The 325,335-nt window shown below is 55.1% G+C and carries 301 protein-coding genes, 3 tRNA genes, 2 pseudogenes, 1 riboswitch and 1 other annotated feature; of the genes and pseudogenes, 163 read left to right on the plus strand and 143 right to left on the minus strand.

Annotated features, from left to right (window positions below; all coding sequences use genetic code 11):
• Positions 1-81: 81 nt before the first annotated feature.
• The 4 genes and pseudogenes from AX755_RS26040 to AX755_RS06335 all read left to right on the plus strand — a co-directional run.
• A pseudogene (locus AX755_RS26040) lies at positions 82-231 on the plus strand (SymE family type I addiction module toxin); the annotation flags it as partial.
• A gap of 180 nt (positions 232-411) precedes the next feature.
• A complete protein-coding gene (locus AX755_RS24345) occupies positions 412-927 on the plus strand; it encodes a DUF2778 domain-containing protein (protein ID WP_306458811.1) in 516 nt (171 codons plus the stop codon).
• A complete protein-coding gene (locus tag AX755_RS06330) occupies positions 902-1,165 on the plus strand; it encodes a hypothetical protein (RefSeq protein ID WP_038981718.1) in 264 nt (87 codons plus the stop codon). Before AX755_RS24345 ends, AX755_RS06330 begins: the two co-directional genes overlap by 26 nt.
• Positions 1,166-1,174: 9 nt before the next feature.
• Positions 1,175-1,717 (plus strand): hypothetical protein, encoded by a 543-nt coding sequence (locus tag AX755_RS06335; RefSeq protein ID WP_224085174.1) that lies wholly within the window; start codon positions 1,175-1,177, stop codon positions 1,715-1,717.
• Here the strand turns inward: AX755_RS06335 and AX755_RS24350 are convergent.
• Positions 1,652-2,023 (minus strand): hypothetical protein, encoded by a 372-nt coding sequence (locus AX755_RS24350; RefSeq protein ID WP_058679390.1) that lies wholly within the window; start codon positions 2,021-2,023, stop codon positions 1,652-1,654. The genes AX755_RS06335 and AX755_RS24350 overlap by 66 nt on opposite strands.
• Positions 2,024-2,599: 576 nt before the next feature.
• Positions 2,600-3,604 carry a tryptophan--tRNA ligase gene (trpS, locus tag AX755_RS06340; RefSeq protein WP_062856477.1) on the minus strand — a complete coding sequence of 335 codons (1,005 nt, stop codon included), beginning with the start codon at positions 3,602-3,604 and terminating at the stop codon, positions 2,600-2,602.
• A 198-nt stretch (positions 3,605-3,802) separates the two neighbouring features.
• Between trpS and fosA the strand changes: the two genes are divergently transcribed.
• Entirely contained in the window at positions 3,803-4,228 is a 426-nt protein-coding gene (gene fosA / locus AX755_RS06345; protein WP_062856478.1) for a FosA/FosA2 family fosfomycin resistance glutathione transferase, read from the plus strand.
• Here the strand turns inward: fosA and AX755_RS06350 are convergent.
• Positions 4,214-5,221: a LacI family DNA-binding transcriptional regulator gene (locus tag AX755_RS06350; RefSeq protein ID WP_062856479.1), complete on the minus strand. Its 1,008-nt coding sequence runs from the start codon at positions 5,219-5,221 to the stop codon at positions 4,214-4,216. The genes fosA and AX755_RS06350 overlap by 15 nt on opposite strands.
• A 185-nt stretch (positions 5,222-5,406) precedes the next feature.
• Between AX755_RS06350 and AX755_RS06355 the strand changes: the two genes are divergently transcribed.
• On the plus strand, positions 5,407-6,495 hold the full coding sequence (locus tag AX755_RS06355) for a cellulase family glycosylhydrolase (RefSeq protein WP_062856480.1): 1,089 nt from the start codon (positions 5,407-5,409) through the stop codon (positions 6,493-6,495).
• 50 nt (positions 6,496-6,545) lie between these two features.
• The gene (locus AX755_RS06360) at positions 6,546-7,967 is read left to right on the plus strand and encodes an MFS transporter (RefSeq protein ID WP_062856481.1); all 1,422 of its coding nucleotides are present in this window, start codon (positions 6,546-6,548) and stop codon (positions 7,965-7,967) included.
• On the opposite strand, the gene AX755_RS06365 is transcribed toward AX755_RS06360, so the two are convergent.
• The 4 genes from AX755_RS06365 to AX755_RS06380 are packed head-to-tail and all read right to left on the minus strand — an operon-like array spanning position 7,930 to position 12,676.
• Positions 7,930-8,751, minus strand: coding sequence for an alpha/beta fold hydrolase (locus tag AX755_RS06365; RefSeq protein WP_023293378.1), 822 nt, complete (start codon positions 8,749-8,751; stop codon positions 7,930-7,932). The genes AX755_RS06360 and AX755_RS06365 overlap by 38 nt on opposite strands.
• A 30-nt stretch (positions 8,752-8,781) precedes the next feature.
• A complete protein-coding gene (locus tag AX755_RS06370; protein ID WP_062856482.1) occupies positions 8,782-10,401 on the minus strand; it encodes an MFS transporter in 1,620 nt (539 codons plus the stop codon).
• Positions 10,398-10,805, minus strand: coding sequence for a DoxX family protein (locus tag AX755_RS06375; RefSeq protein ID WP_062856483.1), 408 nt, complete (start codon positions 10,803-10,805; stop codon positions 10,398-10,400). Before AX755_RS06375 ends, AX755_RS06370 begins: the two co-directional genes overlap by 4 nt.
• Positions 10,805-12,676, minus strand: a complete 1,872-nt coding sequence (locus AX755_RS06380; RefSeq protein ID WP_062856484.1) for an amidohydrolase — start codon at positions 12,674-12,676, stop codon at positions 10,805-10,807. Before AX755_RS06380 ends, AX755_RS06375 begins: the two co-directional genes overlap by 1 nt.
• 217 nt (positions 12,677-12,893) lie before the next feature.
• On the opposite strand from AX755_RS06380, the gene AX755_RS06385 reads away from it, so the two are divergent.
• From AX755_RS06385 to AX755_RS06405, 5 genes are read left to right on the plus strand one after another with little or no spacing between them, the layout of a single operon-like run.
• Positions 12,894-13,580 (plus strand): hydrolase, encoded by a 687-nt coding sequence (locus AX755_RS06385; protein WP_013095411.1) that lies wholly within the window; start codon positions 12,894-12,896, stop codon positions 13,578-13,580.
• A gap of 60 nt (positions 13,581-13,640) precedes the next feature.
• Positions 13,641-13,853, plus strand: coding sequence for a DUF1427 family protein (locus AX755_RS06390; protein WP_062856485.1), 213 nt, complete (start codon positions 13,641-13,643; stop codon positions 13,851-13,853).
• Positions 13,850-14,110, plus strand: a complete 261-nt coding sequence (locus tag AX755_RS06395) for a XapX domain-containing protein (RefSeq protein WP_062856486.1) — start codon at positions 13,850-13,852, stop codon at positions 14,108-14,110. The genes AX755_RS06390 and AX755_RS06395 overlap by 4 nt, the downstream gene beginning before the upstream one ends.
• A gap of 22 nt (positions 14,111-14,132) precedes the next feature.
• Positions 14,133-14,513 (plus strand): response regulator transcription factor, encoded by a 381-nt coding sequence (locus AX755_RS06400; protein WP_013095414.1) that lies wholly within the window; start codon positions 14,133-14,135, stop codon positions 14,511-14,513.
• A gap of 9 nt (positions 14,514-14,522) precedes the next feature.
• On the plus strand, positions 14,523-20,105 hold the full coding sequence (locus AX755_RS06405) for a trifunctional serine/threonine-protein kinase/ATP-binding protein/sensor histidine kinase (protein WP_062856487.1): 5,583 nt from the start codon (positions 14,523-14,525) through the stop codon (positions 20,103-20,105).
• Between the two features lie 3 nt (positions 20,106-20,108).
• Here AX755_RS06405 and AX755_RS06410 read toward each other — a convergent pair whose 3' ends face one another.
• Together AX755_RS06410 and AX755_RS06415 are read right to left on the minus strand one after the other, a co-directional pair.
• Positions 20,109-20,726, minus strand: a complete 618-nt coding sequence (locus AX755_RS06410) for a response regulator transcription factor (protein ID WP_023620669.1) — start codon at positions 20,724-20,726, stop codon at positions 20,109-20,111.
• A 179-nt stretch (positions 20,727-20,905) separates the two neighbouring features.
• The gene (locus AX755_RS06415; protein ID WP_029882203.1) at positions 20,906-21,292 is read right to left on the minus strand and encodes a VOC family protein; all 387 of its coding nucleotides are present in this window, start codon (positions 21,290-21,292) and stop codon (positions 20,906-20,908) included.
• A gap of 81 nt (positions 21,293-21,373) precedes the next feature.
• Between AX755_RS06415 and AX755_RS06420 the strand changes: the two genes are divergently transcribed.
• Together AX755_RS06420 and AX755_RS06425 are read left to right on the plus strand one after the other, a co-directional pair.
• The gene (locus AX755_RS06420; RefSeq protein WP_013095418.1) at positions 21,374-22,144 is read left to right on the plus strand and encodes a DeoR/GlpR family DNA-binding transcription regulator; all 771 of its coding nucleotides are present in this window, start codon (positions 21,374-21,376) and stop codon (positions 22,142-22,144) included.
• 63 nt (positions 22,145-22,207) lie between these two features.
• Positions 22,208-22,804 carry an ATP-dependent Clp protease proteolytic subunit gene (locus AX755_RS06425; RefSeq protein ID WP_062856488.1) on the plus strand — a complete coding sequence of 199 codons (597 nt, stop codon included), beginning with the start codon at positions 22,208-22,210 and terminating at the stop codon, positions 22,802-22,804.
• A 63-nt stretch (positions 22,805-22,867) separates the two neighbouring features.
• Here the strand turns inward: AX755_RS06425 and AX755_RS06430 are convergent, their stop codons facing one another.
• The 4 genes from AX755_RS06430 to AX755_RS06445 are packed head-to-tail and all read right to left on the minus strand — an operon-like array spanning position 22,868 to position 27,557.
• Positions 22,868-23,581: an HAD family hydrolase gene (locus tag AX755_RS06430; RefSeq protein WP_062856489.1), complete on the minus strand. Its 714-nt coding sequence runs from the start codon at positions 23,579-23,581 to the stop codon at positions 22,868-22,870.
• A complete protein-coding gene (hypF, locus tag AX755_RS06435) occupies positions 23,574-25,952 on the minus strand; it encodes a carbamoyltransferase HypF (RefSeq protein WP_062856490.1) in 2,379 nt (792 codons plus the stop codon). The genes AX755_RS06430 and hypF overlap by 8 nt, the downstream gene beginning before the upstream one ends.
• Positions 25,924-26,961, minus strand: coding sequence for a hydrogenase expression/formation protein HypE (gene hypE / locus AX755_RS06440; protein ID WP_062856491.1), 1,038 nt, complete (start codon positions 26,959-26,961; stop codon positions 25,924-25,926). Before hypE ends, hypF begins: the two co-directional genes overlap by 29 nt.
• Positions 26,961-27,557, minus strand: coding sequence for a cysteine hydrolase (locus AX755_RS06445; RefSeq protein ID WP_062856492.1), 597 nt, complete (start codon positions 27,555-27,557; stop codon positions 26,961-26,963). The genes hypE and AX755_RS06445 overlap by 1 nt, the downstream gene beginning before the upstream one ends.
• A 135-nt stretch (positions 27,558-27,692) precedes the next feature.
• On the opposite strand from AX755_RS06445, the gene AX755_RS06450 reads away from it, so the two are divergent.
• Together AX755_RS06450 and AX755_RS06455 are read left to right on the plus strand one after the other, a co-directional pair.
• On the plus strand, positions 27,693-28,583 hold the full coding sequence (locus AX755_RS06450) for a LysR family transcriptional regulator (protein WP_062856493.1): 891 nt from the start codon (positions 27,693-27,695) through the stop codon (positions 28,581-28,583).
• 107 nt (positions 28,584-28,690) lie between these two features.
• Positions 28,691-29,812: a ribosomal protein uL16 3-hydroxylase gene (locus tag AX755_RS06455; RefSeq protein WP_062856494.1), complete on the plus strand. Its 1,122-nt coding sequence runs from the start codon at positions 28,691-28,693 to the stop codon at positions 29,810-29,812.
• 100 nt (positions 29,813-29,912) lie between these two features.
• Here the strand turns inward: AX755_RS06455 and AX755_RS06460 are convergent, their stop codons facing one another.
• Positions 29,913-31,331 carry an aminotransferase-like domain-containing protein gene (locus AX755_RS06460; protein WP_062856495.1) on the minus strand — a complete coding sequence of 473 codons (1,419 nt, stop codon included), beginning with the start codon at positions 31,329-31,331 and terminating at the stop codon, positions 29,913-29,915.
• Between the two features lie 176 nt (positions 31,332-31,507).
• Here AX755_RS06460 and AX755_RS06465 point away from each other — a divergent pair, with 176 nt between their 5' ends.
• Complete coding sequence (locus tag AX755_RS06465) at positions 31,508-31,669, plus strand: DUF1127 domain-containing protein (protein ID WP_020687816.1); 162 nt, start codon at positions 31,508-31,510, stop codon at positions 31,667-31,669.
• Positions 31,670-31,755: 86 nt separating this feature from the next.
• Here the strand turns inward: AX755_RS06465 and pdxR are convergent, their stop codons facing one another.
• A complete protein-coding gene (gene pdxR, locus AX755_RS06470) occupies positions 31,756-33,144 on the minus strand; it encodes a MocR-like pyridoxine biosynthesis transcription factor PdxR (protein ID WP_038418613.1) in 1,389 nt (462 codons plus the stop codon).
• Positions 33,145-33,246: 102 nt separating this feature from the next.
• Between pdxR and AX755_RS06475 the strand changes: the two genes are divergently transcribed.
• A complete protein-coding gene (locus tag AX755_RS06475) occupies positions 33,247-33,726 on the plus strand; it encodes a carboxymuconolactone decarboxylase family protein (protein ID WP_062856496.1) in 480 nt (159 codons plus the stop codon).
• Here AX755_RS06475 and AX755_RS06480 read toward each other — a convergent pair.
• Positions 33,713-34,615 carry a LysR family transcriptional regulator gene (locus AX755_RS06480; protein ID WP_023620661.1) on the minus strand — a complete coding sequence of 301 codons (903 nt, stop codon included), beginning with the start codon at positions 34,613-34,615 and terminating at the stop codon, positions 33,713-33,715. The genes AX755_RS06475 and AX755_RS06480 overlap by 14 nt on opposite strands.
• A gap of 100 nt (positions 34,616-34,715) precedes the next feature.
• Here AX755_RS06480 and AX755_RS06485 point away from each other — a divergent pair, with 100 nt between their 5' ends.
• Entirely contained in the window at positions 34,716-36,131 is a 1,416-nt protein-coding gene (locus AX755_RS06485; protein ID WP_062856497.1) for an aldehyde dehydrogenase family protein, read from the plus strand.
• Positions 36,132-36,180: 49 nt separating this feature from the next.
• Here AX755_RS06485 and AX755_RS06490 read toward each other — a convergent pair whose 3' ends face one another.
• Both AX755_RS06490 and AX755_RS06495 read right to left on the minus strand, forming a co-directional pair.
• Positions 36,181-36,693, minus strand: coding sequence for a GNAT family N-acetyltransferase (locus AX755_RS06490; protein WP_201747567.1), 513 nt, complete (start codon positions 36,691-36,693; stop codon positions 36,181-36,183).
• Between the two features lie 12 nt (positions 36,694-36,705).
• Entirely contained in the window at positions 36,706-36,975 is a 270-nt protein-coding gene (locus AX755_RS06495; RefSeq protein ID WP_013095428.1) for a type II toxin-antitoxin system TacA family antitoxin, read from the minus strand.
• A 214-nt stretch (positions 36,976-37,189) separates the two neighbouring features.
• On the opposite strand from AX755_RS06495, the gene AX755_RS06500 reads away from it, so the two are divergent.
• The 6 genes from AX755_RS06500 (at position 37,190) to AX755_RS06530 (ending at position 41,375) form a co-directional block, all read left to right on the plus strand.
• Positions 37,190-37,513, plus strand: a complete 324-nt coding sequence (locus AX755_RS06500) for an antibiotic biosynthesis monooxygenase family protein (protein WP_048972327.1) — start codon at positions 37,190-37,192, stop codon at positions 37,511-37,513.
• The gene (locus AX755_RS06505; protein WP_062856498.1) at positions 37,506-37,904 is read left to right on the plus strand and encodes a hypothetical protein; all 399 of its coding nucleotides are present in this window, start codon (positions 37,506-37,508) and stop codon (positions 37,902-37,904) included. Before AX755_RS06500 ends, AX755_RS06505 begins: the two co-directional genes overlap by 8 nt.
• Positions 37,876-38,571 (plus strand): ArsR/SmtB family transcription factor, encoded by a 696-nt coding sequence (locus tag AX755_RS06510; RefSeq protein WP_062856499.1) that lies wholly within the window; start codon positions 37,876-37,878, stop codon positions 38,569-38,571. Before AX755_RS06505 ends, AX755_RS06510 begins: the two co-directional genes overlap by 29 nt.
• Positions 38,572-38,774: 203 nt before the next feature.
• Entirely contained in the window at positions 38,775-39,245 is a 471-nt protein-coding gene (locus AX755_RS06520) for a MarR family winged helix-turn-helix transcriptional regulator (protein ID WP_013095432.1), read from the plus strand.
• Positions 39,242-40,309: an HlyD family secretion protein gene (locus AX755_RS06525; protein WP_029882194.1), complete on the plus strand. Its 1,068-nt coding sequence runs from the start codon at positions 39,242-39,244 to the stop codon at positions 40,307-40,309. Before AX755_RS06520 ends, AX755_RS06525 begins: the two co-directional genes overlap by 4 nt.
• Positions 40,299-41,375, plus strand: coding sequence for a DUF2955 domain-containing protein (locus tag AX755_RS06530; protein WP_062856501.1), 1,077 nt, complete (start codon positions 40,299-40,301; stop codon positions 41,373-41,375). The genes AX755_RS06525 and AX755_RS06530 overlap by 11 nt, the downstream gene beginning before the upstream one ends.
• On the opposite strand, the gene AX755_RS06535 is transcribed toward AX755_RS06530, so the two are convergent.
• The gene (locus tag AX755_RS06535; protein ID WP_062856502.1) at positions 41,345-42,643 is read right to left on the minus strand and encodes a DUF445 domain-containing protein; all 1,299 of its coding nucleotides are present in this window, start codon (positions 42,641-42,643) and stop codon (positions 41,345-41,347) included. The genes AX755_RS06530 and AX755_RS06535 overlap by 31 nt on opposite strands.
• A gap of 169 nt (positions 42,644-42,812) precedes the next feature.
• On the opposite strand from AX755_RS06535, the gene AX755_RS06540 reads away from it, so the two are divergent.
• Together AX755_RS06540 and AX755_RS06545 are read left to right on the plus strand one after the other, a co-directional pair.
• Positions 42,813-43,100, plus strand: a complete 288-nt coding sequence (locus tag AX755_RS06540; RefSeq protein WP_047023211.1) for a BrnT family toxin — start codon at positions 42,813-42,815, stop codon at positions 43,098-43,100.
• Positions 43,087-43,389, plus strand: coding sequence for a BrnA antitoxin family protein (locus AX755_RS06545; protein ID WP_023620649.1), 303 nt, complete (start codon positions 43,087-43,089; stop codon positions 43,387-43,389). Before AX755_RS06540 ends, AX755_RS06545 begins: the two co-directional genes overlap by 14 nt.
• Before the next feature lie 30 nt (positions 43,390-43,419).
• Here the strand turns inward: AX755_RS06545 and AX755_RS06550 are convergent, their stop codons facing one another.
• Positions 43,420-44,058 (minus strand): LysE family translocator, encoded by a 639-nt coding sequence (locus AX755_RS06550; protein ID WP_062856503.1) that lies wholly within the window; start codon positions 44,056-44,058, stop codon positions 43,420-43,422.
• A 48-nt stretch (positions 44,059-44,106) separates the two neighbouring features.
• Positions 44,107-44,850, minus strand: a complete 744-nt coding sequence (locus AX755_RS06555; protein ID WP_062856504.1) for a helix-turn-helix transcriptional regulator — start codon at positions 44,848-44,850, stop codon at positions 44,107-44,109.
• A gap of 137 nt (positions 44,851-44,987) precedes the next feature.
• Between AX755_RS06555 and AX755_RS06560 the strand changes: the two genes are divergently transcribed.
• Entirely contained in the window at positions 44,988-46,358 is a 1,371-nt protein-coding gene (locus AX755_RS06560; protein WP_062856505.1) for an NAD-dependent succinate-semialdehyde dehydrogenase, read from the plus strand.
• Between the two features lie 41 nt (positions 46,359-46,399).
• Here AX755_RS06560 and AX755_RS06565 read toward each other — a convergent pair whose 3' ends face one another.
• Positions 46,400-46,720 (minus strand): hypothetical protein, encoded by a 321-nt coding sequence (locus tag AX755_RS06565; protein WP_013095439.1) that lies wholly within the window; start codon positions 46,718-46,720, stop codon positions 46,400-46,402.
• Positions 46,720-47,265 carry a YfaZ family outer membrane protein gene (locus AX755_RS06570; RefSeq protein WP_013095440.1) on the minus strand — a complete coding sequence of 182 codons (546 nt, stop codon included), beginning with the start codon at positions 47,263-47,265 and terminating at the stop codon, positions 46,720-46,722. The genes AX755_RS06565 and AX755_RS06570 overlap by 1 nt, the downstream gene beginning before the upstream one ends.
• Positions 47,266-47,667: 402 nt before the next feature.
• Between AX755_RS06570 and AX755_RS06575 the strand changes: the two genes are divergently transcribed.
• The gene (locus AX755_RS06575) at positions 47,668-49,026 is read left to right on the plus strand and encodes an esterase-like activity of phytase family protein (protein ID WP_062856506.1); all 1,359 of its coding nucleotides are present in this window, start codon (positions 47,668-47,670) and stop codon (positions 49,024-49,026) included.
• A 58-nt stretch (positions 49,027-49,084) separates the two neighbouring features.
• Here AX755_RS06575 and yjiA read toward each other — a convergent pair whose 3' ends face one another.
• The 14 genes from yjiA to hpaG form a co-directional block, all read right to left on the minus strand.
• The gene (gene yjiA / locus AX755_RS06580; protein WP_062856507.1) at positions 49,085-50,038 is read right to left on the minus strand and encodes a GTPase; all 954 of its coding nucleotides are present in this window, start codon (positions 50,036-50,038) and stop codon (positions 49,085-49,087) included.
• Positions 50,039-50,048: 10 nt separating this feature from the next.
• The gene (locus tag AX755_RS06585) at positions 50,049-50,252 is read right to left on the minus strand and encodes a YbdD/YjiX family protein (RefSeq protein ID WP_003856610.1); all 204 of its coding nucleotides are present in this window, start codon (positions 50,250-50,252) and stop codon (positions 50,049-50,051) included.
• A 114-nt stretch (positions 50,253-50,366) separates the two neighbouring features.
• Positions 50,367-52,520: a carbon starvation CstA family protein gene (locus AX755_RS06590; RefSeq protein ID WP_029882188.1), complete on the minus strand. Its 2,154-nt coding sequence runs from the start codon at positions 52,518-52,520 to the stop codon at positions 50,367-50,369.
• 205 nt (positions 52,521-52,725) lie between these two features.
• The gene (locus AX755_RS06595) at positions 52,726-53,628 is read right to left on the minus strand and encodes a helix-turn-helix transcriptional regulator (RefSeq protein ID WP_020688847.1); all 903 of its coding nucleotides are present in this window, start codon (positions 53,626-53,628) and stop codon (positions 52,726-52,728) included.
• Between the two features lie 178 nt (positions 53,629-53,806).
• A complete protein-coding gene (locus tag AX755_RS06600) occupies positions 53,807-54,319 on the minus strand; it encodes a 4-hydroxyphenylacetate 3-monooxygenase reductase subunit (protein ID WP_013095446.1) in 513 nt (170 codons plus the stop codon).
• A 17-nt stretch (positions 54,320-54,336) separates the two neighbouring features.
• On the minus strand, positions 54,337-55,899 hold the full coding sequence (gene hpaB / locus AX755_RS06605; RefSeq protein ID WP_013095447.1) for a 4-hydroxyphenylacetate 3-monooxygenase, oxygenase component: 1,563 nt from the start codon (positions 55,897-55,899) through the stop codon (positions 54,337-54,339).
• A 177-nt stretch (positions 55,900-56,076) separates the two neighbouring features.
• The gene (hpaA, locus tag AX755_RS06610; protein ID WP_062856508.1) at positions 56,077-57,009 is read right to left on the minus strand and encodes a 4-hydroxyphenylacetate catabolism regulatory protein HpaA; all 933 of its coding nucleotides are present in this window, start codon (positions 57,007-57,009) and stop codon (positions 56,077-56,079) included.
• Positions 57,010-57,018: 9 nt separating this feature from the next.
• Positions 57,019-58,365: a 4-hydroxyphenylacetate permease gene (gene hpaX / locus AX755_RS06615; RefSeq protein WP_013095449.1), complete on the minus strand. Its 1,347-nt coding sequence runs from the start codon at positions 58,363-58,365 to the stop codon at positions 57,019-57,021.
• 21 nt (positions 58,366-58,386) lie between these two features.
• Positions 58,387-59,184, minus strand: a complete 798-nt coding sequence (gene hpaI, locus AX755_RS06620) for a 4-hydroxy-2-oxoheptanedioate aldolase (RefSeq protein WP_062856509.1) — start codon at positions 59,182-59,184, stop codon at positions 58,387-58,389.
• Between the two features lie 8 nt (positions 59,185-59,192).
• Positions 59,193-59,996, minus strand: a complete 804-nt coding sequence (hpaH, locus tag AX755_RS06625; protein ID WP_020688843.1) for a 2-oxo-hept-4-ene-1,7-dioate hydratase — start codon at positions 59,994-59,996, stop codon at positions 59,193-59,195.
• 57 nt (positions 59,997-60,053) lie between these two features.
• Complete coding sequence (locus AX755_RS06630; protein WP_062856510.1) at positions 60,054-60,434, minus strand: 5-carboxymethyl-2-hydroxymuconate Delta-isomerase; 381 nt, start codon at positions 60,432-60,434, stop codon at positions 60,054-60,056.
• Positions 60,435-60,443: 9 nt separating this feature from the next.
• On the minus strand, positions 60,444-61,295 hold the full coding sequence (gene hpaD / locus AX755_RS06635; RefSeq protein WP_013095453.1) for a 3,4-dihydroxyphenylacetate 2,3-dioxygenase: 852 nt from the start codon (positions 61,293-61,295) through the stop codon (positions 60,444-60,446).
• A 1-nt stretch (position 61,296) separates the two neighbouring features.
• A complete protein-coding gene (gene hpaE, locus AX755_RS06640) occupies positions 61,297-62,763 on the minus strand; it encodes a 5-carboxymethyl-2-hydroxymuconate semialdehyde dehydrogenase (RefSeq protein ID WP_013095454.1) in 1,467 nt (488 codons plus the stop codon).
• Positions 62,760-64,037 (minus strand): 4-hydroxyphenylacetate degradation bifunctional isomerase/decarboxylase, encoded by a 1,278-nt coding sequence (hpaG, locus tag AX755_RS06645; protein ID WP_062856511.1) that lies wholly within the window; start codon positions 64,035-64,037, stop codon positions 62,760-62,762. The genes hpaE and hpaG overlap by 4 nt, the downstream gene beginning before the upstream one ends.
• 268 nt (positions 64,038-64,305) lie before the next feature.
• Here hpaG and hpaR point away from each other — a divergent pair, with 268 nt between their 5' ends.
• On the plus strand, positions 64,306-64,746 hold the full coding sequence (gene hpaR, locus AX755_RS06650) for a homoprotocatechuate degradation operon regulator HpaR (protein WP_013095456.1): 441 nt from the start codon (positions 64,306-64,308) through the stop codon (positions 64,744-64,746).
• Between the two features lie 83 nt (positions 64,747-64,829).
• The gene (gene tsr, locus AX755_RS06655; RefSeq protein WP_013095457.1) at positions 64,830-66,494 is read left to right on the plus strand and encodes a methyl-accepting chemotaxis protein; all 1,665 of its coding nucleotides are present in this window, start codon (positions 64,830-64,832) and stop codon (positions 66,492-66,494) included.
• Positions 66,495-66,566: 72 nt separating this feature from the next.
• Here tsr and AX755_RS06660 read toward each other — a convergent pair whose 3' ends face one another.
• The 10 genes from AX755_RS06660 to AX755_RS06705 form a co-directional block, all read right to left on the minus strand.
• Complete coding sequence (locus AX755_RS06660; protein ID WP_062856512.1) at positions 66,567-67,085, minus strand: GNAT family N-acetyltransferase; 519 nt, start codon at positions 67,083-67,085, stop codon at positions 66,567-66,569.
• The gene (gene opgB, locus AX755_RS06665) at positions 67,085-69,376 is read right to left on the minus strand and encodes a phosphatidylglycerol--membrane-oligosaccharide glycerophosphotransferase (protein WP_062856562.1); all 2,292 of its coding nucleotides are present in this window, start codon (positions 69,374-69,376) and stop codon (positions 67,085-67,087) included. The genes AX755_RS06660 and opgB overlap by 1 nt, the downstream gene beginning before the upstream one ends.
• 270 nt (positions 69,377-69,646) lie before the next feature.
• Complete coding sequence (locus AX755_RS06670) at positions 69,647-70,129, minus strand: DUF2501 domain-containing protein (protein WP_013095460.1); 483 nt, start codon at positions 70,127-70,129, stop codon at positions 69,647-69,649.
• An 83-nt stretch (positions 70,130-70,212) separates the two neighbouring features.
• Positions 70,213-70,950 (minus strand): DNA replication protein DnaC, encoded by a 738-nt coding sequence (gene dnaC, locus AX755_RS06675; protein ID WP_023620778.1) that lies wholly within the window; start codon positions 70,948-70,950, stop codon positions 70,213-70,215.
• Positions 70,947-71,492, minus strand: a complete 546-nt coding sequence (gene dnaT, locus AX755_RS06680; protein WP_014830554.1) for a primosomal protein DnaT — start codon at positions 71,490-71,492, stop codon at positions 70,947-70,949. The genes dnaC and dnaT overlap by 4 nt, the downstream gene beginning before the upstream one ends.
• A gap of 148 nt (positions 71,493-71,640) precedes the next feature.
• Positions 71,641-72,069 (minus strand): organic hydroperoxide resistance protein, encoded by a 429-nt coding sequence (locus tag AX755_RS06685; protein WP_013095463.1) that lies wholly within the window; start codon positions 72,067-72,069, stop codon positions 71,641-71,643.
• Positions 72,070-72,153: 84 nt separating this feature from the next.
• Positions 72,154-72,606, minus strand: coding sequence for a MarR family winged helix-turn-helix transcriptional regulator (locus AX755_RS06690; RefSeq protein ID WP_038981282.1), 453 nt, complete (start codon positions 72,604-72,606; stop codon positions 72,154-72,156).
• 41 nt (positions 72,607-72,647) lie between these two features.
• Positions 72,648-73,289: a TetR family transcriptional regulator gene (locus AX755_RS06695; RefSeq protein ID WP_062856513.1), complete on the minus strand. Its 642-nt coding sequence runs from the start codon at positions 73,287-73,289 to the stop codon at positions 72,648-72,650.
• 67 nt (positions 73,290-73,356) lie between these two features.
• Positions 73,357-73,830, minus strand: a complete 474-nt coding sequence (locus AX755_RS06700; RefSeq protein WP_013095466.1) for a threonine/serine exporter — start codon at positions 73,828-73,830, stop codon at positions 73,357-73,359.
• Complete coding sequence (locus AX755_RS06705; protein WP_029882175.1) at positions 73,821-74,597, minus strand: threonine/serine ThrE exporter family protein; 777 nt, start codon at positions 74,595-74,597, stop codon at positions 73,821-73,823. The genes AX755_RS06700 and AX755_RS06705 overlap by 10 nt, the downstream gene beginning before the upstream one ends.
• A 411-nt stretch (positions 74,598-75,008) precedes the next feature.
• On the opposite strand from AX755_RS06705, the gene AX755_RS06710 reads away from it, so the two are divergent.
• Together AX755_RS06710 and bglJ are read left to right on the plus strand one after the other, a co-directional pair.
• Positions 75,009-75,746, plus strand: coding sequence for a helix-turn-helix transcriptional regulator (locus tag AX755_RS06710; protein ID WP_020688833.1), 738 nt, complete (start codon positions 75,009-75,011; stop codon positions 75,744-75,746).
• Positions 75,743-76,378 carry a DNA-binding transcriptional activator BglJ gene (gene bglJ, locus AX755_RS06715; RefSeq protein WP_062856514.1) on the plus strand — a complete coding sequence of 212 codons (636 nt, stop codon included), beginning with the start codon at positions 75,743-75,745 and terminating at the stop codon, positions 76,376-76,378. Before AX755_RS06710 ends, bglJ begins: the two co-directional genes overlap by 4 nt.
• A 42-nt stretch (positions 76,379-76,420) precedes the next feature.
• Here the strand turns inward: bglJ and AX755_RS06720 are convergent, their stop codons facing one another.
• Positions 76,421-76,879, minus strand: coding sequence for a YbaK/EbsC family protein (locus tag AX755_RS06720; protein ID WP_013095474.1), 459 nt, complete (start codon positions 76,877-76,879; stop codon positions 76,421-76,423).
• Between the two features lie 328 nt (positions 76,880-77,207).
• Between AX755_RS06720 and AX755_RS06725 the strand changes: the two genes are divergently transcribed.
• On the plus strand, positions 77,208-78,554 hold the full coding sequence (locus tag AX755_RS06725) for a PTS cellobiose transporter subunit IIC (RefSeq protein WP_013095475.1): 1,347 nt from the start codon (positions 77,208-77,210) through the stop codon (positions 78,552-78,554).
• 95 nt (positions 78,555-78,649) lie between these two features.
• On the opposite strand, the gene fhuF is transcribed toward AX755_RS06725, so the two are convergent.
• Complete coding sequence (fhuF, locus tag AX755_RS06730) at positions 78,650-79,438, minus strand: siderophore-iron reductase FhuF (protein ID WP_058681500.1); 789 nt, start codon at positions 79,436-79,438, stop codon at positions 78,650-78,652.
• Between the two features lie 91 nt (positions 79,439-79,529).
• The gene (locus tag AX755_RS06735) at positions 79,530-80,594 is read right to left on the minus strand and encodes a GGDEF domain-containing protein (RefSeq protein WP_062856515.1); all 1,065 of its coding nucleotides are present in this window, start codon (positions 80,592-80,594) and stop codon (positions 79,530-79,532) included.
• Positions 80,595-80,849: 255 nt separating this feature from the next.
• Here AX755_RS06735 and AX755_RS06740 point away from each other — a divergent pair, with 255 nt between their 5' ends.
• Positions 80,850-81,080 (plus strand): DUF1435 domain-containing protein, encoded by a 231-nt coding sequence (locus AX755_RS06740; protein ID WP_062676641.1) that lies wholly within the window; start codon positions 80,850-80,852, stop codon positions 81,078-81,080.
• 42 nt (positions 81,081-81,122) lie between these two features.
• Here AX755_RS06740 and AX755_RS06745 read toward each other — a convergent pair.
• From AX755_RS06745 to rsmC, 4 genes are all read right to left on the minus strand, one after another.
• Positions 81,123-81,209: transfer RNA gene (locus AX755_RS06745), tRNA-Leu, on the minus strand.
• A gap of 31 nt (positions 81,210-81,240) precedes the next feature.
• Positions 81,241-81,327, minus strand: a tRNA-Leu gene (locus AX755_RS06750).
• Between the two features lie 28 nt (positions 81,328-81,355).
• Positions 81,356-81,442: transfer RNA gene (locus AX755_RS06755), tRNA-Leu, on the minus strand.
• Between the two features lie 151 nt (positions 81,443-81,593).
• Positions 81,594-82,622, minus strand: coding sequence for a 16S rRNA (guanine(1207)-N(2))-methyltransferase RsmC (gene rsmC / locus AX755_RS06760; RefSeq protein WP_013095479.1), 1,029 nt, complete (start codon positions 82,620-82,622; stop codon positions 81,594-81,596).
• A 102-nt stretch (positions 82,623-82,724) separates the two neighbouring features.
• Here rsmC and AX755_RS06765 point away from each other — a divergent pair, with 102 nt between their 5' ends.
• From AX755_RS06765 to AX755_RS06800, 8 genes are all read left to right on the plus strand, one after another.
• Positions 82,725-83,138 (plus strand): DNA polymerase III subunit psi, encoded by a 414-nt coding sequence (locus tag AX755_RS06765; protein ID WP_013095480.1) that lies wholly within the window; start codon positions 82,725-82,727, stop codon positions 83,136-83,138.
• Positions 83,107-83,550, plus strand: coding sequence for a ribosomal protein S18-alanine N-acetyltransferase (gene rimI / locus AX755_RS06770; protein ID WP_013095481.1), 444 nt, complete (start codon positions 83,107-83,109; stop codon positions 83,548-83,550). Before AX755_RS06765 ends, rimI begins: the two co-directional genes overlap by 32 nt.
• Before the next feature lie 20 nt (positions 83,551-83,570).
• Positions 83,571-84,248, plus strand: a complete 678-nt coding sequence (gene yjjG, locus AX755_RS06775) for a pyrimidine 5'-nucleotidase (protein WP_045292816.1) — start codon at positions 83,571-83,573, stop codon at positions 84,246-84,248.
• Positions 84,249-84,340: 92 nt separating this feature from the next.
• Positions 84,341-85,930: a peptide chain release factor 3 gene (prfC, locus tag AX755_RS06780; RefSeq protein WP_023621922.1), complete on the plus strand. Its 1,590-nt coding sequence runs from the start codon at positions 84,341-84,343 to the stop codon at positions 85,928-85,930.
• Between the two features lie 300 nt (positions 85,931-86,230).
• A complete protein-coding gene (gene osmY, locus AX755_RS06785; RefSeq protein ID WP_013095484.1) occupies positions 86,231-86,848 on the plus strand; it encodes a molecular chaperone OsmY in 618 nt (205 codons plus the stop codon).
• A gap of 126 nt (positions 86,849-86,974) precedes the next feature.
• Positions 86,975-87,136, plus strand: a complete 162-nt coding sequence (locus AX755_RS06790; RefSeq protein WP_003856556.1) for a DUF1328 domain-containing protein — start codon at positions 86,975-86,977, stop codon at positions 87,134-87,136.
• A 120-nt stretch (positions 87,137-87,256) separates the two neighbouring features.
• Positions 87,257-88,309: a patatin-like phospholipase family protein gene (locus tag AX755_RS06795; protein ID WP_058661985.1), complete on the plus strand. Its 1,053-nt coding sequence runs from the start codon at positions 87,257-87,259 to the stop codon at positions 88,307-88,309.
• Complete coding sequence (locus AX755_RS06800) at positions 88,306-89,088, plus strand: TatD family hydrolase (protein ID WP_023621924.1); 783 nt, start codon at positions 88,306-88,308, stop codon at positions 89,086-89,088. The genes AX755_RS06795 and AX755_RS06800 overlap by 4 nt, the downstream gene beginning before the upstream one ends.
• Here the strand turns inward: AX755_RS06800 and AX755_RS06805 are convergent.
• Together AX755_RS06805 and AX755_RS06810 are read right to left on the minus strand one after the other, a co-directional pair.
• A complete protein-coding gene (locus tag AX755_RS06805) occupies positions 89,083-89,943 on the minus strand; it encodes a YjjW family glycine radical enzyme activase (protein WP_029882665.1) in 861 nt (286 codons plus the stop codon). The genes AX755_RS06800 and AX755_RS06805 overlap by 6 nt on opposite strands.
• Positions 89,918-91,465: a YjjI family glycine radical enzyme gene (locus AX755_RS06810; RefSeq protein ID WP_062856516.1), complete on the minus strand. Its 1,548-nt coding sequence runs from the start codon at positions 91,463-91,465 to the stop codon at positions 89,918-89,920. The genes AX755_RS06805 and AX755_RS06810 overlap by 26 nt, the downstream gene beginning before the upstream one ends.
• A 262-nt stretch (positions 91,466-91,727) precedes the next feature.
• Between AX755_RS06810 and deoC the strand changes: the two genes are divergently transcribed.
• The 4 genes from deoC (at position 91,728) to deoD (ending at position 96,011) form a co-directional block, all read left to right on the plus strand.
• On the plus strand, positions 91,728-92,507 hold the full coding sequence (gene deoC / locus AX755_RS06815) for a deoxyribose-phosphate aldolase (protein WP_013095489.1): 780 nt from the start codon (positions 91,728-91,730) through the stop codon (positions 92,505-92,507).
• Positions 92,508-92,607: 100 nt separating this feature from the next.
• Entirely contained in the window at positions 92,608-93,930 is a 1,323-nt protein-coding gene (gene deoA, locus AX755_RS06820) for a thymidine phosphorylase (protein ID WP_013095490.1), read from the plus strand.
• A gap of 51 nt (positions 93,931-93,981) precedes the next feature.
• Complete coding sequence (gene deoB, locus AX755_RS06825; protein ID WP_062856517.1) at positions 93,982-95,205, plus strand: phosphopentomutase; 1,224 nt, start codon at positions 93,982-93,984, stop codon at positions 95,203-95,205.
• An 83-nt stretch (positions 95,206-95,288) separates the two neighbouring features.
• Positions 95,289-96,011, plus strand: a complete 723-nt coding sequence (gene deoD, locus AX755_RS06830; RefSeq protein ID WP_013095492.1) for a purine-nucleoside phosphorylase — start codon at positions 95,289-95,291, stop codon at positions 96,009-96,011.
• A 52-nt stretch (positions 96,012-96,063) separates the two neighbouring features.
• Here the strand turns inward: deoD and AX755_RS06835 are convergent, their stop codons facing one another.
• The 3 genes from AX755_RS06835 to AX755_RS06845 form a co-directional block, all read right to left on the minus strand.
• Entirely contained in the window at positions 96,064-96,753 is a 690-nt protein-coding gene (locus AX755_RS06835; protein ID WP_058681507.1) for a DUF1120 domain-containing protein, read from the minus strand.
• A 150-nt stretch (positions 96,754-96,903) separates the two neighbouring features.
• A complete protein-coding gene (gene lplA, locus AX755_RS06840; protein ID WP_062856518.1) occupies positions 96,904-97,920 on the minus strand; it encodes a lipoate--protein ligase LplA in 1,017 nt (338 codons plus the stop codon).
• Positions 97,921-97,959: 39 nt separating this feature from the next.
• Positions 97,960-98,604: a YtjB family periplasmic protein gene (locus AX755_RS06845; protein ID WP_013095494.1), complete on the minus strand. Its 645-nt coding sequence runs from the start codon at positions 98,602-98,604 to the stop codon at positions 97,960-97,962.
• Positions 98,605-98,721: 117 nt separating this feature from the next.
• Between AX755_RS06845 and serB the strand changes: the two genes are divergently transcribed.
• The 3 genes from serB (at position 98,722) to nadR (ending at position 102,419) form a co-directional block, all read left to right on the plus strand.
• Positions 98,722-99,690: a phosphoserine phosphatase gene (serB, locus tag AX755_RS06850; RefSeq protein ID WP_013095495.1), complete on the plus strand. Its 969-nt coding sequence runs from the start codon at positions 98,722-98,724 to the stop codon at positions 99,688-99,690.
• Between the two features lie 75 nt (positions 99,691-99,765).
• Positions 99,766-101,151 (plus strand): DNA repair protein RadA, encoded by a 1,386-nt coding sequence (radA, locus tag AX755_RS06855; protein ID WP_013095496.1) that lies wholly within the window; start codon positions 99,766-99,768, stop codon positions 101,149-101,151.
• 35 nt (positions 101,152-101,186) lie between these two features.
• On the plus strand, positions 101,187-102,419 hold the full coding sequence (gene nadR / locus AX755_RS06860) for a multifunctional transcriptional regulator/nicotinamide-nucleotide adenylyltransferase/ribosylnicotinamide kinase NadR (protein WP_014830583.1): 1,233 nt from the start codon (positions 101,187-101,189) through the stop codon (positions 102,417-102,419).
• Between the two features lie 60 nt (positions 102,420-102,479).
• Here nadR and AX755_RS06865 read toward each other — a convergent pair whose 3' ends face one another.
• Entirely contained in the window at positions 102,480-103,481 is a 1,002-nt protein-coding gene (locus tag AX755_RS06865; RefSeq protein WP_062856519.1) for a zinc-binding alcohol dehydrogenase family protein, read from the minus strand.
• A 108-nt stretch (positions 103,482-103,589) separates the two neighbouring features.
• Here AX755_RS06865 and AX755_RS06870 point away from each other — a divergent pair, with 108 nt between their 5' ends.
• Entirely contained in the window at positions 103,590-104,489 is a 900-nt protein-coding gene (locus AX755_RS06870) for a LysR family transcriptional regulator (RefSeq protein ID WP_047023421.1), read from the plus strand.
• A gap of 92 nt (positions 104,490-104,581) precedes the next feature.
• Here AX755_RS06870 and ettA read toward each other — a convergent pair whose 3' ends face one another.
• On the minus strand, positions 104,582-106,249 hold the full coding sequence (gene ettA / locus AX755_RS06875) for an energy-dependent translational throttle protein EttA (protein WP_013095500.1): 1,668 nt from the start codon (positions 106,247-106,249) through the stop codon (positions 104,582-104,584).
• 227 nt (positions 106,250-106,476) lie between these two features.
• Between ettA and sltY the strand changes: the two genes are divergently transcribed.
• Together sltY and trpR are read left to right on the plus strand one after the other, a co-directional pair.
• Positions 106,477-108,414, plus strand: coding sequence for a murein transglycosylase (gene sltY, locus AX755_RS06880; RefSeq protein WP_013095501.1), 1,938 nt, complete (start codon positions 106,477-106,479; stop codon positions 108,412-108,414).
• A gap of 55 nt (positions 108,415-108,469) precedes the next feature.
• Positions 108,470-108,799, plus strand: a complete 330-nt coding sequence (gene trpR / locus AX755_RS06885; protein WP_013095502.1) for a trp operon repressor — start codon at positions 108,470-108,472, stop codon at positions 108,797-108,799.
• A gap of 27 nt (positions 108,800-108,826) precedes the next feature.
• Here the strand turns inward: trpR and yjjX are convergent, their stop codons facing one another.
• Complete coding sequence (yjjX, locus tag AX755_RS06890; RefSeq protein ID WP_029882672.1) at positions 108,827-109,342, minus strand: inosine/xanthosine triphosphatase; 516 nt, start codon at positions 109,340-109,342, stop codon at positions 108,827-108,829.
• A gap of 49 nt (positions 109,343-109,391) precedes the next feature.
• On the opposite strand from yjjX, the gene gpmB reads away from it, so the two are divergent.
• Positions 109,392-110,039 carry a 2,3-diphosphoglycerate-dependent phosphoglycerate mutase GpmB gene (gene gpmB / locus AX755_RS06895; protein ID WP_013095504.1) on the plus strand — a complete coding sequence of 216 codons (648 nt, stop codon included), beginning with the start codon at positions 109,392-109,394 and terminating at the stop codon, positions 110,037-110,039.
• Here gpmB and robA read toward each other — a convergent pair.
• Positions 110,036-110,905, minus strand: coding sequence for an MDR efflux pump AcrAB transcriptional activator RobA (robA, locus tag AX755_RS06900; RefSeq protein WP_013095505.1), 870 nt, complete (start codon positions 110,903-110,905; stop codon positions 110,036-110,038). The genes gpmB and robA overlap by 4 nt on opposite strands.
• A 211-nt stretch (positions 110,906-111,116) precedes the next feature.
• On the opposite strand from robA, the gene creA reads away from it, so the two are divergent.
• Positions 111,117-111,590 carry a protein CreA gene (gene creA / locus AX755_RS06905; RefSeq protein ID WP_062856520.1) on the plus strand — a complete coding sequence of 158 codons (474 nt, stop codon included), beginning with the start codon at positions 111,117-111,119 and terminating at the stop codon, positions 111,588-111,590.
• A gap of 45 nt (positions 111,591-111,635) precedes the next feature.
• Here the strand turns inward: creA and arcA are convergent, their stop codons facing one another.
• The gene (arcA, locus tag AX755_RS06910; RefSeq protein WP_003856501.1) at positions 111,636-112,352 is read right to left on the minus strand and encodes a two-component system response regulator ArcA; all 717 of its coding nucleotides are present in this window, start codon (positions 112,350-112,352) and stop codon (positions 111,636-111,638) included.
• 95 nt (positions 112,353-112,447) lie between these two features.
• Between arcA and yjjY the strand changes: the two genes are divergently transcribed.
• The 7 genes from yjjY (at position 112,448) to AX755_RS06935 (ending at position 119,256) form a co-directional block, all read left to right on the plus strand.
• On the plus strand, positions 112,448-112,588 hold the full coding sequence (gene yjjY / locus AX755_RS25310) for a protein YjjY (RefSeq protein ID WP_001541509.1): 141 nt from the start codon (positions 112,448-112,450) through the stop codon (positions 112,586-112,588).
• Between the two features lie 399 nt (positions 112,589-112,987).
• Complete coding sequence (locus tag AX755_RS06915) at positions 112,988-113,674, plus strand: tRNA/rRNA methyltransferase (RefSeq protein ID WP_062856521.1); 687 nt, start codon at positions 112,988-112,990, stop codon at positions 113,672-113,674.
• 211 nt (positions 113,675-113,885) lie between these two features.
• Positions 113,886-113,954, plus strand: a complete 69-nt coding sequence (thrL, locus tag AX755_RS24365; protein WP_015572623.1) for a thr operon leader peptide — start codon at positions 113,886-113,888, stop codon at positions 113,952-113,954.
• Positions 113,893-114,010 (plus strand) — a sequence feature (Thr leader region). It overlaps the preceding gene by 62 nt.
• Positions 114,011-114,034: 24 nt before the next feature.
• Positions 114,035-116,497 carry a bifunctional aspartate kinase/homoserine dehydrogenase I gene (gene thrA, locus AX755_RS06920; protein ID WP_013095509.1) on the plus strand — a complete coding sequence of 821 codons (2,463 nt, stop codon included), beginning with the start codon at positions 114,035-114,037 and terminating at the stop codon, positions 116,495-116,497.
• A 1-nt stretch (position 116,498) separates the two neighbouring features.
• Positions 116,499-117,428: a homoserine kinase gene (gene thrB, locus AX755_RS06925; RefSeq protein WP_062856522.1), complete on the plus strand. Its 930-nt coding sequence runs from the start codon at positions 116,499-116,501 to the stop codon at positions 117,426-117,428.
• 3 nt (positions 117,429-117,431) lie between these two features.
• A complete protein-coding gene (gene thrC, locus AX755_RS06930) occupies positions 117,432-118,718 on the plus strand; it encodes a threonine synthase (protein ID WP_062856523.1) in 1,287 nt (428 codons plus the stop codon).
• Between the two features lie 244 nt (positions 118,719-118,962).
• Positions 118,963-119,256, plus strand: a complete 294-nt coding sequence (locus AX755_RS06935) for a DUF2502 domain-containing protein (RefSeq protein WP_013095512.1) — start codon at positions 118,963-118,965, stop codon at positions 119,254-119,256.
• A gap of 32 nt (positions 119,257-119,288) precedes the next feature.
• Here the strand turns inward: AX755_RS06935 and yaaA are convergent, their stop codons facing one another.
• Positions 119,289-120,062, minus strand: coding sequence for a peroxide stress protein YaaA (gene yaaA / locus AX755_RS06940; RefSeq protein ID WP_020688463.1), 774 nt, complete (start codon positions 120,060-120,062; stop codon positions 119,289-119,291).
• A gap of 66 nt (positions 120,063-120,128) precedes the next feature.
• A complete protein-coding gene (locus AX755_RS06945; RefSeq protein ID WP_062856524.1) occupies positions 120,129-121,559 on the minus strand; it encodes an alanine/glycine:cation symporter family protein in 1,431 nt (476 codons plus the stop codon).
• 262 nt (positions 121,560-121,821) lie between these two features.
• On the opposite strand from AX755_RS06945, the gene tal reads away from it, so the two are divergent.
• The 3 genes from tal (at position 121,822) to AX755_RS06960 (ending at position 124,918) form a co-directional block, all read left to right on the plus strand.
• Positions 121,822-122,775, plus strand: a complete 954-nt coding sequence (gene tal / locus AX755_RS06950) for a transaldolase (RefSeq protein ID WP_013095515.1) — start codon at positions 121,822-121,824, stop codon at positions 122,773-122,775.
• A 110-nt stretch (positions 122,776-122,885) separates the two neighbouring features.
• Positions 122,886-123,473 (plus strand): molybdopterin adenylyltransferase, encoded by a 588-nt coding sequence (mog, locus tag AX755_RS06955; RefSeq protein ID WP_020688466.1) that lies wholly within the window; start codon positions 122,886-122,888, stop codon positions 123,471-123,473.
• Positions 123,474-123,595: 122 nt separating this feature from the next.
• Positions 123,596-124,918, plus strand: coding sequence for an MFS transporter (locus tag AX755_RS06960; RefSeq protein WP_020688467.1), 1,323 nt, complete (start codon positions 123,596-123,598; stop codon positions 124,916-124,918).
• On the opposite strand, the gene satP is transcribed toward AX755_RS06960, so the two are convergent.
• A complete protein-coding gene (gene satP, locus AX755_RS06965; RefSeq protein ID WP_062856525.1) occupies positions 124,895-125,461 on the minus strand; it encodes an acetate uptake transporter in 567 nt (188 codons plus the stop codon). The genes AX755_RS06960 and satP overlap by 24 nt on opposite strands.
• Before the next feature lie 297 nt (positions 125,462-125,758).
• Between satP and dnaK the strand changes: the two genes are divergently transcribed.
• The 4 genes from dnaK to nhaR all read left to right on the plus strand — a co-directional run bounded on the left by dnaK (position 125,759) and on the right by nhaR (position 131,209).
• A complete protein-coding gene (gene dnaK / locus AX755_RS06980; protein WP_013095521.1) occupies positions 125,759-127,672 on the plus strand; it encodes a molecular chaperone DnaK in 1,914 nt (637 codons plus the stop codon).
• A gap of 87 nt (positions 127,673-127,759) precedes the next feature.
• Positions 127,760-128,905: a molecular chaperone DnaJ gene (gene dnaJ, locus AX755_RS06985; protein WP_014830600.1), complete on the plus strand. Its 1,146-nt coding sequence runs from the start codon at positions 127,760-127,762 to the stop codon at positions 128,903-128,905.
• Positions 128,906-129,077: 172 nt separating this feature from the next.
• Positions 129,078-130,253 (plus strand): Na+/H+ antiporter NhaA, encoded by a 1,176-nt coding sequence (gene nhaA, locus AX755_RS06990; protein WP_038981162.1) that lies wholly within the window; start codon positions 129,078-129,080, stop codon positions 130,251-130,253.
• A 56-nt stretch (positions 130,254-130,309) separates the two neighbouring features.
• Entirely contained in the window at positions 130,310-131,209 is a 900-nt protein-coding gene (gene nhaR, locus AX755_RS06995; protein ID WP_020688469.1) for a transcriptional activator NhaR, read from the plus strand.
• 57 nt (positions 131,210-131,266) lie between these two features.
• Here the strand turns inward: nhaR and rpsT are convergent, their stop codons facing one another.
• On the minus strand, positions 131,267-131,530 hold the full coding sequence (gene rpsT / locus AX755_RS07000) for a 30S ribosomal protein S20 (protein ID WP_003856458.1): 264 nt from the start codon (positions 131,528-131,530) through the stop codon (positions 131,267-131,269).
• Between the two features lie 101 nt (positions 131,531-131,631).
• Between rpsT and AX755_RS25735 the strand changes: the two are divergent.
• The 10 genes and pseudogenes from AX755_RS25735 (at position 131,632) to AX755_RS07045 (ending at position 143,911) form a co-directional block, all read left to right on the plus strand.
• Positions 131,632-131,850 (plus strand): annotated as a pseudogene (locus AX755_RS25735) (DUF2575 domain-containing protein).
• Positions 131,851-131,857: 7 nt separating this feature from the next.
• Positions 131,858-132,784, plus strand: coding sequence for a bifunctional riboflavin kinase/FAD synthetase (gene ribF / locus AX755_RS07005; protein WP_020688470.1), 927 nt, complete (start codon positions 131,858-131,860; stop codon positions 132,782-132,784).
• 45 nt (positions 132,785-132,829) lie between these two features.
• On the plus strand, positions 132,830-135,646 hold the full coding sequence (gene ileS / locus AX755_RS07010; RefSeq protein WP_029882680.1) for an isoleucine--tRNA ligase: 2,817 nt from the start codon (positions 132,830-132,832) through the stop codon (positions 135,644-135,646).
• Positions 135,646-136,146 (plus strand): signal peptidase II, encoded by a 501-nt coding sequence (gene lspA, locus AX755_RS07015; protein WP_013095527.1) that lies wholly within the window; start codon positions 135,646-135,648, stop codon positions 136,144-136,146. Before ileS ends, lspA begins: the two co-directional genes overlap by 1 nt.
• Before the next feature lie 117 nt (positions 136,147-136,263).
• Complete coding sequence (fkpB, locus tag AX755_RS07020; protein WP_013095528.1) at positions 136,264-136,713, plus strand: FKBP-type peptidyl-prolyl cis-trans isomerase; 450 nt, start codon at positions 136,264-136,266, stop codon at positions 136,711-136,713.
• Position 136,714: 1 nt separating this feature from the next.
• Complete coding sequence (ispH, locus tag AX755_RS07025) at positions 136,715-137,665, plus strand: 4-hydroxy-3-methylbut-2-enyl diphosphate reductase (RefSeq protein ID WP_028015471.1); 951 nt, start codon at positions 136,715-136,717, stop codon at positions 137,663-137,665.
• 205 nt (positions 137,666-137,870) lie between these two features.
• The gene (gene dapB, locus AX755_RS07030; protein ID WP_062856526.1) at positions 137,871-138,692 is read left to right on the plus strand and encodes a 4-hydroxy-tetrahydrodipicolinate reductase; all 822 of its coding nucleotides are present in this window, start codon (positions 137,871-137,873) and stop codon (positions 138,690-138,692) included.
• Positions 138,693-139,146: 454 nt separating this feature from the next.
• Entirely contained in the window at positions 139,147-140,295 is a 1,149-nt protein-coding gene (gene carA, locus AX755_RS07035) for a glutamine-hydrolyzing carbamoyl-phosphate synthase small subunit (protein ID WP_023620045.1), read from the plus strand.
• Between the two features lie 18 nt (positions 140,296-140,313).
• Positions 140,314-143,538 carry a carbamoyl-phosphate synthase large subunit gene (carB, locus tag AX755_RS07040; RefSeq protein ID WP_062856527.1) on the plus strand — a complete coding sequence of 1,075 codons (3,225 nt, stop codon included), beginning with the start codon at positions 140,314-140,316 and terminating at the stop codon, positions 143,536-143,538.
• 139 nt (positions 143,539-143,677) lie between these two features.
• On the plus strand, positions 143,678-143,911 hold the full coding sequence (locus AX755_RS07045; RefSeq protein ID WP_062856528.1) for a YgdI/YgdR family lipoprotein: 234 nt from the start codon (positions 143,678-143,680) through the stop codon (positions 143,909-143,911).
• A 47-nt stretch (positions 143,912-143,958) separates the two neighbouring features.
• On the opposite strand, the gene AX755_RS07050 is transcribed toward AX755_RS07045, so the two are convergent.
• Positions 143,959-146,502 (minus strand): autotransporter family protein, encoded by a 2,544-nt coding sequence (locus AX755_RS07050; RefSeq protein WP_062856563.1) that lies wholly within the window; start codon positions 146,500-146,502, stop codon positions 143,959-143,961.
• Here AX755_RS07050 and AX755_RS25570 point away from each other — a divergent pair.
• The 4 genes from AX755_RS25570 (at position 146,393) to folA (ending at position 150,220) form a co-directional block, all read left to right on the plus strand.
• The gene (locus AX755_RS25570; RefSeq protein WP_170942758.1) at positions 146,393-146,884 is read left to right on the plus strand and encodes a hypothetical protein; all 492 of its coding nucleotides are present in this window, start codon (positions 146,393-146,395) and stop codon (positions 146,882-146,884) included. The two genes, AX755_RS07050 and AX755_RS25570, sit on opposite strands and share 110 nt — an antisense overlap.
• A 353-nt stretch (positions 146,885-147,237) precedes the next feature.
• Positions 147,238-147,768, plus strand: a complete 531-nt coding sequence (kefF, locus tag AX755_RS07055; protein WP_023620041.1) for a glutathione-regulated potassium-efflux system oxidoreductase KefF — start codon at positions 147,238-147,240, stop codon at positions 147,766-147,768.
• Positions 147,761-149,626: a glutathione-regulated potassium-efflux system protein KefC gene (gene kefC / locus AX755_RS07060; protein ID WP_013095537.1), complete on the plus strand. Its 1,866-nt coding sequence runs from the start codon at positions 147,761-147,763 to the stop codon at positions 149,624-149,626. The genes kefF and kefC overlap by 8 nt, the downstream gene beginning before the upstream one ends.
• A 114-nt stretch (positions 149,627-149,740) precedes the next feature.
• Positions 149,741-150,220: a type 3 dihydrofolate reductase gene (folA, locus tag AX755_RS07065; protein ID WP_008502023.1), complete on the plus strand. Its 480-nt coding sequence runs from the start codon at positions 149,741-149,743 to the stop codon at positions 150,218-150,220.
• A gap of 40 nt (positions 150,221-150,260) precedes the next feature.
• Here the strand turns inward: folA and apaH are convergent, their stop codons facing one another.
• The 6 genes from apaH to lptD are packed head-to-tail and all read right to left on the minus strand — an operon-like array spanning position 150,261 to position 156,990.
• The gene (gene apaH, locus AX755_RS07070) at positions 150,261-151,109 is read right to left on the minus strand and encodes a bis(5'-nucleosyl)-tetraphosphatase (symmetrical) ApaH (protein WP_013095538.1); all 849 of its coding nucleotides are present in this window, start codon (positions 151,107-151,109) and stop codon (positions 150,261-150,263) included.
• Positions 151,110-151,113: 4 nt separating this feature from the next.
• Entirely contained in the window at positions 151,114-151,491 is a 378-nt protein-coding gene (gene apaG, locus AX755_RS07075) for a Co2+/Mg2+ efflux protein ApaG (RefSeq protein WP_013095539.1), read from the minus strand.
• Positions 151,492-151,494: 3 nt separating this feature from the next.
• Positions 151,495-152,316, minus strand: a complete 822-nt coding sequence (gene rsmA / locus AX755_RS07080) for a 16S rRNA (adenine(1518)-N(6)/adenine(1519)-N(6))-dimethyltransferase RsmA (RefSeq protein WP_013095540.1) — start codon at positions 152,314-152,316, stop codon at positions 151,495-151,497.
• A complete protein-coding gene (gene pdxA / locus AX755_RS07085) occupies positions 152,313-153,299 on the minus strand; it encodes a 4-hydroxythreonine-4-phosphate dehydrogenase PdxA (RefSeq protein WP_013095541.1) in 987 nt (328 codons plus the stop codon). Before pdxA ends, rsmA begins: the two co-directional genes overlap by 4 nt.
• On the minus strand, positions 153,299-154,585 hold the full coding sequence (surA, locus tag AX755_RS07090; RefSeq protein WP_013095542.1) for a peptidylprolyl isomerase SurA: 1,287 nt from the start codon (positions 154,583-154,585) through the stop codon (positions 153,299-153,301). The genes pdxA and surA overlap by 1 nt, the downstream gene beginning before the upstream one ends.
• Before the next feature lie 53 nt (positions 154,586-154,638).
• Positions 154,639-156,990: an LPS assembly protein LptD gene (gene lptD / locus AX755_RS07095; RefSeq protein WP_058678754.1), complete on the minus strand. Its 2,352-nt coding sequence runs from the start codon at positions 156,988-156,990 to the stop codon at positions 154,639-154,641.
• 239 nt (positions 156,991-157,229) lie between these two features.
• Here lptD and djlA point away from each other — a divergent pair, with 239 nt between their 5' ends.
• Positions 157,230-158,048: a co-chaperone DjlA gene (gene djlA, locus AX755_RS07100; RefSeq protein ID WP_013095544.1), complete on the plus strand. Its 819-nt coding sequence runs from the start codon at positions 157,230-157,232 to the stop codon at positions 158,046-158,048.
• Positions 158,049-158,078: 30 nt separating this feature from the next.
• Here the strand turns inward: djlA and rluA are convergent, their stop codons facing one another.
• The 6 genes from rluA to araB form a co-directional block, all read right to left on the minus strand.
• A complete protein-coding gene (gene rluA / locus AX755_RS07105; protein WP_062856529.1) occupies positions 158,079-158,738 on the minus strand; it encodes a bifunctional tRNA pseudouridine(32) synthase/23S rRNA pseudouridine(746) synthase RluA in 660 nt (219 codons plus the stop codon).
• Between the two features lie 12 nt (positions 158,739-158,750).
• Positions 158,751-161,657 carry an RNA polymerase-associated protein RapA gene (gene rapA / locus AX755_RS07110; protein WP_045292756.1) on the minus strand — a complete coding sequence of 969 codons (2,907 nt, stop codon included), beginning with the start codon at positions 161,655-161,657 and terminating at the stop codon, positions 158,751-158,753.
• A 128-nt stretch (positions 161,658-161,785) separates the two neighbouring features.
• Positions 161,786-164,143, minus strand: coding sequence for a DNA polymerase II (polB, locus tag AX755_RS07115; RefSeq protein ID WP_062856530.1), 2,358 nt, complete (start codon positions 164,141-164,143; stop codon positions 161,786-161,788).
• Between the two features lie 74 nt (positions 164,144-164,217).
• Positions 164,218-164,913 carry an L-ribulose-5-phosphate 4-epimerase gene (gene araD / locus AX755_RS07120; protein WP_013095548.1) on the minus strand — a complete coding sequence of 232 codons (696 nt, stop codon included), beginning with the start codon at positions 164,911-164,913 and terminating at the stop codon, positions 164,218-164,220.
• 86 nt (positions 164,914-164,999) lie between these two features.
• Positions 165,000-166,502, minus strand: a complete 1,503-nt coding sequence (gene araA / locus AX755_RS07125; RefSeq protein ID WP_020688483.1) for an L-arabinose isomerase — start codon at positions 166,500-166,502, stop codon at positions 165,000-165,002.
• A gap of 10 nt (positions 166,503-166,512) precedes the next feature.
• Positions 166,513-168,222 (minus strand): ribulokinase, encoded by a 1,710-nt coding sequence (araB, locus tag AX755_RS07130; RefSeq protein WP_023620027.1) that lies wholly within the window; start codon positions 168,220-168,222, stop codon positions 166,513-166,515.
• A gap of 336 nt (positions 168,223-168,558) precedes the next feature.
• On the opposite strand from araB, the gene araC reads away from it, so the two are divergent.
• The gene (araC, locus tag AX755_RS07135) at positions 168,559-169,404 is read left to right on the plus strand and encodes an arabinose operon transcriptional regulator AraC (protein WP_013095551.1); all 846 of its coding nucleotides are present in this window, start codon (positions 168,559-168,561) and stop codon (positions 169,402-169,404) included.
• Positions 169,405-169,532: 128 nt separating this feature from the next.
• Positions 169,533-170,300, plus strand: a complete 768-nt coding sequence (locus AX755_RS07140) for a DedA family protein (protein ID WP_062856531.1) — start codon at positions 169,533-169,535, stop codon at positions 170,298-170,300.
• On the opposite strand, the gene thiQ is transcribed toward AX755_RS07140, so the two are convergent.
• From thiQ to sgrR, 4 genes are all read right to left on the minus strand, one after another.
• Positions 170,290-170,991, minus strand: coding sequence for a thiamine ABC transporter ATP-binding protein ThiQ (gene thiQ, locus AX755_RS07145; protein WP_040022060.1), 702 nt, complete (start codon positions 170,989-170,991; stop codon positions 170,290-170,292). The two genes, AX755_RS07140 and thiQ, sit on opposite strands and share 11 nt — an antisense overlap.
• Entirely contained in the window at positions 170,975-172,585 is a 1,611-nt protein-coding gene (thiP, locus tag AX755_RS07150) for a thiamine/thiamine pyrophosphate ABC transporter permease ThiP (RefSeq protein ID WP_062856532.1), read from the minus strand. The genes thiQ and thiP overlap by 17 nt, the downstream gene beginning before the upstream one ends.
• Positions 172,561-173,544 (minus strand): thiamine ABC transporter substrate binding subunit, encoded by a 984-nt coding sequence (thiB, locus tag AX755_RS07155; protein WP_013095555.1) that lies wholly within the window; start codon positions 173,542-173,544, stop codon positions 172,561-172,563. Before thiB ends, thiP begins: the two co-directional genes overlap by 25 nt.
• A gap of 31 nt (positions 173,545-173,575) precedes the next feature.
• Positions 173,576-173,676: riboswitch (TPP riboswitch) on the minus strand.
• Between the two features lie 36 nt (positions 173,677-173,712).
• The gene (gene sgrR / locus AX755_RS07160) at positions 173,713-175,368 is read right to left on the minus strand and encodes an HTH-type transcriptional regulator SgrR (protein WP_062856533.1); all 1,656 of its coding nucleotides are present in this window, start codon (positions 175,366-175,368) and stop codon (positions 173,713-173,715) included.
• An 88-nt stretch (positions 175,369-175,456) separates the two neighbouring features.
• Here sgrR and sgrT point away from each other — a divergent pair, with 88 nt between their 5' ends.
• The 3 genes from sgrT to AX755_RS07175 all read left to right on the plus strand — a co-directional run bounded on the left by sgrT (position 175,457) and on the right by AX755_RS07175 (position 177,278).
• Positions 175,457-175,609, plus strand: a complete 153-nt coding sequence (gene sgrT / locus AX755_RS07165; protein WP_013095557.1) for a glucose uptake inhibitor SgrT — start codon at positions 175,457-175,459, stop codon at positions 175,607-175,609.
• 121 nt (positions 175,610-175,730) lie between these two features.
• Positions 175,731-176,909 carry a sugar efflux transporter gene (locus AX755_RS07170; protein WP_058681530.1) on the plus strand — a complete coding sequence of 393 codons (1,179 nt, stop codon included), beginning with the start codon at positions 175,731-175,733 and terminating at the stop codon, positions 176,907-176,909.
• Between the two features lie 216 nt (positions 176,910-177,125).
• Positions 177,126-177,278: a Hok/Gef family protein gene (locus AX755_RS07175; protein ID WP_010427008.1), complete on the plus strand. Its 153-nt coding sequence runs from the start codon at positions 177,126-177,128 to the stop codon at positions 177,276-177,278.
• A 91-nt stretch (positions 177,279-177,369) separates the two neighbouring features.
• On the opposite strand, the gene leuD is transcribed toward AX755_RS07175, so the two are convergent.
• The 5 genes from leuD to leuL all read right to left on the minus strand — a co-directional run bounded on the left by leuD (position 177,370) and on the right by leuL (position 182,229).
• Positions 177,370-177,975, minus strand: a complete 606-nt coding sequence (leuD, locus tag AX755_RS07180; protein ID WP_023620018.1) for a 3-isopropylmalate dehydratase small subunit — start codon at positions 177,973-177,975, stop codon at positions 177,370-177,372.
• Positions 177,976-177,985: 10 nt separating this feature from the next.
• Entirely contained in the window at positions 177,986-179,386 is a 1,401-nt protein-coding gene (gene leuC, locus AX755_RS07185) for a 3-isopropylmalate dehydratase large subunit (protein ID WP_045292743.1), read from the minus strand.
• 2 nt (positions 179,387-179,388) lie between these two features.
• The gene (gene leuB, locus AX755_RS07190) at positions 179,389-180,480 is read right to left on the minus strand and encodes a 3-isopropylmalate dehydrogenase (protein ID WP_013095561.1); all 1,092 of its coding nucleotides are present in this window, start codon (positions 180,478-180,480) and stop codon (positions 179,389-179,391) included.
• Positions 180,480-182,051 (minus strand): 2-isopropylmalate synthase, encoded by a 1,572-nt coding sequence (gene leuA / locus AX755_RS07195; RefSeq protein WP_038981198.1) that lies wholly within the window; start codon positions 182,049-182,051, stop codon positions 180,480-180,482. Before leuA ends, leuB begins: the two co-directional genes overlap by 1 nt.
• A 91-nt stretch (positions 182,052-182,142) precedes the next feature.
• Positions 182,143-182,229 (minus strand): leu operon leader peptide, encoded by an 87-nt coding sequence (gene leuL / locus AX755_RS26045; RefSeq protein WP_071830037.1) that lies wholly within the window; start codon positions 182,227-182,229, stop codon positions 182,143-182,145.
• Positions 182,230-182,865: 636 nt separating this feature from the next.
• On the opposite strand from leuL, the gene leuO reads away from it, so the two are divergent.
• The 23 genes from leuO (at position 182,866) to mutT (ending at position 210,046) form a co-directional block, all read left to right on the plus strand.
• Positions 182,866-183,810 (plus strand): transcriptional regulator LeuO, encoded by a 945-nt coding sequence (gene leuO / locus AX755_RS07200; protein ID WP_013095563.1) that lies wholly within the window; start codon positions 182,866-182,868, stop codon positions 183,808-183,810.
• Positions 183,811-184,189: 379 nt separating this feature from the next.
• Positions 184,190-185,914: an acetolactate synthase 3 large subunit gene (gene ilvI, locus AX755_RS07205; protein ID WP_013095564.1), complete on the plus strand. Its 1,725-nt coding sequence runs from the start codon at positions 184,190-184,192 to the stop codon at positions 185,912-185,914.
• Between the two features lies 1 nt (position 185,915).
• Positions 185,916-186,407, plus strand: coding sequence for an acetolactate synthase small subunit (gene ilvN / locus AX755_RS07210; protein ID WP_008501994.1), 492 nt, complete (start codon positions 185,916-185,918; stop codon positions 186,405-186,407).
• Positions 186,408-186,586: 179 nt separating this feature from the next.
• The gene (gene cra / locus AX755_RS07215; RefSeq protein ID WP_013095565.1) at positions 186,587-187,591 is read left to right on the plus strand and encodes a catabolite repressor/activator; all 1,005 of its coding nucleotides are present in this window, start codon (positions 186,587-186,589) and stop codon (positions 187,589-187,591) included.
• A gap of 604 nt (positions 187,592-188,195) precedes the next feature.
• Positions 188,196-188,654, plus strand: coding sequence for a division/cell wall cluster transcriptional repressor MraZ (gene mraZ / locus AX755_RS07220; RefSeq protein ID WP_014830641.1), 459 nt, complete (start codon positions 188,196-188,198; stop codon positions 188,652-188,654).
• Between the two features lie 2 nt (positions 188,655-188,656).
• A complete protein-coding gene (gene rsmH / locus AX755_RS07225; RefSeq protein WP_013095568.1) occupies positions 188,657-189,598 on the plus strand; it encodes a 16S rRNA (cytosine(1402)-N(4))-methyltransferase RsmH in 942 nt (313 codons plus the stop codon).
• Positions 189,595-189,960 carry a cell division protein FtsL gene (gene ftsL, locus AX755_RS07230; protein ID WP_008501989.1) on the plus strand — a complete coding sequence of 122 codons (366 nt, stop codon included), beginning with the start codon at positions 189,595-189,597 and terminating at the stop codon, positions 189,958-189,960. The genes rsmH and ftsL overlap by 4 nt, the downstream gene beginning before the upstream one ends.
• A 15-nt stretch (positions 189,961-189,975) precedes the next feature.
• Positions 189,976-191,742 (plus strand): peptidoglycan glycosyltransferase FtsI, encoded by a 1,767-nt coding sequence (locus tag AX755_RS07235; protein ID WP_023620014.1) that lies wholly within the window; start codon positions 189,976-189,978, stop codon positions 191,740-191,742.
• Positions 191,729-193,216 (plus strand): UDP-N-acetylmuramoyl-L-alanyl-D-glutamate--2,6-diaminopimelate ligase, encoded by a 1,488-nt coding sequence (gene murE / locus AX755_RS07240; protein WP_013095570.1) that lies wholly within the window; start codon positions 191,729-191,731, stop codon positions 193,214-193,216. The genes AX755_RS07235 and murE overlap by 14 nt, the downstream gene beginning before the upstream one ends.
• Positions 193,213-194,571: a UDP-N-acetylmuramoyl-tripeptide--D-alanyl-D-alanine ligase gene (gene murF / locus AX755_RS07245; RefSeq protein ID WP_020688495.1), complete on the plus strand. Its 1,359-nt coding sequence runs from the start codon at positions 193,213-193,215 to the stop codon at positions 194,569-194,571. Before murE ends, murF begins: the two co-directional genes overlap by 4 nt.
• Positions 194,565-195,647, plus strand: coding sequence for a phospho-N-acetylmuramoyl-pentapeptide-transferase (gene mraY, locus AX755_RS07250; RefSeq protein WP_008501985.1), 1,083 nt, complete (start codon positions 194,565-194,567; stop codon positions 195,645-195,647). The genes murF and mraY overlap by 7 nt, the downstream gene beginning before the upstream one ends.
• A 2-nt stretch (positions 195,648-195,649) precedes the next feature.
• Positions 195,650-196,966 (plus strand): UDP-N-acetylmuramoyl-L-alanine--D-glutamate ligase, encoded by a 1,317-nt coding sequence (gene murD / locus AX755_RS07255; RefSeq protein ID WP_062856534.1) that lies wholly within the window; start codon positions 195,650-195,652, stop codon positions 196,964-196,966.
• Positions 196,966-198,210, plus strand: a complete 1,245-nt coding sequence (gene ftsW, locus AX755_RS07260) for a cell division protein FtsW (RefSeq protein WP_013095573.1) — start codon at positions 196,966-196,968, stop codon at positions 198,208-198,210. Before murD ends, ftsW begins: the two co-directional genes overlap by 1 nt.
• The gene (murG, locus tag AX755_RS07265; RefSeq protein ID WP_013095574.1) at positions 198,207-199,271 is read left to right on the plus strand and encodes an undecaprenyldiphospho-muramoylpentapeptide beta-N-acetylglucosaminyltransferase; all 1,065 of its coding nucleotides are present in this window, start codon (positions 198,207-198,209) and stop codon (positions 199,269-199,271) included. The genes ftsW and murG overlap by 4 nt, the downstream gene beginning before the upstream one ends.
• Before the next feature lie 58 nt (positions 199,272-199,329).
• Positions 199,330-200,805, plus strand: a complete 1,476-nt coding sequence (gene murC, locus AX755_RS07270) for a UDP-N-acetylmuramate--L-alanine ligase (RefSeq protein WP_013095575.1) — start codon at positions 199,330-199,332, stop codon at positions 200,803-200,805.
• Positions 200,798-201,718: a D-alanine--D-alanine ligase gene (locus tag AX755_RS07275; RefSeq protein ID WP_057071073.1), complete on the plus strand. Its 921-nt coding sequence runs from the start codon at positions 200,798-200,800 to the stop codon at positions 201,716-201,718. Before murC ends, AX755_RS07275 begins: the two co-directional genes overlap by 8 nt.
• A gap of 1 nt (position 201,719) precedes the next feature.
• Complete coding sequence (gene ftsQ, locus AX755_RS07280; RefSeq protein ID WP_013095577.1) at positions 201,720-202,562, plus strand: cell division protein FtsQ; 843 nt, start codon at positions 201,720-201,722, stop codon at positions 202,560-202,562.
• Entirely contained in the window at positions 202,559-203,815 is a 1,257-nt protein-coding gene (ftsA, locus tag AX755_RS07285; protein ID WP_006173845.1) for a cell division protein FtsA, read from the plus strand. The genes ftsQ and ftsA overlap by 4 nt, the downstream gene beginning before the upstream one ends.
• 63 nt (positions 203,816-203,878) lie before the next feature.
• Positions 203,879-205,030, plus strand: coding sequence for a cell division protein FtsZ (ftsZ, locus tag AX755_RS07290; protein ID WP_008501978.1), 1,152 nt, complete (start codon positions 203,879-203,881; stop codon positions 205,028-205,030).
• A 101-nt stretch (positions 205,031-205,131) separates the two neighbouring features.
• Complete coding sequence (gene lpxC / locus AX755_RS07295) at positions 205,132-206,049, plus strand: UDP-3-O-acyl-N-acetylglucosamine deacetylase (RefSeq protein WP_013095578.1); 918 nt, start codon at positions 205,132-205,134, stop codon at positions 206,047-206,049.
• A gap of 279 nt (positions 206,050-206,328) precedes the next feature.
• Positions 206,329-206,832: a secA translation cis-regulator SecM gene (gene secM / locus AX755_RS07300; RefSeq protein ID WP_072193778.1), complete on the plus strand. Its 504-nt coding sequence runs from the start codon at positions 206,329-206,331 to the stop codon at positions 206,830-206,832.
• Positions 206,833-206,891: 59 nt separating this feature from the next.
• Positions 206,892-209,597 (plus strand): preprotein translocase subunit SecA, encoded by a 2,706-nt coding sequence (gene secA / locus AX755_RS07305; protein WP_013095581.1) that lies wholly within the window; start codon positions 206,892-206,894, stop codon positions 209,595-209,597.
• 56 nt (positions 209,598-209,653) lie between these two features.
• Positions 209,654-210,046: an 8-oxo-dGTP diphosphatase MutT gene (gene mutT / locus AX755_RS07310; protein WP_013095582.1), complete on the plus strand. Its 393-nt coding sequence runs from the start codon at positions 209,654-209,656 to the stop codon at positions 210,044-210,046.
• 34 nt (positions 210,047-210,080) lie between these two features.
• Here mutT and yacG read toward each other — a convergent pair whose 3' ends face one another.
• The 3 genes from yacG to coaE are packed head-to-tail and all read right to left on the minus strand — an operon-like array spanning position 210,081 to position 211,648.
• Positions 210,081-210,275, minus strand: a complete 195-nt coding sequence (gene yacG / locus AX755_RS07315; RefSeq protein WP_040022085.1) for a DNA gyrase inhibitor YacG — start codon at positions 210,273-210,275, stop codon at positions 210,081-210,083.
• A gap of 9 nt (positions 210,276-210,284) precedes the next feature.
• Positions 210,285-211,028, minus strand: coding sequence for a cell division protein ZapD (gene zapD, locus AX755_RS07320; RefSeq protein ID WP_013095583.1), 744 nt, complete (start codon positions 211,026-211,028; stop codon positions 210,285-210,287).
• Positions 211,028-211,648 (minus strand): dephospho-CoA kinase, encoded by a 621-nt coding sequence (gene coaE, locus AX755_RS07325; protein WP_014830656.1) that lies wholly within the window; start codon positions 211,646-211,648, stop codon positions 211,028-211,030. Before coaE ends, zapD begins: the two co-directional genes overlap by 1 nt.
• 228 nt (positions 211,649-211,876) lie before the next feature.
• On the opposite strand from coaE, the gene AX755_RS07330 reads away from it, so the two are divergent.
• Positions 211,877-212,920: a GMP reductase gene (locus tag AX755_RS07330; protein WP_020688503.1), complete on the plus strand. Its 1,044-nt coding sequence runs from the start codon at positions 211,877-211,879 to the stop codon at positions 212,918-212,920.
• A 32-nt stretch (positions 212,921-212,952) separates the two neighbouring features.
• On the opposite strand, the gene hofC is transcribed toward AX755_RS07330, so the two are convergent.
• The 4 genes from hofC to nadC form a co-directional block, all read right to left on the minus strand.
• Positions 212,953-214,137, minus strand: coding sequence for a protein transport protein HofC (gene hofC, locus AX755_RS07335; RefSeq protein ID WP_062856535.1), 1,185 nt, complete (start codon positions 214,135-214,137; stop codon positions 212,953-212,955).
• Positions 214,127-215,509 carry a type II secretion system protein GspE gene (gspE, locus tag AX755_RS07340; protein WP_062856536.1) on the minus strand — a complete coding sequence of 461 codons (1,383 nt, stop codon included), beginning with the start codon at positions 215,507-215,509 and terminating at the stop codon, positions 214,127-214,129. The genes hofC and gspE overlap by 11 nt, the downstream gene beginning before the upstream one ends.
• A gap of 12 nt (positions 215,510-215,521) precedes the next feature.
• Positions 215,522-215,959, minus strand: coding sequence for a prepilin peptidase-dependent pilin (gene ppdD / locus AX755_RS07345; RefSeq protein ID WP_062856537.1), 438 nt, complete (start codon positions 215,957-215,959; stop codon positions 215,522-215,524).
• Between the two features lie 176 nt (positions 215,960-216,135).
• On the minus strand, positions 216,136-217,029 hold the full coding sequence (gene nadC, locus AX755_RS07350; RefSeq protein WP_013095589.1) for a carboxylating nicotinate-nucleotide diphosphorylase: 894 nt from the start codon (positions 217,027-217,029) through the stop codon (positions 216,136-216,138).
• A gap of 87 nt (positions 217,030-217,116) precedes the next feature.
• Between nadC and ampD the strand changes: the two genes are divergently transcribed.
• Both ampD and ampE read left to right on the plus strand, forming a co-directional pair.
• Positions 217,117-217,668, plus strand: a complete 552-nt coding sequence (gene ampD / locus AX755_RS07355) for a 1,6-anhydro-N-acetylmuramyl-L-alanine amidase AmpD (RefSeq protein ID WP_062856538.1) — start codon at positions 217,117-217,119, stop codon at positions 217,666-217,668.
• A 9-nt stretch (positions 217,669-217,677) separates the two neighbouring features.
• Positions 217,678-218,532 (plus strand): beta-lactamase regulator AmpE, encoded by an 855-nt coding sequence (ampE, locus tag AX755_RS07360; RefSeq protein WP_020688508.1) that lies wholly within the window; start codon positions 217,678-217,680, stop codon positions 218,530-218,532.
• A gap of 18 nt (positions 218,533-218,550) precedes the next feature.
• On the opposite strand, the gene AX755_RS07365 is transcribed toward ampE, so the two are convergent.
• From AX755_RS07365 to aroP, 3 genes are all read right to left on the minus strand, one after another.
• The gene (locus AX755_RS07365; RefSeq protein ID WP_038418687.1) at positions 218,551-219,501 is read right to left on the minus strand and encodes a glycoside hydrolase family 43 protein; all 951 of its coding nucleotides are present in this window, start codon (positions 219,499-219,501) and stop codon (positions 218,551-218,553) included.
• Positions 219,494-220,906, minus strand: a complete 1,413-nt coding sequence (locus AX755_RS07370; protein ID WP_020688510.1) for a glycoside-pentoside-hexuronide (GPH):cation symporter — start codon at positions 220,904-220,906, stop codon at positions 219,494-219,496. The genes AX755_RS07365 and AX755_RS07370 overlap by 8 nt, the downstream gene beginning before the upstream one ends.
• A 166-nt stretch (positions 220,907-221,072) precedes the next feature.
• Entirely contained in the window at positions 221,073-222,443 is a 1,371-nt protein-coding gene (aroP, locus tag AX755_RS07375; protein WP_013095594.1) for an aromatic amino acid transporter AroP, read from the minus strand.
• A gap of 537 nt (positions 222,444-222,980) precedes the next feature.
• Here aroP and pdhR point away from each other — a divergent pair.
• The 4 genes from pdhR to lpdA all read left to right on the plus strand — a co-directional run bounded on the left by pdhR (position 222,981) and on the right by lpdA (position 230,061).
• Complete coding sequence (pdhR, locus tag AX755_RS07385; RefSeq protein WP_013095596.1) at positions 222,981-223,745, plus strand: pyruvate dehydrogenase complex transcriptional repressor PdhR; 765 nt, start codon at positions 222,981-222,983, stop codon at positions 223,743-223,745.
• 123 nt (positions 223,746-223,868) lie between these two features.
• The gene (gene aceE / locus AX755_RS07390) at positions 223,869-226,532 is read left to right on the plus strand and encodes a pyruvate dehydrogenase (acetyl-transferring), homodimeric type (RefSeq protein WP_013095597.1); all 2,664 of its coding nucleotides are present in this window, start codon (positions 223,869-223,871) and stop codon (positions 226,530-226,532) included.
• 14 nt (positions 226,533-226,546) lie between these two features.
• Complete coding sequence (aceF, locus tag AX755_RS07395; RefSeq protein WP_062856539.1) at positions 226,547-228,439, plus strand: pyruvate dehydrogenase complex dihydrolipoyllysine-residue acetyltransferase; 1,893 nt, start codon at positions 226,547-226,549, stop codon at positions 228,437-228,439.
• A 197-nt stretch (positions 228,440-228,636) separates the two neighbouring features.
• Positions 228,637-230,061 (plus strand): dihydrolipoyl dehydrogenase, encoded by a 1,425-nt coding sequence (lpdA, locus tag AX755_RS07400; RefSeq protein WP_014830669.1) that lies wholly within the window; start codon positions 228,637-228,639, stop codon positions 230,059-230,061.
• A gap of 52 nt (positions 230,062-230,113) precedes the next feature.
• On the opposite strand, the gene AX755_RS07405 is transcribed toward lpdA, so the two are convergent.
• Both AX755_RS07405 and AX755_RS07410 read right to left on the minus strand, forming a co-directional pair.
• Positions 230,114-230,905 carry a DUF2950 family protein gene (locus tag AX755_RS07405; protein ID WP_038418689.1) on the minus strand — a complete coding sequence of 264 codons (792 nt, stop codon included), beginning with the start codon at positions 230,903-230,905 and terminating at the stop codon, positions 230,114-230,116.
• A 10-nt stretch (positions 230,906-230,915) separates the two neighbouring features.
• Entirely contained in the window at positions 230,916-232,460 is a 1,545-nt protein-coding gene (locus tag AX755_RS07410; protein ID WP_062856540.1) for a DUF3300 domain-containing protein, read from the minus strand.
• 891 nt (positions 232,461-233,351) lie between these two features.
• On the opposite strand from AX755_RS07410, the gene acnB reads away from it, so the two are divergent.
• Positions 233,352-235,949 (plus strand): bifunctional aconitate hydratase 2/2-methylisocitrate dehydratase, encoded by a 2,598-nt coding sequence (gene acnB, locus AX755_RS07415; protein WP_013095602.1) that lies wholly within the window; start codon positions 233,352-233,354, stop codon positions 235,947-235,949.
• A gap of 189 nt (positions 235,950-236,138) precedes the next feature.
• Complete coding sequence (gene yacL / locus AX755_RS07420; protein ID WP_045292712.1) at positions 236,139-236,501, plus strand: protein YacL; 363 nt, start codon at positions 236,139-236,141, stop codon at positions 236,499-236,501.
• Between the two features lie 47 nt (positions 236,502-236,548).
• Here yacL and AX755_RS07425 read toward each other — a convergent pair whose 3' ends face one another.
• The 4 genes from AX755_RS07425 to AX755_RS07440 all read right to left on the minus strand — a co-directional run bounded on the left by AX755_RS07425 (position 236,549) and on the right by AX755_RS07440 (position 239,439).
• Positions 236,549-237,520 carry a hypothetical protein gene (locus AX755_RS07425; RefSeq protein WP_062856541.1) on the minus strand — a complete coding sequence of 324 codons (972 nt, stop codon included), beginning with the start codon at positions 237,518-237,520 and terminating at the stop codon, positions 236,549-236,551.
• An 18-nt stretch (positions 237,521-237,538) separates the two neighbouring features.
• Positions 237,539-237,988 carry a lysozyme gene (locus AX755_RS07430; protein WP_062856542.1) on the minus strand — a complete coding sequence of 150 codons (450 nt, stop codon included), beginning with the start codon at positions 237,986-237,988 and terminating at the stop codon, positions 237,539-237,541.
• The gene (locus AX755_RS07435) at positions 237,981-238,688 is read right to left on the minus strand and encodes a DUF2589 domain-containing protein (protein WP_062856543.1); all 708 of its coding nucleotides are present in this window, start codon (positions 238,686-238,688) and stop codon (positions 237,981-237,983) included. Before AX755_RS07435 ends, AX755_RS07430 begins: the two co-directional genes overlap by 8 nt.
• Positions 238,689-238,767: 79 nt before the next feature.
• On the minus strand, positions 238,768-239,439 hold the full coding sequence (locus AX755_RS07440; RefSeq protein ID WP_062856544.1) for a DUF2589 domain-containing protein: 672 nt from the start codon (positions 239,437-239,439) through the stop codon (positions 238,768-238,770).
• 310 nt (positions 239,440-239,749) lie between these two features.
• On the opposite strand from AX755_RS07440, the gene AX755_RS07445 reads away from it, so the two are divergent.
• Positions 239,750-240,370: a LuxR C-terminal-related transcriptional regulator gene (locus AX755_RS07445; RefSeq protein WP_013095608.1), complete on the plus strand. Its 621-nt coding sequence runs from the start codon at positions 239,750-239,752 to the stop codon at positions 240,368-240,370.
• A gap of 67 nt (positions 240,371-240,437) precedes the next feature.
• On the opposite strand, the gene speD is transcribed toward AX755_RS07445, so the two are convergent.
• From speD to AX755_RS07460, 3 genes are all read right to left on the minus strand, one after another.
• On the minus strand, positions 240,438-241,232 hold the full coding sequence (speD, locus tag AX755_RS07450; protein WP_013095609.1) for an adenosylmethionine decarboxylase: 795 nt from the start codon (positions 241,230-241,232) through the stop codon (positions 240,438-240,440).
• 5 nt (positions 241,233-241,237) lie between these two features.
• Positions 241,238-242,101, minus strand: a complete 864-nt coding sequence (speE, locus tag AX755_RS07455) for a polyamine aminopropyltransferase (RefSeq protein ID WP_062856545.1) — start codon at positions 242,099-242,101, stop codon at positions 241,238-241,240.
• Between the two features lie 114 nt (positions 242,102-242,215).
• Positions 242,216-242,563 (minus strand): YacC family pilotin-like protein, encoded by a 348-nt coding sequence (locus tag AX755_RS07460; protein WP_014830675.1) that lies wholly within the window; start codon positions 242,561-242,563, stop codon positions 242,216-242,218.
• A gap of 145 nt (positions 242,564-242,708) precedes the next feature.
• On the opposite strand from AX755_RS07460, the gene cueO reads away from it, so the two are divergent.
• The gene (gene cueO, locus AX755_RS07465) at positions 242,709-244,268 is read left to right on the plus strand and encodes a multicopper oxidase CueO (protein ID WP_062856546.1); all 1,560 of its coding nucleotides are present in this window, start codon (positions 242,709-242,711) and stop codon (positions 244,266-244,268) included.
• A 132-nt stretch (positions 244,269-244,400) separates the two neighbouring features.
• On the opposite strand, the gene AX755_RS07470 is transcribed toward cueO, so the two are convergent.
• Entirely contained in the window at positions 244,401-246,791 is a 2,391-nt protein-coding gene (locus AX755_RS07470) for a glucose/quinate/shikimate family membrane-bound PQQ-dependent dehydrogenase (RefSeq protein WP_013095613.1), read from the minus strand.
• A gap of 208 nt (positions 246,792-246,999) precedes the next feature.
• Between AX755_RS07470 and hpt the strand changes: the two genes are divergently transcribed.
• Complete coding sequence (hpt, locus tag AX755_RS07475; RefSeq protein ID WP_013095614.1) at positions 247,000-247,536, plus strand: hypoxanthine phosphoribosyltransferase; 537 nt, start codon at positions 247,000-247,002, stop codon at positions 247,534-247,536.
• Between the two features lie 60 nt (positions 247,537-247,596).
• On the opposite strand, the gene can is transcribed toward hpt, so the two are convergent.
• On the minus strand, positions 247,597-248,259 hold the full coding sequence (gene can / locus AX755_RS07480) for a carbonate dehydratase (RefSeq protein WP_013095615.1): 663 nt from the start codon (positions 248,257-248,259) through the stop codon (positions 247,597-247,599).
• Positions 248,260-248,366: 107 nt separating this feature from the next.
• Between can and AX755_RS07485 the strand changes: the two genes are divergently transcribed.
• From AX755_RS07485 to AX755_RS07500, 4 genes are all read left to right on the plus strand, one after another.
• Positions 248,367-249,293 carry an ABC transporter ATP-binding protein gene (locus tag AX755_RS07485; RefSeq protein WP_013095616.1) on the plus strand — a complete coding sequence of 309 codons (927 nt, stop codon included), beginning with the start codon at positions 248,367-248,369 and terminating at the stop codon, positions 249,291-249,293.
• The gene (locus AX755_RS07490; protein WP_013095617.1) at positions 249,290-250,060 is read left to right on the plus strand and encodes an ABC transporter permease; all 771 of its coding nucleotides are present in this window, start codon (positions 249,290-249,292) and stop codon (positions 250,058-250,060) included. The genes AX755_RS07485 and AX755_RS07490 overlap by 4 nt, the downstream gene beginning before the upstream one ends.
• Before the next feature lie 104 nt (positions 250,061-250,164).
• Positions 250,165-250,605 (plus strand): PTS sugar transporter subunit IIA, encoded by a 441-nt coding sequence (locus tag AX755_RS07495; RefSeq protein WP_013095618.1) that lies wholly within the window; start codon positions 250,165-250,167, stop codon positions 250,603-250,605.
• 63 nt (positions 250,606-250,668) lie between these two features.
• Positions 250,669-251,916, plus strand: coding sequence for a polysaccharide deacetylase family protein (locus tag AX755_RS07500; protein WP_062856564.1), 1,248 nt, complete (start codon positions 250,669-250,671; stop codon positions 251,914-251,916).
• 1 nt (position 251,917) lies between these two features.
• Here the strand turns inward: AX755_RS07500 and AX755_RS07505 are convergent, their stop codons facing one another.
• From AX755_RS07505 to thpR, 16 genes are all read right to left on the minus strand, one after another.
• Positions 251,918-252,991 (minus strand): fimbrial protein StkG, encoded by a 1,074-nt coding sequence (locus AX755_RS07505; protein ID WP_062856547.1) that lies wholly within the window; start codon positions 252,989-252,991, stop codon positions 251,918-251,920.
• Positions 252,992-253,015: 24 nt separating this feature from the next.
• A complete protein-coding gene (locus AX755_RS07510) occupies positions 253,016-253,651 on the minus strand; it encodes a fimbrial-like protein (RefSeq protein WP_224085116.1) in 636 nt (211 codons plus the stop codon).
• A complete protein-coding gene (locus AX755_RS07515; RefSeq protein ID WP_013095622.1) occupies positions 253,651-254,193 on the minus strand; it encodes a fimbrial protein in 543 nt (180 codons plus the stop codon). Before AX755_RS07515 ends, AX755_RS07510 begins: the two co-directional genes overlap by 1 nt.
• A 24-nt stretch (positions 254,194-254,217) precedes the next feature.
• Positions 254,218-254,796, minus strand: coding sequence for a fimbrial protein (locus AX755_RS07520; protein WP_062856549.1), 579 nt, complete (start codon positions 254,794-254,796; stop codon positions 254,218-254,220).
• A gap of 13 nt (positions 254,797-254,809) precedes the next feature.
• A complete protein-coding gene (locus AX755_RS07525; protein WP_062856550.1) occupies positions 254,810-257,389 on the minus strand; it encodes an outer membrane usher protein in 2,580 nt (859 codons plus the stop codon).
• A gap of 65 nt (positions 257,390-257,454) precedes the next feature.
• A complete protein-coding gene (locus AX755_RS07530) occupies positions 257,455-258,192 on the minus strand; it encodes a fimbrial chaperone (RefSeq protein ID WP_013095625.1) in 738 nt (245 codons plus the stop codon).
• A 62-nt stretch (positions 258,193-258,254) separates the two neighbouring features.
• Positions 258,255-258,842 (minus strand): fimbrial protein, encoded by a 588-nt coding sequence (locus AX755_RS07535; RefSeq protein WP_062856551.1) that lies wholly within the window; start codon positions 258,840-258,842, stop codon positions 258,255-258,257.
• A gap of 396 nt (positions 258,843-259,238) precedes the next feature.
• Complete coding sequence (gene panD, locus AX755_RS07540; protein WP_003856284.1) at positions 259,239-259,619, minus strand: aspartate 1-decarboxylase; 381 nt, start codon at positions 259,617-259,619, stop codon at positions 259,239-259,241.
• Positions 259,620-259,675: 56 nt separating this feature from the next.
• Positions 259,676-260,527 carry a pantoate--beta-alanine ligase gene (gene panC, locus AX755_RS07545; protein WP_062856552.1) on the minus strand — a complete coding sequence of 284 codons (852 nt, stop codon included), beginning with the start codon at positions 260,525-260,527 and terminating at the stop codon, positions 259,676-259,678.
• 11 nt (positions 260,528-260,538) lie between these two features.
• Positions 260,539-261,330, minus strand: coding sequence for a 3-methyl-2-oxobutanoate hydroxymethyltransferase (panB, locus tag AX755_RS07550; RefSeq protein ID WP_038418704.1), 792 nt, complete (start codon positions 261,328-261,330; stop codon positions 260,539-260,541).
• A 122-nt stretch (positions 261,331-261,452) separates the two neighbouring features.
• Positions 261,453-261,932 carry a 2-amino-4-hydroxy-6-hydroxymethyldihydropteridine diphosphokinase gene (gene folK, locus AX755_RS07555; protein WP_047352019.1) on the minus strand — a complete coding sequence of 160 codons (480 nt, stop codon included), beginning with the start codon at positions 261,930-261,932 and terminating at the stop codon, positions 261,453-261,455.
• The gene (pcnB, locus tag AX755_RS07560; RefSeq protein WP_073971421.1) at positions 261,929-263,326 is read right to left on the minus strand and encodes a polynucleotide adenylyltransferase PcnB; all 1,398 of its coding nucleotides are present in this window, start codon (positions 263,324-263,326) and stop codon (positions 261,929-261,931) included. The genes folK and pcnB overlap by 4 nt, the downstream gene beginning before the upstream one ends.
• Positions 263,327-263,368: 42 nt before the next feature.
• Complete coding sequence (gene gluQRS, locus AX755_RS07565) at positions 263,369-264,259, minus strand: tRNA glutamyl-Q(34) synthetase GluQRS (RefSeq protein ID WP_029883633.1); 891 nt, start codon at positions 264,257-264,259, stop codon at positions 263,369-263,371.
• A 59-nt stretch (positions 264,260-264,318) separates the two neighbouring features.
• Entirely contained in the window at positions 264,319-264,774 is a 456-nt protein-coding gene (gene dksA / locus AX755_RS07570; protein WP_013095632.1) for an RNA polymerase-binding protein DksA, read from the minus strand.
• A 176-nt stretch (positions 264,775-264,950) separates the two neighbouring features.
• A complete protein-coding gene (sfsA, locus tag AX755_RS07575) occupies positions 264,951-265,655 on the minus strand; it encodes a DNA/RNA nuclease SfsA (protein WP_013095633.1) in 705 nt (234 codons plus the stop codon).
• On the minus strand, positions 265,645-266,199 hold the full coding sequence (thpR, locus tag AX755_RS07580; protein WP_062856554.1) for an RNA 2',3'-cyclic phosphodiesterase: 555 nt from the start codon (positions 266,197-266,199) through the stop codon (positions 265,645-265,647). The genes sfsA and thpR overlap by 11 nt, the downstream gene beginning before the upstream one ends.
• 73 nt (positions 266,200-266,272) lie before the next feature.
• On the opposite strand from thpR, the gene hrpB reads away from it, so the two are divergent.
• The 6 genes from hrpB to fhuB all read left to right on the plus strand — a co-directional run bounded on the left by hrpB (position 266,273) and on the right by fhuB (position 277,533).
• A complete protein-coding gene (gene hrpB / locus AX755_RS07585; RefSeq protein ID WP_062856555.1) occupies positions 266,273-268,702 on the plus strand; it encodes an ATP-dependent helicase HrpB in 2,430 nt (809 codons plus the stop codon).
• A gap of 143 nt (positions 268,703-268,845) precedes the next feature.
• Positions 268,846-271,374 carry a bifunctional glycosyl transferase/transpeptidase gene (gene mrcB / locus AX755_RS07590; RefSeq protein WP_038981237.1) on the plus strand — a complete coding sequence of 843 codons (2,529 nt, stop codon included), beginning with the start codon at positions 268,846-268,848 and terminating at the stop codon, positions 271,372-271,374.
• A gap of 231 nt (positions 271,375-271,605) precedes the next feature.
• On the plus strand, positions 271,606-273,816 hold the full coding sequence (gene fhuA, locus AX755_RS07595; RefSeq protein WP_038981238.1) for a ferrichrome porin FhuA: 2,211 nt from the start codon (positions 271,606-271,608) through the stop codon (positions 273,814-273,816).
• Positions 273,817-273,866: 50 nt separating this feature from the next.
• Positions 273,867-274,664 (plus strand): Fe3+-hydroxamate ABC transporter ATP-binding protein FhuC, encoded by a 798-nt coding sequence (gene fhuC, locus AX755_RS07600; protein ID WP_023620747.1) that lies wholly within the window; start codon positions 273,867-273,869, stop codon positions 274,662-274,664.
• On the plus strand, positions 274,664-275,554 hold the full coding sequence (gene fhuD / locus AX755_RS07605) for a Fe(3+)-hydroxamate ABC transporter substrate-binding protein FhuD (RefSeq protein WP_013095639.1): 891 nt from the start codon (positions 274,664-274,666) through the stop codon (positions 275,552-275,554). Before fhuC ends, fhuD begins: the two co-directional genes overlap by 1 nt.
• Positions 275,551-277,533, plus strand: coding sequence for a Fe(3+)-hydroxamate ABC transporter permease FhuB (gene fhuB, locus AX755_RS07610; RefSeq protein ID WP_062856556.1), 1,983 nt, complete (start codon positions 275,551-275,553; stop codon positions 277,531-277,533). The genes fhuD and fhuB overlap by 4 nt, the downstream gene beginning before the upstream one ends.
• Positions 277,534-277,627: 94 nt before the next feature.
• Here fhuB and hemL read toward each other — a convergent pair whose 3' ends face one another.
• Positions 277,628-278,908 (minus strand): glutamate-1-semialdehyde 2,1-aminomutase, encoded by a 1,281-nt coding sequence (gene hemL, locus AX755_RS07615; RefSeq protein ID WP_038981245.1) that lies wholly within the window; start codon positions 278,906-278,908, stop codon positions 277,628-277,630.
• A 177-nt stretch (positions 278,909-279,085) separates the two neighbouring features.
• On the opposite strand from hemL, the gene clcA reads away from it, so the two are divergent.
• Together clcA and erpA are read left to right on the plus strand one after the other, a co-directional pair.
• Entirely contained in the window at positions 279,086-280,486 is a 1,401-nt protein-coding gene (gene clcA / locus AX755_RS07620) for a H(+)/Cl(-) exchange transporter ClcA (protein WP_038418710.1), read from the plus strand.
• An 85-nt stretch (positions 280,487-280,571) separates the two neighbouring features.
• The gene (gene erpA, locus AX755_RS07625; protein WP_013095643.1) at positions 280,572-280,916 is read left to right on the plus strand and encodes an iron-sulfur cluster insertion protein ErpA; all 345 of its coding nucleotides are present in this window, start codon (positions 280,572-280,574) and stop codon (positions 280,914-280,916) included.
• 93 nt (positions 280,917-281,009) lie between these two features.
• On the opposite strand, the gene AX755_RS07630 is transcribed toward erpA, so the two are convergent.
• The 3 genes from AX755_RS07630 to mtnN are packed head-to-tail and all read right to left on the minus strand — an operon-like array spanning position 281,010 to position 283,152.
• Positions 281,010-281,633 carry a TRIC cation channel family protein gene (locus AX755_RS07630; protein WP_013095644.1) on the minus strand — a complete coding sequence of 208 codons (624 nt, stop codon included), beginning with the start codon at positions 281,631-281,633 and terminating at the stop codon, positions 281,010-281,012.
• 27 nt (positions 281,634-281,660) lie between these two features.
• Positions 281,661-282,461 (minus strand): vitamin B12 ABC transporter substrate-binding protein BtuF, encoded by an 801-nt coding sequence (gene btuF, locus AX755_RS07635; protein ID WP_023620756.1) that lies wholly within the window; start codon positions 282,459-282,461, stop codon positions 281,661-281,663.
• Positions 282,454-283,152, minus strand: a complete 699-nt coding sequence (mtnN, locus tag AX755_RS07640; RefSeq protein ID WP_013095646.1) for a 5'-methylthioadenosine/S-adenosylhomocysteine nucleosidase — start codon at positions 283,150-283,152, stop codon at positions 282,454-282,456. The genes btuF and mtnN overlap by 8 nt, the downstream gene beginning before the upstream one ends.
• Positions 283,153-283,234: 82 nt before the next feature.
• On the opposite strand from mtnN, the gene dgt reads away from it, so the two are divergent.
• The 3 genes from dgt (at position 283,235) to cdaR (ending at position 287,628) form a co-directional block, all read left to right on the plus strand.
• Positions 283,235-284,749, plus strand: coding sequence for a dGTPase (gene dgt, locus AX755_RS07645; protein ID WP_013095647.1), 1,515 nt, complete (start codon positions 283,235-283,237; stop codon positions 284,747-284,749).
• Between the two features lie 131 nt (positions 284,750-284,880).
• Positions 284,881-286,317 (plus strand): serine endoprotease DegP, encoded by a 1,437-nt coding sequence (gene degP / locus AX755_RS07650; RefSeq protein WP_062856557.1) that lies wholly within the window; start codon positions 284,881-284,883, stop codon positions 286,315-286,317.
• Positions 286,318-286,470: 153 nt separating this feature from the next.
• Complete coding sequence (gene cdaR / locus AX755_RS07655; RefSeq protein WP_013095649.1) at positions 286,471-287,628, plus strand: DNA-binding transcriptional regulator CdaR; 1,158 nt, start codon at positions 286,471-286,473, stop codon at positions 287,626-287,628.
• A 104-nt stretch (positions 287,629-287,732) separates the two neighbouring features.
• Here the strand turns inward: cdaR and AX755_RS07660 are convergent, their stop codons facing one another.
• The 4 genes from AX755_RS07660 to map form a co-directional block, all read right to left on the minus strand.
• Positions 287,733-288,122: a DUF3461 family protein gene (locus tag AX755_RS07660; protein WP_008501916.1), complete on the minus strand. Its 390-nt coding sequence runs from the start codon at positions 288,120-288,122 to the stop codon at positions 287,733-287,735.
• A 111-nt stretch (positions 288,123-288,233) separates the two neighbouring features.
• Positions 288,234-289,058: a 2,3,4,5-tetrahydropyridine-2,6-dicarboxylate N-succinyltransferase gene (gene dapD, locus AX755_RS07665; RefSeq protein WP_062856558.1), complete on the minus strand. Its 825-nt coding sequence runs from the start codon at positions 289,056-289,058 to the stop codon at positions 288,234-288,236.
• Positions 289,059-289,090: 32 nt separating this feature from the next.
• Positions 289,091-291,766, minus strand: a complete 2,676-nt coding sequence (gene glnD / locus AX755_RS07670) for a bifunctional uridylyltransferase/uridylyl-removing protein GlnD (RefSeq protein ID WP_013095651.1) — start codon at positions 291,764-291,766, stop codon at positions 289,091-289,093.
• A gap of 63 nt (positions 291,767-291,829) precedes the next feature.
• Entirely contained in the window at positions 291,830-292,624 is a 795-nt protein-coding gene (gene map, locus AX755_RS07675) for a type I methionyl aminopeptidase (RefSeq protein WP_013095652.1), read from the minus strand.
• 321 nt (positions 292,625-292,945) lie between these two features.
• Here map and rpsB point away from each other — a divergent pair, with 321 nt between their 5' ends.
• The 20 genes from rpsB to tilS all read left to right on the plus strand — a co-directional run bounded on the left by rpsB (position 292,946) and on the right by tilS (position 316,430).
• A complete protein-coding gene (gene rpsB, locus AX755_RS07680) occupies positions 292,946-293,671 on the plus strand; it encodes a 30S ribosomal protein S2 (RefSeq protein ID WP_013095653.1) in 726 nt (241 codons plus the stop codon).
• A 117-nt stretch (positions 293,672-293,788) separates the two neighbouring features.
• The gene (gene tsf / locus AX755_RS07685) at positions 293,789-294,640 is read left to right on the plus strand and encodes a translation elongation factor Ts (protein ID WP_008501911.1); all 852 of its coding nucleotides are present in this window, start codon (positions 293,789-293,791) and stop codon (positions 294,638-294,640) included.
• 151 nt (positions 294,641-294,791) lie between these two features.
• On the plus strand, positions 294,792-295,517 hold the full coding sequence (gene pyrH / locus AX755_RS07690; protein ID WP_003856194.1) for a UMP kinase: 726 nt from the start codon (positions 294,792-294,794) through the stop codon (positions 295,515-295,517).
• A gap of 167 nt (positions 295,518-295,684) precedes the next feature.
• Complete coding sequence (gene frr, locus AX755_RS07695) at positions 295,685-296,242, plus strand: ribosome recycling factor (RefSeq protein ID WP_008501909.1); 558 nt, start codon at positions 295,685-295,687, stop codon at positions 296,240-296,242.
• A 95-nt stretch (positions 296,243-296,337) separates the two neighbouring features.
• Positions 296,338-297,537, plus strand: a complete 1,200-nt coding sequence (ispC, locus tag AX755_RS07700; protein WP_029883816.1) for a 1-deoxy-D-xylulose-5-phosphate reductoisomerase — start codon at positions 296,338-296,340, stop codon at positions 297,535-297,537.
• Positions 297,538-297,723: 186 nt separating this feature from the next.
• Positions 297,724-298,482: a (2E,6E)-farnesyl-diphosphate-specific ditrans,polycis-undecaprenyl-diphosphate synthase gene (gene ispU, locus AX755_RS07705; RefSeq protein WP_028028110.1), complete on the plus strand. Its 759-nt coding sequence runs from the start codon at positions 297,724-297,726 to the stop codon at positions 298,480-298,482.
• 12 nt (positions 298,483-298,494) lie between these two features.
• Complete coding sequence (gene cdsA, locus AX755_RS07710) at positions 298,495-299,352, plus strand: phosphatidate cytidylyltransferase (protein ID WP_013095657.1); 858 nt, start codon at positions 298,495-298,497, stop codon at positions 299,350-299,352.
• Positions 299,353-299,363: 11 nt separating this feature from the next.
• Positions 299,364-300,716: a sigma E protease regulator RseP gene (rseP, locus tag AX755_RS07715; protein ID WP_014830712.1), complete on the plus strand. Its 1,353-nt coding sequence runs from the start codon at positions 299,364-299,366 to the stop codon at positions 300,714-300,716.
• Between the two features lie 31 nt (positions 300,717-300,747).
• Positions 300,748-303,165 carry an outer membrane protein assembly factor BamA gene (gene bamA / locus AX755_RS07720; protein WP_013095659.1) on the plus strand — a complete coding sequence of 806 codons (2,418 nt, stop codon included), beginning with the start codon at positions 300,748-300,750 and terminating at the stop codon, positions 303,163-303,165.
• Between the two features lie 122 nt (positions 303,166-303,287).
• Complete coding sequence (gene skp / locus AX755_RS07725; RefSeq protein ID WP_013095660.1) at positions 303,288-303,782, plus strand: molecular chaperone Skp; 495 nt, start codon at positions 303,288-303,290, stop codon at positions 303,780-303,782.
• A gap of 3 nt (positions 303,783-303,785) precedes the next feature.
• Positions 303,786-304,811: a UDP-3-O-(3-hydroxymyristoyl)glucosamine N-acyltransferase gene (lpxD, locus tag AX755_RS07730; RefSeq protein WP_013095661.1), complete on the plus strand. Its 1,026-nt coding sequence runs from the start codon at positions 303,786-303,788 to the stop codon at positions 304,809-304,811.
• Between the two features lie 104 nt (positions 304,812-304,915).
• Positions 304,916-305,371, plus strand: a complete 456-nt coding sequence (gene fabZ, locus AX755_RS07735; protein ID WP_010426706.1) for a 3-hydroxyacyl-ACP dehydratase FabZ — start codon at positions 304,916-304,918, stop codon at positions 305,369-305,371.
• Between the two features lie 3 nt (positions 305,372-305,374).
• The gene (gene lpxA, locus AX755_RS07740; RefSeq protein WP_020688550.1) at positions 305,375-306,163 is read left to right on the plus strand and encodes an acyl-ACP--UDP-N-acetylglucosamine O-acyltransferase; all 789 of its coding nucleotides are present in this window, start codon (positions 305,375-305,377) and stop codon (positions 306,161-306,163) included.
• Positions 306,163-307,311, plus strand: coding sequence for a lipid-A-disaccharide synthase (gene lpxB / locus AX755_RS07745; protein WP_062856559.1), 1,149 nt, complete (start codon positions 306,163-306,165; stop codon positions 307,309-307,311). The genes lpxA and lpxB overlap by 1 nt, the downstream gene beginning before the upstream one ends.
• Positions 307,308-307,904: a ribonuclease HII gene (gene rnhB, locus AX755_RS07750; protein ID WP_013095664.1), complete on the plus strand. Its 597-nt coding sequence runs from the start codon at positions 307,308-307,310 to the stop codon at positions 307,902-307,904. Before lpxB ends, rnhB begins: the two co-directional genes overlap by 4 nt.
• Positions 307,905-307,942: 38 nt before the next feature.
• The gene (dnaE, locus tag AX755_RS07755) at positions 307,943-311,425 is read left to right on the plus strand and encodes a DNA polymerase III subunit alpha (RefSeq protein WP_013095665.1); all 3,483 of its coding nucleotides are present in this window, start codon (positions 307,943-307,945) and stop codon (positions 311,423-311,425) included.
• Positions 311,426-311,437: 12 nt separating this feature from the next.
• On the plus strand, positions 311,438-312,397 hold the full coding sequence (gene accA, locus AX755_RS07760; RefSeq protein ID WP_013095666.1) for an acetyl-CoA carboxylase carboxyl transferase subunit alpha: 960 nt from the start codon (positions 311,438-311,440) through the stop codon (positions 312,395-312,397).
• A gap of 100 nt (positions 312,398-312,497) precedes the next feature.
• Positions 312,498-314,630 carry a lysine decarboxylase LdcC gene (locus AX755_RS07765; RefSeq protein WP_029883819.1) on the plus strand — a complete coding sequence of 711 codons (2,133 nt, stop codon included), beginning with the start codon at positions 312,498-312,500 and terminating at the stop codon, positions 314,628-314,630.
• Positions 314,631-314,695: 65 nt separating this feature from the next.
• On the plus strand, positions 314,696-315,085 hold the full coding sequence (locus tag AX755_RS07770) for a VOC family protein (protein ID WP_013095668.1): 390 nt from the start codon (positions 314,696-314,698) through the stop codon (positions 315,083-315,085).
• 58 nt (positions 315,086-315,143) lie between these two features.
• The gene (tilS, locus tag AX755_RS07775; protein ID WP_062856560.1) at positions 315,144-316,430 is read left to right on the plus strand and encodes a tRNA lysidine(34) synthetase TilS; all 1,287 of its coding nucleotides are present in this window, start codon (positions 315,144-315,146) and stop codon (positions 316,428-316,430) included.
• Between the two features lie 28 nt (positions 316,431-316,458).
• On the opposite strand, the gene rof is transcribed toward tilS, so the two are convergent.
• Positions 316,459-316,719, minus strand: a complete 261-nt coding sequence (gene rof / locus AX755_RS07780; protein WP_014830722.1) for a Rho-binding antiterminator — start codon at positions 316,717-316,719, stop codon at positions 316,459-316,461.
• Entirely contained in the window at positions 316,706-316,906 is a 201-nt protein-coding gene (locus AX755_RS07785; RefSeq protein WP_008501889.1) for a YaeP family protein, read from the minus strand. Before AX755_RS07785 ends, rof begins: the two co-directional genes overlap by 14 nt.
• Positions 316,907-317,102: 196 nt before the next feature.
• Between AX755_RS07785 and AX755_RS07790 the strand changes: the two genes are divergently transcribed.
• From AX755_RS07790 to nlpE, 3 genes are read left to right on the plus strand one after another with little or no spacing between them, the layout of a single operon-like run.
• Positions 317,103-317,648 (plus strand): YaeQ family protein, encoded by a 546-nt coding sequence (locus AX755_RS07790; RefSeq protein WP_020688556.1) that lies wholly within the window; start codon positions 317,103-317,105, stop codon positions 317,646-317,648.
• Positions 317,645-318,067 carry an alternative ribosome rescue aminoacyl-tRNA hydrolase ArfB gene (arfB, locus tag AX755_RS07795; RefSeq protein WP_020688557.1) on the plus strand — a complete coding sequence of 141 codons (423 nt, stop codon included), beginning with the start codon at positions 317,645-317,647 and terminating at the stop codon, positions 318,065-318,067. The genes AX755_RS07790 and arfB overlap by 4 nt, the downstream gene beginning before the upstream one ends.
• Before the next feature lie 33 nt (positions 318,068-318,100).
• Positions 318,101-318,799, plus strand: a complete 699-nt coding sequence (gene nlpE, locus AX755_RS07800) for an envelope stress response activation lipoprotein NlpE (RefSeq protein WP_013095674.1) — start codon at positions 318,101-318,103, stop codon at positions 318,797-318,799.
• Positions 318,800-318,847: 48 nt separating this feature from the next.
• On the opposite strand, the gene proS is transcribed toward nlpE, so the two are convergent.
• The 6 genes from proS to metN all read right to left on the minus strand — a co-directional run bounded on the left by proS (position 318,848) and on the right by metN (position 324,428).
• Positions 318,848-320,566, minus strand: coding sequence for a proline--tRNA ligase (gene proS, locus AX755_RS07805; RefSeq protein WP_038418725.1), 1,719 nt, complete (start codon positions 320,564-320,566; stop codon positions 318,848-318,850).
• Between the two features lie 112 nt (positions 320,567-320,678).
• Positions 320,679-321,386 carry a tRNA (N6-threonylcarbamoyladenosine(37)-N6)-methyltransferase TrmO gene (tsaA, locus tag AX755_RS07810; RefSeq protein WP_062856561.1) on the minus strand — a complete coding sequence of 236 codons (708 nt, stop codon included), beginning with the start codon at positions 321,384-321,386 and terminating at the stop codon, positions 320,679-320,681.
• Positions 321,383-321,787 carry an Rcs stress response system protein RcsF gene (gene rcsF, locus AX755_RS07815; protein ID WP_023621752.1) on the minus strand — a complete coding sequence of 135 codons (405 nt, stop codon included), beginning with the start codon at positions 321,785-321,787 and terminating at the stop codon, positions 321,383-321,385. The genes tsaA and rcsF overlap by 4 nt, the downstream gene beginning before the upstream one ends.
• Before the next feature lie 106 nt (positions 321,788-321,893).
• On the minus strand, positions 321,894-322,709 hold the full coding sequence (gene metQ / locus AX755_RS07820; RefSeq protein WP_013095678.1) for a methionine ABC transporter substrate-binding lipoprotein MetQ: 816 nt from the start codon (positions 322,707-322,709) through the stop codon (positions 321,894-321,896).
• 41 nt (positions 322,710-322,750) lie between these two features.
• On the minus strand, positions 322,751-323,404 hold the full coding sequence (locus AX755_RS07825) for a methionine ABC transporter permease MetI (protein ID WP_003856130.1): 654 nt from the start codon (positions 323,402-323,404) through the stop codon (positions 322,751-322,753).
• Complete coding sequence (gene metN, locus AX755_RS07830) at positions 323,397-324,428, minus strand: methionine ABC transporter ATP-binding protein MetN (RefSeq protein WP_023621751.1); 1,032 nt, start codon at positions 324,426-324,428, stop codon at positions 323,397-323,399. The genes AX755_RS07825 and metN overlap by 8 nt, the downstream gene beginning before the upstream one ends.
• 188 nt (positions 324,429-324,616) lie before the next feature.
• Between metN and gmhB the strand changes: the two genes are divergently transcribed.
• Positions 324,617-325,183: a D-glycero-beta-D-manno-heptose 1,7-bisphosphate 7-phosphatase gene (gmhB, locus tag AX755_RS07835; RefSeq protein ID WP_020688563.1), complete on the plus strand. Its 567-nt coding sequence runs from the start codon at positions 324,617-324,619 to the stop codon at positions 325,181-325,183.
• Positions 325,184-325,335: the final 152 nt, after the last annotated feature.

Raw genomic sequence — 325,335 nt, forward strand, 5'->3', positions numbered from 1 at the left:
CACTCTCCGAGAGAATACCGGCGGCAGCGGGCATCGTTAACTTAAGATACAAAAGCTGTCCGGAAATGGCGGGTCAAGATCACAAGAGAATTATGGGGATGTCTGGAAGGGATGAGTGTGGTGAATATAAATAAACAGAAAGTCGCGCAGTGGTTAAAAACATTTCCGGGTGCGTTGAATGATACTGGGGATATACCGATGGTGAAGCGCAGAAATGGTCTGGCAGAGTAAGAATAATATCTAAAATATCCCTTCTGTAATCATGTAAAAGGATAGGTTAATACGGGCTTGAATACACGTGTCCGTATTTTTCTTTTTTAAATGAATTATCTAATTCCGCTGGTACACCCAATAAAACGGTTGTAACATTCTCCGCAAAGCGACAGGGAGATTGCTATGCAAATTTGTAGGATGGATTACAACGATGTCTCCGCAGATGGAAGAACATTGACATTACACGTCTATGGGGTTGGGGCATTTCCTGTTTTTTCAGGTGTCGAACCCGTAACCAATATTGCAGAGTGCGCCTTTATCAGGAATGCTGCGTTACCGGTGGGTACATATTGGATCGTTGATTCACCGGAAGGAAGTGTTGCTAATCGTGTTGGGCGATTTGTAAAAGACTTAAAGAACGGGACCGATCATTCTGAATGGTTCGGCTTGTTTAATGCATCGACCATGGCTGATAACGTATTTGTGAATGGGGTCGACAGAGGATCATTTAGGCTTCACCCATTGAGGCCGAATGGCGAAGGAGAGTCGTGGGGATGCATAACGTTCTATAATATCCCTGATTTTCAGCTGGTCAGACAATCTTTGCTCGCACGTAAGAAGATTCGTGTTCCTGGTGGCAAAGGGTTGATGGCATATGGGCATATAGATGTAACAGGAAGGGTCGATTATGCTTCATGCAAAGTTAAAAAATAATATCCTGATTGGTCTGGCATGCCTCATTGCTTCCTTCTTTATTGTCCTGTTTCCTTTGGGAGGTTTACTCGATTACTTATCTCAAGCCAGCAATGATTTTTTAAATCGTACCGGTCTGGGGTTTGCTGATGGTGAAGCAGACCCATCATTCCTGTGGGTATTGGGTGGGATGATGGTCGTCGTTACCGCACTACTGATGTTCGTCATCCGAAAGATATGCAGCCTGAAACGGGCATGAGATATTTCATTGAAGATTTTTTCGACAATCCCGTCAACAGTCCTGAAGTGGTACGTACTTTCGACTGCCACGGTATTTATCCTCGGATGGCTGTTTGTCTGCCTTGTGGCATACGGTTCTGATGACACGACTGTTTATACAGAAAACGATTTTTTCCACTACCACCTGCTGACAGACGGGGAGATTGAAAACGCCCCTAAAGTAACGGACGACTATTATTTTGAGGCGCATTCGGGCGATGGTTACGAACCTTCAAACAGTATCATTTTTAAAGGCGCTACCAGTGCTGCGCCGTTGCGCGCTTATCTCGAAACGTTAGGGTATGTGAAGAAAAAGCGTAGCCTGGAAGTGAAGGAGGTCTGGTCGACACCCGAACGGTTAAACGCAGATTTTTTCTATCTGAACTTCAATACGGTTACGGGTGACATTGAACTGACCAAAGTGATAGGTAACGGGCATGTATCCCATGCCCGTAGTAAGAAAAAATCACTCGTGTTTTATCTGCTCTTTCACAGCCTTAACCAATACAGCATGGAGTTCGCCAACGGTTAAATCGCGTATCACAGGTTCGGGAATGCCTCGCAACCTGCGAATTAAACGGCAGATACCAAAGTAATCTATGCCCTCGGTGCTAAAAAGAAACTCGTTTTCAGCGAGAGAAAAAGTTTTCTCATAACCATCTTCTTCAGTGACGAGCGTAACGCCAAACGCGTCCTCGCAGTCTTCAATCAGGGCATCGCCATCCATGCCGCATATATCGAGGTCGGCTTCGATCAGGGTGTTCTCATCAATGCGCTTGCGATGATGTCCTGAGGACTGACGTACAACTTCTATGACCTGCGAAAGAGTGGGATTCATTATGTTGGATTCCATGGGGGAAGAAATGGCGCAGATATTTATAAAGAGACCGAATTAACGCCTGGGACTTATTATTGAAGGTACAAAGAAAATCAAAACAATCCACGCAAACATCCCAATGATTTTTAGCGGCCAGGGTTCGAATACATCAAAGCACACAATTGTGCCTATTACTAATAGTGGTCCTCCCAATAATTCAAGTATTCCTTCTAAAATAGATAACTTATGAGGCAATACACGATTCAGTAAAACGGCCATGAAATGTGCGCATCCTAAAGTAATGATTATAGCTATAGTGCATTCTTTCCAGTTATCAGTGACGCCCACGCATATGAGGCATAACACAATCACAAAAACACAAAGTAATGTATTCAGCATGGAAATAATAAACTTGCTCATAACATTTTCTACGACGTTCGAAAAATATAAAGAATCTATGAATATAGCGCTCTCAACAGAATAACAAACGACATTAGCTAAAAATGCATTTAAGAGACTCTTGCGCTTTAACTATTATTTTAATCGGCTACAAAGCGGCTTCGTGCTCTTCCCACGCACTCCACCGCTAAATCGACTTTAACTAAACACCGGCACCCCCAGCCCAACCTTCACCTCCCTCAACGTCCCCTGCGTCACCCCCTGCGCCCGTTCGGTCCCGCGCTTCAGCATCGCCATCAGCTCCCCTTTATCCTGCATATACATCGCCCTCCGCTCCCGCATCGGCGCAATCAGCTCCTGCAGGCACGCCTCCAGCTCGTTCTTGCACGCCCGGTCACCCAGCCCGCCCGCCTGATAGTGCTCCTTCATTGCCGCCACTTTGTCCTTGTCCGGATGAAACGCGTCGAGGTACGTAAACACCACGTTCCCCTCAATCTGCCCCGGGTCGCTCACCTTCAGGTGGTTCGGGTCGGTGTACATGGCGCTGACCGCACGGTGAATGGTCTCTTCGCTGGCAGAAAGGTGCAGCGTGTTGCCCAGCGATTTCGACATCTTGGCGCTGCCGTCGATGCCGGGCAGGCGGCTGGTGTCGCTCAGCATCGCCTTGCAGTGGCGCAGCACCGGGGCGGGCAGCAGGCTGTTCATCTTGTGCACAATCTCGTTGGTCTGCTCAATCATCGGCAGCTGGTCGTCGCCGACGGGCACGCACTCGGCCTTAAACGCGGTGATGTCCGCCGCCTGGCTGATGGGGTAGGCCATAAACCCGACCGGCAGCGAGCGGGCGAAGCCTTTCTGCGCAATCTCGTTTTTCACCGTCGGGTTACGCTCCACGCGGGCGACGGTGACGATGTTCATATACAGCATCGTCAGCTCGGCGAGGGCGGGCAGGGCGGACTGCAGGCAGATCGTGGTCAGGTTCGGGTCGATGCCCGCGGCGAGGTAGTCGGCCAGCACTTCGGGAATGTTGTCGCGGATCTTCTGCGGGTTGCTGCCGTTGTCGGTCAGCCCCTGCAGGTCGGCAATCAGCACAAACTGGTTGTGCGTCTGCTGCAGCGCCACGCGCTGGCGCAGCGATCCGACGAAGTGGCCGAGGTGCAGCGGGCCGGTTGGACGGTCGCCGGTGAGGATGGTGGGTGCGTTCATAAAGACTCCTTAATGTGCAACTGCCGAAAGGGGTCTGAGATGTGAGAAAGCCGCCTTTCGGCGGCTATCTGAAATGGGGAAAACTACTCCGTGCCGCCTTTAAGAAGGCAGCCACCAGCGGTTTACGGTGAGCACGGCGTGGTTTATGTTCATGCTTTTACCGTATCACGTCCGGCGCAAAAAACAAAAGGGCACGTCATGCTGCAATCTCTCAACCACCTGACCCTCGCGGTCAGCGACCTGCAAAAAAGCGTCACCTTCTGGCACGAGCTGCTGGGGCTAGCGCTGCATGCCCGCTGGAATACAGGGGCCTATCTCACCTGTGGCGATCTGTGGGTCTGCCTGTCGTACGACGAGGCGCGCCAGTATGTGCCGCCGCAGGAGAGCGACTACACCCACTACGCGTTTACCGTGGCGGAAGAAGATTTTGAACCGTTCTCGTACAGGCTTGAGCAGGCGGGCGTCACCGTCTGGAAGCAGAATAAAAGCGAGGGGGCGTCGTTCTATTTTCTCGACCCGGACGGGCACAAGCTGGAGCTGCACGTGGGCAGCCTCGCCGCGCGTCTGGCGGCGTGTCGCGAGAAGCCCTATGCGGGCATGGTGTTTACCTCAGCCGGGGCTTGAGGCGCGCACCTTCAGCCTGCCCGCCAGCGTCACGTGCGTGGCGGCATCTTCCTGATTGCACAGGTACTCCACCGCCAGCCGTCCCAGCTCGCTGTAGGGCAGCTGGATACTGGTCAGCGGCGGGGTGAGCTGCTCGGAGATCTTCTGGTCGTCGTAGCCCGCCAGCAGCATATCCTGCGGAATGCGCACGCCGTTCACCGCCAGCGCCTGATAGCAGCCAATCGCCAGCCAGTCGCTGGCGCAGAAGATGGCGTCCGGGCGCTCGGCCAGTTCCAGCAGGGAGGTGGTGGCGGTAAAGGACTCGCTGAACTGCCAGTTGGTCTGGCGCACCAGGCTATCGTCGCACGCGAGTCCGGCCTGCTGCAGCGCCGCCTGGTAGCCCGCCAGACGCTGGCGCGAGGCCTCCATCCAGCTCTCGCCGGTGATGTGGGCGATGCGCGTGGCCCCGCAGGCGATGAGGTGCTTAGTCACCTGGAAGGCGTTGGCGTAGTCGTCCGGGATAAACGACGGCAGCAGCGGCGAGCCGGGGTCGCGCTGGTTGAGCAGCACCAGCGGGATGCGGGTGCAGTCCTGGAATGCCGTCATGTCCACCAGCGTGGTGACCGGGGAGGCGAGAATAATCCCGATGCAGTTGCGCTTCTCCAGCTGGCGGATGATGTTCAGCGCCAGCTCGATGTCGTCGCCGTAGTCGTAGACGGTGAGCAGGGTCTCGTTGCGCCACGCCGCTTCCCGCGCCTGGCTGATGGCGTCGATAAACGGGTCGAAGCTCTGCATGGAGCTCACCAGCAGGGCGATCTCTTCCTGGTTGCGCGGGGCGTGAACGGCGGGGAGGCGGTCGTAGCCGAGCTCAGTGGCCACGTTAATCACCCGCTGGCGGGTGTCGTCGCTGAGCTTGATGTTGCGGGACTGGTTAAGCACCAGTGATACCGTCGCCTGCGACACCCCTGCCGCCCGCGCGATATCGTTCATCGTCACTTTCGTTTTTCGCTTCATCCGTCCTCTCCCTTTCGCGATTTCGCATCATACCCTAACCGCACGCTTTAGCGCCGTCGATCACGTTTCTCATTCATCGAAGCGTGAACTTTGTGAGGGCCGTCGCTTTTCTAAACGCCGTGATTTGCGCATTTACCCCGCAACTAATATTTATTAGCTAAATATTATCAGTAAGAGGACGCGTAATGAAAGAGCAGTGGAGCAGGGAGCAGGCACAGGCGTGGTATCAGCAGAAAGGCTGGCTGTGCGGGTTTAACTACCTGCCGTCGACGGCGGTGAACTGGACCGATATCTGGCAGGAAGAGACCTTCGATGCCGCCACCATCGAGCGCGAGCTGGGCTGGGCGGCGGAGGCGGGTTATAACACCCTGCGCATTAATCTGCCGTTTATCGTCTGGGAGCACGACCGCGACGGGCTGATGGCGCGCATCGACCGCTTTTTGACGATTGCCGACGGTCGCGGCTTCAGCACCATGCTGACCCTGATGGACGACTGCGGCTTCTCCGGCGACGAGCCGTACCTCGGCCCGCAAAAGCCGCCGGTACCGGGCAAGCACAACAGTCAGGCGGCGGCGAGTCCGGGGCGCGACAAGGTGTGCGATCCTGACTGCTGGCCGCAGATTGAGCGCTATATCCGCGACGTTGTTCGCCAGTTCCGCGACGATAAGCGCGTGCTGCTGTGGGATATCTATAACGAGCCGGGCAACCGCGGCATTTTCGCGACGGGCACGCAGGAGGTGCAGTACGACGCGAAGCTGGAGACCTGCGCGCACGAGTTGATGAAGCTGGCGTTCCAGTGGGTGCGTGAAGAAGACCCGACCCAGCCGCTCACCGTCTGCGCGTGGCGTCTGCCGCCGGAAGAGGAGGGCGAGACGTTCTTCCAGCATCCGCTGGACCAGACCGCACTGGCACTCTCGGACGTGGTGAGCTTCCACGCCTACACCCACACCGGCCGCATGACGGCGATTATTCAGCAACTGCAAAAGCTCGGGCGCCCGCTGTTCTGCACCGAATGGCTGGCGCGCCACGTGGGCAGCACGATGGAAGAGCAGCTACCGCTGATGTACGCGGCGAAGGTCGCGCCGTATCAGTGGGGGCTGGTGCGCGGCAAAACCCAGACGTGGCTGCCGTGGCCGGTGGTGATGAAGGAGTCCACGGACTACTGCCGCCTCTGGTTCCACGACGTGTTTGAGGAGAACGGCATTCCGTTCTCACGCCGTGAAATCGCATTAATGCAACAGCTGCGCAAGATCGCCCCGCAGGCGCAGGGCTAATAATATCGACCCGGCGGCCGACCGCCGGGCAACCAGGCAGGCATATAACAATGGCAATGACAATGAAAATACCGTCTCGCGAGTTGTGGTCTTATTTTGGCTATGGTTTAGGTCAGTGTTTTAGCTTTGGTTTAGTGGGTTCGTTTATTAACTATTTTTACACCGACGTGCTGGGGATCTCGGCGCTGGCGGCCAGTACCATCTTCCTGATTGCCCGCGCGTGGGACGCGGTTCACGATCCGCTGTTTGCCAGCATCATGGATACCATTAACAGCCGGTTCGGCAAGTTTCGCCACTTTTTGCTGATTGCGCCTTTGCTGATCACCGGCGTCACGCTGCTGTCGTTCTATAAAATCGAAGCAGACATGACCACCAAAATCCTCTACGCCGGGGTGACGTATATCCTGTGGGGGACGCTGTATGCCATCTCCGATATCCCGTTCTGGTCGATGTCGTCGGTGATGACCAACGACTCCGCCCAGCGCACCCGCGCGGTGACGGCGGCGATGCTCGGGGTGAACGCGGGGATTGCCTGCGCCAACATCTTCTTCCCGAAGCTGGCGGCGTTCTTCGCCCAGTACAGCAATGACAAAGGCTACTTTATGGCGGCGCTGGTGATGATGCTGGTGGGCCTGCCGCTGATGCTCAACGGCTTTATGCAGATCACAGAGCGCGTGCCGCCGAGCCCGGAAAAGGTGACCATCCGCGACACCTTCCACAACCTGCGCCAGAACAAGCCGCTGTTTATTGTCCTGCTGTCGTTCTTTTTCTGCGTGTTCCACAACGTGGCGGGCGGGCTGTATATCTACTTCTTTATCAATAATCTGGGCGACGGCAGCTTGCAGATGGCGATTGGCGTGATGGGTATTGTGGCGGCGGTGCTGTGCCTGGTGGCCCCGATGCTGACGCGCCGGATGCAGAAGCGGAAGCTGTTTATGATCCTCTGCGGGCTGGACGTGGCGGTGCGCGTGGTGATGTGGTTCATCGGCTATCAGCAGGTGACGATGCTGTTCATTCTGCTCGGCCTGAGCACGCTGTTCGTGATGATGACCAACATCCTTACCTCGTCAATGATTGCCGACACCATTGAATACGCGGAGTACCACACTCACAAGCGCTGCGCGGCGATCACCTTCTCGGGGCAGACCTTTACCGGCAAGATGTCGGTGGCAGTGGGCGGCGGGCTCATCGGCGTGTTTCTGACGATGATCGGTTACGTGCCGCAGGCGCAACTTCAGAGCGAAGGCGTGCTGTCGGGGCTGTTCTTCGGGATTTGTTTGTTACCGGCGATTGGCTCGTTGATCCGCATGGGCTTTATGTCGCGCTTTACCTTTACCGAGGAGAAGCATGCGGAGATTTGTCGGCTGCTGGCGGAGCGGAACGCGTCTGCGAAAGCGCCGGGTGGCGGCTGCGCCTTACCCGGCCTACAGAAAATTACAGCGACTTCACAAACGCCAGCAGATCTTCGTTGAGCTGGTCCTGGTGGGTCAGCGCGAAGCCGTGCGGCGCGTTGTCGTACACCTTCAGCGTGGCGTTTTTGATCATCTCTGCCGCCAGCTTGCCGGTGCTTTCAAACGGCACGATCTGGTCGTTGCTGCCGTGGATCACCAGCGTCGGCACGTCGATTTTCGCCATATCCGGGCGGAAGTCGGTTTCGCCGAACGCGGTCACGCAGTCGATGGTGCCCTTCAGTGACGCCAGCAGGGCGATGTTCAGCGTCTGGGTCAGGGCACCGGCAGAGACGGTCTGCCCGGCATTGATGCCGTAGAACGGGGTGGCGAAGTCGCTGATGAACTGGGCGCGATCTTTACGCAGGCCGTCGCGAATACCGTCGAACACGCTCTGATCCACACCCTGCGGGAAGGAGTCGGATTTGCCGAAGATCGGCGTGACCGCGCCCAACAGCGCCAGACCGGCCACGCGCGCGCTGCCGTAGTTATTGATGTAGCGGGTCACGTCGCCGCCGCCCATGGAGAAGCCCACCAGCGTCACGTCCTGCAGGTCCAGGGTGGTAATCAGGTCGTTGATATCGGACGCAAAGGTGTCGTAGTCGTAGCCGTTCCACGGCTGATCCGAGCGGCCAAAACCGCGACGGTCAAAGGCGATGGCGCGGAAGCCGCGTTCGGCCAGATAGTTCAGCTGGCTGTCCCACATGTCGCCGTCCAGCGGCCAGCCATGGCTGAAGAGAACCGGTTTACCCGCGCCGCAGTCTTTGTAGTAAATCTGCGTGCCGTCTTTTGCCTTAAACGTTGCCATAGTGTGTTCCTGTACAGGTGATGGTTATGGTTATACCGGCGCGACCAGGTAGCGAATAGCCGGTGATGTTGTGCCCTGATGAAAAGCCAGAACGCGGCTCTGCAGCAGGAGGTCATTCATGGTGTGGCGCTCCTGCTGGCGCAGATGCTCAATCCAGGAGCCCATCAGGAAGGTCTCGATAAACAGTCCGGGGCGTTCGATATCCTCATACACCGCCCAGCTCATCGCTCCGGCGCGGCGGCGCACCCGGCGCAGCTCGTGCACTGCCTGCAAAAACGCTTTCGCGTTGTGCGGGTCGATGATGTACTCGTGCGACACCAGCACCGGGCCGCGCTCGTTCGGCAGGTCGATCTCGATGCCGTCCAGCGGCTGGCCGCTGAGGTCGAGATTTAAATCAGGATCTTTCTCCAGCTTCCAGCGGAACACCGTCGCGCTCGCCAGCACCATTCCCAGCGTGGCGACCACCAGCGAAGCCGGGGTGCCAAACTGCGAAGCGATCTGTCCCCAGAGGGCGCTGCCGGCGGTCATCGAGCCGAAGAACACCGTCAGATAAACCGCCAGCGCGCGGGCTTTCACCCAGCGTGCCGCACTGCGCTGCGCGCCGAGGTTGAGGGTGGAAAGCACCGCAATCCACGCGAAGCCGGTGAAAAACTCAAACAGGTTCAGCAGCCAGAAGTGGCGTACGAACGCCAGCGCCAGCATGGTGAGGGCAAACGTCAGGCTGGCGGCCACCATCAGGCGGTCGGCGTTCAGCCGCTGGCGCAGTCGCGGCAGCAGGATGGCCCCGGCGATCGCCCCCAGGCCAATGCACGCCAGCATCACGCCGTAGCCCGCCGGGCCTAAACCCAGCTCGCGGCGCGCCACCAGCGGCAGCAGGGCCCAGCCCGCGCTGCCAAAAACGAAGAAGGCCACCGTGCGCACCAGCACGTTGCGCAGCACCGGCGCGGCGTGTACGTAACGGATGCCAGAGCGCACCGCCGAGAAGAAGTGCTCCGGCGGCAGACGCTGCACTGTCGGTGCGGGACGCCAGCGCCACAGCACCCACGCCACGCCGACCACGGAGAGCGCGTTCAGGACAAACACCATCCACGGCCCGGCCAGTGACAGCAGAAAACCGCCCAGCGCAGGGCCAATCGCCCGGCTGATGTTCACCCCAAGTGAGTTCAGCGCCACGGCGGCACCCAGCTCCGGCTTGCTCACCAGGTCAGGCACCACCGCCTGGAACGGCGGCGAGCTCATCGCCGCCCCCACGCTCAGCAGAAACGTCGTCACCAGCAGAACCGCAGGCGTGACGTGGCCGGTGAAGGAGAGCACCGCCAGCCCGGCGGCGGCGATGAACACCCACAGCTGGGAGAAGAGCAGGTATTTACGTCGGTCGACGATGTCCGCCATCACCCCGGACGGCAGGGCGAAGAGGAACATCGGCAGGCTGCTGGCCGCCTGCACCAGCGCGATATCCAGCGGATCGGCGCTCAGGCTCAGCATGCTCCAGTTAATACCGACGTCGCTCATCCATGAGCCGACGTTAGAGACCACCGTGGCGATCCACAGCATGCGGAACACCGGCTGGCTCAGCGGCTGCCAGGGCGAAACCGTCGGTGCGGGCGTCGTTTCGACGTGGGCGTCACGAACGTCGTTAACCTGGGTCATGCAAATTTCTCCGTTACCTTACGCTGCAGCCGCCACTGGCCCGGCCCGGTCAGGGCAAGGGTGGTGAAGATAATCAGCAGCAGCCAGCCAAACTGCCCTTCGGCAATCGACCAGTTCGGGTGAACCGCCAGCATCGCCACCAGCAGCACGGCAATAATCGGCAGGCACGCCAGGCGGGTGTAGACACCCGCAATGATAAACAGCGGACAGATCACCTCGGCGACAATCGCCGGGATCAGGCTCGCCCAGGGCCCGAAGCCGAACGGATCTTCAATGCGCGTCAGCTCTTCGCTGAAGTGCAGCAATTTCGGCAGGCCGTGCACGTACAGCAACAGCAGGCTGCCGGTCAGGCGCAGAAAAAACAGCCCCAGGTCGACCCGGGGCGGAGCAAAGGTGTTTTTCATCAGAATGCAAAGCAGCTGCAGCCCAGCGCCCCCCAGAATGCGTTATCGTCCGACACCGGTATCTCTGACGTGCGGGCAAAATCATGCTGATGGCTGTGCACCCCGCACGGGCCGCTGCAGTGGTGGACGGCGTTCATACCCACGCGTGTGGCCTGCGGCGGCGCGCTGCGGTAGTGGCCCGGCACCTTCACCACCGGGGACCACTCGGGCAGAACCGGAATGGCTGGCGGGGCCAGCGGGCCAAAGGTACCTGCGGCGTAAACGATATCGCCGTTGACCACCGTCAGGACGGATTCGATGCCTTTGATCTCCTCTTCCGGCACGCGGAAGTAGTCTTTGCTCAGCACCGCCAGGTCGGCGAGCTGGCCGACTTTGATCTGCCCCTTCTGGTTTTGTTCGCTGGAGAACCATGCGCTGCCCTGGGTCCAGAGCATCAGGGCGGTGTCGCGATCCAGACGGGCGCTGTGATCGTACATCTGCATCCCGCCGACGGTACGGCCAGAGACCAGCCAGTAGAGGGCGGTCCACGGGTTGTAGCTCGCCACGCGGGTGGCATCGGTGCCTAAGCCCACCGGTACGCCGGTCTCCAGCATTTTTGCCACCGGTGGCGTATGGCGGGTGGCTTCAATGCCGTAACGCTCGGCAAAATATTCGCCCTGGAAGGCCATACGGTGCTGCACGGCAATGCCGCCGCCGAGCGCTTTAATGCGGTCGATGTTGGCCCGGGTGACAGTCTCCGCATGGTCGAAGAACCAGTGCAGGCCGTTGAACGGAATATCGCGGTTAACTTTTTCGAACACGTCCAGCATGCGGCTGATGGACTCGTTGTAGGTGGCGTGCAGGCGGAACGGCCAGCGGTGCTCTACCAGATGGCGCACCACGCGCTCCAGCTCATCCTCCATGCCTGGTGCGAGATCCGGGCGTGGTTCGAGGAAATCTTCAAAATCGGCGGCGGAGAAGACCAGCATCTCGCCCGCGCCGTTATGGCGGAAAAAGTCGCTGCCCTGGCCCGGCGTGAGCATGTCGGTCCATTTCTCAAAGTCTTCCAGCTCGTGGCCCGGACGCTGGGTAAAGAGGTTGTAGGCGATGCGGACGGTCATCTGCTTCTTCTCGTGCAGCTCGGCAATCACCTCGTAATCTTCCGGGTAGTTCTGGAAGCCGCCGCCCGCGTCGATGGCGCTGGTCAGCCCCAGACGGTTCAGCTCGCGCATAAACTGGCGGGTGGAGTTAACCTGCTGCTCCAGCGGCAGCTTCGGCCCTTTGGCCAGCGTGGCGTAGAGGATCATGGCGTTCGGACGGGCGATCAGCATCCCGGTCGGGTTGCCGTTGGCGTCGCGCTGGATCTCGCCGCCCGGCGGGTTTGGCGTGTCTTTGGTGTAGCCAACCACCTTCAGCGCGGCGCGGTTGAGCAGGGCGCGGTCGTAGAGATGCAGGATAAAGACCGGGGTGTCCGGCGCGGCGTCGTTAATTTCGTCCAGGGTTGGCATGCGGCGTTCGGCAAACTGGAACTCGCTCCATCCGCCCACCACGCGCACCCACTGTGGCGATGGCGTGCGCAGGGCTTGTTCTTTCAGCATCCGCAGGGCATCGGCCAGAGACGGCACGCCTTCCCAGCGCAGCTCAAGGTTGTAGTTCAGCCCGCCGCGAATGAGGTGCAGGTGGGAGTCGTTCAGGCCGGGGATGGCGGTGTGGCCTTTTAAATCCACCACTTTTGTGCCGTCGCAGTGGTGTTGCATCACCTCGGCGACGGTACCCACTTCCAGAAATTTTCCGTCGCGCACGGCGACGGCTTCCGCCACAGGATTCTCGCGATCGACGGTGTGAAACTGGCCGTTAACCAGAATGAGATCGGCTTTTCCAAGGGTAACCATAACTGCTCCTGACTGAGAGGGGAATGGTCAGGATTATGGGAACCGGTTTCGGCAAAGATCCAGTTATACAATAGGATAGGTATACCAAAGTATAACTATACCTAAGGTTAACTATACGAAGAGATAATTACGCACAGGCGCAGAAGGCCGCAGGATGGGGGCGACTTTATCGGCGTGGCACTCACGGCGATTTCACCCTTAACCACTGGAAAATGCTATGACCTCTTCAAAGCTCGAAGTATTAACCCCTGCGAACTGTCAGATTATTTTCATCGACCACCAGCCACAGATGGCGTTTGGCGTGCAGTCTATTGACCGCCAGGTGCTGAAAAACAACACCGTGGCGCTGGCGAAAGCGGCCAAAGTGTTCAACATCCCGACCATCATCACCACCGTAGAGACTGAAAGCTTCTCCGGTAACACCTACCCGGAGCTGCTGGACGTGTTCCCGGGCCAGGACATTCTGGAGCGTACCTCCATGAACTCCTGGGATGACCAGAAGGTGCGCGACGCGCTGAAAGCCAACGGCAAGAAGAAGGTGGTGGTTGCCGGTCTGTGGACCGAAGTGTGTAACAACAGCTTTGCCCTGTGCGCAATGCTGGAAGGCGACTACGAAATTTATATGGTGGCGGACGCGTCTGGCGGTACCACCAAAGAAGCCCACGACTTTGCCATGCAGCGCATGATCCAGGCGGGCGTGATCCCGGTGACCTGGCAGCAGGTGATGCTGGAGTGGCAGCGCGACTGGGCGCGTAAAGAGACCTACACCGCGGTGATGGATATCGTGCGCGAGCACTCCGGCGCGTACGGCATGGGCGTGGATTACGCTTACACCATGGTGCACAAAGCGCCGTCTCGTCAGAAGAGCGAGCACCGTACCTTAGCGCCGGTCCCGGCCCGCTAAGTCCCGGCGGCAGGCTGGTCCCTCATCCGGCCTGCCACTGACTGCTTTCTGGAGTTCTCTATGAGTACAGGGTTGATATCCCTTGCGGCAGGCGTGTTGATCGGCCTGATGTATGCCGCGCTGAAGGTACGCTCCCCCGCGCCGCCCGCGCTGGCGCTGATTGGCCTGCTGGGGATGCTGGCCGGGGAGCAGGCGACGCGCCATCTGTTAGCCCGTGACAGCGTGGTCAGCGCTCCGGCAGTGGTTCACCATCCGGCAGGAGAGTCATCATGAAGGCCTGGATAATTTCGCTGGTGTGCGGCGTGCTGGCTGGGGTAATTTACGCTCTGCTCAACGTCCACTCTCCGGCACCGCCGGTTGTCGCCCTGCTTGGCCTGTTTGGTATGCTGGTGGGCGAACAGCTGATCCCGGTGGGACGTCGCATACTGAATCGCGAACCGCTGACTCTGGACTGGTTTCGTCACGAGTGTGTGCCGAAAATCAGCGGCACGGCGCCTCCCGCGCCCGTGAAGGAAAACCGCGACGTTTAATGATTTTTTGAGGAATAACAGCATGACGCTGCCGTGGCGCATTGCCATCATTGATGACGAACGTTCTGTCCGCAGCGGGCTGAGTAACCTCCTGGAGTCGGAAGGGTATGCGACCGACACGTTTGATTCGGCAGAGGTGTTTCTGAGCCACCCGTTCGCCCTGTCCGGCGCGGCGCTGGTGATCACCGATATCAAGCTGCGGGGCATGAACGGCCTGGAGCTGTTTGAAAAGCTGCGGCTGCTGGCTGCCCCGCCTCCCCCCGTACTCTTTATCTCCGGTCATGCTGATGAAAATATGCAGCGGTACGCTCTTGATTTGGGCGCCGCTGCATTTTTGCGTAAGCCTATTAACATCGATATTCTGCTGGATCATATTCAGCGGGAGCTGGCCCGCCGACAATAAGGATCGCGGATGAACGAAAACGAGCTGCCTGCATTCTGGCCCGCCCAGGGAAATCTCCATGATGGGCGGGTTTTTGTCCTTAAAGAGGATGTCATTTTTACCGTGCTGGCGCAGGAGGGCGGGATCTCCTGGATGAACGCCCGACATCCTCATTCTGGCGGCTCCTTTATCATTGCCACCGCGGTCAGCGACGAAGAAGAAGAGCGGGCCACCCGGCTGCTCAAAAATGAGTTTGCGTTGCGCGATCACCTGCAGGACAGCTGGGCCATTCGCGCCGTGGCCTCCACCCAGTACCGGGGGCGTTTTGCACTGGTGTATGCGCCGTTTTCGTTTGAGCTGCTGGCGCGACGCGCGGGCAGGGCGATCTCGGGGATCGCCCGGTTTATCGAGCTGGCGATCCAGATCTGCACGCCGCTGCGTCAGATGCACCTGCAGAACCTGATCCACGGCGATATCAAGCCCGGCAATATCTTTGTTCATCACGATTCAACCTGCCGTCTGGGCAGCTTTGGCCTCTCATGCAGTATCTCCGGGGCCTTTTCCCAGACCCGGCTGGCCGTCTCTGGCGGTACGCCCGCCTATATGTCCCCGGAGCACACCACCCGCACACAGCGGGCCGTCGATTGCCGCAGCGATCTCTACAGCCTCGGCATTGTGCTTTATGAGCTCCTGACCGGACGCCTGCCGTTTGATCTGGGCGAGAGCGAGCAGACCAACTGGGCGCATTATCACATTGCCTCTGAGCCGCTCTCTCCCGCCGTGTTGCGCCCGGATGTGCCCGACATGCTGTCGACCATCATTCTCAAGCTGCTGGAGAAGCAACCCGATAACCGCTACCAGACCGTCGACGGGCTGATTGCCGATCTTCGACGCTGTCAGGCGACGTTAACCTCCGAAGGCGAGATCGTCGCCTTTACGCCCGGCCAGCAGGACCGGACGCCGGCGATCCATCTGGCGGACTCCTTGTTTGCGGCGCATCCGCAGGCAAACGACGTCATCGCCGCGTTTGAGCGGGTGGGGCAAAACATTGTGCCGGAGCTGGTGACGATCGGCGGGCCGTCGGGGATCGGTAAATCCTCGATTATCGCCACGGCGCTAAAAACGTTGCAGCAGCGCAGGGTGCTGCTGGCGGTGGGCAAGGTCGATCAGTTTTCGCCGACGTTACCCTACGGCGTATTAAGCTCGGCGTTTCGCACCCTGACGCTGCACCTGCTCGGGCTGCCTGCGGAAGAGGTGGCGAAGTGGAAAATCCGCCTCTCGCGCGCCCTGGAAGGATATGAAGAGCTGGCCGTCAGCCTGGTGCCCGAGCTGGGGTTGCTGCTGGAGAGTAAACCTCGCTTCTCGGCAGATACATTTTCCATTGATGCCCGGGCCCGCTTCAGCCATATGGTGCTGGCGCTGGTTAAAACCTTTGCCTCGCAGGGCTGTCCGCTGGTCTTGCTGCTTGACGATCTGCAGTGGAGCGACGCCGCCAGCCTGCAAACGTTGAAGCACCTGCTGGCGACCTGCGGTGCCATTCCGCTATTGCTGGTGGTGGCGCACCGGGACATCGCCTCGTTGTCCGATCCCGCGTTACAGCAGCAGCTCGCGAGCCTGCCGGCGTCGGCGCAACACGCCATCGAGATTATCCCGCAGCCGCTGACGGTGAAGGCGGTAGCACGCTGGCTGGGCACGCTGTTTCGCGTGCGCAGCGCCACAACAACCGACCTCGCCACGCTTATTCACGAAAAAACCGGCGGCAACCCGCTGTTCGTGCATGAGTTTTTCCGCCGCATTGTTGATGACGGGCTGGTGGTGCATAACAAGTATCAGGATAAATGGCAGTACGATCTGCAGGCGATCCGCGCCCGGCATTACACCGAAAATGTCGTCACCCTGGTGCTGGAAAAGCTCGAAGAGATGCCCGACGAGACGCGTCGTCTGCTGGGCAGCATTGCCTGTCTTGGCGGCACGGGCGAGCTGGAGATGCTGTGCCGCGTGGTCGCGATGTCGGTGGCGGAAATCCGTTATGCGCTCCACCCGGCGGTGATGGCGCAGCTGATTGTGCTGACGGAAAAAGCGTATGCCTTTACCCATGACAGGGTGCAGGAGGCTGCTTTCGCACTGCTGGATCAGCGTGAGAGGAGCCACCTGCACCTGACCACCGCCAGCCTGCTGGCCGAGGCCGCGCGTCAGGCGGCGGGGAACGAACTGCTGTTCCGCGCCGTGCACCACGTGACGGCCGCGCTGGACAGCATTCAGCCCGCGCCGCAGCGCCAGATGTTCCGCGAGCTCAGCCTGCTGGCCGCACGGCGGGCGAAGCGCACCGGCGATTATCATTCGGCCCTGAGCTACATTCAGACCGCCAGAGCGCTGGGCAATGCCGGGGCGGTGTCTGACTTTATGCTCGACATCGAAGAGGCGGGCTGTGAATTTGCGCTCGGCCACCTGGAGCGAACCCGCGAGCTGTGTGACGCGATCCTCGGCTGCCCCGGCGGGCTGACTGAAAAAGCGCTGGCGGCTAACCTGCTGGTGGAAGTCTACATTCGCCAGTCCGACAGCCGTCTGGCGCTGGAGGCGGCGCTGTGCTGGCTGGGGATTTTTGGTATCCAGATCAGCCACTACCCGGAAGACGTCGAGTGCGACGAAGCCTGGAAACACTTCTGCAACCGCGTGGGTGACGCGCCGCAACAGCATTTTGTCCAGCTCTCGCAGATGGACAACCCGCAAACCGAAGCGGTGATGAACCTGCTGTATAGCGCCAGCATTTGCGCCAGCTTTATCTGTCCGCGCCTGCACTTTTTGTTGCTCTGTCGCATGATGCACCTGACCCTCGACCACGGTATCACCGGCGCCTCCACCACGGCGATGGCCTGGTTTGGGGTGTTGATTGGCCAACGCTACGCCGAGTATCGCCTTGGTTTCCAGTACGGCACGCTGGCCCGCGAGCTGGTAAACCGTCACGGCTACGATGCCTTTGAAGCCAAAACCCTGCTGCCGCTCGATCAGCTCAGCGTCTGGACCCAGCCGCTGTCGTTCACCATTGAGTGCGCCAAGGCCTGCTTTACCGCCGCCGTCACTCACGGTGATATGACGGTGGCCTGCTTTGCGGCCTGCCATCAGGTGATCAACTTCCTCTCGCGGGGCGATCATCTGGACGGGGTGCTGACCAGCATCGATCGCGGTCTGGCCTTTGTCCGTAAAACCCACTTCCAGGACATCGAAACGATTTTGATGCTCCAGCGCGGCTACGTTGAGTTTCTGCGTACGCCGGTCATCGGCACCTGGAGCGCCGCGCAGGTGCTGCCTGAAGCGATGCTGCCAGCGGCGCCTGAGCAGGCCCCGGAGCAGACCTCGACCATGCTGTTCTGGTACTGGCTATACCGTGGGATGGCGCACTTTACCTGCGGGGAGTATGCCGCCGCGCAGGCGGAGCTGGAGCAGGCGGGCTGGTTCGCGTGGTCTGCGCCTGGCCACATTCATTTGCTGGATTACCATCTCTACAGCGCCCTGTCGCTTTCCAGACAGCTGACGCCGGAGACCTTCTCGGCGAATCACCGTCGCAGCATTCACGCCCACTACGACAAAATCGCCCTCTGGGCGCGGATTAATCCGGGCACGTTTGCCGACAAAGAGGCGCTGATTTACGCCGAAATCGTGCGTCTGGACGGGATGAACAGCATTGCGCTTGAGCAGTATGAGAAGGCGGTGCGCCTCTCGCGGGAGGGCGGTTTCAATCCGCTGAACGCGCTGGCCCACGAGCTGGCAGGGCGCTTTGCCCTTGCCTGCGGCTACCCGACCGCATCGGACGCCCACTTCCGCGGGGCGATCGCCGCCTGGGGCCGCGCCGGTGCACAGGCAAAAGTGCGCCAGCTTGAGCAGGATTTTCCGCATCTTCTGAGCTCCGCCCAGGCCAGCGCGTACGACACGGTGGCTTTCGCGCAGAATGAAGTGATTCGCGATCTGCAAAGCGTGATCAAGGCGTCACGCGCGCTGTCTGAAGAAATTAACCTTGAGCGGTTAATCGAAAACCTGATGACGCTGCTGCTTGAACGGGCCGGGGCGCAGCGCGGTCTGCTGCTGCGCGTGAGCGACAACCATATCCCGGAGATCGAGGCCAGCGCGTGGACCAGTACCGACGGCGTGCGGGTGCGGATCCTGAAAGAGGTCCCGATGGCGACCGATATGCCGCTGTCGGTGCTGGCGGCGGTGATCCGCACCGGGCAGGAGATCCGCACCGGCAAGCCGGAAGAGTTCCACCCCTTCAGCCAGGATCCTTATCTCGTGACCTCGGGGGCGGCCGTGATGTGCGTCCCGATGTTCAAACAGGCGCGGCTGGTGGGCGTGCTCTACCTGGAAAATCGCCTGATGCCGGAGGTCTTTACCGCCGAGCACTCCCGCGTGGTGAGCCTGCTGGGGGCGCAGGCGGCGGTCTCGCTGGAGACGGCGCGCCTGTATGCCGAGCTGCTGGCGGAAAACATCCAGCGTCGTCGCGTGGAGAAAGAGCTGCGATCCAGCCAGACTTCGCTGATGCTGGGCGAGCAGATCAGCCACACCGGCAGCTGGCGCTGGGAGCTGGAGCAGGATCTGATGTTTATCTCCGAGGAGTACGCCCGTATCCTCGGCCTGCCTGAACAGCAAAAGAAGATCTCCATGGCGGAGTTTTTGACCTTTGTGCATCAGGATGATTACGCCCGGATCAGTACCATCGTCACCCAAAGCGTACGCGAAGGGCTCTCCATGCGGGCGGAGTTCCGCATTAACCGTACCGATGGCTCAACCCGCTATATTCTCGGGATTGGCGATCCGGTGGGCGTGGGCAGCGAGGTGAACGAGTATTACGGCATCATCACCGACATTACCAGCCAGCGGGCGGCGGAAGATGCGATGCGGGTGGCGCAGGCAGATCTGGCGCGCGTTTCCCGGGCGACCACCGTCGGGCAATTGACCTCTTCCATCGCCCATGAGATCAACCAGCCGCTGATGTCGATCGTCTCCAACGCCGGGGCGAGCCTGCGCTGGCTCAACCGGGAGCCAGCCCGGCTGGATAAAGTGCGTGAAGGGCTGGAGGAGATCGCCGCTGAAGGGGCGCGGGCGGGGGAGATCATCCGCAGCATTCAGTCCCTGACGCGCAAGCAGGATCCGACCTTCTCACGCATCGATCTGCACTACCTGGTCCACCATATCATCGCGCTGTCGCGCAGCGAGCTTGAGCAGCGACACATTAGCGTCGATTACCTTTTGAAGGCGCAGGATAGCTTTATCACTGGCGACAGCGTGCAGATCCAGCAGGTGCTGCTCAACCTGATGATGAACGCGGTAGAGGCGATGGCCGAGGTGAAAGATCGCTCTTGCACCATCACCATCAGCACCAGCAATGCAGAAGGGAGAGTGCTGGTGGAGATAGCCGATACCGGCAGCGGCATAGAGCCTGAGCGGCTGGAGAAGATTTTTGACTCGTTCTATTCCACCAAAGCGCAGGGCATGGGGATGGGGCTGACCATCAGCGCCAGCATCATTGAGCGGCACTGCGGGAAACTGAGCGCGCGCCGCCGGGAGCCGCACGGCACCGTCTTTGCCTTTGCGCTGCCGCTTGCGGCACAGGAAGGGTAACGGTTATTCCGTTGGCAGACTTTTGCTCAGGCGTTCCACGACCCTGACCAGCTCTGCCACGGAGCGCACCTGCATCTTCTCCATCACGCGGCGGCGATGGACTTTCACCGTGATTTCGCTCACCCCAAGCTCGGCGGCGATCTGCTTGTTCAGCAGGCCGCTTATCGCCAGCTGGAGCACTTCATGTTCGCGCGGGGTAAGAGACATATGGCGCTGCTTCAGGGCGTAGTGCTCTTTATTACGCACGGCGTTGTTTTCCGCCAGCCGGAGCGCGGATTCAATGGCGTCGATAAGCGCGGCGGATTCAACCGGTTTGGTCAGAAACTCATAGGCCCCGCCTTTGATGGCGCGAACCGACATCGGGATGGTGCCGTGGCCGGTGAGGAAAATAATCGGGATCTCACGCCCGCTGTCCCTGAGGGCATCAGCTACCTCAAAACCGGAGATGGTGGGCATTTGCATATCGAGGATCACGCACGAAGGCAGATCCTCGAAGCGGTGCTGAAGAAATGCTTCTGCCGATGAAAAGCCGATAGCGTTCAGGTCTGCCGATTCCAGTAGCCCAGTCACGGACTGCCTGACGGCGTCATCGTCATCAACCACATACACAATGTGTTCCATTCACCGCCCCGGTGCTGATTTAAATGTCGAGGATGCAAACCGTCCCTTCGGTTACGTAAGAGACTGTTTATGCTGACTTTCATCTTAACACATTAAATATCATTATCATTTAACAATATGATAACCATATGAAGTATAGCGAGCCGGAGCAGGGGCGGTGAAGGAACGAAACGCTGTTTTTATGCACCGACAAGCTCAATGCGATTGCCGTCCGGGTCCGCGATTACCGCTTCATAGAAGCCGTCCCCGGTCATACGCGGGGCGCTAAGCAGCGTGCCGTTTGCCCTGGCCTGTGCCGCCATGCTGTCCACCTGTGCTTTTCCGCCGACGTTGATGGCGATATGCGCCCAGCCGATAAATTCCGGGTGGGCAGGCGCGTCGGGCAGGTCCGGAATGGTCATCAGCTCAATCGTCGGCCCCTCATCAAGGGTAATAAAATGGGATTCAAAACCCGGACGATTTTTACTGACGTAGCGTGCGTTGCTGCGGCCATTAAACACCGTTTCCCAGAACTGAACCTGGGCGTTAAGGCTGCGGGTCCAGAGTGCGACATGTGCAATATTCATTGTAACCCTCGTTGTTTGTGTTGCGCGGTTATGCAACATTATGCGCATTGATACTCGATTAGAATTTTTAAAGGACTTTCAATGCTCGATTATGCAGCTTTTCCTGAACAGCGACAAGCGCGGATCCGCCAGATCCTTCAGAAGAGCGGAAGGGTGGTCTGTACCGAGCTGGCGAGCCAGATGAACGTATCCGAGCACACGATTCGCCGTGATTTACATGAACTTAGCAAAGAGGGGTATTGCAAAAAGGTCTACGGCGGCGCGGTGCTTCAGCTTCCGGATGCGGGTAATTTTTTAAGCCGCGAGCAGAAAATAAGTGCAGAAAAGCACACAATCGCGCAGAAAGCAGCAACGCTGGTTCAGGCGGGCGGGTGCATTTTTATCGACGCGGGGACAACAAACCTGGCGCTGGCGAAAGCCCTCCCGGCGGATCTCAACGTCACGGTGGTGACCAACTCCCCGGCCATCGCCACGGAACTGCTGCGCCATCCCCTGTGCGAGGTGATCATCACCGGCGGGCAGATCCAGCGGGCATCCGGCGGGTCGGTGGGCGCCACGGCCGCGGGTCAGATCCAGGGCATTATCTTCGATCAGGCCTTTATTGGCGGCTGCGCGATGGATCCGCAAATGGGACTCACTGGCTTTGATTTTGCCGACTGCGAATTCAAAAAGGCGGTTATCGCCCAGAGCAACCAGACCATCGTGGCCCTGACGGCAGACAAACTTCCCGGTGTGGCGCGCTTTGTGGTGGCGACGTGCCAGGACATTGATGTGCTGGTGGTAGAAGAGGCGCTGGAACAGGGCGTTGTCGACGCGTTTGCGGCCCAGGACATTCGCATTGTGTGCGCCTGAGGACTTTCACGGGTAAAACAGGCTACACTCTGGTTTTAAGCGCTAAATGCTGAGGACATAACAATGTACTACACACTGAAAGACGGCGATAAGGATAAAGCGGAAGGGACACAGAGCGCACTGCAGCAGAAGCTGCTGGAATCCCGCTCGATTGTTATCTCCGGTGAAATCAACCAGGCGCTGGCAGAGAAAGTCATCACCCAGCTGATCCTGCTGCAAAGCGTGAGCAACGATCCGATCAAACTGTACATCAACAGCCAGGGCGGTCACGTGGAAGCCGGTGATACCATTCACGACTTCATCAAGTTCATCCGCCCGGATGTACACGTGATCGGTACCGGCTGGGTGGCGAGCGCCGGGATCACCATCTTCCTGGCGGCGAAAAAAGAGCATCGCTACTCGCTGCCAAACACCCGCTTTATGATCCACCAGCCGCTGGGCGGCGTGCGCGGTCAGGCGACGGATATTGAGATTGAAGCGCGCGAGATCATCCGCATGCTGGACCGGGTAAACAAACTGATCGCCGACGCCACCGGCCAGCCGCTGGAAAAAGTGAAAAAAGACACCGACCGCAACTTCTGGATGTCTCCGGCCGAAGCGCTGGATTACGGCATTGTGGGTAAACTGATTACCCATTATGACGATCTGAAGCTGGATTAAGTTTTTTAGCCAGAAAGTTCTTGCTCCCTGGTCAAGGGGAGCAAGAAAATCCAAAGCATGTCGCTACTCGTCAGACTCAATAAATCTTTCTGCAACTAATACGTGCCCTGGGCACAATGAAATTGCGACGTTATTATCCATGCGAGTTAATACCTCTACTCCTGTAAAATCAGGGATAGCGCACCTGGCTCCATTAGCAATCAGATCAATCCCACCTATTCCAACGCAACAGGTGCCAGCACTCACTGCAGAAGTCACTCCACTCCTTGAATCTTCAAAAACAATGATTTTATCAGGTGGAGTTGAAAGTCGTTCTGCTGCAAGTAGGTAGGGATCAGGGTAGGGTTTCCCTTTTTTGACATCATCACGCTCAACGATAACTGAAACACAATGTTGCACCCCTAGCATGGCAGTCACACGATCAATTTTCGCTTTCCAACCGCTAGTCACTATGCCAATATGGATCCCTGCTAAATCAAGTGAAGTGATTAGCTCTGCCACGCCCGGAATAGGATCATATTCGGCTGTGTTCTCAACGTGAATAATGTGAGCCTGAATTTTTTTCTGCGCTTCACCAGGCAGGTCACTAAAAAGTGCCTGGATAGTATGAGGTCCCGGCTGTCCGTGTATGTGCTTGATAATGTCGTCTTGAGAAATTGTCTTGCCAAATATTTCCGCAGCCTCTCGCCAGCCTTTTTCAATGACTGAGTTTGAATCAATAAGCACACCATCCATGTCAAATAATACGGCTGAAAAATTATTTACGTATTCACACATGCTCACTCTCCCTGACATTAATATCTTTTGTATGTAATTTCCCCATCGCTACGACAATTTGCCCTAGTGATATACCACCATCATTGGTGGGAACACACTGGTGGAAGTAAGGTTTCAGGCCAGCGGCATTTAAACCGTCCACAGCATTAAGTAGAATAAATTCATTTAAAAATACGCCTCCGCTTAATACAATCTGTCTTGTTGCTGCCACTTTTGATAAGCGCTTACAGACGGAGATGATCATGTCCACAATCGTGGAATGAAAACGTCTGCTCAAAAGGGTGAGATTAGGTACCGTCGTTGCAAGTTCAGAAACTAATTCCCTTATCATTGGACGATAATCCACTTCCAGATGACCATTTCTTTCATGAATGTAATATGAAAATGGTTGTGACATGTGGAGATCGCGGTTCAGTAAGGCTTCAAGCTCAATAGCAGCTTGTGCTTCATATTCCACATACGAGCAAATACCTATCAACGCTGATATGCCGTCGAATAACCTGCCCATACTACTGGTTTGAGGGGAGTTGAAATGTCTGGCAGCCATTTTAGCGTACACGCTAATCTGCTGAACCGACAGCGCGTCAAGCGCAGGAAGGTTTAAGCCCTCTAAATGTTCTCCGTATATTGCTGTTAGCAACGATATAGCAACCCTGATAGGCTCTTTAACAGCTCTGTCTCCACCCGGAAGAGCGAATGTACTAAGGTGTGCAGCCCTTACAAAGCTTTTTTCATTACCGGTAAGGAATTCTCCACCCCATATGGTGCCGTCTGTTCCATATCCCGTACCATCGAAAATAACGCCGATAGTTTTACCAGAAAGCCCATTTTCTGCCATGCATGACACCATGTGTGCATGATGATGCTGTACCTGAATAACTTGTAATTTTGATTGTTTTAGTGCATTACGTGTAGATCGAAAAGAAGGATGTAGATCGCAGGCTATTGCGTCAGCACTTGTGCCAAGCAATTTCTGCAAATGGTTTACACATTCGATATGAGAATTGAAAGTTTGGTCATTTTTTAAATCGCCAATGTGTTGGCTGATGAAAACCTCTTTACCCTTAGCGATACTCACCGTGGTCTTTAATTCAGCACCTAGCGCAATAGTTTTACCTACGTCAAACGGCAGATGAACGGGGTAAGGAGCATACCCGCGCGAGCGTCGAATGAAAGAAAGGTGACTATGCCTTCCCTCTGGTAACGACATAACACGAACGACAGAGTCATCAACACGTGTATATATGTCACGATTATTAAGGATAAAATAATCAGCAATATCTCTTAATTGTTCTATTGCGCTAGCATTATCACAAACAATAGGATGGCCAGAGCGATTCCCGCTCGTCATCACCAGTGCTGGTATTTTGGGGTCGCTAAGTAAGAGGTATTGAAGCGGGGTTGAGGGTAGCATTACGCCAATATTGGGATTATGAGGCGCAACAGAGTTTGCGAGCATATTGTGTCGCTTGCGTAGCAATACGATTGGTCGCTGTGAACTTTCAAGTACTTCTTGCTCCTGCACATTTATATAAGCAATACGTGATGCAGTATCACTATTTAAGAGCATTACCGCGAAAGGTTTTGAGTCTCTGCGTTTACGTTTTCTTAATTCCTGAACAGCTTTTTCGTTACTTGCATCGGTGACGAGATGGAATCCACCTAAGCTTTTTACGGCAACTATGGCTCCTTCTTGTAACCGTGTGAGGGTGTAATCGATAATATCATCGGTAACGATTATTGAGCCGTCGCGTTGGGTTAATTGTAATTGTGGACCACATTCGGGACAGGCATTTGGTTGAGCATGATAGCGTCGATCTTCAATATTATCATATTCATGCTTACATGCGCTACACATAGAAAAGGCACGCATCGTGGTTTTTTCCCGATCGTAAGGCATCCCTTTAATGATACTATACCGCGGTCCACAATTCGTACAATTTATAAACGCGTATTTATAGCGTCTATTGTTTGATGTGTTCATTTCTTCCAGACAGTCACTACACACATTTGAATCTGGGGGGATAATAGTATTCATGTTGCTAAGAAGATGACTTTGACGAATGCTGAACTCTTTATACCGCTGTTCGCTTTTTTCTCTCTGTACTTCCTGAATACTGATAATTTTGGCCATAGGAGGAGGGCTTAATATCAGTTCGTCAAGGAAACGGGTAAGATTGCCTTGTGTTGCTTGTATTTCAATTAATACGCCTTCCGAATCATTAAGGACCCAGCCTGTAGCATCAAATAACTGTGCCAGGCGATGGACAAAGGGCCTGAATCCGACCCCCTGGACGATGCCACATACGCGATAACGCCGTATTAAAAGAGCATCGAATTGATTAACAGAGTCGTGGGAGTTCAGCACCATAAAGTTCCTCAATTGTTGATAGTGTTCCATCTGGTTCAAGCATGGTGACTTTTGATTCAATGGTTGGAAGAACTTCGCCGACAATAGCCGCATTTTGGCCGAGCGGATGGGCCCGTAAAAGAGCAAGCGCGTCATCTGCGATGTCTGGCTCCACGAACAAGCAAAGACAACCTTCGTTAGCAAGGTTTATTACATCCACTCCTAGCATATTGGCAGCCATTGCTGCTTCAGGCTGTATCGGCAAGGATTGCTTCTCGCAACGAATCTCACTACCGGAAGCACGGGCATGCTCATGGAGAACGGCAGATAATCCGCCACGCGTGACGTCTCTCATGGATGCTATTTTTCCTGCGGGAAGATTATTGAGCAGGGATCGAATCATATGGTTGAGAGGTGCGCAATCGCTCATAATATTTCTTTCAAATCCCAGACCTTCTCTGAGAGATAACAGGTGAATGGAGTGGTTTCCAATATATCCGCTAAGAATGATTTTTTGTCCTGGACGTACATTTTTGATTGAGACCGACGGATTTTCGAATACACCAATGCCCGCGGTATTGATAAATAACTGATCGGCTTCACCTTTACCTACGACTTTTGTATCCCCTGCTACAATCTTAATATCAGCTGCTTTAGCTGTTTCACGAACTGATTCAATAATCTTGATCAAGTCTGACATTAACATGCCAGCTTCAATGATCAAACTTAGCGTCAGATAAAGCGGTTTTGCTCCGCTCACAGCGAGATCGTTGACGGTACCACATACTGCAATTTTTCCTATGTCGCCATTACCATAGATGATTGGCGTTACGACAAAAGAGTCTGTAGTGAATGCGAGCTTGCGGGAAGGAAGTTCCAGCAGCGCGCTATCTTCCATTGTTCCAAGGTAAGTGTCTCCCAGAATATGCGCAATCAACTCAACCAATTCACGACTTAAGCGAACTCCAGTACCATGATCCAGCACGACGGTCTCTGTTGTATTACCTTCAGTTTTTAATAAGTTGCTCATTAGCTTCTCCTTTCACTACGTTCCGGAAGATCGCCATGTTTTTCTAACAAAGAAAGAATCTCAGAGGAGGAGGCGACAGTAGCGCAATAATTAGAAAGCCATTCCAGAGCACGGGCAGTATCTTCTGAGGAAGGGGCGAAGACACAGTCTTCCGGGACCCAAACGTTGTATCCGCGAAAAAATGCATCTGCTGCAGTGGTTTGTACGCAAACATGGGTTTGCAAACCCGTAACGATGACCGTTTTGATTCCGAGCTCCTGTAGCGTCTCATCAAGGTTATTGTTGAAGAAACCACTATCTCGCCCTTTTACAACGATGAGGTCTGATGAATGGCATATGCTACTAATAATTTGATTCTCAGGTCTTCCTGCTAAAGCAGGAATGCCCGCAGCGCGGTTTTTATAGCGACGTTGAACAGCCGGATCTTTGGGGTCATTTATGAGTTGCAGATGAATGACCGTTTGATTTTGTTTTCTCACACCCTCTAAAAAGGCATTGAAAGCTTTCAACTTTTGCGCGAGTTCTTCTTCAGAATCAGTAATCTTATAAGTGAATTCATACTGTAGATCGTTAGTCAGTACAGCAACATTTGGCATTTTTTATATTCCTTTATATTCATATTGTGAATTAAAAAATCTTACTATCAGATAAGGTTTCCTGTTTGACAGGTATTTTTTATAATGTGTTTATGACGCGTTCTTGTAAAATTCCATTTTTTCAGGGTTTGATAAATGAAAGGAATCGATATCAAGTTGTTACGGGCGTTCGTAACACTTGCAGAGCAGGGGAGTTATCATCGTGCTTCGCAGTTGTTGTTTTTGACGCAACCTGCGTTATCAAAGCAGATAAAAATGTTAGAGATTCTGATTGGTGGTCCACTTTTTACTCGCGGTCGACATGGCGCAATGTTAACTGAGCCTGGTCGTCAGCTTTTTTTAAAGGCAAATGAGTTACTTAAGACTTATGCTGATTTTTTGAATGATGCTAAAAAGCTATTTAACGATAGCCATGAAAAACTTATGCTTGGTTTTGGTATTTCAACTTTTCATACAGTACCATTATGGATAAATACCTTCCGTAATAAATTTACGGAGTGTGAGGTAAATATAAGTAATCTGCCCTCAAGTGTGCAGCGTAAGATGCTACTTGAAGGAGCTCTTGATATAGGTTTCTTTCGGATGCCAGCTGGTAATGAGTTAGCCTCAAGGGTGTTGTACAAAGAAAAGTTGATACTGGCTATACCATCATCTTATAAAAACGACATTACACATATCCGCGATGTGCTATCTCAGTATCCTTTACTACAATTGACGCCTGCTGTAGGTCCATGTCTTGCAGAACAAACTACTCAGTTTCTCTTTACCAACCAATTAATTGCTGACCCTGTCTCGGTGACAGAGGATATGCCAACTCTATTGGCATTGATCGCGGGTGGAAATGGAGTCGCTTTTTTGCCTGAAAGCGTGAGGCATTTTTCACCAGAAGGAGTAAGACTATTTGCTCCTGACCTGGAATCACTTTACTGGGAAATTTGTGTGGCGTGGGATCCTAAAATAATCAGTCCATATAGGGATGAGTTTTTACGCATTGTTGAAGCGCATACGGGAAAAAATTTGATGTGATCGGAAATTCCGTCCGTTGAGGAGCCTATGACATTGACCCATGACAAGGCAGTTTGATGCTCTCTCTTCCATAATCGCGCCTGTTTCCCCTCTCACTGGTGCTATCCATGGCGTATCAACTGAACCTGAACTGGCCGGAATTTCTTGAGAAATACTGGCAAAAAAAACCCGTTGTGCTGAAAAATGCCTTCCCGAATTTTGTCGACCCGATTACCCCGGACGAGCTGGCAGGCCTGGCGATGGAGCCGGAGGTCGATAGCCGTCTGGTGAGCCATTTCAACGGCAAATGGCAGGCCAGCAATGGTCCGTTTGAGCACTTTGACGGCCTGGGCGAAACCGGCTGGTCGCTGCTGGCGCAGGCGGTGAACCACTGGCACATGCCGGCGGCGGAGCTGGTGCGCCCGTTCCGCGTGCTGCCGGACTGGCGTCTGGATGATCTCATGATCTCCTTCTCCGTGCCGGGCGGCGGCGTGGGCCCGCATATCGATCAGTACGATGTGTTCATCATTCAGGGGATGGGCAGCCGTCGCTGGCGCGTGGGTGACAAGCTGCCGATGCGTCAGTTCTGCCCACATCCGGCGCTGCTGCACGTGGAGCCGTTTGAACCGATCATCGACGAAGATCTGGCGCCCGGCGATATTCTCTACATTCCACCTGGATTCCCGCACGACGGCTTCACCCATGAAACCGCGCTGAACTACTCTGTGGGTTTCCGGGGGCCAAACGGCCGCGATCTGATCAGCAGCTTTGCCGATTACGCGCTGGAAAACGATCTGGGTGGGGAGCATTACAGCGATCCGGATCTGACCTGTCGCGAACACCCTGGGCGCATTGAGCAGTACGAGCTCGATCGCATTCGCCAGATGATGATCGACATGATCGGTAAGCCGGATGATTTCACAAAATGGTTCGGCAGCTTTGTCTCCACGCCGCGTCACGAGCTGGATATCGCCGCCGCCGAGCCGCCGTATGCGCCCGAGGAGGTGCTGGACGCGCTGCAGGGCGGTGAGAGATTGTCTCGCCTGAGTGGCCTGCGCGTGCTGAATATCAACGGCAGTTTCTTTATCAACAGTGAACAGCTCGAGACAGTCGACGCGAAGGCGGCGGACGCGCTGTGCCGCTACACTGAGCTGGGCCAGGCCGAGCTGGGCGATGCGCTGAACAACCCGGCGTTTGTCGAGGAGCTCACCGGGCTGATTAACCAGGGGTACTGGTACTTCGACGAGTAGTGCGGCCTGTTGCCCGGTGGCGCTGCGCTTACCGGGCCTACAACGGCGGTTTTCTCCCTCTCCCTGTGGGAGAGGGCCGGGGTGAGGGCATCAGGCCGCACTAGCCCTCCTCCATCGCAATCACAATCGCTTCACCCATCTTCTTCAATGCCTCGCGATGCTTATCCGTCGGCGGTAATGCCACGTTAATCCGCAGGCAGTTGCGGTACTTTCCGGAGGCGGAAAACAGCGACCCGGCCGCCGCCTGGATCTTCAACCGGCACAGCTGCTTGCTGACGCACACCATGTCGACCTTCTCCGGTAGCTCCACCCACAGCAAAAAACTGCCCTGCGGGCGCGTCACGCATATGTCTGCCGGAAAATATTGCCGTACCCAGCAGGTATAGGTTTCCATATTCTGCTGATAAATCTGGCGCATACGGCGCACGTGGCGATGATAATGGCCGTCGCGGATAAACGCCGCCACCGCCATCTGCGTGCCCGGCACGTTAAACCCGCCCGCGGCGTATTTCATGTGCATCACCCGGTCGTAGTAGCGTCCCGGCACAATCCAGCCGACGCGTAACCCTGGTGCCACGGTTTTGGTAAACGAACTGCAGAGGATCACGCGGCCATCAATATCCATGGAGTGAATGGTCCACGGGCGCGGGTATTCCGCCGCCAGCTCGCCGTAGATATCATCCTCGACGATCACGATATCGTGCCGCTGGGCCAGGGCCAGCACCTGCTTCTTACGCGACTCCGGCATGATAAACCCAAGCGGATTATTGCAGTTGGGCACCAGGATGACCGCTTTGATGGGCCACTGCTCCAGCGCCAGCTCTAATGCCTCAATGCTGATCCCGGTTTGCGAATCGGTCGGAATTTCTATCGCCTTGATGTCAAACCCGCGCAGCATCTGCATGGTGCCGTGGAACGACGGCGACTCCACCGCCACAATGTCTCCTGGTTTACAGACCGACAGCAGGGCGATGGAGAGCGCGCCGTGGCAGCCGTTGGTGATCACAATCTCGTTCGCCGCCACGGTGGAGCCCCCGTCGAGCATCAGCCGGGCGATCTGCTCGCGCAGCTCAAGGCGCCCGTCGAGTACGTCATAGCTCAGCATTTCGGCGGGGTTGTGCTGTGCGATGCGGCTCATCTCACGCCACAAGGGCTTCAGGCTCGGCTGGTTAACGTCTGGCGAACCGCCGCCAAAGGAGATCATCTCTTTGTCGGCGCGGGCATCAAGCAGCATCATCACCTCATCCCACTGGGTGACGTCCACCGGGCGCTGCACCGGGCGCGTCATGGCCGGCACCGGCGGCTGGGCCTTGCGCTTAGACACAAAATAGCCGGAACGCGGCTGGGGAGTGATGAGCTGCAGGTTTTCGAGGATCTGATAGGCCTGCTGTATGGTGCTGATGCTCACGCCGTGCTCCTGGCTCAGCGCGCGTACCGACGGCAGACGTTCACCGCTGCGATACAGCCCTTGTTCAATGCGTTCTGCCAGTAGATTGGCCAGATGTTGGTAGCGCGTCATGCTGTATCCTTTGTTGTCACCATACAGATTACAAAACCAGTATAGATTGCCGCAAAAAACGGCATGCAGATACCGTTTTAGCGGATCTGTATGTTAAACAAAAGTTGTTTTTGAGTCTGTATTGCTAAAGCCGTTTTCCACGATCATAACCCCACTGACACGGTGAGGAGGGCATCATGGAATTCTACGAAAATCGTTCAAAACGTCCGTTTATCGCGTTTGTGTGGGTAGCGAAAACGCTGCGTAACTGGTATCGCGTCAACCGTACCCGCCGCATTCTGAGCCAGATGAGCGACGAGCAGCTCAAGGACGTTGGATTGTCGCGGTATGATGTGTGAGACACGTCGCCGCCGGGTGGCGGCTGCGCCTTACCCGGCCTACTCGATCCCGTAGGCCCGGTAAGCGTAGCGCCACCGGGCGATGTTTAGCTCAACAGCGTAAGTGTCTGCCGCTTCGGTCTTTCCAGCAAATCCACCGCCTCCTGATATGACCGCACGTTGTTATAGCCCATCACCAGCCCGTAACGTTTGCCCGACCCACGATACCACTCTGAAAGGGCATTCACCTGCAGCTGCTGCGCTTGCCAGCAGCACGCCACCTCCCGATCGTTGCTGCCTTTCGCCAGAAACGCCACGATATGCATTCCGCCGTCGTTTTGCTCGGTGAAAAACAGATCGCCATATACCTCACGCAGGGCGGCAATCATCCACTCCCGGCGGGTCTGGTACAGCGCGCGCATCTTCTTAAGATGACGGAAAAAATGACCCTCGTTGAGAAAGGTGGTGAGGATTTTTTGCGTCAGTACCGGCTGGCCGCTGGCGACGATGTCCGCGCAGTCGGTAAATGCCTCAACCGTGCTGGCGGGCATCACGATGTAGCCCATGCGTAAGGAGGGCATAATGGTTTTACTGAAAGTGCCCATAAAGATCACCCGATCATGGCGATCGAGGCTTTTCAGCGACGGCAGCACCTTGCGGGTATAGTGAAATTCTCCGTCGTAATCATCTTCAATAATCCACGCCCCGTTCTGGCTCGCCCAGTCGAGAAGCTGCTGTTTACGCGGCAGAGAGAGCGTTACCGCCAGTGGGCTCTGGTGAGAGGGCGTCACGATAGCAAAACGGGCGTCGCGGTGATGATGCAACAGATACTCCGTGTCGACGCCGCAGCGATCGACCGGCACGGTGTGCAGACGTGGCACAATCCGCTTAAGCAGCTGCTGGCCCATAAAATAGCCCGGATCTTCAAACACCACTTTGTCGCTGCGGCTGGCGAGCGTATCGAGGATCAGGCGCAGACTGCCGCTGTAGCCGCTGGTGATCAACACCTGTTCGGCGGTACACGAGAGCCCGCGGGAGATATTCAGATAGCGGGCGATAGCCTGGCGCAGGGGATACCAGCCCAGCACCGGCGGGTTGAGCATCTCTTCCGGGCGCATCGAGCGCGTCGCCTGGCCTGCCAGCAGTAACCATTTTTTATAGGGGAAGCTGTCGAGGGAGGGAATGCCGGGGCGCAGAAAACCCGCTCGTTCACGCTGGCTGATAAGCGATGCCGGGAGTGTACCGGTGGTGTGATCCGCCGGAGCCGGCGTCGCGGGCAGCAAGAGATCGGGATTGACCCGCGTGCCGCGCGCGCCCTGGCTCACCAGGTACCCTTCGCCGATTAAAATGGCATACGCCGTTTCGACGGTTTTGCGCGCTACCTTGAGCTCTTCGGCCAGTACGCGAATGGCGGGCACCTTATCGCCAGGCTTCAGCACGCCGCGCGTAATGTTGTCGCGATAGCGGGTGTAAATGTCGTGATAGCCCGGCTTCATGTCCTACCTCATTTTATGGTTTTTGTATCTTTTTACTATGTCATGACCCGCGTAGATTGTCCTCATCGCATGACACATACCGTGTAAATAAGAGGAAAGACAATGAGCACTCGCGTAAACCACCATAAAGTCACTCCAGCCCTTGCCAACGCGCTGTCCGCCCTGAGCATGAAAGTGGCGAAAACCTCCATCGATCCGGCGCTGAAGCACCTGATCGACATTCGCGTTTCCCAGCTGAACGGCTGTACCTTCTGTCTGGATATGCACTCCAAAGAGGCCAAAATTGCCGGGGAGCGCGAACTGCGCCTTTACCACCTGGCGGCCTGGCGCGAATCTCCGCTGTTCAGCGCTCGCGAGAAAGCGGCGCTGGCCTTCGCCGAAGCGTTGACCCAGATTGGCGTTCACGGGGTGAGCGACGCGCTGTACCGCAGCGTGGCGGAACACTTTTCTGACGTGGAGATTTCAGAGCTGAACTTCGCCATCGTGGCGATCAACGCCTGGAACCGTTTAGGCATTACCTCGCGCATGGCCCCCGGCTCGCTGGACGCAGCTTACGGGCTGAACAAGGCTAACCTGGAATAATCCCGCGCTCGCGGATCATCGCCACCAGCGCCCGCAACCCCGGCGGGACGTGGCGATGGCCCGGATAGTAAAGACGCAGCCCGGCAAACGGCTGCGTCCAGTCGTTTAACACGCTCACCAGTTCCCCGCTTTTCAGTTCGTCACGGATATAGAGTTCCGGCAAAAAGCCAATCCCCAGCCCTGCTTTGACCGCGCGGATCGAGGCAAAAAGATCGGATGTCGCAAAACGCGGCGGCACGGCCAGCGCATACTGGACTCCCCGACGGGCCAGCTCCCAGCGGTAGATCCCACCGTGGGCCATGCGCATCCCGATCCCCTGATGCAACAGCAGATCCTCCGGCGTTTGCGGTATACCGTGGCGGGCAAAATAGTCCGGTGTGGCGGTCACGAGCTGGCGGATCTCTCCGGTCAGCGGTACGGCGATCATGTCCTGCGGCACCGCTTCTTCAAGGCGGATCCCGGCGTCGTAGCCTTCGGCGACGATATCGATCATTCGCGCCTCGCTCACCGTTTCCACGCGCATTTTCGGGTAGCGGATCATAAAGTCGATCAGCAGCTGGTCCAGAAACAGGGAGCCAATATTGTTCGGCACGTTCAGGCGCAGGGTGCCTGCGGGTTCGCCGGTGTCGCTGTGGATCTCTTCCCCGGCCTGACGAATTTCCTGCAGCGCCGGACCGATGCGCGCCACATAACGCTGCCCGGCGTCGGTGAGCGCCACGCTGCGGGTAGTGCGGTTAAAAAGACGCGTCTCGAGGCGGCTCTCCAGCCCGGCGATGGCGTTACTCACCGCCGTGGCAGACATGCCCAGCTCCTGGGCGGCACCGCGAAAGCTGCCGCGTCGTACAACCGCCATCACCACTTCCAGCTCTGTCAAACCTGAACGATGCATAGATTATCCTGAAAATCGAAACAACCCTTGCAGCATAGCGTGGATTATCGCAACGGAGTAGTCGTGCCAGACTGTGTCCACACAGCCTGAGGAGGTTTATATGCACCACATCGAACAGATTTTTATCAACGGCGAATTTGTTACCCCGCACGGCACCGAGCGTTTTGATTTATACAACCCGGCGACGGCACAGGTCATAGGGCAGGTGCGTCTGGCAGATGAGGTCGACGCTGAACGCGCCATTGCGGCCGCCAAAGCGGCATTTCCGGCGTGGTCGCAAACCACAAAACAGGAACGGATTGCTGCGTTAACACGTATGCATGCCGCTGTTGCCGCCCGTCATGATCAGCTGCTGGAGGCGATAATCGAAGAGTACGGCGCACCGGCTGCGCGCTCGGCGTGGATGGCCAGTTATCCGGCAGATGTCATTGCCCAGGCGATTGAGGCCCTGGAGGCGTTTGAATTTTCATTTTCAGCGGGGGCGGCATCGGTGCAGATGACGCCGCTAGGCGTAGCGGGTCTGATCACGCCGTGGAACAGCGATGCGGGGTTTATCTGCGGCAAACTGGCGGCGGCGCTCGCGGCGGGCTGCACGGCGGTGATCAAACCCAGCGAAATGAGCGCCCTGCAAACGCAGATTATTACCGAGGCGCTGCGTGATGCCGCATTGCCAGCGGGCGTGTTTAATATCATCACCGGGCGCGGCGAGACGGTGGGGGAGACCATTAGCCGCCACCCGGACGTGGCGAAAATCTCGTTTACGGGATCGACGAATACCGGCAAAGCGATCCTGCGTAACGCGGCGGAGGGTTTTAAGCGCGTCACGCTGGAGTTAGGCGGTAAATCGCCGACGATCTTGCTGGATGATATCGATCTTGCACGGGCGATCCCGCTGGTGATTCAGGCCGGGTTTATGAACAGCGGGCAGGCGTGCGTGGCCGGCACGCGTATTCTGGTGCCGCAGTCGCGCAAGGCCGAGATGGAAATCGCCCTGGCGCAGGCGGTGGCGGCGGTGAAATCCGGCGACCCGCGCGAAAGCGCGACAGAGATTGGCCCGATGGTCAGCGAAAAGCAGTGGCTGCGGGTGCAGGGGTATATTCGCAAAGGGCTCGACGAAGGCGCGAGACTGCTGGCGGGCGGCGAAGGGCGACCGGACGGGACGCGGGACGGTTGGTTTGTGCGCCCGACGCTGTTTACTGATGTGAACAACCAGATGACCATCGCGCGTGAGGAAATTTTTGGCCCGGTGCTGTGCATTATTCCTTATCAGGACGAGGCGGAGGCTGTCGCGATTGCCAACGATACCGAGTACGGCCTGAGCGCGATGGTGCTGGGGCGTGACACCGGGCGTGCGCGTCGCGTGGCGCAGCAGATTGTTTCCGGGCGCGTGCTGGTGAACACCCTCGCGCATGAGCCAAAAGCCCCGTTTGGCGGGTTTAAACACTCCGGCGTGGGACGCGAGATGGGCGAATGGGGAATTGGGGCGTTTATGGAGCCGAAGTCGATTGTGGGTTAAACCCATTACGTGTTACTCACGCCCGGTTCGCGGGGCGTGAGAAACAGGCTTAATCTGCAAACAGTCTTTCAATGGTTTTAGTCGGCAGGAAGAGAGTATTTTCATTCTCTGCCTGAAGGGCGATAAACCCCAGTTTAAGGTAAAAGTTTTTGGCGCTGCCGTTCAGCGCTTCTACGAATATCCCGTGGATACCCACGGCAAAAGACGCCAGGTAGACCGTTTTCAGAGCATGGGTGACCAGCAACTCCCCCAATCCTTGCCCCTGGAAGCGTTTATCTATCGCCAGGCGGCCCAGCGTGACGCTGGGAACATTTTTGTAAGGCACTCGCTTCTGCTGGGTTTTAGAAGGAAGGTACGCCTTTTCAAAGCAGCTCCCGGACAGCGTGTAATAACCCAACACCCGCGGCTTTTCCCCGGATGCGACAAGAACGTAACCCCGCAAAAATTTCCCACGATGCTGGCGTTTCAGGTGCGCCGTCAGAAAGGTGTTTAGGCTCTCTTCTCCGCAATCGAAATGGCTTAGATCATACTCAACGTCATCTGAAAAAATCCCTATTTTCATGTTATTCACGTATCACTCCAGATCCTGGAGACGCCTGGCTGCTCGCTTCAGTCGTTCATTTGGCGTTGGCGGGTTACTGATCGCATCCATCACCTGGTTCCATGATGCCTCGTTGAGGATCAGGCGGCGGTGCTGTTCAATCACTTCTGCTGCGCGTTCGGAGGCCGTACTTACCATGAATTGTGAAATTGACTGGTTCGTCATTGCCGCTGCTTCTTCGATCAGGCTTTTGTCGTCTTCGGTTAAGCGTAGATCGATGCGCTGTTTCTTTAGTGCTGACATGATTCGCTCTTCATCGTGACCTGGGGTTAATACCCCGGTTGCATAGTAATATTATGTACGGAATTTTGCCGTACATAAATCATATGTCTGTCATCATCGGATTTCAACGGGAAATTGAGCGCAGCGCCATCCGGCACAACACTTCGCTCCATACCGAAGCATCCTTGTCATCTGTCCTGCATTCTCTTCACACCATCACAACGGAGAGACCTTCATGATCGCAGTCATTTTCGAAGCCAAAGCCGCGCCGGCGCATCAGGCGCGCTACCTGCAGCTCGCGGCCGAACTTAAACCTCTGCTGGCGGATATTGACGGTTTTATCGATATCGAACGTTTCCAGAGCCTGACCTCCGACGGCAAAATTCTCTCGCTCTCCTGGTGGCGGGACGAAGAGGCTATCCGCAACTGGAAGCAGAACGTTTTTCATCAGGCCGCGCAGGCCGAGGGGCGGGAGTCGATTTTTACGTACTACCGCATTCGGGTGGCACAGCTGGTGCGGGAATACAGCGCCGAAAACGGAGGGCACGCGGATGTATGATGTTCATGTGATTTTTAACGATATGCCGGGTGAACTGGCACGCTTTGGTCAGCTGTTGGGCTGCAAGGGGATTGGGCTGGAAGGCGGTGGTGTATTCGGCGTTGAGGCGCATTTTCTGGTGGAAGACGGCGAAAAAGCCCGCCATGTTCTGCTTGAGGCCGGATTTAACCTGAAAGCGGTTCGTCGGCCCATCATCAGAAAACTGCGGCAGGAACGCCCCGGCGAACTGGGGGAGATCGCTGCTGCACTGGCGGCTCGCGGGGTGTCTATTCTTACTCAGTACAGCGACCACGCGAATCACCTCATTCTGCTGACGGATAATGATAAGCTGGCCGCAGCAATCACCGAACCCTGGGCAACCTATGTTAAAGACGAGCTTACCGCCAGATAACAGCGCAGCGCTGGAGCAGGCCATTGCCGCAGTAGCAGCCGCAATGGCCGATCCGTCGCGCGTGAAAATGCTTTGTGCGCTGATGGACGGGCGGGCGTGGACGGCCACCGAGCTGAGTACGGCGGCGGATGTGGCGCCGTCTACCGCCAGCGGGCACCTTGCGCGACTGCTGGACGGAAAGCTCATTACCTGCCTGTCGCAGGGGCGCCATCGCTATTATCGCCTGGCAGGGCATGACGTAGCGGAGCTGGTGGAGCAGATGATGGGGCTGTCGTGGCACCGCATTTCTCCGCCGGAAACCAGCGCGCCAAAAGCCCTGCGTGAAGCCCGCACCTGCTACGACCATCTGGCGGGCGCGGTGGCGGTGCAGATCTACGATTTCATGCAGGCCGAAAGTTGGCTGGAGCCAGACGGTTCGGCACTGACCCTGTATGGCCGGGAGCAGTTTCTGAAACTCGGTATCCCGTTAAGCACCCATCCCCGGCGAAAGGCCTGTTGCGCCTGTCTGGACTGGAGCGAGCGGCGGTTTCATCTGGGCGGTGAAGCCGGTGCGGCGCTGCTCATGCATCTGGAAAGCAAGGGCTGGATCCAGCGGGTAGCGGGGTATCGGGAAGTGGTGCTTACGGCTTTGGGGAAGGGCGCCATTACCCGACATTTTAGCCGCTAAACTCCGCTGCGGGCTGTACCCTCACCCCAACCCTCTCCCTTAAGGGAGAGGGGGTCCTCCGTGCAGGCATTATTGTATGGGGAACCCTCAGCCCGCCGGGAGAGGGAGATATCCTTTCGCAATTCCTGCTCTTTCGCCTCGCGTTTCTTGATAGTTACCATGATAACTATTATCTTGACGACGTGTTTCGAGAGGTTCCCCCCATGAGTGAAGAACAACTGTTTTGCCGCAGGCCGATGGGCATGCGGATGGCGATGATTGTGCGCCAGTGGCGCGCCGTTATTGACGACGCCATTCTCGATACCGGGTTAACCCAGTCGAGCTGGACGGTAATGATGCAGCTTCATCAACTGGGGGATAACGTCTCGGTGAGTGAGCTGGCGGAGGTGCAGGGCATTGAACTGCCGCCGCTGATGCGCACCCTGACACAGCTGGAAAAGCAGGGATACCTGCTGCGCACCGTATCGCCTTATGACAAGCGCATCCGGCTTCTGACGCTGACGCCTGAGGGAAAAGCCATCCTAAAAAGGCTCACCCAGGTGATTGAGACGTACCAGACACGCGTATCGCAAAACATCGCGCCTGAGCATATCGAAATTTTCAGCGCCACCTTGAATCAAATCGCCTGCAATTTGCGGACAATCCGCGAAGAAGATAACAAGACCGAAAAATAATGACTCCTGAACAAAAGTTTGCCCGCTGGGTAAGGGTGAGTATTGCCTCTTTCCTGCTGATGTTTGTCTACTTTGTCGTCGCCGATATCTGGATCCCGCTGACGCCAGACTCCACCGTCATGCGCGTGGTGACGCCGGTTTCTCCGCGCGTCTCCGGGTATGTGTCGGCCGTGCACGTACACAACAACAGCCAGGTGAAGCGGGGCGACCTGCTGTTTGAGCTGGATGACACGCCGTTTCGCAATAAAGTGGAAGCGGCGCAAATCGCGCTTGAGCAGGCACGCCTGTCCAATGAACAGCTGGACGCGCAGATCGCCGCCGCCCAGGCCAGCCTGAAAACCGCCGTGCTGACCGCGCGTAACGACAAAGTGACCTTTGACCGCTACCAGAAGCTGAGCACGTTACAGAACGTCTCGCAGGCGGATCTGGATAAGGTCCGTACCACCTGGCAGAGCAGCGAGCAGTCCGTGAGCTCGATTCAGGCGAACATCCATAACCTGCGCATCCAGCGCGGCGAGCGGGAAGAGCACCGCAACGTGACGCTGCAAAAATACCGTAACGCGCTGGATGAGGCGGAGCTGAACCTCGGCTGGACGAAGGTTTACGCCCAGGCGGATGGTACGGTCAGCAACCTGCAGTTGAGCCCCGGGTTTTATGCCTCGTCCGGTTCGGCGGCGCTGGCGCTGGTGAATAATCAGACCGATATTGTGGCCGATTTTCGTGAGAAGAGTCTACGCCATACCCATCAGGGGACCGATGCCGCCGTGGTATTTGACGCCTTTCCGGGACAGGTTTTCCGCGCCCACGTGACCAGCAGCGATGCGGGGATCCTTGCCGGACAGGAGGCGGTGAGCGGCGAACTGTCCGCGCCGGAAACCTCCAACCGTTGGGTGCGCGACGCTCAGCGAATGCGCATTCACGTGGCGCTGGATGAGACGCTGCCGAAACCGCTCCCGACCGGCGCTCGTGCCACCGTGCAGCTCTACAACAGCGAAGGGCCGTTTGCGCGCTTCTTCTCCGGGATGCAAATCCACCTGGTGAGCCTGCTCCACTATGTCTATTAGCACGCTGGCGCGGGTCTTTACCCCGCACGGCAACATCGTCTATACGGCCAATGACTTTCGCCAGACCCTGCGCATCGTCTTTGCCGGGATGATCGCGCTGAGTATTTCAAGTTTCTATAACACCAGCTACGGCGTGTTTTATGTGGTCTACCCCATCATGCTGCTGTCGCTGGTGCCGGCCTTTAACCGCCATGTGGCGAAGCAGTTTATCTTCAGCGCATCGCTAAACTGCGTCGAAATGGTGATTATCATCGGCTATCTGTCCCAATGGCCGGTGATCATGACGCTGGTGGTTTTTGCGCTGTATGTCATGCGTTTTCGCTTTATGAGTAAGGGGCCGCTGTTCCTGTTCGGGTCGATGGGCGTGGTGTGCCAGAGCGTGATGCTCAACTTTATGAGCTATCCCACCACCGACTGGCACACGCTGCTGTTTTCCAACATTGAAGCGAGTGTGATGGCGGTATGCCTGAGCGCGCTGATGAACTACCTCCTGCCGGACGTTGAGCCGCGCAAGCCGCCGCCGCTGATCGAGAAAGATGATGCCCGCGTGCGACACGAGTCTCTGCTCTCCGGCACCGTTGCGACGATGATTTTTGTCATCTTCCAGATAAGCGATTTGAGCGATTCGCTTTCGGCGCTGATGGCCGGTGTGTTGATTCTGTTCCCGATGCACTATCGCGGCGCGGTGATGAGCTCTATCTGGCGCGTGGCTGGCGTGGTGCTGGGCTGTCTCTATATTCTGGTGGTGCAGCTTATCCTCTACGATCACAGCAGCCACATGCTACTGATGATGCCGCTTATCGGCCTCGGGCTGGCGTTTGGTGCGCGTCTGCATGTGATGGAGAAGGTGGGAGCCGGCGTTGGGTTTGCCAGCATCACCACCATCGGGATTATGTTCGGTCAGAACATGCACCCGGACAGCGACCTGGTGTTCAGCGATCTCTACCGCATCACCTCGGTGACCTTTTCCCTGGTGGCGACGCTGACGATGGTGTTTCTGGTGCACTTGATCCTCAATCGCTTTGAGGCGACGCGCTACGTCATTGCACCACCCAAAAAGGAGTAATGTGCAAGCACGGCGGGCAGTTGCGAGAGTAAAAACAGGATCAGGCCAATTGTCCCGCCCACCAGGGTGCCGTTGACGCGGATAAACTGCAGATCTTTGCCGATATTAAGCTCGATCTGGCGGGACATATCTTTGGCGTCCCAGCTTTTTACCGTGTCGCTGATATGACGGGTGAGAAACGCCGCGAAATCCGGTGCCACGCGGTGCGCCGCCTGCTCGAGGTGCTCATTGAGCGATGCCCGCAGGCTGTCGTCACCGAGTAGCGTTTCACCAAACCACTGCCCGGCGTTAGCGATGCGCTGCTTCACGCGGGAATCCTCACGTTGCATATCCGCCTTCAGCCACTGGCGCAGGTCAGCCCACATCTCACCCAGATAGCGGTTGAACGCGTCGTCGTTCTTCAGGTAATGCTTGATGTTCTCTGCCTTTGCGGCCATCTCCGGATCGTTTTTCAGGTTGTCGATAAGCTTCAGCGTGGCGCGGTCGAACGCCTGGCGGATCTGGTGGGTACGGTCATGACTGACGTCGTCCAGCAGGGTATTCACCGCGTTCGACACCATCTCCGCGCTCTGATCGCCCAGCCACTCGGTGGGCAGCACCATCGCCTTGCGCGGATGCTCGGTCTTAAGCCAGTGGACGATCTGGTCTGAAATAAATTCCCGCGTGCTGTCGCGTTGAATCAGGGTGATCAGGCGGTTGATGATGGCGTCCAGCAGTACCTGATGGCGGTTGTTTTTGGTCATGCTCTCCAGCATCACTGCGCTGGTTTCGGTGAAATCGACCTTGTCGATGGCCTTATGCACCGCCCGTTTGAGCAGGCGCTGAATACGCCCGTCATCGGTCAGCTCAAGAAAACCGCCCATCACCTGAATCAGATGCTGCCCGACACGCTGGGCATTGTCGGGCTTGCTAAACCAGGTGCCAATCATCTGCGCCGGCTCATAGCGGCGGATCAGCGCCACCAGCGACTGGGTGTCGAGAAACTTCTCCTGCACGAACTGGCCGAGATTATCGCCAATCCGGTCTTTATTGCGCGGGATAATCGCCGTATGGCGCGAGATAAACGGAATGGGCACCCGGCGAAACAGCGCGACGACCGCAAACCAGTCCGCCAGCGCGCCAACCATCGCCGCCTCGGCAATGGCCTTCACGCCGCGCACCCAGAAGGTTTGCGGCAGAAACAGGGTGGTGATAAACGCCGCGACGGCAATCAGCAGCAGCGACAGCGCCAGCAGCTTGGCGCGTTTAAGTTCAGCGATTTTTTCCATGGGTTAAGGATAGAGGGAGACGGGGGGAAAGTGCAAAGACGGGAGCGTTACACCATCTTCGCTTCTGGAATCCGCCTTCCGAAATTAAACACCGCTTTTGCTTAATGGGTTTAATCCTTGCGCAGTTTGTATATGCTTTTTTGTATATACAATCAGGGAAGGGTACACTATGCCAACGGAGTATGAGTGGGATAGCGATAAGGCGAAAAGTAACCAGCAAAAACATGGCATACGCTTTGAGGATGCGGTTTTGGTTTTCGACGATCCTTATCATTTGTCTGTTCAGGATCGCTATGAGAACGGTGAGTTTCGCTGGCAAACCATCGGCCTTGTGCAAGGCGTCATTGTTATCCTGGTCGCACATACGGTACGTTTCGAAAGCGGAGGCGAAATTATTCGTATCATTAGCGCACGTAAGGCGGACCGTAAAGAGAGGAGCCGTTATGAGCATCGTTAAACATAAACGAGGTAGTTCGCCTGAGGTTAGCGCTCGTCGTGACGCTGAGCTAAAAGCATTAGCTGAAAAACCAGAAGCAGAAATCGATTACAGCGATATTCCTGCCACGGACGATAAACAGTGGTCCGGGGCGGTGCGAGGGAAGTTCTATCGGCCACTTAAAACGCAGGCATCTGTACGCATTGACGCCGACGTGATGGAGTGGCTGAAACGGCCTGGAAAGGGTTACCAGACGCGGCTAAACGCCATATTGCGTGAAGCGATGCTGCGCGATCAAAACAAAAAATAGACCACGGGCAGCGTTGGGCTGCCCCTTATTTCAGCTTATCAGCTCCAGCAGCCGCCACAGTACCCACCCGCCAAATCCCATCAGCACAACCCCTGCCGTGCGCTCAATTAGCCACAGCGAACGGCTGAGCCTCTGTTGCACCGCGGGCAGCCCCATCAGTGATACCAGCGCCAGATCCCACACCAGCACTACCATCACCATCCAGAAGCCGCAGGTCGACTGCTGAAGCAGCGTGACGTCTGGCCCCAGCAGCGCCGTCATCAGCGCCAGATAGAACAGGGCGTTCTTTGGATTTAACAACGCCGAGCCGAGCCCCAGCAGGATCTGCTTACGCAGTGAAGGGAAGCGCTGATGGGTTTCGTTCAGCGCCAGCGCTTGCGGGCGGCTGCGCACCAGATGCGAGCCGATCCACAGCAGATACAGCGCCCCGCAAAGCTCGATAAGGGTAAACAGCCACGTAAACTGGCGCAGCGCGCTCCAGCCAATAATCACCAGCAGGATATACAACCCGTTGCCCGCGGCGATGCCGACGCACAGTCCGGCGCTGCCGCGGACCCGGTAGCGCGCCGCGTAGCCCACCAGCAGGAAGAAATCCGGGCCCGGGCTTAACAGGGCGACAAAATGCGCCAGCGCCAGAGCGAGAAAAGCGGAAGGGAATAACAGTTCCATAGCAACCTCTGTGTAAAAAAACGAGGTCAGACTACGGCGATGCAAACGCTATTTATTGTCCGATATTGATCGGCCCGTGGCGTACTGGCGCGGCGTGGCGGCGGTATAGCTCACAAAGGTCTTATGAAAATGGCTCTGATCGGCAAACCCGCTCTGGTAGCCGACATCGGCAATATCATCCCCGGCGCGGAGCCGCGCTTTGGCGTATTCCACGCGGGAGATGTTGAGAAAGCTGCCCGGCGTCAGGCCAGTGTCCTGCCTGAAGGTGCGGATCAGCGTCTCTTTGCGCAGCGAGAAGCGGTGGGCAAGGTCGTCGAGTGACGGCGGGCTGGTTAAATCGGCAAGAAACGCCTGCTGGATGTGCTGGCTGGTTGTACGTAGTTCACCCGTGCGGCTGGCGCAGCGCGGAAGGGCAGAAATCAGCATGTTCAGGGAATTAGCCGACATGTTCTCAACAACGTTCAGGTAAAGAGCAAACAGCGTGCTGTCGCGAATGACCTGTTCTGCCAGGGGATAATCCGTGTCGATATAGAGCATATGATAGCTGCGGGGCTGGCCCGCAACGGGGTTGCAGCTGTGCGGCACATGCGCCGGGATCACGATGAGATCGCCGGGGTGGAGGATGTACTGCGTGTCATTGCACCGGCAGCAGGTCTGGCCTTCCACTATCGCGCCAATCGAGAGTTGGGGGTGACAATGACGTTTATACGCCACGGTACTCTGCCACGTGCTGCGCAGCTCAAGGCCCGGAAGGCGGTTAAAGGTCTGGCGGATGTGTCGGGTATGGGTCATAGGCGCTCCTGTCACGAACATTTTTATACCATGCCCTGGCCCTACTAAGAACCTTCCGGATATACCCAACTTTACGTCCATCACCCGTCATGTTGTCTACCCTTACTACCCTAAGCGGTAAAACATGGAGATTCGATATGGCTTATCAGACAGTAAATCCTGCCACCAACCAGCTCATCAAAGAATATCCCTCTCATACCGACGCGGATATCGAAGCGGCGCTAAAAGCGGCCGACGCCCTTTACCATTCGCAGTGGGCGAAAGGCGACATTGAACAGCGCCTGCCGGTGCTGCATAAGCTTGCCGACCTGATCGACGAACGCACCGAGGAGCTGGCTAAAATTGCCAGTCAGGAGATGGGTAAGCTCATCGAACAAAGCCGCGGCGAGGTGAAGCTGTGCGCGCAAATCGCCCGCTACTATGCCGATAACGCGAAGCAGTTCCTGGCCCCGGTGAAGTACCCGTCTGAACTCGGGGAAGCGTGGGTGGAGCATCACCCCATCGGCTTGCTGATGGCCGTGGAACCGTGGAATTTCCCGTATTATCAGCTGATGCGTGTTCTGGCACCTAACCTGGCGGCGGGTAACCCGGTGCTGGCTAAACATGCCAGCATCGTGCCGCACTGTGCCGAAACCTTTGCTCATCTGGTGCGTGAGGCAGGGGCGCCGGAAGGGGCATGGACCAACCTCTTTATCTCGTCTGAGCAGGTGGCGAACATCATCGCTGACGACCGCGTCCAGGGTGCCGCGCTGACCGGTTCCGAAAAAGCCGGCAGCGTGGTGGCCGCGCAGGCGGCGAAGCACATCAAGAAATCCACCCTTGAGCTGGGCGGTAACGATGTTTTCGTGGTGCTGGACGACGCGGATCTTGATAAAGCGGTGAAGACAGGCGTGAATGCGCGACTTAACAACGCCGGTCAGGTCTGTACCGCAGCGAAGCGCTTTATCCTGCATGAGAAAATTGCCGATGCCTTCCTGAGCAAATTCACCGACGCCTTTAAGCAGGTGAAAATTGGCGACCCGCTGGATGAAAGCACCACGCTTGGGCCACTGTCGTCTAAAGATGCGCTCGAAACGCTAACAAAACAGGTCAACGAGGCGGTGAAAAAGGGTGCGACGTTACACTATGGTGGTAAACCGGTGCAGCGCGACGGGAGCTTCTTTGAGCCGACGATCCTGACGAATATCTCCCGCGACAACCCGGCGTACTTCGAGGAGTTCTTCGGCCCGGTGGCGCAGATATATGTGGTGAAAAACGATGACGAGGCGGTCGCCCTGGCGAACGACTCTCACTACGGACTGGGCGGTGCGGTGTTCAGTCAGGATATTGAACGCGCGAAGAAAATGGCGTCACGGATTGAGACCGGGATGGTGTATATCAACTGGCTCACCGATACCGCGCCAGAGCTGCCGTTTGGCGGCGTGAAACGCTCCGGTTACGGACGCGAGCTGTCGGATCTGGGGATCAAAGAGTTTGTGAACCAGAAGCTGGTGGTGGTGCGTAAGTAAGCGGCAATAAAAAACCTGCCAGTAGGCAGGTTTTTTAGAGATTATTGCACTTCAATTTTATCCCAGCCGCTTTTGAACATGCAGCTGTCTACGAGGGTCGCCCTGCGATCCTCATTGGCGTCTTCAACCGTGTAGCTCGTGGAAATATCCTTTTTCTTGTTCTTCAGATCCGTTTTTTCCGAGTCCGAACCGGTTACGACGTTATCCGGGGGCAGATCGATCAGCGCCTGCGCTTCACATTCCGTGAGCTTTTTGTTCATTTCAGCGTCGCTGACGCCCGGTTTCACCCATTTGTACTGGACGCAGCCGGTGAGCAGAAGCGTGAGGCTCAGAACGCAAAGCGCGGTAATGCGGTGTTTCATCAGAAGGTGACTCCACCGCCAACATACGCACCGTCAATCAGGGTGTGGCCTGGACGACCGTCTTTACCATCAACGCTCACGTGGCGGTAACCCACTTTCAGGGTCACAGGTGTAACTGGCGTCCAGCTTACGCCGCCGTTGGCTTCAACGTAGTTTTTCACGCTGTTGTTCATCCCTTCTGGTGCCACGTAGCCTTCACCATACAGATGAATGCTGTCGGTCAGGGCAACGTTTACGCCGCCACCGATCGGGAACGCCACGCCGTTATCGCCTTTTTTCGGGCCGATATAGATAGCTTTTGCACCCGCGTTCAGCATGACCGGGCCAAGACCCAGGTTATAACCTGCACCCACACCGCCGGTCTGCGTACCGTCATCGGTGTTTTTCAGCCAGTTGCTTTCCACATACAGGCCGGATGAGGATTTACCCATCTCCAGGTTGAGGTTGGTAAAGTTTTTACCCTGCTCAACGCTGCCACCCAGAGCGAGTGCAGAACCCGATACAGCAGTCAACGCAGTCAGCAGAAGGATATTCAGTTTTTTCATCTCATATGCCTCGTCATCAATTTAATCTGGGCGCACCTTAACAAGCGATGTTAATGACTGCAAATGTGATGAAAGTCGCCGTTTTATGCTGGTTTTGTTAATTTTTTAATTTGGTGGTGTTGCGAGAGTGTTGGGTTGCGAGGTCGTCAACGGGTAATGATTTGGCGTTTAGAAAGTGTTTATTTTTTTAGCTAAACATAATCTGAACGAGAGCAGAAAGAGTGGTTCGCAGCGAATTAATTGGGTTTCTAATAATTTCCAGAAATGTTTCCGCTGTTACAGATAACAACAGAGCTTTACATTTCTTCGGCGCTCCGGCCCGCGCAATGTTGCCATTCGATGTCATTTTCCTGACACGTTTCTTCTTTACGGTGTGAGCTTCACTTTATGGATGCTAACAATATGAAAAGAAAAATTATTCCTGTGCTAATCGGTTGTGTGCTCTCTTTCTCTGCCCTCGCGGCGCAGCCTACGGCTGAGCGCTATGTCGTCAGTTTTCCAGAAGGCACACACGTGAACTACACCGGCGCATTTGCCAGTGCATTCCCGAACGGCCTTCCGGTTGGGATAGGTTCTGGCCTGCTGTTCACCGGGAAACAGGGCGATGCCCTGACCTTCGCCACCATTACCGATCGCGGTCCGAACGCGGATTCACCGAAAGTGGGTAAAAACGAAGCCAAAATTTTCGTTACGCCAGATTTCGCGCCGCTGCTGATGACGATTCGTGTACAAAACGGCAAAGCGGAGGCCATTGATGCCCGTCCTCTGCATGACGATAAAGGGGCGATCAACGGTCTGCCGCTGGAAAGCGACGTGATTGGATCCACCAATGAAGTGGCCTTCAGCGACACGTTAAAGAGGCTGAAGGGGGATAATCGCGGGCTGGATACGGAAGGGATCACCCCGGACGGTAAAGGCGGTTACTGGCTGTGCGATGAGTATGGCCCGTTTCTGATTAACATCGACAGTAAAGGGAAAATCCTGGCGATCCACGGTCCGCAGGCGGCGGAAGGGGAAAAAGCAATTGCGGGCGGTTTGCCGAATATCCTCAAATGGCGTCAGGCGAACCGCGGCTTTGAAGGCCTCACCCGTATGCCGGACGGGCGTATTATTGCCGCCGTGCAAAGTACGCTGGATATCGACGGTAAGAGCAAGAAAAAGGCGCTGTTTACGCGTCTGGTGAGCTTTGACCCGGCAAGCGGAAAAACCGCGATGTACGGTTATCCCATCGACAGCGCGGCTTACAGCAAAAACAGCGACGCTAAAATCGGCGACATCGTGGCGCTCGATAACCAGCACATCCTGCTGATCGAACAGGGAAGTGATAAAAACGACGGAATGCGTAACCTGATTTACAAGGTCGATCTCAGTAAGGCGAGCGACCTGTCAGGTTTCGACAAGCCGGGCGAGTATCCGGAGTTTGATGATGAGAAAACCCTGGCACAGCGCGGCATTACCCTTGCGCAGAAAACGCAGGTTGTTGATCTGCGCGCCCTGGGCTGGCAGCAGGAAAAGGCTGAAGGGCTGGCGCTGATCGACAGCAAAACGCTGGCGGTGGCGAACGATAACGATTTTGGCGTGAAGGTGGCGATGCAACATCCGGTCGAGGGCAAGAAGCTCAAGGATTATCGGGTGAACGCGGAAGGAAAGCTGACGCTGGATGATAAGCCGGTTAAAACGACCCTCAGCGTGAAGCCGCTGGAGAAACCGGAGTCTGACAGTGAGCTGTGGATTGTGACGCTGCCGGAGGCGGTGAAATAAGTTTATCTCTTACCCCTCACCCTAACCCTCTCCCAAAGGGAGAGGGAATGCCGGGCGGTTATCTCTTCAGCCCCGCAAACGCCGCCCGAATTTCCTCTTCCGGCAGCTGGATACCAATAAACACCATCACGCTGCGCGGCGGCTCGTCGCCCCAGGGTCTGTCCCAGTCCGCGCTGTAGAGCCGCTGTACGCCCTGGAACAGCAGGCGGTTTGGTTCGCCGTCGATCCACAGCATGCCTTTGTAGCGCAGCAGCTTATCGGCAAACGACAGCAGCAGGTTCTCCATCACGCGGGAGACCTCGCTGATGTCTACCGGGTAATCCAGCTCCACCACAATCGACGCTACGTCGTTCTGCTTATCCGCCATAAAGTGAAAACGCGGTTTTGAGGTGACATGCTCTTCCAGCATAAAACCGTTGGTGTTGAACAGCTGAGACAGGTCGATATCGCCGTGCGTCACGGTGTATACCGGCGCGCGGGCGTTGATGCGTGCCAGGCGCTCGCGCAGTTTAACGCTCTCGCCCGCCACGTCGGTTTTGGTCAGCAGGATGCGGTCGGCGTAGCCCACCTGAGACTGGGCGATGGTAAACTGGTTCATCTGATCGTCGGCGTGAACCGCGTCGACCAGGGCAATCACGCCGTCCAACAGGTAGCGCTGGCAAAGGATGTCATGTGAGAAAAAGGTCTGAATAATCGGGCCGGGGTCGGCCATGCCGGTGCATTCAATCACCAGGCGGTCAAAGTGGATGTCCCCACGATCGCGGCTGTCGAGCAGGTCCAGCAGGGCATCTTCCAGTTCGTTAGAGCGGGTACAGCAGATGCAGCCGTTGGTCAGGGTTTTGATCTGCGTGGCGCGATCGCCAATCAGCTGGTCGTCAACGGAGACTTCGCCGAACTCGTTTTCGATCACGGCGATTTTGAAACCGTGCTGCGCGTTGAGAATGTGGCGCAGCAGGGTGGTTTTACCGGCGCCGAGGAAACCGGTCAACAGGGTGACGGCAATCGGGGTCATGGTCTCTCCTTTAGCAGCAGCGGACGCCGCCTTCTCCACTTCCGCCGTAGCGCGCTTCCTGACGCTCGCGGAAGAATTCAGTGTAGGTCATGTAGGGCTTATCCGGGTGGTTGGTTTTCATATGCTCAACGTAGTTGTCATAGTCCGGAATGCCAATCAGCATTTTCGCTGCCTGACCGAGGTATTTTTTTGCTTCGCCTAAGTTACCAAACATTGTGGATTCCAGACAGGAAAAGCCCCTCACCCTAACCCTCTCCCCATAGGGGAGAGGGAACTTTTACACCCTCTCCCCTATGGGGAGAGGGCTGGGGTGAGGGGTATTAGTAGATTAATGGTGCGAAGAGGTCTTCACGCCGCCTTCCGGTACCGGCACGTACGGGGTCTCTTTGTCCGTACGACCTTCAGCGTTACGCACTTTCATCCAGGTTTTGATGCCGTAGAAGATAATGCTGTACACCACCACCAGGAACAGAATGCTCAGACCCGCGTTGGTGTAGTTGTTCACCACGATATGGTTCATGTTGGCAATCTGCTGGGCGGTGAGATCCGCGCCACCGGCGGCAATTTTCGCTTTGTACTGGTTAGCCATGTAGAAGAAGCCTTCCAGCTGCGGGTTGCTGCTGAACAGTTTTAGACCCAGCGCCCAGGTGGTGCAGAGCAGCAGCCACAGCGCAGGCACCACGGTGACCCAGATGTATTTGGTGCGTTTCATCTTCACCAGTACCACGGTGCCGAGCACCAGGGCAACGGCTGCCAGCATCTGGTTAGAGATACCGAACAGCGGCCACAGGCTCTTCACGCCGCCGAGTGGGTCAACAACGCCCTGGTACAGCAGGTAACCCCACAGGCCAACGCAGCCCGCAGTACCCAGCACGCCCGCCACCAGCGAGTCGGTTTTCTTCAGGAACGGCACGAAGTTACCCAACAGATCCTGCAGCATAAAGCGGCCTGCACGGGTACCGGCGTCCAGCGCGGTGAGGATGAACAGCGCTTCGAACAGAATACCGAAGTGGTACCAGAAGCCCATGTCCGCCCATGGCAGCACTTTGTGGAACACGTGTGCAATACCTACCGCTAGCGTCGGTGCGCCACCGGCGCGGTTCAGCACGGACGGTTCGCCGATGTCTTTCGCGGTCTGCATGATCTGCTCAGGCGAAATCACAAAGCCCCAGGAGCTGACGGTCGCCGCCGCGTGGGCGCTGGCGTCCTTCAACTGCGCCATAATCAGCGCCGCGTTGTCACCGCCCATCTCATGCAGGTTTGGCATGGTGATGCCCAGGCCTGCCGGCGGGGTGTTCATCGCGAAGTAAAGACCCGGTTCGATGATAGACGCAGCCACCAGCGCCATGATCGCCACGAAGGACTCCATCAGCATGGCACCGTAACCGATGAAACGCGCGTCGGTTTCGTTGGCCATCAGCTTCGGCGTGGTGCCGGAGGAGATCAGCGCGTGGAAGCCAGAAACGGCACCACAGGCGATGGTGATAAACAGGAACGGGAACAGGGCGCCTTTCCACAGCGGACCGGTACCGTCAATGTACTGGGTCACCGCCGGCATTTTCAGTTCAGGGTTGATGATCACAATACCGATCGCCAGCCCGACGATGACGCCGATTTTCAGGAAGGTCGCCAGATAGTCACGCGGAGCCAGAATCAGCCATACCGGCAGAAGGGCAGAGATAAACGCGTAACCAATCAGGGCAAAGGTGATGGTGGTGTCTTTGAAGGTCAGCGCCGGACCCCAGTACGGGTCGTGCGCAATCACACCGCCGAAGTAGATTGAGGCAACCAGCAGCACGATACCAATGACCGACACCTCGCCGACGCGGCCAGGGCGCAGGAAGCGCATGTAGATCCCCATGAACAGCGCAATCGGCACGGTAGAGCAGACGGTAAAGACGCCCCACGGACTTTCAGCCAGCGCTTTCACCACGATTAATGCCAGCACCGCGAGGATGATGATCATAATCAGGAAGCAGCCGAAGAGGGCGATGGTACCCGGCACGCGGCCCATCTCTTCTTTGATCATCTCACCCAGCGACGAACCGTTACGGCGCGAGGAGATAAACAGCACCATAAAGTCCTGCACCGCACCCGCCAGCACGACACCAGCGAGCAGCCACAGGGTACCCGGCAGGTAGCCCATCTGCGCGGCCAGTACCGGGCCGACCAGCGGGCCAGCGCCTGCAATGGCGGCAAAGTGGTGACCAAACAGCACATAGCGGTTGGTTGGCACGTAGTTCAGGCCGTCATTGTTAATGACCGCCGGGGTGGCACGCGTCGGGTCGAGTTTCATGACCTTCTGCGCGATGTATAAGCTGTAGTAGCGATAAGCCACAAGGTAGACGGAAACCGACGCGACCACGATCCACAGGGCGCTTACGTGTTCGCCCCGGCGTAATGCGACAACCGCCAGACAGAAAGCGCCGAGGATCCCGAGTAAGGCCCAGGGCACGTGCTTCAGTAGTTTTTTAGTATCCATAGTAAGACCTGGTTTTTTATGTAAAGAAAAAAGGGTCAGGGTTCGTTGTGAGGAGGTATTGAGTAATGCTGGAGCGATCGTGCCAGAAGCTTGCGCGCGTAAAGGGGAGAAAATGGGTGAGTGGTTGAAAGTGCCTGGTGAGCGGTCAAAGGGGGCGGCGAGTGGTTCAGGCTCGCCGCCAGCGGGAGAAATAATGTGATACAGATCACCCGGTTACCGTGGCTGCGCTCCCCGCCAGGTAGCCTTCCAGCGTTTTAACCAGCTTTTCCTTAAGCCAGGCTGGCTCCAGGATCTGAATGTTGGGTAACCAGTAGAACAGCAGCGGCAGGATCTGGTTTTCATGTGCTGCCTGACAGCGCAGCGTCACGCCGTCGTGTTGCTCCTCCAGCAGCTCTTGTGCCGGGAGGAGATCGCGGCGCAGGAAGTAGTGTGAAATATTATCCTTAATAAATATTTTCACCTCGAAAGTATCTTCCGATACCCACGGATCGAGGTTTTTTTCCAACAGCCCGATCACATTTTCGTCCGGCGTAAAGGTGCGTTTCTGAATATCAAGCCAGCGAATCTGACTCAATGAGAAGGATTTTAACCGGCTATTTTCGGTAGCTTGTAAATACCATATATTTTTTTTGTTAATGAGTTTATAGGGGTTAATCAGCCGGGTTTTGCCTTTATAAACGATCTGGCAAACATTACAGTTTTTAATCGATTTTTCAATGTTGGATAAATGGCGACGAATATCACGTTCCGCCGTGTGCTCCGCCTCGTTGGCGAGAATAAGAATATGATTTTCGTCAACGCGGTTTTCGAGTTTCTCCCAAAACTCCGCGTTTCTTTCGGGGAAAAAGCTATCAGCATTCAGGAAGTTAGCAAGGGTATGGTGTAATCCTTGTCCGCCGGGCGATTGCGCGGAATGGATCAGCCGATATAGCCCGTTTCCGGTATGTTCCACAATCGGGGAGAGCGCATTTAAATCCCGGTAGACGGTACGCTCGGTAATATTAAATTTCTCCATCAGCGCACTGCGGTTTATCACACCGTTTAAATGTAGCTCAAGGAGAATATCGACCAGACGTTCAGCCGAGCGGCTCCGCGTCGTTTTAGCCATAAAGTCTTCCTGTATATTAGGGTATGCGCTGAATGATGCGGGTAGCACTGACACAGCGTGTCAGTATTCAGGCACAGAAAATTTCTCTTATGGCTATATAACGGCGTGATTTAGCGGAAACCTTAGGAATTTTTGCAGAAAGACGCGCTGGCCTCAGGAGGGCCAGCGCGAGAGGGGATCACACGGCTGCTTCCGGCTCCATCATTACCGGGTGGAAACGGCGTTTGAAATAGATCAGGCCGTGGCCCTCTTCACTGAGGATGATATTTTTAATTTCAACAAGATAAACCAGATGCGTGCCGATGGTTTGCACCTGACTTATCTCGCCTTCCAGGCTTGCCAGCGCCCCTTTCAGCACCGGTTGCGCCAGAGGACCTTTCTGCCAGCAGGAGAGGGTAAAGCGCTCCTCCATGGCCATCCCGGTCATACCGGCGAAGTGGCGAGCCATGATCTCCTGCTCGTGGTTGAGCACATTCACGCACAGTTTGCCGTTGCCCTGAAACACCGGGTTCATGGCGCTGTTGGCGTTGATACAGACCATGACCGACGGCGGGGAATCCGTTACCGAGCAGACGGCAGTGGCGGTGATCCCGCAGCGTCCGGCATCGCCCGCCGTGGTGATGACATTCACCGCGGCCGACAGGCTGGCCATGGCGTCGCGAAAACGCAGGCGTTGTTCATCTGAATGCATTGAAACCTCCCGCTGCGTTATTTCAGCAGCTTGTCCAGCATGTTGATATCGCTGTTGTTGTGCAGGTGTGGCACCGTCCAGCCGTGTTGGTCGTACTCAGACATGCAGCGGTCGACCATCGCCATCATTTTGTCCATGTTGCCGGAGCTTTGCGCCTGGCGCAGACACTGCAGGCGAATTTCGTCCTGGCTGCCGGAGTAGTTGATCTCATACAGCTCGTGACGGCCGCCAAATTCGCTGCCGATGGCATCCCACATCAGCTTCAAAATCTTGATGCGTTCGACGTGATCCATGCCGTTGGAGCCGCGCACGTACTTCGCCAGATACTGATCGATCTGCGGGTTGTTCAGATCCCGTGCGCTGGATGGCAGGTAGATCAGCCCGCTGGTGACGTTGCGTTCGATGATGTTTTTAATCTTCGCGTAGGCCATTGGCGCCATCACGCGATAGGTTTGCAGCGCCGCGTGATCCGGCAGGTACGCGCCATTCACCCACGGCGTGGCTTCGGAACACATGGAGTCGCTCAGCGCCCAGAACATATTGCGCCAGGCGACCACTTCGCCGAGATCTGCCTGCACGCCGCGGAACTCCAGGGTGCCGGTACACTCCAGCGATTTTTTCAGCAGGGCGGTGATGAAGTCGAGCTTCACCGCCAGACGCACGCAGGCCTGCAGCGGGTACATGCGGGCAAAACCGCCTTCCATAGTCCAGCGACGGCAGCGGTCGAAATCGCGGTATATCAGCACGTTTTCCCATGGGATCAGCACATTATCCATCACCAGGATCGCGTCGTTCTCATCAAAACGGCTGGAGAGCGGGTAGTCGTACGGCGAGCCGGTAGCGCCAGCCACCATCTCGTAGGAGGCGCGGGAGATCAGCTTCACCCCTTCGGCATCCATTGGCGCGACGAACATCAGCGCAAAGTCCGGGTTTTCGCCCATCACTTGCGCGGAGCCAAAGCCGATCATGTTGTAGTGGGTCAGCGCGGAGTTGGTGGCAACCACTTTGGCGCCGCTGACGATGATCCCGGCGTCGGTCTCTTTTTCCAGCTTGATATAGACGTCTTTCACCTCGTCCGCCGGTTTGTGGCGGTCGATAGGCGGGTTGACGATAGCGTGGTTAAAGTACAGGCCGGTTTCCTGAATGCGGGTATACCAGTTACGGGCATTTTGCTCGAACTGGCCGTAGAAGGCCGGGTTTGCGCCGAGCGCGCAGCCGAACGCGGCTTTGTAGTCCGGCGTGCGGCCCATCCAGCCGTAGCTCAGGCGAGACCACTCGGCGATGGCGTCTCGTTGCTGACGCAGGTCGTCGGCGCTTTTCGCCACGCGGAAGAACTTATGGGTGTAACCGCCGCTGCCGGTGTCGGTGCCCCAGCACAGCGTGTCCTGCATGTCCGGTTTGTGCAGCGCGTCGTACATCTGCGCGATGGAGGCCGCCGCATTGCGAAACGCCGGATGGGTGGTGACGTCTTTAACGCGCTCGCCGTAGATATAAATCTCGCGGCCATCCTGCAGGCTTTTTAAATACTCTTCGCCGGTTAACGGGCGTTTGGTATCAGCGCGGAACTCTTCAGGCTTCATAGGGACCTCGTATCGGAATTGGTTTGTTAAATTTATGTTTTGTTTTTGTTGTTTAATTGAAGCGTGAGAGGGGCGGAACGTGAAGGGACGATTGGGACAACGGCAGGTACTTTTCGCGAGAGATCGCAGAGTGTGATTTCCCTCACCCTAACCCTCTCCCAACGGGAGAGGGGACGGTTACTCCCTCTCCCGTTGGGAGAGGGCAGAGGTGAGGGCAACAGGGGAAACCGGTACTTTCTGCGCCCGATACGCGCTGGGCGAGCAGCCCGTCAGGCGATTGAAAAAGCGGGCAAAATAGGCCGGATCCTTAAAGCCCAACTGCCACGCAATCTCGCTGACCGTACTGTCGGAAAAGAGCAACAGCCGTCTGGCTTCGCGCAGCTGGCGGTCGAAGATCAGCCGCTTCGGCGGACGGTTGGCAAAGCGGCGGCAGATATCGGTCAGGCGGGATTCGGTCAGGTGGAGTTCACAGGCGTAGTCCGGCACCGTCCAGTGCTGGTGATAGTGGGTGTCAATCAACTGGGTAAAGCGCTGGAACAGTTTTAACTCACCGCGCATGCCGCCTGAAGCGTGGTCGTCGAGCCTGGCGTTACGCAGCAGCAGGGTAAAGACCGCCTGCGCGAGCAGCACCAGGGTATGCTCGCGCCCAGGAAGTTGCCCGGTGGATTCCCTGGCAATCAGCTGCCAGTAGTGCCTGAGCGCCGCCAGCTCGTCGGGCTTATCGGCCAGCGACAGGCAGATCCCCGGTAGGCCAAACGCTTCTCGCGTGCCGGGGTAGAGCGCCTCCAGCAGCGGCCAGATGAGATCCTCGCGTACCGTCAGAACGTGGCCATCGCTGTCGGATTCGGTGATAAACGCGTGCGGCACCGACGGCGGGGTAATGACGAACAGCGGAGCCTGCACCGAGTAGCGATGATCGTCGAGCTGGAGTTCTATCTGCCCGGTATCAAGAAAGTGCATCTGAAAATACTGGTCGTGACGATGCGCCTGCATGTCGCGGCCAAAAAAGGCCGCCATGCGGGCGAACGACTGATAGTGCACATCGTCGGTGCCCAGACTTTCGTCGTACTCTTTGCTGATATCGATATTGGCGACGGGGCTCTGGCACATAGCTCCTCCTCAGTGGATCTTCTGTGCCGCCATCCCCGGATCGCGCCCGAGGCTTTCCTGGCGGGTCATTGGGATCCGCGTCAGCACCAGCGCGCCCACCACCAGCAGCCCGGCGACGAACCACAGCCCGGAGCTGAAGCTGCCGGTAGCATCACGCAGAATGCCGATCAGCAGCGGGCTGACGGCGGATCCGACGTTGCCGATAGCGTTGATCACCGCCAGCGCCACCGCACGGGACTGCAGGCTAATAACCTGATCCGGCGTGGTCCAGAATATCGCCATGGCGGTAAACGATCCGGTTGAGGCCATGATGATGCCAAGCAGCTGGATCAGGCTGTGATCGGTGGCCGAGGCCAGCATCCATCCCGCCGCCGCGAAGAGATACGGCAGGATGGTGTGCTTTTTTCGCTCTTTCAGCCTGTCGGAGCGACGGCTCCACCAGATCATGCCGAGGATGGTGCAAAACTGCGGGATCGCCGCCAGCAGGCCGATCACAATGTTGCTGCTGCCGGTGTTGAAGCTTTGCAGGATCTGCGGCGTCCAGATGTTGATCGCACTCAGCGTGTTCGTCAGGCAGAAATAGGCCAGCGTATAGAGCAGTACCGCCGGAGTCAGGACTTCACGCAGCGTTGAACGCGGCGTGGCGGCATGCGCCACCGCCAGCTCTTGCTCACGGGCGATCATGGTTTTCAGCGTTTGCTTTTCTTCATCATCCAGCCAGCTGGCCTGATCCGGGGTGTCGTTAAGGTAGAACCAGGTCACCACGCCGAGCACCACCGACGGCAACCCTTCCAGCAGGAACAGCCACTGCCAGCCTTTCAGATTCCACAGCCCGTCCATCGCCAGGATGTAGCCGGAAAGAATAGAGCCGAGCATCATGGTTACCGGCATGGCAATCATAAACAGCGCGTTGGCGCGGGCGCGGTGATAGGCCGGGAACCACCAGGTGAGATAGACCAAAATCCCCGGCAGGAAGCCAGCCTCGGCAATGCCCACCAGCATGCGCAGCACATAGAGCGTTTCCGGGCTGGTGGCGAACATGGTGCAGGTGGACGCGATCCCCCACACCACCATGATCCCGGCGATCCAGCGCCGGGCGCCGATCTTCGCCAGCATGATGTTGCTCGGGATCCCGCACAGCACGTAGGTGACGTAAAAGAGCGTCGCGGCCAGGCCAAACATCGTGGAGGTGAGGCCCAGATCTTTGCCCATCGTCAGCCCGGCAAAGCCAATGTTGATGCGATCGAGAAACGAGAAGACAAACAGGATGAAGAGAAACACGATCAAACGACGGAACAGCTTATTTATAACGCGATGTTCAACAGCTTTATTATCTTGCAGGGTAGAGGTCGTCATGGTGCGCTCCAGATCTTACGTTTAGTAGACGGATTTATTGTTATTAACTGACGTAACCGGGTGATCGATAAAACGTGCCGCCAGCGCTTCGGCGCTGCGGGCGAGCAGGGTGGTGTCGACGCCTACGGCGACAAACAACGCGCCGAGTTCGAGATAGCGTTTTGCCAGCTGCTCGTTGGCCATCAGGATGCCGGGCGCTTTGCCGGCGCTCAGGATCTGCACGATCGCCTGTTCAATGGCCGCCTGCACTTCCGGGTGCTGAGGATTACCGGCAAAGCCCATGTCGGCGCTCAGATCCGCCGGGCCGATAAACACCCCGTCGACGCCGTCCACATCCAGGATCTGAGGCAGGTTTTTTAGCGCCTCGCGAGTTTCGATTTGCACCAGCACGCACATGGCGTCGTTGGCCTGGTGCAGGTAGTCCGGGATGCGGTTCCAGCGCGAGGCCCGCGCCAGGGCGCTGCCCACGCCGCGAATACCCGCAGGCGGATAGCGCGTGGAACGGACCGCCAGACGGGCTTCTTCGGCGTTTTGTACCATCGGTACCAGCAGGGTTTGCGCGCCCACATCCAGCAGCTGTTTGATCTGCACCGGATCGTTCCACGACGGGCGTACCACCGGCTGGCTCGGATAAGGGGCGATGGCCTGCAGCTGGGTTAAGACGGTCTGCACGGTGTTCGGCGCATGTTCGGCGTCGATCAGCAGCCAGTCGAAACCAGCCCCCGCCAGCAGTTCGGCGCTGTAGCTGCTGGTCAGCCCCAGCCATAAACCAATCTGCGGCTTTCCGGCTTTCAGCGCCGTTTTGAATGCGTTTTGCATGTTATCTCCTAGACAAAGCGGCAGCTGATGGAGCCCATGTTGCCGTAGTCCACGTGGAAGGTATCGCCTTTGCTGGCCGCGACCGGACGGGTAAACGAACCGCCGAGGATGATCTGCCCCGGCTCAAGCTGCACGTCGTACGGCGCAAGCTTGTTAGCCAGCCACGCCACGCCGTTAGCCGGGTGGTTGAGCACGCCCGCGGCGACGCCGGTCTCTTCGATCACGCCGTTGCGATAGAGCAGGGCGGAGATCCAGCGCAGATCCAGCTCGTCGGGCTTAATCGGACGGCCGCCGAGGATCACGCCCGCGTTGGCGGCGTTATCGGAGATGGTGTCGAACACCTTGCGCGGGCGCTGGGTTTCCGGGTCAATGTTGTGGCAGCGGGCGTCGATCAGCTCCAGCGCGGGGATGACGTAATCCGTGGCGTTGTAGACGTCGAAGATCGTGCAGTTCGGTCCGCGCAGCGGTTTTGCCAGCACGAAGGCCAGCTCCACCTCAATGCGCGGGACGATAAAGCGATCGACGGGGATGTCGCTGCCGTCATGGAAGAACATATCGTCCAGCAGCGCACCGTAGTCCGGCTCGCTGATCTGCGAGCTGGCCTGCATTGCTTTTGAGGTGAGGCCGATCTTGTGGCCTTTCAGCACGCGGCCTTCGGCGATTTTCAGGTTCACCCATTCGCGCTGTACGGCGTAGGCGTCTTCAATCGTGATCTCCGGGTACTCCAGCGAGATCGCGCGGATCTGCTCCCGGGACTGCTCCGCCTGATGCAGGCGGTGGGCGATCAGGGTATGGGTGTGTTTGTCGAGCATGGCGATATCCTGTTTTATGTTTGTTGTCTCCCTCTCCCTTTGGGAGAGGGGACGGTATTACGTAAACAACGCGTGCACGTTGTTTTGTTTGTAATTGAGCGTCGGGTGCAGTTCGTCGAGCTCAAACGACAGCGCCAGATAGCGGGCGGCCATGAGGTTGGCAAAATGCGCTTTGATCAGCGCAAACAGCATCTCCCCCACGGCCTCGCGGCTTTCCAGGCTGCGCCCGGAGCCAATCTTCAGCGTCATATGCACAAAGGCGTACTCCTGCTTGCCGTCCGCCATCTGCCAGGTATCCAGCCAGTGGGCGCGGCTGCGGATACCGCCGATGGGGAAAATACCGGTGGCGGCCAGCGCCTCGTTCACTTTGGCGAACAGCCCCGGCAGGTCGGCCTGCTCGCGGATGTTGTCGGTACATTCAGCGATAAAATGCGGCATAGTGGCTCCTTACGCGGGCAGCGGGAAAACGGCGTTAACCTGGCCGGTACCGGAGCTGGCGAACAGCTCGGTGAGGAATTCAACCTTGCCGTCGTATTTGTCCCAGCCGAGCATGCCCAGCAGCATCACCGTGTCGTGCATGTTGCCCTCGCCGTAGCAGTAATCGGCGTACTCCGGCAGCATGCTGCAGAACTCTTTGAACTGGCCTTCGCGCCATAGCTTCACCACCCGTTCGTCCATCTGGCGGTCGAACTCGCGGGTGTAGCTGTTCATCCCTTCTTCCGCACGCTGGTCGTCGATAAAGCGGTGCGACAGTGAGCCGCTGGCGAGCACCGCCACGGTGCCGTCATACTTTTCGATGGCGCTGACGATGGCCTCGCCCAGCCTGCGGCTGTCGGCGAAGTCGTGAACCGTGCAGAACGCCGAGATGGAGACCACCTTGAAGTGCTTATCCGCGTTCATGTAGCGCATCGGCACCAGCGTGCCGTACTCCAGCTTCAGGCTCGGGATGTTGTGCGCTTTGGCGCGCACGCCAAGCTTGACCGCCTCGTCGGCGATCAGTTGCCCGAGCTCCGGGTTGCCGTCGTAGTCGTAGGTCATGTCGCGGATAAAGTGCGGCAGCTCGTTACTGGTGTAGATGCCTGAAAAATGGTCCGCACAGTTGATGTGATAGGCGCTGTTCACCAGCCAGTGGGTGTCGAAGACGATGATGGTATCGACGCCCAGCTCGCGGCAGCGCTTGCCGATCTCTTTGTGCCCGTCAATGGCCCCCTGACGGCAGCCGTGGTTTTTACCCGGCAGCTCAGAGAGATACATTGACGGTACGTGCGTGATTTTTGCCGCTAACGCTAACTTTCCCATTTTAGATCCCCCATTTTGGAATCGGATGGTCGCCCATGGAGATGCAGACGTTCTTCATCTCCGCGAACACCTCAAAGCTGTACTCGCCGCCTTCGCGCCCGGTGCCGGAGGCCTTCACGCCGCCAAACGGCTGGCGCAGATCGCGCACGTTCTGGGTATTCACGAACACCATGCCTGCTTCGATATTGCGCGCCAGACGCAGCACTTTGCTGACGTCCTGGGTCCAGATGTACGACGCCAGGCCGTACTCCACGTCGTTGGCCAGGCGTAGCCCTTCCGCTTCATCCTTGAACGGCAGCAGGCATGCTACCGGGCCGAAGATCTCCTCCTGCGCCACGCGCATGCGGTTGTCGACATCCGCCAGTACCGTCGGGCGCAGGAAGTTACCGCCTTTCAGGTGCGCGGGCAGGTCGGCCGGTTTGTCCGGGCCGCCCGCCAGCAGGGTCGCGCCCTCCTCAATGCCCAGGCGGATATAGCCGGAGACTTTCTCCCAGTGCTGTTGGCTAATCAGTGCGCCAATCTGGGTGTTCGGATCGGTCGGATCGCCCACGCGCAGGCGGTTGGCGCGCTCGGCGAAGCGTTTGACGAATTCCGGGTAGATGCTCTGCTGGATGAAAATGCGCGAGCCCGCGGTGCAGCGCTCGCCGTTGATAGAGAAGATGGTGAACAGGGCGGCGTCCAGCGCGCGCTCAATGTCGGCATCTTCAAAAATCAGCACCGGGGATTTGCCGCCCAGCTCCATGGAGTATTTCTTCAGCCCGGCGTTTTTCATGATATTGCGCCCGGTGGCGGTGCCGCCGGTGAAGGAGACGGCCCGCACGTCGTGATGGCGCACCAGCGCATCGCCTGCCGTGGCGCCATAGCCCTGCACCACGTTCAGCACGCCCGCCGGAATACCCGCCTCCAGCGCCAGTTCGCCCAGACGGTCGGCGGTCAGCGGCGAGAGTTCAGACATCTTCAGCACGGCGGTATTCCCCAACGCCAGGCATGGGGCGACCTTCCAGGTGGCGGTCATAAACGGCACGTTCCACGGCGACACCAGCGCGCAGACGCCCACCGGCTGCACCAGGGTGTAGTTCAGCATCTTGTCGTCAACCGGGTAGGTTTTGCCGTTCATCTGCTGGCACACTTCGGCGAAGAACTCAAAGTTGTGCGAGGCGCGCGGGATAAGCACGTTTTTGGTCTGGTGGATGGGCAGGCCGGTGTCGGCGGTTTCCATCGCGGCAATGTCCGGCACGTTCTGGTCAATCAGATCGCCCAGGCGACGCATCAGACGCGCACGCTCTTTCATCGGCAGGTTGGCCCACTTTGGGAAAGCCTCTTTTGCTGCCGCCACGGCCTGATGGATTTCCGCTTCCCCGCCGGCGGCGACTTCTGCCAGCACCTCGCCGGAGGCCGGGTTGGTGGTGTGGAAGTAGTCGCTTCCCGCCACGTTTTTGCCGTTGATCCAGTGGTTAATCTTTTTCATTTTGCCGTCTCCTCACTCACAATCCGGTTTACCAGGCGACCCACGCCTTCCACTTCCACCACCACTTCATCCCCCGGTACCACGTCGGACAGTCCTTTTGGCGTGCCGGTGGCGATCATGTCGCCCGGCTGCAGAGTCATGAATTCGCTCAGGTATGCAATCAGGTATGGGATGCTGAAGATCAGATCCGCCGTGGTCCCTTCCTGACGTAATTCACCGTTGACGAAGGTGCGCAGGGTTAAGTTATGCGGATCGGGAATGGCTGCTTTTGGCACGATGTTGGGGCTGATGGGGGTTAACCCGTCGCGGCTTTTGACCCGCAGATTCGGGCGGTAGTAATTTTCGAGATAGTCGCGAATGGCGTAGTCGTTACAGACCGTGTAGCCCGCAACAAAATCCATCGCCTCGGCTTCACTGACCTTACGCGCGGTTTTGCCGATGACCACCACCAGCTCCGCCTCGTAGTGCATGTACTCAACGTTGTCCGGGCGTACCGAGGTCTGGTTGTCGCCGTTGAAGGTATTGGGCGCTTTGATAAATACCAGCGGCTCGGTCGGTGGCGTGAATGCCAGCTCGCTGGCGTGATCGGCGTAGTTCAGGCCGAGGGCGAACAGCGTGGGGTGAGGGTGCGCGCCCTGAGCCATCGCCACGTCGCGTTCATCCACCACCGGGTTTTCCAGTGCCGGGAACCCTTCCGCCAGAATGCGTACCCGATCGCCCGGGCGGATCTCGACGCGGCTTTGCGGCGTGCCGAGCAAGATCGCATCGCCCGGATTCAGGGTCGCGAACTCGCTCAGGGCGCTCAGCAGTTCGGCGGCGTTGCGCTGTAGCCCGGCGGTGTTCCAGTGGTCCGCTTCGCGGCCGTTGATTTCGGTGATGATAGTCAGGTTATCCACGTTGTCGACGGCGACCAGCTCACCCAGCGGACAAAACCCGTCCCGGCATTTGGCTTTGATTGCCGGGCGATAAAAGCTCTCTTCCGGCAGGCTTACCTCGTTGGCCAGTGCGTACCCGGCGATGTAGGTCGCTGCGTCCTCCACGCGAACTTTGCTGGCCGTTTTGCCCACCACCAGCGCGACGGTTGCGCCGCTCAGCACCGTCTCACCCTGCGGGAACGGGATGGGTTCACCTGCGCGGATCACCGTGTTGTGTGGCTTGATAAACCACACCGCGGTTTTTGGCGGGGTGTTGTAGGGGGCTTTTTCAAACGCCTCAGCCCAGGCGTCGCGCTGGCTTTGGTGGTTCAGCGCCACGGCAAAAACGGTACCTTTCATTGACATACTCCTCAGGCCGGAACGCCGGCGTTGATTTTGTTAATATGTTAATGATCTGGTTTTATGCTTTTGCTGATTATTTCGCAATCAGAAGTGAAATATTTGTGATATGAATAACAATAAATTTACATTTTCGTTTGAAATGATATATTTATCATCGTGTTAATAAAGTGCTGTTGTTTCTGTTAGACTTTTCGATGGTCAAAAAGCAGTTGATTAAAACAGCGATTTTGAATTGTTTACTTGTTAACAATAAGCGGGAGTGGCTATGCATGATTCTTTAACTATCGCCCTGTTGCAGGCGCGGGAAGCGGCGATGTCCTACTTCCGACCAATTGTGAAGCGGCATAACCTGACCGAGCAGCAGTGGCGCATTGTGCGAGTGCTCGCTGAACATCCCTCGATGGATTTTCACGATCTGGCGTTTCGGACCTGCATATTGCGCCCGAGCCTGACGGGCATTCTGACGCGCATGGAGCGCGACGGTCTGGTGCTGCGCTTAAAACCGGTCAATGACCAGCGCAAACTGTACGTGTCGCTGACCAAAGAGGGCAACGCGCTGTACGAGCACGCTCAGGCGCAGGTGGAAGAGGCGTACCAGCAAATAGAGGCGGAATATACGCCGGAGAAGATGAAACAGCTGACGGCGCTGCTTGAGGAGTTTATCGCGCTGGGAAACCGCCATAACGCAGCGCGTGACGAAGAGTAAAAACCACAAATTAAAGGATGATTTTCGTAAAGTTTTCCCTTTCCAGGCCGAAAATTCTGTATCTGTCTGAAGGAAGAGAAAACATGTTAAACCGTATCAAGATTGTCACCAGCTTAATGCTGGTTTTAGCGATATTTGGCCTTTTACAACTGACCTCCGGTGGTCTTTTCTTCAATGCCCTGAAGCATGACAAAGAGAATTTCACCGTCCTGCAAACCATTCGCCAGCAACAATCCACGCTGAACGCCAGCTGGGTGGCGTTGCTGCAAACCCGTAACACCCTGAACCGCGCGGGCATCCGCTACATGATGGATCAGAACAATATCGGCAGCGGCGCGACCGTGAACGATCTGATGCAAATTGCCTCTGTGTCACTGAAACAGGCGGAAAAAAACTGGGCCGCCTACGAAGCCCTGCCGCGCGATCCGCGTCAGAGCGACGCTGAAGCGATGGAAATTAAGCGTAACTACGATATTTATCACGGCGCGCTGGCGGAGCTGATTCAGCTGCTGGGGGCAGGCAAAATTAACGCTTTCTTCGATCAGCCTACCCAGAGCTATCAGGATGGTTTTGAGAAGCAGTATGTGAACTATCTGCTGCAGAACGACAAGCTGTATCAGATGGCGGTGGAAAACAGTAACAGCTCTTACAGCCAGGCGATCTGGGTGCTGATCAGCGTGCTAATGGTTGTGCTGGTGGTCATCGTGGGCGTGTGGCTGGGTATCAAGCAGGCGCTGATCTCTCCGCTGACCCGTCTCATCGACAACATCCGCCATATCGCCAGCGGCGATCTGGTGAAGCGCATTGAAGTGGAAGGCGCTAACGAGATGGGTGAACTGGCCGACTCGCTGCGTCATATGCAGAGCGAACTGGTACGTACCGTTGGTGACGTGCGTAACGGCGCAAACGCCATCTACAGCGGCGCGAGCGAAATCGCGATGGGCAATAACGATCTCTCTTCCCGTACTGAACAGCAGGCCGCTTCCCTGGAAGAGACCGCAGCCAGCATGGAGCAGCTGACGGCGACCGTGAAGCAGAACGCCGAGAATGCCCGCCAGGCGAGCAACCTGGCGCTGAGCGCGTCTGAAACCGCACAGAAGGGCGGGAAAGTGGTGGATAACGTGGTGCAAACCATGCGCGACATCGCGGGCAGTTCGCAGAAAATCGCCGATATTATCAGCGTGATTGACGGTATTGCCTTCCAGACCAACATTCTGGCACTGAACGCGGCGGTTGAAGCTGCACGTGCGGGTGAGCAGGGGCGCGGATTCGCCGTCGTGGCAGGTGAAGTACGTAACCTGGCCCAGCGCAGTGCCCAGGCTGCCCGTGAGATCAAGAGCCTGATTGAAGACTCCGTCGGTCGTGTGGAAGTGGGCTCAACGCTGGTGGAAAGCGCCGGTGAAACGATGGGTGAAATCGTTAATGCGGTGACCCGCGTGACCGATATCATGGGCGAAATCGCCTCTGCCTCTGATGAGCAGAGCCGCGGTATCGATCAGGTTGGTCTGGCGGTGGCGGAGATGGATCGCGTGACTCAGCAGAACGCCTCGCTGGTGGAAGAGTCAGCTGCTGCCGCTGCGGCGCTGGAAGAGCAGGCGAGCCGCCTGACGCAGGCCGTCGCGGTGTTCCGTATTCAGCAGGAGCAGATGAAAGCACGTGAGTTTGCCGCAGCCAAAAGCGTTGCTGCACCGGTGGTGATGCGTAAACCGGCGACCGCGGATGCGGGCGATAACTGGGAAACCTTCTAACGCCGTATGTGGTGCCGGGTGGCGGCTACGCCTTACCCGGCCTACGCAATGACGGTGCGCCGTCGGGCGATATTACAGAGGCAGGCGCATGGCACAGCGAGCGTCATACGCTAAACCGTGCGCCGTCTCTTCTTCGCGTTTTTCACGCAGTTCAGGCGTCAGCGTCGTTATCATTTCAAACCCCAGCCGCGCATAGAACGGCGCATTCCACGGCACGTCCCGGAAGGTTGTCAGCGTCAGCGATGCCAGCCCCCTTTTGCGGGCCTGGTCAGCGACACAGGCGATGAGCCGTCGGCCGATCCCTTTTCCCTGCCAGTCCAGATGCACCGAAAGCTCCACGATGAACAGCGACGAAACGTGCAATTCTGCGAGGATAAAACCGACCGGCTGGTCGTTGGCCAGCGCCAGCCAGCTCAGTCCGCGTTCGGCGTAGCCGAGATGCTGTTCAGCGGAAATGACCTCGCCCTCTGCAAGCCAGGCGAGTTCCGGGTAATCCCGGAAACGCTCGCCCGCCGCGCGTTCTATGGCGGGCAGGGCGGTGACGTCACCGGGGCGTGTTGGGCGAACGGTGATGTTAAGGCCGACACGCATTAGCCTGCGTTACCCACGATTTTAATTTCGACCATGCCAATCCCGAGCTCGCGTGGTGAGTGGCCGAGAATATTGCCTTCATTGGTGGATTGCGGCTCTGGCGGCACAATCACCAGGGTATTACTCCGTGAAGGATTATCGAAATGCAGCGTGGTGGTGCTGACTTCGTTGCCAAGGGTCAGCGTCTGCTCGCTGTCGCCCACCCGTACCGGAACAGGGCGGTTAGCATTAGCGCCATACGCTTTGGCGGTGATCACCAGATCGAATTTCTGCGGCAAGGGGTGGGCATACTCAATTTTTACTTCATTGCCCAGCTGTGCGTTGGACCAGCGACCCCAGGACTCCGGACGAGAGATACCGCTGAACTGTTTAACCTCTTCCGGCGCACCGGCGACGTTGAAGATAAAGCTGTCCGCTTTATAACGAATATCGTTGTCGACGATTTTCAGCATATCAATGTTGCGCTGATAGCGGGCGGTATCGATAACCGTATCCCTGAAGGCGGTTTTGCCCTTCCATACTGGCTTGTCCACGTGCTGCACGGTTTGCTCCCCGCCAAGCTGCCCCTGAGAGACGCACCAGTCCGTCGACAGCGCCAGCGGCGGCGACCAGAGCTGGCCCATTTTGTAGCACTTATCGACCCAGACAAAGTTATCACGCGGGGCAAACTCCGCCAGCTGGAAGCGCAGCGGCGCCGAGTATTCGCTTTCGGGCAGCGGCTCAACGCGGTTATCCGACACGCGCAGCAGCAGCGGCAGCCGGAAGTGGCTGCCTGAGAAGGCGATCGTTTTTTTATCCTGATCGATGGTGAAGTCTTTCATCTCTTTCGGGAAGTTCCACAGACGTATGATATCCGGCTTCCAGGCGAGAATTTTTTCCTTCATGTTGAGGAACACTTCGGACAGCGATTGTCCCGACAGCGTGCTGCGGCCCAGGCCAATAAAGTTGTCACCGCCAAGAATATCCAGCACCGTGGCGCCGTTATCCATCGAATTACGCTTGGTGGCGATCACCTCCTGCTGCGGTTTGTCGCCGCGCAGAACGAAGAACAGGTTGCTGCGATCCTGTTTGTTCAGCTGATCCCACGCGCTGTTTTTCATCGCCAGATGGTCTGAAGAGACCACGATCACCGTGTTTTTGAACCAGGGTGAGGCTTTAATTTTCTGAACAAGGGCGGCGATATGCTCCTGGCTACAGGTGACGGCGCTGAAGGATTTATTATCTTTGCCGTCAATGTCGTAGCGTTTGCGCTTGCAGGTGCGCGAGACAAAACCGTCAGGATGGTGAGTATCTACCGTCAGGGCAAAGAGGGAGAAGCGTTTCCCGGCGCGGGACAGTTCTTCGAATTTTTTCCAGGTCTCCTCCAGTACGGTATCGTCGTAGAAGCCCCAGTCGTTGCGGTAAGTGGGGTCGGTGACGGTCGTTTTTAACTCTTCTGAGCCGTACAAATGATCAAACCCGTGTGATTTCAGGAACACATCTTTCCCGGCAAAGCGCAGGTTGGCCCCCTGGACAAAATAGTTCTCGTAACCGGAGTTTTTCAGGATGTCGCCCAGGCAGATATTCTGCGGGAAGAAGCTCGACATTGAAGCTGAGGCGTTGCCTTCAAAGGGGGCAAACAGAGGAATGCCGCACTGGGAGGCGACCATTCCGGCAATGGTGTAGTCGGTGCCGGGCAGCTGCATGGTGTGACTGAAGTCGAGGCCTTCGTTTTTCAGCGCGCCCAGATCCGGCGTCAGGTTCGGGAAGGCGTCGTTATCGAAATAGGTCCTCTCCAGACTCTCGCCGTAGATGTACACCAGATTAAGCTTCGGGTTGGCTATCGTTTTCGATGGCTCTTTATAGTACGCCACGAAATCCGGGTCACCGTCGCGCGACTGGGATTTCACCAGCTCGGTGATCTGATGAAATGCCGGGCTGGCATCCACGGAGGCCAGCGCAAGGAAAAGCGCCAGCAGGCTGTAGCCATGGTGGTGCGGAAGATGACGGCGGCGGCGCAGCACCCAGGCGAGCGCGCCAAAAATGGTCACCAGCGCCAGCACCAGGCCCAGACCGGGGAGGATATATTTACCCACGCCCGCACCCGTCAGGCTATTGGTCAGGGTGTAGAGCACCGCATCGTTTATCCCGTCTCCGGTAAAGTAATCGCTGGCGTAGAGCGTAATGTTTAAAACAATAAAAATGCCGAGCACCACCAGCGTGGCGATAAACCACCAGGTGTTACGGCCAGCTTTCCAGGCGTAAACGCCGATGGAGGCCAGAAAAAGGGCAAGGGACATTAACTCTGACAACAGCATATCCTCATGACGCCAGGTGCTTCGCTGGCTAATTGATTATTTTTTGGGTAATACAATGTAATGTCGATGTCGCTAAGCTGCAATTTTAGTGTCACGAAAGTGTGCCGTTGTTAGGAATTGGTTTAGAAAATCGTTTTTTTGAAGGCGGTCGCATCCTGCTGTACGGATGCTGAGACGAGGGCAGAAGGGGAAAATGCCGGTTTCACGCCGCGTTGCAAGACTAACGTATTAAACGCGGCGTGTTGTGGCAGGAAATGGGGCCGATCAGGAGATGAAATTAACGCCTTGTTTCAGCACCAGATCGCAGGCTTTGGTTTTCACCTGTTTCGCCAGAGATGAGTTGCCAAGGGTGCTCAGATTCAGCTGCTGACCATTTTGCGCGTTCAGCAGACCCTGAATGCCGTCCATGTAGTTGGTGTCGGCTTTCTGCTCCTGGGTGTCCAGACCCAGCTTGCCGAGCACCTGGTTTTTCACATTTTGCGCATCGGTCACGGAAGCCAGCTTTTGCTTCGCACAGTATTCCAGGATGCCTGCTGCGTTGTTCATGGTGCCGGCACTCAGACTCTGGGAGCTATTGCCCAGCAGGCTGGTGAGGGAAGAGGCTGACAGCCCGCCCTGAGTGCTGCCGCTCTCTTTGGTGAGTTCGCTGGCGGCGCTGGAGAGGGACTCCTGCCATGACGCGGCATGGGCCATGCCGGTGACCAGCAGTGCGCCTAAAAGTGTGCTGAAAAGAATCTGTTTTTTCATAATGGCTTTCTCAAAAAGGTCCGTTTTGGGCCGGAATGGGTCCAGTATATACCTCCGCTCCGGCGGCGATTCCTGGAACTGTCTTAATACTCTTTACCGGTGACGCGGCTGCGATAGCTTTCCCAGTCAAAGATAACGTAGAGGCTGTTGCCCAGCTTCATGCGATCCATCACGCGCTCGCCCAGTAAGCGGGTCATCTCGTCGATATTGTGGTTGGTCAGCATGCCGGTGGGACGCTTGGAAGAAGAGCGGCGATCGACAATCTGGTTAATGATCACCTTTTCATAGCGGGATTCGGTTTGAACACCAATCTCGTCAATAACCAGCAAATCCACATTGCTCAGATCGTTAAGCAGCTGCTCTTCGCTGGTTTCACGGTTGCTGAAGGTATCTTTCATGGCAGACATGATATCGGCCACGGTAATGATTAACACCGATTTCCCGCGCAGAAGCAGTTCGTTGCAGATGGCGGCGGCCAGGTGATTTTTACCGGTGCCGGGCTTACCGCTGAAGATAAAGCTGGCGATGTTGCCGTCGAATTCGTCCACGTACTGCCGGGCGGCGGCCAGGGCGTTCATCTGCCCGTGGGTCTCAATTTTATAGTTATCGAATGAGCAGTTCTGATGCAGGGGGCGAATACCGGAGCGGTTAAAGGTACGCTGCATTTTCATCGCCCGGTTTTCGCGGGCGAGGGCGGCAGCGCGAATCTCACCCTGTTCTTTTTGCCACGCCAGAAGTTCTTCACCCGTTGTGAAGGCAGGTTTCACATTGGCTGGCATCATCTTTTGCAGTCGTTTCATCAGGTCGCCGACGTTTTTCATTTCGCACCTCGGAATCCATTAGGGATCTGTTTATCCGGTTCTGAAAAAGCGTTGATATCGCGTTTTGGCTGGCCGTTATTGCTGGCGCGGTTAATTTGCAGATGGCGGGCGAGCTTTTGCTGCCACTGAATGTGGGTAAAGACTTTGCCTTCTGCCTGCCACCAGGCAATAAAGGCGGCAAGCTCCTCAGGGGTAGCCGGTTGCGTCAGCGCAATGCCCCACAATGCCGCCTGCCGCTGGAAATCCACATCCGGATGCCAGCCCGCGTACAGGGCAAATTTCCCCATCGGCACCGTGACGGGGGCGTTACCCGGCTCTTCAAAGAACTGGTTATCGAGCGTGACGTCACTTGCCGGGCGCGACAACCGCGCTTCTATCTCCAGAAGCTGCGCCAGACGCTCCGGGGTGAGGGCGTAAAACGCCGGGGCGTTATCGGCCAACACTGCAAGCGTGCCGCCTTCGGCGTGCGTCAACACACCGCGGGGATCGCGCATAAAGGCATCAATACCAGCAATGCTGGTGGTCAGAATTCTGGAGGACATAACGCTTTCTCTACTGATTACTACGGGCGTGATATGGGCTTATGGTAGCACAGAGAGGATGAGGGAATGGAGGGGATTTCCCCGGTGGCGCTGCGCTTACCGGGGCTACAGTCGTAGGCCTGATAAGCGCAGCGCCATCAGGCATTTATCACGCGATGATATTCAGGGTCACGTCGATGTTGCCGCGGGTCGCGTTAGAGTACGGGCACACAATGTGCGCGGCATCCACCAGTTTTTTGGCTTCTGCAGGATCCATGCCTTCAACGTGAATGTTCAGTTTTGCTTCGATACCAAAACCGGTTGGCAGTGGACCAATTCCCACTTCACCTTCAATGAAGGCCTCTTTTGGCAGCGTAAATTTGTCGCGCGCAGCCACAAATTTCATCGCCCCCAGGAAACAGGCAGAGTAGCCGGCAGCAAACAGCTGTTCAGGGTTGGTCACTTCGCCACCCATGCCGCCCATCTCTTTTGGCACACCCAGTTTGACGTCCAGGACGCCATCGGAAGAGGTTGCGCGGCCGTCACGGCCTCCGGTCGCTTTTGCTTTGGCAGTGTAGACAACTTTTTCTAAAGACATGGCAGGTTCCTCATTTTACGTTAGTGTGCGCTATTAAATAGCACGCGATGTATTTGGGTAAATAAATACGCGTAAAGTATAGCCTTACGCGTGATGTAACTGATGTCGCAAAATTTCAAGCTGCTGCTTGAGTGCCAGCATGGTGTCAGTGTCACATTGCGCTGCGCATCCCACCGCGTGGGGGATCCCGGAGGCCTGCTGCTGCAGCTCACGTCCCGCATCGCTCAGCGTGACGGCAACCTGGCGTTCGTCTTTACGCGAACGCTGACGGTTGATCAGCCCGGCGCTTTCCAGACGCTTCAACAGCGGCGTCAGGGTGGCAGAGTCAAGGAACAGCCGCTCACCGATGTCCGACACCGTAATATCATCCTGCTCCCACAGTACCAGCATCACCAGGTATTGCGGGTAGGTCAGGTTAAGCGGCGCCAGCAGTTGCCGGTACAGCTTGTTAAGCGCCAGGTTTGCCGAATAGAGGGCAAAACAGAGCTGGTTATCCAGCAGAAGCGCGTTGGTGGTGTCGTTCGTTTTTGCGTTCATGAGTTGAATATAGATAGTGCACGATATAATTGCAAGCAATTTTATGGACAGGTATAACGAAGCGCCACCTGAACGGCCATTTTCCGGTAGTGCTGGCGCTGAGCCTGCTCGTCTGCTCCCTCTTCAAACAGCAGCGTAAAGGTGTAGCTGTTGGCAACATAGTGGAAGCTGAAGCTGCTGATCAGGCGGTGAAGATCCCGCGAGTCAACCGTCTGGCTGAACAGCTGCTTTTCTTTTCCGCGCCGCAGGATATCGTCGAGCAGGTCGAGCGCGCTGCGGTTGACCTGGCGCAGGTAGCTGGATTGCTGCATAAAGCGACCACGCTGCATGTTCTCCATGCAGATAATACGAATGTAATCCGGGTGGTCTGCGTGGTAGTCAAAGGTGGCTTCCACCAGGTGCACCAGCGCTTCAACCGGCGGTATGTCTGCAAGGCTGAGCGCTTTTTCACTGGCGCGGATCCGGGTGTAGACGTACTCAAGAACGAGAAGGTACAGATTTTCTTTGTTCTTAAAATGGTAAACCACCATCCGTTTAGTGGTGCCTGCTTTCTCTGCGATCTGCTCCATGCGGGCGCCGTTCAACCCATATTCGGCAAAAAGGGCGATAGCGCTCTGAAAGATTTTTTCCTTCAGGCTGGATTCTTCACTGTGCTCAGGGAGTTCGCTGCCAGGGTTTGCCACATCCTTTCCTTATCGTCACTAAACGGAATAGAAAGATTATCCCCATGGCAGCGAAATAACACAAACATCAAACGCGCGGGCGTTTGCGGTAAAGCCACAGCCCCGGGATCGACAACCCGATCGAGAGTGCGCCAACAATAGATGAGGCCTTAAGAAAGTTGCTCAGAAGCAGGATCATCTGTGGCTCGGTGTAGCCAAAGTGGCTGATTTTTACCGCTGAAATCATGGCCGTATAGGCTGAAATGCCGGGGAACATCGGGATGACGGCCGCGACGGTGAACACCTTAGGGTGCGCCAGATACCAGCGCGACCACTGAATACCAATGCTGCCGACCAGCATGGAGGCCATAAAAGTTGACCACTCGATGTTAAAACCAGCGGTCATCATGATCATTCTCGAGCCATGACCGATGGCGCCCAGCAGCGCACACCATGGCAAAGCGCGCTGCGGGACGTTGAAGACCATCGCAAAGCCGACGGCGGGAATGGCGGCCAGGATCATGTCCTGCATCAGTGCCAGCAGAAACGTTATCACGCCCATCCGCGTAACCCCCACAGCGTCATGGCCATCACTACGCCGATACAGGTTGCCAGCGTAAGCAGGCTGGCAATCGCCCAGCGCGCCAGACCGGTATTGATGTGCCCTTTAAACATATCGGCAACGGCGTTAATCAGCGGGAAGCCCGGAACCAGCAGGAGCACGCTGGCGGCCATGGCGATGGTGGGCGTGTTGGCAAACTGCGGCAGGCGCAGCAGCAGCCCCGACACCGTGGTGGCAACAAACGCGGTGATGCAGAAGTTAATTTGTGGGTGCAACTGCCGGTGCGTCAGTACCTGGCGTACATACATGGCGATGCTGCTGGCGCAGAAGGTCACGAACGCGCCGTCCCAGCCCCCTTTATTGAGCTTACAAAAACAGGCGCACGATAACCCCACCATCAACACCACCAGCCAGCGCGGATAACGTAGGGGTTTGATTTGGTTGAACCGTTTTTCTATCTCTTTCAGGTCGAGCAGCTTATGTTCAGCCAGAATGACGATGTGCTGCACTTCGGTTACCACATGCATATTAATGCCGCGGTCGTGGTTTTTACGGGTAGAGGTAAGGCACTGGCCATCTTTGATGGTGGTCAGCACGATAGCGTTCGATGAAATCGCGCTTTCGACGCTATCCATCCCCAATGCCAGCCCCAGACGCGTCGAAAGCTCCTCGACCAGGGCGCTTTCTGCCCCGTGCTGGAGCAGGAAAAGTCCGCACTGAATACACAGCCGCGTGGTGGCACGCTGCATCGATATTTCTGCCTGCATGTAGTGTCCCGAAGTGTTGGTGAGTCGCTTGCCTGTTGGCCCTGATGCTTACTTTTAGCACAGAGTGCGGTATCCCTTGCTCTGGGTCAGATCAAGATTCCTGCAAACAGTTGCAGCCCGGTTCGCGAAAGAGAATGAGGTTTAAATATAAATGCGATGAATTTGTATGAGTCGAAATATAGAATATTTATATTAAGTTATTCTTATTTTATATTTTCATTATTTTAATGCTCTTGCAATTAAATTTAATTGCGCTTTGTGAGATATTAGCGTTGTTTTAGGCCTTTCTTAAGCTAAGAACATATCTCATCTTCTGCTTGTATTAATCAGTCTACACTCAGGGACGAAAAAACATAAATCTTGATGCGTTTAGACGCTACTCATCAAATGAAAAATGGACACGGAGGGTCTATGTTGTCATTGAATGGTAAACATGGCGTAGTTATTAGCAGGGTACCTGTTATGCAAAACGGGTTAGGCAGCGTTATGGCAAACCATTTCCCAGAATTTGAATTGACTTATTGTCGTTCGCTGCAGGAGTTAACGTTACTTCAGCTTCGCCGGGCTAATGTCATTATTGCTGATATTTCAGGTGAATACAGGAAACCCCGGGGAACGTTAGAAGAATATTACAACTTACTGAACCAATACCGGGATATTCACTGGATTTTTATGGTCTCTCGTCCCCTTTATCCCATTGCAGTGGAACTGCTTATGCGCCCGGAAAGCACGTTGCTTTCTGAAATGGAGCCGATTGAAGGCGTGATTAATGCTATTCGTGCAGGTAGCGAGCGGGCGGAGCGGATAAGCCAGACGTTATTGTCTCCTGAACCCGCCGAGGCGGAAACCGAAGACGAACCGTTTGTTGCGCTTACCCACTCTGAACGCAAAGTGTTACGCCTGCTAGGTAAGGGCTGGGGAATTAACCAAATTGCTACCTTGCTCAAGAAGAGCAACAAAACGATCAGTGCGCAGAAAAACAGTGCGATGCGACGGTTGTCGCTGCGCAGCAATGCCGATATGTACGCCTGGATTAACAGTGCACAGGGAATGAGAGAGCTGAGTTTAATGTCAGCCTATGGAGAGTATGAGGAATGGAAAAAACCGATACACCAGGACATATCGCTGTCATCGAAAATTGCACAATGAGTGCCGTTGGGCTGCAGCATCTTTTTGCGATGCCGATGCTCAGCCATTATCGACTGCACCTCTTCAGTCAGTTCGAAAGCTTTAAAAAGGCGCTGACCAATATCTCTTTTTTCTCGGTGATCTATTCGCTCTCGGATGCGCGTGAAGAGCGTCGTAACTGCCTGGCTTCCCTGCGGGATCTCGCTTTCACCCATAGCAATATTCAGCGAATTGTACTTGCGTCTGATGACATGGAAGCGCGCCTGATAAGCCATCTGTCGCCTTCTCGTCTGCATGGCATTGTGAGTAAATCGGTACCGCTGAGCCACCTGCAGGAGGAGCTGGTGGTGCTATTGAGAGAGACGCATCATATCAATGACAATATGCTGAACCACTGGTATGTCAATCAAAACAGATTGTTAAGCCCAACGGAGCGGGCGATATTGCGGTATATGTCTTTCGGGTTTTCCATTCCTGAAATCGCGACACAACTTGAACGCAATATTAAAACCATCCGCGCGCACAAGTTTAATGCGATGGTGAAACTGGGGGTGAATTCTGACGTAGGGTTGCTTGATGCGGCGGATATTCTTACTCATCTTCCGGCAAGAGACATGCGCTGTTCGGTGTCAGGCTCGCCGGCATTTTTATAATCGGTGATTTTTTGATGCGCCAGATACATTCTGGCACATCAATTAAATGCATACATCGACCCACTTTGCGGACGTCAGCTCAGCCATCCGGTCTGGAGAAATGCGCACGGCGCTGTGGATGGCACCTGCGGCGGGCAGCACTTCCGCGTACTGTTTTAACGAAATATCGCAGTAAACAGAAAGTGGGTTTTCCAGCCCGAACGGACAGACTCCCCCGACGGGATGGCCTGTAATCGTCACCACTTCATCACTACTGAGCATGCGCGCTTTTGCACCAAAGGTATCTTTTAGTTTTTTGTTGTCCAGACGCGCATCGCCTTTCGCCACTACCAGAATCACCTCATTTTTTACTTTTAGCGATAACGTCTTGGCGATTTGTCCCGGCTCAACGCGATGAGCGGCAGCAGCCAGCGCAACGGTCGCGGTACTCTGACTCAGTTCAATGATTTCTATATCCGGCGCGTTGTCGGCAAAAAACTGCTGTACAGACTGCAAACTCATTGTTTCCTCCTGACAAATATCCTGCGTAATCTGTCATAAGAATTTATCTGCTGTAAATATCTCTTAAGTAACAAATATCCTACATGGCCGATTTCTGGATCGCCTTCACATTCACGGAAACCGGTTACAGTAACCGGTTGCAGAGCGTGAATCAGAGATTAATACTGAGGACGTAACGTCCCCTGTATCCAATAATAAGAGCACATTATGAAACCATTCCGTCTGAGCAGTACCGCTGGTACACGAGCCAGCAAGGTTGTGAAGCTGATTTATGGAACAACGTGTGGCGTGAAAATGCCCGTATCGAACGTCTGACAGGAGATCTGCTATGTCTGCCAACCATGCTGCGTTTAATCTGATATTCCGTTTCGTTGAAAATTACGTCAGTCCCATTGCCGGGCGGATCTCTTCCCAGCGTCATGTTATGGCTATCCGCGACGGGTTTATCTCCGCGATGCCCTTCATGATTGTCGGTTCATTTTTGTTAGTGTTTGCTTACCCACCGTTTTCGCCAGACACCACCTGGGGCTTCGCGCGCGCCTGGCTGGACATGGCAAAGCAATTTGAAGGCCAGATTCTCACGCCGTTCGATATGACGATGGGCATTATGTCCATTTATATTTGTGCGGCCATAGCCTATAACCTCGGCAAACACTATGTGAAATCGCATCAGTTAGATCCGTTCATGTGCGCCATGCTGTCGCTGATGGCGTTTCTGTTGGTGGCTGCACCTAAGACCAAAGGCACGCTGCCCGTAGACAGCCTGGGAGGCACGGGGATCTTTACTGCGATTCTGGTAGCAATCTACTGCGTTGAGATGATGCGTTTCCTCAAAGCGCACAATATCGGTATTCGTCTGCCGGACCAGGTTCCTCCGATGATCAAAAACTCCTTTGATCTGCTGATCCCGGTGCTGGTGGTCGTACTGACGCTCTATCCGCTGAGTTTGTTGATTCAGTCTCAGTTTGGCATGCTGATCCCGCAGGCCATTATGTCAATCTTCAAACCGCTGGTTTCCGCTGCGGATTCTCTGCCTGCCATCCTGCTGGCGGTGTTGATTGGTCATTTACTGTGGTTCGCAGGGATCCACGGGGCGGCAATTGTCTCCGGGATGCTGCAGATGTTCTGGCTGACCAATCTCGGGGCTAACCAGACCGCCCTGGCGGCAAGCCAGCCTCTTCCCCATATCTTTATGGAGGCGTTCTGGACGTTCTTTATCGTGATTGGGGGCTCGGGCGCGACAATGGGGCTGGTGTTCTGCTACCTGCGCAGCCGTTCAGCCCATCTGCGCTCAATCGGACGTCTGAGCGTGGTACCGAGCATCTTTAACATCAACGAACCGGTCATTTTTGGTACGCCGATCGTCATGAACCCGGTGTTCTTTATTCCGTTCCTGCTGGCGCCGATGGTCAACGCCGTGCTGGCCTGGGCGGCAATGAAGTTTGATTTGATAAGCCGCGTGATCTCTGTTGTGCCATGGACAGCACCCGCGCCTGTGGGCGCCGCATGGGCGCTGGGCTGGGATTTCCGCGCGGCCATTCTGGTAGTGGTGCTTGCGTGTGTCTCAGCCATCATCTACTTCCCGTTCTTCAAAGTGTACGAGAAGCAGCTGCTGGAGCAGGAAGCGGAAGAAGCGCAGCGTAATGCGGAAGCGGAAAATCAGCAGGTGGCCTAGGTAAAAGCAAAACGGCAACATAAGTTGCCGTTTTTAGTGTTTGTTCCCTCTCCCTGTGGGAGAGGGACAGGGTGAGGGCATCAGGCCGGGTACGACTACTTCAGCGTACAATCCCCGCACTGCTGAACGTCCGGCAGGCGATAGCGCTGGCAGCAGGTGCGACGCACCAGAAGCCCGTCACGCGGCACTACGGTACGGAATAATGGGTTATCGCGGCCATCTGCAAGCTGTTTCGTAAAGAACAAGGACTGACGCAGGGCATCCACCTTCTCATCACCGAGCAGGGGCTTCATTTCCGTCAAATACCAGTGGATTAAATAGCCGGTATTACTCCAGATAAGCTTCCCGTTGATCTCACCTGTCTCTTCCAGAGCATTCACCACCGGCATCAGGGCGCGGGTCACGAGCCGCTCCATCCGCTGCGTGGCAGAAAGATGCATGGCCGTTGGGTCTTCGTGAAGATCGATCCAGAAGCAGGCCGCACGCCCCGTCTCGTGGAACTCAACGTGAAAATACTCCGGGGAGAGATCCAGCATGGTCTCCTGGGTGAGCAATGCCAGCATGAGCGGAGGCGCCATCAGGCCGATATACCATTGCGCCCAGAGAGAGAGCAGGGGCTTATTTTCCCGCGTAAGGGTGGGTTGATTGCGATAGATATGGTCAGAATAGGTTGCCAGCAGCGACTGGCGTTTTGCCGGCTGCTGCCACTGTGCCAGCGTCATCGCGTGGTGCGGATGCGGCTCATCCAGTTTGATAAAGTCCAGCAGATGGGCACGGGTTGCCGCTATCTTTTCGCGTATGGCTTCCGCAAGCGAAGAGTCTCCCGTGGTGAGACGGGCTCGCCAGAGGAGGGGGTCAACAGTCTGTACGGTATGAGTGGCCATAATAGATAGAAATCTAAATGATAATGATTGCCAATCCTAACTATTGCTCATACCGATGGCAAGACTTTTGTCCTGGAGAGAGAGGCTGTGCTTAAACCGCCTGTAGCTCTTCGCTGAGCAGAATGTTATTCCGTCCAAGATGCTTTGCTTCGTAGAGGGCTTTATCTGCTTTTTCCAGCGCGCCTTCTGCGTCTTCATTCTCGAAAATGGCAATACCAATGCTGATGGTGACGTTAGTCGCGACGCGCTCATTGAACATGTGGGGGATTTTTAAGTCGTATACTTTCTGACGAATACGCTCTGCCGTCTGGCGGGCATGTTCCAGCGAGATGTTCGTCAGCAGTACCATAAACTCTTCTCCGCCAAACCGCGCCACAATATCCCGCGAGCGTACGGCATCACGAATGGCTGCCGAGACACGGATTAACGCCTGGTCACCCATCATATGGCCGTAGTGGTCGTTATAGGCCTTGAAGTGATCGATATCCATTAGCAGGACAAAGTGTTCGCCGTTTTCTACCGCGGGCAGATTCTCCAGTCGGCTTTGCAAGCCGCGACGGTTATACAGGCCGGTAAGCGGATCCATCATGCTGAGATCGGTCAGGGTTTCTCGTTCTTCCAGTAACCGGGAGAGGAGCTCCTGAGCGAAGCGATCGTTACGTCTTTGTAGTACGTGGTGAACGCCGATAGCCACGACCGGAAGAATGAAAGAGTAGATCATTCTCAACCAGTGTTCAGAGGGGCTTAACCACAGGCAGACAATAAATGCGGGTAATGAGTGGAGCGTAAACGCTTTGATATTAATGGCGAATGCCAGCGAACCGATAAAAAACACCGTTAATAGCGCCATGATCAAATATGTCGCCCGATCCTGCGTAATTAACGAAAATTTTGAGGCGATTTGCCAGGCCCATAAAATACCGAATATCGCTGAAACCACAGGAATATTTATCTTGCGGGTACACTTTTGCCAGTGCCAGAGCAGCAATCCGGTGCTGAGCGTAAAAATAGCCAGCAGGGGGAAAGATAACAGCTGAACAGAATAGAGCGGATTTGTTACCGAGAACATCGCTGAGGTTGCGTTCAAAAATAAAAATAAACGTAACGATAATTGATATTTGCTGTTGACCAAAGACCGCCAGGATTGTGATGTCATAGTAGTGCGTTTTTATTAAAATTTAATTAAAACAGGTAAATGGATGTTGTTTCGCAATAATGGAAGCAAAAAAAATCAACGAGTAATTATCAGAGAAACTTTATGAGTAGTTAACAGGTGGGCAATTTATCACCTTAAACAATGCCTGTCATTACGGGAAAGGTAAACGGCCACGGTTTTTAATTATCGGTGCTGACAAATGATAATGCTTGTCATATGATATTGGTTATCATTATCGATTAGAAAGGGCAAACCATGTTGAACCGGGTGTTAGGAAGTGGTTGGGGGGTATTACTGCCGGGAGCCATCCTTGGCGGTCTGATGTTTGCCGATCTCTCCATTGATCTCTGGAAAGCCATCATTGTGTCAGGGCTGCTGATGACCTCAGCGATGATCTGGCATAAGCAATTACGGCACTTTGTTTTGTTGCCATCATGCGTCGCGCTGGTCAGTGGAATTCTGGTGATACTGATGAGTTTGAAATAACAGGGAATAGCAAGAAGGACTTCAGAGGGGATGCAAGATAATTGGTGCGAGGGGGGGGACTTGAACCCCCACGTCCGTAAGGACACTAACACCTGAAGCTAGCGCGTCTACCAATTCCGCCACCTTCGCACAGTTATCTTACTTTTTGATATCGCCTCGTTGGTGCGAGGGGGGGGACTTGAACCCCCACGTCCGTAAGAACACTAACACCTGAAGCTAGCGCGTCTACCAATTCCGCCACCTTCGCCCAGTGCGAGCAATATCAACGTGATTTATGGTGCGAGGGGGGGGACTTGAACCCCCACGTCCGTAAGGACACTAACACCTGAAGCTAGCGCGTCTACCAATTCCGCCACCTTCGCATACCATCGATACTGTAAAAGTATCGTAACCACGGAGGCGCATTCTAGATGTTTTGAGCTTTACGTCAATAGAAAAATGCGCGCGTTGTTTTGATTGCTGCAAAAATGGCCGGAGGGGGATGGCACTTCTCCGGCAAACAATACCCGTGGATTACTTTTTAGCCTGACGCGTCATCACGGTACGGTAGACCTTAAAACGGCCTGTTTGCGCGATAACTTCATGGAAGCCGAAGGTTTCATCCAGCACTTTTGGGTACGGCAGAAACGCGTTGGCGACGATCCTCAGTTCGCCCCCGCTGTTCAGGTGACGTACTGCGCCACGGATCAGCGTTTGCGCTGCTTCAAGGCTGGTTTCGATGCCATCGTGGAACGGCGGATTTGAAATAATCATGTCGAACCGACCGGTAACGTCCGAGAAGACGTTGCTGGCGAAGACATCCCCTTCGAAGCCGTTTGCGGCAAGCGTCGCACGGCTGGCTTCAACTGCTGGCGCGCTGACGTCACAGAGCGTCAGGCGGACTTTTGGTGAGTGGCTTGCCAGCACCGTGGCCAGTACCCCTGCACCGCAGCCTACGTCCAGCACTTTGCCTTTGGTGTGCGGCGTCAGCGTGGAGAGCAGCAGCTTACTGCCCACGTCCAGCCCGTCACGGCTGAAAACGCCCGGCAGGGTTTTAATGGTCAGGCCATCAAGCTGATACGCATCCCAGTATGTCCCGGCATCAAAGGAAGGCTGGTTTTCCAGACGACCATGATACAGGCCGCAGCGACGGGCGCTGTCGACTTTATTGAGCGGGGCGTACGCTTCCAGCATCTGCTCTGCGCTTCGCACGCCGCTGCGGTTCTCACCGACCACGAAAATATCGCACCCGACCGGCAGCAGAGAGAGCAGATTCATCAGCTGGAACTGCGCTTCCGGTTTGTTCTTCGGCCAGTAGTAGATCAGCGTGTCGCAGTCAGCAACATCACTCTGTTCCGCCACCAGGCTAAAGCGTGCGCGCTCGCCCATCTGGCGGCTCAGCACCTGCCAGTGGTGGTAGTATTGGGTATGGGCACGGCTTTCAGCACAGTCGAAACGCGCGGGCAGGTCATCCTGCATATCTCCGGCAAACAGAATACGGCTTTCTTCGAAATCATCACTGTGACGCAGCAAGACTTCACTTGCCGGGGTAAATGCAGACATGAATTGTTCCTCAATAAACTCAGGCGGGGATTATAGTAGGTAGATGGCGCACTTTCGACACATTTGCTATATTTGCGCGCCTGAGAGACAGGAGTTTTCGCTATGACATCCCGACGTGACTGGCAGTTGCAGCAGCTGGGTATCACCCAGTGGGCCTTGCGTCGCCCGACGGCGTTGCAGGGTGAAATCGCCATCGCCATCCCTGCGCATGTGCGTCTGGTGATGGTGGCGGAAGAACTGCCTGCCCTGAATGATGCCCTGATTGGTGATGTCCTTCGCAGCCTGAAGCTGACGGCCGACCAGGTTTTACAGCTGACGCCGGACAGGGTCGCCATGCTTCCTCCTGACAGCCATTGCAACTGCTGGCGAATGGGCGAGACAAACGACATATCCCTTTCCGGGAGCCAGATCAGCTCCCCCGTGCTGGAAGAGCTGAAAGCCAACCCAAAAGCGCGAAGCGCGCTATGGCAACAAATCTGCGAATATGAACACGATTTCTTCCCTCACGACGCCTGATCTGCCTGCGGCGTATGCGATTGAAACACGCGCCCATGCGTTTCCGTGGAGCGAAAAGACACTCGCCAGCAATCAGGGCGAACGGTATCTGAATTACCGCCTGGACGTTGACGGCACCCTGGCCGCATTTGCGATAACCCAGGTCGTTCTGGATGAGGCCACGCTGTTTAATATCGCGGTGGATCCCGCGTTTCAACGCCGTGGGCTGGGAAGAGAACTGCTTACGCATCTCATTCGTGAGCTCGAAACCCGTGACGTTTTCACCCTGTGGCTGGAGGTGCGCGCGTCAAATGTCGCCGCCATCGCGCTCTATGAAAGCTTAGGCTTTAACGAGGCGACAATTCGCCGTAACTACTACCCGACCGCAGAGGGACGTGAAGACGCCATTATTATGGCTCTGCCGATTGGATAACGAAAAATAAGGTTGTAACGATGAAATGGGACTGGATTTTCTTTGACGCCGACGAAACGCTCTTTACGTTCGATTCGTTCGGTGGTCTACAGCGGATGTTTTTGGACTATAGCGTGACCTTCACCGCTGAAGATTTTCAGGACTATCAGGCGGTGAATAAACCGCTGTGGGTGGACTACCAGAACGGTGCCATCACCGCGTTACAACTGCAGCACCAGCGTTTCGATGTCTGGGCCGAACGGTTAAATGTAAGTCCAGGCGCGTTAAACGAGGCATTCCTCAATGCGATGGCCGATATCTGCGCCCCGCTGCCGGGGGCGGTTTCCCTGCTTGATTCGCTGAAAGGCAAGGTCAAACTGGGGATCATCACCAACGGTTTTACCGCGCTGCAGCAGATTCGCCTTGAGCGCACGGGCCTGCGCGATCATTTCGACGCGCTGGTGATCTCAGAAGAGGTGGGCGTGCCGAAGCCGGATCCGCGTATTTTTGATTATGCACTGGCGCAAGCCGGCAACCCCGATCGCGACCGTGTGCTGATGGTGGGTGATACCGCAGAGTCGGATATTCTGGGCGGCATGAATTCTGGTCTGTCCACCGTCTGGTTGAATGCGCATGGCCGCATGAAGCCAGAAGGTATTGAGCCAACCTGGACCGTAACGTCGTTGAACGAACTGGAGCAGCTCCTGTGTAAACAATGATTGCCTGCCCCCCATTGATGGGTAAAATAGCCGCATTTTTCGTATTCCATGATGCGCGGCCTGCTGTCGCGCTTATATAAGAAGATTTGATTATGACGTTGTCTCCTTATCTGCAAGAGGTGGCCAAACGCCGCACTTTTGCCATTATCTCGCACCCGGATGCCGGTAAAACCACCATCACCGAGAAGGTGCTGCTGTTCGGACAGGCCATCCAGACCGCCGGTACCGTAAAGGGCCGTGGCTCCAGCCAGCACGCAAAATCTGACTGGATGGAGATGGAAAAACAGCGTGGTATTTCGATTACCACCTCCGTGATGCAGTTCCCGTATCACGACTGCCTGGTGAACCTGCTGGACACCCCGGGCCACGAAGACTTCTCCGAAGATACCTACCGTACGCTGACGGCGGTGGACTGCTGCCTGATGGTGATCGACGCCGCAAAAGGTGTAGAAGACCGTACCCGTAAGCTGATGGAAGTGACCCGTCTGCGTGATACGCCAATCCTCACCTTTATGAACAAACTCGACCGTGACATCCGTGATCCGATGGAGCTGATGGATGAAGTGGAAAACGAGCTGAAGATTGCCTGTGCGCCCATCACCTGGCCAATTGGCTGCGGTAAGCTGTTTAAAGGTGTTTACCACCTTTATAAAGACGAAACCTATCTGTATCAGACAGGTAAAGGCCACACCATTCAGGAAGTACGCATCGTGAAAGGTCTGGATAACCCGGATCTGGACGCCGCGGTGGGTGACGAGCTGGCTGCACAGCTGCGTGACGAGCTGGAGCTGGTGAAAGGCGCATCTCATGAGTTCGATAAAGAGCTGTTCCTGAGCGGCGAAATTACCCCGGTCTTCTTTGGTACCGCTCTGGGTAACTTCGGCGTCGACCATATGCTCGACGGTCTGGTGGAGTGGGCGCCGCAGCCGATGCCACGTAAAACCGACACCCGTGAAGTGGAAGCGAAAGAAGAGAAGTTCACCGGCTTCGTCTTTAAAATTCAGGCCAATATGGACCCGAAACACCGTGACCGCGTGGCCTTTATGCGCGTGGTGTCCGGCAAGTATGAAAAGGGTATGAAGCTGCGTCAGGTGCGTATCGGTAAAGATGTGGTGATCTCCGACGCGCTGACCTTTATGGCGGGCGACCGTTCGCACGTGGAAGAAGCGTATCCGGGTGACATCATCGGTCTGCATAATCATGGCACCATCCAGATCGGTGATACCTTCACGCAGGGCGAAATGATGAAGTTCACCGGGATTCCGAACTTCGCGCCAGAGCTGTTCCGCCGCATTCGCCTGAAAGATCCGCTGAAGCAGAAACAGTTGCTGAAAGGGCTGGTGCAGCTTTCCGAAGAGGGTGCTGTGCAGGTCTTCCGTCCAATCGCGAATAACGATCTGATCGTGGGTGCGGTGGGTGTGCTGCAGTTCGACGTGGTGGTTGCGCGTCTGAAGAGCGAATACAACGTGGAAGCGATTTACGAATCGGTCAACGTGGCGACCGCGCGCTGGGTTGAATGTGCTGACGTGAAGAAATTCGAAGAGTTCAAGCGTAAGAACGAAGTTCAGCTGGCGCTGGATGGCGGTGATAATCTGACCTATATCGCCCCAACCATGGTTAACCTGAATCTGACGCAGGAACGTTATCCTGACGTACAGTTCCGCAAAACGCGCGAACACTAATCCCCTCTCAGAGCACGGCAGCCGCCGTGCTCTTCTTTATTTCCTGTCTTATTAGTCCCTTGCGGAATGTTCTTAATTCATCGCATTTTCGCGCTTTTTGCTCGTTTTTTGCCCGAAACTGAAAGCACCTCTGTGAGAGTGATCTATATTTAACTCAGTGTTTAGCTCCGGGCGTGGATGAATAAACTGTTCAATGCATGACTTTAGGTTCTCCATTTTGCCCGTGAGTCTATTCGCAATATATAAAACTACTAAGGAAGTATGTAGCCCGAATAACGGGCAAAACACAGGAATACATCGATGAATATGACAAGACTGAAGATTTCTAAAACTCTGCTGGCGGTGACATTGGGTAGCGTTCTGGTAAGCGGCTCCGCTCTGGCGGAATCCAGCACCATGGATAAAGCGCAAAACACCGCTAATACCGCAGGGGAAAAAATCGATAGCTCTATGAATAAAGTCGGTAATTTCATGGATGACAGCTCAATCACAGCAAAAGTGAAAGCCGCGCTGGTAGATGATGAAGCTATCAAGAGCACCGATATTTCCGTAAAAACCGAGCAAAAAGTTGTCACCCTGAGCGGCTTTGTTGAAAGCCAGGCCCAGGCCGAACAGGCCGTCAAAGTGGCGAAGGGTGTTGAAGGCGTTGCGTCTGTGAGTGACAAACTGCACGTCCGTGACAGCAAAAACGCGTCGGTGAAAGGCTATGCAGGCGATGCCGCTACGACCAGCGAAATCAAAGCTAAACTGTTAGCTGACGACATCGTGCCATCGCGTAAAGTCAAAGTGGAAACCACCGACGGTGTGGTTCAGCTTTCCGGTACGGTAGATTCTCAGGCGCAAATTGACCGCGCCGAATCCATTGCGAAAGCGATTGATGGTGTGAAAAGCGTTAAAAACGATCTGAAAACGAAGTAAACCTGCACGATTCGCCCGACAGGCCAGCCCTGCGGGCGAAATAAAAATGACTCTGGAAAAACGCCGGTGAGTGACCTGAGCGCTCATATTTAGCGGCCGACATTAACTATGGTAAAGGAGAGGCTTATGTTTCGTTGGGGCATTATATTTCTGGTTATCGCGTTAATTGCCGCCGCTTTGGGCTTTGGCGGACTGGCGGGTACAGCGGCCTGGGCAGCTAAAATTGTCTTCGTTGTCGGTATCATCCTGTTCCTGGTGAGCCTGTTTACGGGACGCAGACGTCCGTAGCAAACGCAATATTCCTTAAACAAAAAAAAGCCAGTCGTGATGACTGGCTTTTTCTTATTTGCGTTGCTGGTCGGGTGCGTTACTGTGGAGAGAGAAAATAATCAAAACAGGAAAGCAGAGGTGGGGCAACGAATTCCCGTTACGCTCGGCAATATTGCGCCGCTGACGTTAAAACCGTTTCGTGCTGGTCAACTTGCGCTGGTTTGCGAGGGGGGCGGGCAGCGCGGCATTTTTACCGCCGGCGTGCTGGATGAATTTATGCGCGCGCAATTCAACCCGTTTGACCTTTACTTCGGCACGTCTGCCGGGGCGCAGAACCTGTCTGCCTATGTCTGTAACCAGCCCGGCTACGCGCGAAAAGTCATTATGCGCTACACCACGGCGAAAGAATTTTTTAACCCGGTGCGCTTTGTGCGCGGCGGCAACCTGATCGATCTCGACTGGCTGCTGGAATCCACCTCCAGCCAGATGCCGCTGGCGATGGATACCGCCGCACGCCTGTTTGATAGCGGCAAAGCGTTCTGGATGTGCGCCAGCCGGGGCGATGATTATTCCCCGGGCTATTTCTCTCCGCAAAAAGAGAACTGGCTGGATATCATCCGTGCCTCCAGCGCCATTCCCGGCTTTTATCGGACCGGCGCGCTGCTGGACGGCATCAGCTATCTCGACGGCGGCATCAGTGACGCGGTGCCGGTGCAGGAAGCGGCCCGGCGGGGGGCAAAAACCATTGTGGTGATCCGCACTGTGCCGTCGCAAATGTACTACACGCCGCAGTGGTTTAAACGGATGGAGCGCTGGTTGGGCGACAGCAGTCTGCAGCCGCTGGTGAATATCGCGAAGCAGCATGAAACCACCTACGGCGCGATGCAACGCTTTATCGAAAAACCGCCAGGTAAGCTGCGTATTTTTGAAATTTATCCGCCGAAACCGCTGGTCAGTATGGCGCTCGGCAGCCGTGTTCCCGCGCTGCGTGCAGATTATAAAACGGGGCGACTGTGCGGACGCTACTTCCTGGCGACGGTTGGAAAAATGCTGGCAGAGCAACCGCCGCTGCAGCGGCACAAACACATTATTACGCCGCCTGCGATTGTGGCTAACGATCCGCTGACCGTGCCACTGGTGGATGTCCCGCAGGCGAATGACGCTTTACTGGATAACGAGGATCTGGCGTGACGCACCGTTTTGTTGATACCCACTGCCACTTTGATTTTCCGCCGTTTACGGGGGACGAGACGCAGAGCATTGAGCGCGCCGCTCAGGCGGGTATCCACGCGATGATTGTGCCTGCAATCGAAGTGGACAGATTCGAGCGTGTGCTTGATCTCGCCCGCCGCCATGATGCGCTGTACGCCGCGCTGGGTCTGCATCCTATAGTGATAGAACACCATCTGGACGAACATCTCGACGTACTGGATGCGGCGCTGCAAACCCGCGAAAACAAACTGGTCGCGATGGGTGAGATCGGCCTCGATCTCTATCGCGATAATCCGCAGTTTGAACGCCAGCAGACGATCCTTGATGCCCAACTCAGGCTGGCAAAGCGTCACGATCTGCCGGTGATCCTCCACTCACGACGTACGCACGACAAACTGGCGATGCACCTGAAACGCATCGATCTGCCGCGAAAAGGAGTGGTGCACGGTTTCTCCGGTAGCCTGCAGCAGGCGCAGCGTTTTATTGAACTGGGCTATAAGATTGGCGTGGGCGGTACCATTACCTATCCCCGGGCCAGCAAAACGCGCGACGTAATGGCACAGTTGCCGCTGTCCGCTCTGTTACTGGAAACGGATGCTCCTGATATGCCGTTAAACGGTTTCCAGGGGCAGCCGAACCGCCCGGAACAGGCGGCACGCGTGTTTACCACGCTGTGTGAACTGCGTGAGGAGCCGGAAACGGAGATTGCAGATGCGCTGCTGGAAAATACCCGCGCGCTGTTTGGCATCACGCTATAGGTAAAGTGCCGGGCGGATCACCGTGATGTGCTGTTTTTCGAGCGCCAGCGCCAGCGGCTCGATGTCCTCCGGTGTAGCGCTGCGCCATGACGCCGCCTCGCCGTAAACCCCGTGCGCGTGAAACGCGTTAATGCGCACCGGCACATTCCCCAGCCCGAGGATAAATGTTGTCAGGGGCTTAAGATGCTCCAGATAATCGCACTGCTCAGGGATCACCAGTAAACGCAGTTCCGTCAGCCGCTGATGCTGCGCCAGCCAGCGAATGCTCTGCTTAATCTGCGGGTTTTCGCGTCCGGTCAGCACGCGGTGATGTTCGTTTCCCCAAGCCTTGAGATCCACCATCGCGCCATCCAGTACCGGCAGCAGCCTTTGCCAGCCGGTTTCCCCCAGCAGACCGTTACTGTCCACCAGACACGTAAGGTGGCGCAGGGCGGGATCCGTTTTGATCGCCGTGAACAGGGCGATCAAAAACGGCAACTGGGTAGTGGCTTCGCCGCCGCTCACGGTAACCCCTTCAATAAAAGGGGCGGCTTTACGGACCTGCGCGAGGATCTCTTCCACGCTCAGGCGCTGCGCCATTGGCGTTGCCTGCTGCTGGCACAGATGCAGGCAGGTATCGCACTGCTGGCACCGACTCTCCTGCCACCAGACGCGTCCGGCCTGAATGTTCAGTGCATCGTGCGGACAGTGGGGCACGCAGTCGCCGCAGTCGTTGCAGCGCCCGATGGTCCACGGGTTGTGGCAGGTTTTACAGCGCAGGTTACAGCCTTGCAGGAAGAGGGCCAGGCGGCTGCCCGGCCCGTCCACGCAGGAGAAGGGGATAACCTGACTAACTAAAGCGCATCTGCTGTTCATGGCTAATCACGCGCGGCTGACGATCCAGAATCCGGGTATTGCGTGCGGCTTCTTCGCCAAGCCAGGTGGTATTGGTGCGCGATCCGGCTTCGCGATACTGTGCCAGATCCGACAGCCGCACCATATAGCCGGTCACGCGCACCAGATCGTTACCGGCTACGTTGGCGGTAAATTCCCGCATACCGGCCTTAAACGCCCCCAGGCACAGCTGCACGACCGCCTGCGGATTGCGTTTTACCGTCTCATCCAGCGTGAGAATGTCGCTGATCCCGGCGGAGTAGTGCGGGTGATGCGGCGCCACGGCCAGCAGATGAGTGATGGGATCCGGCTCGTGGCCGTACGGCAGACGCGCGCCCGGAGTGGTACCGACATCTGAACTTATTCCCGACTGTGCATGGAGCATCGCACGCTGTTTCCAGCCGTATTTAACCGGCGTGTTTTCCACAAACGCCGCCAGCTGCTCGCTGATGCGATAGCCCAGCGCGTTAGCCTGCTCGCTCTTACCGTAACGGCCGTCGATACCCGCTTTTTCGCAAAGCGTATTCACCGCCTCTGCCATGCCGTACATGCCAAACATCGGTACAAAGCGATCGGCATCAATCAGCCCCTCTTTCACCAGGAAGCTATTCTCAAAGAAGCCGGATTGTTGATAGAGAAACGCGCAGCGGGCATCAATGATGGCCATTTGTTGCTGGCAGTAGTGCGGCAACATACGCGTGAAGAAATCGTCGGGTGACGCGCTGTGTTCAGCAATCGCCCGCAGATTGAGGCGGACCAGCGTACTGCCGCCGCCCGCCAGCGGCAGCGAGTTGTAACAGCTCACGATGCCATAGCGGCCTTTTGTGAAAATTTTATCATTCACCGGGCCATGGGAAATATGCGGTTTGCTGCATTCACAGATATTTTTTGCCACCTCAAGCAGGAGATCGTCCGGCGTCACGTCCGGGTCATAAATAAACGTCAGATTCGGTGCAGCCTGCTTCAATTCTGCATCGGCACGCAAAATGGCGCGGGTGATGGGGGTATCTGCCGGACCGATGTTGACGTGCGTAAAGGCGTCCGGCAACGTTCTGTCGAGATAGCGCCAGAAACGTTTTATTCGGCTATCGATCGCTTCTTGTGTTAGAATTCTAACATAGGGTTGCAGTAAGGCATCAAGGTGACCGAGATAGACAGGCATTGATGTTACTGAAGGCACATGATGGTAGAGAATGGTTAACAGCGAGAGCGCGTCATCCAGATCTTTCGCCCCCTCCAGCTCCAGCCATTCTGAACCTTTAGCCAGAAACGTTGCGTAATCCGGCAGAACATAACGGGGTTTATAGGGCGCGTGGCCTTCAAACATGTCGCAGATAAATCCCTTGTCCAGCGCGGCACGAGCCGCCTCAGGAAGTGCCGGATAAGGCAGATTGTTTTCCGCTTCCAGCGCCAGAAAATGACGCTTCTGTTCCGGAGTTAATACCGGGCTTGTCACAATGTGCTGGCAACGTTGTTGCAGGGCGTCGGGGCTGGCGTGGGACATGTTCGCTTCCTTGATTGTTCTGCGGATGATGAACGGATTGTAGGAAGCCATCCCGTCAGGGCTTTTGATCTGACGAGGGGAATCGCTGCATTCGTCAGCAGTTCACGCATTAAAGTTTGAAGCAGATCTCATTACAGTAATGCAAATTTGTACGTAGTTTTCATTAACTGTGATGAATGTCGAAGTGTGAATGCGGGTGGATGTTAGAATACTCACAGACCCGCAAGGTAAAATTGATACGGCACCGCCGTTGGAGAATGTTATGACCGATTTAACTGCAAGCAGCCTGCGCGCGTTGAAACTGATGGACCTGACCACCCTGAACGATGACGACACCAATGAAAAAGTCATCGCCCTGTGTCATCAGGCGAAAACGCCAGTGGGCAACACTGCCGCTGTCTGCATCTATCCGCGCTTTATCCCGATTGCCCGCAAAACGCTGAAAGAGCAGGGTACCCCGGACGTGCGCATTGCAACCGTAACTAACTTCCCGCACGGCAACGACGATATCGAGATCGCGCTGGCGGAAACCCGCGCGGCGATTGCCTACGGCGCAGACGAAGTTGACGTGGTATTCCCGTACCGTGCGCTCATTGCGGGCAACGAGCAGGTGGGCTTTGACCTGGTGAAAGCCTGTAAAGACGCCTGCGCGGCGGCAAACGTGCTGCTGAAAGTGATCATCGAAACTGGCGAACTGAAAGAAGAAGCGCTGATTCGTAAAGCGTCCGAAATCTCCATCAAAGCCGGTGCGGATTTCATTAAAACCTCTACCGGTAAAGTGCCGGTGAATGCGACCCCGGAAAGCGCGCGCATCATGATGGAAGTGATCCGCGATATGGGCGTGTCCAAAACCGTGGGCTTTAAACCGGCGGGCGGCGTGCGTACTGCGGAAGACGCGCAGCAGTTCCTGGCGATTGCCGACGAGCTGTTCGGCGAAGAGTGGGCGGACTCACGTCACTACCGCTTCGGCGCGTCCAGCCTGCTGGCAAGCCTGCTGAAAGCGCTGGGTCATGGCGACGGTAAGAGCGCCAGCAGCTACTAAGTTTGAATTGCCGGGTGGCGCTACGCTTACCCGGCCTACAGGATCGTGGTCGGGTATATCGTACCCGCCATCATTCACCCGATTCTTCATGGGGGTTACCGTGTTTCTCGCACAAGAAATTATTCGTAAAAAACGTGATGGTCATGCATTAAGCGACGAAGAGATCCGCTTCTTTATCAACGGCATTCGAGATAACACCATCTCAGAAGGGCAGATTGCAGCCCTGGCGATGACCATCTTCTTCCACGATATGTCGATGCCTGAGCGTGTCTCGTTGACCATGGCTATGCGAGATTCAGGAACCGTACTGGACTGGAAGAGCCTCAACCTCAACGGTCCGATTGTCGATAAACACTCTACCGGCGGCGTAGGCGATGTAACGTCTCTGATGCTCGGCCCCATGGTGGCGGCCTGCGGCGGTTATATCCCGATGATCTCCGGGCGCGGCTTGGGACACACCGGCGGTACGCTCGACAAACTGGAAGCCATTCCGGGCTTCGATATCTTCCCGGATGACAACCGCTTCCGCGAAATTATTAAAGACGTTGGCGTGGCGATCATCGGCCAGACCAGCTCGCTTGCCCCGGCAGACAAGCGCTTCTACGCAACCCGCGATATCACCGCAACCGTTGACTCCATCCCGCTGATCACCGCCTCTATTCTGGCGAAGAAACTGGCAGAAGGGCTGGACGCGCTGGTAATGGACGTAAAAGTGGGCAGCGGCGCGTTTATGCCAACCTATGAACTCTCTGCTCAGCTTGCTGAAGCGATCGTTGGCGTTGCCAACGGCGCAGGCGTGCGCACCACCGCACTGCTGACGGACATGAATCAGGTGCTGGCCTCCAGCGCCGGTAACGCCGTCGAAGTGCGCGAAGCCGTTCAGTTCCTGACAGGCGAATACCGTAACCCACGACTGTTCGACGTGACCATGGCGCTGTGCGTCGAGATGCTGATTTCAGGCAAACTGGCGAAAGACGACGCTGAAGCGCGCGCGAAGCTGCAGGCGGTGCTGGATAACGGCAAAGCGGCAGAGATCTTTGGCCGCATGGTTGCGGCGCAAAAAGGCCCGACCGACTTCGTGGAAAACTACGCGAAATACCTGCCGACCGCGACGCTCAGCAAAGCCGTTTATGCCGATAGCGAAGGTTTTGTCTCTGCTATGGACACCCGTGCACTGGGTATGGCGGTGGTCTCGATGGGCGGCGGCCGTCGTCAGGCATCGGACACCATTGATTACAGCGTTGGCTTTACCGATATGGCCCGTCTGGGCGACAGCGTTGACGGAGAACGTCCGCTGGCGGTGATCCACGCCAAAGACGAAGCCAGCTGGCAGGAGGCGGCGAAGGCGGTGAAAGCGGCTATTACGCTTGCTGATAAAGCACCAGAAAGCTCGCCTTCGGTCTATCGTCGTATCACCGAATAGCGGTATACTGATCTGATCAATCATTTTTAGCACTACGTACGGAGAACAATTATGAAACGTGCATTTATTATGGTGCTGGACTCATTCGGCATCGGCGCAACCGAAGATGCAGAACGTTTTGGTGACGTGGGTTCCGATACCATGGGTCACATCGCGGAAGCCTGTGCGAAAGGCGAAGCGGACAACGGTCGTAAAGGCCCTCTGACTCTGCCCAATCTGACCCGCCTCGGTCTGGTGAAAGCGCATGAAGGTTCTACCGGTAAAATCGCTGCCGGTATGGACGGCAACGCGGAAGTGGTGGGCGCTTACGCCTGGGCGCATGAGCTCTCTTCCGGTAAAGACACCCCGTCTGGACATTGGGAAATCGCCGGTGTGCCGGTTCTGTTTGACTGGGGCTACTTCTCCGATCACGAGAACAGCTTCCCGCAGGAGCTGCTCGATAAGCTGGTGAAACGCGCCAACCTGCCGGGCTACCTCGGTAACTGCCACTCTTCCGGTACTGTGATTCTGGATCAGCTCGGCGAAGAGCACATGAAAACCGGTAAGCCGATTTTCTACACCTCTGCTGACTCCGTATTCCAGATTGCCTGCCACGAAGAGACGTTTGGCCTGGATAAACTGTACGAGCTGTGCGAAATCGCCCGTGAAGAGCTGACCGAAGGCGGCTACAACATTGGTCGTGTTATCGCGCGTCCGTTTATCGGCGACAAAGCGGGTAACTTCCAGCGTACCGGTAACCGTCACGACCTGGCCGTTGAGCCACCGGCACCTACCGTGCTGCAGAAACTGGTTGATGAGAAAGGCGGTCACGTGGTTTCCGTGGGTAAAATCGCCGATATCTACGCCAACTGCGGTATCACCAAAAAGGTGAAAGCCACCGGCCTGGATGCGCTGTTTGACGCGACCGTCAAAGAGATGAAAGAAGCGGGTAATAACACCATCGTCTTCACCAACTTCGTCGACTTCGACTCCTCCTGGGGCCACCGTCGCGACGTGGCGGGTTATGCGGCCGGTCTGGAGCTGTTCGACCGTCGTCTGCCAGAGCTGATGGAGCTGGTGGGTGAAGATGACATTCTGATCCTGACCGCTGACCACGGCTGTGACCCAACCTGGACCGGTACTGACCACACCCGTGAGCACATTCCGGTGCTGGTGTACGGCCCGAAAGTGAAACCGGGCTCGCTGGGTCACCGTGAAACCTTCGCGGACATCGGCCAGACGATTGCGAAATATTTTGGCACGTCTGACATGGAATATGGCAAGGCGATGTTCTGAGTTATGTTGGGTGCGGCCTGATGCCCTCACCCCAACCCTCTCCCACGGGGAGAGGGCGAATTTACAATGAAAAGGAACTGAAGATGGCAACTCCTCACATTAACGCAGAAATGGGTGATTTCGCTGACGTCGTATTGATGCCGGGCGACCCGCTGCGCGCGAAACACATTGCAGAAACTTTCCTGGAAGATGTGCGTGAAGTGAACAACGTTCGCGGCATGCTGGGCTTCACCGGAACGTACAAAGGCCGCAAAATCTCCGTGATGGGCCACGGTATGGGTATTCCATCCTGCTCCATCTACACCAAAGAGCTGATCACCGACTTCGGCGTGAAGAAAATCATCCGTGTTGGCTCCTGCGGCGCGGTGCGCATGGACGTTAAACTGCGTGACGTGGTGATTGGTATGGGTGCCTGCACCGATTCCAAAGTCAACCGTATGCGTTTCAAAGATCACGACTTCGCGGCGATTGCTGACTTCGGCATGGTGCGTAACGCGGTTGACGCGGCTAAAGCGCTGGGCGTTGATGCTCGCGTGGGTAACCTGTTCTCTGCGGATCTGTTCTATGCGCCGGACGGCGGCGAGATGTTCGACGTGATGGAAAAATACGGCATCCTGGGCGTGGAAATGGAAGCGGCGGGCATCTACGGTGTCGCGGCTGAGTTCGGTGCGAAAGCGCTGACCATCTGCACCGTGTCTGACCACATCCGTACCCACGAGCAGACCACGGCTGCTGAGCGTCAGACCACCTTCAACGACATGATTAAAATCGCGCTGGAATCCGTTCTGCTGGGCGATAAAGAGTAATACAGAATGAAAGAGTGTAGCCCTGGCTACACTCTTTTTTGTTCTTCACACCTTAAAGATAAACAAGGCTGATTGTTGCCTGCCCGTCAATTGTGGTGTCATCGGTCAGGGCGAGCGATGTTGTATCCTGAACGGCCAGCGCGACGCGCAGCGGGAATACCGCATTGGTAAAGGCCACTGGATCGACGCCTGAGCTACCAGCTACCGTGTAAACCATGCCGTCATGTCGAACCGGCGCACTGTCGCCCACCATCTGGCCCCATGCATAACTTCCGGTGGAGTTGGCACCTGAAATCATCCCCGTGGTATTTCCGTCCGCAGTGACGTTACTCAGTTGCATCGTAACGGAATACGCACCCAGATTTACACCCTTCGAGGTTTTACCCGCGCCGAAAAGGCTATTACTGCTCCACACCGAACCAGAACCACTCCAGTCGGTATTTTCGACAATCAAATTCTGTCTCGAATCCGCACGATCGTCGATAATACTCCAGCCTACTTTTGTCGGGGCAACGCAGTTAATAGAGAACGACAGATCTTTATTGCCAAGTTGGTTAGTCTGCGTGGCAGACATGTTACCAATATTCGTCGTGCCGAAATCCACAATACCGCCGCCACTCAGGGAGGGGGTACATGCTGAGTTAGTTAAAACACCCGAGACTTTTAATACTGCAGTTTCCGCAGCATGGGCGGCAGACGACATAATCACAGCAACAGACGCTGCTAAAAGAAGTTTTTTCATGTTTAATCCTTAACATTAATTATGAGGAACATCACTTGTTCCTCTGTGTCGGGATTTTCTTATGCGCTGTGCTATTTCGTCTATTTAATCTATTTACATTAGAAATGTGATTTTTTTAAAAAACACTTTTTTGAATATTATTACTCTTAATTATTTTACTTCCCGAGCGATCCATTCCGATAACTCTCTTAATTCCCTTTCCTGTTGAGGAAAATCTCCCAACAGCGCATCGCATTCCTGTTGCAGTATATCCGCCCGATACAAACAGCCCTGCAAACGAGCCGCCAGCGCCTCTAACGGCGCCGGGTTAAGGCTGTCCGTAAATACCTGCGTGCGGGTGATATGACCTTTCTCTACGTCAAAGTGCAGCTCCACGCCGCCCCAGGTAAAGCGTTCGTCCAGCAGATGCGAAAAGGCAGGCGCCTGACCAAAGTTCCACTCCCAGCTGCTCTGACGGGCAAAGGTTTCGGCGAAATTGGGCAGATCCGGGGTTTTATCCGGGGAGATCACCTCTGCCTCTACGCGCTCACCGTAATGGGCAAAGAAGGCTTCCTGGATCGCCTCGCAGATTTGCGCGTGAGTGATGTCCGGCAGAAGCTCAACCAGGTTGGCCACGCGCCCCCGCACGGAAGTGATCCCTTTGGCCTGCAGTTTTTTCTTGTCGGGATTCAGGTAGTTCGCCAGACGGCTGAGATCGGCGTTAAGAAGAAGGGTGCCGTGGTGGAAGCCGCGATCCAGTGTTTCGCGATAGGCTGAGCCTGACACTTTGCGATCTCCATCGGGCGTTTTGACCACCAGATCGTTACGCCCGGAGGCTTCTGCCGTCACGCCGAGCGAATTGAGCGCGTTGAGGACAATGGACGTTGAGATGGTCTTGTCGTATTCCGGCTTACCCGCCATAAAGGTAAAGCAGGTATTGCCCAGATCGTGGAATACCGCACCACCGCCGCTGCTGCGGCGCGCCAGACGGACGTTGTCCTCTTCCATACGCCGGGTGTTACACTCTTTCCACGGATTCTGCGCGCGGCCAATGACCACCGTGTCGGCATTGCGCCAGAGAAACAGCACGCGTTGGGTGGCGGGCATCTGGCGGAAGATGCACTCTTCCACCGCAAGATTAAACCACGGATCGTAAGAGTCAGAGAGCAGCAGGCGTAACGTCGTCATGGCAGAGTTCCTTTTCCGAATCATCAGCCTACTTTATCACTAATCTTTCTTTTCGCTCTCTTCGTCTTCAGGAACAGATTTGCTGGCGGTCAGCAGGAAGGGCGACTGCTGCCAGCGGGTGCGCTTGCCCTGCAGCAAGGTGCGGGCCAGTACCACGCCAATGGCGAGGGAGAGCAGGAGCATCAGACGGAGTATATTGGTGGTGTTATCCACCTGTTTGGCTTCCGTGGGCAGGGTATGGGTGTCGAGCGTCAGGCGCAGATACCCCAGCGGACCATTTTTGCCCTGAATAGGTTCGACGATCTGCTGGTTAAAGTAGCCCCCGGCTTTTTTACCGTCCAGCGCCAGCCTGTCGCGTACGTCGACATGCTCGCCCGCGCGGGCAATCAGATCGCCTTTTTCATCGTAGACACCGGCATCCAGGATACGGCTGTTCTCGGTTAACTGACGCAAAACCTGGCTGATGCGTTTGTCATCCGGCGTTTCGGTACGCATAGCGGGCGCGACGTTAAGCGTAACCTGACGCGCCAGCGTGCGGGCCAGCTCCTCAAACTGCGGATTCCGTTGCCGTTGATGATTCTGGCTAAACCACGACGCCCCTTGCATCAGCACCACTAACAGGGCGAGACAGAAAAGGACGATCACGGCGCGATGAAGCCGGAATTTCAGTTTTGCGCGAGCCATATTCCACCTGCTGAAAATTTACGGCTTAATGTTGCCAGAAGTGATGGTTACAGGGTAGCCTCATGCGTTATTTTCCCTCTGGAACCTTCCGGCGCGAACGAAATTACAGGAGCTTCAATGCCGAACATTACCTGGTGCGACCTGCCAACGGATGTCTCTTTATGGCCAGGATTGCCGCTCTCTTTAAGTGGCGATGAGGTGATGCCTCTGGATTACCACGCTGGCCGTAGCGGCTGGCTGCTGTACGGACGCGGCCTGGATAAGCAACGCCTTACCCAATATCAAACTAAACTGGGTGCGGCGATGGTGATTGTCGCCGCCTGGTGTGTGGAAGATTATCAGGTCATTCGCCTGGCCGGTTCCCTGACGCAGCGTGCGACGCGTCTGGCGCACGACGCCGGGCTGGACGTTGCCCCGCTGGGTAAAATCCCCCATCTGAAAACGCCTGGTCTGCTGGTGATGGATATGGACTCTACCGCCATCCAGATTGAGTGTATCGATGAGATTGCCAAACTGGCGGGCAGCGGCGAGCTGGTGGCGGAAGTGACCGAGCGCGCGATGCGCGGCGAGCTGGATTTTACTGCCAGCCTGAGACAGCGCGTGGCGACCCTCAAAGGGGCCGATGCCAATATCCTGCGTCAGGTGCGCGATGAACTGCCGCTGATGCCCGGGCTGACGCAACTGGTGCTGAAGCTCCAGTCGCTGGGCTGGAAAGTGGCGATCGCTTCCGGTGGCTTTACCTTCTTCGCGGATTACCTGCGGGAAAAACTGCATCTGACCACCGTGGTCGCCAACGAACTGGAGATCATGGACGGTAAGCTAACCGGGCAGGTGCTCGGCGATATCGTGGATGCGCAGTATAAAGCCAATACGCTGAGCCGACTGGCCGAGAAATATGAAATTCCGGTTGCCCAGACCGTTGCCATTGGCGATGGCGCAAACGATCTGCCGATGATCAAAGTTGCCGGTCTTGGCATTGCTTACCATGCCAAGCCAAAAGTGAATGAAAAGACGGAAGTGACTATCCGTCACGCTGACCTGATGGGGGTGTTCTGCATCCTCTCCGGCAGCCTGAATCAGAAATAACGGTATGCGATTGTAGGCCGGGTAAGCGTTAGCGCCACCCGGCGCGCAGGCCGCACTGAAATAACGAGGTAAACCGTGGCTAAAGCCCCAAAACGCGCATTTGTCTGTAATGAATGTGGTGCGGATTATCCGCGCTGGCAGGGGCAATGCAGCGCCTGTCATGCCTGGAACACCATCACCGAAGTGCGTGGTGTGGCGGCTTCGCCGAGTGTGGCCCGCAATGAACGCCTGAGCGGCTATGCGGGTAATGCCGGTGTGGCAAAAGTTCAAAAACTGTCAGAGATCAGTCTGGAAGCGTTGCCGCGCTTCTCCACCGGCTTCAAAGAGTTTGACCGCGTGCTTGGCGGCGGCGTGGTGCCGGGCAGTGCGATCCTGATCGGCGGTAACCCGGGAGCGGGTAAATCGACCCTGCTGCTGCAAACGCTCTGCAAGCTCGCCGAGCAGATGAAAACCCTGTACGTCACTGGCGAAGAGTCCCTGCAGCAGGTGGCGATGCGAGCACACCGTCTGGGTCTGCCTACCGGCAATCTGAATATGCTGTCGGAAACCAGCATTGAGCAGATCTGCATGATTGCTGAAGAAGAGCAGCCGAAGCTGATGGTGATTGACTCCATCCAGGTGATGCACATGGCGGATATTCAGTCCTCGCCGGGCAGCGTGGCGCAGGTGCGTGAGACCGCCGCGTATCTGACGCGTTTTGCCAAAACCCGCGGCGTGGCGATTGTAATGGTCGGCCACGTTACAAAAGATGGTTCCCTGGCGGGGCCAAAAGTGCTTGAGCACTGTATCGACTGCTCCGTGATGCTGGACGGCGACGCAGACTCCCGCTTCCGTACCCTGCGCAGCCACAAAAACCGCTTTGGTGCGGTGAACGAGCTAGGCGTATTTGCCATGACCGAGCAGGGGTTGCGCGAAGTCAGCAACCCGTCGGCCATCTTCCTGAGCCGGGGGGATGAAGTCACCTCCGGCAGTTCGGTGATGGTGCTGTGGGAGGGGACGCGCCCGCTGCTCGTTGAAATTCAGGCGCTGGTGGATCACTCGATGATGGGTAACCCGCGGCGCGTGGCGGTCGGTCTGGAACAGAACCGTCTGGCGATCCTGCTGGCGGTGCTACACCGTCATGGTGGCCTGCAAATGGCCGATCAGGACGTCTTCGTCAACGTGGTCGGGGGCGTGAAAGTTTCAGAGACCAGTGCCGATCTGGCGCTGCTGCTGGCGATGGTCTCCAGTCTGCGTGACAGACCGCTGCCGCAGGATTTGGTGGTCTTCGGCGAAGTGGGGCTGGCCGGGGAGATCCGCCCGGTGCCCAGCGGCCAGGAGCGCATCTCCGAGGCGGCGAAACATGGCTTCCGCCGGGCGATTGTGCCGGCGGCCAACGTGCCGAAGAAGATCCCCGAAGGGATGCAGGTCTTTGGCGTTAAAAAACTCGCAGATGCGTTAAATGTCTTTGACGACTTATAATTACGTATTCGATTTTGCAGGAGGCACCGTAATTTATGTCATCATTTGACTACATCAAGACCGCAATCCGTCAGAAAGGCTGCACGCTACAGCAGGTGGCTGACGCCAGCGGCATGACGAAAGGCTATCTTAGCCAGTTGCTGAACGCCAAAATCAAAAGCCCCAGCGCGCAAAAGCTGGAAGCGTTACATCGCTTTCTGGGGCTTGAATTCCCGCGTATGCAAAAGAACATCGGCGTGGTGTTTGGTAAGTTTTACCCGCTGCATACCGGCCATATCTACCTGATCCAGCGCGCCTGTAGCCAGGTCGACGAGCTGCACATCATCATGGGTTACGATGAAACCCGTGACCGTCAGCTGTTTGAAGACAGCGCCATGTCGCAGCAGCCGACGGTGCCGGATCGCCTGCGCTGGCTGCTTCAGACCTTCAAATATCAGAAAAACATTCGCATTCATGCCTTTAACGAAGAGGGCATGGAGCCGTATCCACACGGCTGGGACGTGTGGAGCAACGGCATTAAAGCGTTTATGGAAGAGAAAGGGATTGCGCCCAACTGGATCTACACCTCTGAAGAGTCCGACGCACCGCAGTTCCGCGAGCATCTGGGCATTGAAACGGTGCTGATCGATCCTAAGCGTACATTCATGAACATCAGCGGGGCGCAGATCCGCGAAAACCCGTTCCGCTACTGGGATTACATTCCGACCGAAGTGAAGCCGTTCTTTGTGCGCACAGTTGCGATTCTGGGCGGTGAATCCAGCGGGAAATCGACGCTGGTTAACAAGCTGGCAAATATCTTCAATACCACCAGCGCGTGGGAATACGGACGTGATTATGTCTTTTCCCATCTGGGGGGAGACGAGATGGCGCTGCAGTATTCTGATTACGATAAAATCGCGCTAGGCCATGCTCAGTACATTGATTTCGCGGTGAAATACGCCAACAAAGTGGCCTTCATCGACACCGATTTTGTCACCACACAAGCCTTCTGTAAGAAGTATGAAGGACGCGAGCACCCGTTCGTACAGGCGCTGATCGATGAATATCGCTTCGACCTGGTGATCCTGCTGGAAAACAACACGCCGTGGGTCGCCGACGGGATGCGCAGCCTCGGTAGCTCAGTGGACAGAAAAGAGTTCCAGACGATGCTGGTGGAGATGCTTCATGAGAACAACGTGGAGTTTGTCCACGTTGAAGCGTCGGATTACGACACCCGTTTCCTGCGCTGCGTCGAGCTGGTGAAGGAGATGATGGGGGAGCAGGGGTAAAGTCACAGGCTTGCCCCTCTCCCCCGTGGGAAGAGGGCAGGGTGAGGGGGAATTATCCACTCAGAACGCAACCACCACCTTCCCGCGCATATGCCCGTCCAGCACTTTGCGGTGGGCCTCGGTAATGCTTTCCACGCTCAGCCCGTGCAGCGTTTCGCTGAGCGAGCTCTCCACTACGCCGTTATCCACCAGCTTTGCCACCTCGTTTAAGATCTCACCCTGACGCGCCATATCGGCAGTCTGGTACATGCTGCGGGTATACATGAATTCCCAGTGCAGGGCGGCGGATTTGGATTTCAGCTTGTCCTGGTTCAGCGGGTGCGCATTTTCGACGATGGAGCAGATGTGTCCCTGCGGCGCAATCAGTTCGCTGACCGCGTCCCAGTGGCCATCGGTATCATTGAGGATGAAAATATAATCCACAAAGGTAATGCCCTGTTTGGCCAGTTCACCTTTCAGATCGCGATAATTCACCACCAGGTCCGCGCCGCGTTCGCGACACCACTGGGCTGAGTCTTCCCGCGACGCGGTGGCGATGACCCTGACCTTGCTGTTGTGCTTCGCAAACGGGATCGCAAGGGAGCCTACGCCGCCGGCACCGCCGATGATCAGCAGCGTTTTGTCCGACCCGGCATCCTGAATATTCAGGCGCTCAAACAGCCCTTCCCAGGCGGTGAGCGCGGTCAGCGGCAATGCGGCAGCGGCATCCCAGCCAAGGCTTGTCGGTTTGTGTCCGACAATACGCGCATCAATCAGCTGATGCGTGGCATTACTGCCCGGACGGGTAATGTCGCCCGCGTACCATACTTCGTCGCCCGGTTTGAAGCCGGTGACGCTTGTCCCCACCGCTTTGACGACACCGCTGGCATCCCAGCCGAGAATGCGTGGCGCCTGCAGGCCGTTTTTAACAAGACTCGCATGCACTTTGGTATCGACCGGATTGATGGAAACGGCTTTTACTTCCACCAGCAGATCGTGTTCACCGGGCTGTGGCATCGGTTGGGTGATCTCAATAAAAGCTGCGGGATTTTCAGGATTAACGGCAATGGCTTTAACAGACATGATCAACTCCTCAATGGAATGCGTTTTGTTGAGGCTAGTCTATTAAGTGGTCATGCGCATGATAAGATGGACAATCAAGAACGGAGTGTTCGTATAGGGTGAACAATCATGTTTAAACAGCTTCAGGATATGGCGCTGTTTGCGCTGGTGGCGGAGATGGGCAGTTTTACCGCCGCAGCGCAGAAAGCAGACCTGCCGAAATCCAGCGTTAGCCAGCGGATTAGCCAGCTTGAGCAGCAGGTGGGGATCCGCCTGCTAAACCGCACCACGCGCAGGTTGAATTTGACCTTTGCGGGGGAGCACTATCTGGTGCATTGTCGCGAGATGCTGGCGGCCAGTGAAAGGGCGGAGTATGCCATTCAGCGGCTGCGTGAAAACCCCAGCGGGCGGCTTCGTATCACCTGCCCGGCGGGCATTGGCGCGACGTTACTGGCACACCTGAATGCCGAGTTTCAGCTCCGCTATCCTGACGTTTCGCTGGATGTCTCTATTTCTGACGATGTGCTCGATCTGGTAGAGTCTGGTTTTGACGTGGCGCTGCGTACCGGTAAACCGCAGGACTCCTCGCTGATTGGCCGCATGATTGGCCACTGTCCGCGCTATATGCTGGCCTCACCGGAATATCTGGCACGCCGGGAGCCGCTGTATCATCCCCGCCAGCTGGTGGATCACCGCTGTATTACCCACAAGGCCTGGTCTGAATGGCTCCTGCAAAGCGAGAGTGAGGATTACCGCTATCTGCCGGACAATGCGCATATGACGGATAATCTTGTGTATGCTCGTGAGTGCGCGGTAGCTGGTGCGGGAATCACACTCTTACCCGCTTTTTTGCTGGAAGATAAAATTGAAAAAGGGGCGCTGGTGCAGGTGCTACCGGAGTGGAACGTTGAAGGAAACGATCTCTGGCTCGCCTATCCGAGCCGTAAGCTCAATTCGCCTGCGCTGATGAGCTATATCGACTTTGCGATGCAGTGTGATGAGGTTAAGCGGTTTTACGTGGGTGGGTGAAATTGCCGGGTGGCGGCTTCGCCTTACCCGGCCTACGAACAGCGCGGAACCGTAGGCCGGGTAAGCGCAAGCGCCACCCGGCTTTTTAGCACTTACTTAGCAATACGCTTGTACTTAATTCGCTTCGGCTCCAGCGCGTCTGCGCCCAGCGTGCGTTTCTTGTACTCTTCGTATTCGGTGAAGTTACCTTCGAAGAACTCCACTTTCCCTTCATCCTGGTAGTCCAGAATGTGGGTGGCGATACGGTCAAGGAACCAACGGTCGTGCGAGATAACCATGGCACAGCCCGGGAACTCCAGAAGGGCGTTTTCCAGCGCGCGCAGGGTTTCGATGTCGAGGTCGTTGGTTGGTTCATCGAGCAGCAGTACGTTACCGCCAACCTGCAGCAGCTTCGCCAGATGCAGACGACCACGCTCACCACCGGACAACTCGCCGACGCGTTTACCCTGATCGGTACCTTTGAAGTTAAAGCGGCCCACGTAGGCACGGCTTGGCATCTCGGTGTTGCCGATACGCATGATATCCAGCCCGCCGGACACTTCTTCCCACACGGTTTTGCTGTTATCCATTGCGTCACGGAACTGGTCAACGGACGCCAGTTTCACCGTTTCACCCAGGGTGATAGAACCGCTGTCTGGCTGCTCCTGACCGGACATCATACGGAACAGGGTGGATTTACCCGCGCCGTTTGGACCGATGATACCGACGATGGCACCCTTCGGTACGGAGAAGGAGAGATCGTCGATCAGCACGCGGTCACCGTAAGATTTACGCAGGTTGCTGACTTCGACCACTTTATCCCCCAGACGCGCGCCAGGTGGAATAAACAGTTCGTTGGTTTCGTTACGTTTCTGGTATTCGGTATTGTTCAGCTCTTCGAAGCGTGCCAGACGGGCTTTGCCCTTAGACTGACGGCCCTTCGTGCCCTGACGTACCCACTCCAGCTCTTTCTCAATAGACTTACGGCGTGCTGCTTCAGCTGACGCTTCCTGCGCCAGACGCTGATCTTTCTGCTCCAGCCAGGAAGAGTAGTTGCCTTCCCATGGGATACCCTCGCCGCGGTCCAGCTCCAGGATCCAGCCCGCCACGTTGTCGAGGAAGTAACGGTCGTGGGTGATCGCCACCACGGTGCCTTCGAAGTCGTGCAGGAAGCGTTCCAGCCACGCCACGGATTCCGCATCCAGGTGGTTAGTCGGTTCGTCGAGCAGCAGCATGTCTGGTTTTTCCAGCAGCAGACGGCACAGCGCCACGCGGCGACGCTCACCACCGGAGAGGTTGGCGATTTTCGCATCCCAGTCCGGCAGACGCAGGGCGTCAGCGGCGCGCTCCAGCTGCACGTTCAGGTTGTGACCGTCGTGCGCCTGGATAATCTCTTCAAATTTGCCTTGCTGAGCGGCCAGTTTATCGAAGTCCGCATCTGGCTCGGCGTATTTGGCATACACTTCATCCAGACCTTTCAGCGCGTTAACCACTTCGGATACCGCTTCTTCAACAGATTCACGAACGGTGTGTTCAGGGTTCAGCTGAGGTTCCTGCGGCAGGTAGCCAATTTTGATGCCAGGCTGCGGACGGGCTTCACCTTCGATGTCTGTATCGATGCCGGCCATGATGCGCAGCAGGGTGGACTTACCGGCACCGTTGAGGCCCAGAACACCGATTTTTGCGCCCGGGAAGAAGCTCAGCGAGATATTTTTAAGAATATGACGTTTCGGCGGTACCACTTTGCCGACACGATGCATGGTATAAACGAATTGAGCCACGTTGGACTTCGCCTCTTTTATCGTGATGAAAAGGAATTTCAGCCTCGAAGTGTAGCCTTTTTCCCGCCCTAATCCCAGCCAGGAACGTCTGGAGTGTTAAAACGCGCAGGAAAGGTAAAAAAGTGTCCGTAACGTGGCGCGTTCCGGGATGCCTGGTTAGCATAAGTTAATTAGACTTTGACGTGGCAAGACGCTGCAATTGACGAAAAAACAATGAGGAAGAGCTTGTGGAAAAAGCCAAACGGGTGGTCTGGCGTCTGCTGGCGGCCAGCGTATGCGTAATGGCGGTAAGCCAGGCGGTGCATGCCGATTCACTGGATGAACAACGTAACCGCTACGCCCAGATTAAACAGGCGTGGGACAACAAACAGATGGATACTGTGCAGGCGTTGATGCCGACGCTGAAAGACTATCCTCTCTATCCCTATCTGGAGTATCGCCAGATTACTGACGATCTCATGAATCAACCCACGGTCACCGTGAATAACTTCATTCAGGCGAACCCGACCCTGCCGCCCGCCCGGAACCTGCAGTCTCGTTTTGTAAACGAGCTGGCGCGTCGTGAAGACTGGCGCGGACTGCTGGCGTTCAGCCCGGAAAAACCGAACACCACGGAAGCCCAGTGTAACTATTACTATGCAAAATGGGCCACCGGTCAGCAGGAGGAAGCCTGGGCCGGGGCAAAAGAGCTGTGGCTGACCGGGAAAAGCCAGCCGAACGCCTGTGATTCGCTCTTTGGTGCCTGGCGTGCTTCCGGTAAACAGGATCCGCTGGCTTACCTTGAACGTATCCGTCTGGCGATGAAAGCCGGAAACACGCGTCTGGTGATGGCTCTGGCGGGACAAATGCCGTCGGATTACCAGACCATTTCCACGGCCGTGATGTCGCTGGCAAACGACCCCAACAGCGTTCTGACCTTTGCCCGCAGCACGGGAGCGACCGATTTTACCCGACAGATGGCGGCGGTGGCCTTTGCCAGCGTGGCGCGTGACGATGTCGAAAACGCGCGGCTCATGATCCCGCAGCTGGTGCAGGCACAGCAGCTCAATGAAGAGCAAACCCAGGAACTGCGCGACATCGTGGCGTGGAGACTGATGGGCTCGGACGTAACCGACGAACAGGCCCGCTGGCGGGACGATGCCATTATGCGCTCCAACTCCACGTCGCTGGTGGAACGTCGCGTGCGTATGGCGCTGGGGACGGGCGATCGTAAAGGCCTTAATACCTGGCTTGCGCGTCTGCCGATGGAAGCCAAAGAGAAAGACGAATGGCGCTACTGGCAGGCGGATCTGCTGATGGAGCGGGGACGCGATGACGAAGCCAAAGAGATCCTCCACGCGCTGATGCAGCAGCGAGGCTTCTACCCGATGGTGGCCGCGCAGCGTCTGGGTGAGGAGTACACCTTCCGCATTGATAAAGCGCCGGGTAACGCCAGCCCGGCGTTGACCCAGGGGCCGGAAATGGCGCGCGTGCGCGAGCTGATGTACTGGAATATGGACAACACCGCCCGTAGCGAGTGGGCGAATCTGGTCACCAGCCGCACTACGGATGAGAAAGCCCAGCTTGCCCGTTACGCCTTTGATAACCACTGGTGGGATCTGAGCGTTCAGGCGACGATCGCTGGCAAGCTGTGGGATCATCTCGAAGAACGTTTCCCGCTGGCCTACAAAGATCTGTTCGATCGCTACACCAGCGGTAAAGATATTCCGCAAAGCTACGCCATGGCGATTGCCCGTCAGGAGAGCGCCTGGAACCCGAAAGTCCGTTCCCCGGTAGGGGCCAGCGGCCTGATGCAGATTATGCCGGGCACGGCGACGCATACGGTGAAGATGTTTAATATCCCGGGATACAGCAGTCCATCACAGCTGCTGGATCCGGATACCAACATCAACATTGGTACCAGCTATCTGCAGTACGTCTATCAGCAGTTTGGTAACAACCGCATTTTCGCCTCTGCGGCGTATAACGCGGGCCCAGGGCGGGTGCGTACCTGGCTGGGTAACAGCGCCGGACGCATCGACGCCGTGGCGTTTGTCGAGAGTATTCCGTTCTCAGAAACGCGCGGCTACGTGAAGAACGTGCTGGCGTATGATGCCTATTACCGTTACTTCATGGGGCAAAAAGATACCCTGATGAGCGATGCGGAGTGGCAGAGACGTTACTGATTGGGATGGGTTGTGTTATGCTGTACTCGTTAATGAGTACAACAGGCGGCATAACATGACCCAGCATTCCCCGTATTCCTCGGCACTGGCCGAACAACGTCATCAGGAGTGGCTTCGTTTTGTGGAGTTGCTCCGCCAGTCTTACGACCAGGATCTGCATTTACCCCTGCTGCAACTGATGCTGACGCCGGACGAGCGTGAGGCGTTGGGCACGCGCGTGCGGATCATCGAAGAGTTACTGCGCGGTGAGATGAGCCAGCGTGAGCTCAAAAACGAGCTGGGCGCGGGGATCGCGACGATCACCCGCGGTTCAAACAGCCTGAAGTCTGCGCCGGTTGAGCTGCGTCAGTGGCTGGAAGCGGTATTGCTGAAAAACGCCGGATGACGGCTGCGCCTTATCCGGCCTACACGTTCAACGATAAATGGCGTTATGGAACGGGCTTAACGCCAGGATCACCGCCTGATGGTAAACGCTTGAGCGCGTAAGCGCGCCAGCAGTAAAGACGCCAATCGCTCCTTCTTTACGGCCTATTTCATCAATGCCGGTGTATTGCGACATCACTGGCCCGAGCGCTTCGCCTGCGCGCACTTTTTCCAGAATGATGTCCGGCAGCGGCAGGGTGGCCGAGCGTGCTTCACCGCGCTGTTCACGGCTTTCGATAACCACCCAGCTAAACGTCGCGCCCTCGTCAATTCCCGCTTCAATGGCGACCCAGAAGTCGGCATCGGGTGCGGCCGCTTTCGCATTTAACACGCGATTTCGTGCGCCAGCGCGCGTTTCTTCGCTGCCAAACGGCTGTTCAGGAACGCCACTCTCGACGCCGACGGCATCAATATGGCAGGATCCTTCGCCGAAAATCTCTTCAAATGCCCTTAGAATTGCCTGAATTTTGGCAGGATTGGTGGTAGCAGAGACAACATGGTGCATAATTAAGCTCGATTCAAAAAAACTCATCGCAGTATAACGGAAAAAAAGCATGTTACAGGTATACCTTGTTCGCCACGGTGAAACGCAGTGGAACGCCGAGCGACGTATTCAAGGCCAGTCCGACAGTCCTCTCACTGAAAAGGGTGTGCAGCAAGCGTGGCAGGTGGCAGAACGTGCCAGAACGCTGGGCATTACCCATGTCATCACCAGCGATTTAGGTCGCACGCAGCAGACGGCGCGCATAATTGCTGATGCCTGTGGTTGTGATGTGCTGCTTGAACCGCGCCTGCGCGAGCTGGATATGGGGGTGCTCGAAAAACGCCATATCGATACGCTGACGGAAACGGAAGAGGGCTGGCGCCGCACGCTGGTTAACGGTACCGAAGATGGCCGTATCCCTGAGGGCGAATCCATGCAGGAGCTGAGCGTGCGTATGCATGCTGCGCTGGCGGAATGCCTGAAGCTGCCAGCCGGAAGCCGTCCACTGCTGGTGAGTCACGGGATTGCGCTGGGATGTCTGGTCAGCACCATTCTGGGGTTACCGGCCTATGCGGAGCGCCGTTTGCGTCTGCGCAACTGCTCTATTTCCCGTATTGATTATCAGGAAAGCGCGTGGCTGGCGTCGGGATGGGTCGTTGAGATGGCAGGGGACATTTCGCATCTTGATGCCCCTGCACTGGATGAACTGCAGCGTTAACGACGGATCGGGATTAAGAATTCCATCCGCAGATTAATGGGGCCTTCTTCCGGTTTCGCATCGCTTGCCGGGTAGTAGCGCTCAATATCCTGACCTTTACGGCGATTCAGGTTCAGCATAGGCATGCATGTTCCGTAAACGGTCAGGATGAATTCCTGCACGCCCGTTCCCAGCCCTTCGTAGGAGAACATCACATACTCTCCGCCTTCCAGCACGACCGGTTTAGAGCCCTGAATATAGCCATTGGCCATTTCCGGCGTTAACGCGGTGGTGTAGAACACCTCCTGCTCGTCGTCTTTTTCCTGGCTTGGATGCGTTTCGTTGAGACCATACAGGATAGGCGGGATCGCCGGGGCATGGCTCAGGAAGTCGCGCCAGAACTGAACGCGCATTTGATGGCGGAACTCAGAAATCTGCTCCAGAGAACAGGTGTAGCTCTGTGTCGTACCGATCAAATGGGTTTCCGGCAGGGTAATGATTTCGTACTTCGGCATGGCGAACTCGCCCAGACGCAGCGGCGGGCGCATACCGTATGAGCTCCAGTCAGGTGAACGGCGATAGAGTGCTGGCGTCAACGAGAACTGTTTTTTAAAGGCTCGGGTGAACGTTTGTTGCGAGTCGAAACGATACTGCAGGGCAATATCAAGAATGGGCCGCGCGGTCAGGCGTAAGGCCACCGCAGATTTAGATAAACGACGTGCGCGAATATAGGCACCGATAGCATGACCGGTGACATCCTTGAACATCCTTTGCAGATGCCACTTGGAATAGCCTGCTTTAGCCGCCACATTATCCAGTGACAAAGGCTGGTCAAGATGACCTTCCAGCCAGGTTAGCAGGTCGCGAATAATTCCAGCCTGATCCATATACTATCCTCATCCTTAAAACAGCAGGTGCCTGATAACAGGTTAGCGGATAATAGCATTTTTTGATGTTTTAGCATTCAGTGTTTTTTTTGCTCATTAATGCTTTTTGTCCTGCGTTTTGGGTGAATATATTCTAATCCTGTGATCTTGCTACATTTTTGTCTAACGTGTTGAATAATCGCTCAACGTAATATTAAGAAATGGTAACAATATGAAATATAAGACATTGTTCTTAACAGCCTTACTGCTGATAGCGGGCCGCGCGGCGCAGGCGGAACAGATTGGTTCTGTCGATACCGTGTTTAAAATGTTTGGGCCGGACCACAAAATTGTGGTGGAGGCGTTTGACGATCCGGATGTAAAAAACGTCACCTGCTACGTTAGCCGGGCAAAAACCGGGGGGATAAAAGGCGGTCTGGGGCTGGCCGAGGATACATCCGATGCGGCCATCTCCTGCCAGCAGGTCGGGCCGGTTGAACTGAGCAAGAAAATCAAAAACGGCAAAGCGCAGGGGGATGTGGTGTTCCAGAAACGGACGTCGCTGGTCTTCAAAAAGCTGCAGGTGGTGCGTTTTTACGATACTAAACGTAACACCCTGGCCTACCTTGCCTACTCCGACAAAGTAGTGGAAGGTTCACCGAAAAACGCGATTAGCGCGGTGCCGATTATGCCGTGGCGGGAATAAAAAAACGGCGCTTTCGCGCCGTTTTTTATGGTGTTGACTGCAGGATTACTCCTGCAGGTCACCGCAGAAACGATAGCCTTCGCCGTGGATCGTGGCGATGATTTCCGGCGTATCTGGCGTAGATTCGAAATGTTTACGAATACGACGGATGGTCACGTCTACAGTACGGTCGTGTGGCTTCAGCTCACGGCCGGTCATTTTCTTCAGCAGTTCTGCACGGGACTGAATTTTGCCCGGGTTTTCACAGAAGTGCAGCATCGCGCGGAATTCACTGCGCGGCAGTTTATACTGCTCACCGTTCGGGCTGATCAGTGAACGGCTATTGATATCGAGTTCCCAGCCGTTGAATTTGTAGCTGTCTACGCTACGACGCTCTTCGCTGACGGTGCCCAGGTTCATGGTGCGGGACAGCAGGTTGCGTGCACGAATGGTTAACTCGCGTGGGTTAAACGGTTTGGTGATGTAGTCATCCGCACCGATTTCCAGGCCAAGGATCTTATCAACTTCGTTATCACGGCCTGTCAGGAACATTAATGCGACGTTCGCCTGTTCACGCAGTTCGCGCGCCAGCAGAAGGCCGTTTTTACCTGGCAGATTGATATCCATAATGACCAGGTTGATATCATTTTCAGAAAGGATCTGATGCATCTCTGCGCCATCGGTCGCTTCAAAGACATCGTAGCCTTCTGCTTCGAAAATGCTCTTCAACGTGTTGCGTGTTACCAACTCGTCTTCAACGATAAGAATGTGCGGGGTCTGCATGTTTGCTACCTAAATTGCCAACTAAATCGAAACAGGAAGTACAAAAGTCCCTGACCTGCCTGATGCATGTCGCAAATTAACATGACCGGGCTAACGTGACTAAAGTACGTAATTGCGTTCTTGATGCACTTTCCATCAACGTCAACAACATCATTAGCTTGGTCGTGGGTACTTTCCCTTTGGACCCGACAGTGTCAAAAACGGCTGTCATCCTAACCATTTTAACAGCAACATAACAGGCTAAGTGACACCTGACACCCAATAAAACTACGCTTCGTTGACATATATCAAGTTCAATTGTAGCACGTTAACAGTTTGATGAAATCATCATAGCTAAATGCTAGCCTTTGTCACAATTTTTCAATAAACCAACTAGTTGCGGATCTTGATTGATAAACGTTACGAATCCAACTTAAATCGCGTATTCACCCTGTCATTATCATTATAAAACATAAGGATAATCAGGTTCTGTTAACATTCTAAATGATTGTTCAGCTACAAAATAGTTTAGCGCTTTTAATTTGTTATGAAACGCTATTTCGGTGATTTGTGTTGCAAAATTGTAAATTCGCGCCGCGTAATATGTTGACGCGCATCACATTAATCCCCGCTAACTGATTAAAAAGAGAGCATAAATGCATCTGTCGATTGTACTGGTCGCGCCAGCCAGAGCTGAAAATATAGGCGCTGCGGCGCGTGCCATGAAGACCATGGGGTTCACCGATTTGCGTATTGTGGACAGCGCTGCTCACCTGGAGCCCGCGGCGCGTTGGGTGGCGCACGGGTCGGGCGATATTCTTGATAATATAACCACTTACGACACGCTCGCCGACGCGCTGCACGATATTTCGTTTACCGTTGCGACCACGGCGCGCAGTCGGGCGAAGTTCCACTATTACGCCACGCCAGCGGAACTGGTACCGATGCTGAGCGAGAAAAGCCAGTGGCTGGAAAAAGCGGCGCTGGTGTTTGGGCGGGAAGATTCAGGATTAACAAACGACGAACTGGCGCTCGCGGATGTGCTGACCGGGGCTCCAATGGTCGCGGATTACCCGTCCCTGAATTTAGGCCAGGCGGTGATGGTCTATTGCTATCAATTAGCGTCCTTAATACAAATTCCCCAACCGCCAGCGGTGGGTACCGACGAAAACCAGCTGGCCGCGCTGCGTACGCGCGTTGACCACCTGCTGATGCAACTTGGCGTGGCGGATGACCAAAAAATGGCTGACTGGTTGCAGCAGCGTCTTGGGCGTCTGGAGCAGCGCGATACGGCAATGCTGCACCGTTTGCTGCACGATATCGAAAAAAAATTAGCCGAGTAAAATGCTGCCATAAGTTTTTACTATGGCGTAAGCGTCTGACGTTAAGGGTTGCCTCTGGCGGAATCGGATGAAAATAAATCTGCACGCAGCGGGACGTAAGAATGCGCTGAATTGTGATCAAATTAAAAATTCATTGACTTAAGGTGCCCGATCCTTTAACCCTAAAAGAATACAGCACAGACAGATAATAATGACAGAGTACACAACATCCATGAAACGCATCAGCATCACCACCATTACCACAACCATCATCATTACTACAGGTAACGATGCGGGCTGACGCGTACAGGAAAAACAGAAAAAAGCCCGCACCTGAACAGTGCGGGCTTTTTTTTCGGCTAAAGGAAACGAGGTAGAACCATGCGAGTGTTGAAGTTCGGCGGTACATCAGTGGCAAATGCAGAACGCTTTCTGCGTGTTGCCGATATCCTGGAGAGCAACGCCAGGCAGGGACAGGTCGCGACCGTTCTCTCTGCGCCGGCAAAAATCACTAACCACCTGGTGGCGATGATTGAAAAGACCATTGGCGGTCAGGATGCACTTCCGAACATTAGCGATGCCGAGCGTATCTTCGCCGAGCTGCTTCAGGGGCTGGCGGAGGCACAGCCAGGTTTCCCGCTCGTACAGCTGAAAGCCTTCGTAGAACAAGAATTTGCCCAGATTAAACATGTGCTGCACGGTATCAGCCTGCTGGGTCAGTGCCCGGACAGCATCAACGCGGCGTTAATTTGCCGCGGTGAGAAACTCTCTATCGCCATCATGGCGGGCCTGCTGGAAGCGCGCGGGCATCACGTCACGGTGATTGATCCGGTTGAAAAACTGCTGGCGGTGGGCCACTACCTCGAATCCACCGTTGATATTGCTGAATCAACCCGCCGCATCGCTGCGAGCAAAATTCCTTCTGACCATATGATCCTGATGGCGGGCTTCACCGCCGGCAATGAAAAGGGTGAACTGGTGGTGCTGGGCCGTAACGGCTCTGATTACTCTGCTGCTGTGCTGGCCGCCTGTTTACGCGCGGACTGTTGCGAGATCTGGACTGACGTTGACGGCGTATACACCTGCGACCCGCGCCAGGTACCGGACGCCAGGCTGCTGAAGTCGATGTCTTACCAGGAGGCGATGGAGCTTTCCTACTTCGGCGCGAAAGTGCTTCACCCTCGTACCATCTCCCCCATTGCCCAGTTCCAGATCCCTTGCCTGATTAAAAATACCGGTAACCCGCAAGCGCCTGGCACGCTGATTGGCGCCAGCACCGACGAAGATGGCCTGCCGGTGAAAGGTATCTCTAACCTCAACAACATGGCAATGTTCAGCGTCTCCGGGCCTGGTATGAAAGGGATGGTTGGCATGGCGGCGCGCGTGTTTGCCGCAATGTCACGCAATGGGATCTCTGTGGTGCTGATCACCCAGTCCTCATCGGAATACAGCATCAGCTTCTGCGTGCCGCAGGGTGACTGTCTGCGCGCCCGTCGTGCGCTGGAAGAAGAGTTCTATCTGGAGCTGAAAGAAGAGCTGCTGGAGCCATTATCCATTCAGGAACGTCTTGCGGTTATCTCCGTGGTTGGCGACGGTATGCGCACGCTGCGCGGTATCTCCGCCAAGTTCTTTGCCGCGCTGGCGCGCGCCAATATTAATATCGTGGCGATTGCCCAGGGCTCATCCGAGCGTTCTATTTCGGTGGTGGTTGATAACGATGACGCGACTACCGGCGTACGCGTGGTTCATCAGATGCTGTTCAACACCGATCAGGTGATTGAGCTGTTCCTGATTGGCGTGGGCGGTGTTGGCGGTGCGCTGCTGGAGCAGGTGAAACGTCAGCAGGAGTGGCTGAAGAAGAAGCATATCGATCTGCGCGTCTGCGGGATCGCCAACTCAAAAGCGCTGTTGACCAACGTTCACGGGCTGAACCTGGAAAACTGGCAGGCCGAGTTGAACGAGGCAAAAGAGCCGTTCAACCTGGGGCGTCTGATCCGTCTGGTGAAAGAGTATCACCTGCTGAACCCGGTGATTGTCGATTGTACGTCGAACCAGGCGGTTGCCGATCAGTATGCGGACTTCCTGCGCGAAGGCTTCCATGTGGTCACGCCGAACAAAAAGGCCAACACCTCGTCGATGGATTACTATCACCAGCTGCGTCTGGCGGCGAGCAAATCGCGCCGCAAGTTCCTGTACGATACCAACGTAGGGGCGGGGCTGCCGGTTATCGAAAACCTGCAGAACCTGCTGAACGCGGGCGACGAACTGCAACGTTTCTCCGGTATTCTCTCCGGTTCGCTGTCCTTTATTTTCGGTAAGCTGGATGAAGGGATGAGCCTCTCAGAAGCAACCCGCGCCGCGCGTGAACTGGGCTACACCGAGCCGGATCCGCGTGACGATCTCTCCGGTATGGACGTGGCGCGCAAACTGCTTATTCTGGCGCGCGAAACGGGCCGTGAGCTGGAGCTTTCCGATATCGTGATAGAACCCGTGCTGCCGGCTGAATTTGACAGCAGCGGTGACGTCAGCGCCTTTATGGATAATTTACCGCAGCTGGATGACGCTTTTGCCGCACGCGTGGCGAAAGCCCGTGATGAAGGTAAGGTATTGCGCTATGTTGGCAACATTGAAGAAGATGGCGTGTGCCGGGTGAAGATTGCCGAAGTCGATGGCAACGATCCGCTGTACAAAGTCAAAAACGGCGAAAACGCCCTGGCGTTTTACAGCCACTATTATCAGCCATTGCCGCTGGTGCTTCGCGGCTATGGCGCAGGGAACGATGTTACGGCGGCGGGTGTGTTTGCCGATCTGCTGCGTACCCTGTCATGGAAGTTAGGAGTTTAACATGGTCAAAGTTTATGCCCCGGCTTCCAGCGCCAATATGAGCGTCGGGTTTGATGTGCTGGGTGCGGCGGTGACGCCGGTGGACGGTTCACTATTGGGCGATACGGTTACAGTGGAAGCGGCAGAAAGTTTCAGCCTGAATAACGTGGGACGTTTTGCCAGCAAGCTGCCGTCCGAACCGCGCGAGAATATCGTCTATCAGTGCTGGGAGCGTTTCTGTCAGGAGATCGGGAAAAGCGTGCCGGTAGCCATGACGCTGGAAAAAAGTATGCCGATTGGCTCTGGCCTGGGATCAAGTGCCTGCTCTGTTGTGGCCGCGCTGGTGGCGATGAATGAGCATTGCGGCAAACCCCTGAACAATAGCCGTCTGCTGGGGTTAATGGGTGAGCTGGAAGGCCGCATCTCTGGCAGCATCCACTACGATAACGTCGCGCCGTGTTTCCTCGGCGGTATGCAGTTGATGATCGAAGAAAATGGCATCATCAGCCAGCAGGTGCCAGGGTTTGATGAGTGGCTGTGGGTACTGGCCTACCCGGGTATCAAAGTGTCTACTGCGGAAGCGCGTGCGATCCTGCCTGCGCAGTATCGTCGTCAGGACTGCATCGCCCACGGACGTCACCTGGCAGGCTTTATTCACGCCTGTTATACCCGTCAGCCACAGCTGGCGGCGAAATTGATGAAAGATGTGATTGCCGAACCGTATCGTACGAAGTTGCTGCCTGGCTTTAATGAGGCGCGACAGGCATCGCTTGATATTGGCGCGCAGGCGTGCGGCATTTCCGGCTCCGGCCCGACGCTGTTCGCCCTGTGCGATAAGCCAGACACCGCGCAGCGCGTGGCGGACTGGCTCTCTAAACACTACCTGCAAAATCAGGAAGGCTTTGTTCATATTTGCCGTCTGGACACGGCTGGCGCACGAGTACTGGGATAACGAATGAAACTCTACAATCTGAAAGATCATAACGAGCAGGTCAGCTTCGCGCAGGCGGTGACTCAGGGACTGGGCAAAAATCAGGGGCTGTTCTTCCCTCACGATCTCCCTGAATTCCCGCTGACCGACATTGATGAGCTGCTGAAGCAGGACTTTGTCACGCGCAGCACAAAAATTTTGTCTGCGTTTATCGGCGACGAAATCCCGCAGGAGTTGCTGGAAGAGCGCGTACGTGCGGCGTTCGCCTTCCCGGCACCGGTTCAGCAGGTTGAGCCGGATGTGGGCTGTCTGGAGCTGTTCCACGGCCCAACCCTGGCGTTTAAAGACTTCGGCGGCCGCTTTATGGCGCAGATGCTTACCCACATCAGCGGCGACAAGCCGGTCACCATTCTGACCGCCACCTCCGGGGATACCGGTGCCGCCGTGGCGCATGCTTTTTACGGTCTGAAGAACGTCCGCGTGGTGATCCTCTATCCGAAAGGCAAGATCAGCCCGCTCCAGGAAAAACTGTTCTGCACCCTCGGCGGCAACATTGAAACCGTGGCGGTAGATGGCGACTTCGATGCCTGTCAGGCGCTGGTGAAACAGGCCTTCGACGATGAAGAGCTGAAAGCCGCGCTGGGGCTCAACTCTGCTAACTCCATTAACATCAGCCGTCTGCTGGCGCAGATTTGCTACTACTTCGAAGCGGTTGCCCAACTGCCGCAAGAGGCGCGTAATCAGCTGGTGGTTTCGGTACCGAGCGGAAACTTTGGCGACCTGACCGCGGGCCTGCTGGCGAAATCCCTCGGGCTGCCGGTGAAACGCTTTATCGCGGCGACCAACGCCAACGACACCGTGCCACGCTTCCTGAAAGACGGTAAATGGGCGCCGAACGCGACCCAGGCGACGCTCTCTAACGCGATGGACGTGTCACAGCCAAACAACTGGCCGCGCGTGGAAGAGCTGTTCCGCCGTAAAGTGTGGCGTCTGGGCGATCTGGGCTATGCGGCGGTCACCGATGAAACCACCAAAAGCACTATGCGTGAGCTGAAAGCGGTGGGGTATACCTCTGAACCGCATGCGGCGATTGCTTACCGTGCGCTCCGCGACCAGCTGAATCCTGGCGAGTATGGCCTGTTCCTGGGGACGGCGCATCCGGCAAAATTCAAAGAGAGCGTGGAAGAGATTCTGGGTGAAACGCTGCCGCTGCCGAAAGAGCTGGCGGATCGCGCTGACCTGCCGCTGCTCTCTCATGAGCTGCCGGCGGATTTTGCCGCGCTGCGTAAGCTGATGATGACTCAAGCGTGATTTTTTTGCCCGGTGGCGCTGCGCTTACCGGGCCTGCAACGAACTCAATCGTAGGCCGGGTAAGCGAAGCACCACCCGGCTTTTTTGTGAAGAAATTAAGGAGAAAAATAGCAGGGAAAAAGCAGAAATTCCCAATAAATGCGGTCACTTAGCGTTTAGGATTGCAGAGAATAACATCCCCGGTTCCCCTCACGTAATCTCCTTACATCGGCCCACGTTGGGTAAGAATCATAAGGAGTCACCGATGTCTAAACTGAAACCTGCGCTGATTGCGCTTTCACTGATGCTGGTCGCTCCCATGGCGGTACAGGCATCCGAAATCACCCTGGTTCCGGCGGTCAAACTGCAGATTGGCGATCGGGATAATAACGGCCATTACTGGGACGGCGGCCGCTGGCGCGACCATGACTGGTGGAAGGCGCATTATGAGTGGCGCGATAACCACTGGCGTCCACATGATGAGCATCGCGATCGTGACGATCGTCATGACCACCGCCACGACGATCACCGACCAGGCCCGGACTGGAAGCATCACTAATACAAACCCCGCCAGCAGGCGGGGTTGTTTTTTTACTGTTCGTGACGCTTAAATACCAGTTCCCCTTTCCCTGACGATTCCTCGTCAAAGAAATAGCCCTCGCTGTTGAATCCGGTGAGCTGCTCTGGCTTCGTCAGGCGGTTTTGAATGATGTAGCGGCTCATCAGGCCACGCGCTTTTTTGGCATAGAAGCTGATGACCTTGAACTTGCCGTTTTTCTCATCAAGGAAGACCGGTTTAATAATTTCCGCATCGAGCTTTTTCGGCTTCACCGATTTGAAGTATTCATCGGAGGCGAGGTTAATCACCACGTTATCCCCCTGCGCGTGCAGGGCTGCGTTCAGCTTATCGGTGATAATGTCGCCCCAGAAATGGTACAGATCTTTGCCTTTGGCGTTTTCCAGGCGGATGCCCATCTCCAGACGATAGGGCTGCATCAGATCCAGCGGGCGCAGCACGCCGTACAGGCCTGAAAGCATACGCAGATGCTGCTGGGCAAAATCGAAATCGGCTTCGCTGAACTCTTCTGCCTGCAGGCCGGTATAGACATCGCCCTTGAAGGCCAGAAGCGCCTGGCGAGCATTCGCAGGAGTAAAGTCAGGATGCCACTCATGGAAGCGGGTCGCGTTGAGATCGGCGAGCTTATCACTGATGCTCATCAGAGAGGCGATTTGCGGCGCGGAGAGCTTACGCGCCTCGTGAATCAGCTGTTGCGAGTAGTCCAGCAGTTCAGGCTGGGTATAACGCTCGGTCGCGAGCGGGCTCTGGTAGTCGAGCGTTTTTGCAGGTGAAATCAGAATCAGCATATCCAGTCCTTGCAGGAAATTTAAGGCGACTTTAGCAAAAAATCGCCCTGAATTGATCGATAGCTGTTATTGCCGCGGCAAATCATCCCACGTGCCGGGCGCAATCTGCGACTTGATTTCGGGATAGCGCGAGGCGTCAAACACAGGCGGAACCCCCAGCTTGCGCTGGCGAAGGTAGTCCCGGGCGATGAGGGTGACTACGGGCGAGAGCAGCAAAATCGCCGTCAGGTTGGTGATCGCCATCAGCGCCATAATCACGTCCGCCAGTTGCCAGACCACCGGCATGCTAAGCAGAGAACCCACGATGACCATCAGCAACATGCCCAGGCGCAACAGGTTGAGCATGGGGCGAGAGTTGAGCTTCAGGAAAATGAGGTTGTTCTCGGCGTAAAGGTAATTGACGACCATTGAGCTGAAGGCGAACAACAGCAGAATGAGCGAAACAAATCCCGCTCCCCAGCCACCGGTAAGGTTCACCAGCGCCTGCTGAAGAAGCTGTATCCCGCCGGCTTCCGTTGAGTGAGAGATTGGGCCTGCCAGCAGCAAGATCATGGCGCTGGAGGAGCAGATAATAATCGTGTCCGTGAAGACCCCAATCATCTGCACAATGCCTTGCGCGGCCGGGTGAGGGGGCCAGGAAGCGGCCGCCGCCGCGGCATTGGGGGTAGACCCCATTCCGGCTTCGTTAGAGAACATACCGCGTTGAAAACCCGCCATCAGCGCCTGGCTAAAGGTATAGCCCAGCGCACCCGAAGCCGCTTCACGCCAGCCAAAGGCGCTGCTGAAAATGGTCGCAATCACATCCGGCACCTGGTCGATATGCAACGCAGCGACCAGCAGGCTGGCCGCAACCCAGAGCAAGGCCATAATGGGAACCAGCCACTGCATCAGGCGGGCTGTACCCTTAAGACCGGTAGAGATGGTCAGCAGTATGCAGAGGGCTAACCCCGCGCCGGTGAGCCATTCCGGACAGGCGAAGGCATAGCGCAGGGCATGGGCGACAGAATTTGCCTGGACGGTGTTGAAAATCAGGCCATAGGCGACGAGCAAGAAAACTGAGAACAGCACGCCCATCCAGCGCATCCCTAAGCCGCGCGCCATGTACCAGGCAGGGCCACCGCGAAACTGGCCATGATGATCTTTTTCTTTATAGAGCTGGGCGAGAGAGCATTCGGCAAAGGACGTTGCCATGCCGATAATTGCCGTCACCCACATCCAGAAAACCGCCCCCGGCCCACCGGCGCTGATAGCCAGCGCGACCCCCGCCAGGTTACCGCTGCCAAGCCTTGCCGCAAGGCTGGTGCACAGCGCCTGGAACGAGGTTAATCCACCGGGTTGTGGCGTGACGCTGTTTTTCAGACTTCTGCCAAATTTGCGGATATAACGAAACTGGATAAAACCGCTGCGTAACGTAAACCATATACCTGCTGCCAGAAGCAGGTATATCATTATCGAACCCCAGAGCACTTCGTTAATAAAGAAAAAGAAATCAGGCATTAACGTCCCTCATGTTGATGCCAGGGTAAGGATGTAAGCGCTACCACATATTGGGCGTACTGTTACGTAGCTGCCTCTTAATATTCCGAGTTTATCATACATTGGCTAAGCGCACTGTCTGCGGTTGCGCTACCCCTCTGTCGTGTTATCATCAGGGCAGACCGGTTACATCCCCCTAACAAGTAAACCTGTCATTTTTCCGCTGCAGGCATGCTGTCGGTAGCGTGAATTATCCAGGGCACGTTAAAAGAGAAACACTATCATGACGGATAAATTGACCTCCCTTCGTCAGTTCACCACTGTCGTAGCTGACACCGGAGATATCGCGGCAATGAAGCTGTACCAGCCGCAGGATGCCACAACTAACCCTTCTCTGATCCTTAACGCCGCGCAGATCCCTGAGTATCGCAAACTGATTGACGACGCTGTGACCTGGGCGAAAGCACAGAGCAACGACCGCGCGCAGCAGGTTGTGGATGCCACTGATAAACTGGCAGTGAACATCGGTCTGGAGATCCTTAAACTGGTTCCTGGCCGCATCTCTACCGAAGTGGATGCGCGTCTCTCCTACGACACCGAAGCGTCTATCGCGAAAGCCAAACGTCTGATCAAAATGTATAACGATGCGGGTATCAGCAATGACCGTATCCTGATCAAACTGGCTTCTACCTGGCAGGGTATCCGCGCTGCTGAACAGCTGGAAAAAGACGGTATCAACTGTAACCTGACGCTGCTGTTCTCCTTCGCGCAGGCGCGTGCATGTGCGGAAGCGGGCGTATACCTGATTTCTCCGTTCGTGGGTCGTATTCTGGACTGGTACAAAGCCAATACCGACAAGAAAGAGTACGCCGCGTCTGAAGATCCAGGCGTGATTTCCGTGACTGAAATCTACGAATACTACAAACAGCACGGTTATGAGACCGTTGTTATGGGCGCAAGCTTCCGTAACGTCGGCGAAATCATCGAACTGGCTGGCTGTGACCGCCTGACCATCGCACCAGCGCTGCTGAAAGAGCTGGCTGAGAGCGAAGGTACCATCGAGCGTAAACTGTCTTACACCGGTGAAGTGAAAGCGCGTCCAGAGCGTATCACTGAATCCGAGTTCCTGTGGCAGCACAACCAGGATCCAATGGCGGTAGACAAACTGGCTGACGGTATCCGTAAGTTTGCTATTGACCAGGAAAAACTGGAAAAAATGATCGGCGATCTGCTGTAATCATTCTGCGTGACCGGGCTCCCGGTCACGCGACTTCTTTCGTACTCTGTCTGAAATTCCCCTCTGCGTGTATCATTCCCTTTAATCAGTACTTTTTGAATGGAATGGATATGAATACCTTACGCATCGGCTTAGTGTCGATTTCTGACCGCGCCTCAAGCGGTGTCTATCAGGACAAAGGCATCCCTGCTCTTGAAGAGTGGCTGGGTAGCGCGCTGACCACCCCGTTTGAAATCCAGACCCGCCTGATCCCGGACGAACAGCCGATCATCGAGCAGACGTTGTGTGAGCTGGTGGATGAGATGAGCTGCCACCTGGTGCTGACCACCGGCGGAACCGGTCCTGCACGTCGTGATGTGACACCAGATGCTACGCTTGCTATAGCTGACCGTGAAATGCCGGGCTTCGGTGAACAGATGCGCCAGATTAGCCTGCACTTTGTTCCAACGGCGATCCTCTCCCGTCAGGTGGGGGTGATTCGCAAGCAGGCGCTGATCCTGAATCTGCCGGGCCAGCCTAAGTCGATCAAAGAGACGCTGGAAGGGTTAAAAGCGGATGACGGCAGCGTGATCGTCCATGGGATCTTTGCAAGTGTACCGTATTGTATACAGCTGCTGGACGGGCCTTATGTCGAAACCGATGACAACGTGGTAGCAGCATTTCGTCCTAAAAGCGCACGCCGCGAAACAATCTCCTGAAAATAATCATTATGTGACATTAGCTGAAGCTGCTGTGGTGTGCTAAAAGTTTTACGGTATAGTAATTTTTTCTTTACGATAGCTGTAATAATAATTCCACAACACACGCTAAATGGTTCGCTATGTCACATAACACCCGACCTCTGAATCGACAGGACTACAAAACTCTTACGCTCGCAGCCCTGGGCGGCGCGCTGGAGTTTTACGATTTCATCATCTTTGTTTTCTTTGCCGCTGTGGTGGGGGAGTTGTTCTTCCCGGCGGATATCCCGGAATGGCTGCGTCAGGTGCAAACCTTCGGTATTTTTGCTGCCGGGTATCTGGCGCGTCCTCTTGGTGGGATTGTGATGGCGCACTTTGGCGATCTTGTCGGGCGCAAAAAGATGTTTACCCTCAGTATCCTGCTGATGGCCGTGCCGACGTTGGCCATTGGTCTGCTGCCAACCTACGCCTCGATGGGCATTCTCGCCCCGTTATTGTTGCTGCTGATGCGTATTCTTCAGGGGGCGGCCATCGGCGGTGAAGTGCCGGGGGCGTGGGTGTTTGTCGCGGAGCATGTTCCGGCGCGCCGCATTGGTATCGCCTGCGGAACCTTAACCGCGGGGCTAACGGTGGGGATTTTGCTCGGTTCCGTGGTCGCGACAATTGTGAATACCAGCATGACGCAACAGGCCGTACACGACTGGGGCTGGCGTCTGCCGTTCCTGCTGGGCGGGGCGTTTGGCCTGGTGGCGATGTACCTGCGCCGTTGGCTCCAGGAGACACCGATTTTCCTCGAAATGCAGCAGCGCAAAGCGCTGGCACAAGAGTTGCCCGTTAAAGCCGTCGTGGTGCGTCATAAAAAAGCGGTGGTGGTGTCAATGCTGCTTACCTGGTTGCTCTCGGCAGGCATTGTGGTGGTGATTTTGATGTCGCCGGTCTGGCTGCAAAAGCAGTACGGCTTTGCCCCGGCGGTGACCTTACAGGCGAACAGTATCGCCACGGTTATGCTCTGCTTCGGCTGCCTGGCCGCCGGGCTGGCTGCGGATCGTTTCGGTGCCAGCGTAACCTTTATCGTTGGCAGCCTGTTACTGGCGGGCTCAAGCTGGGCGTTTTACCATCTGGCCGGGAGTCATCCTGAACAGCTGTTCCTTTTATACGGCGTGGTAGGGCTGTGCGTTGGCGTGGTGGGGGCGGTGCCTTATGTGATGGTTCGGGCCTTCCCGCCAGAAGTCCGCTTCACCGGGATCTCATTCTCATACAATGTTTCATATGCCATCTTCGGTGGACTGACGCCGATTGCGGTTACGGTATTGATGGGCGTGTCACCGCTGGCACCTGCCTGGTATGTGCTGGCGTTGTCGCTGATGGGGCTGGTGTTGGGGATTTGGCTTCGCCAGATGGGAGAATGTCGTGCCCGCGAGGCGGACACGACAGAGGGATCAGTGTTTTTCACCAATCGGTAAAATGGTGCGGTCAAACTGCTCGTTCAGCACTTCACCCATTGCCAGGTAGATAGCGCTTGCGCCGCAAACCAGACCAATCCAGCCTGCAACGTGAACGATGTCTTCGTTGTCCACCAGATGACCAATCGCCAGCAGGGCGAACAGCACGGTCAGGCTCAGGAAGACAAACTGCAGTGCGCGGTTACCCTTGAGGGTGCCAAAGAACATGAACAGGGTGAAGACACCCCACAGGCCCAGGTAAACGCCCAGGAAATGGGCGTTTGCCGCCTCTGCCAGGCCCATTTTAGGCATCAGCAGAATGGCGACCAGGGTCAGCCAGAAGGAACCGTAAGAGGTAAAGGCGGTTAAGCCGAAGGTATTGCCTTTCTTATATTCCAGCAGGCCCGCGAAGATTTGCGCGATACCGCCGTAAAAAATGCCCATCGCCAGGATAATGCCATCCATCGGGAACATCCCGATGTTGTGCAGGTTCAGCAGAATGGTGGTCATGCCAAAACCCATCAGGCCCAGCGGAGCCGGATTAGCCAACTTAGTGTTGCCCATAAGTCCTCAAAAAAATCATCATTAATATGGTGAAATGGTTAAACCCGCGACAGTACTCCCTGAAGGGGCGCGGCATCATAATGGGCGCAAACGATGCCGTCTATGATCTCGTCAGGGTGAAATTAAAATTTTTTTTATCCTTCCCCCCTTGATGGATGACGTTGCGACCCCATCTTGTAAGCAACCGCAGTGTGTGGACCTGAAAAAAATCAAATCTGGGCAGTTGAAAAAGCACGTTCTGCCCTTATTACAGGTACACAACCACATGTTGACTGAATTTTTAGTGGAGACGTTTAGATGGGTAAAATTATTGGTATCGACCTGGGTACTACCAACTCTTGTGTAGCGATTATGGATGGCACTACTGCACGTGTGCTGGAGAACGCCGAGGGCGATCGCACCACGCCTTCTATCATTGCCTATACCCAGGATGGTGAAACTCTGGTTGGTCAGCCGGCTAAACGTCAGGCAGTGACGAACCCGCAAAACACCCTGTTTGCGATTAAACGCCTGATTGGCCGCCGCTTCCAGGACGAAGAAGTTCAGCGTGACGTTTCTATCATGCCTTACAAAATCATCGCAGCAGATAACGGCGATGCATGGCTTGATGTGAAAGGCACCAAAACAGCACCACCTCAGATCTCTGCAGAAGTGCTGAAAAAAATGAAGAAAACCGCAGAAGATTACCTGGGTGAGCCGGTAACTGAAGCTGTTATCACCGTTCCTGCGTACTTCAACGATGCTCAGCGTCAGGCAACCAAAGATGCTGGCCGTATCGCAGGTCTGGAAGTAAAACGTATCATCAACGAACCAACCGCTGCTGCTCTGGCTTATGGTCTGGATAAAGAAGTTGGCAACCGTACTATCGCGGTTTACGACCTGGGTGGTGGTACCTTCGATATCTCTATTATCGAAATCGACGAAGTAGACGGCGAAAAAACCTTCGAAGTTCTGGCAACCAACGGTGATACGCACCTGGGTGGTGAAGACTTCGATACTCGTCTGATCAACTATCTCGTTGACGAATTTAAGAAAGATCAGGGCATTGACCTGCGTAACGACCCGCTGGCTATGCAGCGCCTGAAAGAAGCCGCTGAGAAAGCGAAGATCGAACTCTCTTCCGCTCAGCAGACCGACGTGAACCTGCCGTACATTACTGCAGACGCGACCGGTCCTAAGCACATGAACATCAAAGTGACCCGTGCGAAACTGGAAAGCCTGGTAGAAGACCTGGTGAACCGTTCTATCGAGCCACTGAAAGTTGCACTGCAGGATGCTGGCCTGTCCGTGTCTGATATCAACGACGTTATCCTCGTTGGTGGCCAGACCCGTATGCCAATGGTTCAGAAGAAAGTGGCTGAATTCTTTGGTAAAGAACCACGTAAAGACGTTAACCCGGATGAAGCAGTGGCAATTGGTGCTGCGGTTCAGGGCGGCGTGTTGACCGGTGATGTTAAAGACGTTCTGCTGCTGGACGTTACCCCGCTGTCTCTGGGTATCGAGACCATGGGTGGCGTAATGACGGCACTGATCAGCAAAAACACCACCATCCCAACCAAGCACAGCCAGGTGTTCTCTACCGCTGAAGATAACCAGTCTGCGGTAACCATCCATGTGCTGCAGGGTGAGCGTAAGCGTGCCTCTGATAACAAATCTCTGGGTCAGTTCAACCTGGATGGTATTAACCCGGCACCACGCGGCATGCCGCAGATCGAAGTGACCTTCGATATCGATGCTGACGGTATTCTGCACGTTTCCGCGAAAGACAAAAACAGCGGTAAAGAGCAGAAGATCACCATTAAGGCCTCTTCCGGTCTGAACGAGGAAGAGATCCAGAAAATGGTTCGTGAAGCGGAAGCCAACGCGGAATCTGACCGTAAGTTCGAAGAACTGGTTCAGACCCGTAACCAGGGTGACCATCTGCTGCACAGCACTCGTAAGCAGGTTGAAGAAGCAGGCGATAAACTGCCAGCGGAAGACAAAACTGCTATCGAAGCTGCACTGAGCGCGCTGGAAACGTCTCTGAAAGGCGAAGACAAAGCGGATATCGAAGCGAAGATGCAGGAGCTGGCACAGGCTTCTCAGAAGCTGATGGAAATCGCTCAGCAGCAGCATGCCCAGCAGCAGGCAGGCGCTGACGCTTCAGCGAACAACGCGAAAGACGACGACGTTGTCGACGCTGAGTTCGAAGAAGTTAAAGACAAAAAATAATCGCCCTGATGCAGGGTAATTAATCGGCACGGGCGTAGGAGAACTCTCCACGCCCGTGCTCGCATGTTAAGGGGCTTAAAAAAACCAATGGCAAAGCAAGACTATTACGAGATTTTAGGCGTTCCGAAAACTGCGGAAGAGCGTGAAATCAAAAAGGCGTATAAGCGCCTGGCCATGAAATTCCACCCGGATCGCAACCAGGGTGACAAAGAGGCTGAAGCTAAATTTAAAGAGATCAAAGAAGCCTACGAAGTCCTGACCGATGCACAAAAACGTGCGGCCTATGACCAGTACGGTCACGCAGCCTTTGAACAGGGCGGCATGGGTGGCGGTGGATTCGGTGGCGGCGGCTTTGGCGGCGGCGCTGATTTCAGCGATATCTTTGGCGACGTTTTCGGCGATATCTTCGGTGGTGGCCGCGGTCGTCAACGCGCAGCGCGTGGTGCGGATCTGCGCTACAACATGGAGCTGACGCTGGAAGAGGCCGTTCGCGGTGTCACCAAAGAGATCCGTATCCCGACGCTGGAAGAGTGTGACGTTTGCCATGGCAGCGGTGCGAAAGCGGGTACGCAGCCACAAACCTGTCCAACCTGTCACGGTTCCGGTCAGGTGCAGATGCGTCAGGGCTTCTTCGCCGTCCAGCAGGCGTGTCCGCACTGTCATGGTCGTGGGACGCTGATTAAAGATCCATGCACCAAATGCCACGGCCACGGTCGCGTTGAGAAAACCAAAACCCTGTCCGTTAAAATCCCGGCTGGCGTAGATACGGGTGACCGCATCCGTCTGGCAGGTGAAGGCGAAGCAGGTGAGCACGGCGCACCAGCAGGCGATCTGTACGTTCAGGTCCAGGTGAAACAGCACGCTATCTTTGAGCGTGAAGGCAACAACCTCTACTGTGAAGTCCCGATCAACTTTGCTATGGCAGCGCTCGGTGGCGAAATTGAAGTGCCTACACTGGATGGGCGCGTGAACCTGAAAATCCCAGGCGAAACGCAGACCGGTAAGCTGTTCCGCATGCGCGGTAAAGGCGTGAAATCCGTTCGCGGTGGTGCGCAGGGCGACCTGCTGTGCCGCGTGGTGGTTGAAACCCCGGTTGGCCTGAACGACAAGCAGAAACAGCTGTTAAAAGAGCTGCAGGAAAGCTTTGGCGGCCCGACGGGTGAGAAAAACAGCCCACGCTCCAAAAGCTTCTTCGATGGCGTCAAAAAATTCTTCGATGATTTGACCCGCTAAATCGTTAGCTGGTAACTATCCTTTAAAAACCCGGAAGCGATTCCGGGTTTTTTATTTCTTGTTAAAAGCTCGGTTAAACTGAGTATATATTCAATATTAATCTGTTTTTACCGATTTGTTTGCGCTGATATTATGGTTTTATCGAGGTATTGTTGTAAAAGAGAGAATTAACGTGAAATTACTACACCGTTTCTTTAGCAGTGAAGCATCCGGCGGCGTGATCCTGATTATTGCTGCTGCGGCCGCGATGCTGCTCGCCAATATGGGCATGACGCGCGATCTCTATCACGCATTTCTGGAAACGCCCGTCGAACTTAAAGTTGGCGCGCTGGAAATCAACAAGAACATGCTGCTGTGGATCAACGATGCGCTGATGGCGGTGTTCTTCCTGCTGGTGGGGCTTGAGGTGAAACGTGAACTGGTGATGGGCTCGTTGGCCAGCCGCCAGCGCGCAGCGTTTCCGGTGATCGCCGCCATTGGCGGGATGGTCGTTCCGGCGCTGCTCTTCCTCGCGTTTGCCTGGCAGGATCCTGTCGCGCGTGACGGGTGGGCGATCCCGGCGGCAACGGATATCGCGTTTGCGCTTGGCGTTTTAGCGTTGCTCGGGAGCCGGGTTCCGGTTGCACTGAAAATCTTCCTGATGGCGCTCGCGATCATCGATGACCTGGGGGCTATCGTCATTATCGCACTGTTCTACACCAGCGATCTGTCGATTCTGTCGCTGAGCGTGGCAGCAGGGGCGATTGCCGTTCTGGCGCTGTTGAACATTTTCAATGTCCGTCGCATTGGAATTTACATCCTTGTGGGGATGGTGTTGTGGACGGCGGTGCTGAAATCGGGTGTCCATGCCACGCTGGCCGGGGTGATCGTCGGCTTCTTTGTGCCGCTTAAGCCGCAGGAGGGTAAATCACCGGCCAAACAACTGGAGCATGTGCTGCACCCGTGGGTCGCCTTTATGATCCTGCCGCTGTTTGCGTTTGCCAACGCGGGCGTTTCCCTGGGAGGGGTTACGCTGGAGGGGCTCACTTCCGTGCTGCCGCTGGGTATTATTGCCGGGCTGTTTATTGGTAAACCGCTGGGGATCAGCCTGTTCTGCTGGCTGGCGCTGAAGTTTAAGCTGGCATCGTTGCCGAACGGCACAACATTTGGTCAGATTATGGCGGTCGGCGTGCTGTGCGGTATCGGATTTACCATGTCGATCTTTATCTCGACGCTGGCGTTTGGTGCAAACGCGCCTGAGCTGATTATCTGGGCAAAACTCGCCATTCTTATCGGTTCATTACTGGCCGCAGTTATTGGTTATACCTTATTGAAGGTGAAATTGTCCGGGCAGGCCGTCCAGGCATAACGGAAAACCGGGAGGAGGTTATTCTTCTCCCGATACACTCAGGGAGAGAAGACGCGATGTCTCATTTGAATTACAACCATCTTTATTACTTCTGGCATGTTTACAAACAAGGCTCGGTGGTAGGGGCGGCAGAAGCTCTTTTTCTGACGCCACAAACTATCACCGGGCAAATCAAGGCTCTGGAAGAACGCCTGCAAGGCAAGCTGTTCAAGCGTAAAGGACGTGGCATAGAGCCAAGCGAGTTGGGTGAACTGGTTTTTCGCTATGCGGACAAGATGTTTACCCTGAGCCAGGAGATGCTGGATATCGTCAACTACCGCAAAGAGTCTAATTTGCTGTTTGACGTGGGCGTGGCGGATGCCCTCTCGAAACGGCTGGTGAGCGGCGTGCTGGATGCTGCGGTGGTTGAAGACGAGCAGATCCATTTGCGCTGTTTTGAATCCACACACGAAATGCTGCTGGAGCAGTTGAGCCAGCATAAGCTGGATATGATTATCTCGGATTGCCCCATCGACTCCACGCAGCAGGAGGGGCTGTTCTCGGTCAAGATCGGTGAATGCGGGGTAAGCTTCTGGTGCATCAACCCGCCTCCGGAAAAACCGTTCCCTGCCTGTCTGGAAGAACGCCGCTTGCTGGTGCCGGGAAGGCGCTCCATGCTGGGGCGTAAGCTGCAGAACTGGTTTAACTCTCAGGGGCTGAACGTGGAGATCCTCGGTGAGTTCGATGATGCAGCGCTAATGAAAGCGTTTGGTGAGGCGCACAACGCAATCTTTGTTGCGCCGACGCTGTACATGCACGATCTCTATTCAGATAACAAGATTACCGAGATTGGCAGAGTCGATAACGTCATGGAGGAGTATCACGCCATCTTTGCCGAAAGGATGATTCAACACCCGGCGGTGCAGCGTATCTGTAACCGCGACTACTCGGCGCTGTTTACCCCGCCAGCAAACTGAAGGTATAAAAAAACCCGCGTTAAGCGGGTTCTTTAAACAAGCAACAACAAGCGGCGATTAAGCCAGTTTGTTGATCTGCGCGGTCAGGTTTGCTTTATGACGCGCTGCTTTGTTTTTGTGGATCAGACCTTTAGCAGCCTGACGATCCACGATTGGTTGCATTTCGTTAAATGCGTTCTGCGCTGCAGCTTTGTCGCCAGCTTCGATTGCTGCGTATACTTTCTTGATGAAAGTACGCATCATAGAGCGACGGCTTGCGTTGTGCTTACGAGCCTTTTCAGACTGAACGGCACGTTTCTTAGCTGATTTGATATTAGCCAAGTCCAACTCCCAAATATGATCTATGTGGACAATTCAAAGGCCGAGGAATATGCCCTCTTTGCCTTCTTTTGTCAATGGATTTGTGCAAATAAGCGCCGTTAATTAGCGACGCTACGTTACGTAGTGATGGCGCAGGATTCTACCAGCTTGTCTTTCGTGAATACAGCTTTTCGGCATAAAAATCGCAGTTCCCGGACAGATTTTTTTGCTGTGAAAGGTCAGCATGATGAAATCATTACGGCTTTCTGTTTTGTGCAGACAATCGTCGGTTAACCTTAATCGCTGTACAAGGTATACTTTGGCGATTTTCACTGTTTTGAGCCAGACATGAAGCTGATACGCGGCATACATAATCTCAGCAAAGCCCCCCACGGGTGCGTGCTGACCATTGGTAATTTCGACGGCGTGCATCGTGGGCATCAGGCGCTGTTGCAGGGATTGCGTAAAGAAGGGGAGGCACGTGGCCTGCCCGTGGTAGTGATGATTTTCGAGCCGCAGCCGCTGGAACTGTTCGCGGGCGATAAATCGCCTGCCCGACTTACTCGCCTGCGCGAGAAGTTGCGCTATCTGGCACAGTCCGGTGTGGACTACGTATTGTGTGTCCGTTTTGATCGTCGTTTTGCCGCGCTGACAGCACAAAATTTCGTCAGCGACCTGTTGGTCAAGCGCCTTGGCGTGCAGTTTCTCGCCGTGGGTGATGATTTCCGCTTTGGCGCTGGTCGTCAGGGCGATTTCTTGCTATTACAGAAGGCTGGCCTGGAATATGGTTTTGACGTCACCAGCGCGATGACCTTTTGCGAAGGTGGCGTGCGCGTCAGCAGTACGGCGGTTCGTCAGGCACTGGCCAATGATGAACTGGAGACCGCAGAGAATTTGCTGGGGCATCCGTTTACCATTTCTGGTCGTGTGGTTCATGGCGATGCGCTGGGCCGTACGATAGGTTTCCCGACGGCGAATATACCGCTGCGTCGTCAGGTCTCCCCGGTTAAAGGGGTATATGCGGTGGAAGTGGCTGGACTGGGCGAGAAGCCTTTTTACGGTGTCGCCAATATTGGCACACGTCCTACGGTCGCCGGTGTGCGGCAGCAGCTGGAAGTGCATCTGCTGGACGTTGTAATGGACCTCTACGGTCGCCATATAGATGTCATACTGCGTAAAAAAATACGCAATGAGCAGCGATTTGCCTCGCTGGATGAACTAAAAGCGCAAATCGCGCGAGATGAATTAACGGCCCGCGAGTTTTTTGGGCTTTGAACCCGGCTTAAATGCCTACGTGATAAATACGGAACCGAGAATCTGATGAGTGACTATAAATCAACCCTGAATTTGCCGGAAACAGGGTTCCCGATGCGCGGCGATCTCGCCAAGCGCGAACCGGGAATGCTGGCGCGTTGGACCGATGATGACCTGTACGGCATCATTCGTGCAGCCAAGAAAGGCAAAAAAACCTTCATTCTGCATGATGGCCCTCCATATGCGAATGGCAGCATTCATATTGGTCACTCTGTAAACAAGATTCTGAAAGACATTATCGTGAAGTCCAAAGGACTCGCGGGATATGACTCGCCTTACGTTCCGGGTTGGGATTGCCACGGTCTGCCGATTGAACTGAAAGTTGAGCAGGAGTTTGGTAAGCCGGGTGAGAAATTCACCGCGGCGGAATTCCGTGCGAAATGCCGTGAATACGCGGCCACTCAGGTTGACGGCCAGCGTGCAGACTTTATTCGTCTGGGCGTGCTGGGCGACTGGTCGCATCCGTACCTGACCATGGACTTCAAAACCGAAGCCAACATCATCCGTGCGCTGGGTAAAATCATCGGCAATGGCCACCTGCACAAAGGCGCGAAGCCGGTGCACTGGTGCGTGGACTGCCGTTCTGCGCTGGCAGAAGCAGAAGTTGAGTATTACGACAAAACCTCGCCTTCAATCGACGTGGCCTTCGAAGCGGTCGATCAGGATGCGATCAAAGGTAAATTCGGCCTGCCGGGCGTAAGCGGTCCGATCTCGCTGGTTATCTGGACCACCACCCCATGGACGCTGCCTGCTAACCGTGCAATCTCCCTCTCCGGTGAGTTCGAATATGCACTGGTTCAGATTGACGGTCAGGCGCTGATCCTGGCGAAAGATCTGGTGGAAAGCGTGCTGAAACGCGCGAACATCACCGACTACACCGTGCTGGGCACCGTGAAGGGCGACGCGCTGGAGCTGATGCGCTTCAAACACCCGTTCCTGGACTTCGACGTTCCGGCGATCCTGGGCGACCACGTGACGCTGGAAGCCGGTACCGGTGCAGTACATACCGCCGGTGGTCACGGTCCTGACGACTACAACATCAGCCTGAAATACGGTCTGGAAATCGCGAACCCGGTTGGTCCGGACGGCTCATACCTGCCTGGTACGTATCCATCGCTGGACGGTATCAACGTCTTCAAAGCGAACGACATCATCGTGGAGATGCTGCGTGAGCGCGGCGCGCTGTTGCACGTTGAGAAAATGCAGCACAGCTACCCGTGCTGCTGGCGTCACAAGACGCCGATCATCTTCCGTGCGACCCCACAGTGGTTCGTCAGCATGGATCAGAAAGGCCTGCGCGAGCAGTCTCTGAAAGAGATCAAAGGCGTGCAGTGGATCCCGGACTGGGGCCAGGCACGTATTGAATCCATGGTGGCTAACCGTCCTGACTGGTGTATCTCCCGTCAGCGTACCTGGGGCGTGCCGATGTCGCTGTTCGTGCATAAAGAGACGCACGAACTGCACCCGAACACGCTGGAACTGATGGAAGAAGTGGCGAAGCGTGTTGAAGTTGATGGCATTCAGGCGTGGTGGGATCTCGATGCCCGCGATATCCTGGGCGCTGACGCGGACAACTACGAAAAAGTGCCAGATACCCTGGACGTGTGGTTCGACTCCGGGTCTACTCACGCCTCCGTGGTTGACGTGCGCCCTGAGTTTGCCGGTCATGCGGCTGATATGTATCTGGAAGGTTCTGACCAACACCGTGGCTGGTTCATGTCATCTCTGATGATCTCCACCGCCATGAAAGGTAAAGCACCTTACCGTCAGGTACTGACCCACGGTTTCACCGTCGATGGTCAGGGCCGTAAGATGTCCAAATCTATCGGTAATACCGTTTCTCCGCAGGACGTGATGAACAAACTGGGCGCAGACATTCTGCGTCTGTGGGTGGCATCTACCGACTATACCGGCGAAATGGCGGTATCAGATGAGATCCTGAAACGTGCTGCCGACAGCTATCGTCGTATCCGTAACACCGCGCGCTTCCTGCTGGCGAACCTGAATGGTTTCGATCCGGCAAAAGACATGGTGAAACCGGAAGAGATGGTGGTGCTGGATCGCTGGGCGGTAGGCTGTGCGAAAGCGGCGCAAGAAGATATCGTTAAGGCATATGAGTCTTACGATTTCCATGAAGTGGTGCAGCGCCTGATGCGATTCTGCTCCATAGAGATGGGCTCGTTCTACCTCGACATCATTAAAGACCGCCAGTACACCGCGAAAGCGGACAGCGTGGCGCGTCGTAGCTGCCAGACTGCACTGTATCACATTGCAGAAGCACTGGTGCGCTGGATGGCGCCAATTATGTCCTTCACCGCGGATGAAATCTGGGGCTACCTGCCAGGTGAGCGTGAGAAGTATGTCTTCACCGGCGAGTGGTACGAAGGTCTGTTCGATCTCTCCAGTACCGAAGCGATGAACGACGCCTTCTGGGACGAGCTGCTGAAAGTGCGTGGCGAAGTGAACAAGGTCATCGAACAGGCGCGTGCAGACAAGAAAGTCGGTGGTTCTCTGGAAGCGGCAGTGACCCTGTACGCAGAACCTGAGCTGGCGGCCAAACTGACGGCGCTGGGCGATGAATTACGATTTGTCCTGTTGACCTCCGGTGCGAAAGTTGCGGATTATGCCGACGCTTCTGCTGACGCTCAGCAGAGCGAACTGCTTAAAGGACTAAAAGTCGCACTGAGCAAAGCCGAAGGTGAGAAGTGCCCGCGCTGCTGGCACTACACCACCGATGTCGGCCAGGTGGCGGAACACGCAGACATCTGCGGACGCTGTGTAAGCAACGTCGCCGGTGACGGCGAAAAACGTAAGTTTGCCTGATGAGTAAAACTCTCTGTTCAACAGGACTGCGCTGGCTGTGGCTGGTTGTGGTGGTGCTGATTATTGATCTGGGCAGCAAGTTCCTGATCCTCCAGAACTTTGCTCTGGGGGATACGGTTCCGCTGTTCCCGTCGCTTAACCTGCACTATGCGCGTAACTATGGCGCAGCGTTTAGCTTCCTTGCTGACAGCGGTGGCTGGCAGCGCTGGTTCTTTGCGGGTATTGCTATCGGTATCTGTGTGGTGCTGGCGGTGTTGATGTACCGTTCGAAAGCGACGCAAAAGCTGAATAACATCGCCTATGCGCTGATCATTGGCGGCGCGTTAGGTAACCTGTTCGATCGCCTGTGGCATGGCTTTGTGGTCGATATGATCGACTTCTACGTCGGCGACTGGCACTTTGCGACCTTTAACCTCGCTGATAGCGCAATTTGTATCGGTGCGGCGTTAATCGTGCTGGAAGGTTTCTTGCCGAAACCCGCCGCGAAAGAGCAGGCTTAATTGTAAATGCCGGGTGGCGCTGCGCTTACCCGGCCTACAGAATTTGTGGCCTCCCGTAGGCCCGGTAAGCGCAGCGCCACCGGGCAACAGGTGACCCAAAACAAGCGAGCAATTTGCATGTCTAAATCCGTACAAAGCAATAGCGCGGTTCTCGTTCACTTCACGCTGAAACTGGATGACGGCTCAACGGCCGAATCCACCCGCAATAACGGCAAACCAGCCCTGTTTCGTCTTGGCGATACGTCGTTATCTGAAGGTCTGGAGCAGCAGCTTCTGGGTCTGAAAGAGGGGGAGAAGAAGGCGTTTTCGCTGGAGCCGGATGCGGCGTTTGGCGTGCCAAGCCCGGATCTTATCCAGTACTTCTCTCGTCGTGAGTTTATGGATGCGGGCGAACCGGAAATCGGGGCGATTATGCTCTTTACCGCTATGGATGGCAGCGAAATGCCTGGCGTGATCCGCGAAATCAACGGCGACTCCATCACCGTAGATTTCAACCATCCGCTTGCCGGGCGCACCGTCCATTTTGATATTGAAGTGCTGGAGATCGATCCGGTACTGGAGGCCTGAAATGCAGATCCTGTTGGCTAACCCGCGCGGCTTCTGCGCCGGTGTAGACCGCGCTATCAGCATTGTTGAAAATGCGCTGGAGATTTACGGCGCGCCGATTTACGTGCGTCACGAAGTTGTACATAACCGTTACGTGGTCGACAGCCTGCGTGAACGCGGTGCAATCTTCATTGAGCAGATCAGCGAAGTGCCGGACGGCGCGATCCTGATTTTCTCCGCACACGGTGTCTCCCAGGCGGTACGTAACGAAGCGAAAAGCCGTGATTTAACGGTGTTCGACGCCACCTGTCCGTTGGTAACCAAAGTGCATATGGAAGTGGCGCGCGCCAGCCGTCGCGGTGAAGAGTCGATCCTGATTGGTCATGCGGGTCATCCGGAAGTCGAAGGCACGATGGGCCAGTACAGCAACCCGGAAGGGGGGATGTATCTGGTGGAGTCGCCGGAAGATGTTCTGACATTGAACGTGAAAAACGAAGCCCGTCTGTCGTTCATGACGCAGACCACGCTTTCAGTGGATGATACGTCGGATGTGATTGACGCATTGCGCCAGCGTTTTCCAAAAATCGTCGGGCCGCGTAAAGATGATATCTGCTACGCAACCACTAACCGCCAGGAAGCGGTACGTGCGCTGGCTGAGCAGGCGGACGTGGTGCTGGTGGTCGGCTCGAAAAACTCCTCTAACTCCAACCGTCTGGCCGAACTGGCGCAGCGCATGGGCAAGGCGGCGTTTCTGATTGACGACGCGACGGACATTCAGGAAGCGTGGGTGAAAAACGCGGCCTGTGTCGGTGTCACCGCAGGGGCTTCCGCGCCGGATATCCTGGTGCAGAACGTGATCGCCCGTCTGCAGGAACTGGGTGGTGGCGAAGCCGTTCCGCTGGAAGGCCGCGAAGAAAACATCGTCTTCGAAGTCCCGAAAGAGCTGCGTATTGATGCACGCGAAGTGGAATAATCCTTCTTCTGATGAAAGGCCAGCACCTCCTGTGCTGGCCTTTTTTTTATCTGCTACTTTATCGTGACGACAAAATCATGTCTTTTACTGATATTTGAGTCCGTTTCACGTTAAATTCTAATTATCGGTGTTTTCAGTTGGCAGCCCTGACAAAGGCTGGTTAATCTGAAAACGGTTTACATCAATTTAACGTAAGAGAATAACTATGCATGATGCACAGATCCGTGTCGCTATTGCGGGCGCGGGTGGACGTATGGGTCGCCAGCTCATTCAGGCGGCACTTCAGATGGATGGCGTAGCGCTGGGCGCAGCACTGGAACGTGAAGGTTCATCGCTTCTTGGGGCCGATGCCGGTGAACTGGCAGGCGCGGGCAAGACGGGCGTTACCGTTCAAAGCAGCCTTGATGCGGTGAAAGATGATTTTGATGTGTTCATCGATTTTACCCGGCCAGAAGGCACACTGACCCATCTGGCATTTTGCCGTCAGCACGGCAAAGGCATGGTGATTGGCACCACCGGGTTTGATGAAGCCGGTAAACAAGCCATTCAGGATGCGTCACATGAGATTGCTATTGTCTTCGCTGCTAACTTTAGCGTGGGCGTTAACGTTATGCTTAAGCTGCTGGAGAAGGCCGCAAAAGTGATGGGCGTTTATACCGACATTGAGATTGTCGAAGCTCACCACCGTTACAAAGTCGATGCTCCCTCCGGCACGGCGCTGGCAATGGGCGAAGCGATTGCGCATGCACTGGATAAAGATTTAAAAGACTGCGCGGTATATACCCGCGAAGGCCATACGGGCGAACGCGTCCCGGGAACGATTGGTTTCGCAACCGTGCGTGCGGGTGACATCGTCGGGGAACATACTGCGATGTTCGCCGATATTGGAGAACGTGTAGAGATCACGCATAAAGCATCCAGCCGCATGACATTTGCCAATGGTGCCGTTCGCTCCGCTTTGTGGCTGAAAGGCAAAGAAAATGGTCTTTTTGATATGCGTGATGTGCTCGATCTCAACAATTTGTAAGAGATATTACCCATCGTGATGTGGTTATTGCAGTCGTAACTTTTTGATTGCATAGGGCAATAAGTTATTGCCCTTTTATTTTTCCCATTTCATGTTTATTTTTGTCTTTTTTGGCTAAAAGTAGATGTTATCCCGCCATTTTGTGTTGCTGGCATGTAAATTTTGACCGTTTGGTCCACTTTTTATTATCTGAGTACCAGAAATTCCAATAAACTTGCCACGCAAGCGTTTTCTGTCGTGATTTACCTGATCTTTTTGCCGCTTAACATCTTTTCAGGCCGCCAGGCTTGCAAAAGGATAATTAAAATATCCGTTTTGAGTTGACTTTTACCTGGCAAATCTCCAGAATGCCGCCGTTTGCCAAAAATCCGCTGGCAACACATTTGCATTGATTTATGACATGGTTGTGAATTAATATGCAAATAAAGTGAGTGAATATTCTCTGGAGGGTGTTTTGATTAAGTCAGCGCTATTGGTTCTGGAAGACGGAACCCAGTTTATCGGTCGGGCCATAGGGGCAACGGGTTCGGCGGTTGGGGAAGTCGTTTTCAATACTTCAATGACCGGTTATCAAGAAATCCTCACTGATCCTTCCTATTCTCGCCAAATCGTTACTCTTACTTATCCTCATATCGGCAATGTCGGCACCAATGCTGCTGACGAAGAATCTTCTCAGGTACATGCGCAAGGCCTGGTCATTCGCGACCTGCCGCTGATTGCCAGCAACTTCCGCAATACCGAAGACCTCTCTTCCTACCTGAAGCGCCATAACATTGTGGCGATTGCCGATATCGATACCCGTAAGTTAACGCGTCTGCTGCGCGAGAAGGGTGCACAGAACGGCTGCATCATCGCAGGGGACAACCTCGATGCGGCGCTGGCGCTGGAAAAAGCGAAAGCCTTCCCGGGCCTGAATGGCATGGACCTGGCGAAAGAAGTGACGACCACTGAAGCATACAGCTGGACGCAAGGTAGCTGGACGCTGTCAGATGACCTGCCGGAAGCGAAAAAAGAGAGCGAGCTGCCGTTCCACGTGGTCGCCTACGATTTCGGCGCCAAGCGCAATATCCTGCGCATGCTGGTTGATCGCGGCTGCCGTCTGACGGTGGTGCCGGCGAAAACCTCTGCCGAAGACGTACTGAAGATGAATCCGGATGGCATCTTCCTCTCTAACGGACCTGGCGACCCGGCACCGTGCGATTACGCTATTGATGCCATCAAGTCCTTCCTCGAAACCGATATTCCGGTATTCGGCATCTGCCTCGGCCATCAGCTGCTGGCGCTGGCGAGCGGGGCGAACACCATTAAGATGAAGTTCGGTCACCACGGTGGTAACCACCCGGTGAAAGACATCGACAACAACACGGTGATGATTACGGCACAGAACCACGGCTTCGCAGTAGATGAAGCGTCAATGCCGGCTAATCTGCGCGTGACGCACAAATCCCTGTTCGATGGCACCCTGCAGGGGATCCATCGTACCGATAAGCCAGCGTTCAGCTTCCAGGGACACCCGGAAGCCAGCCCGGGGCCGCACGATGCCGCACCGCTGTTCGATCACTTCATCGAACTTATCGAGCAATACCGTAAGACCGCTAAATAATCAGGAGCCGAGAAGACCATGCCAAAACGTACAGACATAAAAAGCATCCTGATCCTTGGCGCTGGCCCGATTGTTATCGGTCAGGCCTGTGAATTTGACTACTCCGGTGCACAGGCGTGTAAAGCCCTGCGCGAAGAGGGTTACCGCGTTATCCTGGTGAACTCTAACCCGGCGACCATCATGACCGACCCGGAAATGGCGGATGCAACCTACATCGAGCCGATTCACTGGGAAGTGGTACGTAAAATCATCGAGAAAGAGCGTCCGGATGCGGTTCTGCCGACCATGGGTGGCCAGACTGCGCTGAACTGCGCACTGGAGCTGGAGCGTCAGGGCGTGCTGGAAGAGTTCGGCGTGACCATGATTGGTGCGACCGCCGACGCGATTGATAAAGCAGAAGACCGTCGTCGCTTCGACGTGGCGATGAAAAAAATCGGCCTCGACACCGCACGTTCCGGTATCGCTCACAACATGGAAGAGGCACTGGCCGTAGCGGCTGAAGTGGGTTATCCGTGCATCATCCGTCCTTCCTTCACCATGGGCGGCACCGGCGGCGGTATCGCCTACAACCGCGAAGAGTTTGAAGAGATTTGCGAGCGCGGCCTGGATCTCTCCCCAACCAAAGAGCTGCTGATTGATGAATCGCTAATTGGCTGGAAAGAGTACGAGATGGAAGTGGTGCGTGATAAAAACGACAACTGCATCATCGTCTGCTCCATCGAAAACTTCGATGCGATGGGTATCCACACCGGCGACTCCATTACCGTTGCGCCAGCGCAAACGCTGACCGACAAAGAGTACCAAATCATGCGTAACGCCTCGATGGCGGTACTGCGTGAAATCGGCGTCGAAACCGGTGGTTCTAACGTGCAGTTCTCGGTGAACCCGAAAACCGGCCGTCTGATTGTTATCGAAATGAACCCGCGTGTGTCCCGCTCCTCCGCGCTGGCCTCTAAAGCGACCGGCTTCCCGATTGCGAAGGTGGCGGCGAAACTGGCGGTCGGTTACACCCTTGACGAGCTGATGAACGACATCACCGGGGGCCGCACGCCTGCGTCCTTCGAACCGTCTATCGACTACGTTGTGACCAAAATTCCACGCTTCAACTTCGAGAAATTCGCTGGCGCGAACGACCGTCTGACCACCCAGATGAAATCTGTGGGTGAAGTGATGGCGATTGGCCGCACGCAGCAGGAATCCCTGCAGAAAGCGCTGCGCGGCCTCGAAGTGGGCGCGACCGGCTTCGATCCGAAAGTGAGCCTGGACGACCCGGAAGCACTGACCAAAATCCGCCGCGAGCTGAAAGACGCGGGCGCAGAGCGTATCTGGTATATCGCCGACGCCTTCCGCGCAGGCTTGTCCGTGGACGGCGTGTTCAACCTGACCAACATCGACCGCTGGTTCCTGGTGCAAATTGAAGAGCTGGTGCGTCTGGAAGAGAAAGTGGCGGAGCTGGGCATCAATGGCCTGGACGCTGACTTCCTGCGCATGCTGAAGCGCAAAGGCTTTGCCGACGCGCGTCTGGCAAAACTGGCCGGCGTGCGTGAAGCGGAAATCCGCAAGCTGCGCGACCAGTATGACCTGCACCCGGTCTACAAGCGTGTTGATACCTGTGCGGCAGAGTTTGCGACCGATACGGCTTACATGTACTCCACCTATGAAGACGAGTGTGAAGCGAATCCGTCCGTTGACCGCGACAAAATCATGGTACTGGGCGGTGGCCCAAACCGTATCGGCCAGGGCATCGAGTTTGACTACTGCTGCGTACACGCCTCTCTGGCGCTGCGCGAAGACGGTTACGAGACCATCATGGTCAACTGTAACCCGGAAACGGTCTCTACCGATTATGACACCTCTGACCGTCTCTACTTCGAACCGGTAACACTGGAAGACGTGCTGGAAATCGTGCGCATTGAGAAGCCAAAAGGCGTGATCGTGCAGTACGGCGGCCAGACGCCGCTGAAACTGGCGCGCGCGCTGGAAGCCGCAGGTGTGCCGGTTATCGGTACCAGCCCGGATGCCATTGACCGTGCAGAAGACCGCGAGCGTTTCCAGCAGGCGGTTGACCGTCTGAAGCTGAAACAGCCGGCAAACGCCACCGTGACTGCGATTGAACAAGCGGTTGAGAAGGCGAAAGAGATTGGCTACCCGCTGGTGGTGCGTCCTTCTTACGTGCTGGGCGGCCGCGCGATGGAAATCGTCTACGACGAAGCTGACCTGCGTCGTTACTTCCAGACGGCAGTCAGCGTGTCCAACGATGCGCCGGTGCTGCTGGATCGCTTCCTCGACGATGCGGTTGAAGTGGATGTGGATGCTATCTGCGACGGCGAAATGGTGCTGATTGGCGGCATCATGGAGCACATCGAGCAGGCGGGCGTGCACTCAGGCGACTCCGCCTGTTCTCTGCCAGCGTACACCCTGAGCCAGGAAATTCAGGACGTGATGCGTCAGCAGGTGCAGAAACTAGCCTTCGAACTGCAGGTTCGCGGCCTGATGAACGTCCAGTTCGCCGTGAAAGACAACGAAGTCTACCTGATTGAAGTGAACCCGCGTGCGGCACGTACCGTACCGTTCGTCTCTAAAGCGACCGGTATTCCGCTGGCAAAAGTGGCGGCGCGCGTGATGGCCGGCCAGACGCTGGCTCAGCAGGGCGTCACAAAAGAGATTATCCCGCCGTACTACTCGGTGAAAGAGGTGGTGCTGCCGTTCAACAAATTCCCGGGCGTTGACCCGCTGTTAGGGCCAGAGATGCGCTCTACCGGGGAAGTGATGGGCGTGGGCCGCACCTTTGCAGAAGCGTTTGCTAAAGCGCAACTGGGTAGCAACTCCACCATGAAGAAATCTGGCCGTGCGCTGCTCTCTGTTCGCGAAGGTGATAAAGAGCGCGTGGTTGACCTTGCTGCCAAACTACTGAAACAGGGCTTCGAGCTGGATGCAACCCACGGTACGGCGATTGTGCTGGGTGAAGCGGGAATCAACCCGCGCCTGGTGAACAAGGTGCATGAAGGTCGTCCGCACATTCAGGATCGCATTAAGAATGGCGAATACACCTATATCATCAACACCACTGCGGGCCGCCAGGCGATTGAAGACTCCAAGCTGATTCGCCGCAGCGCGCTGCAGTACAAAGTGCATTACGACACCACCCTGAACGGCGGTTTCGCAACAGCCATGGCGCTGAACGCGGATGCCACCGAGAAGGTGATTTCGGTCCAGGAAATGCACGTCCAGATTAACAAGTAAGACAAATTGCCCGGTACCGTTCGGTTACCGGGCATTCTTCCCCTCTTCAGAACCTTCTGGTTTTCCATCCGCATTCAGTCAGTTAGCCTAAAATGGTTAGGTCGATAATGAAATTCAACTGAGAGCAGGGGAAAACACCATGCAAAATAAACTACTGATCGCTTCCGTTCTGGCTACCACTGCAATGTTCACCGTAGCGGGGTGTTCATCTAATCAGGCGGTAAAAACCACCGATGGCCGCACCATCATTACGGACGGCAAACCGCAGGTGGATGACGATACCGGTCTGGTGTCGTATAAAAACGCGGAAACGGGTCAAACCGAGCAGATTAACCGTGACCAGGTTAAATCCATGGGTGAACTGGATAATTAAAAAAAGCAGTGGCATCCGCCACTGCTTTTATGCTTGATGCGGATGGATTACCAGCGGTGGTTTAACAAAATATGACCGCCGTAAGCGGCATAGTTGTTTTCACCCCATTCGCCGCTGGCGCGAAGTGAAATTGTCGTGGTCTCGTTAAGATTGCCGGTAATACCCAGCTCTACCTGACCACGATCCTCCGGCGTATTATTACTTACGGTTTCGTCGTTGAAGGCTAGATCGTTTTGACCTGCACCCTTCAGCCAGTTCACCGCAACGTATGGCTGCCAGGCCGTGACGTCCTTTTGCTGGAAATAGCTGGATTTCACACCCAGACGACCGAAGACGCTGTCGTTATCCAGAGTCGTCACCCGGACGCCATCGCGGTCCGTATGATTTTCCTGATCAAGATAGCTGTAGATCACCTGCGCCTGAGGCTCGATCTTCCAGGTACGCTCGTTTTCAGATGGGATAACCCACGCATGGCCAACTTCAACAGACGCGGCAAAACCTTCGCTGTTGTAATCTTCATCGTTGCGGTTGCTGGTCACTTTGTTGTTGTACCAGCTGTAGGCGGCCCAGGTATCAATGTAACTGCCCAGGCGTAATTTCTGATCTTCCTGCCAGGTGGCGTAGAGCCCAACGTTGAAGCCATCGACTTTACCCTGTGCGTCACGCACGTTGTGTTTCGCATCTGAGTGGGTCTTCGCCTGGCCTGCACCGAACATGCCACCGGCACGCAGGATACCGCTGTCCATTGGCTTGCTGAGGAAATCGCTGCCGACTTGCAGAACGGTGGTCGTGGTGTCGTAGCTGACTTTATCGCCGCCTGCATCATTTTCATGGTAACGACCTTTTACATACATCCAGGTATTCAGATCGTCTTCGTTACGGAAAGTGAGCTGATCGCGATCGTCACGTTTGTGCAGGAACATACTCTGAGCAGCCAGATAGTTACCTAAATACGCGCCCACTTCAGGTGCCATCACTTCTGGTGCTGGGGTATTGCCGCCGCCGTTATCGCTATTATCACCACCGTCGCCGTTATCATTGCCGCCGCTGTTGCCGCCATCGTCGGTATTGCTGCCATTGTCACTGTTACCGCCATTATCAGTGTTACCGCCATCGTCGGTATTGCCACCGTTGTCGGTATTATCACCGTCATCGGTATCATCTGTTGGATCGACAGGTGGCGTGGCCTTCGATTCCAGGTACCAGTTCCCGTCACTATGCTGGTAAAGAGAATATTCGTATGCGCCTGCCACAACCGGTTTGGCCAGGGTTAGCTGTGCTTCAGAGCTGCCGGCGACGCTGACAATCTCCATGCCGTTCACGGTCTGTGCGCCAAGTCCACCCATGTTGCTGACGGTCACGCCGGACTGGCCAAAACTGCTGCCGGTTATTGTGAGATGATCGGTAGGTGCCGTGTCAGTACCCAGCTCGCTGTTTAACACAATCTGGCTACCTTCTGCGCCGGTATAGTCACCATTAATGGTAAAGTCATTACCCACGCTGTGGTCGGCAGCACTGAGCAAAAGCGTGCCGCTGTTGGTCACGTTGCCGTTAATGGTATCAATGCCGGCGTTTCTGAGGGTTGCATTACCCTCAATTGCATTCCACGCTGCCAGCGTACCGCCGCTGAGAATAGTGATGTTGTTGTAGACGGTTCCTGCGGTGGCAAACTTTGCCCCGTTCTGCACGGTGAGAGTGGCATTGCTGTTTTCAACACCTAACGTTGCGCCTGCCGCTACCAGCGTTGTGCCGTTTCGCAGGGTCGTATCGCCGGTATAGCTGTTGTTGCCGGTCAGCGTCAGCGTATTCGCATCAACTTTCTCTACGTTTCCGCTGCCGGTCATGTCGGTAGAAAACGTAAAATTGCCTCCCTGGTTAAAGATAACCGTACCATTGTTGGTTAGGCCGCCGCTGAGGCTTGCCATACCTTCGCCATTGCCCAGCTGGAGCGTGGCTTCATTCGCCACCAGCGTATTGCCAGCATTGGAAACGGTACCCGCCAGGGTCAGGTTGCCGCTATTCACCTGCAGTGAATCACCGGCGCCAATGATGTCGACGTTACCCGTCAGCGTCCAGTCTTCACCGTTCATTTTGACAGAGGCGAAGCCATCGCCTTCGTTCAGTCCGATAAAATTGCTGTCTTCTGTACCGGTGCCTACCAGGGTCAGGGTGTTACCGGTTGAAAGCGTGGAAATGACATCGCCAGACAGGTTTGAACCTGTGTTGAGGGTGAGGGTATTATATTTGTTACTGGCGAACATTATAGCTGTCTTGCCACCGCCAATTGAGCCATTGTTAATGATGTCAGCCTTCGCGGTATCCGTTACGTTGATACCATTCTGATCACCCTGAATGGTGCCGGTATTGATGATTTTGGTTCCACCACCGCTGAGTTTGATACCATCTTCGCTTGTGCCGATAATCGAGCCATTATTATCAATCACAATTCCGGCGTCAGTAGCCAGACCTGTATTGCCTTTAATGATGCCTGTTTCCGTATTTGATATGCTAATTGCAGAGGAATCTTCATTAACAAAAATACCCTTTTCAAAGCCGGTTATGTTTCCTTTGTTGGTTAAACTACCCTGCATCGTGACTATGTTTACAGCGTTCTTTGTTGCGGAGGAAATGGTAGCGCCAGCATTATTATTAATATCGAGTGGCTGCGCGCTAGTGTTTATATCAAGTCCATTCGAAGTGCCGGAAATATTCCCATTGTTTGTTATTGAACTGACTTTAAATCCTGAGGCGGAAACAGCGGCTAAATCGCCAGACGATGACACAGTAATATCTTTATTGATGACGTATTCGGTATCGGCGGAGAAGTCTTGCGGGGCAGAGGTTGACTGGTCGATGGTGCCTGCAGAACTGATTATTGGTGTAAAAACAAGCAGGGCGGGAAATAATCTCCCCAGTAACTGGGTGGTCCTGTTTAATTCCAGACGTTTTACTTTCATATTCACATCCATTTAAAAGGAAATTCGAAGTGAAGAAAAATATTCTCTTTCAGGTTTTAAAGAGAAGCGTTGAGAGGAGTGGGTTGAAATTATTATGTTTTCAATGTGTTATGTATACTTCGATTTATTAAAATGAAAATTTAATAAATCTAAATATGACACGGTTATAAATAATGCAGTGTCAATTATTTGTGAGAGGAATCTATTTGCAGGTGTTCAAATAAGTACTGGAAAACCCCTGCGAACTGGCACTCAAGAGTAGCAATACTTGCGTTTTGCTCCCGACGCGTCACTGAACGCTTTCAGCGGGCGGGTTAACTGTCTACACTCACATCTACAAGAGAGAAGACAGTCAAAACAGGCCGATTCATGATTCTGATAATTTATGCGCATCCCTATCCGCATCACTCCCATGCGAATAAGCGCATGCTTGAACAGGTAAGGACACTCGACAACGTAGAGATACGTTCCCTCTATCAACTTTATCCTGATTTTAACATCGACATCGCCGCAGAACAGGAGGCGCTCACTCGCGCCGATCTGATCATCTGGCAACACCCGATGCAGTGGTACAGCACACCTCCGCTCCTCAAATTGTGGATCGACAAAGTCTTTTCCCACGGCTGGGCGTATGGTCACAACGGGCATGCGCTGAAGGGAAAAAGCCTGATGTGGGCTGTGACCACCGGTGGTGGAGAAAGCCACTTCGATATTGGCTCTTTCCCGGGTTTTGAGGTACTGGCGCAACCGCTTCAGGCGACAGCACTCTACTGTGGCCTTACCTGGCTTCCTCCATTTGCTATGCACTGCACATTTGTTTGTGACGATGAGACGTTGCAGGCGCAGGCTCGTCATTATAAACAACGCTTACTTGAGTGGCAGGAGACGCATAATGGATAGCCATACGCTGATACAGGCGCTGATTTACCTTGGCGCGGCGGCGCTGATTGTGCCCGTGGCGGTTCGCCTGGGGCTGGGCTCCGTGCTGGGCTACCTGATCGCCGGGTGTGTTATCGGACCCTGGGGATTCCGCCTGGTCACCGACGCGGAGGCGATCCTGCATTTCGCCGAAATTGGTGTCGTGCTGATGCTGTTTGTCATTGGTCTGGAACTTGACCCGCAGAGGTTGTGGAAGCTGCGCGCCTCAGTGTTTGGCGGTGGGGCGCTACAAATGGCGGCCTGTGGTCTGCTGTTGGGCGGCTTCTGTATTCTGCTGGGAATGGACTGGAAAGTGGCAGAGCTTATTGGCATGACACTGGCACTCTCTTCGACGGCGATTGCCATGCAGGCAATGAACGAGCGAAACCTGACCGTTTCACAGATGGGACGCAGTGCGTTTTCGGTGCTGCTGTTTCAGGATATCGCGGCCATTCCGCTGGTGGCGATGATCCCGCTGCTGGCCGCAAGTGGGGCCTCCACCACGCTCGGCGCTTTTGCCCTCTCTGCGTTGAAAGTGGTCGGTGCGCTGGCACTGGTTGTCCTGCTTGGCCGGTATGTAACACGTCCGCTGCTTCGATTCGTCGCCCGCTCGGGGCTACGGGAAGTGTTCAGTGCCGTGGCGCTGTTCCTGGTGTTTGGTTTTGGTCTGCTGCTGGAGGAAGCCGGGCTGTCGATGGCGATGGGAGCCTTCCTCGCGGGCGTTCTGCTGGCCAGCTCAGAGTACCGACACGCGCTTGAAAGTGATATCGAGCCATTTAAAGGACTGCTGCTGGGGCTGTTTTTCATCGGGGTCGGGATGTCTATCGACTTTGGCACGCTGGTCACGCATCCACTGCGGATCCTCATTCTGCTGGTCGGTTTCCTGGTCATCAAAATGGTGATGCTGTGGCTGATCGCCCGTCCGCTTAACGTGCCTGGCAGACAGCGTCTTTGGTTCGCCGTGCTGCTCGGACAGGGAAGCGAATTCGCGTTTGTGGTCTTCGGCGCAGCGCAAATGGCCAATGTGCTCGATCCCGAGTGGGCGAAAGCGCTGACGCTGGCGGTCGCGCTGTCGATGGCGGCGACGCCGATCCTGCTGGTGCTGCTGACGCGTCTGGAAAAAACAGGCAGCGAACAGGAACGTGAGGCCGATGAGATCGATGAGGAACAGCCGCGGGTCATCATTGCCGGATTCGGTCGCTTTGGGCAGATCACCGGTCGTTTACTGCTCTCAAGCGGGGTAAAAATGGTCATCCTCGATCACGATCCGGACCATGTGGATACCCTGCGTAAGTTCGATATGAAAGTCTTCTACGGCGATGCAACGCGTGTCGATCTGCTGGAATCAGCCGGGGCAGCGAAAGCGGAAGTCCTCATCAACGCGATTGACGATCCCCAGACCAGTATGCAGCTGGTTGAGCTGGTGAAGGAGCATTTCCCGAACCTGACCATTATCTCCCGCGCGCGCGATGTGGATCACTATATCCAGCTGCGACAGGCGGGGGTGGACGCACCCGAGCGTGAAACCTTCGAAGGGGCGCTTAAGTCTGGCCGCATGGCGCTGGAAAGTCTGGGCCTGGGCGCGTATGAAGCGCGCGAGCGTGCGGATCTGTTCCGTCGCTTCAATACCGATATGGTGGAAGAGATGGTGGCGATGGCGGGCAGTACGGCCACAGAGCGTGCAGCGGTGTTTAAACGCACCAGTGCGATGCTGACAGAGATCATTAACGAGGATCGTAATCATCTGTCGCTGGTGCAGCGTCATGGCTGGCAGGGAACGGAGGAGGGCAAGCATACCGGCGATCCGGCGGACGAACCGGAGAGTAAACCTTCCGCGTGAAGTGGAGTTGCCAGCAATATTAAAAAATTTCTCGCTCTTTACCATGCCGCCAGTCGACGAAAGATTAAGCTTTCCGTATAGTGGCGGCAATTTTTTGCATCCGGGAAATTTTCAATGATCAGTCTGATTGCAGCGCTGGCGGTGGACCGTGTTATCGGTATGGAAAATGCCATGCCGTGGAACCTGCCTGCCGATCTCGCATGGTTTAAACGTACGACGTTAAACAAGCCGGTAGTGATGGGCCGCCTGACCTGGGAGTCGATTGGTCGCCCATTGCCGGGCCGTAAGAATATCGTGATCAGTAGCCAGCCAGGCACTGACGATCGCGTCGAATGGGTGAAATCCGTGGACGAGGCGATTGCCGCGTGCGGTAACGCCGAAGAGATCATGGTGATTGGTGGTGGGCGTGTATATGAGCAGTTCCTGCCAAAAGCGCAAAAGCTCTATCTGACGCATATTGATGCGGAAGTGGAAGGCGATACCCATTTTCCGGACTACGATCCGGACGAGTGGGAATCGGTATTCAGCGAATTTCACGACGCGGATGCGCAGAACTCACACAGCTACTGCTTCGAGATTCTGGAACGTCGCTAGTTGAATAGACCCTCTCCCGGTCGGGAGAGGGAATTTACTCTCAGGAGGCGACCGCCTCGCCTTCCCCCAGGTCCAGCTGTCGGTTGGACGGCTGCACGAAGTACGTTTTATCTTCCCAGCGTAAGCAGGTTAAATCCCCGCCCCAGCAACAACCGGTATCTAGACCGTAGATCCCTTCCGGCGTGCCTTTCCCTTCTAGCGCGGCCCAGTGGCCAAACACCACGCTGTACTCACTGGTGACCGGTCCGGGAATCGCAAACCACGGTTTAAGTGGTGCAGGTGCGCTTTCCGGCGTCTCTTTTGAGTACATATCCAGTTGCCCGTTCGGGAAGCAGAAACGCATGCGTGTGAACGCGTTCGTGATAAAACGCAGACGCGCCAGACCGCTCAGATCTTCACTCCAGTGATTTGGCATGTCGCCGTACATGGCATCAAGGAAGAAGGGATAGGAATCGCTCGCCAGCACGGCTTCTACGTCACGCGCGCAGGTTTTTGCCGTCTCAAGATCCCACTGTGGGGTGATCCCGGCGTGTGCCATGACCAGTTTTTTCTCTTCATCGATCTGCAACAGGGGCTGACGACGCAGCCAGTTGATCAGTTCGTCGGCGTCTGGCGCCTCCAGCAGCGGGGTGAGGCGATCTTTCGGCTTATTGCGGCTGATGCCGGCAAAGACGGCGAGCAGATGCAAATCATGGTTGCCCAGCACCATGCGAACGCTGTCGCCCAGCGATTTTACGAAGCGTAAAACCTCCAGGGAGCCTGGCCCACGCGCCACTAAATCGCCCGTCAGCCAGAGAATATCCCGTCCTGGCGTAAAGTCGACCTGTTTTAATAATGCGATCAGTTCATCGTAGCAACCGTGAACGTCGCCAATCAGATATGTAGACATTAGATTAATGAATGAGTGTTGTAACGGCGAGACGGAACACAGGAATAGCAACGCGGAACACATTGCCATCGACGTCGACCATTTCATAATGGCCTTGCATGGTACCCAGCGGTGTTTCAATTACTGCACCGCTGGTGTACTGATACTCTTCGCCAGGGGCGATGTGGGGCTGTTCACCAACCACACCTTCACCCTGAACTTCGATTTCACGGCCATTGCCGTTAGTGATAAGCCAGTAACGCCCGAGCAGTTGCACAGGCATCCGCCCCAGGTTGCGAATGGTCACGGTGTAGGCGAAAACAAAACGTTCTTCATCGGGTGAGGACTGCGACTCAACGTAAACGCTTTGTACCTGGACACAGACGCGGGGCGAATCAATCATGGCTTAACTCTCCTTCGGCGGCGCATTTTCGCTAATGTAATTAGCCAGTTTACAGTACTGCTCAACAGAGATGTTTTCTGCTCGCATTGCCGGGTCAATGCCCAGCTCGGCCAGCACGTCAACGGTGAACAGATTGCCGAGGCTATTACGGATCGTTTTACGGCGCTGGTTAAAGGCTTCTGTGGTGATGCGGCTCAGTACGCGCAGGTCTTTGACCGGGTATGGCATCGTTTTATGCGGCACAAGGCGCACAACCGCAGAGTCGACTTTTGGCGGCGGCGTGAAGGCAGACGGCGGCACTTCGAGTACCGGGATCACATTGCAGAAATATTGTGCCATCACGCTTAAACGACCATACGCTTTACTGTTCGGCCCTGCAACCAGACGGTTTACCACCTCTTTTTGCAACATGAAGTGCATGTCGGCAATGGCATCAGTATAGCTAAAGAGATGGAACATCAGCGGCGTGGAGATGTTATAGGGCAGGTTACCGAATACGCGCAGCGGCTGACCCATTTTTTCCGACAGCTCGCCAAAATTCATGGTCATGGCATCTTGCTGATAAATCGTCAGCTTCGGCCCAAGGAACGGGTGCGTTTGCAGACGAGCAGCGAGATCGCGGTCGAGTTCGATAACGGTCAGTTCGTCCAGACGTTCGCCGACGGGTTCAGTCAGTGCTGCCAGACCGGGGCCGATTTCAACCATCGCCTGGCCTTTTTGCGGATTAATGGCCGAAACAATACTGTCGATCACGAACTGATCGTTGAGGAAGTTTTGCCCGAAGCGTTTACGGGCTAAGTGGCCCTGATGGACTCGATTAGTCATTGAGTATTAACAATCATTTTGATGGCGAGATTAAGCGCCGTAATAAAACTGCCGACATCCGCTTTTCCCTGGCCTGCCAGATCCAGCGCAGTACCGTGGTCAACGGACGTTCGAATAAAAGGTAAACCGAGGGTGATATTCACACCGCGGCCAAAGCCCTGGTATTTTAGCACGGGCAGGCCCTGATCGTGGTACATCGCGAGCACGGCATCGGCATTATCCAGGTATTTGGGCTGGAAAAGGGTATCGGCAGGCAATGGCCCGCTCAGGTTCATCCCTTTCGCCCGCATTTCATTCAGCACCGGAATGATGGTGTCGATCTCTTCAGTCCCCATATGCCCGCCTTCCCCGGCGTGTGGGTTCAGGCCACAGACCAGAACGTGCGGCTGTTTAATACCGAATTTGGTCTGCAGATCGTGATGCAGTATCCCGATGATCTCCCGCAGCAGTTCAGGGGTGATGGCGTCAGGAATGGCCTTAATCGGCAGATGGGTTGTTACCAGAGCCACCCGCATCGCTTCCGTCGCCAGCATCATCACCACTTTCGGGCTGTGCGATCGCTCTTCAAAAAACTCGGTATGTCCGGTGAACGGAATACCGGCTTCGTTAATCACCCCTTTGTGCACGGGGCCCGTAATCAGGGCAGCAAATTCCCCCTTTATGCAACCATCGCAGGCGCGCGCCAGGGTTTCGACAACATAGTGGCCGTTTTCAGTGCTGAGCTGACCCGGAATAACAGGAGTACGAAGAGGGACGGGAAGAAGCGTGAGCGTTCCGGCTTGCTGCGGTGCAGGCTGCTGGCCTTCAACGTAGGGGATAAGCGTTAAAGGCAGACCGAGCAGTGAAGCCCGGTCTTGTAACAGTGTTGCATCAGCACAGACGACCAGTTCCACTGGCCAGCTACGTTGGGCAAGCTGGACCACGAGGTCAGGCCCAATCCCGGCGGGTTCGCCGGGGGTGATCACAACACGATGCTGTTTCATTAGTTGCTCAGAACTTTCACGTAAGCGCTGGCGCGTTGTTCCTGCATCCAGGTTGCCGCTTCTTCAGAGAACTTACGGTTGAACAGCATACGATAGGCTCTGTCTTTCTGCGCTGCGTCGGTTTTATCAACGTTGCGGGTATCCAGCAGTTCGATCAGATGCCAGCCAAAGGAGGAGTGTACCGGCGCACTCATCTGGCCTTTGTTCAGCTTCATCAGCGCATCGCGGAATGCCGGATCGTAGATATCCGCCGCCGCCCAGCCCAGGTCGCCGCCCTGGTTAGCTGAGCCAGGATCCTGAGAGAACTCTTTTGCGGCATTCGCAAACGACGTTTTTCCGCTCTTAATGTCCGCAGCAATCTGTTGCAGCTTCGCACGCGCCTGATCGTCTGTCATGATCGGTGACGGTTTCAGCAGAATGTGGCGAGCATGAACTTCGGTGACGGAGATGTTCTGGCTCTGACCACGCAGGTCGTTGACTTTCAGGATGTGGAAGCCAACACCTGAACGGATTGGACCCACGATGTCGCCTTTCTTCGCCGTGCTCAGCGCCTGGGCAAAGATGGATGGCAGTTCCTGAATACGTCCCCAGCCCATCTGGCCGCCTTTCAGCGCCTGTTGGTCGGCAGAGTAGGTAATGGCCAGCTTGCCAAAGTCACTACCGTTACGTGCCTGCTCAACGATAGCGCGCGCCTGGCTTTCCGCTTCAGCGGCCTGGTCAGACGTTGGGTTCTCTGGCAGCGGGATCAGAATATGGCTCAGGTTCAGCTCGGTGCTGGCATCGTTCTGGTTGCCCACCTGTTTTGCCAGCGCGTCGACTTCCTGCGGCAGGATGGTGACGCGGCGACGAACTTCATTATTACGCACTTCTGAAATCAGCATCTCTTTACGGATCTGATTACGGTAGGTTGAATAGCTGATGCCATCATAGGCCAGACGACTACGCATCTGATCCAGGGTCATATTGTTCTGCTTAGCGATGTTAGCGATCGCCTGATCGAGCTGCTCGTCAGTGATCTTCACGCCCATTTTCTGACCCATTTGCAGGACAATCTGATCCATGATCAGACGTTCCAGGATCTGATGGCGCAGCGTTGCGTCATCCGGAAGTTGCTGACCCGCCTGGCCCGAATTGAGCTTCACAGATTTCATCAAACCGTCAACGTCACTTTCGAGCACGACACCGTTGTTAACCACAGCGGCGACCTTATCAACAACCTGGGGGGCCGCGAAGCTGGTATTCGCAACCATAGCGACACCGAGCAGCAGCGTTTTCCAGTTCTTCATACTTTTTCCATTTCAATTAACCGCAAAGCGGATTACGTTGCAAAACAAGCACATTACAAGGAACTGCGGTACGGCAGAATGTTCGAGCGCAGCATCTGCTGCGTGCCCAGGCCGTAGTTGGAGCTCAGGCCGCGCAATTCGACATTAAAGCCAATCACGTTATCGTATTTGCTCTGATTGTTTTGAGTATCCCAGCCGTTAAGCTTGCGTTCGTAGCCGACACGCAGCGCGTAACAGCAGGAGTTATATTGCAGACCAACCATCTGGTCAGCAGGCTTGTTGGCGTTAGTGTCAAAGTAGTAAGCGCCCACTATTGACCAGCGGTCAGCGATTGGCCAACTGGCTGCACCACCTACCTGCGAAATCCCGTCTTTATACTGTTCACTGGTGGCATAGTTCGGCAATGTTGCCTGAATATATTCCGGGCTGGCGTAACGATAGGTCAACTGCACCATACGATCTTCATCGCGACGGTACTCGACGGCTGCACTGCTGGTCGCAATATTGTCGAGACGCGTGTCGTACTGCAGACCCCCGCGTAAGCCCCAGCGATCGGTCATGCGCCAGTAGGTATCGCCCGCCCACACCAGCGAACCTGTTTTGTTGTCTTTCTCCCAGTTGATATTGTCATCACCGGTACGAGACTCGGTGAAATAGTAGATTTGACCAACAGAAACGTTAAAACGTTCAACGGCAGATTCATCATAAACGCGCGTTGTGACGCCGGTCGTTAACTGGTTCGCGGAAGCAATACGGTCGAGACCGCCGTAGGTACGGTCACGGAACAGGCCGCTGTAGTCAGACTGCAGGAAAGCGGAATCATAGTTCTGGATTTTGCTCTGATCGCGATAAGGCACGTACAAATACTGCATACGTGGCTCAAGCGTCTGCGTATACCCATCCGCCAGCAGACCCATATCGCGCTCGAAGATCAGCTTACCGTCCATTTTGAATTGTGGAAGAACGCGGTTCACGGATTCGTCAAGGTCGGTGCCATAACGGTTGTTATACCAGTCCACATTTTTCTGCTGGTAATGGGTCGCCATCAGCTTGGCTTCGGTATTCAGACTCGACCAGTTGTTCGACAGCGGTAAATTGATCGTTGGTTCTAAATGGACACGCGTGGCTTCCGGCATGTCCGAGTTGGTATTGACGAAATGCACTGCCTGCGCGTAGACGCGGGTATCGAATGGACCGACATCGTTCTGATACCAGTTCACATCCAGCTGCGGTTCTGCACCGTAAGTGCTGGTATTTTGACTGTCGAAGACCTGGAACTGCTTCGTTGACACCGTGGCGTCGAAGTTCTGAACGGCGTAACCAGCACTGAAAATCTGTGTAGCATAGCCATCGGTACTCGAACCGTATTTGGAATCGAAGTCGTTGAAATAGTAAGGATCGCTGACTTTGGTGTAGTCGACATTAAAACGCCAGACCTGGTCCATCACTCCGGCATGTTGCCAGTAATACATCCAACGGTGTTTATCACCTTCTGTTGGGTGCTCATCCTGGAAGACCTTATCTGATGGCAGATAATCCAGTTCCATCAAACCGGTACCCGCCTGGGTCAGATAGCGGAACTCGTTTTCCCACATGACGTTGCCGCGCTTATGGATATAGTGCGGCGTGATCGTGGCGTCCATGTTGGGCGCGATGTTCCAGTAATACGGCAGATAGAACTCAAAATAGTTCGAGGTGCTGTATTTGGCATTTGGGATCAGGAAGCCTGAACGACGTTTGTCGCCCACGGGAAGCTGCAGGTACGGGCTATAGAAAACCGGCACCGGGCCGAGTTTAAACCGGGCGTTCCAGATTTCTGCGACCTGTTCTTCACGGTCGTGAATTACTTCACTTCCAACCACGCTCCAGGTATTCGAACCCGGCAGACAGGAGGTGAAGGAACCGTTTTCCAGAATCGTATAGCGGTTTTCACCGCGCTGTTTCATCAGATCTGCTTTACCACGCCCCTGACGACCTACCATCTGGTAATCACCTTCCCAGACGTTAGTATCTTTGGTGTTCAGGTTTGACCATGCTTTCGGACCTTTCAGGATGACCTGATTGTCGTCATAGTGCACATTACCCAGCGCATCCACCGTTCGTACCGGTTCGGCCGCACCTTCCGGCTGCTTCTGGTGCAACTGCACTTCATCTGCCTGCAGGCGGCTATTGCCCTGATTAATATCCACACTGCCCGTAAACGTGGCATTGTCAGGATAGGTTCCTTTAGAACTGTCGGCAGTAATGGTTACCGGCAAGCTATTTGTATCGCCACTCACCAGTGGGCGATTATAACTTGGGACGCCAAGCATACACTGCGAGGCAAGATCGGCCGCCAGCCCCTGTTGACTGTACAGGGCGGTGCCAATCATTGTGGCCAGGAGGGTGGGGATACGTTTTTTCATACGTTATATTTTAGTGTTCCGTCATCAGTGGCTACGGCTTACAAACGCTCAGAGACTATCTTACTCATCAGCGCAGTACCAGCGTTAATCCTGCCCGTTTGCGTGCCAGAGTGTTAGGCTCGCTATCGAATGACGAGTATGATAATGCAAATTATAGGCGATGTCCCTCAATTGACCGTGGCTCGACCACTGTAATGATGGCGTTGCGTCGACAAGGGACATGACTATCCGGGGAGTATATGCAGTATTGGGGTAAAATCATCGGCGTTGCGTTCGCCATCATCATGGGTGCCGGGTTTTGGGGCATCGTACTTGGCCTGATTATTGGCCATATGTTCGATAAGGCACGCAGCCGCAAAATGGCGTGGTTCGCCAACCAGCGCGAGCGTCAGTCCCTCTTTTTCTCCACCACCTTTGAGGTGATGGGGCACTTAACCAAATCAAAAGGGCGGGTAACGGAAGCCGATATCCAGATTGCCAGCGTATTTATGGACCGCATGAATCTGCACGGGGAATCTCGTGTGGCGGCGCAAAATGCATTTCGCATCGGTAAATCGGATAACTATCCGCTGCGCGAAAAAATGCGTCAGTTCCGCAGTATCTGTTTCGGCCGTTTTGATTTAATTCGGATGTTTCTGGAGATCCAGATTCAGGCGGCGTTTGCCGACGGGTCTCTTCATCCGAATGAACGCGATGTGTTATACGTGATTGCCGAAGAGCTGGGGATCTCCCGCATGCAGTTCGACCAGTTCCTGCGCATGATGCAGGGCGGCGCACACTTTGGTGGCGGCTATCAACAGCATCAATCCTCTGGCGGCGGCTGGCAGCAGGCGCAGCGAGGCCCGACGCTGGAAGACGCCTGTAACGTGCTTGGCGTGAAACCTTCGGATGATGCGACAACCATCAAGCGCGCCTATCGTAAGCTGATGAGTGAACATCACCCGGATAAACTGGTCGCGAAGGGCTTACCGCCAGAGATGATGGAGATGGCGAAGCAAAAAGCGCAGGAAATCCAGAAAGCGTACGAGCTGATAAAAGAGCAGAAAAATTTCAAATAAAAAATGGCCCGACACAGTCGGGCCATTTTTTTAGAAGTCCACCGGGGCTTTAAACGTCATTGCGTTGCCAAACGCCGGGTGGGTGATGGTGAGTGTCTGGGCATGAAGCTGCAAACGCGGCGCTGAAGCCAGCGCCTCCGGTGGTGCGTAAAAACGGTCTCCCAGAATCGGGTGCCCCAGCGCGAGCATATGCACACGCAGCTGATGTGAACGCCCGGTAATGGGCTTTAGCAGCACGCGCGCGGTGTTATCCGGCGCGTACTCCAGCACTTCATACTCGGTTTGCGCGGCCTTGCCCGTCTCATAGCACACCTTCTGCTTTGGTCGATTTGGCCAGTCGCAAATCAGCGGCAGATCCACCAGCCCTTCCGCCTGCGCGGGATGGCCCCAGACGCGTGCGACATACTGCTTTTTCGGTTCACGCTCGCGGAACTGGCGTTTGAGTTCACGTTCAGCCGCTTTGTTCAGCGCCACCACAATCACGCCGCTGGTTGCCATGTCCAGGCGATGAACGGACTCCGCCTGGGGATAATCACGCTGAATACGTGTCATCACGCTGTCTTTGTGCTCATCCAGACGCCCCGGCACGGACAACAGGCCGCTTGGCTTGTTGACCACCATAATGTGCTCATCCTGATAAAGGATAACCAGCCACGGGTCTTGCGGCGGATTGTAAGGCTGCATCACCATCTTGTGCTCCGTTTACTGATGCGTCACAACAATAAGACGCAGGGCATCCAGACGCCAGCTTGCCTGATTCAGGCTTTCCAGCACCTGCTGACGGTTGCTCTCAATCGCGGTCAGTTCGTCATCACGGATGTTTGGGTTCACCGCTTTTAACGCTTCCAGACGAGACAGCTCTGCAGACAGTTTCTCATCGGCTTCCTCGCGAGCGGCATCAATCAGCGTCCTGGCCGCTTTTTCGATCTGCGTTTCACCCAACTGCAGAATGGCGTGCACGTCCTGTTGTACGGCGTTGACCAGTTTGCTGCCCGTGTGGCGGTTTACTGCGCTCAGCTGGCGGTTGAAACTCTCGAATTCAACCTGTGCAGCCAGGTTGGTGCCGTTTTTATCCAGCAGCAGACGCACTGGCGTTGGCGGCAGGAAGCGGGTGAGCTGCAGCTGTTTCGGCGCTTGCGCTTCCACAACATAGATCAGCTCAACCAGCAGCGTACCAACGGGTAATGCTTTGTTTTTCAACAGGGAAATCGTGCTGCTACCCGTGTCGCCGGAAAGGATCAGGTCGAGGCCGTTGCGGATCAACGGGTGTTCCCAGGTGATGAACTGCGCGTCTTCGCGAGACAGCGCCACGTCACGCTCAAAGGTGATGGTGCAACCATCCTCCGGCAGGCCCGGGAAATCCGGAACCAGCATATGATCGGATGGGGTCAGCACGATCATGTTCTCGCCGCGATCGTCCTGGTTAATCCCGACGATGTCGAACAGGTTCATGGCGAAGCTGATCAGGCTGGTGTCGTCATCCTGCTCTTCAATGCTTTCGGCAAGCGCCTGCGCTTTTTCGCCACCGTTGGAGTGGATTTCCAGCAGGCGGTCACGTCCCTGCTCCAGCTGCGCTTTCAGAGCCTCATGCTTTTCGCGACAGGATTTGATCAGCTCATCAAAACCGTCCGTATTTTCCGGCGCTGCCAGGTAACCGATCAGATCCGTATGCACCTGATCGTAAATGGTGCGTCCCGTCGGACAGGTATGTTCGAACGCGTCCAGACCTTCGTGGAACCAGCGTACCAGCACCGACTGAGCGGTTTTTTCCAGGTAAGGGACGTGGATCTGAATATCATGCGCCTGACCGATACGGTCCAGACGGCCGATACGCTGTTCCAGCAGGTCGGGGTTGAACGGCAGATCGAACATCACCAGGTTGCTGGCGAACTGGAAGTTACGCCCTTCAGAACCGATTTCAGAGCACAGCAGAACCTGTGCGCCGCTGTCTTCTTCACTGAACCAGGCCGCGGCACGGTCACGCTCGACAATGGACATGCCCTCGTGGAACACGGCGGCTCGAATACCTTCACGCTCGCGCAGAACCTGCTCCAGCTGCAGCGCGGTGGCCGCCTTGGCGCAGATCACCAGCACTTTCTGTGAACGATGAGCCGTTAAGTAACCCATCAGCCATTCAACACGCGGGTCGAAGTTCCACCAGGTTCCGGTATCGCCTTCAAATTCCTGATAAATCTGCTCCGGGTAGAGCATGTCGCGCGCACGTTCTTCCTGGCTTTTGCGCGCCCCCATAATGCCGGAGACTTTTATCGCCGTCTGATACTGCGTCGGCAGCGGCAGCTTGATGGTATGCAGTTCGCGTTTCGGGAAGCCCTTCACGCCGTTACGGGTGTTACGGAACAGCACGCGGCTGGTGCCGTGGCGGTCCATCAGCATATCGATCAGCTCTTTACGCGCGGAACCCGCGTTGTCGCTGTCACTGTTGGCTGCCTGCAGCAGCGGCTCAATATCCTGTTCGCCAATCAGATCGCTCAGGGTGTTGAGTTCGTCATTCGAGAGGCGTTTGCCCGCCAGCAGCATGGCGACAGCATCGGCAACCGGGCGGTAATTATTCTGTTCTTCGACAAACTGCTCAAAGTCATGGAAGCGGTTTGGATCGAGCAGGCGCAGACGGGCGAAGTGGCTCTCCAGCCCCAGCTGCTCCGGCGTTGCGGTCAGCAGCAGGACGCCCGGCACGCGCTCGGCAAGCTGTTCAATCGCCATGTATTCACGGCTCGGTGCCTCTTCGCTCCAGACCAGGTGGTGCGCTTCGTCGACCACCAGCAGATCCCACTCTGCGTCGCACAGATGCTCAAGACGTTGCTTGCTGCGGCGCACGAAGTCCAGGGAGCAGATGACCAGTTGTTCGGTTTCAAACGGGTTGTCCGCGTCATGCTGGGCTTCGGCGTAGCGCTCGTCGTCAAACAGCGAGAAACGGAGGTTAAAGCGGCGCAGCATCTCAACCAGCCACTGATGTTGCAGCGTTTCCGGTACCACGATCAGCACGCGCTCGGCGGCGCCAGAAAGCAGTTGTTGATGCAGGATCATACCGGCTTCAATGGTTTTACCGAGGCCCACTTCGTCTGCCAGCAGTACGCGAGGCGCATGACGACGACCAACGTCATGGGCGATATTCAACTGATGAGGGATCAGGCTGGTGCGTTGACCACGCAGGCCGCTCCACGGCATGCGGTACTGTTCACTCTGGAATTTACGTGCGCGATAGCGCAGGGAGAAACGATCCATACGGTCGATTTGCCCGGCAAACAGGCGATCCTGCGGCTTGCTGAAAACCAGTTTGCTGTCGAGCAGCACTTCACGCAGGATGACATTGCTCTCGTCAGTGTCGAGGCGAGTCCCAATGTAGGCGAGCAGACCATTCTCTTCTTTTACGTCTTCAACCTTTAGCTGCCAGCCGTCGTGGCTGGTCACGGTGTCACCTGGATTGAACATCACGCGGGTAACAGGGGAGTCATTGCGAGCGTACAGGCGGTTTTCACCGGTAGCAGGGAAAAGGAGGGTGACCATGCGTGCATCGACTGCAACCACGGTTCCCAATCCAAGTTCGCTTTCTGTATCGCTGATCCAGCGTTGACCAAGTGTAAAAGGCATATGTGTTCGGCTCTAATCTTTAATTGCAGGCAATAGTTCAACCACCGTCAAAAAAGACGGTCATCGAAAAATGGGTCCGGGAGTGGAAAGGGCGCTATGGTACTGGATGGCAGCGATTTCGTCACGTGTCAAAATAGGCCAAGCTGCCCTGTCACTAGTGTAGCAAAATCGTCGTCAATGAACGGCAAAATTCCATCCGCGACGGGCTGAAGCTGGCGCGTCAGGTAGTGGTCGTAGTCCAGCGCAGAGTGTTGATAATCCACGGGCTCTGGCCCGTTTGTCGTCCAGACATACTTAATGGTGCCCCGGTTCTGATACTGCGGGGCGCGCCCCCGACGGACGTTCTCTTCATCCGCCAGACGCGCGGCGCGGACGTGCGGCGGAACGTTACGCTGATACTCAGCCAGCGGGCGGCGCAGGCGTTTGCGATACACCAGCTGGTTGTCGAGCTCGCCGGCCATCAGGCTGGCTATCGTCTCGCGGACGTAGTCCTGATAAGGCTCATTACGAAAGATCCGCAAATAGAGCGTTTGCTGGAACTGCTGCGCCAGCGGAGTCCAGTCTGTGCGTACCGTCTCCAGCCCTTTAAACACCATGCGTTGCTTTTCACCTTCCTGAATCAGTCCGGCGTAGCGTTTCTTGCTGCCCTGATCGGTTCCACGGATAGTGGGCATTAAAAAGCGGCTGAAATGGGTTTCATACTCCAGCTCTAATGCACTGGTTAACCGCTCTTTTTGCAAATGCGCTTGCCACCAGTCGTTCACGAAGGCGACCAGCTGTTTGCCAATTCGCGCGGCTTCCTCTTCGGCGTGCGCGCCCTTCAACCAGACGAAGGTGGAGTCGGTATCGCCATAGATCACTTCATAGCCCTGGGATTCGATCAGCGCCTTTGTCTGGCGCATGATCTCATGCCCGCGCATGGTGATAGACGAGGCGAGACGCGGGTCGAAGAAGCGACAGGCGCTGGTGCCCAGCACACCGTAAAAGGCATTCATGATAATTTTAAGCGCCTGAGAAAGCGGCTTGTTGCCGTGGCGCTTGGCCTCATCGCGCCCGTGCCAGATCTGTCCCACGATCTCCGGCAGGCAGTGTTTCTCCCGTGAGAAACGCGCCCCCAGAAACCCGTCGGTGCTGTGCGTATCGTCCGGCCGCGCCATCCCCTCTACCAGCCCCACCGGATCAATCAAAAAGGTGCGGATAATCGAGGGGTAGAGGCTTTTGTAGTCCAGTACCAGCACGGAGTCATACAGTCCCGGCCGGGAATCCATCACGTAGCCGCCAGGGCTTGCCTGCGGCGGCACGTCCCCCAGGTTCGGTGCGACGTAGCCTGCCCGGTGCATGCGGGGAAAATACAGATGGCTGAATGCCGCCACGGAACCGCCGTGCCGATCAGCGGCAAGACCGTTCACTGTGGCGCGTTCCAGCAGAAAAGGCATGATCTCGGTTTTGTGGAAAATCTGCGTAACCAGCTCACAATCTTTCAGGTTATAGGTGGCAAGTGCCGGTTTGTCTTCGTTGAAGCGGCGGTCGATCTCATCCATTCGGTCCCACGGATTATCGATGGATTTCCCTTCCCCCAGCAGCTCCTGCGCCACCGCCTCCAGCGAGAAGGAAGAAAAATTCCAGAATGCGGATTTCAGAGCCTCGATGCCGTCGATAATCAGGCGACCGTTGGCCTGTGCGAAGAAGACGCCGTTTTTGAAACCGTGCTCGCGCCATTCCAGTTCGCTATGATCCCGCCCAAGCATGAGCGGGATGCGGTACCGCTCGGCGTGTTTTTGCAATACCCGCAGGTCGAACTGCACCACGTTCCAGCCGATCAGGACATCGGGATCGCGATCGGCAAACCACTGGTTCAGTTTTTCCAGCAGCTGTGGTCGACTGTTGACGTACTCCAGTCGGAAGTCCAGCGCGGAGGCATCACCATTCGGTGGCCCGAGCATATAGACAACCCGGTCGCCGCAGCCTTCAAGTCCAATACAGTACAGTTCACCGTGACGGGTGGTTTCGATGTCCAGTGAGACCCATTTCAACGGCGGACGGTAGTGCGGGTTGGGTTTCAGACGGGCGTTAATCAGCCCGCCGTTGTGCGCTGTGCCATCAACCCAGACAGGGGCGGTAATAAACCGCTCCATCAGAAAACGTTCCGGGGGACGAATATCGGCTTCGTACAGGGTGACGCCCGCCTCGCGCAGCAGTTTTTCATAGCGCATCAGTTGGCGATGGGCGCGACAATAGAGACCGTAAACCGGCTGGCGATGGAAATCTTTCAGCTCAAGTGGCGTGATGCGCCAGTTGTTTTCACCGCGCAGTAGCTGCTTTGCTTTGTCGACGTGGGCTTCAGGAATAAATGCCACGGACTCCTGTGGCGACAGGGTAACGCGCAGCGGGCCGTTGTCCGTCGCCAGCCAGAACTCCACCTCTGTTCCCTGAGGCGTATCCCGCCAGTGTCGGGTCAGTAAAAAACCTTCTTGCGCCTGCGTCACGCCGTTATCCCATAAAACAAAACCAGGCCTGATTATAGCCTGGTTAGCGGTTTTATGCTGGGTTTATATACAGTTTATTGCCCGTAATAGGCTTTTGCACCGTGCTTGCGCAGGTAATGTTTGTCCAGCAGTGTCTGTTGCATATCCGGCAACTGTGGTGCCAGTTGACGACAGAAGATGCCCATATAGGCTACCTCTTCCAGCACAATCGCGTTATGCACTGCATCTTCCGCATTTTTGCCCCACGCAAACGGGCCGTGAGAATGCACCAGCACCCCGGGCATCTGTGCTGCGTCGATTCCCTGTTTTTCAAAGGTTTCGACAATCACATTGCCGGTTTCCCACTCGTACTCGCCGTTGATTTCCGCATCGGTCATCAGGCGGGTGCACGGGATGGTGCCGTAAAAGTAGTCTGCGTGCGTGGTACCGGTAGCCGGGATGGACTGGCCTGCCTGCGCCCAGATAGTCGCATGACGCGAGTGGGTATGCACAATGCCGCCGATGGTCGGAAATGCCTGATACAGCAGGCGATGGGTGGGGGTATCGGAGGAGGGTTTTTTCTTCCCTTCCACCACTTCACCGGTTGCAATGCTGACCACAACCATATCGTCAGCGGTCATCACCGTATAATCCACGCCGGAAGGCTTGATGACGAACACCCCTTTTTCGCGGTCAACGGCGCTGACGTTGCCCCAGGTCAGGGTCACCAGATTATGTTTAGGCAGCGCCAGGTTGGCTTCGAGTACCTGGCGTTTGAGATCTTCTAGCATTGTTGTCTCCCGCCGGATGGCGCTTCGCTTATCCGGCCTACACAATCGTAGGCCCGGTAAACGCAGTGCCACCGGGCACGTCGTACTTAACGTTTCGAACCGTAATAGACTTCATTCCAGCGCAGCGCGTCTTTAAACGCGGGCAGGCGGGTATCGTTATCGATCACGGTCAGTTCGATGTCGTGCAGTTCAGCGAACTGACGCATATCGTTGAGATCCAGCGCGTGACTGAAGACGGTATGGTGCGCGCCACCGGCGACGATCCAGGCTTCGGAGGCGGTTGGCAGATCGGGCTGCGCTTTCCACAGGGCGTTGGCGACCGGCAGTTTTGGCAGCGCGTGTGGCGTTTCAACCGCATCCACACAGTTCACCAGCAGGCGGAAACGATCGCCCAGGTCAATCAGGCTGGCGTTGATGGCCGGACCGGTACGGGTGTTGAAGATCAAACGTGCCGGATCCGCTTTACCGCCAATGCCGAGGTGCTGCACGTCGAGGATCGGTTTCTCTTCGACGGCAATGGATGGGCACACTTCCAGCATGTGTGAACCGAGTACCAGGTCGTTGCCATTTTCGAAGTGGTAGGTGTAGTCCTCCATAAAGGAGGTGCCGCCCTGCAGACCGGTTGACATCACTTTCATGATGCGAAGCAGAGCGGCAGTTTTCCAGTCGCCTTCGCCCGCGAAGCCGTAGCCCTGCTGCATCAGACGTTGTACTGCCAGACCCGGCAGTTGTTTCAGACCATGGAGATCTTCAAATGTCGTGGTAAAGGCGTGGAAGCCACCCTGTTCCAGGAAGCGTTTCATCCCCAGTTCAATGCGCGCCGCGTCCAGCACGTTCTGGCGTTTGTCACCCTTCACCTGCGCCGCTGCGGTGAGGCGGTAGCTGCTTTCGTATTCGTCAACCAGCGCGCTCACGTCGCCATCGCCGATCTCATTGACGACCTGCACCAGGTCACCCACGGCCCAGGTGTTCACGGAAAAACCAAACTTGATCTGCGCGGCAACTTTATCACCGTCGGTGACTGCCACTTCACGCATGTTGTCGCCAAATCGCACCACTTTCAGATGGCGGGTATCCTGTTTGGAAACGGCCTGACGCATCCAGGAGCCGATGCGTTTCTGCGCATGTTGATCCTGCCAGTGTCCGGTCACTACGGCGTGCTGCTGACGCATACGGGCGCCGATGAAGCCGAACTCACGGCCGCCGTGTGCGGTCTGGTTCAGGTTCATAAAGTCCATATCAATGCTGTCCCATGGCAGGGAGGCGTTGAACTGGGTATGGAATTGCAGCAGCGGTTTGTTGAGGATAGACAGACCGTTGATCCACATTTTGGCGGGTGAGAAGGTGTGCAGCCACACCACCAGACCCGCGCATTTATCGTCGTAGTTCGCGTCACGGCAGATATGGGTGATCTCATCCGGTGTCGTGCCCAGCGGCTTCAGCACCAGTTTGCATGGCAGTTTGGCCTCAGCATTCAGCGCGTTCACGACGTGTTCCGCATGTTTCGTCACCTGTTGCAACGCTTGCGGTCCGTACAAATGCTGGCTGCCAATCACAAACCACACTTCATAATTATCAAAAATGGTCATCGTCGTGTCCTTAATGGGTCAGGGTTGCCGTCGTGTCCGCGGTGTGTTTTGACGGGGCGGCGACAGGGAGATAGTGAAGTTCGGCGCTTTTTGCCCATTGCTGGTAGCGCTGATAAAGCTGTTCAAAGCGTTGCGCCTGTTGAGCACGCGGCTGAAGGGTGTTTTCGACCGCGCTTGCCATATGCTGCTGTGCAGTCGGGATATCGGCGTGTACGCCCGCGGCAACGGCGGCGAAAATAGCCGCACCCAGCGCGCAGCATTGATCGGACGCGACAATCTGCAGCGGACGGTTCAGCACGTCGCAGCAGGCCTGCATGATCACCGGGTTTTTACGGGCGATACCGCCCAGCGCCATGACGTTATTGACGTCGATGCCCTGTTCGGTGAAGCACTCCATAATCGCGCGCGCGCCAAAGGCGGTGGCTGCAATCAGGCCGCCAAACAGGGCCGGGGCATCGGTCGCCAGATTGAGATCGGTGATAACGCCTTTAAGACGCTGGTTGGCAAATGGCGTACGGCGGCCGTTGAACCAGTCGAGCACCACCGGCAGGTGTTCAAGAGACGGATTTTTCGCCCACGCGGCGGTGAGCTGGGGCAGCAGCTGTTTCTTACTCTCGGCAATCTGGGTTTTCAGTTCCGGGTGCGCGGTCGCCAGCTGGTCCAGCGGCCAGCCCAGTACCCGACCAAACCAGGCGTAAATATCGCCAAACGCAGACTGCCCGGCTTCCAGACCGATAAAGTCCGGCACCACGCTGCCGTCGACCTGTCCGCAGATACCTTTCACTGCGCGGTCACCGACGCTGGCCTTATCCGCCGTCAGGATGTCGCAGGTGGAGGTGCCGATCACTTTCACCAGCGTATTGGGTTGGGCGCCAGCGCCCACCGCGCCCATATGGCAGTCAAACGCACCGCCGGAGATTGCCACGTTTTGCGGCAGGCCCAGGCGTGTTGCCCACTCTTCACAGAGCGTGCCCACCGGAATATCGGCGGTAAAGGTGTCGGTAAAGAGCGGGTACTTCAGGCTCTTGTTGATAATCGGATCGAGTTCATCGAAGAAGGCTGCCGGTGGCAGACCGCCCCAGCTTTCATGCCATAGGGATTTATGCCCGGCGCTGCAGCGGCCGCGGCGAATATCCTGCGGGCGGGTGGTACCTGAGAGCAGGGCAGGAACCCAGTCACACAGTTCAATCCACGATGCGGCTGCCTGTGCAACCGCTGCGTCAGCGCGGGTGACATGCAGGATCTTGGCCCAGAACCATTCACTGGAATAAATTCCGCCGATGTAGCGCGAATAGTCGGTTTTACCTGGCTGGTGGCACAACCGGGTGATGGCTTCGGCCTCTTCGACGGCGGTATGGTCTTTCCACAGCACAAACATGGCGTTCGGGTTGTCGGCGAACTCAGGACGTAGCGCGAGCACCCGGCCTTCCGCATCCACTGGCGCGGGGGTAGAACCGGTGCTGTCTACGCCGATCCCAACCACCTCTGCACGCTGGGCGTCAGTCAGTTCTGCCAGCACGGTTTTGATTGCCGCTTCCATCGACTCGATGTAGTCGCGTGGATGGTGACGGAACTGGTTGTTTGGCGCATCGCAGTAGCGCCCCTCTTGCCAGCGTGGGTACCACTCAACGCTGGTTGCTATCTCCTGGCCGGACGTACAGTCCACTGCCAGGGCGCGAACCGAGTCGCTGCCAAAATCGAGGCCAATCGCAATTGCCATGGTGTTGCTCCATCAGAAAACAGGTATGAGAGAACATTAGAGAATGGGGTCGAAAATCGTCAGGCAGGATCCGCTAATCTTATGGACTAAATTGCTGTTGAGATGGAAAGTGTGACGCCGTGCAAATATTCAATGTGGACATTTCTGCCGCACTTATAGACACTTTTGTTACTGCTTATCTGCCCACTCTGGCGGAGAAATCAGGGGGAAAGGCTGAAACATGGCGGACGTAAAAGAGACGTGATGCTTTTTGGATCTCGTCGCAGGCCATTTTTATACGGCTTTTAACGATATGGACAATTGGTTTCCTTCAGTACCGTTGGGAGAACTGAATCTATGGCCGAAACGCAAAACGATCCCTTACTGCCGGGTTATTCGTTTAACGCCCACCTGGTGGCGGGGCTGACCCCTATCGAGGCTGAGGGATATCTCGATTTTTACGTTGACCGTCCGCTTGGGATGAAAGGGTACATTCTGAACCTGACCGTGCGTGGGGAAGGGATAATCAAAAACAACGATCAGCAGTTCGTCTGTCGTCCCGGCGATATGCTGCTGTTTCCGCCTGGTGAGATCCACCATTACGGGCGTCATCCGGATGCCAAAGAGTGGTATCACCAGTGGGTCTACTTCCGCCCCCGCGCCTACTGGCAGGAGTGGCTTTCGTGGCCAGCCATTTTTGCGCACACCGGTTTTTACCGCCCGGACGACGCTCATCTGGCCCAGTTCCGCGAGCTGTTTGCCCAGATCATAGAGGCAGGACAGGCCGGTGGGCGCTACGCTGAGCTACTGGCAATTAATTTGCTTGAACAGGTGTTACTGCGCCGGATGGAGGCGATTAACGCGTCGCTTAATCCGCCGCTGGATAACCGTGTGCGTGATGCCTGCCAGTACATCAGCGACCACCTGGCCGACAGCCAGTTTGATATCGCCAGCGTGGCCCAGCATGTCTGCCTGTCGCCGTCGCGGCTATCGCATCTGTTCCGGCAGCAGTTGGGTGTCAGCGTGCTGAGCTGGCGCGAAGATCAGCGCATCAGCCAGGCGAAACTGCTGCTCAGCACCACCCGGATGCCCATTGCCACCGTCGGGCGCAATGTGGGCTTTGAAGATCAGCTCTATTTTTCCCGCGTTTTTAAAAAATGCACTGGCGCCAGCCCCAGTGAATTCCGGGCGGGTTGTGAATAAACGGTAAAAAAAGATAAACAAGCAGGTGAACTGTGGAAGCAACCTGTAAACTATTCAGACAATTGTTGTCTTGACGCGGTGCAGGGCGCTAAGCAGAATCCCTGATTCGTTTTCTGACCGGAATAGTTATGCAGGCATTGCTGGAACATTTTATTACCCAGTCCGTTATGTATTCGCTTATCGCCGTTGCGCTGGTGGCGTTTCTGGAATCGCTGGCGCTGGTTGGGCTGATCCTGCCTGGTACGGTGATGATGGCGGCGTTGGGCGCGTTGATTGGCAGCGGTGAGGTCAATTTCTGGCAGGCATGGCTGGCCGGTATGATTGGCTGCTTACTGGGCGACTGGATCTCCTTCTGGCTGGGCTGGCGTTTCAAGAAGCCGCTGCACCGCTGGTCTTTCATGAAGAAGAACAAAGCGCTGCTGGATAAAACCGAGCATGCGCTGCATCAGCACAGCATGTTTACGATCCTCGTCGGACGCTTTGTCGGGCCAACGCGTCCGCTGGTGCCGATGGTCGCCGGGATGCTGGATCTGCCCGTCGCAAAATTCATTTTGCCGAACATTATCGGCTGCGTCTTCTGGCCGCCGTTCTACTTCCTGCCGGGGATCCTGGCGGGTGCGGCAATTGATATTCCTGACGATGTGCAGAGCGGTGGCTTTAAATGGTTATTGCTGGCAACAGCGCTGCTGTTATGGCTCGCTGCATGGTTGTGCTGGCGGCTATGGCGCAGCGCGAAAGCGAATGTCGATCGTCTGACGCGCTATCTGCCTCGCTCGCGCTTGCTGTGGCTGGCGCCGCTGACGCTGGGCGTTGCCATCGTGGCGCTGATCGCGCTGATTCGCCACCCGCTGATGCCGGTGTACGGTGAGATCCTGCTGAAGGTGGTCAGCCGTTAAGGATCCCCAGCAGGTGCGACGCGCTTGCTTTACCACTCATCAACTCTTCGGTTTCACCCTCCCACACGATCCGACCTTCCGCGATCACCACCGATCGCGGGGCGATGCGTGCGGCATCTTCAATACTGTGTGACACCATCAGCATCGTCAGCTGCTGACGCTGGCAGACCTCCTGTACCAGGGCGAGCATCTCCTGGCGCAGCGCGGGATCGAGTGCAGAGAAGGGCTCATCCAGCAGCAGTATCGGCTGCTCGCGAACCAGACAGCGAGCCAGCGCCACGCGCTGACGTTGTCCGCCAGAGAGCTCTCCGGGGAGTCGGTCAATAAACGTGGTAATGCCCATCTGCCCGGCAATATGCTCCAGCTTCTGGCGCTGTGCGTCGTTCAGTTTCAGCCCCGGATCCATACCTAGCGCGATGTTTTGCCGCACCGTCAGATGGGTGAACAGATTATTTTCCTGGAACAGCATCGAGACCGGACGCCTGGCGGGCGGGGTGTAGGTATGGTCGTTGTTTTCAATCATTATCGATCCGCTTGCCGGTTGCAGAAAACCGGCAATCAGATTGAGTAAGGTACTTTTCCCTGCCCCGCTTGGACCAAGCACGGCAATCATCTCACCCGGGCGTACCGACAGGCTGAAACGCATAGGCAGGTGCTGGTAGAGCCAGGTGACATCAGTCAGTTTTAACATTGCGCCCCGGAAGTTTTTCGATAACGGTAAATAAGGCAAAGCACAGCAACAGCAGCAACAGCGCCGTGACGGCCCCCTCCTGACTGCGGTAGGAGCCGATCTGCTGATACAACCAGTATGGCAGCGTGCGGAAATCTTCATTGCCAAAGAGCGCCACCACACCAAAGTCACCAATGGAGAGCACACAAGCGAAGGCCAGCGCCTGAGCAAGCGGGCGTTTCAGCGCTCGCAGTTCAACCACCTTTAACCGGCGCCAGCCCTGTATACCAAGCGACTGACACAGCAAAGCGTAACGGCTGTTGACGTCGCGCATGGGGTTTTCCAGCACCTTCAGCGCATAGGGAATGGCCATCAGGGCGTTGGTAAAAATCACGATTCCGTCGGCGCTTTCCGGCAGACCAACCGTACTGTTGAACAATAAAAAGAAGCCGGTTGCCAGGACGATGCCCGGCATTGCGAGGATTAACATCCCCGTCAGCTCCAGCGCTTGTCCGGCTTTGCGCGCCTGGCGCGCATAAAGTTCGCGACTGCTCCACAGCAGCATCATGGTCAGCACGACACACAATAGCCCGGCAGCCAGTGCGATGCGCAAGGATGTCCAGGTCGCTTGCCAGAGGACGGGCTGTTGCAACACGGAGACGAGGTTAAGGTTAACGCCATCGACGATAACGGCCATCAGCGGCGGCAGAAGCAGCAGCAGGGCCAGTACGATCAACATCACATCCGCGATTCGGCTGTGCAGGCTGTCCTGTGGATCGCGCCAGCCTGTAATCTGATGACTGCCCGGTGGAATGGCTTTGCTCAGACGCTGACTCAGCAGGACCAGCACAAGACAGCACAGCATCTGCACCAGAGCCAGAAGCGCAGCGCGGCCGGGGTCGTAGTCGTAACTCAGCGCCTGGTAAATCGCCAGTTCGATGGTGGTCGCCTGTGGTCCACCACCAAGAGAAAGCACGGTGGCGAAACTGGCAAAACAGAGCATGAAGATCAGCGCCGCAACCGGAGGGATTTGACGGCGCAGCCACGGCCATTCGACAAAGCGGAAGAATGACCAGCCGCGCATATCCAGCTGTGCCGCAAGCTGACGCTGCTCGCCGGGGATAGCCTCCAGCGCCTGTAAAAAAAGCCTGGTCGCCATGGGCATGTTGAAAAAGATGTGCGCCAGCAGAATACCTTTGAGTCCGTAAGGGGAGAAGGTCCACTCCAGACCAAGCAGGTTAAAGAGGGCGGCCAGCCAGCCCTGACGACCATACACGCTCAGGATCCCAAACACCGCCACCAGGACGGGCAGGATCAGCGTCATGGCGCACAGTCTCAACATCGCCTCCCTGCCGGGGAAGCGTCTGCGGTAGAGCGCCCGCGCGAGAAAAATGGCCGGGATCACCGACAGCAGGGCAGAGAGAAACGCCTGCCAGAAAGAGAACCGGATGACGTGCCAGAGATAGCTGTCGTGCCAGAGGGAGAGCAGATCACTCTCTGGCGCGTTAAACCACAATGCCAGAAAAGCACCCAGACTGACCGCCACCATCACTACAGCGGCGAGCAGTCCGGGAAATAACCAGCCGGGAATTAGCGGCTGACGGCGCGTTGCCATTCACTTACCCATGCTGCTCGCTGCGCGGCGACCTGCTGCGGCGTAAACTCCAGCGAGGTTTGTGGTTTGGTCAGTTGCTCGAAGCCCGCAGGTAGCGTCACGTTGGTCACCGGATACATCCAGTTACCCGTTGGGATCGCATTCTGGAACGCCGGGGAGACCATGAATTTCAGGAACTTCTCGGCCAGTTCCGGCTGCTTGCTGGCGGCAGTGCGGGCAGCCACTTCCACCTGCAGGTAATGACCTTCAGCGAAATCAGCGGCGGCGTAGTTGTCTTTCTTCTCGGCGATAATGTGATAAGCCGGGGAGGTGGTATAGCTCAGCACCAGGTCGCTCTCCCCTTTCAGGAACAGGCCATAGGCTTCGCTCCAGCCTTTGGTGACGGTCACGGTTTTGGCGGCCAGCTTCTGCCACGCCTCCGGCGTTTTATCACCGTATACCTTCTGCATCCACAGCAGCAGGCCCAGACCCGGCGTGCTGGTGCGCGGATCTTCATAAATCACGCGCCATTTCTGGTCGCTTTCCACCAGCTCCTTCAGGCTTTTCGGCGGGTTCTTCAGCTTGTTTTTGTCGTAAACAAACGCAAAATAACCGTAATCGAACGGCACAAAGGTGTCGTTTTTCCAGCCGCCCGGCACGTTAACCGCATCTGCCGCTACGCCGCTTTTGGCGAACAGTTTCGTTTGCGAGGCCGCATCCAACAGGTTGTTATCCAGGCCGAGTACCACGTCGGCCTTGCTGTTTTTACCTTCCATACGCAGACGGTTAAGCAGCGAGACGCCATCTTCCAGCGCCACGAATTTCAGTTCGCAGTTGCAGTCGGCTTCAAAGGCTTTTTTGACGACCGGGCCTGGGCCCCAGTCGGCAGAAAAGGAGTCGTAGGTGTAGACCGTCAGGACGGGTTTTGCGAAAGCAGGCAGCGCAAACAGCGCCAGCAGGGGAAGCACTTTTTTTAACACTTTGCACCTCAAGGTTGAGTGGCAAAGGATTTTGAGCGACAGCCTCAAATCCCTTCGCCGGCGTTATCCGGATCAGGTTCGACGGGTATTATCTCAGCGCACATCAGTGATGCAGCACCCCGTTGAGAACGGCGGTATTGTAATGATTTGGCGAATATTACGAAAGTGTTATGGCTCCGGTGGCGCAAACCAGGCGGATTTAAAATCAAACCAGCCCAGCGTATTCATCCGTAACCCCCGCATACTGCGCTGGCCCTGGATCATCAGCCAGTGGTGGATCAGCGGCACGATCGCCTGTTCGGCCAGCAGCGCCTGACACCAGATGGCCAGGTTCATCTCACCCGCGCGCCACTGCGCCGCATCCTGCTGCCAGTCCCGATCGATACAGTGCTGGATCAGCGGGACTTCATACAGGTGTGAGAAGAGCGAGAAATCGAGCGGCAGGGTGAAGTTGGCGCTGTTCAGCCAGATATCGCTGGTCAGTTCCCCCTGGTGCCATTCGTCATAGTCCACTTCCCTGATGTCCAGCCGGACGCCTTCTGCGGCCAGCAGTCTGGTCATGATCCTGGCGATAAAACGGTGTTCCACGTGCTCGCGGTAGTAGGTCAGGGTGACAGACTCCAGCCCTGCCGGTTTGTCACAGTGGGCAGGTCGGGCATGATGCCAGCGAGGAAGCAACCCGTACGCCGGAAACCAGTACGTCTGATACTGTTCTTCCGCATGGTAAATCAGATTAGAGGGAGATAAGACGTGGCTGATCCATTTGCGTACCGCCTGATTGGCCCCGCGGTGGGTGCGGCTGTCAAACAGCAGGTAGTAGCATCCCTCCTCAAGGCGGCTTTCCACCGCCTTTTCGCCCGTTGTGGGGCCTTCAAGCGTCAGCCCGGCGCTGAGCTCTTCATTGAGATCCGGTAATACCCAGACGTTCACTTCGTCGATCAGCGCCCGGTAGCCAAAATAGTCATCAAACGCGCGAATTTTCAGCTGGTTATTGGTGTTACGCGACACGGCATAGGGCCCGGTGCCAATGGGCTGGCTGGCAAAATTGTGCAGCGATTCCCACTCTCCCGGCAAAATCATTGATGGGACATACCCCAGCAGCCAGGGAAGCCATTTATCCGGCTGAGACAGTTCAATATCCAGCGTCCAGGCGGTGGGGGAGTGAACGCGCGAAATATGCGAATAAAGCGGAAGCTTGCGGGCACGTTCCAGTGAGGCGATGACATCGCGCATTTCCAGCTCGCGGCCGTGGTGAAAGTGGATGCCGGGACGTAAGAAAAAGCGCCAGTGACGTGGGGAGAGTTGCTGCCAGTGGTGCGCGATATCAGCTTCCAGTTCCCCGTTTTCCTCATTTATTCGCGTCAGGCCACTGAATATTTGTCGCGCCATATGGGTTTCTGAGCGGCGCAAGGCCGTGCCGGGGAGCAGATTCTTCATCGGGCGATAGTAGAGCACCCGCAGAATGTGGCGGCCCTGACGAAAACTCCGCCCAAGATGGGAGACCAGCATCTGACGCACTGCGGCTTTATCGCCTACCAGTTGCACCAGTTGATCGATTCTGTCCTGTTCCAGCAGATCTTCCGCTCGCTGTTGCTGCAAGGCCAGCCCGGTATAGAGAAAGGTCAGACGTGAGCGTTTGCCGCGTCCCGCTTCGGCTTCCCAGTTTAACCAGCCCTGTTGCTGCATGGTGTTAAGCAGCGTGCGCATATGACGTCGGGAGCAGTTAAGGAGTTCAGCCAGTTCGTTAAGCGTGGTCTCCTGCGATTGCCCTTCGCAGCACTGCCAGAGGCGGATGAATTGTTGTTGCAGACGACCAGAAGGCATAAAAGGGGAACTCCTGACAAAAAATCAGCAATTTATTAATCCCTATATTAAGCCAATAATGATTCCCGATGAAGTGAGGAGGTACATTATGAAGAGGTCTACCGCACGTCAGTTTTATCAGCAGTACTTTTCAGCGACAAAAGGAACGTCCTGGCTGGCCCGTCAGTGTGCTGAGCAACGGCTGAAAATGTTAGAAGAACTGATGCAGTGGGACGTTACGAAACCGACCTCTTCTCGCTAACTCGCCTCGATCATGTGTGACTGAGTATTGGTGCTTATCACCCGCCAGCAAAATGTTTTTTGCTGGCTTTTTTCGTTTATTCTTTCACCCAATTTCGATTCGCTTTCACAAGGACTTGCAGATGCTCTGGTTAATGACGATGGGGCGACGCCTGAACGGCGTGTATGCCGCTTTTATGCTGGTGGCCTTTATGATGGGCGTGGCGGGGGCGCTGCAGGCACCGACGCTGAGTCTTTTTCTCAGCCGGGAGGTGGGGGCGCAGCCGTTTTGGGTCGGCCTGTTTTATACCGTGAACGCCATCGCCGGGATCCTGGTGAGCCTGGGGCTGGCGAAACGATCCGACAGCCAGGGCGATCGCCGCAAGTTGATCCTCTTTTGTTGCGCCATGGCCGTGGGTAACGCGTTGCTGTTTGCCTTTAATCGTCACTACCTGACGCTGATCACCTGCGGCGTGCTGTTGGCCTCGCTGGCGAACACCGCCATGCCGCAGCTGTTCGCGCTGGCCCGGGAATATGCCGACAACTCGGCGCGGGAAGTGGTGATGTTTAGCTCGGTGATGCGTGCGCAGCTCTCTCTTGCATGGGTCATTGGTCCGCCGCTGGCCTTTATGCTGGCGTTGAATTACGGTTTTACCGCCATGTTTTCCATCGCTGCGGGGATTTTTGCCATTAGCCTGGCACTGATTGCCTTCGTGCTGCCGTCAGTGGCGCGTGTCGAACAGACAGCGGATAAACCCATTACTCAGGTGAGCGGCTGGCAGGATAAAAACGTCCGTATGCTGTTTATCGCCTCCACGCTGATGTGGACCTGCAACACCATGTATATCATTGATATGCCGCTATGGATCAGCAGCGATCTGGGTCTGCCGGATAAGCTTGCGGGGATCTTAATGGGGACGGCCGCCGGGCTGGAAATTCCGGCGATGATTCTGGCGGGATACTACGTCAAACATTTCGGGAAACGCCGGATGATGCTGATAGCCGTAGCGGCCGGGGTGCTTTTCTACCTGGGGCTGATTTTCTTCCATACACGAGAGGCGTTGCTGGCCCTGCAGCTGTTTAATGCTGTGTTTATTGGGATCGTGGCCGGGATAGGGATGCTCTGGTTCCAGGATTTAATGCCCGGGCGGGCGGGGTCGGCGACCACACTCTTCACCAACAGTATCTCCACGGGGGTAATTCTGGCGGGGGTGATTCAGGGGGCGTTGTCGCAAAGCTATGGACATGGGTCGGTGTACTGGATGATTGCACTAACGTCGATTGTCACGCTGATGCTGACCTGGCGCGTAAAAGACGTCTGATTCTGGAAGGCGCCTTCACGAAATGAAACGATTTTCTGACAGAGTTTAAGAAGACACATAGAGTGCGTGGCGGGTGCTTGAGGCTGTTTGCCTCAGGCTTTCGCAAGAGGCAAACAGTGGAGAGTCCCACATCAAAAAACTGATGGGGAGACAAACTTCACAACCAACATTGCGAGGTTAGTCTCTTCATTGCCGAAAAGCAATAAGGAGGCTGGAATGCCAAAACGTACTCTGCTGTTAGGTTTGTTTCTGATCTGTACAACGCTGTTGATCTTCACCTGGATGGTGCGTGATTCACTGTGTGAACTGCATTTCAGACAGGAGAAAACAGAGCTGGCAGCAGTGTTGGCTTACGAAGCAAAACGTTAGCGGTATGGGCGGGGAAAGTTCCCCGCCTCTCCAGAGTGGTTGAGCCTCAACGCACCCTTATCAATGGCCCGCATCGTGCGGGCCATTGCCTTTAGCCCATAAACGCAGGCTGTTTTTTCTCGTATGCGGAGATGGCGTCTTCATGCTGAAGCGTCAGGCCAATGCTGTCCAGACCGTTCAGCATGCAGTGGCGACGGAAGGCATCGATGCTGAAGCTGTAGGTCTTATCTCCGGCTTTCACCACTTCCGCTTCCAGATCCACTTCAAACGACATGCCCGGATTTGCCTTAACCAGCGCGAACATTTCATCCACTTGCTCGTCACTCAGCGTCACTGGCAGCAGCTGGTTGTTGAAGCTGTTGCCGTAGAAGATATCCGCAAAGCTCGGGGCGATCACCACTTTAAAACCGTAATCGGTCAGCGCCCATGGTGCGTGCTCACGTGAGGAGCCGCAGCCAAAGTTTTCCCGTGCCAGCAGAATGGAGGCGCCTTTATATTCCGGGAAATTCAGCACAAATTCCGGGTCAGGTACCTGACCTTTATCATCCAGAAAACGCCAGTCGTTAAACAGATGAGCACCAAATCCGGTGCGAGTGACCTTCTGCAAAAATTGCTTCGGGATGATCGCATCAGTATCGACGTTAGCGGCGTCCAGAGGGACAACCCGGCCTGTATGTTGGGTAAATTTCTCTGCCATGATTGTCTCCTTATTTCAGGCTGCGAATATCGGCGAAATGGCCGGTAACTGCCGCAGCGGCGGCCATCGCCGGGCTGACGAGGTGGGTGCGTCCACCGCGGCCCTGACGACCTTCAAAGTTACGGTTACTGGTGGAGGCACAACGTTCGCCCGGATTCAGGCGATCATTGTTCATGGCCAGACACATGGAGCAGCCAGGCAAGCGCCACTCGAAGCCTGCTTCGATAAAGATCTTATCCAGGCCTTCGGCTTCCGCCTGCGCTTTTACCGGACCAGAGCCTGGCACAACCAGCGCCTGTACGCCGGGTGCTACTTTACGGCCTTTGGCGATTTCCGCCGCAGCGCGTAAATCTTCGATACGCGAGTTGGTGCAGGAGCCAATAAAGACTTTGTCGATGGTCACATCGGTCAACGGCACACCGGGTTTGAGACCCATATACGCCAGCGCTTTTTCGGCACTGGCGCGTTCGACCGGATCGGTAAATGAGGCCGGATCGGGAATGGTGTCATTCACGGAAATGACCTGACCCGGATTGGTTCCCCAGGTCACCTGCGGGGCAATCTCCTCCGCCTGCAGGGTAACAACGGTATCAAAAACCGCGTCATCATCGGTTTTCAGGGTTTTCCAGTACGCGACGGCGTCAGCGTAATCCTGATCTTTTGGCGCGTGCAGACGCCCTTTTACATAGTTGAAGGTGGTTTCATCCGGCGCCACCAGGCCTGCTTTGGCCCCCATCTCGATGGCCATATTGCACAGAGTCATACGACCTTCCATGCTCAGCGCCTGAATAGCGTCACCGCAGAACTCAACAACGTGCCCGGTGCCGCCGGCACTGCCCGTTTTACCGATGATGGCCAGCACGATGTCTTTCGCGGTGATCCCCGGCGCGGCTTTGCCTTTCACTTCAATCTTCATGGTTTTGGCTCGGCCCTGTTTCAGGGTCTGCGTAGCCAGAACATGCTCAACTTCAGAGGTGCCAATACCGAACGCCAGTGCACCAAACGCGCCGTGCGTTGCGGTATGGGAGTCGCCGCAGACGATGGTCATGCCGGGCAGGGTGATCCCCTGCTCAGGCCCCATCACGTGAACGATACCCTGATACGGATGGTTCAGATCGTAGAGCTCGACGCCAAACTCGTTACAGTTCTTGATCAACTCCTGCATCTGGATACGCGCCATTTCGCCCGACGCATTGATATCTTTGGTCTGGGTGGAAACGTTGTGATCCATTGTCGCGAAGGTTTTACCCGGCTGACGTACCGGGCGTTTGTGCGCACGCAGACCATCAAATGCCTGTGGGGAGGTCACTTCATGTACCAGATGCCTGTCGATATAGAGCAGTGGGGTTTCGTTTGGTGCCTCATAGACAACGTGTGCATCAAACAATTTTTCATATAACGTCTTCGCCATGATTACACCCCTTCAGCGACATAGCGGGCAATGATGTCGCCCATTTCATCGGTACTGACTGCCGCCGTGCCGCGTGCTAAATCACCGGTACGGACGCCTTCTTCTAACGCGCGATTAATGGCGTTCTCAATTGCGGTTGCCGCATCGCCTGCATCCAGGCTGTAGCGCAGCAGCAGAGCCAGGGAGAGGATCTGCGCAATCGGGTTAGCAATGTTTTTACCTGCGATATCCGGCGCGGAGCCGCCAGCAGGCTCGTACAGACCAAAGCCTTCTTCGTTCAGGCTCGCTGACGGCAGCATGCCCATAGAGCCGGTGATCATCGCGCACTCATCCGAGAGGATATCGCCGAACAGGTTGGAGCACAGCAGCACGTCAAACTGGGACGGATCTTTAATCAGCTGCATTGTCGCGTTATCGATGTACATATGCGACAGCTCAACGTCAGGATAATGCTTAGCAACTTCGCTGACGATCTCACGCCATAAGATGGATGACTGCAGCACATTCGCTTTATCGATAGAGGTCACTTTATGGCGGCGTTTGCGTGCAGACTCAAAAGCGATATGGGCGATACGTTCAATTTCGAAACGGTGATAGACCTCGGTGTCGAACGCTTTTTCATGCTGGCCGCTGCCTTCACGGCCTTTTGGCTGACCGAAATAGATCCCGCCGGTCAGCTCACGCACGCACAGAATGTCGAAGCCGTTAGCGGCGATATCCGCGCGCAGCGGGCAGAACTCTTCCAGACCCTGATACAGCTTTGCCGGACGCAGGTTACTGAACAGCTTGAAATGTTTACGCAGCGGCAGCAACGCGCCGCGCTCTGGCTGCTCTGCGGGTGGCAGGTGTTCCCATTTCGGGCCACCCACGGAACCAAACAGGACTGCATCGGCGTTCTCGCAACCCTCTACCGTTGCTTTTGGCAGCGGCGTACCGTGATTATCGATAGCAATACCGCCCACGTCGTAGTGGCTGGTGGTAATTTTCATCGCAAAACGCGAACGAACGGCTTCCAGTACTTTCAGCGCCTGTGCCATCACTTCCGGGCCAATACCGTCACCCGGCAACACAGCAATATGGTAATTCTTCGACATTACACGGTTTCCTTGTTGTTCTCTTTATTCTGAGCTTTGCGTTGCAACTCTTTTTCGACTTCAGCGGCGCGCCAGATATTGTTCAGGACATGCACCATCGCTTTCGCAGAGGATTCGACGATATCGGTCGCCAGACCCACGCCGTGGAAGCGACGGCCGTTATAATTGACCACGATATCCACCTGACCGAGTGCATCTTTGCCATGGCCTTTGGCCGTCAGGTCATATTTGACCAGCTCCACGTCGTATTCGGTGACGCGGTTAATCGCCTGGTAGATAGCATCGACAGGACCATTGCCGTTTGCCGCTTCCGCTTTTATCTCATCCCCGCAGGCCAGCTTGATGGATGCCGTGGCGATATCGCTGGAGCCGGACTGCACGCTGAAGTAATCCAGACGGAAATGCTCTGGCTCTTCCTGCTGCTTATTAATGAAGGCCAGTGCTTCCAGGTCATAGTCGAACACCTGACCTTTTTTGTCGGCCAGCTTCAGGAACGCGTCGTACAACTGATCCATGTTGTAATCGCTGTCCTTGTAACCCATCTCTTCCATACGATGTTTCACTGCCGCACGGCCGGAGCGGGAGGTCAGATTCAACTGAACCTGGTTCAGACCGATCGATTCCGGGGTCATGATTTCGTAGTTTTCGCGGTTTTTCAGTACGCCATCCTGGTGGATACCGGAAGAGTGCGCGAATGCGCCGGTACCGACAATCGCCTTGTTAGCGGGGATCGGCATGTTGCAAATCTGGCTGACGGTCTGGCTGGTACGCCAGATTTCATTGTGATTGATGCGGGTATTCACGTTCATGATGTCTTTGCGAACTTTGATCGCCATGATCACTTCTTCCAGGGAACAGTTGCCTGCGCGTTCCCCGATACCGTTCATCGCACCTTCTACCTGACGGGCACCGGCGTGAACAGCGGCGATGGCGTTGCCGACGGCCAGGCCTAAATCGTCGTGGGTATGAACTGAGATAATTGCCTTATCAATGTTTGGCACACGATCATACAAGCCAGTAATGATGTTGGAGAACTCAAACGGCATGGTGTAGCCGACGGTGTCCGGGATGTTGATGGTTTTGGCCCCGGCATTAATGGCGGCTTCCACCACGCGTGCCAGATCCTCAATTGGCGTGCGGCCTGCGTCTTCACATGAGAATTCAACATCATCCGTGTAGTTGCGCGCGCGTTTGACCATGTAGACCGCGCGCTCAATCACCTCGTCGAGGGTGCTGCGCAACTTGGTGGCAATATGCATGGGTGAGGTGGCAATAAAAGTATGAATACGGAATGCTTCAGCCACTTTCAGTGACTCGGCGGCAACGTCGATATCTTTCTCAACGCAGCGTGCCAGGCCACAGACGCGGCTGTTTTTGATGGTACGGGCGATGGTCTGTACCGATTCGAAATCACCCGGAGAAGAGACCGGGAAACCCACCTCCATCACGTCGACACCCATACGTTCGAGAGCCAGCGCAATTTGCAGCTTCTCTTTCACACTCAGGCTCGCCTGTAATGCCTGTTCACCGTCACGTAAAGTGGTATCAAAAATAATGACTTGCTGGCTCATGGGTTAGGTCCTTGTCAGTCTTAGGGCGCCTTGCTACGAGCATAAAAAAACCCGCGCAGTGGCGCGGGTTTTTAGTCTTACTGGTGACGATTCAACGCTGAATTTCGCCCGCCAGTCTACCGCGCACAGAGGATGCGTTTAGTAGTAGTAGACCGGTGAAACGAATGGTGCGAATCATGAATCGTGCTCCGTTAAATGCAATATGCTTTTAGTGGTACTGGATATGGGGGTTGATGTCAACCCCTGACAACAAAAACGACCCCGATCGCACGATGTTCCAGAGAATTTGATTTAGCTAATTGTGCTGGTTTTTATCTTTCATGCCTTTTGAAAAGTCTATTTTTGGACTGGAGATTCATCTCCGGAACGATTTAAATATAATTAGTATCAATTCAACATACGTCTGTAATGGATGAGCCCTGAGAAGAATTGTTTTTAATTTCATTGATTTATTAGTGCTGCAAATAAAAATGCAGTAAATAAAGCGTGAGCAATGATGCGAGTTTGTTAATTGTTTGGCATGGCTCACGTGAATAGTTTAATAATACTTAAGTTATCATTAACCGAAGGGCGATTGTGTATTTGTCTTGATTATGGTTTCATGCAAACCATAATGTCATTGATATCATTTATGCCGAATTTCATCTCACCATCAATGACCTGGGCGAAGTCACCCTTTTGATGATGCGCTCTTTATATTTTCCGAATTTTAAACAATTCTCTTTCGCTGGTTGTATCTGCATGGTAAATCATATTTTTCGAAATTATTACTGTAATTTGGCAAAGGGAGTTTAGCGTGACAGTGGAGCCAGGAGTGCCAGAAAATAATATTAATCAACCTCAGGGTTATAATGGGGTTAAACCTCAGTTACGCACCGTGGATCTCAATCTGTTGACCGTGTTTGACGCGGTAATGCAGGAACAGAATATCACGCGGGCAGCGCAGTCTCTGGGGATGTCGCAGCCTGCCGTCAGCAATGCGGTATCCCGGCTTAAAGTGATGTTTAATGACGAATTGTTTGTTCGTTATGGCAGGGGGATTCAACCCACGGCGCGTGCATTTCAGCTGTTTGGCTCTATCCGCCAGGCGTTACAGTTGGTGCAAAATGAGCTGCCGGGATCGGGTTTTGAGCCCTTAAGCAGTGAGCGTGTTTTCCATCTTTGTGTATGTAGCCCGTTAGATAATTATTTGACGTCCGTGATCTACAATAAAGTGGAAGAAATTGCGCCCAATATTCAACTGGTATTTAAATCTTCTCTTAATCAGAACACAGAACATCAGCTTCGATATCAGGAAACAGAATTCGTTCTGGGATACGAAGAGTTCCGTCGTCCGGAATTTTCCTGTGTGCCGCTGTTTAAAGATGAAATGGTACTGGTCGCCAGCAAAAAACATCCACGAATGAATATGCCGCTGCGAGAAAGTGATGTTTATAACGAGCAGCATGCTGTTGTTGCCCTCGACCGATACGCCTCATTTAGTTTGCCGTGGTATGACACTGCGGATAAACAGGCGAGCGTGGCTTATCAGGGAATGGCCATGGTCAGCGTCTTAAATGTGGTTTCCCAGACCCATCTGGTCGCTATTGCCCCGCGTTGGCTGGCAGAGGAGTTTTCGGAACCCTTAAATCTGCAAATTCTGCCGTTGCCGCTCAAGCTCAATAGCCGTACCTGTTATCTTTCCTGGCATGAAGCCGCAGGCCGGGATAAAGGCCATCAGTGGATGGAAGAGCTGCTTATTAGTATTTGCCGCCGATAAGCGCGTCAGGATAAATCACATCGGCGCGTGTGGTTTATCCTGCGTATTTTTTCATTTTCGGTATTTTGTGCTGTTGTTATTTTTTCTGGCTGCTGCCAGCCTCGCAAAAATAGATGATTTCCTGAAAGGTTGCGCTTTTCAGCGATGATTTATCACCTCACGAACGAATCACAGTGGAATTAACCATATCCTCCCTTTAACGTTGCTTTTTGTGCTTCTGACCCCGTTTGCCGCGTCCTGTTTGCTAATTGCCTGCCTCAAAACGAGCGGTTAAGGTAACGATCACTCTGCAATATATAAGATTGGTTCATCACGATCGTAAGACGGTGTGGAAATGAATTCTGCAGTTCGTCTATAACAAAATGCCTGGAGGCAAAGCATGGAGATGTTGTCTGGCGCGGAAATGGTCGTCCGATCGTTAATCGATCAGGGCGTTAAGCAGGTGTTCGGCTACCCTGGAGGCGCAGTTCTGGATATTTATGATGCGCTTCATACGGTAGGCGGCATTGACCATGTTTTGGTGCGCCACGAGCAGGCGGCGGTGCACATGGCTGACGGGCTGGCGCGTGCGACGGGTGAAGTGGGCGTGGTATTGGTCACCTCCGGCCCCGGCGCGACGAACGCCATTACCGGTATTGCGACAGCCTATATGGACTCCATCCCGCTGGTCATTCTATCCGGGCAGGTCGCAACGTCACTGATTGGCTACGATGCATTTCAGGAGTGCGACATGGTGGGGATTTCACGCCCCGTTGTGAAGCACAGTTTCCTGGTGAAGCAAACCGAAGACATTCCCGGCGTACTGAAAAAAGCCTTCTGGCTGGCAGCCAGTGGGCGGCCTGGTCCTGTGGTGGTCGATCTGCCTAAAGATATTCTTAACCCGGCAAACAAGCTGCCGTATGTCTGGCCGGAAACGGTAAGCATGCGCTCCTACAACCCAACGACACAGGGCCACAAAGGCCAGATCAAACGTGCGTTACACACGCTTCTGGCTGCGAAAAAGCCGGTGGTCTATGTCGGCGGCGGCGCGGTTAACTCAGCCTGTGAAGCGCAACTGCGTGAGCTGATCGAAAAACTAAACCTTCCTGTCGCCTCGTCACTGATGGGACTGGGCGCCTTCCCGGCAACGCACCGCCAGGCTCTGGGTATGTTGGGGATGCACGGTACCTATGAAGCCAACATGACGATGCATCATTCGGATGTGATCTTTGCCGTTGGCGTGCGCTTTGACGATCGCACGACCAACAATCTGGCGAAGTACTGCCCGAACGCCACCGTGCTGCATATTGATATCGATCCTACGTCTATTTCGAAAACGGTACCGGCGGATGTGCCGATCGTTGGGGATGCGCGACAGGTTCTGGAGCAAATGCTGGATCTGCTATCGCAGGAAACCCCTTCACAACCGTTGGATGAGATCCGCGACTGGTGGCAACAGATCGAGCAGTGGCGAGCACGTCAGTGTCTGAAATACGATACCCAAAGCGAAAACATTAAGCCGCAGGCGGTGATCGAAACCCTCTGGCGTCTGACGAAAGGTGAAGCCTATGTCACCTCTGATGTAGGTCAGCATCAGATGTTTGCCGCGCTTTATTATCCGTTTGATAAACCACGTCACTGGATCAACTCTGGTGGTCTGGGGACAATGGGCTTTGGGTTACCTGCCGCACTGGGGGTGAAGCTTGCGCTGCCGAATGAAACCGTCGTTTGCGTGACGGGAGACGGCAGCATTCAGATGAATATCCAGGAACTCTCCACCGCGTTGCAATATGAACTGCCGGTTCTGGTTCTGAACCTGAATAACGGTTATCTCGGTATGGTGAAGCAGTGGCAGGATATGATCTACTCTGGCCGCCATTCTCACTCCTACATGAAATCGCTGCCGGATTTTGTTCGACTGGCCGAAGCCTATGGTCATGTCGGGATGCGGGTGACCGAGCCGGCAGAGCTGGAAGCGAAACTTGCTGAAGCGCTTGAACACGTCAAAAATAACCGCCTTGTTTTCATGGATGTCATTGTTGATGGTACAGAGCACGTTTATCCGATGCATATTCGCGGTGGTGGTATGGACGAAATGTGGTTAAGTAAAACGGAGAGAACCTGATATGCGCCGGATATTATCTGTACTACTGGAAAACGAGTCTGGCGCACTGTCACGCGTTATTGGACTCTTTGCACAACGCGGCTACAACATTGAGAGCCTGACCGTTGCCCCTACCGAGGATCCTACGCTGTCGCGCATGACGATTCAGACCGTCGGCGACGCCAAGGTGCTTGAGCAGATCGAGAAACAGTTACACAAACTTGTCGATGTTCTGCGCGTGAGCGAACTGGGGCAGGGGGCCTATGTAGAACGTGAGGTCATGCTGGTGAAAATTCAGGCCAGCGGTTACGGCCGTGAAGAGGTTAAACGCAACGCGGATATCTTCCGTGGGCAGATTATCGACGTTACCCCTTCTTTATATACGGTTCAGTTGGTGGGAACGAGTGACAAGCTGGACGCATTCCTGGCGTCCGTAAGGGATGTAGCAAAAATTGTTGAAGTTGCGCGGTCGGGCGTTGTCGGTCTTTCGCGCGGCGAGAAAATCATGCGTTAGCAGGCAATAAGGTTCGCCTCTTTCAGCCCGGTCACCAAAGCCGGGCTTTTTTTTGCGTAATACGCCGATAACACAGATAAAAGCGGTTGCCGCGAAAGCTATTCTGCGTTTAGATGTTAAAAGATTTAACCATAACCTTGACAGGGCCATGGACTCTTTTCTTTTTTTAAGGGGCAATTGTGAAACTGGATGAAATCGCCCGGCTAGCCGGCGTGTCACGAACTACGGCCAGCTATGTGATTAACGGTAAAGCAAAGCAGTACCGTGTCAGCGACAAAACCGTTGAGAAAGTCATGGCGGTGGTTCGTGAGCACAACTACCACCCGAATGCTGTCGCAGCGGGCTTACGTGCCGGGCGCACCCGATCGATTGGTCTGGTGATCCCCGATCTGGAAAACACCAGCTACACCCGCATCGCTAACTATCTTGAACGTCAGGCTCGCCAGCGTGGCTATCAGCTCCTGATTGCCTGCTCTGAAGATCAGCCTGATAACGAAATGCGCTGTATTGAGCATCTGCTCCAGCGTCAGGTTGATGCGATCATCGTTTCGACCTCCTTGCCACCCGAGCATCCCTTCTATCAACGCTGGGCGAACGATCCGTTCCCAATCGTTGCACTGGATCGCGCCCTGGACAGAGAGCATTTTACCAGTGTCGTCGGTGCCGATCAGGATGACGCGGAAATGCTGGCCGCGGAGCTGAGAACCTTTCCGGCTGAAACCGTGCTCTATCTTGGGGCGTTGCCTGAGCTTTCTGTGAGTTTCCTGCGTGAGCAAGGCTTCAGAACGGCGTGGAAAGACGATCCGCGCGAGGTTCACTACCTTTATGCTAACAGTTATGAACGCGAAGCCGCTGCGCAGCTGTTCGAGAAATGGCTGGAGACGCACCCGATGCCTCAGGCGCTGTTCACCACTTCATTTGCGTTGCTGCAGGGGGTGATGGATGTCACTTTGCGTCGGGATGGTAAGCTGCCTTCCGATCTCGCTATCGCCACCTTCGGTGATAACGAACTGCTCGACTTCCTGCAATGTCCGGTCCTGGCCGTCGCGCAGCGCCATCGTGATGTGGCGGAGCGCGTGCTGGAGATCGTTCTCGCGAGCCTTGATGAACCACGTAAACCGAAGCCGGGGCTGACGCGCATCAAACGTAATCTCTACCGTCGCGGAATTTTAAGCCGCCATTAATGAAATGAGACGGGGCAGCGAAAACTGCTCCCTCTTTTTTCTGGATAATTCTGTCAAATAATTCCCGGAGAAAAATTAGGACGATTCCTTAGGAATCAGAACCTGCTATTTTTTTTATTCTTTCAGGCGTTTTAAAATGCCTTTGAAAGAACATTTATACGATTTATAAAGCCTGTCTTTGTATTGTTTTGTTACAAAGCTGCCCGGTCGATGAATATTCAGACGTTTTTCCCCTGCTCCAGCGTGCTTGCCTGCCAGCCGGTTCGTTCATTGCGCATTGTGGTGAATGTGGCGCTGTTATCCCCTGTGAATATGTCTTAAAATGCTGCCCGCGTCGCAAACTGACACTTTATATTTCGATGCGATGATATTGAGTGAGCCTTAACGCTAGTGTGCATATTCGGTTTTTTTCTTACAAATATTCATAACGTTAATTTTGCCTCGCCAGTTGTGCAGTTATTAACCAGGACTGTTTATCTCTGTAAATAGAGCCCTTTCGGGTTCGTATAGAGAGAGTCCTGGCTTGACAAGCTTTTCCCTCGCTCCGTAAACTCCTTTAGGTGGGAATTTGTGGGTTAAAGTGGTGAGGAGGGGTGAGACTGGCATGTTCCGTGGAGCAACGTTAGTCAATCTCGACAGTAAGGGGCGTTTATCGGTACCAACCCGATACCGCGACCAGCTGATCGAGAACGCTTCGGGTCAACTGGTTTGCACCATTGACATCAACTCCCCCTGCCTGCTGCTTTACCCTTTACCTGAATGGGAAATTATTGAGCAAAAGCTGTCGCGACTGTCGAGCATGAACCCACAGGAACGCCGCGTGCAGCGGTTGTTATTGGGGCATGCCAGTGAGTGTCAGATGGATAGTGCAGGGCGATTACTGATTGCGCCCGTGCTGCGGCAGCATGCCGGTCTGACCAAAGAAGTGATGCTGGTCGGTCAGTTCAACAAGTTTGAACTGTGGGACGAAACGACCTGGTATCAACAGGTCAAGGAAGATATCGACGCTGAGCAGTCTGATTCCGCTACCTTGTCGGAACGGCTGCAGGACTTGTCTCTATAAATATGATGGAAAATTATAAACATACAACGGTGTTGCTGGATGAGGCCGTCAACGGCCTGAATATTCGTCCGGACGGCATCTACATTGATGGCACTTTTGGTCGCGGTGGCCACTCGCGTTTGATCCTCTCCCAGCTTGGAGCGGAAGGACGTCTGCTGGCAATTGATCGCGATCCGCAGGCGATTGCTGTTGCGCAAACCATCGATGACCCACGCTTTTCCATCGTGCATGGACCTTTCTCTGCGCTGGCGGATTACGTTGCTGAGCGCGGCCTGACGGGCAAGATCGACGGGATTCTTCTCGATCTTGGCGTCTCTTCACCCCAACTTGATGATGCTGAACGCGGCTTCTCCTTTATGCGCGACGGCCCGCTGGACATGCGCATGGATCCCACGCGCGGTCAGTCTGCCGCCGAGTGGTTACAGACCGCAGATGAAGCCGATATCGCCTGGGTGATCAAAACCTTTGGCGAAGAACGTTTTGGCAAGCGCATCGCGCGCGCCATTGTTGAACGCAATCGTATTGAGCCGATGACCCGCACGAAAGAGCTGGCCGAGGTGATTGCGGCGGCAACACCGGTGAAGGATAAACACAAACACCCCGCGACCCGTACCTTCCAGGCGGTTCGCATCTGGGTAAACAGTGAACTGGAGGAAATAGAGCTGGCGCTAAAAAGCTCGCTCGACGTGCTGGCCCCGGGAGGGCGGTTGTCCATCATCAGCTTCCATTCGCTGGAGGACCGTATTGTGAAACGCTTTATGCGTGAACAAAGCCGCGGTCCACAGGTGCCAGCAGGGCTGCCGATGACGGAAGAACAACTCAGGAAGCTGGGTGGCCGTCAGTTGCGAGCATTAGGCAAGTTGATGCCGGGCGAAGAAGAGGTGGCAGAGAATCCACGCGCCCGTAGTTCAGTGCTGCGTATTGCAGAGAGGACGAACGCATGATCGGCAGAGTGACAGAGACCCTAAGCAAAGTTAAGGATTCGTTAGGAAGCAACGAGCGCCATGCCTTGCCTGGCGTGATCGGCGACGATCTTTTGCGGTTTGGGAAGCTGCCACTCTGCTTGTTCATTTGCATCATTGTGACGGCAGTAACGGTGGTGACGACAGCCCACCACACACGTTTATTGACTGCGCAACGCGAGCAGATGGTACTGGAACGCGATGCGCTGGATATTGAATGGCGAAACCTGATCCTTGAAGAAAACGCCCTCGGCGATCACAGCCGGGTCGAGCGGATCGCAACAGAAAAGCTGCAATTGCAGCATGTTGATCCTTCCCAGGAAAATATCGTAGTACAAAAATAAGGGAAAACGCGACGCATGAGAGCAGCGGCAAAAACGCTAAAACCAAAACGTCAGGAAGAACAGGCCAACTTTATCAGTTGGCGTTTTGCGTTGCTTTGCGGCTGCATTTTACTCGCGCTGGGCTTCCTGCTGGGACGTGTGGCGTGGCTACAAATCATCGCGCCTGACATGCTGGTGCGCCAGGGCGATATGCGCTCTCTGCGCGTACAGGAAGTCTCCACATCTCGCGGGATGATCACCGATCGTTCCGGTCGTCCGCTGGCGGTGAGCGTACCGGTGAAGGCGATCTGGGCCGATCCGAAAGAGCTGCACGATGCCGGTGGTATCACGCTCGACAACCGCTGGAAAGCGCTGTCTGACGCCCTGAAAATGCCGCTGGATCAGCTTGCCTCCCGCGTTAACGCCAACCCGAAAGGGCGCTTTATCTATCTGGCGCGTCAGGTTAACCCTGACATGGCCGATTACATCAGAAAATTGAAGCTCCCGGGTATCCATCTGCGCGAAGAGTCTCGCCGTTACTATCCTTCCGGCGAAGTAACCGCTCACCTCATTGGTTTTACAAACGTCGACAGCCAGGGGATTGAAGGGGTTGAAAAAAGCTTCGATAAGTGGCTTACCGGTCAGCCGGGTGAGCGAATCGTGCGTAAAGACCGCTATGGTCGCGTGATTGAAGATATCTCTTCCACAGACAGCCAGGCCGCGCATAACCTGGCGTTGAGCATTGATGAACGCCTGCAGGCGCTGGTGTATCGAGAGCTGAACAATGCCGTGGCCTTTAACAAGGCGGAGTCGGGCAGCGCCGTGCTGGTGGATGTCAGCACTGGCGAAGTGCTGGCGATGGCCAACAGCCCGTCCTACAACCCGAACAACTTTACTGGTACCGCAAAAGATGCAATGCGTAACCGGGCCATTACCGACGTGTTCGAACCTGGCTCCACGGTGAAGCCGATGGTGGTGATGACGGCGCTGCAACGCGGCATCGTCAATGAGAACACGGTTCTGAACACGATCCCTTACCGAATCAACGGCCACGAGATTAAAGACGTGGCGCGCTACAGCGAATTGACCCTGACCGGGGTATTACAGAAGTCGAGTAACGTCGGTGTTTCAAAGCTGGCGTTAGCGATGCCGTCCTCAGCGTTAGTAGAGACTTACTCACGTTTTGGGCTAGGAAAGGCGACCAATTTGGGGTTGGTCGGAGAACGCAGTGGCTTATATCCTCAAAAACAACGGTGGTCTGACATAGAGAGGGCCACCTTCTCTTTCGGCTACGGGCTAATGGTAACCCCGTTACAGTTAGCGCGAGTCTACGCAACGATTGGCAGCTATGGCGTCTATCGCCCACTGTCGATTACCAAAGTTGATCCACCGGTTCCGGGCGAGCGTATCTTCCCGGAATCTATCGTTCGTACCGTTGTGCATATGATGGAAAGTGTGGCGCTACCTGGCGGTGGCGGCGTGAAGGCGGCGATCAAAGGCTATCGCATCGCCATTAAAACCGGTACGGCGAAAAAAGTGGGGCCAGACGGCCGCTACATCAACAAATACATTGCCTATACCGCAGGCGTTGCGCCTGCAAGCAATCCGCGTTTTGCGCTGGTGGTTGTCATTAACGATCCACAGGCGGGTAAATACTACGGCGGCGCCGTTTCAGCGCCTGTGTTCGGCGCCATCATGGGCGGCGTATTACGCACCATGAACGTTGAACCGGACGCGCTGGCAACGGGCGAAAAAAGTGAATTTGTAATTAATCAAGGCGAGGGTACAGGTGGCAGATCGTAATTTGCGCGACCTTCTCGCTCCGTGGGTGCCAAACGCACCTGAGCGAGCGCTACGGGAGATGGTACTGGACAGCCGTGTGGCTGCTTCCGGCGATCTTTTTGTGGCTGTAGTTGGTCATCAGGCGGACGGGCGTCGATATATCCCGCAGGCGATTGCGCAAGGTGTAGCTGCCATTATTGCTGAGGCTAAAGATGAGGCAACCGACGGTGAAATCCGTGAAATGCACGGTGTGCCGGTTATCTACCTTAGCCAGTTGAATGAGCGACTCTCCGCACTGGCAGGACGTTTTTATAACGAGCCTTCAGACCAGCTGCGTCTGGTGGGCGTGACGGGTACTAACGGAAAAACGACGACCACCCAATTGATGGCGCAATGGGCGCAACTGCTGGGAGAAACCGGCGCCGTAATGGGCACCGTGGGGAATGGGCTGCTGGGTAAAGTGAGCCCGACGGAAAACACCACCGGCTCCGCGGTTGACGTACAACATGTGATTGCCGGTCTGGCAGGGCAGGGTGCGACCTTTGCCGCGATGGAAGTCTCCTCTCATGGTCTGGTACAGCATCGTGTGGCGGCGTTGAAATTTGCCGCCTCCGTGTTCACGAACCTGAGTCGCGATCATCTTGATTATCATGGTGATATGGAGCATTACGAGGCCGCGAAATGGCTGCTCTTCTCCACGCATCACTATGGACAGGCCATCATCAACGCTGATGACGAAGTGGGGCGCCGCTGGCTTGCGAAGCTGCCGGATGCGGTTGCGGTGTCGATGGAAGACCATATCAATCCGAACTGCCATGGCCGCTGGCTGAAGGCGGTTGAGGTTAATTATCACGACAGCGGCGCGACGATTCGCTTTGCCTCTTCCTGGGGTGAAGGCGAAATTGAAAGCCGCCTGATGGGGGCGTTTAACGTCAGCAACCTCCTGCTGGCGCTGGCAACGCTGCTGGCGTTGGGCTATCCGATGGCCGAACTGCTCAACACCGCAGAGCGTCTGCAGCCCGTCTGTGGCCGTATGGAAGTGTTCAGTGCACCAGGTAAACCGACCGTTGTTGTCGATTATGCCCACACGCCGGATGCGCTGGAAAAAGCGCTTGAAGCGGCACGTCTGCACTGCGCCGGTAAGCTCTGGTGTGTGTTTGGCTGTGGGGGCGATCGTGACAAGGGCAAGCGTCCGTTGATGGGTGCCATCGCCGAACAGTTCGCGGATATTCCGGTTGTGACCGATGACAACCCGCGTACTGAAGAGCCGCGCGCCATTATAAACGATATCCTGGCCGGTATGCTGGACGCAGGACGTGCCCGCGTGGTGGAAGGCCGTGCGGAAGCCGTGACCAACGCCATCATGCAGGCGCAGGAGAACGACGTCGTGCTCCTGGCGGGTAAAGGCCATGAAGATTATCAGATTGTTGGCAATCGTCGTCTGGACTATTCGGACCGTGTAACGGCAGCGCGTCTGTTGGGAGTGGTGGCATGATCAGCTTAACGCTCGGCAAGGCGGCAACCCTCCTGCAGGGTACGTTGCATGGTCAGGATCTGACCATCGACGCCGTGACGACAGATACCCGCAAAGTGACCGCCGGGTGCCTGTTTGTGGCGCTGAAGGGCGAACGTTTTGACGCCCACGATTTTGCTGAACAGGCGAAAGAGAATGGTGCGGGTGCGCTGCTGGTGAACCGCAAACTCGATATCGATTTACCGCAGATTGTGGTGAAGGATACGCGCCTTGCCTTTGGTGAACTGGCAGCATGGGTTCGTCAGCAGGTGCCAGCTCGCGTTGTTGCTCTGACGGGGTCTTCGGGCAAAACGTCAGTAAAAGAGATGACGGCGGCGATCCTCAGTCAGTGCGGTAACACGCTTTACACCGCAGGCAATCTAAATAATGACATCGGCGTGCCGATGACATTGCTTCGCCTCACCAAAGAGCATGACTTTGCGGTGATTGAATTAGGGGCAAACCACCAGGGTGAAATTGCCTGGACGGTCAGCCTGACGCGTCCGGAGGCTGCGCTGGTGAACAACCTGGCCGCCGCGCATCTGGAAGGTTTCGGTTCACTTGAAGGCGTGGCGAAAGCCAAAGGTGAGATCTATACCGGCCTGCCGGATAACGGTATCGCCATTATGAATGCCGATAATAACGACTGGTTGAACTGGCAGAGCATCATCGGTTCACGTAAGACGTGGCGCTTCTCGCCTAATGCGGCAGACAGTGATTTTACCGCGACCCATATCCATGTGACTTCGCATGGCACGGAATTCACGCTCAATACCCCAACGGGAGGCATTGAGGTTCTGCTGCCGCTGCCGGGTCGCCATAACATCGCCAATGCGCTTGCTGCCGCGGCGCTGTCGATGGCCGTCGGCGCAACACATGACGCGATCAAAACTGGCCTTGCGAATTTAAAAGCCGTACCGGGACGTCTGTTCCCAGTCCAGCTTGCAGAAAACAAACTGCTGCTGGATGACTCCTACAACGCGAACGTCGGTTCGATGACGGCAGCCGTACAGGTGTTGTCCGAAATGCCAGGCTATCGCGTGATGGTGGTTGGCGATATGGCCGAGCTGGGCGATGAGAGCGAAGCCTGTCATACCCAAGTGGGTGAAGCTGCGAAAGCGGCCGGGTTGGATTGCGTACTGAGCGCAGGAAAACTGAGCCAGGCGATTAGCCATGCCAGCGGTGTTGGCGAACATTTTGCCGATAAAGCCGCACTGATTGAACGTCTGAAGACGTTGATTGCTGAAAAACAAATTGTGACTGTGTTAGTGAAAGGTTCACGTAGCGCCGCCATGGAAGAGGTAGTGCACGCATTACAGGAGAACGGGACATGTTAGTTTGGCTGGCCGAACATTTGGTCAAATATTACTCAGGCTTTAACGTCTTTTCCTATCTGACGTTTCGCGCCATCGTCAGCCTGCTGACTGCGCTGTTCATCTCGTTGTGGATGGGCCCGCGCATGATTGCCCGTCTGCAAAAACTCTCTTTTGGCCAGGTTGTGCGTAACGATGGTCCGGAATCGCACTTCAGCAAGCGCGGTACGCCAACCATGGGCGGGATTATGATCCTGACCGCGATCGTGGTTTCCGTGCTGCTGTGGGCCTATCCATCCAACCCGTACGTCTGGTGTGTGCTGACTGTGCTGGTGGGCTACGGAATCATTGGGTTTGTTGATGATTACCGCAAAGTGGTACGTAAAGACACGAAAGGTCTGATCGCCCGCTGGAAATATTTCTGGATGTCGGTGATTGCGCTGGGCGTGGCCTTCGCGCTGTATCTGGCCGGAAAAGACACTCCCGCTACCGAACTGGTGGTGCCGTTCTTTAAAGACGTCATGCCGCAACTGGGGCTGTTCTACATTCTGCTGGCGTACTTCGTGATTGTGGGCACCGGTAACGCGGTGAACCTGACCGATGGTCTGGATGGCCTGGCCATTATGCCAACGGTCTTCGTGGCCGCAGGTTTCGCGCTGGTGGCGTGGGCGACCGGCAACATGAATTTTGCCAACTATCTGCACATTCCTTATCTGCGTCACGCGGGCGAGCTGGTGATCGTCTGTACGGCCATTGTCGGGGCAGGGCTGGGCTTCCTGTGGTTCAACACCTATCCGGCCCAGGTCTTTATGGGTGACGTCGGTTCACTGGCTCTGGGTGGCGCGCTGGGTATTATTGCCGTGCTGCTGCGCCAGGAGTTCCTGCTGGTCATCATGGGCGGGGTATTTGTGGTTGAGACCCTGTCGGTGATCCTGCAGGTCGGTTCCTTTAAGCTGCGCGGTCAGCGCATCTTCCGTATGGCACCGATTCACCATCACTATGAACTGAAAGGCTGGCCAGAGCCGCGTGTCATCGTGCGCTTCTGGATTATTTCGCTGATGCTGGTGCTGATTGGCCTGGCAACGCTGAAGGTACGTTAATCATGGCAGATTACCAGGGCAAAAAAGTCGTTATCATCGGGTTGGGCCTTACTGGCCTGTCCTGCGTGGACTTTTTCCTTGCGCGCGGCGTGACGCCGCGGGTGATGGATACGCGTGTTTCTCCGCCGGGTCTGGACAAACTGCCGGAACAGGTTGAACGCCACCTTGGTGGTCTGAATGATGACTGGCTGCTGGCAGCCGATCTGATTGTGGCCAGCCCCGGTATGGCGCTGGCGCACCCTTCACTGAGCGCCGCGGCGGATGCGGGCGTTGAGATTGTCGGTGATATCGAGCTGTTCTGCCGCGAAGCGCAGGCGCCTGTTATCGCCATTACCGGCTCTAACGGAAAAAGCACCGTCACTACCCTGGTGGGTGAGATGGCGAAAGCGGCGGGCAGAAATGTCGGCGTTGGCGGCAACATTGGTTTGCCCGCGCTGATGCTGCTGGACAAAGGCTGCGAGCTGTACGTGCTGGAACTCTCCAGCTTCCAGCTGGAAACCACCTCCAGCCTGCATGCTGCCGCGGCCACAATCCTGAACGTGACCGAAGATCATATGGACAGGTATCCGTTTGGTCTACAGCAGTATCGCGCAGCCAAATTGCGTATATATGAAAATGCCAAAGTCTGCGTCGTTAACGCCGATGATGCCCTGACCATGCCGGTACGCGGTGCCGATGACCGCTGCATCAGCTTTGGTATCACTATGGGTGATTATCATTTGAACCGTCAGCTGGGTGAAACCTGGCTGCGGGTGAAAGGTGAGAAAGTGCTGAACGTGAAGGAGATGAAGCTTTCCGGTCAGCATAACTACACCAATGCGCTGGCGGCGCTGGCGCTGGCGGATGCCGTCGGTCTGCCACGCTCCTCCAGCCTGCAGGCGCTAACCACCTTTACCGGTCTGGCGCACCGTTTCCAGCTGGCGCTGGAGCATAACGGCGTACGCTGGATCAATGATTCCAAAGCCACCAACGTAGGCAGTACAGAGGCCGCGCTGAATGGTTTGCAGGTGGAAGGTACTCTGCATCTGCTGCTGGGTGGCGACGGTAAATCCGCCGATTTCACCTCCCTGAAGCAGTATCTCTCCGGCGATAACATCCGTCTCTACTGCTTTGGTCGTGATGGCAGGGAACTGGCGGAATTGCGTCCTGAGATCGCCGAGCAGACCGAAACCATGGAACAGGCAATGCGCCTGATTGCTCCTCGCGTGAAGCCGGGCGATATGGTGCTGCTCTCTCCGGCATGCGCCAGCCTTGATCAATTCAAGAATTTCGAACAGCGTGGTGATCTCTTTACCCGCCTGGCGAAGGAGTTAGGCTGATGCGTTTATCTCTCCCTCGCCTGAAAATGCCGCGCTTCCCAGGATTTGGTGTCCTGGTGTGGTTGTTTGCGGCACTGAAAGGCTGGGTGATGGGCTCTCGTCAGAAAGATAACGACAGCCTGATCATGTACGATCGCACGCTCTTCTGGCTCACCCTGGGGCTGGCGGCGGTCGGCTTTATTATGGTGACGTCAGCATCAATGCCCGTCGGGCAGCGACTGGCGAACGATCCTTTCCTGTTTGCCAAGCGTGATGGTCTGTACATCATCCTGGCGTTCTGTCTTGCGCTGATAACCTTACGTCTGCCGATGGCGTTCTGGCAGCGACACAGTACCGCGATGCTGATCGCCTCGATCATCATGCTGCTGATCGTGCTGGTGGTGGGGAGTTCCGTAAACGGGGCATCGCGCTGGATCGCCTTTGGTCCGCTGCGTATTCAGCCTGCAGAATTTACCAAACTGTCCCTGTTCTGCTACCTGGCGAACTACCTGGTGCGCAAAGTAGATGAAGTGCGTAACAACCTTCGCGGCTTCCTGAAACCGATGGGCGTGATTCTGGTGCTGGCGGTCTTGCTGCTGGCGCAGCCTGACCTTGGTACCGTGGTGGTACTGTTTGTGACGACGCTGGCGATGCTGTTCCTGGCGGGGGCGAAACTGTGGCAGTTCATCGCCATTATCGGGATGGGTATTTCAGCGGTTGTCCTGCTGATCCTTGCTGAACCATACCGTATCCGCCGTGTGACCTCGTTCTGGAACCCGTGGGAAGATCCGTTTGGCAGTGGCTATCAGCTGACGCAGTCACTCATGGCGTTTGGCCGCGGTGAAGTCTGGGGACAAGGCCTGGGCAATTCGGTTCAGAAACTGGAGTATTTACCCGAAGCGCATACTGACTTCATCTTCTCCATTATTGCAGAAGAACTGGGTTATATCGGTGTGGTATTAGCGCTATTAATGGTATTCTTCGTCGCTTTCCGCGCCATGTCGATTGGGCGGAAAGCGCTGGAGATCGATCACCGCTTCTCAGGTTTCTTAGCCTGTTCAATTGGTATCTGGTTTAGCTTCCAGGCATTGGTTAACGTCGGGGCCGCAGCGGGTATGCTGCCGACCAAGGGCCTGACGTTGCCGTTGATCAGTTATGGTGGTTCCAGTCTGTTGATCATGTCGACGGCCATCATGATGTTGTTACGTATAGATTATGAAACGCGTCTGGAAAAAGCCCAGGCGTTTACACGAGGTTCACGATGAATCAACCGAAGCGGTTAATGGTGATGGCAGGCGGTACCGGTGGACATGTGTTCCCGGGGCTGGCGGTTGCGCACCATTTAATGGATCAGGGCTGGCAGGTACGCTGGCTGGGAACCGCAGACCGCATGGAGGCCGACCTGGTACCGAAGCACGGTATTGAGATCGACTTTATTCGTATTTCTGGCCTTCGTGGCAAAGGCATTAAGGCCCAGCTTCTGGCGCCGGTGCGCATTTTCAACGCATGGCGTCAGGCACGCAGCATCATGAAGCGCTTTCAGCCGGATGTGGTGCTGGGCATGGGCGGTTATGTTTCCGGTCCGGGTGGACTTGCCGCGTGGTCGTTGGGCATTCCCGTTGTACTGCATGAGCAGAATGGTATTGCCGGACTGACCAACAAGTGGCTGGCGAAAATCGCCACCAAAGTGATGCAGGCATTTCCTGGTGCGTTCCCGAAAGCGGACGTCGTCGGGAACCCGGTGCGTGTGGATGTGCTGGCGCTGCCGTTGCCGGATACCCGCATGGCTGGCCGTGAAGGCCCTGTTCGCGTGCTGGTCGTCGGCGGATCGCAGGGCGCACGCATCCTGAACCAGACGATGCCGCAGGTTGCCGCAAAGCTGGGTGATGCCGTGACCATCTGGCATCAAAGCGGAAAAGGCGCTCAGCAGACCGTTGAGCAGGCTTATGCGGCAGAAGGTCAGCCGCAGCACAAAGTGACGGAATTTATCGACGATATGGCGGCAGCGTACGCCTGGGCCGATGTCGTGGTGTGTCGCTCCGGTGCATTAACGGTGAGTGAAATTGCCGCCGCGGGTTTACCGGCTCTGTTTGTGCCGTTCCAGCACAAAGATCGTCAGCAGTACTGGAATGCGCTGCCGCTTGAAAAAGCCGGTGCCGCGAAAATATTCGAGCAGCCACAATTTACCGCCGATGCGGTCGCCACCACCCTGGCGGGCTGGAACCGGGAAACATTAATGGAGATGGCGCAACGCGCACGTGCGGCGGCCATTCCTGATGCAACGGAACGGGTGGCAAAAGAAGTGAGCCTGGCAGCCCAGGCTTAACCCTCGCAGCGCGTGTTGCGCTGCACGATTTTTTTAAGTAGTCGATGGCGTTTAGAGAATGAATACACAACAACTGGCAAAACTGCGTTCAATCGTGCCCGAGATGCGTCGCGTCCGGCACATTCACTTTGTTGGCATCGGTGGTGCTGGCATGGGCGGTATTGCCGAAGTGTTAGCTAACGAAGGCTATCAGATCAGCGGGTCTGACCTGGCGCCAAACCCTGTTACGCAGCAACTGGCGTCGCTTGGGGCGACTATCTATTTCAACCATCGCCCGGAAAATGTGCGCGATGCGAGTGTGGTGGTGGTATCCAGCGCCATCTCCTCTGATAACCCGGAAATTGTGGCCGCGCATGAAGCGCGTATTCCGGTGATCCGCCGCGCGGAAATGCTGGCAGAGCTGATGCGTTTTCGTCACGGGATTGCGATTGCCGGGACGCACGGTAAAACCACGACCACGGCGATGGTTTCCAGTATTTATGCCGAAGCGGGTCTCGACCCGACGTTCGTCAACGGCGGTCTGGTAAAAGCAGCAGGTGTGCATGCGCGTCTGGGCCACAGCCGTTATCTGATAGCGGAAGCGGATGAGAGCGATGCGTCGTTCCTGCATCTGCAGCCGATGGTGGCGATTGTCACTAACATCGAAGCTGACCACATGGATACCTACCAGGGCGACTTCGAGAACTTAAAGCAGACCTTTATCAACTTCCTGCATAACCTGCCGTTCTATGGACGCGCGGTAATGTGTGTGGACGATCCGGTCATTCGCGAGTTGTTGCCGCGGGTTGGTCGTCAGATCACCACCTATGGTTTCAGTGAAGACGCGGATGTTCGCGTGGAAGAGTACAAACAGATTGGTGCGCAGGGGCATTTCACCCTGGCGCGTCAGGACAAAGAGCTGCTGCACGTGACGCTGAACGCACCAGGCCGTCATAACGCCCTGAACGCAGCCGCGGCGGTGGCCGTCGCAACAGAAGAAGGCATTGATGACGATGCAATCCTGCGTGCTCTGGAAAGCTTCCAGGGAACCGGGCGTCGTTTCGACTTCCTTGGCGAATTCCCGCTGGATGCGGTGAACGGTAAACCGGGCACCGCCATGCTGGTGGACGACTACGGTCACCATCCAACCGAAGTAGACGCGACCATTAAGGCCGCACGTGCGGGATGGCCAGAGAAGAACCTGGTGATGATCTTCCAGCCACACCGTTTTACGCGTACGCGCGATCTGTATGACGATTTCGCCAGCGTGCTGTCCCAGGTGGACACATTGCTGATGCTGGATGTTTATTCTGCAGGTGAAACGCCGATCCCAGGCGCGGACAGCCGTTCTCTGTGTCGAACCATTCGCGGACGCGGTAAAGTAGACCCTATTTTGGTTTCGGATCCTGCTCAGGTCGCCGAGATTCTGGCGCCGGTACTGACAGGTAACGATTTGATTCTGATTCAAGGCGCGGGAAATATCGGCAAAATCGCCCGTACCTTAGCTGAAATCAAACTGAAGCCGCAAACTCAGGAGGATGAGCATCATGGCTGATAAGATTGCTGTCCTGTCTGGCGGCACCTCCGCCGAGCGCGAGGTTTCCCTGAATTCAGGCGCTGCGGTACTGGCGGGCCTGCGTGAGGCTGGCGTTAATGCACATCTGGTCGATCCGAAAGAGGTCGATGTAACGCAGCTGAAAGCAATGGGCTTCGATAAAGTCTTTATTGCTCTGCACGGTCGTGGGGGAGAAGACGGTACCCTGCAAGGGTTGCTGGATCTCATCGGTATGCCCTACACCGGCAGCGGCGTGATGGCCTCCGCCATCTCAATGGATAAACTGCGCAGTAAGCTGCTGTGGCAGGGAGCGGGTTTGCCGGTTGCGCCGTGGGTTGCATTGACGCGCCGCGAATTTGAAATGGGCCTTCAGGATAGCGTTAATGCACGCATTGCTGAGCTGGGCTTACCGGTTATTGTAAAGCCCAGCCGTGAAGGGTCGAGCGTTGGGATGTCCAAAGTTGATAAAGCTGACGATTTATCGTCTGCTTTAGCGCTGGCATTTCAACACGATGAAGAAGTTCTGATTGAAAAATGGCTCAGCGGACCGGAATTTACCGTGGCGATGCTTGGTGAAGAAATTTTACCGTCGATTCGCATCCAACCTGCTGGCGTCTTCTATGATTATGAGGCGAAGTATCTCTCTGACGAGACGCAATATTTCTGCCCAGCGGGTCTTGAAGCAGAACGTGAAGCGGATTTACAGTCCCTGGTGCTTAAAGCCTGGCATGTTCTTGGTTGCAGTGGCTGGGGACGCATTGATGTGATGCTCGACAGCGATGGGCAATTTTATTTGCTGGAAGCAAATACCTCTCCAGGCATGACCAGCCACAGCCTTGTGCCGATGGCCGCGCGTCAGGCGGGGATGAGCTTCTCGCAGTTAGTCGTACGTATTCTGGACCAGGCGGGCTGATATGTCTCAGGCTGCATTGAACACGCGCAACCGCGATGACGAGGAAGAATATTCTTCTTCACGCCGGAGTAATGGAACGCGTCTTGCAGGGATTATTTTCCTGCTCGGGGTGCTGTGCACCGTGTTTATCAGCGGCTGGATGGTACTGGGCTGGATGGAAGATGCGCAGCGGTTGCCGCTGTCGAAGCTGGTGGTCACCGGTGAACGCCATTACACGCGTAACGATGATATTCGCCAGTCGATTCTGGCACTGGGGTCGCCTGGCACCTTTATGACGCAGGATGTCAACATTATCCAGAGTCAGATTGAACGTCTGCCCTGGATAAAACAGGCGAGTGTAAGAAAGCAATGGCCTGATGAATTGAAGATTCATCTGGTTGAATATGTGCCCATTGCGCGTTGGAATGATCAGCACATGGTTGACGTAGACGGAAATTCCTTCAGCGTCCCGGCCGATCGTGTCAACAAGCAAAATTTACCGATGTTGTATGGTCCTGAAGGCAGCGAAAACGAAGTGTTACAGGGTTTTCGCGAGATGGGGCAAGTGCTGGCGAAGGACAGGTTTACGTTAAAAGAAGCTGCGATGACGGCGCGCCGTTCGTGGCAGCTCACCTTAACGAATGGCATTAAGCTCAACCTTGGCCGCGGCGACACGATGAAGCGTCTGGCGCGTTTTGTAGAACTTTACCCGGTTTTACAGCAGCAGGCACAGACTGACGGCAAACGGATAAGCTACGTTGATTTGCGCTATGACTCAGGCGCAGCAGTCGGTTGGGTACCGGCTCCGGTCGAGGAACCTAATCAGCAACAGAATCAGGCACAGGTACAGGCAGAACAACAATGATCAAGGCGACGGACAGAAAACTGGTAGTTGGACTGGAGATTGGCACCGCGAAGGTTGCCGCTTTAGTAGGGGAAGTTCTGCCCGACGGTATGGTCAATATCATTGGCGTGGGCAGCTGCCCGTCCCGTGGTATGGATAAAGGTGGGGTAAACGATCTTGAGTCGGTGGTGAAATGCGTACAGCGCGCCATCGATCAGGCTGAATTAATGGCAGATTGCCAGATTTCCTCTGTCTATCTGGCCCTCTCTGGTAAGCATATCAGCTGCCAGAACGAAATCGGCATGGTGCCCATTTCTGAAGAAGAAGTGACGCAGGAAGACGTTGAAAACGTAGTGCATACGGCGAAGTCCGTGCGCGTGCGCGATGAGCATCGCGTGCTGCACGTGATCCCGCAGGAATATGCGATCGACTACCAGGAAGGGATCAAGAACCCGGTTGGTCTGTCTGGCGTGCGTATGCAGGCAAAAGTGCACCTGATCACATGTCATAACGATATGGCGAAGAACATCGTAAAAGCCGTTGAACGTTGTGGCCTGAAAGTTGACCAACTTATTTTCGCAGGTCTGGCGGCTAGTTATTCCGTGCTGACCGAAGATGAACGTGAACTGGGCGTCTGTGTGGTCGATATTGGTGGTGGTACAATGGATATGGCCGTGTATACCGGCGGTGCCCTGCGCCACACCAAAGTGATCCCTTACGCGGGGAACGTGGTGACCAGCGATATTGCCTACGCGTTTGGTACGCCGCCAAGCGATGCAGAAGCGATTAAAGTGCGCCACGGTTGTGCGCTGGGGTCTATCGTTGGCAAAGATGAGAGCGTTGAAGTGCCAAGCGTGGGCGGCCGTCCGCCGCGTAGCCTGCAGCGCCAGACGTTGGCAGAGGTGATTGAGCCGCGCTATACCGAGCTGCTCAACCTGGTCAACGAAGAGATTTTGCAGTTACAGGAACAGCTTCGCCAGCAGGGCGTAAAACATCATCTTGCGGCGGGGATTGTATTAACCGGCGGTGCAGCGCAAATTGAAGGTCTTGCGGCCTGTGCGCAGCGTGTGTTCCATACGCAGGTGCGTATTGGCGCACCGCTGAATATTACCGGTTTAACGGATTATGCCCAGGAGCCTTACTATTCAACGGCTGTGGGCCTGCTCCACTACGGGAAAGAATCCCATCTCAGTGGTGAAGCAGAAGTGGAAAAACGCGTCTCAGTGGGGTCGTGGGTCAAACGACTGAACAACTGGCTGCGAAAAGAGTTTTAATTTTTTTAAGAGACCGGAGAGAATTAACGGTCTCGGGCGACAGGCACAACGGAGAGAGAAATTATGTTTGAACCTATGGAACTGACCAACGACGCGGTGATTAAAGTCATCGGCGTCGGTGGCGGCGGCGGTAACGCCGTAGAGCATATGGTGCGCGAGCGCATTGAAGGTGTTGAATTCTTTGCGGTTAACACCGATGCACAGGCACTGCGTAAGACGGCAGTCGGCCAGACTATCCAGATCGGTGGTGGCATCACCAAAGGTCTGGGCGCAGGAGCTAACCCGGAAGTAGGTCGCAATGCGGCTGAAGAAGATCGTGAAGCGCTACGTGCTGCACTGGAAGGTGCGGACATGGTCTTCATCGCAGCAGGAATGGGTGGCGGTACAGGTACCGGCGCAGCACCTGTTGTGGCTGAAGTGGCTAAAGATTTAGGTATCCTGACCGTTGCTGTCGTGACCAAGCCTTTCAATTTTGAAGGCAAGAAACGTATGGCCTTCGCGGAGCAGGGTATCACCGAGCTGTCCAAGCATGTGGACTCGCTGATCACCATCCCGAACGACAAGCTGCTGAAAGTGCTGGGTCGCGGTATCTCTCTGCTGGATGCCTTTGGCGCAGCAAACGACGTGCTGAAAGGCGCGGTTCAGGGTATCGCTGAACTGATTACCCGTCCTGGCCTGATGAACGTTGACTTTGCTGACGTTCGCACCGTGATGTCCGAAATGGGCTACGCGATGATGGGCTCCGGCGTGGCGAGCGGTGAAGACCGTGCGGAAGAAGCGGCTGAAATGGCTATCTCTTCTCCGCTGCTGGAAGATATCGATCTGTCGGGTGCGCGTGGCGTGCTGGTCAACATCACCGCTGGCTTTGACCTGCGTCTGGATGAGTTCGAAACCGTGGGTAACACCATCCGTGCGTTCGCCTCTGACAACGCGACCGTGGTAATCGGTACCTCCCTTGACCCGGAAATGAACGACGAGCTGCGTGTAACGGTTGTTGCGACCGGTATCGGTATGGACAAGCGTCCTGAAATCACTCTGGTGACGAACAAGCAGACTCAGCAACCGGTAATGGATCGTTACCAGCAGCACGGTATGTCTCCTCTGACTCAGGAGCAAAAACCGGCCGCGAAAGTGGTTAATGACCCAACGCCGCAAACGGCGAAAGAGCCTGATTATCTGGATATCCCGGCGTTCCTGCGTAAGCAAGCTGACTAAGAATTGGCTGGAATTTGGGGATTTCCGCTCTTTGTGCTAAACTGGCCCACCGTTAGTGATATACACTCTCGGTTGGATAGTTAATTTGGCGAGATTATACGATGATCAAACAAAGGACACTTAAACGTATCGTTCAGGCGACGGGTGTCGGTTTACATACCGGCAAGAAAGTCACCCTGACGTTACGCCCTGCGCCGGCCAATACCGGGGTCATCTATCGTCGCACCGACTTGAATCCACCGGTAGATTTTCCGGCCGATGCCAAATCTGTGCGTGATACTATGCTCTGTACTTGTCTGGTGAACGAGCATGACGTGCGGATTTCTACCGTAGAGCATCTGAACGCCGCCCTGGCGGGTCTGGGTATCGACAACATTATTGTTGAAGTCGATGCGCCAGAAATCCCGATCATGGATGGTAGTGCTGCTCCGTTCGTTTATCTGTTGCTGGATGCCGGCATCGAAGAACTGAACTGCGCGAAGAAATTTGTTCGCATCAAAGAGACCGTTCGCGTCGAAGATGGCGACAAGTGGGCTGAATTCAAACCGTACAATGGTTTCTCGTTGGACTTCACCATCGATTTTAACCATCCGGCGATTGATGCCAGTACCCAGCGCTATGCGATGAACTTCTCTGCTGATGCGTTTATGCGCCAGATCAGCCGTGCTCGTACTTTCGGCTTCATGCGTGATATCGAATATCTGCAGTCCCGCGGCCTGTGCCTGGGCGGCAGCTTCGATTGTGCCATCGTTGTTGACGATTATCGCGTACTGAACGAAGACGGTCTGCGTTTCGAAGATGAATTCGTTCGCCACAAAATGCTTGATGCAATTGGCGACCTGTTCATGTGTGGTCACAACATTATTGGTGCATTTACCGCGTTCAAATCCGGTCATGCGCTGAATAACAAACTCTTGCAGGCCGTCCTGGCAAAACAGGAAGCCTGGGAGTATGTGACCTTCGAAGACGAAGCTGAACTGCCGCTGGCCTTCAAAGCCCCTGGCCTGGTTCTGGCGTAACGGTTCAAGCCGTTCCGTAAAAAATCGACTGGTTAACCTGGTACTCTCTCCGACCAGGGAAACCAGTCGTTTTTATTTTTACCTTTCTTCATTTTGCCCCAGCTTCCCCTTTCGCTTAGCAGGCGTAGAAAATCTGTGCGTTAGCTGCATTCTTGACCGTTTTTCCCCGCTGCAGTACGTCATTCCTGCTGCTGTGTATTGGCTTTAGTGGTAATATCTGGGCGCTTAAAAGAATAACTGAAATCAGCCTGTGTAAGACGGGCTTATGTGGTGGAGCAAGTGAGCGGAATTCTGACGCGCTGGCGACAATTTGGCAGACGTTACTTCTGGCCGCATCTCTTATTAGGGATGGTCGCGGCGAGTTTCGGCTTGCCTGCGCTCAGCAACAGCGCTGAAGCTGCCACACCGGCAAAGACGTCAACCACCAAACACGATCTCACCGCGCGCGTTAACTTCACCAATCTTGCGTGGCTTGAAGCCAGCCGCCGTCCTAACTTTTCGGTAGATTACTGGCAGCAGCACGCCATCCGCACGGTTATCCGCCATCTGTCATTTGCAATGGCGCCGCAGGCCATACCGGTTGCTGAAGAGACGCTGCCGGTTCAGGCGCAACACCTTGCGCTGCTGGATACGCTCAACGCGCTGTTGACGCAGGACAGCCAGCCAGCTGTTAGCGCTCCGCAGACAGCGCAATCCGTCGTTGTTTCACCCGCCACATTCTCTGTCTCGACGTGGATAAGCCAGGTTCATGGCATCCGCGCCGGGCCTCAGCGCCTCAGTTAAATTAACCGTTTTCAATACCTTAATTTATCTGCCCGTTATGGGGCGTTTGAGAATTTATTATGCTAATCAAATTATTAACCAAAGTTTTTGGTAGTCGTAACGATCGTACCCTGCGCCGTATGCGCAAAGCTGTCGCTGTCATCAACGGTATGGAACCGGCGATGGAAAAGCTGTCTGATGACGAGCTGAAAGCGAAAACCGCAGAATTCCGCGCACGCCTGGAAAAAGGCGAAACCTTAGAAAGCCTGATCCCGGAAGCCTTCGCGGTTGTGCGTGAAGCGAGTAAACGTGTATTCGGCATGCGTCACTTCGACGTGCAGCTGCTGGGCGGTATGGTGCTTAACGAGCGCTGCATCGCGGAAATGCGTACCGGTGAAGGTAAAACCCTAACCGCGACGCTGCCTGCCTATCTGAACGCACTGACCGGCAAAGGCGTGCACGTCGTGACCGTCAACGACTATCTGGCACAGCGTGACGCCGAAAATAACCGTCCATTGTTCGAATTCCTGGGGATGACCGTCGGCATCAACATGTCCGGTCTCCCTGCGCCAGCCAAGCGCGAAGCGTATAACGCCGATATCACCTACGGTACCAACAACGAATACGGCTTCGACTACCTGCGTGACAACATGGCGTTCAGTCCTGAAGAACGTGTGCAGCGTAAATTGCACTATGCGCTGGTGGATGAGGTGGACTCCATTCTGATCGATGAAGCGCGTACCCCGCTGATCATCTCCGGCCCGGCCGAAGACAGCTCTGATATGTACCGTAAAGTCGACAAAATCATTCCACACCTGCTGCGTCAGGAGAAAGAAGATTCCGATACCTTCCAGGGTGAAGGCCACTTCTCCGTTGATGAAAAAGCGCGCCAGGTGAACCTGACCGAACGTGGTCTGGTTAAAATTGAAGAGCTGTTAGTGGCTGAAGGCATCATGGAAGAGGGTGAGTCTCTCTATTCCCCGAGCAACATCATGCTGATGCACCACGTGACTGCCGCACTGCGCGCCCATGCGCTGTTCACTCGCGATGTCGACTACATCGTCAAAGACGGCGAAGTCATCATCGTTGATGAGCACACCGGCCGTACCATGCAGGGTCGTCGCTGGTCTGACGGTCTGCACCAGGCCGTTGAAGCCAAAGAAGGCGTGGATATTCAAAACGAAAACCAGACGCTGGCGTCTATTACCTTCCAGAACTACTTCCGTCTGTACGAGAAGCTGGCAGGGATGACCGGTACAGCAGATACCGAAGCGTTTGAATTCAGCTCCATCTACAAACTGGATACCGTTGTCGTTCCAACCAACCGTCCAATGATCCGTAAGGACATGCCGGACCTGGTCTACATGACCGAAGCGGAAAAAATTCAGGCAATCATCGAAGATATTCGTGAACGTACTGCTAAAGGCCAGCCGGTTCTGGTGGGGACCATCTCCATCGAGAAATCCGAAGTGGTGTCTAATGAGCTGACTAAAGCGGGTATCAAGCACAACGTACTGAACGCCAAATTCCACGCCAAAGAAGCAGATATCGTTGCGCAGGCGGGTTATCCGGCGGCCGTGACCATCGCCACCAACATGGCGGGTCGTGGTACCGATATTATGCTGGGCGGTAGCTGGCAGGCCGAAGTGGCTGAGCTGGAAAACCCAACGCCGGAACAGATTGCGCAGATCAAAGCCGACTGGCAGGTGCGTCATGATGCGGTTCTGGCATCTGGTGGTCTGCATATCATTGGTACCGAGCGTCACGAATCACGTCGTATCGATAACCAGCTGCGTGGTCGTGCAGGTCGTCAGGGGGATGCCGGTTCTTCCCGCTTCTACCTGTCGATGGAAGATGCGCTGATGCGTATCTTCGCCTCTGACCGTGTTTCCGGCATGATGCGTAAGCTGGGGATGAAACCAGGTGAAGCCATTGAGCACCCATGGGTGACCAAAGCGATTGCCAACGCGCAGCGTAAAGTGGAAAGCCGCAACTTCGATATTCGTAAGCAGCTGCTGGAATATGATGACGTCGCCAACGATCAGCGTCGTGCTATCTATACCCAGCGTAACGAACTGCTGGACGTATCCGACGTGAGCGAAACCATCAACAGCATTCGTGAAGATGTGTTCAAAGCGACTATCGATGCGCACATTCCGCCTCAGTCTCTGGAAGAGATGTGGGATATCGAAGGCCTTCAGGAGCGCCTGAAAAACGACTTCGACCTCGACCTGCCAATCAAAGAGTGGCTGGATAAAGAGCCTGAGTTGCACGAAGAGACCCTGCGCGAGCGTATCTACGAAACCGCGCTGGAGGTATACAAGCGTAAGGAAGAGGTTGTTGGCGCTGAGATGATGCGTCACTTCGAAAAAGGGGTGATGCTGCAGACGCTGGACTCACTGTGGAAAGAGCACCTGGCGGCGATGGACTACCTGCGTCAGGGGATCCACCTGCGTGGCTATGCGCAGAAAGATCCTAAGCAGGAGTACAAGCGCGAATCCTTCTCGATGTTTGCCTCCATGCTGGAGTCGCTGAAATATGAAGTTATCAGCACCCTGAGCAAAGTGCAGGTGCGTATGCCGGAAGAAGTGGAAGCGATGGAGCAACAGCGTCGTGAGGAAGCCGAGCGTCTGGCACAGATGCAGCAGCTTAGCCACCAGACTGACGATAGCGAAGCCGCTGCGGCAATCGCCGCGCAAACTGGCGATCGCAAAGTGGGGCGTAACGATCCGTGCCCATGCGGTTCCGGTAAAAAATATAAGGCGTGCCACGGCCGTCTGAGCTAAGTTCATAAAAAACGAAAAGGCGCAGAAATCTGCGCCTTTTTTATGGAAGTGACAATATGAAAATACTGCAAATTGCTGTCGGGATAATTCGCAACCCGCAAAACCAAATCTTCATTACGCAACGTGCCGCTGACGCCCACATGGCAAACAAGTGGGAGTTTCCTGGCGGGAAAATCGAGTCCGGTGAAACGCCGGAGCAGGCGCTGGTGCGTGAGCTTCAGGAAGAGGTCGGCATTACTCCGATTGGCGCAACGCTGTTTGATAAGCTGGAATACCAGTTTCCGGATCGTCACATCACGTTGTGGTTCTGGCTTGTGGAAAGCTGGGAGGGGGAACCCTGGGGGAAAGAGGGACAACCGGGTGGCTGGGTTTCGCTTCACGCGAGTGATGCCGAAAAATTTCCTCCGGCAAATGCGCCCGTCATATCCCGGCTAACGGGCAACCTGTAGGCCTGCTAAGCGAAGCGCCAGCAGGCTTTGAACTCTACTGCTGGTTCTCGCTCCAGTCATCGCTGTCCGAGAGATCGCCTTCACTTGGAATGCGTTTCTCTTCCGCCGCCCATTCGCCCAGGTCAATTAACTGACAGCGCTTACAGCAGAATGGGCGAAACGGACTCACCTCTCCCCAGACAACAATTTTGCCACAGGTTGGGCAGTTTACGGTGGTTACATCAGACATAGGCACTCCTTAACAACAGGCCAGTTCAAAATCGAGGCGTTCCGGCACGGTGCCATTTTCACTATCCAGCGGCATAAAGCGAATCGCAAAACGACTCTTATGCCCGGAGATTTGCGGGTAAAGCTGTTCACCTAAAGAGAGGTTCAGACGCAGCAGATCCGCATCATCACCGTTGTCCTGGTAGAAACCGTTCAGGCTGGTTTGCTTGCGGAATGGCGCCGAGTTACGGATGAGATCGAGGATCAGGGATAACGTCTGATGCATCGGCTCCAGGCTGTCCAGCCAGCTTTTCACCTGTGCATCACGCTGGACCTGCGGCATATGCAACCACATATGCAGTGTCGGCAGGTCAAAGCTGCAGCAGCCGCCCGGGATACTCAGGCGCTGGCGCACCAGCCCGATTAAGCGGTCTTCACGCAAAAACTGCCCAACGCGGGGAGCGGCCATCAGCGTACTGCTGCTGTTTTTAAGCTGTTGACGGAGTGAATCAATGCGGCTCTGGTCAACGCCCGGAACTTCGGCCCAGGCCTGTAATTTACGCTGCTGGCGCTCCAGCTCTTTCAGTAGCTCGGTGCGAACGTCGCCTCGTTCAATTACATCCAGAAGATCGCCCACATTGCGGAAGAAGTGCAGCGCCGTCGCATGATCGTTGATGGGCAAATGTTGTGAGAGTTGTTGAATCAGAAATTCGATACGCAGCCAGGTACGCATTTTTTCGTTGAGCGGATGCTCAAAAAGGATGTGGGTCGACATTATGGTTTTTCCTGTGCAACGGCCTGCGCGGCATACGTCAGATACTGCGCGTGCAGGCGGGCAACATCCGATGCAATGGCATCTGGTGCGCCGTTATTATCAATAACATCATCCGCAACGGCAAGGCGCTGAGCGCGCGTGGCCTGAGCGGCAAGAATTTGTTCAGCCTGTTCGCGCGAGACATGGTCGCGCGCCACGGTGCGCTGGATTTGCGTTTCGGGTGAGACATCAATGACCAGTACCCGGTCGGCTTTATTGTGCAGTTGATTCTCTACCAGCAGCGGAACCACCCACAGAACATACGGCGAGCGGGCTGCGGCAATCTGACGCTGGGTTTCCTGGTGGATAATGGGGTGGAGCAGAGCATTAAGCCAGGCCTTTTCTGAAGAATCAGAAAAAATGCACTCACGAAGCTTGCGGCGATTTAGCGTGCCATCCGCGTTGATAATTGCCTGACCAAAATGTGCCTTAATGGCGTTTAGTGCGGGTGTATCTGGCTCTACCACCTGACGGGCAATGATATCGGCATCGATTATGGTGATACCCAGACGAGAAAATGCGTCCGCAACGGTACTTTTCCCGCTGCCGATGCCGCCGGTTAATGCGACGATATACCCCATTAAATCAAATCCTGGGAATTATTCATTATTAAAATCAGTTGGTTAAAATTCAAACGTGCGCCAGCCACTGTTTGGCTCTCTTTACCGGCTTTTTACCAGGTAAATTTATAGGATTGTAGCGTAAAAAAAGAGAATTTCGCAGTCTTGCGGAGCAGGTATTAGTGCGTATGATAACGTCACTGGAGTTGTGCTTTTAACATATTTGCCTCTAACCCCAGGAATCCGCACATGCGTATCGAAGAAGATCTGAAGTTAGGTTTCAAAGACGTTCTTATCCGCCCTAAACGCTCTACACTGAAAAGTCGCTCAGACGTTGAACTCGAACGTCAATTCACCTTTAAACATTCCGGTCAGACCTGGTCTGGCGTGCCGATCATCGCAGCCAATATGGATACGGTGGGAACCTTCGAGATGGCGACCGCGCTGGCGAAATTCGATATCCTTACCGCTGTGCATAAGCACTACAGCCCGGAAGAGTGGAATGCCTTTATCGCCTCTGCATCGGACGATGTGGTGAAGCATGTCATGGTTTCCACCGGTACCTCCGATGCCGATTTCGAGAAGACCAAACAGATTCTTAACGCTAACCCGGCGCTCAATTTTGTCTGTATTGATGTGGCAAATGGTTACTCCGAGCACTTCGTGCAGTTTGTCAGCAAGGCGCGTGAGGCCTGGCCCACCAAAACCATTATCGCGGGCAACGTGGTAACCGGTGAAATGTGTGAAGAGCTGATCCTTTCCGGTGCCGACATCGTAAAAGTGGGCATTGGCCCGGGTTCCGTGTGTACCACGCGTGTGAAGACCGGTGTGGGTTACCCGCAACTTTCTGCGGTGATTGAGTGTGCTGATGCCGCGCACGGTCTGGGCGGCCAGATCATCAGCGACGGCGGTTGCACCATGCCGGGTGATGTCGCGAAAGCCTTTGGCGGCGGCGCGGATTTCGTGATGCTCGGCGGCATGCTGGCGGGTCATGAAGAGAGCGGCGGTACCGTGGTTGAAGAGAACGGCGAGAAGTTCATGCTGTTCTACGGCATGAGCTCAGAATCAGCAATGACTCGTCACGTAGGTGGCGTGGCAAAATACCGTGCTGCGGAAGGCAAAACCGTGAAGCTGCCTCTGCGTGGCCCGGTCGAAAACACGGCTCGTGACATCCTGGGCGGCCTGCGTTCCGCATGTACCTACGTTGGGGCATCCCGTCTGAAAGAGCTGACAAAACGTACGACGTTTATCCGCGTTCAGGAGCAGGAAAACCGCGTTTTCAATAGCCTGTAATGTTTCCGCTGGCGTATGTCCGTACGCCAGCGTTATCCCGAGCTCATTGCATCCCCGAGATGGAAAATGGGCAGATACATCGCCACCACCAGCGTACCGATAATCACCCCCGTCACAATCAGCAGCACTGGCTCCAGAAGCGCGGCCAGATTATCTGCCAGTTGAAAGGTTTGCTCCGTATGATGGCGGGCAAGGTTTTCCAGCATAATGTCGAGTGACCCAGAGACCTCCCCGGTGCGTATGAGTTGAATGCACAGCGGGGTAAAGACGGCCGCTTTCTGAAATGAAGACCAGATGGTAAAGCCTTGTTCAATGTCCCCACGAACGCTGCGCAATATGCCTTGCCAGTACCGGCTATCAACAGTCTCTTCCGCGCTCTGTAATCCCTGTAAAAAGGGGATGCCCGCCTGCTGGGTGAGTGACAGTACGGTAAAGATCTGCCCCAGTTTTTGCCCTCTTGCCAGCCTTCCCGTCACGGGAATATGCATCAGGATACGTTGCCAGCGCGGATCCTGTCGCAGCGCCCAGGCGATGGCCACGGGAATAAGCAGCAGCACGAACAGGGCGATGGCGTATGTCTGGATAAACGCCGACAGGCCCATGACCATCTGTGTCAGCAGCGGCAGGGGAGTATTAAACGTTTTGTAGATGGCCGCGAACTCCGGCAAGACCAGGGTGACCATGGCCAGAACGACAAGAACGGCCAGCGCCAGGATGATCGTCGGATAGCGCAACGCCTTCTTCACTTTTGCCGTGAGTTGCTGCTGGGATTGTTGCTGCTGAGCGAGCTGGCGGCAACACGTTTCCAGCTTCCCCGTTAGCTCCCCTGTTTTTACCATCGAGACATACAGCGGGCTAAATACCGCAGGCCATTGCTTCAGCGCCTCTGAAAAGGCGCATCCCTCGCTCAGATCATCATTCATGTTTTCCAGCAGCGCCTGCCAGTGTTTGACAGGATGCTGGTCGGCCAGCATTTGCAGACTTTGCGATAACGTCAGGCCAGCCTGCAGTAGCGTGGCAAGCTGGCGAAACATCTCATAGCAATGATGGGGTTGCCAGCGGTGCGTCAGCGAGCATCGGGTGAGCGAAAGTGGGTGTAACTCTTTACGCATCAGCCTGACTAAGGCCGTTTCGCGATCTGGTGCCCACAGCACCCCACACAGAGATTCGCCTTCACTGGATAGCGCCCGCCAGCGCCAGAGATGATTAACACTCATTGGGCATTCCCAGCACGCGCAGCAACTCTTCGAGCGTGGTCAGTCCTTGCTCTACGGCCAGACAACCCTGCTCAAATAACGATGTCATTCCCGCCTGACGGGCGCTGGCTTCGATGACCTCTATCGAGGCACCACTGGCGATGGCCTGCCGGAGCGTGGTGTCGATGGCGAGGACTTCAAAAATGGCGACGCGGCCATAAAAGCCGTGATAGCAGCGATCGCAGCCGCCAGGTTGCCAGCGAGGAAGCGGCCGGGGCCATACGGTGCGCGGTAATTCTGCGCGGCTGTTGGCTTCCTGCCGACAGTGAGGACACAGACGACGCACCAGTCGCTGGGCAATCACCAGCGAAAGCGCAGAGGAGATCATCCAGCGTGCGACCCCCATCTGCTGCAGGCGAATGACGGTTTCCGTCGTGGAGTTGGTGTGCAGCGTCGACAGCACCAGATGCCCGGTCTTTGCGGCGTTAATGGCGATCTCTGCCGTTTCACTATCGCGGATTTCGCCTACCATAATGATGTCCGGATCCTGGCGCAGGAGCGCTCGCAGAACGCTCTGAAAGGTTAAGCCCGCACGGGGATTAATCTGCGTTTGGTTCAGCCCCGCAAGCGGGATCTCGATCGGATCTTCCACGCTGCAGATGTTAACGTCAGGGGTATTACGCGCCTGCAATGCGCTATAGAGCGTGACCGTTTTTCCGCTGCCAGTGGGGCCCGTGACCAAAATCAGCCCCTGCGGTTGATGAAGGATCTCGTTAAAGCGGGCCAGCTGTTTCGCACTCATTCCCAGTTTATCGGGTTCCAGCGCCTGATGAACCTGATGCAGCAGGCGCAGCACAATTTTCTCTCCGCCGCTGCAGGGAAGCGTGGCGATGCGAAAAGAGACCGGCTCGCTTGCCAGTTCAATCGTAAATTGACCATCCTGCGGTAAGCGGCGCTCCGCAATATCCAGTTGGCCCAGCACTTTTAAGCGAGCGGTGAGGGTATTTGCCACCGCTGCAGAAAGCGGTGGCAGCGGGCAAAGCACACCGTCAACACGCAAGCGGACCTGACAGATATCCCCCATCGGTTCGATATGAATGTCAGAAGCGCGCTGGTTGATCGCCTGCTGCAGGGTGTGGTTGAGAATATTCACCGTGTTGTGCGGCGTTAAAACAACCGGGAGGTGTGATTGCGCGGTTAACTGCCGGTGTTTTTCCATGCGCTCCGCTGTCCAGCATTCAATATCAATACGTTTTTGCGTGGCGAAACGTAGCGCTTCCATCATTTCAGCGGCGGGATTGCCCACGACGGCGATGCTAATCATGTCGGCGTCGCTGGTCAGCAGCAAAGCATGGTGGCGCTGGCACAGGGTGACGAGTTGATCTGAATTCATTGTCCGCTCCTGTCAGTTACTGTCGAAACGGAAAACGTCTTCGCAGGCCTCTTTGAGCGTACCGTCATTGCTGATATTGCAGCTACGTTTCCAGCCCGTCATACCGTTGCCACTGCTCCATTGCGGCGTCACCACCACCTCAAGTCCGTTAAGGCTCTCCTGCCCGGTTAACGACACGACGCCCTGCGTCACGCTCATTCCCGAGACATAGCGTGTTGTCGTTGGAGAAGGGATACCGTTACTGCCGCCGTCGCAGCTCGTCACGCCGCCATGTTCCAGGGCACAAAGTTCAATCGCCGTGCGATAGGGCACGAACGTTGGCAGCATGTCGGTCAGGGCCGCTTTTCGCAGGTAGTTCTGGTAGGCGGGAATACCAATGGCGCTCAGGATGGCAATAATGCCGATTACCACCATCAGCTCAATGAGCGTGAAGCCTTGTTGTCTGTTCATATCTGCTCCTCAGGGTTAAGTGGCGCTACTCTGACAGCGGGGAAAAAAGCAGACGAGGGGCAAAAAATGGAACGTGAAGCGGCGTTCAGGGAATTTGTACTTACTTGCAGAGAAGAACAGAGAGATTGCGAGGAGGGCTGAAATTTCCCCTCTCCAGGCAGAGAGGGGAGACGACGTTATTTGAAGCGCATGGAGAGATCGAGGGCGCGAACGTGCTTGGTCAGCGCCCCGACAGAAATGTAGTCCACGCCGGTTTCGGCGAATTCACGGATCGTTTCGAAGGTGACGTTTCCTGAAACTTCGAGCTGTGCCTGGCCGTTGGTGAGCTTCACCGCCTCGCGCATCTGTGCTGTTTCAAAGTTATCGAGCATGATGATATCGGCACCGGCCTTGATGGCCTGCTCCAGCTCTTCGAGGTTTTCAACTTCCACTTCAACCGGCACATCCGGGTGCAGCCAGAAGGCTTTCTCCACCGCCTGACGCACGGAGCCAGAGGCAATAATGTGGTTCTCTTTAATCAGGAAGGCGTCGGACAACCCCAGACGGTGGTTGGCTCCCCCGCCACAAAGCACCGCGTACTTTAATGCCGTGCGCAGACCCGGCAGCGTTTTACGGGTGTCCAGCAGTTGCGTATGGGTACCGGCCAGCAGGTCAACGTAACGACGCACTTCGCTTGCCACCCCTGAAAGGGTCTGAACAAAGTTAAGCGCGGTACGTTCACCGGTCAGCAGCACGCGGGACGGGCCTTCAAGCTCAAACAGCGGCTGGTTTGCGGTAATGGCGTCACCGTCTTCAACATGCCAGGTGATTTGCACCTCATCGCCAGCCAGTTGAGTAAATACCTCTTCAACCCAGCGCTTGCCGCAAAACACGCCATCTTCACGGGTGATGATCACGGCGTGTGAGCGTGTCTCTTTCGGCAATAATTGTGCGGTAATATCGTTGTCCGCGCTGACGTCACCGCCCAGATCTTCTTTCAAAGCATGGGCAACGCTTGCCGGAATATCCATATTAATACGTTCCAGAAGCGCTTCACGTCGGTGGTCGGGGTTGTAGCGGCGAGGCGGCATGATAAAACTCCAAATTGGTAACGAATCATAATATTGAAACATGCTACTCTGAACCGAGTAACAGCACCATACATAAGGAGTTCCAGCATGTTGTTAGAAGACGGATGGCTGGTGGATGCGCGGCGTGTACCCTCGCCGCACCACGATGGCCGCCCGGAGGATGAAAAGCCCACACTGCTGGTGGTTCATAACATTAGTCTCCCGCCGGGTGAGTTTGGCGGTCCGTGGATCGATGCGTTATTCACGGGAACGATAGATCCCGATGCCCATCCTTTCTTTGCTGAGATTGCGCATCTGCGCGTATCGGCGCACTGCCTGATCTGTCGCGATGGCGAAGTGGTTCAGTATGTTCCTTTTGATAAGCGCGCCTGGCATGCGGGTGTCTCGATGTATCAGGGGCGCGAGCGTTGCAATGACTTCTCTATTGGGATTGAACTGGAAGGCACGGACACCACCCCTTATACCGATGCACAGTACCAGCGGTTGGCGGATATCACCCAAACGCTCATCAGGCTTTACCCTGCGATTGCAGAGAACATTACGGGACACTGTGATATCGCCCCGGCGCGAAAAACCGATCCTGGCCCTGCATTTGACTGGCCCCGGTTTCGCGCCATGCTTACCGCGTCGTCAGAATAAGGAGATAACATGACGTTGTTTACCATGCTGCTGGTTATCATCGCTGAACGCTTGTTCAAACTCGGTGAGCACTGGCATCTGGATCACCGGCTGGAGGTGCTTTTCCGCCGGATTAACCATTTTTCCATGCTGCGTACGCTGCTGATGACCGCGGGCGTGATGGTGATTACGTTCTTGCTGCTGCGCTCGTTATACGGCCTCTTTTTCAACGTGCCGCTACTGGTGGTGTGGATCCTGCTCGGCGTGCTGTGTATTGGCGCAGGCAAGGTGCGTATGCACTATCACGCTTATCTGAAAGCCGCTTCCCGTGATGATGCGCATGCACGTAGCGCCATGGCCAGCGAGCTGACGATGATCCACGGCGTGCCGCCGGATTGCGATGAACGCGAGTTCCTGCGTGAACTGCAAAACGCGCTGCTGTGGATTAACTTCCGCTACTACCTGGCGCCGCTGTTCTGGTTTGTGGTGGGGGGCCCGTGGGGGCCGGTACTGCTGATGGGATATGCGTTCCTGCGCGCCTGGCAGACCTGGCTTGCCCGCTATCTCACCCCGCATGAACGTTTGCTCTCCGGCATTGATGCGATCCTGCACGTGCTCGACTGGCTTCCGGTTCGTCTGGTGGGTGTGGTCTACGCGCTTATTGGCCATGGCGAAAAAGCGCTCCCGGCGTGGTTCGCCTCGCTTGGCGACCGTCATACCTCGCAGTACCAGGTGCTGACACGCCTGGCGCAGTTCTCTCTGGCGCGTGAGCCGCATACCGACAAGATAGAAACGCCGAAAGCGGCGGTCTCGATGGCGAAGAAAACGTCGTTTGTGGTGGTCGTTATCGTGGCGTTGCTGACCATTTACGGCACGCTGGTCTGAACCCGCGTGCCGTAGCGGTTACGGCGTATCGGCAGGCGGGATGCCAAAATCAGGCATCCCGTTTTCGTGCCAGCGGACGAGCTTCAGGCGGGTATGACGATTGGGGTCATAAAGCGGATCGCCTTCAATTTCGGTGTAATTTCGCGCGTGATACACCAGCACATCTTCTCCTTCCGGCGTTTGTGTAAAGCTGTTATGGCCTGGCCCATACTGGCGGTTTTCGTAGCTGGTGACGAAGACCGGGCGCGAGGCCTTGTGCCAGTTGGCAGGATTTTGCGGATCGGCATTGATCTCTGTCCACAGCAGCCCCATGCAGTAGTTCTCGTCGGTCGCGCTGGCGGAATAGCTGATAAACAACTTGTCGCCGTGGAACAGCACCGCCGGGCCTTCGTTGACCCAGAAGCCGCGGCACTCCCAGTCATATTCCGGTTTACTGAGCATCACCGGCTCGCCTTTCAGCGTCCACGGGTTCTCCATTTCACATAAATAGAGATTGGAGTTGCCGGAGATATCCGGGGCTTTTTGCGCCCACAGATACCAGCGTTTCCCCTGATGCACGAACGTGGTAGCGTCCAGCGCAAAGGTGTCGAAGGGCGTTTTTACCTGGCCTTTTTCAGTCCACGTGCCGGTTAGCGGGTCGCGGTCGGCACACTCCAGCACAAACATGCGGTGCTGGAACATGCCCAGACCATCCAGCGCCTGGGTGTGCGCGGCGGCAAAATAGATGTACCACTTACCGTCGATATGATGCAGTTCCGGTGCCCAGATAAGCTGGCTCATCGGGCCGGTCTCCGGTTTGCGCCATACGACCACCTCGTCGGCACTGCGCAGCCCTTCCAGCGACGCTGCCCGGCGGATCGCCAGTCTGTCGTATTGCGGCACGGAGGCGATAAAATAATATTGCCCTTCATGACGCAGAATGTACGGGTCAGCGCGTTGTTCTATAAACGGGTTAGGCCAGTTATGCATGCGGCGTTCCTTCTTTTGTTTCGGCTCTCGTTTCCTGCCAGGCGTTCAGTTCGCTGTAGTTGGTGCGGCGTTTCTCCAGGTCGAGCTGGATCTGTTTCATGGTTTCCCGATCCACTTTCAGCAGTCGCACTACGCCCGCAGTGATCAAATACCCCACGCCCGGGATCACGGTAAACAGCAGAACGATCCCGTTAATGGCCTCTGCGCTTTGCGCTTTCGCACCGGCGTCGTAGCCATACCAGGAGAGCAGGAAGCCCACCATCGCGCCAGCAATCGCCAGCCCCAGCTTGAGGAAGAAGATATTGCCCGAGAAGCTGATCCCGGTGATGCGTTTACCGGTTTTCCACTCGCCATAGTCATCCACATCGGCCATTAGCGACCAGTGCAGCGGAGATGGGATCTGGTGAAGAATGTTAAGCAGGAAGTAGAGCACCACGATGGTGACGGTCGCTTTCGGGTCGAAGAAATAGAACGCGCAGGAGAAAAGCGCCAGCACGATGTTGGTCCAGAAGAACACTTTCAGTTTACACCAGCGGTCGGTCAGCACTTTCGCCAGCATACTGCCGAGCATCATTCCCACCACGCCCAGGCTGATAAACAGGGTGGCAAAGTGAGTGCTCTGGCCCATTACCCAGGTGACGTAATACATGGTGGCCGCCATGCGGATAAAGCCCGGGCAGACGTTGCAGAGGGTCAGCAGCAGAATGCGTACCCACTGGTCGTTTTTCCATACGTCCTTCAGATCGTTTTTCAGCTCATCATGGGTCTGCACCGCCGGACGTACGCGCTCGCGCACGGTGGCGAAGCAGAACAGGAACATACAGGTACCAATCAGCGCCAGCACGGTCATCGCCATCTGGTAGCCTTTGGCTTTGTTATCGCCACCAAACCAGTCCGCCATCGGCAGGAGCGTGAGCGACAGCAAAAGTGTGGCAATACCCACCATCACAAAGCGATAGGACTGGCAGGCCACGCGCTCTTTTGGGTCATTGGTGATCACGCCGCCCAACGAGCAGTAGGGAATGTTGATGGCCGTATAGGTTAACGAGAGCAGGAAGTAGGTCACAAAGGCATAGATAACTTTGCTGTTATAGCTCCAGTCTGGTGTGGTGAACATCAGGATACTGAACAGCGCATAGGGGAACGCAATCCACAAAAGCCATGGACGAAACCGCCCATATTTACTGCGGGTACGGTCCGCGATGGCCCCCATGATCGGGTCCGTAACGGCATCAATGACGCGCACAGACAGCAGCAACACGCCGACCAGCGCAGGTGCCAGCCCAAAAATATCGGTATAAAAATAATTAACAAACAACATGATGGCGCCGAAGATGATGTTGCATCCTGCATCGCCCATCCCATAGCCGATCTTCTCTTTTACTGACAGTTTATTGTTATCCATTGACTGCTCTCCGGGTGACGGTATGGAGAGAATTATTTGCTGGCTAATCGATATATGCGTTGCAGTATCAGGGCGGTGATATGGATAAAGCGGCTGACGAGGTGAATTTGTGAGGAAGGTAACAAACGCTCAGCACCCGCGAAACGAGTGCTGAGCTGAGGGGCTATTAATGTGCTTTTACGGTTTTACCGTTTTTCTGTTTTACCAGATACCCCACGCCGAGGATCGCAATCCAGACCGGGATCAGGTAAACGGAAATCGCCATGCCTGGGGTGAGTAGCATAATCACCAGCACGCCCGCCATAAACAGCAGGCAAACCCAGTTACCCAGCGGATAGAGCAGGGCAGGGAAGCGGGTGGTTACGCCCTGCTGCTGTTTAGCGCGGCGGAACTTGATGTGCGCCAGGCTGATCATCGCCCAGTTAATCACCAGAGCCGAGACCACCAGGGCCATCAGCAGGCCAAACGCCGATTCGGGGGCCATGTAGTTAATCAGCACGCAAAGCGCCGTCACGATAGCCGAAACAATGATGGTATTGACCGGCACGCCGCGCTTATCGACGTTCAGCAGGGCTTTTGGTGCGTTACCCTGCTGCGCAAGGCCGAACAGCATGCGGCTGTTGCAGTACACGCAGCTGTTGTAAACGGAAAGCGCCGCCGTCAGCACGACGATATTGAGCGCATTCGCCACGAAGGTATCGCCCAGTTCGTGGAAGATAAGGACGAACGGGCTGGTGTCGGCCGTGACGCGTGTCCACGGCAGCAGCGAGAGCAGAACGGCCAGTGAACCCACATAGAAGATCAGAATTCGGTAGATAACCTGATTCGTCGCTTTCGGGATGCTTTGCTCCGGGTTGTCGGCTTCAGCGGCGGTGATCCCCACCAGCTCCAGCCCCCCGAAGGAAAACATAATAATGGCCATCATCATCACCAGACCGGTCATCCCGTGAGGCAGGAATCCACCTTGCTCCCAGAGGTTACGCACTGTGGCCTGTGGGCCACCGTTGCCGCTGAACAGCAGCCAGCCGCCAAAGATAATCATCGCCACCACGGCAATGACTTTGATGATGGCAAACCAGAACTCCATCTCACCGAACACTTTGACGTTGGTCAGGTTGATGGCGTTGATAATGACGAAGAACGCTGCCGCAGAAACCCAGGTTGGGATCTCGGGATACCAGAACTGAATGTATTTCCCCACGGCGGTCAGTTCTGCCATGGCCACCAGAACGTAAAGCACCCAGTAGTTCCAGCCGGAAGCGAAACCGGCAAAACTGCCCCAGTATTTGTAGGCAAAGTGACTGAACGAGCCTGCAACCGGCTCTTCAACGACCATCTCACCTAACTGGCGCATGATCAGAAACGCAATAAAACCTGCGATAGCGTAACCCAAAATAATGCCTGGACCGGCCGACTGGATGACGGATGCGCTTCCCAGAAACAGGCCTGTGCCGATAGCACCACCCAATGCGATGAGCTGTATATGGCGGTTTTTAAGGCCGCGCTTAAGCTGATCGCCGTGCTGTTGAGCTTCCATTTGAAACCTCGTGTGTGGTTGTTATGTTCACGCTGTGCGTGTGTAATTATGAATATCCGTTTTCTGTATTTATTTCTTTACGGTTAATAAGACCGAAAAAAGCGGAGATGTCTTCCGTAAGCGCAAGAATAGTGGTAAGCGCCTGTGAATGCACCTGCTTTATGAAGGGCTGATGACGAGTTGAATAAAAAGAAAGCATTTGTAAATCGCACCGTTAATTCTTACTACCCCAACCTATAGAATAGAAATGCCTTAAAAGTGGGCGAATTTTCATTTTTTGCGTTGTTGAATCGCTTCAGATTGCAAAAGCCCTCGTTTCATTATGGTTAAAACTCCCTCTTTGGTAGTAATCAGCTCATTTGTGCAAAGTTACATTTCTGAAACGTTATTTCTGTAAGGTTGTTAAAATGTGCAGGGTTTACTGATTTCAATCAAAACCAATATGGACAGAAGGTGAATACTTTGTTACTTTAGCGATACGAACTTGAAATTGGTAAGACCAATTGACTCCGGGCAAAAAGGCGTAAGACAGGGAATATGGCCTACAGCAAAATTCGCCAACCAAAACTATCCGATGTGATTGAGCAGCAGCTGGAGTTTTTAATCCTCGAGGGGACACTGCGCCCGGGTGAGAAACTTCCGCCAGAACGCGAGCTGGCTAAACAGTTCGACGTATCCCGCCCCTCTCTGCGTGAGGCGATTCAACGCCTCGAAGCAAAGGGCTTGCTGCTTCGTCGCCAGGGCGGCGGAACCTTTGTTCAAAACAGCCTGTGGCAGAGCTTCAGCGATCCGCTGGTAGAACTTCTCTCTGACCACCCAGAATCCCAGTTTGATCTGCTTGAGACCCGTCACGCGCTTGAAGGTATCGCGGCCTATTACGCCGCCCTTCGCAGCACTGATGAAGATCGCGTGCGTATCCGCGAACTGCATCAGGCCATTGAACGGGCACAGCAGTCCGGCGATTTAGACGCCGAGTCCAATGCCGTCGTCCAGTATCAGATTGCCGTCACCGAAGCGGCACACAACGTAGTGCTCCTCCATCTGCTACGCTGCATGGAGCCGATGCTGGCCCAGAACGTTCGTCAAAATTTTGAATTGTTGTATGCCCGTCGGGACATGCTCCCGCTGGTAAGCAACCATCGCACCCGAGTATTCGAGGCGATAATGGCCGGGGAACCGGAGCAGGCGCGCGAAGCGTCGCACCGACATCTGGCTTTCATTGAGGAAATCTTGCTGGACCGCAGCCGAGAACAATCGCGTCGCGAACGTTCATTACGCCGCATACAGCAACGAAAGGATTAAGCGCCAGGTACTTTTAGAGCGCGGCAACTAAACGCAGAACCTGTCTTATTGTGTTTTCTGACGAAAATACAATGGGACAGGTTCCAGACAAATCAACGTATTAGATAGATAAGGAATACCCCCATGTCAGAACGTCTCCAAAATGACGTGGATCCGATCGAAACTCGCGACTGGCTACAGGCGATCGAATCGGTCATCCGTGAAGAAGGTGTTGAGCGCGCTCAGTATCTGATTGATCAGCTGCTTTCTGAAGCCCGCAAAGGCGGCGTGAAGGTTGCTTCAGGTGCAGGGGCTAGCAACTACGTAAACACGATTGCCGTTGAAGACGAACCGGAATACCCGGGCAATCTGGATCTGGAACGCCGTATCCGTTCTGCCATCCGCTGGAACGCCATCATGACCGTTCTGCGTGCGTCCAAGAAAGATCTGGAGCTGGGTGGCCACATGGCGTCCTTCCAGTCCTCTGCGACCGTTTACGAAGTGTGCTTCAACCACTTCTTCCGTGCTGCTAACGAGAAAGACGGCGGCGACCTGGTGTACTTCCAGGGCCACATCTCTCCGGGCATCTATGCACGTGCATTCCTGGAAGGTCGTCTGACTGAAGAGCAGATGAACAACTTCCGTCAGGAAGTTCACGGTAAAGGTCTGTCTTCTTACCCGCACCCTAAACTGATGCCTGAATTCTGGCAGTTCCCGACCGTATCCATGGGTCTGGGCCCAATCGGTGCAATCTATCAGGCGAAATTCCTGAAGTACCTGGAACACCGTGGTCTGAAAGATACCTCTGAGCAAACCGTTTACGCCTTCCTGGGCGACGGTGAGATGGATGAGCCAGAATCTAAAGGTGCGATCACCATCGCTACCCGTGAGAAGCTGGACAACCTGTGCTTCATCATCAACTGTAACCTGCAGCGTCTGGATGGTCCGGTAACCGGTAACGGTAAGATCATCAACGAACTGGAAGGCATCTTCGCAGGTGCTGGCTGGAACGTTATCAAAGTAATGTGGGGTTCCCGTTGGGACGAACTGCTGCGTAAAGACACCAGCGGTAAACTGATCCAGCTGATGAACGAAACCGTTGACGGTGACTACCAGACCTTCAAATCCAAAGACGGTGCCTACGTTCGTGAGCACTTCTTCGGCAAATATCCTGAAACCGCCGCACTGGTTGCAGACTGGACTGACGAGCAGATCTGGGCGCTGAACCGTGGTGGTCACGATCCGAAGAAAATCTACGCTGCACTGAAAAAAGCGCGCGAAACCAAAGGTAAAGCGACTGTAATCCTGGCCCACACCATCAAAGGTTACGGCATGGGTGATACCGCAGAAGGTAAAAACATCGCTCACCAGGTTAAGAAAATGAACATGGACGGCGTGCGCTATATTCGCGACCGTTTCAACGTGCCAGTGACCGATGAGCAGGTAGAAAACCTGTCTTACATCACCTTCCCGGAAGGTTCTGAAGAGTACAAGTACCTGCACGAACGTCGTCAGGCGCTGAAAGGCTACCTGCCAGCTCGTCAGCCTAACTTCACCGAGAAACTGGAACTGCCAGCGCTGGAAGACTTCTCTCAGTTGCTGGAAGAGCAGAACAAAGAGATCTCCACCACTATCGCTTTCGTTCGTGCCCTGAACGTGATGCTGAAGAACAAGTCGATCAAAGATCGTCTGGTGCCAATCATCGCTGACGAAGCGCGTACTTTCGGTATGGAAGGTCTGTTCCGTCAGATCGGTATCTACAGCCCGAACGGCCAGCAGTACACCCCGCAGGACCGTGAGCAGGTTGCTTACTACAAAGAAGACGAGAAAGGTCAGATCCTGCAGGAAGGTATCAACGAGCTGGGCGCAGGCGCATCCTGGCTGGCTGCTGCGACCTCTTACAGCACCAACAACCTGCCGATGATCCCGTTCTACATCTACTACTCCATGTTCGGGTTCCAGCGTATCGGTGACCTGTGCTGGCAGGCAGGCGACCAGCAGGCTCGCGGCTTCCTGATTGGTGGTACTTCCGGTCGTACGACCCTGAACGGTGAAGGTCTGCAGCACGAAGATGGCCACAGCCACATTCAGTCTCTGACTATCCCTAACTGTATCTCTTACGACCCGTCTTACGCGTACGAAGTGGCAGTCATCATGCATGACGGTCTGCAGCGCATGTACGGCGAAGCGCAAGAGAACATTTACTACTACATCACCACCCTGAACGAAAACTACCACATGCCGGCAATGCCAGCAGGTGCCGAGGAAGGTATCCGTAAAGGTATCTACAAACTCGAAACCATCGAAGGTAGCAAAGGTAAAGTTCAGCTGCTGGGCTCCGGTTCTATTCTGCGTCACGTTCGTGAAGCAGCGCAGATCCTGGCGAAAGACTACGGTGTGGGTTCCGACGTGTACAGCGTGACCTCCTTCACTGAACTGGCGCGTGATGGCCAGGATTGTGAGCGCTGGAACATGCTGCACCCAATGGAAACCCCACGCGTTCCGTACATCGCTCAGGTGATGAACGACGCGCCAGCGGTGGCGTCTACTGACTATATGAAACTGTTCGCTGAGCAGGTTCGTACTTACGTTCCAGCTGATGATTATCGTGTACTGGGTACTGACGGCTTCGGTCGTTCTGACAGCCGCGAAAACCTGCGTCACCACTTCGAAGTTGATGCTTCTTACGTGGTTGTAGCAGCACTGGGCGAACTGGCTAAACGTGGCGAAATCGATAAGAAAGTGGTTGCGGACGCAATTACCAAATTCAACATCGATGCAGAAAAAGTTAACCCGCGTCTGGCGTAAGAGGTAAAAGAATAATGGCTATCGAAATCAATGTACCGGACATCGGGGCTGATGAAGTTGAAATCACCGAGATCCTGGTCAAAGTAGGCGACAAAGTTGAAGCTGAACAGTCGCTGATCACCGTAGAAGGCGACAAAGCCTCTATGGAAGTCCCGTCTCCTCAGGCTGGCATCGTTAAAGAGATCAAAGTCTCTGTTGGCGATAAAACCGAGACTGGCAAACTGATCATGATTTTCGATTCCGCCGACGGTGCAGCAACTGCTGCACCTGCGCAGGAAGAGAAGAAAGAAGCTCCGGCCGCCGCTGCTCCAGCAGCTGCCGCGAGCGCGAAAGAAGTTAACGTGCCTGACATCGGCGGTGACGAAGTTGAAGTCACTGAAATCCTGGTGAAAGTGGGCGATACCGTGGCAGCTGAGCAGTCTCTGATCACCGTAGAAGGCGATAAAGCGTCTATGGAAGTGCCGGCACCGTTCGCGGGCACCGTTAAAGAGATCAAGATCAACACCGGTGACAAAGTGTCTACCGGCTCTCTGATCATGATCTTCGAAGTGGCGGGTGCTGCACCTGCTGCTGCGCCAGCTCAGACTGCTGCTCCGGCTCCTGCGGCTGCACCAGCAGCAGGCGGCGTGAAAGACGTTAACGTTCCTGACATCGGCGGTGACGAAGTCGAAGTGACCGAAGTGATGGTGAAAGTGGGCGACAAAGTTGCCGCTGAACAGTCACTGATCACCGTTGAAGGCGACAAAGCCTCTATGGAAGTGCCTGCGCCGTTCGCGGGTACCGTTAAAGAGATCAAAATCAGCACCGGCGACAAAGTCTCTACCGGCTCTCTGATCATGGTCTTCGAAGTGGAAGGCGCTGCGCCTGCAGCCGCTCCGGCTGCCGCGGCTGCTCCAGCACCGGCTGCTGCACCGGCTCAGGCTGCTAAACCAGCGGCACCTGCTGCAAAAGCGGAAAGCAAATCTGAGTTCGCTGAAAACGACGCTTACGTCCACGCGACCCCGCTGATTCGTCGCCTGGCGCGCGAATTCGGCGTGAACCTGGCGAAAGTGAAAGGAACTGGCCGTAAAGGTCGTATCCTGCGCGAAGACGTTCAGGCTTATGTGAAAGACGCGGTGAAACGCGCTGAAGCTGCACCAGCTGCAGCCGCAGGCGGCGGTATCCCGGGCATGCTGCCATGGCCGAAAGTGGACTTCAGCAAGTTCGGTGAAATTGAAGAAGTGGAACTGGGCCGCATCCAGAAAATCTCTGGTGCTAACCTGAGCCGTAACTGGGTCATGATCCCGCACGTTACGCACTTCGACAAAACCGATATCACCGATCTGGAAGCGTTCCGTAAACAGCAGAACGCCGAAGCTGAGAAGCGTAAACTGGACGTGAAATTCACCCCAGTGGTCTTCATCATGAAAGCCGTTGCCGCTGCCCTGGAGCAGATGCCACGCTTCAACAGCTCCCTGTCCGAAGATGGCCAGAAGCTGACGCTGAAGAAATACATCAACATCGGTGTTGCGGTTGATACGCCAAATGGTCTGGTTGTTCCGGTCTTCAAAGACGTGAACAAGAAGAGCATCACTGAGCTGTCCCGTGAACTGACCACCATCTCCAAAAAAGCGCGTGATGGTAAGCTGACTGCCGGCGAAATGCAGGGCGGCTGCTTCACTATCTCCAGCATCGGCGGCCTGGGTACTACCCACTTCGCACCGATTGTTAACGCGCCGGAAGTGGCTATCCTCGGTGTGTCCAAGTCCGCGATGGAGCCGGTGTGGAATGGCAAAGAGTTTGTGCCGCGTCTGATGATGCCAATCTCTCTGTCCTTCGACCACCGCGTGATCGACGGTGCTGATGGTGCGCGTTTCATCACCATCATCAACAACATGCTGAGCGACATTCGCCGCCTGGTGATGTAAGTGAAAAGCCGGCCAGTCGGCCGGCTTTTTTCTGTTAATCTCATGTGGTTTGTGAGGTTATTGGCGAAAGCGACAATTCGTGAGCCGTTTGTTGTTTCAAAATTGTTAACAATTTTGTAAACTGCGGGCGGATAGAACGTCCCGGTGGATGAAGGGCGACAAGTACCTGGACCGCCGGAAATCAATAAGAGGTCATGATGAGTACTGAAATCAAAACTCAGGTCGTGGTACTTGGGGCAGGTCCCGCAGGTTACTCTGCAGCCTTCCGTTGCGCTGATTTAGGTCTGGAAACCGTCATCGTAGAACGTTACAACACCCTTGGTGGTGTTTGTCTGAACGTAGGTTGTATCCCTTCTAAAGCGCTGCTGCACGTAGCGAAAGTTATCGAAGAAGCCAAAGCGCTGGCTGAACACGGTATCGTCTTCGGCGAGCCGAAAACCGATATTGATAAAATCCGTACCTGGAAAGAGAAAGTTATCACTCAGCTGACCGGTGGTCTGGCTGGCATGGCGAAAGGCCGTAAAGTGAAAGTGGTTAACGGTCTGGGTAAATTCACCGGCGCGAACACCCTTGAAGTGGAAGGCGAAAACGGCAAAACCGTAATCAACTTCGACAACGCGATCATCGCGGCGGGCTCTCGTCCAATCGAACTGCCATTCATTCCACATGAAGATCCACGCGTGTGGGATTCCACCGATGCCCTGGAACTGAAAACCGTTCCAAAACGTCTGCTGGTTATGGGCGGCGGTATCATCGGTCTGGAAATGGGTACCGTGTACCATGCACTGGGTTCAGACATTGACGTGGTTGAAATGTTCGACCAGGTTATCCCGGCTGCGGATAAAGACATCGTTAAAGTCTTCACCAAGCGTATCAGCAAGAAATTCAACCTGATGCTGGAAACCAAAGTGACTGCCGTTGAAGCGAAAGAAGACGGTATTTACGTTTCCATGGAAGGTAAAAAAGCGCCATCCGAACCACAGCGTTACGACGCCGTGCTGGTGGCGATCGGCCGTGTGCCGAACGGTAAGAACCTCGACGCGGGCAAAGCTGGCGTGGAAGTGGACGACCGTGGCTTCATCCGCGTTGACAAGCAGCTGCGCACTAACGTGCCGCACATCTTTGCTATCGGCGATATCGTCGGTCAGCCAATGCTGGCGCACAAAGGTGTTCACGAAGGTCACGTTGCCGCTGAAGTTATCGCCGGCATGAAACACTACTTCGATCCGAAAGTGATCCCATCTATCGCGTACACCGAGCCAGAAGTGGCATGGGTCGGTCTGACCGAGAAAGAAGCGAAAGAGAAAGGCATCAGCTACGAAACCGCCACCTTCCCGTGGGCTGCTTCTGGCCGTGCTATCGCTTCCGATTGCGCAGACGGTATGACCAAACTGATCTTCGACAAAGAGACTCACCGCGTTATCGGTGGTGCGATTGTCGGTACCAACGGCGGCGAGCTGCTGGGTGAAATCGGTCTGGCGATCGAAATGGGTTGCGACGCGGAAGACATCGCGCTGACCATCCACGCTCACCCAACTCTGCACGAGTCCGTGGGCCTGGCGGCAGAAGTGTTTGAAGGTAGCATCACCGACCTGCCAAACGCGAAAGCGAAGAAGAAATAAGTTTCTTCAGACAAAAAAAGCGGCCTGTGGCCGCTTTTTTTATGTGCTGGATTCAGGGAGCCACAGGCTGCCAGGTTTTATCCGGGTTATAGGTAGTTAACGCCCGGGCTTTCTGCTCAGAGTCATTGCCGAGATCGGCCTGGTACACTTTGTCATCCTGGTTTATCACAAAGCTCATGACGCCTGTCTGGCCATAGCTGACGGGCCATGCCACCATCGCAAAGCCTTTCTCATCAGGCAGGATACGGAACCGATAGCCGTGATAGCCTGCACCGGGCTCTTTGGGGCTGAAGGCCGGCCCCAGCGGGCTGGGGGCTTCACCCGGCGAAACGGGCCAGTAGAGACCATCTTTTTTCCCTTCAGAGCTGACAATTTTCTGCGCGTATTTTTGATTCATGGCGAAATAGCTCTGCTGGGCATCCACATAGGCATGTAATGCTTCGATGGCGGCAAGCTCGTTACGCCCGATCTCGCGGGTCAGGATCTCCTCGGCGCCCTCCTTGATATCGAATTGCCATCCGGCAGCGGTTTTGACAACCGGGATGGGCAACTGCCAGTCGTTATTTCCGACGACCAGATGCGCCGTATTACCATCGATAACCGTGTTGTGCCGCACCTTCCAGTCGCGGAGGAAACGATCGACGGCATCAGGATCGACCCCTTCTGGCGGCAGAAAATCGCGCCAGTTCTCTCCAAGCAGATTGTTCATCGCCGTTTCATTCTGCTCACTGATGGCATGCGCCAGCGCATCGGTCGCCTGAGCGGGCGTGCTGAAGGATTGCTGTGCCATCGCAGCGGCGGACATCATGAACAACACCATTCCACAGACAAGATTCTTTTTCATGTTGGCTCCCTTAACGATGACGGAATTCACGGTGTTCAGCACGTCCGGCAGGGGCCTGACGCGGCTGCTGATGACGGGCAGCCAATTGTCTGCTTTGCGCCCCCCGTTGCTGCTGGGCTTGCCAGTTGGCAGAGCGGCTGTCGTTGCCGCTCAAGGCATTTGCGCGAGGCTGGCTGGTTCGCTGCGGGATATGGCGTTGCTGAGCAGGCTGCGCGATCCGTTTCTCCTGCCGCTGGGTTACGGCAGGGTGATTATCACGCTGCTGCGAGGTGGTTCGCTTTGCCGTTTGCGGTCTGGTGTCGTAGCCACGGTAGTTGTTGCGCTGGGATATCTGCTTCAACTGTTCGCCTGAAGCCTGGCGCTGTGCATCTTTGGTTCCCGGACGCGCGGTTTGCGGGAAGGTTTTACCCGTCGATTTCTCCATCTGGCTCAGGGCCGCCTGACGCTGGCTGTCGCGGTTAACCGGTTTTTGCTGCGTAGAACTGAGCCCCGTTACCGTGTTAGTGGGATGGAAGCGGTTATTAAGCTGGCTGGTGGGGTAGGGCACACCTTCCCGATACGCCGGGTTATGCTGCCAGGTGCGGTTGGCATCCGTCAGGCGTTGCCCACTGATTTTGTTGAAATTCTCAACGTTAATATTGATATTGTTATCACCGTTGCGGTTATAGCCGCCGTGATTCCAGTCATCGTCATGATGGTGGTCCCAGTCGTCGTCATCATCCCAGTCGATGTTGCTGAAGATGGCGTAGGTTGTCGCCACACCCAGGCTGAAGCCTAAGCCTTTGACCAGACTGTCCGTAAACTGCTCTCCCGGAGAAGGAGGAAGATAGGTTGGCGGGTAAGCCGTGTTTGGCCAGGTACCGTAAACGGTATTGGGGTTATAGGTGGGGACGTAAACGACCTGCGGATCCGCGGATTCAATTTTGATCACCGTCGGGGCAGGCGTGGTGGAAGTCGTCGATTCGCTGGTGGCCGATTTGGCCGGGGCAGGTTTCGTCACGGTGGTGACCGTCTGCTGAGGCGTCGATTGTAAGGCGCCGGTCTTTTGAGCCAGCGCGCGCAGGCGTTGGACGGAATCCATGACATCCTTCGGTTGCGCGAGAAACGCATCCCCCAGATTTTGTACCCATGGCGGGTTTTCACCCATCAGCGACATCAGTTGAGGAAACGCGACCAGCGATTTTACGCTGGGATCCCAGGGCTGGCTGGCAACGGCCTGGATAGCGGCGTCTCCTTCCATTTTAGGGTTGTCTTTGGACCACTGCGCCGCCTGGATGACGTTGGCCGGGTAGGTCGAGGCCATTAAAATTTGGGACAGCAGGGCATCCGGATAGAGCGCGATGGGAGCAACCCACTGATCGATTTGCGCGGCCGTATAGGCTGGGGCGACGACAGGGGCGGGTTGCGCTGCTGCGGGGGTTACCGGTTGCTGTGCGACGGGAGCGGGGACGACAGGCTCTGTCGCCCGACTTTTGACAAACATGACGCCTGAGGCGGCAAACAGCCCGGCACTGCACAGAAGAACAAGCAGATGTGGTTTAAAGGGCAACTTCATAAAATGACTCCAACGAGACAGGCGCTGTGCCGTGAGGCGTTACGGTTGGCGTGAGTATTATTCACTCGCCTTTTACTGTTTTGACTTTTGTTGGGGAACTGCCGGTACGTCCGGATAAAGAGTGTGAGTATTTATTACACAATTATATGTGATAGCTGAAAAGCCGCTGGGATTTCAGAAGGCCGCTCTTGCGAGCGGCCAGCAGCTAGTTGCCGAAGTTGACAACAAACAGCACTGTGATGTCGGATATGTTCCAGCCACCGTGCAGTGCCGTAAGCAGTAAACCGAGCGCAACGATCAGCGCAGTGATTCGCATCTCCATTGCGTGCGTTCCTGTACAGGCTACGCGGGTTCATTCTTCACCGGGAAAGGCAGAACCTGGCAAGTTGATGTTGCCGCGTAGATGAAGGAACTGCTCCCGGGCCCGGTGACTGGTTGCTACACCAGCGGAGCAGGCCGCGGAGAAGAATAGTCAATTCAATGGATCTGAAGAAGGCAAAAAATGCAATTACATGGGCTTTCATACGAAATGGGAAGGCGCTACGCAAAATCGTGATAGCAGCTTGCAAGCCCACAGGGAGTGATGCACAATATTTCACGTTGGTGTTGCCGCAAATCTGCCAACCCGGTGTGCTACCACCGCAAGGCAACAAATAAACCGCTTTCAGGCGGTTTTTTTGTTGCCAAAATTCCCCCCGTCTGCCCTCTACACCATGCTTAACGATTCAGCAAATTTTTTAATGTTGCTTTTTTGTAAACGGATTAACACTGTGCAGAAATCCTGCTATGCTGCCCGACGCGGTATCGGGCATTTACCCTACAAACTGCTGTCTCACAGGAGCGTGAAGAGAACGCCCGCCGCATATGACAATGAGAGCGAGGAGAACCGTCGTGCTAGAAGAATACCGTAAGCACGTAGCAGAACGTGCCGCCGAGGGAATTGTACCCAAACCGTTAGATGCAACCCAAATGGCCGCGCTCGTCGAGCTGCTGAAGAACCCGCCTAAGGGCGAAGAAGAATTCCTGTTAGATCTGCTGATCAACCGCGTACCGCCTGGCGTAGATGAAGCTGCCTACGTAAAAGCCGGATTCCTTGCTGCTATCGCCAAAGGCGAAGCCACCTCCCCACTGGTTACTCCTGAAAAAGCCATTGAACTGCTCGGCACCATGCAGGGTGGTTATAACATTCATCCGCTGATTGACGCGCTGGATAACGACAAGCTGGCACCGATTGCCGCTAAAGCGCTCTCTTCAACGCTGCTGATGTTCGATAACTTCTACGATGTGGAAGAAAAAGCCAAAGCAGGCAACGTCTATGCGAAGCAGGTGATGCAGTCCTGGGCCGATGCAGAATGGTTCCTGAACCGTCCTGCGCTGGCTGAAAAAATTACCGTTACCGTATTCAAAGTCACGGGTGAAACCAACACCGATGACCTCTCTCCGGCACCGGATGCATGGTCTCGCCCGGATATCCCGCTGCACGCACTGGCGATGTTGAAAAACGCCCGTGAAGGCATTGAGCCGGATCAGCCAGGCGTTGTCGGCCCGATCAAACAGATCGAAGCGTTGCAGAAAAAAGGGTTCCCGCTGGCTTACGTCGGTGACGTAGTCGGTACCGGTTCTTCCCGTAAATCCGCCACTAACTCCGTCCTGTGGTTTATGGGTGACGATATTCCGCATGTGCCGAACAAACGCGGTGGCGGCCTGTGCCTGGGCGGTAAGATTGCCCCAATCTTCTTCAACACCATGGAAGATGCTGGCGCACTGCCAATCGAAGTGGATGTCTCTAACCTGAACATGGGCGACGTGATTGACGTTTACCCGTACAAAGGTGAAGTCCGTAACCACGACACCAACGAGCTGCTGGCGAGCTTCGAGCTGAAAACCGACGTACTGATCGACGAAGTGCGTGCCGGTGGCCGTATCCCGCTGATCATCGGTCGTGGCCTGACCACCAAAGCGCGTGAAGCGCTGGGTCTGCCGCACTCAGACGTGTTCCGTCATGCGAAAGACGTAGCAGAAAGCAATCGTGGCTTCTCGCTGGCGCAGAAAATGGTTGGCCGTGCGTGCGGCGTGGCCGGTATCCGTCCTGGCGCTTACTGCGAGCCGAAGATGACCTCTGTGGGCTCTCAGGACACCACTGGCCCAATGACCCGTGACGAGCTGAAAGACCTGGCGTGCCTGGGCTTCTCGTCCGATCTGGTCATGCAGTCCTTCTGTCACACGGCGGCGTATCCGAAGCCGGTTGACGTAACCACGCACCACACGCTGCCAGACTTCATCATGAACCGTGGCGGCGTCTCCCTGCGTCCGGGCGACGGTGTTATCCACTCCTGGCTGAACCGTATGCTGCTGCCGGATACTGTAGGTACCGGCGGTGACTCCCATACCCGTTTCCCGATTGGTATCTCCTTCCCTGCGGGCTCCGGTCTGGTGGCGTTTGCCGCAGCGACCGGCGTGATGCCGCTGGATATGCCGGAATCGGTACTGGTGCGCTTCAAAGGTAAAATGCAGCCGGGTATCACCCTGCGCGACCTGGTTCACGCTATCCCGCTGTATGCCATCAAACAAGGCCTGCTGACCGTTGAGAAGAAAGGTAAGAAAAACATCTTCTCTGGCCGCATCCTGGAAATTGAAGGGCTGCCGGACCTCAAAGTTGAGCAGGCATTCGAGCTGACCGATGCGTCTGCAGAGCGTTCCGCCGCGGGTTGTACCATCAAGCTGAACAAAGAGCCGATCATTGAGTATCTGAACTCTAACATCGTCCTGCTGAAGTGGATGATTGCGGAAGGCTACGGCGACCGTCGTACGCTGGAGCGTCGTATTCAGGGGATGGAGAAATGGCTGGCGGATCCGCAGCTGCTGGAAGCCGATGCTGACGCAGAATATGCGGCGGTGATCGACATCGATCTGGCAGACATTAAAGAGCCAATTCTCTGTGCGCCGAACGATCCTGACGATGCGCGTCTGCTGTCTGACGTGCAGGGCGATAAGATCGACGAAGTGTTCATCGGTTCCTGTATGACCAACATCGGTCACTTCCGTGCTGCCGGTAAACTGCTGGATACTCATAAAGGCCAGCTGCCAACCCGCCTGTGGGTTGCGCCACCAACCCGTATGGATGCGGCGCAGCTGACTGAAGAGGGTTACTATAGCGTGTTTGGTAAGAGCGGTGCGCGCATCGAAATCCCGGGTTGTTCCCTGTGTATGGGTAACCAGGCGCGCGTGGCAGACGGTGCGACGGTGGTCTCCACCTCTACCCGTAACTTCCCGAACCGTTTAGGTACCGGTGCGAACGTCTACCTGGCTTCTGCTGAGCTGGCGGCGGTTGCGGCGCTGATTGGCAAACTGCCAACGCCGGAAGAGTACCAGACCTTCGTTGCTCAGGTTGATAAGACGGCGGTGGATACCTATCGCTATCTGAACTTTGACCAGCTCTCTCAGTACACTGAGAAAGCTGACGGGGTGATCTTCCAGACGGCGGTATAAAAGCAAAACCGTCTCCACGAGACGGTTTTTAGTGTTTGCACCCTCTCCCGTGGGAGAGGGCCGGGGTGAGGGCATCAGGCCGCAGGGCCTTGCTCTCACCTTTTTATTTTCATTCCTCCCACCTCACACGCTTTTTTTCTTCCTCTCTGCTGCGATAATTACCGTAATGGCTTTGCAGAGGAAAACACTATGGATTACGAATTTCTGCGCGACATCACCGGGGTGGTGAAAGTGCGTATGTCGATGGGCCACGAAGCCGTTGGACACTGGTTTAACGAAGAAGTGAAAGAAAATCTTGCGCTTCTTGATGAAGTTGAACAGGCGGCGAATGCGATAAAAGGCAGTGAACGCTCCTGGCAACGTGCGGGTCATGAATACACGCTGTGGATGGATGGCGAAGAGGTGATGGTGCGGGCCAATCAGCTGGAATTCTCGGGCGACGAGATGGAAGAGGGGATGAGCTACTACGACGAAGAGAGCCTGTCGCTGTGCGGCGTGGAGGACTTTCTGCAGGTCGTGGCGGCGTACCGGGAGTTTATGAAACAGAAATAAATGAAATTCCCTCCGAAGCGTGTCGGAGGGAATCCGCTGGTTTCGCTCTACAGCAAAAATCTCACAAAATTAGCGGTCGGGTTGGTCGCCGCAACGGGTGACGCCCCCCTGGCGCTGAACGACCACGCCTGACATTGGGAAACGCCTGGCATACCATCGTTGCGTACAAGGAATTGTACGCCGCCAGGGTTTTGCGGCGGATCGCCAGCCGGCATTCCGCAGGCTATCAGGAAATCAATGTCACTTTGTTTACTCCGCAGCTCCGCTACCCGCTGTTCCCAGCCCGCCGGGCGAACACCGTTCTGGGTAAAATAATCCAGGCAGATATCAATGCTAAATGGCTTATCGTCAGCATAAGTATTGGTGAAGTAATCGGTGATGACGATCCCATGCACTGATTCTGCCGACACTTCACTGCTGCTGCCAATATGAATGATTTGACCATTCGGTAATTGGGCTGAAATATGACCTGGGATCGCGTGACCGTTCACCTGAGGAAAGAAATCAATTGTGGAAACGTAGCGTTTTGGCCACATCGTCAGAGATTTATCGCTACGGGTATTCTGCCCGCACAGCAGCCAATTCACAGCGTGAAAAACGGGATCGTGGCAGGGCGTCTTCTCACTCTCTTTATCGTCGCGGTAGAGGATGGCACATGTTCCCGCCAGAAACGTGATGGCAGAAGAGGGATCCCCGGAACGGGCCGGGAAGGCATCAATCAGCCTGTTAACGTAGTCGCTGACATGGTCCATGTAGAAGTCACCGAGTTGCATGAGTTCATCTTCACTGAGCACATTACTCCAGCGGGTATTCCAGAAAAATTCCGGAAGCGTGACAAAGGTATGGTCCCAGCTACCGGTGTCAGTTTCCAGCACCGCTTTGAGCTCAGCAATAACCTGGTTCAGGCGAAACTCCATCCGCTCTTTGGCGTGAGTCAGAAGATCGTTATCCACACTTCGCAGGTCGTCTGCCTCATGCGTAAAGGAGTCAGCACGCCAGGAAAGAATTCGAATTGTCATTTTACACCTCGTGATTGATCAGGATAAAAAAAGAGTTTTTTCAGCGTTACGACGTGCTGTCAGGCCCGCCAGGACCTGACCACCCGCATGGTTCCATTTCAGAAATTCGTCGGCGGCGCCGTTAACGTCTCCGCTGTTCACTTTGCGTAACAGGGTTGAACTCTTCAGATTGGCCGGGCCCAGATTGAAGGCGAAGCTCACCAGAGCATCGAACTGGTTCTGCGTCACCTCCGCAGTCAGCATGTTGTTAACCTCGTGCTCAAAACGCTGCAGGTCATCACGAAGGAGCTGTTCTGCGGCTTCTGCGGTGATGGTCCGCGTGCCGCCTGGCGGGATCGGGTTTTCGACGTGACCGTAACCGATAGTCGGAATACCGACTGCGTCTTTGTAGGTGGTTAAACGCAGGCCTTCGTACTGTTTGATAAGGGCAATGCCGCCATTGCCGGTTGTTTTCAAGGCATTACTCATGGCTATTCTCCTTTACGGGGACGGGGGTCATACGGTGGATAAATTCATCAAGCAGGCGCAGCACCGCTTCCGGCGGTTCCTGAGCGACAAAATCAATTTCAATATCAATGTTCTGGCTGTCCGTTTTGCCCTCATGGGGCTGGGGCGCCATCGTGACGTGGAAGTGACCCCGCTCTCCCTGTCCTGTCAGCGTGCTGATGGCTTCTGTGGCATCACCGCGAACGGTCAGGCGCATCTTCATTCTCTCCATTGACAGATTGCGCGGTGGAGCAAGTGTCACCAGCGGTACGTTCAATCGATGCCCGTCATCCAGCTGAAGCTCGGCATAGTCGGGTTTGTAGCTGCCGTCCGGGGCCTGCTCAAATAGCTGCGAGAGCACGGCAACGTACTGATGGGCCATATACTGGTTGGCGCTAAAGGCGGCGTGCTGGAGCCCTTGTATCAGGGCATCTAATCCCATCGCGTGGTTGCCCTTGTTGCCGGCAGGGGGGGGCGGCGTTCCGTCATCGCCCCCGCCGCCACCTCCGTCATTGCTTCCGGCGTTCTCCTCCTCCCCAGCGGGAGAAGGAGACGGAGTTGCGGCAGAGGGGGGATCTGACGATACCGTCGTCGGTTTATCTGCCGGGGGTTCGGTACTGGCTTCAGGCTTTACATCGCCGGGCGTTTTACGGCTGAACCAGAATCGACGTGAATCAGGCATATTTTTTCTCCATCAGGCAGGTGCCCGTTAACCGGACACCTGTTAGGGGTAATAAATGCGTTTGAATGCATTGTACGGGTTAGCCGTTACCCCCCTGAGCAGGCGCGGCTGGGGCTGGTGCTGGTGCTGGTGTAATCAGACCTGAACTGTTGGTTGCAGGCAGCTCAGCGGGTTGATCTCCAGCGCGTTGTGCCGGTTTGGTAGCAGCATTGGTCAGATAATCGACCACGCGGCTAAGTGCTTCCGGCATCGGCTGACGTTTAACGGAGGTGTGGATGGAGTATTTGGCACGGGTATCGGTCGAACGGGTCTGTTCTGACTTATGGCTCACGCTGCCCTTGACGCTAACGGAGAATGGACCCCAGCCGATTTTGCCCTCCAGGGAGCCTTCCTGGCTGCTGCTTTCATTGCTGGCTGCGCTCTGATGGATCTCAAGCTCGAAGTCGATGGTCCCTTCTTCGATACAGATGATGGGGTGTACCACTGCCGCCAGCAGAGGAATACGCATGACTTTGGTTTGCGTACCGGTCGTCACGCCTTTCTCATCGACGAGGGTCTCCTCATAATCAAACTGTACCGAAACGGCTTTGCCATCTTTAATACAGACGCTTAATAAGAAATCGGTATAACTTTTGGCTGCCTGGGTTTGGGCTTTAATCATTGCCTGTAATGGCGCGGAAATCATACTGTCTAGCGGCAATGAACTAATAACTGAACCAATAAATCCGGCATCAACATTTGCATCTGGCATAATTCATTCCTCGATGTTTGGGGGGAGCAGAATATGTCTGCCCATTAATCATGGATATCGATTAAAAAAGCATCCATGCGCTTAAAGTTATGTTTTCGGAAATCATTGTGTCTGTATGGAATGGTCTGTATCGAAAGTTACATGGCGAAATGGGGCGGGCTGTGCTTAATAAATTAAACCGGCATTACTCCTGCAATTGAAAGTTTCTCCTGGTGTTATTACTTTTCATCCCGCAGCAACCGTTGTTTAAGGTTTGTTTGAAGGGTTTAAGTGCCGCTAACAAGATAACGATTATTTAAGTGGGACGACAATGAATATACTTATTTATGATGAATTGCCGCTGTTCATTCATGGCATCCGATGCCGTTGGGCGGAACTTGCGCCCGCATTACACATCACAGCAGCACATACCGAAGATGAGGTCTGGAAAGGTTTAATAAAAGTCAGGACGGATGTTGTTATTCTGGATGCGGATTATGAAATAGAGAAAAAAAGAGCGTTATTAACCCAGTTAAAATCGCAGGCGGACACTATTTTAGTGTTGATGAATTTTTCACGGCTGGATAATGTCAACCCGATTTATTTTCTGGAATGTGGTGCGGCAGGGATTTTAACCAAGAAAATGGAGTCGGAAGAGTTATTGCAGGCAATTGAATGGGTGCGGCAAGGGAGAATATATTTACCGGATAGTTGCCTGCGCGAACATAAATTAATACGCATGCAGAATTATCCATCCCCGCTGTGCACACTATCACCCCGACAACGTGAGATTCTGCATCTTGTTGTTCAGGGAAATAGCAATAAGCAAATTTGTCGTGTACTCGGGATTGCGGAAGGGACGGTTAAAAATCACCTTCACGCCCTGTTTCGTCAACTGGGAGTCAGAAACCGCACGGAAGCGGCGATGATACTGGCCCAAACGACTGTTTAGGAAAATAACCAGCATGATAAAGAAGGAAAAATCATTACTTTTCCTTCTTTGTCTGCTTACCTGCGTCTTACACGGCCGGAATATTGCGGCCGTAGTAGATTTCGCGCATCTCTTTCCAGAGCAGGTCGGTAATGACCTTACGCTCTTCTTCGCTTAAATCTTCTGGCTTTGTGTGGAACATGTAGTGCTTAAGGTCAAACTCCTTAAGCAGCATCTTGGTGTGGAAGATGTTCTCCTGGTACACGTTCACGTCCATCATGTCGTACAGCGATTTCATGTCCTCGGACATAAAGTTCTGAATGGAGTTGATCTCGTGATCGATAAAGTGCTTCATGCCGTTGATATCGCGCGTAAAACCACGCACACGATAATCAATGGTGACGATATCGGATTCCAGCTGGTGAATTAAATAGTTCAGCGCGTTTAGCGGGGAGATCACGCCGCAGGTGGATACTTCGATATCGGCGCGGAACGTGCACAGGCCGCCTTCCGGGTGGCTCTCCGGGTAGGTGTGCACGCAGATATGGCTTTTATCGAGGTGGGCGACAACCACTTCAGGCAGCGGGCCCGGATGCTCGGTTTTGTCGATAAGCTTAGGATCGACCGGCTCTTCGCTGACCAGAATGGTCACGCTGGCGCCTTGAGGCTCATAATCCTGGCGGGCGATATTCAGAATATTTGCGCCGATAATAGAACAGGTTTCCGACAGGATCTCGGTCAGTCGGTTGGCATTGTAGAGTTCATCGATATAGGCGATGTAGCCATCGCGCTCTTCCGCTGTTTTGGCGTAGCAGATATCGTAAATACAAAAACTCAGGCTTTTGGTCAGGTTGTTAAAGCCATGCAGTTTAAGCTTTTTCAATTAGTTCACCCCTGGGAGGACAGTGCATCTTGCAGGTACTGCGGCAAGGCGAAGGCTGCGGTATGGACCGCCGGATTGTAGTAACGGCACTGGAGACCTGCCTGATGGAAGCGCGCCTGGATAATCTCCGTGGAGAGATGACGCAGGACGTCGTTATCCGTCGCCCAGGCAAAGGTCATGATCCCGCCGTAGTAGGTCGGAATGGCAGCCTGATAGAAGCTAACATCGCCAAAATAGGTGCTCAGTTTGCGGTGGCTGTCGAGCGCTTCATCCTGCTGCAGGAAGCAGACGCCATTTTGCGCCACGAAGATACCGCCAGGGTTCAGACAACGCTTGCAACCCTCGTAGAACGATGAGGTAAACAGCGAGGCGCCCGGGCCGATAGGGTCGGTACAGTCGGAGATAATGACGTCAAACGTCTGAGTTGTCTGGTTGACGAAGTTCACGCCATCGTCAATCACCAGCTTAAAGCGCGGATCGTCGTAGCTACCCGCGTTATGGTTAGGCAGGTACTGACGACAGAATGAGACCACGCCCGCGTCGATCTCTACCATGGTGATGGTTTCAATGGACTGGTGGCGGGAGACTTCGCGCAGCATCGCCCCGTCGCCGCCGCCGATAATCAGCACGTGCTTCGCGTGGCCATGGGCCAGCAGCGGGACGTGGGTCATCATCTCATGATAGATAAACTCATCTCGCTCGGTGGTTTGCACCACGCCGTCCAGCGCCATTACGCGGCCAAAAGCGGCATTCTCGAAGATGATCAGATCCTGATGATCGGTTTTCTCATGATATAGCACGTTATCAACGGCAAAGTACTGACCAAACTGGTCATGCAGTGTTTCATGCCACAACGTGTGGTCGGCCATACGCGGACTCCTCTTCGTTAACATCCGTTACACTCACGAAAAATGAGCGAAACATGATAGCTAACTATAACCGTGGTTGCACTGTTCCAGGCGAAACAAGAGGCGTCGGGAAGGTTATTTCACGTAGGCGAGCAGGCTAAGCGAATCGCGGGCCAGCGCTTTGCATTTTTTTGCCGTTGGGATGCCAATACCGCTTAAATCACGGTAACTGTCTTCACCGAGCGCTTTCATGTCGAAGCTGTCGTAGTTGCTGAGGTCCCATTGGTTCTGCTGGGCAAAAAAGACCAGTGCGCGACGAATTTGCCCGTTGGGTAAATTCTGGTAGCCACAATCATTTTTCAGGAATACAAAAACCGCCGTCAGATCGGCCATATCTTCCGCTTCATTTTCACTGAGCGCATAGCTGTTCGCACACATTGCCATCAGGCTGGTGAACAAAATTGTCCTGAAAAACGTCTTCATTGCTTCTACCACTGCATCACGGAAAATCAACGTTAGCATATTTGGTGCCAGTGCGACGATCTTTATTATTGCCGCGTTACTTGACCTTCCGGTAAGGGGAGGGTTTATGCTCAAAAGATCGTCTGCACGAAATAAGGAAATGAATATGCAACGTCGTGAATTTCTAAAATATTCCGTTGCGTTGGGGGTTGCCAGCGCATTACCACTGTGGAGTCGCGCGGTTCTGGCGGCTGACAGACCTGCCTTACCCATTCCTGATTTATTGACCGCTGATGCCCGTGGCCGTATCCAGCTGGTGGTTCAGTCCGGTAAAACGGCGTTTGGTAAAAATAACGCCACCACCTGGGGCTATAACGGCAATGTGCTTGGCCCGGCGTTGCAACTGCGCAGAGGAAAAGCCGTCACCGTTGATATTCACAACACGCTGACAGAAGAGACGACGCTGCACTGGCACGGGCTGGAAGTGCCGGGCGAGGTCGACGGCGGCCCGCAAGGGATTATAAAAGCGGGCGGGAAGCGCACCGTGACCTTTACCCCCGAGCAGCGGGCGGCGACCTGCTGGTTCCACCCGCATCAGCATGGTAAAACGGGCCATCAGGTGGCCATGGGGCTGGCAGGTCTGGTGCTGATTGAAGATGACGAAAGTCGCCTGCTGCGTCTGCCCAAACAGTGGGGTATCGACGATGTGCCGGTCATTGTGCAGGACAAAAAATTCTCCGCAGACGGTCAGATTGATTATCAGCTGGATGTGATGACCGCGGCGGTAGGCTGGTTTGGCGATACGCTGCTGACCAATGGCGCGATCTACCCCCAGCACGCTGCACCAAAAGGCTGGCTGCGGTTACGTCTGCTCAACGGATGCAACGCGCGCTCGCTGAACTTTGCCACCAGCGATAATCGTCCGCTGTACGTCGTGGCGAGCGACGGAGGACTGCTGCCTGAGCCGGTCAAAGTGAATGAACTCCCTGTGCTGATGGGCGAGCGCTTTGAGGTGCTGGTGGACATCAGCGACGGTAAGTCATTTGACCTGGTGACGCTCCCGGTCAGCCAGATGGGGATGGCCGTTGCGCCATTCGATAAGCCGCACCCGGTTTTACGTATTCAGCCGCTGCAGATCACCGCCTCCGGTACGCTGCCGGACACCCTAACCACGCTGCCGGCGCTTCCGTCGCTGGATGGGCTTACGCAACGTAAGCTGCAGCTCTCCATGGATCCGATGCTCGACATGATGGGCATGCAGGCGCTGATGAAAAAGTATGGCGATCAGGCAATGGCGGGGATGCACCACGGGCAGATGATGGGCCATATGAACATGGATCACGGCAAGATGGGCGGTATGAATCACGGCGGTCACGGGTTTGATTTCCACAATGCCAATATGATCAACGGCAAAGCGTTCGATATGAACACGCCAATGTTTGCTGCTACAAAAGGGCAGTTTGAGCGCTGGGTGATTTCAGGTGAAGGCGACATGATGCTGCATCCGTTCCATATTCACGGTACCCAGTTCCGTATTCTTTCAGAGAACGGCAAAACGCCGGATGCGCATCGCGCGGGCTGGAAAGATACAGTGAGAGTGGAAGGCGGCGTCAGCGAGGTGCTGGTGAAGTTTGACCACGAGGCGCCGAAGGAGTTTGCCTATATGGCGCACTGTCATCTGCTGGAGCATGAAGATACGGGGATGATGCTGGGTTTTACCGTATAAAAAAGCCGGGTGGCGGCTTCGCCTTACCCGGCCTACATTTCGCAGGTTCGGCCTGATGCCCTCACCCTGGCCCTCTCCCATAGGGAGAGGGAACAAACATAAAAAACGGCAACCGAGGTTGCCGTTTTGCATTTATTTTGCGTCATCCGGCAACGCATACGCGACAATATAGTCGCCCATCTTCGTGCCAAACGAACCGTGACCGCCCGCAGAGATGACAACGTACTGCTTGCCATTCACTTCATAGGTCATCGGCGTTGCCTGTCCACCGGCTGGCAGACGGCCTTGCCACAGTTTCTCACCGTTGGTCATGTTGTACGCGCGCAGGTAGTTATCTGCGGTTGCCGCGATGAACAGCACGTTACCGGCGGTGGAAATTGGGCCACCCAGCATTGGCATACCCATGTTGAACGGCACCGGAACCGGCATCGGGAACGGCATGCTGTCCTGCGGGGTACCAATACGTTTTTTCCACACGATCTGGTTGGTTTTCAGATCCAGACCGGAGATATATCCCCAGGCAGGCTGTTTACACGGCAGACCAAACGGAGACAGGAACGGATTCAGGGTCACGCCAAACGGTACGCCATACTGCGGCTGAATACCGGCTTCGGTACCGCTGCCTTTCGCGTCTTTCGGCTGCTCCATCGGGTTACCCGGACCACGTGGGATCAGTTTAGAGACAAACGGCAGCGCCATCGGGTTGGCGATCGCTACCTGGCGGTTAGGGTCAACGGAGATCCCGCCCCATTCGAACATCCCAAGGTTACCCGGGAAGACCAGCGTGCCCTGCTCAGAAGGCGGGGTAAAGATGCCTTCATAACGCAGCTGATGGAACATTACGCGGCACACCAGCTGGTCAAACATGGTGGCACCCCACATGTCTGCGCCGCTGAGGTCTTTCTTCGGACGGAAGCTCAGTTCGGAGAACGGCTGCGTTTTAGTGACGTAATCGCCTTTTGCCGCGCCCTGAGGAACCGGTTTTTCCGGTGCAGGCACAACCAGCTCGCCGTTACGACGGTCCAGTACGAAGATGTTACCGGTTTTCGCCGGAGCATAAATCACCGGAACGGTTTTGCCGTTAACGGTAATGTCCGCCAGCGTTGGCTGGGACGGCATGTCCATATCCCACAGATCGTGGTGTACGGTCTGGTAGCTCCACGCCAGTTTCCCGGTGGTCGCGTTCAGCGCCAGAATGGAGCTGGCATAACGTTCCTGCTCAGGGGTACGGTTACCGCCCCAGATATCAGGCGTGGTCACGCCCATTGGCAGGTAGACCAGATCCAGCTTCGCATCATACGCAGCCGGTGCCCAGGAGTTTGGCGAGTTGAAGGTAAAGGTGTGTTCATCAGACGGGATCGCGTTAGGATCTTTCGCGCCCGGATCGAAGGCCCACAGCAGTTTACCGGTATTCACGTCGAAACCACGGATAACGCCAGAGGTTTCGCGGGTAGAGAAGTTATCCGTGACCGAACCAGCAATCACGATGGTTTTATCAGTGATGATTGGCGGTGAGGTGGGTTCATACAGACCCGGCGTGGTGTCCGGCATGTTGGTCTGCAGGTTCAGGATACCTTTGTTGGCGAAGGTTTCGCACAGCTTGCCGGTTTCGGCGTTAATCGCGAACAGGCGGCCATCGTTCACCGGCAGCATAATGCGGCGAGGACAGTCGGCAATGACGTCCGGACTGGCATTATCCGCACGCGCTTCGTGGTAAGAGACACCGCGGCAGGTGATGTGCTGGAACGACGGGTTGGAGTTCAGCTGCGGATCGAAGTGCCATTTCTCTTTACCGGTGGCCGCGTCGAGCGCGAACAGACGCTGGTGCGCCGTACACAGATAAAGCATGTTGCCCACTTTAATTGGCGTCACTTCGTTGGTCAGTTCACCCGGATCGTTTGGCATCTTCAGATCGCCGGTACGGAATACCCAGGCTTCTTTGAGGTTTTTCACGTTGTCCGCGTTGATCTGCTTCAGCGGGGAGTAGCGCTGACCTTCCTGGTTACGGCCATACGCTGGCCAGTCGCCGTCAGCCACCTGCGAGATAGCCGCCGCAGGGGTGGATTCTGCATTCAGCGTACCGTTGATCTCCTGCGGGTCGTTAAAGCCGGCCCAGGTCAGGATACCGCCACTGATTAGCAGAGCGACAAGCAGCGCTGCAACGGCACCGCTGGAAGGCACAATCAGGCGACGCCAGACGAACGGCAGGATCAGCCAAATACCGAAGAAGACCAGAATGTCGCTGCGTGGCGTCAGTGCCCAGAAGTCGAACCCAACTTCCCAGACGCCCCAGATCATGGTTGCGAGGAGTAATGCCGCATAAAGCCACAGTGCGGATTGTTTTCTACGCCAGAGCAGAACAGTTACGCCAAGCATAACCAGGCCCGCAATGGGGTAGTACCAGGAGCCGCCAATTGCGACCAGCCAGACGCCACCGATTAACAGGTACAGGCCGCAGAAGGCGGCGAATAACGCTGTTAGTGTCACCAGTAGACGCGGCTGTTTAGAGTTTGTTTCAGCCATAGAAAGTGTACTCGTCAGTTTTTGTTAATAATTTGCTAGCAACTAATTATAGGTATTAACAAGTGTGATCGGAATCACAATATTTGCTTTTTATAACTCATACGCCAGGCTTAGCCATTTGCTGATATAATGGCTGGCTTGCGTATCGATGCCGGAATAACATTCATCCGCATTGAGAGATTTTCATTAAAATCATATGGTTAGTAATATGAAACATACTGTTGAAGTGATGATCCCGGAAGCCGAGATCAAAGCGCGTATCGCCGAACTGGGTCGTCAAATCACCGAACATTACAAGGACAGCGGCAGCGAAATGGTGCTGGTTGGTCTGTTGCGTGGCTCTTTCATGTTCATGGCAGACCTGTGCCGTGAAGTGCAGGTTTCACATGAGGTCGATTTTATGACCGCCTCCAGCTACGGCAGCGGCATGTCCACAACCCGTGATGTGAAAATCCTGAAAGATCTGGATGAAGATATTCGTGGCAAAGATGTGTTGATCGTCGAAGACATCATCGACTCCGGTAACACGCTTTCTAAAGTGCGCGAGATCCTGAGCCTGCGTGAGCCGAAATCCCTGGCCATCTGTACTCTGCTGGATAAACCAGACCGCCGTGAAGTGCAGGTGCCGGTGGAGTTTGTTGGTTTCTCTATTCCGGACGAGTTCGTCGTCGGTTACGGTATTGACTACGCGCAGCGTTATCGCCATCTGCCGTATGTTGGGAAAGTGGTATTGCTGGACGAGTAATTGCGGCCTGATGCCTTCACCCCGTCCCTCTCCCACAGGGAGAGGGCGAAAATCCCCGCTTTATTTATGGTTCACATGCTTAAGCTTGAGGTTGGCAATGCCCGAACGGTAACGCTGCTCCAGCGTTTCGCGGTTGGTGGCGGTCACTTCCAGATTGCGCAGCAGGCCGTCGTGAATGCCGTACGCCCAGCCGTGGATAGAGACCTTCTGCCCGCGCTTCCACGCTGACTGCATGATCGTTGAATGACCCAGGTTATACACCTGCTCCATCACGTTCAGTTCACACAGCGTGTCCATCCGGCGCTCCTGCGGCATTTCACCCAGCAGTGAGCTATGTTTGAACCAGATATCGCGGATGTGCAGCAGCCAGTTATCGATGAGCCCCAGTTCCGGGTTTTCCACAGCGGCTTGCACACCGCCGCAGCCGTAGTGACCGCAAATAATGATGTGCTCGACCTCCAGGACGTCTACGGCGTACTGAACGACAGACAGGCAGTTGAGATCGGTATGAATCACCAGGTTGGCAACGTTACGGTGAACAAACAGTTCGCCGGGCTCAAGGCCCGTCAGTCGCTCAGCCGGAACACGGCTGTCGGAACATCCAATCCAGAGAAAGCGTGGATTCTGCGCTTGCGCGAGCTTTCCAAAAAAACCGGGGTCTTCCTCCACCAGCATTTTTGACCATAGTGCATTGTTGCTGATGAGTGTATCTATGTTGTTCATGGAGGTTAGCGACCTGTAACCAAGTGATTGCGTTGCGCTACTATAGGGTAACCCGACTTTTAATGAAACCACACAACGTGTGTCAGAACCTAAGGTAAGTTTAATTCATGGCGATTGCACTGGAGCTTGAGCAGCTTAAAAAAACCTATCCGGGCGGCGTTCAGGCGCTACGCGGGATAGATCTCAAAGTAGAAGCGGGGGATTTCTATGCGCTTCTGGGGCCGAACGGCGCGGGGAAATCGACGACCATCGGCATTATCAGCTCGCTGGTCAATAAGACCTCTGGCCGGGTCTGCGTGTTTGGCTACGATCTGCAAAAAGATGTAGTCAACGCCAAACGTCAGCTCGGTCTGGTACCGCAGGAGTTCAACTTCAACCCGTTTGAGACGGTGCAGCAGATCGTCGTCAACCAGGCGGGCTACTACGGCGTTGAGCGAAAAGAAGCGTTAGCTCGCAGCGAAAAGTACCTGAAGCAGCTTGATCTATGGGAAAAACGTAACGAACGTGCGCGTATGTTGTCTGGCGGCATGAAGCGCCGTCTGATGATTGCCCGTGCGCTGATGCATGAGCCAAAACTGTTGATCCTCGACGAGCCCACCGCCGGGGTAGATATTGAGCTTCGTCGCTCAATGTGGGGGTTCCTGAAAGATCTCAACGACAAAGGCACCACCATTATTCTGACGACGCACTACCTTGAAGAAGCGGAAATGCTGTGCCGCAACATCGGCATCATTCAGAACGGCGAGCTGGTGGAAAACACCTCAATGAAGGATCTGCTCTCGAAGCTCAAATCAGAAACGTTCATTCTGGATCTGGCGGCAAAAAGCGCGCTGCCGAAGCTTGAAGGGTACCAGTATCGCCTGGTCGACACCTCCACGCTGGAGGTGGAAGTATTGCGGGAGCAGGGCATTAACAGCGTCTTCTCCCAGTTGAGTGCTCAGGGCATTCAGGTTTTAAGTATGCGTAACAAAGCGAACCGACTGGAAGAGCTGTTTGTCTCTCTGGTGCAGGATAAACAAGGAGACAAGGCATGACGCATCTTTATTGGGTCGCGCTGAAAAGCATCTGGGCGAAAGAGATTAACCGCTTTATGCGCATCTGGGTACAAACCCTGGTGCCGCCGGTGATCACCATGACGCTCTATTTCATCATCTTCGGTAATCTGATTGGTTCCCGCATTGGTGAGATGCATGGCTTTACCTATATGCAGTTTATCGTTCCGGGTTTGATCATGATGGCGGTGATCACCAACGCCTATGCCAACGTGGCTTCGTCTTTCTTTAGCGCTAAGTTCCAGCGCAACATTGAGGAGCTGCTTGTGGCACCGGTGCCAACGCATGTGATCATCGCGGGTTACGTCGGCGGTGGTGTGGCGCGCGGCCTGTGCGTCGGGATCCTGGTGACGGCTATCTCCTTGTTCTTCGTGCCGTTCCAGGTGCACTCCTGGCTGTTCGTGGGGCTGACGCTGCTGTTGACGGCGATCCTGTTTTCGCTTGCCGGTCTGCTGAACGCGGTGTTTGCCAAAACGTTTGACGATATCAGCCTGATCCCGACCTTTGTGCTGACGCCGCTGACCTATCTGGGTGGGGTGTTTTATTCCCTGACGCTGCTGCCGCCGTTCTGGCAGGCGTTGTCGCACCTGAACCCGATTGTCTACATGATCAGCGGTTTCCGCTTCGGCTTCCTCGGCATTACTGATGTACCGCTGTTCACTACCGTTGCGGTGCTGGTGGTGTTTATCGTCGCCTTCTACCTGCTGTGCTGGTACTTAATCCAGCGCGGACGCGGACTGCGCAGCTAACCTTCCGCCCGGTGACTTTCTGGTTGCCGGGCCTTTTCTTTGACTGTTATCACCGTAAGCTAATCTTCACTTCGCTAAACTACTCGCCTGCTAAGGAGAGAGTTATGCTGGGATGGGTCATTACCTGCCACGATGAACAGGCGCAGGAGATGTTGATAAAGCTTGAAGCCAGGTTTGGTCCACTGGCGCAATGTCGCGCGGTGAATTACTGGCAAGGGCTGAGCACCAATATGCTGAGCCGGATGATGTGCGATGCCCTGCATGAAACCGACACTGGCGAAGGCGTTATCTTTCTCACCGATAAATCTGGCGCAGCGCCGTATCGCGCGGCCGCTCTGTTGAGCCACAAACACGACTGCTGCGAAGTGATCTCCGGTATTGATCTTCCCCTGCTTGAGTTAATGTATCCGCGGCGTGAATTATTAAGCAGCGCAGAGTTTCGCGATGCCATCGTGGCGCAGGGTGAGCCGGGCGTCAGCAGCCTGTGGCATCAACAGCAGAAAAATCCCCCCTTCGTTCTTCTTCACGACCTGTATAAGAATTAAACATTGGTATTGATGGTGCATTTGTTACAATGGCACCAGTTTATTCGTACCGATATCACATACATGTTCACGCGTATTTTATTCCTGTGCCTGCTGGTTCTCTCTGGCGGGGCATCAGCCAGTTTATTAAGTCAGCAAGGTCTTCCAGCCCAGTACATGCAAACCACTGAAGATGCGGCTATCTGGGCGCAGGTGGGAAACGAGGTCGTTAACGTCGGCCATGTCAGAGCCGGACAGATCCTTGCCGTTGTGCCTACCGCTGCGGATTATTACGAGTTTCGCTTCGGCTTCGGGACTGGATTTATCGATAAAGGCCATCTGGAGCAGGTGCAGGGAAAGCAGCGCGTTGAGGACAGCCTTGGCGATCTTAATAAGCCGCTCAGTAATCAAAACCTGATCACCTGGAAAGACACGCCGGTGTACAACGCGCCGTCCAGCGGCAGTGCGCTATTCGGTACGCTGAGCGCCAATCTGCGGTATCCGGTTTTAAGTAAACTCAAAGACCGCTTAAACCAGACGTGGTACCAAATCCGTATCGGCAACCGACTGGCATGGATCAGCAGCCTGGACGCGCAGGAAGATAATGGCCTCCCGGTGCTGACCTACCATCATATTCTGCGTGATGAAGAGAACACGCGCTTCCGGCATACCTCTACCACCACCAGCGTGCGCGCGTTCAATAACCAGATGGCCTGGCTGCGTGACCAGGGGTATACCACCCTGACGATGTATCAGTTGGAAGGGTATGTACGTAACAAACTGAACCTGCCGGCCAAATCGGTGGTGATTACGTTTGATGACGGGCTAAAGTCCGTAAGCCGCTATGCTTACCCGATTCTGAAAGAGTACGGGTTTAACGCCACGGCGTTTATCATCTCATCCCGCATTAAGCGGCATCCGCAGAAGTGGGATCCGAAATCACTGCAGTTTATGAGCGTTCAGGAATTGAAGGGCATCCAGGACGTGTTTGACATTCAGTCCCACACGCACTTCCTGCATCGCGTGGATGGTTACAAGCATCCGATTCTACTGAGCCGCAGCTACCACGTGATTTTGTTTGATTTCGAACGCTCGCGCCGGGCGCTGGCGCAGTTTAACCCGCGCGTGCTGTATCTCTCTTATCCGTTTGGTGGCTATGACAATAAAGCCATAAAAGCCGCGAATGACGCCGGTTTTCACCTCGCAGTGACAACGGTAAAAGGGAAGGTCAAGCCGGGGGATAATCCGTTCTTACTGAAACGCCTGTACATCTTAAGAACGGATTCGCTGGAGACCATGTCGCGGCTGATCAGCAACCAGCCGCAGGGGTAAGCTATTCGTAGGTAAACTGCAGGGTGCCGATGGCGCTGAACGTGCCTGAAGTGACTTTTTCTGTATCAGACTTAACTAACCGGGCCGTAAGTAACAAGCTGAATAGGGCAAGGGTAGTGTTCTCTTGTGCGGTAAAGCTGCTAGTTGAATTAGGCACTATCTGCCTGTTGTTCGGCCACTTCAGTAACACGCCCACGCCTTTTGCCGCGTTCGACGATGCGGTGTTGGCGAGTAATGAGCCATCAGTTCCGGTTGTTTTACTGGTGGTCAACTTCACGGTGACTTTACGGGTGTTGGTGCAATTCCCTGTCACCCCAAAATTGGCGTTTATGGTTTTATCGTTCTCGATATCGGATACACCATAATCCCCCAGGTCAACGGTTTTAGGAGCCGTAAGGGTGCAGGTCGGTATTTCTATAGGGGTTTTAAATGCCATGTCGGCGATGCTGATGGTTGTGCCTGGATGGTCATCATTAGGCGCATAGGGATCGCCGATACCAAAGTCTCCGATAGTCCCTCCGACAGGGCCAACGGAGACCACCTCTGCGGGAACCCCGGCAAAGCTGGGAAGCTGATAAAACTCGACCGCGGCCTCCCAGGTTTGGTATCGCAATAATTCATCTTGATCTTCCATATGCAACGTCAGATACCAGGTTGTGCTGGGGGCAAAATAGGCCGTAACTCCCGTACCTTTTGTGCGAAACGCCAGTGCATAAGCAATGCCGGTCACATTGGTTTTGAATAAGGCTTTTCCGTCAATGCTGCCAACCTGCAGGTTAGCCCGTGTTGCGGTGAAGATGTTTTCTCCATCATCTCCACCTGAGCATATGCTCATTAACCGGGGGGTTAGGCTTAAGGGATAGAGTGAGCTGATTTTTGTGGGAGTGGTGACGGCATCAACGGCTCTCAGCGTTGGTTTTCCGCCTGTGAAATCGCCAACCGAACGTGGCTTAGCACTACCAACCTGACACTCCTCGGCTGCATGGGCGTAAAAGGCGCTCATGGTTAAGCACATAAATAAAATAATAAAACCGTAAAAATATGGGGAAACAGTTATCCCAGGACGCTGTGCCATAGTTATTCCTTTTAGCGTTGCCTGTTAGCGATATGTCACGCTGACTAATGCGCGCGCGGTCACTTTTCCTGCGCTGACCGGGCCGTAATTTTGGTAGCGGGCGTAAAAGTTATACGCTTTCAAATAGCTTTGTTGGTCTGATGGGGTCGCTATTTTGACCTCCACATCAGACTGCCCCTCGCTGTCGAGGACATTTTGATTATTGGATTCAGAAAAAATTACAATCCCCACGTTTTCAGCGCCGCCAGCAAGGGCGGATGTTTCATTACTGAATATCTGTTTTGAAATCCCATCAATGTGGGCAGACTGCGGTTTAAAGGTAAAGTGCAGCGCTTGCCCGGATCCCGCTTCATCCCCGCTGCAGTCCACAACCTGAATCATAAAGCGTGTTCCTCCCGCGGGGTCTGCTGGTTGAAGTCGATCGGTGCCCTCCGCGGTGTAAAACCACGGTTTCCCCACCGTTGGCAGCGTTACGTTTCCACTTTCTGGAATACTGACCTGGCACGTATTGTTGATAATGTTTGCCGTCATATCCATTTCCAGGCTGGAGGCAAAACCCGCTGCGGGAAACCCCAGGCAGAGGGCCAGCCATGACATCGCATTTCTTAAGATTAAGCGGGACTGGCACATCCTGTTTAAGCTACCTGTCTGAATAAACATTATTGATAGGTCACGGTAAACGTCACGGGCGCATTGACCGAACCTGTCGTCACGTCCGAAATTGTTTTACCTTTTGCAATGACGATGCGCGCATCCATCTCAAAATTCCCCGTCCCGTTAGACAGGTTGATGACAGACGTCGGGACAGTGGCGCAGTTCAATATGGAGCCTGAGTCGACAGAGCCTTTCCAGATTTCAAAACCGACGTTATGCCCGGCTGCATACGCGTTACCGGTACACGACCCGCCTGCACCCGGCATGGCCTGAATGGCGGCGTTTTTTACCCCGGCACAGTTCGTGAAGGCGATTTTGAAGGTTTCTCGTCGGCTCTGGCTCACCAGGTCAGACTTAAACACATCGCCAAACGGCAAAATGTCAATGGGGGCTCCGCTGGCGTTTTGAATCTCCGCGTTACAGGTCCCGGCCTCAATGGTGGATGTAAACGTTGCCTGCACGCTCGTCGTCCCCGTAATCGCACTTAACGCAACGGAAGGCAGGGTGGCAGTCATTGCAAGCACCAGTAATGTCATTTTCATTTTCATATCAACGCTCCGCATTGCTGCCAGTTATTCATAGGTGAAATTAAACGTAGCGATACCGCTAAAATTGCCGGTCGTGCCCTGGCCGTTTGCGGTTTCCACCAGCGTTGCCAGAAGTGAAACTTCGCCAGCACTTATCTCTCCGCTCGACCAGACGAGGCGCTGTGTATCGGTGGATGAATTAATGACGAAGGGGGTATTCGGGGTGGCGGTACGGGAAATCGCCACGCCAATATTTTCCGCACTGCCGTCGCCGGAAAGTGAGTTCTTAATGGCCGTCGTCAGCGGGCTGGCGCTACCGCTGATGGTGGTTTTCAGCGATGCCAGACTCGGCGGGCATGAGACCATTTTGAGTTTAAAGTTGGTCGTGGCTTTGGCATTTTTCAGGATGATGTAATCCAGGCGCACCTTGCCGTTAGTCCCAATGGGGATAACGTTGCTGGTGCCATCACCGCTGCCGCCTTCGATTTTCATATCGCAGGTGGTGTCACGGATATTCGCGGTAAAAGTAATATCGAGATTATCGGCGTGTGTTCCCAGCGACAGTGCCATTAGCCCCGTGCTTAAAATAACTAACCCTGTTTTTTTCCAGGCTCTAAAAAGCATGTTTTAACTCCCTTTATAAGGCTGTGACGCGGCAGGTCTGGCCCGTCAGCAGCGTTGTCGGTCCAATCTTTTTCGCATCCGGTGGGATGTGGTAGGAGACGGTACAGGATGTGCCGGGCTCATTTCCCCAGACGATGTTTAACGTCCCTTTATCTTCAATTCCGCGGATCCAGGCCTGCCCGGCCTGACCCACGCTACCCACGGATACGCCCTGGTCGGTTTGCACATCGGCGCCTAACGGGATAAACCCGCCATCGTCACGCATCAGTTCCATTAACACTGAGCGCCCCTGATCGGTTTCAAAGTTAACAAGCACAACGGCACCGCTACGGGGGATGGTGGTGGAGCGGGTATTTTTCACTTCCACGTCAGAGTGCATTTCGCTGATATCAAGACCAACGCTGTTTTCACGGTAGGCGGACAGATAGGGCATAAGGGCATAGCCTGAGGCGCCGATTTCACCGTTTCCGATAGAGACGCGGGCGCCTTCTGCCCCCTCAGCTTTAATTAAGGCAAGCGTATCGCTTTCACTGATGCTGCCTGGAGCAAGTGTTACGCCACCCGAGTGCAGAACCATTCCGCCGCTATAGCTGGCAGAATATTGTCGTGTACCGTCATCTGAGGCGGAGACGGAAAGGCTTAGCGGTCCATGCGGGCCGTTGTAACTGCCGTACCCGCTTAACTGATTTAACGTATCGTCGTAACGCGTGGTGCTTTCGGTAATGCTGTAACTGAAGCGGTTATCTTCGGTGTTGCCGTTGGCGCTGGCGTTAAAGCTACTGCCGCCTTTTAAATCGCTGCCGATGCCCGTCGTGAGTGAGGAGAATCCACCCGCTCGCTTGCTGTTACCCATCAGCGTGTCGAATGGAATCGTGAGGTTCAGATAGACGCTGTCATCTTTTTCCCCAAACTCATTGTAGGTGCGCTGCACGGTGAGGCTATAACTTCCCCAGCTTAGCGAATGACTGTGGCCAACCGAGTATTGCGCGGACGAACTGCTTTCATTCCAGTAGTCCTGCCAGGTTGAGTTGACATACAGCGATCCCAAATCAAGATCGGCAATATTCAGCGGTTGGCTGATATTCACCTGGATCTGGTTTTTCATGCGCTGGAAGGTCTGATACACGTCGCTGTTGTTACGTTCCGGGTTACGCTCCCTGTCACGGTATTTGATCTCATTGGTCAACGAGGCCGCATCGTTCAGGCTGAGATAGTCAGACGTCGAAAACCGGTAGGCGGCGACGTTGAAAGAGGTATTCGTGGCTTCCATGAGTTTGCTGTAGGAGATGCGATAACTTTCGCCCGTGAGATGTCGTAAGCCGTCGATCCGGGCATCCGAATGCGTGACATCAAGGGCGAATGCGCCAGCTCCGGTATTCATGGCAATACCCAACAATGCGGCGTAGAAATCGCTATCGGTATATTCCAGGCCCGCATACCCCGTGAAGGTATTGGTTAAGCCATAGTAGCCCGTCGCATATCCCACCTTTGGTTTGTCACGCAGGCTGTCGTCACGCAGTTCACCCACGCCGACATCCCATCGGGAGTAGCCAGGACGAAGCATTTGCGCGACGGAAGAATAGGCGACTGAGAAGGAACGTTTGCTCCCATCCGTCTCTTCTACCGTGACGATGAGATCGCTACCGTATCCTGTTGTACTGAGATCGGTGATTTCAAACGGTCCTGGGGGGACGGAGGTTTCGTAAATCGTATTGCCGCTTTGGGCGATCGTGACTTTGGCGTTGCTGTTTGCAACCCCTCGGATCACCGGCGCATAGGTCGATATACCATTTGGAAGCATACGGTCATCGTTATATAAACGCGCCCCGCGCAGGCTAATGGAATCGAAGGCGTCGCCACGGGTATAGGAATCGCCGGCGATAAACTGCGCTTTCAACGGCGTGATATCACGCTGAAGATAGATATCCTGGCTGGCGTAATGGGTACCGGAATCCTGATCCCAGTTCAGGTTGCCTCGCGCGCGAAGTCGCCATGGCCCCAGGTTTGCCCCATAGCGCAGACCTGCATAGGCCGTATCAGTGCTGGAATCCGGCATGTCTGCGTGCCAGCCGTTAAGATCCCATGAAAGCATGGCCACCGGGATCCCGTCTTCCCACAGTGAAGGATCGACAAATCCCGCAGGACGCTGAATGACGAAAGCCTGAGGAATGGAAAGGTCTAACTCCTGTGTGGAGGGATCGTAAGCCACGCGCGAGCCGGGATAGGCGTTTGGCATAGAGACACAGGTGTCAGCGGAATCCTCCTCAGGGTGTTTCAGTTGCTCGGTGGTGACATTTGCCTGCGTGAGTAGTTTCGGGGTGATGCAGGGAGTGGCGCGCGGTGTGCCATTCTCCTTAAACAGAAGATCCGTGGTCACGGAAGGTTTCCCGTTAACGATCATCTTCACCTTATAGGTTCCGGCAATAACAGGATTGCCTTTTGAAAAACGACTGATATCAATGGATGCACCAGTGTTATAAAGAAACTGCTCGTTAAACTGCACGTCTTCTTCGTTATTATTTTCAGCAGCAAATGCACATAACGGCAATACCGCACTTATCGATAAACATAGTAGCGAACGTCTAAAGTGCATGATGAACTCTGTCCCAGGGCAACGCTAATTATAGTTTTTGTGAATGTTCTGAAGCTGACAGGGAATCAATGCGGTATAGACTCATACTTATCAATTCCACCAAAATCATTAATGGCTTGCCAGGTTATTTTGCTATTTCCGGATGAGGTGTAATTTTTCACATTCATCGTCTGGCTTGAGAACGGTTCAATATAATGCGTTTCGATCTCGTAACTTTTACCGCCTGAAATAAGCGCCGCACTTGCCAGCGACACATAATAAGGCGAGTCATTTTTCGCACTTAAAACGATTTTTTGCCCTTGTCGGGTTTGGGACCACTTAAGATTTTTGGCCGCGTCTGTCGGTTCCCCTTTTAACCCAGTGGGACGGAAAAAGAGTTTAATACGGGTGCGGAAAGCAAGCTGAAGCATACTTTGGTTATCGCTCTCCTTAGCCTTCGGCGGAACTTCCAGAACGTTAAACCAGAACAGCGACTCTTTATCTTTTGGCAATGCCTGACCCAGCCAGGTGATTCTGACGGTTTGCCCTTTTTGCGGTTCAACACGCGAAACGGGCGGCGTCACAATAAAAGGCAGTTTAAGTTCCTGAGGGTTAGTGGTATCTCTTCCATCATCGAGCCAGGTCTGTACCAGCAGAGGCCGGGTGCCACGGTTATCCATAGACACCGTTACGTCTTTTGCCGATTCAGGATAAATGACACGGGTGCCGGAAATCACAATATCGGCACTGGCGTTGAGAGCAAACACGCTCATCGAGGCCAGCAGCAGGGCTTTTAATCCGCTCTTAATATTCAGTACGTACATGTAAACTCTCAATAAATACGCAAAAATGTGCCCAGCAGGGCACATTAACGGGAGGGATAAAATTATTCGTAGCTCATGGTGAAGTACGCGTTGGCGCTGACTTTACCTGACTGCACTGGGTTCGTGTCTTTCACCCAGTTGGAACCCGGAACGTATGCAACGCGATAGAACAGCTTGCCGGAACCGGCGGTGAGATTGGCTTTCTGCGTATTATTAGCAGGCTGGCCGACCATAATACGAGAAGATTCGGTAGGGGCATTATTATACAAGGCAAGTGCAACGTTGGTTGCTGCGCCTGCTACGTTGGCGTCAGGTTCAATAGTACCGTTTGCAATGGCACCCATATTTTTTGACATAAAGCTTGCTGAAGCAGTCTTTAATGTTCCTGGGCAGTTGGTGAGCAGCAGTTCAAAATTCTTAGAGCCGACACCGGTATCGACGGTGGTTGATTCAACATCAGATTTTTTAACAACCGGTAAGGTAATAGTAATATTATTTTGTGATTCGCCATTGGCGGTGGAAATATTACACGTTGTGTCTGTTACCGCACCGTCAAAGGTGATTAAACCGAGATCGGTGTCTGCTATTGCTGAAAAAGAACCCATTGCAAACAAAGTTACAACTGAAGCTAATAACGTTTTTTTTAACATAATTTAAATTCCATTTAAAAACATTGTGCAGATTTAATTTAAGCAAAATGATGATAGGGATCTATGAATGGGTTGGGTATTTAAAATTGCTAAAAGCCATTATTAGAAAAATTGAATGTTTGATAAGTTATTGAAAATGATCTTTAAATTTGTTTTGAATGAACGGAGAGAGACGATTTTTATTGCGGCCAAATTATATTGCATTGTTTAGATTATAAATGGCAAAGATCATTCCTTTAATTATATCATTCAGAAAAATGTTTTTTTTCACATAAGAGAAATGCTAAGAGAGGAAAAAATAGGGACAATAAATGAGGGAGAGGCTATTTATACAAAACGAATGATGTTTTCTTTACCTTGGAGGAGCGGAACCTGAAGGCTCCGCTCCTGGCGGCATCAGGCAACCTGTACCGGAATCGCCTTTGCGGTGCGTTTCATCTCGTTGTCGCCTTCAAAATAGGCGACTTTAGGCTGCCAGCGGCGCGCCTCTTCGTCGGACATCATGACGAAGCTCGCGATGATGACAATATCCCCTACGTCTGCACAGTGCGCGGCGGCACCGTTAACGGAGATGATCTTAGACCCGCGCTCTGCGGCAATCGCGTAGGTGGAGAAGCGTTTGCCATTGTTCACGTTCCAGATATCAATCGCTTCGTTTTCAAGAATACCCGCCGCGTCGAGAAAATCCTGATCGATCGCGCAGGAGCCTTCATAGTGCAGGTCGGCCTGCGTGACTTTCACACGGTGAAGCTTACCTTGCAGCATTTTGCGAATCATTACGTGTACCTTTAATCATGCGTTAACCCCTCCTGTAAGAGGGGAGGGTAAGAAGGTTATGCCAGTTCAACCACTTTGTTGTCGATAAGGCGCGCCTGGCCGAGCCATGCAGCCACCAGAATAACCGCGCGCTTGCTGACGTCGGTTAACTCAAGCAGCGTGTCAGCATCACGGATTTGAATATCGTCAGCGCGGAAGCCTTTATCGTTCAGCGCTTGTTCAGCCAGGGCCACGATCTCTTCAGCGGTCAGCTCTTTCGCCAACAGTTGCTCTGCCATGCTATTCATGACTTTGCTTAATCCTGGGGCAATCTTACGCTGGTCAGCGGTCAGATAACCGTTACGGGAGCTGAGCGCCAGACCGTCTTTGGCGCGTACAATCGGCACGCCCACGATCTCGATATCATAACCCATGTCGGCAACCATCTTACGGATCAGCGCCAGCTGCTGGAAATCTTTCTCACCAAAGCAGGCAACGTCCGGCTGCACCAGATTGAACAGCTTGCTGACGATGGTGGATACGCCGCGGAAGTGGCCTGGACGGCTGGCCCCTTCGAGCATGGTCGAAATGCCCGGGACATCAACGTACGTGGACTCTTCCGTACCCTGAGGGTAGACATCTGCGGGTGCCGGCGCAAAGACGAAGTCCGCATGGCGCTTTTTCAGCTTCTCGCAATCTTCCTGCAGCGTACGAGGATAGCGCGCCAGGTCGTCCGCGCGGTCAAACTGCATCGGATTAACGAAGATACTGACCACCACGATATCTGCACGGGCTTTCGCTTCGTCGACCAGTTTCATATGGCCGTCATGCAGGTTACCCATGGTCGGGACCAGTGCGATACGTTTACCTTCCTGTCGTGCACGGCGAATATGCTGGCGAAGCAGCGGCAGGGTTTCAATGATTAGCACAACGAGACTCCTTAATGGAAACTGTGTTCTTCACCCGGGTAAACACCGGATTCGACGTCGGCAATATACTGCCTGACCGCGGCGCGCATGTCGCCCGCTTCAGTAAGGAAATTTTTGGCGAATTTCGGGATATGGCCGCCGGTGATGCCAAAGGCGTCGTGCATCACCAGAATCTGACCGTCGGTCACGTTGCCAGCCCCAATCCCGATGACCGGAATAGACAGCGCGTCGGTGATGCGTTTTGCCAGCTCAACCGGTACACATTCCAGCACCAGCAGCTGTGCGCCCGCCGCTTCCAGCGCGAGGGCATCGTCAAACAGCGTCTGCGCGGCATCACCGCGACCCTGCACCTTGTAACCGCCAAAGATATTGACGGACTGTGGTGTGAGGCCCAAATGTCCGCACACCGGCACGGCGCGCTCGGTAAGCATTCTTACCGTCTCCACCAGCCAGGCGCCGCCTTCGATTTTAACCATATTGGCACCGGCGCGCATCACGGCCGCCGCATTGTCGAAAGCCTGCTCCGGCGTGGCGTAGGCCATAAACGGCAGATCGGAAAGCAGAAGGCAGGCAGGTGCACCACGGCGCACGGCTCGGGTGTGGTAAGCAATATCCTCGACCGTGACCGGCAGGGTAGAGTCATGTCCTTGTACCGTCATCCCTAACGAGTCCCCGACCAGCATGACGTTGATCCCCTCTTCGGCAAACAGTTTGGCGAAGCTGTAGTCATATGCGGTGATGGTGGCGAAGCGTCTCTTTTCCTGTTTGCATTTCTGCAGTAAGGAGATGGTGGTTGGTTTCATACTGTTTCCTGATAACCCAAAGCGAATCTTTGCGCATTCTAACAGTAACATTCGAGGGAACAATGATTTTAGGTCGTCTATTAGCCACAATTATTTTGTGGCTAATGCGCGGGGGCACAGGCTTACCAGCGAGCGGGTTTTTCTGCGTGGAGGTTGTCCAGGATCTCCCTGAGCGGGATGCCGTCCGGGAAGGTGAGATCGGGGGCGACTTCAAACAGCGGCCAGAGCATAAATCCGCGATTTTTCATGTCGTAATGCGGCACCGTCAGGCGTGAAGTGTTAATCACCTCATTACCAAACAGCATGATGTCGAGGTCAAGGGTACGTGGCCCCCAGCGCTCTGCTTTACGCACGCGACCCTGTTGCAGCTCAATGCGCTGGGTGTTATCCAGCAACGTTTCGGCATCCAGCGCGGTGTCCAGCACCACGGCGGCATTCAGGTAATCAGGCTGATCCTGCGGGCCGAGCGGCGGTGTACGGTAAAACGAGGAGATCGCCACAATGCGGCTCTGGGGGATCTCACCCAGCGCCTGAACGGCAGCATTAACCTGCTCCAGAGGAGAGGCCAGATTGCTGCCGATAGCGATATACGCGAGGGTCATGCCGTGCCTTCGCGACGCGGTGCGCGCTTGCGCGGACGACGGTGACGACGACGCGGCACCGGCTCTTCATCAAGGCCAGTGAGCATGTCTTTCTGCTCCGGCGGTGCGGAGACCTGGAACTCGGCCCACCACTGCGCCAGACGCTGCAGCTCCTGGTTGCGTTCAATTTCAGCACGCAGAGAGAGCAGATCAAAGGCCGCGCGGAACTTAGGATGCTCCATCAGCTTCCAGGCGCGTTTGCCCTGACGACGGGACATACGCAGCTGAAGCTGCCAGATATCGCGCACCAGCGTGGTAATACGTTTCGGAATGGCCAGCGTACGGCAGCCTTCGTCCAGCACGTCGTTTGCCGCCAGGGCAAAAGCGTCATAATAGGCGAGGCCGCTCTCCTGGGTAATGCGCTGAGCGGTTTCCAGCAGCGGATACCAGAACATCGCCGCAAACAGGAACGCCGGGTTCACGCGCATATCGTTGCGGATACGGGTGTCGGTATTCTTCAGCACCTGTGCAATCATGCGTTCCATTGGGCTGTCACCATTTTCGGTGAAGTAGCGGGTAATGGACGGGAATAACGGCTGGAAAAGGTTGTATTCGCGCAGCAGGTTATAGGTGGCAAATCCGTGACCAGCTTGCAGCAGTTTGAGCGCTTCTTCGAACAGGCGGGCAGGCGGTACGTCATTGATAAGCGTCGCCAGACGCGGGATCGGCTCTGCCGTCTCCGGGCTGATGCGCATATCCAGCTTGGCGGCGAAACGCACGGCGCGCAGCATACGCACCGGATCTTCGCGATACCGGGTTTCCGGCGTGCCGATCAGGCGAATCAGGCCCTCTTTCAGATCCTGCATGCCGCCGACGTAATCACGCACGGTGAAATCCGCCACGCTGTAGTAAAGGCTGTTGATGGTGAAATCGCGACGCTGGGCATCTTCTTCGATCGAACCGAAGATGTTGTCGCGCAGCAGCATACCGTTCTGGCCGCGCTGGGAAGTTGTGCGATCGGATGCGCCCGCTTCGTGGTGACCACGGAACGTCGCCACCTCAATAATTTCCGGCCCAAACATGACGTGTGCCAGACGGAAACGGCGACCAACGAGACGGCAATTGCGGAATAATTTACGCACCTGTTCGGGCGTGGCGCTGGTCGTCACGTCGAAATCTTTGGTTTTTTTGCCCAGCAGTAAATCACGTACTCCACCGCCAACGAGATAGGCCTCGTAGCCCGCTTTATTCAGACGATAGAGCACCTTGAGGGCATTTTCACTGATATCTTTGCGGGAAATATTGTGCTGCTCACGCGGGATAACCGACATCTGTGGTTGCGCAATAGCGTCATTCGCCATGCTCTCTTCGCGGCTTAGCACTTTACGGCAAAAATTAGCGACTCGGGTAAAAATGGTACACCTCGTAGTGTGTTTTGTTATGAAAAAAGCGGCTAATCATAGCTCAGCGCAACGCATTTGAGAATGCTGGATTTTTGGCACGCTCGTGAGCGACCAGGTGGCAACGGCCTGTTTCAGCAATTCGTCAATGGAAAGATCCTGCCATTCGTTGGTTACATTCTGGTTGAGAAATCGTAACGCGTCGATCAAAACGGGGCGCGGATCGCCCTCTGGCAGGGCGGGGGCGTGGTTTTGCTTCGACAGCTTATCGCCCCGCTCGTTGACGGCCAGCGGCAGATGAATGTAATCCGGCGCCGTCCAGCCAAACTGGTGATACAACGCTATTTGCCGCACCGTAGGTTCAACCAGATCGGCTCCGCGCACAATTTCGGTAACGCCCTGAAAGTGGTCATCCACCACCACCGCCAGGTTATAGGCAAACAGCCCGTCACGGCGGTGGATAATAAAATCCTCTCGCGCCAGCCGTTCATCCGCATGAATGTCGCCAGAGAGCAGGTCGTTAAAGTGGAGCACAGGGGCACGCTGGATCAGACGAACGGCGGCGTTTTCCGGGCCGTGGTTGAGCGTGCGGCAGTGGCCGTCATAGACGCCCCCCACGCTCTGTATGCGCGCGCGGGTACAGGTGCAGTTATATGAGAGCCCTTGCTCAGCGAGCCAGGCCAGACGTTCCCGGTAGGCGTCGTGACGTGTTGATTGCCAGACAACTTCGCCGTCCCAGTGAAGACCGTAATGTTCCAGCTGACGCAGAATGGTGTCTGCTGCACCGGGAACTTCACGTGGAGGATCAATATCTTCAATGCGGACGAGCCATTTACCCAGGCGTGCGCGAGCCTGCAGGTAGCTGCCGAGAGCGGCAATTAACGAGCCGAAATGTAATTCACCGGAGGGGGATGGCGCGAAGCGCCCGATATAGTGAGATTCAGACATATCAACAGTAATAAGGCGGGAGAGACTCCCGCCTTTGGAGTGGGTAAACAGGACCGGGATTAACCCGCCATCTGTTTTTCGCGGATTTCTGCCAGCGTTTTACAGTCGATGCACAGATCGGCGGTCGGACGCGCTTCCAGGCGACGAATGCCAATTTCAACACCACAGGATTCGCAGTAGCCAAAATCTTCGTCCTCGACCTTCTTCAGCGTTTTTTCGATCTTTTTGATCAGTTTGCGCTCGCGGTCACGGTTACGCAGTTCAAGGCTGAACTCTTCTTCCTGAGCGGCACGGTCTACCGGATCCGGGAAGTTAGCCGCTTCATCCTGCATATGACTAACGGTGCGATCGACTTCATCCCTGAGTTGATTACGCCATGCTTCAAGAATACGCTTGAAGTGCGACAGCTGGGCTTCATTCATATACTCTTCGCCCGGTTTCTCTTGATACGGCTCCACCCCAGCGATGGCGAGAATACTCAGGGACGATGTTTTACGGTTTTGCCCTTCTTGCATGTTGCTTCTCCTTAACACGCACTATCGATCCCCGTGTTGGGGGAAAAATCAGGTCGCTATAAATAGCAGATGCTTTTCCGTATGGCAATTATCTAAACGTAACACTTGACAAGCCTGTGAGGAAAAGCGTATTTGCGCACGCGGCCAGAACACTTATTCATCAATCGTCTATTCCCTTATAAGACAATGGGAAGAGAGGATCTCAGAGTCATATTATCGGCAGAAAGTTCCGCTTTATAAGCCAAAACCTCTACCCCCTGCTTTTGTGCCTCATTCAACAATTGCGCGTATTTAAGATCAATATGGCGGGCTGGAGAAAACCGTTCAATGGCTGAGTGCAAAACCGCAAACAGCAGTACGGCGCGTTTGCCCGCCGCCGCAACACTCATCAGCTCCCGCAGATGCTTTTGTCCCCGTAGCGTGACTGCATCCGGGAAATAGCCATTTTCCTGATCCGCTAACGTGACTGATTTGACTTCAATATAGCACTCGGGACGGTCTTCCGCCTGTAACATAAAGTCAATTCTGCTGCCTTCATCGCCATATTTCACTTCAGATTTATGGGTGCCATAACCCACCAGTTCGGGAAGGGTTCCGTTAGTCAGAGCCTCCTTAACTAATTGATTCGCGCGCAGGGTGTTAACGCAAATAAAAGCCCCTTGTTGGGTTTGCGTCATTTCCCAGGTGTGAGGATATTTGCGTTTAGTATTTTCTGAAGTGGAATACCAGACCGTGTCACCCGGTGTCGCACATCCCGTCATTGCCCCGGTGTTGGGGCAGTGCAGCGTTAACGGCTCCCCTTCAGGGGTGACGACATCAGCGAGAAAACGCTTGTAGCGTTGAATAAGCGTGGCGTGTTGCAGTGCAGGACTAAACTTCATCAGAATTCCTTAGGGTATCGCCCAGCGTCCAGCGCTGGAGCGGCGTATAGCGGGTGCGTCCTTGTGAAAAAACAGATTCGTACAGCGCGAAAGAGGTCACCGGAAAGGCCCAGTGAAAGCCCGGTGGCGGGATAGCAACGGCCTGACCGGCATCGCGCAGTAGCGTAATGTGAGGATGAAACGGCTGCGGGCTCTGGTAACAGCCGCTGCGCGCCGCCTGGGCGCGCAGCATATTCGCAAGCTGTAATAATCCGCGCGGCGGCTGGCGCGTCCCCAGCCAGACGACGCGGGAGCGGAGCCACTGCCCCGCATCGTCAAGGGGCAGCGTAAATCCCGGTTGGGAAATCCGACCGGCCATCGTCGCCAGGGCGCGCTGTTTCTCGCCGCTGACGTCGCCCAGAAAAGCCAGCGTCAGGTGGAGGTTTGCCGCAGCAACCGGGCGGCCCGCTTCGGGCGGGAAGTGTTCGGCGCGCCAGCGAACAATTTGCCGTTGGATCGGTGCGGGCAGCTCAATGGCGAAAAACAGTCGTTTCGACTCAGACATACAGGGGACTCGGTAATGATATGCGCCGATGCTACAATGTACGCCGACTAATGTTAACCCTCTGGAGCTGTTAGTGTCCTCATTGCCGGTCGCCGTCGTCCTTCCTGAACTGCTCGCTGCCTTGCAGGATGCCCCGCAGGTTTTACTTAACGCCCCTACGGGTGCCGGTAAATCCACCTGGCTACCGCTGCACATTCTCAACGCAGGCATTATCAGCGGGAAGATTATCCTGCTGGAGCCGCGCAGGCTGGCTGCGCGCAACGTGGCGCAGCGCCTGGCGGAACTGCTAAATGAAAAACCGGGCGAGACGGTAGGCTACCGTATGCGCGCCGAAACCTGCGTCGGCCCGTCCACGCGGCTTGAAGTGGTGACCGAAGGGATCCTCACCCGTATGCTGCAAAACGATCCGGAACTGTCCGGCATCGGGCTGGTGATTCTGGATGAGTTTCACGAGCGCAGCCTGCAGGCGGATCTGGCGCTGGCGCTGTTGCTGGACGTCCAGCAGGGGTTACGGGACGATCTCCGACTGCTCATCATGTCGGCCACGCTGGATAACGAGCGGCTACAGCAGACGTTACCGGATGCGCCGGTCATCACCTCCGAAGGGCGCGCGTTTCCGGTTGAACGCCGCTATCAGCCGCTTCCTGCCCATCAGCGTTTCGATGAAGCGGTGGCGATCGCCACGGCTGACTTGCTTCGTCAGGAATCCGGTTCGCTGCTGCTGTTTTTGCCGGGCGTTGGCGAAATCCAGCGGGTGCAGGAGCAGCTTGCCGCCCGGGTGGGCAGCGACGTATTGCTCTGCCCGCTCCACGGCGCACTGTCGTTGAGTGACCAGCGCAAGGCCATCCTTCCCGCGCCAACGGGGCAGCGTAAAGTGGTACTGGCCACCAATATTGCCGAAACCAGTCTGACCATTGAAGGCATTCGCCTGGTGGTGGACAGCGCCCAGGAGAGAGTAGCCAGTTTTGACCCGCGCACCGGGCTGACAAAGCTGCTAACGCAACGCATCAGCCAGGCGTCGATGGTTCAGCGAGCTGGCCGTGCCGGGCGTCTTGAGCCGGGCATCTATGTGCATCTCATCAGCGCAGAACAGGCCGAACGCGCGGCTGTGCAGAGCACGCCGGAAATTTTACAAAGCGATCTTTCGGGGCTGATCATGGAACTGTTGCAGTGGGGTTGCCCCGATCCCGCGCAGTTAACCTGGCTCAATGCACCTCCCGCGGTAAACCTGGCGGCGGCGCGCGCGTTGCTGACCCAGCTAGGGGCGCTGGACGGCGAAAGGCTATCATCACGTGGGCAGAAAATGGCCGCGCTGGGTAACGATCCCCGGCTGGCCGCGATGCTGGTGGCCGCTCAGGGGGATGATGAAATTGCTACGGCGGCGAAACTGGCGGCTATCCTTGAGGAGCCGCCTCGTGGTGCAAATTGCGATCTGGTGCAGGCCTTTTCACGTAATCAGGGGAACTGGCAGCAGCGCGCGCAGCAGCTCTGTAAACGGCTTAACAGCCGTGGTGGTACGCCGGACGCTGACAGCATTGCGCCTCTCCTGGCGCAGGCATTTGCCGACAGGATTGCGCGTCGTCGCGGGCTGGATGGACGCTACCAGCTGGCAAACGGCATGGGCGCGATGCTGGACAGCGATGACGCCCTGACGCGCCATGAATGGCTGATTGCGCCGCTCTTGTTGCAGGGTAGTCACTCGCCCGATGCCCGAATTTTGCAGGCCGTGGCTGTGGATATCGATGCCCTCACGCGCGCCTGTCCGCAGCTGCTTCAGCAGTCCGACATCGTCGAGTGGGATGATGCGCAGGGTACACTGAAGGCATTTCGTCGTAGCCAGATAGGTAAACTGACCCTGGCGACGAAGCCGCTGGCAAAGCCATCGGAAGAGGAGTTGCACCAGGCAATGCTGAACGGTATTCGCGAAAAAGGTTTAGGTGTTCTGAACTGGACCCCGGAGGCCGAGCAGTACCGTATTCGTCTGCACTGCGCCGCGCGCTGGTTGCCCGAGTATGCCTGGCCGGCGGTGGATGATGACACGTTACTTGCGTCGCTGGAAACCTGGCTCCTGCCGCAAATGAGCGGTGTACACTCGCTGCGGGCGTTAAAAGCGCTTGATGTTAAGGTCGCGTTACAGAATTTACTCGACTGGTCGTTACGTCAACGTCTGGATAGTGAACTGCCAGGGCATTACACTGTGCCGACCGGCAGCCGGATTGCCATTCGTTATCACGAGGATAATCCACCGGCGCTGGCGGTACGGATGCAGGAGATGTTTGGCGAGGCGACCACGCCATCCATTGCCGAAGGGCGCGTGGCCGTGGTGCTTGAGTTGTTGTCACCTGCGCATCGCCCGCTGCAGATTACCCGCGATCTGGGCGCATTCTGGGCGGGGAGCTACCGTGAAGTGCAAAAAGAGATGAAAGGGCGTTATCCCAAACATGTCTGGCCGGACGATCCGGCGAATACGGCACCGACACGGCGGACGAAGAAATATTCGTAAAGGGGAGTGCGGCCTGATGCCCTCACCCCGACCCTCTCCCACAGGGAGAGGGAGAAAACAAACTTTGAGAGATTTCTTCTTTCACAGGTCAGTGGAAGAAATGAGAATCGGGCCTTTGCGCCTGAACGTTGCGGAGAAAAAGCATGGCGGGGAATGACCGCGAGCCAATTGGGCGTAAGGGAAAACCAACGCGTCCGGCCAAAGAAAAGGTGAGCCGTCGTCGCCTCAGAGATGAGGATTATGACGATGACTATGAAGACGATTATGAGGATGAAGAACCGATGCCGCGTAAAGGAAAAGGCAAAGGGCGTAAGCCTCGGGGTAAACGCGGCTGGTTCTGGCTGCTGCTGAAGCTGTTCATTGTTTTTGTTGTACTGATGGCGATCTACGGCGTTTATCTGGATCAGAAGATCCGCAGCCGCATCGACGGAAAAGTCTGGCAATTGCCGGCGGCAGTGTATGGCCGCATGGTGAACCTTGAGCCTGACATGTCGATCAGTAAGAACGAGATGGTGAAACTGCTGGAGGCCACCCAGTATCGTCAGGTGTCGAAAATGACGCGTCCTGGCGAATTTACCGTGCAGGCGAAAAGCATTGAGATGATCCGTCGTCCGTTCGATTTCCCGGACAGCAAAGAGGGGCAGGTGCGTGCGCGTCTGACCTTTGACGGCGATCGTCTGGAAACCATCGAGAACATGGATAACAACCGCCAGTTCGGTTTCTTCCGTCTCGATCCGCGTCTTATCACCATGCTCTCTTCGGCGAATGGTGAACAGCGTCTGTTCGTCGCCCGTAACGGTTTCCCGGACCTGCTGGTGGACACGCTGCTGGCAACCGAAGACCGTCACTTCTATGAGCACGATGGTATCAGCCTCTACTCCATTGGTCGTGCGGTGCTGGCCAACCTGACGGCGGGCCGTACGGTACAGGGGGCAAGTACGCTTACCCAGCAGCTGGTGAAGAACCTGTTCCTCTCCAGCGAGCGCTCTTACTGGCGTAAAGCCAACGAAGCGTACATGGCCGTGCTGATGGATGCGCGTTACAGCAAGGATCGTATCCTTGAGCTGTATATGAACGAGGTCTATCTCGGTCAGAGCGGTGATAACGAAATCCGCGGTTTCCCGCTGGCGAGCCTGTACTACTTTGGACGTCCGGTGGAAGAGCTGAGCCTGGACCAGCAGGCGCTGCTGGTGGGTATGGTGAAAGGGGCGTCCATCTATAACCCGTGGCGTAACCCGAAACTGGCGCTGGAGCGTCGTAACCTGGTGCTGCGTCTGCTGCAACAACAGCAGGTGATTGACCAGGAGCTGTACGACATGCTGAGCGCACGTCCGCTTGGCGTGCAGCCGCGCGGCGGTGTAATTTCGCCTCAGCCTGCGTTTATGCAGCTGGTGCGTCAGGAGCTGCAGAGCAAGCTCGGTGATAAAGTGAAAGATCTCTCCGGCGTGAAGATCTTTACCACCTTTGACTCCGTGGCGCAGGATGCGGCAGAAAAAGCAGCCGTTGAGGGCATTCCGGCGCTGAAGAAACAGCGTAAGCTGAGCGATCTGGAAACCGCGATGGTGGTGGTTGACCGTAACACGGGTGAAGTCCGTGCGATGGTGGGCGGGGCTGAGCCGCAGTTTGCAGGCTACAACCGTGCTATGCAGGCGCGTCGTTCGATCGGTTCACTGGCGAAGCCAGCAACCTATCTCACTGCCCTGAGCCAGCCAAATCTGTATCGCCTGAATACCTGGATTGCCGACGCGCCGATCTCCCTGCGTCAGCCTAACGGCCAGGTCTGGTCACCGCAGAACGATGATAAACAGTTCAGCGGCCAGGTAATGCTGGTGGATGCGTTGACCCGCTCCATGAACGTGCCGACGGTAAACCTGGGGATGGCACTGGGTCTGCCGGCGATTGTCGACACCTGGCAGAAACTGGGCGTCGCCAAAGATCAGCTGCACCCTGTACCAGCCATGATCCTGGGGGCGTTAAACCTGACGCCAATCGAAGTGGCACAGGCGTTCCAGACCATTGCCAGCGGTGGTAACCGTGCACCGCTGTCAGCCCTGCGCTCGGTGATTGCCGAAGATGGCTCCGTGCTGTATCAGAGCTTCCCGCAGGCGGAACGCGCCGTTCCGGCGCAGGCAGCCTACATGACGCTGTGGACGATGCAGCAGGTTGTGCAGCGTGGTACCGGCCGTCAGCTGGGGGCGAAGTATCCGGGCCTGCATCTGGCGGGCAAAACCGGGACGACCAACAACAACGTCGATACCTGGTTTGCCGGTATCGATGGTCGTGAAGTGGTGATCACCTGGGTGGGCCGTGACAACAACCAGCCAACCAAACTGTATGGTGCGAGCGGGGCGATGTCGATTTACCAGCGTTATCTGGCGAATCAGTCTCCGGTGCCGCTAAACCTGGTTGCGCCGGAGGATATCGTGGATATGGGCGTGGACAGTTCCGGAAACTTTGTCTGTGGCGGCGGTATGCGTACCTTGCCTGTCTGGACAACGAACCCGGATTCCCTGTGCCAGCAGAGCCAGCCAGAGCAGCCGACGGGCAACCCGTTCGACCAGTCTTCTCAGCCTCAGCAGCCGCAGCAACAACAACAGCCGCAGCAGCAGAACGAGAAGAAAGACAGCGACGGTGTCGCGGGCTGGATTAGAGATATGTTCGGCGGTAACTAACCGTTCAAGGTCCCCCCGAAAGGGGGGATTTTTTTACCCGTTTTCCCCATTTTATTAACCCTCGTTTTAATTCTGATTAACCCTTCGTTTTCTCCTGGTTATTTCTTAAACCCTTAATTCTCGTAGGGCCGCTTCCTGCTTGCTATGCAGCCAACGTTTCGCCTATTATGCTGCGGTCATAATAATAATTCTCGTTTACGTTATCATTCACTTTTCTATCAGAGATACACCATGGCGCTTTCCAATACTGCTCAGCCAATTAACACGTCGCTGCGTAAAATCGCAGTTGTCGTAGCCACAGCGGTTGCCGGCATGTCTGCTTATACCCATGCTGCCGAAACCCCGAAAAAAGAAGAAACCATCACTGTCACTGCCGCTCCGGCTGCACAGGAAAGTGCCTGGGGGCCAGCACCAACGATTGCGGCGAAACGTACCGCAACGGCAACCAAGACCGATACACCTATAGAAAAGACGCCGCAGTCGATTTCCGTCGTCACGCGTGAAGAAATTGACATGAAGCAGCCGGGAACGGTGAAGCAAGCGCTGGCGTATACGCCGAGCGTTTTTGCCACCCGCGGCGCCTCAACGACATATGATGTGGTGTCGATTCGTGGTTTCACCACTTCCAGCACCGTGAATACCAACCAGTATCTCGATGGGATGAAGCTGCAGGGCGATAACTATTCTGAAGCGTCCATGGATCCGTACTTCCTTGAGCGCGTGGAGCTGCTGCGTGGCCCAACATCTGTACTGTACGGCAAAAGCCATCCGGGCGGTGTTGTGAGCATGGTCAGCAAGCGACCGACCACTGAGCCGCTGAAAGAAATTCAGTTCAAGATGGGCACCGATAACCTGTGGCAGACCGGGTTTGATTTCAGCGATGCAATTGATGATGACGGCGTGTGGTCATACCGCCTGACCGGTCTGGGACGTAGTGAAAATGCGCAGCAGGAGATGGCCAAATCCACCCGCTATGCCATTGCACCGGCTTTCAGCTGGCGTCCTGACGATAAAACCGATTTCACTTTCCTGAGTAACTTCCAGAGCGATCCGGATGCGGGCTATTACGGCTGGCTGCCGCGGGAAGGTACCGTTGTGCCTTACTATGATGCCAACGGTAAAGCGCACAAGCTGCCGACCAATTTCAACGAAGGGGAAGAGGACAACAAGATCGCCCGTCGCCAGAAAATGGTGGGATACAGCTTCTCGCATGCGTTTGATGACACCTTTACCCTGCGTCAAAACCTGCGCTACACCAAAATCAACACGCTGTATCGTTCCGTCTACGGCAACGGCTATATTGCCCCGGCGCAAATCAGCCGCGCGTATGTACGTTCAGACGAAGATCTCAACTCGTTCACCGTGGATACTCAGCTCCAGTCAAAATTCGCCACCGGCGCTGTGGATCATACCCTGTTAACCGGGGTCGATTACCTTCGTATGCGTAATGACATCAACGCAGACTACGGTACTGCCGATCCGATCAGCATGACAAAGCCTGCGTACGGCAATCCGAACGTCGATGTTTACTACCTGTACAAAGTGCTTAATCGTCAGGAACAAACTGGTCTGTACGCTCAGGATCAGGCTGAGTGGGATAAGTGGGTACTGACAATGGGTGGTCGCTATGATTTTGCGAAAACCTCTGCGCTGACCCGTACTACCGGTACTACCGCGGAAATTAACGATCAGGCATTCACCTGGCGTGGCGGGATTAACTACCTGTTCGACAACGGTATCACGCCGTACTTCAGCTATAGCGAATCATTCGAACCGATTTCGGGTACCACTCAGGGCGGAAAACCGTTCGATCCGGCACGCGGCAAGCAGTATGAAGCCGGTGTGAAATACGTACCGAAAGATCTGCCCGTTGTGGTCACGGCAGCGGTGTATCAGCTGACCAAAAACAATAACCTGACGGCCGATCCGGCCAACCCGACCAGCGGCTTCAGCGTACAAGGGGGCGAAATTCGTTCCCGTGGTGTTGAGCTGGAAGCGAAAGCGGCCGTATCAGCCAATGTGAATGTGACTGCCTCGTACAGCTTCACCGATGCGAAATACACTCACGATACCTGGTTTGAAGGCCGCCGCCCGGCGGAAGTGCCACGTAACATGGCCTCTCTGTGGGCGGATTACACCTTCCACGAGACGGCACTGAGCGGTCTGACGCTGGGGGCGGGTGCGCGCTATATCGGCAACACCGTTTCCTACTACTCCTCAACGTCTCCGAAAGCCTACGAATCGTTTAACGTCGCGGGTTACGCGCTGGCGGACGCGACGGTGAAATACGATCTGGCGCGTTTTGGGCTGCCGGGCTCTTCAGTTGGCGTTAACGTGAACAATATCTTTGACCGCGAGTACGTTTCCAGCTGCTATAGCGAATACGCATGCTACTGGGGAGCAGGACGTCAGGTTGTGGCTACCGCGACCTTCCGCTTCTAATCTCTCTTCGGGCACGGTTCGCCGTGCCCTTTTTATTTAAGTTGGCTGATATGCAGGATAATAAAACGCAATCCGATACCACCTTTACGCTCAATCAACTCTCCTTTCGTGTTCCCGGGCGCACCTTGCTGCATCCGCTCTCGTTGACGTTCCCCGCAGGTAAAGTTACCGGCCTGATTGGTCACAATGGTTCCGGTAAATCGACGTTACTTAAAATGCTGGGCCGTCATCAGCCGCCTTCTGAAGGGGATATTTTGCTGGACGAACAGCCTCTGGAGAGCTGGAGCAGTAAAGCCTTTGCGCGCAAAGTCGCCTATCTGCCGCAGCAATTGCCCCAGGCGGAAGGGATGACGGTGCGTGAGCTGGTGGCAATCGGGCGTTATCCGTGGCATGGCGCACTCGGGCGCTTCGGTGTCGCCGACAGAGAGAAAGTGGAAGAAGCGATTGCGCTGGTAGGATTAAAGCCGCTGGCGCACCGTCTGGTCGACAGCCTTTCCGGGGGCGAACGTCAGCGCGCGTGGATTGCGATGCTGGTCGCGCAGGACAGCCGCTGCCTGCTGCTCGACGAACCCACTTCCGCACTGGATATTGCTCACCAGGTTGATGTTCTCGCGCTGGTGCACCGCCTGAGCCAGCAGCGTGGCCTGACGGTTATTGCGGTGCTGCACGATATCAACATGGCGGCGCGCTACTGTGATTATCTTGTCGCCCTTCGCGGCGGGGAGATGATTGCCGAGGGTTCGCCGTCTGAACTGATGCGGAGCGAAACGCTGGAACACATTTACGGTATTCCTATGGGTATCCTGCCCCATCCTGGCGGGGCTGCTCCGGTGAGCTTTGTTTACTGATGCTGAATTCTACCTTGTTGAGCCGCCGTCGCCTGCTGACGGCCATGGCACTTTCACCGCTGCTGTTAAAGATGAACCTCGCGCGGGCTGCTGCCGTCGATCCGCACCGTATTGTGGCGCTGGAGTGGCTGCCTGTTGAACTGATGATGGCGCTGGGCGTCACGCCGTATGGCGTGGCCGATATTCCCAACTACCGGCTGTGGGTGAACGAGCCGGCGCTACCCGATTCGGTCATTGATATTGGTCTGCGTACGGAGCCTAACCTTGAGCTGCTGACGCAGATGAAGCCGTCATTTCTGTTCTGGTCCGCGGGTTATGGCCCGTCAGAAGAGACAATGGCGCGTATTGCGCCTGGGCGGGGGTTCTCCTTCAGTGACGGTAAAAAACCGCTGACGATGGCGAAAAACTCCATCAACGAGATGGCGCATTTCCTCAACCGTGAGGCGGAAGCCAAACAACATTTCGCAGAGTTTGATGCTCTGATTGACGCCCTGAAGCCGCGTTTTGCCCATCGCGGAGACCGCCCGCTGCTGATGGTGACGCTGCTGGATGCGCGCCATATGCTGGTCTTCGGCAAAAACTGTCTGTTCCAGGAAGTGCTCGATAGCTTTGGCATTCCTAATGCCTGGGAAGGGGAGATGACCTTCTGGGGCAGCACCGCCGTCGGTATCGATCGTCTGGCGGCGTTCCGCGATGTGGACGTGCTGTGCTTCGATCACGGCAACGAGCGTGAAATGCAGGCGCTGATGGCGACACCGTTGTGGCAGGCGATGCCGTTCGTGCGTGAGCAACGCTTTACGCGTGCACCGGCGGTCTGGTTCTACGGCGCGACGCTGTCGGCCATGCACTTCGCCCGGGTGCTGGATAACGCGCTGGGGGGAAAAGCATGAGTACACGTATTGCCCGTTTCCCGGCGCTGTTGCTGGCTCTGATTTTCCTGACCGCGCTGGCTTTGACCTGGTTTAACCTCTCGATCGCCTTACCGCGCGGGCAGTGGGGCGCGGCCCTGGCTACGCCGGATATCGATAATATTCAGCAAATGCTGTTCCACTACAGCCTGCTGCCGCGTCTGGCGATTTCGCTGCTGGTCGGGGCCGGGTTAGGGCTGGTGGGCGTCTTGTTCCAGCAGGTTTTGCGTAACCCGCTGGCCGAGCCTACAACGCTTGGCGTCGCGACCGGCGCCCAGCTTGGGATCACGGTGACCACGCTGTGGGCACTGCCTGGCGCGTTAACCTCGCAGTTTGCCGCGCTTGCGGGCGCGTGCGTGATAGGCGCGCTGGTCTTCGGCGTGGCGTGGGGGAAACGCCTCTCGCCAGTGACGCTGATCCTCGCAGGGCTGGTGGTGAGCCTCTACTGTGGGGCAATCAACCAGCTGCTGGTGCTGTTTCATCACGATCAGCTGCAAAGCATGTTCCTGTGGAGTACCGGCACGCTGACCCAGACCGACTGGAGTATTGTGCAGCGTCTGTGGCCGCAGCTTGTTGGCGGCGCCATGTTGACGCTGCTGTTGTTACGTCCGCTGACGCTGATGGGGCTGGATGACGGCGTAGCCCGCAATCTGGGGCTGGCGCTCTCCCTGGCGCGTCTGGCGGCGCTGACGCTGGCGATTGTCCTCAGCGCATTGCTGGTTAATGCGGTTGGGATTATCGGCTTTATCGGGTTGTTTGCCCCGCTGCTGGCAAAAATGCTCGGTGCGCGTCGCCTGCTGGCGCGACTGCTGCTGGCCCCACTGATTGGAGCGCTGATCCTCTGGCTTTCCGATCAAATCATTCTCTGGCTGGCGCGTGTCTGGATGGAAGTCTCTACCGGGTCGGTAACGGCACTGGTTGGCGCGCCGCTGTTGCTGTGGTTGTTGCCACGTCTGCGAAGCATGAGCGCTCCCGCGATGGACGCGGGGGATAAAGTTTATGCCGAGCGTCAGTCGGTGCTGTGGTTCAGCCTCACCGGGCTGGCGGTGCTGATTATCGTCTCGTTTGTGGCGCTTGCTTTCGGGCGTGATGCGACGGGCTGGCACTGGGCAACGGGCGATTTGCTCCAGGAACTGCTGCAGTGGCGCTGGCCGCGGATCCTCTCGGCGTTGATTGCCGGGGTGATGCTGGCGGTCGCGGGCTGTATTATCCAGCGCCTGACCGGCAACCCGATGGCCAGCCCGGAAGTGCTGGGTATCAGTTCGGGAGCCGCGTTTGGCGTGGTGCTGATGCTGTTCCTTGTGCCGGGAAATGCCTTTGGCTGGCTGATGCCTGCCGGAAGCATCGGGGCGGCGGTGACGCTGATGATTATTCTGATTGCGTCAGGCCGCGGCGGGTTTTCGCCTCACCGGATGCTGCTGGCCGGGATGGCGCTCAGCACCGCCTTTACCATGCTGCTGATGATGCTGCAGGCGAGCGGCGATCCGCGGATGGCGAAGATCCTGACCTGGATCTCCGGCTCAACGTACAACGCTACCGGCAGTCAGGTGGTGCATTCCGGGATCGTGATGATCGTGCTGCTGGCGATTGTGCCCCTTTGCCGCCGCTGGATGACGATCCTGCCGCTGGGGGGCGAAACCGCACGTGCGGTCGGCATGGCGTTAACGCCAACGCGCGTCGCGCTGTTACTGCTGGCGGCGTGCCTGACGGCCACGGCCACCATGACCATTGGTCCACTGAGTTTTGTCGGGTTGATGGCGCCGCATATCGCCAGAATGATGGGATTTCGTCGGACGATGCCGCATATCGTGATGTCTGCCCTGACGGGCGGAGTGATGCTGGTGGTGGCGGACTGGTGCGGAAGAATGGTGCTGTTCCCGTATCAGATCCCGGCGGGTTTGCTGTCGACCTTTATCGGCGCGCCGTATTTTATTTATCTGTTGAGAAAGCAGAGTCGGTAATAAAAGTAAACGTCAATCCTAAGATTGACGTTTTAGGGTTTGCTCCCTCTCCCTGTGGGAGAGGGCCGGGGTGAGGGCATCACGCCGCACGTGCTTACAACTTCGCAAACACCTTACGCGCCGCGTCGATGGTGTTATTGATATCCTCTTCGCTGTGCGCCACGGACATAAAACCAGCTTCAAAAGCTGACGGCGCCAGGTAGACGCCTTCTTCCAGCATCAGGTGGAAGAAACGCTTGAAGCGTTCAACGTCGCACTTCACCACGTCCTGATAGCTTGTCACGGTTTGAGCTTCCGTGAAGAAGATCCCGAACATCCCGCCCACGTGGTTTACCACCAGCGGAATACCCGCCTCTTCAGCCGCTTCCAGCAGACCGTTTGCCAGCTGCGTCGTGCGCTCAGTCAGGGTTTCGTGAATGCCCGGCTGGGAGACTTCTGTCAGGCAGGCGAAGCCCGCTGCCATAGCAATCGGGTTACCGGAGAGCGTACCCGCCTGGTAAACCGGCCCCGTTGGTGCCAGGGCTTCCATCACATCCTTGCGCCCCCCGAATGCGCCCACCGGCATACCGCCGCCGATGATTTTGCCGAGACAGGTCAGATCCGGCTCTACGCCGTAATAAGACTGGGCACCCGCGAGCGCGACGCGGAAACCGGTCATCACTTCGTCGATAATCAGCAGCGCGCCAAATTCATCGCACAGGGCGCGCAGGCCCGGCAGGAAATCGGGCTGCGGTGGAATGCAGTTCATGTTGCCCGCAACCGGCTCAACGATGATGCAGGCGATCTCCTGTGGATACTGCTCGAATGCCGCACGAACGGTGTTCAGATCGTTATAGGTGCAGGTCAGGGTGTGTTTCGCGAAATCAGCCGGTACGCCCGGGGAGTTTGGCTGGCCAAGGGTCAGTGCGCCGGAACCCGCTTTCACCAGCAGGCAGTCCGCATGGCCGTGGTAGCAGCCTTCAAACTTGATGATTTTGTCACGACCGGTAAAGCCGCGCGCCAGACGAATAGCACTCATGGTGGCTTCGGTACCGGAGTTCACCATACGCACCATGTCCATGGTTGGCACCAGCTCGGTCACCAGCTCCGCCATTTTGACTTCCATCTCGGTAGGCGCGCCGAAGCTCAGGCCGCGCTGGGCCGCTTCAATCACCGCATTGCGGATGGCAGGGTGGTTGTGACCCAGCACCATCGGGCCCCAGGAGCCGACGTAATCGATATAGGCCTTGCCGTCGACATCAAACAGGTACGCGCCATCAGCACGTTCAATAAACAGCGGCGTTCCGCCTACGCCGGTAAAGGCGCGAACAGGCGAGTTCACGCCGCCCGGGATAAGCTCGCGGGCTGCACTGTAGAGGTTTTCAGACTTGCTCATGGCGTCGTTCCTGGTTCGTATAAAATGATTAAGCACACTATTCTAAGTGATCCGCGGAAGGTAATGAAATTTTTGCCCCCTTTCATTGCTAAACAATTTTTAAGTATTTTTCACGGGACGACCTGACGCACTCTGGTAAAATCCCTGCGGCGATTTGTATGACGAAAAGACATGGTAATGAAAGCAGACTCTCCCTCGTTTGAAGAACAACAGTTCCGACGCGCGCAACACCGGATCAGTATCCGGCGCTTGCTCAACCGCGATAAGACACCGCTGGCCATTTTACTGGCCGCCGCTGTAGTCGGTACGCTCGCCGGGCTGGCGGGCGTCGCCTTTGAAAAGGCAGTCAATGCGGTGCTGAACTGGCGTATTGGTACGGTGGCCGGTTTCGCCGACAAAGGATGGCTGGTCTGGGTCTGGGCGTTCGGGTTGTCCGCGCTATTTGCCATGGTGGGCTACTTTCTGGTGCGTAAATTTGCGCCGGAAGCGGGCGGTTCCGGGATCCCTGAAATTGAAGGCGCGCTGGAAGAGCTGCGCCCGGTGCGCTGGTGGCGCGTCATCCCGGTGAAGTTTATCGGCGGCATGGGAACGCTTGGTGCGGGTATGGTGCTGGGCCGAGAGGGGCCAACCGTGCAGTTGGGCGGGAACGTCGGGCGCATGGTGGGGGATCTGTTCCGGATGCGCAGCGCGGAAGCGCGCCATACGCTGCTGGCGACAGGTGCCGCAGCGGGGCTTTCGGCGGCGTTTAACGCGCCGCTGGCGGGGATCCTGTTTATCATCGAAGAGATGCGCGCCCAGTTCCGTTACAACCTTATCTCGATCAAAGCGGTCTTTACCGGTGTGATCATGTCGAGCATTGTGTTTCGCATTTTCAATGGCGAAAGCCCGGTGATCGAAGTGGGCAAACTGACCAATGCGCCGGTCAACACGCTGTGGCTGTACCTGATCCTCGGCATGATATTCGGCATTGTCGGCCCGCTGTTTAACACTTTTATTCTGCGTATGCAGGATATGTTCCAGCGCATCCACGGCGGGAATACCACGAAGTGGGTGTTGATGGGCGGTCTGCTGGGCGGCTTGTGCGGCGTGCTGGGGTTCATTGAACCGAACGCGGCGGGGGGCGGGTTCGGGCTGATCCCGATTGCGGCTGCGGGCAACTTCAGCGTGGGTCTGCTTCTGTTTATGTTTATTTCTCGCGTCATCACGACGGTGCTCTGTTTTTCCTCCGGTGCGCCCGGCGGTATCTTTGCCCCGATGCTGGCGCTGGGGACGCTGCTTGGTACTGCCTTTGGTATGGCCGCTGAGGTCGGTTTTCCGGCATACCATCTGGATGCGGGTACCTTTGCCGTTGCCGGAATGGGAGCGCTGCTGGCGGCCTCCCTGCGCGCGCCGCTGACCGGCATCGTGCTGGTGCTGGAGATGACGGATAATTACCAGCTCATTTTGCCAATGATCATTACCTGTCTCGGCGCGACACTATTAGCCCAATTCCTGGGTGGAAAACCGCTATACTCCACTATTCTTGCACGCACCCTGGCGAAGCAGGAGGCAGAACGGGCCGCAATGCAGAATACTTGAATGAATTACCAGGGTATTAGATAATGACAAAAAGAATTGGGTGAATTTTACCCAATTGCAGTAGCAGTATTCATGGGAGCATAAGATGAGTGATGACGTAGCGTTGCCGCTGGAGTTTACCGAAGCAGCAGCCAACAAAGTGAAAACCCTGATTGCCGACGAAGACAATCCGGATCTGAAACTGCGTGTCTATATTACCGGTGGCGGCTGCAGCGGCTTCCAGTATGGTTTTACCTTTGACGACCAGGTTAACGACGGCGATATGACTATCGAGAAACAGGGCGTCGCGCTGGTGGTTGACCCGATGAGCCTGCAATATCTGGTGGGCGGTTCGGTAGATTACACAGAAGGTCTGGAAGGTTCACGCTTTGTGGTGACGAACCCAAATGCCACCAGCACCTGCGGGTGTGGGTCTTCGTTCAGTATTTAAGCGGGGGCGGGCTGATGCCCTCACACCGGCCCTCTCCCACAGGGAGAGGGAGAAAAGATTAAAAACGGTAACCTTGCGGTTACCGTTTTGCGTTTATCTTCCATTCTCATCCAGCGCGAACGTCGGCAATTTAAGGTGCCAGCGTATCGCCGCCAGACGTATCGCCAGCGTCACCACCATTCCCAGCATGGCTGAATTTTCCAGCGGTATCGCAAAGGTATAGTACGCCGTGGCGTGTACAATCCCGCCAATAATGCAGGCCGTAGCATAGATTTCGGTACGCAGGATCATCGGCACTTCTCGTGCCAGAATATCGCGAATAATCCCGCCGCCTACGCCAGTCAGCACGCCCATGCAGATGGCAACCATGGGCCCTGTACCCGCATTAAAGGCTTTATTCACCCCAATGCCGACAAACACAGCCAGCCCGACGGCATCCAGCACCGGGAGGATCCATTTTGGTAAGCGGCGGGGCTGGCGAACCAGCACGATGGTTAACAGGCAGGTGACCATCGCCACCACCAGATCGGTGGGATCTTTCACCCAAAATACCGGGCCATTATCCAGCGCCATATCGCGGATCGTTCCACCGCCTACGGCGGTCACCACGCCAAGCACCAGCACGCCAAACGGATCCATGCGCAGCTTTCCGGCGAGCAGGACGCCGGAGATAGCAAAAACGGCTGTGCCAAGAATATCCAGCCAATAAACGAGCATCGTTAAATCCTCGAAGGGGGTCTTATGTTAATGACTCTCGGCCAGTGCGGCACAGAGTTGTTTTGCGGCGAGGATAATACGCGGGCTGGCGCGTTCAAACCAGTCGCTGGTGAGAGGGATCACCGGAATTTTTAGCTGGCTTTGCCAGAATTGTTCAATTTTAGGAATCTCGCTCGCATTTCCGACCACAACGATCGCCTGTGGTCGGCGAGCAAGAACCTGTTCCCGGCTGACCTGAGGCCACGGTATCCGGCTGGCCGCAAAGATATTTTCTCCGCCACACACTTCCAGGACCTGATTCTGAATGGAGCCTTTCCCGGTGGTGAACAGCGGCTGGCTGCCAAACTGCAGAAAGATGCGCTTTTTAACGGGGGTATCGTATTTTGCTTTGAGTGCCGCATAGTCACTGAGCAGTTGTTTTGCCGCATCCTCGGCTTTAGCCGGGGTTGGGCTGTAGGGTGCCAGAGCGCGTAACGCCTGCGCGACCTGCTCAATGCTCACGGCATCCACCCACATGACTTTGATCCCAAGCGACGTCAGTTGATTAACCTGCCGCTCTGCATTGCCGCCACGCCAGGCGAGCACGAGATCGGGCTTAAGCGCCACGATGCGCTCAAGGTTCATCCCTTGCCAGGTTGCGACCTGTTCAATATGCGCGGCCTGCGGTGGGTAATTGGAAAAGCTGCTTACACCAACCGGGGTGATACCGGCAGCAAACGCCAGTTCGGTGTTAGCGGGGGAGAGGGTGATCACACGCGGCGCGGCGCAGAGCCAGGCCGGTGCGAGCAGAAGCAGGGCGACCAGCGCCCTGATGGCATGTTTAGCCACGAGCCAGTTTCTGCACAAGGCTCTCCACCATCACGGTGGACTGTTTTGCCGCGACAACCAGGAATTCGTCGAAGCTGATATGAGACTGCTGATCGGCCACGTCAGAGATGGCGCGGACCACCACGAACGGGACGTTGAAATTATGGCAAACGTGGGCAATCGCGGTCGCTTCCATCTCAACGGCGATAGCCTGCGGGAAGTTGTGACGGATTTTTGCCAGGCCGACGGAGCCATTGATGAAGGCATCACCGCTCACAATCAGGCCGCGTACGGCGTTGAGGTTCAGCTCAGCAATGCACTCTTCTGCCGCCGCAACCAGCTTATCGTCGGCCTTAAAGCCGGCCGGGCAACCTGGAAGCTGACCGTATTCGTAGCCGAATGCGGTAACGTCTGCATCGTGGTAACGCGCTTCATCGGAGACGACGATATCACCCACTTTCAGGGTCGGTGCCAGACCGCCTGCAGAGCCGGTGTTAACGATCACGTCTGGCTTGCAGCGCTCAAGCAACAGCGTTGCGCCCAGCGCAGCAGCAACCTTACCGATGCCTGATTTCAGCAGAGCCACGTCAACACCGTTCAGTTGACCGGTATAGATCTCACAACCCCCCAGAGAGAGAGTCTGACGGTTCTCAATTTTGTCACGCAGCAGCGTAACTTCTTCTTCCATTGCACCAATAATGCCGATTTTCATAGATTTACTCGCGATGTGCCTTGTTAAGATGCATAGTCTATCATGCGCTTAAGGGGAAACGCATTCTCACGCGGGGGAGCACATGTCACAGATCGATTTTCGCACCAAAATTAACTGGCACCGACGTTTCCGTTCGCCGCAGGGTGAAAAGAGCGAACATGAGATCCTGCGTATCTTCGAAAGCGATCGCGGGCGGATCATTAACTCGCCTGCCATTCGTCGTCTGCAGCAAAAGACCCAGGTGTTTCCGCTTGAGCGTAACGCTGCCGTGCGCACACGCCTTACCCACTCAATGGAAGTTCAGCAGGTGGGGCGCTACATTGCCAAAGAGATTTTAAGCCGTCTCAAAGAGCAGCGCTTGCTGGAAACCTACGGTCTGGATGAGTTGACCGGGCCCTTTGAGAGTATTGTTGAGATGGCCTGCCTGATGCACGACATCGGCAATCCCCCGTTTGGTCACTTTGGTGAGGCGGCGATCAACGACTGGTTCAGGCAGCGACTCTTCCCGTCGGATGCCGTCAGCCAGCCGCTCAGTGATGACCGCTGCGTGGTGCGGGATTTACGTCTGCGTGAAGGCGAAGACGGGCTAAACGATCTGCGTCGTAAAGTGCGTCAGGATCTCTGTCATTTTGAAGGCAATGCGCAGGGGATACGGCTGGTGCACTCCCTGATGCGCATGAATCTGACCTGGGCACAGGTGGGATGCATCCTCAAATATACCCGTCCTGCCTGGTGGATGGGCGAAACGCCCGCTTCGCACAGCTATCTGATGAAAAAGCCGGGCTATTACCTCTCCGAAGAAGCCTATATTGAGCGGTTACGTAAAGAACTTTCATTGACTGCAAATGGCCGCTTCCCGTTGACGTGGATTATGGAAGCCGCCGATGACATCTCCTATTGCGTTGCTGACCTGGAAGACGCGGTTGAAAAAAGAATATTTAGCGTCGAGGAGCTTTATCAGCATCTTTATGATGCATGGGGGAAACATGAAAAAGGTTCGCTGTTTGCCCAGGTGGTCGAAAATGCCTGGGAAAAATCGCGTGCAAATACATTAAGCCGGAGCACCGAAGATCAGTTCTTTATGTATTTGCGGGTCAATACATTAAATAAACTGGTGCCTTACGCCGCCTCGCGCTTTATTGATAATTTGCCGATGATTTTTAGCGGCGAGTTCAATCATGCCTTGCTGGAGGATGACAGTAGCTTCAGCCAGTTGCTTGAGTTATATAAACATGTCGCGATGCGTCATGTATTCAGCCACCCCGATGTCGAACAGTTAGAGCTGCAGGGATACCGGGTAATCAGCGGCTTACTGGAAATATATCGCCCTCTGCTGCAATTGTCGGTCGATGAATTCAGCGAGCTGGTGGAACAAGAGCGCGTGCGACGAATACCGATTGAGTCCCGGCTTTATCAGAAACTTTCTACCCGTCATCGTCTGGCTTACGTTGAAGCCATCGGCAAACTGGATCGCCACTCACCGCAGTGGCCGGTGCTCGAATATTATTATCGCTGTCGTCTCATCCAGGACTATATCAGCGGAATGACCGATTTGTATGCCTGGGATGAGTACCGCAAGCTGATGGCGGTGGAATAATCCCGGAGTTTTGTAAAGACGACCAATAAATTTTTACTTTTTCCATAAACTTATCGCCGGAACTAAGCGGTATAAAACGAATCTGAGTTACACAGCAATTTTGCGTTATCTGTAAATCGAGATTGAGAAACATGAAAAAAACCACATTAGCAATGAGTGCACTGGCTCTGAGTTTAGGTTTAGCGCTGTCTCCTCTGACTGCTACTGCAGCCGAGACCGCGTCATCGGCAGCAACCGCGCAGCAGATGCCAAGCCTGGCACCGATGCTCGAAAAAGTGATGCCATCGGTGGTGAGTATTAACGTTGAGGGCAGCACGACCGTCAATACGCCGCGTATGCCGCGTAACTTCCAGCAGTTCTTCGGCGATAACTCGCCGTTCTGCCAGGACGGTTCGCCATTCCAGAGTTCTCCGTTCTGTCAGGGCGGTGGCGCAGGGGATGACGGCCAGGGCGGCGGCCAGCAGCAGAAATTCATGGCGCTTGGCTCGGGGGTTATTATTGATGCCGCGAAAGGGTATGTCGTTACCAACAACCACGTGGTGGATAACGCCAACAGCATTAAGGTTCAGCTGAGCGACGGGCGTAAATTTGACGCCAAAGTGGTGGGCAAGGACCCACGCTCTGATATCGCACTGATCCAGATTCAGGATCCTAAAAACCTGACGGCGATTAAAATTGCCGACTCCGACGCGCTGCGTGTCGGTGACTACACCGTGGCCATCGGTAACCCGTTCGGTCTGGGCGAAACCGTGACTTCGGGGATTGTTTCAGCGCTGGGCCGTAGCGGTCTGAACGCGGAGAACTATGAAAACTTCATCCAGACGGATGCGGCGATCAACCGCGGTAACTCCGGCGGTGCGCTGGTGAACCTGAACGGTGAGCTGATTGGTATTAACACTGCCATCCTGGCACCGGACGGCGGCAACATCGGTATCGGTTTTGCTATCCCAAGTAATATGGTGAAAAACCTGACCGCGCAGATGGTGCAGTACGGCCAGGTGAAACGCGGTGAGCTGGGTATCATGGGTACTGAGCTGAACTCTGAGCTGGCGAAAGCGATGAAAGTTGACGCCCAGCGCGGCGCGTTCGTGAGCCAGGTTATGCCTAACTCCTCCGCAGCAAAAGCGGGGATTAAAGCCGGGGATGTGATCACCTCCCTGAACGGTAAATCGATCAGCAGTTTTGCCGCCCTGCGTGCCGAAGTGGGTTCAATGCCAATTGGCAGCAAAGTCACCCTCGGCCTGCTGCGTGACGGTAAGGCGGTTAACGTGAGTCTGGAGCTGCAGCAGAGCAGTCAGAATCAGGTTGATTCCAGCACCATCTTCAGCGGTATTGAAGGGGCGGAGATGAGCAACAAAGGTGCAGATAAAGGCGTGGTGGTGAATAACGTGAAAGCGAATTCCCCGGCAGCCCGTATCGGCCTGAAAAAAGGTGATGTGATCATGGGTGCTAACCAGCAGCCAGTGAAAAACATCGCTGAACTGCGTAAAATTCTCGACAGCAAACCATCCGTGCTGGCGCTGAATATTCAGCGTGGTGATACTTCTATCTATCTTCTGATGCAGTAATCCTCGTAAGCCCCTGCGTGATGTAAGCAGGGGCTTTTTTGTTTCTGTGACCCTTCCCACAAGTCCATACTTCACTGCCTGATTTTGTGCATTCGCACAATGCGACCGTAACCGAACTCCCCTATGCTTGAGCTCTGCTCACAGGAGGGTTACATGGCTGGCTGGCATCTTGATACCAAAATGGCGCAGGATATCGTGGCGCGCACCATGCGCATCATCGATACCAATATCAACGTAATGGATGCCCGCGGGCGCATTATTGGCAGCGGCGATCGCGAGCGTATTGGGGAATTGCACGAAGGTGCACTGCTGGTGCTTTCCCAGGGGCGGGTCGTGGATATCGATGATGCCGTGGCGAAACACCTGCACGGCGTCCGTCAGGGCATCAATTTACCGCTGCGCCTTGAAGGGGAAATTGTTGGCGTAATAGGCCTGACCGGTGAACCCGAATCACTGCGTAAATATGGCGAGCTGGTCTGCATGACGGCGGAGATGATGCTGGAGCAGTCGCGCCTGATGCACCTGCTGGCCCAGGACAGCCGTCTGCGCGAAGAGCTGGTGATGAACCTGATTCAGGCAGAGGAGCATACGCCTGCGCTGAGCGAGTGGGCGCAGCGTCTGGGTATTGACCTGAACCAACCGCGCGTCGTGGCGGTGATTGAGGTGGATAGCGGCCAGCTGGGGGTCGATAGCGCGATGGCTGAATTGCAGCAGCTACAAAACGCGCTGGCAACGCCGGAGCGCGACAACCTGGTGGCGATTGTATCCCTGACGGAAATGGTGGTGCTCAAGCCGGCGCTTAACGCGTTCGGTCGCTGGGATGCGGAAGATCACCGTCGTCGTGTGGAGCAGTTAATTTCCCGTATGAAAGAGAATGGTCAGCTGCGTTTTCGCGTCGCCCTGGGGAATTACTTTACCGGGCCTGGCAGTATCGCCCGCTCATGGCGTACGGCGCGTACCACGATGATGGTGGGTAAACAGCGAATGCCGGAAAGCCGCAGCTATTTTTATCAGGATCTGATGCTGCCGGTACTGCTCGACAGCCTGCGCGGTGGCTGGCAGGCCAATGAGCTGGCGCGTCCGCTCGCACGTCTGAAAGCGATGGACAACAATGGCCTGCTGCGCCGGACGCTACAGGCGTGGTTCCGGCATAACGTGCAGCCGCTGGCGACGTCGAAAGCGCTGTTCATTCACCGCAACACGCTGGAGTATCGGCTCAACCGGATTTCGGAGCTGACAGGGCTGGATCTGGGAAGTTTTGACGACAGGCTGCTGCTGTATGTGGCGTTGCAGCTGGATGAACAGCGATGATGCTGTTTGCCGGGTGGCGGCTTCGCCTTACCCGGCCTACATGATGGTTTTCTCCCTCTCCCTGTGGGAGAGGGCCGGGGTGAGGGCATCAGGCCGCACCCAACTTATTTGTTACGCGTTAATTTCTCAAGATCCGCTTCAATCTCGCTGATCTTATTAGTCACAACGCTTTCAAGGTGACGCAGATCGTCAAGGATCTTACGCTTGAGATCGACTTCGGTACGGTCGCGCTGGCAGATCTGATCGAGTTCATCGATCACATAGCGCAGGTTGGGGCTGATTTCCTGAACCTCTTTGTATCCCTGTCCTACACCGTCTGCGACGACGGTCTTACGCTGGCGTGGATATTTAAACTTCACGCTCTTGGCGAAAAACTCTCCTTTGTCCTTGTGAAAATAGATTTTTAAAATGTCGTTGTTGGCTTCCTGGCGAAGGCTGTAACGATCAATTTCATCAGGATTGGTAATGCCCAGACTTTTCAGATTATCGTACATAGCGGTACCCTTGATCTCAACATAACCTTTGAATAATTAACGAAAAAATCTATTTTCGCCACCCTCAGATATGAAAAAAGCGGGGTTGCCCCCGCTTTTTGTTATATCCGATTAATCGATGGTGCGCAGCAATTCGTTGATGCCCACTTTACCGCGGGTTTTCGCGTCCACTTTCTTCACGATAACCGCACAGTACAGGCTGTACTTACCATCTTTAGACGGCAGGTTGCCGGAAACAACCACGGAGCCTGCCGGAACACGGCCGTAATGGATTTCGCCGGTTCCACGGTCATAAATACGGGTGCTCTGACCGATGTAAACGCCCATAGAGATTACTGAGCCTTCTTCAACGATCACGCCTTCTACCACTTCAGAGCGCGCGCCGATGAAGCAGTTGTCTTCGATGATGGTTGGGTTAGCCTGCAGGGGTTCCAGTACGCCACCGATGCCGACGCCGCCGGAGAGGTGAACGTTTTTACCGATCTGCGCGCAGGAGCCCACGGTAGCCCAGGTATCCACCATGGTACCTTCGTCTACATAGGCACCGATATTTACGTAGGATGGCATCAGTACGGTGTTACGGGCGATGAACGCGCCCTGACGCACCGCAGCAGGTGGCACTACGCGGAAGCCTTCTTTCTGGAAACGCGCTTCGTCGTAATCAGCGAATTTCATTGGCACTTTATCGAAGTAGCGGCTTTCAGCTCCGTCGATAACCTGGTTATCGTTGATACGGAAAGAGAGCAGCACGGCTTTCTTCAGCCATTGATGAGTGACCCACTGACCGTCGATTTTTTCTGCTACACGCAGCGCGCCGGAATCCAGCAGAGAAATCACCTGGTTAACCGCTTCGCGGGTAACGGTATCCACATTTGCCGGGGTAATCTCGGCGCGACGCTCAAAAGCGGACTCAATAACGTTCTGTAACTGCTGCATTGTTTACTCTTTCCATTTCACTAAAAAACACGTCACCCTTTATCGTTTGGATTGAGGGCTGCTGTCAACCGTTGTTGCACTTCAAGTTGCAGGTCATTATTAAGGGCACGCCGGTCCGCTGTTGCGATTATAAATAAATCTTCTACTCGCTCGCCAATGGTTGTAATTCGGGCCCCGTGAAGCGAAATTCCCAGATCGGCAAAGACCTGGCCGACGCGGGCGAGCAGACCTGGCTGATCCAGGGCAATGAGCTCCAGGAACGATTTACGATCGGTGTGGGTCGGCAGGAAATTGACCTCGGTATCGACGGTAAAGTGGCGCAGTTTCGCGGGCTGACGACGCGGCTGCGGCGGCTGCCAGCTGCGCTGGGTGATGGCCTGCTCCAGACCAAAACGTATCCCCTCATGACGATCCGACGACAGCGGGCTGCCGTCCGGCTCCAGCACAATAAAGGTGTCCATCGCCATGCCGTCGCGGGTGGTGAAAATCTGCGCGTCGTGCACGCTCAGGTTTCGTCTGTCCAGTTCAGCGCATACCGCAGCAAACAGATAAGGGCGGTCCGGGCTCCAGATAAAGATCTCTGTACCACCACGCGTCGCCTGCGGGCTGAGCAGGATCATCGGCTGCGACAAATCATGCTGCAGCAGATGCCGCGCATGCCAGGCGAGTTGGTTTGGGCTGTGACGGACAAAGTAGTTGGCACGACAGCGGGCCCAAATCTGATGCAACGCCTCTTCATCAATGTTGTCCATCCGCAGCAGGGCCAGAGCCTGCAACTGATGGTGGCGCACGCGCTCACGCATGTCCGGCGTGTTTTGCATTCCGCGGCGCAGCTGTTTTTCGGTCGCAAAGTACAGTTCACGCAGCAGGCTCTGCTTCCAGCTGTTCCACAGCGTTTCGTTGGTGGCGCAGATATCGGCCACCGTCAGGCAGACCAGATAGCGCAGACGGTTTTCTGTTTGTACCTCTTCTGCAAACTGCTTGATCACTTCAGGGTCCTGAATGTCACGACGCTGTGCGGTGACCGACATCAGCAGGTGATGGCGCACCAGCCAGGCCACCAGCTGTGTTTCACGTGAGTTCAGACCGTGCAGTTCGGCAAATTTCAGCACGTCCTGCGCGCCGAGCACCGAGTGGTCACCGCCGCGGCCTTTGGCGATATCGTGGAACAGGGCGGCAATCAGGATCAGCTCCGGATGGGTCAGCCGTGGCCACAGCTCAACGCACAGAGGGTGGCGGGAGCGCGTCTCTTCTTTCGCAAAACTTTCCAGCTTGAGCATGACGCGGATCGTGTGTTCATCCACCGTATAGGCATGGAACAGATCGAACTGCATCTGCCCGACAATGTGCGACCATTGCGGCATATAGGCCCACAGTACGCTGTGACGGTGCATTGGCAGCAGTCCGCGACTGACGGCGCCCGGATGGCGGAGCATGCTCAGGAACAGCGAACGCGCTTCCGGGATATAGCACAGCGGCTGCGTCAGATGGCGGCGCGCATGGCGCAAATGGCGCAGGGTGGTGGAGTAGATCCCGGTGATCGTGCTGTTGCGGACCATGGTATAGAACATCCGCAGGATCGCTTCCGGCTCGCGCATAAACAGCGTTTCGTCGCGCAGATCGATAAGCGTGCCGCGTAGCTGGAACTCGTCATCAATGGGGCGCGGTTTTTCGTCGGCCGTCAGCGCCAGAATAGCTTCGTCGAACAGCTGCAATAGCATCTGGTTGAGTTCGGTAACGCGTCGGGTCACGCGGAAGAAATCCTTCATCATGTGCTCAACCGGTTCGTTACCCTCACCGCTGTAGTGAAGGCGCTGGGCCACGCTGAGCTGGCGGTCGAACAACAGACGGTTATCGTAGCGATTAAGTTCAAGATGAAGGGCAAAACGAATGCGCCACAGTAGATGCAGACACTCGTTGAGCTCGTTTCGCTCGGCCTCGGTTAAAAAGCCAAAACCCACCATTTCATCCAGCGAGGTGGCGCCAAAGTGGCGACGGGCTACCCACTGTAATGTGTGGATATCGCGCAGGCCGCCGGGGCTGCTTTTGATATCCGGTTCAAGGTTATAGCTTGTGCCGTGATAGCGCTGGTGGCGCTGATTTTGTTCCTCGACCTTAGCGGCGAAGAACTTTTCTGATGGCCAGAAGCCGTCGCTGAAAATGTGTTTTTGCAGTTCCAGGAACAGCGCGACGTCGCCGATCAGCAGGCGGGTTTCAATCAGGTTGGTGGCAACGGTCAGATCCGATAGTCCCTCCAGCAGGCACTCTTCCAGGGTGCGTACGCTGTGGCCGACTTCCAGCTTCACATCCCAGAGCAGCGTCAGCAATTCGCCAATCTTCTGCGCCTGTTCGTCCGGCAGCTTTTTGCGGCTTAAGATCAGCAGGTCAATATCGGAAAGCGGATGCAGCTCACCGCGGCCATAGCCCCCGACGGCAACCAGCGCCACGTCGCTGACCTGCCCGAATCCGTACTCAATCCACAGGCGTTGCAGAAGCTGGTCAATAAATTCGGTGCGCGCTTCAATGAGCTGTTCGGCGGAAATGCCCGCATCAAACGCGCTTCCCAGCCAGCGCTGGAAGACATCCATATGGGCTTTGATGCCGGCACAGCTCAGCTCGTGCTGCGGCCAGACGCCCGGGTTATCGGGCTGGTCGGGAAGGGTGGGAAGTGCTGTGTTAGCATACTGTTCGGGTAATAGATTACTCATCGTGCGCCACCCATAAGAAAAAGCTATCGCCATTAAAAAAGCCGGCATTTGCCGGCTTTTTTATCATTCATCGTGCGTCAGTATTGCCGGGATGGTGTCATCCTTGCGCAACGTCATAATTTCGCAGCCGTTGTCTGTTACCACAATAGTATGCTCGTACTGCGCAGACAAGCTTCTGTCTTTGGTTTTCACCGTCCAGCCATCTTTCATGGTACGGATACGGTAGTCACCCGCGTTGACCATCGGCTCGATGGTGAAGGTCATCCCTTTTTGCAGCACCACGCCGCCGTCATCCGCATCGTAGTGCAGAACCTGCGGCTCTTCGTGGAAGACGCGGCCAATGCCGTGACCACAATATTCGCGAACCACGGAGAAACCTTCCGCTTCGACAAACTTCTGGATAGCGGCACCAATGGTGCGCAGGCGAATGCCCGGTTTCACCATCTTCAGCGCCAGGTAGAGGCTCTCCTGCGTCACTTTACACAGGCGCTCACCCAGGATGGTTGGCTTGCCCACGATAAACATCTTCGAGGTGTCACCGTGGTAATCATCTTTAATGACGGTGACGTCGATGTTGACGATGTCGCCATCTTTCAGCAGTTTTTCGTCATCCGGAATACCGTGGCACACCACTTCATTTATAGAAATGCAGACGGATTTCGGGAAACCGTGGTAGCCGAGGCAGGCGGAGACCGCGTGCTGCTCGTTAACGATATAGTCGTTACAGATGCGGTCCAGTTCGCCGGTGCTGACGCCCGGTTTCACGAACGGCTCGATCATTTCCAGCACTTCCGCGGCCAGACGACCGGCGACGCGCATCTTTTCAATTTCTTCAGGGGTCTTAATAGAGATAGCCATGTAATCTGTCCATCGGTGTCGATTTTTTCGACAATACTAGTCTAAGTACCGTCAATGGTATCAGTCAGGCGCACCCCATGCCAAATTGAGAATCATTAACAGCACACTCAGCCAACAATTATTGGTTTCTGGTCGTGATTTGTGGTATAAAGCGCGCCGGACTTCCGATCCATCTCAGATACACAGGCTGGACGGGAGCGATATATCTCACTTTGTGTAACAACACACACGTATCGGCACATATTCCGGGGTGCCCTTCGGGGTCGGTAATATGGGATACGTGGAGGCATAACCCCAACTTTCAATATAGAGGTTTTAAACATGGCAACTGTTTCCATGCGCGACATGCTCAAGGCTGGTGTTCACTTCGGTCACCAGACCCGTTACTGGAACCCGAAAATGAAGCCTTTCATCTTCGGCGCGCGTAACAAAGTTCACATCATCAACCTTGAGAAAACTGTACCAATGTTCAACGAAGCCCTGGCTGAGCTGAACAAGATCGCTTCCCGTAAAGGTAAGATTCTGTTCGTTGGTACTAAGCGCGCTGCAAGCGAAGCTGTGAAAGATGCTGCTAACAGCTGCGACCAGTTCTTCGTGAACCATCGCTGGTTGGGCGGCATGCTGACCAACTGGAAAACTGTTCGTCAGTCCATCAAGCGCCTGAAAGATCTGGAAACCCAGTCTCAGGACGGTACTTTCGATAAGCTGACTAAGAAAGAAGCGCTGATGCGCACTCGTGAGCTGGACAAGCTGGAAAACAGCCTGGGCGGTATCAAAGATATGGGCGGCCTGCCAGACGCGCTGTTCGTAATCGATGCAGACCACGAGCACATCGCAATCAAAGAAGCTAACAACCTGGGTATCCCGGTATTCGCTATCGTTGATACCAACTCCGATCCGGACGGTGTTGACTTCGTTATCCCGGGTAACGACGACGCAATCCGTGCTGTTAGCCTGTACCTGAGCGCTGTAGCTGCTACCGTTCGTGAAGGCCGTTCCCAGGATCTGGCTTCTCAGGCGGAAGAAAGCTTCGTAGAAGCTGAATAATAAGGTTTCACCCCTTATTAGTACCGTGTATGAATAGGGGCCCATTATCGGCCCCTTTTTTCAATTTATACTGTTTGGCCGCAGGCCGGGCAGTTCACATCTCCCGAGGATTTAAGAATGGCTGAAATTACCGCATCCCTGGTAAAAGAGCTGCGCGAGCGTACTGGCGCAGGCATGATGGATTGCAAAAAAGCGCTGACTGAAGCGAACGGCGACATCGAGCTGGCAATCGAAAACATGCGTAAATCCGGTGCGATCAAAGCAGCTAAAAAAGCAGGCAACGTTGCTGCTGACGGCGTGATCATCACTAAAATCGATGGCAACTACGGCATCATTCTGGAAGTTAACTGCCAGACTGACTTCGTTGCTAAAGATGGTGGTTTCCAGGCATTTGCTAACAAGGTTCTGGACGCAGCTGTTGCTGGCAAAATCACTGACGTTGAAGTTCTGAAAGCACAGTTCGAAGAAGAACGTGTTGCGCTGGTTGCTAAAATCGGTGAGAACATCAACATCCGTCGCGTAGCGTCCCTGGAAGGCGACGTTCTGGGTTCTTACCAGCACGGTGCGCGTATCGGTGTTCTGGTTGCGGCTAAAGGCGCTGACGAAGAGCTGGTTAAACAGCTGGCAATGCACATCGCTGCAAGCAAACCTGAATTCGTTAAGCCAGAAGACGTGTCTGCTGAAGTGGTAGAGAAAGAGTACCAGGTTCAGCTGGACATCGCGATGCAGTCTGGTAAGCCAAAAGAAATCGCAGAGAAAATGGTTGAAGGCCGCATGAAGAAATTCACCGGCGAAGTTTCTCTGACTGGCCAGCCTTTCGTTATGGATCCAAGCAAATCCGTTGCTCAGCTGCTGAAAGAGCACAACGCTGACGTAACTGGCTTCATCCGCTTCGAAGTGGGCGAAGGCATCGAGAAAGTTGAGACTGACTTCGCAGCAGAAGTTGCTGCAATGTCCAAGCAGTCTTAATGATGAAAAAGGAGCCGCCTGAGGGCGGCTTCTTTTTGTCACCCGTCAGACGAAAATCAGACAGGATCCCGTATCGCTGTGCTGGTATGCGACTTACTATGTCGCCAGAATTAACCCCCATCTTAATCGTTGACAGTCTCAGGAAAGAAACATGGCTACCAATGCAAAACCCGTGTACAAACGCATTCTGCTTAAGCTGAGTGGCGAAGCGCTGCAGGGATCGGAAGGCTTCGGTATTGACGCAAGCATTCTCGACCGCATGGCACAGGAGATCAAAGAACTTGTCGAACTGGGTATTCAGGTCGGCGTGGTCATTGGCGGTGGCAACCTTTTCCGTGGTGCTGGTCTGGCGAAAGCGGGGATGAACCGCGTTGTGGGCGACCATATGGGTATGCTGGCAACCGTGATGAACGGTCTGGCAATGCGTGATGCGTTGCATCGTGCCTATGTGAATGCCCGCCTGATGTCCGCTATTCCTTTAAATGGCGTTTGCGATAACTACAGCTGGGCAGAAGCGATCAGCCTGCTGCGCAACAACCGCGTGGTGATCCTCTCCGCCGGTACGGGTAACCCGTTCTTTACAACCGATTCCGCTGCCTGCCTGCGCGGTATCGAAATCGAAGCCGATGTGGTGCTGAAAGCAACCAAAGTGGATGGCGTGTTTACCGCCGACCCGGCAAAAGATCCCTCTGCCACCATGTACGATCAGCTGTCCTACAGCGAAGTGCTGGAAAAAGAGCTGAAAGTGATGGATCTTGCCGCCTTCACGCTGGCTCGCGACCACAAACTGCCGATCCGTGTCTTCAATATGAATAAGCCTGGCGCACTGCGCCGCGTGGTCATGGGCGAAAAAGAAGGCACATTGATCACGGAATAATTTCCGTCGGCGATAAATACAGGTAAGATTCCGCTTTATTTTGAAGTGGTATCTTACCCGGACGCGCCATTGGCGTTGTCATGAATTAAACGCGACTATACTTAGCACACCTGTAGCACTGTGCTGGCGGATAGTCTGCCTGAGACAAGTTTTCAAGGATTCGTAACGTGATTAACGACATCAGAAAAGATGCTGAAGTACGCATGGAAAAATGCGTAGAAGCGTTCAAAACCCAAATCAGCAAAATCCGTACTGGCCGTGCTTCTCCAAGCCTGCTGGATGGCATCATCGTAGAGTACTACGGTACGCCTACCCCTCTGCGCCAGCTGGCGAGCGTGACCGTAGAAGATACCCGCACGCTGAAAATCAACGTGTTCGATCGCTCTATGGGCCCGGCGGTTGAGAAAGCGATCATGGCATCTGACCTCGGTCTGAACCCAAGCTCTGCGGGTGCTGATATCCGTGTTCCACTGCCTCCACTGACCGAAGAGCGTCGTAAAGACCTGATCAAAGTGGTGCGTGGCGAAGCTGAGCAGGGTCGTGTTTCCGTGCGTAACGTCCGTCGCGACGCTAACGATAAAGTGAAAGCGCTGCTGAAAGAAAAAGAGATCAGTGAAGATGACGATCGTCGTTCACAGGACGACATTCAGAAAATGACTGACGCTGCCATCAAGAAAATTGATGCGGCGCTGGCAGATAAAGAAGCGGAACTGATGCAGTTCTGATTTCTGTCTTACACTGATAAACGCCGTTCAGAGGGACTTCGGGTCTTGCTGGCGGCGTTTTGCTTTTATCTGGTCTAACTTTTTTCGGGCATCTCATGAAGCATTTAACTCTCCTTGGCTCAACCGGATCTATCGGTTGCAGCACTCTCGACGTTGTACGCCACAACCCTGCGCTTTACACCGTGACAGCACTGGTGGCCGGGAAGAATGTGCAGCGAATGGTCGAGCAGTGTCTGGAGTTTACGCCCCGCTATGCGGTAATGGATGACGAAGAGAGCGCCCGCCAGCTGAAAGCCGCTCTGCAAGAGAAGGGCAGTCGTACTGAGGTTCTGAGCGGGCAGCAGGCTGCCTGTGAGATGGCCGCGCTGGAGGAGGTCGATCAGGTGATGGCCGCCATTGTTGGCGCGGCTGGGTTGCTGCCGACGCTGGCCGCCATCGATGCTGGTAAAGATGTTCTGCTGGCGAATAAAGAGTCGCTGGTGACCTGCGGACGCCTGTTTATGGAGGCGGTTAAGCAGCGCGGAGCACGACTTTTGCCGGTCGACAGCGAGCACAACGCCATTTTTCAGAGTTTACCGCAACCTTTTCAGCAGAACCTGGGGTACGCTGACCTGGAGCAGAATGGGGTTGTATCGATTTTGCTTACCGGGTCTGGTGGCCCGTTCCGTGAAACGCCACTGTCTGAACTGAGCGCAATGACGCCGGATCAGGCGTGCCGTCATCCGAACTGGTCAATGGGGCGTAAGATCTCCGTTGACTCTGCCACTATGATGAACAAAGGTCTGGAATACATTGAAGCTCGCTGGCTGTTTAACGCGTCGGCGAAACAGATGGAAGTGCTGATCCACCCGCAATCGGTGATTCACTCGATGGTGCGCTATCAGGACGGCAGCGTGCTGGCACAGCTGGGAGAGCCGGATATGCGTACGCCAATTGCACATGCAATGGCATGGCCTGAACGCGTGAAATCTGGCGTGAAGCCACTCGATTTTTGCAAGCTGAGTTCGCTGACGTTCAGTGAACCTGACTACGATCGTTATCCGTGTCTTAAGCTTGCAATGAATGCCTTTGACCAGGGGCAGGCGGCGACGACGGCACTCAATGCAGCCAATGAAATTACCGTTGAAGCATTTCTGAATCAGCAGATCCGTTTCACCGATATCGCTATGCTGAATTTATCGGTACTGGAGTTGATGGATCTGCGCGAACCACAAAGCGTGGAAGAGGTGCTGGCGGTGGATGAGCAGGCTCGTATTATTGCGCGCAAACAGGTGACACGTCTCGCAAGCTGGTGATAAAGCAAGCACCAGTCGTCGTGCTATTTGTTAGCGTTGGGCTTCGGTGATATAGTCTGCGCCACCTGATCGCAGGTATTTGACTTTAAGTGGTCAGGTAAGCCGTGGTTTGACACGGCTTTTTTACGTATAGGCTTCAGTATTCCTGAGTACCGTTAAATCCTTTTCAGGGACTAAAAACGCGTTATGTTGTCTGCGAATCAACCAATAAGCGAAAACTTGCCAGCTCATGGCTGCCGTCATGTAGCAATCATCATGGATGGCAATGGCCGCTGGGCGAAAAGACAAGGGAAGATACGAGCCTTTGGGCATAAAGCTGGGGCGAAATCTGTTCGCCGCGCCGTCTCTTTTGCCGCCAATAACGGCATTGATGCGTTAACGCTCTATGCTTTTAGCAGTGAAAACTGGAATCGACCTGCGCAGGAAGTGACTGCGTTGATGGAACTGTTTGTGTGGGCGCTCGACAGCGAAGTAAAAAGCCTGCACCGCCACAACGTGCGCCTGCGTGTCATTGGCGAAACCAGTCGTTTTAACTCACGTTTGCAGGAACGGATTCGTAAAGCAGAAGCGCTGACTGAAAATAACACGGGTCTGACGCTGAATATCGCGGCGAATTACGGTGGACGCTGGGATATTATCCAGGGGGTTCGGCACCTGGCCGAACAGGTTCAGGAAGGGTTGTTGAGACCCGACCAAATTGATGAAGACGCGCTGAGCAAGCAAATCTGCATGAATGAACTGGCACCTGTGGATTTGGTAATTAGGACAGGGGGAGAACATCGCATAAGTAACTTTTTGCTGTGGCAAATTGCCTATGCCGAACTTTACTTTACGGATGTGCTTTGGCCCGATTTTGATGAACAAGACTTTGAAGGTGCGCTGCATGCCTTTGCCAATCGAGAGCGTCGTTTCGGCGGCACCGAGCCTGGTGGCGACAAAGCCTGATGGGGGTAGCTTTTGCTGAAGTATCGCCTGATTTCCGCTTTTGTATTAATACCCATTGTCATTGCGGCGCTGTTTTTACTGCCCCCGGTGGGATTTGCTATTGTCACGCTGGTGGTGTGTATGCTGGCCGCGTGGGAATGGGGACAGTTTAGCGGCTTTACGTCGCGCAGTCAGCGGGTATGGCTGGCGGTACTCTGTGGCTTGATCCTGGCCCTGATGCTGTTTACCTTGCCGGAATATCACCATGATATTCACCAACCACTGGTTGCCGGGTCCCTGTGGGTATCGTTGGCCTGGTGGATCGCTGCCCTTGTTTTGGTGCTTTTTTATCCAGGCTCCGCGGCGTTATGGCGCAATTCAAAAGTGCTGCGCCTTATATTTGGTCTTCTTACCATCGTGCCTTTTTTCTGGGGCATGGTGGCTCTGCGCGCCTGGCACTACGACGAAAACCATTACAGCGGTGCGATTTGGCTGCTTTATGTGATGATTCTGGTCTGGGGGGCTGACTCTGGGGCCTATATGTTTGGTAAACTGTTCGGCAAACATAAACTGGCTCCGAAGGTGTCGCCTGGTAAAACCTGGCAAGGATTCATCGGCGGCCTGTTTACGGCAGCGATTATCTCCTGGGGCTATGGCGTCTGGGCGAATCTGGACATTGCACCGTCAATACTGCTGGTGTGTTCGATTTTTGCCGCGCTGGCCTCGGTACTCGGTGATTTAACCGAAAGTATGTTCAAGCGAGAAGCAGGGATTAAGGACAGCGGACACCTGATTCCAGGGCATGGCGGGATACTGGATCGCATTGACAGCCTGACAGCGGCTGTTCCCGTGTTTGCTTGTCTGCTTTTACTGGTATTCGGGACGATTTAACGGAAGGTTTTATGCTGAGCATTCTCTGGAATCTGGCGGCGTTCATTGTTGCACTGGGTGTACTGATTACCGTGCATGAATTTGGCCATTTCTGGGTTGCTCGCCGTTGCGGTGTGCGCGTAGAGCGGTTCTCCATCGGTTTTGGCAAATCACTCTGGACGCGTACCGACCGTCACGGCACGGAATTTGTCATCGCCCTTATCCCGCTCGGTGGCTACGTCAAAATGCTCGACGAACGTGTTGAGCCTGTGGCCCCTGAGCTTCGACACAGCGCGTTTAACAACAAAACCGTTGGACAACGTGCCGCCATCATTGCTGCCGGACCGGTAGCCAATTTCATCTTTGCTATCTTCGCTTACTGGCTGGTGTTTATCATCGGCGTTCCGGGCGTGCGTCCGGTTGTCGGTGAAATCGCCCCCAATTCCATCGCGGCGAGTGCGCAAATTACGCCGGGGATGGAACTTAAAGCGATTGATGGTATCGAAACCCCTGATTGGGATGCCGTGCGACTGCAACTGGTAGCCAAAATCGGTGATGAGCAGACCACGGTCAGCGTGTCACCGTTTGGTTCTGACCAGCGACAGAATAAAGTGCTGGATTTGCGTCACTGGAGTTTCGAACCAGACAAAGAAGATCCCGTCTCTGCGCTGGGGATTCGCCCACGTGGTGCGCAGATCGAACCGATATTAGCCGAAGTTCAGGCAAATTCGGCGGCGAGCAAAGCGGGTTTGCAAGCTGGCGACAGGATCGTTAAAGTCGATGGTCAGCCATTAACACAGTGGATGACCTTTGTTACTCTGGTGCGCGATAATCCGGGTACGTCGCTCGCGCTGGAAGTTGAAAGGCAGGGTAGTCCACTCTCGCTGACGCTGATCCCGGATAGCAAATCGGTCGGCAAAAAGGCAGAAGGGTTTGCAGGCGTTGTGCCTAAAGTGATCCCGCTGCCTGATGAGTACAAGACAATACGCCAGTATGGGCCGTTTAGCGCCATCCTTGAAGCCACGGATAAAACATGGCAACTGATGAAGCTGACGGTAAACATGTTGGGGAAATTGATAACCGGTGATGTGAAACTGAACAACCTCAGTGGGCCAATTTCAATAGCTCAGGGGGCTGGGATGTCAGCGGAGTTCGGGGTGATTTACTATCTCATGTTTCTCGCGCTCATTAGCGTGAACCTTGGGATCATCAACCTGTTCCCGCTTCCCGTTTTAGACGGGGGTCATCTGCTGTTTTTAGCGATTGAAAAGCTAAAAGGCGGGCCGGTATCCGAGCGAGTTCAAGACTTTAGTTATCGCATTGGCTCGATTTTGCTGGTGCTGTTAATGGGGCTTGCACTTTTCAATGATTTCTCTCGGTTGTAAGAGAGTTAGTTAGGAAGAACGCATAATAACGATGGCGATGAAAAAGTTGCTCATAGCGTCGCTGCTGTTTAGCAGCGCCACCGTATACGGTGCTGACGGGTTCGTAGTGAAAGACATTCATTTCGAAGGCCTTCAGCGTGTCGCCGTTGGTGCGGCCCTCCTCAGTATGCCTGTGCGCCCCGGCGATACGGTTAATGATGATGACATCAGTAACACCATCCGTGCTCTGTTTGCCACCGGCAACTTTGAGGATGTCCGCGTCCTGCGCGATGGTGATACGCTGCTGGTTCAGGTAAAAGAACGTCCAACGATCGCCAGTATCACTTTCTCCGGTAACAAGTCGGTGAAAGATGACATGCTCAAGCAGAACCTTGAAGCATCCGGTGTTCGTGTGGGGGAATCTCTGGACCGCACCACCCTTTCAGACATTGAAAAAGGTCTGGAAGATTTCTATTACAGCGTCGGTAAGTACAGCGCCAGCGTGAAAGCGGTGGTGACTCCGCTGCCGCGTAACCGTGTTGACCTGAAGCTGGTCTTCCAGGAAGGCGTCTCGGCAAAGATCCAACAGATCAACATCGTCGGGAACCACGCGTTTACTACCGACGAACTGATCTCCACCTTCCAGCTGCGTGACGAAGTGCCGTGGTGGAACGTGGTGGGCGATCGCAAATACCAGAAACAGAAACTGGCGGGCGACCTCGAAACCCTGCGCAGCTACTATCTGGATCGCGGTTATGCCCGTTTCAACATCGACTCGACTCAGGTGAGTCTGACCCCGGACAAGAAAGGGATCTACATTACGATTAACATCACAGAAGGCGATCAGTACAAGCTTTCGGGTGTTGAAGTAAGTGGCAACCTGGCGGGGCATTCTGCCGAGATCGAATCGCTGACCAAAATTCAGCCAGGCGATCTGTACAGCGGTTCTAAAGTAACCAAAATGGAAGACGGCATTAAAAAGCTGCTCGGCCGTTATGGTTATGCCTATCCGCGTGTGCAAACTCAGCCGGAAATCAACGACGCGGATAAAACCGTTAAGCTTCACGTTAACGTTGATGCGGGCAACCGTTTCTACGTGCGTAAGATCCGCTTCGAAGGTAACGACACCTCCAAAGATTCCGTTCTGCGTCGCGAAATGCGCCAGATGGAAGGGGCATGGTTGGGTAGCGACCTCGTTGACCAGGGTAAAGAGCGTCTGAACCGTCTGGGCTATTTTGAAACGGTTGATACCGATACCCAGCGTGTGCCGGGCAGCCCGGACCAGGTTGATGTCGTGTACAAAGTGAAAGAGCGTAATACCGGTAGCTTTAACTTCGGTGTGGGCTACGGTACTGAAAGCGGCGTGAGCTTCCAGGTTGGCGTTCAGCAGGATAACTGGCTGGGTACGGGTTACTCGGTGGGTATCAACGGTACCAAAAACGACTACCAGACCTATTCTGAGTTCTCTGTCACTAACCCATACTTCACCGTTGACGGTGTGAGCCTGGGTGGTCGTATCTTCTATAACGACTTTAAAGCAGACGACGCGGATCTGTCCTCGTACACCAACAAGAGCTACGGTGTAGACGGTACGCTTGGATTCCCGGTTAACGAATACAACACCCTGCGTGCGGGCTTGGGTTACGTGCATAACGACCTGTCCAATATGCAACCGCAGGTGGCAATGTGGCGTTATCTCGACTCTATCGGCCAGTCGGCGAGCACCTCCAGCGATAACAACGGTTTTGCGGCGGATGACTTCACCTTCAACTACGGTTGGACGTATAACCGCCTTGACCGTGGTTACTTCCCAACGGAAGGTTCTCGTGTCAACCTGAATGGTAAAGTGACTATTCCTGGTTCTGATAACGAGTTCTACAAGTTAACGCTCGATACTGCCTCGTACTTCCCGATCGATGACGATCATAAGTGGGTGGTTCTGGGTCGTACCCGTTGGGGCTATGGCGATGGTTTAGGCGGCAAAGAGATGCCGTTCTATGAGAACTTCTACGCCGGTGGTTCCAGTACCGTTCGTGGCTTCCAGTCCAACAACATTGGTCCGAAAGCGGTTTATTACGGCGGTAATGACGAAGATAACTGCGCAAGCCGGGATCCAAAACAGGTTTGTAGCTCTGATGATGCGGTAGGCGGTAACGCCATGGCCGTGGCGAGCCTTGAGTTCATCACGCCAACGCCATTTATCAGTGATAAATACGCCAACTCAGTCCGTACGTCCTTCTTCTGGGATGCCGGTACCGTGTGGGATACCAACTGGGAGAACACTGCCCAGATGCGTGCGGCAGGTGTTCCAGACTACAGCGATCCGGGCAATATTCGCATGTCTGCAGGTATCGCATTACAATGGATGTCACCGCTGGGGCCGTTGGTCTTCTCTTACGCCCAGCCGTTTAAGAAATATGATGGAGATAAGTCGGAGCAATTCCAGTTTAACATTGGTAAAACCTGGTAATTCTCCGCGGCAAAGGAATGCGTTGGCAGTGTAGCGCTGACAACCGGCGATCGGTAAAACGATCGCCTTGCCACGCAAAGAACGGTACCTTCTGGTGCCAATGGGATGGTAAGGAGTTAATTGTGAAAAAGTGGTTATTAGCTGCAGGTCTCGGTTTAGCGATGGCAACCTCTGCTCAGGCAGCAGACAAAATTGCAATCGTCAACATGGGTAATTTGTTCCAGCAGGTTGCACAGAAAACTGGCGTTTCTGCGACTCTGGAAAACGAATTCAAAGGCCGTGCAAGCGAACTGCAGGGTATGGAAAACGATCTTCAGTCCAAAATGCAGCGTCTGCAGCGTGATGGTTCTACCATGAAATCAAGCGAGCGCAGCAAACTGGAAAAAGACGTAATGGCTCAGCGCCAGACGTTCTCCCAGAAAGCGCAGGCTTTCGAGCAGGATCGTCAGCGTCGTTCTAACGAAGAGCGTGGCAAGCTGGTGACTCGCATTCAGACTGCTGTTAAAGCAGTTGCTGCCGATCAGAACATCGATCTGGTTGTTGATGCGAACGCCGTTGCTTTCAACAGCAGCGATGTTAAAGACATCACCGCTGATGTTCTGAAACAGGTTAAATAAGTAATGCCTTCAATTCGACTGGCTGATTTAGCTCAGCAGTTGGATGCAGAATTACACGGTGATGGCGATATCGTCATCACCGCTGTTGCGTCCATGCAATCTGCTAAAGCTGGCAATATTACCTTCATGGTAAGCCCTAAGTACCGTGAACATCTGGCTCAATGCCAGGCGTCGGCTGTTGTTCTGACGCAGGACGATCTTCCGTTTGCCACTGGTGCGGCACTGGTAGTGAAAAATCCCTACCTGACGTATGCTCGCATGGCACAAATTCTTGATACCACGCCGCAGCCGGCGCAAAACATTGCTGCCAGTGCAGCAATCGATCCGACGGCTCAGCTGGGTAACAACGTAGCAGTCGGCGCAAATGCCGTGATCGAGTCTGGCGTCGTACTGGGCGATAACGTCGTCATCGGCCCGGGCTGCTTCGTTGGGAAAAACACAAAAATCGGCGCCGGGACCCGTTTGTGGGCCAATGTGTCCGTCTACCACGAAGTTGAAATCGGCGAAAATTGCCTCGTTCAGTCCAGCACAGTGATTGGTTCTGACGGTTTTGGCTACGCTAACGATCGTGGTAATTGGGTTAAGATCCCGCAACTTGGTCGCGTTATCATTGGCGATCGCGTTGAGATCGGAGCCTGCACCACCATTGACCGTGGTGCGCTTGACGACACCATTATCGGCAACGGTGTTATTATCGATAATCAGTGCCAGATTGCGCATAACGTTGTGATTGGCGACAATACCGCGGTTGCAGGTGGCGTCATCATGGCAGGCAGTCTGAAAATTGGCCGTTACTGCATGATTGGCGGTGCCAGCGTGATCAATGGTCATATGGAAATATGCGACAAGGTCACCGTGACGGGAATGGGCATGGTAATGCGTCCTATCACTGAGCCAGGCGTCTATTCCTCAGGCATCCCGCTGCAACCTAACAAGGTATGGCGTAAAACAGCAGCTCTGGTGATGAATATTGATGATATGAGCAAGCGACTCAAGTCCCTTGAGCGTAAGATCGATCAACAAGACTAAGCGTTCATCTTTTTAACGCTTAATTTCCCGGCCTGTCGGCTTTCTTTTAAACCGGCAGGCCGTGTTATTATTGCTAATCAGTACATTTTGACAGGAAGAGTATTTTGACTACCGACACTCATACTCTGCATATTGAAGAGATTTTAGAACTTCTGCCGCACCGCTACCCGTTTTTGCTGGTAGACCGTGTGCTGGATTTTGAAGAAGGTCGTTTTCTGCGCGCAGTGAAAAATGTCTCCGTTAACGAGCCATTCTTCCAGGGGCACTTCCCTGGTAAACCCATCTTCCCGGGTGTGTTGATCCTGGAAGCGATGGCACAAGCTACCGGTATTCTTGCGTTTAAAAGCGTAGGCAAACTGGAGCCGGGTGAACTGTACTACTTCGCGGGTATCGATGAAGCGCGCTTCAAGCGCCCTGTTGTGCCTGGTGATCAGATGATCATGGAAGTCACTTTTGAAAAAACGCGTCGTGGCCTGACTCGCTTTAAAGGCGTAGCGCTGGTTGACGGCAAAGTTGTTTGCGAAGCGACGATGATGTGTGCTCGTAGCCGGGAGTCCTGATACGTGATTGATAAATCTGCCTTTATTCATCCTACCGCTATTGTGGAAACCGGCGCCATTATTGGTGCTAATGTCCACATTGGCCCGTTCTGTATTGTTGGTCCCCATGTCGAAATTGGTGAGGGTACAGTACTGAAATCTCACGTTGTCGTGAATGGCCATACGACCATTGGCAGCAACAATGAGATCTATCAGTTCGCCTCCATCGGCGAAGTTAACCAGGATTTAAAATATGCTGGTGAGTCGACCCGTCTGGAAATTGGCGATCGTAACCGTATCCGCGAAAGCGTCACCATTCATCGTGGAACAGTACAGGGTGGTGGGTTGACGAAGGTGGGCAGCGATAACCTGTTTATGGTTAATGCGCACATCGCGCACGACTGTACCGTAGGTGACCGCTGTATTCTTGCCAACAACGCAACGCTGGCAGGACACGTATCGGTTGATGATTTCGCAATTATTGGCGGTATGACCGCAGTCCATCAGTTCTGCATCATTGGTGCACACGTGATGGTCGGCGGATGCTCCGGTGTGGCGCAGGACGTCCCACCGTATGTAATTGCGCAGGGCAACCATGCCACGCCATTCGGCGTGAACATCGAAGGCCTCAAGCGTCGTGGCTTTACTCGCGAAGCGATTACGGCTATCCGCAACGCGTATAAGTTACTGTACCGTAGCGGCAAAACGCTGGAAGAGGCGAAGCCGGAAATTGCCGAACTGGCGGAAAAGCACCCTGAAGTGAACGCGTTCATGGAATTCTTTGACCGTTCCACAAGGGGTCTGATTCGTTAATGGTCGACAGTCGTCCGATTACGATAGCCCTGGTCGCCGGAGAAACCTCCGGCGATATTCTTGGTGCCGGTCTTATCCGCGCGCTTAAGGTTCGCGTACCTGATGCTCGCTTTGTTGGCGTTGCAGGCCCGCTAATGCAGGCTGAAGGCTGCGAAGCCTGGTACGAAATGGAAGAGCTGGCCGTGATGGGCATTGTTGAGGTGCTGGGGCGACTGCGTCGTCTGCTGCATATCCGCGCCGATCTTACCCGCCGCTTCACCGAGCTCAAACCCGATGTCTTTGTCGGTATCGATGCGCCTGACTTCAACATTACCCTCGAAGGGAATCTGAAAAAGCAGGGCATTAAAACCATTCACTACGTCAGTCCGTCCGTCTGGGCGTGGCGACAGAAACGCGTTTTCAAAATCGGACGGTCAACCAATCTGGTGCTGGCTTTCCTGCCTTTCGAAAAGGCGTTTTACGACAAATTTAACGTTCCGTGCCGTTTTATCGGGCATACCATGGCGGATGCGATGCCGCTGGATCCGGATAAAAACGCAGCGCGTGACGTGCTGGGGATCCCTCACGATGCGCACTGTCTGGCTCTTCTGCCGGGTAGCCGTGGCGCAGAAGTAGAGATGCTTAGCGCGGACTTCCTGAAAACCGCGCAAATTCTGCGCGATACCTATCCCGATCTCGAAGTGGTTGTGCCGCTGGTGAACGCCAAGCGCCGCGAGCAGTTTGAGCGTATCAAAGCCGAGGTTGCACCGGATCTTCACATCCATCTGCTGGATGGAAAAGGCCGTGAGGCGATGGTTGCGAGCGACGCCGCGCTGCTGGCCTCCGGTACGGCAGCCCTGGAGTGCATGCTGGCGAAATGTCCGATGGTGGTAGGCTATCGCATGAAACCGTTCACCTTCTGGCTGGCCAAACGCCTGGTGAAGACGGAGTACGTTTCGCTGCCAAACCTGCTCGCCGGGCGTGAACTGGTGAAAGAGCTTCTGCAGGACGAATGTCAGCCTCAGGCGCTGGCCGATGCGCTGCTACCGCTGCTTGCCAACGGCAAGACCAGCCACCAGATGCATGATACGTTCCGCGAACTGCATCAGCAGATCCGCTGTAATGCCGATGAGCAAGCGGCTGATGCGGTGCTGGAGTTAGCAAGATGATGGAATTTATTTATCCTCACACCCACCTTGTTGCGGGTGTGGACGAAGTGGGCCGTGGCCCGTTAGTGGGCGCTGTTGTGACCGCGGCGGTGATCCTCGATCCGGCCCGTCCGATTATCGGGTTGAATGACTCCAAAAAGCTTTCAGAAAAGCGCCGACTGGCGTTATTTGATGAGATTCAGGAAAAAGCATTAGCCTGGAGCCTTGGGCGTGCTGAGCCGCATGAAATTGACGAGCTAAACATCCTGCATGCCACAATGCTGGCGATGCAGCGTGCGGTGGCGGGGCTGAAAATTGCCCCGGAGTATGTTCTTATTGACGGCAACCGTTGCCCTGCATTACCAGTGCCTTCCATGGCGGTAGTAAAAGGGGATAGCCGGGTCGCGGAAATCAGTGCGGCTTCTATTATTGCCAAAGTGACTCGCGATGCTGAAATGGCCGCGCTGGATCTCACTTACCCTCAGTATGGCTTCGCTCAGCATAAAGGGTATCCTACAGCCTTCCACCTGGAAAAGCTGGCTGAACATGGCGCAACCGAGCATCACCGGCGCAGTTTTGGCCCGGTGAAACGCGCGCTGGGACTGGTGTCCTGAATCAATACGCAAGCAATTAAGTAACGCGGAATCTGAAGATGGCTGAACCACGTTTCGTACACCTGCGGGTGCATAGCGACTACTCCATGATCGATGGGCTGGCGAAAACCGGGCCGCTGGTAAAAAAGGCGGCCTCACTGGGTATGCCTGCGCTGGCGATCACCGATTTTACCAACCTGTGTGGTCTGGTGAAGTTCTACGGAACGGCGCATGGCGCGGGGATGAAACCCATCGTCGGAGCTGATTTTCATGTGCAGAGCGAACTGCTCGGCGACGAAATGACGCAAATTTCCGTGTTAGCGATGAACAACACGGGTTATCAGAATCTCACCCTGCTTATCTCCAAAGCCTACCAGCGAGGCTACGGCGCCCTGGGGCCATGGATTGACCGGGACTGGCTGGCGGAGCTGAACGAAGGGTTATTGCTGATCTCCGGCGGCCGCATGGGTGATGTGGGCAAATGCCTGCTGCGCGGCAATAGTGCGCTGGTGGATCAGTGCGTATCATTCTATGAAGAGTACTTCCCGGATCGTTATTATCTGGAGCTGATCCGCACCGGCCGCCCGGATGAAGAGAGTTATCTCCATGCCGCTGTGGCGCTTGCGGAAGCGCGTGGGCTACCCGTGGTGGCAACCAACGATGTACGCTTCCTTGAGGCCGGGGATTTCGACGCTCACGAGATTCGCGTGGCGATCCATGATGGCTTCACCCTCGACGATCCGAAGCGCCCGCGTAATTATTCTGCTCAGCAGTACATGCGCAGCGAAGAGGAGATGTGTGAACTCTTCTCTGACATCCCGGAAGCGCTGGAAAACAGCGTTGAAATCGCCAAGCGCTGTAACGTTACCGTGCGTTTGGGTGAGTATTTCCTGCCGCAGTTCCCGACCGGGGAAATGACCACGGAAGACTTTCTGGTCATGAAATCCAAAGAAGGTCTGGAAGAACGTCTTGAATTCCTTTTCCCGGATGAAGAAGAGCGTAAAAAACGTCGTCCGGAATATGACGAGCGCCTGGATATTGAACTTCAGGTTATCAACCAGATGGGCTTCCCGGGCTACTTCCTGATCGTAATGGAGTTTATCCAGTGGTCGAAGGATAACGGCGTGCCGGTTGGTCCAGGACGTGGTTCCGGTGCCGGGTCACTGGTGGCCTATGCGCTTAAGATCACTGACCTCGATCCGCTGGAATTTGACCTGCTGTTCGAACGTTTCCTTAACCCGGAACGTGTCTCCATGCCCGACTTCGACGTCGACTTCTGTATGGAAAAACGTGACCAGGTTATTGAGCACGTGGCGGATATGTATGGCCGTGACGCGGTATCGCAGATCATTACCTTCGGTACGATGGCGGCGAAAGCGGTTATCCGCGACGTGGGCCGCGTGCTGGGGCATCCGTACGGCTTCGTCGATCGTATCTCTAAGCTGGTGCCGCCCGATCCGGGGATGACGCTGGCAAAAGCGTTTGAAGCCGAGCCGCAGCTGCCGGAAATCTACGAAGCTGACGAAGAAGTCAAAGCGCTGATCGACATGGCGCGTAAGCTGGAAGGCGTCACGCGTAACGCCGGTAAACACGCGGGTGGTGTGGTTATCGCCCCGACCAAAATTACCGACTTTGCGCCGCTCTATTGTGACGAAGCGGGGCAGCACCCGGTTACCCAGTTTGATAAGAACGACGTTGAATACGCCGGGCTGGTGAAGTTCGACTTCCTCGGTCTGCGTACGCTTACCATCATCAACTGGGCGCTGGAGATGATCAACGCCCGCCGCGAGAAGAACGGCGAGCCGCCGCTGGATATCGCGGCCATACCGCTGGATGACAAGAAAAGTTTCGACATGCTGCAGCGCTCGGAGACCACCGCGGTCTTCCAGCTTGAATCCCGTGGCATGAAAGATCTGATTAAACGTCTGCAGCCTGACTGCTTCGAAGATATGATCGCACTGGTGGCGCTGTTCCGTCCGGGACCGCTGCAGTCGGGGATGGTAGATAACTTTATCGACCGTAAGCATGGTCGGGAAGAGATTTCCTACCCGGACGTTCAGTGGCAGCACGAAAGCCTGAAGCCGGTACTGGAGCCAACCTACGGCATCATCCTGTATCAGGAACAGGTCATGCAGATTGCTCAGGTGCTCTCCGGCTATACCCTCGGCGGCGCGGATATGCTGCGTCGTGCAATGGGTAAGAAAAAGCCGGAGGAGATGGCCAAGCAGCGCTCTATTTTTGAAGATGGCGCGAAGAAAAACGGCATTGACGGCGAACTGGCAATGAAAATCTTCGACCTGGTGGAGAAATTCGCCGGGTACGGATTTAACAAATCGCACTCTGCCGCCTATGCTTTGGTGTCGTATCAAACCCTGTGGCTGAAGGCGCACTATCCCGCTGAATTTATGGCGGCGGTAATGACCGCCGATATGGATAACACCGAGAAGGTGGTTGGCCTGGTGGATGAGTGCTGGCGCATGGGACTGAAGATCCTGCCGCCGGACATTAACTCGGGTCTTTACCATTTCCACGTTAACGACGACGGGGAGATCGTGTACGGGATCGGCGCAATCAAAGGCGTAGGTGAAGGGCCGATCGAGGCGATCATCGAAGCGCGTAATAACGGTGGTTATTTCCGCGAGCTGTTTGATCTGTGCGCCCGCACCGATACCAAAAAACTGAACCGCCGCGTGCTGGAAAAACTGATCATGTCCGGCGCGTTCGACAGGCTGGGGCCGCACCGCGCCGCGCTGATGAACTCGCTTGGCGACGCGCTGAAAGCCGCGGATCAGCACGCAAAAGCGGAAGCCATTGGCCAGGCGGACATGTTCGGCGTACTGGCGGAAGAGCCAGAGCAGATCGAGCAGTCTTACGCCAGCTGTCTGCCGTGGCCAGAACAGGTGGTGCTGGATGGTGAGCGTGAAACGTTAGGCTTGTACCTGACGGGGCACCCGATCAATCAGTACATCAAAGAAATTGAGCGCTATGTCGGAGGCTACAGGCTGAAAGACATGCATCCGACAGAACGTGGTAAAATCACCACGGCTGCGGGGCTCGTGATTGCTGCAAGGGTTATGGTCACCAAGCGCGGCAATCGTATCGGCATCTGTACCCTGGATGACCGTTCCGGGCGTCTGGAGGTGATGTTATTCACCGACGCGCTGGATAAATACCAGCAATTGCTGGAAAAAGACCGCATACTTATCGTCAGCGGACAGGTCAGCTTTGATGACTTCAGCGGGGGGCTTAAAATGACCGCCCGCGAAGTGATGGACATTGACGAAGCCCGGGAAAAATATGCTCGCGGGCTTGCTATCTCGCTGACGGACAGGCAAATTGATGACCAGCTTTTAAACCGACTCCGTCAGTCTCTGGAACCCCACCGCTCGGGGACAATTCCAGTACATCTCTACTATCAGAGGGCGGATGCACGTGCGCGGTTGCGCTTTGGTGCAACGTGGCGTGTCTCTCCGAGCGATCGTTTACTGAACGATCTCCGTGGCCTCATTGGTTCGGAGCAGGTGGAACTGGAGTTTGACTAATACAGGAATACTATGAGTCTGAATTTCCTTGATTTCGAACAGCCGATTGCTGAGCTGGAAGCGAAAATCGATTCTCTGACAGCGGTAAGCCGTCAGGATGAAAAACTGGATATTAACATCGACGAAGAAGTGCATCGTCTGCGCGAGAAAAGCGTAGAACTGACGCGCAAAATCTTTGCCGATCTCGGCGCATGGCAGATCGCCCAGTTGGCGCGTCACCCACAGCGTCCGTACACCCTGGATTATGTCCGCCTGGCGTTTGACGAATTTGACGAACTGGCAGGCGACCGCGCTTACGCTGACGATAAAGCTATCGTCGGTGGTATCGCCCGTCTGGATGGACGTCCGGTGATGATCATTGGCCATCAGAAAGGCCGTGAAACCAAAGAGAAGATCCGTCGTAACTTTGGTATGCCGGCACCAGAAGGCTACCGTAAAGCCCTGCGTCTGATGGAGATGGCTGAGCGTTTCAATATGCCCATCATCACCTTTATCGACACCCCGGGTGCTTACCCAGGCGTGGGCGCGGAAGAGCGCGGTCAGTCTGAAGCCATCGCACGTAACCTGCGTGAGATGTCTCGCCTGAAGGTGCCTGTCATCTGTACCGTCATCGGTGAAGGTGGTTCCGGTGGTGCGCTGGCGATTGGCGTGGGCGATAAAGTGAATATGCTGCAGTACAGCACCTATTCCGTTATCTCTCCGGAAGGGTGTGCCTCTATCCTGTGGAAGAGCGCCGATAAAGCACCTCTGGCTGCAGAAGCGATGGGCATCATTGCCCCACGCCTGAAAGAGCTGAAGCTGATCGATACCGTCATCCCTGAACCTCTGGGTGGTGCGCATCGTAAGCCGGAAGTGATGGCCGCTTCCCTGAAAGCGCAGCTGCTGGCCGATCTGGCGGACCTGGATGTGCTGAGCAAAGAAGACCTGCTCAATCGTCGTTACCAGCGTCTGATGACCTACGGTTACGCGTAAGCTTCACAATTATCTGAAAAGCCGCACACTGTTGCGGCTTTTTTTATACCTGCGGTTTACCCTGGCTATGCTTAGCTAATGTTTTTTAAGGAGGAAGCCCGTGAATATTATTGCCATTATGGGGCCACACGGCGTCTTTTATAAAGATGAGCCCATCAAGGAGCTGGAGCAGGCCCTGCAGTCACGTGGCTATCAGCTGATCTGGCCGCACAACAGCGCTGACCTGCTGAAGTTCATTGAGCACAACCCGCGGATCTGTGGCGTGATCTTCGACTGGGATGAGTACGACCTGGAGCTGTGCAGCGATATCAACAAGCTGAATGAATATCTCCCGCTGTATGCGTTTATCAATACCCACTCGACCATGGACGTCAGTGCCCAGGATATGCGGATGGCGCTGTGGTTTTTCGAATACTCACTCGGCGTGGCCGAAGATATTGCGGCCCGCATTCAGCAATATACCGGCGAGTATCTGGATAACATCACGCCGCCGTTTACCCGGGCGCTGTTTACCTATGTGAAGGAAGGAAAGTACACCTTTTGCACGCCTGGTCATATGGCGGGGACGGCTTATCAAAAAAGCCCGGTTGGCTGTCTGTTTTATGATTTCTTCGGCGGCAACACCCTGAAAGCGGATGTGTCGATTTCGGTTACCGAGCTTGGCTCATTGCTGGATCACACCGGTCCACATCTGGAAGCCGAAGAGTACATTGCCCGCACCTTTGGGGCCGAGCAGAGCTATATGGTGACCAACGGTACGTCGACGTCAAACAAAATCGTCGGCATGTATGCCGCCCCGGCCGGAAGTACGTTACTCATCGACCGTAACTGCCATAAGTCGCTGGCGCATCTGCTGATGATGAGCGATGTCGTGCCGCTCTGGCTGTCACCCACGCGTAACGCGCTGGGGATCCTGGGGGGAATTCCGCGCCGTGAATTCACCCATTCAGCCATAGAAAATAAGGTGGCGGCGATCCCCGGCGCAAGCTGGCCGATCCACGCGGTGATCACCAACTCCACCTATGACGGATTGCTGTATAACACCAACTGGATCAAACAGACGCTGGATGTCCCCTCGATCCACTTTGATTCCGCGTGGGTGCCTTATACCAATTTCCACCCCATCTATGCGGGTAAAAGTGGAATGAGTGGCGAACGCGTGCCGGGCAAAGTGTTTTTCGAAACGCAATCGACGCACAAAATGCTGGCTGCGTTTTCCCAGGCCTCGCTTATCCATATCAAAGGTGAGTACGACGAAGAGACGTTTAACGAAGCGTTTATGATGCACACCACCACCTCACCAAGTTATCCGCTGGTGGCCTCCATTGAAACGGCTGCGGCGATGCTGCGCGGCAATCCGGGTAAACGTCTTATCAATCGCTCTGTGGAGCGCGCGCTGCATTTCCGCAAAGAGGTTCAGCGGTTAAAAGATGAGGCTGAGGGCTGGTTCTTTGATATCTGGCAGCCGGAAGAGATTGACGAGGCGGAGTGCTGGCCGGTCGCGCCGGGTGAAGAGTGGCACGGTTTCCGTGATGCCGATGCCGACCACATGTTCCTCGACCCGGTAAAAGTGACCATCCTGACGCCGGGCATGGATGAACAGGGTAACATGAGCGACGAAGGTATTCCGGCCGCGCTGGTGGCGAAATTCCTTGATGAGCGCGGCGTGGTGGTGGAGAAAACCGGACCGTATAACCTGTTGTTCCTGTTCAGCATTGGGATTGATAAAACCCGCGCGATGGGTCTGCTACGTGGGCTGATGGAGTTTAAGCGTGCGTACGATCTGAACCTGCGCGTGAAGAACATGCTGCCGGATCTCTATGCGGAGGATCCTGATTTTTATCGCAATATGCGTATACAGGATCTGGCCCAGGGGATCCACAAACTGATCCGCCAGCACGATCTGCCGCGCCTGATGCTGCAGGCGTTTGACGTCTTGCCTGAGATGAAACTGACGCCGCACAAAGCCTGGCAGCGACAGGTGAAAGGGGAGGTAGAAACTGTTGAGCTGGAAAATCTGGTGGGACGCGTCTCGGCCAATATGATCCTGCCTTATCCGCCGGGCGTACCGCTGCTGATGCCGGGAGAGATGATCACCGAAGAGAGCCGTGCGGTGCTCGATTTTCTGCTGATGCTCTGTTCTGTGGGGCGTCACTACCCGGGCTTCGAGACGGATATCCACGGTGCGAAACGTGATGAAAATGGGGTTTACTGGGTGCGAGTCCTAAAATAAAGGTGGCTGCTTGCCAGGGGCGGGTTTTCGGTTGTAACGTTCAGGCATCATAAAAAGGAGAAGCTATGCTGGGTTTAAAACAGGTTCATCATATTGCGATCATTGCCACCGATTACGCCAAAAGTAAGGCCTTTTATTGCGACATTCTGGGCTTTACGCTGTTAAGCGAGGCCTATCGTGTGGAGCGCGACTCCTGGAAAGGCGATCTGGCGTTAAACGGGCAGTATGTGATTGAACTGTTCTCTTTTCCTTTCCCGCCTGCGCGTCCGTCCCGTCCGGAAGCCTGCGGCCTGCGCCATCTGGCTTTTAGCGTGGATGATCTTGACCGTGCGGTAAAACATCTTGAAGAGCATGGCGTGAAGTGCGAAGCGATTCGTGTCGATCCGTTTACCGACAAGCGTTTTACTTTTTTCAACGATCCGGACGGTCTTCCGCTGGAGCTTTACCAGCAGTAAGCGCCATCCTGTGTGATAATGCCCGCTCTGTTCGGGCATTTTTTATGTGTAATTCTCTATGACCCTACCCGCTATTGCGCAAGCCGTTTCACCGTACCGCCAGCTGCTGGTGGGATTTAGTGGTGGCCTGGATTCTACGGTGTTGCTCCATCGCCTCAAGCTCTGGCGCGATCAGCAACCTGACGTTCAGCTCCGGGCGATGCATATCCATCATGGGCTGAGTCCTCATGCCGACGTCTGGGTTGCGCACTGTGAAGCGGTGTGTTCCGCATGGGCGATCCCGCTTGAGATTAAACGGGTAGTGCTCAGAGATGAGGGGCTCGGTATTGAAGCGCACGCGCGTAAAGCGCGCTATGCCGCGTTTACCGCGGCATTACAGCCCGGCGAAGCGCTGGTCACGGCACAGCACCTTGACGACCAGTGCGAAACCTTCTTGCTGGCGTTAAAACGGGGAAGTGGTCCGGCGGGGCTCTCCGCCATGCCTGAACGCTCTGATTTTGCCGGGACGCAATTATTGCGTCCGCTGCTTGGCGAGTCGCGCGCATCGCTGGAAGCCTGGGCGCAGCAATATCAGCTGAGCTGGATTGAAGATGAAAGCAATCAGGACGATGGCTACGATCGTAATTTCCTGCGTCTGCGTGTTTTGCCGTTACTGACCGCACGCTGGCCGCACTTTGCAGACGCAACAGCACGAAGCGCCCTGCTGTGTGCCGAACAGGAGAGCCTGCTGGATGAACTGCTGAGTGAAGAACTGGCTGAACTGATTTCGGTAAACGGGGCGTTGGCGATCGCACCGCTGGAGGCGATGAGTCCGGTTCGTCGGGCCGCGCTGCTGCGCCGTTGGCTGGCCTCTCACCGTGCAACGATGCCATCGCGTGCCATGCTGGGACGTATCTGGGACGAAGTCGCCCAGGCGCGGGAGGATGCAACGCCGTGCGTGCACCTGAACGGTTTTGACGTCAGGCGCTATAAAGGCCAGCTGTGGTGGGTGAAATCGACCCCCTCGCTTGCAGATGTGGTGCTCGGCTGGCCATCGCCTGCGAAACCGCTGATGTTGCCCTGGGATATGGGAAGCTTGTCTCTGGTGACGCCCGGCCATGTGCGTTTACCGAAAGCCGATGAACCGGTCACCGTGCGCTTTAAGGCCAGCGGTATGCTGCACATTGTCGGACGTAACGGTGGAAGGAAGCTCAAAAAAATCTGGCAGGAGTGCAATGTGCCGCCCTGGTTGCGCGATACCACGCCGTTACTTTTTTACGGTGAAACGCTGATTGCGGCGGCAGGGGTGTTCATTACAGAAGAGGGCTGGGCAGAATCGGGCGTGAGTCTGGAGTGGAAAGCGTAACGGGCAGCCAGGCTGCCCGTTAGTGTCATCAGGATTCGCTCACCACGACGGTGCCGATTTGCGGGTGGCTGAAGCTGGCAATTTTGTCCAGGCGTAGCTCACGCGTCGCACCGGCGTCTTCCACTATCAGATATTCCACATTCTTACGTGAAACCAGGTCGCTGGCTTTCGCCTTCAACACTTCGCCATCTTTTAACTCCAGCGTCAGTATTAAATGATGCTGGCAGGCGAGTTCGAGGTTGTCATAGTCATCACAATTGATGGGTTGATAAGTATCATTCATCGACATAATCGCTCACCAGTAAATTCGCCGCAGCATACGCTGCTTTTTCCCTGACCGATTCTGAAAGGCTCTCATCAGAGGCCACTTCATTAAGCACTTTCAATACACAGCCCAACGCATCCGGGACATATCCCAGATCTCCGCTGGCGATTTCCGCATACCGTTTGCGAATTAGCTCACAATAATTATTCACATCCCCTCCCGCCAGCGCACTGACTTACTGTGAGATATCATTAAGCCTACGAAGATAAACTCGGTTTAGCAAGGTGACTATACCATACTCATTTAAGCAATATCAGAGCCTTGATGGCGCCGTATTCATCACGGCGTAACAGCCTTTTGCCGCTGTTTTCGCTACAATGTGCGCCTGATTCGAAAGGAGTTTTCCCATGGCGCTGAAAGCGACAATTTATAAAGCGGTGGTCAATGTGGCTGACCTTGACCGCAACCAGTTTCTGGATGCGTCACTGACGCTGGCGCGTCACCCCTCTGAAACCCAGGAGCGCATGATGCTGCGCCTGCTGGCGTGGATTAAATATGCCGACGAGCGTCTGCAGTTTACCCGTGGCTTAAGCGCAGAAGACGAGCCGGAAGCCTGGCTGCGTAACGATCATCTGGGTATCGATTTATGGATTGAACTTGGTCTGCCGGATGAGCGCCGCCTCAAAAAGGCGTGTACCCAGTCTGCGGAAGTGGCGCTATTCGCGTACAACCAACGCGCTGCGGAAATCTGGTGGCAGCAAAACAAGAGTAAGTGCGGTCAGTTTAAAAACCTCACGGTCTGGTATCTGGATGATGAACAACTGGCGCAGCTGAGCGAATTCGCCAGCCGGACGATGACTCTGCAGGCGACGATCCAGGACGGCGCAATCTGGCTTTCTGACTCTCAGAATAATCTGGAAATTCATCTGACGGCGTGGCAGCCTGCGTCATGATCGTGTTGTCCCGAAACGTCAGCATCCCGGACAATGAGCTGGAGATCACCGCCATCCGTGCGCAGGGGGCAGGTGGACAGCACGTTAACAAGGCTTCAACCGCTATCCATTTGCGCTTTGACATTCGGGCCTCAAGCCTGCCAGAGTATTATAAGGAAAGTCTGCTCGCTGCCAGCCATCATCTGATCACCAGTGACGGTGTCATTGTGATCAAGGCGCAGGAGTACCGTAGCCAGGAGTTAAACCGGGAAGCGGCAATTGCCAGACTGGTGGCGGTGATAAAAGAATTAACTGCAGTGCAAAAAAGCCGTCGGGCAACGCGGCCAACCCGCGCATCGAAAGAGCGTCGGTTGTCGTCAAAGGCTCAGAAATCCACAGTGAAAGCACTACGCGGTAAAGTTCGTCGTCCTTTGGATTGACGAAAAGGAACACTATTTCATAAGGAATTCATTGTGAAAAAAGCATTATGGTCAGCGTTGGCAGTGAGTACGCTCTTTGCGCTTTTCGGATGTAACAACCGTTCGGAAACGCAGGTCCTGCAGCCAACGCAAAATGAAGAATTAAAGCCAATGCAGCAGAGCTGGCGCGGCGTCCTGCCTTGTGCCGACTGTGAAGGCATTGAGACGTCGCTGTTCCTGCAAAAAGACGGTACGTGGGTCATGAATCAGCGGTATCAGGGCGCGAAAGAACCCTCCTCTTTTGCGACTTACGGGACATGGGCACGCACGGCCGAGAAGCTGGTGTTGACCGATACGAGCGGCGAGAAAACGTATTTCCGCGCCAAAGGCGAGGGGATGGAGATGCTCGACCGTGAAGGCAACCCGATTGAATCCCAGTTCAACTACACGCTGGCTCCGGTGAAAGCGGCTCTGCCGGCCACGCCGATGCCGATGCGGGGCATGTATTTCTATATGGCTGATGCGGCCATCTTTACAGACTGCGCAACGGGTAAGAAAGTGAGCGTGGCGAACAATGCCCAGCTGGAACGGGATTATGCGGTCGCACGCGGAAATGACAGTAAGCCGGTATTATTGACGGTCGACGGTCACTTTACGCTGGAGCCAAACCCGGATAGCGGCGAGTTGGTGAAAACCCTTGTGGCAGATAAAGACGCGAAGTTCGCGGCAGGCAAAGACTGTAACAGTAAATAACGCTGGCTTTGCGCCATGAAAAAACCCCGCCTGAGCGGGGTTTTTTATTTAACCTTTGATGGCTTTTACCAGGTAATCAAGGATATCACCGGTCTTGATCATCTGTTTTTCGCCGCTACGACGGTATTTATATTCAATCTCGTCGCTGTCGAGGTTACGGTCACCGATAACGATGGTATGAGGAATACCAATCAGTTCCATATCAGCAAACATCACGCCCGGACGTTCTTTACGGTCGTCCATCAGCACTTCGATACCCTGCGCGCGCAGCTCTGCGTACAGTTTCTCAGCCAGCTCCTGCACACGGTAAGACTTGTGCATGTTCATTGGCAGGATAGCCACCTGGAACGGCGCGATGTTATCCGGCCAGACAATGCCACGCTCGTCGTAGTTCTGCTCAATCGCCGCAGCCACCACGCGCGTGACCCCGATACCGTAGCAACCCATGGTCAGGATCTGGTTACGGCCATCTTCACCCTGAACGGCAGCGTTCAGCGCACGGGAATATTTATCGCCCAGCTGGAAGATATGCCCCACTTCGATGCCGCGTTTAATCATCAGGGTGCCCTGGCCATCCGGGCTTGGATCGCCTGCAACAACGTTGCGGATATCCGCCACTTCTGGCGTTGCCACATCGCGATCCCAGTTGATGCCAAAGTAGTGTTTACCATCAATATTAGCGCCTGCAGCGAAGTCGCTCATCGCCGCAACCGTGCGGTCAATCACAACAGGCACAGTCATATTCACCGGACCCAGAGAGCCTGGGCCTGCGTTTACGACGGCGCGGATTTCTGCTTCCGTTGCGAAGGTCAGTGGGCTGGCAACCTGTGGCAGCTTCTCAGCTTTCACTTCGTTCAGCTCGTGATCACCACGTACCAGCAGGGCAACCAGCGGATATGCACTGCCTTCAGTGGATTTCACCAGCAGCGTTTTAACGGTTTTTTCGATCGGCAGCGCAAACTGCTCAACCAGCTCGGCAATGGTTTTGGCATTTGGCGTGTCAACCAGCGTCATTTCCTGGGTTGCCGCGCCGCGTGGTTCTTTTGGTGCCAGTGCTTCAGCAAATTCAATGTTTGCCGCGTAGTCAGAGGAGTCAGAGAAGATCACATCGTCTTCACCGCTCTGCGCCAGAACCTGGAACTCATGGGACGCGCTACCACCGATAGAGCCGGTATCGGCCTGCACAGCACGGAAATCCAGACCCATGCGGGAGAAGATTTTGCTGTAAGCCTCGTACATTTTGTCGTAGGTCTCTTGCAGAGATTCCTGAGAAGTATGGAAAGAGTAAGCATCTTTCATCAGGAATTCGCGAGAACGCATAACGCCGAAACGTGGGCGAACTTCGTCACGGAACTTGGTCTGGATCTGGAAGAAGTTCAGCGGCAGCTGTTTGTAAGAGCTCAGCTCATTGCGAATCAGATCGGTGATCACTTCTTCATGCGTCGGGCCGAGGACGAACGGACGCTCGCCACGGTCAACGAAGCGCAGCAGTTCAGGTCCATATTGCTCCCAACGGCCGCTCTCCTGCCACAGGTCAGCGGGCTGAACCACGGGCATGGACACCTCGATAGCACCGGCGTTATTCATCTCTTCACGCACGATGTTTTCGACTTTTTTCAGGACGCGCACGCCGGTCGGCAGCCAGGTGTACAACCCGGAGGCCAGCTTGCGGATCATCCCGGCGCGCAGCATCAGCTGATGGCTGATGACTTCGGCGTCGGCAGGTGTCTCCTTCAGTGTGGAGAGCAGATATTGGCTAGTACGCATGTTGTTACGGTTCCATTTCGACGATTGGAACAGGCTGAAACGCCAGCCTGACACAAAAAAAGTGGTTTAGTTTACCAGTGTGGTAAAGATGCCAAAAGAGAGGAGAAGAAAATTACCTGGGTTCCAGGGCAAACACTTCAAAACCGGTCTCTGTCACGCGCCAGCGGACATTAAAATCCAGCAGCCAGACGGCGTAGGTTTTCCCGGCTTCCTCTTCTTTACGGTAGGCTGGACGCGGATCCTGCGCCAGAACGTCTACGATAAAGTCCCGCAAACGGGGATAGCGCTTTTCCAGTTGGCCAAATTGCGTAAGCAGCTCTGGCGTAAAGTGAACAGGCATATCCGCCTGCGGTGCTTGCTGGGCGTAGCTGGCCCTGGCATCTGGCAACGCTTCGGCAAAAGGCAGATAGGGTTTAATGTCGATAACAGGGGTGCCATCGACCAGGTCAAGGCTGCCTAACTCCAGTATCACCTGATCTTTGTGACAGCGTATTCCTTTCAGTTCAACCAGCGACATGCCGATCGGGTTTGGACGAAAGGTTGAGCGGGTCGCGAATACCCCCATCCGGGCATTTCCGCCCAGACGAGGAGGGCGCACCGTAGGACGCCAGCCACCGTCCATCGTCTGGTGAAACACAAAAACAACCCATAAATGGCTGAACGCCTCAAGCCCGCGCACCGCATCGGCCTGATTATAGGGCGCAATCAAGTGAAGTTCACCGCTGCCGCTGGTGACCAGACCCGGCTGGCGTGGCACGGCAAACTTCTCTTTGTAAGGAGAGCGGATAACGCCTATCTGTTCGAAATGAAAGGCACTCATTTCGCCGAAATGGTCAGCGCCGAACCAATACACACCGCCTGACGATAGCAGCCTGGTGTCCCGCTGGTGACCTCACAGCTGTGCAACAGTACCGCGTTAGCTTTCATTTTGGCCGCGTTGATCTGCATACGTTTACGGGCTGTCGGAATGTTGGGTGGGGAGTCCTGATTGGTAGCCTGACAGGATTCACCGCTCACCTCACCGAGCTCACGGAAAGGCTTGCCCACGAGGTCGTCGGCTTTGGTAATGATACGTACCGGCGCAGGGCGAGGCGCTTTAGGTTTAACGGGCTCTGCTTTTGGCGGGGTTGCAGTGCTTTGAACGGGTTCAACTGGAGATCTGCTTAGCATAGAACAGCCGCTCAGCATCAGTGCTAAAAGACAGATCGGTAAAGCACGCATAATAATTCCTCAGTGGATAATCAAAACGTCAGATATTGAATCAGTTGACTGCACAAATGACAAGACGGGCAGAAGCCCGTCTTGATGATATTACACTGAGGTCAGATTACCAGCCTTTAACCGCGCCGCCGTTAAACACTTTGTTGGCTTCCTGGTAAACTTCTTCAGACTGATAAGCCTGAACGAATTTCTTCACGTTTTCCGCGTCTTTGTTGTCTTCACGGGTCACGATCAGGTTAACGTACGGGGAATCTTTGTCCTCAACAAAGATGCCGTCTTTTGCCGGGGTCAGGCCAATCTGGCTGGCGTAGGTAGTGTTGATAACAGCCAGGGCGATCTGCGCATCGTCCAGAGAGCGTGGCAGCTGTGGCGCTTCCAGCTCAACAATTTTCAGATTTTTCGGGTTCTCGGTCACGTCGAGAACGGTCGGCAGCAGGCCAACGCCGTCTTTCAGTTTAATCAGGCCCACTTTCTGCAGCAGCAGCAGGGAGCGGCCCAGGTTAGTTGGATCGTTTGGCACAGCAACCTGAGAGCCTGGCTGCAGTTCGTCCAGCGATTTAATCTTCTTGGAGTAGCCCGCGATTGGGTAAACGAAGGTGTTACCCACCGCAACCAGTTTGTAGCCGCGATCCTTAATCTGCTGATCCAGGTACGGTTTGTGCTGGAAGGCGTTGGCGTCAATATCGCCTTTGCTCAGCGCTTCGTTCGGCAGAACGTAATCGTTGAAGGTCACCAGCTCAACATCAAGGCCATACTTCTCTTTTGCCACTTTCTGAGCGGTTTCAGCAACCTGTTGTTCTGCACCCACGATAACGCCCACTTTAATGTGGTTTGGATCTTTTTCGTCCTGACCACAACCCACCAGTGCCAGAGAGCCGATCAGCGCGCCTGCTGCAGCAAAGGTCTTTAATTTAAACGCCATGTTTTTATCCTTAACTCGTCGAGTTTGTGTTGTGTGTAACGTTATTTGTGCGTAACAGCCCGGACGATGCGATCGCCAGAGAACTGGATGAGATAAACCAGTACAACCAGCAATACCAGAACGGTATTCATTACGGTAGCGTTATAACCAATATAGCCGTACTGGTAACCAATCTGGCCTAAACCGCCAGCGCCAACGGCACCGCCCATCGCGGAATAACCGACCAGGGTGATAAGCGTAATGGTTGCCGCATTCACAAGGCCTGGCAGTGCTTCCGGCAGCAGAACCTTGCGCACGATCTGCATCGGCGTGGCGCCCATTGCGCGGGAAGCTTCGATCAACCCGGTTGGAATTTCAAGCAGGGCGTTTTCCACCATACGCGCGATAAACGGTGCGGCGCCGACCGTCAGGGGAACAATGGCCGCCTGCAGACCAATAGAGGTGCCGACAATCACGCGAGTGAATGGAATCATCCATACCAGCAGAATAATAAACGGGATAGAACGGAAGATGTTCACCAGCGCAGAGAGCGTACGGTACAACTTCGCGTTCTCAATGATTTGACCCGGACGCGTCACATACAGCAGTACGCCGACCGGCAGGCCAATCACAAAACCAAAGAAACCGGATACAAAGGTCATTGCCAGCGTTTCCCAAACGCCGCGAACCAGCAGCCACATCATCGGCTCAGACATAACCCAGTACCTCTATTTTTACGTGATGTTCTTGCAGCCAGGCAATTGCCGCCTGGGTTTCTTCTTGTGTGCCGTGCATTTCCGTCAGCATGATGCCGAACTTCACGCCACCGGCGTAATCCATCTGCGCGCTGATGATGTTGTTGTTCACATTGAAGCGGCGCGCGGTTTCGGAAAGCAGCGGGGCATCAACGGACTGACCGGTGAACTCCATTCGCAGCATCGGGACGCTGTCCGTCGTGGGTTCGGTTTTCAAACGCTCCAGATAATCTTCCGGAATATCCAGATGCAGTGTGGACTGAATAAATTGCTGCGCCAGCGGGGTCTTAGGATGTGAAAACACTTCACTTACCGTGTCCTGCTCAATCAGTTCACCGTTGCTGATCACGGCAACACAGTCACAGATGCGTTTTACGACATCCATCTCGTGCGTAATAAGGAGGATCGTCAGGCCGAGACGACGGTTAATGTCTTTCAGCAGTTCCAGAATAGAACGGGTGGTGGCCGGGTCTAATGCGCTGGTGGCTTCATCGCACAGCAGCACTTTGGGATTGCTTGCCAGCGCACGGGCAATGGCTACACGCTGTTTTTGTCCGCCAGACAGATTAGCCGGGTAGCTATCATGTTTATCACCCAGACCCACGAGATCCAGCAGTTCGGTTACGCGACGCTTAACCTCATCTTTAGGCGTGTTGTCGAGCTCCAGCGGTAAGGCGACGTTGCCGAACACCGTGCGTGACGCCAGCAGGTTAAAGTGCTGGAAGATCATGCCAATCTGGCGACGCGCTTTGGTCAGTTCTTTTTCTGAGAGCGCGGTCAGTTCTTGTCCGCCAACTTCTACGCTGCCCTGGGTTGGGCGCTCAAGCAGGTTAACACAACGGATCAGTGTACTTTTACCTGCACCCGATGCGCCAATGACGCCATAAATCTGACCAGCAGGAACATGCAGGCTGACATTGTTCAGCGCCTGAATGGTTCGGTTCCCCTGCTGGAACACTTTGGTGATATTGGAAAGTTTAATCATTAGATTATTTTTATCATATGTAAGTTAGCCGTGGCATTTTCGTCTGCCAGATACGGGTGATGCCCGTAAACAAAACGGATGTTAAGGCATCCAGACGTCTAAATCAATCCAACTCTGTGCGATGAGCACTTTATTGCGCTGCGATTCATGAGATACTAGCTGAACACGCCTTTTTCAGGAGCAAACCGGTGGCAAAATCAGTACCCGCAATTTTTCTCGATCGTGATGGCACTATTAATGTGGATCACGGTTATGTTCACGAGATTGACGAGTTCGAATTTATCGAAGGCGTTATCGATGCCATGCGCCAGCTAAAAGAGATGGGCTATGCGCTGGTGGTTGTCACCAACCAGTCTGGTATCGCGCGTGGCAAATTTACCGAAGCGCAATTCGAAACGCTGACGGAATGGATGGACTGGTCTCTTGCCGACCGCGGTGTTGATCTTGATGGCATCTATTATTGTCCTCATCACCCGCAGGGAACGGTAGAAGAGTATCGCCAGACCTGTGATTGCCGTAAGCCGCACCCGGGGATGTTTATCTCGGCGCAGGAATTTTTGCATATTGATATGGCCGCTTCTTATATGGTGGGCGATAAAATGGAAGATATGCAGGCGGCAACCGCGGCGGGTGTGGGTACCAAAGTATTAGTTCGCACCGGCAAACCCGTGACGCCAGAAGCTGAGACTGCAGCGGATTGGGTGATTAATAGCCTGGCCGAGCTGCCTGAAGCGATCAAAAAGCACCAAAAATAGGCTTTTTGGTGAAAAGATGAGCGGTTGAAATAAAAATGCATATTTCCGCTTGTCATTCCCCGGATGCCCCCTATAATGCGCCTCCATCGACACGGCGGATGTGAATCACTTCACAAACAACCCGGTCGGTTGAAGAGAAAAAATCCTGAAAT

The sequence above is a fragment of the Enterobacter sp. SENG-6 genome (assembly GCF_001605945.1).
In the GTDB taxonomy this organism is placed as follows: domain Bacteria; phylum Pseudomonadota; class Gammaproteobacteria; order Enterobacterales; family Enterobacteriaceae; genus Enterobacter; species Enterobacter cloacae.

Bases quoted from the DNA above. Each gene is read 5' to 3' on its own strand.
- arcA (WP_003856501.1), bottom strand. From the start codon at position 112,352: ATGCAGACCCCGCACATTCTTATCGTTGAAGACGAGTTGGTAACACGC.
- murG (WP_013095574.1), top strand. From the start codon at position 198,207: ATGAATCAACCGAAGCGGTTAATGGTGATGGCAGGCGGTACCGGTGGA.
- AX755_RS06370 (WP_062856482.1), bottom strand. From the start codon at position 10,401: ATGACCCAGGTTAACGACGTTCGTGACGCCCACGTCGAAACGACGCCC.
- rsmH (WP_013095568.1), top strand. From the start codon at position 188,657: ATGATGGAAAATTATAAACATACAACGGTGTTGCTGGATGAGGCCGTC.
- djlA (WP_013095544.1), top strand. From the start codon at position 157,230: ATGCAGTATTGGGGTAAAATCATCGGCGTTGCGTTCGCCATCATCATG.
- AX755_RS06445 (WP_062856492.1), bottom strand. From the start codon at position 27,557: ATGCCAAATGTTGCTGTACTGACTAACGATCTACAGTATGAATTCACT.
- AX755_RS07490 (WP_013095617.1), top strand. From the start codon at position 249,290: ATGACGCATCTTTATTGGGTCGCGCTGAAAAGCATCTGGGCGAAAGAG.
- fhuD (WP_013095639.1), top strand. From the start codon at position 274,664: ATGCTGAATTCTACCTTGTTGAGCCGCCGTCGCCTGCTGACGGCCATG.
- clcA (WP_038418710.1), top strand. From the start codon at position 279,086: ATGAAAGCAGACTCTCCCTCGTTTGAAGAACAACAGTTCCGACGCGCG.
- murD (WP_062856534.1), top strand. From the start codon at position 195,650: ATGGCAGATTACCAGGGCAAAAAAGTCGTTATCATCGGGTTGGGCCTT.
- AX755_RS07365 (WP_038418687.1), bottom strand. From the start codon at position 219,501: ATGCATAACTGGCCTAACCCGTTTATAGAACAACGCGCTGACCCGTAC.
- AX755_RS06500 (WP_048972327.1), top strand. From the start codon at position 37,190: ATGATCGCAGTCATTTTCGAAGCCAAAGCCGCGCCGGCGCATCAGGCG.
- carB (WP_062856527.1), top strand. From the start codon at position 140,314: ATGCCAAAACGTACAGACATAAAAAGCATCCTGATCCTTGGCGCTGGC.
- cdaR (WP_013095649.1), top strand. From the start codon at position 286,471: ATGGCTGGCTGGCATCTTGATACCAAAATGGCGCAGGATATCGTGGCG.
- yaaA (WP_020688463.1), bottom strand. From the start codon at position 120,062: ATGCTGATTCTGATTTCACCTGCAAAAACGCTCGACTACCAGAGCCCG.
- rof (WP_014830722.1), bottom strand. From the start codon at position 316,719: ATGTCGATGAATGATACTTATCAACCCATCAATTGTGATGACTATGAC.
- AX755_RS07770 (WP_013095668.1), top strand. From the start codon at position 314,696: ATGCTGGGTTTAAAACAGGTTCATCATATTGCGATCATTGCCACCGAT.
- rcsF (WP_023621752.1), bottom strand. From the start codon at position 321,787: ATGCGTGCTTTACCGATCTGTCTTTTAGCACTGATGCTGAGCGGCTGT.
- tsf (WP_008501911.1), top strand. From the start codon at position 293,789: ATGGCTGAAATTACCGCATCCCTGGTAAAAGAGCTGCGCGAGCGTACT.
- AX755_RS07825 (WP_003856130.1), bottom strand. From the start codon at position 323,404: ATGTCTGAGCCGATGATGTGGCTGCTGGTTCGCGGCGTTTGGGAAACG.
- apaG (WP_013095539.1), bottom strand. From the start codon at position 151,491: ATGATTGATTCGCCCCGCGTCTGTGTCCAGGTACAAAGCGTTTACGTT.
- AX755_RS06415 (WP_029882203.1), bottom strand. From the start codon at position 21,292: ATGAATATTGCACATGTCGCACTCTGGACCCGCAGCCTTAACGCCCAG.
- hpaH (WP_020688843.1), bottom strand. From the start codon at position 59,996: ATGCTCGACAAACACACCCATACCCTGATCGCCCACCGCCTGCATCAG.
- AX755_RS06740 (WP_062676641.1), top strand. From the start codon at position 80,850: ATGTTGAACCGGGTGTTAGGAAGTGGTTGGGGGGTATTACTGCCGGGA.
- thiP (WP_062856532.1), bottom strand. From the start codon at position 172,585: ATGGCAACGCGCCGTCAGCCGCTAATTCCCGGCTGGTTATTTCCCGGA.
- hpaD (WP_013095453.1), bottom strand. From the start codon at position 61,295: ATGGGAAAGTTAGCGTTAGCGGCAAAAATCACGCACGTACCGTCAATG.
- ftsQ (WP_013095577.1), top strand. From the start codon at position 201,720: ATGTCTCAGGCTGCATTGAACACGCGCAACCGCGATGACGAGGAAGAA.
- araB (WP_023620027.1), bottom strand. From the start codon at position 168,222: ATGGCAATTGCGATTGGCCTCGATTTTGGCAGCGACTCGGTTCGCGCC.
- ileS (WP_029882680.1), top strand. From the start codon at position 132,830: ATGAGTGACTATAAATCAACCCTGAATTTGCCGGAAACAGGGTTCCCG.
- proS (WP_038418725.1), bottom strand. From the start codon at position 320,566: ATGCGTACTAGCCAATATCTGCTCTCCACACTGAAGGAGACACCTGCC.
- hpaI (WP_062856509.1), bottom strand. From the start codon at position 59,184: ATGCAAAACGCATTCAAAACGGCGCTGAAAGCCGGAAAGCCGCAGATT.
- AX755_RS06405 (WP_062856487.1), top strand. From the start codon at position 14,523: ATGAACGAAAACGAGCTGCCTGCATTCTGGCCCGCCCAGGGAAATCTC.
- thiQ (WP_040022060.1), bottom strand. From the start codon at position 170,991: ATGTTAAAACTGACTGATGTCACCTGGCTCTACCAGCACCTGCCTATG.
- folA (WP_008502023.1), top strand. From the start codon at position 149,741: ATGATCAGTCTGATTGCAGCGCTGGCGGTGGACCGTGTTATCGGTATG.
- dnaT (WP_014830554.1), bottom strand. From the start codon at position 71,492: ATGTCCTCCAGAATTCTGACCACCAGCATTGCTGGTATTGATGCCTTT.
- cueO (WP_062856546.1), top strand. From the start codon at position 242,709: ATGCAACGTCGTGAATTTCTAAAATATTCCGTTGCGTTGGGGGTTGCC.
- robA (WP_013095505.1), bottom strand. From the start codon at position 110,905: ATGGATCAGGCTGGAATTATTCGCGACCTGCTAACCTGGCTGGAAGGT.
- AX755_RS06350 (WP_062856479.1), bottom strand. From the start codon at position 5,221: ATGAAGCGAAAAACGAAAGTGACGATGAACGATATCGCGCGGGCGGCA.
- hpaG (WP_062856511.1), bottom strand. From the start codon at position 64,037: ATGAAAGGTACCGTTTTTGCCGTGGCGCTGAACCACCAAAGCCAGCGC.
- dnaC (WP_023620778.1), bottom strand. From the start codon at position 70,950: ATGAAAAACGTCGGCGACCTGATGAAACGACTGCAAAAGATGATGCCA.
- AX755_RS07530 (WP_013095625.1), bottom strand. From the start codon at position 258,192: ATGTACGTACTGAATATTAAGAGCGGATTAAAAGCCCTGCTGCTGGCC.
- ispU (WP_028028110.1), top strand. From the start codon at position 297,724: ATGTTGTCTGCGAATCAACCAATAAGCGAAAACTTGCCAGCTCATGGC.
- AX755_RS06720 (WP_013095474.1), bottom strand. From the start codon at position 76,879: ATGAGTTTGCAGTCTGTACAGCAGTTTTTTGCCGACAACGCGCCGGAT.
- ftsA (WP_006173845.1), top strand. From the start codon at position 202,559: ATGATCAAGGCGACGGACAGAAAACTGGTAGTTGGACTGGAGATTGGC.
- gpmB (WP_013095504.1), top strand. From the start codon at position 109,392: ATGTTACAGGTATACCTTGTTCGCCACGGTGAAACGCAGTGGAACGCC.
- AX755_RS06375 (WP_062856483.1), bottom strand. From the start codon at position 10,805: ATGAAAAACACCTTTGCTCCGCCCCGGGTCGACCTGGGGCTGTTTTTT.
- AX755_RS07660 (WP_008501916.1), bottom strand. From the start codon at position 288,122: ATGTACGATAATCTGAAAAGTCTGGGCATTACCAATCCTGATGAAATT.
- aceE (WP_013095597.1), top strand. From the start codon at position 223,869: ATGTCAGAACGTCTCCAAAATGACGTGGATCCGATCGAAACTCGCGAC.
- AX755_RS24350 (WP_058679390.1), bottom strand. From the start codon at position 2,023: ATGAATCCCACTCTTTCGCAGGTCATAGAAGTTGTACGTCAGTCCTCA.
- AX755_RS07525 (WP_062856550.1), bottom strand. From the start codon at position 257,389: ATGCACTTTAGACGTTCGCTACTATGTTTATCGATAAGTGCGGTATTG.
- AX755_RS24345 (WP_306458811.1), top strand. From the start codon at position 412: ATGGATTACAACGATGTCTCCGCAGATGGAAGAACATTGACATTACAC.
- arfB (WP_020688557.1), top strand. From the start codon at position 317,645: ATGATCGTGTTGTCCCGAAACGTCAGCATCCCGGACAATGAGCTGGAG.
- thrB (WP_062856522.1), top strand. From the start codon at position 116,499: ATGGTCAAAGTTTATGCCCCGGCTTCCAGCGCCAATATGAGCGTCGGG.
- AX755_RS06735 (WP_062856515.1), bottom strand. From the start codon at position 80,594: ATGACATCACAATCCTGGCGGTCTTTGGTCAACAGCAAATATCAATTA.
- ispC (WP_029883816.1), top strand. From the start codon at position 296,338: ATGAAGCATTTAACTCTCCTTGGCTCAACCGGATCTATCGGTTGCAGC.
- AX755_RS06330 (WP_038981718.1), top strand. From the start codon at position 902: ATGCTTCATGCAAAGTTAAAAAATAATATCCTGATTGGTCTGGCATGC.
- AX755_RS06395 (WP_062856486.1), top strand. From the start codon at position 13,850: ATGAAGGCCTGGATAATTTCGCTGGTGTGCGGCGTGCTGGCTGGGGTA.
- mraZ (WP_014830641.1), top strand. From the start codon at position 188,196: ATGTTCCGTGGAGCAACGTTAGTCAATCTCGACAGTAAGGGGCGTTTA.
- AX755_RS06700 (WP_013095466.1), bottom strand. From the start codon at position 73,830: ATGGGCGTGATAACGTTTCTGCTGGCACTGATGCAGGACATGATCCTG.
- accA (WP_013095666.1), top strand. From the start codon at position 311,438: ATGAGTCTGAATTTCCTTGATTTCGAACAGCCGATTGCTGAGCTGGAA.
- leuD (WP_023620018.1), bottom strand. From the start codon at position 177,975: ATGGCAGAGAAATTTACCCAACATACAGGCCGGGTTGTCCCTCTGGAC.
- AX755_RS07630 (WP_013095644.1), bottom strand. From the start codon at position 281,633: ATGCTCGTTTATTGGCTGGATATTCTTGGCACAGCCGTTTTTGCTATC.
- mutT (WP_013095582.1), top strand. From the start codon at position 209,654: ATGAAAATACTGCAAATTGCTGTCGGGATAATTCGCAACCCGCAAAAC.
- AX755_RS06450 (WP_062856493.1), top strand. From the start codon at position 27,693: ATGAAAGGAATCGATATCAAGTTGTTACGGGCGTTCGTAACACTTGCA.
- zapD (WP_013095583.1), bottom strand. From the start codon at position 211,028: ATGTCGACCCACATCCTTTTTGAGCATCCGCTCAACGAAAAAATGCGT.
- panD (WP_003856284.1), bottom strand. From the start codon at position 259,619: ATGATTCGCAAAATGCTGCAAGGTAAGCTTCACCGTGTGAAAGTCACG.
- AX755_RS06600 (WP_013095446.1), bottom strand. From the start codon at position 54,319: ATGCATTCAGATGAACAACGCCTGCGTTTTCGCGACGCCATGGCCAGC.
- hpaR (WP_013095456.1), top strand. From the start codon at position 64,306: ATGCATGATTCTTTAACTATCGCCCTGTTGCAGGCGCGGGAAGCGGCG.
- pdxA (WP_013095541.1), bottom strand. From the start codon at position 153,299: ATGAAACAGCATCGTGTTGTGATCACCCCCGGCGAACCCGCCGGGATT.
- nadC (WP_013095589.1), bottom strand. From the start codon at position 217,029: ATGCCGCCTCGCCGCTACAACCCCGACCACCGACGTGAAGCGCTTCTG.
- AX755_RS06460 (WP_062856495.1), bottom strand. From the start codon at position 31,331: ATGACGCGCTACCAACATCTGGCCAATCTACTGGCAGAACGCATTGAA.
- fhuF (WP_058681500.1), bottom strand. From the start codon at position 79,438: ATGGCCACTCATACCGTACAGACTGTTGACCCCCTCCTCTGGCGAGCC.
- rsmA (WP_013095540.1), bottom strand. From the start codon at position 152,316: ATGACTAATCGAGTCCATCAGGGCCACTTAGCCCGTAAACGCTTCGGG.
- ampD (WP_062856538.1), top strand. From the start codon at position 217,117: ATGTTGTTAGAAGACGGATGGCTGGTGGATGCGCGGCGTGTACCCTCG.
- pdhR (WP_013095596.1), top strand. From the start codon at position 222,981: ATGGCCTACAGCAAAATTCGCCAACCAAAACTATCCGATGTGATTGAG.
- AX755_RS07515 (WP_013095622.1), bottom strand. From the start codon at position 254,193: ATGAAAATGAAAATGACATTACTGGTGCTTGCAATGACTGCCACCCTG.
- metN (WP_023621751.1), bottom strand. From the start codon at position 324,428: ATGATTAAACTTTCCAATATCACCAAAGTGTTCCAGCAGGGGAACCGA.
- lplA (WP_062856518.1), bottom strand. From the start codon at position 97,920: ATGACGACGTTACGCCTGCTGCTCTCTGACTCTTACGATCCGTGGTTT.
- AX755_RS07140 (WP_062856531.1), top strand. From the start codon at position 169,533: ATGCAGGCATTGCTGGAACATTTTATTACCCAGTCCGTTATGTATTCG.
- surA (WP_013095542.1), bottom strand. From the start codon at position 154,585: ATGAAGAACTGGAAAACGCTGCTGCTCGGTGTCGCTATGGTTGCGAAT.
- fhuC (WP_023620747.1), top strand. From the start codon at position 273,867: ATGCAGGATAATAAAACGCAATCCGATACCACCTTTACGCTCAATCAA.
- yacG (WP_040022085.1), bottom strand. From the start codon at position 210,275: ATGTCTGATGTAACCACCGTAAACTGCCCAACCTGTGGCAAAATTGTT.
- fhuB (WP_062856556.1), top strand. From the start codon at position 275,551: ATGAGTACACGTATTGCCCGTTTCCCGGCGCTGTTGCTGGCTCTGATT.
- creA (WP_062856520.1), top strand. From the start codon at position 111,117: ATGAAATATAAGACATTGTTCTTAACAGCCTTACTGCTGATAGCGGGC.
- AX755_RS06790 (WP_003856556.1), top strand. From the start codon at position 86,975: ATGTTTCGTTGGGGCATTATATTTCTGGTTATCGCGTTAATTGCCGCC.
- yjjX (WP_029882672.1), bottom strand. From the start codon at position 109,342: ATGCACCATGTTGTCTCTGCTACCACCAATCCTGCCAAAATTCAGGCA.
- ppdD (WP_062856537.1), bottom strand. From the start codon at position 215,959: ATGAACAGACAACAAGGCTTCACGCTCATTGAGCTGATGGTGGTAATC.
- AX755_RS06575 (WP_062856506.1), top strand. From the start codon at position 47,668: ATGAAAAGAAAAATTATTCCTGTGCTAATCGGTTGTGTGCTCTCTTTC.
- lpxD (WP_013095661.1), top strand. From the start codon at position 303,786: ATGCCTTCAATTCGACTGGCTGATTTAGCTCAGCAGTTGGATGCAGAA.
- bglJ (WP_062856514.1), top strand. From the start codon at position 75,743: ATGAGTGCCGTTGGGCTGCAGCATCTTTTTGCGATGCCGATGCTCAGC.
- AX755_RS06465 (WP_020687816.1), top strand. From the start codon at position 31,508: ATGGAATTCTACGAAAATCGTTCAAAACGTCCGTTTATCGCGTTTGTG.
- AX755_RS06520 (WP_013095432.1), top strand. From the start codon at position 38,775: ATGAGTGAAGAACAACTGTTTTGCCGCAGGCCGATGGGCATGCGGATG.
- rimI (WP_013095481.1), top strand. From the start codon at position 83,107: ATGAACACGATTTCTTCCCTCACGACGCCTGATCTGCCTGCGGCGTAT.
- kefC (WP_013095537.1), top strand. From the start codon at position 147,761: ATGGATAGCCATACGCTGATACAGGCGCTGATTTACCTTGGCGCGGCG.
- hypE (WP_062856491.1), bottom strand. From the start codon at position 26,961: ATGAGCAACTTATTAAAAACTGAAGGTAATACAACAGAGACCGTCGTG.
- AX755_RS06810 (WP_062856516.1), bottom strand. From the start codon at position 91,465: ATGTCCCACGCCAGCCCCGACGCCCTGCAACAACGTTGCCAGCACATT.
- AX755_RS06400 (WP_013095414.1), top strand. From the start codon at position 14,133: ATGACGCTGCCGTGGCGCATTGCCATCATTGATGACGAACGTTCTGTC.
- mrcB (WP_038981237.1), top strand. From the start codon at position 268,846: ATGGCGGGGAATGACCGCGAGCCAATTGGGCGTAAGGGAAAACCAACG.
- AX755_RS06530 (WP_062856501.1), top strand. From the start codon at position 40,299: ATGTCTATTAGCACGCTGGCGCGGGTCTTTACCCCGCACGGCAACATC.
- coaE (WP_014830656.1), bottom strand. From the start codon at position 211,648: ATGGGGTATATCGTCGCATTAACCGGCGGCATCGGCAGCGGGAAAAGT.
- osmY (WP_013095484.1), top strand. From the start codon at position 86,231: ATGAATATGACAAGACTGAAGATTTCTAAAACTCTGCTGGCGGTGACA.
- AX755_RS07275 (WP_057071073.1), top strand. From the start codon at position 200,798: ATGGCTGATAAGATTGCTGTCCTGTCTGGCGGCACCTCCGCCGAGCGC.
- AX755_RS06410 (WP_023620669.1), bottom strand. From the start codon at position 20,726: ATGGAACACATTGTGTATGTGGTTGATGACGATGACGCCGTCAGGCAG.
- folK (WP_047352019.1), bottom strand. From the start codon at position 261,932: ATGACCCTCGCGTATATCGCTATCGGCAGCAATCTGGCCTCTCCTCTG.
- AX755_RS06585 (WP_003856610.1), bottom strand. From the start codon at position 50,252: ATGTTTGGTAACTTAGGCGAAGCAAAAAAATACCTCGGTCAGGCAGCG.
- ribF (WP_020688470.1), top strand. From the start codon at position 131,858: ATGAAGCTGATACGCGGCATACATAATCTCAGCAAAGCCCCCCACGGG.
- AX755_RS07045 (WP_062856528.1), top strand. From the start codon at position 143,678: ATGCAAAATAAACTACTGATCGCTTCCGTTCTGGCTACCACTGCAATG.
- dnaE (WP_013095665.1), top strand. From the start codon at position 307,943: ATGGCTGAACCACGTTTCGTACACCTGCGGGTGCATAGCGACTACTCC.
- AX755_RS06540 (WP_047023211.1), top strand. From the start codon at position 42,813: ATGCCAACGGAGTATGAGTGGGATAGCGATAAGGCGAAAAGTAACCAG.
- ftsW (WP_013095573.1), top strand. From the start codon at position 196,966: ATGCGTTTATCTCTCCCTCGCCTGAAAATGCCGCGCTTCCCAGGATTT.
- yjjG (WP_045292816.1), top strand. From the start codon at position 83,571: ATGAAATGGGACTGGATTTTCTTTGACGCCGACGAAACGCTCTTTACG.
- fkpB (WP_013095528.1), top strand. From the start codon at position 136,264: ATGTCTAAATCCGTACAAAGCAATAGCGCGGTTCTCGTTCACTTCACG.
- fosA (WP_062856478.1), top strand. From the start codon at position 3,803: ATGCTGCAATCTCTCAACCACCTGACCCTCGCGGTCAGCGACCTGCAA.
- hpaB (WP_013095447.1), bottom strand. From the start codon at position 55,899: ATGAAGCCTGAAGAGTTCCGCGCTGATACCAAACGCCCGTTAACCGGC.
- AX755_RS07050 (WP_062856563.1), bottom strand. From the start codon at position 146,502: ATGCAGGGTAGTTTAACCAACAAAGGAAACATAACCGGCTTTGAAAAG.
- AX755_RS06690 (WP_038981282.1), bottom strand. From the start codon at position 72,606: ATGAACGCAAAAACGAACGACACCACCAACGCGCTTCTGCTGGATAAC.
- murF (WP_020688495.1), top strand. From the start codon at position 193,213: ATGATCAGCTTAACGCTCGGCAAGGCGGCAACCCTCCTGCAGGGTACG.
- lpdA (WP_014830669.1), top strand. From the start codon at position 228,637: ATGAGTACTGAAATCAAAACTCAGGTCGTGGTACTTGGGGCAGGTCCC.
- pyrH (WP_003856194.1), top strand. From the start codon at position 294,792: ATGGCTACCAATGCAAAACCCGTGTACAAACGCATTCTGCTTAAGCTG.
- AX755_RS06475 (WP_062856496.1), top strand. From the start codon at position 33,247: ATGAGCACTCGCGTAAACCACCATAAAGTCACTCCAGCCCTTGCCAAC.
- tal (WP_013095515.1), top strand. From the start codon at position 121,822: ATGACGGATAAATTGACCTCCCTTCGTCAGTTCACCACTGTCGTAGCT.
- AX755_RS07330 (WP_020688503.1), top strand. From the start codon at position 211,877: ATGCGTATCGAAGAAGATCTGAAGTTAGGTTTCAAAGACGTTCTTATC.
- mog (WP_020688466.1), top strand. From the start codon at position 122,886: ATGAATACCTTACGCATCGGCTTAGTGTCGATTTCTGACCGCGCCTCA.
- tilS (WP_062856560.1), top strand. From the start codon at position 315,144: ATGACCCTACCCGCTATTGCGCAAGCCGTTTCACCGTACCGCCAGCTG.
- mraY (WP_008501985.1), top strand. From the start codon at position 194,565: ATGTTAGTTTGGCTGGCCGAACATTTGGTCAAATATTACTCAGGCTTT.
- araA (WP_020688483.1), bottom strand. From the start codon at position 166,502: ATGACCATTTTTGATAATTATGAAGTGTGGTTTGTGATTGGCAGCCAG.
- AX755_RS06870 (WP_047023421.1), top strand. From the start codon at position 103,590: ATGTTTAAACAGCTTCAGGATATGGCGCTGTTTGCGCTGGTGGCGGAG.
- AX755_RS07440 (WP_062856544.1), bottom strand. From the start codon at position 239,439: ATGCCAGATGCAAATGTTGATGCCGGATTTATTGGTTCAGTTATTAGT.
- hofC (WP_062856535.1), bottom strand. From the start codon at position 214,137: ATGAGTGTTAATCATCTCTGGCGCTGGCGGGCGCTATCCAGTGAAGGC.
- AX755_RS06380 (WP_062856484.1), bottom strand. From the start codon at position 12,676: ATGGTTACCCTTGGAAAAGCCGATCTCATTCTGGTTAACGGCCAGTTT.
- leuB (WP_013095561.1), bottom strand. From the start codon at position 180,480: ATGTCGAAGAATTACCATATTGCTGTGTTGCCGGGTGACGGTATTGGC.
- AX755_RS06365 (WP_023293378.1), bottom strand. From the start codon at position 8,751: ATGGCAACGTTTAAGGCAAAAGACGGCACGCAGATTTACTACAAAGAC.
- AX755_RS06490 (WP_201747567.1), bottom strand. From the start codon at position 36,693: ATGAAAATAGGGATTTTTTCAGATGACGTTGAGTATGATCTAAGCCAT.
- AX755_RS07405 (WP_038418689.1), bottom strand. From the start codon at position 230,905: ATGAAAAAGAATCTTGTCTGTGGAATGGTGTTGTTCATGATGTCCGCC.
- dksA (WP_013095632.1), bottom strand. From the start codon at position 264,774: ATGCAAGAAGGGCAAAACCGTAAAACATCGTCCCTGAGTATTCTCGCC.
- AX755_RS06725 (WP_013095475.1), top strand. From the start codon at position 77,208: ATGTCTGCCAACCATGCTGCGTTTAATCTGATATTCCGTTTCGTTGAA.
- rsmC (WP_013095479.1), bottom strand. From the start codon at position 82,622: ATGTCTGCATTTACCCCGGCAAGTGAAGTCTTGCTGCGTCACAGTGAT.
- AX755_RS06765 (WP_013095480.1), top strand. From the start codon at position 82,725: ATGACATCCCGACGTGACTGGCAGTTGCAGCAGCTGGGTATCACCCAG.
- AX755_RS06495 (WP_013095428.1), bottom strand. From the start codon at position 36,975: ATGTCAGCACTAAAGAAACAGCGCATCGATCTACGCTTAACCGAAGAC.
- fhuA (WP_038981238.1), top strand. From the start codon at position 271,606: ATGGCGCTTTCCAATACTGCTCAGCCAATTAACACGTCGCTGCGTAAA.
- AX755_RS06355 (WP_062856480.1), top strand. From the start codon at position 5,407: ATGAAAGAGCAGTGGAGCAGGGAGCAGGCACAGGCGTGGTATCAGCAG.
- AX755_RS07520 (WP_062856549.1), bottom strand. From the start codon at position 254,796: ATGCTTTTTAGAGCCTGGAAAAAAACAGGGTTAGTTATTTTAAGCACG.
- hypF (WP_062856490.1), bottom strand. From the start codon at position 25,952: ATGGTGCTGAACTCCCACGACTCTGTTAATCAATTCGATGCTCTTTTA.
- mtnN (WP_013095646.1), bottom strand. From the start codon at position 283,152: ATGAAAATCGGCATTATTGGTGCAATGGAAGAAGAAGTTACGCTGCTG.
- AX755_RS06425 (WP_062856488.1), top strand. From the start codon at position 22,208: ATGTACTACACACTGAAAGACGGCGATAAGGATAAAGCGGAAGGGACA.
- AX755_RS07495 (WP_013095618.1), top strand. From the start codon at position 250,165: ATGCTGGGATGGGTCATTACCTGCCACGATGAACAGGCGCAGGAGATG.
- deoD (WP_013095492.1), top strand. From the start codon at position 95,289: ATGGCAACTCCTCACATTAACGCAGAAATGGGTGATTTCGCTGACGTC.
- AX755_RS07445 (WP_013095608.1), top strand. From the start codon at position 239,750: ATGAATATACTTATTTATGATGAATTGCCGCTGTTCATTCATGGCATC.
- ftsL (WP_008501989.1), top strand. From the start codon at position 189,595: ATGATCGGCAGAGTGACAGAGACCCTAAGCAAAGTTAAGGATTCGTTA.
- thpR (WP_062856554.1), bottom strand. From the start codon at position 266,199: ATGTCTGAGTCGAAACGACTGTTTTTCGCCATTGAGCTGCCCGCACCG.
- murC (WP_013095575.1), top strand. From the start codon at position 199,330: ATGAATACACAACAACTGGCAAAACTGCGTTCAATCGTGCCCGAGATG.
- AX755_RS06710 (WP_020688833.1), top strand. From the start codon at position 75,009: ATGTTGTCATTGAATGGTAAACATGGCGTAGTTATTAGCAGGGTACCT.
- metQ (WP_013095678.1), bottom strand. From the start codon at position 322,709: ATGGCGTTTAAATTAAAGACCTTTGCTGCAGCAGGCGCGCTGATCGGC.
- ilvN (WP_008501994.1), top strand. From the start codon at position 185,916: ATGCGCCGGATATTATCTGTACTACTGGAAAACGAGTCTGGCGCACTG.
- kefF (WP_023620041.1), top strand. From the start codon at position 147,238: ATGATTCTGATAATTTATGCGCATCCCTATCCGCATCACTCCCATGCG.
- rseP (WP_014830712.1), top strand. From the start codon at position 299,364: ATGCTGAGCATTCTCTGGAATCTGGCGGCGTTCATTGTTGCACTGGGT.
- lspA (WP_013095527.1), top strand. From the start codon at position 135,646: ATGAGTAAAACTCTCTGTTCAACAGGACTGCGCTGGCTGTGGCTGGTT.
- AX755_RS06570 (WP_013095440.1), bottom strand. From the start codon at position 47,265: ATGAAAAAACTGAATATCCTTCTGCTGACTGCGTTGACTGCTGTATCG.
- AX755_RS07505 (WP_062856547.1), bottom strand. From the start codon at position 252,991: ATGGCACAGCGTCCTGGGATAACTGTTTCCCCATATTTTTACGGTTTT.
- hpaA (WP_062856508.1), bottom strand. From the start codon at position 57,009: ATGTGCCAGAGCCCCGTCGCCAATATCGATATCAGCAAAGAGTACGAC.
- gluQRS (WP_029883633.1), bottom strand. From the start codon at position 264,259: ATGTCTGAATCTCACTATATCGGGCGCTTCGCGCCATCCCCCTCCGGT.
- AX755_RS06565 (WP_013095439.1), bottom strand. From the start codon at position 46,720: ATGAAACACCGCATTACCGCGCTTTGCGTTCTGAGCCTCACGCTTCTG.
- AX755_RS07170 (WP_058681530.1), top strand. From the start codon at position 175,731: ATGCTCTGGTTAATGACGATGGGGCGACGCCTGAACGGCGTGTATGCC.
- lpxB (WP_062856559.1), top strand. From the start codon at position 306,163: ATGGTCGACAGTCGTCCGATTACGATAGCCCTGGTCGCCGGAGAAACC.
- rapA (WP_045292756.1), bottom strand. From the start codon at position 161,657: ATGCCTTTTACACTTGGTCAACGCTGGATCAGCGATACAGAAAGCGAA.
- glnD (WP_013095651.1), bottom strand. From the start codon at position 291,766: ATGAGTAATCTATTACCCGAACAGTATGCTAACACAGCACTTCCCACC.
- thrA (WP_013095509.1), top strand. From the start codon at position 114,035: ATGCGAGTGTTGAAGTTCGGCGGTACATCAGTGGCAAATGCAGAACGC.
- rluA (WP_062856529.1), bottom strand. From the start codon at position 158,738: ATGGTGATGCAGCCTTACAATCCGCCGCAAGACCCGTGGCTGGTTATC.
- lpxC (WP_013095578.1), top strand. From the start codon at position 205,132: ATGATCAAACAAAGGACACTTAAACGTATCGTTCAGGCGACGGGTGTC.
- speE (WP_062856545.1), bottom strand. From the start codon at position 242,101: ATGGCCGACCACACGTTGTGGCATGAAACACTGCATGACCAGTTTGGT.
- AX755_RS06670 (WP_013095460.1), bottom strand. From the start codon at position 70,129: ATGAAAAAACAGATTCTTTTCAGCACACTTTTAGGCGCACTGCTGGTC.
- ispH (WP_028015471.1), top strand. From the start codon at position 136,715: ATGCAGATCCTGTTGGCTAACCCGCGCGGCTTCTGCGCCGGTGTAGAC.
- AX755_RS07370 (WP_020688510.1), bottom strand. From the start codon at position 220,906: ATGGATAACAATAAACTGTCAGTAAAAGAGAAGATCGGCTATGGGATG.
- AX755_RS06385 (WP_013095411.1), top strand. From the start codon at position 12,894: ATGACCTCTTCAAAGCTCGAAGTATTAACCCCTGCGAACTGTCAGATT.
- AX755_RS07235 (WP_023620014.1), top strand. From the start codon at position 189,976: ATGAGAGCAGCGGCAAAAACGCTAAAACCAAAACGTCAGGAAGAACAG.
- AX755_RS06845 (WP_013095494.1), bottom strand. From the start codon at position 98,604: ATGGCTCGCGCAAAACTGAAATTCCGGCTTCATCGCGCCGTGATCGTC.
- AX755_RS06630 (WP_062856510.1), bottom strand. From the start codon at position 60,434: ATGCCGCATTTTATCGCTGAATGTACCGACAACATCCGCGAGCAGGCC.
- AX755_RS06505 (WP_062856498.1), top strand. From the start codon at position 37,506: ATGTATGATGTTCATGTGATTTTTAACGATATGCCGGGTGAACTGGCA.
- AX755_RS06485 (WP_062856497.1), top strand. From the start codon at position 34,716: ATGCACCACATCGAACAGATTTTTATCAACGGCGAATTTGTTACCCCG.
- hpt (WP_013095614.1), top strand. From the start codon at position 247,000: ATGAAACATACTGTTGAAGTGATGATCCCGGAAGCCGAGATCAAAGCG.
- AX755_RS07430 (WP_062856542.1), bottom strand. From the start codon at position 237,988: ATGAGTAATGCCTTGAAAACAACCGGCAATGGCGGCATTGCCCTTATC.
- tsr (WP_013095457.1), top strand. From the start codon at position 64,830: ATGTTAAACCGTATCAAGATTGTCACCAGCTTAATGCTGGTTTTAGCG.
- AX755_RS06560 (WP_062856505.1), top strand. From the start codon at position 44,988: ATGGCTTATCAGACAGTAAATCCTGCCACCAACCAGCTCATCAAAGAA.
- dnaK (WP_013095521.1), top strand. From the start codon at position 125,759: ATGGGTAAAATTATTGGTATCGACCTGGGTACTACCAACTCTTGTGTA.
- AX755_RS07510 (WP_224085116.1), bottom strand. From the start codon at position 253,651: ATGTTTATTCAGACAGGTAGCTTAAACAGGATGTGCCAGTCCCGCTTA.
- bamA (WP_013095659.1), top strand. From the start codon at position 300,748: ATGGCGATGAAAAAGTTGCTCATAGCGTCGCTGCTGTTTAGCAGCGCC.
- sgrR (WP_062856533.1), bottom strand. From the start codon at position 175,368: ATGCCTTCTGGTCGTCTGCAACAACAATTCATCCGCCTCTGGCAGTGC.
- AX755_RS06805 (WP_029882665.1), bottom strand. From the start codon at position 89,943: ATGAACAGCAGATGCGCTTTAGTTAGTCAGGTTATCCCCTTCTCCTGC.
- ilvI (WP_013095564.1), top strand. From the start codon at position 184,190: ATGGAGATGTTGTCTGGCGCGGAAATGGTCGTCCGATCGTTAATCGAT.
- AX755_RS06915 (WP_062856521.1), top strand. From the start codon at position 112,988: ATGCATCTGTCGATTGTACTGGTCGCGCCAGCCAGAGCTGAAAATATA.
- AX755_RS07460 (WP_014830675.1), bottom strand. From the start codon at position 242,563: ATGAAGACGTTTTTCAGGACAATTTTGTTCACCAGCCTGATGGCAATG.
- AX755_RS06555 (WP_062856504.1), bottom strand. From the start codon at position 44,850: ATGACCCATACCCGACACATCCGCCAGACCTTTAACCGCCTTCCGGGC.
- AX755_RS07175 (WP_010427008.1), top strand. From the start codon at position 177,126: ATGCCAAAACGTACTCTGCTGTTAGGTTTGTTTCTGATCTGTACAACG.
- AX755_RS06935 (WP_013095512.1), top strand. From the start codon at position 118,963: ATGTCTAAACTGAAACCTGCGCTGATTGCGCTTTCACTGATGCTGGTC.
- hpaE (WP_013095454.1), bottom strand. From the start codon at position 62,763: ATGAAAAAGATTAACCACTGGATCAACGGCAAAAACGTGGCGGGAAGC.
- sfsA (WP_013095633.1), bottom strand. From the start codon at position 265,655: ATGAAGTTTAGTCCTGCACTGCAACACGCCACGCTTATTCAACGCTAC.
- sgrT (WP_013095557.1), top strand. From the start codon at position 175,457: ATGAAGAGGTCTACCGCACGTCAGTTTTATCAGCAGTACTTTTCAGCG.
- AX755_RS07790 (WP_020688556.1), top strand. From the start codon at position 317,103: ATGGCGCTGAAAGCGACAATTTATAAAGCGGTGGTCAATGTGGCTGAC.
- AX755_RS06945 (WP_062856524.1), bottom strand. From the start codon at position 121,559: ATGCCTGATTTCTTTTTCTTTATTAACGAAGTGCTCTGGGGTTCGATA.
- AX755_RS06660 (WP_062856512.1), bottom strand. From the start codon at position 67,085: ATGCGTGTCGGCCTTAACATCACCGTTCGCCCAACACGCCCCGGTGAC.
- AX755_RS06390 (WP_062856485.1), top strand. From the start codon at position 13,641: ATGAGTACAGGGTTGATATCCCTTGCGGCAGGCGTGTTGATCGGCCTG.
- serB (WP_013095495.1), top strand. From the start codon at position 98,722: ATGCCGAACATTACCTGGTGCGACCTGCCAACGGATGTCTCTTTATGG.
- AX755_RS07470 (WP_013095613.1), bottom strand. From the start codon at position 246,791: ATGGCTGAAACAAACTCTAAACAGCCGCGTCTACTGGTGACACTAACA.
- secA (WP_013095581.1), top strand. From the start codon at position 206,892: ATGCTAATCAAATTATTAACCAAAGTTTTTGGTAGTCGTAACGATCGT.
- AX755_RS06685 (WP_013095463.1), bottom strand. From the start codon at position 72,069: ATGTCTTTAGAAAAAGTTGTCTACACTGCCAAAGCAAAAGCGACCGGA.
- AX755_RS07410 (WP_062856540.1), bottom strand. From the start codon at position 232,460: ATGAAGTTGCCCTTTAAACCACATCTGCTTGTTCTTCTGTGCAGTGCC.
- hemL (WP_038981245.1), bottom strand. From the start codon at position 278,908: ATGAGCAAGTCTGAAAACCTCTACAGTGCAGCCCGCGAGCTTATCCCG.
- AX755_RS06510 (WP_062856499.1), top strand. From the start codon at position 37,876: ATGTTAAAGACGAGCTTACCGCCAGATAACAGCGCAGCGCTGGAGCAG.
- degP (WP_062856557.1), top strand. From the start codon at position 284,881: ATGAAAAAAACCACATTAGCAATGAGTGCACTGGCTCTGAGTTTAGGT.
- satP (WP_062856525.1), bottom strand. From the start codon at position 125,461: ATGGGCAACACTAAGTTGGCTAATCCGGCTCCGCTGGGCCTGATGGGT.
- panB (WP_038418704.1), bottom strand. From the start codon at position 261,330: ATGAAACCAACCACCATCTCCTTACTGCAGAAATGCAAACAGGAAAAG.
- AX755_RS06960 (WP_020688467.1), top strand. From the start codon at position 123,596: ATGTCACATAACACCCGACCTCTGAATCGACAGGACTACAAAACTCTT.
- aceF (WP_062856539.1), top strand. From the start codon at position 226,547: ATGGCTATCGAAATCAATGTACCGGACATCGGGGCTGATGAAGTTGAA.
- AX755_RS06545 (WP_023620649.1), top strand. From the start codon at position 43,087: ATGAGCATCGTTAAACATAAACGAGGTAGTTCGCCTGAGGTTAGCGCT.
- rpsB (WP_013095653.1), top strand. From the start codon at position 292,946: ATGGCAACTGTTTCCATGCGCGACATGCTCAAGGCTGGTGTTCACTTC.
- araD (WP_013095548.1), bottom strand. From the start codon at position 164,913: ATGCTAGAAGATCTCAAACGCCAGGTACTCGAAGCCAACCTGGCGCTG.
- thrC (WP_062856523.1), top strand. From the start codon at position 117,432: ATGAAACTCTACAATCTGAAAGATCATAACGAGCAGGTCAGCTTCGCG.
- AX755_RS07485 (WP_013095616.1), top strand. From the start codon at position 248,367: ATGGCGATTGCACTGGAGCTTGAGCAGCTTAAAAAAACCTATCCGGGC.
- yjiA (WP_062856507.1), bottom strand. From the start codon at position 50,038: ATGACCCCGATTGCCGTCACCCTGTTGACCGGTTTCCTCGGCGCCGGT.
- AX755_RS06535 (WP_062856502.1), bottom strand. From the start codon at position 42,643: ATGGAAAAAATCGCTGAACTTAAACGCGCCAAGCTGCTGGCGCTGTCG.
- AX755_RS06590 (WP_029882188.1), bottom strand. From the start codon at position 52,520: ATGGATACTAAAAAACTACTGAAGCACGTGCCCTGGGCCTTACTCGGG.
- lptD (WP_058678754.1), bottom strand. From the start codon at position 156,990: ATGAAAAAACGTATCCCCACCCTCCTGGCCACAATGATTGGCACCGCC.
- leuC (WP_045292743.1), bottom strand. From the start codon at position 179,386: ATGGCGAAGACGTTATATGAAAAATTGTTTGATGCACACGTTGTCTAT.
- AX755_RS06455 (WP_062856494.1), top strand. From the start codon at position 28,691: ATGGCGTATCAACTGAACCTGAACTGGCCGGAATTTCTTGAGAAATAC.
- gspE (WP_062856536.1), bottom strand. From the start codon at position 215,509: ATGAATTCAGATCAACTCGTCACCCTGTGCCAGCGCCACCATGCTTTG.
- deoB (WP_062856517.1), top strand. From the start codon at position 93,982: ATGAAACGTGCATTTATTATGGTGCTGGACTCATTCGGCATCGGCGCA.
- trpR (WP_013095502.1), top strand. From the start codon at position 108,470: ATGACCCAGCATTCCCCGTATTCCTCGGCACTGGCCGAACAACGTCAT.
- AX755_RS06835 (WP_058681507.1), bottom strand. From the start codon at position 96,753: ATGAAAAAACTTCTTTTAGCAGCGTCTGTTGCTGTGATTATGTCGTCT.
- AX755_RS06420 (WP_013095418.1), top strand. From the start codon at position 21,374: ATGCTCGATTATGCAGCTTTTCCTGAACAGCGACAAGCGCGGATCCGC.
- AX755_RS25570 (WP_170942758.1), top strand. From the start codon at position 146,393: ATGATGCCTGTTTCCGTATTTGATATGCTAATTGCAGAGGAATCTTCA.
- AX755_RS06705 (WP_029882175.1), bottom strand. From the start codon at position 74,597: ATGCAGGCAGAAATATCGATGCAGCGTGCCACCACGCGGCTGTGTATT.
- araC (WP_013095551.1), top strand. From the start codon at position 168,559: ATGGCCGAAACGCAAAACGATCCCTTACTGCCGGGTTATTCGTTTAAC.
- apaH (WP_013095538.1), bottom strand. From the start codon at position 151,109: ATGTCTACATATCTGATTGGCGACGTTCACGGTTGCTACGATGAACTG.
- dapD (WP_062856558.1), bottom strand. From the start codon at position 289,058: ATGCAGCAGTTACAGAACGTTATTGAGTCCGCTTTTGAGCGTCGCGCC.
- nadR (WP_014830583.1), top strand. From the start codon at position 101,187: ATGTCATCATTTGACTACATCAAGACCGCAATCCGTCAGAAAGGCTGC.
- AX755_RS06430 (WP_062856489.1), bottom strand. From the start codon at position 23,581: ATGTGTGAATACGTAAATAATTTTTCAGCCGTATTATTTGACATGGAT.
- dgt (WP_013095647.1), top strand. From the start codon at position 283,235: ATGTCACAGATCGATTTTCGCACCAAAATTAACTGGCACCGACGTTTC.
- trpS (WP_062856477.1), bottom strand. From the start codon at position 3,604: ATGAACGCACCCACCATCCTCACCGGCGACCGTCCAACCGGCCCGCTG.
- dapB (WP_062856526.1), top strand. From the start codon at position 137,871: ATGCATGATGCACAGATCCGTGTCGCTATTGCGGGCGCGGGTGGACGT.
- nhaR (WP_020688469.1), top strand. From the start codon at position 130,310: ATGTCTCATTTGAATTACAACCATCTTTATTACTTCTGGCATGTTTAC.
- erpA (WP_013095643.1), top strand. From the start codon at position 280,572: ATGAGTGATGACGTAGCGTTGCCGCTGGAGTTTACCGAAGCAGCAGCC.
- hpaX (WP_013095449.1), bottom strand. From the start codon at position 58,365: ATGACGACCTCTACCCTGCAAGATAATAAAGCTGTTGAACATCGCGTT.
- can (WP_013095615.1), bottom strand. From the start codon at position 248,259: ATGAACAACATAGATACACTCATCAGCAACAATGCACTATGGTCAAAA.
- prfC (WP_023621922.1), top strand. From the start codon at position 84,341: ATGACGTTGTCTCCTTATCTGCAAGAGGTGGCCAAACGCCGCACTTTT.
- AX755_RS06865 (WP_062856519.1), bottom strand. From the start codon at position 103,481: ATGTCTGTTAAAGCCATTGCCGTTAATCCTGAAAATCCCGCAGCTTTT.
- rnhB (WP_013095664.1), top strand. From the start codon at position 307,308: ATGATGGAATTTATTTATCCTCACACCCACCTTGTTGCGGGTGTGGAC.
- ftsZ (WP_008501978.1), top strand. From the start codon at position 203,879: ATGTTTGAACCTATGGAACTGACCAACGACGCGGTGATTAAAGTCATC.
- AX755_RS06595 (WP_020688847.1), bottom strand. From the start codon at position 53,628: ATGGCTAAAACGACGCGGAGCCGCTCGGCTGAACGTCTGGTCGATATT.
- AX755_RS07500 (WP_062856564.1), top strand. From the start codon at position 250,669: ATGTTCACGCGTATTTTATTCCTGTGCCTGCTGGTTCTCTCTGGCGGG.
- deoC (WP_013095489.1), top strand. From the start codon at position 91,728: ATGACCGATTTAACTGCAAGCAGCCTGCGCGCGTTGAAACTGATGGAC.
- tsaA (WP_062856561.1), bottom strand. From the start codon at position 321,386: ATGAGTGCCTTTCATTTCGAACAGATAGGCGTTATCCGCTCTCCTTAC.
- AX755_RS07535 (WP_062856551.1), bottom strand. From the start codon at position 258,842: ATGTTAAAAAAAACGTTATTAGCTTCAGTTGTAACTTTGTTTGCAATG.
- aroP (WP_013095594.1), bottom strand. From the start codon at position 222,443: ATGGAAGCTCAACAGCACGGCGATCAGCTTAAGCGCGGCCTTAAAAAC.
- pdxR (WP_038418613.1), bottom strand. From the start codon at position 33,144: ATGAAGCCGGGCTATCACGACATTTACACCCGCTATCGCGACAACATT.
- yacL (WP_045292712.1), top strand. From the start codon at position 236,139: ATGGATTACGAATTTCTGCGCGACATCACCGGGGTGGTGAAAGTGCGT.
- leuL (WP_071830037.1), bottom strand. From the start codon at position 182,229: ATGATTCGCACCATTCGTTTCACCGGTCTACTACTACTAAACGCATCC.
- dnaJ (WP_014830600.1), top strand. From the start codon at position 127,760: ATGGCAAAGCAAGACTATTACGAGATTTTAGGCGTTCCGAAAACTGCG.
- AX755_RS07425 (WP_062856541.1), bottom strand. From the start codon at position 237,520: ATGACAATTCGAATTCTTTCCTGGCGTGCTGACTCCTTTACGCATGAG.
- AX755_RS06480 (WP_023620661.1), bottom strand. From the start codon at position 34,615: ATGCATCGTTCAGGTTTGACAGAGCTGGAAGTGGTGATGGCGGTTGTA.
- AX755_RS06360 (WP_062856481.1), top strand. From the start codon at position 6,546: ATGGCAATGACAATGAAAATACCGTCTCGCGAGTTGTGGTCTTATTTT.
- leuA (WP_038981198.1), bottom strand. From the start codon at position 182,051: ATGAGCCAGCAAGTCATTATTTTTGATACCACTTTACGTGACGGTGAA.
- map (WP_013095652.1), bottom strand. From the start codon at position 292,624: ATGGCTATCTCTATTAAGACCCCTGAAGAAATTGAAAAGATGCGCGTC.
- AX755_RS06550 (WP_062856503.1), bottom strand. From the start codon at position 44,058: ATGGAACTGTTATTCCCTTCCGCTTTTCTCGCTCTGGCGCTGGCGCAT.
- AX755_RS07435 (WP_062856543.1), bottom strand. From the start codon at position 238,688: ATGCCTGATTCACGTCGATTCTGGTTCAGCCGTAAAACGCCCGGCGAT.
- ampE (WP_020688508.1), top strand. From the start codon at position 217,678: ATGACGTTGTTTACCATGCTGCTGGTTATCATCGCTGAACGCTTGTTC.